The organism is Phaeodactylibacter xiamenensis, from assembly GCF_000759025.1.
GTDB lineage: Bacteria > Bacteroidota > Bacteroidia > Chitinophagales > Saprospiraceae > Phaeodactylibacter > Phaeodactylibacter xiamenensis.
Genome location: NZ_JPOS01000038.1, coordinates 1 through 381,373 on the forward strand (window position 1 = coordinate 1; position 381,373 = coordinate 381,373).

Genomic DNA, 381,373 nt, shown 5'->3' on the forward strand with positions numbered 1-381,373 from the left:
TGAGGTAAATGGCCTCGTACTGCTTTAGTTTGCCGCTCTTCTCAACTTCGCCCAATACCTGCCCGAATAAAGGCTGAAGCTGAGAAGGGGGGATTTCATCCAGCGTTTGGCGCATACTGGTGTCTGATGGCACCTTGTTTATGCCAAACAGCTGCCGAAGGTTAACCTCTTCCTTCTTTGTCCGCCCTTTGTCAAAGGCCAATAAGGAAGGGTACTTCAACTGGAACATCGCCATGGCGCTCAGAAAATAATCGGGCAATTTGATGGACGCATTCGGCGCACGCGGGTCAGGCACTCCACTGTAAAACGCTCTGCATAAGCCATATAGGCTGTCATAGCTGGTGCCGCTTGGCTTTTTCATTCTCTTTTTTCCTCAAAGGTACACCTTATTCTTTATCAGTGGGTTGTGTGCCAAAGCGGGAATCGCTGGTAAGGAGGCAGGGCGGAGCAGGACTTTATGCTTCTGCCCTTGGCTGGTTCATCACTTTCTCCTGATGGTTGATGGATTCCTGATGGACGGCCTTGAGATAAACGGTAACAAACTCTTCGCTCAGCCCCTTAAGCTTGCCTTTGGTTACGGCGCGCTCCAGGATTTCGTTCCAGCGGCTGCTTTGCAGAATGGCAATATTATTGCGCTGTTTGTACTCTCCAATCCTTTCAGCCAGGCGCATACGGTTGCTGAGCAGGTTGAGCATTTCCTCGTCCAGTTCGTCAATCTCATGGCGCAGGTGCTCCAGGTTTTCAAGGAACTCCATATTATCAGTTGTCGGCTGACGGAAAATGAGCTGCTCTTTCATTTCCAGGAATTGTGCCGGGGTAATTTGCTGTGCGGCATCGCTCCAGGCGTTGTCGGGATCCGGGTGCACTTCGGTCATATAGCCATCAAAATTGAGGTCGAGTGCTTTCTGCGCTACGGTTTGCAGGATGTCCCGGCGGCCACAGATATGGCTGTTGTCACAGATGATAGGAAGGTCAGGGAATTCCCGCTTCAGGTCGATGGCAAGCTGCCAGCGCGGCACGTTCCGGTATTTGGTCTCTCCGTGGTAGCTAAAGCCCCGGTGGATGACTCCAATTCGGGTAATACCCGCTTTGTATATGCGCTCAATGGCCCCTACCCATAGTTTGAAATCCGGGTTGATGGGGTTTTTGATCAGCACAGGGATGTCCACGCCTTTCAGGGCATCGGCCACTTCCTGCACAGAGAATGGATTCACGGTCGTGCGGGCACCCAGCCAAAGCACATCAATCTGATGTTTAAGGGCTTCGAAGACGTGCTGTGTGTTAGCGACCTCGGTAGTCACTTTAAGCCCGGCCTCTTCCTTGACCTTGCGCAGCCAGCCCAGGCCTTCGGTACCGATGCCTTCGAATGCGCCGGGGCGGGTCCGTGGCTTCCAGATACCGGAGCGGAATAAGTCTACGCCTTTACCTGCAAGGGCACGGGCCGTGGTCAGTACCTGTTCTTCTGTTTCGGCACTGCACGGGCCGGCAATAATAATTGGCTTGTTGGCAGGCTTCTCTTCCAGTAGAGGTTTAAAAGTCATATCCATGGTTACGTAAATTTTCAAAGGTTATCGTAAAATGCGTTTGATATCATTGGCTTGTGCAATGAGTTGGTAAAATGTGTCGAAGTCTTTCTTGATGAGCAACGACCGAAAACGGGCCAGCTGATTGATGTGCTCGTCCAGTACATCCAGTACGTGGTCTCTGTTTTGCCGGAAAATGGGGATCCACATGTTCGGCGAACTCTTGGCCAGCCGCACCGTTGAGCTGAAACCACCGCTGGCCAACTCGAAAATGCGCCCTTCGTCCCGCTCCTTCTCCAGCACCGTCAACGCCAGCGCAAAGGAACTGATGTGTGAAATGTGGGACACATAGGCAGAATGCAAATCATGTGCCTCCCGGTCGAGCTCAACGATGGTCATCGGAATGCTTTCGTACATCTTTTGTACAGTTTTAACGGCATCCGGGGCGCTGCGGTCCGCATCAATCAATACGGCGCACTTATGATCGAATAGGTTAGGGATGGCCGCCTCCGGACCTGAAAATTCTGTACCCGCCATAGGGTGAGTAGCCACATATTGCCCGCGCTTCGGGTGCATGTCCACGGTATTGAGCAGCTCCGCTTTGGTAGAACCTACATCGATGACCACTTGATCCTCAACCAGGTCAAGGACTTGCGGCAGCAGCGTCAGCATAGCATCGACCGGCGTAGCCAGGATGATTAGCTCGGCTGCTTTTACACCTTCATCCAGAGGCATGTCCTCATCGATGAGCCGCCGCCGGATGGCCTTGTCCAGATTCTCTTGACTGGCATCAATACCGATGATGTGACCGGCAAAACCATTCTCCTTTAAGGTAATGGCCAGTGATCCGCCGATAAGTCCGATACCGATAATTGCAACTGTCATATTTAATTTAAAATGTAAATCTGTGTTAATGTGACCCATATGGGCCGTCGGAAATGTAAAAGTTTCTCACTTGATGGCTTCTTAGGCGTAAAGAGCCTTCCTTCTCAAAGGGTTAGGCCATTCAGGTTAGCCCTGAGCCTTCTTTATACTAGCTGTGAAAATGGCAACCAGTTGACCACACTCGTTTAGAACGGGTTCAAAAACAGCGCTTTCCAGGAGTGGCTTTGCTTTGATAATTTTAAGGCAGACTTGCGATTCTCTAAGTTCTTTCAAAGCAATCCTCATTTTACCTTTTTACCCTACGCATGGCTTCTTCATAAAGTGCGCCGTCACTGCAAAGCGAAATCCGCAGGTACCGGTCGCCCTGAGAACCGAAGATGCCGCCCGGAGTGATGAAGACGTTGTGCTGGTACAGCACCTCGTCTGCCAGTTCATAAGCATCGGCATACAGATCCGGGATTTTAGCCCAGACAAACAAGCCCACCTGCTTCGGGTCGTATTTGCAGTCCAGCGCATCAAAGAGCTGAAAAACTGTTTCCCGCCGTTCGGCATAGACGCCATTCAGCCGCTTGTACCAGGACAGAGGGCTCTTCAAAGCCTGTGCTGCAGCCAGCTGCACCGGCTTGAACATGCCAGAGTCCATGTTGCTCTTGAAGCGCAGCACCACCTTAAGGTAATCGGCCCGGCCAGCGAGCATGCCGATGCGCCAGCCTGCCATATTGTGCCCCTTGCTGAGGCTGTTGAGTTCCACGGCTACGTCCTTTGCTCCCGGAATGCTCAGAATGCTGTGCTGCTGTTCATTCAGGATGAAAGAGTAGGGGTTGTCATTGACAATCAGGATGCGGTGGCGGTGGGCAAAGGCCACGATACTTTCCAGAAAAGACAAATCCGCTGCTGTCCCGGTCGGCATATTCGGGTAGTTGAGCCACATGATTTTTACCCGGCTCAGGTCGGTGCTTTCCAGGGCTTCCATGTCCGGCAGCCAGCCGCGTTCCGGCTCCAGCTTGTATTCCCGGATGGTGGCTCCGGTCAGATTGGAGACTGCCCGGTAGGCCGGATAGCCGGGGTTGGGCACAAGCACTTCATCTCCACTTTCGAGAAAAGCCATAGCGATGTGCATCAGGCCTTCCTTGGAGCCCATAAGTGGCAGGATTTCCCCTTCCGGGTCAAGGCTGGCGCCAAACCACTTTTCATACCATTCGGCGAAAGCCGCCCGCAGCTCGGGGATGCCCATATAGCTTTGGTAGCCGTGGACGTCATTATGAAGAACGGCATCGGTCAGCGTGTCGATCACTTCATGGCTGGGTGGTAAGTCGGGGCTGCCAATGCCCAGATTGAGGACAGGCTTGCCCTCGGCGCGCATTTGCGCAATCTCCCGGAGCTTGGTCGAGAAGTAGTACTCCTTAACCTCTCCCAGGCGGCTGGCAGGTTGTATGATCATGTCGGATTTGGCTACTGATTTGGTCATTGCAAAATGAGATTCTGGTAAAGGTTTTTTAGAGGAATACTTTAGTACTCGTAATGCTCTCCGCAGGCATAAACGCCATGCACCTGCAGGTTGCGGGTCAGTGGCCGGATGGCATCAAGGGCCTGTTCGTGCCCCACTTTGCCCTGCACCACGAAGTCGACGTAAAACTGATATTCCCAGGGATGCCCGATAATAGGAGCCGACTGTATTTTGGTCAGGTTGACGTTGTAGGCGGCCATTACAGCCAGCGCCTTGTACAGGCTCCCCACTTCGTGATCGGTCGCGAAAGAAATGGATACTTTTTCCAGAGCGGCATCCAGCTTAGGCGTGCCTTTCTCCAGCACCAAAAACCGGGTGTGGTTCTTTTTATTGGTTTCAATGCCTGGCGCGATAATTTCAAGCCCATACATTTCAGCGGCGAGGGTACTGGCGATGGCACCAATGTGCGACCAGCCATTTTCACTGATCTCCCGGGCACTGAGGGCGGTATCTACGGTCTCCACTAACCTGATATTCGGGTACTGGGTAAAAAACTCCCGGCACTGTGCTATGGCCATGGGGTGAGAATGCACCTCCCGCAGCTCCTCTATACGTACTCCGGGTAACACCATCAGGTTTTGCTTAATGCGCAGAAAGACCTCTCCGGTAATATGCAAGCCCGACTGCTGCAGCAGGGTGTAGTTGCGCATAATGCTTCCTGCCAGGGTGTTCTCGATAGCCATTAGGCCAATATCTGCTTCTTCCTGCGCTTCCACCATACCCACCAGGTCTTCAAAGGTATGCGCGGGTACAATTTCCAGGGGCTGGTTTTGAAAGCAATGACGGGCAGCCACTTCGTGAAAAGCGCCTGCGTAGCCCTGAATACTGACCCGCAGTGGGGTGGAGGTGGTGTCGCCGGCAGCATAGCCGGCCTGTGTCTTGGTCATGGTTTATGAATTGTTATACCAATAAAAAAGCCCCGCTTTCGGGCGGGGCTTTCGTTTCGTTCTTATGCTTATGCACATGCACTCAACGGCAGCCCCTTTGGTGGATAGCCAAAAAAGAAAAAGTAAAAAAAGTAATACGCCGCTTTGGGACTGTACATGTGGTTTTGATTTGGTTATTCCCGAAAAAAAAGAAGCCCTGATTGTACAGGGCTCCTAAATATATTTTCGCAATCCGCAAAATTTAGCAGCCCTTATGCTCCGGCATAAAAGTAAAAGCTAAAAAAGTAGTTGCGGTAGTTGCGTTCCATTGCTTGTTGTTATGATACAAACCTAGGGATTAATTCGGCATTCCGCAAAGTGAAATGCGATTTTTTTTAAATTTTATTGGGTTTATTGCATTTTTATTGAACGAACAATTGTTCGTTTGCGGTTTTAGCAAAATTACCCCTCTGTTTTTGAAAGGATATAAACAAACAATTGTTCGTCTGCTAAGTATTGTTGTGCCAACCAGCATTTACTGCCCTTTGAAAACGGGTTTGCGCTTTTCCAGAAAGGCCTGCACGCCTTCTGCGTAGTCCTCGGTCTGCCCGGCAGTAGATTGTAATTGATCTTCGATGGCTAGTTGCCGTTCCAGGTCGTTATCGAGGGCATAATTGAGGGCGCGCTTGGTCAGGCCGAGGCCTATGGTCGGCATTTGGGATAACTTTTCGGCAATTGCCCAGCTCTTTTCCCCGAATTCCTCGTCCGGGAAGAAGTTGTAAATCATGCCGATGCGCTCGGCTTCCACGGCGGGTACTTTGTCGCCCAGCATCATAAGTGCGGCTGCCTTTTGGTATCCGATCAGGCGGGGCAGGGTGTAAGTTCCCCCGCTGTCCGGGATGAGCCCGATTTTGCTGAACGCCTGAATAAAACTCGCCGACTCTGCAGCGACTACAATATCACACGCCAGCGCAATATTGGCGCCTGCCCCGGCTGCCACACCATTGACGGCCGCTACGATAGGCTTCTCAATAGCCCGCAACCGGATCACAATAGGATTGTAATGCTCGGTGAGGATGGTTGTGAGTTCCGGGCCATCTTCGGCAACGATTTCGCCCAGGTCCTGACCGGCACTAAACGCTTTGCCTGCACCTATGAGGTAAATGGCACGGATGGATTCGTCTGTTTTGCATTCGTCCAAAACCCCTTGCAGGGCCAGCGCCATCTCACGGTTAAAGCTATTGTATTTGTCGGGGCGGTTGAGGGTAATGTGCGCTACGGCACCTCGTTTCTCGAATAGAATGGTGTCCATTGGGTTGGTTTTTCGGTAAAGGTAAAAGGTTTTTTTAATGGCATTTAAAGTAGTCGAACGGCTCCCGGCAATCCAGGCAGCGGTAGAGCGACTTACAGGCGGTAGACCCGAATTGGCTGACCAGCTCTGTGTTTTCGGAACCGCACTGCGGGCATTCCACTTTGGGCTGTTCGGCAAAGAGGGCGCCTTTATCTGCTGTACCATCCACGGGGGGCGCGATGCCGTACGCTTTCAGCTTTCGGCGGCCGGCTTTGGTCATCCAGTCGGTGGTCCAGGCGGGGTGCAGCACAGTAGTGACGGTGACGTTGTCGTAGCCATGCTCCTGAAGGACCGCGCGGATGTTGATCTCAATGGTATTCATGGCCGGGCAGCCGGAGTAGGTCGGGGTGATAATCACTTCCACGCCGCCATCTTCCTTAAGCTTCACATCGCGGATAATACCCAGATCGGTGACGGTCAGTACCGGTATTTCCGGGTCGGTTACCGCTTCCAGGACGGCCCAGATGTCATCAGTTGTGGTTGCTGTGGTCATAATGGTTAGGACTTTGAAATACTATACGCAATACGAAGCGGTTTGCGACATCGGCCACTGACGAAGCCTAGCTTGTCAGGGCAAGCGTAAGCCACTTCTCAGCGTAAATGCTGACATTGAGTAGGTTTGCTGTGGCAAACCACTTAATCGTCAGTATAACGCTTGTTCGTACGCCTTGGTTGACGGCAGTCCTTATTGCCGTCTTTCCTGCCGCTTTTCCTGATTGAGGCGGTAGTTGAAGGCGAGGATAACACTTTGCGTGCGCCGCCATTGGAAGACCGATTCTTCTTCGTAATTGGGAAGATCGACTTCAGAGCGCCGCTGACGGGTATTGAAGATGTCGCGCCCGGAAAGCGTAACGGTGCCCCGGTTGTTCAGGACATCCAGAGAAGCAGCAATATCGAGCATGTAAATGGATAAACGCCGCCCCTGTGGCGTACGCTGTGGGGCCGTATAGTCGAAGGAAACCTGCACCTGCCAACGGTCGGTGGGTTTGACCTTGGAGTTGATCTGCCCGCTCATGGTATAGGTGTCTGCGCTGTAGTCGGTACCTTCAAAGCTGCCCTCAATGATAGCCCGGAAGAGGTTCACATCGCCGGTAATGTCCCACCATTCGGTAGGTTGTACGCTGAGGTTGAGCTCCAGCCCGAAGGCATCGCGCACAGCCAGGTTGACGGGGTAAATGATTGCCGTCCCATCGTCTGCAGGGAGCGTCAGGCGTTCAATCACGCCTGTGGTCCGGCGGTAGTAAAGGCTCGTCAGAAAAGTGCCGTTCTTCAGATAGCGCAGGTAACCGGCTTCGAAGGAATTGGTGAATTCCGGGCGCAGGTTGGGGTTGCCTATGTTGTTGTTGCGCGGGTTGTTGTAATTGGAGAAGGGGAGTAGGCGCCGGAAATAAGGGCGGCTCAGCCGGCGGCTGTAGCTGGCCTGCAACTGATCCTTTTCGGTAACGGAATAAGACAGAGAGGCACTCGGGAAAAAGCTCAGGTAGTCCTGATCGTTGGATTCGCCGGATCGGAGCAGGGCCGCAGTGATGTCAGAAAGCTCCGCACGCAACCCCACCTGCACGCTGTAGGGCCCAAATTCATGTCCGCCGATGGCATAGGCAGCGTAGATATCCTCCGTGTATTCCAGCTCGTCATTGAAGTCGGGCAGGGGCGTGTAGACCCCATCTGCTCCTTCTTCTTCCACAAAGAAATCGTTATTGACGGTACGGAAAGCCGTCCGCAGCCCGCCTTCGACTTTAGTGCTTTCGCTAATAGGGTAGATGTAATCGGTCTGCAGCAGCATATTGATTTCGTCCTCAGTATTGCTGGAACGCTGCAAGAGTGGCATAGTCGATTCTTCATCCATCTGCCGGTAGTCGGCTAGCTCGGTATCATCGTCGAGGATGTACTTGAAATTAAAGGTCCATTTCTGATCAGGGTTGTCGTACTGCCGTTCGTAGTTGAGGGTCGCTTCCAGGTTGTGCTCTTCCTCCACTTCGTCGGTACGGCGGACCGTGGTGTTGAGTAGATTACCCGCCGGGTCAAAGTCGCGGAAGGTGACGGTAGCCCGGTTGTCGTCTTCTCCCGTGCGGTAGAGCAGGGCCGCAGTGAGGGTATTGCGCTCATTGAAGTTGTAATCGGTGCCCATCTGCAGATAGCCGCCGAGCCCGCCCCGGTTTTGGCTGGTTTCGCTGGTGAAGAAGTTAGTCAGTTCGCCATTTTCAAAAAAGCGCTGCGTCGCATTGCCGCCGCCCGGTGCCCGCCGGTAATCCAGCCCGAAGTTGGAGAAAAAGTTGAACGCCCGCCTGCGGTAGTTGAGGTTGTAGGAGGCGCCGTAATTGGCAGGCTGTCCTGCTGTGAGGCCAAAGGAGCCGTTGAAGCCTTTTTTCTCCTCCTTTTTGAGGATGATGTTAATGATACCGGCTTCCCCTTCAGCTTCGTACCGGGCGGAAGGGTTGGTGATCACTTCCACCCGCTCGATCATGTCGCCCTGCATGCGCTGCAAAGCCTCAGTATCGCCTGCACTCAGCAAGCCGGAAGGTTGACCATTGATGAGGATGCGCACCCCCTGACTCCCCCTCAGGCTGACGTTGCCTTCCGGGTCCACACTTACGGATGGAACGTTGTCGAGGATATCGGCAGCATTATTGCCGGCATTGGTCAGGTCTTTGCCTACATTAAAGACCCGCTTATCGAGCTTGAATTCCATTTGGCTGCGCTCGGCCCTGACCTCCACTTCCTGCAGGGCAATGGCATCAGTGGACATTTCCACCTTGCCCAGCCTGAGCGTGTCCTGTCCTGCCTGTACTTTAATCGGGCTCAGATAGCGGTCCTCATAGCCCACGTATTGAAACAGGGCGTAGTAATTGCCGGGTTGGGCTTCCAGCAAAAAGCGGCCATCTGTTTCCGTAAGGGCATTGGTCACCATATTGCTGTCTGGCAAGGCATACAGGCCCACGGTGGCAAAGGGCAGACTCTTTTCGGAACTGGCTTCCTGTAGCTGTCCGGTTAGGGGAATAGCAGATTGGGCAAGGGCAAAATAGGGGATGCTTAGCAGAATGAGGAAAAAGGTGTAGCGTGTGCAGGGCATTTCATCTCGGTGTTAATTCAATGGTGTAACGTTGAAATGCCGGAAATGATTAAAAATAATGCTTTATAAAGCCTTGACCAGGTTGAGCGACTTCATAATCGTCAGGTAAGAGCGGGCAAAGCGGGGCAGGCTGCTGAAGTCCAGGGAGCCGGTGGGGAAGGAGAAGTTGGGAAAGCTGCCCTTGTTCTCATCCACAATTTTGCTGATAGCCCGGCGGATGGCACGCTTGTCGGGCTGTTGGGTGCTATCGTCCAGGTACTTTACGGTGAAGCCGAGGTCGCCGAAGTAGGCCGGCTCAGTAATCTGATAATACAGGTGGAAAAGGTCGCGGTCCGGCTTAGGCACGGCGTAGTTGAACAGGCAGAAGCCAACGATGTAGCCGGGAATGGCCATCGCCATGCGCTCGTGCCCGTTTTCCAGGTACCAGTCCATGTGGTACAGTTCCCCATTGATGATGGAGACCACGCGGTCGTGGTTGACGGTATGCGTGATGCCGAAGGTGCTGCAGCCCCGGTACATTTCCCGGTAGAAATCCTCAGCCGGGCGCTCGGCCAGTGCCTTAAGCCCCTTGCAGAGGTCTTCGTTTTTGCCAGCGGTATTTTTTCCGCCGTTTTCGTAGTATTTCCGGTGAAGCTGCTCCAGGGTTTCCATCATAAAGCCCTCGGGCTTGATCAGGTAGTCGAGGCGGAAAATGAGGTCGAGGAGGAGGTAGCCGTAGCTGCTTGCGTAGCGTTTGCAATCTAGCGCCCCGTGCTCCACTTCCTGCATCACTCCGCCGATGGCTTGCTTGATGTAGCGGTACTTTGCTTCTTTTTCCTCCTGTGGCAGTTCTTTCAGGTGGGTGATTTCCACCGGTTGCAGGTTCCGGAATTCTTCGATCAGAAGGTCGTCCTGCTTGTCGGCTTTGATGGCGGCTTCGCGCAGGGCGTAGTAGAGTTTGTAAGGCGAGCCGTCGAGGGTATAGGTGTCGAAAACGATGACGATATTGCCTTCCGGATCAAGGGTGAAACGGCAGTACTTCAGGTCGAAGTTTTGCTCGAGCAGGCGGCGCAGTACGCCTATGTTGAAGGACTCGGCTTTAACGACCGGCGCCTGCACCCGGATTTTGTGGGGCGTGGCTTTACCCGTCAGCTTTTTAGACCCCTGATACAGCTCAAATTCCAGCCCACCCGGTACTTCCTTCCAGTGCACGTTGTCCTCCTCGTCATCCCGGAGGTAGAGGAGAAAGTGCTTGTAGCTTTCCAGAAACTGTTCATCTTCAAAGAGATCCTGCGCGCGGTCCCAGGCGTCATAACGGGAGGGCGCCTTATAGGAATCCGTATACCGGCCGAAGCGAATGGACGGTTGTTCCGTATGTTGTACAGCATTCCTGAAAAGGCGGTCGAGTAATCCCATATTGAAATCTGAAAATTGAGCAGCCCGGGCTTTCCGGGTGAATATCTTTAAATTGCGCCTGATTTCGAAGCGGAAAATACTACTTTTAAATCATTACCACTAAACAGATGCCCAAAAAGCACCCTCAATCGCAACCATTAAGGCTCAAAGTGCCGCTGCCGGATCCTCTTCCGGCTTTCGGGTACTCTACGCCTGCTGTGGGATTGGGGTCCTGTTTTGTCGAAGCAGTGGGGAGCCGCCTGCAGCGCCTCAAGCTTCCCGTTGCCCTCAACCCTATGGGTATTCAGTATAACCCGCTGGCCCTCAGCCGGACATTGCAGTATGGGCTCGGAGAAGTAGCCTTTGCTGAAGACGATTTAATTGAAAGTCAGGGCATCTGGCAGCATTTCGATTTTCACGGGGTGCTGGGGCATCCGGAGCGTGAAGCAGCGGCCCGGCAGATGCAGTTGGCTGTGGAGAAACTGAAAAGAGCGGTTGCAGGCATGGACCGCCTGATCATTACCCTGGGCACCGCTTTTGTTTACGAGCATCTGGCCTCCGGGCAGGTGGTGGCCAATTGTCATAAAGTACCCGCTAACGCTTTCCGGAAGTACCGGCTTTCGCCAAAAGCGATTGTGGATGCCCTGCAACCGGTTCTTTCAGCCTGCAAAGCCCGCCGCCCCGGACTGGAAGTGGTGCTAACAGTTAGCCCGGTACGGCACATCCGGGATGGGGTGGTGGAGAATCAGCGGAGCAAGGCGGCCCTCTTGCTTGCTGCGGAAGCACTGGCGGAAGCTGAATATGTCCACTACTTCCCTTCCTACGAATTGATGATGGACGAACTGCGCGACTACCGGTTCTACAAGACGGACTTTGTGCACCCCTCTGAGGAGGCGGTGGATTACATCTGGTCCTGCTTCGCCTCTGTAGCCTTTGAGGAGAGCACCCAGGAACAGCTCGAGGCCGTGGAAGCCATCGTGCGTGCCAGTGAGCACCGCCCCCTGTTTCCAGCTTCGGCAGCACATCAGGCTTTTGTGCGGCAGCAGTTGCAGCGAATAGCGCAGCTGGAAGTTCATTTGCCCCAGGCTGACTTTTCCCCGGAGCGTGAGCGGTTGCAGTCCGCACTGCTCAAGTGATTTCAGCAATGTCAACAAACGGTTAAGCCTTTGAGCCCGGCACCCGATTCCTGCGGTTTTTTCCTTAAACTTGCAGCAACTCAATCCACAATCCATCCATGAAGAAGCCCTTGCACCTGACTTTGCTTATTGTATTCGCTTTGCTGTGCGCCTACGCTGGCATCGATATGGTGGAAAGAGGGGGCATGGGGCAGCTTTGGGGCTACCGGCCGCTGCTGGCTTTCCTCTCCGGGTGGGGGGCTTTGGTGCTGGTTATCAAGTGGTTCCACAACGCCCGCTGGCGATGGCTGGGCTTGTCTACCCTGAGTGGGGTGCTGCTCGGTGTAGGGTTTCCGGATTTGCTGCCGGTGCCCTGGCTGATGCTGATCGGCTTTGTGCCCCTGCTCATCGTGGAAAATGAGGTGAGCGAACAGGCCGGTAAAGCCCGCCGCTGGACGGTCTTCAAATACACCTACCATACCTTTGTGCTGTGGAATGTCATCGCAACCTACTGGGTGGCGAATACAGCCTTCGCAGCGGGTATCTTTGCCATTTGGGTGAATGCCCTGCTGATGACCATCCCGGTGCTTTTGTTCCATACCACGCGCTGGGTGATGCCCGGGCTGAGGTACGCCGCTTTGATCTGCTACTGGCTGACTTTCGAGTACATCCACCTCAACTGGGAGCTGACCTGGCCGTGGCTGACGCTGGGCAACAGCTTCGCAGAATACCCGAGCCTGCTGCAATGGTACAGCTACACCGGTGTTTTTGGCGGCAGCCTGTGGATTTGGGTGGCGAATGTTCTGGGCTTGAGCATCTGGAATAAGTACCAGGCGAAGGAAAGCTACCGGAAGCCGCTGCTGCAGCTGGGGGCGCTTGTCGTAGTGCCTATGGTGGTTTCTTTGGTATGGTACACGACCTTCACGCCCGAAGGCGAGCCCCGGGAAGTTGCTGTTGTCCAACCCAATTTTGAGCCGCACTATGTCAAGTTCAGCTTGTCCGAGGAAGAGCAGATCGGCCGTTTCCTGGAGTTGTCCAAATCCGTCGTCCGCCCCGAAACCGACTACCTGGTCTACCCGGAGACGAGCTTCGGGCTGGTCGATGACCAAAAAATCAACCAATATCCGGCGGTGCGCCGCATCCGCAATGAGCTGAGCGGTTTTAAAGGGCTAAAGCTTATCACCGGCATTGATGGCTACCATGTTTTTCAGGAAGGCGAGCCCCTGAGCCCAAATGTCCGGGAGCAGGTTCGCCGCAATGGTGATACCCTGAGGTACGAAGTGCTCAATGCCGCCGTACAAGTGGAAATTGGAAAGGAAGAAGTCCCGCTCTACCGTAAGTCCAAGCTGGTGCCCGGGCCTGAAATTTTCCCCTTCAAGGAGGCGCTGTTTTTTCTGGAGCCCCTGGTGGAACAACTCGAAGGCACTACTGCAGGCGTAGGCACACAGCCCGAGCGCTCGGTACTGAGCAGTGGCAGCGGCAAGGTTGCCCCGGCTATCTGTTACGAATCCATTTTTGGCGAGTACGTCAACGGCTACATCCGGAAAGGCGCTCAGGCCATCTTCATCATGACCAACGACGGATGGTGGGACCATACCGCCGGGCATCGCCAACACCTCTACTTCGCCTCCCTGCGGGCCATTGAAACCCGCCGCAGCATCGCCCGTTCCGCCAATTCCGGTATTTCCGCCTTCATCAATCAGCGGGGGGACATCCTGCAGCCTACGCGTTACGACGAGGCGGCGGCTATTCGGCAGAACATCCTGTTCAGCGACCGCGTGACCTTCTACGTTCTTTGGGGCGATTTGATTGCGCGCATTGCCCTGTTTGGGGCAGCTCTTTTGCTGCTGAATACCCTGGTGCGGGGCTTGTTGCCGGGTAGGAAGGGTGAAGGTTAAATTTTAAAGTATATAAGGTTAAAGGGTAACCGACTTCGCGTCAGGCTTGCTTCGTCGGTCGGAGAAGGTTAAAGGGGCAGGAAGCTCACCGGGTGCACTAAGCTAAGCCGTTGGAGGGGCATTCACCCGGTGTGCTTTTTTCTGTGTCTCCTGGTCAGCACGCCCGGCGAAAGGAGTGCGCCGGGCGAGACCGCCTCACCGGGTGCACTACGCCGAGCCGTTGGAGGGGCATTCACCCGGTGTGCTTTTTTCTGTGTCTCCTGGTCAGCACGCCCGGCGAAAGGAGTGCGCCGGGCGAGACCGCCTCACCGGATGCACCTTCCTCATACCCTGCAGAACAAGTCTAATGCTCCTCCACCGTCATGCCCTCAATGTGCGGGCAGTTTTGCAGCGTCACTTTTATATCACGCTCCGGGGCATTGATCACAAAGTCATAAATAAGCTCCAGCGCATCCGGGTCGATGGCGGTAGTCCGGTAGCCATCAATGGTGACGATTGCGCCATCAGGCAGGTGGTCCAGGGTCGTCTGAAGGCTGGCCTTATTGATGAAGGAAACGTGCTCGCTCAGGGTAATTTTGATCCGTTTGCCGGGCTGCCCGTTGACTACTTCTTCGTCATCGTAGTGGTAAGGTGTTCTGTAATTCGCACGAAGAATGAAGAACACGCCCACTACCATACCGATGGAAATACCGACTAGCAGGTCTGTCAAAAGGATAGCGATAATGGTAATGATGAACGGCATGAACTGGTTATACCCAATTTTGAATTGCTGCCGGTACAGGCTGGGTTTGGAAAGCTTGAAACCAACAAAAATCAGCACCGCTGCCAGAGACGCCAGTGGGATGTAGCCCATCAAGCCGGGAATAAGCAGCACACTGCCCAAAAGCAATAAGCCGTGATAGATGGCTGACATTTTTGTCTCCCCACCGGAAGCCACATTAGCAGAAGACCGTACAATTACGCTTGTCATCGGCAAGCCACCAATCATACCGGCGATGATGTTGCCAATGCCCTGCGCGCGCAGTTCTGCATTTTTGGGAGAATGCCGCTTGTGCGGGTCCAGTTTGTCTACCGCTTCGATACTCAGTAAGGTTTCCAGGCTAGCCACGATGGCGATAACGGCAGCGGTCTTCCAAACCACCGGATTAAGGATACCGGTCCAGTCCGGGAAGGCCAGCGCCTTTTGCAAAGAGGCGATGCTGTTGATATTGGGCAAGGTCACGAGCATTTGCGATTCCGGTGTCCAGGCCGGATAAGCACCGATGTAGGCCAGGTGCAGCCCTACGCCGGAAAGTACAGCTATCAGCGCGCCGGGGAACAGCCCCAAGATGCTATGTTGCTTGATAAATGGGCGCTCCCAGAGGATCATCAGCCCCAGAGAAACAAAACCGATAATGGCCGCGCCGGGGTGAATGTGCTGCAAGGCATAGAAGAAATGGGTAAAAGTGTTGCCGCCTTCTTTATCGGCAAAAGCCATCTCACCAAAGGCCTCCATATCAACGCCCAGGAAGTGAGGCAGCTGTTTGAGGATGAGAATAAGGCCGATCGCGGCGAGCATACCTTTAATGACGGAAGAAGGGAAATAGAGCCCGATGATACCCGCCTTGACTAACCCAAGAATCAATTGGAAAACTCCGCCCAGGACCACCGCCAGCAGGAACAGCTCGAAGCTGCCGAGTTCGGCAATGGCACTAAAAACAATCACGGTCAGCCCGGCAGCCGGGCCACTCACACTGGTATGCGATTGGCTGAGCGCGCCCACCACAATACCGGCAATAATACCAGTGATAAGCCCGGAAAATAAAGGTGCGCCGGAAGCCAGCGCAATACCCAGGCACAAAGGCAGGGCAACGAGGAAAACAACTAATGAGGCGGGAATATCCTTAGCGTAGTGCCTGGTATATTCTGTAAAGGTTTCTTTCATGGTGACGTTGTGAATTTCAGTAGCAGTAGTAATGGCTTTCTTTCGGTGAGGCTGATCTGTAAATATGCACCTTATTTCCCAACACCGCATTAAGCTGGGATTAGAATGGCATTAAAATAAGATTAGAAACAAAGAACGATCAGATGAACTGCTGCTCTAAGGGAAGGCGTACTGTAGCCAGGGTGCCTTTACCTGGCTGTGATTCCACCGTGATTCGCCCTTTGTGCAGCTCGATGATCTTTTGCGTAAGCGGCAGCCCTACGCCGTAGCCGGTACGGGCCTGCACATGCTGCCCACGGAAAAAAGGCGTGAAGATAGATTCCAGCTCCTCTTTAGGAATGCCCATGCCCTGATCCTGAAACCGGACTTCAATCGCTTTGCTGCCGGCTGATAGGGTGACGGTGACCGGGGATTCGGAGTACTTGAGCCCGTTCTCTGCCAGGTTGAACAGGGCAATTTGCAGTAAGTTGGCATTGCCGTTGACCACGAGCGCGTCCGGGTCGCTTGGAAAAGTGGCGGTGTCGATCTGAAGGGGCTGCTGTGGATAGGCCCTGCTGAGCTCTTCCTGTATTTCAAAGAGCAGTTCGTCGAGGCGGATGCTTTGCCCTTCGTCATTGACGCCTTCCGTTCCTACTTCAGCCAGGTGCAGAAGGCGCAGCGTTAGCCGGTTAAGGCGCTCAGATTCTTCGGAGATATTGTCCAGCGACTCGGCGACTGTGGGGGGCAGGGATTTATAATGCTGCCGTACGAGTTCTATTTCCCCAAGAATAGTCGTCAGGGGGGTATTGAACTGATGAGAAGCGTGGGTGATGAAGTTGCGCTGCGTTTCCACCGAAGTTTCCAGCCGGCTGAGCATTTTGTTAAAGGCCTCCACTATGCTACCCAGTTCATCCTTTGGGTCCTGATCGGGCAAGGGCTCCAAACGGACGTGCAAATTCGCGGTGTCCACGGTTTTCATTTTCTCGGTCATGGCGGTCAGGGGGGAGAGCATGCGCCGGGCGTACCAGCGGGCGATGAAGAAAATAAAAACCAGGTAAAGCCCGGCCAGCCCAAAAAGGATATTGGCCAGCTCCCGGAGTTCCTGCTTGCCCTGCCGGTTGACGGCGGTGACGATGGTGAAGTGAGGCCCCTGATCGTCCCGGTACAGAATGCCAACGCCAAGTGTGTCCCCTTGTTCCACCTTGAAGTATTCCTGTGCTTCCGTGACCGGTCCGGTCAGGCGGTCAGCCAAAAAATCGGGCAGGTGGGGGAGGAGGCTGTCCTTTTTCTCCAAATGAAAGAAGTATTCCTGTTCGCTGGGCAGGGTGCGCATGTGTTTCTGTCGGATTTGCTCCAGCACCTGAGGGCTCAACTCGTCGTCATCGAGGTACATTTGGGAAGCGATCATGCAGCGCTCGTGCAGGCGGGAGGTGAATTCGTGCTCCAGGTAGTTGCGGTAAAGCAAGAAAATCAGCCCGCCCATCAGGAAAAGGATGCCTGAGGTGAATAGCGCAAAGTTGAGGGCCAGCCGGTTTTTTAACTTCATGGCAGGGGCTATTCCATACTGAGGTAATACCCGGCACCGATCTTGGTGTGCAGGATGCGGGGCGAGCCGTCCGCCTCCAGCTTTCGGCGCAGGTAGTTAATGTACACATCCACTACGTTGGTGCCAGTGTCGAAGCCAATACCCCAGGCGGCTTCCAGGAGCTGCTCCCGGGTGAGGACCCGCCCGGGCTGCTGCATAAAACATTTAAGCAGCTCAAACTCTTTTGCGGTAAGCGAGATCAGTTGGCCGTCGCGCTGCACTTCCATGCGGTTGAGGTCGAGGGTGAGCCCGGCGGCATTTAGCAGGGCAGGCTGTACGGCAGCGTATTGGTGGTTACGGCGGTAAAGGGCGCGTACCCGGGCTGCCAGCTCTTCAATTTTGAACGGCTTGGCAAGAAAGTCATCGGCGCCGGCATCGAGTCCCTTGATGACGTGCTCGGTCTTGCCCATGGCGGAGAGCATCAGAATCGGGACGGAGAGGCGCAGCTCCTGACGGATGTGTTTGCAGATTTCCCACCCATTGACCTTGGGGAGGATGATATCGAGAATGACGAGGTCAAACGCTTCAGCAGACAATAATTCAAGCGCGACTTCTCCATCGAAAGCAGCCATAGATTCAATACCATACTGCCGCAAACCTTTATGGATTACGTTGCTGATTTTGATCTCGTCATCTACGATCAGTACCTTCATCCTGCAGCGGGCTACCGCATCTTGGGTCGGCGGCGCTTGCCCCCGGGGCGGAAGCCGCCCATTTGGCCGGATTGCTTGGCGGCACCGCGGTTTTTGAACTGCTTTTCGAACATGTTGAACTGTTCCTTGATATTAGGCTCGGTAATCTTGCAGCCTTTAGCGACCCGGTAATGTCGTTCGGCCTGTTTCCAGCGCCCCTTAGAGGCAGCGATATTTGCGAGCTGAAGTTGCAGCATAGCTCGCTCATTATCAGTCGGAACTTCGACTTCCTCAGCTTTTTTCAGCCACTTTTCGCCTTCCTCCACATTCTTCTGGGCCAGGGCAGTAGAGCCTTTGATCATGCAGAAGTAAGCCCGGTTGGTCGCGTACAGCCACTCCGGCTTAAGCGTGAGGTTCAGGCGTTCATTGGCGCCTTCGAAGTCGGACTGCTGCAACATCTCGGCTGCCGATTGTACCGTGCCCAGAAAAATGTAGGTGGCCAGCATAACCAATCCCAGAATGACAAACCAGATACCATACCATACCCCCATCGTTGCCCAAAGTGCAATACCACCAATCAGGCCCACGGCAATTAAAGCGAATTTGAGGTAAATATTAATTGTTAACATGCGTTCGGTTAATTTTTGGCAAATGTAGAAATTTTGATCGGGCGGTGCGCATTTTGGGTAACACCTGTTCTGTTTATTAGTTGTTTCTGGCAGCCAGTGCCTGTTCCAGTTTCTGGAGGTTTTCCTTCACCAGCAAATCATTGGAGGGGAAACTCCGCGCTTGCTTCATCCAGTGGCGGGCCTGCTCGGGGCGCATTTGTACGTAGTGGATATGCGCCAGGTTCAGGCAAGCCAGGGCGCTGTCATTAGGGTGTTCCAGCCCGAGCTCTATGGCTTCGGTAAGCATTTCGCTGGCAGGCGCCATATCCTTGCGCTGCAAATAGATTAGCCCCAGCGAAAAATAGTAGTACGCCCGGTTCCGCCTCAGCAGCAAGCCGGGAAACCATACCTGATCCAGGACTTTCTCTGCATCTGCCGCCTTCCCTCTTTTCAGCAGGCTGTGGGCCGTCCATACATTGCCCATGAAAGCCTGCGTCAGCAGGAGTAAAACGCCGCCAAGGTAAAGGTACCAGGCCTGACTGATGCCCAGCCGGAATTGCAAAACCGCTCCCAGGATAAAAAACAACCCAATTAATAAGTATCGAAGATAAACCGTTGCCATAAGAAAAATTTCTGCAAATATACTCGCTGGGCTTGGGTTTGCAATATTCGGCATCGCATTATCTTCGGGTCTCCTGCAGACACCTGAATAACCGTTGTTTATTCCCAAAAATGGAAATTAGTCTTTTTTTGGGACAAATTTAACTAGGTTTGATTTTTTAAATTTCTGTAATACAGCGGATTATGTTTTTTGGCACAGGTTTGGATATATTATTTACAGCAAAAGCAAGCAAATACAAACTTTCCTGAAAGCAGGGATACGATTGGAGAAAACTCCAACAAACACTCAAGCAAACACAACTGAACAACACTTAGAAGAAATAAAAGGAGACTCAGCGTTTCTCCAAAAGAGTTTTGAGGATTTAATCTTCATTAAGAATAGGTAAATAGGTTAAGCTAAGTAGACGGGGAATAGCCAAAACGGTTATTCCCCTTTTTTTGTCCCCGGGCATCCCGTACTTTTGCAGCAAAAGATCCCTGCTTATGATACGTTTGCTCTTGTCCTCCGCACTGCAAATTTTATGGGTTTTAGTCGTTGTGGCCCAGCCTGAGGTCACCTGGGTGCAGCGCTATGCTGTTGAGTCGCCGATTTTTTCCTTTGGTAAAAACCTCAATATTATCGATATGGCAACGGATGAGGCCGGGGATATTTACCTTTTAGGCTTTCACCGTTCTGATTTGGAGCTCGATGGTACAGTGGTCCACCCGCCCTACAGCGGTGCACAAACCGGTTTCCTGCAGAAGCTTTCTGGTGGAGGCGAAGTGTTGTGGTACCGGCGGCTGACGATGGGCGATATGCGGACACTAGCGGTCAAAAGCGGCAAGGTTTACGTGGGGGGAGAAATTGCCTCCGCGGAATACGGTCCCCTGCTCATTCAGCGGGATGCCTCAGGGGCTACCCGGACGTTGTTTGCCGATGGCTACCGGGATGCTTTTATTGCCCGGTTTGATACAGAAGGCACGCTGGAATGGGCAAAAGCCTACGGCGGAGCAGACAGTGAGTTCTTCGATAAAGGGGACCGGCTGAACGCATTGGCGGTTGATGATGCCGGTTCGATCTACATTACAGGCAGTTATCACCGGGAGATGGATTTCGGTGGTCCTACCGTATTCACGGAGCCCTCTGACCGAGGCAAGACGTTCTACCTGGCCCGGCTTACACCTGATGGCGACCTGGAATGGGCAGAGCAAATTCAGTCTCCCCTGCCCATTGATGGCGGGAATGCGGAAGGCCTCGGGTTAGCCCTGAGCTTGGAGGGTGAGCCCATCGTCTCTATTGCTTACAGCGCTGGTGGTTTACTGCTTGATGGTAGTATTCTGATGAATGACAATCAGGATGGTGATGATGGTTGCCTGTTGGTTAAATACGATACACAAGGCAACCGGCAATGGTACCGGAATATCGAGCCACAGGAAGGCTTAATTGTCCCCTTTGGCCTTGAAACGGACGAGCAGGGCCGGATTTACCTGGGTTTTTCTCATGAGCAGCAAGTTCTCATAGAGGAATCAGCCACTTTGCAGTATTTTCAAGCCGAAGATGACCTGCTTAAGACGGCTTTGCTCTGCTGGGATGCCAATGGGCAACTGCTCTGGGGTAATACGCTGTTTTGTTCTAATGGCGCAATGGATGTCCACCCGGACGGAAATATTTACCTCTCAGCCGCCGCCTTTCGGGCTGAGGTCGCCCTTTCGGAAAGCACCGCGCTGTCGTTCGAAGTTGGTGGGTCTGTAAGTTTGTGGGCACGTTTCCTCCCGGACGGGCAGCTATCCTGGGCACATCAGCCTGAACTGTTGGGAGATCCCCCCTTCAGCACCAATCATAACATTATGGTGGACGCGGAAGGGCGGGCTTACGCCTCAGCGAACTTCAACCAACCCCTCGCGTTTGGGAATGGATGGTCATTGACAACCGGCTATGATTCGCCCGACTTCGATGCCCTTTACCTGATTCAAATTGACGATTCGAATATCAGCAGTGTATTCCGCCCTGTGCATCGGCCACTCCGTGCCTTCCCAAACCCTACAGCAGGCACATTGCATGTGGAGCTTCCGGGGCATGGCCAATTGCAGTTATTGAGCAGTTTGGGGCAGCGGGTATGGGGCGTTGCGCATGCCGGAGGGCTGCAATCCTTTACATTGCCCGCTTTACCAGCTGGCCTTTATTTGCTTCAGGGCCAAACGGGGCAACAGCGCTACCTGTCCCGGATTGTAATTGAGTAATCAATTCTGCCAGTTCAGAAAGGTCTGATTGCCATTCGCTCTAATAAATGCCCCCGTATGTCGAAAGCCTTTTACTTTTGTAGGGAATTAAACTTAATCTTGTGGCCGAAAAATACACCCGGCTTTAATGTCAGATAACACCGAAATAAACCTACTTTCCCGTCTCAAAGCGGACGATCGGATGGCGCTGCAGCACCTTTTCGAAGATCACTACGAAATGGTCTGCCAGTCGATCTACCGCTTTGTGCCTGATGCCAGCACCGCTGAGGACCTGGCACAGGAAGTCTTCCTCCGGTTTTGGGAAAAGCGCCACAAAATCGAAATCAACTCCTCCCTTGGTGCTTACATCCGCCGTATGGCCATCAACGAAGGGCTGGGCTACCTGCGCCGCAACAAGCGCTGGGAGCAGGAAGCCTTTGAACCGGGCCATGAACCCGGCGTGGATGATAGCGCTGAGGACAAATTTCTTCATGGTGAAATGCAGGAGAATGTTACTGCTGCCATCAATCAGTTGCCCCCTAAATGCCGAATGGTTTTCCAACTGAGCCGGTACGAAGAGCTCACTTACAAAGAGATTGCTGATCAGATGGAGATTTCCGTAAAAACGGTGGAAAACCAGATGGGCAAAGCCTTGCGGGTACTACGTGAACAATTGCAGCAGTACCTTCAGCTTGTTATGCTCTTTGGCTTGTTGTGGCTGTCCGCCTGTCAGCAGCCGGCTACAGCATCCCCTCCCGTACATGCCGAAATCAATAGTATGCAATATGCCGCCTTTCGCCTGAAACCAGGCACGGACCTGAAAACAGCCCTGCAGCAGTGGGTAGATTCGAATGATGTTGACGCTGCCGTCATTTTAAGCGCGGTGGGCAGCCTGACGGATTACGCCATTCGCTTTGCCAATCAGCCTGAAGCCAGCGTAGGGCAGGGGCACTTTGAGATCACAAGCATGACCGGTACCCTATCCAAAAACGGCTCCCATTTGCACCTGACAGTCGCAGATGAAACCGGGCATTGCCTGGGCGGCCACCTGATGGAAGGTTGCCGGATTTACACGACGGCTGAAATCGTAATGGGACTGCTGCCGGGCCATGAATTTCTGCGGGTGGCAGACGATACTTACGGGTATAAGGAACTGGAAGTAAAAAAGAAAGAAAAAAATTGATGCATGCATAGGGGGGATGCCAAACCGCATGCATCAGTATTCCGGAAACTAACAACAACATGGATCAAAGCGACTACCTTGAATTGATAGGGCGGTATCTCTCCGGGGATATTAGCGAGGCAGAGCGGGAAGCGCTCATGCGCTGGGTAGAAGCCGATTCTGCCAACCGGGCGGTGCTAGAAGAAGCCGAAAAACTATGGTCGGTAGCGGCATCCTATGAGATGCCTGACTTCTCTGCCGGAAAGCCGGCAGCCTGGGATTTGCTGGAGGAACGGATCGGGGCAGCAGAGAAAACCGGTGAAGCCAAAGTGATTGGATTGTCAACCCTGAAGCTATACCTGCGCTATGCAGCTGCAGCGGTCCTGTTACTGCTGGGCGGTTACTGGGGGTACTGGTATTCCGGCCTTATAGACCATTCGCCGGTGTTTGCAGAGGTTCAAACCGCTGATAAGGAAGAGCAAACGCTCACCCTGCCTGACGGAAGCACGGTAGTGCTGAATGAGAATAGTTCCATTCGTTACGCCAAAGACTTTAAGCAGCGGGAAGTCAGGTTGACCGGGGAGGCATTCTTTGACGTGGTAAAGCAGGACGGCGCTATCTTCACTATCTTTTCAGAAGGCGCCCAAACTACTGTACTGGGTACATCCTTTAATGTCAGAGCCTATCCTGATGAACCGGAAGTAACGGTTTCGGTGGCTACCGGGAAGGTGGAAGTGGCCTCTGTAGATAAAGAAGAAGAGAAAGTTTTACTGGTTCCTGGTGCCTCCGGGCAGTACAATAAAATGCTGGATAAAGTCCGGGAAGCACCGGTCTCCAACGCAATGGCATGGAAGGAGAACCGGCTGCAGTTTGACAATCAGCCGCTGGGCCAGGTCGCCAGTGCGATTGAACGGTACTTTGGGAAGAAGGTAGTACTGACAAATGAACAGCTGGCGAATTGCCGCTTCATGGGAGATTTTCCCAACCCTAAGCTGCAGGAACTGCTGGATGCGATGGCCTTCACGATGGAACTGGAAATTGTCGAAGAAAATGGGCAGATTGTAATCAAGGGCAATGGAGACTATTGCCGGTAAGTGACGGAGAAAAATTGTATCATTTATTTCCGTCGAACTACTAAAGCACGAAAAGCCATGAAAAAACTGCTGTTACTTACGGGATTATTGTTAGCAGGTGCCGGGCTCAATGCACAAGCTCCGGTGGCACTGGCAAGCTATCGTACCATCAATCAGTCTCTGGGGGAGGTGCTCAAAGACCTGGAGCAGCAATTTCAGGTGCGCTTTTCCTACAGCCCGGACTTTATCCCGCTGGAACGGAAAGTCTCGGTGAATGTGGAGGAAGGGGCCAAACTGGAAGCCATTATGGACGAAATCTGCCGTCAACTGCCGATCTCCTACCGTAAAATGGGCAATCAGGTGATGCTGAAGCCCAGCCGCAAAACAGATGAACTGGGGCAATTGGAACCGGTGAAGCCCAAGGTCAGGCAGCAAAGCCCAATCTATCCGGAGGATGCTGCCGAGCGGGAGCGCTTAAGCCAGCGGATGGAGCCTATCCGGCAACCTAAAACCAAAGTGATCAACAGCCCGGGAGGGAATGCTTATAAGGAAATTCATGTCGACCTCTACCATTTGCCGCCTCCACCTGCGGTCACTGCAGAAGCCGATGAAGAGGTGTACAGGGGCGACCGCCGGCTGGCTCAGGTGTCTATCCTGCCTTACGTAGGGACTAACCTTGAGCGCAGCGCTGAGATTACGAACAATGTATCCCTTAATGTGCTCTGGGGCACTAATGGCGGTGTAGACGGCCTCGAAGTGGGCGGTCTTTACAACAAGATCATCAATGACGTTGAAGGCGTACAGATTGCCGGTGTGGGCAGTCAGGTTGGCGGAGATGTCATTGGCACACAGGTCGGCGGTGTTTTCAACGTCAATAATGGCAAAGTACAAGGTGTGCAGGCTGCCGGTGTATTCAATATAGCCGGAGAGACGCAGGCCATTCAGGCTGCCGGCCTGTTCAACATCAGTCATGGCGACGCTGCCGGGCTGCAGGCTTCGGGGTTGTTCAACATCTCCGGGGGCAAAGCAGAAGGGCTGCAGGTTGCAAGCTTGTTCAATAAAAGCCAGGGCTTTACCCGCTCCCAGATATCCGGTCTGTTCAATAAGGCGGGAGATGTGGAAGGCGGTCAGGTCAGCGCCCTTTTCAATAAGGCAAAACGGGTAGACGGCTTTCAGGTGGCACTCATCAATGTAGCGGATACGGTGAACGGTGTGCCGGTTGGCTTGCTTAACATCGTTAAGAACGGCTACAATCGCTTCGAACTGTCGTCCAATGACGCGTTGTTTGCCAATGCGGCGTTGAAGCTTGGCGCGTATTCCTTTTACAACATCTTCAAAGTCGGGATGCGCTGGGATATGCAGGAGCAGCCTGGTACAGTGGGGGCAGCTGAAGAAGCGCGGGCTTACAGCTGGGGGCTCGGCTACGGCATAGGCACCACCAAGCGCTTCACACCGAACCTGATGATGAATGTGGAAGCCACCTGCATGCACATCAATGAGTTGGAGCGGTGGACCAAAGCAGTCAACCTGCTCAATCAGCTCAGCCTGACGCTGGGCTACAACGGCACCGATCGAAAGACGAGCTTTTTTGCCGGCCCCATCGCCCACCTGATGGTGTCCCGGGTAGCAGACCCTGAGACGGGCGAACTGGGGTCACGGGTGATTGATCCTTCCTATACCCTTGCGGAAGGCGGGCAAAATACCCACCTGCGGTTTTGGGTAGGCGTACAGGGCGGCATACGGTTTTAGCATGTGATTCCCGGAATAAACCGGGCACCGAATTGACCAAAATTTTTTGAAACAGGCAACGTCCGGGAATCATCCCGGCCAGCCATAGTTATGCCTTGCAGGAACGGTCTTCTGCCGGCTGCAAGGGCGAGAAATCATTATTTAAAATCAACGAAAAGCAATAGATCATGAAAAAGTTAGGATTGCTCACTTTGGCCCTGCTGCTGGGGCTGGCTGTTCAGGCACAGCACGAAACCTTATTTAACAATGCCCGCGTTGTTGGCGGCTTTGGCGCGCCAATCATTGAGATGGGGCTGGGCAATGACATGACGACCGCAGTAGGCGGTGGCGGCGGCGTGGTGATCGATAACTTCTTTATCGGTGGCTACGGCGTAGGGAGCATTGACTTTGAGCGCCTGATTGAGGATGACGACATTCAGGAAATCGAGCTCGGGCACGGTGGTTTTTGGCTGGGGTACACCCTGGCGCCTCACCGCGTACTGCACCTTTATACAAGTGCCCGCCTGGGCTGGGGCGCAGTCGGCATTGACGTCTCCGACAACTCCTCCTTCCCGGATAACACCGACAATGTATTTGTGGTAACACCGGAAATCGGCCTGGAGCTGAACGTGACCCGCTGGTTCCGCGTGGCGGGTACCGTAGGCTATCGCTATGTGGACGGCATAAGCGACAACAGCCCCTACAAATCCAATGCCTTTGATGGCACCCTGGCTAACCTGACCTTCCGCTTCGGCTGGTTCGGGTGGGACAGGGACAACTAACAAGCTTATAATCACCCGACATTTTTCACTCACTGTAGAGATGCTAACATAGCATCTTGTAAAAAACAAGAAACTATGAAAACGATTCAAATGATGCTATTCGCCATTGCCACAGCACTATTGGGCAGCGGCTGCTTTATCAACATCGATGACGATGACAGCTTTTCCATTGGCTGCCTGAATGCCGACGGGCCATTTGTAAGCCAAAGCCTGGTCATTGACGACTTCAGCGGTATTAAAAATGAAACGTCAGCAGAGGTCTTCATCCGGCAGGGGGACGAACAGGAAGTCATCGTGGAAGGCAAGGAAGATGCGATTGATGAACTGGAACTGGATGTCAATAACGGTATTTGGGAAATTGAGTTTGACCGTTGCGTCCGCGATCTGGACAATATGGAAATCTTCATCACCTTGCCGGTACTGCGGCAGGTTTACAGCTCCGGCTCCGGCGATATCATGGGCGAAAACCTTTTCCTGGCAGAAGACATCGACTTTCAGCTTAGTGGCAGTGGCGATGTCCGCATAGAAACAGAAGCGGATGATATAGATGTGAAGATCAGCGGCAGTGGCGACCTGATCATTGACGGCCTCTGCGACGAAGCCGTGTACCGCCTTAGTGGCAGCGGTGATGTGCAGGCTTTTGGCATGCAGTCGCGTACGGCCGACATTAACATCAGCGGCAGCGGTGGCACCGAGGTCAATGTGGCGGAGTTCCTGAAAGTCCGCATTTCCGGCAGCGGTGACGTGCGCTTCATTGGCTCGCCCGAGATTGATGTCAACATCACCGGCAGTGGCGATTTGATTGATGAGAATTAGACGATAAAGGGAACTAAAATACAGCCAGACCTGACAAGATCACGGGCTGATGCCTGTGGATACTTGTCAGGTTGCTTTTTTTACCGCACCACGATTCGCTCTGTTCGCACCTGATCTCCATTTTGCAATTGCAGCAGATACAGCCCACCGAGGCAGGAGAGGTTGATTTGCCCGTCCGCAGGCAGATGAGCCCATTGCTGTATCAGTTGCCCCTGTACGTTGTAGAGTACGCCCGACCATTGAGTGGGGTTTTCCGTTTGCACCTGCAGGGTTTGGCTGGTAGGGTTGGGGAAGACTTTTAAGTTCGGTTTTGCAGTCGTGTTGGCATTGGTTGGTGATGCTACCCGGAGCCAATAGTAAGCCAAGACATTTGAAATCCTTTGCCCGTTGCGGAACTCCTCAAGATGATAGGGTACGATGTAGGATTGACCTGCTGTACCTGGGCTATCCCAGACCGTTCCCCCAAACAAGGGGTTCTCTACAAGTAGCGTGCTGCTCCCTCCGGGATCAACAACATTCACAGGTTGATATCCCGAAAAGGAATCATCTAAATCAGGGATAGAAACCCAAATAGAATCATTATCCGTATCAAAAGGAGTAGGGGAGAAACTCAAAGGCTCATTCACGAGGCCTGTCTCCTCCAAATCTGAAACGACAACCGTAGTATTGGTTCCCTGAAACTGAGGGTTGAGAATGGTATAATGGGCTTGAAGAGGCATGGTTGCCCCCGGATCAAGATTGGCGATCATTTCAGAGAAACAGCAGACGGGTGAAGTAATGGTATAGGATGCTCTGGCAGGATACGTATGGGTGTTGGTATAGAACCGTCTGGCTAGGTCCGGGGGGATATTTGTTTCCTGCAGGAGCAATAGCCAACCCGAACTCCCGTCTCCCCAAAAAACAGGTATACTATCTTCTACAGGACTATCAATAGGGCTGATCAGTTGTACCCGGGCTTCCAGCGTCAGATTCGCTTCAGGGGTGTCTTCCTGAATAATACGCATGTTGCCAGCCAGATAAGAGCTTTGAGCATGCCCAAGCAGGAAAGCGCTAATCGTCAGCAAAAGCACGTAAATCATTCTTTTCATAATACTTTGGGTGTTTGATGATGCATAAAGGTATTAGTGGCCAATCCCTTGCCCCGCAATAACTTTATGGTTAAATTCGCGTTCTTTATCTTGATTCTGTTGGCTAGTGGATCGAGGCGTAAATACTTGACAGTTAAAGACCAGGCATTACAGAAGGGCTTGAGCTTGAAAATACTATCAAATAATTCGGTCTAGTCGCACTAGTGAGCCTGCAGAAGATACGTGAAAAACAGACCAAAAGCAACCCAAAGAATATATGCAGTTTCTCTTCCCGGCTTTTTTGTTCGCCCTCGCTGCACTAGCGATCCCCGTGATCATCCACCTGTTCCACTTCCGGCGGTTTAAGAAGGTGTACTTTACGAATGTGCGCTTTTTGAAAGAAGTAAAGGAGGAGACAAGCGCCCGCTCCCGTCTGCGCAACCTGCTCGTACTGCTGATGCGGCTGCTGGCGGTGGCGTTTCTGGTATTCGCCTTCGCTCAGCCATTCATCCCGCAGGAAGACGCGGAGGTACAGCAGGGGAATAAGGCAGTCAGCCTGTTCATCGACAATTCCTTCAGCATGCAGGCCCTGAGCCAGGACGTGCCTTTGGTGGAGAAAGCCAAACAGCGCGCCCGGGAGATTGTGCAAGCCTACGCGCCTACCGATGAATTTCAAATCCTGACCAACGACTTCGAAGGGCGGCATCAGCGCATGGTCTCTCAGGAGGATGCTATCGCGTTGATTGACGAAATAAAGCCCGGTCCCGCGGTACGGCAGCTTTCGGAAGTCCTGACCCGCCAACGGCAGGCGCTTTCCACGGCAGAGGCCGATAACGAAGTGGTTTACCATATTTCCGACTTCCAGCGCAACATCACCGATATCGAAGCCGTCAGCGACACCACGCTGGAGTTCAACCTCGTGCCCCTGCAGGCCGTACAGGAAAAAAACATCAGCATAGATTCGGCCTGGTTTACCAATCCGGTGCCTATGCCCAATCAGCCTAACCCGCTTGTTGTTCGGGTGCGCAATCTCACGGAAGCAGCTGCGGAGAACGTCCGCCTGTCTATCCGTTATGAGGGAGAGAACAAACCGGTAGGCACGCTGACCGTTCCCGCCGAGTCTTCCGTGGTAGATACCGTCAATATCTCCATACAGCGGACCGGCTGGCACGAAGCCCGCCTCAACATCACCGACTTCCCCATTCAGTTTGACGACAATTATCACATTGCCTTCAATGTGAAAGAACAAATCCGGGTGCTGGCCATCAATGAGCAGCAGCCCAACCGCTTTCTGACGGCGGCTTTCCAGGGTATCAACAACTTCAAAATTGACAACCTGCCGAGTCAGGCGCTGGATTATTCCCAATTTGGGAACTACGATATGATTGTGCTGAACGACCTGCGGACGGTATCCTCCGGGCTGGGCTTTGAGCTCCGTCAGTATGTACAGGATGGCGGCAATCTGCTGGTTTTCCCCAGCCGAAATGCTGATGTTAGTACTTACCGCGGGTTCTTAACCGGCTTCCCGGCCAACGAGCTGCAGCAATTTGAGGAGCGCCCCCGTCAGGTGGGGCAGATCAATACCGATGCCTTCATCTTCAATGATGTTTTCGAGAACCGCTCTGCCAACCTGAAGCTCCCCGCCACGCAGGGTAATTTCAGCCTCAGCAATTTTGCCAACCGGGGCGAAGAGCCATTGCTCACCTACCGCGATGGTTCGGTATTGCTGGCCCGCTATCAGAACGGACAGGGCAATCTCTACCTCAGTGCCGCCCCGCTTTCGGATGAGTACAACGACCTGGTGCGCAACGGAGAAATCTTTGTGCCCATGTTGTTCAAGATGTCGGTATCCTCCCGTCAGGGGCAGCAGTTGTCCTACACGATTGGGCAGGATGCTACGATCGTCGCTCCCCATGATGCCACGAGCAGCGATATTGTCTACAAGTTGCAGGGCGAAGCCGAAGAGTTCATCCCCGAACAGCGCATTATTGGCGCGAAAGTCTACCTTACCGTAGGGCAGCAGGTCGATGAAGCCGGCTACTACGATCTCTTCCTGCAGCCGGAGAACCCACTGGGCACTTACGCCTTCAACTACGACCGCCGGGAGTCCGACCTCGACTACTACAGCCCGGATGAGTTGGCGGAGTATGTTGGGCCATTGGCGAGCCTCATCAATGTAGCCGACAACGCTGTCCTCACCGCTACTATCGAAGAGCGGAGCCAAGGTATACCGCTATGGCGCTGGTGCCTGATTTTGGCGCTGGTGTTTTTGGGGGTGGAGGTGTTGTTGCTGCGGTTTTGGGAGGTGTAGGGGATCTTCCGTTTGGTTTTGGTTATGCTTTTTTACAATGTATGCTTGTCTTTTGGGTTGCATTGTTGTAATTTGGGAGCATCATTGCATCTCTTAAACCAATAACGCGTATGAACCATTCAACAAACGGTAGTGTGGCCGTACACACACACATTCCATCCGCCGAAGCCAATAGGCGAAGGAGAACATACACACTTCTCTCCAGGCAACTTAAGCTAAGGAAGGCACGTATCGCGCCTTTTCTGATACTCCTCAGTATTATGATACTGGGCTGGAGTTGTGAGAAGGAGGCACTGCTTGATATTTCAGTGAACAGCGCCATTGAAAACCGCTCTATTGGAGGGGTACTTAGCGGGTCAGGTGAAACCGTTCTTGGTAATGTATTGAACAACCCTTATGCTTTGGATAATATCAATCAGGCTTACCAGATGTTAAGGGGGAGTGCTGGTAATTTACTGCCCACGCATTACTACCTGAAGTGGGTGCCTCAAACGGGTGAGCATACCGAAGCATTAGAAGCTTTTGAGGAGGCCTATGGTTATGAATTTGAAACACAGCCTATTCACTTTGAGGTCGTATATGAAGGGACAGAGAACTATGTAGATCCTGCGATCGGTGAAAATGGGTTTTCTCCTGAATATGGAGCTATTACGGCTGCTCATTTTAATGCCAGTGCAATGCCTGCCGTCCCTTTCGAATTGCTCGAAGTTATGCATATCCCTCAATATGAAACAAGGCTTACCTTCACCGCATTTGTTATCTCAGGAAATGAAGCCTACTATGAAGCGACAGAAGGTTTGTGCCATCCGGATTGCCCGACTTGGCCGGATTGCCTTGAAGACAGCAGCCTCACCTGTGAGGTGGTGCCGGGGACCGCTTTAGGCACTATAGCACTAGCTGGGTCTGGTAGCGCCGGCACAATAGCGTCTACAGCACCTAGGGCTAATTTCCCTAATTACATTCTTGATGATCGGATGGGGCTGTATGGAGAGCATGAGGTCATTAACGCCATTATTCCAGAGCCGATCGAGTGCCCTCCGGGCTGCATCGCAAAATTGAGGCTGAATCCCAGTGCCGGCCCTTTCCACCTGGAGTGGTACTGCGACTGCGATGGAGATCCCACCGAAGGCGACGACGATGAAGAAGAAGACCCTGAGCCACCTGCGGGCCAGGTAGAACAATGCGGTTGCTTCGTTTATGAAAACAAAAAGAAGCCTGGCGGGCGTATTATACTGACCGACACACAAACAGGTGACGAGGGCGTAAGGCGAGTGAAGGTGAAAACAACCAGGCACCACTGGGGGTTCATTTGGCGAAATACAGACACGGATGATGAGGGCTGTTGGAAAATCAATAAAGCTTACAATGTCCGCCGGATGAAAACCAAAGTGGTATTCAAAGACCGGGCCAGCGACCGGGCCGTCATCCGGTCATTCCGCGGAGCGAGATTTTGGAATGCTTTTCTCAAGCCGGTAAAATATACCTGGAAGCTACGGCGAAATGGTAAAAACTGGCATGCCCTGTGCCTGCGCCTGGAGGATGACCCGGAAGACCACAGCAGCAAACAGGAAGAAGCCTATGTAGCCGCCCTGACCAATAACGGCATGCATGAGTATTATGACGACTTTGGTATTGACCTGCCCAGCCCTGGCAAGCTACGGATTTTGATTCATAACTTAGATGATCGCCTGAATGCCGCCCCTATGTTCCGGACTATTGATAATGAACAGTTTGGGCTTGGGGATATTGCTGGGTACTTATTAGCCTATCAAACCCCCTTTACAGGTCTGTTGTACACTTACTGGGAGCTCTCAAAACCGGATATCTTCATTAGTTTTGGTGATCCCGATCCCTCTGACGATAAGCGGCAAACGGTCTACCATGAGATGGTGCACGCCTCCCAGTATGCCCAGGTAGGTCGGGATTGGTGGATTGATTATGTAACGTATATCATGACGCGGGTGGGCTCCGGGGAGCCTCTGCCCTATGGAGACGGTACGGACCCCGGTGCCGGCCGTGCAGAACTGGCAGAAGGCATGGCGGAGTCCGTGGAGCTGTACCTGGCGGATTTGAAGTATGGGTTGTTGCATAGTGATGGACTGGTCAATGCAAATCGATATGCTAATCAAGCAGAGGAACTTGAGTTCTGGTTAGAAGAGAATAATATTGGGTTCATTCCTGAGGGATTGTTTTATGATCTTTTTGATGAAAATGGAGTCAATCCACCAATACCTATTGCTCCTGCAGCGGAGCCGATGTTATTGGGAAGTCCTAATGCATTAGTTGATAATGTTTCAAGCTTTACTTTTCTAGATCAATTATCTGCGCTCAACCCAATTACAGAAGATGTAAACGGTTTTAGAACAAATCTGTGGCAGCAAAGCGGCCCTCAAGGCAATACACTTGCAGGCTTCAACCAAATTTTTCAGGACTATGGTTACTAGTTTAGGTCGGTTTTTTAGCTTGGTAGGGGCGACATTATTTTTGGCTTCATGTGGCTGCCGACAAGATTCCTTTGGAGAACAATTGGAGCTTGTCATTCCGATAGAAGTGAAGCCAGAACAAGATTCATTCCGTTTAGGAGATACCCTTTGGATATCTGCTGACTTTAGTAAAAATGTAGAGGTACGAGGACAGGAAAAAAAGATTTACCTCGAAAATTTTAATTTTTTTGCGAGCCTTGTCGTTTCTGAAATTAGCGATACCGTAGAGCGGTATATCCCAAATCCTACATTCGTTGTCCGAAAAGGAGAGTTGGAAGTATTGCCGTTGCAGACTGCAATATCCTATCCCATGTATTTTGTGGAAACTGAAACGGCCTACCAATTTGAGGCAGGCATCGTTTTAAAAGTGCCGGGTTTGTTCCATCTCGGGATAAGTTCATCAGAATCTGTACTGGAAAGATATGAGCATCCGGCTATGTACGCTTGTAAGAATGATAGGCGAAGTCAAGTACAGATTTACTATCAAAATAGTGCAACCAATGAGGAGCGTTATGAGCGCTTATTTTTGCAAACAGAGGTAGATTACTTGCTAGAGTTAGTTGACTTTCAGCGGTATTCAGACTATGGAGGTTTTACTTTTATAGTCACTGAATAGCGGCACGGATACCAGCCTGTCAGCCCAATCTGAAGTGCTGGCAGGCTGTTTAGTTTTCGTTTATAATTGACCGCCTCTGGTAGCAAGGCGGCCCCAACGGAAACACATTAGCAAACTATAACCAACTTTTTCAGGACTATGGCTTTTAGAATGATTGCTTTCTGCGGGCTTTTAGGGCTTATCCTGTTCATCAGCAGTTGCGGCTGCAAAGAGGATGAGTTTGGCGAGCAGATGATAATAGAACTACCGGTTTCCACCTACCCAAATAAGGATACCTTTCAATTAGGAGATACCTTATGGGTAGAGTGCCTGTTTCCTAAGGTATTTTCCGTAAAGGATGCCAGTGGGGAAATCGTTTTGGAGGACTTTCAATTCCGTACTTCACTATTTTTCTCTGAAGTGTCTGATACCATAGAGCAGTATGGTAACGAAGTGGGGGTGCTTGAAAGGATAGGTACAGTAGACTTTTTACCTTCATTTACTGCTGCAGAATATCCCATAGGTATTGTTGAGGACTCTTTGAATTATTCCTTCAAAGCAGGTTTCGTTCTGTTAGAGCCAGGACTATATTGGTTTGGCTTTAGTACTCCGGAGTTTTTGTATGAAGATTATGAACACCCGGCGATGTACACCTGTGGCCGGAACCGGCGGTCGAGCGTAAATTTCTTCTATCAAAACCCTGCGACTTCTGAAGAAGGATATCAAAGGTTGATTTCAGAAACCAATGTGGAGTACCTTCCGGAGTTATTAGATTTAGAAGAATACAGAGGCACAGGTGCTTTGACCTTTTGGGTGGTTGAGTAGACTATAAATACCAGCCTGTCAGCTTAATCTGGAGCGCTGGCAGGCTGTTTGGTTTTCGGTTATAATTGCCCGCCTCTGGCAGCAAAGCGGCCCCAATGGAAATACTTTAGCAAGCTTCAACACAAAAAGTAGTGCCCAAACATATGGCATGAAGCTAAAAGCATAAAGTTAAAACTGCCCTCCTGATTTCCAGAAAGAATAGGTCATGCTTATTTTGCATTTTCTTTCCAGAAAAAGAAACAATTTCAGAAATCAGGAGGGCTAAAAAATATAGCCATGAAATACTACTTCAAAAGCACCTTTACAGCCTTACTCCTACTGCTCAGCACAAGTGCCCTGTACGGGCAGACCTACTTCAGCCTCCGGCTGGGTGGTGGTGTAACGGAGATAAAGGGGGGGGATTTTCATAGAGTTTCTTCACCCGGTTTTTACGAAGTGAGAGATCGGCTCCTGCCGCATTGGTCGGTGGGGCTAGGCTTAGAAAAACAGATCAGCGAAGCGCTTTTCCTTTCCTGGACAAACAGTTATTATTTTGATCGGGTATTTGAGATGTCAGTATTCAATATTGTTGGATATAGTTTTCACCGCTTCAATAGCTGGCGTACGGATTTTGCTGTCAAGCGGTCATTTGCAGATGCATTCTTGATAGGCGCCGGGCTAGGTCTGAACTATATTCATAACCCTGAGATAAGCGTAACTGGGGAAGATTATTCGGAAGTCAGTAATTCTGGGGGCAATGCTCCTGATCATCGTTATTTCGAGTACACTTCACACCTGTCGCTCGCCTACTGGTACAAAAGGTATATGGTAGAGCTTTCCTACATTCATGGCCTGGGGCTGAGGAACAGGGAGCGGGAAATGCTCCGCCCCATTAATGAGCTCAATCTTACGCTGATCCTTCAGTTCAAGGCGCCGTGGTCTGGTAAAGGGCGCAGGGGCATGGAGCTTCGGTTTTGAAGTGTAGCATAAAAAGTGTGCCTGCTGTATTCAGCAGTAGTTTATATGCTTTTTTACAATGCATGCTTGTCTTTTTGGTAGCATTGTTGTAATTTAGGAGCATTATTGCATCTCTTTAAACCAAATAACACTTGTGAACCATTCAACAAACGGTAGTGTGACTGTACACACACACATTCCATCCGCCGAAGCCAATAGGCGAAGGAGGGCACACATTCCATCCGCCGAAGCCAGAGGGCGAAGGAGGACACACTTCCCTCCAGGCAACTTAGGCGAAGGAGGACACCCATCGTGCCCCTTCTGATACTTCTCAGCATAATCATGTTGGGCTGGAGTTGTGAGAAGGAGGCACTGCCTTCACCCGCAATAACAGAAACAGAGGCTTCACCGGAACCGAGTATTGTATTCCGGTCTGAGAAAGACTCAGTGCCCACTATTCTGGGCGCACAGCGCAACAACCCCTACACCGTACCGAATATGACACAGGCTTGGAACAATCTTTTCGGGCAGCACAAATCCTACGCTGCTTTGCCGGCCACCCACCAATACGTAAAATTTGACCCCCAAAGCCTTGAGGAATACAAGGCACTTGCAGAAAGCGGGATCACTTATGTTGATTTTCCGCTGGGCTACGAGGTGGTGCAATTGGGCGATTATTACCCACAGGAAGGCCTTGGGGCAGAGGGCATTCCGGATTTTTATGGCGTTCTGGAAGCCGGAGAGCCGGTGCCGGCTGTAACGTATCAGGTCCTGGAAGACCTGGTTATCCCTCCCTACGAAACCCCATTGACTGCTCGTGCCTTTGAGGAGGTTGGCGGCCTTTCTGCCTATTTTGAAGGGCTGGGTGGCACCGGTGTCAGTGCCATACCGGACCCCTGCGGGCAGGAGTGCCCGAATTACCCCAATTGTTTTTACTTCCCGCAGCACTTTGGCTGTTCAGGCCCGCCGACTTACAACGGGGACTGCACGCCAGACAGCCCGGACTGGCCTGACTGTTTGGTGATTTACGACGATGAGGAAGAGGAGCTCAACGATTGCGGCTGCCCGGTGCCGGGCGATGTGCGGATGCCTGCGGGCTGTATACAGGTGCAGGATGTTGAGCGCAACGGGCTATTTCCGGTAGAAGCAGTGCGGGTGGTCTGGTGGAATGGCTGGTTCACTTTCAAGACGGCCGAAACAGATGCACGGGGCTGCTGGCAGATCAAAAACCACCGGGAGTATGGGAAAGCCCATATGTGGGTCAGCTTCCTGAACGACCGGGCGAGGCTGCGGGGCTTTGTAGGAAATACGGTGCAGGTTTGGCGCCTGTTGGCGACCGTGACCGATTACGGCGGGGAGCTTGGTGGCGGTTCCTACAACAACATTCAAACTGAATACAACCTCTGGAACAATCAGGGCGGGCGGGACCACCGCAACTGGTCGGCCGCCACGGTCATGAATGCCCTGCACCATTTCCATACGGAATCCCAAAATGACGGCATCAACCCACCGCCGATGGGATTGGATATTTACCTGACGGCGTACCGGACAGATGGCATTGCGCTGATGACCTCACAGATACCCGTGCAGCTATTAGAACAGTGGATCAACCAGGGATTATTCAACTCCCAGCTGCTTCCAAATGTTATAAATAGCCTTCTTCTAATACCGGACGTAGCCATAGGCTGCGACTTTCAAAACTCTGACGAGCAATGGGCCATTGCGCAGCATGAACTTGCCCACACCTCTCATTTCACCAATGTTGGAGCCGTATTCTGGGGGCAATTGGGGTTAGCCACTCTTAATGCCCGGATTTCTACAGGTTCTTCGTGGGGGGATGAGAATGTGTTTGATGCCGGCCGCCTCGCCATTTGCGAAAGCTGGGCTTCTCATTTGGAGCATGTGTATACGGACCGGGAGTTTGGGGGGAACTTTAGTGGGCCAAGAAGTTGGTTTGACAGGTTAGATAGATGGAGGAACCACCGGCCCAATCACGTGCCAATTGGACTTCATTTAGATTTAATCGACAACGTAGAACCGATGGTATCATTTGATAGAATTGGAGGAGGCAGTGGCGCAGTAATTGATAATGTTACGGGCCTTACAAACGGGCAGCTGTTTTCCGTTTTATACCGACGACGAAGTAGTTTGGGACCAACCATGACTTCGTGTCGGCATATACTCGTGCGTCGGGTTTGTGCATTACGCCCAAACCTCTCCGTTCCGAGTATAGATGCAGCCACTGATGATCCTCAGGTATACCGGCAGCGTATTATCAATGATTTGTTGCCTGGCTCAGGGATCGCGGTTGGCGATGTCGACGCACTTTTTAACAGCTATTAAAAAATAACGGGCGGCATTGATTGCCGCCCACTTTTCTTCTGCTTATGAGATATTTAATCATTTTACTCCCTTTCATCCTGCTCCTCTGCTGGGGCTGTCCCCGCAAAGAATGCCGCGATGCCGACTTCGGCGGTGCCTATCAGTTCGTTATCCCGGCTACGCTGAGCCCGGCGAGGGACACCTTCCGGATAGGGGACACGATCCACATTTCTTCTGTGTTTAGCGACGAAGTATACGAGCGGCAGACGCAGCAGTACTATAAGCTAGAGAACTGGCGGTTTTATCCAGATACTGGAATTGACCGAATTGATGTGGCTGATACTCCACTTGTTCGAGACGCGCTGCTAAGTTTTGATGTAATTGTACCGGAAGATTTTGACTACATTATTTATAATTATATAAGTGGCGATGTGGGGTTGATTGGGCAGTATAATTATAAAAATGGTACTTACGCACTAGAATATGCGATTGTACCACAAGACACCGGGTTATTTTATTTTTTTCACGGTGCAGTGCAGTCATTCGACGATGACCAAGACTTCCCTGGTCGCTGCCCTCGAAAACTTTCTAATACCAATGTGGAGTTGAATGGAGGGGCAGGGAATAACATTGAGTTTTTGTCTGCCAGCCCTGACCCACACTACAACGATTGGGTGTTGCTACGTTCACAAGAGCGTTTTCATGACAATGGCGGCTACTGCTTTTACGTAGTGGAGTGAGATGAAATCTTCATGGGGCGGCAGCGTCGTAATCGGTCATCCGATGCCGGCCGCCTCGCCATCTGCGAAAGCTGGGCGGAGCACTTGGAGTAGGTGTATACGGACAGGGCGTATGGGGGGGACTTTAGTGGAACAATTAGTTGGGTAGACAGATTGGATGGATGGAGGAACCACCGTCCCAATCATGTGCCCATTGGGCTGCATTTAGATTTACTCGACAATACTGAGCCAGTGATTTTAGATGATAAATTTAGGCGATGAGGGTTTGGTGTTAAGAAAATAAATACTCGATTGAAAATGTCTTTTATTGCTACTCCGGCGACGATTTTGGAATCGTGGCCGGAGAACGTGGTCCAGGGTTGCCTGTCAGGCCGCCCCCGTATAGCTATCGGACTAAAGTCGCCACCTGACTCTTGAAGCGGAAACCGGGCTTAGCATCAACAACCCGCCCTGCCAGGCAGTTATCCAAAGTAAAAGCTTATGGATAAATGGTCAACCTCCCGCCGCCACTTCCTCCGGCAGTCTGCAATGGCAGCCGGTAGCCTGCTGGCGGCCCCTGCACTCCTGGGCTGCCAAAAGCCGAAAAAACGCCTGGGCGTTGCCCTCGTCGGGCTTGGCGGCTACTCCCGCGGACAACTTGCACCGGCCCTCCAAATGACGGAGCATTGCTACCTCGCCGGTATTGTGACGGGCAGCCCGGAGAAAATTCCCACCTGGCAGCAGCGGTACAGCATTCCGGATAAGAATGTCTATTCCTACGATACCATGCACGAAATGGCGGATAACCCGGATATTGATGTGATCTACATCGTGGTGCCGACCGGGCTTCATGCCGAGTATGCCATCCGCGCGGCCAACGCTGGCAAGCATGTCTGGTGTGAGAAGCCCATGGCCATGAATGTGGAGGAATGCCAGTCGATCATTGATGCCTGTGACCAAAACGGGGTGAAGCTCAGCATTGGCTACCGCATGCAGCACGAGCCCAACACGCAGACGGTCATTGAATACGCCCGAACAAAGCCCTATGGTGCTATCCAATCCGCTGAGGCACTAGCGGGCTATGCCGGGTCCGGGCAGGGCAGCGGCTGGCGCTTTCAGGCCGATATGGGCGGTGGCGCACTCTACGATATGGGCGTGTACACCATCAACGGACTACGCTACGCCACAGGCATGGAGCCGGTGCAGGTGCGTTCGGCTTCCCGTGATATTCCCAATGAAGTCGATGTGACTACCACTTTTGAGCTCGTTTTTCCGAATGGAGTGAAAGGCAGCGGAAAAACCAGTGTGGTGGAAACGATAAACCGCCTGCGGGTAGACTGCGCCAATGGCTGGTACAAGCTGGAGCCTATGCAGTCCTACAGCGGCGTGCAGGGTGTCACCAGCGATGGTAAACGGCTGGACAAACCGATCAAAGACCAGCAAGCCCGACAGATGGACAACGATGCCCTGGCTATTCTGAATGGTACGCCGGTGCTGGTCCCGGGCGAGGAGGGACTCCGGGACATCCGTATCGTGCAGGCGATTATGGAGGCGGACCGTACGGGAGAAGTAGTGGATTTGTAGGATGGTGCCGGGGGCAGTGGCAATGCGTGAGACTAGGAATAGGCTGAGGATAAGGCTGAGGTTGAGACCAACCGGGGACCTACGCAGGGAGCGACAGTTCACTGTCGCCGCCAGGGAGACCATGCCAGGTCCTCAACCTTAACCTCAGCCTCAACCTCCCCCGGGACAGCACCCGTCAGCCCTCCACCCGGTGCCGTTCCAGTTCTTCCAGCGTAGCACGGATGTTCTCCTTTCTGCGGTGATGCTGCAGTACGGTTGGCGGCACTGCCCGCGCGCCGCAATCCGAAATGCCGCAGCGCTCGCAGGTAGTGTGCACGTCTTTGGTGACCAGTTTCGGGTCATTCAGAAAGCGGAACAGGCGTTTGAGCTTGTCATTCACCAGCAGGCCGATAGTGACGCTTGAGCTGTTGTCGGCGTGGTTGTGGCCGGGCTTGGCAATAGTAATGCACAGGTAAGCATTGGGCGTGCCCCAGTAACGCGAAATCTGCGCCCCGGCAATAGGCCCTTCCGTATTGCTAATGCCCTGCTGCGCTTTCAGCTGACGGACGAGGTTGATGCTGATCCAGCGGCGGCAATAGTGCTCGTCCAGTTGATTGGCATGGGGGTTGTGGAGCTGCGAAAGGTGCATCTCCTTGGTCATTTCAAACTTCTGCAGGTCGGGGCGTGCGAAAAAACGCAGGAAGAACAAATCCTGAATATTGAAGTGCCGGGGCAGTAGATTGGTCAGGCGCTGTATGAGCATCTCAGAGGTGACATCGTACTTGGCAAACAGCTCCAGGAAGGCCTCTGCGTCCCAGGTCCGCCAACGGGCCATCGTTTCAATATCCTCGATCATTTCCTTTTCGTCCATCAGCAGGGCAACGGAGAAGTAGGAGGCCTTGAAATTGTTGAGGAGTTTGTCGAAGGAGTCGACCTCCATCATGCGGGTCTCGTAGGGGCGTTCCTCTAATTTTAGAAACTGAAAGCCGATTTCCTTGCCCAGCAAGGCTTTTTCCTGAGCGGAACTCAGCCCGCCGTTGAGGTACAGCACTTTATTTTTTACAGAATAGTAGGAACGCACTTCCGTCAGGTCCGGTCGGCTGCTGAGGAAGTCACGGTTCACCCTGACCTCGAAGTTTTTGTGCAGGAGGTGCTCCAGCTCCGGCGTTTCGAACCCGGGCTGTTGCTTCAGCGTGTTTTTGGATTTGAACTCCTGAACGGCCAGTTCCAGGTCACCAAAGTAGTTGTCGTGCAGGTCCTGATAGGAGCGAAGGGCGGCCTTGTAGAAGTCCTCGCCCTGCAGGTGGTGGTTACGCACAATCTTGATCACGGTGCTGATGAAGGCGTTCACCTTGTCCGGCGTCACCGACAGCAGTTCAATCAGCTTGGGGGTATTGATGCCAAAGAGCTCCAGGGGGAAGATTTTGAGAAAATCCGAGTGGATCAGGTCAATAATGGGCTTCAGCCGCTTGTCCGCATCCAGAGAGACGAGGTAGTTGTATTCCGTATTCAGGGCACGGGCGAGGGCCAGGATTTTGTCGGCCTTGGGGTACTTTTTGCCTTTCTCAATATTGTGCAGGTAGGAAATGGCCAGCCCGGTGCGGTCGGACAGTTGCTGATAGGATAAGTCCTGCTCCTGCCGTAACTGATGCACCTTGAGCCCGAAAATGAGTTTTACCGTGTCGATTTCTCTTAACATAGGTGCAAATTTAAGCATTTGAAAAAAAATCTGTTAGAGAAATTTTCTCTAAATGCGAAAAACATCTTTCTTTGCCCCAACGTTTCAAGTTTGTACTGCCGACAGGCAACGCAAATTTTTCCCGAATAGCAAAATTAACCTTCCTAAAATGGAGAAGTTTGAGATTAAAAACCCTGCTGCAACATTGGAAACACTGGGCATCAAGCAGGTCAAAAATGCCCACTGGAATCTAAGCCCGGAGGCGCTCGTACAGGAGACGATCCGGCGCGGGCAAGGCTTCCTGACTGATCTGGGCGCTATCGCTGTAGAAACCGGAGAATTCACCGGCCGCTCTCCTCAGGACCGTTTCATCGTGGAGGACGCCGAAACGAAGGATACGGTCGATTGGGGCAACATCAACAAGCCTATTGACAACCGGTACTTTCAGCAGCTCAAAGGCAAAATCATCGACTACTTCGCAGACAAGGATGTATTCGTACGCGATGCCTACGTTTGCGCAGATGATGACTACCGCATGAACCTGCGCCTGGTAAGCGAATATCCATGGAGCAATCAGTTTGCCTACAATATGTTCCTGCGCCCCACCGGAGAAGAGCTCGAAAACTTTGAGCCGGAGTGGAGCATCCTCTGTGCGCCGGGCTTCCACGCCGACCCGGAAGTGGACGGCACCCGTCAGCACAATTTTGCCATCATCAACTTCACGGAAAAGCAGATCATCATCGGCGGTACAGGGTACACCGGAGAGATTAAGAAAGGCATTTTCTCTGTCCTGAACTATGTCCTGCCCAAGCACCGTGAGGTATTGTCCATGCACTGCTCTGCCAACGTAGGGCAGGAGGGCGACACCGCTGTCTTTTTTGGGCTGAGCGGCACCGGCAAGACCACCTTATCTGCCGACCCTAACCGTAACCTGATTGGCGATGATGAGCACGGCTGGTCTGAGAACGGCATTTTCAACTTCGAAGGCGGCTGCTACGCCAAAACGATTGACTTGTCGGAGGAGAAAGAGCCGGAAATCTACCACGCCATCAAGCACCGGGCGATCCTGGAGAACATCAAGTGCTACCCTGGCACCCGAACGCCGGACTTTGAGAACAGCGACATTACCGAAAATACCCGGGTCTCTTATCCGATTTACCACATCGATAATGCCCTTGAGCCTTCGCGCAGCGGGCACCCGACCAATATTTTCTTCCTGACTTGCGATGCATTTGGCGTACTGCCTCCGATCAGCAAACTGACGCCTGGTCAAGCCATGTACCACTTTATGTCAGGCTATACGGCAAAGGTCGCCGGGACAGAAGCGGGCATTACGGAGCCACAGGCGACGTTCTCGGCTTGCTTTGGTGCCCCCTTTATGCCGCTGCACCCTGCGGAATACGCGGAGATGCTGGGTGAAAAGATGCAGGCCCACAACGTCAATGTCTGGCTGGTGAATACCGGATGGACGGGCGGTGCTTACGGCACAGGTCACCGCATGAGCCTCAAGTACACCCGTGCGATGATCACGGCAGCCCTGCGCGGCGAACTAGACGACGTGGACTACCACACCCACGAAATCTTTGGCCTGAGCATGCCGGTAAGCTGCCCTAACGTGCCTGATGAGGTCCTCGACCCGAAGCAGACCTGGGCAGATTCCGATGCCTACGATGCCAAGGCGAATGACCTGGCCGAGCGTTTCAATAAAAACTTTGAAAAATTCGCTGCGAAAACCAGCGATGAAATCCTTGCTGCTGCGCCAAAAGTACTGGCTAGCTAGCAAGTTTGTCCCTCAGCCTTACACTACTTTTACCAAATTGAACCAAGTTGAACTTATGCCCCGGCAGTGACCGGGGCTTTTTTATTTTCGCCCATCCTACAAGGATAATGGCGTTAAAGTCCCTGATAGGTAAATTGCCGCCTTAGGTGTTTCTTTCCGCGAACTTATTGTATACAGGGTTCGTCCAGTTTTCAATTGAAATATCTGATATCCGGCTAAGGTGCTTTTCATTATTTGTAACCATAATCAAGCTGCGCTCCACAGCTGTAGAACCAATCAACAGATCAAAATCTGGAATAAGCTTGCCAGCGGTTTTAAGTTTCACCTTTTCCAGTGCAAATCTATCATAAACCGCTTCAATAGGGATTACGGTAAATAGCGTCTCAATTACTTGAATATCTTTGATATGTTTTTCGTATTGCTCGCTTTTTCTTGCGCCATAAATCAGTTCCAGGATCGTGATCTCACTCACAAAACAATGCTCTGGCTTTACTTCCTTTATCTTCTCGTTTATCGAGTACTTTCCTCTAAGGTAGAATCCACAAATATCTGTATCGATTAAATATTTCATGGCTAAAATCAAGCGTCCAGGTTAATGTCTCTTTCTGATAAAGTCCTGCTTTCAAGAATGCTTTTAAAAATATCTTCGTCAATATCTTTCCAGGCTCCGTATAGGCGGTCTACCAGAACCGATTTTTCGATGTCGTTGCTTTGAGGAGGTATATCTGATTTTATTTCGCTGGAAAGCCTGTTCATTATTTCTAACTTGCCTTCCAGGCTTAGTGCATGAATAAGCTTCATGATATTATTGATTTCCAGCTTACCTTCCATAATTTATATTTTGACTTGTAAACAAAGCTTTTTTTAACTTGGTTTCCAAAGGAAGTGCTTTCTGCATCTTTCAGGTTTAGGTAACTCAGATCATTTTATCTTTCTATGGGGCATTTGCTACATTTGCTAAAAAGCTAGCTCAGGCATGTCAGACCCTTCCATCAGCCTCAACAAATTCATCAGTTCCACCGGCATTTGTTCCCGGCGGGAAGCAGACCGTATGATTGAGGCCGGGCGGGTACAGCTCAATGGCACTACTGCCCGTAAAGGCAACCGCGTCAATCCCGGCGATGAGGTCCTGCTGGATGGTGCGCCCCTCAAAGCTAAACCCAAAGCGGTCTACCTCGCCCTGCACAAGCCTCCCGGCATCACCTGCACCACTGACCGCAAGGATAAGTCCAACATCATCGACTTCCTCAACTACCCGGAGCGCATTTTCCACATCGGCCGCCTCGACAAGGCTTCCACCGGGCTGATTTTTCTGACCAACGACGGCGACATCGTCAACGAAATCCTGCGCGAGCAAAACGAGCACGAAAAAGAGTACATCGTCACCGTCAATAAGCCCATCAACGCTTCCTTTGTCAGGCGGATGAGCGAGGGTATTCCCATCCTGGGCACCGTGACCAAAAAGTGCCAGGTGGAAAAAATCGGGCGGCAGGCCTTCCGCATCGTGCTCACGCAGGGGCTCAACCGGCAAATCCGGCGCATGTGCGACTACCTGGGCTACGATGTCGTGACCCTCAAGCGGGTGCGCATTATGAATGTCCATCTGGGCGGGCTCAAGCCCGGGCAGTGGCGGTATTTGACGGACGAAGAGCTAAAGGAGCTGAGGCGGCATTTGGGGTGAACCGGGACGGGTTTGCGGCCAATGGGCAGAATGACCTTTTTCTTTTTCAGCAAACAGGAGAGGCCCGGGCTTTTCACCTGAAGGTAGGCATCAATTATTTTGAAGCTTGTATTGGGGAATTGGAAGGGTTGTATGGGGAGGTGCTTGCCGTTGATGATGTGTATTCGGAATAAGAGCGCTTTCTGACTCTACCTATACATTGACGTCTGAAACCCTCACCGCTCCAGCCCCCGCGTCATCTCCTCCAACTGTTTTTGCAATTCCTGCACATGCTCCAGGGAGAGGTTATCAGGGACTTTCAGGGAGAGTTCGTCAATCGTATCCAGATAAAGGGTTTCCAGTTCCATATCGGAGCGCAGGGCTTCCATGTCTGCCAGGTCATCGTAGTGGTGCTCTTTGAGGCGGCGCAGTTCGGCTTCTTTGTCGGCCAGTGACTGTGATAGCTGGTGGTTATGCAGCAGGCGGTTGAGTTTGTGTTTAACGGTTTTGTAGAAGGAAGATTTGGCCCGGCGCAGCTCCAGTTCGGCTTCAAATTCCCGGATAAGGTAATTGGCGTCAGTCCGGTTTTTGGTGTTAAGAGCGTCCTCATCGTGCAGCTCGAGCCGAAGCTCCCGCAGGTTTTTCCGGATGGACTTAATCTCTTTTTCATTGCGGGCAAGTTGCTCCTCCACCTGTTCCAGACGTGCGCCAACACCGGCAGGCACACTGCCCCGGTTGCGGAAATTGCTATTCTCCTGACGGATGTACTCGTAGACCAGGTAGCCCAAAAAGCCAATGCCGCCCAGTATGGTCAGCGTCAGGATCATAAACCGTAGCGGGCCCGCAAAACGGAGCAACAGAATGATTCCTACCACGATCAGGATTATACGAAACGGACTAAGCCAATTGTTTTTTTGCTGCGGCATGAAATTTTTTTTGTGTTTTGTTGAACCCTTTTTTATTTGCCCTGTTAGGCTCACAGTTTTATGAATCGCTAATGTTTTTTGTTTGTTTATAGTTTATGCAGGTACTCCATCCGGAGTACCTTTTTTTGTTCCTGCCTGACGCTTCCCGAAAAACCAATATCTTTGTTTCTTCATTCGACAAAACAGACGTATGGATCTGATCCAGAAATTACAGGAACAATATATACAGGAATTTTCGAATAACGTACCGCTGGACGAATTCCTGCTCAATGTCATCGTCACAGCCATCCTCGTAGCCTTGCTGCGGCTGTTCTATATCCACTTTGGCAACGCCATTTCCAACCGCCGCCGTTTTGCCAATAACTTCCTGCCGCTGGCCCTGGGCACCCTGCTCATTATCATGATCGTCAAATCTTCCATCGCCTTGTCCCTGGGCCTGGTCGGTGCACTGTCAATCGTGCGCTACCGGGCAGCTATTAAGGATCCGGAGGAACTGACCTATCTCTTCATCGCCATCGGGCTGGGGCTCGCCGGCGGTGCGAATCAGCCTATTCTGGCGATCGTGGCTTTTGCGGTCATCCTCGGCATTCTCTACCTTAGTAAACTGCTTGGGCGGCAACAAGTGTTTCGTCAGGAAAATCGTTTGTTTGTCAATATTCAGACCGACCAGGAAGATGTGGAGGCCATTGCCGGTATTTTGGCACAGCACCTGCCTTATGTGGAGCTGAAACGCATGGACACCCTTGAGCAGGGCATGGACTTGTCCTTCGTCTGCCGTGCAAAGGAGCTGGGAGATATTGCCCGTTTAAAAACAGCCATGCAGGAGCTCTCGCCCGCTACCCGCCTCTCGGTCATCGACCAGCCAGATCTGATTGTGTAACTATGATCATCAAAGACCAGGAAAAACAACAGCGAAAAAATGCCGGCCGCCTGCTCCTCGGCGTACTGGGCGGTGCCCTTGTGCTCATTCTCAGTGTCAGCCTCTGGCCGGAGCCCTCGCCCTATGATGCCCTGCCCGATGGACAGGTGTTTTGTGGTGCGGAAAAGGTCCGGGGTGAAACATTTGTGCACGATGGCGTAGCTTTCAAAGGTGGCACCACGCAGTCTGCCCAATACGCCCGCCATGGAAAATACAGTTGCTACCTGCCCCAGGCATCCGAACCACAGTATGGCATGGAATATCAGCTGGAGGCGCCCCGGCCTGGCTCTGCCTACCGGGTAAGCGTCTGGCGCAAACAAACCGGGCAGCAGCAGTCCTACCTGGCAGTGAGTGTGGAAGGCCCGGAAAAACGCTACCATCAGGAAAATATACCGGCCACAGCAGACACCCTGGGGTGGGAAAAGCTGGAACTCCACTTCAGTGTGCCATTTGGTGCCCCCAGTGAGCGCTTCAAAGTCTACGTCTACAGTACCGGGCAGGAACCGGCCTGGTTTGATGATTTGCTCATCGAGCCTTTATCAGTGGATAGTGCCTTCGTGCCGGAGGTCTTACAGCTGGAAATCAAGCCCCGCCACATGCAAAAGCTGGAAGCCAAGCGGCAGGAAGCCCTCCGCTCCGGTATTCTCGAAACGGATGGGGGCGACTGGGTGCCTGCGCAATTCAGTAGCAGCGCCTACGATGAGCCTATCTCCGTTGAAGTCCGCCTCAAAGGCGACTGGCTCGACCACCTCAGTGGCGATAAGTGGTCTTTTCGGGTGAAAGTCAAAGGCACGGAAGCCTGGCGACGTATGCGGGTCTTTTCTCTTCACACGCCCCGCGCCCGCCACTTTTTGCACGAATGGCTCTTGCACCAGTTTTGGGAGAAGGAAGACGTGCTCACTACCCGCTATGATTTCGTAGAGCTGCAGCTCAATGGCGAAAGCCTGGGTGTGTACGCCTACGAAGAGCACTTTGAGAAACAACTTGTGGAATCGCGCCGCCGCCGGGAAGGCCCGATCATGAAATTCTCGGAAGACGGCTACTGGAAGACCATCCGCCGGCAGTTGCAGTCGCATGGCTATGTCAAGCCGAATGCCCGCTACGGGGCTGCCGAATTGGAAAGCGCCCCCATTGAGGCTTTCGACGATAAGCCTACTGAAGATAACCCTGGCATGGCGGCCCAGATAAAAGCCGCCCGCCAACTCATGCAGCAGTACCGTGACGGGCTGCAACCGGCAGGCGAGGTCTTTGATTTACCGCGTATGGCGAAATTTCTGGCCTTCTGCGATGTCTTCAACGGCTACCACGGTATCGCCTGGCACAATCAGCGGTTTTACTACAACCCCATTACCGGCAAACTGGAGCCCATTGGTTTTGATGGCTTTGGCGGCCCGCCGGCTAGTCAGTACGAAGTGTTAGGCAGCGGCGCCCTGAACCCGCACAAGGAGGCTTACCACCCGCTTCTCGGCAGCCTGTTTATGGATGAAGACTTTGTACGGCTCTACCACGGAGCCCTGCACCGGTACAGCAGTCGCGACTATCTGCTGCCAGCCCTGGACAGCCTGGCTACCGCCTGGTATGCCCGTTTGGAATACGTGCAGCGGGAATTTCCGGGTTATCAACCCCGGCTGGACGATTTTATCCGCAATGCGCAGTACGTGCATTCCCTGTTGCTCCCGTTTGGTGCTTACAGCCTGACCGTTTATACCCTCCAAAAGCAAGGCCCGGAACAGCAACTACAGGTCGTCAACCGCCATCATCTGCCGCTGCGCATCCGTGGGTATGGCCGTAGTGACAAACAAATGCGCGGCGGGCTGGAACACCCGGTGATGCTCCCTGCCCGTATGCCCAGGGTGTACGAAATGCGGCTGCGAAGGGATACCACGCTGCGCAATCCCGGTTTTCTGGAACAAAAAGCAATGGCTGTGCAGGCGCCTCCGGGCAGTACAAGCGTGACGATAGGCTCGGCTGCGGAATATTTGTTCTATGAGGTGCCCGGCATCGATAGCTTATTTGCAGCGCCCATTTTGGCACAAACGCCTCCCGGCCATCTCACCGGGCGGCAGCTGCTGGCGGAGGAAGCTGTACTGGACGAGAACAGCGCCTATAGCGTCGCTGCCGATGCGGTGGTTTTCCCATCCGGTGTGCATGAAATACGTAAAACGGTTATTGTTCCCGCTGGCCGGCAGCTGATCCTGGAGGCCGGTGCGAATATCCGACTGTACAACGGTGCCAGCCTGCTGAGCTACAGCCCGCTGCAAGCCCTGGGTACAGAAGATGCCCCCGTTCGTATCAGCGCGCCCAACCGCGATGGGGGAGGGCTGGCTGTTTTTGGGGCACCGCTGCCCTCTTCCGTTGCCTATATGGTGGCCGAAGGGCTGGATGCGCCTCAGTACAAAGGCTGGTCCCTGACCGGGTCTGTAAATTTCTACGAGTCCGAAGTCCGGATGCACAACAGCGCCATTCTCCAAAACCGCAGTGAGGATGCCCTTAACATCATCCGGTCTGAATTCAAGCTGGAGCGCTGCTACATCGGGGAGACCTTCTCAGATGGATTTGATGCTGACTTTTGCAAAGGCGAGGTCGTCGCCTGCCGTATCGAAAACACCGGTAATGACGGGCTGGACTTCTCCGGAAGTACCGTCACAATCCGCGATTGCCAGTTGAAAGGGAACGGGGACAAAGGCATCAGTGTAGGGGAGGAGAGCGATGTGACGGTTTTCGGTACACGCATCAAGGGAGCGCCCATCGGCGTAGCGAGCAAAGACTTATCGGTATTGCGGGTACGCGACCTTTCCCTGATTGACTGCCGGCAGGGTTTTGTAGCTTACCAGAAAAAGCCCGAATTTGGGCCTGGCACCATCATCGTGGAATCCCATCAGGCAGAGGGCGTGGACCGCCTGACCAATATTGCAGAAGGGAATACATTACTGGGTTTGTAAAAAGTAGACTATGGCTTATCGTTTTTTAGCATTCTTGTTACTGATCACCGGCGGGCTTTGCGCTCAGGAATTGCCCGAAGATTTTTACGATATCACTTACCTCACGGAGCTGGATAACCCCATGGGGATGACCTTTGATGAGAACGGGCGCATGTATGTTTGGGAAAAGAAAGGCGTGGTGCGGGTTGTGGACACTGCGGGCAATCTCTATCCGGAGCCCCTCATCGATATCTCAGAGGAAGTCAGCAACTGGAAAGACCACGGGCTGATGGGCTTTACGCTGGACAACGATTTCCTGGCCAACGGCTATTTCTACCTGCTCTACGCTCTGGATTTACACCACTATGAATATTACAGCACACCGGAATACAGCCCCGACAGCACCGTCACCTGGAAGCCAACGATTGGCCGGGTGGTGCGTTACCGGGCCGATCCGACTACGGCTTACCTCCGGGTTTTGGAAGGTAGCCGGCATATCCTGCTGGGCGAAACGATTGAAGATGGCATCCCCTTGATGTACGAATTTCATGGGCTGGGTGACCTGGTGATGGGACAGGATGGTACCCTCCTCATTAGTGCCGGCGATGGGACGAGCAATGGCGGCCCCGATACCGGCGGTGATGAGTACGGAACGATGGCGAGTGAAGCCATTGCTACCGGCATTATTACCGAAGATGAAGACCTGGGCTCTTACCGGGCGCAGTACCTGGTCAATTACAACGGCAAAATCATGCGGATAGACCCCGAAACCGGCGATGGGCTGAGCAGCAACCCTTTCTATCGGCCGGATGCGCCCCGGTCGCCCCAATCGCGCATCTGGGCCTATGGTTTCCGCAATCCCTACCGCATTCAGGTCCGGCCCAATACCGGAAGCCATTATCCGGAGGACGGCGATCCCGGCACCTTATATATTGGAGACGTGGGCAACGGTGCCTGGGAAGAGCTCAACATTGCCACGGCGGGCGGGCTCAACTTCGGCTGGCCAATGATGGAAGGCTTTGGTAGCCACTGGCCCTATATCAATGAGCCTGCTCCTGCCAATCAGCTGCACCCCAATCCGCTCTATGGAAGCGGAGGTTGCGATCAGGCTTTTCTCAATTTCAAAGACCTCTACGTGAACCCACGGGAAGATGGCCACCGCGTACCCTCCAACCCCTGTGACGATAGCGTGCCTATTGAAGGCTATACGGTAGGGACGATGCCCACACTGCAGTGGAGCAATGCCCGTTGGAACCCGCCCACCCGGGCGCAGGTAGCGAGCTTTGATGATAACGGCTGGTACAAGGGCCTGAATGTTGATGCACCGGAGTCCAGCCTGGAAGACACGGAGCTGTTTGATGGCTTCTCCTCTCTGGCAGGCGTATTTTACGAAGGCGATCAATATCCGGAGGAATACCACGGCAAGTACTTCATGGTCGACTTCAGCGGCTGGATCAAGGTGGCAGATTTTGATGATGCGGACCAACTGCACAGCGTCAAGCCCTTCCACAGCAATGCCAAGGATATTATCCACCTGGCGCTGAACCCGGCAGATGGCAAGCTCTATTACATCAGCCTTGAAGGCACGGTGCATCAGATTAGCTATGGGGGTAATCCGCCTCCGGTAGCGAAGATTCAGGCGGAGCAATTCTTTGGCCCCGGACCGCTTACGGTCGAATTTGATGGGAGTGCGTCCTACGATTCTAACCTCCCTATTGTCAGGTACGAGTGGGATTTTGGCGACGGCACAACGGCTGAAGGCCAAAATGTGGAGCACACCTACACCGGCACAGGCCAGCAGAGCTACACCGCTGTGCTGACCGTTTACGACAGCCTGGGCGCCTCCGCCACCGATGAAGCGGTAGTCGCCCTCAACAACACTCCTCCACAGGTAAATATCATCAGCTTTCAGGATGGCGACCGCTACCCGCTCGATCAGAGTACCACCCTGCTCCGTCTTGAAGCAGAGGTTGCGGATGCTGAGCATGCCGACGAAGAGCTCATGTACGAATGGCGTACTTTCCTTCACCATAACGACCACTTCCACCCCGATCCTGTGGACTTTGAACACCTCAGCTTTGCCCTCATCAGCCCGCTGGGCTGTCAGGAAGAGCTCTACTGGTACCGCATTCAGCTGACCGTTACAGACCCCGGAGGGCTTAAGACCTCGGTGACGCAGCAGGTGTACCCTTACTGCGGCGACCCGTTCCTGGAGTGGAATGAACTGGCAGGAGCAGCTGCGGAAGGCGGTGTCAACCTGACGTGGGATACTCAATTGGAGGACAGTCTGGCCTACTTTGAGGTGCAGCGCAGCCCGGATGCGCATAAATTCACCGCACTAGGTCAGGTCGCTGCTAAAGGCAACGGACAATATACGTTCTTCGACGATGGTCCGAGAAGAGGTACCAACATCTACCGGATAAAGGGCGTAACGGAAAACGGTGCTTACCGCTATTCCAATCCTTTGCGCATAGGCTATCCGGAGCCGCTGGCCATAAATGTTTTTCCGAATCCGGCGCGGGATGCCTTTACGCTTGAGCTTCTGGAAGCACAGGCAGGGCAGGTCCGTCTGGAATTGCTGGACGAGGCCGGGCGTGTGGTGCTGGAAAAGTCCTGGGAAACGGACAGTGGAGCGCCCTTTAGCGAGCGTATCCTGCCTGGGCAACTGCCCAACGGTGCCTACTTCTACCGGGTGACTAATGGGGCACAACGGCACTACGGGCAGCTCATACTACTCCGCTAAATCAGCAGTTGAAGGCAAAACAATATGAAAAACCTCCTCAAAAGCATAGCCCGGTTCTGGATGCGGTATTACCTGCTCATCCTGTTGCTGTTTGCCGGTTACCGGGCAGCAGAGCTTGCGGGCCGGTTTTACCGCGGGCTGATTTGGTCGGATGCCGAAGGGTACTACCTGTATCTGCCCGCTCTTGTTGTCAACGAGGGGTTCGAAGATTTTGAGGTAAGAACAAAGGCGCAGTTTAAGCCATTTGAAGGGACGAATAAAACCTTCACAAAGTACACCTGCGGCGTGGCCATCATGCAAGCACCATTTTTCCTGGGGGCACACGCCCTTACGCTGGTTACTGGCGGAGAGGCGGACGGCTACAGCGATTATTACATTCGTGCCTTACAACTGGCAGGCCTCTTTTACGGCTTCCTGGGCCTGCTGTTGCTGAAGAAAATACTGACCCGGCATTTCAAGCCCGTAGCGGTCATGATGACGGTGACCGGTTTCTTCCTGGGCACCAACCTTTACCACTACATTCTGCAGGAACCGGGGATGTCGCACGTGTACTCCTTTTTCCTGTTTGGGCTTTTCGTCTGGCTGACGCCCCGGTTTTATGAAAAGCCCGGCTGGAAAACCTTTGGAGGTATGGGGCTGCTGGCGGGACTGATTGTGCTCATCCGGCCCACGAATATTTTGTTGTTGCTTTATTTGTTGTTGTTCGGGCTGCGCTCCTGGGCGGATGTCAGGGAGCGGTTGCTCTTTTTCAGGAAACACCTGGGCGCATTACTCCTGGCACCAATAGCAAGCTTTCTGGTCTTTATACCCCAGTTTTTGTACTGGAAGCACATCTCCGGCGACTGGCTCATTTATTCCTACGGGGAGGAAGGCTTCAACTGGCTGGAGCCCCGGGTTGACATGGTCCTCTTCCACATTAAGAACGGCTGGCTGCTGTTCAGCCCGATGGCAGGCCTGGCGATTATCGGCTGCCTGGTTGGGATGTGGAAAAACCGCTACAATATTGCCCCTGTATTCCTCATTTGGCTGCTCCTGCTGTACATCACCTCCTGCTGGTGGTGCTGGTGGTTTGGAGGCGCTTTCGGGCACCGGCAGTTTGTCGAGTTTTATGTGCTCCTGGCGGTACCCTATGCCTGGCTGTTTACGCAGGTGCTGGAGAGCAAAGTTTTGGTACTGAAGATTTTCCTGGTGGCGCTTTGGCTGCTGCTGGGATACTACGGGTATATGCTCGCCGTGCACTTCCGGGGCCCACATTATGAATGGTGGAGCTGGAAGGAAGTGGTAGAGTACATGTGGCAGTTTAAGTTTGATAAGAAGTACTGACGCGTTTTCGCACGACGGAAATAACGAAAAACACTATTGCCCTATGCCTGTACTGGCCACTGTACTCAGCATTTTGCTCCTTTTGCTACTCATTCTGAAATGGCGCATCCCTGCCTTTCTGGCTTTGCTGATTGCTGCCATTGCGGCCGGTTTGGGCAGTGGGCTGGAAGGCCCCGCTGTGATAGAAGCCATGCAGAACGGCATGGGCGGCACCCTGGGCTTTGTGGCTACGGTAGTGGGGCTGGGCGCGATGTTTGGAGCTTTATTGGAAAATGCCGGTGGGGCACAAGCGATTGCGCAATACCTCATCCGTAAGCAAAGGGTGGAACGGGCGCCTGCCGCGATGGCATTCACGGGCTTCCTGATTGCGATACCGGTATTTTTTGATGTGGCGTTTATCATTTTGATTCCCGTGCTCTACGCGCTCAGGGAGCGTACCGGAGCCTCCCTGCTAAAATTCGCCCTGCCCCTTCTTGCCGGATTGGCGGCCACCCACGCCTTTATTCCACCCACGCCTGGCCCCATTGCGGTAGCTGAAATCGTTGGCGCAGACCTGGGGTGGGTCATCCTGCTGGGCGCCATAGCCGGACTGCCTGCTGTGCTGGTGAGTGGGCTGTGGTTTGGTCAGCGCGTTGCCCGCCGCATTGATCCCGATCCCCCTGCTTTTTCGGAAGCAAAAACCCCGGACACTTTGCCACCGGTGGGGTTGATCCTGGTGATAATCGGTATGCCTATTGTACTGATTGTGCTGAGCACGCTGGCGCAATCGGGCACATTGCCGTTGCCCGCTGCTGTGCTGCCGGTGGTTCAGTTCTTGGGGCATCCCTTCACCGCATTATTACTGGCCAATCTTCTGATCTGGTACCTGCTGGGGTTGCGCCGTGGCTACAGTTCGGAGGTGTTGCTCAAAGCCACTACGGACTCCATGTCCACTGCCGGCAGCATACTCTTGCTCACAGGTGCAGGCGGCGTCTTCAAACAAATGCTGGTGGACACGGGCGCAGGCCAGCAGATTGCCGCTTCTATGACAGCGGCGGGGCTGCCCGTGGTAGTCTTTGCCTTCCTCGCCGCCGCTTTGATCCGGGTGGCACAAGGCTCCGCTACGGTCGCTATGATAACCGGAGCCAGCCTGACTGCACCGCTATTGAGCAATGGTGTACATTTTAGCGCCGGGCAGCTGGGAGCGGTAGTTATTGCGATTGCGGCAGGTGGCACAGTACTGTCCCATGTCAATGACAGTGGCTTCTGGCTGGTGAAATCCTACCTCGGGCTCAGCGAAAAAGAAACCTTCCGCTCCTGGACTGTGCTGACAGCCGTACTGGGAGGGGTAGGGTTTGGCATAGCCGCCCTGCTTTTCTACTTATTCTGATGCCTGGAATTCCCATTTTGGGAATAACCTCTACCTGTTAGATCAGTTTTTGAATTTTACTTTGTTTAAGACGTTGATTATCAGCATTTTTTAGTTTTTGGCATAGCTTTGGCATATATGTAGATGTAACTGACAATCAAAAGTTTAGCCCAATGAAATATGCACTAACAACGATTCTGGGAATTTTGATGATTGCATTTGTTACTGCAGGCAATCATCAGGGGTCTAACCAAACACACTACATCTACGACACTAAGGACATTGAGGAGCGTAATACACCAAAAGTAGGGCCGGACGGCACATTAGTGTACGGATTCTATCAGGTTGAGGACTGCCTCAGTGAAGACATAACGCTTTAAGCACCAAGATTTAGGGAGTTTTTTTAACATGATTAATGGATTGTTTTGGGTATAGCAGCAGCCTTCGGGCTGCTTTTTTTTGCTCCTGCTCTTGTGCAGTTTCCAAAATAAATTTACCTTTGCAATCGCTTAAGAAAAATCAACCGGAGGAGTGGCAGAGCGGTTGAATGCACCGGTCTTGAAAACCGGCATGGGTCACACCATCGGGGGTTCGAATCCCTCCTCCTCCGCAAAAGCTGAAGGAAAAAGCCGCCTTGAAAAAGGTGGCTTTTTTTATGCCCTTTGCCGTGGGAAGGTTGCCCTTCCCTAAGGCAGGAGGGCATAAAAAAGGAGCACGTAGTGCTTTTTCCTTCAGCTTTTGTTTCTCCCCGCCTTAGGGAGGGGCGAAGCCAATCCCTCCTCCTCCGCCTCCGCCCGACGTAGCTTTATGCGCCAAAATCCATTTTAATGGATAGGCCCGTAGGGAAGTTGGGCTTTTTTGCCCATATTTATCCTCCTAAATTAAAAGCATATTCTCCCATCGGGCTACGGCGAACAGCGTCCGCTCCCAGCGCTCCAACCTCAATAAAACATGGAACAGCAGCAGTTTTACGTTTACACACTATAGTGTCGGGACGGTAAATATTATATTGGGCGTACCAAGAATTTAGAAGACCGATTGTCCCGGCATCGAGCTAAGCAGGTCTCTTACACTGCTCCCCGCTTACCTGCTCACTGCCGTTAACGCTGAATCACAAACCGTCCAGCAGTATGTCCAGTGCCGAAGCGGACGTCATAAAAATAAAGCCCGGCGGGCCATTGATCCACAGGGATCTGCTTCTCGGCTGTCTGGAAAGGGTATGTACCAAGGCGCTGCCCGTTAGAATTGTAAATGACAATCAGGGCGGATGAGTTTTGTTCTTCCGTTTTTTCGAATCTGATGACCTGGGAAGCCGGATTTGGAGCTACCTGAACCTTACCCGTATACAAGTGAGTCTGCTCTGTTGCGGCAAGTAGGTTTTCCAGGAAGTCAACATTCACCCGGTGCATGGTCTTGTTGGTGAAAATTGGTGCATTGAAGTCAAAAAAGATGGCGGCCTGGTTGTGGATAGCGGTGGCAGGTTGCGTATTGGTTTTTAAGTCTATGCCAAATTTTACAAATCCATGGGAAGCCGGCTCATTTACGTTGCTATCAGGCAGCATTATATTGGCAAACTCAAAAAGCAGGGTGCCATCCTGTGCCAGTTGCCACGTATAAGGATGGCTGCTTGCACCGGGAGAAATAGTAGCAGGGTTCAACCATGCTGACAGCGTATCCTGAATAGCTACATTGAAGGCTGTATCTGTACCCGTGTTCTGGAAACGGATCAGGTACTCCAGGCGGGAGTCCGGCTCGATGAAGTGCTCCGGCCCGGCACCTGCCGGGAAGCCCTGCTTGTCATTGGGGTCATAGGCACCGATATTTGCCCGGCATTCTAAATCTGAGAAACCGCCATCGCCATACAGGGGGAAGCTGTTAAAGAACCCCAGTGATACGAGCTGATTGTCACTCACACATCCCTCCAGCGTGGAGCTGATCAGTTCTCCCGGGGCAAAGCCGGGCCTGCGGGGCGCCTGCAGCCGGTAGGTGACACCGGTGGCAGGGCGGAAGATTTCGATAGAATCTCCCTCTCCCAGCTCAAAGGGCTGGGTAAGGAACATAACGTCGTCTTCAATAACGATATAGGGCGCGCTATCAGCCATATCTGCATCGCCAATATTGCGAAGGGTAAAAATGACAGAGTCGCCATCGCAACGGCTATCTGCTTCAATGAGTGGGGCAGGGGGCGTGGGTACACAAAGGGTGTCAGGAAAGACGAACGCTTCCACGCAATGAGTCTGCCCGAGCTGTGTTTCATCACAATCCAGATGTGCCGTAAACCGGAATTGCCCGCAGGTAGTCGGGGGGAGGTCGCCCAGCTCGAATCGGTACGTCTGATCCCCGGTTTCCGAGTAAGGAAGCTCAGCCGACTCCAGGGTAAGGTGTTCGTCCAGTTGTATTTCCACAGCGGCGTTGTTAGCAACAGTAGTGCCTTCGTTGCAATAGCGGACCGAATAGGAGTTGGGGAAACAGCGCCTGAGAAAGGGGACAGACACATCTACGGACATTAACGGACAATCGACCTGGGTTTGTACCGGGAAGTTAACTACTGTCTCCTCATAGAAATTTTCCAGTACAGTATCTATGACCGCCTGGCACGGGACCCACAGCGCATTCGGCGGGGTAATCGAAATCGAATAGCTTCCGGTATCCACGGTCATGGAGTAGAAACCGTTGGAGTCGGTCGTTGCATAATAATCAGTCGTGCCATTGGAAACGGTAATGTTCCAACCTGACAGCGGGAGTGCCGTAGAATCGGGTGCGCAGTCCCCATCTTCGTCGCGCTGCACGGTGCCCTGCAGGGTATGGGTGAATACATTGCCCAGGCTGTCCAGTTTGACAGCGTAAGCTTGCGAGTTATTGATGCCTGCTGCCATGCAACTGGCATCTGTTCCCGTTGTAATTGCAGCAAATCCGTGAGAGGTAAAGGAGGGCAAGTCATGAAAACTCCAATTGCTATCCCCATTTTCACGGAAACTATAAACAAAGCTTCCGAAAAGATTTGAACCCCAGGCGTACTCCCCGAACCCTCCTGCAATGAGATAATCGCCAGAAGGTGTTTGTTCAATATCAGTTGCTGGTGCAGGGCAGTTCCGATTCCATATTTCCAGACCTTGAGGCGTAATTTTTTTTACAAATCCGGGTGATATGAAGTTGCCGTCCGAGCTTCCGCAAACGATATAATTACCATCACAAGTCTCTTTCACGCGATGAGTATAAATTTCATCTGAAACTCCCATCAGGTTAAATTGTGAAAGCATTTCACCGTTATCATCCAATCGGATGATATGAGAAGACTGCAGGCCAAGCGTTGAAATATTACTTCCGGTTGCAATATACCCCCCGCTACTCAATGGCGTGATATCCGCCACATAGGGAAGCAAAACCTCATCCCAATAACTAAAACGAGGGTAGGTCTTCTCCCAAACTACATTGCCCTGCTGATCGATTTTGTGCAAATGAATGAGTAAGCTGTCGCCAGCCAGGGTTTCACTGCCAGTGATGAAGTGCCCGTCAGTGGTGGGAGTAAATGCTGTGGAGAGGGTGGTCAGCGTATCACTAACATAGTAGCGTTCGAGCCATTGCACTTCTCCCTGCATATTGAGACGCATGACCCCGTGCTGAGGTGAAAGTTGATCAGCGTCTGAAAAACGTCCGCTGATGTATATTGCACTATCGCCTAAGAGGTGCATATTGCTGGCGTAGCCATAAGCTTCGGCTCCTGCTCCAAATGTCTTTGACCATTGAGTGTTCCCGTAGGTGTCGATTTTCCAAAGCGCGAGCTGATTACTGGAAAATGCCTGTCCATACAATAAGTAACCGCCATCAGCGGTGGCTTTTACATCTCGGATCAGGCTGTATGAAGCAGTGCCGGTAGTGTCTTCAATGCTGAAGGTTTTTTTCCAGCCTTGTGCATGCAGAAATTGGGCAGAATAAGTCAGGCCGAGGAGTACAATGAGTAGTAGGGAACGCCGCATAGCTTTCTTTTTAACAAATATTAGGATTGCGAGACCGGAATACAAATACAAAAAATGCCATTTATCAAAGGCAAATGTTTAGATTTAAGCCTAATTGCTTTTATTGAAAGGTAAGCAATAATTTTTTATCAAATACATATAAATTAGTTTAACTTGAAAGGAAGCCGGCTCCTCATGATATTAGAGCAATTAAGCAGAAAAGAGGTAACAGCCTTTGGCAAAATGGTCCGTTCTCCGCTGTTCAATCAACGTCAGGATGTGGTTGCATTTTGGGCGTTTTTGGAGGAGCGGCTTTACTGGATAGGAGAAATACCCACTAAAGAAGCCGCTTTCCATCATCTTTTTCCGGATCAGCCTTATGATGCACAGTGCATCCGCTACCTGATGAGTTGGCTGATGAAGTTGGTAGAGCAGTATCTGGCGCTTGCCCCCCATCTGCTCCCCTCTGTTCAGCAGCGGGTGTCACTGTCGTCAGCCTACCGGGAGAAGCGGCTGCCAAAGCACTTTCAGCAAACCATCCGAAAGGCCCGGCAGGAGATAGAGGAGCAGCCTCTTCGTCACATAGAATATTATGAGTGGCAGTATCAGGTACAATGGGAGGATTACCTCTTCTCGGCCGGTCAAAAACGAGTCAGTAGCCTTAACCTGCAGGAAATATCCGATACCACAGACATCGCTTTCATTGCCCAAAAATTACGGCAGACTTGTTTTCTGCTGAGCCATCAGGCGGTCTACAAAGCGGAATATGATTTTGGCTTGTTGCAGGAAGTGCTGGCTTTCGCCAAACAGCGAAATTTGCTGGACTTGCCTGCCATCGGTGTATACTATCATTGTTATTACGCGTTGTCGCCCGGTGGCACAGAAAAGGACTTTCAGGCTTTTAAGGATCATCTGCTTCAGCATTGGACCCGTTTTCCGGAATCTGAAACGAGAGACCTGCTGCTGCTGGGGCTGAACTATTGCATCCGTAAGTTCAATGCCGGTAGCCTGGAGTTTGCCCGGGAGGGGCTGGACCTTTACCAAAAAGGGCTTTCCTCCGGTGTGCTGCTTTCGGATGGCTTCCTGTCCCGGTTCACGTACCGGAATGCGGTGGCGCTTGCGGTTGCTATCGGGGCGTTGGATTGGGCGGCCTCCTTCATTGAAGATTATAAAAAGCATTTGCCTAAAGAGCATCAGGACAGCATGTACAGCTTCAGCCGGGCGAGACTCGCTTATGAGAAAGGGCACTACGGGGATGTCCTTCAACTCTTACAGCGCGCTAACTACAAGGACTTACTGCTCAATCTGGCCGCTAAAACCCTGCTGCAAAAAACGCTTTATGTCACCGGGGCATGGGACGCGCTGGAGTCTCAGCTGGAGGCCATGACGTCCTTTCTGGCCCGCAAGGATATCCTCACCTACCATCGCAACAATTATCGCAACTTTGCAGCCCTGCTAAAGAAAATTTTGGCCCTAAACCCATACCTCCCTTCCGCTAAAGAGACGCTCAGGGCAAGGATTGAACAAACCCAGCCGCTTACTGAAAAACAGTGGCTGTTAGAGCAATTGATGAAAGCTTAGCCCTCCCGCTTCTTCCCCTCAGGACTAATCCGCATACTGCTCCGGCGCTTCATGCTTTTGATGTGCTCCACGCGGCGGAAGCGCAGGGCGCTCCAGTCCTCGTCGACCGCCACCTGACGGACGGGCTTCAGGTTGAGCGCGCCCAAAGGAGCCCAGCCGTGGTCCCGGGTGATTTCGGAATCATACTTTTTGGAGCTTTTTTTGGGGTAGACAAACCATAGCGTTGGGTCGCCTGCCAGCCTGCTGCTTAGCTGATGGGCTATTGTAGCGATTTCGTCTGGTTGGGTGACGAATGCCAGCAGCCAGGTCACCTCGGGTGCGGTGCTCAGGCTGTTGGCAATCTCAGCCGCTCTTTCCAGCCCCTCCAGATAGGGCGCAAAATTATCCGGTGCATTCAGTACGATAAGGAACCCCTCTTCTTTGCAGTTCAGCTTTTTAAAAAGTGGGCTCATCGCAGTTATTGCTTTACAAAACGGTAAATGGCATTCGGGTTCACTACATAGCCAATGACGGAAGAAGGGAAAGTCACTTCCCCATTGACCAGGCAGCCGCTTTCTTCTGCCACTACAGTCCAGGTAGCGCCCCCATCTTGCGTTTCGAGTGTCTGCACGCCACTGAGGTAGTTGATGCCGGTCTCTGGCTCCTGGCTGATCACGCTGCGCAGGAAAAAGCCCTGATTCTCATCCACAAAGTGCATAATGCCGCCACCGCCTTCAACGGGCAGGGGCATTTCCTCCCAGTTTTGTCCGCCATCCGTGGTTCTGAATGCGGTGGTTTCGCCCACCACGAAGCCCACCTCAGGCGTAGCAAAGTAAAAGACCTCAATGGTATTAACTGGCGTAGTCCGCTCTGTCCAGGTTTCGCCCCGGTCATCCGAAAAGCGGAACCGGCGGTTCATTGGGATGAAAATACGGTTGCTGGCCCGCTGGAAACGAGGGAAGCCAAATTCTTCCGGCAGGTCCTCAATCGCCCAGGTTTCGCCACCATCTTCTGTGCGGGCGATGCTGTAATCGCTATTGCTGCCTGCACTTTCGGGCAGGACTAGTGCCAAACCAAGCAGTGGATTGTAGAATTCCAGGTCCATAAACCGGCGCACCTCGTCCACATAGCGGCGCTCCCAGGTCATTCCGGCATCAACGGTAGAGAGAAAGACTGCACCGGAATCGCGCTCTTCACTAAATTGAGGCAAAATGTCCGACCCGCCGACAAAGCCCTGGTCTTCTGCAAAGAAGTCCACAGACAGCAAAGCCTGTACCGTAAGCGCATCGGTTTCCTGGCCGGTGAGTTGGACTTCCCATACCGCTCCGTCACCACTGATACGGATTAATGTGCCCAGCTCGCCTACAGCGTAACCCACAGAAGTGGTGGTGAAGTCTGCATTATTAAGTTGTGGCAGGAAGTTAGACGCAATATTTGGCTGTATCACCTCCATGGACCAATTATCCAAAAATTCTTCCGGCTTACATTCTGCTATGTTGAAATCGAACCCATCGTCATCGCAGGAACTGAAAACCAGTGTGCCGATGACGCCAAACAGTATCCAAAACTTTACACTATTCATATTCATACCTCAGTTTTGTCAGAAAAATCAGTGTGCAAAGTTATTACTTTCTTCCAGATCGGACAATATTAGAATAGTCTCAACTATTTAGAGTATATTTGCATCTGCATTCATCTCTCAGGGGTAACAGATTACCCGGAGATGGGGAGCGTGCTCCAACAAAAGCCTACTCCCACCTTTTTTTAACTGACCTATCTTTAGTGGGTGAGACGGCAAGGTAAGATACCTTTATAAATGATTGATACCTCCCATTCCCGTCAAACTGTTTAAGCTTAGGCATTTCAATTTATTCGATGACTTTTCAAGATCTCGGGATTATTGATCCCATTCTTAAAGCACTTCGTGCTCAGGGCTACGAACAGCCCACACCTATCCAACAGCAAGCCATTCCAAAACTACTTAAGGGTAAAGACCTGCTTGGCTGCGCGCAGACCGGCACCGGCAAAACTGCAGCTTTCTCCATTCCCATCCTGCAGCAAATGTATGAGGACCAAAGCTGGGACCGCCGCAGGCGTGAAATCAAGTGCCTGATCGTTGCGCCTACGCGGGAGCTGGCTATTCAAATTGATGAGAGCATTGCTGCCTACGGGCGGTTTCTCGACCTGCGCAATACGGTCATTTTTGGTGGCGTAAAGCAGGGGGCGCAGACTCGTGCCCTGAGCAAAGGCATTGACATTCTTACCGCAACTCCCGGGCGTCTGCTTGACCTTATGGGGCAGGGTTACATTAGCCTGAAACATGTGCAGTTTGCGGTAATGGATGAAGCTGACCACATGCTCGACATGGGCTTTATCCATGACATCAAGAAAATCGTGAAGCAGTTGCCGCAAGACCGGCAGTCTCTGTTCTTCTCTGCTACGATGTCACCGGAAATCCTGAAGCTCTCCAAGGGCATTCTGGGGCATCCGGAGCGCATCACCATTAAACCGGAGCAGGCAACCGCCGAAAGGGTAGAGCAGAATGTCTACTTCGTCACTAAAAAGGACAAGCGTAAACTGCTCCTGCACCTGCTTAAGGAAAATGATGTGGATTCAGCCCTGGTGTTTTCCCGCACCAAGCACGGAGCCAACCGCATCGCCAATCAGCTGGATAAAGCAGGCATCAATGCCGCCGCTATCCACGGCAATAAGTCGCAGGGCGCCCGCCAAAAGGCACTGCAAAAGTTTAAGGACGGCAACCTGAATGTACTGGTCGCCACCGATATTGCGGCGCGTGGCATCGACGTAGACGAACTGTCCTACGTGGTCAACTTCGACCTGCCTAATGTACCAGAGACCTATGTACACCGCATCGGCCGCACCGGGCGGGCGGATGCAAGCGGCGTAGCCCTTTCCTTCTGCGATGCGGAAGAGCGCGCCTACCTCAAAGACATTCAAAAGCTCATTGGGCAGTCTATTCCGGTGGTCGACGAACACCCTTTTCCGGATGATGGTACGGCACCGGAGCCAGCTAATGGCAATGGACAAAACCGTGGCGGAGGGCAGCGTTCCGGCCGTTCATCCAACGGAGGCAACCGCAATAAGCGACGGAGTAATAACCGGCGCCGGAACTAATAACGAATAGTAAAACATCGTTAAAAAAGGCCGCCAAGGCTACCTGAGAAAGCGGGGGAACCCGTTCTTTGGTGGGCTTGGCGGCTTTGTTTTTTTCGGATGTCGCCGCAGTGGGGAATGCCCATTAGGCAGGAATTTCAGAATATGCTTAGTGATGGTGTAAAGGCCGATGATTTATTTAACGTAGTCAATAATACGAACCCCTCTTCAGGAATGTTCAATGGGATAGTACTAGATGGTGGTCAGGTCATTGATATCAATAGCGGTCAGGAGCTGGGTCAATTAGCTATGAATAATCCAGATTTTTGGAAAAGCACATTCTTTGATTTTATAAAGGTTGACTAAAATGCTGAATAGAACTCACATATTACAGATTTACAAATCACAGTTTGTTCTTTTCCCAGATAGCTTCGTTATCGCTGAAGGCAACGTGTTAATAAGAATGTCTTATGAGAAAAAGCCTCTGGCTAAAGTTCAGTTATCTGAAGGATTAGATGAAATAACTCGTTTTAACGACTCCCGGTTTATTGCTACTTCCAACAAACGTAAAAGTAGTTATTTATTTGATAATCAATTAGAAATGACTGCTTCGAGAAAAACAGACGGCACTTTTGTTGTGAGTTCTGGTTTCATGAATGAAGAGGAAGACTGCGGAGTCTTTTTTTCAAGACTTGTTAACTTTTATCCTGTTGAGAAAGAGGAAGGAGTGTTATTTCTAAAGTCAGGAAAAATTATTACCCAGCCATTTTTCGAAAGACTGGAGACATGCAACAATAATTTATTTTCAAAAGAGGGACTTACCAAGCTCAAGAAAATTAACCTTTCTAGTGAAGAGATTGAATGGGCAAAGGATTTACGTGAGGTTGCCGAGTTAAGTCATACTCTTCAGGAAGAAGACAAAAGTAAAGGCAATACTTATAAAATATTAGCCGTCTCTAAAGGTAAGTTATTTCTTACTTTAGAGTGCGCCATAGCCGCCCTCGACCTCTCCACCGGCCAACTCCTCCAATCCTGGCACACCCTCCCCACCGGCACCACCGTTGGCCCGCAGCAGTCTACGGTATTACCGAACCCCGCGCATAGTGTGTTGCATGAGGAAGCAGGCAAGATACTGGGGCTGACCGGTTACTACTACTGGGAGATCGACTTGCAGACCGGAGCGCTGCAGGCACAGGACTGTACCTCCGGGTTTAAGTCGAGGCGCTTGCGTGCTATGACCCGGCCGGTGTGTCAGGGCGACCACCTGTACTTCTCCTCAGACGAGGTATTCGAAAAGCCGGACGGGACGCTCGGGCACGATATCAAGCTCGCGGCATTCAACTGGCGTACCCGGCAGATAGACTGGGAGTGGGCTTTTGACCATCCCGGCGAAGGGCTATACCAAATCGGCATGCCCAAAGTACATGGCGATTATCTGGCGGCAGCCGATACGGGCGGGCAGTTACATCTATTCAAAAAAACAAGCTAAAACGGTTATCCACAGCGTGTATATAACCAATTGCACAAAAAACAGAAAGTGACCCAATCCTAGGGGACAACCCTCTGCAGTTAAGTGCGATAGCTGCTGGGGTGGAGCTTTTCGCTCTGCTCCAGCTTATCCACGAATGCTGCCGGGCTATTCAAGCAGTACCATTTGTTACGCATACATCTACAGCTCCCGTTTTGCACGCTCATCCAAAGTTCCGTATTTTGAGGTAGAAACCTCAGCCTATGAAAACCCTACTTCCCCTGCTGTTCTGCTGCTCATTGGCCCTTTGCGCTGCTGCGAGCGCTGCATCTTCCCTATCCGGTTATCGTTCCGCTGTGGCAGTTGAGCCAATAGCGCCAATGGAAGGGGCCATCGTGCCCCTGCCCGCCGATACCCTGCCTTATACAATAGAAGAAGCCCGTCGCAATATTAAAGCCGGGCGCCCTTTTCTGGTCATTGGGCTCGTGTCCGTATCCCCTCCCGTGCTATACCTTGCTGCTTTGGTTGGCGCCCCGGTTTTGCCACAACTGCTATTCGTCTTAGGGGCACTGTCATTGGTTTGGGGTGGGCTGAAATTTATTCGGGGGCGAATCCGCCTGCGCCGCCTCCGGGCTCACCGGCGGAACTCCCCGGGTGGCTGACCGCTCAATGCCTTTATCTCTGGTTCATCAGCCGGGAGCACTTTGACGAGAACGCGCTATCCTGATGACCCAAAAGATCCTCGTGATTACCGTTGCGCTGGGGTGGTAGGTCTCCCGCCAAAAAACCAAGGTTACTTTTTACTGTAAAAATACTCTATATTAGGCAAGTCAATTGCCCACCCCAAAGCCGGAAAAGCCTTAAGTATGAACGTGAATTACCGCCTCGCCTGGCTGCTAGCCCTACTCTGGCTGTCTGCCTGTACTCCTGACCCTGAGCTGCCACCGGAGACAGAACCGGAGCCTGAGCTTGCCCTGCCCTTCACAGCCATGGATCTATCGGACCTCTCCGGCTTTCAATCGGGTCCTGACAACTGGGCCATCGCCGGAGGTGCCTACGCCGACCGCTCCAAACCACTGACGATGGAGCCCCTCGAAGGCACGGGCGTGGTGGTGAATACTGCTCCTCCAAGGTCCGGAGCGCACCTGTTCACTGCCTTTGAACACGGCGATATTGAACTGGAGCTGGAGGTGATGACTGCGAAAAATTCCAATTCCGGGATTTACCTGCAGGGGCGCTATGAGATACAGGTGTTTGACAGTTGGGGTGTGAAAACGCCGCAGCATTCCGATATGTGCGGCATTTATCAGCGGTGGGACGATGACGCTCCCAAAGGCGAACGTGGCTACGAAGGCCACCCACCCATGATGAATGCAGCAAAAGCGCCCGGGCTGTGGCAGCAGGTGCGCATCCTGTTCCATGCGCCCCGGTTTGACGATAACGGGCAGAAGGTACAGAATGCCGAGTTTCGGGAAGTCTGGCTCAACGGCATCAAAGTGCACGAGAACGTGGAACTGACCGGGCCGACCCGCGCTGCGCTCTTTACGGATGAAGCCCCCACCGGCCCCATTATGCTGCAGGGCGACCACGGGCCGGTCGCTTACCGCAATATCCGGTACAAACGGTACGATAATCCGCCGGTTGAAACCCGCAACCTCACCGTAGCACAGTACGAAACCCGGCAAGAGGAGATACCGGATTGGGATACTCTGGAGTTACAGTCCAATACACCGGTAGATTCCATTTCCTTTTATCAGGCAGGCACCCGGGCCGGCTTCGCCCTAATTTACGATGGCGTATTGGCTGTGCCGGCAACCGGCGATTATCTCTTCACCACTTATGCCAACCACACCGCCATCCGGGTTATTGTTGGTCAGGATACCTTATTTGACCGGGATAATAGCTATTCCATGGGTGCCAAAGCAAGGGCGATTACCGGTCTCTCAGCGGGGACGGTCCCGTTTCAACTGGTCCTTCACAAACCCGGGCGTGGCTGGCGGCGGGGCTTTGGGCTGGAAGTGGAAGGCCCGGGTATCGAACGGCATACGCTTACGACCCCAGCCTCTGCAAAACAAGGCCCCAAACCTGAGCCCATTATCATAGCTGCCGAAACGCAGGCTACCCTGCAGCGCTGCTTCATGCTGCACGAAGGCAAAAAACGCACACATGCCGTAGCCGTTGCCACACCGCAAGGGCTTCATTATGCCTACGACGTAGAGCGGGGTACCCTGCTCAAAGCCTGGTCGGGCGGCTTCCTGGACGCCACCGACATGTGGCACGAGCGGGGCGAGGCACAGTTGGGTCAGCCCCTGGGCATGGTCATCGCCTTCCACAGCGACCCTGAATTGTACGCCTTGAAGGACGAAAAGACAGCCTGGCCAGATACCCTGACTGCCAGTCAAACCTATCGGCAGAAGGGCTACGAACTTGACGCTGAAGGGCACCCCACCTTTTTGTATCAGGTGGATGGCACTTCCGTGAACGTACAGCACCGTCCTGCTGCAGGGGAGCGCCGTTTGACCCGCATCCTAACGATTACCAATGGCGATGGCTTGTGGCTGAAACTAGGCGATGGTAAGACGATCGAGGAATTGCCCGATGGCACTTATGCTGTCAATAACCATCAGTACCTGGTCGACCTTGGGGAAAAGGAAGCTAAACTCCGGCAGTCCAACGGGCAAATGGAGTTGTTGCTCGCCCTCAGCCCTGGTGCACAAACCATCGAATACGACATCATCTGGTAAATTTACAGACCATGAGATCCTTTTTGACCTTCGTATTTTGCAGCCTGCTGGGCGGCCTATTCGCACAGCAAGACCCCATGTCTGCCTATTATAAAATTGTGGATGTCCCCATTCCGGACGAAGTCGTGCTGGAAGTCGGCGGGCTGGCCCTCAATGATCAGGATCAGCTGGGCGTCTCCACCCGCCGGGGCGAGGTCTGGCTCATTGACCGCCCGTACAGCAAAAATCCAGACTACAGCTTGTTTGCCAAAGGCCTGCACGAGCCCCTGGGGCTGGCTTTTCGTGACAACGGTTTCTACGCCACCCAGCGGGGCGAGCTGACCCGCCTGGAGGACCGCGATGGCAATGGCAAAGCCGATGTCTTTCGCACGGTCTACTCCTGGCCCCTTTCGGGGAATTACCACGACTATTCCTACGGCCCGAAGTTCCTGCCCGGTGGCGATATGCTGGTGACCCTCAACCTCTCCTGGATTGGGCACGGCGCGAGCCTGTCCAAATGGCGGGGCTGGCTGCTGAAGATTACCCCGGAGGGCGATATGGAGCCTTTGGCTACCGGCTTGCGTTCTCCTGCGGGCTTTATGGTGAATGAAAAAGGCGATATCTTCTATACCGAAAATCAGGGCGACTGGGTTGGCTCCGGGCGGATGACGCACTTGGAAAAAGGCGATTTTGCCGGTAACCCGGCCGGGTTGCGCTGGGCAGCCGAACCTAACTCGCCGGTAAAGTTGGCTGCTGGTAGCATCCCGGATTATCCGGGCATGTCTTTATTCGAATACGCCAAAAAGGTCCCTGCGGTAAAAGCGCCTGCCGTATGGTTCCCGCACACCATTCTGGGTATTTCCACCTCTGATATTCTGGTGGACAATACCGGTGGCCAGTTCGGCCCTTTCGAAGGACAGTGGTTTGTAGGCGATCAGGGGCACAGCAAAATCATGCGGGTGTACATGGAAGAGATTGACGGGGTCTATCAGGGCGCAGCATTCGGGTTTATCGATGGCTTCGCTTCCGGCATTCTGCGGATGATTTGGGGTAGTGACAACAGCATGTTCGTAGGCATGACGAGCCGGGGCTGGCCCGCTACCGGAAAGGCGCCCTATGGTTTGCAGCGGCTGGTGTGGTCGGGCAAAACGCCATTCGAAATCAAAACTATGCAGGCGAAGCCCGATGGTTTTCTGCTCACCTTCACAGAACCGGTGAGCAAAAGCACGGGCAGTGATCCGGCTTCCTACGCGGTCACCTCCTTCAATTACGAATACCACAAGACCTACGGCAGCCCCATCGTAGATCAGCAGGATGGAGAAGTGTATCAGGTGGAGCTTAGTGAGGATGGGCTTTCTGCACGCTTGTTGGTGAAAGGCATGCGCCTGGGCTTCATACATCAGGTGGTGGCGGAGGGCCTGCGCTCCCGTGCCGGTAAGCCACTGTTGCACAATACCGGCTATTACACCCTTAATACGGTGCCGGGCGGACAGCTGAAATCTGTAGCTATAGGCTCTGCGGAGGATGGGGCTGCAGATGCTGGCCCTACAAAGCGCCCCAATACCATGCCCGCTTCCTGGACAGATGGGCCGGATGTGGAACTTAATTTGGGGACCAAACCCGGCCTCAAATACGATGAAACCGTACTTATGGTGGACGCCGGTACCAAAGTCAAACTGACCTTCAGCAACAGCGATGATATGCTGCACAACCTCGTCATCGTCAAGCCAGGCGACGCTGTGGGCAAAGTGGCGGAGTTGTCCATGAAATTGGGCTTGAAAGGAGAGGAGATGAACTACGTACCGGAGTCGGATCTGATTTTGTACCACACGGGTATCCTGCAACCAGAGACCTCTGAGACGCTGTACTTTACCGCTCCCAAAGAACCAGGGTACTACATGTATGTCTGCACTTTCCCCGGGCACGCACAGGTGATGCGGGGCACGCTGATGGTGGAGTAGGGGCTATTCAAACTTCAGGCCGTAGCCTTGCAGCAAGCGCCATGCTTCCTGCCGGGCGAAACGGGCCCCTTTCAGGTCAGTGTGGGCTGGATGGATGGTGAAATTTTCTGCCGTCCGGAAGTCGGCATTTTGCAGTTGGGCATTCTCAAAGCGGGCATCCGTCAGGTCGGTGCCGCTAAAGTCAGCTCCTTTGAGTGAGGTGCCGGTGAAGTCCGCCTCCCGTACCGAGCAGTCCGAAAAGACAGTGCCTTCCATCGGCAGGGCTCCAAAAACGCCGTAGTCGAGCTGGCATTTTTCAAACCGGAGCTGCAGCAACAAAGGCTTGCAGTCTTCCCATGCGACCCCCAACAGTCTGCACCCGGCAAAAGTGACTTCCTGGAAAGCCGTGCCCGCCACCTCCGCGTTGCTCAGGTCACAATCCTCAAAACGACATTCTGTAAAGCGGCAATCCATAAAATTTGCATTGGAGAACTGGCAATTGCGGAATACACAGTTGATGTAAATACCGACCGACAAGGGCTCCGTGGCGGTATCCCAGTGCTCAAAGGTTTGATCTTCAGTCAAAGGCAGGCTCATGAGGGTTAGTGTTAGTTTATACTGACGATTAAGTGGTTTGCCATAGCAAACCTACTCAATGTCAGCATTTACGCTGGGAAGTGGCTTGCTCTTGCCCTGACAAGCTAAGCTTCGTCACGGGCCGATGTCGCAAACCACTTCGTTGTGCGTATAACACAAACATAATTGTCTGTGGCTTGGTCAAAGGTAAAAAAGCTTTACCTTCGCGCCTTCCTTTTGAGAGCTTGCCCTAACCTTTCCAGAAAAATACTAATGTCCCGGTCGGCTGCCGGGCACCAAACTACTGTGTACTATATGAAAAAGTTATTCAATCTTTTTGACCTTTCCCAACGTGTTGACTACAAGACCGAAGTCCTCTCGGGCCTGACTGTTGCGATGGCGCTGATCCCCGAGGCGGTGGCTTTTGCCCTTATTGCCGGGCTTTCTCCGCTTACGGGGCTTTATGCCGCATTCGTGATGGGGCTGGTGACTTCTATACTGGGCGGCCGTCCGGGCATGATCTCCGGAGCGACAGGTGCGGTGGCAGTGGTCATTGCGGCACTTGCGTTGTCACATGGCGTAGAGTACGTCTTCGCTACCGTCATTCTGGCGGGGCTGATTCAGGTATTGGCGGGCGTGCTCAAATTGGGTAAGCTGATGCGTTTGGTCCCTCACCCGGTCATTTTTGGATTTGTAAATGGCCTGGCGATTATCATCTTCATGTCGCAGCTGGAGCAATTCAAGACACCGGAAGGCGCATGGATGGCAGGCAACAGCCTCTATCTGATGCTTGGACTGGTACTCCTAACGATGCTCATCATCTGGGGGCTTCCTAAGATTACTAAGGCCGTGCCTTCTTCTCTGGCGGCTATCCTTACCATCTTTGGCGTGGTGGCTTTCTTTGGGCTTGATACCCGTACGGTAGGCGATATTGCTTCCATTCAGGGCAGTTTCCCACCCTTTCATATTCCAATGGTCCCCTTTACCATGGAGACCCTGCTGATCATTTTCCCTTATGCAGGCATTATGGCAGGTGTAGGCCTTATTGAGAGCCTGCTTACCCTGAATATCATCGACGAGATCACAGAGACCCGGGGCAGCGGCAACAAGGAAGCGGTGGCTCAAGGCACGGCAAATATCCTTTCCGGGCTGTTTTCCGGCATGGGCGGCTGCGCGATGATCGGGCAAAGCCTGATTAACGTATCGGCAGGTGCGCGCGCCCGGCTTTCGGGCATCGTTGCTTCCGTTATGCTGCTGGTATTTATCATGTTTGGTGCCGGATTGGTGGAGAAGCTCCCCATGGCAGCTCTGACTGGCCTGATGATCATGGTGGCAATTGGCACCTTCGAATGGGCCAGCCTGAAGACCTTTAACAAAATGCCGCCTTCTGATATCTTCGTGATGGTGTTGGTCACCGGCATTACCGCCGTCCTGCACAACCTGGCACTAGCGGTGCTCATCGGCGTGATTATTGCGGCTCTGGTTTTTGCCTGGGACAATGCCAAGCGTATCCGTGCCCGCAAGCGCATTGATGAGGATGGCGTGAAGCACTACGAGATATACGGTCCGCTCTTCTTCGGTTCGGTCGCCGTCTTCAATGAAAAATTCGATGTGCTGAATGACCCGGATGAGGTCATCATTGATTTCGAGGAAAGCCGGGTAGTAGATATGTCGGCTATCGAAGCCCTCAATAAAATTACAGAGCGCTACCGCAAGGTGGGCAAAAAAGTACACCTGCACCACCTGAGCCCCGACTGTCGAAAACTGCTGAAAAATGCAGAGGAGATTATTGATGTGAATGTGGCAGAAGACCCAACCTATAAGGTGGTGGTGGATGAGGTTTGAGTGGGGGCTTTACGCGGTTTAAAGTGACTGCGTAGGGAGGCGGCTTCACGCAAAGATCGCGGAGGTACATTGGAACACAGATTAGACGGATTACGCAGATTTTCACGGATTTCGAGCGGGGACATGCTTGTGTGGCGGCACCGGATTGCCAGGATCAGTGTCATCAGTCAGATCAGCGGCATTAGTGTACCCATGTCGTGCATAGCGGTTTTGGAACACAGATTGGACTGATTGCGCGGATTTTCACTGATTGCAGAGAGTACCTCCAGCGGGGCGGGCCCAGCAAAGCAGATCAGTTCGATAAGTCAGATCAGTGCTATCAGTGTCCTATTGGCGTGGGAGGATGATGGTAACATAAGATTTGAGTTTAGAGCTTTTCCTGGGGAATTTACAACATAAGCGGGGCGGGGTTTCAGTAATCACCAAAAAAATATGTCAAGGAATTTTGTTCTGGGGTAAGCTCAAATTGAATTTTTATTAGCCCCCCACTTAGCTACTCAGATCAATAATTTATCGTTATTTTTCCCCTGTCAGAGCGCTACCGCAGATCAAATTGTTGGGAATATTATGCAAAACCTTTGCAATAACACTGGTCCTAATGAATATATCTCTATGTTGGATTTTGAGGAAGCCCTTTCCAACTACGCATTTGTTGATATGAGTTTACTTTGGTCTGATCCAGAAGAGTTTTCAGCTGAATTTATGGAAGCGGTATGTAGTTGCCCTGGACAAATGGCTTATGAATGCATAGAGGAAGATGATGCTCCGCCTGTATTGGGCAATTGGGTAAGCTGTAAATCATTTGATTTTAACCATTACAGTGTTAACCCTGATGGTGCATTGATGCGCAGATCTTCAATTAAGTTAGACTTGATTTGGAAACAGGGAACTAGCATAGTTAAAAAAGTTCCTGTAGCAATTGAATTTAGTATACCTACCGAATTTGATACTGATTTAGCTGCCTTCTGTGCGTCAGAAGCCATTAATTATGGAGCAGATGGCTTGTATGATTTTTTTGATGGACAAGTTCCACCTGTGGGAGATGATACGATAAGGCTTGCATTTGAAGCTATTGTCAGTGCAAATGTTGTAGGTTCTGGATGTCAAGGTTTTATGGATGTAAATCAGGTGGATTTTTTAGATCCGAATATTCCAGGTCCTGAATATATTAGGACTATATTTCTATATCACTGGGAATGTGCGTATTAATAACCTACATTCAAGTCACAAATGTAACTTTTCGATTTGTTAATTTTTGAGCGATAAAAATAGGGTTTTCAAAATCCAACCTCTTTCTAGGCCGAATTACTTGCTAGTTTTCTTGCCCCTGAAGCCCTTGCAAATGCTGCACTTTAAGTGGTCAGGCATTTACGGCTCAATCCACTTGTGCATATTTGGAGAAACCGAAAGTTGGTTGTCAAGGAATTGTGGACATTGCTAACCGGGAAAATGATTGTTCGGCAGGGTAAATTAATGATTATGCTAAATCTTAAATTTTGTGTGTAAAAGCTGTAAAAAATGAATTTTCCTTCGAAATATGCTTTAAAGTTACTAGAATACAGTCTAATTTTTTTTTGGATCGTACAGACAACTGGTCTTGTCGCTGCGCAAAATCGAGAAATGAGCATCGCCCCACCGATCATTGCTGATTATTGGATAGGTGTAGGTAGGCCACCCAAAATACCAGTCGATAATTTTCTCATGTTCGTTTATATCAATCAGGCTGATTCCGTTCTGGATACAAACAACTTCTACCAAAAGATGAAGTCGTATAATAACTTGACATTAATTGGTATGATAAGCCAATTATGGCAGAGTGAATTGGCAGGCTACCATTTCAGTCATCTGGCTACAGATTATGATTACCTGACGAGGAAGGGGTTTGAGGTTCAATCCCAGGTCATACATTGTTTTTTAATCGCGCCGGATGGCAATATACTCTTGCAGGGAAGACCAGAAGATATTGTTAAATCAAACATAGAAAAGCTGATTGCTGAATATCATTATGATTATAGTCTACCAGATCGGGTTGTATCCATGAATCGGAAGAACGAATCACCACATCGGAAGGGCAAGGCAACCAGGCTGTTTTCAATAAAAGAAGTTGACGCAGAGGATTCGGTGGCTTTGGTGAGTTTTAGTAATGGTTTTGGTTTTACTGTAATGAGAGATACCTTATCAACCATTATTGCGACCCTTTTGGATATTCCATACTCAAATGTAGATACTGACAGCTTGATTTATAACCCTGTGTTAGAGATTAAATCTTCAGGTCTTGGTTTGAACGAAACTAATCTAATTGATCTTTTGAGCCAACTTTATTTGTTTGAAATAAGAAGAGTAATGGATAACAGACAATATTGGGTTCTTGAGGTTGCTGATTCAGAGTTGCTGAATTTATCTAAAAACCAGTCTAGCTTAGATGCCTTCCAGCAAAGAGCCGACTACTGGTTGGGAAATGGTATAAGTGTGAATGAACTAGTCCGCTTTTTAGAAGTCGAGTTTGGAGATAATGTGGTTTTCAAAGGTCCTGCTTTTGATGATCGGTTATTTGTAGGGCTGAAAAAAGGTCAACCATCAAGCTACTACCTTGAGATATTAGAACAAACGTACGGATTGAAAATGCAAAAAGCTTTTATGTCAGAACGAGTAGTATTAAAGTCATTATTTCAAAGACCCTAGCGCCATGAATTAGTACGGTAGATTTGAAATTTCAAAACTAAGACGTTAAAAAAAACATAAATACACCGTTTTCAAAGAGAGCACTTCCGTTTAAACAGTAATGACTCCGTACAATTTGCACCCATGGATAAGTTGCTTTTCATCACTTTTTTACTCCTGTTAAGTAGCTCTTTAAACGCTCAAAGTATGATCATTGCTCATCAGGAAATAGCGCCCGATGAAGCTGTTCTTCCTCTTGGTGTGTTCTCAACCAATTCTATGGGGCTGCATGCATATTCCGGAGTCACTGACCCCCTCTATCCGGTCTCATTGACCCCCACTGACGAAGCGCTGCTTGTCAGGATCAAAGACCTGTTGATAACTGAGCACTTTTGCTCTGGGCGGGGATGTTGGTAAGTTAGTTACGAAGATAGGTTATTTGTTGATTTCCTCAAGCTTTCGCCCCGCAGTTCTACCCGGTGTGCCCTGTGCACGAGCCTGTCAAGGATAGCGTCAGCGATAGTAGGCTCATCAAAGTACTCGTGCCATTTGGCCACAGGCAGCTGCGAGCAGATCAGGGTTGCGCTGTGCTCGTAGCGGTCCTCTAGTATCTGGAGCAGCAATAGCTTGACTTTGTGGGAGATGGGCTGTAAGCCGAAGTCGTCCAGGATAATTAGCCTTGCTTTTTTTAAGCGGTTGAGCCATTTGATGGTGGACCCGTCAGCCTGTGCCAGCGTGATTTCCTCGCAGAGCCGGTTCATATTGAAGTAGAGCGTGCGCAGCCCAAGGGAACAGGCATGGTGCCCCAGGGCGCAAGCCAGGAAAGACTTCCCGCAGCCGGTAGGCCCGGTAATCAAGAGGTTCTCGCCCCGCTCTATCCATGCCCTTTCGCTGAGCTTTGCAAGCGCTGCGCGGGGCAGGTTGCGGTGCTCCGAGCATTGGATGTCCTGGATGTTAGCCTGGTAGCGCAGCTTGCTCAGGCGTGTATACATTTTCATGCGCTTGGCCTGGCGGTGCTGCTGTTCGGCATCGATGAGGCGGGCGACAAGCTCGTCGCCCTGGAGCTGTTTGTTAATGGGGAGCTGAAGGACAGCCTGGTAGGCGTCTGCCATGCCGGCAAGCTTAAGCTCCCGCATCAGTGTCAAAGAAGCATTGGTCATGATTATTGATTTTAATGGATTAAATGTTATTGATAAGCCTTTGGGCCGCGGATGTTGCTATGCTCAGGGGGAGAGAAGGCATCCAGCTGCTGCGCCTGCTGGTCAAGCTTGCGCTCGAGGATGTTCTTGAGCATGCCATAGGATGCTTTGCCAGCGCCCCGGCAGCGCACGGCAGCCCTTTCCAGCCTCAATGGGGTGTATTTTTTGCCCAGGGCCAGGATGCCCCGGCAGGAGTTGTAGCTCTGGCTCTGGTGGGCACGCGAGAGGAGCACCTGCCCCATTGCCCATTCAGTAGCCGGGCCTATCTTTTGTGCCTGCTCTGCAAAGTAGGCAGCGTCATAGCCCTGGGCTTTGCGCCATTCCTTGTGGCTGCGGGGCATGTGGGCTTCCTGGGTCTGGTAGAGGTACGTGCCGTGTGGTGGCAGCCGCTGGTGCGAAGCCACGCGCTTTTGCCCCACAAAGACTTCTACAGCCCTTGAGGTGTAGATGACATGGGCTTGCTTGCCTACGTACTGGTAAGGCACGGAGTAAAAGTTTTTCTCTTCGCCAAGGAAGACATGGTAGTTGCGCTGGACTTTTGCAGAGGCGCTCTTCTTGGCTTCGAAGCGGTGGCTGGGCAGGGCCTGTAATAGCGGCTTCTCCTCTGCCTCAAAGCAAGACAGCCGGGAGCCCGGGCGCTTTTGGAAAGCCAGGCGGTTGTGCGCTGCCACAGCCTGGGCGATAGCATAGTTCAGCTCGCTGAGGCTATGGAAAGAATCGTTGCGCAGCGGCGCATAAACACGCTTGTAGACCGTGCTGACCATATTCTCTACGCTGGCTTTGTCTTTTGGCTTGCCTGGGCGGGCAGCTTCAAGCCCGCAGCCATAATGGGCTGCAAGCTGTACGCAAAGCTCATTGAACTCAGGCTCATAACGCTCCGAGCGGGTTACAAAAGCCTTGAGGTTGTCCGAGAGGATGGCTTGCGGCACGCCGCCAAAAAAAAGCAGGGCCTCAGTGATGCCGTGGGCTAAGTCCAGCACTTTTTGGGAGGGCAGCGCGACAGCAAAAGTATATTGGCTGTAGGGCAGCACCGCTACCAAGACCTGGCAATCGTGCACTTGCCCGTCTTCCCGGCTCACCCACTGCATTGTCTTCCCTGCAAAGTCCAGGTACACTGCATGGCCTGGCTTATGCGAAAGGGCCATCGACAAGCCTTTGGCCTGCAGGTGCCGCCTGAGCCGCTCGCAGAACTGGGTGTAGCCATAGCCATCTGGGTGCGAGCGCCGGTATTCCTGCCACAGCAGATAGCGGGTGACGCCCACTTTCCTCAGCTCTGCGCACCAATGCTCCAGCTGGGCGTCAAAAGCCTGCTCCCGGAAAGGGCGCGCTTTAGCTGCAGGCTGGCACAGCGCTTCTTGCAGCGCCTCATCTTCAACGGCAAGGGCCTGGGCTACAGTGCCGTAGATGGCCTCTGCACGTTGTACATAGCCTTTAACGGTGTTTTTGGATACCTGCAAGCGCCTGGCTGTGCGCTTGTAATAACCACAGGCATGGTAAGTCTCTAATATCTGGCGTATCTCGTCCATACGTTTGGTTTTGCTCTTCATCCAGCCGTTTTTTTGGCTAGATTAAGGATTAAAACCAACATCGCCCGCGCCTTGCAGATGGGGGTCAGTGACTCCGGAATGTTATTAACACTGGAGGGGTCAGTAAGACCGGAATGTTTTCCACATTTAGGGGGTCAATGACACCGGAACAGGGGGGTCAGACCAAATCGGAATAGGGGGGTCAATGGGACCGGAATACGCAGCTGCATATGGAAGATAGCTTGAGTATGGTATTGAGAAACTTATATGCACTTTACGGTGAACCCATCAGCGATGATCAGATTTCATTAAAGCACAATCCTCTTTTTAGACTTCAAGTAGTAAGCCGGATGCCACGACCCATTTCGCACTACATTGAGCACGGTCTAAAAAGACTTCTTCAAGATTATTTGTTATCAGAATTAATGGAGAACGATGCATTAATTGATGTAATCGTCATAACGGGGTTAGAAGAAGAACGCTTTGATAAACTGAGGGACCAGTCAGGAACGGGCCTTAAAAGCACAGTTTTTGATAGCACATCCTTGTCTACGCTATGTTTGAAATTGATCAATAGGGGGGTACGTGTAAAGGTTTTGGATAAGTTGTTGCTGAATGAAAAAATATTCATGAACCTTTCTGATGAAGTCTTTTCCTATAGTTCTCCTATAGAAAAGGTAGTTGCCATTATGAAAAGTGCGGGTGTGATTTGTAGTATAAAACGGTTGCCAGTTCAGAAAATTAGTGACTAATTAGGGATAGATTTCAGATTGCCTGGCTCACGGGTTTCGGCAATGAGATATAAAAGCTAGTAGAGGATGATCCAACACTGCATAGCTTCCATCATAGCCATATTTATTATCCTTCCTATGAAGAGTATATGTCAAACAATATTTATCCAGATAGAAGAGATTAGTTTTGAAGATTCCAGTCGTTATATGGGAGGAGGAAACTTTGTTTTTACCGCTCAATATCCACTTCGGGATGTTCTCTACCACTGTCTGGCAAGAACAGGATCAGGCATATCAAAAGACTTAATCGAATTAGAGAAGGTCCCCTTAATCAGAATAAAAGCGGGCAGTAAGTCTGAGCTAGCTGAATATGCTCTTTTTCAGCGGATAGCTAAAGAACTGATGAATAGATATAACCTTGAACTTCAGCTGGAACAGGTTGAAAAGAAGACACTGATATTCCGTAGCGTGGAACAGGCACCAAACCTCAACCAAAAGAACAGTGGGACCGAACTACTTTCAAATGGGGATGTAACCTTGAGCAACGCTTCTTTGTCAACTGTATGTTGGTGGTTGGGGCATCATGGGGTTGGATTGAAGGTAGATCAGAAAGAGCTGTTAGATGATATTAGGGTTACCCTGGATTTTCCAGCCGAAACCATAGCCCAAATGCCAGATAACATCTCATCAATACAACACCTGTTAAACAATCAAGGTGTTATTTGCGAGCTGGTAAAGGAGCCTATTCAGATTCCGGTAGAGACTTCAGAGTAATCTATTCAGCCATTTACTTCGGCTGCTACTTACGGAAGGTAGCGATGTTTCAAACCAACAAATACCCCCGCGCCACCGCCTGAAAATCAGCCATTTCCTTATCATACCACGCATCGTCCCTGCCCAGCTCCTGTTGCAGGATTTTGCCTACAGGCGCTGCCATATCCAAAGCAGCCTGAGCATCCATAAACAAGGTACGCAGACGGCGGGCAAGCACATCCTCAATACGCTGCGCCATTTCGTGCCTTGCCATCCAAACGACCTCGGCTTTGGTGTTAGGATATTTGGGGTGAAGGGGTTGCTGTAATTCGGGCTGCTCAGCGATCAGCGCCTGAATGGCTTTCGCCTCGCTGCCGTAGACCCGCCAATGACCTTCCGGGGGGTGCCCGTTGGGATAGCCGTGGAGCCGGATTTGGGCTGAAGTGCTGCCTTTTGCACTCATTTTCTTCACCTTCAGGATTTCATCCACCATATCTTCTCCCATTTGCCGGAAAGTCGTCCACTTGCCACCGAGTATAGAGAAGAGGTCACTGTCGCTCACCACAATTTTATGGCTGCGGGAGACTTCCTTGGTCGCAGCGCCCTCTGTTTTGGGCGCCGCAAGGGGGCGTAATCCGGCAAAAACCGAAAGCACATCGGCCCGCGTCGGCGGTTTGACCAGGTAGTCGGCGGCAGTTTCCAGGATGAAGTCTATTTCTTCTTCCAGGGCCTTGGGCTCGGCCTCTGCTTCAGACCGTGGTGTATCGGTGGTACCCAGAATAAGGGTGCCAAACCATGGGATGCCAAAAAGCACCCGTCCGTCCGGTGTCTCCGGGATCATCAGCGCATCTTTACCGCCAAGGAAGGACAGGTCCAATGCAAGGTGAGCACCCTGACTCGGAAGGATGGACTTTCGAACGCCCGGCTGATCCATTTTCAGGATCGTATCGGAGAATACTCCGGTGGCATTTACGACCGACTTGGCGGGGATAGAAAAAGCTTCTCCTTCAACAAGGTCTTTGGCTTCCACACCATTGATTTTTCCATCGGCAGCTTTGCTCAGCCCGGTCACTTCGGTGTAATTCACCACGCAGCCACCCATATCCGAACAGGTTTGGGCAACCGCAACCGCCAAGCGGGCATCATCAAACTGCCCATCGTAATAGACCACGCCTCCCAGTAACCCCTCTTGCTTAATGGTGGGGATTTTCTCGACGACCTTCTTACGGGAGATAATGTGGGAACGGCCAATACGCAAGCGGCCAGCCATCAGGTCATACACCTTGAGCCCGACCCCGTATTTCAGTTGGTCCCAGCGTGTATAAATCGGGATAATGAAGGCTTGCTTACCGGAAAGGTGAGGTGCATTTTTCATCATAAGCCCCCGTTCTTTCAGTGCTTCCAACACAAGGAAAACATCCCCCTGCGCAAGATAGCGGACCCCGCCGTGCAGCAGTTTAGTGCTTCGGCTTGAAGTTCCTTTAGCAAAGTCTGCCTTCTCCAAAAGAACGACCGAAAGACCACGGGAAAGCGCGTCAAGCGCAATGCCCAGCCCCGATGCACCACCCCCGATTACGGCAAGATCCCATGGCTCAGACTGATTTTTTATTTTTGCTATATTTTCGTTTCTTTTCATTTTGTTTCTTTTGTCCTTCAAAAGTGCACAAAAAAGAAAATAAAAGCAAGTTTAGTTTTCTTTTTTTACCTTTGTTTGAAACTTAGACAGTATTCTATGCAAATTGCGGAGCGCCACCGGTTCATTTTGGATGCCTTGCGGCAAAAAGGGGCAGTCAGTGTGGCGGCACTGAGCGAAGCCATGGACGTCACCACCGTCACGGTGCGCAAAGACCTGCGCCTGCTTGAGGAAAAAGGGGCGTTACTGCGTTCCCACGGGGGGGCAAGCCTGCCGGACACCTACGTTAATGACCGCTCCATTGACGAGAAAATGCAAATCCGGGTGGAGGATAAGCAGCGGATTGCCGTCCGGGCAGTGGAATTACTGCACCCGGAAGAAGCGGTCATCATTGGGTCGGGTACAACTGTTCGCGCCTTTGCCCAAGCCATTCCCAAAACGATGAAGCTCACCGTGCTCACCGGTGCCATGAATGTTAGCCTGGCTTTACTGGATCATCCGGAGGTAGAGCTGGTGCAACTGGGCGGTGTGGTGCGTAAGAGCAGTGCGTCGGTAGTGGGGCACTACGCGGAAGGCATGCTGGCTGATTTTGCCTGCACTAAACTATTCCTGAGTGTAGATGGCATTAGCCCGGATTTTGGCCTGACCACCTCCAACATGATGGAAGCCCACCTGAATGCAAAGATGATTAAAGCCGTTCCTCAGGCAGTCATTCTTGCAGACTCCGGTAAATTTGGGAAGAAGGGGTTTGGGAAAATCTGTGACCTTGAAGCGGTACATACCATTATCACTGATGCGGGGCTGCCGGATGCGACCCGACGGGCCATGGAAGATAAAGGGGTAAAGGTGCTCATCGCCTGATCAGTCATAAAGCAATACTGCTGCCCGCTGCTTCATATATTCCGATCTGCCTTGCAACTCAAGTTCCCGGAGTGCCTTCAGGGGCTCACGGTTTTCTATCCATAGCCTGACCTCGTTACTGCCATTAAGGATGTCGATAGGCAATAGCTTGTATTCGTACTCGAAGGGCGGCTGCCGCCACCGGAGCCGGGCTTCCGGCAAATGGAACAGGTATTGCAGAATACAGAGCCCGGACTGCCAGGGCCGGAAATCCTGGAGATTCAGGAGGTGCAGCTGATAGCCCCCGCAGCGCTCGCCTGCATGTTTTTCGAAGGTCGGCTCAAAGTAGATGGGCCGTAGCCGAAAGCCACGCAACCCGCTCTTCAGCAAAGCAGATTCCAGGCCGGGCAGGGCCTGATAAGGATCAAATCCCGGGTAGCCAAAGACTTCAAACGGGCGGGTGGTGCCCCGGCCTTCCGACCAATTGGTACCTTCCCAAAAGACCATGCCCGGAAAAACCCGGGCGGTCAGCAACGCAGGCATATTGGGCGAGGGGTTGGCCCACAGCAACTCCGTTTTTTCAAAGCCCATTGCACGATGCCAACCGGCCATCGCCACCACCTTCAGGTCGCAGGGTGTTACGGTGGCTTCATTGACCAGGAGCGCAAACTCTCCAATCGTCAGGCCATGCCTCGCGGGCAAAGGGGACAGCCCGATGAAAGACCGGTACTCCAAATCCAGCAGATTGCCTTCAACCCGTATGCCTCCAAGGGGGTTGGGGCGATCGAGGACCCAAACGGGGATGCGGGCTTTGGCGCAGGCTTCCATCATCAGTTGCAAAGTATAAATGTAGGTGTAAGGTCGCGCCCCTACGTCCTGCAAGTCCACAATGACCTGATCCAGTCCCTGCAGCATGGCCGGGGTAGGGGAGCGGTCGGCTTCGTAAAGGCTATGTACCGGTATCTGGAAGAAGGGGTGGATGTAGTGGGGGCTTTCGATCATATTGTCCTGCGCTTCCCCAAACAGGCCGTGCTGAGGCGAAAAAACAGCCCGCAGCCGGGGGCCGAAAACCCGGTGCATAGCAGACAGCCCATCTTCCCCCGCAGCGGTTATGGAGGCATTGTGGCAAAGATAACCGATATGCTGTCCGCATGTCTGCTGAAGGGCTGTATTATGCAGGAGTTGGTCTAGGCCGGTTTGTACAGGCATGGTGCAGTTATTAGAGTAACGTAAGGCCCGGAATCTGGAAAGGGGTAAGGAAGGGGTCGTCCGGTGGGCGTTCCGTGATGAGGTACTGCAGTTCGCTGAGTTGGCAGACCCGCATCTTAGTGCTGGTGTTAAGCTTCTCAGAAATAGCAAGTGCGGCGGTTTGGCCCGAGACTTCGCGCATCGCCTGTTTGACTTCCACTACTTCCCAGTCGCTATCCGTCAGGCCGTTGATGGGGTCAATACTGTTGGCCCCAAGCAGGCACAAGTCCGGGCTGAGGCTGAGCAACTTTTTGATGACTTCCCCTCCGGTACTGATCTGCGCATCGCCCGAGATACGGCCACCAATGAAGAGCGTCTCGCTGTCGCTATGCCGGGCCAACTGCATTGCCACAGGCAGGCTTACGGTAAAGAAGGTGACTTTCAGCCCCGGAGGCAAAAGGCGGGCTACCTCCAGGTTGGTTGTGCCACCACTAATAAGGATGTGCATGCCGTTGCGGAAAAGGCTTATTGCCTTGCGGGCAATAGCCGTCTTTTCGGCATAGGCGTAAATTTCCAGCTCCGTAGTGCCCACCATCTGAAAGGAGTTGGATATGGCGCCCCCCCGTACTTTTTTAAGCTTGCCGCTTTCTGCAAGGTCCTGCAAGTCTCTGCGGATAGTGTCCTCTGAAACATTCAGGAGTTCACTTAAATCAGTTTGCAGAACCTTATTGTGCACATTGACTTCCCTTAAAATTAGCAACTGTCTTTCCGGTTTTAGCATGCTTTTATTTCTTCAGTTTGGGTTTGCTTAAAATAATTGAATAACCCGATCACGAGTGTAGGGGCACGGAGTTTTCTTAAAAACTTGCATAAAGTTGCAAACAAAATGGCATTAATTTTAATTATTTGCTGTATTATGCATTGAAATTGGCGGTAAGGCTCAATAAAATACCGCATTTCGGGCAAGGCTTAGAATCAATACCAAATAACACTTTACACCAATCGCTATTAACAAAAACAACAGATTATGAAACAAAGCCTACTCAAGGCGAAGATGCCGCTCCTGATGCTCCTCATGCTGGGGCTGCCACTGCTGGCATTTTCGCAGAAAATCAACTTTACGGTCAGTGGTACCGTGCAAGATTATGACGGCAACCCGCTTATTGGAGCTTCTGCTTTTGTAGAAGGCCTGGCGCTGGGCTCGGTCACCGATATAGACGGGCAGTTTGCCATCAAGGGGGAAGCTGAAGCCGGTAAGTACCAGCTTCAGATTTCCTATGTGGGTTTCACACCGGTAAGGCGAACGTTCGAAATCAGCGCGGCTGCACCGGAAGTTACGTTGGAGATCAGCCTGGTCGATGATGTCATGGACATGGAGGAAGTCGTTGTGGTGGGCTCTTCCGTAACCACCAAGCGCAAGCAGCTCGGCAACGCGGTCAATGTGCTGAAGTCTGATAAGCTTACCGTGGCCAACCCACAGGGCGTGACCGGCGCACTGCAGGGTAAGCTTCCAGGCGCACGTATTACGCAAAACTCTGGAGACCCTGCCGGTGGCTTCAGCGTGCAGTTGCGGGGGGCAAGTACACTCCTGGGCTCTTCGGAACCACTTTACGTTATCGACGGTGTCATCATTAGCAATAATACCACCAATGTGACCAATATCAACGTTGGCGGCGGCGCCTCTCAGCCGGGCACCAACCGACTGGCAGACATTAACCCGAATGATATCGCTGATATTACGGTTATCAACGGTGCTGCGGCGGCGGCTCAGTACGGCTCACGGGCGTCCAATGGGGTGGTGCTCATTACCACCAAGCGGGGCAAGGCCGGCAAGCCTTCTTTTAGCTATTCCTCCGGTTTTAACGTTAACGAGCTACGCAAACCGGTTTACGTCAACCTGAGGGGCGAACAGTTCGGCAGCGCGGATCAGCGCCTTTACCCTATTGCAGGGACAAACGAGGACGGAAACCTTACCGTTGGCGCCAATTTCTCCACAGAGAAAGTACCAGTGACCCGCTACGATTACCAGGATCAGATCTTTGATACCGGCTATGGAACTGATCAGCACCTTTCGGTACGCGGCGGCAATGAGCAGTCCAATTATTATGCATCCTTGTCGTATACCCTCAATGAGGGCATCATCCGCAATACGGATTTTCAGCGTTATGGTGCCCGCTTCCGCTTCAATCAGTCGGTAAACGACTGGGCGAGCTTCTCCATCGGGCTGAATTATAACAATTCGTTTTCCAACGAACGGCCGGACGGCAACGTCTTCTGGTCCCCAATCAATGCCTTCAATATTACCAACAACATTTGGGATATCACGCAGCGGGATGAGCTGGGCAATCTGCAGTCTGTGGAGCCTACCCGGGTGAACCCACTCAGCGTTATCGAAGATTTTGACATCACACAATCGGTCAACCGGGCTATTTCTGACTTCCAGCTCAAACTCTTTCCGCTCAAAGGCCTGACAATCGACTACATAGTCGGGGTAGACGCGTACAATCAGGAGGGTAATATCTTCATCCCTCCTTATCCATACGCTCCGGTCAATCCTACCTACTTCGACGATGGCTATGCTTCTACGGCGAACAACAACGTTTTCCTGATCAACAACGATATCAATATCTCGTATGAGAAGGAAATCAGCAGCAGCCTGGTATCTATTACCAAAGCAGGCTTCTCTGACCAGTATTCTCAGAATGCGTTCTCGGTGGCCCAGGGCCGCGGGCTGGCGCCATTTGTGGAAACGGTCAATGGTGCGAGTATCATTCTCAACCCGTCGGCCAATACCGACCGCTTGCGCATCTGGGGTTACTACCTGCAGCAAACTTTTGGGCTGAACGACCGCCTGTTCCTGACTGCGGCAGCCCGGGTGGATGCAGCCAGCTCCTTTAGCGAAGACAACCGCAATATCATTTACCCTAAGGTGAGTGCCAGCTACGTTTTATCCAGTGAGCCTTTCTGGCAGGAAAGCGCGCTGGGCAGGACTATCAGCCTCTTCAAGCTCCGTGCTTCCTGGGGACAGGCAGGTAACCTGACGGCCATCGGGCCTTACGCCCGTTTCTCTACCTATAACACCGGTAACCTTGCAGGCAGCGTAGCCATCAACCAAAGCAGTACCCTGGCCAACCCGGATGTGCGCCCCGAGGTGAATACAGAAACGGAAATCGGTGCAGATATCTCTTTCCTGAAGGACCGCCTTGGCATGTCCCTCACCTGGTACAATCAGGATATTGACGATCTCCTCGTGAGCCGTTCACTAGCTGCTTCTCAGGGCGGTAGTGCCATTACAACTAACGTGGGGTCGCTGGAAAACAAAGGTGTGGAAGTCCTGCTTTATGGCTCGCCTATCCGCAAGCGTGACTTTAGCTGGGATATCTCCCTCAATTTCTCCCGCAACCGCAACCGCGTCACCAACCTTGGACAGGCGCGTACAGCGGTGCCTAACGTAACCGGTGCACCGATCTTCCTGGTTGACGATCAGCCGCTGGGCGTATTCTTTGGGACTTATATTGCCCGTGACGACAACGGCGATCCGCTACTTACACCGGAAGGCTTCCTGCAGCAGGAGCGGGGCGATGCTGCTACCAATATGCCACAGCGGGATGCAAACGGGCAGCCAACAGGTACGCCTCTTCAGCAGGTTATTGGTGACCCTAACCCCGACTACATCCTAGGCGGTAGCACCACCTTCAACTACAAGCGCTTCGGAATTACAGCTGTAATCGAGAGCGTACAAGGGCAGGACGTATTCGACGCCGACAAGCGGACCCGTCAGGGCGTAGGCATAGGGGAATTTGCTGAGCAGGAACTATCCGGCGAACTGCCGCGGGGCTGGGTTTGGGCCATGTATCCCATCCTGGAATGGCGGATTTCTGATGGCTCCTTTACTAAGCTCCGGGAGTTGTCTGTAAGCTACACCATCCCGGATATCGGCGGTGTGCTGAGCAATACGACCATCTCGGTAGGCGGCCGGAACATTTTCTCCATTGACAACTTCACCAGTTACGATCCGGAGACCAATGCCGGTGGGCAAAGTAACCTGATGCGGAACGTCAATTTCGGTAATGTGCCCATCCCACGGGTATATACCCTGAACATCCGTACCAATTTCTAAACCTGTAGAACCAGAAAAAGCAAACTATGATGATTTCAAGATATAAAACCCTCAGCAGCCTGCTAATGGCCCTGATGCTTTTGGCCAGTTGTGAGACAGATTTTACCAATCCCGGCGCTGCCACCGAAGATCAGGTGCTGAACAGCCCTGATGGCCTCATCGGCCTGGCAGTGGGTATTCAAAAACGCTGGAGTGTGGGGCGGCAGAGCCCGGTTTATACTACCGTGACAGCCGCTGGTTTTACGACCTTCGAGCTGCGCCTCATCAACCCGGGCAACAGTGAGGAGAACGCCCTGTCCATTGGCAAAGATGAGCTGATCGGTACCAACGGCGTGGTGTCCAATCTCTGGGAAGAAGCCCTGCTGGTCCGCAATGAGTCCGATCAGATACTGGCGAATGCAGAAAAAATCCCGGATGCCGGGGTGCGCTCCGGGCTAATCGCTACCGGTGCGATTTTCAAGGCGCTGGCTAATGGCACCCTGGCTCAGTTTTTTGAGCAGCTGCCTTTGGCAAATGCAGAAAATGCCGTGTTTAGCTCCCGTGAAGCGGCACTGGAAGATGCGATTGCAACCCTGGAAGCGGCACGCAGTACAGTCAACGCAGCACCGGTGTCCGCTGCGTTTTTAGACAAAACCCCTGCTAGTATTGACGCTATTAACACCATTAATGCACTACTTGCGCGGTACCACAACATGCTCGGCAACCACGACGCTGCTATTGAGGCCGCGAACCGGGTTGACTTGTCCTCCATGTCCACTTTTGCCTACGATGCGGTCAATACCAACCCCATCGCTTTTGTCTCTATCCTGACCAACAACGTCTATCAGCCGGTTGACCTCACCCTCGGGCTGCCTGATGGGCTGGCACCGGATGCTGGCGATCAGCGCCTGCCGTTTTACTTTCAGAACCTGACCCCTGACAACAACGATTTCCGTGCGGCGGCGTTCTGGGATGCGCCAGACAAGGCTATCCCGGTATACCTGCCTGGGGAAATGGCGCTCATCCGTGCCGAGGCGCTGGCCCGCAAGGGAATGGTAGGAGAGGCTATTGATGCGCTGAATGAAGTGCTGACCAAACAGCCCACCGAGGATGCCTTCGGGGTAGGTGCCGGCCTTGATGCTTACAACGGAGCAGAAACGCAGGAGGCGGTACTTGATGCCATCTATGCCAATCGGTGTATTGAGCTTATGATGTCCGGGTTGCGCCTGGAGGACAGCCGCCGCTTTGGCCGCCCGGCTCCCAATACCGACAATGAAGAGCGCAACCGCAATTTCTATCCGTACCCGGACAGCGAGCGGGCCAACAACACCAACACACCGGAAGACCCCGAGATCTAAACAGCTGTTTTTTAGAAGGGACTTCACAATATTTATAAGTTGAAAGGCGGGGAACAGTGGCGTTATTTTCGTCCGCTGTTCCCCGCTCTAATGCTACCAATATGGCGTATTCTGAAACAGATATCCTTAAAACCTGGCAGCTTAATGCCAAGCCATGGATTGCTACCCTGGAGAACGGAGATATCCCCTCCCGTGCACTGGCAACGAATCAAGCGATAGTGGATGCCTCCCTGAGCCTGAAACCCCAACGTGCTTTGGATATTGGGTGTGGGGAAGGCTGGCTGTGCCGGGTCCTGGCTGAAGCTGGGGTGGAAATGACCGGCATTGATGGTGTTCCGGGGCTGATTGAAAATGCACAACGCAAAGGCGGAGCCCAATACCTCACCTGTTCCTATGAAAAATTGCTCAGTGGGCTGCCTGAGGGCCTGAAGCCCCCTTATGACCTGGCGGTTTGCAATTTCGCCTTGTTTGGCAAAGACCTGACTATTGCGCTGGCTAAAGTGGTGTACAGCCTGCTTACAGCAAATGGCCGGTGGGTCATCCAAACGTTGCATCCGGATTATCCTTTGGCTGCACCGCCTGGCAGCTGGGCGACTGAAGATTGGTCGGCTATGAAACAGCCCTTTCAATCGGGCTACGCCTGGTACCGTTGGACCAAAGCGGGCTGGCAGGAACTGCTGCAACATGCTGGTTTTAATAGTATTAAGTGGAGAGAAGTGTATGTGGATGAAGCCTCCCCGCCGCTCGCTCTGCTCATTGAAGCCGGAAAATAAGCCTGGGTTTAGCGGAGGATGCTTACATTTGCCCTTCGAAAAAAACCGATACCCAATGATATCCGATATCCTCCTGAAGCTGGTGGCCGAACGCACCGGGCTGCCCATCCGCAAAGTCAAAAATACCCTGGAGCTCTTAGTGGACGGGGCTACCATCCCCTTCATTGCCCGCTACCGTAAGGAAGCCACAGGCTCGCTTGATGAAGTGCAGATTGCTGAAATACAGCGGGAGCACAAGCAACTGGAGGACCTCCAAAAACGCAAGGAAACCATTTTGTCGGCCATTGAAGAGCAGGGTAAGCTCACCGATGACCTGCGCCGCCGCATTGAGCAGACCTACGACAGTACTACGCTGGAGGACCTTTACCTGCCCTACAAGCGCAAACGTAAAACGCGGGCTTCCGTAGCTCGCGAAAAAGGATTGGAGCCGTTGGCAGAGCAGCTCTTCCGGAAACAGGATCGGGATGCAGAGCGGGCTGCAGCACCTTTCCTGAATGATGAGGTGCCTAATGTGGAAGAAGCTTTGCAGGGTGCGCGGGATATCATTGCTGAATGGATAAATGAAGACGAAAAGGCCCGTAACCTCGTGCGGGCAGCCTTTCGCCGGGAGGCGACCATCCGATCCAAGGTGGCGCGTGGCAAAGAAGAGGAAGGCGCGAAGTACCGCGATTATTTCGATTTTGAGGAACCGCTGAAGAAATGCCCGTCCCACCGCATGCTCGCCATCCGCCGGGGAGAGGAGGAGGGCATCCTGCGGGTGTATGTGACGCCCGATGAAGACGATACCATTTACCGCCTGGAACGCAAATACGTGGAGGGCAACGGCAGTGCTGCCCGGCAGGTGAAGGAGGCGGTGCAGGATGGCTACAAGCGCCTGCTTAGCCCAAGTATCGAAACCGAATTCCGCAATCTTTCCAAAGCACAGGCTGATGAGGAAGCGATTGGCGTATTTGCTACCAACCTCCGGCAATTGCTCCTGACGGCTCCCCTGGGGCAAAAGCGTACGTTGGGTATCGACCCGGGCTTCCGTACCGGCTGCAAAGTGGTGGTGCTGGATGCAAGCGGTAATCTGCTGGACAATACCGCCATCTATCCTCATCCGCCTCAAAAAGATCAGTATCAGGCGACGGAGACCCTGAAGCATTTGGTACGGCAATTTGAGATTGAAGCCATCGCAGTGGGTAACGGTACAGCAGGGCGGGAAACCCTGAGCCTCTGCCGGGCTATTGACTTTGGGCGTAAGCTGGATATCTTCTCAGTGAATGAGGCAGGAGCGTCTATTTACTCTGCTTCTGAAATTGCCCGGGAGGAGTTCCCGAATGAGGATGTGACCGTGCGCGGCGCAGTCTCTATTGGCCGCCGCCTGATGGACCCGCTGGCGGAACTCGTTAAGATTGATCCTAAAAGTATAGGCGTGGGCCAGTATCAGCACGATGTCAATCAGACCCGGTTAAAGGAAAGCCTGGATCAGGTCGTGGAAAGCGCGGTGAACTCCGTAGGCATCAATGTGAATACGGCTAGTCAGCACTTGCTCACGTACGTATCCGGTCTGGGGCCAACGCTGGCCAAAAACATCGTGACTTACCGGTCTGAAAACGGGCCTTTCCAATCCCGGCGGCAGTTGCTGAAAGTGCCGCGCATGGGGGAAAAGGCTTTTGAACAGGCGGCGGGCTTCCTGCGCATACGGGAGGGCAAGCATCCACTCGACAATACGGCAGTGCACCCGGAGACGTACCCGATTGTGGAGCAGATGGCTAAAGACCTGGGCTGTACGGTACAAGACCTGATCGATCAGCCAAAATTGCGGAAGCAGATCGACCTGCGGCGCTACACATCTGAGACGGTAGGTCTGCCGACACTCAACGACATCATGAAGGAATTGGAAAAGCCGGGCCTCGATCCGCGGGGTACGGCCAAAACCTTTGAGTTCGCCAATATTCATACCATCAATGACCTGGAAATCGGTATGGTCGTGCCGGGCATCGTCAATAACATCACCAATTTTGGTGCCTTTGTGGATATCGGTATCAAGGAGAGTGGCCTGGTGCACATCAGTCAGCTCGCCAACAAGTTTGTGAAAAATCCGGCCGATGTGGTCACCCTGAATCAGGAGGTCATGGTCAAAGTGATGGACGTGGATCTGAAGCGGGGCCGGGTGCAGTTGTCGATGAAGGCGGTGTAGGTTGTTAGTTCAGAGAGGGGAAGAATACTGCCTAATAGGTATTTTGATCTAAATCAGTAATTACGTTTTTCACATAGTCTTCATCAACTTCAAGGGCTTCACATATCAAGTTAATTTCCATGCCAAGCCGAATCATATTTATGCAGGTTTGCCTTGTCTTTTTATCAGCGCCCCTGTTTTCATAAGCATCTAGCGCGCTGATAAATTCTGGTTGCTGTGCGGCGGGAATTTCACTCATAATGACTTCAATTTTTTCTATTTCGCCTGGTATTTTATTCAGATAATAAACGATTAATGGTTTGTACAAGTTCCCATCTTAGTCTACACTACCCAAGAGGAAAGCTATTAAAAAAAACTCGTTGTAACTGTTTAGCATACATGGAAAAATGAGTAGAAAATGCCCTGTTTTGCCCCATCCCTGAAGGGAGCCAGTGCATTTTCTGGCTTTGCACCCTTTAGGGTTGGGGCAAACAAAGGCAGAAAATGCGATTTACAGACTACGCTGAATATTTGCAACTCGTTCTTTTAACCGCGCCACCAACACCTCCGGAGCCGCATCAATACTCAGCACCACCGCATCAGCAGGCGGCTCAAGCGCATCAAACTGAGACTGCAACAGGGCCGGGGGCATGAAGTGGTCCCTGCGGGCTTCCATCCGGGATTTGATCAGGTTGTAGCTGCCTTCCAGGTAGATCCAGGTGGTTTGGGCTTCAATACCGGCGCTGAGGGTGGCCCTGTACCGGGCCTTTAGGGCAGAACAGGCCAGCACTAAGGACTCCCCCGCTTCGAGTTTTTCGACAACGAACCGGTGTATGGCTGCCAGCCAGTCAGCCCGGTCTTCATCTGTTAGCGGCTGGCCGGCGGCCATCTTTTCGACGTTGGCATCGGGGTGGAAATCGTCCCCGTCGTAGAAAGGAAGGCTTGTAGCTTCGGCAAACTGCCGACCAATGGTCGACTTCCCGCTTCCTGCAACGCCCATGATGTAGATGACACGGCTCATACTGTGAGTAGTGTTTTTACCTATTCGGCTTACCAGAGTTGATGCACGAGCGGTTTGATATCCGCTTCGTACAGCCCCTGTATCTTTTTTAGTACGTCATCACTTAGCGGTACTGCCCCGGCTGCCGCCATGTTGCTGTCAACTTGCTCGGCGCGGGGGGCACCGGGGATGATGGTGCTCACTTCCGGGCGGCGCAGAATCCATTGCAGAGCTGCATGGGTGAGGGGGTAGCCTTCCGGCAAAAAGCCTTCGATTTTGTCTACCGCTTCCAGCCCTGTTTCAAACGGGATACCCGCGAAAGTCTCCCCTTTGTCAAACCATTCCCCATTGCGGTTGCCGTGGCGGTGGTCACCTGCTCCGAAGGTGGAGGATTTGGAAAACTTCCCGGTCAGTAGCCCGCTAGCCAGGGGTACACGCACGATGATTCCAACATTTTTTGCCTTTGCCGCTTCGAAAAAGTGCTCCTCCGGGCGCTGCCGGAACATGTTGTAGATAATCTGCACGCTGGCAACATTATCGAACTCCAGCGCTTTCATCGCTTGTTCCACCTTTTCCACGCTTACGCCGAGGTGGGCGATTTTGCCTTCCGCTTTGAGGTCCTCAAAAAGACCGAAAATTTCCGGGCGATAGTAGACTTCCCAGGGCGGGCAATGGAGCTGTATGAGGTCGATTTGCTCCAGGCCAAGGCGTTTCAGGGAGTCTTCTACATAGCCGCGCAACGCTTTTGGCGTATAGCCCTCGCTGACATGGGGATTGATCTGCCGACCGCATTTGGTGGCCACGTAGATGCGCTCACCCGATTCGCGGACCGCTTTACCCACAGCTTGCTCACTTTCGCCGGCTTCGTACACATCGGCGGTATCAATGAAGTTGACGCCCTGATCGATGGCGCTACGAAGGATGGACTGTGCCAGATCGTGGTCGAAACCGCTGCCCCATTTCCCGCCTACCTGCCAGGTGCCCAGGCTGATGGTGGAGATGTTGAATCCGGTCTTTCCCAAGGTTCGGTATTGCATAATTCAAGGTTGTGCTTGCCCGCTGACATTAATGCCACGCAGCAAAGCGATGTACTTCGGCATAGCTGGTTATTTCCACTCAATAGTCGTCTGCAGCAGGTCACTGGAGTTCGGGCCCACCATGATGTCAAAAGTGCCAGGCTCGGTGACAAATTGGCCATCAGGCATGTAGAAGCCCAGCTCTTGTGGCGTCAGCCGGAAGGCAACCGTTCGGCTCTCGCCGGGTTGGAGCATCAGTTTTTCAAACCCTTTCAGTTCCTTGGTGGGGCGCACCACGCTTGCCGCCCGGTCCCGGATGTAGAGCTGAACAACCTCTTCCCCGGCCCGGTCGCCGGTATTGGTTAGCTTAACCGTTACCTCTACGGATTGCCCACGCAGATTTGTCCGGAGGTTATCGTAGGCAAAGGTAGTATAGCTTAGCCCATAGCCAAATGGGAAAAGCGGGCTCAGGGGCGAGTCGATATAGTGGGTGTAAAAGACATCTCCCTTAGTATTGGGGCGGCCGGTATTGTGCATGTTGTAGTGGATGGGGACCTGTCCGAGATTTCGGGGGAAGGTCATTGGCAGCTTGCCACTCGGGTTGTAATCGCCGTAAAGTACCTGGGCGACGGCATGGCCGGTTTGAGAACCCAGTTGCCACGCTTCCACAATTGCCGGGATGCGCTCTGCAGCCCAGGGAATGGTCAGCGGGCGGCCATTGTTGAGCACCAGCACAACGTTGGGATTGTTTTCGTAGACTTTTTCCAAAAGCTCCTGCTGCAGGCCCGGCAGGCTGATATCGGTACGGCTGCGGGCTTCTCCGCTCATAAAGCCATGTTCACCGAGTACCATGATGACGACATCGGCATTCTGAGCGGTCTCAATCGCTTCCGCCATACCGGTCCGGTCGGTGGTGTTAACGTCGACAGGGGTGACGAAAGTGGGTTCGTTGGCCCAGAGCTTTGGCCCCTCTGCAAAGGTGACTTCATTGCCCTCATAGGCAGAAAGCCCTTCTAAAACAGAGACAGCGGTGCCATCATCGGAGCCGATGCGCCAGCTGCCGAGGGGGCTGGTTTTGTCATTGGCGAGCTGTCCGATCAAGGTGATTTTAAGGCCTTCCTTTTTCAGGGGGAGCAGGTTGCCTTCGTTTTTGAGCAGTACAATCGACTTTTTAGCCATATCCAGGACTGCTTCCTGATGAGCCTCATTGTAGAGGAGTGCTTCTTCCCGCTCCTCGTTACAATACCGGTATGGGTCCTCAAACAGCCCTAGCTTATACTTTGCGCGAAGGATACGGCGCACGGCGTCATCAACCAGGGATTCGCTGACAGCACCGGACTCCACGAGGTCCTGCAAGTGATTGATGTAAGCGTAGGACTCCATATCTATATCGGAGCCTGCCGTGACAGCTTGCTTAGCCGCAGCCTTCAGGTCTTCAGAATAGCCATGTTCTTCCATCTCGGCAATGGAGGCCCAGTCCGAGACCACTACTCCTTCGAAACCCCATTCGCCTTTCAGCAAATCCCGTTGCAGGTAGCTGCTGCCGGTCACCGGTTGGCCATTGAGGAGGTTGAAGCCATTCATAAAGCTGCCCACGCCTGCCTCGACGGCGGCCCGGAATGGAGGCAGGACGGTGTTGTGCAGGGTTGCCGTACCTATGTCGGCGGTGTAGTAATCCAGGCCAGACTGGGCAAACCCGTAGCCGGCAAAGTGTTTGGCGCAAGCCATGATGGTGTTGTTGGCGCTGAGGTCTTCGCCCTGAAAACCCCGGATTCGCGCGGCAGCAATAGCGCTGCCCAGGTAGGTGTCTTCCCCGCCGCCTTCCATGACCCGGCCCCAGCGGGCATCACGGGAGATGTCCATCATGGGGGCAAAGGTCCAGCTGACACCGGTAGCTGAAGCTTCAGTGGCAGCCATACGGGCGGAGGCTTCAATGGCTTTCAGATCCCAGCTGGCGGCTTCTGCCAATGGGATGGGGGCCAGGGTTTTGTAGCCGTGGATAATATCGGAAGCGAAAATTAACGGAATACCCAGGCGGGACTCCTCAACGACCAGCTTTTGCATAGCCCGGACTTCCTCCACGCCCCGTACATTCAGCACGGAGCCCACCCGGCCATTGCGGAGGTCTTCGTATTTGCGTTTGGCGTTTCCATCAGAAGGGGCCGGTCCTGTGGCTTCCCAAAAACCGTTGTACTGATTCATTTGCCCCACTTTTTCCTCCAGCGTCATCTTGGAGAGCAGGTCCTCGATAAATTGATCCATATTGTCGGTTTGTGCCTGTGCAGCGCATAGCCATGCTGCCGCCAGTATAGATAGGAGTGTCTTTTGCATAGAAGTAACCTGGTTTTTTATGAAATTGGTAAAATAGCCGATGCGGCGAGTAGTTTTCCTGAACTTTTATGCCATACTTCAATCCGGCACTTTATGTTTTCCGGATTGGGTAAAGCAGTGATGGGTAAAGATAGTGACAGCGGCTTAGAGATCGGGAATTGGTGAAATTTATTCCCTGAAATAACGCCGATTAATTCCCGGCGGGCTTCTACCTGACCGCTATCATCAGTATAGTCTGAACCAGGGTTCAGTAATGGTTGGCCAGCCGGGTCAAAAAACCGGGCTTTCACGATCGTCCGGGTTTGGTTGGTGATTTGCCCGGCAATGGAAATATTTAAATATACGGTGCTATCCCGGAAAGAACGGGAAAAATTAACCTCTTCAAGGCGTGCTTCTGCACTGGCAACAGGGGGCAGAAAAGCTTTGGTATTCAGCTTGTCCGTGGAAAGGGTCAGCGATTGAGTTGTGCGCTGTGTGGATTGCCTGGCAGGAAGGCTAAGCTCTGCGGAGACCGCATCGAGGATTTGCTGGGAAATTTTGAAGTTTTTTAAACCGCTGATGATTTCTTCTTTGGAAGCCAGCTGGCCGATATCTGCGTATGCTACTCCTGTGCCAGATTGCGGTATAATAGCAGCGGGCTGATCGTTGTCTTCTATTTCGAGAAGTTCATAGCCTGCCACAATACCGGTTGCGAGGAGGGCGCCAAGGACAGCGGCATTTTTGGGGTTGCGCAAAGCCGTTTTTCCATACTGTGCCAACTGCCGCATTTGGGGAGGCGTAGCGTTTTTGGAAAACCGGATCGCCAGTTGGGTATTGGAGCTGATTTGCCCTATCCGCTGCAAGTCATTAGCAGAAGAAATGACCGGCAGCCATTGCCGTTGCTCGGCACTGAACTGTAACCGCTCAACGGCCTCTTTCAGCCGGCCATCTCCAAGGATAGCCCTGATGGTTTTTGAATTGGGAAGGTTGGGGCTTTGCATAGCCTGTATTTTGCATCGCCATAATACAAAATTCCTGGTAATTTTTAGTGCCCTGTTCAGGCTGTGCCTTTGATATAGTTGACGACCCGCCGTACTGTTTTGCGGCGGATTTCCCGCTCAAGGTCCCGGTTGATCTCGCGCAGAACGTACTGGAACTTCAGGCTCACGCTGTCTTTGCGGATATCCACGACCTTGAGGTTGTAACTCTGGGGCTCAATATGGGCTTCGTATTCCTGAATAGACCGGATGAGGTCTGACTCCAGTTCTTCTACGGTCTCAATGGCAGCCGTCAGGACTTCAAACTCGATGCTTACCTTTTTGATTTCGCGCCGGGTGTAGTTGACAATTTCGCTGGAAAAGACTTTGTTGTTGGGGATGAAAATCACATCATCATCTTCATTGAGCAGAGCAATTTTGGTGAGGTTGATATCTATAATTTTCCCCTTGTGCTCTCCGATTTTCACATAATCGTCGATGGTGACTTCCCGGGAAAAACTGATAATGATCCCGCTGATGATTTCCGACACATAGTCTTTAGAGATGATGGCAATGGCAGCTGCCACAATACTCAGGGTCGTAAAAAGGGTCTTCAGGTCAATATTCCAGAAACCCAGAATAGTGATCATAGCCGCGCCGGTGAGCACGATGTAATAGATGTTGCGTAAGCCCAGCAGGACGTTATCGTTCTTAGAAGAGGGGAGTTTTTTGTTGCGGCGGTACAGGTAACTCAGGATAGCTACGGCAAGGCTTGCACTCAGAGCGAAGACAATGAACCCCATCACCAGGCTGGCATGGGCTGCCCACGGATCATCCAGGTAAGATGCGGCAGGAAGGTTGATCCGAATAGCAATAAGTGCAGCAAGCAGCAGAGCTCGAAGTGTTACCTTCAACCCTCCCTTACTAAAAAAGGGCATAATCAATTAATTGTGATACCCTTAGAACGTTGCCGTCTGCGGTTGAGTTGTGCTTGCCTGCATGTATCGGGCCAACTGATGAGCAGCCCGCCTGACCATGGGCTTGCCAGAGAGGTCTTCCATAGGCTTAATTCCACCGATACTCAGGGTATTGACTTCCGATAACACCCGCAGGCCTTCATCGTTGACCAGGGTATCCATGCCAAACATAACGATGCCTTTGGGCAGCAGCACTTTGGATAGCTCCCTGGCCATCCGGCGCTCCCGCTCGTCCGGCTCTGACAATACTGCCTGTCCGCCCTGAGCTGCATTACAGAGCCAGGAACCCTTGGGGGGCATACGGAGCACCGCGCCCAAAATCCGCCCGTTGACGACTACAATGCGTTTGTCGCCCTTTTTGACGTTTTTCAGAAAGCGCATGCCGAGGAAGCCGCCCTGTTCAAACCCGGCTTCCAGCACCTGCCGATAGGACCGCAGGCTGACCGGTTTAGGCTCATTGTAGACCTTGCCGTTCTTGATTTTGAGAATGCCCTGTCCGCCGTAGCTATGCAGGGGCTTTAGTACGATGGGGTAGCGCGACTGCATTTCCCATACGTCTTCCATAGACTGGCAGAGCTGTACATCCGGGCTCCACTGCGGGAATTGGGTCAGAAAAGCCTTGGTACTGGTCTCCATGATACCGGAAGGGCGGTTGAAGATGCGTTCTTCAGGATACACGGAGCAAAGGAATTCAAAGAAGCCCTCGGGGATAGAGTGAGGCAGCCGCAGCCATATCCAGTCATAGTCATTGAGGTCGGCGGGAACAGTTTCCTGCTGAAACCGATAGGCAGCATGATCAAAGTGCATCTCCCCGTCTAATGCCCAGGCGCGGACCTGAGTGGAAGTGTAATCGTTGAAGAAAGCAGCATTAGCCGAATTGCCCCGGCTGGCCACGTGTACGTGAGCAATGCCTGGTTGTCGGCGAAGGGCGCTGCACAGGGCGTAGACGGAGTTATGCTCTGTGTGGTTGCGGTGATCGGTGAGGACCAGCACGCTTAGTTTTCTGTTCATTGTTATCATTTGCGCATTGATCACGCAAATCGGGGTCAAATTGTATTACTTTCCGGAAAAAAGCAAGCAAAAAACACAAGGAATTAGTTAGGGTAGAGCATTAACAGGAGAAGGCTTTTGCCATACCTTTGTCAAACCTGCCTTGCCACCGCTCTTTGAGCGGGAAGGGCAGTGGGTTTCGTTACCCATAAAACTCCAAACGGATTCAAATTCCGTACCTTTCACCAAAAGGGAAATGCATGAAGCAATCGCCACTACTCGTTTTGTTTGTTACCATTTTTATAGACCTGCTGGGCTTCGGGCTGATCATCCCTATCCTGCCAATTTATGCCAATGAATTGGGGGCTTCGGGTATGGTTATTGGTCTGGTAGCAGCGAGTTTTTCCTTTATGCAGTTTCTGGTGGCTCCCTTTTGGGGGAATCTGAGTGACCGCAAAGGCCGGAAGCCCATCCTGCTCATCAGTATTTTTATCACCGGATTGGGGTATGTGATCTTTGCGCACGCTGCCAGCCTTTTTCTGCTTTTTGCCGCTCGTATTATTGCGGGTATTGGCTCAGCAAACATTTCCACTGCCCAGGCTTATATCAGTGATATCACACCGCCCGATAAGCGGGCGAAGGCCTTTGGGATTATCGGTGCAGCCTTTGGGTTGGGCTTTATTTTCGGGCCGCCCCTGGGTGGTTTTCTGAAAAGTAACTTTGGGATTGAATACGTGGGCTACGTTGCCGCCGCGCTTTCCGCTATCAATCTGCTGATGGCCTACTTCCTGTTGTCAGAAAGCCTGGAGGAGCCCAAATCAGCAAAAGGCCCGCTATTCGAGAACCCGCTGTCTGATTTCCGCTATGGATTAAAAAAACCGGTGGTCAATGAGCTGCTGATCATTAATTTCATTTTCATCACTGCCTTTTCGCTCATGACCGTTTCGGTCACCCTGCTGTGGGAAGAACACTACGGGCTGAATGAAGAGCAGGTGGGGTATACCTTTGCTTTCCTGGGGGTCATCACAGCCATCGTTCAGGGCGGGCTGGTCGGCTGGGCCTCGAAGACCTTCGGCGACCGCACTCTGCTGGTTGCCGGGTATGTACTGATGTTCTTTGGGCTGACGTCTTTACCCTTTGTACCCGTTCAATACTTTATCCCTCTTGAACTGTTGGCCATCGTACTGATTGCGCTGGCGAATGGCGCACTGACACCTACCATCACCTCCCTGTTATCGAAGAACTCCTCGGAAAAAGAACAGGGGCGTATTCTGGGGCTGGGGCAGTCAGTGGGTTCCCTCGGTAGGGTAGTAGGCCCATTCCTGGGGGGCTGGCTGTACGGGCTGCATTACCAATACCCCTACATCGGCAGCGGTTTCCTGATGATCCTTTGTTTGCTGCTGGCCGTGTGGTTGGTCCGGGGGCGTTTGTCGCCAGGGTAACGGTTCACCGTGTTCATTGCTTAATGCCCATGTTTTCCCGGTCGCCTTCTATTCCGAAACCGATGACCTCTTCCTGCTCATTCAGGAAAAACTCCCAGGACAGGTTCTGGCCTTTGAAGTAGAAGGTCGTGTCAGAGGAAGGGATGAGCTCCTCTTTTCCCGGAATCGCGTCAGGCCTTAGAAAAAGCCTGCCCTCTGAAGCGGAGATATGGATGAGAAACAGTGGCTGTTTGGTGCGTAATTGGTGCTTTGGAAGTCCTGTTTGTTGGGCATTATCGATTCAGGCGCACCCCAATATTTAGGCTGAACCCCTGCATAGGGCTATTGAATCCCTGGCTTAGGGCCTGATTGGTGCCTTCATAAACCAGTGCTATCCGTATTGTGCGGGCAGGGCGGTTAGGATTAGAAGCGTAAACAACCATACCTAGCTGATAAAAAAGAAGGCTTCTGTTTAGCTGCTGCCTGAAGTAGTCCTCGATTTGTGCCTCACTCTGTATACCATCGAAAAGATGGTTAGACCCAAATCGGGGCAGGAAGTTCTTGCTAAAGGGGTCAAGTTCTCCGTAGGCGGTTCTGATCCGGTTTAATGGTGCAACCCCCAGGGAAGCACCTGCAATCAGCCCCAGGTTACATGCCGTTTGCTGATAGGGGAGCATGAGGTATTCAGCACGGAGGTTCAATTTGAGGAAAGTGCTGTTATGCTTTATCCGGGCTAAATAATAGTCTGTTTCTTCATCGGCAGGGACAAAACCAATATCGCTCGCCAAATCAGGCAGGGTACGGAAGGTCTGAAGCTGAAAATACTGAGATCGGATTCCGCCACCTCCACCTAAAGAAAGCCTGGAGGTAAGTTGATACCAGGTATTGAAGTGAATGCCGTAATGCCAGACCATGCCAAATTCCCGGTTTTGGGTCAGGTAGGGGTGGTCACTATATGAACTACTGCCTGCACCACCTTGTATACTCCCGCCAACGGACCAAGCAGGTAGAGCCTGCGCCCGTAGTGTATTTATCGCAGAGGTAAAAGTGAAAAAAATGATCAGCAATGCGAGAGGTACGTTTTTTATCATAGCTTGAAATTTACCTTAAGATACAGGTTTTTCCAGTAGTAACAAGAGGGATCTTTGCAACCAAAAATAAACGACACTGTCTATTCCCATTAAAGCGAATATAGAAAATTATGAAAACCGCGGCTACCCTTCATATTATACTTGCACTCTGCCTGCTGCACCTTGCCTCCCTAAACGCTCAGGGCACTCAATACCGCCTGAGCAACCGTTATGAGGCAATGGGGCCGGATAACGATGCCTATATGGGGGTTTACCTGAATTCGATTGGGCCGGAGAAAGCCCGGGCGCTGGGCTTTGAAAACCTGTACGGTAGCTACATTCGGAAAGTGATCGCTGGTACGCCCGCCGACCGGGCCGGGCTGCGGGCACTGGATTATATTTATGGTGTGGATGCCTATCGTACAGGAGCAGAGCAATCCCTTTCCGATATTCTCGACCGATATAATGCCGGCGATCGGGCCAAGCTATACGTACAACGGGGCACCGGCCGGGTCAGGCTGGATATTATTTTCGGCAACCGGAATGAAGAACGCCGAAGTATCTCGGTTACCCCCTGCCAGGACCCTTTCCTGGGCGTGATGAAAATGAGCAAAGCGCCTCAAAAGGATGGAATTGTCATTCAGGTGGTAAGGGGCTCCACTGCAGATGAGATGGGGCTGGAAGACGGAGATGAAATCCTGCGTATCAATGGCTATAAAATTCTGGACTGGACTGATCTGACCTACGCCATCAATGATACGGAAGTGGGCTCGGATATTGAAATTGTAGCCTGGAGGGGCAGAGGCCGGATTGAACGTTCTCATCCCATTCAGTCGCGTTGCGCTTATGAAGAAAACAAGGTCACAGCTACCGTACGTACTACCGAAAAGCAGGAGAATAAGTACTTCGATACCTACATCAAGGACAGGAACGGCCGTAAACTGCTTAGTCAAAGCATGGACCGCAACGATGTGCAACAGGCCAACCGGCAGTATGGGCTTGGTCTTAAAACAGATCAGTCCCTGCCGGTCAGTAACTTTTACTTTGGTGCCGATTTTGATCAGAAGGTACTTGAGCTGAGCTTCGAATTACCAGGTAGCGGCCCAACTCGGGTAAAGGTATTCAATACAAGGGGGCGGGCCGTATACGATTTCGACCTGGGCAGCTTTTCCGGAACCTTCAGAGACCGGACCAACCTCCTGAAGAATGGCTCTGATGATTACTTCCTTGAGGTCACGCAGGGTGGGAAAAGTCAGGTCAGGAAGATAGAAATCCGGCAGTAATCACACCTCTTTGGCCGGGATGCGCTTTTTCAGGTCGCGGTTGACGGCAATGCTCGCATTCAGCTCAAAGCCAATGAGCAGGATGAGGGAGTTGATTTGTATCCAAAGCATCAATGCGATGATGGCACCGAGCGAGCCGTAGAGCTCGTTGTAGGTGTTGAATTCATTGACATAAAAAGAGAAGGCCAGAGATGAGATGATGCATAAAATAGTCGCCAGCGTAGTCCCCGGCGAAAAGATGGCAAACCGCCGTTTGGCAGCGGCCCCATACCGGTAGATCAGCGCAATACCCATGTAAAATACCAGCAGAATTGCCAGCCAGCGCAGCAGCTGAATGGTGATATTGGTAAAGCTGTCCAGAGCGATAAAGTCATTCAACAGCCCAAGCAGGAACTCGCCCAGGATAATCAGTACCACTGCAGCAATCAGCAGCACACCGATCAAAAAAGTCAGGCCTATTGCGATGAAGCGCTTTTTGAAAGCATTCCTGCTTTTGAAGGTTTTGTTGTAAGACTTGTCAAAGCCGCGCATCAGCGCAATCATGCCGTTGGAGGCAAAGTAAATGGCAAAAATAAAACCAATGCTGAGGAGCCCAAACCGTGGATTATTGGTGATGTCGTCCACGAAGGCAAACAACCGGTCTCCGGTTACACCTGGTAATATTCGTTGTATTTCTGTGCGCAGGTAAATATCAAAGTTCTCTCCCTCCGGCAGGTACTGAATAAATGCCCACTTGAAAATGGGGATAAGCGTAAAGAATGCAATAAGAGAGGGGAAAATAGAAAGGAAGAAGTTGTAGGCAATGGCATAGGAACGGGTAAACAGGTCATTGCGCTTCAGCTCATTCTGAATGAAGACAATCACGTCATACAACGGAACCTTGAAAAACCCCGGCAGAGAGTTATGCTGCGACCATTCGATCACCTGCTTGACGATGGGCAGGTTGAACAACCGTTTTTGTATGGCTTCTATGTCTATTTTAGGCTTCTTCAAAGTAAGGCTTCAATTGGTTGACCAACAGTTCAGGTGCCGGAATGGTTTTGCCCGACTTCGCATCCACAAAGCACAGCTTTACGGTAGCCCCGTTGACGAGCTTGCCGCGCTCATTGAACAACTCCATGTGAAAGGTGATGAAGCGCTCCGGTAGTTGCCGCAGCGTTGTCCGGATGGTTAGTAATTCGTCGTAATGAGCGGGCCGTACGTAGCGAATGTTCATGGAAACGACTGGCATGAGTATGCCCTGTTCTTCTTCCATAGCTTTGTAGGTCAGGCCAAGGGACCGCAGCATTTCCACCCGGCCTATTTCGTAGTATTGCGGGTAGTTGCCGTAGTAGAGGTAACCCATCTGATCGGTTTCGCCGTAGCGTACCCGCTTTTTGAATTCGTGGCTGTACATGTTTTTGTCGTGCATTAGCGGGCCCATCGGTTGACAATTTCCTGCACCGAGCCGGTATAGCTGCGGCCAAACAAATTGACATGGACCAGTAGATAGTAAAGTTGGTAAAGGCCGGCGCGTTTCCTGAATCCGGGAGCGGTAGGGTAGGCCTGCTCGTAGGCTTCGTAGAATGCCGGTGAGAACCCGCCAAACAGCAGCGACAGGCCCAGGTCCATCTCCCGGTGGGCATAGCTCACGGCCGGGTCAATCAGGACCGGGCTGCCATCGGCGGCAGTCAGAAAGTTGCCGCTCCAGAGGTCGCCGTGGGTCAGGGCAGGGGGCTCCTGGGGGCAAAGGTCGGGCAATCGTTCGTACAAACGGCTGAACTGCGCCTCGGCTCCCGGCCATAGCAAATGTTGCTGTGTAGCCCTGCGGACTTGCGGGCGCAGGCGTTCCTCTCGGTAAAAGTCGGCCCAGTTGGCATGCCGGTGGTTGCGCTGCGGCAAACTGCCGATGAAGTTGTCCTGATCCAGCCCAAAGGTGTCGGCCGTATGCTGATGCAGCCTGGCCAGCCCTTCGCCAAAGGCCTGCCAAAAAGCTGCAGTAGCCCGCCCTTCCTCAATGAACGCCAGCAAAAGATAGCTTTGCCCGTCCACCGTGCCCTGCCGGATCACTTCCGGTATGCTCAGCGGGCCCGCCTGCCTAAGCAACTGTAATCCATAGGCATCAGCAGCCATCATGGCACCGGCCTGAGGGGCATCATTGACCTTCAGGAAGAAGTGGCCCTTTGAGGTCTCCAGGCGGTAAGCAGCATTAATACTCCCACCACTCACCGGCTGGCTGCGCTCCACTGGCGACCCGGTAGCTTGAATACAGGCTTGCAGAATGGCATCTGACAGCAAAATCTACAAGCGGTTTTTATTGACAATATCGAGCAGTTCGTCCCGGTAGTTTTTGCCGATAGGGAGATGCTTAGCCTGTCCCTTCTCCACCACTTCCACCATATTGCCCACTACCGCATCAATGCGCTCGATGTTTACGATGTAGCTTCGGTGAATGCGCTTAAAGGTGCCCTGAGGTAGTTTGTCTTCCAGGCTCTTCATGGTCTGCAGAGTGATGACCCGGGAATTTTCCTGCCGGATGATGACATAGTCCTTTAGCCCCTCGATGTAGATGATATCCTGGTAGTGGATTTTGACCAGTTTCTTATCGGCTTTAACGAAGATGTAGCCGGGGTCATCGGCAGCAGCGGGTGCCGTTTCGGCCGCATTGCCTTTTCGCTTCAGTTCAATCTGCTCGATGGCTTTGTTGGTGGCTTTCATAAAGCGCTCCAGGGAAATAGGCTTCAGCAGGTAGTCCAGTGCATTGAGCTCAAACCCTTCAATAGCGTAATTAGGATAAGCGGTGGTGAAGATGACGACCGGTGGTTTGTTCAGCGTTTTCAGGAAATCCACGCCGGTAAGCTGCGGCATCTGAATATCGAGGAACATGAGGTCAACGTCTTTAGACTTTAGTGCTTCGTTGGCTTCCAGGGCGTTGCTGCACTTTTGGACAAGGGTTATTTCCGGAATCTTTTCGATGTAGGTCTCCAGCACGTCCTGTGCCAGCGGTTCATCATCGACAATGATTGCATTGATCATACTTCCAATTTTTTGGTATGAGGCTCGATGTCGAGCATGAGGTTTACAGCGTAAGTGTTGGGGCTGTCTTCTATGTCTAGTTCGTAGTGGTCCGGGTACAAAAGCTTGAGGCGCCGGTGGATATTCACCAGGCCGATGCCACCACTGGGGCGGCTGGGGTCCCGGCTGGGCGGCGCATCCGACTTGCTGTTCTCAATGTAGAAATGTACGTTATTTTCATCAACATTCAATACGATATTCACAAAGCCTTCGTCAATGCGGCTGCTCAGCCCGTGCTTAAAGCTGTTTTCCAAAAAGGGGATGAACATCAGGGGCGCGATCTTTTGGTCGCTGATGCGCCCGTTGACTTCAAAGTTGATTTGGGCGTTTTTGCCCTGCCGGATGCGCTCCAGGTCGAGGTAGTTGCGAATGTAGGAGACCTCCTTGCTCAAGAGGACCTGCTTTTCGTTGCACTCGTAGAGCATGTAGCGCATCATTTCCGAAAGTTTCAGCACAATTTCCGGTGCCTCGTCCGACTTTTTCAGGGTCAGGGCATAAAGGTTGTTGAGAGTGTTGAAAAGGAAGTGCGGGTTGATCTGCGACTTTAGAAAACGCAGCTCAGACTGCATGGTTTGGGTCTGCAACTCTTGTTTTTCGCGCAAGTGCCGCAGCCAGTCGGTGATGATTTTAAAGACGGTTGAAGAACCGGCAATGAAAAAGGTCAGCAGGAAGTACCAGTTCATATTTTCCAGCAGGTCGGCCTGCAGTTGAGGCAATTTGCTGAATTTGAAGTAAAAAACCAGCACTTTCAGCGGGGTGATGATCAGCGTGGCAAGGATAAGCAGCCCGCTGTAGGTCAAAAATTTCTTTTTGGTCAGGTAATTGGGGATAAGGTAGAGGAGGTTGAAGTAAACGATGACACCATAAAACAGGATATTGATTACTTCATTACTTAGCGTAAACCAAAAGCCTTGCCGGGTATTTTCAAACACCGTCAGCAGCAGCAGCACCATCAGCCAAAACAAGCTGTGGTATACTTCACGCCGTGTGAGTACCTGGTAGATACGGTCAGCTCTGGAGGTCTGGAAATGTTTTTCCATAGTTATTGCTGCAAGTCTGCTGGTCGTTATGCTTTCCGAAAATGCATTGCCAATATACGGCTAATGCCCGTTTGGCATCAAAAAATGTAGACAGATTAAGGCTGATCATCGACTTTGTGCGGGCAGGGCACTAAAGAAACAGAAATATTTGTACTTTTGCGGTTCTGTTTCAACAGGCTTTGAATGCCGCTGAAAATCGATAAAAACTGCAAAAGCCACTATGGTTTATCTGACTAGAAGAGAGCGGTTTAATGCCGCCCACAAACTATGGGTCGATAGCTGGAGTGAGGAGAAAAACCAGACGATGTTTGGCAAATGCTCCAATAAAAACTGGCACGGTCATAACTACGACCTGTTCGTAACCGTCAAGGGTAAACCGGACCCGGTCACCGGATTTATCGTGGATGTCAAACAGCTGAGTAAGCTCATCAAGTCGTCGATTGTGGATAAAGTAGACCACAGCAACCTTAACCTGGACGTCGATTTTATCCCCGAAGGTATGCAGCCTACAACTGAGAACCTCGTCATCCTGTTCTGGCAGCAATTGGAGCCCCTGCTGGAAGGCTGTCAGCTGCACTGCATCAAGCTGTACGAGACCGAAAATATCTTCGCTGAATACTATGGCGAGTAGCCTTGCAGACAACCCTTTGCTGTTATCGGCGTTCTTCTTAGGAATCAACTCAAACAGGCATGTCTTTTCACAAATCAGAGGAATACGATCAAGCAACTACCGAAGCCCTGACTGGGCTTTACCAGGCTGCCATTGGGCAATTGGGTGAGGACGTGAGCCGCGAAGGGCTCGTCAAGACTCCGGAGCGGGCTGCCAAAGCTATGCAGTTTCTCACACAGGGCTATGAACAAGACGCAGAACAGATACTGAAGTCTGCTATGTTCCGGGAAGAATACAGCGAAATGGTCCTGGTAAAAGATATCGAATTGTATTCCCTGTGCGAACACCATCTGCTGCCATTTTTTGGAAAGGCGCATGTGGCGTATATTCCCAACGGTTACATCGTGGGATTAAGCAAAATTCCGCGGGTGATCGATGTGTTCGCCCGGCGGCTGCAGGTACAGGAGCGCCTGACGGATCAAATTCTGCACTGCATACATGAAACCCTAAACCCGCTGGGTGTGGCTGTAGTGATTGAAGCCCGCCACATGTGCATGATGATGCGCGGCGTACAAAAGCAAAATTCAGTAACGACCACCTCTGCTTTTACCGGCGAATTCCAAAGGGCGGAGACCCGGGCAGAATTTTTAAACCTGGTCAGTGCCGATTTGCATTGAAAGAAGGCTCCTTCAGGAGCATAATCAGAAAACTTCAAAACGAAATCAACCATGAAAGCCTACGTTTTCCCCGGCCAAGCTTCCCAGTTTGAAGGTATGGGCAAAGACCTGTACGAAAGCAGCGACCTGGCTAAAAAGCTATTTGAGCAAGCCAACGATATTCTTGGTTTCCGCATTACGGATGTAATGTTTGAAGGCTCCGCTGAAGACCTCAAGCAGACGCGGGTGACGCAACCTGCGGTGTTCCTGCACTCCATTGTGAAAGCCAAAATGGCGGGAGACGAGATGAACCCTGGTGCAGTAGCCGGGCACTCCCTGGGCGAGTTTTCTGCCCTTGTAGCCGCCGGTGCCCTGAGTTTTGAAGAGGGGCTCAAGCTGGTACAAGGCCGTGCTCAGGCCATGCAGAAAGCCTGTGAAATGCAGGAAAGCACCATGGCCGCCATCATTGGTATGGAGGACGAAGTCGTAGAGCAGATTTGTGAGGGTATCGATGCTATTGTGGTCGCGGCCAACTATAACTGCCCTGGCCAGCTGGTGATCTCTGGCTCTGTGGAAGGTGTGAATCAGGCGGTGGAGGCACTGAAGGAAGCGGGGGCCCGCCGGGCGCTCGTACTGCCGGTAGGTGGGGCCTTCCACTCTCCATTAATGCAACCTGCTCAGGACGAACTACAGGCGGCTATAGAGGCAGCAGCCTTCCAGCAACCGGTTTGCCCGATCTATCAAAATGCTACCGCGACCGCCACAACCGACCCGGAAGTCATCCAAAAAAACCTCATCGCTCAACTGACAGCCCCCGTACGCTGGACACAAACCATGAAAAACATGATCGCGGATGGCGTCACCGAGTTTATCGAGGTCGGTGGGAATGGCAAGACGCTCCAGGGTTTTGTAAAGAAGGTAGACCGGCAGTTCCCTACAAGTGCTTTGTAGTATTCAAAAAAATGACTCCCGGCTGAACCAATTCCCGTCCCCGATGGGTTCTTTTGTAATGAAAGCACAATTTTATGGTTAGCAATCAAGTGAAAAACGGGCAGGTCTTACTGGCAGAGCCCTTCATGTTAGATCCAAATTTTAAACGCGCTGCGGTGCTGCTCTGTGAGCATGGCGAGGAAGGCAGCGTGGGGTTCATCATGAATAAGCCACTTGATATGCAGATCGATGCCCTGGTCGAGTCCTTCCCGGAATTTGAGTCCCGGGTCCTCTACGGCGGGCCGGTGCAGCGCGATACCATCCACTATCTGCACACGGTAGGGGATTTGCTGGAAGGCAGCCGCCCGGTCGGCAACGGTATCTACTGGGGCGGTGATTTCGAAAAACTGAAATTTTTAGCGACCTCCCAGCTCATCGAGCCTAAAGATATCCGCTTCTTCGTTGGCTATTCTGGTTGGTCGGAAGGGCAGCTCGATGATGAGATGACCCTCGGCTCCTGGGTGGTGGCAGACATGCACGCCAACTATCTTTTCAATATGGACTCCGGTCAGGTATGGGAGCAGGCGATGTACAACAAAGGTGATGCTTACACGGTCATTGCGAATATGCCGGAATTTGTTAGCTGGAATTAGCCTCTTCTTTTACCCGCCGTCCTAAAAAGAATAAGCCCCCTTCAGTACCATTTTGGCAGCCGAAGGGGGCTTCGTTTTGTTTTGATGGATCTTGTTTTTCTTACGGGTTATCCGCACCGGTTGCTTCATCGGTTTCTTCTGAAACGATCTTGTTCGGTTTGGCATTATTCAGCAGTTCCATGTAGCGGTCGCGCTGCAGCCCAAACTGAGACAGCTCTGAATCCGGCAGTGGCTTGGCAGGTGGGAATTTCATATTCAGGTGGTTGACCTGCTTGCCGTCTTTCCAGAAGCGGAAGCAAACGTGAGGGCCTGTAGCCAGGCCCGTAGAGCCCACATAGCCAATCACCTGCCCTTGCTTCACATGTGTGCCGACGCTGATGCCTTTGGCGAACTTTTGCATGTGCAGGTACTGCGTTTCGTAGGTTTTATCGTGTTTGATCTTTACGAAGTTGCCGTTGCCTTTGGTGTAGGAGGCACGGGTAACCACACCGTCACCCACCGCGTAGATAGGTGTGCCGTAAGGCGCAGCGTAATCGGTGCCATAGTGCGGGCGGCGGCGCTTCAGGATAGGGTGGAAGCGGTTGAGGTTGTAGTAGGAGGAAATCCGGGAGTACTTCACCGGCGATTTGAGGAAGCCCCGCTTCATCGGGCGGCCTTCCAGGTCATAGTACCCTTCGTGTGCCCCATCTTCGCTCTTGTAGTAAATAGCGTGGTATTCGTTCTCGCCTGTTTTGTAGTAAGCTGCGTGGACGGCCCCGATGCCTACTTCTTCGCCATCGATAAACTCGCGGTCAAAAACGAGTTTGAACTCATCGTTCTTCTGCAGGTGGTGGAAGTCAATCGACCATTGCAGCGCGCCTTCCATTTTAGCAGCCAGCTCGTAGCTCAGCCCCTGTCCGACGATGGCGTTCCAAAGGGAAGACTCCAGCTTGCCAGCTACAGAGCCCTGCTGCGTTTCCACAACACGCTCCTTACGCTCCACCTTGTAGTCACCGGAGAGCTCGAACACCACATACTCGTAGTCGTTGGGCTCATAGACCATGTAAAGCGGCTGCTCTGCGCCCGGCTTGGAAAGAATGGTATAAGGTTTGCCTACCCGAAGGTGGCGAACATCAAAAACATCCTCCATATTGGCGACCAGCTTCTCAATCGAAGGGTAATCGAGCTGCTGACCCAGGAGGATGTCGGCTAAGAATTGTCCGGATTGAATGGTGTTTTCCTGCAATTGCAGCGTATCAATAGCAAAGCCGTACTTCATGGTAGGGACTACTGCCGGGAAAGCGCTAAGCTCCACCGGTGCTTCCGCTGAAGAAAGCGAAGCCCGCAGCCCTTTTTTGCTATTCAGCTGAGTAGCGGCATAAAAAATAGCCGTGCCCGCGAGGAGGACGGCAATTGAGATCGCTGAAATATGTATAGTGCGTTTATACTGTCGGTAAAAGTGGTTAATCGATTCTGTTAGATCCACGATGAAGTAGGTTTGATGAATAAATGGTGTGCTGTAATTACGGCATACCAAGCCAGTATTGGGGGTGAATACGGTAAATAGCTACTAATTTTTGGGACGAGAACCATGGGATCAAAAGGTGCTGAATGTTTTTTGCACCTGCAAATATAGAAGCGGCGGCAAGCTGCGCCTAATATTAATTGTTAAAATTACAAAAAATGGAACTTTTTGTTCAGCTCCCCGTATAAAAACTTTTGCGCCACTTCTTTTTCTCCAACTATTTATATCCTTTTTGAACGCTTTTCTAATCATTTCTACGGAATTCCCTACCTTTGCGGGAAATTACCAAACCGGATGGCAGACCAATCGAAATACGGGCTACGGGGCGTCTCAGCAACCAAAGACGAAGTGCACGCCGCCATAAAAAATCTGGACAAAGGCTTATACCCGAACGCTTTCTGCAAAATCCTGCCTGATGTGGCAGCCGGTAGCCCGGAGCATTGCACCTTGATGCATGCCGATACCGCTGGCACCAAAGGCAGCCTCGCTTACCTCTACTGGAAAGAAACCGGCGACCTCTCCGTTTGGGAAGGTATTGCACAGGATGCGATGGTAATGAACCTTGACGACATGGGCTGTGTCGGCTGCACCAGCAATATCCTGCTCTCCTCAACGATTGGCCGGAATAAAAACCGGATTTCGGGCGATGTCATCAGCACCATTATCAATTTCACCTCTGCTTTTGTGGAAGAAATGCGCAGCCACGGCGTAGACATCCACCTCGCAGGCGGAGAAACGGCCGATGTCGGAGATATCGTCCGTACTATTGATGTGGGCTATACGGCTTTCGCCCGGATGAAGCGCAGTGACCTGATTGTGAATGACATTCAGCCCGGCGATGTGGTTGTTGGCCTCGCCTCCTACGGCCAGGCTACCTACGAAAAATCCTACAACGGCGGTATGGGCAGCAACGGGCTCACAAGTGCCCGCCACGATGTTTTCAGTCACCGTTATGCTTCCAAGTACCCGGAAAGCTACGACCCCACACTGCCTGAAACCGTCGTCTACGTGGGCTCCAAGAGCGTGACGGATGAAGTCAGTATCGGGAACGGGCAAAAGATGACAGCCGGCAAGCTGGTATTGTCGCCCACCCGGACCTACCTCCCTGTGATCGCGCAGCTGTTGAAGCATCTGAAGCCTTCCATAAACGGCATGATCCACAATACCGGCGGAGGGTTGTCTAAGGTGGTCAAGTTTATTGACAACGTGCGGGTGATCAAAGACAACCTGCTGCCCCTACCGCCCCTCTTTCAGATGATCCGGGAAGAGTCTGGCACCGACTGGAAGGAAATGTATCAGGTCTTCAACATGGGGCAGCGCCTGGAAGTCTATCTTCCGGAAAGCGAAGCTCAGGCGGTCATCGATATCGCCAAACAGTTTAATATTGATGCTCAAATCATTGGGCGTGTTGAAAAGGCCGATCAGCCAACGGTAAGGGTGGAAAGCCTCTACGGTACTTTTGAATACGACCATTAATGGATAACACCAACCCCAAGATCCTCAAATGCCGAAAGATTTCAGGTAGCGGGCAAAGGCGAAAATAGAATCGAAGCGTATTTGCCGCTACTAAAACACCATCACTTTGAACAGGCATGAGAAGAGTTACTAAGCAACAGAAAGTCAAAGCTATTACAGAGATTCTGGAATCTTACTACCCTGAAGTTCCAGTCCCCCTCGATCACAAAGACCCCTACACCCTCCTGGTAGCCGTATTACTGTCGGCTCAATGTACCGATGAACGGGTTAACCGCATTACGCCCTTGTTGTTTGAACGGGCGGACAACCCCAAAGATATGGCACAGATGCCTGTCGATGAAATCCGGGAGATTATCCGCCCCTGTGGCCTTTCTCCCCGCAAATCAGCGGCCATCAGCGAACTGTCAAATATCCTGGTAGAAAAATATGGAGGAGCAGTGCCCGAAGAGATGGAGGCGCTGGAAGCATTGCCCGGGGTAGGTCACAAAACGGCCTCCGTGGTCATGTCCCAGGCTTTCGGAGAGCCTGCCTTCCCGGTTGACACTCACATCCACCGCCTGGCTTACCGCTGGGGGCTGAGCACCGGTAAGAATGTACAGCGTACGGAGTATGATCTCAAACGACTTTTTCCGAAGGAGCTATGGAACAAGCTGCACCTGCAAATCATCTTTTTCGGAAGAGAGTACTGCCCGGCAAGGGGGCACGACCCAAGGGAATGCCCGATTTGCAGTCAGTACGGCCGCAAAACCCTGTTTAAGTAAAAGTTAGCGATTGCAATAACCCGGTCATTTAGGGCATAGGGTAGTAACCAACTCCGGGCTTGGCTGTTATTGTGGAAAAAAGAGAGACTATGCTCAAAAAATATTTCGGAACAACCATACAAGCCCTTCGCATATTGGCTTTATGGGAAGGCGTTTCCTTCCTGCTGATCCTGTTTTTTACTATGCCGCTTAAGTATATGGCGGGTATCCCTGAGCCCAATCTCGTGGTTGGAATGGCACATGGCTTCCTTTTTATTGGCTACATTACGATAGTGATACTGGCCCGGTCAGAATACAGGATGAGCCTGGGGCAGACTTTTTGGTCGCTGCTTGCCTCCATTGTGCCATTCGGGACCTTTGTGGCGGACAGCAAAATCTTCAAGCCCATACAGCAGCAGGTTCAGAAGGGGTAGCCAAAGCCCAGGTTGAAAGCCACGATATCCCCAAGGCGCAGGTCCACGCGGTTCCCGTCCGCCCGAAAGTCCCGGAACCAGTAGTTCTGCCAGTTGGCGGGGCTGTCGGGCTCATTGGGGAATGGGGCAGCATGCCGGAGTTTCACGCCCATGTCCAGCCGCAGAATGAAGTAGGAAAAGTCGAGCCGCAGCCCAAAGCCGCCGCCTATAGCAATCTGCCGGTAGAAAGGCTCATTGGTATACGAAATCCGCTCCCCGGATTCCTGGTCCACACAGGTATAGGTTTTGCCCCTTAGTAAAAACTGAGAACCGCAACGGTTGGGGTCCCGCCGGAGCGTCCACACATTCCCGGCATCCAGGAAAAATGCCCCATTCATCAGCCAGAATATTTTGAACCGGTATTCCAGATTGGCTTCCAGTTTGAAGTCGCCGGTCTGGTAGAGCCGGGTGTTATTCGCACTCCGCACCGCCAGCGTATCTTCATAAGCACCCGGGCCGAGCCCGCGGGGTGCCCATGCCCGTATGCTGTTGGGCCCTCCGGCAAAGAACTGCTTCACATAGGGGACATCGGTGGTGTACCCAAACGGCCGGGCTACACCAATAGAGAAGCGGGCCGCAAAACTGTGGTTGGGCCGGCTTTGCCAGTACCGCCTCAGGTCAATTTGTGTACGGGCGTATTGCGAAAAATCCACGCCCTGCCCACCGCCCAAATTAAGGCGCAGGGTATCCGGTTCCAGGGAAAAGCTATTGTAAATCGCATTGCCTGCCCAGATTTCCGCACCCGCAAGTTCCAGATTGAAGCCCAGGTAGTAGGAATTGCCCCGGCGGTTGGGCCGGGAGTTGTACACGTAGTTCATGTCCCGGAAGAGCAGGCTAACGAACAGCTGCTCGCCAAAGGAGCGTTCCAGGAAGGGGTTGAAGGCGAGCAGGGAGTCAAAGTTCGCTTCAGTCGTAGGCAGCAGGTAATCAATGCCCACGTGGTTCAGGATAAACCGCTTGTTGTTGGCGGGTTGGTGGTCAAAGCCGTAGGTGCTTGTGAAAAGGTTGTACTGGTAAAAATCCAGGATAAGCAGGTAGTTGTAGTTGGCGGATACGCGGGTGGACGCATTCTCCTGAAGCGATTGGTAAAAGCCTTCCCTGAAAAAGACCGACGATTCCTTTTTGCCCAGCCGGGCCCTGTCCAGCCGCCGCCAGATGCTCAGGTAATCAATAAACCGGGGCAGGTAGAGGTTGGTCTGTAAGCCGAGGTCCACCGTATTCCAAAACTGCCCGGCAGAGATGGCTTGGGGAGCCGGGTTGAATTCCACACCGGCGTTGAAGTCCGTGATCAGGAGCTCCGCCCCGCCAAAGACATTGCGGTGGCGCAGCGATGGGCTGACCGTAGTGCCAATGAGGTTGCCAATGCCCGTAGCGCTTCGGCTGGCGTAGTTGAACTCCAGGTCGGCACCCACTTCCAGACGCTTGTTTTGCGTAAGCTCAATGCGGATGTCCAGCCGGTCCGGGTAGAGCGAATCGATGTTTTGCTTGATCCGGACGAAACGGAAGACCCCCAGGCTGTTGAGCTGTTTGTTGGTCAGGTCGTAATCGTCCTGACTATAGAGTTCGCCTTGCTTTAGGTAGATGGATTCCACAACGGTGCCCGGGTCTACCCGAAAGTAAGGGTGGGAAGTGCGCAGGTGGATGTCGTTGATCAGGGTGTCCGCCAGGGTGGAGTCGCCCTGTCCGGGGATGTAGTCCAGAAAAACCGTGATGTCGTCAATATGGTACTGCTGATGCACGGTATCCTCAGCCGGGGGCAGGACTTCCAGCCGGAGCGCTGCCCGTTGCCCTTCCACTGTCGTGTCTGCATCCAGAGGCGCAAAGTAATTGCTGAAAAAGTAGGCATAACCGTGGTTGCGCAGGTAGCTGGTAATGCGCTTCCGTTCCTGATCGTACAGTTGCCCGTCAATTGCAGACCCCGGCTTCAGGTAGCTGCGGGGGGCTATGGAGCGCAGGATGCTGTCCACCGTGGGGTCCTTACAGGCAAACACAATAGTATCTACCCGGTACTGCTCATTGGGGGTGACGTGGTAGGTAATGTACATTTTTTTGCGCCTGACCAGTGGGTCAGAATAGACCTCGGCATCGAAGTAGCCCTTGTACTGCAGGTAGTACCGCATAGATTGTTCGGTGGCTTCACGCAGGGATGGATCGTAAATCGCCGGGGGCTCGCCGATCACCCGCCGCAGCAGCCGGTCAAATTTGGTCGTATCGCCGGGCCCGTTGGTGACGAAGTAAAACCACTCCCGCGGCATGAAAAAGAACCGGTTGTTTTTGGTCTGCTTGTACAAGGTGGACAGCTCGTACTTCATATTGCGTTCCCGTTCCAGCTTGTCATCCGCATGTAGCTTGATGCTGTTGCCGCGCAGCAGGTATTCATCCGCCGCCAGGTACCTGGAGGAATTGCAGGATGAAAAAAACAGCAGTGCCAGAACGGCACCGATTAAGTATATTGTGCTTTCACTGCTACGCATGGGCATTTTGATCAACAGCCAAAAAACGTTATGCCGGTTTCTAAAAATACGATCAAATATATACAATCACTCCGCCAGAAGAAGTTCAGGCAAAAGTATGATAAATTCGTTGTAGAGGGCGATAAGATGGTCCGCGAACTGCTCGAACACCGCTCTGAATGGGTAGAAACCCTCTTTGCGCTGCCCAATTGGATGGAACATTTGCCCCCGCAGCAGTGGCCACCTGACCTACAGGCGCTCACCGTCTCTGAAAATGAACTCAGCCGCCTGTCCCTGCTCAAAACGCCCAATCAGGTATTGGCCCTCGTGCGGCAGCCCCGCTATGCCCTCCGTGCGGCAGACCTCACAGGAGGGTTGTCGCTTTACCTCGACGACCTGCAGGACCCCGGCAATATGGGCACCCTCTTGCGACTGGCGGACTGGTTCGGTATTTCAACGGTGATTTGTTCGCCGAATTGTGTGGAGGTCTTCAACCCTAAAGTCATACAGGCGTCCATGGGCGCGTTTTTACGGGTCTCCACCATCGTTGCTGATTTTGAAGCCGTCCGGAACACCGCGCCCGGCCTGACCATCTTCGGCGCAGATATGGAAGGGGAGAATGTTTTCCAGGCCGATCTGCCCCAAACCGGTGTACTGGTCATCGGCAACGAAGGCGCAGGCATCACCCCGGCAGTAATGGAACAGGTGACGCACCGGGTGTCTATCCCCAGAGGAAAAGGTGGCGGCGCGGAGTCGCTGAATGCGGCGGTGGCGGCCGGGATTATTATTGGGGTACTGCTGAATTGAGGTGATGGAAGGCTAAGGCTAAGGTTCAGGATGAGGATAAGGTCCTGGCAGGGGCTTCAAAACAGGGATAGCGAGCTATCCGGCAGCCGCCCGGAGTCGATCGCAAAGCGGTCGTGCCCGTGGAGGTCCACCCTTAGCCCGCTCAGCCTCAACCTGAACCTCAACCTCCCCCAGGGCACCTCCAAAAAAAGCCATCCAGGCAATACCCGAATGGCTTTTATCCAGACTAAATTACAGCCTGCTTACAGGAGTTTTTTCAATTCCGCTTCGATTTGTTCCGCACCACGGACGCTGGTAGAAACAATCCGGCCCTCCTTGTCAATCATGAAGGCACGCGGGATGCTGCGCACATCGTAGAGGGCGGCAGCATCAGACTCCCACTTTTTCAGGTCGCTCACATGGTACTCCCATTTCAGGTTGTCCTGTTCGATGGCTTGCACCCAGCGTTGCTTCTGGTTTTGGAGGTAGGTTTCGGCCTCCATTTCAGAATTCAGGCGGCTGCGGGTACGGGAATCCAGCCCGTCTAGAGAAACGCTAAAGACCGTAAAGCCCTGATCCTTGTACTTGTCGTAAACGGCCACCACATTTGGGTTTTCCCGGCGGCACGGGCCACACCAGCTTGCCCAAAAGTCGAGCAGGACGATCTGCCCGCGAAGGTCGGACAACGCATATTCTTTCCCGTCCGGGCTCTTCATTTTGATGTCCGGCGCCATTTGGCCCACCTGAATCAGTTCCTGTGCCTGCTGCTGCATGTACTGACGCTCCACGGCGGTGAGGAAAGCACTGTAGTTGGCACCCATCTCCGAGTTGGGGATGGCTTCATTGAGGCGGCGGAGGGCATTCTTTTGGGTATCCAGAAACTGCCCGTTGGAGCCCAGCGAGCGGTAAGCGACAAAAGCGCCCAGCACCGGGTTGGAAACGGAATCGACGAAATTCTCAATATCCGAAGCCTGATACTCCCGCTTGAAGAGGCTGTTCATGGTATGCGCCAGGATTTTGGAATCCGGAGCCCCCTCAATATCGAAGTTAAAGGTTTGGATATCGTTGAGGTCGCCCTTGAGCGTGACCTGCTTTTCGCTCCCGTCAAAGACGAGGTTGAAATTCTTGGCACCAATGCGCATTTGGTAAACCCCCGCCTCAATGCCTTCCGGGAATTCCATTTTGAACTGCCCGTTGGCATCCATATCCGCTTTCGCTAAAACATTACTTGCTTTGCCGATCTTCACCTGATCGAGGTAGACCTGCATATTCGCTGCATTCTCAATCTGCCCGTCGATAACGGTACCTTTGACCTCAGGGGCACACTGCCAGACGGCCAGGGACAGGAGGGTTGCCATTAGGGTAATTCCAATATTCTTCATGCTCGGTACGAGTATTTTGATTCGGTAATAATTACTAGCTTGCGTTGAGGCTTTAGGCTGATTTTCAACGCCACAAAGATAAAAATAGTATGGAAAATTGGGATTATGGGCGGATAAATCGGTGGGGTGGGGGGCTGCTCGTGTCATCCGGCTGAAATCCAAATGAACGCTAACCACCATAATGATAACGGCATTGAAGAATGGTGCACCTTTGGTCTGGTCTTTTTTTGTTCAGTCTCTATTTGGCTTTCAAGTCATAAGCAGAGCGGGCTTGAAACGTTCCCTTTTCGCTGACCAGAAACCAATTAATGCCTGAAAGTGTAAGAGGCACAATGTTTTTTTGAAAAAACAACCCAAAAATTTTGGAATCTCGCGGGGGGGGGGTAAATTTACCATTGTTAGTAAACTACATAGAGTTACAGAAGCAACTAAGACTTCTGTCTCCTGTATGCACAAGGTATATTCGCGCAAGCGCTTAATCATCTATTGCACATTTTTATCTGGGGAACAAAATCGGTAAAGAGTATGGCTTCTGTCGTCAGCATGGTTTACTATGTCTGATGAATGTCTGCTCGTTCAATAAGAGATAGGATTACCTGTTCGCAGGTATAAAGCTTATCCTTTTGGCTGATGCATTTAGAAGCTGTCTTGGTGGCTAGATTGGTTTGGAATAAAGCATCGATAGTGTGGCTCTGGGTACGATATTTGTTTAATCCGTTGATGCCCTACTTCGAACCTTTCTGCCAGGGCTTAGCCGTTCAAGTCTAAGATTAGGAGTTCTATGCCTGGAACCTTAACAATTGGGTTCTTACATGTATAGATATGTATCAATGTTTGGGTTGTCAAATGGTGAATTAGATTAGCATTATTTGTGCGGTAATCCCGGCACAAAGATTAAGTGTAAGGTCCATCAACGGTCCTCGGTAAGGACTGAACTGTTAATGCGTCCCTGTATGCACAAGTTGGTGCATACCTGACATAATATTCGTTTTCACAGCTTCCGGCATCGTGTACCGCCGGAAGGGTAAACCCCTTTGCCCGGGTGTCAATTTCATGCTGATTCGGGCATTAAAACTTAGATTAAGGCTGTGTTGGGAATTCGCTTTTGGAGCGAATGCAGTCAAATTTCATTCTGAACAAGGCTCGATGAAGGAGCATAGCCAAAGCTACGTGACTGAAGAGGAACGTAGTGCAGGATGAAATTTGGCAAATACAGCCCAAAGGGTGAAATCGCAACACAGCCTCAAATGCAAAAACATCGTGCTACTCATTCCTGTACATCCTTTACGGTATTTTCCGGTACGTTTTTCAGTAAGCGGCTGGGGCAACTGGTCCTGTTGGCTGCCCTGTTTATAGTGCCCTTCCTCACATTCGCTCAGAGCTGGGATACGGTGCGGATTGTTGATTTTTCAAACCCCTCCTTTACAGATAGCCTTACCGGGGTTCAGGGGTTTGCTCAACAAGGCTTTGGAAAGGGAAACAATGGTGCTTCCGGAAGTTTTAATGACCTTTGCGCGTTCACAAACAGCTTTAGTGCTCAGGACCGTATGCGAATGTGCGTATCCCTGCTGGCAGGTGTAACCTATCGGGTATCCATTAATGGGAAGGTGAACAGAGCCGGGCAGGCGGTCAATTTTGCGTATGCGCCGGCGTCTAATCCCCAACAGGTTACAGTCCTATCACAGAGTATTCCGCTTGCTGATATTGACTATAATGATCCTGGTGCAACCATGGAAAGCAATACGTTTGCTGTAGCGGCTAATGGCAACTACTGGGTGGCTGCGGAGCATGGAGGTGCGAATCTCCCCGATGTATTTGCCCGGCTGGATAATTTCATGGTCGAAGCCCTGGAAGAAGCCCCAATGCCCAGTTTGTCTCTGACAGATAATGATGGTAACCCAATAACAGGCGGCATAGAGGCCGAGCCCGGCACCTCGTTCACGCTATGCCTGTCGCCTGACAGCGCGCCTGTTGAGGATATGGCGTTAGCGCTTAGTATTGATGGGGACGGCTCCCCGCACTTTAGTGATTTCACCACTATGCCGCTGACCTTCCCGGCAGGCAGTACTGACAATGTGTGCTTCGAGCTGTCGCCAAGCGCAGAGGCTGTCGCCGGTATATACACGTTCCAGCTCACGGATGGAAATGGTGAGGAAGTGATGAGCTTTGGGGTGGGGGTGGAGCCGCCCTGTACTAGTGTCGCCGGGCCGGACCACATCATTTGCGCCGGGGAGACTGTACAATTGGGTACGGGCTGCCTGCCAGCGCCTCACCCATTGGATGGCGTGGATTATTGTTATGCTTGGCTGCCTATAGATGGGCTGGATGACCCTGCATCTGCTATGCCTTATGCGACGCCTTCTAAGACGACTACCTACACCGTTTATGTGACTACTTCGGAGGGGGAGTTGATTGTGGAGGAGGAAGTAGTAGTCAGTGTCATAATGTTTGATGCTTCTATTGTTCCTATTAATCCAGTCATTTGCTCAGGTATTGGTGAATTGAGTAGTTCAGATAGTGCTCCTGATTTGAGTTACAATTGGTCTACGGGAGAAACGACAGAGTCAATTTTTATAACTCAACCTGACAGTTATGGTCTTACTGTAACAAATAGCACAACTGGCTGCACATCAGTATCTGAAGTAGATGCCATAGATGGAGAGAACCCCAATGAGATTGAAGAGTTTTTTCTAAATGAGGAAGGTTATGTACAGTTCGATATTGAAGTTCTTGATGAAATCAGTCTGAAGCAAAATGATTCGTCCGCTACTGGTAGGCAGTTTTTTAATGATCTGGTAATCGATTATGCAAATCTAACTATCCATTGGGAAGGTGAGGATATGTACCCGAAACAGTTCCTTTTTCTAGACATAGATAGAGCTATGCTAGATGTGAACAATGCTAAGGCTTATATTACAAAAAACACTAACTTGTGTTCGGACTTGGATAATAACATAGGTAGTCAAATATTAAGTGGGTTCGACCTTCAAGATCAAGATTATGGAGTGCATATGCATATTTGGGAGGCACCACTTCAAGATGGACAAAGTAAATTTTTCTTGAAGTTTTTTCCCCATTATTCAGGGAATCTACCTGATGTAGATGAGGCAGCAACTGAAGCTTACACAGGGGATGAGTGTCCTGTTTACAACCTACCTCCTGCTTGCAATGAGGAGTTTCTCCCTTATGCAGTTTCTACTTTCGATGATGAGGAGTTCTATGGATTTAACTGTGAGAATGGAATCTGGTATACAGGTGATATTGTGGAAATGAATGAACCAATATCTGGTTTAGCCGATCCAACCCAGTATGAATGCTGTGATGGAGATATATTGAGATCAAATGGTGAAGTGGCAAAGATAGACCTTGGGTTTAGCCCCGAGAATCCGACTTCTAATTTTGATTGGAAACCTACACTCAAAGTTTATCTTTATGCTACATACCCCGATTTATATCCGACAGAAACCTTAGTTAGGAAGTTTTATACTGCATATACTGCTAGCATATTGGGAGTTAGTCCTATTCTTAAGTTTAAGAAAGAAAGGGATATATTATTTACCCATTTTACAAACGGTGGAGGTGATGAGCTTTCATGGAAGTGTGGATCAGAAATTTCAAAGACGGGGTTTGCTATTCTGCCTGAGGTTGTTGATATTCTTGATGGCTTCGAGTTGGTGCTTAAAAATTGGCTTAATGAAAATGATAATCTCGAAGATTTTTTCTTAGGGCAAGAACTAGAAATACAAAGCGTTGTCACTGCTCCCAATTTAAGTAACCCACTTAACTTATGGGCATTTGCTATGATGGGTGGCACACAGGGAAGACAGATTGAGATTAGAAAGTTTTCCAAGCTTGGGAATTGCTATGAGATAGAAGTCGTTTTTACAGTTTATGACAACTTTGGGCTCGGGCTAACTGAGAAGTGGAGTATACCTGGAATTGCAGAGCAGTTTGTCCTTCAGCATTTTCGTAATGAAGACAACACCTATGGATGTAGTGAAACCGAGCCATGTTTCCTACCTGTTACTAATCATTCAGCAGAAGTGCTTAAAAAATACATAATATGTACAGATTGATTACACTACTTTTTGTACACATTATATTAATGCAAAGCTGTTCAAAAATCGGTGTGGGGCGCTGGGACCCACATGACTATAAATCTCTTAAGTACAGATGGATTGTAACTACTGGAGCTTCAAAGAAGGTAAGTCTCAAGTATTTTCTTAAGAGAGATTTTGAGTTTTCGGATACTGCTAAGGTAAGTGAGTTGAATGATTTAGTTGTTTGCTTACTTAAAAACCGGCATCAATTTAAACCGAATACGCCCTATGTACCAAACTCGATAGAATCAATAGATAGTTATAGCAGAATCGATATACAGTTTTACAGCACAAACTATAATGATTTTGAAGATATTACTGGAGAGTATTACTTGTTATTTAGGTTTGAATACAAAGATGGTCTACTTCAGCAAAGTAAGAAGTCATATATAGGGTTTGAAGAATTTTTGCAAAAACTAGAAACAGATAAGCGGTCTTATGAGCAAAGATCATTTCAGCTAGATTTGACTAGATACGACGATTTAGATTGTGAAGGAGTAAAGGCATTCGAACTAGCTACGGATCGATTTTAAGAGGTTAAGCAGTAGATTACACCAAGTGTCTTTTAAACAAGAGGCATCAACAACATAAAAATGTCAACTTATCGCAAGGGGGCGATCCACCGATTCCTATTGGTGCGTCATAGCCACATCCTTTGCCCAAACACGAGTATGATGAAATACACGATTACTACCGTCCTCTTTGTAACCCTGCTCAGTGCGCTGCAGGCACAGATAGGGATTGAGCTCGATCTCGAACCAGGCGATTGCTTCTGCGAAGGCACCCCACAGCAGCCCTTTTCAGTCACGGCTGAGGGCAGTGCCGGGCCCTTCACCTATGAGTGGTCGAGCCCTAATGGCTATTCCTCCACAGCAAAAGAGCCGGACGATATTGTGCTGGCAGGCGAGTATACGCTTGAGGTTTATAATGCTTATGCTTGTTCTTTTACGTATAGTGTGGTATTAGAGGCCTGTACTGGACCCACCTTCCAATTCGATATCGACCCCCCTTCTGATTGCGGAGTAGACGACGGCCATATAAATCTTACCCTTACCGGGGGCACAGCGCCATTCACCTACCAATGGTATGTCAATGGCAGCCCTTCTGTGACTTCGGAGGATTTTGAGGATGCGGAAGAAGGGCAGGCTTACAGCGTAGAGGTCACGGATGGAAATGGTTGTGTGCATTTCGCGGAAACACCCGAGGTAGAACAGTTGCCGCCGCTTTCTTTAGAACTGTCATCTGTGTCAGGCGCCTGTCCCGGGCTGAGCAATGGTGCTGTTGAGGTAGTTGCTAGTGGCGGTGCGCCACCCTATCAGTTTCAGTGGAGCAATGGGGCAAACACCACCGTAGGAGAATTGAATGGACTGCTGGCAGGCAGCTATTCGGTAACGGTGACAGATGATGATGAGTGCAACAGCACGCTCAGCTTTGTGATAGAGGGTGCAAGCCTGCCGGCAATATCTGTTTTGGAGCAAACGCCTCCTCTTCAAAAAATGGTAAATTCGCAGTCTACCCAGCTCCATTCAGCAGTTTTCTCCAATTGGAGTATCAGGGTTTGAGCTTGGAAAATACCAGCAAAGTCTATATCTCATTATTAAACAGCTTAGGCATGAGGGTGTACAGCCACTCGTATCAGGAGGTGTTCGAACAAGGTACATTGTCCATCACCAGCCTCAGCCATCTCCCCTCCGGCATTTATTGGCTGGAAGTGGCCATAGAAGGGCAGCCCCCTCAGTTGTTCAAGTGTATCAAACAATAAATATGATGCGTCAGCGCATTTACTTTTTTTTCCTGTTGGGCACCTTGTCCGCCTTGTCCTCAAAGCCTGCAAATGCTCAGGACTTTTGGGTGTTCGATAGTATAAATACTATTTTTAGTGCTCGATGGGTGCATTATGATATTCAGACCTGTGAGGAACTTGACACGAGGACATTGGGGTCATTACTGACCCCTAATGGTTATACATTCATTGGCACGGATAGCCTCATAACCTATTATACGGGATTACAGGCAGAGTTTTCCCTGGCAGGCGAAGGCATTTACACCTTCCCGATCAGCAGCAACTTCAATGCCGGGATCACTCTAAAAGGGACACTGCCCGACACAAGTATTGAGGGGGCAACCTGCAATTACGAAGGGCGGGCGTACCTGGCCGGCGCCGCAGTGAGCACCTATGACTACACCAACGGTGCCCTGCAGGAGCTGGGCAGCCTGCCCGATACGCTGCGCTGTGGCGGGGGCTTTACGCAGCGGGGCGGGCGGTTCTATATGGTTACTCTGGAAAACGAACTGGTGCTGCTCAATATGGCTGACCTTCAGCAAAGTCAGGTTGTGCATATGTTTCCGGATTCCATAGGCGATGTACAGGCAATGGGCTCTTTCCCTTATGCCTGCGACAGCATCGCCACTTACGTTTTTGCGACGGACGATACCGGTGATACTCAGGTCTATGAACTGGATGTTGAGGACTATAGCTTGTCCTTCCATTGTACACTTGATGCCTTTGTCACGGGGGTCGCTTCTTCTACCGAATGCACTTTGCCGCCTTGCAGTATGCTTTACACCGACCTGGACCCCGACGACAGCTCCGGTGCCTCCGGGCTGGGCTATCAGCGCACGACTTGCACCGGCCCGGTGCCGGTGGCCGATGCGGATGTGGAGGTTTTTTCGCCCTTTGTGCTGGATTCAATCCGCCTGCAGGTGCTGAGCCCGCCCGATGGAGGGGCAGAGCAGTTATCCTGCCCGGGGGCGCCCGGAGTGGAGGTAGCGGGCAACAACACCGGGAGCTTGCTTTTATCCAACAGCTATGCTTCCCTCGGTACCGATTTTGCAGCTGCGGTCCAGGCTGTGGTGTATGAAAATACCGCTGCTTTACCTACCCTGGGCAGCCGGGAAATCCTGTTGGAAATGTATTCTTCCTACTACGGGACTATGCCGAGCATCGCTACCATTACGCTCGATACCCTGAACAACCTCGCCCTTGCCGCTGATACGGCTTCTACGCGCTGTTATGGACAGGAGGACGCTTCGGTCTCCCTACAGGGCGAGAACGGCACGGGTGGGTACACCTTCACCTGGCCCGATGGTGTACAGGCTGCCGAGCGCAGTGGGCTTGGAGCGGGGAGCTACCTCATCCAAATCGGTGACGGGCAGGGGTGCAGTGGACGGGATACGCTTTGGGTACAAACCCCCGATAGCCTTTCGGTGGGCATAACGGCAGCGGCACTGTTTGCCTGCGAGGGTAGTGGCAGCCTTACCGCCTCCGGAGTTGGGGGTACGGGCGCTTACGCTTTCGCCTGGAGCAACGGGCAGTCCGGTGCCACCACAACGGGGCTTGATGCAGGCACCTACACCGTTACCCTTACCGATGCCAATGAATGTGAAGCTACAGCAGACTTTGAGCTGTTGCAAGCTGATACTTTCCTGCAAACCGATGTGGTGGAAGACTGTGCAGGCACGCCTTATATGTGGCAAAACCAAACCTTCACCACCGACACCGCCCTCTGCCTCACCTACACCTCCCAGTACGGCTGCGACAGCACCCACTGCCTGGAGCTGCGCTACGAGCAGCGGGAGGGGAGCCTACAGGCGGATATCTGCCCCGATGGGGCCTATGCCTTCGGCGGGCAGCTGCTCACCGTGCCCGGCACCTACCGGGATACGATTAGGGACGGGCAGCCTTGCGACAGTGTGGTGGTGCTACAGCTCGGGCTCCTCCCGGAGCCGGCTTTGTCCATCAGTCAGTCGGGCAGCCTCTGCAACGGCGGCAGCGCAACGCTTACGGGCAATGGCAGCGGCACTTTCTTATGGAGTGATGGCACCGCAGGGCCTGCCCTGAGCACCACGGCCCCCGGCACCTACGCCGTCACCCTCACCGATGCCAATGGCTGCACCGCTTCGGACAGCCTGAGCCTTTCGGAAAACAGTATAGACTTCACCTTTACGTTGGGCTATACCGGCTGCCCGGAGCCCGGAGCCGGTCAGTTGCGGGTCGACAGCATCTGGGGCGGTATGCCGCCTTACAGCTATCAGCTCAATGATGGCCCGGTACAGCCCGGCCCGGTCTTTTCCGACCTGTCTGCACAGCCTTATACGATTGCGGTAATCGATGGCAGCGGCTGCGCCCGGGCCCGTCAGGCGGCCCTGCCGGCAGCCACGCCCCTGCAGGTGAGCCTGCCCGCCGATACGAGCATCCGCCTTGGGCAGGAAGTGCGGCTGCCGGCTGCTACAAATGCCACTAGCTTTGACATCGCCTGGGACCCGCCCACGGGCTTGTCCTGCACCGATTGCCCGGTGCCCCTGGCACAGCCGCCGGGCACCACGGCCTACACCGCTACCCTGACGGACAGCCTGGGGTGCACGGCTACGGCCCGCACGACCATTTACGTGGATGCGTCCGCTCCTGCCTACCTGCCCAACGCCTTTTCGCCCAACGGCGATGGCCGCAATGACCTGCTGACGGTCTATGCCGGCACGGGCGTCGCGGAGGTCCGCCTGATGCAGGCCTACAACCGCTGGGGCGGTCTGGTCTATGAGGCGCAAAACTTCGCTCCCGGCTCAGGAGGCTGGGACGGCGTTCATAAGGGCGAGTCTGCGCCTTCGGGCGTTTACCTTTGCCGCCTGCACCTGCTGTTGCTGGACGGGCGGGAGGTGGAGATTGGTGGGGAGGTTTTGTTGGTGCGGTAGTCTCGCCCGGCGCACTCCTTTCGCCGGGCGTGCTTGAGTTAGAACGCCGGGGGAAAAGTAGAGCCCCCGGCGTTGGGCGAGCGGTGCCGGTCTTCATCCTGGCGAACATGGCTCTTGGGGCCTGGAGGCGACAGTAAGTTGTCGCTGCGTTGCGGGCGGCGCTTAGGCGCTCAACCTCAACCTCAACCTTAGCCTTTCCCGGGCGATCCAAGACAAGGTTCCCCTAAAACGTCAAAAATCGTATCGCACAAGTCAAAATGTAGGGTTTTGAGCCGAATGGATATCCTTTCATTGACGAAGTTTTGCTACTTTTCAGAAAAGTGAAATGCAGGACTTATGGTTCGGTTATGTTTTTTGCTGCTTGCTTTGATGGCAAGGCTGCTGCCCGCACAGCCTCTTTTCTTTGATGGTTCCGCCGGTGCCGGCATTGGGCATCCTGGCCGGAACTTTGGCGTCACGTTTGGTGATTACGATGGCGATGGGGCCGATGATATCTACATTTCCCGCCACAATGCGCCCAATCTGCTTTACCGGGCTATCGGCAACGGACAGTTTATGGAAGTGGCTGCGGAGGCAGGCATTGCGCATGTGGGGACGACCAATGTGAGTGCCTGGGGCGATTTCGATAATGACGGGCACCTCGATCTCTACCTGGGCAACCGGGATGAACCTAATATTTTGTACCGCAATAATGGCGATGGCACCTTCACCGATATTAGCGTAAGCGCAGGGGTCAACTCCGGGCATCGCACCCGGGCGGTCCTCTGGGGAGATGTGGACCGGGATGGGTATGTCGATTTGTACGTAGCCAACCTTGCCGCGCCCAATTATTTGTACCACAACAACGGCGATGGAACTTTCACCGATATTACAGCGGCTGCCAATGCCCAGGACTTTGGCATCGCCATGGGCTCCCTGTTTTTTGACTACGATAACGATGGTGACCTCGATCTGTACCTCACCCACGATGCCAATCAGCCCAATATCCTGTACCGCAACGACGGGACCGGGCACTTCGAGGACGTCTCGGTGGCCTCCGGGGCTAACATCGCCGCTCAGGGCATGGGCGTAGATTTTGCGGACATCAACCACGATGGCTTCTTCGACCTGTACATCACCAACCTGTATGAAAACGTCCTGCTGCTCAGCGATGGGGATGGCACCTTTACGGAAATCGGTGGTCCAGCTGGGGTGGATGACCTGGGCATGGGCTGGGGGACGGTCTTCCTGGATTACGATAACGATGGTCACAGCGATATTTATGTGTCCAACGACACCTACTTCGCCCCATTCGATAACCTGCTGTACCGCAATCTGGGGAATACGACTTTTGAAATCGTCAGCGAAGGTACGCCCCTTTCAAGCCCGATGGCCGGCTACGGCGTCGCTACGGGTGATGTCAACTCCGATGGGAAACCAGATTTGCTGCTCGTCAATGCCGGATCTCAGGACGGCAATCAGCTTTTTCTGAACAGCACCGAAAACGGGCACCACTTCGTCAAAGTACGCCTGCGGGGCACGGAAAGCAATACTGCCGCTATTGGTGCGCGGGTCACGGTGGAAGCCAACGGGCAGGTGCAAATGGATGAAGTCTGCGCAGGCATGGGCTATGCCTCCCAAAACAGTTTTACCTTACACTTCGGGTTGGGGGACGCCACGCTTATCGACCGGTTGTCCATTCGCTGGCCGAGTGGGGCGGTGGAAACTTATGAAGGGCTTGGGGTTGATCAGCATTATTTCATCACGGAAGGGGAGGGGATGGTGACAAACGTTTCGTCAATAGCCGAGGCGGCATCTGAATTGAAAATCTGGCCCAATCCTGCCGAAGAAAGACTCTACATTCAAGTCAATGGGGAGGACTCCCGAAAGGAAGCGCTTCTACGTGTTTTCAGCGGTACAGGTACGGAAGTTTATCGGGCTCAGGTAGCTCCGGGTAGGGTGTGGGAGCTGCCGCTGAACAATTGGCCGGCCGGGACTTACTGGGTGCACTGGGCGGGAGCGTATAGGCAGCACGTTCGGCAGTTTGTCAAGCCGTGACGGAGTGTAATACGCTGCGCATTTCTGCAAAATATCCTGCATACCGGGTCTTAACACCACACGCAAAGCCGTATTATTGCGTTTCAAATGGCAGCAAACGCAACCAAGCTTATGTACAGAACGCTACTCTTCCTTACGGCAGGGCTTTTATTCGCCTTTTCCGGTCAGGCACAAAAATACAGCAACGAATTTCTCACCATCGGCGTGGGGGGGCGGGCGCATGGTATGGGCACCGCCGTTATCGCCAGTGTGGATGATGTGACCGCAGGTATGTGGAACCCAGCCGGCCTGGCTACCTTGCAACCGGATGATGGTTACCAGATTGGCGCCATGCATGCCGAGTGGTTCGCAGGCGTGTCCAATTTCGACTACCTTGGTTTTACCACGGCCCTGGCTAATGGCAACCGCATTGGGCTGTCTCTCGTGCGCTTCGGCATTGACGGTATTCCGAATACCCTCTCCCTGTACAATAGTGATGGCACCATCAATTTCGACAACGTCACGGAGTTTTCCGCTGCCGATTATGCCTTTATCCTGAGCTATGCCAAGCCGTTCAAGGTAAAAAAAGGGCAACTGCTGGGCGGAGCCAACATTAAGGTCATCCACCGGCGCATTGGGCCTTTTGCCAATTCCTGGGGCTTCGGGCTGGATGCCGGGCTGCAGTACCACATCAAAGACTGGAACTTCGGCCTGGTCGCCAAAGACGTCACCTCCACCTTCAATGCCTGGTCCTTTAGCTTTTCAGAGGACGAACGGGAGGTGCTGGAACTCACCAACAACGAAGTGCCCATCAACAGTGTGGAAATCACCCGCCCGCAAATCCTCCTCGGTGCTGCCCGCCGCTTCCAGTTTGGGAATGTAGGTCTCATGCCAGAGGCGAATTTCATCTTCACTACCGATGGCGCCCGTAACACTCTGCTCTCTGCCGACCCCATCAGCATGGATATTGCCGGGGGCGTGGAAGCGGATTATAAGGAATTTGTTTTCCTGAGGGCCGGGGTGAGCCAATTCCAGCAGATCACCAATTTTGACGGTAGCGAAAACCTGAAAGTACGCCCCAGCCTGGGTGTAGGCTTCCGGATATCCAGCCTGACGGTGGACTATGCCTACACGGATTTGGGTGCGGAGGAGAGTACTTACTCGCATATCATCTCTTTGCATTTGGCGATCCGGCCGAAGGGTGGCCGGTAGCACGCTGGCAGGGTAGGGGTATCCGTTCTTGTGGTATAAACCGTTGATTTTCAGGTGTATTAGGGCGCGCTGTATCCGGTTGGTAAGTGTTAGGGTAAAGTAAAAAGTTGCAAACTCCGTTTAGGATATTTTCTCTGTCCTACTACTTTAGTATACTTTTACGATCAACCGGCAGGTACACCTTTAAACCTTATTTACCAACTAACATCATTTGTATGTGCCCTTTTAGACATGATAGGGTCGGGCAGCTATACTCGGAACGGAGAGGTTTGGGCGTAAGGCACAAACCCGATGCACGAGTATATACCGACCCGCCTGCCTTTGCATGTCGGGCAGGCACGAAGTCGTGTTTGGTCCCAAACTACTTCGTCGTCGGTATATCTTCAGATTCCAACCTTGTTCCGGCAAGTGTGGCTTCGCAGAGGCGGACATCAGGCAACGTAAGCCTGCCCCGCAACAGGCAGCAACTCAATAAGCATGCCATTCGGTTTTACGGGATTTTACTCCTATTGCTTGGTACGTTGTTCCTCCCTTTACAAAACACCTACGGTACCCCTTGTGCTAATCGCCCGGAATACTACGGTGAAGAGTTGGCCGATTCCACAAGGCTACAAGTTACACCGGATAACGAGCCGCGCTCCCCTGGTTGGTCCGATTTAGAAGAAGGCGATAGTGCACGAGTGCTGCGGGAATTCGACCGTGCAGAAGCAGCCTATCAGGAAGCTATAGTTAAGGCCGGCCGCAGCCGGGATACGCAGTTATTGTTTAGGGCTTACATGGAACAAGGGAAAATACCTTATTTCAAAGGCGACTATCATAAAGCGGTTTCGGTATGGAAGAAAGCCCTGTCGCTTACCGGAGCATCGGTGCTGCGCCCTTCCGCCGAAGGGCGTATCCGTGCCAATTTAGGAGCAGGGTACATTGCTCTACAGTATGCTCAGTCTGCTTTTAAGCACCTGAGCCGGGCTTATGAAATTCTAAAAGACGAACCGGATGCCACTCCTTTTCAATTGGGCATTACCCGCCTGAATATGGCCGTAGCGCTTCAGCATATGGAGGCTTATGACTATGCCCGGCAGATCCTTCGCGAGCTGGAGGCAGAAGCAGAAAACCCCTACCTGAAGTCCCTGGTTTATGCGAACCTGCTTGCCATAGGAGGGGCACGAGAAGAAAAAACACAGTTTTACCGCTATCTCGACTCGCTTTATGTTTATGAGGACGGACAGCTTACGGGCCATACGCTGCAAATTATTGCTGAAGGAGGCCTTGCTTTTGCGGACTGGCCGTTGGTAAGGGAGCAACTGGTTCAAATTGCTGCTGCGGCGGCGGCAGACCCTGATGTCCGCTATATCCATGCTTTGCCGGAATTCGAGGCTTACTTCACGGAGCAGGGCGTGCTCTTGCTGGATACACAACTGATCAACCGCTGTGTGGAGCGAAATACAGACCGTAAAACACCCCGGCAGCTCTATGAATTGCTGCACCTGAAGAGTGAAATTGCTGCCCGGCAAAGCGATTGGGAAAAAGCCCATAAATGGCTTCGGGAGGCTGATCAGGTGGGGGCGATTTGGCAAGACAGCCTCCGAAACGCACAGTTTGCGGATTTTGCAGAGCAATATCGTAGCAGCAGTTTGAAGAAAGAGGTCGTGTCCCTGTCGAAAGACCTACTCGATAGGACGAGCGAGCTGCGCAGCAACCGGATCATTACCTTCACCCTTTGTGGGCTGTTGCTGGGGAGCCTGGGCGTTGCGTTCCTGTTTCTGTTCAATCTCCGCAAAGCCCGGAAGCTGGCTATTGAGGAAAAGACCCTTCGGGAAGAGAGTAAGCAGGTTGCTGCCCAAAAAATGGCACTGCTGGAGGACGAGCTGTCCAAAAAAGAGGAGAAGCTGCACTTTACCCTTACCCAGCAATTGCACATCCGTCAATTGTTTGAGGAGGCGGTGGCCTTTGCACAAAACACTTCCGGAGATCAGGATCAGGGGCGCTTCCTCAACCATCTTAAGATGGAGCAGGAGCGTCTCCGTGCCCTCCGCCAAAGCCAGGATTTGGAAACCGAGCTCAATGAGCAACTGCCGGTATTCATGGCACGGCTCAGCGAGCGTGCTCAGGAGCCCCTCACGCCTTACGAAAAGGCGGTGGCTGCTCTTATCCGGTCGGGCTATACAACCAAAGATATTGCTGCTCTTCTTGATAAGTCTGTCCGGGCTATTGATAATGCCCGCTATCGGGTCCGGCAAAAGCTGGGCCTCAATCGTACCGATCATTTGCAGAGCTACCTGGAAGGGATTGGTAGCCGGTAGGGGGGGGACCTGCTTGGCATTGGCTGGGGGGCTGGTGATTTGGTGTTTTGGTGTTTTGGTGTTCTGGTGGTTTGGTGATTTGGTGTTTTGGTGATTTGGTGTTTTGGTTTTCTGGTGCCGCCCTTGCAAAGGCTAAGGATGAGACCCTCCGTGGCCCTCCGCCGGAAGCGACAGCAAGCTGTCGCCCCCAGGAAGACCAAGCTTCGCCCCTCAACCTCAACCTCGGTCAAGCCCCCGTTCAAGACCAACCTCAACCTTACTCCGCCCTTGCAAAGGCTAAGGTTGACCCAGCGCAGCGCCCAGGGCAGGCTAAGGATGCGACCCTCCGTGACCCTCCGCCGGAAGCGACAGCAAGCTGTCGCCCCCAGGAAGACCAAGCTTCGCCCCTCAACCTCAACCTCGGTCAAGCCCCCGTTCAAGACCAACCTCAACCTGCCTCCGCCCAGGCTAAGGCTAAGGTTGATCCAGCGCAGCGCCCAGGGCAGGCTAAGGATGAGCCCCTCCGTGGCCCTCCCCCGGAAGCGACAGCAAGCTGTCGCCCCCAGGAAGACCAAGCTTCGCCCCTCAACCTCAACCTCAACCTCGGTCAAGCCCCCGTTCAAGACCAACCTCAACCTGCCTCCGCCCTTGCCAAGCCCCTCCAAAGCAGTAATGCATTAGATAAAAGTTTAATAAGTTATTTTGAGAGTTGAGCTGTAAGTAGCTGCAAAACAAAGTGTTAAAGCATTTGAGAGTTTTAAAGCATTGTACCGCTACGCTAATATGTCGTGTTTTGCGACTGTATTCGCTTTCGACGGATATTATGTGTTAAACTCAAAAATGCACAAGCAAATATGTACTTACTTCAACCTCATTCGTACGGTCGTACGGCCGGAAAACTCCTTCTTTTATTCTTGTTGCTCACCCTTGGAGCCCGGCAGGGTTTCGCGCAGTACGGTGGCGGAAATGGTACTTCGGGCAGTCCGTATTTGATATCAACTGCAGCACATTTAGTAAGTTTATCGCAAGATCCCAATGACTGGGCGCTGCACTTTAGACAAACAGCCAATATTAACCTGAATGGTGTGTCCCTTAATGACATAGATTTCAGCGGTGTCTACGACGGTGACAACTTCACGATTTCCAATTACACCATAACCGGTACTTCGAACGACAAAGGCTTGTTTAGTGAGCTCGTTGGATCGGCCACAGTGCAGGATCTGACCCTGAATAATTTCAATATCTCCGGTGGCGTAAGGGTCGGTGGGTTGGCAGGAAAAGCGAGCGGAGGTACGACCATTGATAACGTAGATGCTACAGGGGTCAGCATCGATGGCAATTTTGATAGCGGCGGGCTGATTGGAGAATGTGGTGGATGCACGATACAAAACTCCACTGTGGATGCAACAAGTATGATAGATTGCGGCAATACGGGTGGTGGAATCGTGGGCAAATCAGTAAGTAGTGCTACCTATACCAACTTATCGAGTAGTGCACAAATGACGGGGTCCAGTTTGGGTGGAATTGTAGGCAACATTTTTAACAACCCCACCTTTACCAATTGCAGCAGTGCCGCAACGATAAGCAATAGTTCGGACCGTTTGGGCGGGATTGCCGGTAAATGCACAGATACGCCCTCCTTTAGCGGCTGCTCCTTTTCGGGCTCTATATCGGGTACCTGGCACTGCGGCGGCATTATTGGCCGGGTGGAAGGCGGTACAGCCACGATAACGAATTGCAACAATTCAGGCAGCATAACGCAGACCGCCGATGAGGGTGGCGGTATCATCGGGACCACAGACGGGACTGCGAATGTCAGCACCTCTTATAACACGGGCAGCATCAATGCCAATTGGAAATCAGCCGGTATCATCGGAAGAGTCAATTCAAACAGTACGGTCACGATTACGGAGTGCTATAATTCAGGTACTATAACATCGAACGCAAATCAGGCCGGTGGCATAGTCGGAACCTCAACCGGCGTGTCGAACATTATCGAATCGTATAACACCGGCAGCATCACTTCCAGTGCCAATTCTGGTGGTATTATCGGAAGAGTGGAAACTCCTGCTTCCGGGCATTCCAGCCTGACCAATTGCTACAATACCGGCGCAATTGACGGAGGATGGTCGGCGGGTATAATTGGTGAGGAAACGGATGGAGGTGCCACAACGGTTGTGAATTGTTACAACGCAGGGACCGTTGACAATGATTCATCGGTTGGAGACCTTGTGTCTAAAGGTGGTTCTGCAACCGTCACTGCAACTAACTGCTTCTACGATGAGCAGGTCAATACCGCTTTCACGAGCCAAACTATAACCGGAATAACTGGCAAGACCACCGCCGAGATGAAGGACTACACCACCTTCACTGCCGCCACTGCCGCCACTGCCGCCGGCTGGGACTTCGTCAGCGAGACCACCAACGGCACCGCTAATATTTGGGACGCCGACCAATTGGGCACCGTTAACAACGGCTACATGATACTCCGCTGGCAGGCAGGTGCGGACGATGACTTAATTTACACTTACTCCGGTGGGGCAGGAACGCAAGGCGACCCCTATCAGATTGCAACCGCAGCCGATTTGATTGCTTTGTCAGGCATAAGCGAGGATTGGGATAAGCACTTTAGGCAGACTGCTAATATTGACTTCGGTGCGGACGAGACTGCAGTAGACTGGGATAATGATGGTAGTCCGGACGGTGCCAGCCCTGCCGGTTTTTCGCCTATTGGCAATTTTGCAACCGAATTCACCGGCTCTTACGATGGAGATGGTAAGACCATTTCTAATCTATTCATCAATCGGTCGGGTTCCTTTTATTTAGGGCTATTTGGGCGGGTGAGCCTTTCTGGCGGAGGAATATCAGATTTAGGATTGCTTAACGCAGATATAACGGGAAATTCATTTGTCGGTGCTATAGTTGGTTTTATTGCCTCCAGTTCGACCGGCAGCGTTAGTGGTTGTTACAGTACAGGTAGCGTTGTGGGAAGCAATAATCAGATTGGAGGATTAGTTGGCTCAGTTGGGAATAGCCCGACCTCTAGAATAGAGAATTGCTATTCCAGGTGTAGTGTGAACGGCGGCAGCAGGGTCGGAGGCTTGGTCGGCGTAATAGAGGCTGTTAATACTACTACAGCTATATCGAATTGCTACAGCACTGGTGCTGTAACAGGAACAGGAGATGATGTAGGAGGCTTGGTAGGCGCGAATATAAATGGCGGCATCACCACCGACTCTTTCTGGGACACGCAGACCTCCGGCCAGGCAACAAGCGCCGGCGGCACCGGCAAGACCACGGCGGAGATGAAGACGACCTCCACTTTTTCGGTTGCCGGGTGGGGCAATTCAGTATGGTATATGGATCCCGGTACGAACGATGGCTACCCCAACTTGCAAGGCAATGGAACACAGATACCACTACCATCTCCTTACAATGATGGTGCCGGCGCTGGCACGGAGATGGACCCCCACCAAATCGCAAGCGTAGAGGACCTGATCTACCTGTCGCAGACTTCAGCAGACTGGGGGCTGCACTTTATACAGGTCGCTGATATCGACTTCGGTGCGGATGAAACAGCGGTAGACTGGGACAATGATGGTAATCCGGACGGTGCGAGCCCTGCCGGTTTCTCGCCTATTGGCAATTCAACCGAATTCACCGGCTCTTACGATGGAGATGGTAAGACCATTTCTAATCTATTCATCAATCGGCCAGCATCGGGTAATGTAGGGCTATTTGGGCAGGTGAGCCCTTCTGGCAGAGGAATATCAGATTTAGGGTTAATCAATGTAAATATAACGGGAGATTTCAGAGTCGGTGCTTTAGCTGGTTGGTTGAAAGGTGGTAACGCCAGTGGTTGTTACAGTACAGGTAGCGTTGAGGGAACCCAAAATTCTGTTGGAGGGTTAGTTGGCGCTACAAGTAATACTACTATTACGGCAATTAGTAATTGCTATTCCACGTGTAGTGTGACAGGAAGCACCGAGTGTGGTGGTTTGGTCGGAGTAAACAATATTGAAACCACTATATCGAACTGCTACAGTACGGGTACTGTCACTGCTTCCGGTGGCACTCCTGTTGTCGGAGGCTTGGTAGGAGACAATAATTTTGATATCGGCACCATCACCAACTCTTTCTGGGACACGCAGACCTCCGGCCAGGCAACAAGCGCCGGCGGCACCGGCAAGACGACAGCGGAGATGCAATCGTACGCAACCTTCCAAAGTGCGGGCTGGGACTTTGTCTCGGAGACGGCCAATGGCACAGCTGATGTATGGGACATGGACCAGGAAGGGACGGTCAACAACAGCTACCCCATCCTGAGTTGGCAGCCCGGGGCAGACCTCCGCACACAGAAGTACGGTGGCGGAAATGGTACTTCGGGCAGTCCATATGAGATTCATACTGCCACCCACCTCATTGAGCTGTCGAACAACAGCGGGGACTGGGATAAGCACTTTATTCAGACTGCTAATATCGACTTCGGTGCGGATGAGACAGCCGTAGACTGGGATAATGATGGTAATCCGGACGGTGCGAGCCCTGCCGGTTTCTCGCCTATTGGGAATAGTAGTACAACCAAATTCACCGGCTCTTACGATGGAAATGAGAAGACCATTTCTAATCTATTCATCAATCGGGCGGTTGTAAATGGTATTGCGCTATTTGGCTATACTGAACTTTCCGGTGTAGGGATATCAGATTTAGGATTGCTTAACGCAGATATAACGGGATTTGCATTTGTCGGTGCTATAGTTGGTGATCTTTCCCCCGATGCGACCGCTGGTGTTAGTGGTTGTTATAGTACAGGTAGCGTTGATGGAGCATCGAGTATTGGAGGGGTAGTTGGCAGTGCCGGGAGCAGTTTCGGTACTGGCAGTATAATAGAGAATTGCTATTCCAGGTGTAGTGTGAACGGCTCCACCAGGCTCGGTGGTTTGGTCGGAACACTATATATTGGTTATACTATATCGAATTGCTACAGCACTGGTGCTGTAACAGTAACAGGAATAGGAGATAATGTAGGAGGCTTGTTAGGTCTAAGCTTTGGCGGCACCATCACCAACTCCTTCTGGGACACGCAGACCTCCGGCCAGGCAACAAGCGCCGGCGGCACCGGCAAGACGACTGCGGAGATGAAGACGGCCACCACTTTCACGGATGCCGGGTGGAGCACCCCCTGGTACCTCGATGCGACAGAAAACAACGGCTACCCCAACCTTTCAGGAGTAGGGCCTCCGCTGGCAAGTTACGGCACGGACCTGACGATTGTCTCTACTGGTGGCGGCACACAGGATACAGACTGGGCTGTAAACGGAGGGATGCTCTATGGGTTATCTGGCGGAGCGGTGAGTGTCAATGCCAGCGATTTGAACAACCAACTGTCAACTGGCGATCTGGAGCTCTTTGGCAACGGCCTGACGGTAAGCGAAAATATCGCACCGGGCAGTGGCACGCATACCCTCACGCTTGGTTTTTCCAACGGGGTAACGGTATCTGCAGGCAAAGGTATTGACCTCGGCGGTAGCCTGGTCAATAACAGCCCGCTGACGCTGACCTCCACCTCTACCAGCTACTCCAGCCTGAAGGTACTGGGTACGATCACCGGCACCGGCAGCATCAGCTACGAGCGCTACACCAATCAGGTGGGCACGGGCAGCTCCGGGGGCAACGACCTGGTGGGCACGCCATTCACGGGTCAGACTTTCGGCCCTTTTGCCGCTGCCAATACGAATTTAGCGGCTTCCGGCAGCCTGCGGGCATTCGGCCCCTGGGACAACACGGGCACCGGCTTTATCAACTATGATGTGACGGGCAATGCGGGCACCACGCTCACACCGGGCACCGGCTACCGGGCGGCGACTACAGATGGCTCACCCGTGATCTTCACCGGTACGGTACAGACCGGCAATGTGACGGTGAACATTACCGATGCTGCCAGTCAGTGGAACGCCGTGGCCAACCCCTACCCGGCTTATCTGAGCATGGCGGACTTCCTGAATTACGACCACGGCGGAGGCGTGACCAACCAAAGCCTGATGGTAGAGAGCGCCGCCGGCATCTACGGCTACGACGGCAACAGCACCGATGGCTGGACCGTCATCACGCTGGCGAATGCAAGCACGAGCCTGATGGCGCCCGGTCAGGGCTTCTTCGTAGCGGCAGACGCTGCGGATGTCGATACCTACGATCTGACGTTTACGCCTACGATGATGCGCACGGGAGACAGCGACGACTTTATCAGTGGTTTCGCGCCGGTCCAAACGCCGGTTTACTTCAAACTGCAGGCCTTCACCGACAGCCGCAGCTACGGCACAAGCATCTACTTCAACGAAGCGTCTGCTACAGGGCTGGACGTAGGGTACGATGCGGTGCTATGGGGCGATGCCATCCCGGACTTTGCGGTGTACACCCATCTGGTATCGGAAGACGAAGGGGAGCCCTTCGCCTTGCAGTCCCTGGGCTTATCCGACCTGGATGACCCGGAGCTGGCCATCCCGCTGGGCCTGGAGGCCGCCGCCGGCATCCCGCTGACGCTTGCGATTACGGAAGAGGAACTGCCTGCGGGCATAGAGGTGTACCTGCTGGACTCCCTGAACGGGGAGCGCACGCTGCTGAGCGGGCTGCCGTACACCTTCACGCCGAATGCAGCGCTGAGTGGCGCGGGCCGTTACTACCTGGTTTTCAATGAGGGGCAGGTTGTCAGCACCTCCTCAGAGACGGATGGTGGCGATTTAAGCGCGCTGGTCATCTACGCCCCACAGTACCGGGAGGAGCTGGTCATAACCGGCGAGCTGCCGGGCGCGGCGCAGCTGTCGCTTTTCGATGTACAGGGCCGTAAGCTGCTGGGCCGGGCACTGTCGGCGGGCACTACGCAGCAAACGGTCGCTACGGGCAATCTGCCGGGCGGCATCTACCTGGTGCGCATAGAGAGCCCGCAGGGCGTACGTGCCGAACAGCTGTTTATCCCGTAGAGGATTCCCCCTTAATATTTCTTCCCCCGGTGCAATACGGCGCCGGGGGGATCCAACTCATATCCATCAACGAATACAAATTTAAGGTCATGAATATTGACAATAAGCATAAAGACGCCTCAAAGGCACCCTTAATCAGCCGTCAGGAGGCGATCCGGAAGCTGGGCAAATACGCAGCGGCTACTGCAGCAGGGACGTTTCTGGTGCTGAGCCCGAAGCAGGCGCAGGCGAACTCTCCGGTCCCCGACCCCGGTGGCGACCCGTTTGGGGGTAGTGGCCGGCCTGGGGGCTATAGCCCTTCGGCACATGAATTTGAGACGGACCGTGGCCGTGGTGCTATATGGGGCGATGACGGTAATGCAGCCGATACCTATCGCAACCGCTCGCGGGGCGGTCAGCGCAGCGGTATCTGGGGCAGCTCGGATACGGAACGGCGCAGCCGGTAGGGAGGGACCTGTTTGGCATTGGCTGGGCGGGGGGGATTCTAGTGTTTTGGTGCCTGGGTTGGTACTTTAACCTTTGAAGCTTTGCACTTTATCCTTTATCAGGTTTTTTTGGTGTTCTGGTGTTTTGGTTTTATGGTGTTCTGGTGCTGCCCAGGCAAAGGCTAAGGTTGACCCAAGGCAGCGCCCAGGGCAGGCTAAGGATGAGACCTTCCGGGTTCCTCCGCCGGAAGCGACAGCAAGCTGTCGCCCCCAGGGAGACCAAGCCGAGCCCCTCAACCTCAACCTCAACCTTGGTCAAGCCCCCGTTCAAGACCAACCTCAACCTGCCTCCGCCCAGGCAAAGGCTAAGGTTGACCCAGCGCAGCGCCCAGGGTTAGGATGAGGATGAGACCCTCCGGGTTTCTCCGCCGGAAGCGACAGCAAGCTGTCGCCCCCAGGGAGACCAAGCTTCGCCCCTCAACCTCAACCTCGGTCAGGCCCCCGTTGCAGACCAACCTCAACCTGCCTCCGCCCAGGCAAAGGCTAAGGTTGGCCCGGGGCCGCGCCCAGGGTAGGCTAAGGATGAGACCCTCCGTGGTCCTCCGCCGGAAGCGACAGCAAGCTGTCGCCCCCAGGGAGACCAAGCTTCGCCCCTCAACCTCAACCTCGGTCAGGCCCCCGTTGCAGACCAACCTCAACCTGCCTCCGCCCAGGCAAAGGCTAAGGTTGACCCAGCGCAGCGCCCAGGGCAGGCTAAGGATGAGACCCTCCGGGTTCCTCCGCCGGAAGCGACAGCAAGCTGTCGCCCCCAGGAAGACCAAGCTTCGCCCCTCAACCTCAACCTCGGTCAGGCCCCCGTTGCAGACCAACCTCAACCTGCCTCCGCCCAGGCTAAGGCTAAGGTTGGCCCGGGGCCGCGCCCAGGGCAGGCTAAGGATGAGACCCTCCGGGTTCCTCCGCCGGAAGCGACAGCAAGCTGTCGCCCCCAGGGAGACCAAGCCGAGCCCCTCAACCTCAACCTCAACCTCAACCTTGGTCAAGCCCCCGTTCAAGACCAACCTCAACCTGCCTCCGTATTGTGGGGTACGGCTAATAAATTACGCTAAGATATGTGTTGGGAGTATTTTAGGAGTGTGGGAGCGACCTCGCGTAGGCCTCCCACACCTTCCTCCCTGCTCCGGACCTGATTCATTCATTATAAAAAAATACAAAGACATGAAACTATCTCCCAAAGTGTAAAAAAAACAGCTCCGGTTTCGAGTTGTCCGGCAGGTGCCCGGAATCCCTGAGGAGCTAAAGACGCCTTTTTTATAGTGAGCAGCGTGTGGCGGTTAAAAATAATGCTGCGCTCTGTTTTTTAGTTTCCGGAGTGCCCGTGCTGTTTTGTTTTTTTGCTCCTGAGCCTTATTTTGAGCTCAATATGAACTCAACTGAAGATTCCAACGGTCCTTTTATTGCCCCAACAATTGTTTGTCCGGTTGGTAGGGATTGGCTGCTATGGTTTGAAGCCCTCAACCGATATGTCATTTTGTCCCCACCACAAAAGGCAGTACTGGATTTATACTATGCCGTGGAGGGAGATGCTGAAACCTTTCGCCAACTGCTGTTGGAAGGAGCCAACTGGCAGCAGGGGCAGGCCTTAGAGGCACAACGAAACATCAGCGCCCTTCTGCAAGAGGTTGCAACTTCACCAGGAAGCTTGCCCATTGCGCCGCCTGTTGCGTACGAGGAGGGCTCCTTTGCGGTTCGGCAGGATTTTCAGCTGGGCAACCGGCACGTACGGGTGGAAGGGCAGGAAAAGGGTGTGCTGGAGCTCCTTTGTCCCGCCCTGGCCCATCATTCCATTCCTGCAACCGGCACCGCCGATGTCGTCTTCCAATTGCAAAAAGCAGCGGGGCATCTCTATCTGTACAAAAATGGCGTGCTCCTGCAGGCCGTACCTGAACAAGACTATCATTACATCACCGGTAAATTCCTCATGCACATCATTGTTGCGCAGCATCAGGTACCTGAGGCGGGTTGGATTGGTACACTGCACGCCTCCACGGTAGTCCGTCGTGGTCAGGCGATTATGCTTACCGGGCAGTCGGGGCAGGGCAAAAGTACCCTGTCTACCCTGCTTTGCAGCGCCGGCTATCAGCTGCTGGCTGATGATATTACACCACTAAGGGCGGATAACCTCGAGCTGGGGCACAACCCAAGCGCGGTTTCCGTAAAAACAGGGGCCTTTGATATCATTGGGCGCTACTTTCCCGGGTTTAGGGATTTGCCCGAAATCTATCTCAATGCTTTCAAAGGGAAAGTCAAATACCTGCCCCTGCCTGCTCCGGTTGAGCCAAGCTACCCTTGCCAGCATTTGGTTTTGGTGCAGTATCAGCCCGGTGTTAAGGCAAGGCTGCAGCCGGTGGCGCCGTCCGTAATCCTGAAAGCGCTGATCCCGGATTCCTGGGTTGCTGGCGACCGGGGCCATGCAGCTGTATTTATGGAATGGCTCAGCAGCCGGCGTTATTATCAGCTGACCTACAGCCGATTGGAGGAAGTGGTACCTTTATTCAATGTGCTTACCCACTATCCATGAAAGATACACAACGGTATTACCAACTCATTGCAGCCCTGCTCGATCCGGCTAAGGACGGTGCAAGTGTCCGGAAACTCCTGGAGGTAAACTCTTTTCAGTGGGAGCGTTTCGTATATATTAGCAGCAATAACCTCGTTGTTCCGGCACTTTATCTTCAAATTCAGCGTAAGGGACTAAAGGCATTTTTTCCGGAAGAGCTCACCGTTTATATGGAAGAGCTTACCCGGGCCAACCGGGAGCGGAACCTGGCGATACTGCAGCAGATGGAGCGGCTGTCGGAGTGTTTTGCAAAAGAGGGTATTGTGCACGTTTACCTAAAAGGGGCTGCAATGATCGGGGGCAGCTATTACCAGGATAATGCAGAGCGTATGCTCCGGGATATTGACGTGCTTATTGCCCCCGGAGATCAGATCAAGGCTTATCAGCTTTTAAAGGAACGGGGTTACGTAGAGGTCTTAGCTGCAGGGCTGCAGTCCAAAACGCTTAGCGATTATGAGAGGGCAAAGCACCTTCCGGCTCTTCGTCACCCGCAGGAGATTGCTGCTGTTGAGTTGCACAACTATCTTCATAATACCTTTCAGCGCGAACGGCTAAAAACAGAGCGTGTTATAGATAACCGGGTGAATGGTGACATCGCTCTGCCCGCCCCGGAGGATTTGCTCCGGCATAATATTTATAACTGGCATATCAATGATTTTGGAGGGGTCAAGCTTGATGTACATTTCCGGTCTGTTTATGATACCCTGGTACTTCTGCAAAGGGAAAAAGGGCTGAAGTCTTTGCTGCATACGGATGGTGTGGCCCGGCAGTATGCTGCTTTACTAAGCCCGTTTTTTGATGGGTTTCATGCCCGTTTCAATTGGCGTGTGACCGTAATGAAAGTCAAATTGCAGCGCCCACGGCTCAATCAGTTGTGGTACCACGTGGTCTTTGGCAGCACTCTGTTTTTTCAGATTCTACCATCCCGGCTACGGCTTTTTATGAAATCCGGCGTATACAGAAAACGAGTCCTGCAGGTCCTGCAGAAAGGAAGGTAATTTGCAGGTAAAGATTCAGGATTAACAAGCCCGCTCTTTTGCAGCGCCTTTATTATCCCTATCTTTGTTCTGATCACTGGCTGAAAAGCCGCGCTGCACGCGCGACAGGGGCACTGCACCGTCATCCTCTGCCCGGCAGCGTGTACTTCTCAGGAAGTTTGGTGGTCAACCGTACAGGCATCAAAAGTTTTGACTCTACATTTTTAATTATATTAGGGTACGACTTGGTGTGACTAGGGCGGGCCTCAGTCTTGGTTTTACCGGGACTCGCTTCGGCGACAAGGGGATTACTGAACCACACCGGCGGCCTTAACCATGTCTTTTCGAGGGTCCAAAACCATCCCGGTGTTTGTGCGGTTTTTTATTGCCAAATAGAGACGGCCCTTCCAATCTCTCCGCTTTCAAGTTCAATGGTACCGCCTTCCACCTCAAGGGTAACCTGCGTAAAGGGCTCACCAGGGAAGAAAATCTCCGTCAGGTTAGTCGCACCGCTATCGGCAAACAATTCTACCGAGGCGACATCCAGCCATATTTCCACATCCAGCTTGTTCTTATCGGACCAGCGCGGGGCGGTGGCTGTACGGCCAAAACCTTCCTCAAAGCCCGTTTTCCCGGCGTTGCTGCGGTCAGCATAGAAGGTGTCGCCTTTCAGCGTAATTCGGTAAGCTTCGCCCTTTGTATTTGAAAAGATCAGACCGATTTCTTCCGGCTGCTCACCGGCGGTCCAGGATAGCTGTAAATCCAGGTGCAGGGTGGGGGAGGGGGTGTCCAGGATGCCGGTGAGATCGAGCTGTCCGGAGACTGTTTGGCCCGGGATAGACGTTTTGTCTTGTACGATAGCCTTCGCTTCTTCTACCGGTTGTGCACAGAGCAGTTGCCCCTTTGGTGTATTCCGCAAGCTCAGGGTGCGGGGCAGGGTCATAGCGCTCCGCCAGCGATCGGTCGGCACGACGTTGGCATAGTTCCAGTTGCTCATCCAGCCGATGAAAATACGCCGCCCGTCTTCTTTGGGCACATCTGACCAGGTCACCCCGGCGTAGTTATCCCGCCCGTAGTCAATCCAGAACGGATTGCCGGATGCCGTGTCTGCCGCTACCTTTTCGGCGAAAGCCGGGTGCATGCTGAACGCCTTACCATCAAAATCGCCGAGAAAGTATTGCGTACCGGAACCCCCGTTTGGCGCGCCGGGATTGATGCTCAGCAACATCACCCAGGTCGTGTCCCCATCCACTTGCAACGGGAACAGATCCGGGCATTCCCAAACACCTCCGTGCCCGCCAATGCCCTGCCCAAACTCACTTTGGTAAGCCCAGTCGATCAGGTTCGGGGAGTCGTAGATCTTGATGTGGTCACCCGCTGCGAAAATCATAACCCACTTTTCTGTGTCTCCGTACCAAAAGACTTTGGGATCGCGGAAATCTGTGATACCAGGATTGGGCAGCACAGGGTTGCCTTCGTACTTGGTCCAGCTCCGCCCCTTGTCCAGGCTGTAGGCAATGCTTTGGTACTGGTAATCATGGGTTCCGGCATCTGCACCTACCGGGTCGTGGTGGGTGAAAATGGCAATCATTGGTGGCCGGCCCGGTTCGCCCAGCCCACTCGTGTTGTTCCAGTCGATAACTGCGCTGCCGGAGAAAATGTAGCCCAGGCTGTCCGGGTACAAGGCAATGGGGAGGTGCTCCCAGTGGATGAGGTCTTTGCTCACGGCGTGCCCCCAGTGCATAGGGCCCCAAACGATGCTATCGGGGTAATGCTGATAAAACAGGTGGTACTCACCCTCGTAGTAGACCATGCCATTGGGGTCGTTCATCCACATACTGTCCGGAGAGAAGTGGAACTGCGGGCGGTGGGGCTCCTGATAGTAGGCTTCTTCGGCTGCCATGGGTGCTTGATTTGTAGGTGTGGTGCAATGCGATAAGGCGAGCAAAAGTAGGCTGCTCAAGCCAATTTTTGATAGTAATCGATACATAACTTCAGGTTTAGCGGGCCATGAATAGATCAAGGTCTTTGGGCGACAGGTTGGGCGTACCGCCTTCCCGGGTGGCTACCAGGGCTCCTGCGGCGGCGGCAAATTCCAGACAGTGCGGCAACGGTTTTTGTTGCAGGTACTGACTGAGGAAGCCCGCCAGGAACGCATCGCCACTGCCTACGGTATCTGCTACCTTAACCGGAAATACGGGCTGCTGCAAACAGGTGCCATCCGGGGCCATCCAAGCGGCACCATCGCTGCCCTTGGTTACCATTAGCCCCTTCAGTTGGTGGGCTTCGAGGATGGCCTTCATTTGAGCTTCCTCTCCGGTCTGATCGGTATACCATGCGGCGATAATGGCGAGTTCCTCCTCGTTCATTTTTACCAGGTGGGCACGGCTGAGCAGTTCCCTTAGGCGTTCGGGCGTATAGTGGGGCGGGCGTAGGTTGACATCGAATACGGCCAGAGTGGCTTGCTCCAGCAAACGCAGCAAAGTGGCACGCGTGCCTTCCCGCCGCGCAGCCAGGCTGCCAAAGACCAGGGCTTCTGCTTCGGATACCGCCTGCGCTGCCGCATCAGAAGCAGTGATGAAATCCCAGGCTACCGGCTGTACGATTTCGTAGGAGGCGTGCCCCTTTGCATCAAGAGTGACCTGAACGGTACTCGTGGGCTGTTCGGCATCTTCCTGCACCAGGCTGTGGTCGATCCCCTTGGCATCCAGAAAAGCCCTTAGTTCTTGGCCCAGCGCATCCTGCCCGATCCGGCTAATGAGTTGGGTCTGAAACCCGAAATTCCGCAGGTGGAAGGCAACGTTCATAGGTGCACCACCCGCTTTTTTGCTGGCAGGCAGCATATCCCAAAGTACTTCTCCAAAGCTGACAACACTCATAAAAGGTAAGGTTATTTCTTCATCAAACGTTCCTGTAGCTCTTCAAGAGAGATCCCCTTGGTTTCGGGCATCATGAAGGCTACGAATAACAATTGCAGTACCATCAGCCCGGCAAAGAGACCAAAAATAGCGAACTCTTCCATTACCCCGGTCAGATAAGGGAACGTACCGGCGATGAGGGCCGCAAAGACCCAGTGGGTGCCGCTGCCCAGGGAGTTGCCAAAGCTGCGCACTTCGTTGGGGAAAATCTCGGAGATAAACACCCAGATCACCGCCCCCTGACCAATCGCGTGGGAGGCAATGAATACAAACAGCCAAAACGGCACCGTATATCCACCGGATACGCCGCTGTAGAAAGCATACGCCACGGCGGACAACGAAATGATGTAGCCCAGGGAACCGATGTACATCAGTTTGCGACGGCCGAAACCATCAATGAGCGACATGCCGATGAGGGTGAAAACGAGATTGACCGTACCAATGCCTGTACTCGCCAGCAGGGCGGCACTTTCCTCCAGCCCCGCCAGCTTGAAGATACGCGGAGCATAGTAAATCACGGCATTGATGCCGGATACCTGATTAAAAAAGGCAAACAGGAAGGCCAGCAAAATAGGGCGGTTATAGATACCCGACAGGAAGGCCCTGAGCCCTCCGGCCCGGGCATTTTCGTGTGCGTGCTCGATAGAAGCCAGTTCCTGTTTCGCTGTTTCCGGATTGATGCGCTGCAGGACCTCCAGGGCCTCATCGTGCGCATCCCGTTTGACCACCAGCCAGCGCGGGCTGCGGGGTACTTTCAGGATAAGCAGCACAAAAGCCAGGGCAGGCAGGGTTTCCACACCCAGCATCAGCCGCCAGGAGCCACTGCCGATGAGCCAGTTGGAGACATAGGCGACCATAATGCCCAGCACGATATTGAATTGAAAAAAGGCGACCAGCCGCCCGCGTTGCTCCTTGGGGGCGACCTCGGTGATGTACATGGGGGCCACCACGGAAGAAGCACCCACGCCCAGCCCGCCGATAAAACGGAAAAACATAAGGCTGTAGACATCGGGGGCCAGGGCTGAGCCGGCGGCTGAAATCAGGTAAAGCACGCCAATCCAGAACAGGCTGGTTTTCCGGCCAAAGCGCTCGGCAGGCCAGCCTCCTAAAAGGGCACCGATAACCGTACCGTACAGCGCCATGGCGACCATCTGCCCGACCATAGTATTGCTAAGCCCCCATATCTTTTGGATAGCGCCTTCTGCCCCGGAAATGACGGCGGTGTCAAACCCAAATAAAAAGCCGCCAAGGGCCACGGTAAAGGACCAGAAAATAACGTTTTGGTTTTTCATACACTGCTTTGATTATAGACCCGGATAATTTTGGGAATGCAGTATAAGAAAATTTAATCGGGGTTGGATTGGGGTTGCGCCAATTTATTATTGGTTAGCTACTGTCAGGCCTAATTCTGCACCTTTATTGAGCATAAACTGATAGGCTTCGTCGTAGTTGTTGCTGACATCCCCATCCAAAATCGCCTCCCGAATCGCATTTTTGATGATGCCGACTTCCCGTGAAGGGGCAATGCCGAAGGTCTCCATGATGGTCTCTCCGGAAATCGGGGGCTGCCAGTTGCGTAGGTGGTCTTTCTCTTCCACTTCCTGCAGGCGCTCACGTACCATCTCGTAGTTTTCCAGGTAGCGCTTTACCTTTTTTGGGTTCTTGGAGGTGATGTCGGCCTCGCAGAGCTGCATAAGGTCGTCAATATCATCACCAGCTTCAAACAACAGGCGGCGGATGGCGGAATCGGTAATGTTTTCTTTCGTCAGGCTAATGGGGCGCAGGTGCAGGCGGACCAGTTTCTGCACGTACTTCATCTTGTGGTCGAGCGGCAGGCGCAGTTTTTTGAAAATGCGGGGCACCATGCTCGCCCCCAGTGCCTCATGCCCGTGGAAGGTCCAGCCGTGCTGTGGGTGGAAGCGTTTAGTGGGCGGCTTGGCGATATCGTGGAGGATAGCCGACCACCGCAGCCAGAGTTTGTCGGTCTTGACACAGAGGTTGTCCAGAACCTCAAGGGTATGGTAAAAATTGTCTTTATGGGCTTTGCCGTTGCGGACTTCCACACCCTGCAGAGCTGCCATTTCGGGGAAGAATTTTTGAAGCAGGCCGGTGTCAAAGAGGTGCTTAAAGCCGATAGAAGGCTTATCCGTAAGTATGATTTTGTTGAGCTCCGTGGTGATCCGTTCCTTGGATACGATACTGATGCGGCTGTGGTACTGCTCAATGGCGCTGAGCGTTTCCGGGTCGATGGTGAAGCCCAGTTGGGTGGAAAAGCGGATGGCGCGCATCATGCGCAGGGGGTCATCAGAAAAGGTCTTGCCCGGTTCCAGCGGGGTTTTGATCAGTTTGGCTTCGAGGTGCTCCAGCCCGTTGAAGGGGTCGATTATGGAGCCGTAGTCGTGCTCATTCAGGCTGACCGCCAGGGCGTTGATGGTGAAGTCGCGCCGGTTTTGATCTTCTTCCAGCGTCCCTTCCTCTACGGTGGGCTTGCGGGAATCGGAGCGGTAGGATTCCTTGCGGGCACCCACGAATTCGATTTCCATATCCCGGTGCTTGAGCATAGCAGTGCCAAAACGCTTAAAGACCGTTACCCGGGGGATAGGTCGGAGGCGCCCGGCAACAGCCCTTGCCAAATCTATTCCACTGCCTACACAGACGATATCCATGTCTTTAGAAGGGCGGGCCAGCAGGCGGTCCCGGACGTAGCCACCGACCACGTAAGCCGGGAAACCCAGTTCTGTAGCAGCCTTGCTGATCAGCTCAAATATTTTCCGCTCGTGTGGCTCAATATTAAAAACCAATGGATTGCATTTTGGGGTTAGACCAGTGCTTCTTTGTTGCCGTAAACGGCTTCAATTTCATCGAGAATAGCATAGAGGTCAGCCGGGTTCTCTTCAGTGACGAGGCGTTTGCGGTACTCTTTGATGTTGCGGAAGCCCCGGAAATAATTGGTGTAATGGCGGCGCATTTCCAAAATGCCAAGCTTAGCCCCTTTCCAGGAAACGGAGTGCTCAAGATGAGCTCTGGCAGCAGCCACACGCTCCTCCACCGTGGGTGGGGGCAGCAGTTCTCCGGTAGCGAAATAGTGCTTGATTTCCCGGAAAATCCAGGGGTAGCCAATGGCTGCCCGGCCAATCATGATGCCATCCACGCCGTAGCGTTCCCGGTATAACTTCGCTTTTTCCGGGCTGTCGATATCGCCATTCCCAAAAATAGGGATGTGGATACGTGGATTTTCCTTGATTTTGCCGATGAGCGACCAGTCTGCTTCGCCTTTGTACATCTGCTTGCGGGTACGCCCGTGTATGGAAAGGGCTTTAATGCCAACATCCTGCAGCCGCTCGGCAACTTCCTCAATGTATTTGGTATTGTCATCCCAGCCCAGGCGGGTCTTAACGGTGACGGGCAGGTTGGTAGACTTGACCACATCATCGGTCAGTTTGACCATGCGGTCAATATCCTGGAGAATGCCGGCGCCTGCCATTTTGCAGACCACCTTCTTCACCGGGCAACCGAAGTTGATATCGAGGACTTCCGGCTTGGCTTCTTCTACAATTTCCGCCGCCCGCATCATGGAATCGTGCTCTGCTCCAAAGATCTGAATACCGATTGGGCGCTCATAATCGTAAATGTCGAGCTTTTGAACGCTTTTGTCTGCGTCGCGGATCAACCCCTCTACCGAGATGAACTCCGTATACATCATGTCGCAGCCCTGAGCCTTACAAAGCGCCCGGAACGGCGGGTCGCTAACGTCCTCCATGGGTGCGAGCAGCAGCGGGAATTCACCAATATTTACATCACCAATTTTTACCATCTTTCTGCCTTTAATGCTACAGCCTGCAAAAGTACGCAATTCCTGTCCGTTTCGACAAACGATGCCCGGGAATAATAAGTTCAGGATTATGACCTGGGGCTCAAAAGAAAATCATAAATTTACGCACACTAAGAACCAACTAACCTTTACATGGATTCGGCAATTATCCTGGTATTTTTTCTTGGCTACCTGGCCATTGTATTTGAACATCCACTCCGGCTTGACAAAACCGTACCCGCGCTCATCATGGCGGCAGTCGCCTGGGCACTGCTTGCGCTGGGCTTTCACTACGGGTTACTTTCAGTTGTTGACACCCACGAGCATATCTACAGCCTGGTAGGCGCGCACGACGCCCACGGCGAGGGGCACCACCTTGCTGAGGAGGGCTTCAACAACACTTTGCTCCATCACTTAGGCAAAACCGCGGAAATCCTCATCTTCCTGATTGGCGCGATGACGATTGTAGAGATCATCGACTTGCACCGGGGCTTTGAAGTGCTGAAGAGCTACGTAAAAACGAAGAGTAAGCGGAAATTGCTCTGGATTGTGGGCATCCTCGGGTTTATTCTTTCCGCTATAATTGACAACCTCACTGCGACGATTGTACTGGTAACGCTGCTGCGCAAGATTGTACCGGATAAAAAGGAACGATTGTGGTTTGTGGCGCTGATCGTGATCGCTGCCAATGCAGGCGGTGCCTGGTCGCCCATTGGTGACGTGACCACCACCATGCTCTGGATTGGCAATAAAGTGTCGGCGGCTGGCCTGATTGAATACCTTGTGCTGCCTTCTATCGCCTGTTTTGTGGTTCCCTTTGTCATCGCTGCCTATTTCATGAAGCCATTCCGGGGTGAAATTACCCTGGATGTGAATGAAAATATTCAGGCGGGTAAGCTGCTTAGCAGTCAGACGATGCTGTTCCTGGGCCTGGGCGCTATTGTGTTTGTCCCGGTTTTTAAGACCGTTACGCACCTGCCCCCTTACCTTGGCATGATGCTTTCGCTGGGCGTAGTCTGGCTGGTTTCTGAGTACATCCACCCGGAAGAGGACTTTTCGCATTCCCGGCGGGAAATGTACTCAGCTCATAAAGCCCTGTCCCGGATTGAAATGTCCAGTATCCTGTTCTTCCTCGGTATTTTGATGGCGGTTGCTGCGCTGGAAAGCCTGGTCTACGCTACGGTTATTCGTGATGGTGCAGAAGTCCAGGTGGGTACGCTCCGGTATGTGGCAGAGGTGCTGGACCGGGTCATTCCAAATCAGGACGTGGTCGTCATACTGCTCGGTTTCGCCTCGGCGATTATCGACAACGTACCACTTGTGGCTGCCTCTATGGGGATGTACGAAATGCCGATGGACTCCAAACTTTGGCACTTCATCGCCTACTCTGCTGGTACCGGTGGTAGTATGCTGATCATCGGCTCGGCTGCGGGCGTGGCGGCAATGGGTATGGAGCGTATCGACTTCATCTGGTACCTCAGGAAAATTGCATGGCTGGCACTGGTCGGCTTCCTGGCGGGTGCTGCGGTCTTCCTTGCCATCACTGCGGTCTTCCATTCGTAGTGGGAGGGCATATAACCGCGTAAAAAAGCGCTGCCAGGTTATTTTGCTGGCAGCGCTTTTTTGTTGAGAGATTTGAGGGCAGCTGGGAGGAGGATTCTGATTCTGAGCAATTGGCTTTTCTCGTGTCTCAGGTATTCTCAGTTTTTCAGTACATTTAACACACTCTGCTTATTTAAAGGAAGCTTTTACTAAGATTTAGGTATGTCCTGCTTTTCGTCTAAAGTTCATCTAATTATCTTTTAGTAAACCTGACTAGATGGCTTTTAGATTCTGATAATCAGTTGTTTGTGATTTAATCTTGTCAGGAGTGTCTAAATTTCGTCTAAAATCCACTTTCTATTATCATTGAGTTTTATCTTATTAGCTCTCTTTAGTTTTTGAAGCAGGTTTTTCACTTTGTGTTTTTTTTGTATATCATCTAGCACATCAGGAAGCTTGTTTAGTACCAATTCTTCAATTTCTGAACGAGAGGCTACTTTGAATTCTTCAATATAGTCGATTATGATTTTCATACAGTACTTATCATTAATTCCTCTTTGCCTGATGTATTTTGCTTTCTCACCGGTTACGTTTGCCACTGAAGAAGAGATATGATAATTTGGCTTTCTTCCTTCAATGAGTTTTTTGGCTCTTAACTGCCGGGCTTCTTCATCTGTGATAGTTTTGTTTTTTGCCACTTTGTCCAAGAGCATAATTTCCTGTAGGCTTAAGTCTTTTAGCTCTGCTATAGTCCTGATGGGCAATACAGTTGTTCAGTACCTCACGAATGATAAAGGGGTCGTACTGATCTACCTCATCAGGAAATAAGGTCTGGTCCTTGATATAACGGTACTTAAGGTTTCTGATTTTTGCCTTTACGCTTTCGACCTGCAGCAACAGTGGGCAAGTAAAGTGTTCGTAGTCTTTTTCCAGATTGTCTCTATCCTTTAATATCCACGAAATTTTTGAAGATGCAGGTGAAATGAAGTGCTCTGATTCCGCTTTACCCAGCAGGAGTATAGCAGTATGGGTAACTTGACCTTTAATCAAGACTTTGGCCTTATTTAGAAATGTGGTATCATCCCAAGTCTGTATTTGATCTTTCAGCCTTGGGTTTTTTACTGTAAACATTTGCCTTGCCTTGGCGATGGCATCTTCATTCAAATCGTGTATGCTTGCACCTGCTATTATTTGAGCACTCCAGTCACTGGCCAAGGCCTGATTCCTTATGCGCTCAACTTTTTCAATATTCAAAGCGGTCAGGCTCTCGCCGTTCCTCGCGTAGTAGTGTCCCTTCCACGCAATAGGCATGCCCTGAGGGGCCGCAGGGATTTCAAAAACCAATACCTTCCCATCTTTGGTATCAATGGGGCTAACCTTCACAAAGCCGATATTTGGAGAAGTATGGGCGGCTATTTCCTGTTTGTATTCATTGACTTGTTTATCGGAGATTTTTGTTCCGGAGATGGGTTTTATCGTTGTCAACGCCTAAGAGGAAGTACGCTGCTTTCAGGCCCAGCAGGTTCGCCTCATTGCTGAGCGCAGAGAAATACCGACCCAGCTTGTTCTTGTCAAACTGGTTTTCGGCCCGTTTAAATTCCAATACCTCCGTTTCTGTTTCGGATGCCAATAATCTTTGTAGTAATCCTTCCGTCATGGCTTACTGTTTTTTTGGCTTTTTATTCCGTCTACCAATGTAGGAAAGATCTCAGGAAAATACATACAGCAGATATATGAAATTAAGACCATAAAACATTGAGTCGGATCCAGGCTAAGGTATCACCAGAGCCTGCCCCACCGGACAGCCCATATCATGCGCCCCGGGCAGATACCCGGTGCTTATCAGGAACTCGCCGGTGATTTCTCCGCCGGTAAACTTGAAGGTCTTTTTAAATAGCTTCACCCAATCCGCTTTAGGCATGGGGTGGTGGTGGTCCAGCCAGGCTTTGAAGCTGCCAAATTCTGCCTGTAGCTGTTGTATTTGCTGAGCGTTGTGAATGGCGGCATTTACCTTGAGCTTGTTGCGGATGATGCCCGCGTCCTGAAGCAGCCTTGCCCGGTCTTCATCTGTATAGCCCGCCACTGTATCAATATCAAAATTGGCATAAGCCGCTCTGAAGTTATGGGCTTTTTTCAGGATGAGCTCCCAGGACAGCCCGGCCTGATTGATTTCCAGGATCAGCCTGCCGAACAGCTCGTTATCGTCGGTCAGCGGGAAGCCGTAGTGGTGGTCATGGTACTGCCGGTGGACGTTGCCTTCCGGCAGATCACGCACAAATTCACAATAAGACGCCATAATGGTTTAATTGCCAAAGAACCAGCTCATATACTTATTGGCTTCATCATAGAGGTAGCCCTCACGGGCATCGAGGATGTCCTTGCTGACAGGGTGGACCTGCCAGGTCTCGTCGGTCCAGTATTCCAGTTTGCCGCCAATGAAAATAAAGTGAGCAAAAGGCTGGGAAGCGTAGAATAAGTCTGGCCCGGCAAAGTAAAAGGTGGACAGCCCAGTCATTTGGCCTCTGTCATCGGGCTCTGTGACTGTGAGCTTGGTGGCTTGTTCGTTTTCAAGCCAGAGCTTGATGATACGGCCGCTCGCCATGCCTGCTTCGGTGGGTAGAGTGTCCACGATAGGCTCTGCCGTGACAAGACGCTCGTCAGTCGCATCTACGATGCGCTTGACCTTTGTGATCATGCGGTTGGCCAGTTCTTCTTCCGTTTGCGGGACCGATTCCTCTGAAGGAGCTGTGGAAGAAGTGCCGGATTTAGGATTACAGCTGGACAGCAAGAAGGCGAATGCAAAAAGGGGAAGTGCAGTCTTCATAGCACAAGTTTTAGTCAAATGCCGCGATGGCAGAAATTTCAATATTGACAAATTTTGGGAGATTAGCGACTTCCACTAACTCTCTGGCCGGAGCGGTTGCTTCATCAAAATAAGTGGCATACACTTCGTTGATTCGGCCGTAGTTGTTCATATCCGAAACGAAGATGCTGCATTTGATGACATCCTCAAAGGTCAGATCTGCTTCTGCCAGGATTGCCCGGAGGTTCTCCATGACCCGGCGTGTTTCGGCTTCGATATCGCCGGTCACCAGTTCGCCCGTTGCAGGGTCGAGGGCAATCTGTCCGGAAATGTAAAGCGTACCGCTGTGGATGATCGCCTGATTGTAGGGGCCTACCGGTGCAGGCGCTTTGTCGGTCTGAATGATTTTCTTCATGGTGGGTACAGGTAAAACCAATAAAGCTCCTCATCGCGTCATTCGGATGGGAGCTCTATGGTATTGCTTAGATAAAGCCGTAGGGGCTTAAAACCCCGGGCTGTTTACTCTTCGATATCTGCCTTAATGAGCATCTTGCCGCGGTAGTACACGTTGCCGTCAAGGTCGGTGTACGAGCGGTGCAGTTGGTGCTTTTCACCAGTCGTTGCGCAGGTAGCGATATTAGGCATTTTCGCTTTCTTGTGCGTTCTGCGCTTGTGCTTACGCTGCTTCGAGATTCTACTCTTAGGATGTGCCATCGTTATAACATTTTGAAAGGCGTTACAGCCCTGAATTTATTAATTGTTGTTGCCCAGTTTCTTCAATTCGTCCCAGACCGGATTGGTCGTAGGCTCTTCTTCGGTCAGGTCCTCTGCAGCGCCGAGGCGGTCGAGCATCTCGTCATTGCAGGGGCGTGGCGAATCAGAGTCACAGTCGTAAATCTTAATCATAGGGAGGGCCAGGCACAGGTACTCGTACACAAAAGGTGCGAGGTTGAGCTTAGGCAGCTCCGGATGGATAAAGATCACGTCCGGGTCGTCTTCATCTTGAACGACTTCGTTTTCGACCACTTCGCTGACCTTGGCAATCAGTTGCTGTTCACCCCCTATGGGCAGGCTGATTGGAGCCAGGCAGCGGTCACATTCGGTATCTACTGTCCCTTCAAAGTCAAAGAGGATAGTCAGCAGCCCGGGGCGTTTGTTCAGTTCAACGTTGAGTTGAATCTGGCTTTCGCCAATAGGGGCATTTTCGAATGCGTCGAAGAACGCGCGATCAATCTGGAAGTCAAATTGATGGATACCTTCGTGCAATCCACGTAAGGGGATTGAAAAATTGATTAGCGGATCCATGTCAGTTGGCTTTTTAACAGTACCAGCTCTTTTGCCTGGCCCTGCGTCATTCAGTAAAAAGCGGATGCAAAGGTAAGTTTTTCCCTTGAAAAACAAAAAAATATCTACTGAAATACGCCAGTGTATTTCGTTTTTAAGGTAAGGAAAACTGCGGACAATCAAAAAGGGGCAGTAGGTTGTTTATGTGCCCTTTCATTAATTAATTTGTAGTTAACACCGCTTGGGCTGTGGGGCTTGCGATTAATGCCTATTTTTGTAATGCCCTTTTGAAAGCAACGACACCCCAAATTATCACTGCATACATTGACTTCCTTCCTTTGTGTGAAGGGTTAACTTTTTTTGAAACTGCTTTATGAATAACTCTACTGTTTATCACAAACTGAGGCTTTTTCAGGTATTTTGTCTGCTTTTCTGTTTTTTATCGGCCTCCTCGATTCATGCGCAATGCCCTACTTTAGAAGCGATTATGGTTGATGCCTGTGGGGTAGAACCGAATGATGAATTCATTATCCTTAATTCGGGGGGAGGGTTTAATGTGAATGATCTGTTTATTGATTTTGATACTAATAACAATAATGGTGGCACTCAGAATGATGATATCAATTTAAGTGGGACCTCCTGTGGTTGGTCTATGGGGACATCTGGTCTCATTTCAGGTTGCCCAAATGTGACGTCAGTAGGACCTGGTGATGAAGTTCCTCCTAATGTGACTGTTATTGTTCAAGTAAGCTCTGTCGCATCTTTTTCGTACGATTTTTCTGGCTTATGTGGTGCAGGTCAGTGCGTTTATGTTCTTAGAAGTTCTTGCGTGAGAAGTAGCGGGGCTTTTACAAATACTGGAAGCGGACTTCGTACAACTACAATAGGATTAAATTCCTCTTCTTGTTCTATTCCCTATACGTATGATAGAGGTTCATTGCCTGGTGGAGATGGAGATTATTTCATACCTCCTTCAACATATGGGAATAATGGCTGTATTTCACCTCCTGTGACAGCTCCGCCTATTCCGACACCAATCTTGGATCCGATTGGTCCCTTTTGTGAGCAAGATGGAATAGTCAATTTACCTACAGAGCAGGATGGCTACACGGGGACCTGGTCGGGTTTAGGCTTAGTGGGTAATACATTTAACCCCGCAAATGGAGCAGGTAGTTATCCTGTTACCTTCACTCCCAATCCCGGCACCTGCGCTTCCCCGGCATCGACCACCATTACTGTCACCCCCGCAGCGACGCCCAGCCTGCCTATACCCCCTCCTTTTTGCGAAACACAAGCTAATATTCCACTCAATACTACTGTGCCCGGCGGCATTACCGGCACCTGGTCCGGCCCCGGGGTCACCGGCAATACCTTCGACCCCGATGCCCCAGCCACAGGTCCGGGTAACTACACCCTGACCTTTACGCCCAATCCCGGTGAGTGTGCAAACCCTGCTACCGTAGAGGTGACCGTTGATCCCGCACCATTGGTCAATGTACCGATGTTTGGCCCTTACTGCGAGGGCGATCCAGCAGTAGACCTGGGGACATCCTTTGGCGGAATAAATGGTGAATGGACGGGTATCGCAATTACCGGCGATGATACCTTCAGCCCGGCTTCCTCAGGGGTGTTTTCGGTCGTTTTTGTGCCAGATGCCGGGCAATGTGCGCAGCAAACCCAGGTGAGCATTACTGTTCAACCAGGTACACCGCCGGCTTTAGACCCTCTTGGCCCTTATTGTGCAGATTACCTGCCGGTCGACCTGCCGGCTACCCAGGGAGGCGTAATGGGGACTTGGTCCGGTCCAGGTGTAACAGGCGCCCAATTCGACCCTGGAAACGCAGTACTAGGAGACAATATTTTGACTTTCACCCCCACGGGCGGAGGCTGCAGCACTCCAGCCACAATTGAGGTACAGGTGCAGCCCGGCGCCAATGTAAATCCAGACCCGATCGGGCCCTTTTGCCAGTCCGATGGCCCACAATCCTTAACGAATCCAGATGGCTTATCTGGTCAATGGTCGGGTACGGGCGTAAGCGGGGCTACTTTTAACCCGGCCTCTGCAGTTACCGGTTCGAATACACTGACCTTTACTCCGGACCCCGGGCAATGTGCAATGAATGGTACGCTCGTTGTTGAGGTTAACCCATCCGTAACACCTGCCTTGGATAATCTCGGCGGGCCTTACTGTTCTGCTGACGGCTTATTACCGTTAGATCCTATTCAGGGTGGTATCACCGGCACCTGGTCCGGCCCCGGCGTGGCAGGTGGTAATTTCAATCCTGCCCTGGCCAATCCTGGTAACAATACCCTGACCTTTACGCCCAACCCTGGTGTTTGTGCCGCCGCCGCAACGACTTCGGTAACGGTCAATGCCGGCCCTACGCCGAATCCGCCCAGCGGCCCCATTTTGGTCTGCATAGAAAGTATCTTCCCACCAGTCTGGACCGACAATTTTACCGACATAAGCAATCAAATCAATGGCGGTACAGGACAAACCATTACCTGGTACCTCGATGCAGCCGGTACGAACGAAATCGATCCCGCCACCTATATCCCTACAGCGATTGCCAACGGTGCCACACAGACCATCTACGCGACAGTCACAGATGGCAGTGGGTGCGAGTCTGCTACGGTACCGGTAACGGTGACCTTTGAATTCACCCCCGATGCCAACCCCATACCGCCAATTAGCGAGTGTGAAGTGCCGGGTGGTATGATTGACCTCACAGTATATGATAACCAAATCAGCCCGGGCAACACCGTCAACTGGTATCAGGATGCCGGGGCAAACACACCGGTAGGGAACCCATCGGCTTATCCGGCCGTGAATGGCGGTAGCGTTTGGGCAACGGCTTCGGGCGGACTTTGCGAAAGCGATCCTGTACAAGTCACGTTCAACCTGACCCCGCAGCCGGTCATCAATCCGATTACTCCGGTGACCGCTTGTGGAAGCTATACCCTGCCGCCCATTGCAGGCTCCAACCTGTCCGGAGGCGCGGCTTACTACAGCGCCCCCAATGGTACGGGAGCTTCCTTCAGCCCCGGGCAAATGGTTACTGCTTCCGGCACCTATTATGCCTACGACAGTGCTGCCCCGGGCTGCGAAGATGAAGTAGCCTTTCAGGTGACCATTACACCGGCGCCCGATATTTTCCCGCCTGCTTCACCGGTCACGAGCTGTGGGCCCTACACCCTCCCTGCCATCACCGGAACGGGGCTGAGTGGCAATCAGGCTTACTACACAGGCTTTAATGGTACCGGGCAACAGTTCGCACCGGGCTCATTGGTCACCACCTCCGGCATTCTGTTCCTCTACGATGGCACACCCGGCTGTGACGATCAGGAGACCCTTGAAGTGATCATCGAAGAGCCACCGGTCGTCTTTCCGGTTTCGGATGTGCTGGCTTGCAATAGCTATACATTGCCCCCCATTCAGGGAGTCGGTATAGGTTCCAATGCTTTTTACTACACCGGCCCCAATGCCACCGGCAATATCCTCACGCCCGGGCAGTCGGTTACCAGTAGTCAGCTGCTGTATGTGTATGCAGGCACACCCGGTTGTTTTGATGAAACCTCCTTCCTGGTGACCATTGTGCCCGGCATTGAGATTACACCTCTGCCCGATCAGTCCGCTTGTGCTTCTTTTACCTTTCCGCCCATCAATGGAAGCAACCTGACCACTTCCGCCGCCTACTTTACCGGACCGAATGGTACCGGCACCAGTTATGCGCCCGGTGAGGTGGTGACTACAGGTGGGACGTTCTATATTTATGATGACAATACCATTTGCAGTGACGAAGTGTCCTTTGAGCTTACGATTACCGATGAGCCGGTCCTGAGTTGCGGGGAAGATACGCCAGCTTCCGGGCTCGGCAATGCGGATGGTATTGGAAGTGTAGCTATCACTGGTGGTGCAGCGCCTTTCCTGGTAGAATGGAGTGGGCCGGCTAGCGGTAATCTGAGTACCAGTGATGTCAATGTGCTGATCGACAACCTTCCGCAGGGCGCTTACAGTGTGACCGTAACGGATAATAGTGGCTGTTCAGCTACTTGCACCTTTACCATAACGGCACCGGATTGTGTGCTGAACTTTGATTTTGATGTACAGGGCGCGACCTGCCCGAATGCCTCTGACGGAGCTACAGCCCTAACCGTTACGGGTGGCGATGGGAATTACACCTACAGCTGGAGCAATACGACTATGGCAAGCTCCATCACGGGCGTGTTGCCCGGAGCGTATACGGTCACGGTTACGGATGGGACTGGCTGTCAGGCAGAAGGAGAGGTGGTCGTTGACACCCTGAACCTCGCTCCGCAATTGTCGGTCATGCCTGCAATGGACACCATTTGCGAAAGTAGCTGTGTGGATGTGGACTTTAGCTTCACCGGCACTCCGCCGTTTAATCTATCCTATGAGGTGCGCTCCGGCTCAGATACCCTGTCTTTCAGTCTCTTTAGCACCACCGCTGACACTACAGTGGTTTTCTGCCCTTCTGACTCCCTGGCGGAGCTGCAGGATCTTATCTGGCAGTTTGGCGCCATTTCTGATGCGGTTTGCGCCGATACGTTGACGCTGCAGGATACCATTGTCGTGCAGCCTACGGTTAGAGATACCCTTTCCGAGACTTTGTGCCCTGGTGAAACCTTAACCGTAAATGGTACACTCTACGATGCGGATAATCCAATGGGGGCAGATACCCTTTCAGCTGCTGCTATATCGGGTTGTGATTCCATTGTGGTGGTGATGATTGATTTTTTTCCAGCGGATACCAACTTTGTCGTCCAAACGCTTTGCACAGGCAGTAGCCTGACAGTGAATGGCACGATCTACGACGAGGGGAACCCCAGCGGCTTTGAGGTGGTCCCGAGTGGCACGGTGAATGGTTGCGACAGCCTGATCAGCGTCAATCTGACTTTTGAAAACGCCGTAGTGAACGATATCGTGGACACCCTTTGCCCGGGCGAGAGCCTGACGGTGAACGGCACGCTTTACGATGCCGATAATCCTTCCGGGGCCGATACCCTGTTCAATGGTGCAGTGAGCGGTTGCGACTCCATTATTAACGTAATGCTCGACTTCTTCCCGGCAGACACCAATTTTATCGTCCAAACACTTTGCACGGGCAGCAGCCTGACGGTCAATGGCACGGTCTACAATGAGGGGAACCCGAGCGGCTTCGAGGTAATCCCTAATGGCACGGTAAATGGCTGCGATAGCCTGATCAGCATTGACTTGTCCTTTGAAGACGCTGTGGTCAGTAATCTTTCAGAAGCCCTGTGCCCTGGCGAGAGCCTGATGGTCAACGGTACGCTTTACGACGCAACCAACCTGAGTGGTTCAGATACGATTGTGAACGGCTCGGTAAATGGGTGTGACTCCATTATTAATGTATCCATTAGTTATTTGGTAGTAGATACGAACTTTGTGGTGGCAACCCTTTGCCCGGGAGACACGCTTTTATTAAATGGCAATACCTATGATACGGTCAACCCAACCGGTACAGAAACGCTGCCCGGTGGCGCTGTTAATGGGTGCGATTCTGTGATTATGATAGACTTGGCTTTCTTCCCGGCAGATACCAATTTCATCGTTCAGACCTTGTGTACCGGAGATGCGCTTACCGTCAATGGCACGGTCTACGACGAGGGGAACCCCAGCGGCTTCGAGGTGGTCACGAATAGCACGGTGAATGGCTGTGACAGCCTGATCAGCGTCAATCTCACTTTCGAAAACGCTGTGGTGAACGATATCGTGGACACCCTTTGCCCGGGCGAGAGCCTGACGGTGAACGGCACGCTTTACGATGCCGATAATCCTTCCGGAGCTGATACCCTACTGAATGGCGCAGTGAGCGGTTGCGACTCCATTATTAACGTAATGCTCGACTTCTTCCCGGCAGATACCAATTTTATTGTCCAAACACTTTGCACGGGCAGTAGCCTGACGGTCAATGGCACAGTCTACGACGAGGGGAACCCAAGCGGCTTCGAGGTAATTCCAGATGGTACGGTGAACGGCTGCGACAGCCTGATCAGCATTGATCTGTCCTTCGAGGACGCTGTGGTGAATACCATCGCTGAAGCGTTATGCCCGGGCGAGAGCCTGATGGTCAACGGCACGCTCTACGACGCAACCAACCTGAGCGGTTCAGATACGATTGTGAACGGCTCGGTGAATGGCTGTGACTCTATTATCAATGTGTCCATTAGCTATAACCTGATCGATACGAATTTCATAACAGCCACCCTCTGTTTCGGCGAGAGCCTGATGGTCAACGGCACGACATACGGCGCGGGTAATTTGAGTGGGGTAGAGGTGCTTTCCGGTGCGACTGCAAATGGCTGTGACAGCCTCATCAGCATCAGTGTGGAAGTGCTGGATCAGGCCGTGGCCGTTTTCGAGCCCACCCTTTGCCCGGGCGAGAGCCTTACCGTAAATGGTATAGTATACGACGAGCTCAACCCAGGCGGGCAGGATACCCTCTTTAGTGGAGCAATCAATGGCTGTGATTCCATCCTTCAAATCAACCTGAGTTTTGATACCCTTGGGACCAACATGCTCATGCAAACCCTTTGTGCGGGCGAAAGCCTGACGGTCAATGGCACTGTATATGACGAAACTAACCCGAGTGGATCGGAACTGCTGCCGGGGGCGTCTGCAAATGGTTGCGATAGCGTCATTATTGTAGCGCTGACCTTCCTGGGAGCAGATACCAATCAGATCGCATCTACCTTATGCCCGGACGAAAGCCTGACCATCAATGGGACCCTTTACGACGCTGCCAATCCAACCGGATTTGAAATGATACCGGGTGGAAGCGAAAACGGTTGCGACAGCCTGATTAGTATTGACCTTACGTTTGAGGCTCCTGTCACAGCAACCTTATCACAAACCCTTTGCCCGGGTGGCTCTGTTACCGTTGGCGGAACGGTTTATGATGCCGCCAATCCGGCAGGTACCGAAGTGCTGCCCGGTGCAGCTGAGAATGGGTGTGACTCTACGGTCAATATCATGCTGAGCTTCTTCTCCACGGATACCACACAGTTGGTTCAAACGCTTTGTGCGGGGGAGAGCCTGATGGTCAACGGTACGGTTTATGACGCTGCCAATCCAACAGGTCTGGAGGTCCTGCCCAATGCCACTGTGAATGGTTGTGATAGCCTGATAATGGTAGACCTGAGCTTTGAAGAAGCCGCAGAAGGCACCTTGGCCCTAAGCCTGTGCGAAGGCGCAAGTGTGGAAGTGAATGGCACGGTCTATGACGAAGCCAATCCAAGCGGTACAGAATTACTTCCCGGCGCAGCCGAAAGCGGTTGTGACAGTTTGGTGGTCATTGATCTGACTTTCCAGCCAACGGTTACTGCAGAACTGAGCGCACCGGGCAGTATTTGTCCCGGGGACTCCCTTGTGCTTACCATCAATCTGACGGGCGCGGACAGCTTTGACTTCAACCTGAATGATGACAACGGGATGGTGGAAGTCTTTACCGGGGCAGGGAATTCTATTACGGTGACTGTTGCGCCTGCTACCACCACGACCTACTCACTGACCAACCTTGCGGGCACCGGCAACTTCTGTCCGCCAATTCTGCCCGAGCCGCTGACTATCGAAGTCGCTCAAACAGGGGCAGCTCTGACTGCTACATCCGACTACAATGGCTTTGAAGTGAGCTGCGCAGACGCTACAGATGGCAGGGTGGAAGTAGTTGCAAACGGGGGGACGCCACCGTATACCTATCAGTGGTCCAACGGTGCGGTAAGCCCGGTCCTGGAAAGCCTCGCAGCAGGTGTCTACACCGTGACCATCAACGACGCAGGTGGGTGTGAATCAGAAGCGAGTATTGAATTGGTTGCGCCCTCAGGGGTACTGCTGGAAGCTGCCGCAGTTGATGCCAACTGTCTGCAGGAAAACAGCGGGCAAATCATCATTGATACGGTTTTAGGTGGAATCGCTCCGTACCAATATCAGTTAAATGACGCTACACCGGTTAGCATAGGCACGTTGCCGGTACTGCAAAGCAATCTTGCTGCCGGTACCTACGAATTACTGCTCACAGACGCCAATGGGTGCCAGGCAAGCCAGTCGTTGTTAGTCAGTCCGGCAGAACCCCTTTTCCTTGAATTGGGCGAAGATGAAGAAATACGCCTGGGCGAGAGTGTACAATTGTCGATTGACGTGCAGAATTTTGATATTGCGGGCTTTACCTGGCAACCGGACACCCTCAGCAGCCTGGAGCCTGTGGTTATGCCGGAGGAGACCACGACTTACCGGCTGACGGCACAGGACGCGGCCGGCTGTACCGCCACGGATTTCATAACGGTGATTGTGGAAAAAACACGAAATGTGTACGCTCCTAATGTATTTAGCCCTAACGGTGATGGTCGCAATGATTACTTCACGCTTTTCGCCGGGCCGGATGTTGTGGGGCTGAACAGCTTCCAAATCTATAACCGCTGGGGCGAGCAGGTTTTTGTAGGAGGTACACAAGCGCTGAACAACGAGCTGTTAGGCTGGGATGGCCGTCATCGGGGGGAACCTATGGACCCAGGTGTCTTCGTCTTTTATGCAGAGGTGGAGTTTGTGGATGGACATGTAGAGCTGATCAAAGGAGATTTTGTGCTCATGCGATAGGAGAGAAAAGCAGCCTGCCTTGTCTGGAAACGGGGCAGGCTGCCATAAAAAATTACTCCTTACAAAAAACTTTGTTATAAAGTATTAGTGACAAAAATGTGTGTTTGGGAGCAATTGCCCTATCCTTTTTTTCATTGCCGTACACTTTTATTTTACGGGAAGTTCTTTGAAAATTGGAAAGAAAGATTCAAAGCATGCCTAGCATAAAATCGGACAGCCCTCAGTCCAATCTGAAACACGGACAAGCTGTCGATTCGGTCTTTACGGCAGAATTTGCCCAACTGAGCTGAGGTTCGGGCATCAAACTCGAACAAGATACAGATGATGAAAGCCAGGCTAGCCACGATCAAGAGATTGAACAAGGTTTGAGGCTCTTCAATCCTGGTTTTATGAATGTGGAATCCGCGAGATTTGATATCGCCGAAAAAGGTTTCAATGTGATACCTCTTTCGGTAATATGTTTCGGCTTGTGGGCCATATTCCAAGCTGGTCAACAGATACAAAGGTCGGTCATATCGGGTCCGGTCATGCCAGAACAAGACATTGACTGGCCCAAACCCTTGCTTAGTCACATACATTTGGGGCAGGAACAAGCTTTTTTGACCGATACTTGCGGCCAAATGGCCAAAAGCCGAAGCATTCTCCATGTTCGGATGATCGGCTACCAAAGTATCCTTCGCCGTTTTTAGCACGTACTCCCAACCGTGAGCCAAACAAGACTGTTGCAACTCGCAGCCGTCGAATTCGGCATCTCCCAGCAGGAAAATCCGGCAATCCTGTTCCAGGATACTGTCCATAAGCATCGCCACTTGACCGATAATGGCCACGTGCATGTGTTCCGGGAAATGGCCTTTGGGAGCTTTACGAACTACCCAACAAATGGGAATGGCTCGCCTGCGCCAGATTACACTGACCATCAGCGCCATGCAGTCTTTGCCCACACAGGAGCCATCGATGGCCAGAACTAACTCTCCAGCCTTGCTCAGAGAGTGGAGAATCGGAAGAAGGTAGGGTATAAAGTGTACCGTGACATCGGTCCACTTATTTTGCAACCAACGCTTGGCCTTCTTGACCCGACTTTCCAGGTCAGTGGGGTCTTCCATATGGCGGCCCAACTCTGATAAAGATGCCCGGCCACCTTTGATTAAGGCACCTAATAAACCAGATAAGACGGTTAATCGACGCAAGGCGTTGCCTTGTGGAACCTCAGATTGATGCTTTATCAACCATTTTTTAGATCTTTGCAGAACGGCATTTTGAAAGGGTTTTCTGCAAAGATTTTTAAAATCTCAGAAAACCCTTATTTTTTCTGTCTCTCTTTCCAAACTTTCAATGAACTTTTTGCCGAGCTAAAAGTGTACGGCAATGAAAAATGGGAAACACGTTTTTCGATAAATTATGACATAGTTTAGATATTGAAAGTGGTGGTTGAGTTTTAGCTGGAGCCAGATAAAGCTTTAAATTTCCTAATTTCACGCGAAATCATTTTTAACCGTTTCCATTATTCTAAAGAATCATAAACATGCCCTACACCAACTTATTAATCGATGAGCAGGACGGTATTCTCATCCTCACGCTCAATCGCCCAAAAGCCATGAATGCCCTGAATACCAAGACCATGCTGGAGTTGCAGCACTTTTTTGCGGAGGACGCGCCGGCACGGGAAGGGCTAAAGGGCATTATCCTTACCGGCGCCGGAGAGAAAGCCTTTGTAGCAGGCGCGGATATCAAGGAGTTTCTGGCTTTGGATACTCAAAAGGGCCAGGATATGGCACAAAGAGGGCAGGATGTCTTTTTTCTAATTGAGCGCTTCCACAAGCCCGTTATCGCCCTGGTCAATGGATTCGCGCTGGGCGGTGGATGCGAGCTTTCCATGGCTTGCCACTTGCGCATTGCTACGGAAAATGCCCGGTTCGGCCAGCCGGAGGTCAACCTCGGTATAATTCCCGGTTACGGTGGCACGCAGCGCCTGATCCAATATCTGGGTAAAACCAAAGCCACGGAACTTCTCCTCACCGGTGACATGATTACGGCTGATCAGGCCCTGGCCTGGGGGCTGGTTAATTATGTGCTGCCTGCCGGGGAAGCGATGGATAAAGCGAAAGCTATCATCGGTAAGATTGCGAAAAAAGGGCCTGTCGCTATCGCCAAGACTATTGAAGCCATCAATGCCTATTTTCAGCATGACGAAGATGGCTTTGACCGCGAAGTAAAAGCCTTTGGGCAGACCACCGGTACTGAAGATTTTAAGGAAGGGGCCGCAGCTTTTATCGAAAAGCGAAGTGCTAACTTTACAGGCAGATAGGAAGAGCCTGGAAAAGTGCGGACCTGCCGCTCGTTTGTTACGGTGAGCAATTGAGTTGTTGTTTTTTTGGAGGAGATAACGGATTTTTGTTGCGAATTTTCGCTAATTTAATCCCGCCAAAGCCTTAACCAAATTGCACAACCATGACTTTCGACTACATCATCGTAGGGGCGGGCTCTTCAGGTTGCCTGCTGGCCAACCGCCTTTCTGCTCAATCCAACCACCGGATACTCCTGCTGGAAGCCGGTGGGGAGGATAGTGACAAATCCATTCACATTCCACTGGCATTCAGCAAGCTTTTCCGGAGTGCCTTCGACTGGAATGATGATTCTGCTCCTCAGGTTCATATGAACAACCGGCGGATGTACCAGCCGAGGGGTAAGGTGCTGGGAGGCAGCAGCAGCATCAACGCCATGATTTACATTCGGGGCCATCGGGCAGATTATGACCAATGGGCTGCGCTGGGCAACAATGGATGGAGTTATGAAGATGTCCTGCCTTACTTCAGGCGGTTTGAGCAGAACCTGGAGTTTGACGATGCTTACCACGGTACTTCCGGAGAGCTGACGGTGAGCCGGGGGCGTCACCACCACCGCTTAAGCAAGTTGTTGTTGCAGGCAGCAGCTGAAGCGGGCTACCCTTTGAATTCGGATTTTAATGGTACTGTACAGGAAGGTTTTGGTTTCTATCAGGTTACTCAGAGAGCAGGACAACGGTGCAGTGCGGCAAAAGCTTTTCTGGAGCCGGTACGTCACCGCAGCAACTTAACTGTAGCGACAACGGCAACGGCTCACCGGATCCTTTGGGAAGGCAAAAAGGCGGTTGGCCTGGAATACGAACAAGACCACCAACCGATAAAAGCCTATGCAAAACGGGAGGTAATCCTCTGTGCGGGCAGCTTTAACAGCCCTCAGCTCTTAATGCTCTCAGGCGTTGGCCCCGGGGAGGAATTGCAGAAGCAGGGCATAGAAGTCGTGCATCACCTGCCGGGGGTGGGGCAAAACCTGCAGGATCATTTGCTGGCAGGCTGTGTTTATCACACTCACCTGAAAAACACCCTCGACAGCGCAGAGCGTTTCCCGTGGTCCGTCAGGTACCTGTTGCAATATCTCCTTTGGAAGAAGGGGGTGCTGTCGTCAAACGTGGCGGAGTGCGGCGGTTTTCTCAGGAGCCAGCCCGAACTGCAAGCACCTGATCTGCAGTGGCACTTCTCTCCCGGCTATTTTCTGAGGCATGGTTTCGATAACCCGAAAACCGGAAATGGACTGGGCCTGGGGATGACGCTGATTTACCCTCACAGCCGTGGCAAAGTGCAGCTCAAAACGCCTGACCCCAAAGACAGGCCGGACATTGACCCTAACTACCTTGCAGATGAGCGCGATATACAGACCCTGGTCAGAGGCTACCGCATCACAGAGCGAATTATGGCCCAACCGGCCTTTGCGCCCTACCTCAGGTCTCGTTTTATGCCACCGCCTGAGGTGGAGACGGAGCCTGCCGTGGTGGAGTATCTCCGTGGCTGGGCACAATCCCTTTACCATCCGGTAGGGACGTGCAAAATGGGGCAGGATGAAATGTCGGTTGTGGATGAGCACTTAGCCGTCCGGGGCATCCGAAACCTTAGGGTGGCAGATGCCAGTATTATGCCGGTTATAGTACGGGGCAATACGAATGCACCAGCTATGATGATTGCGGAGAAGGCAGCAGATATGATACAAAAAGCAATTACTTTCTGACACAAAACGAACATCGAAGTAGCTTGCTCGTTCCTTAATTGAAATCAGTCACGGGAAAACAACAGCATACGTTTCCCTCACTAAACCAAAAGCAGCACCATGAACAGCAGATACTTTTGTGTCGGAAGCTGGGCACTATTGTTATGCCTGGCAGTAAATACCCTAAGTGCCCAGGATTTTACTTCCCAGGGAAATTTTATGATGGGAGGTACAATTGGCTTTTCGACTGCCGATTCCAACGTCAAAATTGAGGCAGATGGAGCCTCTGTAGATAATGAGGGCACCCGGAGTACTCAATTTAATATCTCGCCCCGAATTGGTTACTTCGTCACAAATAACTTCGCGCTTGGTATCGGCATGGATTACACGCTCAACCGCCTGAGAGAGCCGGTCGACCTTTCTGATCCGCAAACGGATTATGAAACAGAATACGACAGTGACTTGCTTTTTGGTCCGTTTGGCAGGGTTTACTTCCCCATCGCTGAAGATAAAGCGTTTTTCCTACAGGGCAACTTTGGCTTTGGAAGTTCCCAGGACCGCATACGTGTGGGAGATGATCCTCGGACTACAAGTACGGATGTGCTGGCTGCCAGCTTTGGTCCGGGTTTTACCATATATAGTTCAGATGGTATTGGCATTGAAGCAATTGTCAAATACAACTGGGCGCGAAGCAATGCCAGTTTCGAATACCAAGGTACCCGCAATGAAACAACAACTTACACAAACCAGCTTGACTTCTCGATCGGGTTTCAGGTTTACTTCACACGTCTGCAGCGCGTAAGTGCACCTGAGCCAGCAGTGGAACCTGCTGATGAAACTGATCCGGACAGCCGGTTTTATTAATCCTCAATTGAAAACAATCAAAATCCAATTATTATGAAATCCATTGCAGTTTCAAAGATTTTCTTCGCCTTATTGCTGAGTTTCGGGCTGGTCGCCTGTGGTAGCGAAAGCAATGATACCATGGACGATGCTGAAGACTCGGTAGAAAATGCAGCGAATGACTTTGCTGACAATTTCCGGTCTGACAAGGAAGAAATGAGAGCTGAAATAGACCGTGCCCGTGAAGAGGTGAATGAAGAAATCGAAGAGCTGGAAAGCAATCTCGAAAATGCATCTGAAGATGCCAGAGCAGAGATGCAGGAAGAAATTGATGAACTCAAGGCCTGGAGCAACGATCTGGATCAAAAGTTCCGGAATCTTGGCAATGTAGCCAAAGATGGCTGGGATGACTTCAAAACAAATGTCAACTCTACTTTGGAAGAGATTGACCGCGAACTATCCGACAACGACTAATTTTTTTTAATCAAAACCAAATGATATGGGATCTACAAATGATAAAATCCGGGGTAACTGGAATGAGCTGAAGGGCAAACTTAAAGCCCAATACGGTGAGCTTACAGATGATGACCTTGCCTATCAGCAAGGAAAAGAAGATGAGCTTATCGGCCGCATTCAGAAAAGAATCGGTGAGAGCAAAGACGAGGTGAAGCGCATCATCGACAACCTCTAAGCATCTGTTGCACCGAATAGAAAATCATAGCGCTGCCGTCAGTACAACAACCTGGCGGCAGCGCTTTTTTTATTGGCTCACATAGTAATTCAGGTAGTTGCATTCCCGGATTGCCCGTTGGAAAAACCGGGTTTGCCGATATTGCTCTTCGAGCCGCTTGAAATAAGACAGATACCCCTGGACCTGCATTTTTCCCATTACCTGCTCAAAATTGGGCGTGGAACCTGACCAGTCGTCCATGATAAACTTATCGTACCAGTAATCTGCCTGGTCCATCTCCGCGAGCGATTTCACATAAAAGACTTTTTGCTGAGCTTTGGCAGCCATAAAGCATGCCTGAGCCGCACTTTCGGTATCCTGAGCATATTTCATGGCCTTATCATAAAAGCTTAATGCCACGCGGCAGTCGTAGAAACCCTCATAGGACACGCCGCTGCGGTAGTAGTTCATGATCTCGTAAGCCGGGCCAAAGTAGGTCATATTGTAGTAGGCATTGCCCAGCAGGTAGTAGTCGGTGGGGCTGTTGGTCTCCTGCGCGATCTGATAAATTTCTGCCAGCTTGCGCACAAAAGTATTCCGGGTAAAGGAGGCAGCAGTGGAATAAGCGCAATGCACACAGTCATTAATGCTCATATTGAAGGGGTTTACCTTCAGCGGGAAGTCATACGAAGCCGGCAAGCTGTCAAACAAAGCTACGGCAGCCTCCAGTTGTTCAGGGTCACGCATCAGCAATCGCCCTTTAATATCCAAAACATCATAACGCACTGCGCTCAATGCCGCTTCCGGATTCCTTACAAAAGCAGACCAGGTGCTTTCATTGCCGGTGAAGTGCTTAAGGGCAAGCAGTTCCAGCTCACTGTGTGCAGGCTTGTTGATGAAAGCGAGAAGGCTGTCGACACCCGATTCTGTAGGGTCTGTTTTGGTGGAGCTAAGCACTTCCCGGGCAAGCAGGCGGGCCATAATGCTTTCGCCAGCCTGTCGTTTGCGATAAGCAAGCAGCTCCAGGATGAATTCCTGGTTATTTTGCTGGGTGGACCAATTGGCCATAGGGTCTGCAAACAGCTCCACCAACTGAAGAGCAATGGTGTTTTCCTGCTCCTTTGACAAAGTTTCCTCCTGTCCCAACAGCTGAATGGCGAGCAGCAGTTCGCCCTGAATTCGTTGGTGTGGGCCATCCAGCGCTCCAGCCTGCTCCAGGGTGATTTGCGCAGTGGGTAGCCGGCCGAGCAACAGCTCAAGGTAGCCTTTAGCGAGTACCCAGAAGCTGTCATCCCGGTTATTGTAGTAAGCCGTAGTGGCAAACCGGAGCAACTGTCCGGCATAATCTTCGTATTCCTCATTTTTAAGCAGGCTCTGTCCCTGGTCTACCCGCTGCATCAATTGCGCGATGGGCTGCTGACCGTAGTAGCTCAGGTTGTTGCTTTCCAGCTTGTTGATCTCCCTGGCCATCACGATGCGCAGCCATTCATGGTTGCCCATCAGGCCAAAAATAGACCGCATATCTTCCAGGCCCAACACTTCCTGCCGGGTCCCCCTGATAAAATGCATCAGCGCCTTCTCTTTCGGGTTTTGGCATTGCTTGTAGGTGGCAGCCCAGTCTTCCTCTGTGGAAATATTGAAGCTGTAGTAAGCACTGTGGCGGCGGCTAGGGGCTTGTTCAAAGACTTTCAGAAAGTGGTAATAGCCTTCACCGTTTGCGCCGGTCTGCAGCAACAAGCCAGCGTAGTGGTCCATGGCCCAGTAACTGATCAGGTCTTTCTGTTTCAGGGGCGCAAAGTACTTTTTGTAAAACTGAATCGCTTCCTGTGCCTGACCGGTATAGCGGTACGCTTTTAGCAGTTGGAAAGCATAGCGGTTTTTCAGGAAGGGGAATTTTTCACGCTCGAGGGCTTCCTTCAGGCGCTGAATTAAATCCGCAGCAGCCTCCGGGCTGAGCTTTTCCTGCCCCTGATACCCCCAGGTGTCGGTGGGCCGGTTGGCCAGTGCTTCCATTTCCAGGGCGAGCAGCAAGTATTGTTTGGAGGCTTCCTGTCTGGGTATGGAGATGAGCGAGCCTTCAAAGAGCAGTGATTTCACCAGGACCTCCCGGCTAACATTTTCATACCCTTCAATCCAGCTGTCGTACAGCACTTTGCGGAGCGGTTCTTCCTTCAAAGGCTGCTCAAAAAACTGCTGCCAGCTCTGTAGGTTGGCATCCGGGTAGTCTGCCTCTGCCCAGATATGATAATAATCGTCTGCAGTATAGAAAGTAGGCTCATACTCATCACTGAACAGCCATTCCGGCACGAACAGGTTGAAATAATGGTACGAATCCTCATACGGGCCGCATGCGCTCAGGGATTGCACGCCCACACTAAGGAGTAGCGAGGCGGTCAGCCAAATGCTGTGGGAGGTTTTTCGGAAAAGCATTGGATAGGTTTTCGTCAAGGTGGTAAAAGAGAAGGTGCTCACAGTGGTTGTCAATCTGTTTTAGTTGATCGATGGCCGTCTCAAGGTCGGCTACCGTTGGCGCTTCGCAGCGTAGCTGATCGCCCCGGTTAAGATAATGATTCCCAAAATAGGCATTTTGCTGCATGCGGTACCGGTTGGGGCCGATTGCTGCTGCTGCGGCCAGCGTATCCAGCTTCTGGCAGGTGCCCTGATTGATAATGGCATGCAACTCACCAAGCCGGTAAGCCAGTACCCAGGAAAACATCGGCAGGGCATAATCCAGTGGCAAATCATATTGCATATCAGTTGTCAGGTAATGGGCAGCAGTTTGGGTATTGAGAATGCTGTTGGGTTCTTCAACGTTTTGCACATCTCCCATATTATAGTACATCAGCACCCCACGGTCTACCGGGGGCACACCAGTTTGCTCCGGATACCGCAACTGATGCAACCGGATAGTGGCGGTCAGTGTGTGGCCTTCTGCAAGCTGCCGGAACCGGTCTAAAAACCGGAAATAGGCCGCCTGAGTGGAGGGGCTCCAGTCACAGTCGAGCTGATAAACGGTAGGAGAGAGGTGGCCGGCAGTATTGATCTCTTGCAGGTATTTCCATACCCGTTCTGCCAGGTCTTCCGGATTGACAGCCGCCTGGAAGGTGCGATTGGTGATGAAAACACAAGGCACGATTTCAAAGTTCTTGTAGGTGGAGTCAGCAAACCGGACGGGGGCTTTGGGCACGGCCTGTCCGTTCTCGACATCCACATCAAGGTACTTGACGTAAAGGCGTTCCACCTTGTGTGCCTCCAGCCACTCCCGTTCAGTGGGGCTGAGTTTAAAAGCCGACTTCCAATAATAGAAGCTTACTGCCGGTGAGGCTGCTTCAGGCTGGCAGCCGGTCAGAAGGCTCGCGGTAAAAATAGTAATAAGCAAGAGGTAGTTTGAACTCATAGCAGTAACATAACGCAACCAGGAGAAAGCGTTACAGGTTTTCCCAAAACGTCCAGCAATGTTCAAGGACCAGTTTGGGCATTTCGGTATGTGGGTAATGGCCGATTCCGGGCAGTAATTGAATGTCAGGGGTTCTGACGAGCTCTTTATAACGCATCGCCATATGCCTGCCGGAAATGGGGTCTGCTTCCCCAACGATGAGCCGGACCATGACCGGAGGCTCGAACATGGGCTTTACCCAGCGTTCCCGGTATTGCTCCCGCTCTTCCATATAACGGATGAGCAGGTGAAACACCCGCTGCCCGTTATTATAACGGATGAGCGACCACCACTCGTCTATTTCACGGGCGGATGGCCGGGTGTTGGGGCCAAATATTTTATCAAAATTCCGCTTTAGGGTATTCCTGGATAAAAATGGTGTGAGCCACTGTCCAATAGGGCTCAGCAGTAGCTTTTGAATAGGCCGGGGCTGATGGGTTTCGGGAAACAGTCCGCCATTGAGCAATATAATGGATTGTATCTTCAGGGGCGCATCGCTTCCCGACTCCCGTGCGAGCAATTCCTGAGCCACGGTGTCTCCGTAGTCGTGGGCAAGCAGGTGGTATTGGGTGATGCCGATGGAATCCAGCAGTGCCTCCACCAGGTCTGCCTGCTCTGAGATTTCGTAGTCATAATCTGTAGGCTTGTCTGAGTACCCAAAACCCAGGAAATCGGGAGCTATGAGGTGGTATTCCAGCGCTAGTTCCTCCCAGAGCGCCCGCCAGTCCCAGCTTGAGGTGGGGAAACCATGCAGCAAGACCAGGGTACGGGGCTTTTCCGTACTGGCTTCCTGGTAGAATATCCGGTAATCATCAAATTGGAAGTACTGTCCGGATTCGTACCAATCTTTCAACTGGAGCATGGGGAAAATAGGTTTGGGAAGGAAAACCGGGCGTAGCTATGCTCGGTTAGAATGCGCTACGCCCGGCTGGAAAGCAATTTATTCTTCATCATCTTCCTGCAGGTACACGTCGATAGCGATGTCCTGGCCAGTTTCTTGGTTCTTGCCCAGGCGGAATTCCACCCGGTCGTTGACCAGCAAGTCATTGAAATCACAGTTCTGTACTTCAGAATGGTGGAAGAACAGATTATTAGGTGGGTAAGCAATGAAGCCAAACCCTTCCTTAAGGGATAGTATGGTGCTGGAGTGATAGGCTCCGTCCTGAGTGATCATTACTTCTGTGACAGGTTCCTCTTCTTTTTCAGGCTGTTCCTTGTAGCTGTGATGATTATCTCCCCGATAATCCTTTTTGGTGTAATGGTCCGTTTTGGGGACAAAAAGGTTATTGACAATATGAGAGTCCCGGGTCACCCGGTTATCAATGATCTCATGCATTGCCAGAGGGTAGGTCACCTCCTCCAGCAAATCCTGTGAAGTACGGGTAGCTCTTTGGTTGCCGTAGTCATCGGTATACTCGAAGTCCCACGAGAGCACCATTACTCTTGTGCCCCGGGAATTGACCTTACGGATGAGGGGTACGTAGTCGCTGTCGGAAGCAATGAGCACCAGTACATCGAACTGCTTGTAGAAGACCTGCTCGAAAGCCTCGAGCGCCAGCAGCACATCTATGCCTTTCTCCGCCTTCCGCCCATAGTTGTTGTTGCGCAGGGGCAAATAGTGTGTGGTGACGCCTTCAGACATGAGGATGTCGTCAAAGACACGCTCGTAATACAGCTGCTTGCCTTTATGGCTCACCTCAGAAGCGCTCAGCCGGCCTCTGAAATAGTGCGCGTCAACAATCTGGCAGTGATTAACATTAGTCCCGTCTCCTTCGAGTTCTGCAACTTTATGGCGAATAAATTCGTGCAGCCCCTTAATGCTGATTCGGGTCTTGCGTTCGTGTACATAATTGTAGAAATTACTGACATGGTAGAAGTAATTTCCATCGTAAAAAACGCCAATCTTAATGAGTGGTATCCCGTTGGTATTTGTCATTTACTATTGAAGTGTTTTATCTTTTTCTGAATCTATATACTTGTAAAAAGTTGGTTGTTTGGAAGTTATCGTATAGGTGTATTGTCGAAAAATGGAATAGCTGAAATAGTATAAGGCACAATTTTTCTTTTGTAATCGCAAAAGTACGGAAAAATACGTACGCTTGAGCTTTGTATCAGGAAAGAAACACCTTTAGATACGGGAGGTTCAATCCTGGCAGACAACAAAAAGCAGAATTAATTGTAGTTTTGAAGAGCGCGTTCTATATTAGAACAGCATTTCACTAACCTATGTACTAAAATGAGTAGAAAGAAAGGTTTTTTCCAATCGCGTAATCCTGTCATGAGTGAAAAGGCTTTCCAGAAGGCCTCCAATCAGGTCTTGGATGCTGATATGACACAGGCAGGCACTCAAACAGACCGGATGACAGTATCCGGTGCGGTCAACAAATCTTTATTATTGGGCGCATTGATGGTCGCAACGGCCGTACTCAGCTACGCTGCGGCTAACCCCCTGCTAATGTGGGGTGGTGCCATAGGCGGTCTGATCGTGGTGTTGATTGCCACTTTCAAGCTGGAGTATTCCCCGATTCTTGCCCCTATTTATGCAGCCCTTGAGGGCCTCTTTGTTGGTGGTATTTCAGCAGTATACGCCAGTGCCTTCGATGGCATCATTTTTCAGGCAGTTACCCTGACCAGTGCTGTGTTTTTCCTGATGTTGTTTTTCTATAAGACAGGCATCATCAAAGTGACTCAAAAGCTGCGTAGTGGCATCATCATGGCTACGGGCGCTATTTTCGTGGTCTATATGCTGAATTTCGTTCTCAGCTTCTTTGGGATTAATCTGCCTTATCTTCATGATGGAGGTATGATTGGTATCGGTATCAGCCTGCTCATTATTGGCGTAGCCGCCATGAATCTTCTGCTGGATTTCGACAATTTTGATAAGGGAGAGCAGTACGGTGCCCCAGCTTACATGGAGTGGTTTTCTGCCATGGGGCTGCTGATTACGCTGGTCTGGCTTTACATTGAAATCCTGAGGCTGATTGCCATTTTCTCATCGAATGATTAAAGCTAAAGCCTGAGGCAATGAATCGGAGGGTGGGCTTATGTTAGTCCGGCTGTCCTAAGCATGGAAACGTGGGTAGCGTGATGGCTTCCCACGTTTTTTTTGACACTTTTTAGAGATAGGTATGAAACGAGAGGAACGAAGCGCATTAAAATCAAAGATTGAAGCCGCAATTGTTAAAACTACTGCCGAATTGGAGCGGTTGGAAGAGGCAACTAAGCCTATTGCCCCTGAAAATGCTATAGGGAGAGTCAGCCGGATGGATGCCATCAACAACAGAGGCGTCTCTGAAGCGGCCTTACGCTCAGCAAGGCGGAAACTGACCAACCTTAAAATTGCACTAACGAAAATTGATGCGGAAAACTTTGGTATTTGCGCCCGTTGTAAGCGCCCGATTGCGCCCGCCCGCCTCATGTATATGCCAGAGAGTACCGAATGCGTCAGATGCGCAGACCGGTAAAAAAAACAGGGTCACTGTACCGAAGTACAGCACCCTGTATAACCCCAAAAAACCAAATGAAAACAATCTACATATATCTTGGGATTTCTTACTTCGGAAGTAAGAGCAGTTTAATCCCTGAAATTTACGTGTAATAAACGAAATTATCTTTACTTCCAGCTTAGGAATGAAGCCAGTTGTCTACCAGGCTACATTTTTATCGAAGGTACAAATTTCGCTCAGTAAAAGGTTAAGTTATCTTTGACAGTGTAAATGTAGTGAAAAAATAATTTTTTTTAAAAACACCATCTCAATTTTAGGCAACTCTTGTTTTCTACAATCCTATCTTAGCGCCTGAATTTGAACACTTAACATCAAAAATAGAAAAAGGTTGGCGAAGGTAAAAAAAATTTTTGCTTGCAGTAATTGTGGCGCCACTTCACCAAAGTGGATTGGGAAATGCCCACATTGTGGAGAATGGAATACTTACATTGAGGAAGTGATTTCCAGAGATACCGTAACCGAATCCAAGGATAAAAGCTGGCGGACTCAGGAAAAAGCATCAAAGAGCAAGCCCGTGCCACTGCCGGAAATAGAGGCCGGAGAAACGACTCGGCTCACTACACCGGATGCCGAGCTTAACCGGGTACTTGGCGGAGGTATTGTACCCGGTTCTCTCGTGCTTATTGGGGGGCAGCCTGGCATAGGTAAGTCCACGCTGCTTCTGCAGTTGGCAATGCATGTGCCCTTCACCATATTATACATATCCGGAGAAGAAAGTGACGAGCAAATCAAAATGCGCGCGGACCGGATCGGAGGGGAAGCTAAGAACTGCTACATCCTGTCGGAGACCAATACGAGCAAGATTCTGAAACATGCCCAAAACCTGCGCCCCTCTTTGGTGATCATTGACTCTATCCAAACCCTGTCCAGCCCGCATATCGATTCTATGCCGGGCAGTGTCTCTCAGGTTCGGGAGTGTGCCGGTGAGCTGCAGCGGTTTGCAAAAGAGGAGCATATCCCCGTTTTTATCATTGGGCATATTACTAAGGAAGGTTCTATTGCCGGACCTAAGCTTTTGGAGCATATTGTGGATGCCGTGCTACAGTTTGAGGGCGACCGCAACTATACCTACCGCATTCTGCGCACCATCAAAAACCGATTCGGGAGCACTGATGAACTGGGGATTTATGAGATGCAGGCCAGCGGGCTTCGGGAAGTCTCCAACCCTTCCGAGCTCTTACTTTCCCAAAAAGATGAAGACCTGAGCGGCAGTGCCGTGGCCGCTACTATAGAAGGTCTGCGCCCCATGCTGATTGAAACACAGGCGTTGGTGAGCACTTCGGTATACAGCGCACCTCAACGCTCGGCTACCGGCTTTGACCTTAGGCGTTTGGGGATGCTGCTGGCTGTCCTGGAGAAGCGAGCGGGGTTGTTCTTTGCCCAAAACGATGTCTTCCTGAATATCGCCGGGGGCATACGGGTGGATGACCCTGCCATTGATTTATCGATCGTTGCTGCACTCATTTCTTCTCTGGAGGATGTTGCGATCCCAACGGATGTATGCTTTGCGGGCGAGGTGGGGCTTTCCGGGGAGATACGGACCGTCAACCGGGTAGAGCAACGTATTCAGGAAGCCAACCGGCTGGGCTTTAAGGAAATCTACATCTCAAAGTACAATACCAAAGGGTTGGACACCGGGCGGTATGATATTGAAGTGAAAGCCGTGTCTAAAGTGCAGGAGCTATACTATGCCCTGTTTAAGTAAAAAACTCTGCTTTGGCAGATCTGTTATGTAAGTATGAATACAACCGAACACCCAGTGCTGCTTTTTGATGGGGTTTGTAATTTATGCAATGGCTCCGTTCAGTTTATCATTGAGCGGGACCCCGATGCCCGTTTCCGCTTTGCTTCCCTGCAATCGGAAGAAGGGCAGGCCGTGCTTAGCCGCTTTGAAAACCGCCCATCGGACCTGAGCTCGGTGGTGCTGATTCAGGATGATCAGTTGTATGCACGGTCTGAGGCAGCGCTTCGGGTCGCCAGACAGCTTGGGGGTGGGTGGTCTTTGCTCTATGCTTTCATCGTGGTGCCCCGCCCCATACGCAACGCCGTCTATGACTGGATTGCCCGCAACCGGTACCGTTGGTTCGGAAAAAAAGATGCCTGCATGATTCCATCGCCCGATCTTCAATCTCGTTTTCTTTAAGTAGTGGAAGTTCTTGAAGAGCATATCGTACCACCGGGTGTTTCCCCGGTCAGGCTGAGTGACTACCTGCATCAGGTTTTTGAAACCCTCCCCAGCCGGAAAGGAGGCAAGAAAGCCATTCAGCGAGGTGCTGTACTTGTGGATGGAGAACTGGCAACTACGGCTATTTGGGTGAAACCCAGCATGCACATTGTTTTGCTTGAATTGGACCTGACGCCTCCAAAAGCATTTCCTTTTTCGATCCCTGTACTCTACGAAGATGATTTTCTCGCAGTTGTGCACAAACCTCCCGGTCTACCGGTAAGTGGCAATCATTACCGTACGCTTGTGAATGCTTTGGTCGGACAACTACAGCGTTCTCCTGTTGCAGACGCCCTGCCCTGGGGCATGCCGGTGCACCGGTTGGACGGACCCACTTCGGGCCCGGTCGTAATTGCAAAGACCCGTTCCGCGCAAGTCAGATTAGGAAGAGCATTTGAAGAGCGGGAGATTGAGAAAGTCTATCAGGCCATAGTTTGCGGCCGTACGCCCACAGAAGGGCGAATAGAAGAATCCTTAGATGGGAAACCCGCACTCACTACATTCAGCAAGTTGGAAGAATGCCGTTCTCTGAATTGTGAATGGCTGTCATGGCTGGAGCTGCACCTGCATACCGGGCGCACCCATCAGATACGGCGGCACCTGGCTCACCTGGGCACTCCTATTCTGGGCGATGAAGCCTACACACCTGAAGACAAGCCGCTATTGCGCAAAAAAGGACTTTTCCTAAGTGCGGTGTCCATCGTTTTTAATCATCCCTGCACCGCGGGCCAGGTGAAGGTGGGGTCCCCGCCGCCTGAGAAGTTTAGAGCTATAATGGAGCGGGCAGAAAGGTATTTTTTGAATAAAAACAAATAAATTGATATATTTTGTTTATATTGCAGCATGGTACCCCACGATATACTTTGGAAAGGGCTAATAGAAGATTTGGCAGAGGATTTTCCTACCCTTTCAAAAATCAGAATTTAGCTTTAAATTTGAAGAACAAGTCCGAGGTATCACAAAATCTAGAAAAGCGATGGGTATAGAAGAGGCAATTATACAGGAACTCAAAGCCCAGGCCATGAGGGAAGGGCGCAATACGGGTATTCAGAAAGGCCTTAAAGAAGGTCTTGAAAAAGGTCTTGAAAAAGGTCTTGAAAAAGGAAAATGGCAAAAGACACGCCTGTTTGTCTTCCGGGCAGACCGCAAAGGGATGTCTGTAGCAGATATTGCAGAGCTCGTCGACCTGCCCGAGGAAGAAGTGGAGGCACTCATTCAAGAGGTCAGGCTAAATCCTCCGGAAGAACACTAGCGCCTCAAGCCATAAATCCTTGACACCCCAAGTTTCGTTATTTTCCGCCTACTCTTCGCCTTGATAAGTCGAAAAATAACTTCAACTTAAGTATCAGAGATCTATGACTTGAGGTACTAGCCTGCAATTTAACAATGTTAAAGTTTGGATAGGTTCGCGTGGTCGCCCGGTTTTTTTCGTTTATCAATCAACTAAACATTAAAAATCATGAGACCACTTATCCTAACCGCTCTGCTGCTCACAGCCGCAACTTCACTTTCCGCTCAGCTTCGTCCAAAGATTAGCTTCTCTGCCGGGGGGAATATTTCGACGGTACGATGGTATAATCAATTCGAATTTCTGGGTCAGACGATGCCTTCTAATGAAGGTAATTTAGCTGTTCCCGGATTTCAGGCTGGTTTGTCTGTTGAATTGCCCTTTTCCTCAACTTTTGGAGTTTTAATGGCTCCTGCTTTTTCACGAAGAGGTTTCCGCAACGATGAAGATATCCTTGGGGTAGACTCGGGTGTTCGGCTTGATTACTTTGATATTCCGATATTGGTCCGGTTTTATCCGGTCAATAGCTTCTATATTGAAGCAGGAGCGGCAGTTAGCTTCATGTTGAAGGCAGAATCCCTTTTGGAAGGAGAGCCTTTTGGTAATGAAGAGATTATGGGTAGGCTCTACGAGGATACGGATTTAGCAGCCGTACTAGGGCTTGGCTACGACTTTAACGATCGGTTTACGGTCAACCTGAGAGCTTTTCATGGGTTGTTGACAACATTAGATGCCGAATTCACAGATGGAAATGGCGATCCTATAGTTTTTGAAGGCGCGCGCCCCAAACTCCTCAATCAATCCCTGCAGCTGAGCGTACAATACGCTATTCTAAATCCATAGCATCAGAGCTCCGAAGCCCAATATCCTGACAGAAGTTAAAGGCCCGCTACAAATCCCGAAAGTAGCGGGCCTTTAAATTTCCCCCTTTTTCCCAAAAGCCCTATTTTCGCGCATTCATTTGGTGGCACGCTAAAAAACGAAAGATGAGCAAGCGCACAGAGATTCAAACGATACTGGAAGATTTTAAGCCCCGCGTAGGGCAGGAGCTTACCGTTATGGGCTGGGTACGGGCCTTCCGTTCCAACCGTTTCATTGCCCTGAATGACGGTACGAGCATGGGCACACTGCAAGTCGTTGTGGATTTTGAGCAGATCCCGGAGGACGTACTGAAGCAAATCTCTTTCCACGCCTGCATCAAGGCTACCGGCAAACTCGTGGAGTCACAGGGCGCGGGCCAGGATGTAGAGCTGCTGGCAGACACGGTGGAAATCCTGGGTGCTGCTAATCCGGAGGAATATCCCATGCAGCCGAAGGTACAGTCCCTGGAGTTCTTGCGCGAAAAAGCGCACTTCCGCATGCGCACGAATACTTTCAGTGCGGTATTCCGCATCCGTCATGGTATTGCCTATGCCGTCCATAAGTATTACAATGATAATGGCTATTTCTACATGCACACCCCCATTATCACGGGGAGCGATGCAGAAGGCGCGGGCGAGATGTTCCGGGTGACCAACCTGGACATCAGCAATCCGCCGCGGACGGAAGAAGGCGAAGTGGACTTCAAGGAAGACTTCTTCGAAAAGCCAACTAACCTTACAGTATCTGGTCAGCTGCAGGCCGAAATCGGTGCCCTGGCCCTGGGCAAAGTGTACACCTTCGGGCCCACTTTCCGTGCGGAAAACTCCAACACTTCCCGCCACCTGGCCGAGTTTTGGATGATTGAGCCGGAGGTTGCTTTCTACGATATCTTTGACAATATGGACCTGGCGGAGGACTTCTGCAAGTACCTCATCAACCATATCCTGGAAAACTACAGTGCAGAGCTTGAATTCCTGGATCAGCGCATTCAGAATCTGGAGAAAAACATGCCCAAAAACGAGCGCCGCGCTATGGGGCTCATCGAGACCCTGCGGTTTGTGGTGGACAACGACTTCGAGCGGATCACCTACACCGATGCGGTCAATATCCTACGCAATTCCAAGCCTTACAAGAAAGGGAAGTTCGAATACGATGTGGAGTGGGGCAAAGACCTGCAGGCAGAGCACGAACGCTACCTGGTAGAAAAGAAATTCCAAAAGCCAGTCATTGTGCGCGATTACCCGGCGTCTATCAAAGCTTTCTACATGCGCATGAACGATGAGCAGGAAGGCGTGCCGGGCAAAACCGTAGCCGCAATGGACGTCCTCTTCCCGGGCATCGGGGAGGTGATCGGCGGCTCACAGCGGGAAGAGCGGCTCGATGTGCTAAAGACACGTATGGCTGATATGAACGTACACGAGGAAGAACTCTGGTGGTACCTCGAACTGCGCAAGTTCGGCGGTGCGCCTCACGCCGGCTTTGGGCTGGGCTTCGAGCGCATGGTACAGTTCATCACCGGTATGGGCAATATCCGTGACGTGATTGCTTTCCCGCGTACGCCGGGCAATGCGGAGTTCTAGAGGAAAACAGAAATAAACAAAACCGAAGGGCTGCAGCATCAAAACTGTAGCCCTTCCTGTCGTTAAGCAGTCTCCGGACTACGCTTCAGAAAAATGGCAACCACGGCTGAGGTCACCACTCCCATGATAATAGCACCAATGCCGCCCTGCATCATATAAGACTGCAAGTTAAAGTACTCGGCGGCGGCTTCGGGTGAGTCATGATAGCCCACCTCTACTGAATAGGCAATGGCATTGGAGAAGTACTCCGGAGAGATTACTGCGTGCGTCAGCCACTGTGTCAGCGGGCTCAACAGCGCAACAATAATGCTAATGATCAACCCAGACATAAACCCCTGCTTCCAGGTCATCTGCCCGCCCAGCTTTTCCCGCTTTTCCCGAAGCGCCAACACATAAATGACGATGGCTACCAGCCCGAAAATGTTGGTCATGTAAGGGTGCTTCTCAATTTTGGGGCCATGCCACCCCATCGCTTTCTCAAAGACCATCCAGGCCAGGGCTGCCCCACAAAAGATCAGCGCCCATTTGATTTCTGTTGCGTATTTTTTCATGACTTAGGCATTTTGTACCTCCTAAGATAGGGAATACTCCATATAAAATGGGTAGAGATTTCTTACCGCAAACACCCGACTACCCTCCGTGCCAATGCATCAATCAGTTCCTCCGCCAAATCGTCGTCATCTGGCAGGTCGCTGAAGTGGGTCTCCGTGATGTGCGAGGGGATAGCCCGGGTATCTCCCGAAATCTCGATTTGCTCGTCCCGGGCTTCCACCTGATCCGAAAAAGAGCAGCCCGACATGGTACACTGCCCACTCTGATTGATGATGTTCACCGATACGGAAAGGCTCGCCCGCTTATGATGCGTGATGTAAGATACGGTGCCTGAAACCTCTTCATGTACAGGTACTTCGTAGGTGTTGCCGCTCGTGTCGCGCTCCGTATCGTACCCTGTGACAACCTGCTCCGTATAGTGCTCCTGACTACTGTCCTCCCATTCGTCAACATCCAAATCACTGAAGTTGATCCGGATGACGCAGTCCGCCTCAGCGGGATTTAGATTATAGCTCAGCTGATAAAAGTCCCCGGCAGGCCCGGCAAGGTGGTCCAGCGCCCGCTCGGTATCAAAGCGGTAGAAAAAGGGCGGATCGAGTTCTACCCGTGCCTGAAGCGTTCCACCCTTACGTGCTGCTTTTAACAGGGAGTCGAGTGAGGCTTCCACCGAATTGCCGGCATATTCCTCCGCATGCCTGAAGTCAAAATAGGCTGCCTGAGCCGTGGACTTGCGGCCGGTAGTGTCAAACTCCAGCATCCTTTGCCGGCCACGGTCCAGGTAAGCCTGATAGATCAAGGGGCGGGTACGTTGGTATTCGCTTTGCAGCCCGTCCAGCTCAAATTGCAGGGTGCTCTGCAGGTAGGGTAGGGCAGGGGAGAGCTGTTCTTGCAGGTCCGCATTGCGGTCGAGGGCTTCAGCCCAATCGGCAGGATCATCAGAGGCGTAAAGTTGATCACGCAGGTCGTGCTCGCGTTGCAAAATTTGCTCAGCGGACCGCCGCATAAGTGTCCGGAGTTCGGGGTCGCCCTGATTGTGCTCAAACCGGTCAAGGGCTTTTTTGAAGGCTTTGTCGTACTCACCGGCTTCGAAAGCTTGTCTTGGGGACTGACAGGCGGTGAGCAACAGCAGCAGGTAAATGTATTTTTTCATACCAAGGGGTTTGGCATTGAAAATACAAACCGCAGAGCATTGCGTGTACAGCCCTTACCCACTTTAGCCCGCCCTTAACGGTTGTCAGGGGGCTTTTATGAAGCGCTTAACGTTTTGCGTATCCCCATGCAGCCAGACAATAGCGTACAGCCCTGCCGGCAATTGCTCCAGCGCAAACCGGTGCTTTAGCGTACCGGGGCTTAAGGTGCTGCGCCTGAGTATTTGTCCATTGGAATGGTAAAGCAGGAGCTCGCTGCCGGTATCCAGCCCGGAAGGCAGTGTGATGTCCACCCAATGTTCCGCCGGGTTAGGGGAGACTCGCCAGCTGGGTTCGGGCGGCGCTCCCTTGTGGATATCCAGATTGGTGCAGAGCAGATTATCCTGATAAGTATGCTCCGTCGGTGCGCCATGGGCTGTAGCCCAAAAGCAGAGCTCGTAGGGGGGCTCCAGATCCTGTAGTAAGAACTGCATTTCTTCGTCAATGTTAAGTGTAGCACTGCCTCCGGGCGGGATCGTCACTTCTGTGAATGGGAACCAAAAGCCAAATACGGTTCCACACGGGTCTCTGAAATCGCCGCAGGTTCGTCTTCGGGTGCTTACGGATACACCGGAAACAGGAACGCTGCCTTTATTAAGGACTTCAATACTGAAACCGCTGAGCGTCACAATGCCAAAGGAGCCGTCTTCACCATAGCAAATAATAGGAGGTTCCAAAATAGAGTACTCGCCCGACCATGTAATATTATGGATAGCAATATCGGCATCTGTCTCGGCAGTCGCAAAATCCTCTAAAGGTATGGTTCTAAAGGCGATTAGATTGGCCGCGCCTCCATTAGGCATAGAAGTTGGGCGGGATAGTGGAGGAAAGCGCCCGCCATCTGGAATAAGCCGGTCGCCTAATAGTGCAATCGTGCCCTCCTGTATTGCAATATCCCACAAATAAGCATCCCAGGGAAGGAGAAAGTTCTCCCAGGTGTTCAGATCTGCAGAACGCTTTTGCATCCAGGTCCGGTTACTGGCATCCATCCCAAACAGGTAGTAATGCCCTTCATAGTATTGAATGTGCTGGTATTCGACGCCAGACCAGACGATCTCTTTGCTCTGCGATGTGGTAAAGGGATACTCAGAAGTCCAAATCGTACTGTCAATAATTGCGCAAATTTGTGGCCCACTGGCGTGGAAATCGCGAATAGCTACATAGTCCGGTGAAGAGAAACCTTCCAATTCCGAATGAGGGCTGGGAGATAGTAAGTCTCCTCTGTAGATTCTTCTGTGGAGCCTGACTGGGTATGGTGGAATAAAGCTCCTGGTATGAAACCATACTATAGAATCACCGTTGCTTTTGATGTCTCTTGCAAGTGTAGGATAATTGCTGTGCTTGATGTTTAGTGCCGAGTCCAGCAGTATTGTGCCCTGCAAGCCATTTGTGACAAAATGGCCCTCTGGAAGTCCGGCGATGTGGTATACCGAATGGGGGGCTTCTCCGTTTTGCAACAGCTTTATTTGCTCCCCGTTTGAATTGAAAGTAGCTATTGCACTATCGGTATAAAAGTCACATGACCCCTGTGATCCTGACCATGCTAGTTGCCCCTTGCCATTTACAGCGGCATTGTACAAGCCATTAGCGCTCGTCCAGTTTGTGTATTGTTCCCGCTGAATACCAGAATCATTAATCAATGCTGCGTAACCACCAGATTCATACCGTTTGTTATTATAGGTTTTGGCTATAACAAACCATTCCCCACCATAAGGGATAATCTCAGCAGGCTGACAATAAAAAGAAGGCTGCCAGCTCAGGTCCACATACTGAGCGGAAAGTTTGCAGGAAACCAACAGCAGCACAGGTAGAAAATAGCGCATGTTTTTTACCCTGAAAATAGGCAATTCTGTTTAGTATGCCTCTTTGACTTGCTGAGCAAGTCGCCTCAATAGGCAGAAGGGCATTATGAAAGATTAAGCATTCGGTGCGGTTGGTTCCGGCATCGCCTGCTCCAGTATCCATGCAAACCCCATCACCAGCGTGCACCCAATCAGGTTCAGCCACAGATAGGCGATGTTGATGATCTCCATAGAGTTGAGGGTGAAGATAATCAGTACGATGGCTTCTGCGATCAGCGCACCGATGAAGACCGCCCGCCCGCCAACTTTTTTCATGAAGAAGGCCACCACAAAAATACCGAGTATCGCTCCGTAGAAGAGGGAGCCGATGATATTGACCGCCTGAATGAGGTTTTCAAACAGATTGGCAGTAGCCGCAAAAACCAGCGCAATGCCTCCCCAAACTGCCGTAAAGGCTTTGGAAGCATTCAGGTAGTGCCGGTCACTTTTGTCTTTGGCAAAGCTGCGCCGGTAGAGGTCAACCACGGTAGTCGTAGCCAGGGCGTTCAGCTCAGAAGCCGTGGAGGACATGGCCGCTGAGAAGATAACGGCAAGCAGCAGCCCTACCAGCCCCACCGGGAGGTACTCCGTGACGAAAGTGATAAAGACGTAATCGGTGTCCTTGATCTTGGAAGCCGGGTCGGCCTGAAGAATGAGGTCTTTCGTTGCCTTGCGCAATTCGCTGTCGGTTTCCCGCAAAGTGGACAGCCGTTGCTGAATCTCGGAAATGGCGGGCTCGTCGTTTTGGTCAATGGCACCCATAAGTGCCCGCACTTCTTCTTGTTGGGTTAGGAAAAGGGTGTTGTGTTGTGCCTGCAGGCTAGCGAGGTCGTCCGCATATTCTGTATTTTCCAGCTTTTCCAGATTGGCCGAATTGAAGTGGATGGGCGGCTGATTAAACTGGAAGAACACAAACACCAGTATGCCCACAAAAAGCACCAGAAACTGCATGGGCACCTTCAGGATGCCGTTGAACAACAGCCCCAGCCGGCTTTCATTCAGGGATTTGCCGCTGAGGTAGCGCTGTACCTGCGACTGATCCGTACCGAAGTAGGACAGGAACAGGAATACCCCGCCCAGCATGCCCGACCAAAAGTTATACCGGTTGGACAGGTCAAATTCAAAGTCAACAACATTGAGCTTGCCCATTTTGCCAGCTACGCCCACCGCATCGCTAAAACCAACGTCCGGAGGCAACTGGAAAATCAAAATCATTGCCGCGATAAACATGCCCGACAGGATGACGATCATCTGCTGTTTTTGGGTCACGCTCACGGCTTTGGTACCGCCCAGCATGGTGTAAAAAATGACCAGCGCTCCAATAAAAAGGACAGTCCACCGCAGGCTCCAGCCCAAAATGGTAGACAGGATGATGGCCGGCGCGTAGATGGTCAGCCCGGCTGCCAGCCCCCGCTGTATGAGGAAAAGAATGGCCGTAAGCGTACGGGTACGCAGGTCAAAACGCCCTTCCAGGTACTCATAGGCGGTATAGACCTTGAGCCGGTAATAAATCGGCAACACAAAGACACACAAAATCACCATGGCCACCGGCAGCCCGAAGTAGAACTGCGCAAAACGCATCCCGTCCTCATAGGCCTGCCCGGGTGTGGATAAAAAGGTGATTGCGCTGGCCTGAGTAGCCATGACCGAGAGCCCGATCGTCCACCACGGCAGGTCGCGGTCGCCCAACAGATAGCTTTGTACGTTGTCAACCTTTCGGGTGTACCATACCCCGTAAGCCACGATACTCAGCAGCGTGCCCAGCATTATTATCCAGTCCAGTGTTTCCATGTGCGCTTTGGTTAGTCTTTTTTAGTGAGGATGGGCAACAGGTCGTGCCCTGGTGGCAGGCAACTGCCTTAGGAATAAGCTTGTGTAAACCAGTAGAATAAGGTGATAATGATGGCGTGCAGGATGAGCACAAAGAGGTACATCCGGTTCCACGTCTTCAGGATAGGCGGTGGCCCGTCATCGGGCAAAGGTTGTGGATCTTGTTGGTCAGGCATGGCCATACGGTTGATCTTTAGGTTCTGAACGGCTAAAATAGAAGGATATGCCGGAATGGACAATTTTGATTCCGGATTGTTGCGTCGTGGTTTAGCATTCCGGTATTGGAACTGTTTTGCCAATTTTTTAGTTTTATTGGCAAAATAAGGATTATGGAAGTCAAAATAGACAAGTTTGGGCGCATTCTGATCCCTAAAAAAGTCCGGGAGGAACTGGGGTTGAAGGCTGGGCAATATCTGGAAATAGGGCAGGTGAACGAGCAGGAGGGAATTTACCTTAAAAAGCAGCCGGCAGCAGCACCGCAATTAACACATTCTGCTGAAGGCTTCCCGTTTTTTTTATTTGAAGAAAGCCTGGAACAAGAGGACGTCCCTGATGCTGCAAGCCTGATTAAGATCTCACGGGAGGAAAGAGACCAAAAAATAATGGGCTTATGATCAGGCATTATTTTGATACTTCTGTTTTGCTTCCGGCCTTGGTTTCGGCACACCCTCAGCATAAGGCAAGTCTTCAGTTGATGGACAATGCGCTAAGCAGTGGAGTAGGTGTTACCTCAGTTACACATACCTATGCCGAATTGTATTCCAACCTGACAAAGCTGCCCAAAGGCTTGGCGATTCCACCGGATTTGGCCTTCCAGTTGATCACAAAAGAGATCGGGGCTATTTTTGAAATTGTTGAATTGGCCAGGTCTGATTACGAAGCCGCCCTTCACCGCTGCGCCCGGAAGGGACTGGTCAGCGGAGTGATTTACGATGCGCTGCACCTACAGGCGGCTTTGAAGGCAGAAGTGTCCGTGCTGTACACTAATAATTTTTCCGATTTCGAACGCCTGCTCAATCCTGCCGATAAAATTGAACTGAAAGCTGTACCTTAGGAGTCGGCTAATTCCTATTCTTATGCAAATCCGATGGCTCCTCCTGGCCGTAATGTTGATGCTGGCTGTTGCCGCGATGGCGCAGACCGCCTATACGATTGAGAACCTTCCCAATCCCAAGGACAACGGTAGCGGCTATGTCAGTGACCCCGATGGCATCCTCAACGCACAAGACCGAAGTACACTCAATGCCCTTTGCAGTCAGCTGGAACAGAACAGCACCGCTCAGGTGGCTATCGTTATTGTCAATTCCATCGGGCAGGAAAATCCAAAGGACTTTGCCACCCGCTTGTTCAACCACTGGGGCATCGGGCAGGCAGATGTAGACAACGGGCTTCTCGTCTTTTCGGTTATGGACCAGCGGCGTACAGAGTTTGAGACGGGCTACGGGCTTGAAGGCGTGCTGCCGGATGTGATCTGTTACCGGATTGGTATGCAGGAATTGGTGCCTTATTTCCGGGAGGGGAATTATGGCGCAGGGCTCATTGCCGCCACGCAGCGCATCAAAGAAACACTGGAAAACCCCGAGACGATTGAGGAAATCCGCTCCAGCGGGCAGCCCCGGCAAATGATTGACGGAGTACCGGATGGTCTGGTATGGTATGCTGTAATTGACACCCTGTTTGTCCTTTTCCTGATCATCTGGCTTATCTATACCAACTATTCCAAGCAGGAACTGTACGACCGCTACATGATGGTGCGCAAAGTACACAGCTGGATTTTTATACTCTTGTTCCCACTTCCCTATGCCTTGTTCTACCCCCTCCTCAGCCGGCATCTGAAGAAGCTCCGGAACCAGCCCCGGTACGGGCGCAAAACCGGCGCCATTATGCACAAGCTGCACGAAGTTGAAGATGACCGCTATTTGGAATTGGGACAGGTGGTAGAGGAGCATCTGGGCTCGGTCGACTACGATGTCTGGATTACCGAGGACGAGGAGGATATACTTATTTTGCCCTACAAAAAACGGTGGAGTAAATACAAAGCCTGCCCGAAGTGCCAGTTCAGGACCTATGCGCTTTCCGATACCAATGTACTGCGCAATGCGACCTACAGCCACTCTGGCAAGAAGGAAGTCATCCACACCTGCAAGAACTGCAACTACCGAAACCGGCGCATCGTGGTCATTCCTAAGAAAACCCGTTCTTCCGGTGGCGGGGGCTCCTTTGGCGGTGGTGGCGGCAGCTCCTTCGGTGGCGGCAGTTCCGGTGGCGGAGGGGCAGGCGTGAGTTGGTAATGCACACTTAACAATTCCACAACATCTTTTTACCGAAAGGCGTATTATATTAGTCCGAGAACTCAAAACCAAAATGCATGACCCGGGCTAAATACCTTACCTGCTTTATTCTGCTGCTGTTGGCAGTACCCTTATTTTCTCAAACCCTTACGCTGTCCGTCTCCAAAGACCGCCTGCAGTCTGAGGACCTCAAAGCCATCATGGTGAGCAATCAGTACGGGGTGCTCCGCTACTTTACTTTCGCCGGGCAATTGCCTAAAGATTCAGCCCACACTTTTCAGGTCCGGCAGCGGATAGGGGAGGCCCTGGCGCTTACCCTGGTGGAGGAAGTGGAAGACCAGGGGTACTACAGTTTTGAGAATACCACTTATATCGGGCTCAGCGATGGCGCCGTGATTGGAAGGGCAATGGCACCGAAGAAAGCCCCGAATTACCGCAATTTCAACGTGCGTGTAGCTGATGTGGAAGGAGTGGAAGAATTTCAGTTGTTTGGCCCGCTGTCCCGCCGGCCGGAGTACCGAGTAAGCCGTGGCGTGCTCAATATTAGTGCCAAACTCGAAGACAATGCCGGTATTTTTGCCGTGATGCGCCTGCCGGGCGAAAACTTCCTGCGCCACTTTACCAGCCCTATGACGGCTGACAATAACTTCGAGCTGTCCCGGGAGGGCCTGGGCAAAACCGTCTACATGGGTAAAATTGCCATGCCCTATAAAACCGAATGGCAGGGCACGGTCAAAGGGATGCTGGACGGGTATGAGTTCCACTTGTTCAACAGTGGTCAAAAGCAAATTGGAGCAACGGATACCATTCCCTTTTTTACCCCCGGTGGCGTGCAGTTTGATTCGCTGACCGTATTCCTTTCGGACATCAACAACAAAGGCATTGCCATCTACGGTACCTACAAGGAGGCACTGCCGGCCAAAATTGATACGTTCAGCTTCGAGCCTTCCTTCCTCCGTTCGGAAAGCAAAAGCTTTACCTTTACAGCGGGCAGCGACGAGGGGCAGCACTATGCTATTTCCTATTACTACAGCCTGGGGCAGGGGCGTCCTCTTGCAAGCTGGCACCTCTGGGGTGAAATGGAAGGCATGGACCAGGTAGACTTTATCCTGCCTGATATCCCGGAGGAGCTTTACGAGATCATCCCCGAACTGGCGGAGATCGCCTCGCCGATTGCCATTGATAAGAATAGCTTTTACTGTACGCAGTACTGTGATGATTATGACTTCAGTGCCCGTCCGGCTCTGCTGGAAAACCCTAAGTGGCGCATGCGGCATGGTATGGTGGCTCGCCGCAAATTGAAGGAGTTGGAGGAGTAAGGTTAAAATTTCACCCCTTGGTAAAGGGTTTGAAAGTCCAGATGTCCCTTATCTAATACAGGAATTTGATCGTCGCCCTTGGCAAATTCGCTAATCACCCATTGGTTGTTGTCTGTTGTACGGGCATAACTCAGGACTTGTGGTTTCATGCTGTTAACATACAGTACTTGCTGTAGGGCAGGGATGTGTTTGTAGCGCATGAATTTCTGTCCCACGTCAAAGTTTAAGGTACTGGCAGACAGGATTTCTACCAGCAAAACCGGATTGGTAATAGCCGACATGTTTCCATTTAGAAATCTGCGTTCAGCTTCTCCCCGCACCACGGTGACGACTGCATTAAAATATCGTTTCGCCTCATCCGGCGTAGATATGGCAAGGTTGCTACCAAAGATGTCGTATTCAGCCAGACCCAGCAGTTGGGTTAGCAAATGCCCGATACGGATGACTAATTTCTCGTGGGCCTCGGTTCCGTATCCCATAAATGAAATGATTTGCCCATCGTCGTACTGCATTGGATACTCGCTCTCCGCTACAGCATCGAGAAAGGCGTCCCAGCTTGCCTCTACACGCAACTCTTGTCCGTATTGGGCGCGTTCTTCCAGCGTAGTGGGGATTGGAGTAGACAGTAACGTAGACATGATAATAGTTGAAAATTAGATACCAATATAGACAAAAAAACAGTGCCTTGCCACCCTTTGATTTGAAGAATGGGCAAATATCGACGGGGAAGTTCCTATCTGTAAAACTTAATACAGCGCCACTGTGTTGTTGCAAAAGTCCATTAGAATAAGCTTTAGACTATGGCAATAACCACTTCTCTTACGCCCAAAACCATTGCCGGCGATCCGCTTCAGGTGCAGATTTATACCCTGCGCAATGGCATGACTCTATTCCTTTCCGTCAATCCGGAGGAGCCGCGTATTCACACCAATATCGTTGTACGTGCGGGCTCCAAGCAGGACCCGGCTGATGCCACAGGCCTGGCCCACTACATGGAGCACATGCTCTTCAAGGGAACAAGCCGCATCGGTGCCCTGGACTGGGCACAGGAGTCGAAGTTTCTGGAGCAGATTTCAGACCTGTACGAACAGCACCGTGTTACCCGCGATCCGGAGGCACGCCGTGCGATCTATCAGGAAATCGACCGCTTGTCTAACGAAGCGGCAAAGCTTGTTGCCCCCAATGAATACGACCTGCTATCAGGCGCCATCGGTGCCAAGGATACCAATGCTTACACCTCCGTAGACCAAACGGTTTACATCAACAACATACCGTCCAATGAACTGCAGCGTTGGATGCGCCTGGAATCTGAGCGTTTCCGTATGATGGCGCTGCGCCTCTTCCATACCGAACTGGAAACAGTGTATGAGGAGTTCAATATCGGGCAGGATCAGGATAACCGAAAGGTGAACAAGATGATCCGGGAGGCCTTGTTTCCCAACCACCCCTACGGTACGCAGACAACGATCGGTTCTGCCGAGCATCTGCGCAGCCCTTCCCAAAAGAAAATACAGGAATTTTTCCGCACCTACTATGTGCCGAATAACATGGCGCTCATCCTGTCCGGTGACTTTGAGCCGGAGGAGGCCGTAGCGCTTGCGGAAGCCCACTTCGGAGGATTTGAGCCCGGTGCCGTTCCTCCGTTCAGCTACGAGCCTGCCCCACCGATTAAGGAGCCGGTAAGGCTGGAAGCCTGGGGGCAGGAAGCGCCCTTTGTGGATATCGCCTGGCGCTTTCAGGGCGCTGCTTCAGATGACCCCATGATGCTGTCGCTCATTCAGAACTTGCTGCACAACTATCAGGCAGGGCTGCTCGACCTCAACCTCAATCAGCAGCAGCGCGTCCTCGATGCAAGTGCCTGGTCCTGGCAGTTTCAAGACTACACTGCACTCGGACTGGTGGCCCGTCCCCGGGAAGGGCAAACTATGGAAGATGTGGAAGCCTTGCTCATGGGCGAAGTACAACGCCTCCGGGAGGGCGACTTTGCGGATTGGATGCTGGAAGCGGCCATTAAAGATATTCGCCTGCGGGAGGTCAAGCTTACTGAGAGCAACCGCGGCCGCGTAGACCTCATCACGCAAGCCTTTGTCTTGGGCGTCGAATGGGGACGGATGGTCAGCCGGTTCGAATGGTGGGAGAAGGTGACCAAAGCGGATGTGATGGAATTTGCGCAAACTAATCTGGGCGACAACCGGGTAGTAATATACAAGCAGCAGGGCGATGACCCCGACGTCATCAAGGTGGAAAAACCGCCTATCAATGCCGTGCAGCTGGAACGCAACCGCCTGTCGGAATATGCACAGGACTTCCTTTCGGTAGAAACGCCGCCAATGCCACCGGTATTTGCGGATTTTGAAGCGGGCATTCAGCAAGTCGAGCTGCAGCCGGGGCTTCGCCTGGAATATGTCCACAATTACCGAAACGAGCTGTTCCGTCTCGACTACGTCTTTGAGCTTAACAAGCTTTCTGACCGCACCCTGTCAATGGCGATCGCCTACCTGCCGTACCTTGGCACTTCCCGATACAGTGCAGCCGAGTTGCAGCGGCAGTTCTTCCGCCTGGGCTTATCCTTCGATGTGCACGTCAATAACGACTACACCTATCTGACGATCAGCGGGCTGAGCGCGTCAATGTCTGAGGGCATCCGTCTCATGGAGCATGTGATGGCCAACCTACAGCCCGATGAGCAGGCCCTGGCAAACATGAAAGCTGATGTACTCAAGCGGCGCGGGCATGCCAAGCAAAACCGCAATTTTGTCCTGCGCCGGGCGCTGGGCAGCTATGCCCGTTATGGTGCCGACTCGCCCTTCCGCTACCGTCTCGAGGAGGCGGAGGTGCGTGCGCTAACTTCGGAGGAACTGATTCAGCGGCTCAAAAGCCTAAGCAATTACGAGCATACCGTGCATTATTATGGACCCAACCCGGTGAAGGAAGTTGCTGCCGCCATTCAGCAGTACCACAAGCGGGCGGAGCAGTTGAAGCCGGTACCGGAGAGCAGGTCCTTTGAACAGCCCCATACGTCAGAAAACGAAGTGCTTTTCCTCGATTTCCCAATTGTACAGGCCGATGTGATGCTGATTTCCCGAGGCACGCCTCACTTTAGCCTCCATGAATTTCAGCTCAGCGAGTGGTACAATGAGTACTTTGGCTACGGCTTGTCGAGTATTGTCTTTCAGGAAATCCGGGAGTCGCGTGCACTGGCCTACTCCTCTTTCGCCTACTACAGTTCGCCCGACCGCCTGGATCAGCCGCACTATTTACAAGCCTATCTGGGCACGCAGCCCGACAAGCTACAGGAAGGCATTCCCGCCCTGACCGGCATCTTACAGGATATGCCCGTGCTGGAAGGGCAGGCGATGCAGGCCCGGCATTCCATCCTGCGCCGCATTGAAAGCGAGCGTATTGTGCCCGGGCGCTACTTCTGGGAGTCACTGACCGCCCGCCGGCTGGGCTTCGAAAAGGACATGCGGGAAGATTTGTATCAACGGCTACAACGCAGTGAACTGCCTGACCTGCTCCGTTTCCATCAGGAGTACGTCCGTGACCGGTACTACAAGCACGTGGTTCTGGGCAGCGCAGACCGCATGGATTGGGCGGCACTGGAACAGGTAGGGCCCGTTCGTAAGTTGAGCATGGAGGAGGTATTTGGGTATTGATCTTTAAGTTTTTCCTGTTTGGGCCTACCCAAACAAATACTCAATATCTCCTTTCGAGAACTTCGCCTTCTCCACATCCCCGATGATGTCTTCCGCGAGTTTGGACTTTTTCTCCTGAAGGCGGAGGATTTTCTCCTCAATGGTGTCTTTGGTGATGAATTTGATGGCAATCACGTGCTTGTCTTGCCCGATCCGGTGCGCACGGGCGATGGCCTGTTGCTCCGTCGTTGGGTTCCACCAGGGGTCAAGGATGAAGACATAGTCTGCGGCAGTGAGGTTAAGCCCGGTACCCCCGCTCTTGATGGAAATGAGGAACGGCTGCACCTCGGGTTTTTCCATGAAGGACTGAATGGCCCGCTCCCGCTCTTTGCTGCTTTGACTGCCGGTAAGCCAGGCGTAAGGCTGTTGGTGCCCTTCGAATTCCTGCCGGTAAAGTTCCAGGTGTTGCACGAAGGAGCTGAAGATGAGTACTTTGTGCCCGCCCTTTTGAATGGTCTCCCAATGCTCCAGCACGTCCTCGAACTTCCCGCTGCCTTTGGCGTAAGCCTCCACCGCCATTTTGGGATGGTTGGCAATTTGCCGCATCTTGGTCAGCGATTGCAGTACCTTAAAGCGGAACCGCGGATTGTCGGCATCGTAGTTTTCCAGCAAGTAGTTGCGGGCCGCTGATTTTTCGCGTTCGTACAGGCGCTTTTGTTCGGCCGTCATCTCGCAGTAGAATACCTGTGTGCTCAGCGGTGGAAGATCTTTGGCGACTTCCTCCTTGGTCCGCCGCAGCAGGTAAGGCTGCACCAGTCGCCGGAGCTGATTTTTCTTATCCTCATCATGCATACGCTCAATCGGGCGGATGAACTCCTTTTTGAAAAAGTTGAAACTGCCCAGCAGGTTGGGATTGATGAACTGCATCTGCGCCCAGAGGTCTGACAGCGAATTCTCAATCGGTGTGCCGCTGAGCGAGAGCTTGTGCAGGCCTTCCAGCTGATTGATGGCTTTGAAGACCTTGCTGTCCTTGTTTTTGATGTACTGGCTTTCGTCCAGCACGATGTACTCAAATTCCATCTGCTTCAGCACCTCCACATCGCGCAGGGCGGTTTGATAGGTGGTGAGGATGACATCGAAGCGCGACAGCAGCCGGATGTCCTTGTAGCGCTTTTGCCCGGTATGCCGGTACACCTGCAGGGTAGGGGCGAACTTCTTAATCTCGGCCTCCCAGTTGAACACCAGCGATGCCGGCAAGATGACCAGAGACTGCAATGGCTTAAGCGTATCGTGGTCGTCGGGGGCTGCGAAAAGGCCAAGCTGAGCGCCGGTATCCGTGTTGCCTTGTGTTTTGGCTTCCTGTTGGCGCTGTGCCCGCTGCGACTTGGCATGGAGGAGCACCGTGATGGTCTGCAGGGTTTTGCCCAGCCCCATGTCGTCGGCCAGGCAGCCACCGAGCTGACTTTCGTAAAGACCTACCAGCCATCTTGCCCCTTCCAGCTGATAAGGGCGGAGTGATGCTTTAAGCTGATTGCTGGGTATGAAATCCACGGCCAGTTGGCGTTCTTCGGCTACCTCATCGCCAGCGCTGATGCCAATTTCCTGCAAGAGGGTGAAGTGGCTTTTGGCCAGCCGCATCTGGTCTTTGTCCTTTTTCCCAAATTGGAACAGCCCCTTGTAGCGGGCCATCCACTCCTGCGGGATGAGAAAGAACTGCCCATCGGGCAAAGGGAAAAGCCGTATCCCGTCGCGTATGTACTTGGCCAGCTTCATAAAGGGGAAGGTATGCGCCCCAACCGTTACCTGACCTTTGAGGTCGAACCAGTCATTATCCTGATCGGCTATCAGCTCCACCTTGGGTGGGTGCAGGTAAAGTGCCTTGCCCTCCGCTGATGGTAGTTTTAGCGTAAAGCCTTCAGCCTCCAGTGTAGCACGGTTCGCGCTGATCCATTCCAAGAGGGCGTAGCGGTCTTCATGGGCTTCTGTAAGTACAAAATGCTGATGCGCGTTGACCTCCAGCCCCTGTTTTTTTAGCTTCTCCACAAAAACAGCCTCTGCTTCCCGTTGACGGAGCGCCTGCAGGATGCGCACCTCGTCCCCCTCATCGAATTCAAGGCTTGTACGTTTGTCCTTCGGGTCGCTCCAGGTGAACGTGCTGCCGGGATAAGCCATTTGTACCGAAAGCACCCATTGTCCGGAGAAGAGGTCCTGTACAGGCTCAAGGATGCAGGCTTGCAGCTCCTCGTGCTGCTGTACCTCGAAGCCTTCTGCCTCGATTTCCGATTTAGCGGCTACTTTCAGGATGAACTTCTGGAAATAGGTCTTGACTGCTTTGCGGGGGATATGCACCTCTTCCTTTTTTTGAAAAGGCAGCACCATATTGCCGTTGATAGCGGGGGCACGGTACAGTTTGTAGTCCACAAAGAGCCAGGCCGGGTGGTTGGTAATCGGCACCACATCGCGGGAGCCAATCGCCCAGGCCCCGTCACGGTCAGCCAGTTGCAGGCGGTAGTGGACACCCGCTTCTTCCCGTTTGAAAAACAGCTGAGGCTCCAGGGGCTCCAGCCCGGTTTCAATGACAAAATCTTTGGCCAGCACGGTGCGCTCTACCTGCCAGGTCACAGGGAGCCCTTCAGCATTGGCACGCTCCAGGAGTTCCGCCAGGCGGGTATGCACGTATTTGTAAATGGGCCCCGCCAGGTCGCGGTCCGCCAGGAGTGTTTCCAGCGTCGGTTTGCTCCGTTTGTTGGGCCGGAATTTTTCCGCCAACAGTTTGGGCTGCAGTTGCTCGATGAGGTCAAAGAGGCGGTCCCGGGTAGGCGTCAGCTCCAGCTCAAAGCTCCCGATGGTCTCTTTGAGGGCCTTCTGTTTGATGTGCGCCAGGTAGCCTTCCTGGTCTTCACTAACGATGTAGGCGGTGGGGAGGTAGAGCTTCTCCGCAAAATGGTAAATATCGTACACCACATGGTGCGTGGCGCGTTGTGTATCGGTTTTGAATAACTGCATGTTTGCGATTCCTGTACAGAAGGCGGGTACTTGTCAACGCTGCGCCTTCCCTTTACTTTGATTTTATCTGAACTGACAAATGTAGGGAAAAAAATGCGGGTATTGGGCAAGGAGCTGCCGTTTGGGGGACCAAACTTAACATTCATTTAATCCGCCTTTCACCGGAACACCGGGAAAGATTCCGATATTGGCATTGTGCTTATCCAGCGCCCTCAACTATGCTTTCTTTACCTATTAAATCCAAATATCGATGAATGTTTTAAATCCCCCCCCCCCCCCGCGCTTGCTCAATTGGCTTGCCATGCTGCTCCTGACCACCGCTTCGCCTCTTTCCGCACAGCTTTTGCTGCAAGAAGGGTTTGAGGTGGAAAGTTGTGTGCCTGTCAATCTTAATTGTGAGCCAGGGCTTACTGAATTGGTTGATGCTAACAATTGTCTGAATGGCTGGAGCCGGTGGCATGGATCGCCAAATATATCTATAAATAATAACCCCCCAGAGGGTACACAAGCCTTAAGGCTAAGGTGGGATTTGCCTGAGAACTTCCCACCAAACATTTTTTCTGAAGGAGTTATTGCTAATTTACCCTCCGGCTTAGCAGTGGGAGATGAAGTGCAGTTATCCTTACAGGTTTTTGTGAATTCAGGTAATGATATCTTAATTGAGCTTTTATTGAGTAATGGTATTCAGCCCATTCCATTACCAAATGGTGGCAATTCTTGCCTGCAACAGCCTGTAAATCCGAATAATTTTCAGATGCTTGCAAGCATTCCTGCTGATAATTTAGGAAGTAATTGGCAAACCATAACAGTGCCTTGTACCCAAGTGACCGGTAATTTCAATCAGCTAGCCCTTCGTTTAGCAACCGTGAATAACCCTAGCAATAACGGAAATCAAGGCAGTATTTTTTTCGACGACATCCAACTCCAAAAAGAGCCCACCTTCACTGAGCCCACCGCTACCATCACCAACATAACCGGTGACCTGTGCAGCGGCGATGCCTTATCGGTGACTTACGAGATATGCTCGGACGAAGACGTGATCCTGGATTTTACCCCTTTTGCCAGCCCTGCTAGCATTTCGATCATACCGCCCAGCCAAAGTGCCAGTGTCAGTTCTGGAATGTGTAAGACCTTCACTTTTACCTATAATGAAACAACAGAACTGCCTTTAGGGGCGCCTATTACGCTGGGGCTAAACTATACAGTAAGCTATGACGGTTCTGTTTGCAGCTACACCTCTACGGGGACGCTCAGCCAGTCTTTAGAAAAGTACTGCTTTGCCGAGGAAGCCTGCCTGCCGGATGGCCAGCCATTTTATGCCCTTTCCGGAGGCAACTTCAGTGCACTATTGAGTGAAGGGCTCCTTCCGCCAGCTCAAGCAGCTACCACCCCGCAGTTTTTGTACTTTGAAGGGGATGCGGTGGTGGATTTTGCCAGTTATACTTTTGCGCAAGGCTCCATATTGTATTTTGACGAAGGTGTGGAACTTACCGTACCTAATGGGAACAGTCTGGAGGGTCTTAAATCAGAGTTTAATGGATGCGAGCGCATGTGGAAAGGGATCACTGTGGAGGGCGGCGGGTTTTTATCCTTAGAATCCTGTACGGTATCGGGTGCCCAATACGCCGTGCAAGCCTTGCATAATTCAACCATACTAATTGCAAACAACTTCTTTCAGGACAATTACATTGGGATTTACAAGCCCAATACCATGTCAGCCTCGCCGGAGCAGGTCAATCAACCACTTCCGATTGCGGGCAATACCTTCGAGGGTACTGCGGCTGGCTTATTGCCGCCCTATCCCGGACAGGCACCTGCACCGGGCACAAGTGGGCTGGCAGGTATCGTAGCATCCAATTGCAACCTGCTGGAAGTGGGGATAGGGAGTACACCCAATAGTAACTTTTTCCGGGAGGTGCGCAATGGTCTGATCACCTTCAATACCGGCTTAAGGCTTAGAGGGGCTAATATCTCAGACCTGTCCGGTAGCTTTAACCCCACTACTATTGCGTTCCCTTCTGCCTTTGCCAACTTCCACAACCTAAGGGGGCATGGTGTTTTTTCGGGGCTTAACGACAACAGCGCTGCTCTGGTTTTTATTGGCTACAGCCACTTTGAGGGACTGACGCGCTGTACCCATATCGAGAACCAATCGGGCATTGCGACGGTCAATTTTGACTTGAATACTTCCATAGATACAAAGGATGGGCTGATAGCAGCTAACCACAGTGGGTCTACAGTTTTGAAGGAAGTATCCGATAATAACCTGGAATTTGAGCAATATGGGATTGCCGGGCTGAACAGCAGTGGTGTTATCCCATTCTTTGGTGTGCGCGGCAATACCCTAACCCAACTGAACAACAGCAGCTACCCTTTCACAGCTGGCGTGCTTTTCTCCAATGCCATCAACCCTTCGGGCAATAGCTTTGTCCGGGATAATTCAATAGGGATGACGGATGCTGACGGGCATGGCGTGTCTTTGTCCTTTGTAGACAGAGTGGTAGTGGAGCGCAACCTGGTCGCCCATACCGGCAGCTCCACGCTGATCAAGCAGGAAGGTGCCGGGATCCATCTTAGTGAAAGCGGAGATAACAACAACATCCGGGAAAACACCGTGACCTTCAATATGCAGGCTGAGCGCCACAATACCCGGGGCATTGAAGTGCTAAACACTGCCTACACTTACCTCTGCTGTAATACGACCGACGGGCACCGCACCGGGCTGCGCTTCAAAGGGGCTTGCCCTGATACCCGCTACCGTCAGAATGATTTCTTCGACCACGATACCGGGCTGCGCTGTGAGTCTGATGCCGTGACAAGCCTGCAAGCCCACGCTGGGAATGAGTGGCTGGGGAGTTATAGCATTCAGAAAGCACTTCATTCGGGAGGGAGTTTTGAAGTAGCCAATTCATTATACTTGGTTAATTTTAGTACAAATCCTCCCATGACAACTATGAACCCCTTACCCAATGTAAGTACGCCTAACACACCGCTACTATGGATACTTTCTGACGATGGCTTCGAAGCAGAAAACTGCGAAGCCGACCAGGTTTGTGGGGAAACCCGTAACCCCAAGCTTTCCCGCTATGATAGCACTGCTGTAGAAGGGGAATACCTGGGGGCCGGTGAATATGGCCCCACCCGGGACTGGCGGGGCAGGCGGTCGGTTTACCAAAAGCTGCAAGCCCATCCGGAACTGCTGAATGACAATCCACTGATGACCGCTTTTTGGGAAGAGGCCGCTAACACCGAAGTTGCAACGGTAGGAGAAATGGAAAACGGCACTCAGCGTTTGTTTGCACTGGATAGTGAGGCCGAAGCTCAGCTTGCTGAAAACGGCGCACAGTTGGAAGGGTATCTGCTTAGCATAGTTCAGCTAGACAGTATTTTGAGTACGGAGCTTTCACCGGTAGATTCAATAGCCTATCAGGCAGAGCGGGCCGAGCTCCGGGAGATGCTGGAAGGGGCTTTAGCGCAACGCTCTGGCTGGGTTGCAGATTGGTACAGCGGCGTACCAGCCGAAGCATCCGGTCTGCTCAACGCCGGTGGAGAAACAGCTACAGCGTTGCAGGCGACCGCTAACGAATGGACCGTCTTCCAGATACTGCTGGAAATGACAGCCACCTCATCCCCTGCGCTTTCCAGTGAACAATGGCAAACCCTCCTTCAAATTGCTCAGCAGTGCCCGGACGAAGGCGGAAAAGGCGTACTGCACGCCCGTACAGTGCTGGCAGCCTATGAGTCCATGGCGTACGATGATGAAGCACTCTGCAATCCCGAGCAGCCCTTTCAGGCACCGAGCTCCGGCAGCAGCACTGTCAGCGAATTGCGCGCCTATCCCAATCCGGTACAAAACAGCGTGACGCTACAGTGGCAGGATGCTGCTCAGGAGCTAAGCCTGTACAGAGCGGACGGGCAGCGCGTAGCCCAATTCAATCTGCAAGCTACTGACCGCTTTCTGGAGGTGGATTTAAGCGCTTACCCGAAAGGGCTGTGCATTGCTGTGGTTCATTTGATGGACGGCAGCACCCAAAGCGTAAAGGTCATTAAGTAATTGCTTCAAAAAAAGAAGCCATGCCACTTGAAGTTTTCAGGTGGCATGGCTTTTCTAATATACGAGTCATGCGGTATTTAATCGTTTGTTTACTTCTGTTTGGTAGCCCTCTTCTACACGCCCAATTACACGACTACAATTGGATGATGGGATACAGCGGTGGGGAAGGTACAGATACTACGAATGAGTTTGGGCTGATGTGGTGGAGGTTTGAGGATGAGAAACTTGAGGTCATTGATAACCAGGCAATAGGGCAAGCTACGCTTTGGTTTAATAACGCAGTTTACAGTGATAGTATTGGTCAACTATTCTTGTATTATGATGGTCAAGATGTTTATAATCAAACGCATTTGCCCATGGACGGTGGGGCCGATTGGCATGAGACCGAATATGCTACAGGATGGATAGGTACACAACTTGGTTTAGCTCTTCCACTCCCGGGCTCAGAGCGTCATGTTTCTATCGTTAATTCTACAACTAACTCTTTTCCTGGACTAACGGTAACCACAAACTTCGCTGGGGAAGGTTTATTGTTCTCTATCGTTGATCAAACAGAAAACGATGGTTTGGGCAGAGTGATACTACGCAAGGAAGAGATCTCACAAGACACTCTTGATCCTGGCAAATTGAGCGCCTGTCGTCATGCCAACGGTCGGGATTGGTGGGTGATTGTAGCCCGTTACACCTTGAATGAGTTTCACCGCTTCCTCCTTACCCCCAACGGGCTTGAATGGAGGGGCACTCAACAAATTGGTGAAGGAGGGAATATAGGTCTTGGGCAGGCCTTTTTTACACCGGATGGCAATAAGCATATCCGATATAACAGCGTAGGGGGCGGAGAGCAAGACCATTTATCCATATATGATTTTGACCGTTGTACTGGATTGCTCAGCAATCCCCGTCAGGAAGCTTTTGATCAGTTTGGTGGTGGCGGTGGGGCGTCAGTGGCAAAAGGCTCCCGGTATTTATACCTTGGAGCGGGTATTCATCTTTATCAATATGATCTTTGGGCAGCAGATATTCTTTCAAGCCGCACCTTAATAGCCGAATACGATGGTTTTATTGATTTTAACCCGACCACTTTCCACTCCTCCCAACGCGGCCCAGATGGTAAAATCTATATTTGCGGAGGTTTTGGTACTCGCTATATGCACGTCATCCACAATCCTGATGCGCCCTGCCCGGATTGCCGTATAGAACAACGTGGCCTAGAGTTGCCCACCTTCAATGCAGGCTCCGTCCCCAACTTCCCCAACTATCGCCTCGGCCCAATAGACGGCAGTCCATGCGATACCCTAGGCATCGACAATATCCCGCTCTCCCGCTGGCGCTATGAGCAGGATACGCTCACGCCCTTCACGGTGCAGTTTTACGACCTGAGCGACTACGAGCCGGCCACCTGGTCCTGGGACTTTGGGGAAGGCAGCAGCAGTATGGATACCCTGCCCGCTCATACGTTCCCCGGCCCCGGCACTTACGAGGTCTGCCTTACCGTCAGCAATGCCAATGGCAGTGACACGAAATGCAAAACGCTGGAGTTTACAGAGCCCGTCACGGCCACCGAGCAAGCGGAAACAGCCCCACTTGCCACTGCTTTCCCGAACCCCTTCCGGGAGCGCTTCAGCCTTTCGCTGCGGGCAGGTTGGCTGCCCGTACAAGCCGATGCCGTGGTATACGATGCGATGGGCAGGCCCGTCCTCACGCAGCGCCTGTCGGCCGGCTTCAACACGCTGGATTTGAGCGGGTGTCCGTCGGGCGTCTATACCTGGCGGGTGGAGGAGCAGGGGCGCGTGCTGGAAGTGGGGAAGGTGGTGAAGATTGGAAACCGTTAAAACTATTGTCTTATGCGGTATTTTATTGGTTGTTTACTTCTATTCGGTAGCGCTGTCCTACATGCCCAGCTTCACGATTATACCTGGCTTATTGGTTACGGTGGAGGGCCGGGCACGCCTACGGACGATAATTTTGGACTGTCTGAATTAGATTTTCACGGCGAGGAGCTGATCATCAAGGAAGTAGAGATCAGCGAAGCAGAATTTTACGCCAATAATGTCAGTTTTAGCGATGCAGATGGAAAATTAGTAATGTATTTTGATGGAATGAATGTATTCGGAAGTAACCATCACATTGCAGATAATGGCACAAATTGGTTCGAAGGGGAATTAGAAGGTGGATGGTATCAGGCTCAATCTAGTTTAGCTTTGCCTTCTTCGTTAGAACCTGATTGTGTTCATTTTATTAATATTGAGCAAAATCTATTAAGTATCCCTCCCGATACATTGGACGTTTTTGGTGAGAAGCTGTACTATTCTTGCGTAGTCAAGAACGAAAATGAGTTAACTGTTGTGATTAGAAAACAATTATTGCTTCATGATACCTTAACTCTTGGAAAACTAACTGTCTGCCGACACGGAAATGGCAGAGATTGGTGGCTATTAGTGCCAGAATTATATGGATGGAAAGTATTTCGATTTCTAATTACTCCTGAAGGAATCGAGCAGTATTCTGCGTTATTGTTGGATCAATGGCTTGCCGATGGATTGGGCCAAGCAAAGTTTAGCAGTAATGGAGCCCATTATATGCGGTATAATGGAATATCTTCTACAGCGGGCGAATGGGTAACGATTTGGGACTTCGACCGTTGCACCGGGCAGCTTAGCAACCGGCAGCAGGGCAACTTCCCAATCGGGGGCTCGAGCGGTGGTGCGGCTATATCCAAAAACAGCCGCTACCTGTACACGGCCTCCAACACTTTGCTCTACCAGTATGATCTTCAGGCTGAGGAGGTGCTCTCGACCCGAACGGTAATTGCCGAGTACGACGGGAATCTCGACCCTTTGCCTACTACTTTTTATCAGATGCAGCTGGCCCCGGACGGCAAAATATATATCAGCTCACCGGGGAGTGTGTTCAGCCTTCACGTTATTCACAATCCAGATGCAATATGCCCGGACTGCCGCATTGAGCAGCATAGTATCGAACTCCCATTTTATAACTATACCTCTATCCCCAATCAGCCCAACTACCGCCTCGGCCCCATAGACGGCAGCCCCTGCGATACCCTTGGCATCGACAATATACCGCTCTCCCGCTGGCGCTACGAACAGGATACGCTCACGCCCTTCACCGTGCAGTTTTACGACCTGAGCGACTACGAGCCGGCCACCTGGTCCTGGGACTTTGGCGAGGGCAGCAGCAGCACGGATACCCTGCCCGCTCATACGTTCCCCGGCCCAGGCACCTACGAGGTCTGCCTCACCGTCAGCAACGCCAATGGCAGTGATACGAAGTGCAAAACACTGGAGTTTACAGAGCCCGTCACGGCCACCGAGCAAGCGGAAATAGCCCCGCTTGCCACTGCTTTCCCCAACCCCTTCCGGGAGCGCTTCAGCCTGTCGCTGCGGGCAGGTTGGCTGCCCGTACAAGTCAATGCCGTGGTATACGATGCGATGGGCAGGCCCGTCCTCACGCAGCGCCTGTCGGCCGGCTTCAACACACTGGATTTGAGCGGGCACCCGGCGGGCGTCTACACCTGGCGGGTGGAGGAGCAGGGGCGCGTGCTGGAAGTAGGGAAGGTGGTGAAGATTGGTAATCGGTAATGCTTCTCTTTTACAAATCCCAGGTAAATCGTCTATAAGTTTGCGGTCAAATCCATTGGATTTTCAGCAGATTGAAGGGCCGGGCAGACCAGGGCGCGTTATGGGAGAATTTTTTAGTTGCAGAACGCATGAAATACCTGCACGCACGCCTGCGATTTCCCAGACAATACTTCTGGCGCACACATGACCATCAGGAGTTGGACTATGTGGAAGAAACAGATGGTCATCTTTATGGGGATGAGTTTAAGTGGAACCCGGAGAAAGCTAAGAAGCCGGTAGCTTTCGCGAAAGCTTACCCAAAAGCGGAGGTCCAATTACTGCATCAACATAATTTTGAGCCGTTCTTATTAGATTAATGAAGCCGTAACCTTAATTTTTGGGCACATACCGCTCCACCCGCACCTCATCCAAATACACCCGTTGCCCTGCCGGATTGCGTAGGTAAAGCCGCAGCTGCCAATCGGGCTCAAAGCCGCGCGGGAGCCGGAGGAAGAAAGCCGCCTCGCCCCATTGGTCAGGAGTACCGGCATGCCAGATGGAGTAGTCGCTGTTGCCGATGTAGGAAGTAGGGCGCATCAGTCGGCGTTTTTTGCGGCGCCCATCTGCATTTCGCAATTCAGCAAAGAGGATGATGCCCAGGTCCCGGTTCCAGATGCGGCCGGCTGCGGGCATATAGGCACGGAGGCTGATGCGGAGCCAATTGCCGGGCTGTGCTGCATCTAAAGCAATCTGATCAGACAGGGTATAGTCGCCATCAGGAGGCAGCAAAGCGCCCTGCCCCTGAAAAACCTGCTCAGTAGACCGGTTCGGAAGACCGGCAGACTCAAAGCCTTCCTGGAAAAGCAGGTCGGCTGCTTGTAGCGTGATCGTGTCACGGGGTTGCCGCTCCTTCGTGTCGAAGGCGACCATGGAGTGCCAGGTGGGCTGCAGCGTGCCGAAGGTTTCCAGGTAGAAAGCGGCATTGCCCCGCTCTGACCAAATGATGCCCTTCTTCATCTGCCAGGTTTGAAATAAGTTGAGCCAGGTGAAAAACAGCAGCCCCAGCCCCAATCCTGCGGCTGCCCAACTGTGCCTAAGTAAAGGTGCGAAACAGGCCCCCAATCCAAAAGCTAAAAGCGGATAGGTTTCCACCATCGGCCGGGAGCCCAGCCCCGGGAAGTAAGTCCAGGCGTAATAGGAATAGTGGATGTAGGCGTGCAGCCCCACCAACAGTGCAATGGGCAGCAGCTTGCCCGGAGCATGCCGGTGCAGGCGGAACAGCCCGATCAGACTGAAGAGCATCACCGGGGTGTAAATCAGCCAGCCATTAGAGAAGTCGAACCAGCCTTTGTAAATCATGGGCTGCAGGAAGTTGAAGCCTTCACCTTCGTAGGGATTGAAGTACAACTGCCCGCTCACATAGTACCAATATCCCAATTGCGGACTAAAGGCAAGCCCCAGCCCCAGCCCGGCGAGCAGAAGGAAAGCCGGCCGGCGCAGGAAGAACTGCCAGCGCTCGCGCAGGGTACTTGTGCTATTCACTCCCCACAGGAGCGGGATGAGCAGGCTGATGACTTCCGGCACCCGCGTCAGGGCAATCAGGCCCACGATCAGTCCGATACCGAATGCTTTGGCCCGGCCGGGGCGGTCGTAGAACCTTTCGGTGAGCCATAAGAGCAGGCAGTAATTGAAAAAGAGAAAACCGTGCGCCATCGTAACGTAGGTGGCATGGTAGAATACGTTGGTGGCAAAAGCAAGGGTAAGCAGCACCACCGCCGTCACCCTGCTGCTGAAATACCGCTGCAGGACCCGGCTGAGCAAAAAGAACCCTGCTATCAGGTAAACGATAGTCGACAAACTGACCGCCAGCAGGTAGGGCTTGCTCCAGCCATCTGCGGTGTAAGCATCAGTGGCTTTCGCCCAGGCGTGGGCCAGGAGGAAAAAGGGCGTTTCTATCACTGGCACGCCCAGGGTGTATTTGATATAGCGCCGCCCGCGTTCTGTGAGGCGTATGCCAAATTCATCCTCGCGGGGATCGGGAGAACCGGGGTTGGCGGCCTGCAGGCTGCTGATGGTCGCATCGTAGTCGCCAACATCCTGATTGACCCAAAAAGAGACCACATGCAGGTAGTAGCTGTTGCTGTCGCCGTAGTACAGGGCTTCATCCCACCGGTCGATGAGCACGTAACCAGCCAGAAAAAGCAGGGCGATGGCGAGCAGGGCCCGTCTGATGATGGGAGGAGTGGTATCCAATGGCCTGGGTTTGGTTTCGGGGCTGAAGATAAGAAAGGTTGGGTTGTTTTATGGGCGTTTGGGATTGAATTCGCGCGAAGTCCGTGGAGGGGTTTCACGCAGAGATCGTGGAGGAGGTTCGCGTAAAGTTCGCAAAAGGGTTTCACGCGGAGATCGCGGAGGGTTTTACGCAGCGGTTGCGGAGCGTGTTCATGCAGAGAAAGTCTGATCTATCCTATCCAGCCAGGTATGCCAAACGTAGCGTTGAGTGCATCGTGGCTCATTCTTTGCGCACGCTGCGTGAAACCGGGTACACTGTATGGCTTTGCGCCCTTTGCGTGAAAAAATTGCCAGCCCTATTGCGGTCTATATGCGAGGGTCTTTCCCTGAAACCCCACCTCATTTCCTCCCAAAAACGTACATTTGCTCCTAAACAAGGAACGCCGCCACCATGAAGGACCGCTTTTCAGATGCAAACCTTGGCCGCCTGGCTGTTATCGTGCTTGGTATTGCCTTGCTTTGGTTGCGCTTCCCTGATTTCTTTGCCACGCCCAATCTGGTCATCGAGCCCTATGCCGATGGCCTTAAGGCGTACACCAATATCGAATACCACGCCCGCCACGACAGCTCCTTCACCTACTTCGAAGGGATGAACTACCCCTACGGCGATCATGCTTCGGCTGCCGTTACGCAGCCCCTGGTCTCCGGGCTCATTAAAGTCGTGAGTGATTACGTGGTGGACATCACAGGCTATACCCGGGCGATTGTCAACTTTTCGCTGCTGATTGGGATTTTGCTGGGTGCTTATTTTCTCTACCTGTCTTTTCTGCGGCTCGGGACGGCTCCGTGGTGGGGCGCATTAGCGAGCCTTGGTATCGTCTTTTTATCCCCTCAAATTTACCGGTTTATCGCGCACTACGGTTTGTCGCATATTGAGGTCATTCCCATATTATTTTACCTCCTCATCCGGCTGGAGGAAGCGCACAGCCTGAAGTACAGCCTTTGGATGGCCGTGGCGCTGCTGGTCTTCCCGCTTATCCACTTTTACTATTTCGTCATTATGGCGATGACCATATCCTTTTATTTTTTCTTTGGCTTTTTGCGAAAGCCCACCGTACGCCGGTTTTTTCGCTATCTGCTGCACTTTAGTGTGCAAATTGGGCCGCCGCTGGTCTTCTTTTATATTTGGATGTACCACAATAATCCGGTGACAGACCGTGCAGCGCGGCCCTGGGGTTTTTTCCACTTTCATTCTATCTGGGAGGATATTGTCACCTCCACAGCCATGCCTTATTTTGCCTGGATCAATGAGGAGGTGATCGCCATTCAGGATGGGGGCTTCGAAGGTAAAGGATACATTGGGCTGGTGGCGTTAATTGGCCTTTTGGTGCTTACCATTCGCTGGGTGAGCAGTGGCTTTAAAGCGTCATTTGTGCAGGCAGGCGGTGAGTTGCAGCCGTTCCTAAATAAAATGATGCTGACGAGCCTGGTGCTCCTGCTCCTGTCTTTTGGGCTACCGTTTACTATTCCGGGGCTGGAGGGGCTGCTGGATTATACAGGCCCCTATCAGCAATTCCGGTCGGTGGGGCGCTTTAACTGGCCTTTTTACTACGCCATCAACCTGATTGTCTTCACTGAGCTTTGGGCATGGATAGACCAATCCAAAGCACAGTGGAAGCTGAGGCTGGGCATTGGGGCTTTGCTCTTGCTGGGCTTTGAAGCCTATCATTCCTGTACCGACCCCGACTTGAAACTGGATGACATCCGGCAATTGCACGAAGGCGAGACTTTTGCCGATTTACCAGGCATCGACTACCGGGAATTTCAGGCGACCGTCCCCCTGCCGTATTTTAACCTTGGCAGCGATAACTTCTGGATTGAAGCATCTGGCAATGTAATGCCATGGACACTCATTCTGGGTATGCAAGCAGGGCTTCCTACCACAGGTGCTGCCCTGACTCGTACCAGCCGGAGTCAGGCGTACAATCAGCTGCAGCTGGTTTACGAACCCTATCGCATCCCGAAAATTCTGGAAGACTTCCCCAATGAAAAGCCACTGTTGCTGGTACTGGGCAAGTATCAGTTTGAGCAGCAGAAAGCCCATTTCGAGCATATGCTTACCGGTGCTCAACTGCTTTTTGAGAATGATCAGTATGCCCTCTACCGCCTGCCCCTGACGGCTTTTGAAGAACGGATTGAAGCCAGGTTACGGGACATCAATTACACGCTCAAAGCAGACAGTGCGGCTTTGTACCCGGTGGCCGGTTTTCTTTCCCGGGATTCCACGCATAACTTTTACTACGAAAGTTTTGATACCCTGTCCGCAGAACGGTACTACCGTGGCGGAGGGGCTTTTGTCGGGGAAGTCAGTCAGCCGAATATCCTGTTTGATAGCACTTTGCCCCGGCAGTATGGTACGGGCTGGTACACGTTTTCCACCTGGATTTACGTGGATGTAGACCGTCTGGCGACTGGCTTTTTTCATATTGAGGAGTATGAAGCTGAAAGCGGGGAGCGTTTGCAGGAACAGCACTACCGCATCTACGACCACTTCCGTACCTTTGATCATAACGGATGGGCACTGGTGGAAATGGGCTTTATCCCGCAGCGCTCCGACAGCCGTATCCGGTTTTGGGTAGACAATCAGGACATCGGAGAGGCACCACTTTTTGTCGATGAGCTGCTCATCCGGCATGATATTGCAGAGATTTATCAGAAAGGGCAGCATTACCTTTTTAAGAACAACCGGTGGTATCCGGTAGAATAATCACAGGCGCATGGACTTGCATATTAAGAACGCTACCATCATCGCACCAGGCAATCTGCATCATAAGCAGGTGCGTAGCATATTGATCAGGGAAGGGTATATTCAGAAAATCGGGGAAACACCCTTTGAAGGGGAGGATGCCCCTGTACTGGAAGCGGAAGGGCTACACCTGTCCATCGGCTGGATGGACTTCGGCGTGCAGGTGGGCGACCCCGGCTTGGAGCATCGCGAGACCCTGCATACCGCAGGCGCAGCGGCGGCGGCTGGTGGATTTACGGCAGTAGCCGCATTTCCCAATACGGACCCGGTTATTGATTCCAAGTCTGGGGTGCAGTACATTCGTCGAAATGCTGAAGGCAAGCTCGTCAACTTCCATCCCATGGGCGCGCTGACCCTGAAGTGCGCGGGCCGGGAAATTACCGAGATGATCGACATGCAGCGGGCTGGCGCGGTTGCCTTCACTGATGGCCCCATCGCTTTGCAGCATACCGGGGTGATGCTTCGGGCGCTCAATTACGTTAAAGCCTTCGGAGGAGTAGTGATTAATCAGCCGCTCGAGGACCACCTGCGGCACGGCGGGCAGGTGCACGAAGGCATCGTTTCTACTTCTCTGGGAATGCCGGGCATTCCATCGATAGCTGAGGAGGTGATGGTACGCCGTGATTTGCACCTGCTAGAGTATACCGAAAGCCGGTTGCACCTCGCTAATATCTCCACCGCGGGCGCCGTGCAAATGATACGCGAAGCCAAAGCCAAAGGGCTACAGGTAACCGCAAGCGTAGCCATTATGAACCTGGTCTACGAAGACGAAGCCACCTCTACCTTCGACTCCAATTTCAAAGTACTACCACCCCTGCGGAGTGCTACCGACCGGGCCGCATTGAAAGCGGGCGTACTTGACGGCACTATCGACATTATCGCCTCCAATCACCAACCGCTGGAAGAGGAAGCTAAAAAGCTGGAATTCCCCTACGCGGAGTTTGGGGCAACCGGGCTGGAGACGTTGTACGCTTTATGCCGAACGCACCTGAGTGACTGGCTTACCGATGAACTGCTGATTGAGAAAATAGCTGGCAATCCCCGCCGCATTCTGGGGCTGGACTTACCCGAAATCAAAGAAGGCGCAATGGCAGAGCTGACCATCTTTCAACCGGATGCCCAATGGGTGTACGATCGCAACCGGGTATATTCCCGCTCCCTGAATTCACCAGTGCTGGGGCAGGAACTGCGTGGGCGTGCCCTCGCCGTAGTGAATAACAATCAGTCGTTTGTAAATGCCCATTCATAGAAAATACCGGCAAGGGAGTAGGAATTGTCCGATATTGAAGCTTATTCACCAACTTTAACCATTACACTTATGAGTACGCTTGACAATCCTAATGAAACCATTGACCCTAAGGAAGTCTCTCCATGGCCTACCGGCAGCCGGCACGGTTTACTGGCCGGTTTAGTACTAATCATAGTCGGGTTGATTATTCACATGACAGGCATGGTGGACTACACCGGGCAAAACTCAGGCGGGAACTGGATTTCCAATATTGCTACCTGGGGTGTGATGATTGCGGCTATTGTATTGGCAGTGCGTCAGCACAAAGAGCAGGAACTGGGCGGATTTATCAGCTTTGGGCGCAGTTTTTACGTGGGCTTTATTGTGTCTCTGCTCATCGCGCTGACTTCTGCCATCTGGGGCTATATTTTCTTTGCCTTCGTGGAGCCCGGGCTGATTGATACTATGATGGAGGTTAGCCGCGAGCAAATGATTGAACATCAAGGTATGAGCGAAAGTGATGCCGATCAGGCCATGAGTTACATGACCTGGATGATGAATCCAGCTATGCTTTCGGTATTCGCAGCCGTAGGCTCCCTGATCGCTGGTATTATCTTTTCACTGATTATTGGTGCCATTATGAAGCGGGAAGCTTAGGCTATCTTTTGGATCATACTGTTTTTTGCTTTAGCCCCCGTATATTTGCCGTACAATCAATAAGCATATGCTAAAGCAAAACCGAGGCGTCAAGTACGGCATTATAGCAGGTGGGATTACCGTGGGTATCTACCTGCTATTTTATTTGATCAATAAGGAGCTGGTTTTCAATTCTTTCCTAAACTGGGCAACAGTGGGGCTCTATCTGGCTGTCGCCTGGAAAGCGATTGATGATGAGCGGCAGGCTATTGGCGGAAAGCTGGAGTTCCAGCAGGCGCTTAAGGTCGGCTTTACTGTCTTCGTGGTAGCCAATCTGGTGTACTACCTCTATTACTATCTGCTGCATGGTGTTTTTGATCCGGGGCTCGAAGAGGTACAGCGGGCTGTAATGTCTGAGACCCTGGAAGCCCGGAAAGAGATGCTAACGGAAGAGCAGTACGATGCTTTTAAAGAATCGTTGGAAGGAGATGGGCTGAAGGTTGGCTTTCAAAACACCCTGCTGACCTACGCCCGCAGCCTGATCGGATACTTCCTGATTTCCCTTGGCCTGGCGGCATTAGCCAGCCGGAAATGATCATCTTTTCTAACTTTTGCGCGTTCTTCACTTTAAGACCAGAAGCTGATACATGGATATTTCAATCGTCGTCCCGCTTTTTAATGAGGAAGAATCCCTGCCGGAGCTGGAAGCCTGGATCCGCTGGGTGATGGAAACGCATGGTTTCTCCTACGAAGTTGTATTTGTGGATGATGGCAGCCGGGATGGCTCATGGCAGGTGGTGGAACGTCTGGCTCAGGAGAACACCTGTGTCCGGGGCATTAAGTTTCGCCGCAACTACGGGAAATCTGCTGCCCTCAACCGGGGCTTTGCTGTCGTACAGGGCGATGTGGTGGTCACCATGGATGCAGACCTGCAAGACTCCCCTGAGGAACTGCCGGAGCTTTACCGCATGATTACAGAAGAGGGGTATGATATGGTGTCCGGCTGGAAGAAAAAGCGCTACGATCCGGTGCTTACTAAGAACCTGCCAAGTAAGTTTTTCAATTGGACGGCCCGCCGCATGACGGGCATCCACCTGCACGATTTTAACTGCGGGCTAAAGGCTTACCGCAATGCCGTAGTCAAAAGCATAGAGGTGTACGGCGATATGCACCGTTACATACCGGTCCTCGCCAAATGGGCGGGATTCAAGAAAATAGGGGAGAAGGTGGTGCAGCATCAGGAGCGTAAATATGGCACCACTAAATTTGGTATTGAGCGCTTTATACGCGGGCCGCTGGATCTGCTCTCGGTCATTTTTATCTCCAAGTTCGGCAAACGGCCCATGCACTTTTTCGGTATGTGGGGCGTTTTTATCTTCGTCATCGGCTTCTTTGCCGCAGGTTATATTGGCATCAGCAAATTGTACCGTCTGAGCCAGGGGCTGCCTACAATTCTGGTGACGGACAATCCCTATTTCTACATTTCTCTTACCTGTATGGTTATTGGTACGATGTTGTTCCTTTCCGGCTTTTTGGCCGAGCTGATCTCGCGCACGGCTTCTGACCGAAACAGCTATCTTATTGAGCGGGAAATCGGATCAGGCAAGGCAATGACAGAGTAATAAAAAGGCACGTACCAATGCTGAAGCTGATACGTGCCTTTCGTTCCTGCTGGAATCTATTGCTTAGCGTTCGTACAACTGCTTGCCAACTTCCTCATACTTATCGCCTTCCACCCAAAAGGGGCGGTCTTCGTCATCCGCAATCAGGCGTGCCGTGCGTGCCAGCGCCTGACAGAACTTCTGTAGGTAATCGAAGTCGATGGAATCCGGGTTGTCAGCTGCCTGATGGTAATAGGTACTGATTTCCTCATCAAACGAAGTCAAACCGGGGCTAAAGCACATGGCCGGCACACCTAGTTTTGCAAAAGATACATTATCAGAGCGGTCGAAGAGGTTCTGCTCCGGTGCAGGGTTGGGGAATACATCAAGCCCGAAAATGTTAGAAGCTGCTTCCACAAGTCCGTCTGTTCCGGTGCGGCCGAAGCCTACGATGGAAACATAGGAGGGGTCGTTGTAGCCTGCACCATCTGTATTCAGGTTGAAAATGACCTGTTCCATTGGGATGAGCGGGTTTTCGGCGTAGTATTGACTACCAAGTAAGCCGATTTCCTCACCGGTCACTGCCAGGAAGATAACGGAACGTTTGGGAGGCGCTTCTGCCAGTGCCTGCAGGGCACCGAGAAGTGCGGTCGTTCCCATAGCGTTGTCCCGGGCACCGTTGAAGATGCTGTCCTCCGGTGTGTAGGGAGAGCCACCATTCTTACCGGTACCAACGTGGTCGAAGTGAGCCGTGATAAGCAAATATTCGTCCTTTAATTCCGGATCGGTGCCTTCCAGCAATCCGATGACGTTGTTGGAAGTGACAGCCCGGCGGGAGAAGCCCTCACTGCTCAGCTCCACCTTTGTCTTTTTGCTATCCTTCATGGCATTGAAGGTCTCTTTGTTTTTTTCCTTGATCCAGCCATAAACAAAGTTGGGGTTGGATTTGGTGGTCTCCATTTTATCAGCCAGGTTAAGGCTTTCCTTGCCAAAGTAAGACAGGAAGAACTGCCAGGGGAACTGCAGGCGGTAGAGCTCGATCAGGCCAACCGCGCCTTTTTCTTTAGCCAGTTTACGCTTTTTGCTCATGGAGTTGAAAACGGTCAGCGGGTCTTGTCCCTCCGGCGTGCCAGGCAATACGAAAACGAGTTTACCTTCCACATCAAGCTTGTCATAGTCATTTATACCTGTTTCCTCGTCCACCCAGCCATAATTGGCAAAGACGGCTTTGGTCTTAGTCGGTTCAAGGTTGCCGGTCATCATCAGCAGGTTGTCGCCCTGTGTGTAGGTCTCGTCCTCAATGACGATCTTAGCCGCAGATGGAGGCGTAATGGCTTCAAAGGGGACAGGCTGGTAGTAGCCCTGAGCGCCATCCACTTGCTTTAGGCCAAAGGTGGCGTACTGGGAGGCGATGTAAGCAGCCGCAATATCGTTGCCCATTTCGCCGGTGCGCCGGCCCTGCAGGGCATCAGAAGCCAAAAACCGGAGGTGGGCTTCCATATCGGCCTTGGTGATGTCAAATTCAGGGGCCCGGCTGTCGCTTTGCGCCTGAGCAGTTGTTAAGCAAATAAAGGCAAGCCAACTTGCCAGGATTGTCAGTTTTTTCATTAATTCCAATGGTTTGGTTACACGAGTCCTGTCCTTATTAGAGGAGGTTCCTCAGATAAGGGTTAAAGGTAATGATACAGGACGGAATGATCGGTATTGAATCTACGGAAGTATCGAATTGGAAGATTGATGACGCCATTAGCCCGCTGAAAGGCCGCAGATGCTGCTATACGTCTGGTGTTCAACCGCTAGTGTCTCCCCGCTGTTGTTAATCCTGAAAAATCCCTGTATTTTTGGAAATAGGAATAGCGACTTTCCTGATCCGCAAATGCCTTTATGAAGCGACTTCTACTTTTAATATTGCTTACCATCCCTTGTGCTTATGTGCTGGTTGCTCAGGGAGTGCTGGATCAACAGGTCTCTGCTGAGTTTTGGGAGGTATCGCTAGAGGAAGCGCTCTACCGGCTGGGCGACGAGCATGATTTACGGTTGTCCTTTTCCAACGATATCCTTCCTCCGAAGGTCATTACGGCAAAGTTCGAGCAGCGCACTATCGGAAGTGCTTTAGGCCAGCTACTACAGGATACGCCCCTAAGGATTAAAGAGCTTGGTGGGCAAATTGTGATTTTCTTGCCAGTTGATCTTGAATTCACCATCAATGGTATTTTGGTGGATGCCAGTACAGGTGAACGCCTGATCGGTGCCAACATCTACGATAATAAAAGTGGCAAAGGCACGGTCACTAATGAGTATGGTTATTTTAGTATTACCCTTCCAGCTGGCCCGGTAGCGCTGGATTTCTCTTACGTTGGCTATGGCACTCTTTCTTCTGATTTCTATTTAATGGACAATCAGCGCCTCGACCAGCAACTACGGTCTGACCTTCAGTTGGAGCCAATAGAAGTGGTGGGGTACAAACCCAGGGTTGACCCGAAAATGGTACAATCCGGAGGGGCGACACAGCTAAACATGGAGCAGTTGGAACAGCTGCCGGCTTTGGCTGGGGAGTCTGACCTGGTCAGGGCCTTACAGTTGCTGCCCGGTGTTCAATCTGGTACAGATGGATTGGATGGGCTGCATGTACGGGGCGGAGGCAATGGTCAGAACCTGATCATGATCGATGGTGTACCGGTCTACAACATATCTCATGCAGCGGGGCTGTTCTCGGTATTTAATACGAATGCCGTCAAAAGTGCCCAGCTCTATAAAAGTGGATTCCCTGCCCGTTTTGGTGGGCGTTTATCTTCCGTTCTGGACATTCGTACCCGTGACGGCAACAACCAGCACTATGAAGCTGAGGCAAGCCTTGGGCTTTTGTCAGGCCGGATGACGCTGGAAGGGCCGATTCAGAAAGGTAAAAGCAGCTTTATCGTTTCCGGCCGCCGTAGCCTGATTGGCTGGTATTTGCAGCCGCTTGCCGAGAGCATACGTTCAGAAGAGGACCGGCAGAGCCTGGTAGACTATGATTTTTATGACGTTAATGCCAAACTGAACTTTACGCTTTCAGATCGGGACGACCTTTACTTTAGTTTTTATACAGGCAAGGATGCTTACCGAAACCGAAGCCTGGCATTGGATACTCTGTTCACTCAGGATACCAGCGTCTTAGAGCCTGTACCTTTTCTCTCCTCCAGAAGTGCGCTGGAGGAGATGACCTGGGGGAACACCGTGACTTCCATGCGATGGACTCATCTGTTTGGCGATCAGCTGTTCGCAAGCCTCACTGCTTCTTACAGCGGGCTGGATGTGGGCATTACTTACGAAAGGGGCGATTCTCTGACGAATGCAAGGTCTGGGAGTGTAACGGACCGGTACATTAGTATAGGGAGGTACTTTTCGCAAATTGATGATTTTGGTGTGCGGCTTGACTTTGACTACCGGCCTGCGCCTGTACAATCGCTTCGGTTTGGGGTTTTTGCCACCCGTCATCTGTTTGAACCAGGCCTTTTATCACTCGAACTGGTTGAGAAATCAGATACCCTCCGGCAGCCCCGGATGCAAGCCAGGGCCATATCTGCCGTTGAATTTGGGGGCTATCTGGAAAATATCTGGCAGGTTAGTCCGGAGGTTAAGGTAAATGCCGGGCTTCATCTGGCTGCATTTCAGGTAGATGGGCAGACTTACTCCTCTTTGCAGCCCCGGTTGATTGCCAACTGGAGCATTAATAACCGTCTTCTGCTGAATGGCTATCTGAGCAAAATGACACAGTTTGTCCACCTGCTTTCCAACTCTACACTTGGCCTGCCCAATGACCTCTGGGTGCCTAGTACTGCATCCGTTAAGCCGGAGCAGAGCTGGCAGTTTGGTTTGTCTTCGACCTGGCAGTTTGGGGAAGGCTGGCAGCTTACCGGCGATATGTACACCAAGTATATGAGCCAGCTGCTAACTTACTCGGAAGGGGCGCTGTTTTTTAATAATTGGGAAAGCAATCTTACCTCAGGGACAGGACAGGCATATGGCATGGAGCTGCTTTTGGAAAAACGGCAGGGAAAGACTACCGGATGGGCATCCTACGGGCTGGCCTGGGCGGACCGGCGCTTCCCACTCGTAAATAACGGGAGGCGGTACCCTTATAGGTATGACCGCAGGCACAGCCTTACCCTTGCTTTCGTGCATGTCTTCAACGAGTGGCTGGAGTTTTCCGGATCATGGGCAATGAATTCCGGTTTTGCTTTTAGCCTTCCGCAGGGGCGTTATCAGGTTTTCCTGCCTGGAGTCGGGAGCATCAACGTCGTTGATTATGGAGAAAAGAACAGCTTTCGGATGCCCGTTTATCACCGCCTGGATTTTGGGGTAAACCTTTACATCGAAGCAGAAAGGGTTCGGCATACTTTAAACCTGGGCGTTTATAACCTGTATAACCGCCGAAACCCATTGTATTACAATCTGGAAACCCGCTATGTAACCGAGGGCAGCGAAATAAGGGAAGACCGCCGGTTTAGCCCGGTATGGTTGTTGCCATTAATCCCTGCACTGAACTATTCTTTAAAATTATAATTGTATATTCGCTGACATCTCCTTATATTTTAGGGGATATTATTGCTAGAGGGGGGCTCTTCGCCGAAACCCTATTTATGCCGGAATAATATTTTGACAAACCGCTTTGATTTTAATGTTTGTTTTAAGTGTTTTTGGTATGGAGAAAACGGATAGTTTATGCCGCGTTTGATTTTTTTACCGATTTTTTTGGCTATGCTAAGCTTTGTGCTTAGTTGTGAAAAAGTCTTTGACGTTAATTCGGCTATAGATGCCCGTTCGTCTGAACTCGTGGTGGTAAGCAGTTTCACACTGGATCGGACATTACAGGTCTATGTATCTTCCTCCGGAAGTATCCTTGATGATGAGCCAATCGCTTATATCGATAACGCTATTGTAGAGCTCTACCGCAATGAGGAATTTCTGACTCAACTGAGCTTTTCTGAAGATAAGGACAAGATATCAAACCTGCCATTCTATTCTGCAGGAGATTTCCAGCTCCAGGTCGGGATCAAATATACCATTAGGGTGGATGCGCCGGGCTTTGAGACGGTCACTGCCCATAGTCAAATCCCTACGCCTGTCAAAATGGTTTCTTCTGAGATTTCGGATTTGCAGTTTTCTGAGATGACGGGAGAAAAGGAAACTCTGGTCCGTTACCGCGTTGGAATCGCCTTCGAGGATCCCGGGCAGATAGATAATTACTATCACATCAACCTGCTGCAACAATTTAGAGAATATGCAATTATTGAGAATGACACCCTGTATTTCAGGGAGGAAATGAGGCCTGTAATTTTTTCGAACCAACTGAATACCAACTTTCAGGTCGCTCATGTTGGTGGAGGTTTGTTGTTGGCAGATGAAGATCAGGATGGCCAAACCATCCGGTTAAACCTACCCGTTGAATTTAGTTATTTGCCGAACCGTGATGAGCTGGGTAAGCTCTTTATCGAGCTGCGGGCGGTTTCCAAGGAGTATTACCAATACTTCTCAACCATAAGCAGGCAGAATGGCGTGTCGGACTCCCCCTATGCTGATCCTGTAATCGTTTACGATAATATTAACGGCGGGCAGGGGGTTTTCGCAGGGTTTAGCACTTCCAGCGACTCCCTTGTTGTTGGGTATTGACGTTTCCTGACTCCCCGTTTTACACGCTCCGCCTTTACATACTTTCCCTACTCTGGTTATTTTGTTATACAGTTCATCTGAAAAAACTTCTTCTTCGCATAGGGGGACTTCTGATATTTAGTGTCTCTATAGGTGAAATTGCAGAATACATGGCATTGAATATTGTCCATGTTTGAAAGTGAGATTACCTAAAAGAGCTAACATGAACGCCGAAGCAAAATCATCATTTATTGACCTTTTTCCCCTCTTCTCCGTTCTCTCTGCTGAGGACAAAGCGGCGCTGGCAGAGATGATGGAGTATAAGGTGAAGCCGAAGTATTCCTTCATCTATATGCCGGGAGATGCTTCAGAATACATTTATTTCCTGGCCAAAGGGACTGTTAAAATTGGCACACATTCCACAGATGGTAAGGAGATTATTAAGTCACTGATCCATCCTACTGCCATGTTTGGGGAGTTGGGCCTGATAGGAGAGCCTTATTACAAGGATTTTGCACAGGCACTTAAGCAGGACGTTCATGTGTATCAGCTTAAAGTAGCTGATATGAAAAAGCTGATGCAAAAGAGTTTTGACCTCTGCACGTCGGTCATGAATCTGTTTGGCGGCCGGTTGGTCCGGGCGGAGGACAAGCTGGAGTCGCTGATTTTCAAAGATGCCCGCACTCGTATTATTGAATTTATCAAAGACGCCGTCAACAAGCGCGGCCGCCGGGTGGGCTACGAAATGCTGCTCAAGCACTCCCTGACGCACCAGGATATTGCCAATATCACCTGCACCTCCCGTCAAACGGTAACACTGGTGCTTAATGAGCTAAAAAAATCAGACCTTATCTATTTTAACCGGGGTAAAATTCTGGTAAGAGATATGGCAAGGCTCGTTTAGACAAATAAATCACGAGAATTGGATTAAAAAGGTATAAGAATCGGATTTAAAGAAAGCCCCGGTAAGCGTACATCGCTCCGGGGCTTTTAGCATTAGCGGCCATATCTGACAGGCTGCAAGTAGGCTAATCCCTGACGCAGCGCAGAGAGTTCCCAAGTGTTTTTAAGTGGTCACCTTGGTGTGTAGCGTTGTCGTATTGTATATCAATTCGGTAGGCAGAATAAGAATACTTTTCAGTAGCGCTCCACCACCAACCAATTTCCCCAACGTTCCGGAATTCGCCATCTATGCTACGGTATCCGCCCGGGCGTGCAGTGAAGCCGGTTTCATTGGTCGAAGTACTATTATCACCAACCCAGTGTGCGTTCCCCATCTCTTTTAATTTTCCACCGGCTACGGCATATCCACCCAGGTAATCGACCAGTTCTGTCCATTCCTCATCACTCGGCAGGTGCCAGCCTGTAGGGCATGCGCCCTGCACTTCGCTTGGGTTAGTACTGCTGCTGATTGCACCGTTCATAGCTGCTGTCCAATTATAGAGGACGCCGTAAGAAGTGTAATTGGGGGTGGCTTTGGCTTCATCAATATCTGTCCCGTTGTAACCATATACATAATAATACGGCCCTTCTTCATCTTCTGATCCGTCAACCGGCCTGTTTACCATTGGCAAATAGACCAGGTTTTCGGCCATCCATACTTGATCGCCTATGGTGGCAGTTGGATAAACATGCCCATCACGGGGGTCAGTAAAACTACCTGCGTTACTCTCCTCCAGTGTCGTAAATGATACGGTGTTGCCATAGCCTGTGCCTACGCTATTAGTTGCATACGCCCGGGCATAGTAAGTTGTATTGGGCTCCAAATCTACAAGACTGCTTATGAAATTTCCGGTGCCACCACCATTCTCGGTTTTACGGTCATTAATGGTTGGTGGGGCTGTCGTATTCCAGCAGGTTCCTCTTTGGGTTATGACCTTTCCGCCATCATCAGTGATGTTTCCCCCTAAGAGGGCTGAGGTTATAGTTATTTCAACGGCTTCTGCAGTTGAAAGCAACGGGACATCGTCAGGGTCATCAATATGGACAGTATCTTTTTCGCAGCCAGCTGCAAAAACCAATAACCCCATCATTGCTAAGAGTAGATGGATAAAGAATTTTTGGCTTTTCATCGTTCGATAATTTAGTTGTTATGTTGCTCATTGAACAGCCTGCCAACAGTATGACCAAGGCTTGGAACTGATTCAACGTGTTATTGTCAACAACTTCTATACTACGAGTTTGTCTGCTCTACTGTGCGGAGTATAGAGCAGTCAAAGCCAGGGTTTACGCCGAAAAGCGGCGGTTATTTGCCTCAATAGGCAGGACTACTTTGTCAGCTGTATTCTTTATCCATTTATACAGATCAACTGAGCAAAGCAATGAGTTTTATCATCGTGTTGCAGTTTTTTTTCAATAGGGTATTTTCCACGCTGGAAAAGCGGCTAATTCACTAATGTACGCTACTGCGTTTTACTGCTACTAGTTTCGGTACGGAGTAGTATAGCAACGGAAATTTATTTAGCATTAAGCGCCCAGTTGTATTCCCGGAAACTCACTTCGGCACTGTCCTTCACATCTGTTGTAGTGTAACGGTCCACGAAAGCTTTGACATCGTCAAAATCCTCACCGTACCAGTTGAAAATCTGGGACAGTTCCAGTGATTTGGCGCTGATTGTATTGTAGGCTTCGTTGTTGATGAAGGCTTGCGTTTGCTGCTCCAGGTATTGCTCAAGCTTGTCTGCTGTCCAGGCGTGGTTGAGCAGGGGAGGGCAGGACTGCGCTGCACAATTGACCGCAAAGTGGATACGAGGCTCGTTGTAGCGGGGGCGGATGATATCGTGCTCAATTTGGTTAAGCGAATAGGTTTGCCGGCCCAGTTTTATCCATTTAACGTCCCAGGGGTTGCCATCGTGAAGGTCCCGGATACTCTTGACCGGATAATTATCCACGATGAGCTTGACCGTGAAGGCATTATAAACATTAATCCAGTAGGCGAGCTTCTCATCCCGGCTCCAGCTGTCCATAGGTGGGTGGTTAGCCAGTTCTTCGAGATAGGCGTTCAGGTCTTTATTATTTTTTGCCAGCTTTTTGTAGTTGACCGCGCCGTCCTCCGAGACGTACTGCTGAAGTACTGCCTCCCAAAGGCTGTGATCGGGTGTGGAGGCTTCGGGCGCAGATAGGGTGGTCATAATGGTCAGTAAAAAAGAAACGTAGATCATAGTTGAGTATCGATTTATGTGGGGGGAAGATAATCATTCTATCGTTCACAAAACTGATTTCCCGGAAGTGATGTTGCCTGCTCCGGCTTCAAATGTTCCGGAGCGGACATCTGTCTTCTTTTAGTAAGCGTAAATCATCGCTTTCGTATCCACAGGCCGCCCATCGATCACCAGGCTGTAGTAATAGGTGCCGGGTGTGTACCGATGGTTTTCATAGCCGTATACTACCTGCACAAGCCCCGGGTTGAGCTCAACTTTGTACCGTGCGAGCTCTCTGCCTTGTGTATCTGCAATTCGTATAAAGGCGGTATTGTAATCAATGGGGGACTCGACCATGACACCGATCGTGGTAGCTTCATCAAAGGGATTGGGGCGGTTCTGCAGCAGTGTTAGGCCCTCGTAGGTTTTCACTTCCTGAGTGCTTGTTGTAAGGTTGGCAAAGGTTTCTTCTGAAAAATGGCTCTCGATATTGTTGGAATCCAATGCAGCGGCTGACAAAAGATATACCGTGCCGGGAGGGAGCCAGGAAAGCGTATCTTCTAAAGCGGTGACGGTTACCAGCGTATCGAAGTAAGCGGTCTCTGTCTCGAAGCTTCGGATGCCGAGGCGGTAAAGCCCGGTACCCGCCGCGTCTTCAAACTTGTAACGCACGCCTGCCAGGGTGGCTTCCAGCTCGAAGTTGGTGGGGGTGGCGGGCCCCATAGCACTTGCGGCGGCAGCACTGCCGTTCAGTACGGTATTGCGGGCCAGGTAGTTGAAGTCAACGAAGAAGCTATCTATTTGCCCGTCATCATTAGTGTCTACACCGAGGATGTCCTCCATGGTGTGCTGCCGGTCGTGATAGTCCGGTGTGCTGGGGTTGCCATTGCCATGCTCATTGGCAGAAGTAAAGCGGACTGCAGAGTAGCCTCTTTGCCGAAAAGGGATGTGGTCGCCGCCACGCCCGGCCCGGTCCTCCCGTGATATGATATTGACTTCAGCAGCTACAGGCACAATGGGAGCAATATTTTCATCATACTGCAGTTTGCTGTAGCGGGCCAGCAGCCGGGAAGAAGATGCTCCAAAGAGCCCTCCGTTTGAGGAATAGACCCGAACGTTGATGCTGTCAATGGCATTCAGGCCCGGGCAGCCGGGAGGTGAGGCGGTCGCCCCGCAAATGATGCCGCCTACGATATCGTTGTTGTAGACGCCACGGATTTGAATGTTTTCCTGCTCGGCGTATTCGGCAAAAGCGTTGGCGCCAAATAACCCCTGCTCTTCTCCTGTGGTGATCATGAAGACGATCGTCCGGTTAAAAGCATACTGGCTCATCACTCGTGCCAGCTCCAGGACCAAAGCTGTCCCTGTGGCGTTGTCCTCCATACCGTGGGCCATACACCCGGTGTCACAAACCTCAGCACAACGGCTGTCCATATGGCCTTCAAGGAGTACGACCTCGCCGCGGTCCGGTCCAATACCGGGCAAAACAGCAAGCACGTTCCTGTGCTGCCCCATGCCGCAGATGTCCTGATCAAACTGGAAATATCCGACCTCAAGCCGGCCCTCCTGTGCTGCCGGGAAATTTTCGAACTTGCTATGCGCCCAGCGGCGGGCTGCCCCCATACCGAAGGTAGCACTCGTAGTATCAGCGCCCGTATTGCGGTTTTCGAAACTGCTTAATTCCACCAGATAGTCGTAAAGCGAATCCGGGGAAACGGATTCCACCAAATCAGCAAAGATGGCATCCGGGTGATTGATCAGGGTAGCCGGCTCGTAGGTGTCGGCCGGATAATTGCCCTTCAAAAGGTCGTCCATGACGGGATTGGTTAGTAACAGGTTGGTTTGGCTGTGAAGGGTAACTACAGACAGGACTGCAAAAAGGGAAAGTAAAAGTCGCTTCATGGCTCTTTTTTGTGAGGATTGGAGATTACTATACTGACGATTAAGTGGTTTGCCATAGCAATGTCAGCATTTACGCTGGGAAGTGGCTTGCTCCGATGTCGCAAACCACTTCGTATCGCGTATAATACCCAAGTATAATAAAGTTGGTTTTGAAAATGTTTTGAAAGAGCAGCAGGGAGCGGTAATTGGATTTCTTTAATGTTATATTAACTTTTGCGGGTATGGAATTCCCCATCCTGCACTATCTTACAGATGAAACCAAAACCGAAATACAGGAAATCATGAAATTCAGAATCCTACTCGTACTAATGCCTTTGTCTTTCGCCCTGAACAGCGTGGCGCAGGATTGTTCCACTTTTTTCCCTTTCAAGGAGGGAGCCTATATGGAATATACCACCTTCAACAAAAAAGGTAAAGTGGAAAGCGTTACTGAAAATACTGTAAAGGTCATCAATGAAGATGATGGCGAAATCGAAGCAGAAGTCAGCACTGTCCTGAAGGATAAGAAAGGCAAAGAGTCTTACTCCGGCACCTATCAGGTCTTTTGCAAAGACGGCAAGCTGCTTATGGATGTCAACTCCATGTTCAATCCGGCTATGCAACAGTCCTTTAGCGGTTACGAAGTCACAATTGAGGGTGATGCGCTATCCTTCCCAAATGATATTGAAGTCGGCCAGGAACTGCCGGATGCTTCCTCAAAGATTACCACAGCTGCAAGCGGTATTAATATCGCTTCTATGAATATTGAAATAACGGACCGAAAGGTAGAAGGGAAAGCCACAATTTCCACAGAAGCAGGGTCTTTTGAGTGCTATAAAATCAGCCAGACTTCCAACATCAAAATGATGATCAGCCGTTCTTACTCCACGGTGGAGTATTTTGCAGAAGGCGTAGGAGTGGTTAGGTCTGAGACCTACGACGGAGGTGGCAAACTGCAAAGCTACATGGAACTTACTGCAATTGAAAAATAAGGCTCTAAAGCCCATTTGAAGGAAAACCATTGTACGCAGCTCCTTTCGGTCAACCGGGAGGGGCTTTTCTTTTAGGGCCTTGCGAAGTGTAGGATAGCTTTCCGTATGACTTCAGCGACAGCAGTATAGAACACAGGCATGATCCGGTCTGCATCATCAGTGGGTTGATGATAATCTTCATGGTCCTCTACGCCAAAGTAGAGAAATGGGATGCCTTTTTTGTGAAACTCGCCATGATCGGAGGCGTAGGTCCAGTCATCAGAACGGGTAGGCGTTGGCGCTTCGTGCCCAAACCTGACTTGTATCGGTGCTTTTTGTGCAATCCGGTCCAATGGTGCGCGCAGCTCAGGGTAATGGCCTGCGCCACAGATGTAAATTTGTTCCTTGGCATTGCGGCCGATCATATCCATATTGATATTCAGGATGATATGCTCTAATGGCACCGTTGGTTCATCTACGAAGTGGTTGGCACCCCGGAGCCCAACTTCTTCAGCATCCCATGCTGCAAAGAGAAGGCTGTAAGGCGTGGGGTTGGCCTGAAAATACCTGGCCAGCTCCAGAAGTGCGCCCACACCTGAAGCATTATCGTCTGCGCCATTATAGACTTCACCACCCCGTTCGCCAACATGATCGTAATGTGCGGAAATTACAATAACTGAGTCCGGTACCTCAGTACCCTTAACCATTGCCAGTAGATTAGTGGCTTTGTAAGTCTTTTTAGGAAAACGGCTGTAAAAATGGAACGGCTGCCGATAGCTCTCCTTTCCTGCAGGCATTAACCCGTAATCTTCAAACCGCTGCAGGATGTAAGCGGCAGCAGCAGCATTACCTTCACTATCTGTTTCCCTGCCTTTTAATGCATCAGAGGATAGAAACCGCACATGAGACATGAGAGAGTCGGTAGCTATCATACTCGCTTGCGCAAATGCAGTAGAAGACACTAACAGCAGGGAAAGGATAATGAGGTATTTCATAAATATAAATTAACGGCCCGGCTTAAACCAGGCCGGACCGTATGTTTTAACCAACCACGATATTGATCATTCGCTTGGGCACCACAATGACTTTGCGGATGGTCTTACCTTCAATCCATTTTTGGATATCTTCCAGTTCCCGGGCAGCTGCCTCAAGGTCTTCTTTGGAAGCATCAGATGGGAAGGAAGCCGTAGCCCTGGTTTTTCCGTTGATGGCAATGGGGTATTCCACTTCATCTTCTTTGAGGTACTCCGGATTGAAAGCCGGATATTGGCCATCTCTGTGAACGCTGCCTCCGTGTCCAAGCTTTGACCAAAGATCTTCTGCGGTAAAAGGAGCAAATGGCGCTATAAGTACAGTCAGAGGCTCCAGGATGTCCCGCTTGTTACACTTCATCTTGCGCAGCTCATTAGTCGCAATCATGAAGGCACTGACGCAGGTATTGAAGGAAAAACGTTCGATGTCCTGTTCCACCTTCTGAATGGCCTGGTGCAGTACCTTAAGCTCGGCTTTGTCCGGTGCCTCATCGCTAACCGTGAAATGCCCATCCTTGTCGGAAAACAGATCATAGAACCGGCGCAGGAACTTATAAACGCCATCGATGCCCTGTGTGTCCCAGGGCTTGGCCTGTTCAATAGGGCCCAGGAACATCTCGTACATCCGGAAGCAGTCTGCTCCGTACTGTGCCACGACATCATCCGGGTTGATGACATTGAATTTCGATTTCGACATTTTGCCGACCTCGCTGTAAGTCACCATTTTGCCTTCCGCATTGGTTTCGAAAGCCGCGCCTTTGAACTCCGGGCGCCATTCGAGGAACTGCTGAATGCCTCTCTCATCCAGGTAGGAATCGTCCTTGCCATAGTCGCTGACAAAGTCCACGTGAACCGGTATTTGTGCCCATTCTGTATCCGGGTACTGACCGGTCAGGTCAGCAGAAACAAAGCGCTTCTGGCCTGTGCTGTTTTTGTCGAAGTAAATAAACTCAATCACGCCCTGTATCATCCCCTGATTGATCAGCTTCTTTGCATATTCCTTTTTGGGGACCAGCCCAAGGTCGTAAAGGAAGTGGTTCCAGAAACGGCTATAAAGCAAGTGGCCTACTGCATGCTCAGAGCCACCGATGTACAAATCCACATCCTGCCAGTAGTCCACATCCTCTTTGGATACAAAAGCCTGGTCATTGCCGGGGTCCATGTATCGGTACCAGTACCAGGAAGAGCCTGCCCATCCTGGCATGGTGGATAGTTCATAATCGTACTGTCCTTTGTACTTCCAGTCGTTTGCCCGGCCCAGCGGTGGCTCACCGGTCTCGGTAGGCAGGTATTTGTCTACCTGTGGCAAGACCAGTGGCAGCTCGGACTCGTCAATCAAATAAGGCACGCCATCTTTCCAGTAAGCAGGCACAGGCTCTCCCCAGTACCGCTGACGGCTAAAGACGGCATTGCGCAGGCGGTACTGAATTTTCCCACGGCCGGCGCCCTGTGTTTCGAGCCAGCTGATAAGTTTAGGTACGGCTTCTTCGTATGCCAGCCCGTTGATCAGCTCGGAGTTGATGTATTTACCTTCTTTGGTGGCATCAGCTGCTTCGTCCAGATTTTGCTGGGCATCGAGTATGGGCACTATAGGCAGCCCAAAGTGCTTGGCAAAGTTCCAGTCCCGCTGATCACCGGAAGGTACCGCCATGACCGCTCCCGTACCATAGCCCGCGAGCACATAGTCGGCAATGTAGATGGGCACTTTCTCTCCGTTGACCGGATTCAGGCAATAACTACCGGTGAAAGCTCCGGTAACTTTCTTGACCTCTGCCATACGCTCCACCTCAGAACGGGAAGCGGTCCATTTGATGTATTTTTCGATTTCTTCCTGTTGCTCCGGCTTGGTCAGTTGAGCGACGAGTTCATGCTCAGGAGCCAGCACCATGAAGGTAACGCCATAGATGGTGTCTACCCGGGTGGTGAATACTTCAATTTTGGTATCCGGCGTTTCCTCCAGTGCAAACTTTACGCTTGCGCCCTGAGAACGGCCAATCCAGTTGCGCTGCTGCTCTTTCAGGCTTTCCGGCCAGTCAACGTTGTCAAGCCCGTACAGCAACCGGTCCGCGTAGGCTGTAATGCGCATGCTCCACTGCTGCATAAGTTTGCGCTCTACCGGATAGCCGCCCCGCTCGCTGACGCCATCTTTGACCTCGTCGTTGGAGAGTACCGTACCCAGTTGGGGGCACCAGTTGACATAGCTTTCCTCCGGAAAGGTAAGGCGGTAGTTGAGGAGGAACAGTTGTTGTTCTCCTTCTGACATATTTTTCCATGCCTCGGCTGTTATTTCAGGAGTTTCCTTATTGGCTACAGCATTGAGGTTGGCGTTGCCCTGCTGTTCCAGGTGCTGTACAAGTGTTTCTATTGGCAGGGCTTTGTCGGCTGAAGTATCGTAATAGTGGTTATACAGTTGCATGAATATCCACTGCGTCCACTTGTAATAAGCCGGGTCACAGGTTTGTACCTCCCGGCTCCAGTCGAAGCTAAAGCCAATATTATCCAGTTGCTCGCGGTACCGCTGTATATTCTCTGTGGTAGATTTTGCGGGGTGTACGCCAGTTTGAATAGCGTATTGTTCTGCCGGTAGGCCAAAGGCATCGTAGCCCATAGGGTGCAGGACATTGAACCCTTTGAGTCGCTTATAGCGGGAGTAAATATCCGAGGCAATGTATCCAAGGGGATGACCAACGTGGAGACCGGATCCGGAAGGATAGGGAAACATATCAAGTACGTAGTACTTTGGCTTATCGGGGTCTATGTTTACTTTGTAAATCCCCTCTTTTTCCCAGAATGCTTTACACTTACTCTCGATTTCTCCGGGTTTGTATTCCATGCTACAGCTGCGGTTTTGATGGTTGATTAAACGTTGATGGGCAAACAGGAGTTCCCCATGCCGTTTTTCAGAGCGCGAAAATAGGTATTTTCCGGTGAAAACCCCACGTGGCAGCAGGATGCAATTCGCTGGGGGTGGCGTAAAAGCAGAAAGCGTTGTATTTTTGTTAGCTAAATGCTTTGGAATATGGTGCAGATTGCGAATCCTATCTACGATGTGGTCTTTAAATACCTCATGAATGATGAGAAGCTGGCAAGGCTGCTGCTCTCTGCTATTATAGGAGAAGAAGTAGTCAGTCTGAAGCTACGCCCCACTGAGCATCAATTTCCCGTTGGTAAAGCACTGATGGTAATGCGCATGGACTTCAGTGCCCGCATCAGGTACGCTAATGGAGAGGAGCAGCTCGTGATTCTGGAATTGCAGAAGGCCAAACTGGCTACAGATATTATGCGGTTCAGGCGCTACCTTGGCGAGCAATACCGCAACAAAAATAATGTGGTACAGGAACCCGCAGAGGAGTATGCGCAGCGAAAGGCACTGCCTATACTCAGTATCTATTTCCTTGGGCACAAGCTTGATCATATCACTGCGCCTGTGATCCGGATCAACCGTTCTTACACGGATGCCGCAACCGGAGAAGTTCTTCAGGAAAGGGAAATCTTTATCGAGAGCCTCACCCACGATAGCATTATCATTCAGATTCCCTACCTGACTGGCCACCGCCGCAATGAGTTAGAGCAATTACTATCACTATTTGACCAATCTTTTATCAATGAAGACCGGCACCTGCTCAATATAGAAGAATTCGAGGTTCCAAAGCGCTACCGTGCACTGCTTCGCCGATTGCAGCAAGCCGTTGCTGAGCCAGAAGTCCGTGAAATCATGGATGCAGAGGATGACCTGATCGAAGAATTTGAGGACTATCAGCGCATGATAGCAGAAAAAGAACGAGAGCTTTTCGAAAAAGAGCAGCGGCTCTCCCAGAAGGACCAGGAGCTCTCCCAGAAGGACCAGGAGCTCTCCCAGAAGGACCAGGAGCTCTCCCACAAAGACCAGGAACTTTCGCAGAAGGACCAAGCGCTTTCGCAGAAGGATCAGGAGTTACAAAAAAAGCATGAACAACTACGCAGAGTCGCTGTCACGCTGACAAAAGCAGGGCAGTCCCCTAAAGAGGTCGCTGCTATACTAGGCATTGAACTTGAAGAGTTGAATGACCTGCTTTCCTGATTCAATCACGTCAGATTATATTAAACGAATGGATTGCGTTTTTTTACTGCAAAATCCAGCCTTATCTTTACACAAAAAATGAAAACATGCTGAAAAGTCTGATCAAAGTAGGGTTGTTGTTAGTGGGCGGCATCCTGGTGTACAATTACTTTTTTGGTACGCCGGAGGAGAAAGCACAATCCAAGGAAATATTCACCAGTGTAAAAGACCTCACAAAGTCAGCTTTTGACCTGCTTAAACAGGAAAAGCAAAAGTTTGATGAAGGCAAATATGACGAAGCAGTTGATAAAGTAGGTGGGCTCCTCGACAATCTAAAAAGCAAAGCCGAACAATTGGAAGACAATCGCGATTTGCTGGACAAGATTGCTGAGCTCGAAGAAAAAAGAAAACGGCTAAGTGAGGATATCAATCGGGAATTACCGGAGAATTATAACAATACACCTGATGAACGGCCCACTATGGATAGCTCCAGCCGAAAGGAAATCGAGAATGAATGGGAGGATCTCGTTCGCAAAACAGAGGGGCTGATGGAGGAAATGGAGAAAAAAGAGCAATAAGGCTTTAATCAAGCATCGCTCGTGTACACTTCTCAATAGGCGAAATACCGTCTATAAGTAGGTTGCCACGGTATGCACGTCCCTGGTGGGGATGGTAGGCTTCAAAAACAAGGTAGTAAACATCTTGTTTGACAAAAAACTCTATTTCGTATTCTTCCCAGCGGGATTGCCGGATTACAGGAGACTCATAGAGAACCTGAGCTTGCTGACATTTAGAAGTGCCACCGTAAATACGTAGTTGTAATTTGCCGTTGTACGTCTCATAGTTGTCAGAATGTGAAAGGAACAGGGTTAGTGTATAACAATCGTTCTTCTTCAATGGCTGGGATAGCCGTTGCCCTATACTTTCCCAGGTCCCGTCCTCACGGGTAATGAGCCCTACGTAAGTGTCGCCATCTTCTGCTGGCTGATAAACGCCCCACTGGCCGGGAAGAATATCCGGCGTCGAACCCAGCTGGCACCCAAACCACCCACTGGGTACTGTGGCATCCTGAGCGGCATCTTCAAAAGAGGAGTTGTTTAGAAAAATAGGTTGCGCCAGTAAGGTAATCCCGGGTAAGCCCGATATTAACAGGACAAGGGCAAGGTTTCTCATAGCATGCATGCTTTTTTACAAAAACGAAAGCAAAATTCGCTTTGTTGCCTGGCACTTCCGCCTTTATGGAGGTTTAGGGGTTCTGTTTCGCTTATATTTTCTAATTTTGCGCGTATTCAACAAACCGAACCCTACAATTTGCGGCCTTTTTTACGGCGCACCTAGCAAATACCTTCTATGCCCGAGCAGCAAGATCCACGTCGTTCAGGAAGCCGTCCCAATTATTGGCATTCCATCATCAGCGTAGCATTGGTGCTGTTCGCCCTTGGCTTCTTTGCCCTGACGCTTTTTAATGCACAGCTGATCGTTAACGAACTTAAGGAAAAAGTTAATCTGATCATCGAATTGCAGGGGGAGGAGACCGATAATATGGCCAGGCAAATCCTGCAGGAAGTAGACCAAATGGGTTTTGTCCGTGAAGGCTCTGCCGAGTTCATAAGCAAGGAACAGGGGGCTGAATTGATGCGGGAAGATTTTGGTAACGACTTCCTGAAGCTTGACCTGCCTAATCCTTTGTATGATGTCATCACCTTCAACGTGAAGGCTGCTTACATGCACCCGGATAGTTTAAAAGGGATTCGTACCGCTCTGATTGAACGCGAAGGCATAACTGACGTATACTATCAGGAAAGCCTGGTGAATGATATTGCGGATAATATCAAAATGATCGGCATCGCAGCACTGGCTATTTTAGTTTTGTTTCTTGGTATTGCAGGCTTGCTTATTCATAATACTGTCCGTCTGGCGCTGTATGCCAACCGCTTCCTGATCAAGAATATGGAACTGGTTGGTGCCACCTGGGAGTTCATTAGCCGGCCATTCCTGCGCAGAGCGATGATCCATGGCCTGTTTAGCGGAGCATTGGCATCCGGGGCGTTGTTGCTCCTGTATCTCTACGTTCAGGCGGATGTACCTGGGTTACGGGATATTCAGGACTGGACCGGGATGTTTATATTGTTTGGTTTACTGTTAACCATGGGTATGGCCATCAATACGGTCAGCACATTCCTGGTCGTTCGCAAATATTTGAAAATGAGAGTAGATGACCTCTACTAAATTAATAGTCTAAATTGAAGTCATGAGTAAGGAAAAACCTGGAAAGAAAAAGGTGGTCGTTACCACTGATAGTAAGAGTACAGCAAAAAAAGTGGTGAAACCAACGAGCTCCCGCCGCAGTACACGGGAGGTTGAGTCTCCTCAGATGGAGCTGGCATTTGGCAAGTCTAACTACATCCTCATCGCAGGAGGGCTGGGGCTTGTTCTCCTCGGGCTGATCTTAATGGCAGGTGGCGATATGCCTTCTCCAGATGTATGGGAAGACGATATCATTTACAGCGCCCGCCGCACTGTGCTTGCCCCTATCGTGATTTTGATGGGGCTGGGGATGGAGATTTGGGCAATTTTTAAGAAATAGCCGATTGTCAACCCTTCCTGCTTTACGGGTAGGAAGCTCAATTATGCACAATCATGGAAGATATCCTTCGTTCTGTACTGCTCGGAGTCATTCAGGGGCTAACAGAGTTTCTGCCTATCAGCAGTAGCGGGCATTTGGAACTGGCTAAATTTTTTCTGGGTGACGACAGCATGGCAGAAGAGAGCTTGCTCATGACCGTGACTTTACACGCGGCTACCGCGCTTTCCACGCTATTGATTTTCCGAAAGGATGTGGCGGAAATTCTGCGGGGATTATTGCAGTTAGAGTGGAATGAAGAGCTGCAGTTTTCCCTTAAGATCGTCCTGTCCATGATCCCTGCCGCATTCGTAGGGCTCGTTTTTGAAGAGCAGATTGAACAGCTATTCGATCAACGCATTATGCTTGTTGGGTTTATGCTCATCGTTACCGGGTTGTTGTTATTCCTGGCAGACCGGGCAAAGCGTACCAATAAAAGTGTCTCCTACACCAATGCCCTGATCATCGGAATCGCTCAGGCTATCGCCATACTGCCCGGGATTTCCCGCTCCGGTGCTACCATCTCAACTTCTGTTTTGTTAGGAATTGACCGGGAAAAATCAGCCCGCTTTTCTTTCCTTATGGTCGTACCTCTGATACTTGGCAAAATGGCGAAGGATATACTGGATGGAGAAATGGTAATGTCAGCGGATCAGGCTATCCCCCTGGCGGTAGGCTTTGTTGCTGCTTTTGTAACAGGAGCCTTCGCTTGCCTTTGGATGATCAGCCTGGTGAAGCGTAGTAAATTGACCTATTTTTCTGTATATTGTTTTATCGTTGCTGCAATTGCCATTTTCATGGCGACCTCTTAAGGCTTGTAGCAGCTTTATTTGTATGGGTAGTACCTGATGATACTGCCCGTTTGTTGTTTATAAAACACTTTAAATGGACATGGAGGGAGATGACCAACCGGTTCCCAGGTATGACTTTAGAGCAGGTGCCACACTTCTAGTCGACAAGCCACAAGGCTGGACATCATTTGATGTCGTGAATAAAGTCCGCTACAAAATCAAGCATCGACTGAAGGTGAAGAAGATAAAAGTCGGGCATTCAGGTACCCTTGATCCCATGGCAACAGGGCTTCTTGTACTTTGTACAGGTAAGTTTACCAAAAAGCTAAACGATCTGCAAGGGCTTTCCAAATCCTACACGGGAACTATGTTTATTGGCGCGACAACGCCTTCCTATGATGCGGAATCGGAAATACAGGAGCGATTCCCAACTGACCACATTACCCCCGAAATTATCGAGCAGGCCCGCCAGCAGTTCACTGGCAAAATACAGCAAGTACCTCCTATGTTCAGCGCAATCAAGGTAGATGGGCAGCCACTTTATAAAAAAGCCCGGAAGGGCGAAATCGTTGAGGTAGAGCCCCGCGATGTGGAAATCTTTAGCTTTAAGATCACCCGGGTGGAGTTGCCGGAGATCGACTTCGAGGTCAGTTGCAGCAAAGGCACCTACATCCGTTCACTGGCGCACGACTTTGGGATAGCCTTGCAAAGCGGCGCATACCTGACCGCCCTTCGGAGGACCAAAGTTGGAGATTTCGATATTAAGAATGCCTGGTCTCTCGACAATCTGGTAGAATTTATCGAAAATGGACCGGTTATCGGTGCTGAAAAGGCTGCTGAATAGCGCCTATCGTACAGTTTTTAGCTGTTGTGCCTCTTTAAGCCAGGTGGGATTTCCTTATTTTGAGATCAAAAATGGGTAACCTTCTTGCTTTTTCCCGCCTGCTGCTGATTTTTTCCATTTCCCTGAGCGCTTGCACAGGGGTACAGCAAACTGAACCTTACGAAGAAAAGGAAAGCGGTGCCGCCCTTGCTATGGAAGAATGGGGCAGAGTCCGGTCTTATCCTGATGGGAAAATTCAAATGCGCAACCTGGCCATCGCTCACGAGGCACAACAAACCCTTTTGGAGTTTCGAGGCAACTCGGCAGAATGGGAGCCGCTGGGGCCAAAGAATTTCGGTGGACGAACGCTCTGCCTGGCTTTCCATCCTAATAATCCAGACATCATCTATGCAGGTTCCGCTAGTGGCGGGCTTTGGAAGTCCACCTCAGCCGGGGTTGGGGTGGAAGCCTGGGAACGGGTTGCACTGGGGCATCCGGTACTAGGGGTGAGCAGCATTGCCATCAACCCGGACAACCCGGAGGAGATGTACATAGGTACCGGCGAGGTGTACAACTACACAGTCGCTATGCCCGGTGTTTCCGATCGCCTTACCAGGGGCTCTTATGGCATGGGTATACTTAAAACCACTGATGGCGGACTAACCTGGGAAAAATCCCTGGATTGGTCCTATGAAGAAATGCGGGGCGTTTGGGATGTCCTTATCAATCCGCAAAACACCAATACCGTGTGGGCAACCACCACAGAAGGTACTTACCGCTCTCTGGATGCCGGGCAAACCTGGAGCCTGGTGCATGACTTCCCCATGGGTATGGACTTAAATCTACATCCGGCCGACACAGCTGTGCTATTCGCAACCTATGGGGGGTATGAAAGCCCTCAGGCTGGTATCTTTCGCTCTTCCGATGGGGGCGCAAGCTTTCAGCCAGTCCCAGGCTTGCCTACCGACTATTCCGGAAAGGCGATGTTGAGCATCAGCCCTTCTAATCCGGAGATTATTTACATCTCCCTTGCGGATGCCTTCGAGAGCCGGGGGCTCTATAAGTCTGAGGATGGTGGAAATAACTGGGGCCTAATCAATACCGATGATATTGCCCGCTTCCAGGGCTGGTATTCTCATGATGTGGCGGTTAAGCCGGATAATCCGAATACCATTATTTACACCGGTGTAGACTTGTTCAAATCCGTTGATGGTGGCGCAACAGTTGCTCAGAAAGCCTTTTGGTTCAAATGGTTCTTCGGACAGACACCGGTGGGTGGCCCGGAAGGCCCCTTCGACTATGTGCATGCCGATATTCACGCGGCTTACTATTCCCCTTTTGACAACAACACGGTCTTCGTAGCTACAGATGGCGGCGTTTTTGTATCCGAAGACAACGGCGAGTCATGGTCTGGGCGAAATGGAGGTTATCAAACCCAGCAGTTTTACGCTAAGTTTTCCAGCAGCCTGACTAACCCTAACCTGGCGATCGGTGGCTTACAGGATAATGCAACGGCTGTCTATCTGGGGGATGACTCCTGGTACCGCGTAATCGGTGGCGATGGGATGTGCACCGCTATTGACCAGGAAGACAACAGCCGTGTCTACGGCTCTTTTCAGCGGCTGAATATCCGCCAGAGCTTCAATGGCGGGCTGGACTTCGGTCCCTTACCCATCAGCAGTCTGGGTAATGAAGTGACAAACTTTAACGGTCCCTTTATCCTTGCTCCTCAGAACCCGGCTACTATTTATGCCGGGGCACAGCGCTTGCACCGAAGTAATAATTATGGAGTAAATTGGGCCGCCACCTCCAGCGGGCCGGTCGATAGCGAATACGAGAATCCAATCCTGACAATCGCTGCTGCACCTTATGATCAGAATGTACTGCTGGTGGCAACGGCTCCATTGTTGGGCGGTACCGCAAAAGTGATGCGCAGTTCGGACGGTGGGTCTTCCTGGAGCCCTGTTAATGGTTTGCCAGACCGGGTTTTTATGGAAATCACTTTCGACCCTGCAACTCCGGGTACCGTGTATGCGGTTTGCTCTGGCTTTGGTACGGACCATGCCTTCAAATCTGAAGATGGAGGGCTCACCTGGTCATCGATCAGCTCAGGTTTGCCAGATGTTCCCGCCAATTCTATCGTAGTTGACCCTGAACAGCCCTCCGATTTGTATGTAGGCAATGATCTGGGCGTTTACGCTTCCTTTGATTACGGACAGAGCTGGGAATGGTACTCAGATGGCATTGCGGATGCTGTTATGGCCATGCACCTAAGTATCGGAGCAGGGCGTAAACTCCGCGTAGCCACCCATGGATTGGGCGTTTACGAAACCGACCTTCGCGATATTGTAAGTACAGAGGACCCCATGGCTAGCCGTTCCCGGCTGCTACCCGCTTTCCCTAATCCTGCTGATAATGAGCTCACTGTTCCCTTTGAATTAGGCAGCGCAGCTCAGGTAACCCTGCGGGCGTACAATGGGCAGGGGCAGTTGATAACAACTTTGCTGTCCGGGCAATATGCTGAAGGAAAGCATCAGGCTACCGTTGATGTCTCAGGTTGGCCTTCCGGGCATTACGCTCTGGTACTGGAGGGCACCTTCGCCAATGGGCAGGCTTTGCGCAAAGTAAGTAGTCAGGTGGTAATGCACTAAGTCGAAAATTAGCGTTCAGCTTACGCAGCGTTACCTAACGCTAGGTAGTTTTTGGGTCTTGATGCCTTAATTTGGGTATTGTGAGCCCGAATATCACCGGTTACTTTTGCATCTGTATTTATTTAGATTTAATCCACTTAAATAGAGACGGATGCCAAACTACAAACTACTGAGCCTTGCCCTTGCAATAAGTGTATTATTTTGGAGCTGTGATTCCGAAGAGGATAACAGTTATACCATACCTGATACCTACAGCTTTGAGAATGTAAGCTACGATGGACAGGTACAGCGCCTGCAGATGCTCCTGGAAATGAAAAGCTACCTGGGTTCTGCCAATACGCCCGGTACTGTACTCGATGCAGGTCGTCTGAAAGCCATGTACGCTAACGATGCAGCCGCAGCCAACTGGACCTTGGAATACGATGCCTCCAAGCAGCTGAAAAGCAAAACCTTCGAACAGGAACAAGCCCGGTTTGAAACCCTGATGGATGCCATCGCCCAGCACAGCCAATCAACAGCGCCTGGTGAAGAAGGCGTTGCCGGTGTGGTGGTCAGTCTGGATGGCGCCAAGCAATACCTGCTGAATGAAAAAGGCGTGGAATTTGCCCAGTTGATCGAGAAAGGCCTCATGGGCGCCTGTTTCTACTATCAGGCCCTGACCGTCTACTTTGGGGACGATCGCATGAACGTCGACAACGAAACCATAACCCCCGGCGAAGGCACCGATATGGAGCACCACTGGGATGAAGCTTTTGGCTACTATGGCGTGCCTACAGATTTCCCACTCAATAAAGACAACATCGCCTTTTGGGGTGTTTACTCTGACCGCCGCGACCCCATTCTCAACTGCAATCAGCAGATGATGGATGCTTTTATCAAAGGTCGGGCTGGCATCAGCAATGACGACCTTACCGCCCGTGATGAAGCCATCGCAGAAATCCGTCAGACCTGGGAAACCATCACCGGGGCGACTGCGATCAGCTACCTGAACACGGCCATCGAAAGTTTTGATGATATGGCGATCCGTGCGCACGCCCTGTCTGAAGCCATTGCCTTCACCTACGCCATTCAGTTCAGCCCGGAGAAGCGTATGAGTAACGCGGAGGTTGCAGCAGTGCTTGAAGACATTGCCGGCAGCAGCGATTTCATGGAAATGGACTTGTACAATACCACTCCTGAACGCCTGAATGACGCTAAGATCAAACTGGCGGAAGCTTTAGACCTGATGGAATCCAAGGACAGTTTCTAATAAATCTGCCTGAATTTAGCCCTTAGTTTTTAGGCCATAGCCCTTTAATTTATTCATTGCCGTACACTTTTATTTTACGGGAAGTTCTTTGAAAATTGGAAAGAAAGATTTAAAGCATGCCTGACATAAAATCGGACAGCCCTCAGTCCAATCTGAAACACGGACAAGCTATCGATTCGGTCTTTACGGCAGAATTTACCCAACTGGGCTGAGGTTCGGGCATCAAACTCGAACAAGATACAGATGATGAAAGCCAGGCTAGCCACGATCAAGAGATTGAACAAGGTTTGAGGCTCTTCAATCCTGGTTTTATGAATGTGGAATCCGCGAGATTTGATATCGCCGAAAAAGGTTTCAATGTGATACCTCTTTCGGTAATATGTTTCGGCTTGCGGGCCATATTCCAAGCTGGTCAACAGATACAAAGGTCGGTCATATCGGGTCCGGTCATGCCAGAACAAGACATTGACTGGCCCAAACCCTTGCTTAGTCACATACATTTGGGGCAGGAACAAGCTTTTTTGACCGATACTTGCGGCCAAATGGCCAAAAGCCGAAGCATTCTCCATGTCCGGATGATCGGCTACCAAAGTATCCTTCGCCGTTTTTAGCACGTACTCCCAACCGTGAGCCAAACAAGACTGTTGCAACTCGCAGCCGTCGAATTCGGCATCTCCCAGCAGGAAAATCCGGCAATCCTGTTCCAGGATACTGTCCATAAGCATCGCCACTTGACCGATAATGGCCACGTGCATGTGTTCCGGGAAATGGCCTTTGGGAGCTTTACGAACTACCCAACAAATGGGAATGGCTCGCCTGCGCCAGATTACACTGACCATCAGCGCCATGCAGTCTTTGCCCACACAGGAGCCATCGATGGCCAGAACTAACTCTCCAGCCTTGCTCAGAGAGTGGAGAATCGGAAGAAGGTAGGGTATAAAGTGTACCGTGACATCGGTCCACTTATTTTGCAACCAACGCTTGGCCTTCTTGACCCGACTTTCCAGGTCAGTGGGGTCTTCCATATGGCGGCCCAACTCTGATAAAGATGCCCGGCCACCTTTGATTAAGGCACCTAATAAACCAGATAAGACGGTTAATCGACGCAAGGCGTTGCCTTGTGGAACCTCAGATTGATGCTTTATCAACCATTTTTTAGATCTTTGCAGAACGGCATTTTGAAAGGGTTTTCTGCAAAGATTTTTAAAATCTCAGAAAACCCTTATTTTTTCTGTCTCTCTTTCCAAACTTTCAATGAACTTTTTGCCGAGCTAAAAGTGTACGGCAATGAATTAATTTAAATGGGCCAGGCCAATACCAACCAACCCACTAAATTTTATGCAATTGTTAAAGCCAATTTTTTGTTTTGCCGGCCTTGCTGCCCTTCTTTTGTTTGCGGGTTGCGGGGACGATATGGGCGGCGCACAGCGGCCCTGTGAAAGTGATTTTGATCAGCAGTCCTTGTTTACCCACATTGCGGAGGAAATCATTCTACCGGGGTATGCCGCTCTGGAGCTGAGTGCAAACAACCTGCATGCTGCTGCTTTCGATTTTGCGGAAGCCCCTTCCACCCAAACCCTGGCCGATGCCCGGGCAGCCTTTGAAACAGCTTATCTGAGCTGGCAGGAGGTCGCACAGTTCGAGTTTGGGCCGGCGGAAGCAGTGGCCCTGCGTGCCACACTGAATAACTTCCCGCTCAATGCCTCCGCTTTGGAATCCAAAATCAACGGGGAGGACTACGACTTTACCAATCCGAACACTTTTGATAAAGGTTTTCCTGCCCTGGACTATCTGCTGTACGGGTTAGGAGATGGGAGTGAGGAGGCTGTAGCCGCGCAATTTGCGGATGCTAAATACGCTACTTTTCTGACCGCGCAGACGGCATTTATTGCGGATGCTGCCAACACGGTCAGTGATGCCTGGAAAAACGGGTACCGCGATCAGTTCGTGGTCAATGAAGGTACTGCCGCCGGTGCATCCCTCAGTCAGATCATCAATGGGCTGAATGAGCATTATGAGATGATCAAGCGGGACAAAATCGGCATTCCGGCCGGTGTGGTTACCCTCGGCTTTACCAATCCGGATAAGGTGGAGGCGCCTTACTCCGGGCTGTCACTGTCACTGGCCCAACGAGCCCTGCTTGCCGCCGAACGTTTCTACCTTGGTATCGGACAGGATGGCCAAAATGGCCCCGGTCTGGATGACTACCTCGAAGCAGTCAATGCCACCAAGGAGGGCGAAAGCCTTAATGCCCGCATTCAGCAGCAGTTTGAAGCAGCAAAAGCAGCCCTTGAAGCGGTGCCTGCACCCTTACGAACCGCTGTGGATGACAATAATGACCTGGCCGTTACCGCCTACAACGAGATTACGAAACAAATTGTGAACATTAAGACCGACATGCCCTCAGTTTTATGTGTCGCCATCACTTATATCGACAACCCAAGTGATTCCGATTAAACAATATCGAGATTGGCTTTCCGCGCCCCGGCGCATCGCCCCGCTTGTCACTTTCCGCATCCTTTTTGGCGGATTGATGGCAACCGGGGCTTTCCGGTTTATGGCGAGTGGGTGGATCGAACGCCTGTATGGTGAGCCGGATTTTTTTTTCAAGTTCTACGGTTTTGAATGGGTCGAACCGCTCAGTGTGGCGGGGATGTACTGGGTATATGGTATCGTTGGGCTAAGTGCGTTGGGCATTATGCTGGGCTTATTTTACCGCTGGTCAGCCCTGGTCTTCTGGCTGAGTTTTACCTACACGGAGTTAATCGATGTAACCAACTACCTCAATCATTATTACCTGGTTGTGCTATTGGGGTTGTTGCTGATCTTTTTGCCGGCCCATCGCCGTTTTTCCCTTGATGTATGGCGCAAACCGGCACTAAGGGTTGAAACCGTGCCAGCCTGGTGCATATACCTGATCATGTTACAGATCAGTATGGTCTATTTTTACGCAGGCTTTGCCAAACTAAATGCCGACTGGTTATTTCGGGCGATGCCACTCGCGGTTTGGTTACCGACTAAGGCAGACTGGCCATTGGTGGGTGCCCTTTTTACACAACCCTGGGCGGCCTATGCGTTCAGTTGGGCAGGCGCTTTTTATGACCTGACCATCCCCTTTTTCTTGCTGAGGCGACGCACCCGTCCCTGGGCATATACGGCCGTAATTGCCTTTCATGTGCTGACCAAACTGCTCTTCAATATTGGGCTTTTCCCGTTCATCATGATCTTTAATACGCTCATCTTTTTTCCGGCGGCGGTGCACGAACGCTGGTTGGACAAACTGGGCTACGGCAGTGGAGCCACTGGCAAAAAAATGATTTTTCCGAAAGCACAAATGTCATTGCTCCGCACCGGGCTTCTGGTGTACTTCGCCATTCAATTCCTGCTGCCGCTACGGTACCTCTCTTATCCGGGCAATGTCCTGTGGACGGAGGAGGGCTATCGTTTTGCCTGGCGGGTCATGCTGGTGGAAAAGGTAGGGCAGGCCACTTTTACCGTCCGTGATCCGCATACCGGAAGACAGTCTGAAGTGGACAATTCCGATTATCTAACGGCCTATCAGGAAAAGCAAATGGCGATACAGCCTGACCTTATCCTGCAGTACGCCCACCATCTGGCAGAAGTGTACCGTCGGGATTACGGCATTACCAACCCGGAGGTCACCGTTGACTGCTTTGTTGCCCTAAACGGGCGGGCAAGCCAACGCCTGATCGACCCTAATGTCAACCTGGCAGCCCAAACCGACCACCTAATGCCTAAACCCTGGATTTTGCCCTTTAGGCAAAACGAAATTATTACTCAGCGATAAAGCGTGTTGTCATGCTACGAATACTGCATACTGTTGTTTCTATTGTTTTTTCCCCGCTATTGCTGTTGGGTCAGCAGTATGGTATTACGGGTGTTGTAATGGCGAAAGCCGAGGCACAACCGGTCGGCGGAGCCACGCTTTTTCTGGCAGAAACGGGCGCGGTTGCGGAAACCCACCCGGATGGCACTTTCGAGCTGGAAGCAGAAGTTCCCGGCCCCTACAGCCTGACCGTTTTCATGCCGGGCTTCACTACGATAGTCCGGGAAGTCACCCTCAGCCCGGAGCAACCGGTGGCGGAGCTTGAACTGGCGCTGGAGGGGTTAAGCATTGATATGGAATCGGTGGAGGTGCACGCATCACGGGGCGCGTACAGCATGTCCCGACTAAGAAACGTGGAGGGTGCCGCCATTTATGCAGCTAAAAAAAGTGAACTCATCGAATTGGAGAAAGCCATGGGCAATCTGGCTGCCAATAACGCCCGGGAAATTTACAAGGGCGTACCAGGGCTCAATATCTGGGAAAACGATGGCGCGGGTCTCCAATTGGCTATCGGTGCCCGGGGGCTGGACCCTAATCGGACCTCCAACTTTAACACCCGTCAAAACGGGTATGACATTAGCGCGGATGCCTTAGGCTACCCTGAAAGCTATTACACTCCTCCGGCGCAGGCCCTGCAGCGAATTGAAGTGGTGCGCGGGGCGGCTTCTTTGCAATATGGCACGCAGTTTGGCGGGTTGCTTAATTTCGTTTTCAAAGAAGGGCCCCGGGATAAGCCTTTTGAGTTCACTACCGAAAACACCTACGGCTCCTTTGGGCAGCTGAATACCTTCAACAGCGTGGGCGGCACTGTTGGCAACCTGAACTACTATGCTTTTTACCAATATAAGCAGGGCGATGGCTGGCGCCCCAATTCCGGCTATGAGCAACATACGGCTTTTGGCCGGCTGCAGTGGAAGCCGGCTAAGCGGCTGGAACTGGGCCTGGAGTATACCCACATGAACTACCTGGCGCAGCAGCCCGGGGGACTGGCAGACTTCGAATTTCAGCAAGACCCACAGCAGTCCAAACGTGCCCGCAACTGGTTTAAGGTAGACTGGAACCTGGCAGCATTTACCCTGGACTACCGTCTTTCCAGCCGTACCCGCATCAACTGGCGCAACTTCCTCCTCATGGCACAACGGGACGCCCTTGGCGAGCTTGGTCCCATCAACCGGCCGGACCCGCTCCGCGAACGCGACCTGATTTCCGGACAATATCAGAATGTGGGTTCCGAAGCCCGGCTTCTGCATCAGTACAAAACGAATCAGCAGCTAAGCACCTTTTTGCTGGGTATTCGGCTATACCGCGGCTTTACCGACAACAGGCAGGGCGATGCTTCAGAAGCTGCCGGTCCTGATTTCCGCTTTCTCAATCCGGAAGACCTGGAGCAGTCCAGTTACGAGTTTCCGAGCCGTAATGTGTCGGTTTTCGCAGAGAACCTGTTCAATATTACACCCCGGCTGAGTATAACACCGGGCGCACGCTTTGAGTACATCCGTACGTCTTCAGATGGGTATTACAAAGAGCGGGTCTTTTCGGGCGGGGAAGTGATCTTCGAGCGCCGGCTGGAAGATGCACGGGTGAATGAGCGCTCACTGGCGCTTTTAGGACTGGGCATTGGCTATCAGCTCAGGCCAGGAATAGAGCTATATGCCAATTACTCCCAAAACTACCGGGCGATCAACTTCAGTGACCTGGCTGTGGTGAACCCTAACCTCATTATTGATTCCCTGCTGACCGATGAGCGGGGCTACAATGCGGACATTGGTGTGCGCGGAGATGCCCTTGATGGCCGGCTGAGGTTTGATGCATCCGCTTTCTATCTGCGCTACAACGACCGCATTGGGCTGGCAGAAATTACCGTACCGGACCCTATCGTGATTGAACGCCTTGTAGCCTTTCGGACCAATATCGGAGATGCGCGCATCCTCGGGTTGGAGTCCTTTGCCGAGGCAGACCTCTGGAAGCTTTTCGTAGATCAGGAAAGCCCATGGTCGGTACTCGCCTTTGTCAATTTCAGCTACTTGCGGGGGACTTACATCAGTGGTCAGCGGCAGTTTGTGGGCAACGATGTGGAGCTTATCCCACCGGTGAGCCTTAAAACAGGCATAACCGTTCGCCGGGGGGGATTTTCCGGCAGCTACCTGCTGTCCCATGTACGTGCGCACTATTCGGATGCGACCAATGCTAAGGTTGTCGCTAATGCCACCCGGGGCATCATTCCAACCTATACGGTGATGGATTTATCTGCAAGTTACACCTGGAAGCGCTATCGGATTCAGGCAGGTATGAATAACCTGACCGATGCCCGCTACTTTACCCGCCGGGCTACAGGCTACCCTGGTCCGGGGATCATTCCAGCAGAGCCGCGTCGGTTGTACATGGGGCTCCGCATCCGAATCTAGGCTTACTGTTCGTCCGGTTTGAACTTCTCCAACTGCTGCCCGCTGCCTGCCTTCTGCTTGTCAGGTACGGGAAGACCGGATTGGGCCTGGTTGATCTCATTACTTTTGATTGGGACAACGGTGTCCTGACCGGTAGCCATCTCTGATGCTTTGTTTTCCGGTTGCGTGGCTTCTACTGTTTCCGGTTCCGGGGGCAGAATTTCCCGCAGTGCAGGGAAACGTAGGATACCTTTGATGGGGCGGACACTCGTAACGGCAGTGCGGGCACTTTCCAGATGGATATCAAGGGCCAGGTTGTAATTCTGCATGGCGGAGTTGTCGATGCGTTCGAGCGGGTAGGTGCTTTGCGTCTCCAAGGTCACAAAGAAGCGCTTTCGGCTCGCATCGGGCTCTACATCCACAATACGTACATTCAGCGTTTTATCACTACGGCGTACAACGAGATTGCCGATGTAGGGGGTGGCATCGAAGTTGACCGGATTGTAGTGGTCTTCAATGTCGATGGCGAATTTCCACTGGAAGGCGAACTCCCAGCCATCCTTTTTCGTCAGGTCAAAGCGACCGTCTGCTACGTTGGCGATAGGGTGGGAACTGGTCTGAATCTCTTCATTTATATCAAAGTATAAATATTTGCCCCCAACAGGCTCCTTGCTGCGTATACGGTAGCTGGCATTCAGTTTACTGGGCCGCTGATCAATAGGCCCGGCGAAGTTAGCCGATAGCGGCCGGCCGGTAATCGTAAACCGGCAGCCACCAACTTGCCCCTCTGCATCAAAGTAAGGCTCTGCATTAATCGTAGGCTGCCCGTCGTAAAGCCCGGACTGTACCTGCTCAATGGTCCAGAAGTTGCGGGTCATGTATTCCGGTATCCCCTCTACAATAAGGAAGTGTTTGTGCTCAATACCTTCGATCATGAGTGGTAGATCCTGCGCGCTTTGGAAGACCGGGTTGACGCTCTGCAGATAAGCCTGAATGTCTTCTGGGCCTGGCAGTGGGCTAAACATTTTCCACTTGTCACGAATATAGTCGAATTCGGTATAAATAATAGTTTCCCAATCCGTACCGGAGAAAGTGGCACTGCCAAGCTTACCAAAACCCAGGCTTGTGCTTAGCCGAGCGGGCAGCGGCCCGGTGAGATTGAGCCCGCCTTCCATTTCTATACGGTAGTTTTCTTCTGCTGAGGTCAGGTGCTTGAGCATGACCCCCTCAAACTCCCGCAGGTAGTAGGCATTCCCAATAAACTCCGGATTTTCCTGGTAAAAACGCCATAACTTGAGCATGGCTTCGGTGGTGCGGTAGTCGTTGGCTTCGAGCACAAACCGCATAGGCGATACGAAGGATCCTGACAAGGCCACAACCGAAGACTCCCGCTGATGATCTGTATCCAATGCAGTTTGAAAAGCGGCGTATGGCGGGTTAACGCCAGCCTCAAGTGCAGCGCGGAGGTAACCGCTACAGGTTTTGTGCATGAAGTAGGAGTCGAAGTTTTCATCCGGATTGACCACAAACTGATTTTCCATACTGCTGAGGGTGAACACTCGGTTGGGGCTGAAGTCTACCTCCTCAAAAGAACGCTCAATATCCTCCTTCTGGAAAATATAGTAGAGCAGCCCCCCGCCCCGGATGTCTGCCGTTTCCACATCGGTACGCAAGGTGCGCCGGCCGAGGAACTTACTGATGTCCTGTGGCACATAGTCCCGGCGGCTGTTTTCGGGCGTCGTAAAGCCGCAGTACTCGCAGTGCTTTTTGAAGATGCGCTGCAGGGCATATCCCAGGCTAATCCGGGAATAGCTGCGCTCAGGCGGCCAGCTTTCCCGGCGTGCTTCCTCAAGGCGGCGTTGATAGCGGTCAATGCGTTGCGCATCAAGCTCAGCCATCGGCAGCAAGAAAAAAGCAGATAACAGGGCAATCCAGATTCTCATCGCTTCGTATTGGGATTTTTGTTATTTATTCCGGCAAATATAACAATACATAACGCGGTTTGGATGGCGAAATTTTGTACAGCGATGGTATATTCTTCTAATGACCACCCATACAGCGGATAGTTTACCGCATGAGCATGACATCACCTGTGAATACTTCCGTCGCACCGTCAGCAAAGGTGATTTCGGCATAGTATACAAAGATGCCAGGGTTAAGCTCCTCGCCTCTGAATCTGCCATCCCAGCCCATCATATTATTATTGGGCATGATGTCCTCCCGCTCGAAGACCAGGCTGCCCGTGCGGCTAAATATCCGCATGACCGGGATGTTGACAAGCGCTTTGTCTCCGTAGATGAAGAACTCATCGTTCCTGCCATCTCCATTCGGACTAAATGCGGTGGGAATGTATACCCGGCGTACCCGCTCTACCTTCACATTGATGATGTCCTGTTCGGTACATACGCTCAGGGAGTCAAAAACCTGTAGGATATAGGTGGTCGTTCGCTGCGGGCTGACATTAATCGATTGCCCGGTGAACCGCAGCTGACTGCTGTCTGATGCAATCCAGGTAAAGACTGGTGCGTCAGCAGAGGTGATGGCACTGAGCAGGATGGTATCACCGAGGTTAATGGTACGGTCCTGCCCGGCGTTGGCTGTTAATACAGGTGCAGGCGCTACAGTTTGTATTTGTTCTGTTTCGCACCCAAAGGAGTCACGTACAATCAAACTGTAACTACCGGCGAACAGGCTGGAGAAAACCGGGCTGTTGCCGAATACCACACCATCAAGGGAGTACTCGAAGGGGGATGTGCCGCCAGTTACGGTATCAATCCGTAGTTGGCCGCCGTTTTCACCGCTTACACAGGTGATATCGGTAGCGGAAGCTTCGAAATCGAGTGCGGCGGGCTGTGGCAATTCAAAAGTTGCGGTGTCGAGGCAGCCGCGCTCATTGGTCAGTGTCAGGCTGTAGGGGCCTGCAGCCAGACCACGGTTGTTCGATTGAGTATTGCCGTTGGACCAGGCGTAGGTGAAGGTCTCGCCCGGACCAATAGGAACGGCTTCCAGTGCGCCATCTGAAAACCCGAAACAAGTGACGGGCTCAGAAAGGGCGATGGCGGCTTCCAGGGGAGCATTTGGTTGGGGGAGTAGGGCTTCCGTGGTATCCTGGCACCCATCGGTATTCGTCACCGTCACGGAATAAAGGCCTGTGGGCCGGTTGTCCAGGGTATCTGTTGTGCTGCCGGTACTCCAGTTGAAGTCTGTGGGTTGGCCGTTGGTACTGACAGACAACTGCCCGTCGCTACCTCCAAAACAGGACACTTCCTGCTCTACCGCGATGGTGGCGATAAACTCTTCAGGTTGCTCGATTTCGTACGCTACTGGGAGCTCGCATCCATTGGCATCAGTGAGGAGTAAGGCGTAAACACCGGCACAGAGGTCGGTTAGTGCTGTCGTATCCGCTCCGTTGGCCCAGCTGAAGGTGTACGGTGGTGTTCCCCCTGATGCTTCTACACTAATGGCACCATCACAAAAACCGAAGCAACTGGTACTGCTTTGGCTCAGGATAGTGAGCTCAAGGGCACTGGGTTCTTCCACAATCATGGTGAAAGCGGTATCGAAAAAGTTGTCCGCAATCGTGATTCCATAAGTGCCAGCGGTCAAATTGGGGAGGCTGGCGATCTCGTTGTCTTCGTTGAGTACACCGGTGCCGGAGAGGCTGAGGTCGGTCTTTTCCCAGCTGTAATTATAGGGTGGAATGCCTCCCATGGCCGAAAATTCGATACTGCCGGTGTTTCCGCCATTACAAGCTACCGAATCAGCCTGGGCGATAGGTACGATGCCGGTCAGGAAATCCATCGTAAAGCAGGTATCGCCCACGCACCCAAAGTCATCAGTAACGGTCACGCAGCATGCTGCACCGCCCACCAGATTGTTATTGGAAGGGTCTGTCGTGCCGTCGCACCATTCAATGGTGTATCCGCCGTTACCTCCGGTGGGGGTAGCTAAGGCCTGCCCATTGGCGTTGCCTTCACCAATAGCCGGTTGTATTTGCTCAACATTGACTGAAATGGGCTCCAGGACTGTGAGGTTCGTATTGATGATGCTGTCGCAGCCAAGGAACAGGATGATGGTATCCGCATAGGAGCCGGTCTCCGTATAGGACGAGCTGCCGACCTCAAAGCTGTCACCGGCACAGATGGTCGTGTCAATCTGCGTTACCGGGGTGATGTCGCCGGCATCATAAATATCGAGGGAGAACATACCGGTTGCATTCGAACCATCCCCATCAATCAGTATGTAATAGGTAGCACCGCCCACCAGGCAGCTGAAGTTCAGGGCTTCGTCTTCGTCGCTGGGATCGTAAGAACTTTCAAGGTGCTGGAAGAACCCACTACAGGTGGAAAAAGCCCGGTAAAGGCTGAGCTGAATACCAATGGAGTCAACCAGCCGGTCAGAATTGGCCTCAATCCAGACGTTGCCGGATGGCGGTGCTTCAAAGGAGAACCAAACGGAAGTTTGCACGACAAAATTCGGGCTGAAGGGGTCGTTATTGTTGTCGGCGCAGTAGTTGCCGTAGAGGGTATTCGTACCGATGGTATCTCCGGGCGGGACAGCGCCCAGGTGAAGAGCATCGCACCGCTCGTTAGGTGCATCATCGACATCTGTACTGATTAGCCGAAGGCCGAAAACACCTTCTTCGTCTCCGGGGTCCGTGAAAGCACCGTCCACTAAAATATAGTATCGGGTATCCGGCTCCGGGCAGCTGACCCGCATGTAGACGTCCCGATTGTTGGTGGGGGCAGACCAGCTGACCAGTTCGAGGTTGCCGGTACAGGTATCGTTATCAGAGCGGTAAAGGGCTACTTCCACATCAAAGGCATCTCCGGTGTTTTCCGGGTCGCCCAGGGCTTCAATCCAGGCTACGCTTCCGATATCAGGCCCGGTGGTGAACTCGAACCATACGCCGTTGGAATTGGTGAAGCCTCCGTCGTCTGCAGGGTTAGGTTCATTTTGGTTATTGGCGCAGAGGTTATCATACTGTCCGATGGTGGCATCGCCAAGTGTATCACCACGCAGTAGGGTGCCCAGCGTGATGGCCTGGCAGGGCAGATCGTTGTAGTTGCCGTTCCCGGTCACAGATATAGTGTATTCCAACGTTCCGCCACTGGCGCCACCGTTGGGAAGAGACAGGGTCAAATTTTGTGTTTCATCGAGTCCGGGGAGTGTGACATTTTCGCAGATTTGCTCTTCGCACGAGCGGTCTATAAAACATCCAATTGGGAGTAGTGGGTCATTTTCAAATACTGTAAAACAGACTTCAATGGTTGCGGGGAGGTCATTGGGGCAGCTGAAATCTTCAGCGTACTGCACATTGGGCAAAGCCGTGTAGCAGGCACCCTGAGCCGGGTAAATAACAATACCCTGGTTTTCTACCTCTACCTGCCAAAGAGGATCAGGGGCTGAGAAGAGATCGTCACAGGTGGTGGTCACTGTGGCGTCAGTTACGGTCAGTTCAACGGTAACCTGAGCTGGCAACCATAAGCCAGATAGCACAAACAGAACAAGCAAAACGATACGCTTCATACTGAGGGGATTTTTCAGTAGCAAAAATGATAAAAAAGAATCATCGCGACCTCTAAGATGAGGATAATAACCCGCAATCTACTTTACAGAGGAGGCTTAAAGATGCCTCGATCCATAATACAGCAGCACAGTTTAGGACAATTTTAACAGAATTCGGGCGAGAAGGAAAGGGAAGTGTAGTTGCTCGTGCAAAGGTAAGCGATTTTTAGAAAAAGAGCAGAAAAGAGTGGGGGAGTGCTGAAGCAAAATACGGGGTTTAGCAGAAAATAGCTACCTGCATTTGATGTTGCTGTCAGGACTCCCCCAAAATTCAAAGTTTTAGGCATTCATGGCTTTAATGCCGGGGAGTTCCTTGCCTTCAAGGAATTCGAGCATGGCGCCGCCACCGGTGGAAACGTAGCTAACTTTGTCTGCAAGCCCCATTTGGTTGACCGCTGCAACGGAATCTCCGCCACCAACCAGGGAGAACGCACCGTTTTGAGTGGCTTTGGCTACGGCCTCAGCAATGGCTTTGGTACCGTTGGCAAAGTTGGGCATTTCAAATACGCCCATGGGGCCATTCCAAAGTAAGGTCTTGGAGTTGGCAATCGCCTCCTCAAATTTGGTGCGCGCGTCCGGGCCGACATCAAGCCCCATCCATCCGTCAGGGATTTCATTACTTGCGGCTGCTCTGTGTGCAGCATCATTTGCGAAATTATCGGCAATAATGCTGTCTGCTGGCAAGTGGATAGTGACGTCATTAGATTTGGCTTTCTCAATAAGTTCAAGGGCAAGTTGAAGGCGGTCTTCCTCCACCAGGGAGTTGCCGACCTTGCCGCCCTGTGCTTTCACGAAAGTGTACGCCATGCCGCCACCAATGATCAGGTTGTCGACAAAGTCGATCAGGCGTTCCAGAAGTAGGATCTTATCGGAAACCTTAGCACCACCAATGATCGCTGTGAGCGGGCGTTCAGGGCTGTTGAGCACTTTGTTGGCGTTTTTGATCTCCGCCTGCATCAGGTAGCCGAATGACTTGGCCCCTTTATCAAAGTATTGTGCCACGGTGGTGGTGGAAGCGTGGGCGCGGTGTGCCGTTCCGAAGGCATCATTTACGTAGAGGTCTGCCAGTTCAGAAAGGCTTTTGGCGAAAGCCTCATCTCCCTTTTTCTCGCCCTCATTGAAGCGAGTATTCTCCAATACCAGGATTTCGCCCATAGGCAGTTCGGCTGCCATTTTTGTGGCTTTGTCGCCAATGGTTTCGTCGCAGAAGTGGACCTTAGCACCGGTCAGTTCAGCCAAATGACTGGTAATATGGTTCAGGGTGAACTTCTCCCGGTCGATACTGCCATCTTCCTTAAGCTTTTTCATTGGGCGGCCCAGGTGAGACATCAGAATTGCAGCGCCGCCGTCCTTCAGTATTTGACTGATGGTAGGCAGGGCGGCCCGCATACGGGTATCATCCGTGATGTTATAGTCTTTATCGAGCGGCACATTGAAGTCGACTCTTACCAGTGCCTTTTTGCCTTTGAATTCGAGTTGCATAGAGTTGGAATTTAGGCTATAAAACAAAGAGACCGGAGCAAAGGCTCCGGTCCTGATCTTTTGATCCGATGATGCTTACTTGTTCAGAATCATATCCGTAAGGTCAGCAAGGCGTGCAGAGTAGCCAGCCTCGTTGTCATACCAGCTCACTACCTTCAGGAGTTTGCCGTTGACATCAGTCATTAAGCTATCGAAGATAGAGGAGTGTGGGTTGCGCACGATGTCGCTGGATACGAGAGGATCAGTACTGTACTGCAGGACACCTTTCAATTTGCCTTCTGCCATTTCTTTGAACTTGGCATTCACTTCTTCGACAGTAACTTCCTTATCCAGCATCACATTGAGCTCAACCATAGAGCCGGTGATTACCGGGACACGCAGGGCGATTGCCGAAAGTTTGCCTTTCAGTTCGGGGATCACTTTGCCGGTAGCAGAAGCTGCTCCTGTGCTCGTAGGCACGATATTGAAGGCGGCAGCCCGGGCACGGCGCAGGTCACTGTGCGGTGCATCCTGAATGTTCTGGTCAGCAGTGTAAGCGTGGGTAGTGGTCATAGAACCTACCTGAATGCCCCAGTTTTCGTGAATGATCTTGGCAACGGGAGCCAGGCAGTTGGTGGTGCAGGATGCATTAGAAAACACATTTGCACGGCGGTCGAGCTCATCGTCGTTTACACCGAGCACGATTGTTTGCACGTCGCCGCCCTTAGCAGGTGCGGAGATAATAACGTCCTTAGCGCCTGCTTTGAGGTGTAAACCAGCTTTCTCTTTGGAACGGAAGATGCCTGTACACTCCAGCACAAGATCAACACCCAGGTCTGCCCAAGGCAGTTCCTCCGGGTTGCGGATGGCATAGGAATGGATATTTTTTCCGTTCACGATGAATCCATCGTCATTGGCTTCTACAGTGCCTTCAAAAGGACCCTGGGCAGAGTCGTACTTGAGCAGGTGGGCGAGGGTCTGATTGTCTGTCAAGTCGTTAATGGCAACAACTTCGATGCCTTCTTTTTGGAGGAGGTTGCGGAACGTCAGACGTCCGATACGGCCGAAGCCATTGATAGCAACTTTTTTTGCCATGGTTTTTTCGCGATTTAATGATGTTAATGATTTGGTCCGGGACGGAGGTATTGCTCCGTTAAGGGTTCAAAAGTATAAAATTCGCCTTTGAACAGTGCACCCCCAGAATATACAAATTTAAGGGGTTTTGCAAGCGGTTGACAATGATATTTCGCATAGCAGACCGCTTGAAAATGACTTAGTGTAAAAATAACAATAATTACTGGACTGTGGTTGTTTTTAAGCTTTTTTCTCTATGGGGTTGAACTAAATTTGCGCTACCATAGTTTTTGAGCATGGTTAATAGATAAACAGAAGCATGCCTGGAAAGTATTCTTTAATATTTTTTCATGGATGCTTTTGGAAATTCGTGAAAGCCATTATCTTTGCATCGCTCTGGCAAAAAGGTGCCGGGCAGACTTGAAATTAGAACTCGTTTTACGGCTTTTTTACAAAAAGAAGTTGGCAAACGTTTCCAGTTTTAAGTGCAAATATTACTTTTGCATCCCGCATTGAGAGTATGGCCCGTTCGTCTAGGGGTTAGGACGCCAGGTTTTCATCCTGGTAGCACGGGTTCGAATCCCGTACGGGCTACTATTTTTCTTGCGGTTATACAGTTTTACTGGCCCGTTCGTCTAGGGGTTAGGACGCCAGGTTTTCATCCTGGTAGCACGGGTTCGAATCCCGTACGGGCTACTATTACTAAACATAAAGCGAAGCGCATCTGCACTTCGCTTTTTTTGTTTCTCCCCATGCCGTTCTACGTATACATCCTTTATTCAGAAAAGACGGGCCGCCTGTATCGTGGCCAGACCAAGGACGTACAAAGCCGCCTGAGCCGTCACAACCGAGGCATGGAGCCGAGCACTTCATCGGGCGTGCCCTGGCAGCTGCTGTGGTATACAGAGAAAGAAAGCCGGAGTAGCGCCCAGGTTCTGGAAAGCAAGCTAAAGAACTTAAACCAGTCGAGGCTGCTGGGGCTGATGCAAAAGTATAGCGATGGCATAGTGGACGAAGCGGCTGCTGCGCGGATTGAAAGCCTGCTGGAAGGGTGTTAGGCCGCCAGGTTTTCGTCCTGGTAGCACGGGCCCCGACGAAGCGCTGCTTGTCGGGATGCTGATCATCCTCTGGGATCGTCAGCATTCGAATCCCGTACGGGCTACACTATCAAAAGGAAGCGTCACTGCTTCCCTTTTTTGTTTTCTTTCTCCCTGTCTTTAAATTTCCCAGCCATGTTTCTCCCAGTCTTCCGCAAAGTCGATATCTGAAAGAGTGGGGGCAAAGGCAAGTGTGCCTCCGGTTTCCAATATACGTTCCTGGGTTATTTTTGCGACCTGATTGGTACTCCACTCCATACCCCGGAAGAGCTCCGGGCTGGGTCGCTTCATGCCAAGAAGGTAATAGCCACCATCAAGGGCAGGGCCGATAACATAATCATGGCTGGAGAGCTTTGCAAAGGCTTGCTCAATAATCGAGGTGTTGATCTGCGCAATATCACTGCCAACTATGATTGCCGCATCTGCAAGATTCAATGCTACTTCAAATGCGTGAGCCATGCGCTCGCCCAGGTCATTGCCCTGTTGCTGGCGTTTCTCAAATTTACTGCCAGGCCAGTCGTCGTCTTCTCTTACCTGCACGCTATAAAACAGTAGCCGAAGGGCATCCACGCCTTCGGCTACCGTACGGGTTTTGGCGAGGAGCGCCTTGTAGATGGCTAGTGCCTGATCCTCGCCCAGAGTTTTGGCTAACCGGGTCTTTACTTTTCCTTTTTCCGGGTTGCGGACAAAAATAATCAGTGCCCGTTTTGCTTTTTTAGTCATTATCGCGTTTGTAGAGTTCATCTTCATCTACGACTTGAATCTTTTCACCGGATTTCAGCTTACGAGCGACGGCTGCATACGGGCCGGTTACAACTTCATCGCCTTCCTTTAGCCCTTCAACTACTTCGATGTATGTGTCATCCTGCACGCCTGTTTTGACTTTCTGCATGCGTACCGTATCGATGCTGGCCACAAAAACGACCTCCATTAAGTCCTGTTCTTCCTCTTCCAAGGCCGCAGGCTTAGCTTCGGGCTTTTCATCGTCTTCCCGCTCCCGGGTAGTCACTGCTTGAATTGGAATAGAAAGTACACCATTGGCCACTTCGGTCCGGATGTCAACACTGGCAGACATACCAGGCCGGAATGGATAGGGCTTCGAGGGAGTGATGAGGTCGTCGTAGGAAGCGGGGTCGATATTGATGCGGACTTCAAAATTGGTCACCTGATCGCTGGTCAGGGAAGCGGCAGAGGCGGCATTGGTTGCCGAGTTGGCAATTTGAGTGACCTTCCCTTTGAAGACGCGGTCGATGTAGGCATCCACTTCAATCGCCACTTCGTCACCTACCGTGACCCTGGGGATGTCATTCTCACTTACTTCCACCCGGACTTCCATGGCATTCAGGTTGGCAATGCGCATCATCTCTGTACCGGCCATTTGGATGGTACCCACCACGCGTTCCCCTTCCTCTACGTCAAGGCGGGAAATAATGCCGCTCATGGGAGCAAAGATTTCGGTGCGTCGCAGGCTGGTTTTTAGTTCTTTCAGGCTGGCTTCAGAGCTTTGGACGGTATAGGCGGCAGCTTCTGCGCTTTGTTTGGCTGCTTTAACGTTAGCCTCGGCAGAGCGGAGGTTGGCTTCCAGCGCCCGGAGATTAGCAAGTGATTGCTGATAGTCTGCTTCGGAGATCACGCCATCCTCGTAGAGCGGCTTATTACGGTCCTGGATTTCCCGGGCGTTGATCAATTGTGCCTCAATTTGTTCTTTCTGGGCAGTGAATTGCTCAATTTGGGCACGGGCATTGGCCAATTGCGCTTTGGCGCTGTTTACACTTGCGGCGCCGCGCTCTACCTGAGACTCAAAGGCATCCGGGTCGATGCGGGCCAGTAGCTGTCCGGATACCACGGAGTCGCCCTCTTCGATGAGCAGATCGACGATTTCACCGGATACATCAGAGCTGATTTTTACCTCCGTTTGAGGGAATACCTTGCCACTTGCGGAGACTTCTTCCACGATAGTCCGTTTTTCGGCTTGCTCGGTGATGACCTTTTCGCCCTTGGGCTTGGATTGGTTGCGCCAGATAACAACGGCAACCAATATCGCAATTAGGCCAATTAAGACAAAAATAATGGTGTTACTGCGTTTCTTCGTTTTAGACATGATGTGTGGCTAAAGTTGGTTAAGAACCGCTGCTTGTTCCGGGGCGGCTCAAAAAATGAAACTTTTCTAATTCATATTCAGCTCCAGTGCCTTGCCCATATAGAAGTCTATGGTCTTCAGGTTGAACAGGTACTGGTATTTGGAACGGATCAGCTCAATCCGTGCCTGATCGAGTGTGGTGCGGGCGGTTGCGAATTCCAGGGTGTTGATGGCGCCTAGGTCAAATCGCTTTTGCGCATTGTCGAAGGCCATTTCCGCAGCGTCTACAGAACGTTGGGCGGCTTTGTAACTGTTGAAAGACGCCCGGGTGTCTGCGATGGCGCGCTGTACATCTGCCTCTAAAAGTTGGCGTTGCTGCACGCTGCCCACCTCGGCATTCAGTTTGCTGATCCGAGCTCGTTCTTTATTGATGCGGTTGGTGTGACGGCTGTAAATTGGGATATTCAGGTTGAGCCCTACAACCTGGCCAAAGTTCTGGTCAATTTGGTCCGTGTAGGCAATTTGTTCGTCATCTACCGGCACCTGCGATTGAAACTCAATGGTTACGGGGCTGCCATCGATGAAGACAGTTTGTGGTACCCGCTGAGTTTCGAAAATAGGGGACCGAAAGGCAGAAGAGAAGTTGGAGTTTAGGTTGGCAAAGAGCGAAAGGGTCGGTAGGAAACCAGATTCGGCAATAGCCTCAGAAACCTGAGCAGACTCGATTCGCAGGTCAGCGGCCCTGATTTGCGGTTGGGTTTGCAGGGCGGCGCTGTATACTTCTTCCAGGCCTACGGCTTGTGGATTGGCATTGTCAGGGAGTTCAATAAACTCAGGGCGAACGATTTTCAAATCGTCCTCCGGCCCAAGCTGCATCAACTGTTTGAGATTGAGGTAGCCAATATTCACGGCATTTTCAGCTTCGATGATGGCCCGCTCGTTTTGAGCGATTTGGGATAGGATATCCAACCGGTCATTGGCTGGTACGGAGCCTGCACGGATTAATTTGTCGGTTTGTTCGAGTTGCTCTTCAGAAAGTTCGAGGTTCTTTTCTGCATTGGTTAGTTGCTCCTCTGCGAGCAATATATTGAGGTATGCGGCTGCCACATCTAAGGCTAGGTTGTTGGAAGTCGCTTCGGCATCAAGCCTGGCAGCGCGGGTGTTGAGCTCGCTTTGTTTGATGGAGTTATTTATGAAGCCGCCACCGTAAAGCATGGCGTTGGCATCCAGTGAAAAACTATTGAAACCAATGCGCTCGTTGTTAAAGCTATTGGTGGTGGGGTCAATTGTACGCCCAAACTGGTAGCCTGCTCTTGCTCCGGCACTTAAGGCTGGCAGCCGGCTGTATTTATTTTCCTGTATATTCAGTTCAGCGCTGCGGATGTCATACTGTGCCTGCCGCAGGCTGAGGTTGTTTTGTTGGGCGTACTCAATACATTTTTCCAGAGACCAGGGCTGGGTCTGAGCCTGGATCATCCAGCTGGTTAAAGCAAAGAAAACTAGTGTCAGGGCGGATTTCTTGATGGTCATACGATTTGGATTTTGCAGTAGTCAATGCTGCTTCTCTGGCGAATAAGCCATAATAGCTTATTCATCGAACGCAGCACAATAATAAGTGCCCGGCTCCAAACCGCCACAAAAATTATATTAAGGCCAACTTATGTCGGATTAATGTCCTTTTTTCCGGATTTAGGGCTCCAAAGTGGAGGTAAAAGTAACAGAGCCGACCGCCCGGTCGTATCGGCTACCGAAAGGCCGGTAATAAATAATAATGGTATACTCATTGATGGTTTCGTGAGAATCGCCTTCCAGCAGGGAGATGTTCAGGTTGCGGTCCTGCTTCTTGCGATTGTTATTTGGTTTGGGTACGGCAGCATACATGTAGTCATAGTAACCCTGTTTCAGAATGATCCAGGTGGCATAGGCCTGCAGATTAGGGTCATATTCGAGGCGGTAGCGGTCTTTGAGGGTCCAGTCCGTGAACCCACCAATAATATATACATCGTAGCCCGGAAGTTTTTCCGTATTCAGTGCAAATGAGACATCAGCATATTCGGCATAAAGCTGATCGAGTGCCAGGTCTTCCTGCCGGTTCCCTCCCCGGTTTTGATCAGTGGTTTCAATAATGAACTTACCGTTAAGGTCTTCAAACGTAGTGTAGGCGAGTTTGTCCCGGGGATTATCGGCCTTCATCTCCACGATGTAAGAGTCTTGTTCCTGCCGAACGGAGGCTACATTGAAACTGACCCGCCTGAAACTGCGCAGGTCTGCAAATCGGAATTCCTTGCCGCCGGGGAAGACAATCTCGTCCTGGTAGTCGAAAATCATGAGTTCGGGACGGATGAATTTGGGCTCTATCCCGGTAATCGCACTGCGCCACCGCCCATTTTGCATCACGGTTGCGGTAATTTCCTGTTGCGGATTTTGAATATTGAGCTGCTTGTGGGCAACATTAAAGTCTATTTCCTGGTGGGTACGCAGTTTGCTAACGTTGTTGGCCCGCAAAAAGCGAGGGCTGATTCCCACCAGTTGCTCCACTACCACGAACCGCCGCGTAATGACCAGTTGCCGGTCGTTGGACTCATCGTAAACGAGCAGGAGATAATTGCCAGACAGTCGCCACCGCATATCACGATTGGGGAGAGTCAGGGTGTAATGGGTGTAAGGCCAGAGCGTTTTAAAGGAAAAGTCGTACTTCTGAATACGTTCCTCATTGAAGCCATCGAGGTATTCCATCTCCTGCAGATTAGAGGGGTTCCAGTTGCGGTCACAGTGGACGATGCTGTAGAAGTAGTCCTTGACATCTGCATCCAGGTCGTCAAAGGAAAGCTTGAGCTGAGCGCCCGCATCCAGGTTGACAATGGGGTTTGACAGAACCAGCCCATTCACATGAAAGCGAACCGACCGGATGTGATCCACATAAACGTAGTCGTAATTCTTGATTTCACTGTCCTGGGCAATCAATGAGGAACTGATCAGCAGGGTAATAAAGAGTAAGCGTAGTGTTTTCATCCTCGTATTTTGGTATTTCTTTTAGTCAACGAATTTTCCGGCTTAGAATTGTCAGCGGCTGAGCCAGGGGTTGCCTGCAATGGTAAAGCGCCATGGCCATTGGGCGCACTCCCCTGCGTAGCCTACACCGATCCTTGCACTTTCAGCTATGTTGTCGGCAGACGGTATTTGGTCGCCGTATTCCAGCCATATCGGGCCTGGTGGGTCGGTGAGGTCCGTACCTGTCCACGCCTTCTTGATGCCCATGGCCTGAGCAAGGGTGCCCGGGCCGGCGGTCAGGCGTTTTTCCAGCCGCTCCATCCCTCTTCGCTCCAGCATGAGGGGCTGCCCATGCACAGGTTCCAGCGCGCGGATGAGGACAGCTGAACCTACATCCGCTTTGCCGGTAACGATATTGAACAGGTGGTGTATACCATAACATAGATAAATATAGGCATGCCCGCCTTCCATAAACATGACTTCTGTGCGCTTCGTACGCCGCCCGGCGTAAGCATGGCAGGCTTTATCGCCATCCTGATGGTAGGCTTCCGTTTCCACGATTCGCCCAACAGTACGTTCGCCATCGATTTCCGTAATCAGGTGCTGCCCCAGCAGTTCCCTGCTCACCTGCAGCACATCACTGCGGGTGAAAAAGGACTTAGGAATACGTTTCTGCGGTTGCGGCATAGTGCGGGCACAATTTCAGTTAGGACCGAAAATAGCACTATTGCCGCTTTTTGCAAAATGCTTTACCGACGGCTGTAGTTCGGCGACTCTTTGGTGATGGTGATGTTGTGCGGATGGCTCTCCAGTATACCGCTACTGGTTATCCGGACAAACTGCGCATGCTGCAAATCCTCAACGGTAGCTGCGCCACAATAGCCCATGCCAGCCCGCAGGCCACCCAGGTACTGTACCATCACTTCAGCGACGGTTCCTTTATAAGGTACACGCCCTTCGATACCTTCCGGTACCAGCTTCTTGATGTCATCCTCCACATCCTGGAAGTACCGGTCCTTGGAGCCTTTTTCCATCGCGCTTATGGAGCCCATGCCACGGTAGACCTTAAATTTCCGGCCTTCGTAGATGATCGTCTCGCCCGGGGCTTCCTCCACACCGGCAAATAATCCACCAGCCATAATGGTATTCGCGCCCGCGACCAAAGCCTTAACGATATCACCAGTGTAGCGGATACCGCCATCACCAACAATCGGTATGCCGAGGTGCTTAACCGCTTCATAAGCATCATTGATGGCCGTGAGTTGTGGGACACCCACGCCAGCGACGACCCGTGTGGTACAAATAGAGCCTGGCCCTACGCCTACCTTGATACCATCCACGCCAGCCTCGGCCAGCGCCAGGGCTCCGGGGCCTGTAGCTACGTTGCCACCGATGACCTGTAGTTCAGGGAAGTGCCCCTTTACGTCTTTGACGGCGTTGAGCACACCAGCAGAATGTCCGTGAGCCGTGTCAATGATGACCACATCGACCCCAACTTTCACCAAGGCTTCTACCCGGTCCATCATATCAGAAGTGACACCAACGGCAGCGCCTACTACGAGGCGGCCCAGGCTGTCTTTGCAGGAGTTTGGAAAATCCTGCACCTTCATGATGTCCTTATAAGTGATCAGCCCGGCCAGTTGTTGGTTGTCATCCACCACCGGGAGTTTTTCGATCTTATGCCCCTGAAGGATGTCGCGAGCCTGTTCCAGATTTGTGCCTACTGGTGCGGTAATGAGGTTATCCTTTGTCATCAGCTCCTGTACCGAAGCATCAAGGCGGGTCTCAAAGCGCAAATCCCGGTTGGTAAGGATACCCACCAGTTTATTGGCTTTGTCAATGATGGGGATCCCACCGATTTTGAAGCGCCGCATTAAGCTAAGCGCATCACCAATGGTAGCATCGGCTTCCAGCGTGACGGGATCGACGATCATGCCACTTTCTGAGCGCTTGACGCTGCGGACCTGCTCGGCCTGCTGCTCAATCGTCATATTTTTGTGGATGATCCCGATACCACCCTGCCGGGCGATGCTGATGGCCAGCTTGTTCTCAGTCACCGTATCCATGGCGGCTGAAACAATGGGCGCATTCAGGCGAAGACCTTTTGTAAGTTGAGTGGATACATCGACTTCCCGTGGCAAAACCTGAGAGTAAGCAGGGACGAGGAGTACGTCATCGAAGGTGAGCCCTTCCTTGACGAATTTGTTGTTAGCTGTTTTCTGTATTTCCATGCGCAAAGGTATGGAATTTGCCTGCAAAAAATAAAAGCGAGACGCCATGGAATTCTAAAAATCCCTTTCGGGTTGGTGCAGGTCCGCCCTACACCTTCTATATTTGCAGCATGCTAAGCGTACTCAGTGACGAACACTTTATGAAAAAAGCCTTGCAAGAGGCTCAGGCGGCCTACGAAGCCGGTGAAATCCCGGTGGGAGCAGTAGTGGTCTGCCAAAATCAGATCATTGCCCGGGCTCATAATCAGACGGAGCTCCTCAATGATGTGACGGCCCATGCCGAAATGCTTGCCCTCACTGCCGCAGCCAACCATCTGGGCAGTAAATATTTGCGCGATTGTACCTTATATGTTACGCTGGAACCCTGCGTTATGTGCGCTGGTGCTTTGTACTGGGGGCAGTTGGGCCGCCTGGTCTACGGAGCGCCCGATGAGAAGCGGGGGTACCTTAAGCAGGGCAATCAGCTCCTCCACCCCAAAACAAAGATTGAGTATGGCGTACTGCAAGAGGAAAGCCAACTGTTGCTTAAAGCTTTCTTCCGGCAGCGGCGTTAAACTGGCGTTAAAGCAGGTTAAAGAGTTTTAACCCACTGGCAAATTTGGCGTCCTACCTTTACATTGGAGGCATTTCCTTTGTGATTTTACCAAATCCATCTTGCTATGAAAACTTTTTTCCCGTTCGCCATCCTGTCGGTTATTTTGCTCAGCTCCTGCGGCCCAACCCTGAGCCCTTTTACTGCAAGGGTCTACGACGAAGGGCGCTTTACCGAAGCTGAGCTGAAGCGCATTCAGTTTTATCTTTCTGAGCCCATCGTGCTCACGCGTGAGCTGCGTGCAGAGAAAGCCGAAGTCATTTCCGGTGAGATCAAGTTGGTAAACGGGCAACAGGTGGAGCAGGTGGTCATCCCCAAAGGCACTCCCGGTGCAGTCCTGTTCACCCCCGATCGGGAGCGGCTCGCCATTTCCTTTGAGAGCGGCAGTGACGACCGCTACCTTATTTTTGGCCCCAATCCGACCATGAACGACCGCTACACCCTGCGCGCTTCCGACTGGGACCGGCGTGCGGCGATTGTCACCTATAATGGCCGCAAATGGCGTGCGGGTGGAAGTGCCGCTCTGGCGACCTTGCTGGTGGATCTGAGGGAGGTGGATCAGGTATCGGTGCGTTCCCGGACCGCTGGCGGGCGGCGGGTGGATTAAACCTTATTAATGCCTTTTAAGAAAGGCACAAACTTGAAATCCGCAAACTTTTCCGTTTCTACGTCCCCCGCTTTATTCAGCCGGGTCAGGCGGAGCATTTTCTGTGCTTTTTCTCCTACCGGGATGACGAGCTGCCCGCCTACTTTGAGTTGAAGCAGGAGGGGTTCCGGAATTTCCGGGGCACCGGCAGTGACGAGTATTTTATCGAAGGGCGCAAATTCAGGCAGGCCCTTGTAGCCATCACGCAGGTAGCAGCGAATATTGCCCAGTTGCAATTGGTCGAGCAGCTTTTTGGCCCGGCGATGGAGCAGTTCCTGCCGCTCAATGGTGTAGACTCTGGCACCCAGCATGGCCAAAATGCCCGCCTGATAGCCGGAGCCAGTGCCGATTTCCAGGATTTTGTCCCGCTTTTTGACTTCCAGCAGGCTCGTCTGATAAGCTACGGTGTAGGGCTGGGAAATAGTTTGCTCATTCCCAATCGGGAAAGGTTTGTCCTGATACGCCCATTCCTCAAAGGCCTTATCCAGAAAGAAATGCCGGGGCAGCGTACCAATAGCGTTCAGGATTTGCTCATCCCTGATGCCTTTCGCGCTAAGCTGCTCCACGAGCTTTCGGCGCATGCCCTTATGCCGGTAGGTGTCTGTCAAACGATTTTGGTTTTCTAACTGTAGAGTGTGGCGAATTTACTAAATTTGGGCGCTAATCATTGCCAACCTTGTGGTAGAATTGCAACCTGGCAGTGAACCCTTTGTACAAATCTGTTTACCATAGCATATAAACCACTGACAAATATGACAAAGATCAAGTTCGGAACGGATGGCTGGCGCGCTATTATTGCTGAAGATTATACGGTTGAGAATGTAAAGCGGGTAGCCGCCGGAACTGCGATTTGGATGAAAGCCAATGAGGCGGCTCAGGTGGTGATCGGGCACGATGCCCGCTTTGGTGGGGAATTATTTGCCCACACAACTACTCGGGTAATGGGCGCTTACGGGATGAAGGTGAAGCTGGCGAAGGGCTTCGTCTCCACGCCCATGGTGTCTTTGGGCGTAGTGAAGACCGGATCAGACCTGGGCGTTGTCATTACGGCAAGCCATAATCCGCCTTCTTACAATGGCTTCAAACTGAAGTCCAAACTGGGCGGCCCAATGATCCCTGCGCAGGTGGCGGAGGTGGAGTCGCATATTCCGGATACATTCGACAGAGCCCTGCCGACCCTTCAGGAGATGGAAGCTCAGGGGCTATTGGAGTACGTTGACCTGGAGCAGATTTACGTCGACCATGTTACCGACAGCTTTGATCTGGAAAGCATCCGCAATGCCGATTTCAAAATTGCTTACGATGCGATGTACGGAGCTGGGCAGAATGCATTGCGCCGCTTATTGCCTGATGCGGTTTTACTGCACTGTGACTACAACCCTTCCTTCATGGGGCAGGCACCGGAGCCCATCCACCGTAACCTCAGCGAGCTATCTGCACTGATCAAAAACGACCCGTCAATTGGCCTTGGCCTCGCTAACGATGGTGATGCGGACCGCATTGGCATGTACGATGAGGATGGTAACTTTGTGGATTCCCATCATATCCTATTATTGTTGCTGCTTTACATGCACGAGTATAAAAAACAGACCGGGAAGGTCGTTGTCACCTTTTCTGTTACGGAAAAAATGCAGGAACTGGCAAAGCAGTTCGGGCTGGATATTGAAGTGACCAAGATTGGCTTCAAATACATTGCCGAGATCATGGCACAGGAACCCGTTCTGGTAGGCGGAGAAGAGTCCGGCGGTCTTGCTGTAAGTGGTCATATCCCGGAGCGCGATGGCATTTGGATTGGTCTGACCATCATGGAGTTCATGGCGAAATCCGGGAAATCCATTAAGGCACTGATTCATGAGGTTTACGACCGGGTAGGGTCCTTTGCCTATGACCGGGACGATCTGCACCTTACGGAAGCGAAAAAGCAGTCGATCATCAAGCAGTGTCAGGAAGGTAGCCTGAAAGCTTTTGGACCTTATCAGGTAGAGCGCGTGGAAGATATTGATGGATTCAAGTTTTACTTTGGCGGCAGCCGGTGGGTGATGATCCGCCCTTCGGGCACGGAGCCGGTACTCCGGGTTTATGCACAGGCTCCGGAGCATGGTGAGGTACGCCAAATCCTGGATGCTACGCATAAGGCACTGCTGGGGTGATACTTTTTGTGTTTTATTTTTATTTTTTAGAACAAAATGATTATTTTTGGGCTTGACGCATACTCTGTATCATGCCTAAAAAATTTGATATTCATCAGCCGGACGACCGTTTCTTTAAATCGGCAATGAGCGACCCGGAGGTGGTTAAAGCCTACCTTGAGTATTTCTATCCTAAAATTGCAGCTATTGCAGACCTCAGTACGCTTCAGCAGCAAAAAGTACAGTCCCTACGCCCAAATTTGAAGCTGTTCAGCGCTGATGTCGTATACCGGTGTCAGCTGAAGGGCGAAAGTGGGGCGCATTTTCATTTCTGCCTACTATTCGAGCACAAATCAGAACCGGACGAGTATGTAGCGGTACAAATAGGATTGTACATTTTCCTACTCCTGCGCGAGCAAGTGAAGGCTAAAAAGCAGCCATTGGAACCCGTGCTGCCCCTGCTGTTTTACAATGGTAAAGCCACGTGGCGGCCTAAGCGTATCCGGGAAATCTTTAAGGGGCACCCCGGTTATGAAGTCCTTAAACCCTATCTGCCTGATTTTCGTTTTTTATTTGAAGATGCGCACCGCCTGCCACCAGAGGAGCTGCTAAAGCTAGACCTGAGCTATTTCCGCTCCACTGTACTATCAATGGCGCTGCGGCACAAGCCAGACTTGATCTTTGAGTATATTGAAGTTATCTTTGAAGGGGCAGAAGATAGCGATCAGGTGCTTTCTATTATAACTTATATTCTGGGCGTAGCCGAGCGCTCCCCCAAGAGGTTCCTGGAAGAACTGGAAAACACCGAATTCACGACAAAACCGAATGTGATGAGTACATTAGAACAACTATTGGAAATGGGCCGGGAGCAAGGCTTGGAGAAAGGTCGGGAAGAAGGCATCTATAAAAAGAGTATCTTCAATCTGCTCAAAACCGTAGTTCGTTTCCCGGAATGGCCAGCCAGTGAACTATCCGACTTTACAGAACTGGACCTGGAGACCGTACGCACTTTCCTGTCTGTCCAATCACAGTTTGATGTTGCTGCGTTGAGGAAGTACGTCCTTGAGGACTTGCTGGCTGATATCCCGCTAAGCGCGGAAGATAAGGAGAAGTTGGACCGGTTGATCGGGCAGTTGGCCGAGGGATGAACCCGGTCAGAAAGGCTTAGCTGCAACAGCCTCTTTACCTATCTGATAGAACTTAACTTATCGCGCTCCCTGCGGAGTCTGGCTCTGATACCTTCGGCTACTCAAAGAGCGAGTAGCATACCTAATAACCCGAAAAAAACGAACAAAAGACTTCGTAGAAGTCACATCCTAATCTCTCAGGCCCCCCTATGACAGCCCGACTTCGTAGAAGTCACATCTTGATCTTTCAGGCACTCAAGGCAGCCCGACTCCGTAGAACCTGTCTACCCGGCGCAGACAGGTTGAGTCGCATGTACAACCCAGCCAGAACCAACGCTCCACCTACCCCCACCCAAGCCCCAAAAACAACAACAATGTTTTCACGCTGCAACCTTGACATTACCACAGCCAAGTCGTATATTACCAATCAATTGCACGAATCACTGCGCGCAGTAACATAAAAACCGGCGCTCCCTGTGTGACCGCCACACGTACTTGAACAAAAAACATAACCGCCCTGCTAAAGCCTTGAGCTATAGCAGTACCATTAGTATTGGCATTAAACAGGCATGCCCGAACAGCCGCCCAGCCGGCAGTTGAAGGCACCGCCCGTCCTATCCCCGCCGGGCGCTTCCGGCAGCGCAACTGGCTACAGCGCCGTGAGACGGGGATGCCCAAAGGGCGGGGGTGGATCTAAGTCAATTTCTATTTTTTCACACATAAAACCTTCACCTATGAAAAACAAATTCCTACTCCTCACCTGGCTGCTCGCCGTACCCCTGCTGTGGGTCGGGTGCGATAAGCCACTCTTTAAGCCCGACAGAGGTTCCATCGCACAGCCCAATGAGCTACCGCCCATCACCACGACCGGGGAGGGCAACTTCGCCTGCAAAATCAATGGGGTGAACTGGCAGCGCTGTGGGGGCGGGTTCCTTCAGAGTAGTATACTTGGAAACTGGTCTCCGAATTATAAGATTTTTCAGATTTCTGGGATGAGACGAAGCTGTGAGGGCTTTGATGATTCGGTTTATATCGCTGCGTATGTAGATAGTGTAGGTAGATATAGCTTGCACGATGCATTCTATAACGATCGAAATCATCCTTGTCAAGAGTCAAGTGACCCTTCACGTCTGTTGGAAGGTGCTGACAACTGGGTAGAAATTCTCAACCTGGACACCGACGAATTTATCGTCTCTGGCACCTTTCAGTGCACAGTGGTCGATGATAACTGTGGCGACACGCTCTTTATCACCGATGGCCGTTTCGATTACGACTGGGCCAATTAATTAACCTATTTTAATCTTGATCACATGCGACTAACCGCTATTTTCAGAAACCTGCTGCTTGGAGTATTCATCCTGGCAGCGCCTGCGCTCTGCGCGCAACAGACCATAGATACGTCCCCCCCCCCGGATATTACACGCCGGACTGGGTCTTTGCTAACCTCGATTTAAGTGGGTTGTCTACCGGCTTGCTGCAAGAACACGGCACGCCCTTCACGCGCCTCAGCGCCTTCAATGGCGACCCGGACAGCACCACCATCTCCACGCCCCTCCGCTGCCGCCTCGTGCAGGCCACTTTGCTCAGCGCCACCGTCAATGCCAATGCGCAGGTGGATACGGCCGCGCTTCCTGCGGAGTCTGGCTCTGATACCTTCGATTACCAAATTCTGCTCTACGCTTACCATAAACTTAAACCGGATGCGGTCAGCCAAAACCTCATCAGTATCACCAATAATCAGCTGGTAGATATTTCCGGGCCTCAGGATTCGCCTTACAAGCGGGAGTTTGCCATTGCGGCTGCTCCGTGGCGCAAGAAGGCGCTGACGGCCGGGCAGGTTTATGCATTCAGCCCCACCGTGGCGACCAATATTCCGGCACAGTTTGTAACGGGGTACGAAATCAATACGGGGCAGGGGTTCACCGCTGTTGCACCGGGCAGTGTATACACCTTTACGGCATCATCGGGCAGCGAAATGGATTTTGAAGCCCGGGTGACGCTTACCAACGGTAAGGTACTGCTCAGCCGGAGCAAAATGACTGTGACCCCCAACGCCAGTGCGTCCCCGACTATTGACCCGGTTGGCTACTGCGGTGGAGAAGAACCAGAGTTTACCATTGATTTGAGTAGTGCAACACCTGCCTGGGATGATGAAATTGATCGATTATTTGTGCAAACCTCCTGTTGTGATGGCGTCATCCGCCGACCGTTGCTTATTATTGGCGGATTTGAAACGCCCACTTTATTCGACCCGGACATTGAGGATAATCAGGAGAACGGGCACCCTTTCTTTATTGATAATGATTTTGACTTTATAATTGAAAGATTAACAGTAGCTCCAACACCAACTGGGAACCCCATAATCCAAGACCTACTCAACGACGGCTACGACCTCATTTTCCTGGACTTTGACGATGAGACTAAACCTCTGGAGCAAAATGCCCAAGTGGTCAAGCAAGCCATCCGGGAAATCAATGACCGCAAGGTTACCGATGAGCCATTGGTGATTGCTGGCCTAAGCATGGGCGGAGTAGTGGGCAAGCTGGCCCTGCTGGAGATGGAGCGCGATGGGGAAACCCATGATGCCCGTTTGTTCGTCAGTGTGGATTCCCCACTGCGGGGGGCGAATATCCCGCTTGGGTTGCAGCATATGGTCCATCACCTGAATGGTTTAAAGGTGCATGTTGTCCCGGGCGTTGCAAGTATCTCACTAGGCACGTTAGTGCCAGACCTTTCTGGGGCTGCTTTTACTCTAAAACGCCCTTCGGTTCGTCAGTTGTTGACCTACCATAGTGAAGAGGACCTGCTGTTCAATAACTCCTACCGGAGTTTCTATGATTACTTCACGAGCCTGGGCAAACTGCAGCAATGCGAGCATTTGGCGATAGCCGCTGGCTCTCAGATAGGCATTGGGCAGGGCTTTAATCCGCATGATAAACTTGTCTCTCTGGCAGGGACTTCAGGTCAGCTTCTGACCCAGTTTTCTAATTTGGGCAGTGGCTGGAGCCTTCCAATTGATATTGCCAGCAATCTTTTTCTTGGCACAGGTGGATATTTGGACTTTGATGTTTGGTCCTTGCCAGATATGCCCTCGTCTCCAAAGTTTATCTACCGCAACGTGACAGTTGTACGTGTGTTTACTATTCCCGTAGTATTCGACATCGTAAAAGTCCGAGTTTCGGGCACCCAGCCTTTCGATAGTGCTCCGGCAGGACGTTCCGCTCTGGTTGATGATGAAGGCGGGGCATTGCCAGGCCTGCTTCAGCCCAATTTTGGCTTTATTCCAACCATAAGCGCTTTAGAAGTGGGGCCCTATCAGTCTTTAGCAGGGCCACTGAGCGACCCCTTCCAGCCTATCAATGATAACAACGCGGTGCTGGCCTTGTCACAAACGACCATGGACTACATGGTGGCCAACGATGATCCAGACATAGAAAATGCAAATGGGGAACACGATAACCCTTTTAGCGTTGATAACACCGGCATGCTGCTCTCCGTAGCTTCCAATGGGGCAGTAACCCCTGCCACGCTCGACAACCGTACCTTCAACCACGGGGACAGCCCGGAGGTCTATGATTACGCCAACCCTCCTATGCCTTTCCCGGTATATCGCACAGAGCCCATTATCGATGAAGATACCGACATCATCAACGGCGGGCAACTCTGGGTCAACCGGGCCGGGCGAATCGGCTTTACGGATATAGCAGCCAATCTCAATAACGATGAAGTCAGTGATTTTGAGGTCTTCATCCGCAGCAGCTTCTGCGAGGGCGACCCCACCACCCTCACCATCGCCCCCACCGCCCGCATGGAGCTCGGCCAATGGGACGCCGCCGCCGGCATCACCAACACCGCCCAGGTCTACGTGCAGGCAGACGCGACGGTCTCCATTCAAGCCCAGGGCGAGCTGTACATCAATAAAGATTCCCGTTTTATCGTACAGGAGGGGGGCTATACAGAGGTACTTTCCGACGGTCTGCTCAGCGCAGGCTTTGGCGGGCAGGTCCGCATCGAAAAAGGGGGCGAAGCCCGCATTGGCAGTGGGGGCATTTTGCGCGTCAGCCAGGATTCCAAGTGCGTGGTGGAAGACGGCGGCAAGCTGGTACTGGAGCCGGGCGCTATCGTGCAGCTTTGGGACGGGGACGACCCCTTCGGGCGTGCTGTGCTCGAAGTGCAGGGCGAGCTGGAGGTACAGGGCAGCATCGACTTCAGCGGCAATGGCTTCTTTGACTTTTTCCAGAGCCATATTCTCAGCCTTACGGGCGGTATTTTCCGCATCGAAGGGCGGGGCATCGGCAAGCGCTTCCTGCGCCTGCGCAACAATACGACCCTTGATATTGGAGACAATACCGTAGAGCTGCTGGAAGGCCTGGCGGAATACGGTAATTATGCCAAAATCTCCGTAGGGCAGGGCGAAGCCTTTATCTCTAATATGGAGCTGAAGACCGGCGGGCAGACGGCGGTGGGACTGCTGGCTGACGGGGCGACTAAAATCCGTTTTGTGGACAACGAAGCCTACGGGTTTGCCAATGCCGTGGAGGCTTACCATACCTACCCGGCCAATGCGCTGGACTTCCTGTTCTTCCAGAGCGGCTTTTCTGATAACCGGAATTCTATCTGGCTCTCATACGGCAGCAATGCGCGGGTTTGGGACTGCCATTTCAATGGCACCGGCACCGGTGTGAATGCGATGCTGCTCGACAAGCTGCAGTCTGTGCGGGTAGACGCAAGTGTCATTGAAAACTACAACGTGCCAACGGAGCCTGAATATATGACCTGGGGCGCTGTCCACGTCTCCAACGTAGGCGAGTACATCATGAGCGGTGGCGAGCTGTCCAATAATGACGTGGGCTTGTATTGCCCGCCAGGCAAGTATGTTAATGTCACCCTGCGCGGGCAGGCTGAAGTGGCGGATAATGACTTCTATGGGCTCCATATCGTAGAGGGCAACCGGGAAGGCAGCAACTATGGGCTGGTCACGATGGACTGCGCCAGGCTGCTCAATAACGGGCTGGCCGGTATAAAAGGCAGCCCTCCGCCTTCCCCAACCCGGCACAGGACGAAGTGGCGGTAGAGTGGAACCCGGGCGCCCAATTCTCTCTGCGCGCCATTAATGCAGCCGGGCAGGAAGTATGGTCAGGCCTGCTGCCGTCCGGCACCCACCGTTTGCCAGTGGACAGCTGGGCAGAAGGCTGGTACTTCCTGCACTTCACTACCGCAGACGGGCAGCGCGCCCATCAGCTCAAAGTGATGGTGCAGCGGTAAGGCCAGGTGTAGCGTAAGGCTTTATGGACAAGCTCCGGTGGTGTTGGCTGCCGGGGCTTGTCTGTTTTTTCCGGAGGTTGGCCTACCTCAACACCATCCCCACATGCGGGATATCATCTTCCAGATACTCCGCACCCACTTTTTCAAAACCAAAAGATTCATAAAAACGGATCAGGTAAACCTGAGCAGAAATTTTTATGGGGACTTCACCATAAAGGCGGGCACACCAGGCAATACTTTCCCGCATTAGCAATTTCCCGGCACCAGTACGCCGGGCGGTGGGTGAAGTGACCACCCGCCCGATAGAGGCGTAGTCGGGATAAGAAATGCCTGGGGGCAGCAGTCGGGTGTAAGCAATAAGCTTGCCATCCGCATTATATCCCAGCAGGTGGTGCCCCGCTTCATCCTTGCCATCTGCATCGAGGTAAGGACAGTCTTGCTCAACGACAAATACTTCCTGCCGCAGCGCCATGCTGTCGTACAATTCCTGTAGTGATAGCTTCTCAAAGGGCAGGCAATTAAAACTAAGTGGGTTGGTCATGATTCCGGAGCCATTTAAGGGTGAAAAAGGGCAGCAATGTGCGGCCCAAAGATAATCACCCCAATGACAGCGGCACAAATGGCACAAACCAAAACACCGCCCGCCGCCACATCCTTTGCACGGCCGGCAAGCGGGTGGTAGTCCGGAGAGACGAGGTCTGTCAGCTCTTCAATAGCGGTGTTGAGCCCTTCTGCACCCAGCACCAGCGCGACGGCCACAAAAGCCAGGCACCACTCGGTGGCAGTGAGCCCCACGTAAGCACCAAAGCTCAGCGCAAAGGCGGTAATGACCAGATGGATCTGGGCATTCTGCTGAGTACGGATGGTGTACCACAGCCCGCGGAATGCATCTTTGAAGCTCTTAATTCGGCCTGTCCACATTTTAGTCTAATTGTCCGGCAAGCACAACTGCGCGCTTGTCTTTCTCTACAGCGCCATCGGGCCTGAAAAGTTCAAAATACAGGATATAAATGCCGATCCGGGCCGGACTGCCATCGGCAGCGATGCCGTCCCACTTGAAAGTGCCGGTATTCTGAAGGGTTTCATTATTGACCAGGCGGAGCATTTCCCGCCCCTGCGCATCAAATATCCAGACGTTGGCGGTATAGCCCGGCTGATCGGTAGTGTAATCAATCAGCAGCACATCTTCAAAGCCGTCCTCATCGGGAGAAAACCGGGCGCGGGGAATGTTGATGATCTCGTCGAATACCCCTTCCCGCTCAAAAAACTGGGAATTGGGCCCGGTGGGCGTAGCAAAACCAGCAGTAGAGGCGGCAGAGTGCCAGTTGCCATCGTCCTGCGTGCCGGTCATTGGGGAAATGCGCTCCAGGCTGACGCCGTTTTCATCATCAAGTAAGGGGTAATGCAGGTCTTCTGAGTAATCAAAAGCATCGAGTGTGACCCCATTCAGCACGAGGGTCAGATTGCCTTCATCGTTGTCCAGGCCAGGCAGGTCATTCTCCAGCAAGCGGTCGGGGCTGGGCACAGTGTATCGGTTGAGAATATCAGTGGGGTCCTCAGAAAAGACCAGGTAGTCACCGGGGAAAATCAGAAGGTTATCGTCGACGGAAGCTTCCACGCTGCCGCTCAGTTTTAGACGGTTGAGCATTTGCAGCCCGGCCAGGTCTATGATTTTATCACTTTGATTGTACAGCTCAACAAAATCAGAGCCGCCGCTCTCCGGATTGAAGAGGATTTCATTGATGATGATATCCATGGGCTCGGCGGGCTGTGGCAATCCAATAGCAAAAGACTGCTGCTCAAGTGGGTTGCCTATGCAATCGGTGAGGGCTGTAGAAAAGCTGAGGGTATAAGCCTGATCCGGGGATAACTCTCCATCCAACAGTAGCAAAGCGGTCAGCCCGTCCGGCTGTAGCATTACGTCAAGTACGGCTATTGCCGGCTCCAGGGTGTAAGCGCCGGGGGGAGTTACTGTCCCCATATCCATGATCTCACTGAACTGCACCCGGATTTCCATATTGCTTTCCGGCACCACTTTGACCACAGAAGGGGGCGTAGTGTCGAGTGCAGCGCCCAGCAGGCTGTTTTCAAGGCCAGGTGTACCACCGGTTGTGCTTTGGGAGGCCCGCCAGTTGCCGGGGCAGTCGTAAGGGCCTTCCAGGCGGATCAGTTCGAGGCTGTAACCACCATCCGAACGCTCTTCGTCCTGATACCAGGCATCCGTGTAAGTGACTTCAAACAGGGTCGTCCCATTTTCATCAAGGAGGGTAGCGACATCCCCGCCGTTGGAAAGTGCCGGGAAGTCCCCCACGCTAACGGCAGGCCCCAATTCAGTAAAAGCTGTGAGAAAGGCTTCATCGCAAACCGCAACATACTGTCCAGGTTGCAAAAGAAATGAAGATAAAGCCTCCGGGGTGCTACCAGAAGTAATTTGGAGGGTACCCAGGTCAATGACTTTATTGCTGGCATTATACAATTCCAGGTACTCGGCTTCCGGTAATGCCACGGATGGCGTGGGGTCGGGCATCAGCTCAGTGATGATGAGGTCGCCGGGGAGGGCGGGCTGAATATTGAAGTAGGTGAACTCAGCCTGCAGGAGAGCTGCTGTATTTCCTGCTTCATCCTGAATGTTGCTGGCGGTGAGGTTGTAAGTGGCGGTGTTCTCCAAAGCGGTGCCCAATGACAGCAGCACCCGGGTTGGATCTGCCTGCAATTCGGCAGAGACCGGTGTGCCAATTCCATTGCTGATGCTATAATTTGCCGAATTATTGGCAGAGGGTTCGCTTATCGGCTCACTAAATCTTGCCTCTAGTTGAAAAGCGGTGTTCGGAGTGACCTCCAAAAGGGTAGGAGGGGCGGTATCGGTAAAGAGTGGATCAACCAGTACATCATCCATGAAAAACAACTCAGCACGGGTGCTCGTGTAAGTACAGACCCATCCAAAAAAGCTGCCGGTTGGGTAAGTTAAGTCAGTTGCGCTTCCTTCCGGAGTGAAATCGGTGCCTCCGCTGTAGTCGGTTTCCAATGTCCATTCCCCTTCAGCAGAGCGGGTCACCCGTATTCGGGCTAGGGCAGGGTCACTGCCCACGCCCCCAGTGGCACCACTAATCAGTAAGGTGGAAGCGGTCCCGTCCTGCCGAAATAGCTCCACGGCATCATCACTGCCTGAAATACCGCCAATCCGTACATAGTAGCCATTCAGTGCTCCTTTTAAATCTGGAGAGGAGGCAGACAAATAGATGCGGGCGAAGTTGCTGGAAGAAGGGGAGAACTCCGTACGGATATAGAAAGCCCACGTCGTGGCAGCATCCGTTGAGGTAGGCGCCGGAACGTAAAGCAAAGATTCGTTGCTGCTGCCCGGGTCGGTATCCAGCAACTGCAATTCACCATTGGTTACGGCAAACCGGCCGGTATCTCCCAGCCATTCAGGGTTGGAGGAGAAATCGCCATCCGAGAAATCATCCTGAAGTTGAGCGTAAGCCGGGCTTGCAAGGAGGGTTAACGACAGGGACAGGTAATAGAGTGCTTTCATGCCCCAAAAATAGCGAATTCAACACAGCTAAGGAAGGTCAGTGCGGCTGCATCCTTATTTTTTAACGACTGTAGGGGCAAAACCTTTTGGTAATCACTGCAGGGGCTTATCTTTGCGCACCAATTTATTGTAGAAGGTACCAGGCGGGCGCCGCCACCGGTACAAATAAAAGATTGCAACTATGAAAGTCGCTGTTGTTGGTGTAACAGGCCTGGTGGGTACGGTAATGTGCCGGGTACTTGAAGAAAGGAACCTGCCGGTTTCTGAATTTTTGCCAGTCGCTTCTGCCCGTTCGGTAGGCAAAATGGTAAAGTTTAAAGGAGCAGACCACAAAGTGATCAGCATGGAAGACGCCATTGCTGCCCGCCCGGATATTGCCATTTTCTCAGCAGGTGGCGGAACCTCACTGGAGTTTGCGCCTAAGTTTGCGGAAGTGGGCACAACGGTTATCGATAACTCCTCTGCCTGGCGTATGGACCCGGGCAAAAAGCTGGTGGTGCCTGAAATCAACGGCGGGGAACTCACTGCTGCAGACAAGATCATTGCGAACCCCAACTGCTCAACAATTCAAATGGTGCTGGCCTTAGCACCCCTGCACGAAGCTTTTGGCATTAAGCGGGTTGTGGTCTCTACTTATCAGTCTTTTACGGGCACTGGCATGCAGGCTGTGAAACAATATCAGCTGGAGAAAAAAGGGTATAAGCCCAAGGCTGAAGAGATGGCCTATCCGCATCCGATTTTTGAGAATTGCCTGCCGCAGTGTGATGTCTTTCTGGAAAACGATTATACCAAGGAAGAGATGAAGCTGGTGAATGAAACCCGGAAGATTCTCAATGCTCCACAAATTGGCGTAACCGCAACTGCCGTGCGCGTGCCTGTTAACGGCGGGCACTCGGAATCTGTGAATGTGGAGTTCGAACGGCCTTTTGAAGTGGAGAAAGCCATTGAACTGTTGAATAACACGCCGGGCATTAAAGTGCTGCAGGACAACGCCAATAACAATTACCCGATGCCCCGTTTTGCCAAAGACAAAGACGAGGTTTTCGTGGGGCGTATCCGCCGGGATGAGTCTGTTGCCAATGGGCTTAACCTCTGGATTGTGGCCGATAACCTGCGTAAAGGAGCGGCTACAAATGCAGTACAAATTGCCGAACACCTTATTGCCAGCAAACTGATAAATGCTTGATTAGGGCTAAATCCTTAAAAAGCGGGGCATTTTCTTAATTTTGTGAATAGGAACAAAGCCGGGTAGGCCCCGGTCAGAACTTTTGACTTACTACTACGAAGATTATGAAGACAAAGCTTGTACTCTGGGGGACGAATGCACAGGACGAACGCATACTGGTGGCTGTGGAATTATTGGCAGACGATAATCAGGTAAAAATCTACACTTTCCCTGATGCGGTTGCCACTGATGAGTTCTATCAGAAAATGATGGACGACTGGCGCAACGATAAGGAGGTGGAATTCCCGGAAGCGCACATGGTGACAGAACGGGGATTGAATGTTGCTGATTCACTTTTGCCCGAGAGCATTAAAGTAGAGCGCAGTGACCTGGTCACCCGTGCACAAACGGAATGGCAGTTTATTGTACTCTCCTCCAAGCTTAGCGAGGCTTACAAGTCAGAACTGGAAGACCTGCGAGACCGGGTAAGCCGCCTTGATGGCTTTGACAAGCAGATTTGGGAAGAGCTCAGAGGTTTCTGGGATAAGGTACAGGAGCAGGTAACAGACCGTAACCTGTTCCGCGACCATGCAGAGCAACTTCGGGAGCGCACCAACGAGCTCTTTGCAGAAATGAAAGACCTGCGTTCTAAGATGGACCAGGAGTTCAAGGCCAGGTCCAGGGAGAACTACGAGCAGTTTATGGAAAGCCTTGGTGAGCTGGAAGCCAAGATTAAAGAGAATAAGCGCCTTCAATCCGTATTTGATGAATTGAAAAAGGTGCAGCGGCAGTTTAAGAATACCAAATTTACCAGGGAGGACCGCAATAAAGTGTGGAAGCAGCTGGACGGCATGTTCAAAGAGGTAAAAGAAAAGCGCTTTGGAGAGTCTGCAGGGGGAGACCACTCTCCGTTAGAACGATTGAAGAAGCGTTACGATGGTTTGCTTGGCGCTATCAATCGGATGTCGAATTCCATCAAGCGGGATAAAGATGAGCTTAGCTTCCAGCAGCGTAAGGTTGATACCACGGATGGCCAGTTGGAGGCACAGATCCGTACGGCTAAAATCAAAATGGTCGAAGAAAGGATCAACTCCAAGACGGCTAAATTGGATGATATGGAGAAGACAAAGGCAGACCTGGAGCGCCGAATGAAAGTGCTGGAGCAAAAGGAAGCTAAGCGTAAGGAACAGCAGGAAGTTAAGGAGGCGCAAAAGGAGGTGGAAGCTAAAATCAAGCAACAGATTGAGGAAGAGGCGAAGGCCCGGGCAGAAGAGTCAGAAAAACTAAAGGATGCTGCAGAAGCTATAAAGGAGGGCAAAGCTGAAGCGAAGCCCGCTGCGGATTCCCCTAATGCGGAAGGCAAAAAGGACGACTCTGTTGGCGATGCTCTGGCTGCCACGCTTGGCGAATCTTTTGAGGATGTTGTGGACACCATTAAGGCTGTGGCTATGGTGGTATCCGACAAAATCAATGAAGCGGTTGAAGACTGGCAGGAGGGAAGTGCCGATGAAAAAAATCAGGCTTAAGCTCTTCGTACCTCTTGCGTAGCAGGAGTGAAGACTTTGACCAAACTTATTTGAAAGGGGCCAACGGCAATCGCTGTTGGCCCCTTCTGCGTTTATCGTATTGGTTTTTGTTGGGGGGCTTAAGCAATCAGTTCCCTTTTCCTTTCCATAGAATAATTGAGTTGCTATCAACGCTGGAGGGCATGGTTTTATGCCTTTTCTGCGGCATTAAAATCCAATTAACCCTTGTTTTGTTAAAATTTCAGAGAATTTCACAAGAAAAATAATAGTTATTGATGCGATTTGTTTCACATTTATCCTATTAGGGCTTGTATTTATTTGGTTTTTGAGCTCTTGGGGTTTTGGTTTTTTTTCACAAAAGCCCGAATCTGTCTTTGGCTCAGGCAGCAGAAGTCTTCATATTTGTAATGTGATCGGAAGGCATTGAGGAGAGAGACAAGAAAAGTTAATTGAAATATGTTCATGGGATTATAATTTAGTGAAGTGCAGTCCCGGTGGTTTTTGGAAATCGCTGGGACGCACGACTCACTACGTAGTTTGACGGAAATAAGCCAGACCGTTTTTCTCTTTATGCTTTTTCGAAATTCCATAAGCAACTTCCAAGTATTCACTTGCTTATGGAATTTCGAAAAACCTCAAACGGTCTAACTTATTTTGTTTCCGTCTCTATGAGAACACCCACAATAATCCCAACAAAAATAAAAATGGCGGACAAAAGTGTCCGCCAAATTCTAAATCACATTCATGGGATTATGGTCGTCTTGTTGAGATTACGATTTGCTGTGTAGTTTATTCTCTCACTTGTGCGACGAAGATAAAGCAAAACTTCCGTTTCTTCCAAACAGTGCATGCATTTTATTGCGCTGTAACAGAGTTTTTATATCTGTTAAGAAGTTATTTGATTGAGAGTCAGGGAAGTAAGCAAAAGATTATTTTTTGGATATGTTCATGGGATTATAAGTGAAAATCGCGTTCCACTCTATGGAGCGCGATTTTTGTTTGCATGGCATGCAAACATTTTCCGAAGGGCTGAAAGAAGCCCTGGCGCCTAATCGGTGGGAAGCCAATGCGAAGGCAACTGCGTTACTGGCAACGGTAGGGTGGGAAGGAAGCCTTAGCAAGTATGGGGCACGTAGCGGGAGCGAACCGGGAGTGGCGCGGCAGGTGGGTAACCTTGCAAAAAGTGGGAAAGCCCAAAAGCCGGATAACCTGCCACGTTAAAACGGACGGTGTCCCATACAGGAAAGTTTGCTTAACCATGGAAGCCTGTTGGGGTGTCCGGGATTTTTTATCTGGACAAGCAGCTAACAAGTCGCAAGGCGAGGCAGCAGCCACACGCCAGCAGGTGGCAGATGAGCCCGTAGTAGTTTTAAACTCCGAGCCTTTGAAGCTCTGGTAACAGGGTGGAGGATAAAACTTGGAGGACAAGTTGCGATGGCTGACCGCAAAGCTAGTCAACTTGACTTATCAGCGCCAAAAGTGCTGGTAAGCTGCGAAGGGGCGAAGTTAAATCAAAGCGTCTCCCTCCAAGGGGTCGTTAAGGTACAAGTGAAGACAATCGTCGGTGGGACCCCGATGAGGAATTATGGGAAGGTGGTGACGAGCCCAGCCTGACCAATAATCCGCACGAGCGTTGAGTACGGTGGAGCCAGACAGGGTAGATTGCCATAGAGCTAGAAACGCCCTGCCTCCCGCCAGAACAAACAGCCTGCCTTAATTGCACCGCCTGGAGCTCAGAGAAGCTGCAACGTACAAAAGTTTTTTTTTTTATGCGAAAATGGTACAGCCTATACGACAAAGTGTACAGCTGGAAGAACCTCATGGAAGCCTACCAGAAGGTAAAGGCGAACCGGGGCGCTGCCGGAGTAGACGGAGTTCGCATCACCGACTTCGATGAGAAGAGGGTGTCAGAGCTGCGCCGTTTGAAAAAAGAACTCAGGACGAAGGCGTACCGCCCGCAGGCAGTAAAACGGGTGTATATCCCGAAGCCTGACGGCAGCGAACGCCCATTAGGCATACCGACGGTACGCGACCGGGTGGTGCAGCAAGCACTGCTCAACATCCTCCAGCCCATTTTCGAGCCGGGCTTCCACCCATCGAGCTACGGCTACCGCCCCGGGCGCAGCTGCGCCCATGCAGTGGCTAAGGCAGAGCGTTTCAGTAACAAGTGGGGGCTGGCTCATGTCGTTGACATGGACTTGTCGAAGTGCTTCGACACGCTGGACCACGGCTTGATACTGGCAGGGGTGGGGGCTAAAGTAAGCGACGGCAGTGTTTTGGCACTGGTCCGTCAAATACTTGAAACGGGAGTTATGGACGAAGGGGCATACTACCCTGCGGAAGCTGGCAGCCCGCAAGGCGGAGTAATCTCCCCGCTGCTGATGAATATCTATTTGGACAATTTTGACCAGTACATGAAAAGTCAAGGCATCCGGATAGTAAGGTACGCAGACGATATACTGATCTTCGGCTACACGCGCAGTGAAGCGGGCAGGTATCGTTCTATAGCCGCCCAATATCTGGAAGAGGAGCTAAAACTTACGGTCAACGTAAAGAAGACGCACCTCACAACGATATGGGAAGGCATAACGTACCTGGGTTTTATCATCAGCCGGCGGGGTGCGCGCATACACCCAAAGAGCGTGAAGAAGTTTAAGGACAAAGTCCGCAAGCTGACCCCACGCAATTCCGGGCGTAACGTAGAGCACCAGATAAGGGAGCTGTCGATGCTATTGCGGGGTTTTGCCAACTACTTCCGCATTGGGCAAGCCAAGAGCCTGTTCCGTAATTTAATGAGCTGGATACGCCGCCGCCTACGGATGAAGCAGATGCGCGAGTGGAAAAGTTGGAAAGGCTTGCATAAACAGTTACGACGGATGGGTTACAAAGGGAGTTTTGAGAAAATCTCTATGGCCCGCTGGCGCAACGCGAGCTGCAAACTGGTCCACATGGCGCTGCCTAATGAGTGGTTTAATAACCTGCACTTGTACGACATGGAGCGGGTGAAAACCAACACGTTGCATCAATACTATGAATAAGATTTAACAGGAGCCGTGTACGAGGCCCGTACGCACGGTTCTGTGAGAGGGATAAAGTAGAAGGATGCATCCTTCTACTTTACCCTACTCAATTTTTGCCAGAGTATCAACTATTTCGCATAGAGAATAAGCCCGCCCCGATAGTTCAGGAGTAAGCTCAAACGAGGACTTTGTGTTCATGTGTTTAGCATCTCTTCTAACATGGCTTCCATTTTCATTCTCGCTTTCCTATCCTTTGGCCCCGGATTGAGGACTGGGTTTTCGGGTTTTGCCAGGGCTATTTTCAATAAGCCATAGGAATAAGCGCCTCCAAAATGCCTGTGTAAAGTGCTAAGTTTTAACTCCTTCATCTCCCCTGCCTTTTCCTGTATAGCAGCAATGGATTCTGGTTTCAGGAATGAGGTAGCGCTCAGGACACCCTGTTTAATAAAGTGGGCGATATGCCCTTCGATTGTTGATACCGCCAGATTTCGTTCCCTGGCTATCTCCTCAATGGTCATACCTTTCCGGTACCTGGCCAACGTCTCCTCTTTTGTGCCTGTTTTTGTGCCGGTACTTACCGGTTCAGTATTCAGTGGGGTTTTGTTGAATACAGGTGGTGGTTCAACTCCCTGTCTGCTGCAATAATCCTGCACCATTTTCAACAAGGCTGCTCCGTATTGTTCCAACCGCTTTTTACCGATGCCGTAACTGCGCTTCAGTGATTCAGGTGTATTGGGCAGATGAGTTGCAATATGGAACAGAGCCTGGTTAGGTAGAATTCGGAAGATGGGCAGAGATTGTGCATTTGCTTCCGACCGCCGCCATTCAATCAGTTGCTGCAACAGCTCAGGGTGGGGCACCTTTTCCCGACTGAGTTTAGCAACTGTTGGGGCTACCGGAGCCGATGGCTGCTGCCTGAAGTCCAGCATGGCGTCCGTTTTTGCCCGGAGCAAGTCAGCCGGAGAGAAGCCGGAAGCGGTCTTGCTCAGCCCCTTCAGTTTGATGAAGACTTCTTCGTGTAGTTGCTCCAGTGCCTCCTGTATGGTCTCCTCGGTTTTTTGGTTATCGGTTTCAATAGAAATGGTTTTTAGAGGCTCCAGAACGGAGGCCTTCAACTGACTGGCAAACCAGGCTGCTGCCTGTTTAGTGCGATCTTGCAGCGCTGCGTTTTCTGCGGGCATGCCTCCCTCCTGAAAGAAGGCCTGCAGCTGAGCCTGAAAGCGCTGCCCTACCGGATAAAGCTCCTGTTCTGCGAAGTTCCAGACTTCCTGAAAAGGCGCTACCGCACCCGGCAGTAATTTGTGTTCATATTCCAGCAATAAACGCTGGGCGCGCTGCATGTGCTTTTTCAAGATCCGGAAGTCGAACAATTCCTGCAGCATGGATTGCTGAAAAGCGACTTTAGCATCCTGCAATTTGGCATCATCCGGCGCATTGCGTTCTGCCTCATCAGAAAATTGCTGCACCTTAGTGTCCGTCCTGACGCTGGAGCTTCGGATACGCGAGCGCAGCACAATACCCTCAAAGGTCTTGCACCGGCTTAGCGCCACATACACCTGGCCGTGCGCAAAAGCCGCCTGCGCATCTAAAATCACCCGCTCAAAGGTCAGCCCCTGACTCTTATGGATGGTGATGGCCCAGGCCAATCTCAAAGGGTACTGCGTGAAGGTGCCAACGACATTTTCTTCCACTTCCTTCACCCGTTCGTTGAGCTTGTACTTGCGATTTTGCCATTCCTCTCTGCCCACTGTAATATCCGAATCGTCGCCCGGGCATTGCACGGTGATTCCTTTTTCCTCATCGATCGATATGATTTTACCAATCTTACCATTATAGTAGCGGCGGTCAGTACTATTGTCATTTTTGATGAACATCACCTGTGCCCCCACTTTAAGGTGCAGCTCTTCGTCAGCCGGATAGGCGTGGGCAGGAAAGTCGCCACTGATTTTCGCTGCAAACCGGTGTACTTCGCCTGGAAGCGCGGACAATTGTTCTGCATTGATGGTATTGGCGCTGTAATTATGGGTGGTGAGGGTGATATAATCATCTTTGTCCGGCAATTGGTCAAGCGGCTGATACCGGCTGTTGAGCGTCTCCAGGACTACTTCATCTATCTGATTATTGCGCACCTTATTTAAAAGGTGGATAAAGGTATCGTCTGATTGCCGGTAAATATGTTTTAGCTGAATGGTCACGGGCTCCGTTAGCTGCAAGGCTTTGCTGCTGAAGAAAAAAGGAGTGTTATAATATGAACGCAACAGTCCCCATTCCTCGTCCTTCACGACCGGAGGCAGCTGATGTAAATCTCCAATCAACAGCAGTTGGACACCACCAAAAGGTTGGTGTGGAGTCCGGTAGCGGCGCAGCACCTCGTCGATGCCGTCGAGCACATCTGCCCGCACCATGCTTATTTCGTCAATAATAAGCAGGTCAAGCGCCCGCAGTAGCCTCGCCTTTTTTCGGCTGAGCCGCCGGAACAGCCGGTTGTCCCGTTTATTCCCGGGCACAATAGGCCCGAAAGGCAATTGGAACAGGGAGTGGATTGTCTGCCCGCCCGCATTAATCGCAGCTACGCCGGTAGGGGCGACCACTGCCAGCCGTTTGGGTGGTTTGGCTTTGAGGGTCTTCAAAAAGGTAGTCTTGCCGGTTCCGGCTTTGCCAGTCAGGAAAATACATTTGTTGGTATGAGTTACGAATTCGCGCGCGAGCTCCAACTCGGGGTTGTGTCCCGCCTTCGTGGAACCAGGGCGGGCGGAGTGTGATTTTGTCATGGTTTTTCAGGGGTTGGTGATACAGAGAATAATTTTCGCCCCTAAAAATACATTTTTTGTGTTTTTGTTCAAAGTTTTAAAACGGAAAATTTATCAAAAGGCAGGTGTTCTGTTTGTTTTTCACCCCTGTGCTCCACCACATCAGCCAGGAAAAGATCCCGTTTGCAGGTCAAAGAAGCGACACGGCTAATGTAAACACTGAGTTGAAGCGATATAAAGTGTGGGATATCCTGAGTGAGCAATTACATTCTCAATTCCGTTGGTTGGAAAGGTCGTGGAGACCGCTGGTAGCTGGTAGGTTTGTACAAGCCGTATAGTCCCCAACAGGAAGGTGTCAGCGTGCTTAATAATTTTTTCCCCTCCCAAGGGTAAGATTTCCCCATACCAAACGATAGGTTGATAAATTACTTCATCATTCAATCCTGTTTAACATGAAAGCAGCATCAGTCTATCGAACAGTTGTAACATCTTCCTCCGCTTTCTTGTCCGTACGATGTGTCCCCGTCATACTAGCATTCCTGGCATTCGGGTTTGGCCCCTGCTTCGGACAGGAGCAGTTGGATACGATAAGCATGCAGAAGTTGTTCAGCGGGTACGCCTTTTCTCTGAAGATTTTTGACTCCCAAGGGTAAGATTTTCCCGATTCCTGTGATATAGCGATGAGGGCTTTTTTTGCCAACGCACATAAACCTATAAGTTATGAAACTCCAATCCTTAATTTTACTGCTGACCTTTACCCTCTTTACGAACCTGAATGCTCAGACCACCTGTGAACGCACTTTTGCCAAAACCGGCTATGATTTCAAGGACTATTCCATTACCGCCGCAGGAGATGGGTCTGAGGACCTGCTGCTGGCGGGTACCCTTCATGATAAAATCACAGACGAGTATCAGGCGCACGTCATCCGAATTGATGATGCGGATGCATCCATTATTTTCGAGCAAACCTACCAAATTGGGAGTGGTACCTGGGCGATGAGTATAGCCCCATTTCTTACTGGCGGGACAGCCGGGTACGTGGTCACTGGGTATGCAGAGATGGGTGGCGTGCGGCGTACGGTCATCTTTACCATTGACGGAACTGGCAACCTGCAATTGAGCCGGGTACTGGAACAGGGAAACGACCCTAACACCAACGGCATGGGGCTGCACATCAAAGCGACGCCCAATGCTGCCGGTCAGGGCTTCGTTTTGGTGGGGATGATCCATGAAGACCCGGGCTTGTTTAGTTTTCAGAATGCGGAAAAAGAAGGGTTTTGCGTCAAACTCGACCAAAGCCTGAGCGTCACCTGGGAGCAGTATTTCGAGGTGCCGCTTGGGAGTATATACCCTCGGGATTATGATGCTGCTTCCCATGTAACACTAACGGATCAGGGCTACTTCATTACGGGCGGCAAAAATATGCTAACGCCAATTGGGCAACAACGGCAGGGCATACTCGCTCTTATGCTGGGCCCCAATGGCAACGAACTCTGGGACGCCAGCTATTACACCGGCAATGCTATTGACAACGGAGCAAGTGCTTATTACGATCAGGCGGCACAGCAGGTTTATGTGCTGACCAATATCTCGGTTTCTCACCATCTGGGGGTTAGTGTGTTCGATGCAGCGACCGGAGCCCTGGACAATACCGCTTCCTTTGAATCCTTTTCCACTAATTTCGACCTGGACAAATACGGGCACACTATGATCAAAGCGCCCTTTACGGACAAGCTGCTTATAAAGGGCCGGGGGCGCGACGGGCAGTGGGTCGACGATGAGGGGCGCGGGCAGCCGACTTTTTTGGTAGACTATGACTTGTCCACACAGACATTTGGAGTCCATTATGCCGAGACCAATCTTTCCCAGTCCCTGAATGGCGTAAGCACCGCAGCGCCTTTTTTTCCAGGAGCACTGCGCACTTTTTACTACCCGCAGTCGCTGGTCAATATCAATGCACAGCATAGCGCGATGGTCTCCTATACCGGTGCGCAGGGGCAGGATGTCGGCCTGATCGTCCGGCAGTTTGCCCACCTGAATGCCGAGACGTACGAATTCTGTGGCCCGAGAGATACGCTGGTACTCGATACGATCATGGAAGCATTCGGTTTTACCGGCGACCCCTTTACATACGACAGCCCGGCTTCCGCCGAAATGATGCCGCCTATGACAGTCGTATCCGAAGGCACTGGCCTGGATACGCTTTGCTTCAGTGGTGAACAGGAGTTCTCTTGCGAAGGCAATCTGGTGCAAAACGGGGATTTCGAGACCGGCACACCGACCACCGGAGATGAGGATATTACAAATGCAGCCAACTGGGGAGGCATTTGGAGCAATGCCGGTGCCGGTGCCAGTTCGGCGGATTTCTACAGTGACCTGACGGGTGTACCTGCATCACTCACGGCACCTCTACCGCTGTCTCAGGGGCAATTCGCCGGTTTTTGGTCGAGGATACAAGGAGGGGATGTCTATCGGGAAGGAGTGCTCAATGAACTGAGCACTACGATACTGCCCAACACAGGTGTCTACGAACTGGAGTTCAAAGTAGCCTGTCTCTTCTCGCCCAACACCCCTGCCTCACTGAGTGTCTTCCTGGCCAATGGCAGCATCAACGGAGGGGCGGCAGTTTCCAGCGGCACGGTCCCACTCAATGCGGCTTTATTCGCTGATAGCTGGGAGGTGGTTGTGGAACCTATACTCTCCGGTTGCGACAACAACTTTACGACCTACACCTATATCATTGATTCCAGCGACCCGGCATTCCCGGCTTCCGGTGCCAATGCCCTGTTTTTTACCCGTACTGATGGCGTACAGCCCGGGGCTTATCTGGCGCTCGACGATGTATGCCTGCACAGCCTCTGCTGCCGGGACGAGATGGCTTTCGAAAACGCTGTGCAAAATGGCTTTACCTATACCACAAACGGTCATGTTGCCACCCTCGACAACCCGCTGCTAACCCACTGTAGCGAGGTCCTCATCGATTGGGGCGACGGGCAGACGGAGCAGGTAAATGCGAGTGACCTGGGCGTTACCCATACTTACGCTGCGAGCGGTGCCTATATCGTACACATCACGGTACTGGAGTACGGTGCTGATGGGGCAATCTGCTTCGAAGACGATATTTGCATGGGCCTCACTAATACATCGGAACTGGATTTGAGGACTGGCCTTAAACTTTTTCCAAATCCCGCTGCCGGTCAGGTTTACCTGGAGTGGAATGCGCCCGGCCACTTTGTACAGGGCCGGTTGGTCAATACTAATGCTCAGGCAGTACGAACCTTTAGCTTGCAGGGGCAGCGCGCCACCGTAAATCTGAACGGGTTGTCTCCCGGTATGTACCTGGTTCAGCTTATGACTGCTGAGGGGCGGCAGGTGGTCAGAAAGTTAGTAAAGGAGTAATCCAATTATGCAAAACCGGTAGCAGTAACTCCATGAGCTTGCTACCGGTTTTGTCTTTTCCCAACCCATTAGAAAAATACCTCCTCCGCCACCCGAAACGTATTCGCATGTGCCTCTACAATGTGCGCCAGCCGCTCCGAGTAGCCGCCGCCCATGCTGATGGCGACCGGCAGATTATTGGCTTTACAGGTTTTGAGGACGAATTCATCGCGCTCCCGGCAGCCCTGCAGGCTTAGGCTGAGGCGGCCGAGCTTGTCGGAGTAAATCACGTCCACCCCGGAAAGGTAGAAGACCTGATCGGGCTGCACGTCGTCGATAAGGCGGGGCAGGGTTTCGCGCAAGGCCTTGAGGTAGGGGCCATCCTCGGTTTTGTCGGGCAGCCCGATGTCGAGGTTGGATGGGACTTTGCGGTGGGGGTAGTTTTTCTCGCCGTGCATGCTAAAGGTGAAGACCCGGTCGTCATGCTGAAAAATTTGCGCGGTGCCGTTGCCCTGATGCACGTCAAGGTCGACCACCAGTATCTTTTGGGCAATGCCATGGTGAAGCAGGTAATTGGAAGCAATAGCGATGTCATTGAACACGCAAAAACCCTCACCTTTGTGGGTGAAGGAGTGATGCGTGCCGCCCGCCACATTCATGGCAACCCCATGTTGCCGTGAAAAAAGCGCGCACTGTACCGTGCCATTCGCAATATGCCGCCCCCGGTGGATCAGCTTCTCCGACATGGGGAAGCCGATGGCACGGATCTCCTTTTTGCTCAGTGTTTGAGTTTTGAGTTTTTCCCAGTACGCCGCATCGTGGGTCCACAGGATTTCCTCCTCCGTCAGTGGGTCAGGGTGGAAAAACTGATCCTCCGAGACCGTCCCTTCGTACAGCAGCTGCTCCGGGATGAGCTCGTACTTGATCATTGGGAACCGGTGTTTCTCCGGCAGCTCGTATTTGTAGATGGGCGAAAAAGCGATTTTGAGCATAATTCTAATTAGCAATCAGAAGAATGAACTCATAAGAGTAGCAGAAGGTTTACAACCATATATTTCTGCAATTTTTTAATTAACACTACTTTTGCAGCTTTATTTAGCAGGATGTGCTAATCAATAAAAATCAACGCAAAACCACATGCAACTCAGCGAACAGGAAATCTTGCGCCGGGAGAATATGGAGAAACTCCGTGAGCTCGGCATCGACCCTTTCCCTCCCGAAGCCTTTGACGTGACCGCTTACGCCAAAGAAATCCAGGAAGAATTCAATGACGAGGGGGATAAACCGAATTTCCAGGATGTAAGCATCGCCGGCCGCCTAATGGGCAGCCGTGTCATGGGCAAAGCTTCTTTCGCTGAACTGCAGGACAGCACCGGCCGTATTCAGGTCTACATCGCACGGGATGAAATCTGCCCGGGCGAAGACAAGGAAATGTACAATAAGGTCTTCAAAAAGCTGTTGGATATTGGCGATTACATCGGCGTGAGGGGCCATGTGTTCCGTACCCGAATGGGCGAAATTACCGTGCATGTCACGGAGCTGAAAGTACTGGGTAAAACCCTTTCTCCACTTCCTGTGGTTAAGCGGGACGAAGAAGGCAACGTCTACGATGCCTTCACCGACCCTGAGCAACGCTACCGCCAACGCTACCTCGACCTGACGGTGAACCCGCATGTGAAGGAAATTTTCCTCAAGCGAAGCCGGCTCGTCTCAGCCATGCGCCGCTTCTTCGATGACCGTGGCTGGCTGGAAGTGGAAACCCCTATTCTGCAGCCTATCCACGGTGGGGCAGCAGCCCGGCCCTTCAAAACACACCACAACACGCTCGATATGCCGCTTTACATGCGAATTGCGAACGAGCTTTACCTCAAGCGCCTCATCGTAGGCGGGTTTGAAGGCGTGTACGAGATCGGCAAAATGTTCCGAAATGAGGGTATGGACCGCACCCACAACCCGGAGTTTACCTCCATGGAGATCTATATTGCCTACAAGGACTACAACTGGATGATGGAGATGGTCGAGAAGCTCCTGGAGTACATCGCCATCGAAGTCACCGGGCACACCAAAGTGGAATACGAGGGCAACCTGATTGATTACGCTGGTCCGTACCGCCGCATGAGCATGTACGAGTCGATCGAGGAATACACAGGAATTGATATTTCCGAAATGGACGAGGCGGAACTGCGCGCCACCTGCAAAAAACTACACGTTGAGGTAGATGAGAGCATGGGCCGTGGCAAGCTAATCGATGAAATTTTCGGAGAAAAAGTAGAGGCCAATCTGATTCAGCCCACCTACATCACGGATTACCCCATCGAGATGACGCCCCTGGCGAAAAAGCACCGCAGCAAGCCCGGCCTGGTGGAGCGCTTCGAGCTTTTTGTCAATGGCAAGGAAATTGCCAATGCTTACACCGAGCTGAACGACCCGATTGATCAGCGGGGGCGCTTCGAAGAGCAGCTTAAGCTGGCCGAGCGGGGCGACGAAGAAGCTATGGCGCTGGATGATGCCTTCCTGCGGTCGCTGGAATACGGCATGCCCCCGACCTCAGGCCTCGGTATCGGTATTGACCGCCTGACCATGCTCATGACCAATCAGCATTCCATTCAGGAGGTATTGTTCTTCCCGCAGATGCGCCCGCAGAAAAAGCAGGAAGAAGCGCCGGAGGATACTGCAGAGTAAGCAATAGCCATCCTAAAAACAAAAAGGCAATGCCATTTGGTGTTGCCTTTTTGTTTGCCTGAAAGCGTCAATCCAATTTGCTCAGTAGCCAGCCGCGTTTCGCCGTGGCAGGCGCCGCCTGTATGTCCGCTTTGAGTTGAGCCCTGCCGCCTTTATCGCCTTCCGGCAAATGGAGGAGCCGCCGGGTGAACTGCAATAAAGCCTGATAGTGAGACCGGTGATAGCCCATCCCTTTTTGGCGGCGGATGTAGACCTCGGAGCTGTCCAGAAGCGCAAAAAGCGCATCGTACTCTTCCAGTTCATAGTAAGTGCGGAGTAGCATCGTGCGGGCATTGAGTCTAATGGTGCTGATTTAAGCATTCGTCGAAAGCAGTTGGTACGGGGAATGGATTTTCGTAAATTTGGTACCAAATCAAAAACCTCAATCACTATGCAAACCCGAAAACTGATTTTTCCACTTCTTTTCCTGGCGGCCAGCCTTCTGACTTCCTGCGGTGGCAGCGAAGATACTTCCGCATCCAATGAATCCATGGAGGCCTCCACCTCTTCCGAAGGCACATCTTCTGACGATCCGGCGGCAACCATGGAAAAAGCCATGAGCGATGCCATGAAGCAATTAGGCGGAGACGGAGAAACTAAAGAAGTGGTGGACTTCCGGGAACTGAAAGCCCTTTTGCCCGAGCGTATTGCGGGTATGGACCGGACTTCGCACACCGGGGAGAAGGTGGGCGCTATGGGCTTCAAGATGTCAACGGCGCAGGCAGAATACGGAGACGGAGAGCAATCTCTGGACGTTTCTGTAATCGATTTTGCAGGCGTTTCCATGATTTTGGCCAGTGCTGCAGCCTGGTCATCGGTAGAGATTGACAAAGAGACAGACAGCGGCTATGAGCGGACTACTATGATCGATGGTTACAAGGCTTTCGAAGAATACGACAGCAAAAGAAAGGAAGGGCAAGTCAGCATCATTGCCGAAGACCGGTACATCATTACGGTAGAAGGCCGGAATATTGAAGAAGGTGCCCTGCGCGAAGCCCTCGATGCCGTAAGCATCGATAAGCTGAAAGGGCTGGAATAGAAGTGTTATTCGGACTTTGCCGCTTCCACCCGTTCCAGAATACGGTGGAATTTTAGCAAATGCTGCGGGTCAGCCTCATTGTAAATACAAAGTATCAACGTACTCCTCTTCCGGCGGTCTTGCGGGAAGAGGATTTTTATGGGGTTATGTACGTAGCCATTGTCTTCAAACATTAGGATTTGCTTGTTGCGCGTCGGCAGGCGGAACAGCCTGAGCTCATCGGCGTCTTTAGGCAGTGGCACGTCTTCGTACCCTTCTTCCGCCAGAAATTGCCGCACCATCTCATAGGTGCTTTCGATGCGGGAACCCCCGAAAACCGTCCGGTACTCGTATCCATCACTCTCACCGCCCAGGTAATCGCTGCCCGACGGCGGAAAATCATCGCGCAAAGGCATGGTCGTGGCTTCTGATTGAAATATAGTCATAACAAAAGTACCGCTCGTAGTTGAAAGTTTCCTCAAAAAAACGAAATTTCTAACAAATTGTGTGGAGTTTTTGGCAAAAACAATTTTTATGAATACCAGCACCCACCTCCTCAACCTCCTCCTCAGCACTCTTTTCATCACCATCATGGCCAGAGTCGCCCTCCCTGTACCGGAAGCCCTGGGCGGCATCCCCATCACCGGTCAGAGCCTGGCTGTACTTTTGGTTGGGCTGTTACTGCCCTTCCCGTGGGGTGGGGGTGCGGTACTGCTCTACCTGCTGCTCGGCGGGCTGGGGCTACCGGTCTTTGCTGAAGGGGGCAGTGGATGGTCGTCTTTTTCGGGGGGGAGCGGGGGGTTTCTTATTGGCTTTTTTATAGCCGCATTAGTTATGGGCTTGTTGCGCCGCCGGGGATGGGGACAGCATTTGGGCTACAGCCTCCTTGCTAATGGGCTGGGCACAGCCGTTATTGTGGGAAGTGGGCTGCTGTGGCTGGCGCACCTGTACGGATGGGGCAAAGCGATGGAGTATGGCTTTTATCCATTCTGGCCGGGCGCTATCGTGAAGATACTGCTGGGCGGCTTTATCGCCTGGAGTATGCTGCGGAATCGAAAGACTGCATAAGTTCCCCTGTGCAGCTGCTTTTGCTTTACCTGTCTTTTTGAAAATCTGAAGGGCGCTTTGCTGATCTGAGGGTAAGAATAAAAAATAGGGCATTCCGGTGGAAGTACCCCCATTGAGCCAGTGTTGATTAGGCTGTATTTTGATTAGCAATTTGACCTTTTCGTTAGATTTTAGACAAGGCCTACCTTCCTGATGTAACGTCTTCTGCCTTGACGTTGCTATCGTCCTCACGCGTCAAACGAATCCCGCAGGTTTCTCCGCTGGCATCCGTAAGATGAAATACGCGGTTGACAACCTCGTAGCCTTCCGCAGTAAGCCTCAGCGTGAATTTGACAGGGTTGTCTTCTGTGATAGGGTCCACGCGGCGGATATCCATTGATAGCGTTGCCAGTCGCGGATCTGTTTCGCTAACCTTGAAAATTAGTTGCTTTTCGCCAGACATCATATACACCACACCGGCATCAGGTCCGGTAACTTCCGCTGCCAGATCCATGGGCAGGCGATCATCCTCCGGTGCTGCAATGAGTTGAACATCAATTGGTCCAGTCAACAACTCTTCTTCCAGATCGGTCGTCGTACCACGCAGTATATTTTCCTCCTCCGTACAGGATACCGTGCCCATAAGGACCGCTACTGTAAGGATCCATACACGGGTGTTCAAAATCTTTTTCATCGTTAATGTTGAGTTTTAGTGAAGTATATTGGTGCTAAATGAACGACAGTTCTAAAATTACACAACAAGATGCATTTTGTTCCCAAAAAAGGCCATTATACCCGGAAAAGACAAATCTGTTACTTTTGAATGCGATTGGTGGCAAAGATATGTTGGTAGAGTACCCGTTGCAAAAACGTCATTGCGGCAGATTCCCCGGAGCCAGCAAGTCGTATGCTGGTAGCCGGTAGGAGGCCGAAGAGGCGGGCAGGATGCCTTTTACGGGATTTTCATGAATACCGGTCAGGGATACAGTGGAAAATGAGGTGTGGTCATCTGCACACAAAGTGCAGCACTGTATATCGGATCGATCAGTAAAGGGCATACTCGTGCGGAGCAATAGTACTGCAATGAACCTCTTGCGCTGTGGCTTGTCAATATCAAAAGAGTAAAGCCATGAATAAAAGACTTTTAAGTGCTTCGGTATGCTGTCTGTTGGCTATCAATCTTATTGGTCAATCTAATGCTGTATTGGGAAAAATAAAGGATGCTAAAACAGGCGTAGGCATCCCTTTTGCCAACCTGCTTCTCCTTACGGAAAAGACGGGCACTGCCGCGGATGCAGACGGGCAGTTTGAGCTTTCTGTCCGGGAGTGGCCCGCCCAAATCCGTGTTTCTGCTATCGGCTACCTTACAGATACAGTGGTAGTGGAGCAGGCAGACGCGCTTCAGATTGCCCTTCAACCCGTACCCGCTAATTTACCCCTGGTAGAGGTCCTTGCACAGAAAAAACTCCGGCAGCTTAGCCCGGAAGACCGCCTGCCTTTCGCCTTTGCTATTTGGGATGATTACCTCTTTACCCTCAGCCGGAAACGCACGGGGAGCAATGCCTGGATTGAAGTCCGCTCCCCGGACGGTATATTGCTTTTTGAGCAGCAACTCGATCTGCGCCGGGTCACTGATATTGAGGTCAATTGCCGCAACCGCCTCTACCTGCTGGCCAATTACCGCTACATCAACCTGGGCTATACCCGCGCGCAAATCGTACCCCTGGAAACGATGAAGTACACAGATTATATTGGTGCTTACCGCGACTGCCGGTGCAGTACCGAGGAGGCGATGTACTATGAAAATTTGGCTTATCAGGGCCTGCTAAAGCGATACCTGCGTGCCAGCCTGACCAATGGCACGCTCGATAACTTCCGGCAGGTCCTTTACGCGGAGCAGCTGGACAACTACATGGCAGACCTCGGCCTGATTATGGAGTGCCAGTCGATCTCCAATACAGGTGATGTGTCCAAAGCGGAAAACGATTACATCCGTACCCGCCAAACAGACGCAGATTTTCTACAGCGGGTTTTTTACAACAACCCTCAGGACAATTTTCTCTTTCTGTCCGGCGGGGAGTTGATCCTGTTCAACCACGATGAACAGCGGATTGAATATTTCGATGCCGAAGGCCGGCCAAAACAGGTAATGCCTGCCCATTATGTACAACACAAAGATTGGAACGACCGGGTCATTCAGGATATAAAAACAGAGTCATTCTATGCGCTGCTGCGCGACGAGACCGGCTACCTGCTGGCGCCCATTGACCTGAGCACGGGGCAAATAGGGGAGCCGGTACCCCTTAATATCTTGTTTTACGATGACATTGCCATCTACAATAATACAGCGTTTGTACTGGGTACGCCTACCGCCCACGCTGCTTCTGACGTTAAGCGCCTCTACACCAAGGCGCTCTGGTAGCAGGCTAATTAAACCGCACCCCAAATTCGAGCCCCAATTGCACATACCCGAGCTCAAAGGCATTGGGCCCGGTGAGCGACTCTGATTCGCCGGTGAGCTGCTGGTACTGAATACGGGGGCCTGCGAAGAAAGTGGTCTGCCCCAGGTTCATTTCAACGCCTGCACTGCCCAGAATACTTAGCTGTATCCGGTCGAAGTCAACGTTGGAAATGGGCTCAGTGCGGCGGTCTGTACCTGTATTATCGGGCAGCTCATGCCGGATCTTTCCAACCGATTGTATGTGGAAACGGGGAGCAATACCACCGGATAGGTAAAAACGGGTCTGCTCACCGGGTGAAAGGTAGGTTAGCCTGAATGGCACTTCTACATAGCGATGCACAGTATTGTGGGTTACTGTACCAATATTTGGTGCTGGGATATCCGGATTGAAGCCACCCTGCCCATCATGTTGATTGCCCCAGCGAAGGTCGTCACCGTCAATCTGGAACCGGCGCCCAAGCTCGGTATAGGCTAGTCCGGACTGTAACCGGAAATTTTGCCCCAACTGATAGCCGACCTGCATGCCGGCGTGTTTCGAAAACCGGGGCTCGTAAGCATCAATAATTGGGTCTAACTCCCAGGATACGTGCGGGAACAATTCTACACCGAAGGAAAAACGGCTTTGTGCAGCACCGGAAAAGCTTAAAAACAGGATACAAACAATAGGAATTAAGGTTACAGGTCTCATATCTAGGGTATTTGATTCACCTTCAGAACCCGGCGTGCAAGTCTAACGCTGCATTCAAATAAATATTTTTTGGGCATCGACCGCCGCAACACCTACCTGCCCGCCCGTACCTTTACGTTTGGGGTGGAATTGACGCTTTAAAAAGGCGTGCCTCACCGGGCGATGATAAACCGCTTTGCTGCACTTTCCCCTTCGGCAGTCTGAAAAGACACGATATACATGCCCGCCGGATACGGACTGAGGTTTACCTGGAGTGGGTTGTTGCTTTGTGCAGTCAGCACAAATTGTTCCATGATTTGCCCCGTGGGATGAAGAATACGGCAAGTGGCAGCCCCGGAACCACCCCAGTCAACGAATAGCTGATCCTGAGCGGGGTTAGGAAAGACCTTAAATTCAATTGCTTTTTGGACGTCTGGCGTGCTGACTACAAAATCTGCGCAAGTGCCATCATTCCCTGAATTGGCATCGGTCTTGTAGTCGGGGTGTGAGGTCCAGAAGCAAACGGGCTCCAGGTCTCCCGCGTCGCCCTCGGTGTGGATCCAGAAATTGCTCAGCGTCACCTGTAAAGTATTGCCGGGGAGAAGGTCCTGCCCTTCGACATCATAGGCAAAGCGTGCGGGACGATTACCGGACCGAATTTTGAACCGGCTGACAGCTTCGTCACCGAAATTTTGTATCTGGACTACAACCGAGTCAAAGTAAGTCCGGCTAAACCCTGGAAAAGCCGGATCGCCCTGCGTGTAACGCACCGCTCCTAATTGGTACCCAACAACGCCCAGGTCCCGGTCGAGCCCAAAGTCTTCGCCTTCAAAGGTGTAGGAAGTGGAGAAAAAGGCTTCTGTACCTCCGGTGGGCATATCGGAGCCAAATGTTTCCAGTCCGGCAAGCCCCAGGTATTCCGAACCCACATCCACGCGCCAAAATTCACTATCTTCATTCAAAGGGAAGCTGCCCTGCAATTGAAGGCTGTCATTGAAAATATAGGCTTGCTGGCTTTGCGTAAGCACGGCTACCTTGCCGTGTCCGGTTGAGAAATCCAAAATAGAGTCGGCTGTGAAATCAGCGGCCTGCAGGATTTCAAAATCAGGTGAAAGGGCAAAAAGTGAATCGTGCCGGTAGCCGATGATGCCGTTGTATTGATTGGGCTCGATGCGGCTGAAATGCCACTGCGGAAAGTGAGCGGTCGGAACTCCCTGTGCGGAAATCGTGTACAAGCCAGTAGGACCAGTATAAATCAAGCGCCCACCTGAAGTGATCGTTTGATCCTGCACCTGGAATTCAAAGTAGGATTCCCACAAGGGCTGACAGGATTCTACAAAAAACGAACCACTGTTCGCATAATTGAAGCCGAAGTGAGCCTCTGTCGCAAGCAGGGCTATTTCACCGGTTGGGAAAGCATCTCCAGTAGGACCGGTTAGATTATGAGAAAGATTGTGGTCACAGCGTGGTACAGAATCTTCCCATAAAGTATTGTAATGTTGGAAATACCTTATAAAAGTCACCCAACCCTGACTATCCATCCAAGCTGTGATGTGAGGGATAACGAAAGTGGAGTCTGGCAGTTCGATAATATCTGAAATATCAAGAGTACTACTACCGTTTCCGTTGCTCTCGTGTACAGCCAGAAAGAATACCTCTGGCTCTTCTGCATTTCCTACTACCAGTTGTGGACTATTAAATCCGTAGGTGGAATTAAGCAAGTGCTCCCCCCGCTGAGACACTACAAAAGTCTTGATGCTATCCGGGAATAGCTCATCGAGCGCCCATTCGACCTGAGCATTGGCTGAGGAGGCGCCAAGTGAAATGATAATGCACAGTATTAATGGCTTCATAAGATTTACCTTTGCTTTTTAAAATAAGCCATTGTTTTCAAAATCGCTACACGAGAGTCAAGGTATGTCAGATGAGAGACCCACTATTTTTGAGCGGTTAGGTTGTTTCAACATAAAGTAAGTCTATGTAGGATGGAGCTAAATGATTGAAGTCTTTATCCATAGTGACAAGTTGCAAATCGAAAGCACTTGCTGTCGTAGCTATCCACAAATCATTTTTACCCATGTTTCTGGAGGAAAACTTAGCAGTGGGGTTTTGATCTTACCCTGGCTGTAAGCGTCAATCTCGGCGTATTTTTGAATGATCTTATCGAAGTTGATCCCGAAAATGGTTAAACGGTTCATCAGGTACTGAATTCTTCTTTTTCTTCCTTCTCTAAGGCCCAACTTAAGAATAGCAGCTTCAATTTCTCCTTATATAGACTACGGATAACGCAATTCGGTTTTGACCGTCAAAGATTTTATAATTAGCTTCGAGTCGGCGGGTTATTTTATCACTCCGGCTGTAGGTCAGGATGATGTTGGAGTCCAATAAATAGTCCATATTTCCTAGTCGAGTTGATCTAGCATTTCTTCTAGAGAGACTTCCCAAGGTTCGCTATCGGCAACAATTTCCTGTAATTCCTGGAAGTTGATCGATTTGTTACCCTGTTCTTCAAACACCTGGTCTTTAGTTACACCCATTCTGACTTGGACTTGACCCTTCAAAAACGGATCCTCTGTTTCATTGCTTTCGGGCGACTTTTCTTGCATAGAGACAGCCGTCTGATAAATCGACCATAAATGATCTATATCAGATATCTTGGTAACCAGCTTTATCAAGTCTAGCTTAATATCATTGATTTGCCCCATTGTGAAACTTTTGGTAAAATAGCATTTAGCAAGATAACAAAATATGGTTACTTCTGGTTCCTGTTTGTCTACGCCTTTAGTTCATCACCTATCTTAACCCTGTAAATATGAATACATCTCGCTCCTTTTTCTTAATCCTTCTTTTTTTCGCAGTTGCTGTAACAAGTCCCGCCCAACCCGTCCCCCTAACCTTCAGGGTAGACATGAGCCAGGAAACCCTGTCGCCCAACGGTGTGCACGTTGCCGGCAACTTTCAGGCCGCTGCGGGGTACGGCGGGGACTGGATGCCCGGCGCTTCCCCTTTGGCGGACCCGGACGGAGACCAGGTGTATGAACTGACCGTAGAGGTGCCCCCCGGCACTTACCTGTACAAATTTGTCAATGGCAGCAGCTGGAATGAAAAACCGGAGCTGCCTTCCGCAGATTGCGCGATTGGCGATGGTGGCGGCAACTTCAACCGGCAGGTGACAGTAGGAGAGGCCGGGCTAAGTCTTCCGGCGGTCACCTTTGATTCCTGCAATGCCACGCTGCGCCTAGCCGTCAATATGGAAATGGAAACGGTCGCTCCGGAGGGCGTCTTCGTGATGGGCGACTTCCAGGAAGCAGCCGGGCTTCCGGCGAACTGGGACCCTACGGCTATCCCCTTACAAGATGAGGATGGGGATGGTGTATTCGAAACCCGCCTGAGTGTGCCTCCCGGTGATTATCAGTATGTTTTCCTCAATGGCAGCACAGTGGAGGCACCGCCTCTGGATTGTTCGGTGGAAGGGCCGGATGGGCAGCGGGTACGTACGGTACAGGCGGAGGTTGGTGGCACCGGGCCTTTGGTGTATTGCTTCAACAGCTGCACCCTCTGTGACCCGGCTTTCTCCCTCGACTTCGAGACACACTGGTGGAACGACGCCGTTTTCTACGAAATCTTCGTCCGCAGTTTTTACGATAGTGACGGAGACGGCATAGGGGACTTTCAGGGCATCATCGAAAAACTCGATTACCTGAACGATGGCGACCCGGATACCGATACCGATCTTGGCATTACCGGCATATGGCTGATGCCGATGATGGAATCGCCTTCCTACCATGGCTACGACGTTACGGATTACTATGCCACGGAGCCGGACTACGGCACTATGGAGGACTTTGAAGCTTTGCTGGGTGCCGCCCACGACCGGGGCATTAAAATCATCATCGATTTCGTCATGAACCATACTTCAGATCAGCACCCCTGGTTTCAGCAATCGGTCAACAGCCTGGGCGGCTACCGGGACTGGTACGTGTGGTCGGACTCCAATCCGGGCTTCATTGGCCCATGGGGGCAGACCGTCTGGCACCCGCGCAACGGGGATTACTACTACGGCCTGTTTTGGGGCGGCATGCCGGATCTCAACTACAGCCACCCTCCGGTGAAAGAGGAAATCTTTGACATCGCTGAGTTCTGGCTCAACAAAGGCGTGGATGGCTTCCGGCTCGATGCCATCAAGTACCTCGATGAAGATGGGACAATTTTGGAGAATACGCCTGAGACCTTCGAGCTGCTGGAGGATTTCAGAACGTTGTACAAAAACGCAAATGCGGACGCCGTAACGGTAGGAGAGGTGTGGTCCAATACCGCTTCCATACTGCCTTACGTCACGGAGGAGCGGCTGGACCTGTGCTTCGATTTCGACCTGGCTTACGGGATCATCGCCGGTGTCAATGGGGAAACCGCTTCGCCCATCCGACAGCAGTTGGCCGTCATTCAGGAGGGGTACCCCAAGCTTCAGTATGCGACCTTCCTGACCAACCACGATATCGACCGCATCTACAGTCAGTTTCAGGCAGTGGACTACAAAATGAAGCAGGCGGCATTTATTTATTTGACGCTGCCTGGCGTTCCCTTTATCTATTACGGGGAAGAAGTAGGCATGCTGGGCACCGGCGCCCATGAGAACATCCGCCGCCCCATGCAGTGGACAGGAGGCGCTCATGCGGGGTTCACCAATGGAAATCCCTGGATTGGAGTAGGAGGGGGCTACACGGTTAATAACGTAGCGAATATGGAGAGTAACCCGTCTTCCCTGCTCAATACTTACCGGGAACTTGTGCACTTGCGTAACGAAGAGGAAGCCCTGCGCCGCGGCTACCTGCTGGATGTGCAGTGCAGCTCGGAAGAAATCCTGAGTTATGCCCGCATTCTGGAAGAGGAGGCCTTGGTGATGGTCGCGAATATGGGCTTCAACAGCTTTTTCAATACCACCTTCAATCTGCCGGTGTCTTCCCTGCCCGCCGGAGAATACCGGATTACAGAAATCCGGTCGGACACAGATATGGGCACGCTCACTGTAAACGCCACCGGGGGCATTGAAAACTGGGTGATTAGCAATGCGGTGCTTGATGCCTTGGAAACCTGGGTATTCCGCTTGTCGCTGGAAACGCCATCGGGTACAGCATCGATGCCCACTTCAGTTATGGATGCTAAGGTCTTTCCTAATCCGGCAGCTGAAAGCGCTACGGTCAGGTTAGACGGCGACATCGGGGCCGGTCCGGTACACCTATCCCTGTTGCGGTCTAACGGGCAGGTCTTAGAAACGGCAACGTTTTCCGGAGCTACGCACCGCCTGGACCTTGGCGGTTACCCCTCCGGCTTGTACTTCGTCAGGCTGCAGCAGGAAGGGCGCATGCAGGTATTGAAACTGATGGTCAACCGCCCCTGATGTATCCCTGCGAGGCAGATTTGAGGGTAGCCAATGCGGCAAAGCCAACCGGATAGAGTATATTCGCCCAAAATTTTGCCCAAATCTGCCTATGGACAGCCCGCTTTACATTATTCGTGACCGGGGCCGCTACGGATTCATCGACCGTATCGGGGATGTGGTTATTGAGCCGCAGTATCTGGAGGTTGAGGATTTCTACAATGGCTTCGCCCGTGTCCGGTTTAATGATAAGCTGGTGCACATGGACGAGATGGGGCGCTTGCTGCTCAAGCACTGGTTCCGGTTCATTGGCTTTTTTGAAGAAGGGCTTGCCCGGGTACAGCTGGTGCGCCGCTGGGGGTATATCAACCGGCGCGGCGATTTGGAAATCCCCCTGCGGTTTGATGCCGCCGGCGACTTTTCAGAAGGGTTAGCGCCAGTTGCCAGAGGCATTTATTTTGGCTTCATAAGCCCGGATGGGGAATGGGCTGTTCGGCCGGAGTTTGATGCGGCCGGCCCGTTTAGTGAAGGGCTTGCTGCCGTGCAAATTGGAGAAAAGTGGGGCTACATTGACAAGTCCGGCACCCTTGCGATCACCCCTCAGTACGATAGAGCAGAGGCCTTCCGTGACGGAGTTGCTGCAGTGTGGGAAGGGGAGCAGTGGGGCCTGATAGACACGGCAGGGCAGCTGCTTTTGGAACCGCAGTTCGATGCACCGCAAGGTGGCCTGGCCGGTGAGTTTTTCAATGGAATGGCCACTATTGTACAAGACGAAAAGTACGGTTTTATAAATACAGAAGGGGCTCTACTGGTTGCGCCCCGCTACACATTTGCCGGTGACTTTGGGAATGACCGGGCGCCGGTGGAACTGCACGGCCGCTATGGTTACATTGACACGGCAGGTCATCTCGTGATCAAGGCTGGCTTCCAGGATGCCGGCGTTTTCTCGAATGGACTGGCGCAAGTGAAGAATAAGGGGCACTGGGGCTACATCGGTACAGATGGCGTCTGGCGGATCCCACCCCGTTATCAGGCTGCACTGCCTTTTCGGGCCGGACTGGCACAGGTGGTCTATCAAAACCGCTGGCAATACCTCAACGAGCAGGGAGAAGTCATCTGGACAGAGCGTTAAACCTTCGCGATCACCGTTTTATTTCCTTTTACTTTATCACCGATATTGACCTTCACTTCTGCATCAAGCGGCAGGAAGAGGTCTACCCTTGACCCAAACTTGATGAAGCCCATCTCACTGCCCTGCGTAATGCGGTCGCCAATGCTAAGGTAATTGCGAATCCGCTTAGCCATGGCCCCGGCGATTTGACGAAGCAGGACTTCCGTTTGCCCATTCTTAATCACCACGGTGGTCCGCTCGTTTTCAGTAGAAGACTTAGGGTGCCAGGCGACGAGATACTTGCCCGGGTGGTGTTTCAGATACCGAACTTCTCCACCCAGCGGGTTACGATTGACATGTACATTAAGCGGAGACATGAAAATGGAAACCTGCAGGCGCTTACTGTTGAAGTACTCGGTCTCCTCGGCTTCTTCGATCACAACTACCTGCCCGTCTGCGGGGGCGTAGATCAGCGTGTCATCTGCTTTGGGGATCGTTCTTTTCGGATTGCGAAAAAACTGTAGAACTAAGGCAAAAAAGATAAGGGATGCGGCCGTAGCCAGCCATAAAAAACCAGGCCAGGCCAGGTAAGTGACGATATTAAGGACAGCTAGGGCGAGGCCTAAAATGATGAGCATGCGATGCCCTTCGCGGTGTATGATTGCCATGAGGTATGTTCGTTAATTTTGCTCCAAATTTAGGTGGAAGATCTGATATCCTAAGCACATGGGGGAGAATAATGTTCTATCGGATCCAAAGGAGGTAGGCTGTCGCAAACGGGAGCAGGAAGATAAACGCATCGAATCGGTCGAGTAGCCCACCGTGCCCCGGGAGCAGCCCCCCCGAGTCTTTTATCTGCACACTCCGCTTGAGCATAGACTCCACCAGGTCGCCCAGCGAGCCAAAAATCACAACGATGGCGGCCAGTACCAGCCAGTCACGCAGGTCCAGCTCCTGAAAAGTGTAGTACAGGATCATCCCGAAAACAAGCGTAAAGATCATTCCTCCAGCTGAGCCCTCCCAGGTCTTTTTAGGGGAAATGCGCGGGAAGAGGGGCGTTTTCCCGAACTTAGAGCCTACAAAGTAAGCGCCGGAATCATTCACCCAGTTCATAACTAAAAGTGCAAAAACGAGATTCGGATAATACAGACCGCTGTCAAAAGCTACAAAAAGCAGCAGCGCGAAGGGGACGCCGATGTAAACCATACCCAGCATCACAAAGGCTACGTTTTCAAAGGGGCGCTCCGATTTTGTATACAGCTCATAGATGAAGACCGAAAAGGTGAACGGAAAAAACAAAAGGGAGGAAATAGCGATAAAGGCTTCCCGGTTTGGTACCAGTTGGAGTTGCACGATGGTGCTCATAAAAAAGGGCACGAGCCCAAGCCCCAGTGCCAGCATGCGCCGTATCATATCCCGGCGGTGCTGCTTGGTGAGCACGAGCCCGAAGAATTCCCACAGCGCGCCTCCGGTAATAACGGCAAACAGGGCCACGAAGCTCACTGGGCCTGCGTAAATGCAGCCTGTTACGACGAGGACGAAAATAATACCGGTAATGGCGCGTTGGATCAGACCATTCATGTTTTGGTATATCAGTTAGGGCTGCAGGGGCGTTTCTTCAGCCTCCGTTGGTTTTACTTTTGTTAAATAATGCTGGTAAAGATAGTAACTCAATCCCGCAATTAGTAATACGGACAAACCGGTCGCCCACCAGTTGACATCTTCAATGGTCGATTCCGCCAACGCATTTTTCTGTATATACTGCCCGGCGATCTGCATACCATTGATGAAGAAGTGCGCCAGAATAGGTACCCAGAGGCTTCTGGACCACAGGTACAAATAGCCCAGCCCAGCCCCCAGAAATAAGCGTGGGAAAAAACCGGCAAATTGAAGGTGAAAAGCGCTGAAAATAAAGGCTGCCATCCAGACGGCCAATACGGGGTTCTGCCCCATGCGCTCCAGTTGCTGCTGTATGATACCTCTGAACAATAACTCTTCTCCAATTGCCGGGAGAACGGCCACGACGAAAAGCGTGAGCAGGAATTCGCCCGCAGAGTTCATGACCAAAATCCCTTTGATCATTTCGGCAGCATCGCCCTCCATATTGTTGGCCCAGTCCGGCAAGGGCAACTGCATATTAAGCCAGTACAGAAACTGAGAGAAAATAAAGATGCCAAAAATAAAGGCCACCGCTGCGGAAAGTATATTGACGGAAGCTCCCCGGTCCAGCCTTAGATAATGTAAGGCTCGTTGGCGGTAAACCAGATAAGCCGTCAGCGCAGAGGAAACCGTGAATACGAAAAGCTGGGAAAAAAGATTGACTACCCGTACGAGGTTGCGCTCTTCCACCGGGCTTTGTTCATTAAAGCCAGTAATCACGGTGTTCAGCTCCAGTCCCTGCAGTTGTGCGGCCAGGTATCCGAGCCCGCTGCCAATTCCGGCTCCCACCATCATAAAGAGGATTAGGAGCAGGAATACGCCCAGTGGCGGTAAATTTTCTGTATCCATAAGTTGGTCTCTATTCCGGTCGAAGTTAGGAAAATTGTGGCAACCTTAGGGCTTCCGGTAACTGGCGTTGTATTGCGCAGCCGTTGCCCCGGTGTTCAGGCAACCAAGCAGACCGAAAAACGTTCTACAAATTTACTCCTAATCCAAAAATCAAAGATGGCATGCCAACTCGTCTAAGTGTAAATATCAATAAAGTTGCGCTAATCCGAAACGCCCGGTTGGGCAACCTCCCGAATCTGGTGCAAGTCGCAAAAGACTGCGAACGGTTCGGAGCAGAAGGCATCACCGTGCACCCCCGCCCGGATGAGCGGCACATCCGCTACAGCGATATTCCGCAGCTAAAAGCCGTGAATACCACCGAGTTCAATATAGAAGGCAACCCCACGGAAAAATTTATGGAGCTGGTGCAGCAACACCAGCCCACACAGGCTACGCTTGTGCCGGACAGCCCCGATGTGCTGACCTCTGATCAGGGGTGGGACACCATTAAGCACAAAGCCTTTTTAAAAGACATCACACAGCAGCTGCACGCATCAGGCGTGAGGGTGTCTGTTTTTGTTGATCCAGTTGCCAAATATGTGGAAGGGGCGAAGGAGGCAGGTGCAGACCGCATCGAATTCTATACCGGAGATTATGCCAAACAGTTTGAAGCAAACCGGGAGAAAGCGGTTGCGCCTCACGTTCAGGCTGCAAAGGTGGCCCGGGAAGCCGGGTTGGGTATCAACGCCGGGCACGACCTCAATCTCGACAACCTCCGGTTTTACCAGGAAAATATCGAAGGCCTGCTTGAAGTTTCAATTGGGCACGCCCTGATCTCTGATGCTCTTTACTTCGGGCTTTCGAATACTATTCAATTGTATTTGCGGCAGTTGGGGTAGGGACGGGATTGTTTTTGGCGTTCGTTCGGTCGGCTTACCAAAAAGGGTGAAAACAGAAATTTTGGCATCCTTCAAGGCAGCGCATTGGGAAATCATGGCGTTAAATTGACATAAGGTTAACAAAAACTTAACCTTTAAACTCTTTATGTTTGTGAAAAGCGCTACTTTAGCGTTTAACTCTACGTCTTAAAACAAAAAGTAATTAGTATGAAAAAACTCTCACTAGTGCTGGGACTGGTGGTCTTTGCCATTGGTTCCATGCTCGCACAGAGAACTGTCACTGGTACTATAAGTGACCAAAACGGCGACCCGCTCCTGGGTGCCAGTATCTTAGTCAAAGGAACAACAACGGGTACAATCACCGATATCGATGGGGCTTACTCCATCAATGTAAAGGGTGAAGATGCCATTTTTGTAGTCAGCTACACCGGCTTCGAAACGATGGAAGTAGAGGTGGGCAATCAGACTGCATTGGACATCACTATGACAGAAGGTGTGAATCTTCAGGAGGTTGTGGTGGCTGCCCTTGGTATTGAGCGCCAGGAAAAGGCACTTGGTTACTCCGTACAGGAGGTTTCAGGTGCAGAACTGGCGGAGACCAAGGAAGTCAACGTTGTGAACTCCCTCAACGGTAAAGTTGCGGGTATTCAGATCCAGGGCGCACCTTCTTCGTTGGGCGGTTCTTCCCGTATTACCATTCGGGGTTCCAACTCTTTCCTTGGTGATAACCAGCCGCTGTTCGTTGTAGATGGAATCCCGCTGGATAACTCCAACTTCGCTTCCAATGCGCAGATGCGCGGTTTTGGTGGTGGTACAGCCTATGACTATGGTAACACCATTCAGGACATTGACCCTGAAAGCATCGAAAGCATGACGGTACTGAAAGGTGCGGCTGCATCTGCACTCTACGGTCAGCGTGGTGCAAACGGTGTTATCCTGATCACAACCAAGGACGGTTCCGGCCGCAAAGGCAAGGGAATTGGTGTTGAAGTGAACTCAAGCATGACGCTTGATCAGGTGAACAACCTCATCCCTCACCAGCAGGAATACGGCGGCGGTGCCTTGAACACAGGTACCCCACACGGGTTCAATACTGTAATTCAGGATGGTCAGGAATACCTCTATCCTTCTTACTCAAAGGACGGTTCATGGGGACCAAAGTATGACCCTAACCGTCTGGTTCGCCACTGGGACAGCTGGGACCCAGGCAGCCCACTGTACAAAGAAGTACGCCCATGGGTTGCTCCTAACTCCGGCTACGAAGACTTCTTCGAAACAGGTCAGACGCTACAGAACAGCATCGCGCTTAGTGGCGCTAACGACCAAGGTAACTTCCGCCTGGGCTTCACCAACCTGAGCCAGGCTGGCACTATGCCCAACGGTGAACTCGAGCGTAACACACTTACCTTCAACTCCGGGTACAAAATCCACGATCGCGTACGTGTGGAACTGGCAGGTAACTACGTTCGTACGGATGCACAAAACCGTAACGTAACGGGCTACAACAACGGTAATCCAATGCAGGCCTTCACCCAGTGGTGGCAAACACAGCTGGATATGGACCGTCTGCGCAACGATGTCCGCACGGATGGTTTCCAGCAGACCTGGAATGCACGTGGCCCTCAAAAGGACGCTGACAACAATCTGTTGTTCTACGATGAGCAGCCCAACTTCTTTGATAACCCATTCTGGGTACGTGAGAACTTCCTGCAGGAAGATACCCGTAACCGCTTCTTCGGTAATGGTCAGGTAGTTGTTGACCTTGCTGAAGGCCTTTCACTTTCCGGCCGCGCTGGTACAGATTTCTATCAGTTCAGCACTCGCGAAGGTATTCCAATTCAGTCCGTGGAGACTTCTTACTACGGAGAGGAAGAGCGCCGCTTCCAGGAAACTAACATGGAAGCAAAGTTGAGCTATAACAAAGACTTCGACCGCATTTCATTGAATGTTGTTGCTGGTGGTAACCGCATGCGTCAGTTCATCCGCCGTACTTCTGCTGAGACTAATGGCGGTCTGGCACTGGAAGGTTTCTACAATATTAGCAACTCCCTGGCTTCTCCAATCGTATCAACGAACGAGCAGGAGTGGGGTATCAATAGTGTATTTGGTCTGGCTTCTATCGGCTTTGACAATTGGCTGTACATGGATGTTACCGCTCGTAATGACTGGTCTTCCACGCTTCCGGAAGGGTCAAATTCTTACTTTTACCCATCCGTTTCATTGAGTGCAGTAATTTCTGACTTACCGGTATTCGGTGGTGCCATCGGCCCGATCTCATTCGCGAAAGTACGGGCAAGCTACGCTCAGGTAGGTCTGGATGCTGATCCTTACCGCCTGACAGACGTATTCTCTCCACAGGTGCCTAACTATATGGGCAACCCTCGCTATGCGGTACCAAACGGACAGAATAATCCAAATCTTGGCCCAGAGCTTACTTCTGAGTATGAATTTGGTCTTGATCTGCGCATGTTCAATGGCCGATTCGGCATTGATATCGCTTACTATGACCGGACTACAGAAGACCAGATATTCTCTGTTCCTGCCTCAGCAGCTACCGGCTATACTTCCAAAATTCTTAATGCCGGTGAGATGCGCAACTATGGCGTAGAATTCCAGGTAAACGTAGTGCCAATCGAAACTGAGGACTTCCAGTGGAATATTACGCTGAATGCACTGCGCCAGAACAACGAGGTGGTTAGCCTTGCTGACGGTGTGGAAAGTATTGCACGTGGAGGCACATGGGCTGCTGACCTTCGTATTGCTGAAGGACTGCCATACATGGCTATCTTCGGACAAGACTACGTGTTTAATGAAAATGGTGAGCGCCTGGTGGATGAAGACGGGTTCTACCAGTTTACCAGTGAGCGTGTATTCCTCGGTTCTGCGATCGCAGACTGGACCGGTGGCCTGCAGACAGGCTTCCGCTACAAGGGGCTCTTTGGTAGCGTTTTGTTTGACTTCCAGAAAGGAGGGGCTATCCACTCTACATCTCTGCAGTGGTCTAAGTACTCCGGCATGCACCCTGAGACCGTTTCTTTCAACGGAATCGATGACATTCGTGCCGAAGGTTTGATCCTGCCAGGTGTGAAGGAAGACGGTACGCCAAACGATATTGCGGTTGATCCACAGGTATATTACCAGACCTACTGGAACCGTGCTGCGCCAAACGTATACGAAGCCAGCTTTATCAAGCTGCGTGACGTACGCCTTGGCTACAAGATTCCTAACCGTCTGTTTGGCAAAGCGCCATTCCGTGACGTAACGGTGTCTATCTTTGGCCGTAACCTGGCTATCCTTACTGCTGACCTGCCATACCTCGATCCACAGATCATCACAGGTGCTGGTAACGATCAGGGACTGGAAAACGCACAGATTCCTTCTACCCGTTCTATGGGTGTTAACCTGAGCTTCAAGCTTTAATTTTAACAATACCGAAACGTTTGGCGGGCAATGCTTTCGCCCGCCAGGCGTTTTGTTCGGTGTTTTTTAACTTAAATAAAAGTTTACAATGAAATATATCTTTCAATATAAGTATGCCCTACTACTAAGCGTACTGCTGGTTGGGTCTACTGCCTGTGAGGATATCACAGAGCTAAACATTGACCCGAATAACCCAATCGATGTACCCGCTGTAAACCTGGTGACAGAAGCGGAGTATCAGGTCAATCGTGTACTTTGGAGCCGTGGTTATAACGCAGAGTGGACCATGCTTTGTGTGCAGCACTGGGCTCAGAATGAGTACGCTGAAGAGTCTCGTTATACCGTAGATGGCAATGACTTTGATGTGGAATGGGTCGACTTCTATACAGACGTTCTGAAAGAACTTGAAGTGGCAAAAGGAATGATCCAGATGGACGAAACGCTTACAGAAGCGGTGCGGGGCAACCAGATTGCTATCATTGAAATCCTGATGGTTCATACTTTCCACAATATGGTGGATGCTTTCGGTGATATGCCTTACACACAGGCGTTGAAGAGTATCGAGTTCCCACTCCCTGCCTATGATACACAGCAGAGCATTTATACGGACCTGCTTGCACGTATGCAGGCGGCTGTTAATGCACTTGATCCTTCTTCTGGTTCATTTGATTCCGGCGAATTGATCTATAACGGTGATGTTGACATGTGGCGCAAGCTCGGTAACTCTCTGATGATGCGTATGGCTATGCGTATTGTTGATGTGGACGAGAACACTGCCAAGACGTACATCGCTTCTGCAGCTGAAGGTGGTATGCTTGAAGGCAATGAGGATAATGCACTGTTTGAATTCTCTTCTGATCCAAATATTGCAAACCCGCTCTTCATTGATGCTGTAATCAATACCCGTGATGACTTTGCCGTCACTGATGTACTGGTTGACAATCTCAAGGCTATGGGAGACCCTCGTCTTGATGTGTATGCAGCTCCTACCAACAGTGGTGAAATCGTAGGTATGCCTTATGGCCTGACTGACGGTGATGCATTCGCACTGAAGTCCACAACTTCCCGTCCAAGCGGAAGGGTACGTGAGGCTACTGCTCCGGCTGTGATCATTGACTTTGCTGAGGTGAACTTCCTGGCAGCTGAGGCTTTCCAGCGTGGAATTCTCGCTGGAGATGCTGCTGCTGCTTATGCTGCAGGTATCGAAGCGTCTATGAACTACTGGGGTATCACTGATGAGGCTGCGATTGCAGACTACGTTGCTGCTAACCCTTACAACGCAGACAACTGGAAAGAGTCTTTGGGCTGGCAAAAGTGGATTGCATTCTACATGAATGGCCCTCAGGCATGGGCAGAATGGCGCCGTCTGGACTACCCGCAGCTGGAAGTGCCAGCTGCTGCTACCAACGATGTAATCCCTGTTCGCCTGCCTTATCCAATTAGTGAGCAGACGCGTAACAACTCTTCTTTGCAGGCCGTTACTTCTAACCCTAACGACCTGAGCTCAAAGTTGTGGTGGGACGTGAACTAAGTTAAGCTCGACAGAGTTAATACTCCGAGTTAATCGTGTAGGGGCTGTTGTTACTGATGTGGCAACAGCCCTTACTTATTCCAGGAATTGTCATCTCCGATTATGAAATATTTATCCCTGTGGGTGGTTCTTGTCACCTTGATCTGTGTAGGCTGTTCAGCGGATGTGCCCGTGCCGGAAACTACCATTCCTGCGAGCCCGGGGCCAAAGACCAAAGTAATAGAGGATTGGCTTGCAGGAAAGCACATAGTCGTGGCGGGAAGTAAAGCCCGCAACGTGGTGGTGGCTTTTGAGCGCGAACTCAACGGCGTGTTGCTAGACTTTCAGGGGGTAGACCGTAGCTTTCCTGTTATTATGACTGATGCTTCCGGTACCAGCTGGGATGTTTGGGGGCGAGCAGTCAATGGTCCTTTGGCGGGCAGTCAGCTTCGCCCACTTAATGCCGGAATGGGGTATTGGTTTGTCTTTAGCGCATCTTATCCCGGGCTTGAACTGCATGAGGCGGGAGGTATCGATGCGCCCCTGGCATGGGATACACTACCGGGATGGAGTATTCCGGAAGCAGGGGTGGCGCAGGGAGCAGACTTTAATGAGATAGAAGCCCTTGACAATCCCCAGTTCATACAATACCATCCTTTCGAAATTTCACCGGATGATGGGTTTTACCTAACAGATGAAGACCTGGTCGTTGTGGTCCGAATCAACGGAGAAACAAAAGTCTATCCACACGCTATCCTAAACTGGCACGAAATCATAAACGACGAAGTCGGCGGAATCCCGGTTTCGGTTACTTACAGTCCGCTAACCGGGACCGCAAAAGTGTGGGAAAGAGACAGTATCCTTTATGGAGTGTCTGGGCTGATCTACAACAATAATATGCTGGCTTTCGACCGATTCACAGAGAGTTTTTGGTGGCAGCTGGAAGGCAGGTGCATATTTGGAGGATTACAGGGGGAATCACTGGCGCTGCGGCATTATCTGGAAACGACCTGGGGAACCTGGACAAGAGTGGATCCCTCTCCGGTGGTTGTATCTGACCTGCAAGGTAGCGGCTATGCTTACAGGGATTTCCCCTATGGTGATTATCAGACCAATGACCATATTACCTACCCGTTACTTTTTGAGGACCACCGCCTTCCATCCAAGGAGCGGGTCTTCGCAGTTGTTGCGGATGGGAGGTGCAAGGTATACCCGCTGAATGTCTTTTAGCGATGGTTAGTGTTCGGGCGGGGACAGTTGCCATGGCAAAAACAACTTAACTTTACTATTTACTTTAATACGCGGGCTTATGAGTAGTAGAGGCCTTTGGGCGATTTGGATTTTAGCAGGCATCTTGACATTAGGTTGCAGCGATGAGCAAGGGGTGCCTGAACCTGTAAACCCTGGAAATAATATAGGTACCGGGTCAATAAAGCTCCTACAGGAAGAATTCAATGGGGAGCCCGTTGTGGTAGCGGGAAGTGAGCGCCGTAATCTAGTGGTCGCCTTCTCCCGACTCTTTGAAGGGGAGGTGAGGAACTTTTCTCCTGTGCAGGGGCGGCTTCCTGTTATCATGGAGGATGAGCAGGGGAACAACTGGGATGTTTTCGGTCGTGCTACCTTTGGTCCCGATGCTGGTGCTCAGCTAAAGTATGTCAATTCCGGAATGGGCTATTGGTTTGTTTTTGGGGCTTTTTATCCGGGACTGGAGTTACAGGGTCAGGGCCCCCGGGCGGTATCGGTAAATCCGGATACTACCGCTGAATGGAGCATACCTTTCTCCTATGTTGGACAGGGTACGGGCTTTGATGGGATACCTGCACTCGATGCCCCGCCTTTTATGGTCTATAATCCACTGACAATTGATCCGGAGGACCCTTTTTATCTGGAAGACAATGACCTGGTCCTTGTGGTGTCCCTAAATGGCGAAACCAAGATTTATCCTCATAAAATTCTTGACTGGCATGAGATAGTCAATGATGACGTAGGAGGAGTAGCGCTATCAGTTACTTATTGCCCCCTGACCGGAACCGGTAAAGTCTGGAAAAGAAATGAAGAAGACCTTGCAAATGGTTTTGGGGTGTCCGGACTACTTTACAACAGTAACTTACTGGCCTTTGATCGCATAACGGAGAGTTTCTGGCATCAGTTAGAAGGCGTTTCTGTTTTTGGAGACCGTATGGGTGAACGGCTGGAGCTTGTCCCTTTCGTGGAAACGACCTGGGGTACCTGGCGGGGGCTGGCACAAGACCCGTTAGTAATGAGTGAACAAACCGGGATAGATCGGGACTACACGGAATATCCCTACGGAGATTATAAAACAAGTGACCTCATTGCCTATCCCGTCCTTTATAACGATGACCGGCTTTCCCCTAAGCAGCGCGTATTTAGTATAATTGTCGAAGGTAGGGCCAAAGTTTATCAGTTGAGTGATTTTTGACCTATGCGTTATCTGCAACTCTTTCTGGTTTTCTGTTTGCCGTTGAGCCTTTACGGGCAAGGCTGTTGTTCCGGTGGCCCTCCTTTGTCTGGCAGCCTGGGGCTTGAGCCGATTCAGGGCAGGCATTGGCAGGTTGAACCGATATTTGACTACAATACACAGCAAGACCTCGTTTCAGGTACGAAATCCTTTGCCGACAACCCCCGTAACCGGCTGACTTATGCCGGGTTGCTCAGAGTAAGTTACGCCTTAAATGCGCGCCTGTCTTTTACGGTTCTAACTTCTTGGGTACGACAAGAGGAAAGGGTAAGGCGGGTTGGCGGAGGCCAAAGCATCAATTATGCACAGGGACTCAGTTGACTACCTCCCTGCGGACCCGGCTTAGTCTCCGGTATTCCTGGGGAGCTGAAAAGAATTAAAACTCAATCGTATAACTATAACTCCCCCCACCCGAAGGCGCAGCAGGCTTAGCGGGCTCCTCCTTTTTCACAGAAGTTGTATACTGATATTGCACAGCAGTAGGCTGCGCTTCCGGCTTAGGCAAACGGAAATGCACCTTAATACTATTGTGAAAAACCACCTTCGTCTTCTTCCCTGGCAATTTCGGCACTTCGAACTTTAACAACTTCGTCACCCGTACGGCTTCCTCATCACAACCCTGCCCAATGCCAGAGACGACCTGCGCTTCGGTAACCTGACCCTCATGATTGATGCTGTATTTCAGCACAACGGTGCCTTCCACCTTTGCTTTCAGCGCTTCCTTCGGGTATTGGAGGTTTTGCGCAATGAACTGCCGCAGTGCCTTGGGGCCGCCCGGATATACCGGCTTTTTGATGAAATGTTTGTCTTTCTTTTCGCGTTGCATAGCTATGCTTTATAAACAGGAGTGAGTCCCCTGCGATGATCAATGATAAGAAAATTTGACAAATAATCTTTTTCTACCTAACTTGATTCCACAGTTAAGCCCACTAAATGAAACTAGAGTCCTTCTTTCAATACCTGGAATTCGAGAAGCGTTTCTCTATCCATACCATTACCGCTTATCGCAAAGATTTGCAGCAATTCATGGAATACCTGAGTAAGGCTTTAGGTATTGACCAAATGCAGGAGGTCCGCCACAGCCATATACGGTCTTTCATGGTGGAGCTGATTACGGAAGGGCGGGAAGCCCGGACGGTTAACCGTAAGCTTTCCACTATTAAGGCCTACTACCGTTTTTTGCTCCGCAGAGGGCATTTAGCGGAAGACCCCACCCTCAAGGTATCGGCCCCCAAATTGCCGAAGCGCCTGCCGGGGGCGGTGCGGAAAGAAGCACTTCAGATCTTATTCAGTGAGGTCACATTCCCGGAAGGCTATGAAGGCAAGAGAGACCGGTTGGTCCTGGAGCTGCTGTATGCCACCGGGATGCGCCGCTCGGAGTTGATCGCGCTCCGCCCGGAGGACTTTAACTGGGCGCAGCAGGAGATTCTCATCCGCGGTAAAGGGGGGAAGGAAAGACTGGTGCCGATTGGGAAAAGCCTGGTGCTGGAAGTGCAGGACTTCATCAGGTGGCGTGAAGAGCTGCACGGGGCTAACAAACAAAAGCTCCTGTTGCTTACCGCAAAAGGCAAACCTATGTACCCCAAGCTGGTCTATAATATTGTACGTAAGTACCTCTCGGCTGTGAGCCCCGACGAGCGGCTTGGGCCACACGCCCTTCGCCACTCCTTTGCGACTCACTTGTCTGAGAATGGCGCCGAGCTTAATGCGATAAAAGCTTTGCTGGGGCATTCCAGCCTGGCTTCCACGCAAGTATACACGCATAACTCTGTAGAGCGGCTAAGAGCCGTTTACCAACAAGCCCATCCTAACGCAAAAGGGGAAGATTAGCATCTGCCCCCTGATGTGCGACCATATTTAACCTCTTTATCATCAAAAAGGAAAGATTATGAAAGTTCAAACAGAAGCAGTATCGTTCAAAGCCGACCAGAAACTCATCGATTTTATCGAACAGAAGCTACAGAAGATGGAAAAATATTTTGACAGGATTATCGAAGCTAAGGTGACGCTGAAACTGGAAAACTCCGGTCAGGTCAAAGACAAGATCGCAGAGCTCAGCATAAGTGTCCCCGGAGATACTTTATTTGTGCGGGAATCCGCCAAAACTTTTGAGTCCTCAGTAGACGGTGCTGCCTCGACGATGCGCCGGCAACTGATCCGGTACAAAGACCGCCTCCGTCGCAAATCGGCTTAAGCCGCAAGATCAGGCTTTCTGTTGTAAGCCTGATGTATAAAGGGTGGGGTTATTTGCGCCGCTTGGGTTAAGGCTCAAGCGGCGCAAGTTATTTAACGGGGAACTTTTTCCGATTCTATAGACTAATGGTATTGCAGGTTGTCCGGGAATTGCTAACTTTGCCGGGCAACTGAAAAAAAGTACCAAAAAAAGTGAACGAGCTTTTTGAATATTGACAAAAGTTGTATCTTTGCAATCGCTTTGAGAAAATGATCCAAAAGCGATGTTTGACAGGCTAAAAAAAAAGTGTTTTACCGCTTGCAGATTTGATTCTTTCAATTATCTTTGCGGGGCGATTTCAGGAAGGGTGTTACCAACCACTTTTCCGGTGTAAAAGTTGCTGTACAATGAGTCATAAGCCAGCATAGCTCAGTTGGCCAGAGCAGCTGATTTGTAATCAGCGGGTCGGGGGTTCGAATCCCTCTGCTGGCTCAAAAGCAGCAAAATCGCTTTAAAACACAAACTGCTTTCCGGAGGCTTTTTCAGAAGTTTTTGGGAAGCAAACGGGGGTGCGCCGGAGTTGGAGAGCCGGGCCAGACTGTAAATCTGGTGACTTTGTCTGAATAGGTTCGAATCCTATCACCCCCACTATTTCAGTTCCAACTGAAATTTTCGCCAATGCTACGAAGGTAGCTAAGGCGTTTTGCTGTTTCTGGTCCCTGCAAAGGGATCGCAGCATTTGAAAAGTTAGAAAAGCGGGTGTAGCTCAGTTGGTAGAGCATCAGCCTTCCAAGCTGAGGGTCGCGGGTTCGAGTCTCGTCGCCCGCTCTAATTTTCCCAGACTGCTGGGAAAACATGAAGAATAGGGGAGTGCCCTTCATCAGAATAAGGTAACCTGATCTTCTTCTTCTGAAATATTGATAAGTGTCTTGCTTAGGCAGGCACAAAAAATAAGCCGGTCACGGCAAGGAGCGTCTGCCTGATACCGAAGTTACTCTGGCAAGAGTAGCAGGATGGAAGTGCAAGCTTCATGAATGTAAAAGTTAAGCCAATGTAGCTCAGGGGTAGAGCACTTCCATGGTAAGGAAGGGGTCAGGGGTTCAATTCCCCTCATTGGCTCACTTTAGTGAACGGTACTTTATTCTGATTCATTACTAAAATTTCGCATCAAAAATTTGATTACCGATGGCTAAGGAAACTTTTGAAAGAACGAAACCCCACTTGAACGTGGGTACTATCGGTCACGTTGACCACGGTAAGACGACGCTTACTGCGGCAATCACAAACGTATTGGCCGACGCGGGTTTCGCTGAGAAGAAAGACTATGACTCTATCGATGCTGCTCCAGAAGAAAAGGAGCGTGGTATCACCATTAATACGGCACACGTAGAGTACCAAACAGAAAACCGTCACTACGCTCACGTTGACTGCCCAGGTCACGCTGATTACGTAAAGAATATGGTTACTGGTGCTGCTCAGATGGACGGTGCGATCCTTGTTGTGGCTGCTACCGACGGTCCAATGCCACAAACTCGTGAGCACATCCTGCTCGCTCGCCAGGTAGGTGTACCTAGCATCGTTGTCTTCATGAACAAAGTTGACCTCGTTGATGACGAGGAAATGCTTGAGCTCGTTGAGATGGAAGTTCGTGAGCTGCTCGATCAGTACGAATTCGACGGCGACAACGCTTCTATCATCCAGGGCTCTGCACTGAAGGCACTCGAAGGAGATGCTGACGCACGTCAGAAAATCCTTGACCTGATGGCTGCTGTTGACTCAGATATTCCTGAGCCGGAGCGTGCAATCGATAAGGACTTCTTGATGCCTATCGAGGACGTATTCTCTATCACAGGTCGTGGTACTGTTGCTACAGGCCGTATCGAGCGTGGTGTTATCAACACTGGTGATCCCGTTGAGATCATCGGTATGATGGCTGATGACGCGAAGCCACTGACTTCCACTATCACAGGTGTGGAAATGTTCCGTAAGATCCTGACTCGTGGTGAAGCTGGTGACAACGCTGGTCTGCTGCTGCGTGGTATCGACAAGAACGACATCAAGCGTGGTATGGTAATCTGTAAGCCAGGTTCTGTTAAGCCTCACAAACACTTCAAGTGCGAGGTTTACGTACTGAGCAAGGAAGAAGGTGGCCGTCACACGCCATTCTTCAACGGCTACCGCCCACAGTTCTACTTCCGTACCACTGACGTAACTGGTGATGTGAATCTGCCAGACGGTGTTGAGATGGTAATGCCTGGTGACAACGTTTCACTCGAAGTGAAGCTGCTGAACACCATCGCAATGGAGAAGGGTCTGCGTTTTGCGATTCGCGAAGGCGGTCGTACCGTAGGTGCCGGTCAGGTAACTGAGATTATCGACTAAGCAACTTTCGAACGAAACTTGTACAGGTTTATGGCCTGTAAGCAAGTCTTGAAATAAGTGAGGAAGACTGGGTTGTGTTCGACTCGGTCTTCTTCCACACACGGGCATAGCTCAACTGGTAGAGCGACGGTCTCCAAAACCGTAGGCTGGGGGTTCAAGTCCTCCTGCCCGTGCAAGTGCTAAGCCGGAGGACGCAGAAATCACCTGCTATTGGCTGGCAAAATTTACAGGGTAAATTCATTATGAATCCCATAGATACAGCGGATAGTTGTGCTATGGGATGTCTCTGTAAATTGGAAAAAATAATTTTAGGCTTCAACTTAACAAGCGAGGTAAGATGGAAAGGTTGAAATTGTACATTCTAGAGAGCTATAATGAGCTTGTTACTAAGGTAACCTGGCCATCATGGTCAAACCTACAGAGCAGCACAGTCGTCGTTTTGGTGGCTTCCATTCTGCTCGCACTGGTTATTTTCCTCATGGATGTAGTGTCCAAGGGCGTACTGGACCAGATCTATAGCCTCTAATTTTTCAGGATAATCCGTAATGATGTCTGAGGACAACGAAAAGCATATCGAAGAAGAAGAAATCACTAATGAACCATTAGAGTCTACGGGCCCTGATAAAAAGTGGTACTCTCTTCGTGTTATTAGTGGTAAAGAGCGTAAGATCAAGGAACGTATTGAGCTTGAAATCGACCGCTCAAAATGGGCAGACTTCATTACGCAGGTACTGGTACCAACTGAAAAGGTATATAAAATCCGTGCCGGGAAAAAAGTGATTTCCGAGCGGAATATCCTTCCTGGCTATATCCTGATTGAAGCTATCCCTGCCAGATTGTCTGGTGAGATCATTCAAACCATCGCCAATATTCCAAATGTCATTCACTTTTTGGGTAAGAATAACCCTATCCCCATGCGCCCTTCCGAGGCCAACCGTATGCTGGGCAAAGTGGATGAGTCGCAGGAGGCAGGCGAAGCCATGATAGAGCCATTTATTGTTGGTGAGACAGTAAAGATCATTGATGGTCCGTTCAGCGAATTTGTTGGAGACATTCAGGAAGTGAATGATGAGAAGAAAAAACTGAAGGTTATTGTTAAAATCTTCGGCAGAGGTACAGAGGTTGAGCTCAACTTCATGCAGGTAGAGAAGACCTCATAACTGGATTGTAATTTTAGCTACACGCTTTTGTCCCTGTTTTCCGACTGATGCAACCGGAATGCAGGAGCTTCCCCTAAGCAACGTAGCCCCAAATATTTTTAAAGCGAGATACAATGGCTAAGGAAATAGATACTTTTATCAAGCTGCAGGTTCGTGGTGGTGCTGCTAATCCCGCTCCTCCGGTAGGTCCGGCTCTTGGTGCTAAGGGGGTCAACATCATGGAGTTCTGTAAGCGTTTCAACGCGGAGACACAGGACAAGCAGGGGCAGGTATTGCCGGTTGTGATCACGGTGTTTAAGGACAAGTCTTTCTCCTTCGTAATCAAAACACCACCGGCGGCGGTACAGCTTCTCAACGCAGCTAAGCTTAAGAAAGGTTCTTCTGAGCCTAACCGTGACAAAGTCGGTACGGTAACCTGGGACGATTGCAAAGCAATTGCTGAAAACAAAATGACAGACCTCAACTGCTTCACAGTGGAATCCGCGATGAAGATGGTTGCAGGTACTGCCCGCAGTATGGGTATCGTTGTTAAAGGCACACCACCCTGGATGACTGAGGAAGAAGCAGCGGCAGCTGCTGCTGAGAACTAGCAAAACATTTTTAAGCAGGGAGTTCAGGCATGACCTGGACGCTATTCACCTCAAAATATTTCACAATGGCAAAAGTTGGAAAAAAACGAGCTGCTGCTGAAGCAAAAGTCGATCGTAGCAAGAGCTACACGCTCGATGAAGCCGCGGCACTCGTAAAAGAAGTCAATACGACAAAGTTTGACGCTTCCGTTGATTTGCATGTTCGTTTGGGCGTAGACCCACGAAAGGCAGATCAGGCTATCCGTGGCACTGTAGTGCTGCCTCATGGTACCGGTAAGACCAAGCGCGTATTGGTTTTCTGTACTCCTGACAAGGAAGAAGAAGCAAAAGCCGCTGGTGCAGACTATGCCGGACTCGATGAGCTGGTTCAGAAAGTACAGGGTGGCTGGACTGACTTTGATGTTGTAGTGGCGATGCCACAGACAATGGCTCAGGTCGGTCGGCTCGGCCGTATTCTTGGTCCCCGTGGTTTGATGCCAAACCCTAAGACAGGGACGGTTACTCCGGATGTTGCTGCGGCAGTATCAGACGTAAAAGGCGGCAAGATTTCTTTCCGCGTAGATAAATATGGTATCATTCACGCTTCCATTGGCCGCGTGTCCTTTGAGCCACAAAAGCTGGCTGAAAATGCGAAGGAACTGCTCGGCACACTGAGCCGTATGCGCCCGGCATCTGCTAAGGGTACTTACATGCGCAATGTAACGATGGCAAGCACGATGAGCCCCGGTATTCGGGTAGACGCCAAAAACATTGGTTAAGTAAACTTTTCAAAACCGAAGAGCAATGACTAGAGCAGAAAAGACAGCTACCATTGAGGCGTTGAAGGAGAAACTATCCGGGGTAGAATACTTTTACCTCGCAGATTCTTCTACGCTTACGGTAGAACAAATCAATAAGTTCCGCGGCATGTGCTTCGAGAAGGGCGTGGAGATGAAGGTGGTGAAAAACACCCTCATTAAGAAAGCCCTCGAAGCTGCTTCCGGGGAAAAGAATTACGAAGAACTTCATCAGGCACTTAAGGGGCATACAGCGATCCTGTTTACAGAGACCGCAAATGCGCCTGCAAAACTGATTAAGGAATTCCGCAAAGACGGTGAGAAGCCTGCGCTCAAAGCAGCTTATATCGAATCTGATGTTTATATCGGTGACGATCAGCTCGAAGCACTGGCGAACCTCAAATCGAAGGAAGACCTGTTGGCAGAGGTTATTTCACTGCTGCAGTCTCCTGCGAAGAACGTTATCGGCTCCCTCAAGTCTGGAGGTCAGACCATTGCTGGTCTGCTCAAGGCACTGGAAGAGCGCGCGGCGTAATTCAACCTGGCAGCCCCCTGTGGGGCCGCCCAATCCATACGGCTTCCAAGCTGTACGCACAATATATTTTTAAACGTACACTACTTCAAAAATTATCTTACAATGGCAGATCTGAAAGAATTTGCAGAACAGCTGGTCAACCTCACTGTTAAGGAGGTCAACGAACTGGCTAACATCCTGAAAGAGGAATACGGCATTGAGCCTGCTGCTGCAGCTGTTGCAGTTGCTGCAGGTGGTGGCGCAGCCGAAGGCGGTGCAGCTGCTGAAGAAAAGACTGAGTTCGACGTTATCCTGAAGTCTGCTGGTGCAGGCAAACTGAAAGTCGTTAAGGAAGTGAAAGGCTTGCTTGGCGTCGGTCTGAAGGAAGCGAAAGAACTGGTTGACGGCGCTCCTGGTACCATCAAAGAAGGTGTGCCTAAGGAAGAGGCTGAAAAAATCAAGGAAGCACTGGAAGGCGCCGGTGCTGAAGTTGAGCTGAAGTAATCAGCACATACAAAGGAAGGGGAGTAAGCAGGTTCCCTTTTGGAAACAGCTTATTCCTCTCCCCTCAAGGCTTAGCGAGTTGGTCTCCAACTGGCTAAGCCTATCGTCGTATAGATAAGTTCACGGAAATTGAACTTTTTCCATAATTTTGGGTATTATTACAGCGGCTGCTTTTGAGAGAAAGCTCTTGACTGCCAAGAACACAAACAATATTGCCAATGACGTCAAACGGTAAGGTATTGACCGCCGAAGAGAAGAGAGTGAACTTCGGCAAAATAAAGCTTCCCTCACCATACCCCGATCTTCTTGAAATCCAGTTAAAGTCTTTTCAGGAGTTCTTCCAGTTGGAAACAACCCCTGAAAATCGTATGAACGAAGGACTTTATAAGGTTTTTCAGGAGAATTTCCCTATCACGGATGCCAGAAACATTTTCGTTCTGGAATTTCTCGATTACTTCGTTGACCCTCCCCGCTACACCATCGATGAGTGTATGCAGCGAGGGCTTACTTATAGTGTGCCGCTGAAAGCTAAGCTGCGCCTGTCTTGTAATGACGAAGAGCACGTGGATTTCCAAACCATCGTGCAGGATGTATTCCTCGGGAACATCCCTTATATGACACCTAAGGGTACCTTCGTGATCAATGGTGCTGAACGGATCATAGTGTCACAGCTTCACCGTTCGCCAGGGGTATTCTTTGGGCAAAGCTTCCACCCCAACGGAACCAAGATCTATTCTGCCCGTGTGATCCCCTTCAAGGGCGCATGGATGGAATTCGCCACCGACATCAATACAGTGATGTATGCTTACATCGACCGTAAGAAGAAGTTCCCGGTAACGACGCTGATGCGGGCGATCGGGTATGATACGGATAAAGCCATTCTCGATATCTTCGACCTTGCAGACGAAGTACCTGCTACCCGCGACGGGCTCGAAAAAGCTATCGGGCGTAAGCTGGCGGCCCGGGTACTGCGAAGCTGGTCTGAGGATTTCGTAGATGAGGATACCGGTGAAGTGGTTACCATTGAGCGGAATGAAATTATTCTGGAGCGGGATATTGTACTCGACGAGGACAATATTGAGCTTATCCTCAATGCAGAAACCGAAACGGTTATCCTGCAAAAGGATGAAATTGACCAGGATTACTCCATTATATACAATACACTGCAAAAAGACCCTTCCAGTTCTGAAATGGAAGCGGTGCAGTATATCTACCGACAGCTGCGCGGTACAGATCCACCCGATGAAGAAACCGCCCGCGGTATCATCGATAAGCTGTTTTTCTCCGATAAGCGTTACAACCTCGGGGAAGTGGGGCGCTACAAGATCAACCGCAAGCTGAAACTGGATATTGATAAGGAAACGCTGGTACTTACTCGTGAAGACATCATCTCTATCGTGAAGTATCTGGTTAGCCTGATCAACCAGAAAGCAGAAATTGATGACATCGATCACCTGAGCAACCGCCGCGTACGTACGGTGGGCGAGCAGCTTTATGCGCAGTTCGGTGTAGGTCTGGCCCGTATGGCCCGTACTATCCGTGAGCGTATGAATGTTCGGGATAATGAGGTCTTTACACCAATTGACCTGATCAATGCACGGACTTTATCTTCTGTGATTAACTCGTTCTTCGGAACCAGTCAGTTGTCTCAGTTCCTGGATCAAACCAACCCGCTGTCTGAAATTACGCACAAGCGGCGTATTTCTGCCCTCGGGCCAGGCGGTCTTTCCAGAGAGCGTGCCGGCTTTGAGGTACGTGACGTTCACTATTCTCACTACGGCCGTCTATGTACTATTGAGACACCGGAAGGGCCAAACATTGGTCTGATTTCCACCCTTTGCGTTCATGCGAAGGTGAATAAGATGGGCTTCCTCGAAACCCCTTACCGGAAAGTGACTTCCGGATCCGTAGAGGTAAAACTGGAACCCGAATACCTGTCAGCTGAGGGCGAAGACTTTAAGCGGATCGCTCAGGCGAACGCTCCAATCACGGAAAAAGGAGCCTTTGAGTCTGATCGTATTAAGTGCCGTGAACACGGTGACTTCCCCGTACTTGCGCCCGATGAAATCGAGTACATGGACGTTGCGCCTAACCAGATTGTTGGGGTGTCGGCTTCCATGATCCCTTTCCTTGAGAACGATGACGCCAACCGTGCCCTCATGGGGTCAAACATGCAGCGTCAGGCCGTTCCACTGCTGCGCCCGCACTCACCAGTTGTGGGTACAGGACTGGAAGGTAAAGTGGCTCGTGACTCCCGTATGCTGATCAATGCCGAAGGTGATGGCGTAGTGGAATACGTTGATGCAAATGAGATCATCATCCGCTACGACCGGACCGACGAGGAGCAATTAGTTTCCTTCGAAGACAACCGGAAGATTTACAAGCTGATCAAGTTCCGCCGGACGAACCAGGGGACAAGTATTAACCTGAAGCCGATTGTAAAGCGCGGACAGCGCGTTACGAAGGGACAAATCCTTTGTGACGGCTACGCTACCGAGAAAGGCGAACTGGCATTGGGGCAGAACCTGAAAGTGGCATTCATGCCATGGAAAGGCTACAACTTTGAGGATGCTATTGTACTCTCTGAGCGTGTAGTCCGCGAGGATATCTTCACTTCCATCCACATCGAACACTTCGAAATGGACGTCCGGGACACCAAGCTCGGTGAGGAAGAGCTGACTAACGATATTCCAAACGTCAGTGAAGAAGCCACCAAAGACCTCGACGAAAACGGTATCATCCGGGTTGGTGCATGGGTGCGTGAAAGCGATATCCTGATCGGTAAGATTACTCCTAAGGGAGAGTCTGACCCAACTCCGGAAGAAAAGCTTCTCCGTGCGATCTTCGGTGATAAGGCCGGTGATGTGAAGGATGCATCTATGAAAGCACCTCCTTCCACTAAAGGTGTAATTATCGATAAGCAACTCTTTGCCCGTGCCAAAAAGGATAAAGTCCAGAAAGCACAGGAGAAAGAATTGCTCACGAAGCTGGAAGACCAGCACAAGATTGCGCTCAACGAGCTCAAGACCATCCTGATTGACAAGCTGCTGATCCTGATCAAAGGCAAGGTTTCTCAGGGCGTGAAGAGTATCTACAACGAGCCTATTATTCCTAAAGGGACCAAGTTCACACAATCTCAGTTGCGCGAAGTTGACTACACAAGTGTTGACTACACGAACTGGACAGACAATGACGACACGAACGGTCTGATAGCTAAGCTGCTGCACAACTACAGCATCAAAGTGAACGAGGAAGTTGGCCGTTATAAGCGCGAGAAGTTCAACATCAGCATTGGTGATGAGCTGCCCGCAGGCGTACTTAAGCTGGCAAAAGTCTACATGGCTAAAAAGCGTAAGCTTCGTGTAGGAGATAAACTGGCAGGTCGCCACGGTAACAAAGGCATCGTTTCCCGGATTGTGCGTATTGAAGATATGCCGTTCCTGGAAGATGGTACAGCGGTTGATATCGTGCTGAACCCACTGGGTGTACCTTCCCGTATGAACCTCGGACAGATTTTCGAGACCGTACTGGGCTGGGCAGGTGAGAAGCTGGGAATGAAGTTTGGTACGCCAATCTTCGATGGTGCCAGCAAGGAGGAGATCGATGAGTACATTCAGCAGGCCGGATTGCCAAGCCTTGGTCAGACGTATCTTTACGATGGCGAGACCGGCGACCGTTTCCATCAGCAAGCCACAGTAGGTGTGATCTACATGCTGAAGCTGTCGCACATGGTGGATGACAAGATGCACGCACGTTCCATCGGGCCATACTCTCTCATCACGCAGCAGCCACTAGGTGGTAAAGCACAGTTTGGTGGTCAGCGTTTTGGTGAGATGGAGGTATGGGCACTCGAGGCATTCGGTGCAGCCAACATCCTGCAGGAGTTGCTCACCATCAAGTCGGACGACATCAACGGGCGTGCAAAGGCTTACGAGTCTATTGTGAAAGGCGACCCACTGCCGGACCCAAGCATTCCGGAGTCGTTCAATGTACTGGTGCACGAGCTTCGCGGCCTGGCACTGGATGTGAAGTTCGACTAGGTCATGCTGTTGCTGCAGCCTAACAAATAAGATTGTTTCACTGGGGCAGCCCTGTTGCTGCCCCATACCAACAATACCATATGTCCTTTAAGAAACAGAATAATATTCAGACCCAAAACTTCGACAGTATCACCATTAGCCTGTCTTCTCCGGATGAAATTCTGGAGCGTTCATACGGTGAGGTGCTGAAGCCGGAAACGATCAACTACCGCTCCTATAAACCGGAGCGTGATGGTCTGTTCTGCGAACGCATCTTCGGACCGGTAAAAGACTATGAGTGCTATTGCGGTAAATACAAGCGTATCCGGTACAAGGGTATTGTTTGTGACCGTTGTGGAGTGGAGGTGACGGAAAAGAAAGTCCGCCGTGAGCGCATGGGCCATATCAAGCTGGTGGTCCCTGTGGTACACATCTGGTTCTTCAAATCACTGCCCAACAAGATTGGGTATATGCTTGGGCTTTCTTCCAAGAAGCTGGAAAGTATCATCTACTACGAGCGTTATGTAGTGATTCAGCCAGGTGTGAAAGAAGAAGAAGGCGTAGCTAAAATGGACCTCCTGACGGAAGAAGAGTACCTGGAAATTCTGGATACCCTGCCGCAGGACAACCAAATGCTGGACGATGAGGACCCCAATAAGTTCATCGCTAAGATGGGAGCGGATGCTGTCCGTGACCTGTTGATGCGACTTGAACTGGATCAGTTGTCCTTCGCCCTGCGCCATCAGGCTGCCAATGAAACTTCGCAGCAGCGTAAGTCCGAGGCTCTGAAGCGCCTTCGGGTAGTGGAAGCCTTCCGCGATGGACTGACCCGTATTGAAAATCGTCCGGAATGGACCATCATTCAGTACTTGCCGGTTGTACCTCCTGAACTGCGCCCTCTGGTGCCGTTGGATGGTGGCCGCTTCGCGAGTTCTGACCTGAATGACCTCTACCGCCGGGTGATTATTCGAAATAATCGTCTCAAGCGCTTGCTCGAAATCAAAGCGCCTGAAGTAATTCTGCGTAACGAGAAGCGGATGCTACAGGAAGCTGTGGATTCTCTCTTCGATAACTCCCGTAAATCCAACGCTGTGAAAGCTGAGGGCGGAAGGGCATTGAAGTCGCTGAGTGATATTCTTAAAGGTAAGCAGGGGCGTTTCCGTCAAAACCTGCTCGGTAAGCGTGTGGACTATTCCGGCCGTTCGGTGATCGTTGTAGGCCCAACGCTTAAGCTTCACGAGTGCGGTATCCCTAAGGCGATGGCAGCTGAGCTGTTCAAGCCATTTGTGATCCGTAAGTTGATCGAGCGCGGTATTGTGAAGACGGTAAAATCTGCTAAGAAACTTGTAGACCGTAAGGACCCTATCATCTGGGAAATCCTCGAAAATATACTGAAAGGGCATCCGGTTATGCTTAACCGGGCACCAACGCTGCACCGTCTTTCCATTCAGTCCTTCCAGCCGAAGCTGATTGAGGGTAAGGCGATTCAGCTGCACCCGCTCGTATGTGGTGCCTTCAATGCCGACTTTGACGGTGACCAGATGGCGGTACACGTGCCTCTGAGCCACGCCGCAATTCTGGAAGCGCAAGTGCTCATGTTGTCTTCTCACAACATGCTCAACCCGCAGAACGGGTCGCCGGTTACGCTGCCTTCTCAGGATATGGTACTGGGGCTTTACTACATTACTAAAGAGCGCCGCTCCACCGAAGAGACCAAAGTAAAAGGTGAGGGTCGTCGTTTCTACTCTCCTGAAGAGGTGATGATTGCCTACAACGAAGGGCAGCTCGACCTGCATGCTTCAATCAAGGTCCGAGTGAAGGTAGAGAATGAAGAAGGCGAGTTGGCCAATAAGATCATTGATACAACTACCGGACGGGTTATGTTTAACCAAAACGTACCCAAAGGTGTGCCTTTTGTCAATGTACTGCTGACGAAGAAGAACCTGAAGCGGGTCATTGGTGACGTTATTGAGCGGACTGACTTTGCGGTCACGGCAGCCTTCCTCGACGCGATCAAGGAAATGGGCTTCCTCTGGGCTTTCAAAGGCGGTCTGTCCTTCAACCTGGGTGACCTGATCGAGCCTTCTGTTAAGATCAACACACTGGAAGAAGCGCAAGCTGAGGTAGATGAGGTCTGGGATAACTATAACATGGGCCTTATCACCAACAACGAGCGCTATAACCAAATTATCGATAAGTGGACCTATGCGGATAACCGCATCACGGATGTTCTGATGAAGGAGCTGGCTTCTCACAAGCAGGGCTTCAACTCTGTATTCATGATGCTGGACTCCGGTGCACGGGGTTCCAAGCAGCAGATTAAGCAGCTGTGCGGTCTTCGTGGACTGATGGCGAAGCCGCGGAAATCGGGTGATACCGGTGGAGCGGTTATCGAAAACCCAATTCTGTCCAACTTCGTAGACGGTCTGTCCGTACTGGAGTACTTTATCTCTACCCACGGTGCCCGTAAGGGTCTGGCGGATACCGCTCTGAAGACAGCCGATGCAGGTTACCTGACACGTCGTCTTGTGGATGTTGCCCAGGACGTGGTTATCCATGAGGATGATTGCAACACCTTGCGTGGCATAGAAACCACCGCACTTCTGGATAACGACAAAGTAGTCGAGGATTTGAAATCCCGTATTGCTGGCCGCTTCATCCTGCATGATGTCCTGCACCCCGAGACGGAAGAGGTTATGCTCAAGGCCGGAGAGTATGTTACTGAGGCTATGGCTGCCAGAATAGAAGAGGCGGAAGTAGAGTCGGTAACGATCCGTTCGGTACTCACATGCGACACCAAGCGAGGTGTTTGTGCAAAGTGCTATGGTAAAAACCTGGCAACGGGCCGGACCGCTGAGTCGGGAGATGCCGTGGGTATCATTGCTGCACAGTCGATCGGTGAGCCGGGTACACAGCTGACGCTGCGGACCTTCCACGTAGGTGGTATCGCATCGGTTTCCAAGTCAGAATCTGAGATCGTTTCCAAGTTTGAAGGTAAGATCGAATTCGATAGTATCCGGACAACAGAAATGGTGGAAGAACCTGGTGAAGAGAAGGACATCGTTCTGTCTCGTACCGGTGAAATCCGGATCGTGGACGCCAAGTCCGGTAAGCAATTCGCGAGCCACTATGTTCCTTACGGTGCTAACCTGCACGTGAAGGAAGGCCAGAAGATCAAGAAAGGAGATATGATTGCGGATTGGGATCCGTTCAACGCCGTAATCATCTCTGAATTCTCAGGTGTAGCCAAGTTCGAGTCTATTGAAGAAGGTTCAACTTATCGTGTTGAGCGGGACGATCAAACGGGCTACGCAGAGAAGGTGATCGTAGAAAGCAAGAACAAGCGCAAAATCCCAACTGTCAAAATCGTAAGTGCAGACGGTGAGGAATTACGGAGTTATAACCTGCCGGTGGGCTCTTACCTCTCTATTGATGAGGGGGATACGATCCGCGCCGGTCAGAAGATTGCCAAGATTCCACGTAAGCTGGGTAAGATCGCCGATATCACCGGTGGTCTGCCACGGGTAACAGAGCTTTTCGAGGCTCGTAACCCATCCAACCCTGCAGTGGTTTCTGAAATCGACGGTGTAGTCTCCTTCGGTAAGATCAAGCGGGGTAACCGCGAGGTAATGGTCGAAGCGAAAGATGGTCAGAAGCGTAAGTACCTGATCGGTCTTTCCAAGCACATCCTGGTACAGGAAGGTGACTTCGTTCGCGCAGGCACTCCACTGTCTGATGGAGCAACTGCCCCTCGCGATATTCTGAACATCAAAGGGCCATTTGCCGTACAGTCTTACCTGGTCAACGGGGTACAGGAAGTATACCGGGCACAGGGTATCACCATCAACAACAAGCACATTGAGGTGATCGTGCGTCAGATGATGCGCCGCGTGCAAATCGAGGATCCGGGTGATACCAGCTTCCTCGAGGGCGAAGCGGTTGAGAAGTACCAATTCCTGGAGCAGAACGACTGGATTTTCGATAAGAAAGTCGTTACCGAGTCTGGCGACTCTAACAAGCTGCGCCCCGGACAACTCGTGACTTTGCGTCAGCTGCGGGAAGAAAATTCTCAGCTGCGCCGCAACGACCTCGAGCTGGTACAATACCGCGATGCAGTGCCTGCGACATCAAGCTCGCTCCTGCAGGGTATCACTAAGTCTTCACTGGGTACGGAAAGCTGGATTTCTGCCGCTTCCTTCCAGGAAACGACTAAGGTGCTGAGCACAGCAGCGATCGGTGCCAAAATGGACTTCCTCAACGGCCTGAAAGAGAACGTCATCGTAGGTAAGCGTATCCCGGCTGGTACGGGCATGCGCGAGTACGAAGACCTCTTTGTGACCACCATGGAAGCGCACGAGGCACACGAAGCACGCCGCAAGCAATTAGAAGAAGTAGCTGAAGATTAAGGAAAGATCGGAAGCTTAGGATAAAATGTAAGCCCCCTTCTGGTTATGCCGGGAGAGGGCTTTTTTGTAGCTGAATGACCAAAAATCGTGGTTATTTGAATTTAATCAAGCGCGTTGATTTCATCCAATAACTGTTGGGCTTCCTCCTGTATTTCAGGGGAGGTGCTTTCAGTGGTAACCTGCTTTAAGGCTTCCAAACCTTTGGGGTTTTCAGTAGCTAAATAGGACAGTGCAAGATACCATTCCATTTCCGCTTGCTGTGAATAGTTCAGTTGGGTTAGGTTTTCCAGGATGGGAATGGACTTTTCATACTCACCTTTTTCGAAGTAAATAAAGGCGAGGTATTGTTGCGCGTTGAGGTATCGCCGCTCCTGGGCTTCCGGTACTTTAAGCAAGGCAGATTCAGCTTCATCGAGTTTCCCTTCTCCCATCAGGCGATAACCTTTGGCTAGGGGGGACTCATTTGGCTGAACTCCTTTTCTAATTATATATGTTCCACCTGTTGCACGGGTATTCGTAGCTACTGCCAGTGCAAGCTGTTGTATTGCTTCGGATGGCTGAGGTTCTTTTGCACTAGCGATTGGTGGAGGGATTTTAGATTCTTTTTTGGCTGGGGCTGGCGCTTTTTTAGTTTCCTGAGCAGCCGGCTCGGAAATGGCGGCTTCGGTTGGAGCATCTAAAGAGGGTTCAGTATCCTTTGGTTGGACACTGGAAGGTGGTTCTTCGTTCACCGCATCGGTGCTAGCAGTTTCTTGGGGTGATGGCCAAGACCAAAAAACTAAACCGGCACATATAATTAAGACGGATCCCCACATTACCCACTGACCCGGGAATGAACCAGCTTTGGGCTTAGGGGCTGTATCAGATATCGCGGCAGGGGAAGATGCTTCTTCATTCCACGCTTTCATCATTTCGTCCAGCTTTTCATCGACCATGACTTCTGCCAGCTCCTGTTCCAGGCGCACCAATTCCAGTTGGTCAGCTACGTCCTTATCGGAGTCAATGAGTTGCCGGACTTCAGCCTGTTCTGCTGCATCCAAACTGCCTTTTAGATAGGCATCAAGCTTTTCATGTAGGGTTGCTTTATCCATAGCTCAGGCTTTTTAGAAGTGCATTTAAGGTAGGTTGGCTGGCCAGTTTTTCTTTGAGCTTGGTCATGCAGCGGTATCTGATCTTACGTACCGCTTCCTCCGCCTCAATTTCCAGCTTTTGTTTAATCTCTTCACTGTTATAGCCCTCGTATCCCAGCATGATGACTTTTTTGCACCGATCGCCAAGGAGCGCCAGTACTTTTTGCAGCTGGCTTTTCCGTTCCCGGCTCATCATCCGGGTTTCCGGCGTATGTTGGTATTCTTCATCCAGGGTTTCTTCCTTATCCGTAAGGGTAGTCCGCTGATAGAAGCTTTTTTTCAAGCCGTCGAGCCAGCAGCGGATACAAATGCCTACAAAAAAGGTACGCAAACTACTCCTGCCTTCGAATTTGCCATTCAAAAGATGCCGGTAAAACGCTTTGAACCCTTCCTGGAAGGCATCCTGTGCATCATTTGCACTCCCTCCCTTTTGCTGGATTTTGCGTATGACCGATGCCTTCAGCTGCTGGTCTGTAAAGAAGGCTTTCAGGGCGTTGGCCCTTTCCTGTTCGCTGCCCCTGATCATTTGCAGGAGCTGCTCATCGGAGTATTGAGGTTTCGTTGTGGGCATACTTCAGGATTATGGGGCGAGTATTGTTGTAAATGTATTTAAAATAAAGGAAATCAATCAAATGCGGGCATGAGAAAAGAAAGAATAGGGATGGCCTTAGCGCTTTCATCCTTATACACTATTTAGTTGCCATTGCTGAAACGGCAGGGGTTTTCAGGTGCTGTATGCTTAAATTTAAATCTTATAAACGAGAGATATTGGTTTTTACGAAGGGCGGACCATTGAATAGCTTGGAAAATATACTTCTGGAAAATAGGGCGTGTCAGGGGGACATTTAGGCCGTTGTTTCCACTAACCAGGCAGTTTAATAACCTTTTAAATTCTTTACACCGTCATGGAAAATCAAGCTTTCACTTCAGTTTCATTATTGCTGTACATTATATTATTGCTGCTTCTACCTGCAGCTGTCCAATCCCAGCAACAGAACCTTCCCGGCGAATATTACGAGGGGAGGGTTTATGTGAAAATTCAGGAGAGCGCGGGTCTTCAATGGGCTGACATGGACAGCCTGCAAGACCTGTCAGCCTACGGGCCATTTGCCGAGCTGTTCAGGGCATTTGGTGTATACCGCATTCACAAGCCATTCGGCAGGCTTTCAAGCTCTTTTTTTGACCATACTTACCAATTGTATTTTTCAGAAACCGGTCAGGAACAGGCGTTCATACAATTGCTGATGCGGGAGCCTGCAGTAGAATTTGCAGAGCAGGTGCCGGTCATGCGCTCCTTTTATACGCCCAATGATGCCTATGCAAACAACTCCAATCAGTGGTTCCTCGCTCAGATTGATGCTTACGATGCCTGGGACCTGCACCAGGAAGGAGAAGGGGTAGTTGTTGCGATAACGGATGATGCGGTGAAATGGAACCATGAGGACTTAGACGGCAACCTCTGGATAAATGAGGCAGAATACGATGGGATTGAAGGCATAGATGATGATGGTAATGGATATATAGATGACTATATCGGCTGGGATGCGGCCAACTGGGATAATGACCCTCAGCCTCCGGCTTATGCATCTTCAGCTGTTTTTTCTCATGGCACCCACTGCGCGGGGATTGCCGGTGCGGTAACTGACAATTGGGTTGGAGGCGCCTCTATTTCTTTCAATAATGCCCGGATCATGTCGTGTAAAGGGAAAACAGATGGTACAACTGGAACCGAGATTGACGAAGCGTGGGGCGCATTTGCATATGCGGTGGCAGCCGGAGCGGAAATCATCAGTTGCTCGTGGGGCGGTAGTTTTTCATTGGTGAACTCTAACCTTGTAAGCCTGGCTATTGATAATGGCGCGATAGTAGTCGCAGCTGCAGGGAATGATAATACTTCAATTCCTTCCTACCCTGCAGCCTACACTGGAGTGTTGGCTGTTGCCAATACACGTTCCGGAGATGTGCGCAACACCAGCTCCAATTATGGATATTGGGTGGATATAGCAGCCCCAGGTACGAATATCTTAAGCCCAATCGCTTTCAATCAGAGCAGCTACGACAGCTATAATGGCACTTCTATGTCCTGCCCGATGGTGGCAGGGCTGCTGGCGCATATGAAGTCTTACAAGCCCAATGCGGCAAATGAGGAAATAGTCGACTGTTTGCTGAGCAGTGCTGATAATATCGATGTTGTCAACCCTGGTTTTGTGGGTGCGCTGGGCAGCGGCCGCATCAATGCACGTGCAGCCCTGGAGTGTCTGGACGGGGGAGGCGGTGGAGGAGATTGCAATGGGATTGCCCTGGGGTTGACCATTACCCTCGACGATTATGGTGATGAAACTACCTGGGGTGTCTACCAATCTGGTAATCTGATTGTCTCTGGAGGGCCTTACGAAGAGGGTGCCGAAGGATTGGTCATACAGGAACCGGTTTGTCTTCAGGAAGGCTGTTATGACCTGGTCTTTTTCGATTCTTACGGTGATGGGATGTGCTGTGACTTTGGTGATGGGAGTTATTTCCTGACATCGCCGACCGGCGAGGTTCTGGCATCCGGAGGAAGCTTTGAGGATCAGGAAGTAAATAATTTTTGCGTAAACGGTAGCGGTGGTGGCAGCGGCTGCCCGCCCCCTAATGATTTGCATGCTTTTGAGGTGGGGTACTCCCATTTGTACCTGGACTGGACCCCGGTTGCTGGTGACGCAGAGGCTTATCGGACTCGCTTCAAAAGGGTAGGGCAATCAGTCTGGACGGAAGGCAACTGGTTTACATCATCTGCCACAATTTGGGCTAATATGCTGCCCTGCCGCGACTACGAATTTCAGGTACAGTCCCGCTGCGATGGTATTGAAGGTGAATTCTCGAATACAGTTATTTTATCTACTCGTGGGTGTGAGGATGAGTATTGCTACTCTTACGGTACCACATGGGATGACTGGATTGCAAGGGTGCAGCTCAAGGAAATTGACCATGAAACAGGCAAATCTTATGGGTTTGGCGATTACATGGACCTGTCTGCAAATCTGGAGCAGGGCGCTCAGTATCCGCTTACGCTGACGCCCGGGACAGATGACAATCAACAACCGGTGTACTGGCGGGTTTGGATAGATTTTAATCAGGATGGAGATTTTCAGGATGCTGATGAATTAGTCTTTCAGCAGTCTGCAATGAATACAACACCGGTTTTCGGAGCGATCAACATTCCCGGGAATACACTTACAGGCCCAACGCGCATGCGGGTCAGTATGGACCCCAATGGTTTTGCCGAATCCTGCAGTACAGGTAGTGCCCGGGAGGTGGAAGATTATACTGTGATTGTCAATGAGGGAAGCCCGAATTCGAGCTCATGGGAGGAGACCATGGCTTTTTCAGTAGAGGTGTTTCCTAATCCGGTACGAGAAAGGGTCTATGTGAAATTACCAAAAAGGATGGACGATCCTGCGAGTTTTGTATTGCTGAACGCACAAGGGCAAGTGGTGAAGCGATGGTCCCAAATGGAGGTAAACGAAAGTCAGCAGGTTAGTTTGGACGTTAGCGAGTTACCATCGGGACTGTTTTGGCTGGAAGTAAGCTTGGCGTCGTCCCGGGCTGTGAAAAAAATAGTAATACATTAAATTCAATCAACAGAGGCTGCCTTAATGGTAGCCTCTGTTGTATATTTAAGGTACGCCCGGTATTGTTGCCGATAAGTAGAAGGGTGCCACTTACTATACTGACGATTAAGTGGTTTGCCACAGCAAACCTACTCAATGTCAGCATCTACGCTGAGAAGTGGCTTGCACCTGTCCTGACAAGCTACGCTTCGTCACGGGCCGATGTCGCAAACCACTTCGTATTGCGTATAACCTCAGTCAGACATGAAAGCTACGTTATTTTTGCTCACCGCATTAGGGTTTTCTCTTTTTGTTTCAGCTCAGGAGCCCGGCACTTCGATAAAGGACTCTGCTGATGCAGAAATCGTGCTCCACCAAATTGATACCCTGATCAAACAACGGGATTACACCGCTGCGCTGGAATTGGTCAAAGCAGTTAAGCCAGATTTCATTGATACTTTTGGAGACCGGAACCCGCTCCTGGCAGATTTAGTCAATTTTGAGGGCGAAGTGTATTATTTTACCAGAGACATGGATCCGGCTATTCAGGCATTCAATCAGCTGCTGTCCATCAGGCAAGAACACTTTGGCCCGGAGGCTGCAGAGACTTTACTAGCCTACCGGAGCCTGGCCATTTGCTACAACCGGGCTCAGGACTACAAAAAAGCGATAGAAGTTGGCGAAGCCCTGTTGAAGGTTTATGCAGGTCAGAGCAAGGCGCCTACCCATGATAAGGCGGATGCATTGGTCATAATCGGGAACGCTTATACTGCCCTGGCAGATTATGATATTGCGGTTACCTATCAGGAGAGGGCACTTCAGGAACGGCTTTACGCAGCACCGAAGGACCTTCGAAAGGTGGCACGCGCCCATAATGCGGTGGGGTATGCGTACTACCAAATGGGAGATAATGATAAAGCCATTGAGCATTATTCAGCAGCGCTTGACCTAACCACTGATCTTTTTGGAGCGGAAGACCTGAACTTGGTCTTACCCCTGAGCAATCTCGCATCGGCCCATCAGACAAAAGGCGACTACAGGGCTGCTGTTGAACTACAGCTGAAAGCCATAGATATTCTACTTGCACATCCCCAGGGCAATGAGTACAACTTCGCGCTGAGCTATAATAATCTTGGCGCCTGCTATGCTGAAATGAACGACTATGCCAGGGCGCTCCAGTTTCATGAAAAAGCACTTGCGATCAAGAAAAAGGCATTCCCTGATAATTATGCCAATTTAGCTTTGTCTTACAACAACATCGGCAATTGTTACCAATCGATGTTCGACCCGGAGCGCGCTGCCCCAATTTACAGGCAGGCTGTTGCATTACAGGAAAAGGTAGCACAAGGGGGAGAAAAAGCGCTGGGGATTTACCTTAACAATGAGGGGACTGTTTTGGTAGAACTGGGGCAAACAGAGGCTGCCATCGTTGTGCATGAGCGCGCGCTTAAGGTTCAGCAAGTGCTTTCAGGTCAACATCAGGACTTGGCGTTATCGCATCTCAATTACGGGGTGGCGCTTCAAAAGCAAGGACGGCACTCAGAGTCCTACAGCCACTTTCAACAAGCGTTGGAGATTTGGAAAGAAGTATTTGGCCCGAGGCACTACCGGGTGGCTTCTGCCCATAAACATTTGGGAGATCATTATGCTTTGGAAGGGAATACGGAACAAGCAAAATGGCACTATCAAAAGAGCCTGGAGGCAAATGAATGGTCAACGGAAAGCTTCTCCAGCGTCATGTCATTAGAGTTTCTGCTCAATACTTTGGAGGCCTATTCAGAAATGTATGCTTTGAGCCGCCCTAAACCCCAATATGACAGTGCCGCCATTTGGTCGGATTACGCGGTTGATGCGCTCCGCTACCAACAGCAACAATTGAGCAATTCGGCTTCCCGTTTGCCATGGCTTCAACGCTACCAACGTTTGTTTGAATTAGGAATGAATAACCGGCTCAGAAAGGGAAGGGAAGCAGCAAGTACAGACCCCGTTTTGTTTCAGTACACTGAAGAAAGCAAGTCTGCTATTCTCTACAGTCAGTTACAGGAGTCCAACGCCCTCCACTACGCCGGTATCCCCGACACCCTCCTCGAAAAAGAATACGACCTGCGCGTAGATCTCACCTACTACGATAAAAAGCGGCAGGAAAAACTCCAGGAAGGCCTGGAAGAAACTGACACCACAGTACTCGCCATCAGCTCCAAGCTCTTTGACCTCAATCAAGCCTATGACAGCCTTAAGGCACGACTGGAAAGCGATTACCCAGAATACTACAAGCTCAAGTACGACCTCAGCACCGTAACCGTGGAAGAGGTCCAAATGGAGATTCTGGAGGAAGACCAAGCCCTACTCGAATACTTCGTAGGCGACAGCTATATTTTCATCTTCAGAATCGAAAAGGACTACTATGAGGTAAAAGAAGTAAAACGAGACTTCCCACTTGAAGAATGGGTACAGCAGTTGCGCGATAATATCAGTCAGCCGCTGCCCTTTGCCTATGAAGCTTACCTGGAAGTGGCGCCAAAACTCTACGAGAAACTCATCGCGCCGGTAGCCGAAGGCTTGCCTGAACAGCTAGTCATTGTACCGGATGGCATTTTGGGGTATATCCCGTTTGAAGCCTTGCTTATGGCAAAGCCCGATGCGAATAATTTGTATGCCGCCGAGCGATTGCCCTACCTGCTCCGGGAGCATCAGGTCAGCTACTGTTATTCGGCTACGCTGCTGAGGGAAATGAAAGAGAAAAAGCACCGGCAAACACCAAAACGGGAAATGCTCGCGGTAGCCCCCTTTACAACGGTGGATACAGTATTGTCCAGTCACCTGGATCAAAGCGACTGGCTGGCGAGCACGCGTAGTGATACGCTTTTGGGCTTACCGTATTCCAAAGCAGAAGTAGACAGCATTCAAAAGATTTTCAAAACCGATGCCTTCTACGGGGCAGAAGCCAGTGAAGCCGCATTTGTAGACAGAGCAGGCGACTACCGCATCCTCCATTTATCTACCCATGGGAAAGCGGACGCCCGCGTAGGCGACTACTCCTATCTGGCCTTTTATCCACAGCCAGACAGCATGGAAAATGAGCTGCTCTACGTCCGTGACCTGTATAACCTTCAGCTAAATGCTGACCTGGTCGTGCTCTCTGCCTGTGAGACCGGTACCGGAGAGCTGCAGCGGGGCGAAGGCATCATCAGCCTGGCACGGGCCTTTGCCTATGCCGGTGCCAAAAGCATTGCCACCACGCTCTGGCAAGTCAATGACCAAAGCACACAGGAGTTGATGGTGAGCTTTTATCAGCACCTCAAATCAGGAATGACAAAGGACGCCGCCTTACGGCAGGCCAAACTGGATTTCCTGGACGGTCATAGCGATACGGGTGCCTATCCTTTTTACTGGGCGGCATTTATTGGGGTGGGGGATATGCAAAGCTTGGATTAGTCTGCAGATTAATCTTTTTTTATATCTGCGAATTTAGTAGCGTTAAGCAATTACCGAGTGAATGGTCGTTCTCATCTAAAGTTTTCGTTTCTCATCACACTGTAGACTTACGTAAAAATAAGATAGTTTCAGCCAGCAATTCTTAACTGATCTTTCGCCTGCGAAAGATCAGTTAAGAATTGATTAATAATACAAGGCCTGCTATCTTGCAGCTCAAAGGAGCGCAAGATGAAAGACCCAAAGTTACTTGACTTGTATTCGGACTACCTGCTGGCATCGTTTCGCATGGCGACAGCCACCGGCTTGTCCGAGCTGACCGATCAGGCACTGAGCCATGACAAGATCAGCCGTTTTTTAGGGCAGGAAGCCTTCACGGCAAAAGACTATTGGCGTTGCATAAAGCCTTTGGTACGTAAAGTGGAGCACCCGGACGCGGTCATCAAGATAGATGACACGATCGAGGAGAAGCCGCACTCTACGGAGAATGAAGTGGTCACTTGGCACTGGGACCACTCCAAGAAGCCGAAAGCGGGGCACACCAAAGGGATCAACATCCTGAATTTCCTTTACCAGAGCCCACAGGGTATAGAGCTGCCTGTTGCTTTTGAGATCGTGCCCAAGTCGCAAGAATACGTGGATGCCAAAAGCGGGCAGGTAAAGAAGCGCAGCCCCCGCAGTAAGAACGAGATGCTGCGCGACCAGCTTTTTGCCCTTGTCAAATACAACCGCGTGCCCTTCCGCTATGTGGTCTGGGACACTTGGTTTGCTGCCAAGGAGAACTTTGAGTTCGTGCACTATGAGCTGGGCAAGCATTTTATCAGTGCCTTAAAGAGCAACCGCAAGGCTGCCCTTACCATGGAAGACAAACTGGAAGGCAAGTTCCACCGAGTCGACGGGCTAGAACTGCAAGCAGGCCAGGCCATTACTGTTTACCTTAAAGGGCTGGACTTCCAAGTCCAGCTGGTCAAACAGGTCTTTATAAACCAAGACGGCTCAGCTGGAGACTTGTACCTGGTCACTAACGATCTGGAGCTAAGCGGCCCAGCTATCTGCACAACCTACGGGACACGCTGGGGAGTGGAGGTATTCCACAAATCGCTCAGACAAAACGTGGGGCTGGAAAAGTCCCCCACCAAGCGCGAGACATCCCAGTGCAACCATGTTTTTGCTGCCATGATTGCCTGGACCAAACTCGAACTGCTGACTGCAAAAGAGCAGACCAATCACTTTGCCCTAAAAACCAAAATTTATGTCAATGTCCTCAGGGCGGCTTTTCAAGAGGTGCACAGGCTCAAAGCCTATGTCCCTGCAATTGGGCCGCCAAACGGGCTAGCCACTCCTCTTTTGGGTAAGGCTTTAATTAACTTGTTCATACGAGTGCTTTTTCAGTGCCATGCACTGAGCGGGCTTGCTGTGCCAAGCACCCTGAGTACTGTTAATTTTTTCAATTATCATAGGGGCTGTCTTAAAAGCCCCTATCCCACAGGAAGTTAAATTTCATTGCCGTACACTTTTAGTTTACGGGAAGTTCTTTGAAAATTGGAAAGAAAGATTCATAGCATGCCTGACATAAAATCGGACAGCTCTCAGTCCAATCTGAAACACGGACAAGCTGTCGATTCGGTCTTTACGGCAGAATTTGCCCAACTGAGCTGAGGTTCGGGCATCAAACTCGAACAAGATACAGATGATGAAAGCCAGGCTAGCCACGATCAAGAGATTGAACAAGGTTTGAGGCTCTTCAATCCTGGTTTTATGAATGTGGAATCCGCGAGATTTGATATCGCCGAAAAAGGTTTCAATGTGATACCTCTTTCGGTAATATGTTTCGGCTTGCGGGCCATATTCCAAGCTGGTCAACAGATACAAATGTCGGTCATATAGGGGCTGGTCATGCCAGAACAAGACATTGACTGGCCCAAACCCTTGCTTAGCCACATACATTTGGGGCAGGAACAAGCTTTTTTGACCGATACTTGCGGCCAAATGGCCAAAAGCTGAAGCATTCTCCATGTCCGGATGATCGTCCACCAAAGTATCCTTCGCCGTTTTTAGCACGTACTCCCAACCGTGAGCCAAACAAGACTGTTGCAACTCGCAGCCGTCGAATTCGGCATCTCTCAGCAGGAAAATCTGGCAATCCTGTTCCAGGATACTGTCCATAAGCATCGCCACTTGACCGATAATAGCCACGTGCATGTGTTCCGGGAAATGGCCTTTGGGAGCTTTACGAACTACCCAACAAATGGGAATGGCTCGCCTGCGCCAGATTACACTGACCATCAGCGCCATGCAGTCTTTGCCCACACAGGAGCCATCGATGGCCAGAACTAACTCTCCAGCCTTGCTCAGAGAGTGGAGAATCGGAAGAAGGTAGGGTATAAAGTGTACCGTGACATCGGTCCACTTATTTTGCAACCAACGCTTGGCCTTCTTGACCCGACTTTCCAGGTCAGTGGGGTCTTCCATATGGCGGGCCAACTCTGATAAAGATGCCCGGCCACCTTTGATTAAGGCACTTAATAAACCAGATAAGACGGTTAATCGACGCAAGGCGTTGCCTTGTGGAACCTCAGATTGATGCTTTATCAACCATTTTTTAGATCTTTGCAGAACGACATTTTGCAAGGGTTTTCTGTAAAGATTTTAAAATCTCAGAAAACCCTTATTTTTTCTGTCTCTCTTTCCAAACTTTCAATGAACTTTTTGCAGAGCTAAAAGTGTACGGCAATGAAGCTTAATTTACTTCAATTTCCATATCGGAAGCAACAGAAGAGTTTATGTTTGTTCCTGCATTGAATTCAGCATCTTTACCCTTGATGAAAAATCCTATGGCTAAGCCAATTCCAGCTGTGATCAAGCCCGCACCTATTCCAATTCCCCACGCTAAGGCTCTCTTGTTTTGACCTTCAAGAACTAATGGTATCCCTGAGACAAGAACCTGCTGTCCGTCAACTGCTTGTACACTTTGTATTTGCAGCTCCATTTTGCCTGGTTTTCCGAAAATTCCTGGTTTTTCCAATTTGCTTATATTAGCTGTACCTAATGCACCCGCTGCAACAAGGGTCTGTTTGTCTTGCACAATATTAAACTTGACTCGTACACTCAAACTTTGTCCAACGTTCAAATTTTTTGAACTATAAGTTTGAATTGCTTCAACAACGACAGGTGTTCCCGCCCTTAATGTTACTGGTCGTTCGTTAATGATGACAAGTACATCATTTTTAACGAATAATGGAGATTGGCTTTTTTGTACAGTTACCGCATTTGCGATGAATACAAAAAAAATCGTAACTATTTAGGTAGGGTTTCCTGCGGCAGCGTAGCTGCGAAGGAACGACTCGCCCCGCCAAGCGTTGAGCAACTCTTCATAGGCAGACAAGCCGTGCTTTTTTGCCGTGCTGCAAAAGCTTTTGATCCTTGCATAGTGCCGCGCACCCTGTAGGGTACGGAAGCAGCCACTGACTTTTAGCTTCGTTTTTAACGGGCGGATATCACGTTCGGCCAGGTTATTAGTGAAGGGCACTTCGTGCTCCCGCGTGAACCTCAGTACTTCTTCTTCGTATCGTTCCAGCCTTTCGAGCAGGTTCCTCCCTTTTGTTTTCTTCGCCCGGCCTTTTGGGCGGGGTTCGGGCGGCGGCTCTTCACGGCTGGCTTCTTTTAAGATTTGCCGGTAGCGGGACAGGACCGTTTTATATTTTTTAGCCGGCAGCACTGAGCTCCCGCCACTGCTAAATTCGTAAGCGTACATTAACAAACTATGCATCTTGTCAGCCCACTGGCGCTCATGGTTTTCAGCTAGGCCTCTAAGCTCGCGCAGCAAGTGCGCCCCACAAAGCGCATGGCGGGCGTTTTCCAAGCCAAAATAGCTTGCCCAGCAGTCGTGCACCAGTGTGCCTGTATAGTTTTGAGCTATGCTTTCGTCGCTGTGCAGCGCCTGTGCGCCTCTTTTCTCATGCACAAACAGATAAGTAAACAGGCCACAGACAAAATTATGTGCCCAGTGCAGTTTGCCTGCCACCCGGGCACCGCTTTCGTCAGCATGCGCTACGGGGCTGGACAATGCCTGCTCTTTGATAACCGCCTCATCATCGGCCAGCTTCCCGTACATGCGCTGTACGGAAGTGGATACTGTATTCTCATTAAGCTCATACCCTGTCAGGCTGGCAAAGAGCTCCCCTATGCGCCCTACGGGCATGCTTTGCTCCACATTCAGCAGGCTGACTAAGGCATGTACCCTGTCGCCGTATTGTACGGGGGCTGGCACGCCGGACGGGAAGCTGCCTGTATGCTGCTCGCCACAGCAAGGGCAATGTTTGACCTCCAGGCGGTGCTCTTCTATTTGCAAAAGCTTCGGGGGGAGGTCAAAAACCTGGCGGCGCTCTAAGCTTATGCTTGGCACAGTGCTTTCCAGGCTCTGCCCGCAGCTGCATGTTTGCTCAGCTAACGGGTGGACAATATGGCGGTCTGCTGCAGACGGGGCGACCATCTCAAGCGTCTTCCCCTTATGCCCAGACTGGCCTCCCTTCTTGCCGCCTTTCTTGCGCGGGAAAGCAGGGGCCTTCTTCAGCCCATCGCTGCTCGGAGGCCGCGACGAAGTCCGGCTGTTGGCTTTCAGCTGAGCTTCCAGCTCTGCAATACGAGCCAGCGCTGCTTCCAGCAGTGATTCCAGCTTCGCTATTTGCTCAGCTTGTTGCGCTATGATCTCGTCCTTGTTCACCTGTGCTAGTTCGCTATTTTCTCGCTATTTTGCAAATTGACCTAAATAGTTACAAAAAATCATCGAAAAAGTCAAAAATATACTTTTCATAAATTGAAATTGTTTAGTGAAAAATGTTTTGTGTACGTAACTCCAGGTTAGAAAAACTCAATAGATCGGTAACTTGATCTGTCCAGGCTAGGCTATCGGGTAGGTGCAAAGCGGGTTTCCCCCCTTTTTGAGGAAGAGGAGCCTCCTCACTTTCAGGTAGCGCATGGGTAGAAATAATTTGATCTTCCGAGTTATAGATAACCACTTGGTTAGGCTCATCCGCAATCGGAGGTGACCAGGTGGGGAGAGGCATGGGTTGTGCATTTTCAAATTCAGCGGGTAGAACATACTGCCCAAAAGTTGGAGAAGAGGGGGCTATTGTTCCGAATACAATAAGCAGCAAATACAAACCGTAAGCAAGAGGGGAAAAGGCAGAGTGGACAGTCACACTTTTCATCTTTGAGGAAGGGATTTAGGTTAGAATAAATTCCAAACAGAAAGGGATACCCCTTTCCGTTTGGTGTATGCAAAAATCAATTCCTAAACTAGCCGAAGAGGATGAGGTGAGCAAGGACAAAATCATCGGTTTATAAGGGTCCGGATAAACACTTTGGCACTATTAATATTTGTTTTGAGATCAAAAGGATGTTGATTACCAGTTACTTGTGCAGAGGAGGGTTATGTGCCAAATGTTTTGCTCATAATGGAGCAAGTCTGTGCTTGCCTGTGCAAAAGCCGGACGCACCTTTAGCCGTTAATATGGAATGCAATGGGCTTTCGTCTTCTTTATTTTCGGCTTTTCCCTATCTTCATCATATCCAAAGCTACTGCCCATAACAATGCACTCCACCAAGCTTGCCCGCACAATAGGGGCCTTCGCAACTGATGAACTGAAGGCTGTCCGAAAGGCAATCCTTCAAAAAGCAAGACACCGGGATTCACCTGTGGTAAAGCTTTGGGATGCGCTTGTGCCTCACCACCCTGAATTTGATGATGAGCAACTGGACCTGAAGTACCTGTTCAAAAAAGCCTACCGGGGAGAAGATTACGAGCCGCAAAAGCTCCGTAACCTGATGACCACCTTGCAGCAGTATATCGAACAGTACCTGATTGATGCAGAGCTACAGGCACAACCGCAAACTCAACATTTGTTGCTGATACAGGCCCTTCATAAAAGAAGGCGTACGGGCGCCTTTGAAAAAGCCCTGAATGACGGGCTGAAAAAACTGGAGAGCGCTCCGGATGGGCTACTGAAACTACAGGCGCGCCTGGCTTTATTGCACGAACGGTATTTTTTTGATAACATCCAAAAGAACGAACAGCGAACGGAGGACTTACATCAGCTAGCCCAGGCTTTAAATGAAATGCTCGCCCACCAATTGCTGATTTACGGTATTGACCGTTCCGTGAGAAGGATGACACTACCTGATGACACCACCTTTCTTGGATTGGAGGAAGCCCTGTCCTTCGCATCTTCTGATGAGGCGCCCGAACTTCTGGAGTTTTTCCAGCAACTATGGAAGCTTTATACCGGTGGTGTCAATGATGCACTTTTTTTGAAGTTGAAGGCTGTCTTTTTTGTCAATTATGGTTCATGGGAAGAATTTGAGGTCAGCCTGGCCCTTAAAACGCTCATCAGTTACCTGGCACCTCTGGTTGCAGGCAATAAGGAACCCTATATTTCTCAGCTTTTTGAGCTTTTTCAGTTTGGCTATGCTCAAGAGCTTATCGTTGTAGATAATCAGTTGACAGCGACCCGCTTTTTGAATTCGGTAGTCACCGGGCTGATGGTCCGAAAATTTGACTGGGTAGAGCAGTTTATTGATTCGCATGCTGTTTATCTTCTCAAGGATAAAGCAGAAACTTTGACTTTAGCCCAGGTCTATCTGCTATACTATAAAGGATGGCACACCAATGCGCCAGATTTATTTGATAAGGCTTTAGAAATTATGAGGAGTACTCCGCACGATGGTTGGTTTTTCAAGCTTCGGCTCAGGATGCTCGAAGTACGGATATTTTGCGATACGTATGGCGCCCGGGGGCACTCTGTTTCTTTTGTTTTGGATAGGATTTCCAGCTTCAGGAGGTTTATTGACCGCTCGGGCAATGGCGAAACTGCTGTGGGGCAACGCTATAAAAAATGTCTGGGGTATTGCCGGCAGGTCATCAAAATGAAATCGCTGCCATACGTTGACCCGCTTAGGAAAAGGGGCTTAACAGATGAGATAATGGCAGAGCAGCACTTGATGCTGAAAGATTGGCTGCTCTACCATTTAGACAAGCTGTGATTAGCCATCAATAATGTCTTCATTACCGATCAGGCCATCGTCCTCCGGCGGCGGTGGCGGGGTGTTTTCACCGCCCTTCACTTTTTTACAGGCTTTTTTAGTAAGCATGGCAGAGACAGGCAGCAAGGCTGCCAATTCATCAATCGTTTTCATGGCACTAAAGATTTTCGTGTTAGAAAATGGCGGTATGCCTGCTTTGGGCAGGGCAATACCGTTCAGTGCCTGCGTGCCGCTCGCGATCAGCCTGGCAGGTGAAAAAGCTTATTCAGAAATATCCACTGAGTTGTTATACTGACGATTAAGTGGTTTGCCATAGCAAACCTACTCAATGTCAGCATTTACGCTGGGAAGTGGCTTGCTCTTGCCCTGACAAGCTAAGCTTCGTCACGGGCCGATGTCGCAAATCCAAGATCCCAGACGATGAATGTCTGGATCAGTGACCCGACATTTATCGTTCCCCGTGCTGGCCGTCAGCGCCAGTAGGCGACCACTTCGTATTGCGTATACACTTGCTTAGTGATGGATCGTCTTATTATGTCCCAATGGAATCAGGCTTTTTTTAATTTTTGCTCATTCGATGCTGAAGTGTTTTGCAGATTTGTTGTGTTTTTGGCAAGTGAACTCCCTCAAAAAATCCCTAAATTCCCCGCAAAAAAGATGATCAATCTAATCAGTGATACAGTCACCAAGCCTACCCCGGGGATGCTGGAAGCAATGATGCAGGCAGAAGTGGGTGACGATGTTTTTCGGGAGGACCCTACCGTGAATGCGCTGGAAGAAAAAGTGGCACAGATGTTTGGCAAGGAAGCCGCCTTGTACTGCCCTTCCGGGACGATGACCAATCAGATTGCTATCAAGGTACATACCCAACCACTGGATGAGGTGATCTGTGACGAGTATTCCCACATCTATCAATACGAGACTGCGGGTTATGCCTATAATTCCGGCGTAGGCATCAACCTGATCAAAGGGACGAATGGGAAAATTACAGCCGAACAGGTAGCCGCTGCCATTAAGCCTAGATACGACTGGCTGCCCATCAGCCGCTTAGTCGTCCTGGAGAATACCTGTAATAAAGGAGGGGGCAGTTACTACACGCTGGAAGAAATCCGGCCGATCCAGGAACTGTGCCGGGAAAAAGGCCTGGCTTTACACCTGGATGGCGCAAGGTTATTCAATGCCTTGGTGGAAACAGGGGAAAGGCCTCAGGAGGTAGGTGCGCATTTCGACAGTGTTTCCCTGTGCTTGTCCAAGGGGCTCGGTGCACCTGTGGGGTCGGTGCTCATCGGCCGAAAAGATTTCATACAACAGGCCCGGCGCTTGCGCAAGGTAATGGGCGGCGGCATGCGGCAGGCCGGCTATTTAGCGGCAGCTTGCATATATGCGCTGGACCATCAGGTGGAACGGCTGCGGGAAGACAATGAGCGTGCCCGCCGGATAGGGGAGGTGCTGCAGGGGCTGAATTATGTGGAGAGCGTTCGGCCTGTACAGTCCAATATTCTGATTTTTGACCTGGTGGAAGGCTTGACTGCTGACAAGTTTTTGGAGGAGTTGAAGGTCAGAGGGGTCAATGCCTCAGCATTCGGGCCACAGACCGTACGGTTTGTGACACATCTGGACTTTACAGAACAAATGATGGATCAGGTACTGGCAGTTCTGAAACAAATATAAAAAGTAAACGGATGGATGCAAGCGGCACCCGTAGAGTTAGGAGACGTCTCTTGGGCCCGGTTAGGACTCCTGCTGACGCCGGTCAATCTCATCCCGTATTTCCGCAGCACGCTCGTAGTTTTCTTCGCTGAGGACTTCATCCAGCATTTTCCGGAGATCGTCGACAGAGTAGGAAGAGAGGCTGGCTTTTTTCTCTGTGACCTCGGCTTCTGCAGGCTCGCCCATGTCTTCGTCGCCCTCATCTTCCAGGACTACACCGGCGGCATCAAGGATGAACTCATAAGTGTAAATCGGGCAATCGAAGCGCACAGCCATAGCCAAGGCATCGGAAGTGCGGGAGTCGACTTCGATGATTTCACCGTCTTTGATGCAAATCAGGCGGGCGTAGAAAATCCCGTCCAGAAGGTTGTTGATGACCACTTCTTTGAGCTCGATATTGAAAGTCTCCAGCGTGTTTTTGAAAAGGTCGTGGGTCAGAGGCCGGTTAGGAGTCATACGCTCCATCGCCACGGCAATGGCCTGAGCCTCAAAGCTGCCGATAACAATGGGCAGGCGGCGTGAGCCTCCCTGTTCACCAAGGACCACTGCATAATTGTGGGATTGGGTTACGCTGTGAGATAAAGCAACGATATCGAGTTCTATCTTTCTCATCTGGATTGCGTCATGACGTTTAAGGACCTAATACCTTCAGAACAATTCCTGCAAAAGGTAGTTTAGGCAACTCTAAGATACATTTTGCGAGGCGCAAAGGTAATAAAATTGGCAGGCTTTCCCTTAAAAATAGCGAATTCTATCGGCGTTTAGCTTCATTCCAGAGCGCATCCATCTCTTCGAGGCTCATTTCTGTCAAGGCGCGGTCAGCATGTGCCTCAATGTACTCAAAGCGCTGCTTGAATTTCTGATTGACGCGCTCCAGGGCGGTCTCGGGGTCTATACCCTCAAACCGGGCGTAGTTGATCAGAGAAAACAACACATCGCCAAACTCTTCTTCTTTCTTCTCCTGTGACAGCCCCTGCTCGCTTGCTTCTCTGAATTCTTCCATTTCTTCCACTACTTTATCCCAGACCTGCGCCTTGTTTTCCCATTCAAAGCCCACTTGTTTGGTCTTCTCCTGCATGCGGTAGGCTTTGACCATAGCAGGCAGGGAACGGGGGACGCCAGCCAGGACAGACTTTTTGCCTTCCTGCAGCTTGAGTTGCTCCCAGTTTTTCTTGACGGTCTCTTCGTCATCGGCCTGTACGTCTCCGTAAATATGAGGGTGGCGCTTGATGAGCTTTTCGCAAACGGCATTCAGCGCGTCCGCGATGTCGAAAGCGCCCTTTTCATCAGCTATCTTGGCGTAAAACACCATATGCAGGAGCAAATCGCCAATTTCTTCCTTGATTTCCGGAAGGTCTTCATTCAGGATGGCGTCCGCCAGCTCGTAGGTTTCCTCAATTGTTAAATTGCGCAGGCTCTGAAAAGTCTGCTTGCGGTCCCAGGGGCACTGTTCCCGCAGCTCGTCCATTATATTCAGCAATCGGGCAAAAGCATCGAGTTTATGTTGCATGGTGTGGTTTTTTTGTAATTTTGCACCCGCAAAGGTAGGGCTTCCTGCGGAGTTATGAACTGTGCCGGCCCACTACTTGTTTAGCACCAAAAGAAGGATTACAACTATGGAGTATTTATATGTCCTCGGAATTATTTTTGTGGTATTTGGTATCAGCTTCGCACTGATCAACGTGCGGCAGATTGTCACAGGCAATGAATTCCGCGGAACCTGCGCAACCAACAATCCTATGCTGAAGAGCGAAGTGGGAGAGTGTACCGTTTGTGGTAAAAAGCCTGATGAAGAATGTAAAATGCCGGAACCTGGCAAAGGTGGGCTGAACGCCGCCTAGCATTTGTATTTTCTGTGGGTCAGGCTTTGCGCTGGCCCCATAGAGAATACCCAAAAGAGTAAGTGACCAACAGACTACCAACAACCAATGCTGGCACTGATAGCCATTCCGGAGCAATGAATGGACCCATCAACACACTAATAAAAGTCGCTCCAATCCACCGGGCATTCGGGTTGTCAGCCCCTTTATGATTTTCCCAACCCAGCAGATAAAGCAACCACACATAGCCGTAACGCATACCGCCCGCCAGGAGTATCCACCCGCCAACGATATCTTCCTGATAGTGAATCCCTGCCAGTAAAGCACTCATCAGGGCGTCCGTTTCCACGTCCAGTAAACTACCAACAGCTGTAGATTGCTGATAACGGCGCGCCAGGTACCCGTCAATGCCATCTGATATAATTACGGTCAGGAAAAGGAGGAAAACGATATAGTCTGACCATTGGGGGTAGCTATAGGCTGCGTATAAAAGGAGCGCCCACCGCGCAAGGGTAACCCAATTGGCATACCCTCCTATGGGGCGCAACTGACGTAGTGTAGGGGCGTGAGCAGCCAAGAGCCAGACAAAAGTGATCAGGGATACCCCTAACATGGGCCACCAAAGCCCTGCCTGCCCCAATGCAGTCAGGGCAGTCAGCATGAGGGCTGCGTGTAGCCGTACCCAGGTTTTATCCTTCATAAACAGGAGCGGTGAAAAAGTCAGAATGCGCCACCGATAACCGAAGCTGTTGCGACTGAAGCTGCACTTTTTTTCGTTGGAGCCATGCGTCCAACCCTTTACCGGAGTGTCCCATACTTTTCATTTCCAGAAGGCTTTGCTCTAAAAACTGTAGCATGTGGCCGTGCATGAAGGTATCTGCCGGCTCAATTTGCCACCGGCTTGGTGCGCGTAGCATTTGTGCGGTTGGCAGCTGCGCATACTCCTTTTCTAAAAAGTCACTGCACCTGGGGCCGAGCGCTTTGCCAAAGTCCTGTTCCCGTTGCATGTGCGTTTCATAAAGCCTGATCCAGTGGTCATCTTCTGCATCAGCGGGGAGGTATGCCATGCTCTCGTAGTTCAGGGTAGTCAGTAAAGCCAGCCGGTTTTGATGGAAGGTCTGTACCAAATCGCTGAGCATTTGTTCACAAAGCAAGTCAAATACTGCTGATGCCGTAACCATTTGATATTGGTCCGGTTGCAGCAGTCGGGGCAATTCCAGGAAAGAACCCTGTAATAGCTGCACTTGAATGTGCTGATCATTACGCCGAAAGTCCAGGTTTTGCCCATCTTCCCGGACTGTATAGTCTTTGGCGGCAGCCCATATTTTGAGGCGTTCGCGCGCTCGTTTCAGCAGGTTCGGGTTGAGTTCAACAAGTGCCCACTGCTGCGACTGCGGGAACTTTTCTGAAAGGTAAATAAAGTTAGCGCCTGTACCGGCACCGATGTCAATGATGGAAACCATGGGGTGTTGAGCGAAGTACTGCAGGCAGGCAGCTTCCACTTTGGGATTGCGGGCGGCGACATCAAACCGGTAACGCTCTTCAAGCCAGTCCGTTGCAAATTGGGTATCTGTTGGCAAAATCTTTTATTTGCCTAACTGTTGAGAGGGGAGAGGTGTTCAGCAAAATACAGTTAATAATTTCCTACGGAGAGCATCACGAGCGTACAGCCAACTTCCACATCCACCCCTTTGTCTTTCGCCAATTGGATGAGATCCAGGTTCTCCGTGCCAGGATTGAAGATCAACCGCTTGGGGTTGAGGCTGAAGATATAATCGTAGTACTGTGCCTGCCGCGGAGGGCTCAGGTAAAGCGTGATGGTATGTACATCCTCCACATCCGGAGTGCCTTTGATGATTTCGATGCCATCAATCTCGCCATCTTTTACACCAATAGGCACTGCCTCGTGTCCTTTGGAAGTCAGCTGCTGAACGGCTGCATAGGAATAACGTATTGGTTTGGGAGAAGCGCCAAGGACCACAGTTTTTTTCATCACTTATGAGATTCGTTTGCATAAAAACACCTGGAGTAAGATAGAGTTTTTTACAGTATTCCATCATCTTTGAATATCTTACGTACAAACAGATCAGCATGACTAAGCGATATCCGAAAACTTTATCCCAGGGAGCCAACAATACGGTTATTGCGTTATCCTCGACAGAGGTGGCAAAGCTGTTTGTGGAAGATACCCGCTCAGATATTGGTTCGGAAGCTGAAAAAATGCAATATGCCAATGCTGTAAATGATCTCGTTGTCAAATTTATCCGTTTGGATATTGATGAGGGCTTGGACGCTGATATGCTGGTGATGGAGCGCCTTTACCCCCTGGATTTCCGGGCGTATGAATTTGAACGGCGGGAGTTGTGGCTTGATCTGTTGGAAGACGAACTTACCGCTTTGCACCGGGCTGGCTTTGTACATCGGGACATTCAGCGCCCTTCTGATATGCCTGGCATGCGATTCGATAATATTTTTCTGACCGAGTCAGGCATTCGGCTTATTGATGTGGGAATATCTGCCTTGCGTAGCAAAGTAGGGGATCGGCTTTTTCAGCGATTTGTAAACCGGGAATTGGAGGAGCTCGAAATTTTCAGGAAATTCTGGCTGTCGCGTTAAACAGACCGAGGTGTGAAGGCCCGCCCGCTGTTACAACCTCTCGATAAGTTCCTGGCTTAGCCCTGTCAGCTCAGCGATTGTGGGCGTATCAAAGCCTTTGGCTTTCATGCTGCGGGCAATGGAAAGGGCTTTCTTTTCTTCTCCCTCCGAATAGGCATCTTCGATTAAGGTGCGCTCGCTGCTGATGCTGTCCCAGTACTTGTCATAAGTTGCCAGCTCTTCCCTGGTGAATGCACTTTCCTGCAAGTACTCCATAGCCTCCCGTACTTCCGGGATTTCCAGGAGGTCAGCGGGGAGTTGCTCCGTGCCATCTTCTATTTCGGTAAGGTACCGGAGCCAGAGGATCTGGAGTTTCTTTTCCGTTAGGTTTTGTGCCTTGAACTTGGGCAATTCCACAAAGACAAACTGTAGCCCGTCAATGCGTTTCTCCGGGTATTCAGTATGTACAATAGCATAGTGGTGATAGTACTGCTTGGTATCGGGCTCAAAATTTTCATTGACCAGGCTGAGTGCGTAGACTGGCTTCAAGCCTTTGTACTCGTGCCCCCGGTCTAACTGTTTAACATAAGCTTTAGAGGCATTGAAGAGAACTCTGTTTTTGAAGCTGTCTGTCCAGAGCATCTGCATTTCCACAATGAACTGCCGCCCCCGGTTGTCGGTGCAGCGGACATCCACAATAGAGTTTTTGAGCAGAGGGATATTAGGCACGAGCTCAGCCGGGATGTATTCGATATGCTCAATCTGTTGCCCCTCCGCTAATGGCAGCAATGCATTAAGAAAGCTGCGCAGCAGGTGCGGGTGCTCTCCAAAGACCTTTTTAAAGGTCAGGTCATTCTTTGGGTCCAGATACCTCATATTCAAAAATACAAAAAAAAGGGAGGTTGGGTTCCAAAGTAGGATCCTTTACTTTTGCAATTGCTGAACGATGAAAATACCATAGAAAAAAGTAATTTAGCAATGTCGTCAAAGAAAATATCATGAATAAAGCGCGCTCATTATTCCTTATCTTGTCTCTCTTGGCCTACGGCTGCACTTTTGATAAGTTGCCTTTTGAAGAAATAGAAATAGAAGAAATAGAGGAAGCGCCATATTTTTGGGATCCCCCTAATATTTGTTCTGGTGCAGTAAAAATAGAAATTGTGTGGTCCCCTTGCCCTTTGCCTACGGGAGCGTCTGTCTACCTAAATACTCCGGATCGACCTATTTATGGCGAGCAGGAAAGCGATGTTGCTGATTATTTTGAATCTAATTTAGAAATATGCGGGCTAAATGAGATTGACAGTGGTTTGGTATCCGCCCAAATATTAGTCTATGAGGATGGGACAACTTGTGTCCGTTCTATCAAAAGCGAGCACGTATTCAGGGATAGCAAAGGCAACTTAAAAGAGCTCATCAAGGATATGCCCAGATGGACGCCTGGGAGGGTCGGGGGTGAGCCTGCAAATGTAATGTCAGGTATTAGGCTCGAGATCTTAGATGGCGAAGTAGTTGAAATCAGAGGAGCAGGGTACTAAATATGTATAGAACCATGAAAAAATACCAAAGTATTCTATGTTTTATAGGAGTATGTTCGATTGCTCTGACTGCTTGCAGCAATGATCAACTACGCGAAACAGAAGCATGGTTAACTTGGGATCCTCCACTTGATATTTGCTCAGGACCTATAGAAAGGGATCAGGTTTCCTACACTTGTTCTATTCTTGATACTTTGGAGGAGATATACCTAAGCGTTGATCATATGCCTCAGTACGGAGCAAGTGAGGGGGACTTAGAGGCTTATATTCGAGCTAATGCGGAGATTTGTGGTATAGAGGAAATCTTTGATGGTCATTTTATCATTCATACGGTGGTTTCCCGCCATGGAGCTCCCTGTGTTTATCTGTTGTCTGCTGAGGATGTATTCGAGGATAGCAAGGGTAACCTGGTAGACTTGATTAACAACTCCGGAACTTGGCGACCTGGTAAATCCGGTAATGATTTTGTCGATGTTACTTATGCAATAGTGATTGAAATTAAGCAAGGTGCGATCGTTGAGGTAACGAGTTTGTAGTTATGATTTTCTCTCTATTTTGCTCCGTAATCCATTAACAAGGAGCTGGAATAGATGGAAATTTTCAGGAAATTCTGGCTGTCGCGTTAAACAGAGCGAGGTGTGAGGGCCGGCCCGTCGTTACAGCCTTTCGATAAGCTCCGGGCTTAGCCCTGTCAGCTCAGCGATTGTGGGTGTATCAAAGCCTTTAGCTTTCATGCTGCGGGCAATGGAAAGGGCTTTCTTTTCTTCTCCTTTTTCTTCTCCCTCCGAATAGGCGTCTTCAATCAAGGTACGCTCGCTGCTGATGCTGTCCCAGTACTTGTCATAAGTGGCCAGTTCTTCCCTGGTGAATGCACTTTCCTGTAAGTACTCCATAGCCTCCCGTACTTCCGGGATTTCCAGGAGGTCAGCAGGGAGTTGCTCCGTGCCGTCTTCTATTTCGGTAAGGTACCGGAGCCAGAGGATCTGGAGTTTCTTTTCCGTGAGGTTTTGTGCCTTGAACTTTGGCAGCTCCACAAAGACAAACTGTAGCCCGTCAATGCGTTTTTCCGGATATTCGGTATGGACAATAGCGTAGTGATGGTAATACTGGCCGGTATTGGGCTCAAAGTCTTCATTGACCAGGCTGAGTGCGTAGACTGGCTTCAGCCCTTTGTACTCATGCCCCCGGTCTAACTGTTTCACGTAAGCTTTAGAGGCATTGAAGAGGATTCTGTTTTTGAAGCTGTCTGTCCAAAGCATCTGCATTTCCACAATGAACTGCCGCCCCCGGTTGTCGGTGCAGCGGACATCCACAATAGAGTTTTTGAGCAGAGGGATATTAGGCACGAGCTCAGCCGGGATGTATTCGATATGCTCAATCTGTTGCCCCTCCGCCAATGGCAGCAATGCATTAAGAAAGCTGCGCAGCAGGTGCGGGTGCTCTCCAAAGACCTTTTTAAAGGTCAGGTCATTCTTTGGGTCCAGATACCTCATACTCAAAAATACAAAAAAAAGGGAGGTTGGGTTCCAAAATAAAAAAGGGCCCGGCTTTCGCCAGAACCCTTATGTATTCATTTATAGCTGGTTGGTTTTTACACCAAAATCCGGATAGGATCTTCCAGAATATCTTTAACGGTATTGAGGAAAGCGGCGCCAGTCGCTCCGTCCACTACGCGGTGGTCGCAGGACAGCGTTACTTTCATCATGTTGCCCACAGCCAGTTCTCCGTCCTTCACAATAGGCTTCTGAATGATGCCGCCAACTGCAAGGATACAGCTATCTGGTGGGTTGATGATGGCCGTGAATTCTTCAATGCCGAACATGCCCAGATTAGAGATGGTAAAGGTATTGCCCTGCATCTCTTCAGTAGACAGTTTACGGTTTTTCGCTTTGCCGGCGAGGGTCTTGACTTCGGTATTGATTTGCGACAGTGATTTCATGTCTGCAAAGCGGATAACCGGAACAAGCAGCCCTTCGTCTACAGCTACAGCCACACCAACATTCACATCCTTGTTCTTACGGATCTTATCGCCCAGCCAGGAAGAGTTGATCGCAGGATGCTGACGCAGTGCTACAGCACAAGCCTTCAGCACCAGGTCATTAAAGGAAATCTTAGTCGGTGCCACTTCATTAAGGCGTTTGCGCACCTTTATGGCATTATCCATATTGATTTCCACGGTCAGGTAGAAGTGGGGAGCAGAGAATTTGCTTTCACCAAGGCGGCGCGCAATGGTCTTACGCATTTGGCTGATGGGCTGATCTTCGTAGTTGTCACCGCTGGCAGAAATAGAAAACTCAGGAACTTTAGCTGCCGGAGCTTCCTGCTGTGGGGCAGGCTGTGCTGCGGGAGCCTCGGGGGCTGACGGTGCAGGTTGTGGGGCAGGAGCAGACTGTTGTTGCTCGATTGCCTCCTCAATATCTTTTTTGACAATACGGCCGCCATCTCCGGAGCCATTCACCTGAGCGAGGTCGATGTTTGCTTCCTTAGCCATACTGCGGGCAAGAGGAGAAGCCTTAATGCGTTTATCGCTATCTGATCCGCTGTTATCTGAAGATGCAGACGCTGCGGGGCTGTTGGAAGTCTCTTCTTCCTTTGGTGCCGTAGCTTCTTCGTCCCCGGAATCGTCGCTACTGTCATCAGCGCCACCGTTGTCTGAAGATGCGCCTTCGATAGCAGCTTTCCAGTCTTCGCCTTCTTCTCCGATCACGGCAATGACGTCGTTGATGGGCACAGGGCCCTCTTTTACAGCGATGTGGAGGAGTACCCCATCAAAGTAGCTGTCGAGTTCCATGGTCGCTTTATCGGTTTCCACTTCCGCCAGCGTTTCGCCAGCTTCCACTTCTTCACCTTCTTCCTTGAGCCAGCTCACAATATTGCCCTCTTCCATTGTGTCGCTCATTCGGGGCATTCTGATGACTTCTGCCATACGATTGTGTATTTTGGTAGTTGATCTTTTGTTAATACCTGGTGTAATCTATACACTAAGTGCAAAGAAAATGATTATTGCTCAATAATTAAAACCCACCTGCTTAGTTAGGGTTCACGGAGGGTTGGTTCAATACTGTTTGGACAGCAGCCAGCATTTCGGGCAAAGGGCGGAAACCTGTAGTAATCAGGTGAAACTGATCGCCGGTTTTCATAAAGCAGGTGGGAAAACCACGAACGCCAATTTGTGCGGTGATTTGGAATTCCTCTTCTGCTTTTTGCCGGTAAGCCAGGTCTTTCATCTTTTTGGTGAATGACGGGCCGTCTATACCGATTTGCTCCGCATATGGCGCGTAAGCCTGGGCTTCAGCCGACGGTATCCCATCGAAGTAAACTGCTTGCTGCAACAGGTGGGCAAATTCCACCTGCCTGTCAGGTGCCTGTTCCTTTGCGATTGCCATGGCTACAGCGGCCGGCACTGATGTGAAGACTGCTGTGCCTTCTGCAAGCGTGCCTTCCAAAAAGTCAGGGCCAAAGGTAATGCCAGTACGCTCTTCTACTGTCCGGTAGGCTTCACTAATGTAACCGGCCACTTCTCCGATCCGCCCTACCCGGTCGCCGGTAATCATGCATCCGGAGATGACCTCGAAATCCATTTCGGGCCCAAAGTGTTGGTACAACTGATGGATGACCGGGCTGAAGCCATAGCACCAGCCGCAGAGGGCATCGTAGAAGTAGAAAAAAGCAGGCTTATCCTGCCCGAATTCGTCAAATGACCGGGTCATGTTTACTAAGTTTGTTACTCAAGACAAGGTATAAAGGTGGGAATTGTTTGCCCGGCACCGCGTTTTCCCCTGGTAATTGCTAATTTTGAAACCATGAACTTTTCGTCCAAACATATCGAATCAGCGGTCAATGCCTTTGCCACCTTGCCAGGTATTGGCAAGAAGACGGCCCTGCGCCTTGTCCTCCACCTTACACAGCAGCCCGAGGAAGTTGCGGAGCAATTTGCAGAAGCGATCGTTAGTATGCGGAAAAATATCCGGCAGTGCGAGCGCTGCTACAACTTATCAGACGACCGGCTCTGCAACATCTGCGCGGATAAACGCCGGGAAGAAGGCACTATCTGTGTGGTGGAAAGCATACGAGACGTGATGGCCATTGAGGATACCGGTCAGTACCGGGGGGTGTACCATGTTTTGGGCGGCGTCATTTCCCCAATTGAGGGGGTCGGCCCGGAGGACCTGACCATTGACCCGTTGCTGGAGCGTATTGAGAAAGATGAGGTCAAGGAGTTGATTATGGCCATCAGCCCCACCATTGAAGGCGATACAACGACCTTCTACATTTCCAAAAAGCTGGAAGGGAAGGACATACAGGTGAGCACCATCGCCCGTGGCGTTTCCTTCGGTGGCGAGCTGGAGTATGCGGATGAACTGACCCTGGGGCGGTCGATTGTGGCGCGGCAGCCTTATCATAAATAGTAATTTATGCGTATTCAAAGACTTAAACTAGAAAACTATAGAGGTTTTTCGGATTTGTCGATTGATTTTCCCGAAAGCGGTGCTACTGTTTTTATTGGATGGAACGGGGCGGGTAAAACGAGTGTGTTGGACGCGTTGAATAATTTGAATCGGTTGGTGTGTAACTATCAGTTTTCAGATACAGCCACACAAGGTCATGGTTTATCAAAGATGGATGTAAGTCTTGGAGCGACTGTTTGTCATGTTCAGATAGAAGTGTCGTTGGCTAGTGAAAAATCTGGGCAATTGAAGCTCAAATATGACATTTCATCGGGCAAAAGTCAAGGCAATATATCTTCAGAAATTGATAATTGGGGCGTGGAAGAGTCTGGAAAGGCTTACCTGATTAATGAGAAGTCAATTCCTGTTTTTGCTTTTTATACGGCGTTGAGGTCTCTGCGGTATGATAGTCCGTTGCCCGAAGAAGAACCAAAGCGATACCTAATCCCCCAACTGAAAGCCTACGAAGGTGCGTGGGGCGGCACATTACAGTTTGATCATTTTATAAAGTGGTTCGTAGAAGAAGAAAACAAGGAAAACCGGGAAAAAATCAGGTTGAAGGATTTTGACTATCGTAATCCTGGATTGGATGCCGTAAGAAGTGCCTGGGAGACCTTCTTCGCTGCACTTGGGGAAAGGCAGTATATAAACCTTAGGGTAGAAGAACGTGAAATTAACCAGTTTACCTCTGTTCCAAGTTCTCTGGTGATTACAAAAGACGGGCAAGACCTTAACCTTTCGCAACTCTCCGATGGGGAGCAATTGAGTCTGGGTATGGTAGCCGATATCGCTCACCGTTTGGTTATTGCCAACCCTAAACTTACTAATCCATTGGAAGGCAAGGGCATCGTCCTCATCGACGAGATAGAGCTTCACCTGCACCCTGCATGGCAGCGCCGTATTGTGCCCGCTTTGGAGAAGACGTTTCCTGGCATACAATTTATTCTGACCACCCATTCGCCACAGGTTGTTAGCGAAGTAGCAAGGAGTCAGGTGTTTCTATTGGAAAACTTTAAGGTCATCAAGGAGGTGCCTCATACGCTGGGGCGCGATTCCAATACCCTTCTTCAGGATGTGTTCAATGTGCCGGAGCGTCCGGAAGCTGCAAAAGAGGATTTTGACAAGCTATATCGTATACTGGACAACCCCCAGAAAAAAGAAGAGGCTAAAGGCTTGTTACGGGAAATGAGCCTAAAATATGGAGCCGATGATCCGGAGATTCAAAGGGCAACGCTTCATTACGAATTCATGAATGAAGTATGAAGTACATCCTCAAAGCGGCGGGCAATGAACCTCAATCTTTAAAAGAGGTACGCTCCACTCCGGGTTCGACTTATGATGATTGCAATAAGGCAGATATCAGGCGTGCCCTCCTAAAGGAGCAGGGACATATTTGTGCCTATTGCATGAGCCGAATCAGTAACGATTTGGATATGGAGGGCCGTCCAAAAATGAATATTGAGCACTACGTTGCTCAAAGTGGGGAAGATGGAGAGAAGCTGCGGTTAAATTATTTTAACATGCTCGGGGTTTGCACAGGAGGAGAAGGAGGGCCTGCACATCTAATGCATTGTGATAAAAGTCGTAAAAATGCTACTCTGACCGTTGATCCACGGAAGCCGCAGTGTGAAGATCTGGTGAAATTTGCCGCTAACGGAACCGTCTTTTCAGAAGATGAACGGGTGGAAACAGATTTGAATCAAACCTTGAACTTAAATATAAGAAGTCTGAAGAGCGGAAGGGTTGCTGCAATACAGGCCGCAAAAAGTACACTCAAAAGTTACTCAAAGGGAGCCATTCAGCAACAGCTAAAGAAACTGGAACAAAAGGGCTCAGAAGGAAAATACGAAGTTTACTGTCAGGCTGCGATTTATATTCTCCGAAAGAAGCTACATCAGTTATGAAGCTCTCCGTCATCATCGTCAACTACAACGTCAAGTACTTCCTCGAGCAGGCCCTCCTCTCCGTGCGCCGCGCCTCACGCGGGCTGGAAGTGGAAACCTGGGTGGTCGACAATAACTCCGTGGACGACTCTGTGCGCATGGTGCAGGAGAAATTCCCTCAAGTACACCTCATCCAAAACCAGGATAATCCGGGCTTCTCCATTGCCAACAATCAGGCGGTCCGGCAAAGCAAGGGAGAGTACGTCCTCCTGCTCAATCCGGATACCGTAGTCGAAGAAGATACCTTTGAAAAGTGCATTACTTTTATGGATGCCCACCCGGAGGCCGGAGGGCTTGGTGTTCGGATGATTGACGGCAGCGGTGCTTTCCTTCCGGAGTCAAAGCGGGGCTTCCCGTCTCCATGGGTGGCTTTTTGCAAGACGGTTGGGCTGTCCAGGCTTTTCCCCAAATCCCGCCTTTTCAATCGCTACCACCTGGGCTATCTGGATGAAATGGAGACAAATGAAGTGGAGGTCCTGGCTGGTGCATTCATGTTTATGAGGCGCTCCGTGCTGGATGAAGTGGGGCTGCTGGACGAGGCGTTTTTTATGTACGGCGAGGATATTGACTTGTCTTACCGCATCATTCAGGGAGGGTACAAGAATTATTACCTGCCCGAGACCTCGATTATTCATTATAAAGGCGAGAGTACCAAAAAGGGCAGCCTGAATTATGTCCGAGCCTTTTATAATGCCATGATCATTTTTGCCCGTAAACACTTCACAGGCAATAAGGCTACGTTGTTTGTGCTGATGTTGCAGATCGCAATCTACCTGCGGGCCGGGCTGACAGTAGTGTCAAATTTCCTGAGCCGGGCGTACCTGCCACTACTTGACGGCCTGGTGGTTTACACCGGATTATTTTTTCTGAAAGATTTCTGGGGAGCTTATCATTTTAAGGATCCGGATTACTACAGTTCATCTATCCTGTACGTCAATTTTCCACTTTACGTAGGCATCTGGCTGCTTTCCATTTTTTTCAACGGAGGGTACGATGAGCGCTACCGCCTCCGGCGGCTGGTCAGAGGCGTAATGTTGGGTACACTGGTGCTGCTTGCTGTTTACGGACTGCTGGAGCAAGAGTACCGCAATTCCCGGGCGCTTATTTTACTGGGCGCACTTTGGGCGCTTACGGCTACCGTTGGTGTTCGTATGCTAATGCATTTCATTGCTTTCCGCCACCTGCGGATCGGGGAAGAAGGGGAGATGCCCATAGTGATTGTAGGGACAGTTGAGGAAAGCGAACGGGTGCAGCAGTTACTGCATAAGGCTGAAGTCCACCGTCCGGTGGTAGGCACCGTAGCGCCTGCTAACGAGCCGCATGACCAAACCATCTACCTCAGCCGCCTTGAACAACTGGAGGAGGTGGTGCACATCTACAACATACGGGAAGTGATTTTCTGTTCCCGGGATGTGCCTACACAGGCGGTCATGCAGTGGATGTCCCGCCTGGGCCCCGCTGTCAATTACAAGATTGTGCCCCGGGAAAGTATGAGCATCATCGGCAGCAGCTCCAGAAATACTGCCGGCGAACTCTACACGATTGATATCCGCTATAATATTGTGCAGTCCATGAGCCAGCGTAATAAACGGCTTTTCGACATCAGCTTCGCGTTGTTCCTGTTGCTGACGCTTCCATTGCAAGCGATTCTTGTACGCCGGCCCCTGGGCTTGTTGCGGAACAGCCTGTGGGTACTCATCGGACGGTACAGCTGGGTAGGCTATGCGGCCACGGATAAAGAAGATGTCAGTTTGCCTGCTATCCGGAAAGGCATCCTATCTCCACTTGATGGTTTGCGTGTCCATCATGTAGATCAGGCGACCCGGCAGCGGCTTAATTTTTTCTATGCTAAAGACTACAATACGGGTAAAGACACGGAGATATGCTGGAACGCCTGGCGCAATTTGAGCCGGCATACTACATCTTGACCGTATTTCGTTCTGTAATTCACATATAAATATCTAGATGTTTTTGTATTTACCTAGAAAAGCTTACCTTGGTTGTAGGAATAAGCGAATAGGACATGAGAAAGAAGCTACAGAAGTTTACAGAGTTTGCAGACAGCCTTTTGCCGCATGAAACCGCCTACCTGCTGGAAACACAGCAGTTTGAAGACGAGATTAAGCTCGGTATACTGGAACGGCTGAATTACAACTGCACCAATATCCGCCAATTTACGCCTTACGATAAGTCAATAGACAAGCGCAAGTACTCCAATCTGAAAAACTGGGTCAATGAGCGCCTGGAGGCTATAGATGTGGATATGCGCTTTGACTGGATGAGCCAAATGGAGCGGCAAATCATGACTGACGCCATTGAGCCCGGAGAGGAAAAGCAGCTTATCAAAGCGATCCGGGATTATGAGCAGCTGGATTTTTACTTCACTAAGTTCTACGAGCTGGTACAGCTGTACCGGCAGTACCTGCTGATCCGAATGCGCTATGCGCACCACCGGGTCGCGGATGACTTTTTGCGAAAGTACCGGGAGCGTTATGATACCTGCAAAGAGGTCTTTGAACGGATGCATGAAGCGACCACGGATATCGTGGGGCAGTACTCTGAAAACTCTGCGCAGTCGATGCAGTGGGAGGGCTGGCTTACGGAAGTCTTCTATGATGAGCACCTTGACGGGCTGAACCGCTACCTGGCGCTCGTGCGCCTTACTTTCATTTACTTCAACTACCGGCAGTTTGACAAGCTGAAGGAGAAGTATGACTATATTGACAGCTTATTTCGCAAGGGGCAGTATTATTCCCGGCGCCTTCTGCTCAATTACTATGGCAACCGGGTGCTGCTACATACGAAGTTTCAGGACTATGATAAGGCAGAGTACTACGGCTATCTGTCAGTGCGGGATAAAAACAGTGACTACATCCATTACGTCAACAACCTGAGTGCAGTGCTGCTCCGGCAAAAGAAGTACCCTGAGGCGCTGCAGCTCATGCGTACTGCTTACCCGGAGATGAAACACACACCGAGCTTCCATAACCGGATCGGTTTTGTAGCTTTTTACCTCAAGTGCCTGAACTACAATCAACAGTATCGCAACGCGGAAAACTACGCGGAGTCCTTTTTACAAGCCTACAAAAAAGAAGTTTTCGAGCATCGCTGGCATATTTTCTTCTCGTCTTACCTGGAGGCTATGCTCCGTCAGGAACGCTACCCCAAGGTATTGAAGGTCGTGCGCAAATACCATCTGCTCGACAAAGAACGGCAGTATCAGCGCAACGCGAACTACCTGCCCACTATACTTTGGTATAATGCAGTAGCCCAATACAAGGAAATGCTAATGGAAAAGGATGAGCTCGCTGAGCTGATACAGACTTCCATCAACAGTCTTGACCGGATAGAAGACAAGCAATATCAGCTCAGCGACTTGCTGGAGCAAATACGACCATTTGTGCCCGGTATTGTAAACCGGATACAAGGAAAGATGCCAATCAGCCTAGGGTAGGGTGGGCTGTTGGTGATGCGATGTTGTTCTCTCTACAGTAGTGTGCCGTACTTTCTTTAAGGTGAGTGTCCGTTCGTAATGCTTGATGAGCCGGTCTTGGTATTCGGCCATCTTGTTGAGTACGCGCAGTTCTTCGTTGAGATGTTGTTCCCGGACTTCTGCTTGCCTGGAGTATTCCAGCTTTTTGCGGTTCCGGTTAATGTCGAGAATTTTTTGAATGGTATGGTTGAGTGAAATGCGTGCTTTCAGTAGTCGGCGTTGGATCGACCTCTTTGTCATACCTGTAAATAATTTGGTTAGTAGATGCGGCAGGCTTCTTTAAGGCTGCCGTTGGGTGTCTTGATAGGTTGTCAGCTATTTTAGTGCTGGTTAGGCGGAGGGCTCTGCGTAAAGCAAAGCTAGCTGGTTACCAAAAAAAGACCGCTGGGTTAATAGGCGTCATGGCGAACAAATTTTGGATTGTGAATCAATTTCAAAACAATATTTGAAATCGCTAGTTCCAAATATACAAAATAGAAACAACATATCCTAACTTTCGGTTCTTGAGCTCAGCGTCCTAAAGTTCGGGCCAGAGTAAAAAAAGTAGCGCCCCCTTGACTCCGGGCGGAGGCAATGGGGGCGCAAAAGTGAATTGACACAAGATTCTTAAAACCCGTTAACGCCGTTAACGGTAGTGTATTTGAAACTTACTTTTTGTTCCGGGTGCACGATCTTGAAGGCAGACTGGCACATCAGCGTAGCTTCGTGGAAGCCGCACAGGATGAGCTTTAGTTTTCCCGGATAGGTATTGATGTCGCCAATGGCAAATACGCCGGGGATGTTGGTGCTGTAATCAAAGGTATCGACTTTGATACCATCCTTTGGGTCAATATCGAGGCCCCAGTCCTGCAAAGGGCCCATTTTGGGGGTAAGCCCAAAGAGAGGCACAAAGAAATCAGTCTCTTTGGTGTAATCGCCTTCCGTTTTGTGGTGAATGACCACTTCTTTCAGCTTACCGTTGCCTTCCAGCCCAATAACCTGCGCTTCCGTGACCAGGTTGATTTTGCCTGCGGCGGCTAATTGCTCAACTTTCTCCACGCTGTCGGGCGCGCCCCGGAACCCTTTTCGGCGGTGCACCAGCGTCAGTTCTTTAACCATATCAGAAAGGTGGATCGCCCAGTCGAGCGCACTATCCCCACCACCGGAGATCACTACCCGCTTATCGCGGAAGTGCTCGGGTTCTTTCACCATGTATTCCACGCCTTTGTGCTCGAACGCCTCAATGTTTTCGATTGGTGGCTTTCGGGGCTCAAAGCTGCCAAGGCCCGCGGCAATGGCTACTACGGGCGCATTGATTTGTGTGCCCTCACTTGTGGTGATGGTGAAGCTGCCATCTTCCTGTTTGTCCAGTTTTTCTGCCCGCTCTCCCAGCGTAAAGCCTGGCTTAAACGGTTCGATCTGTTCCATAAGGTTGTCTACCAGTTCCTTGGCACCTACGGTAGGGTAGCCGGGAATGTCATAGATGGGTTTTTTGGGGTAGATTTCGGCCAGCTGCCCACCGGGTTGTGGAAGGGCGTCTACAATATGGCAGCGCAGCTTCAGCAGTCCGGCTTCAAACACAGTAAACAGGCCTACGGGCCCTGCTCCAATAATGATGATATCTGTCTTGACCATGATTTTCTGTTATGCTTTTTAGGGTCTGGGTAACTTTAAAAGAACACAAGGGGGGCTGTAGCAAAGAGACCTGCCAACCCTTTTTGTTGTCAAGGTACAGGCCTGCGTCTGCTAATGGCACATCGGCGCATTCTGCATGTCTTCCCAAAACCGAAACTCAATCGGGACATCAAAATTCAGTCCACGCATGATGAAGAGGATGGCAAAGCCGACCAGAAACGCCGGGAGTAATTTGCGCAAGCGTACCCGCCATTCCAGTTTGATAAACTGCCCGGCAAGCGCGGTTGCCATCATTAATGGTATGGTGCCCAGCCCAAAGGCTGCCATGTATAGCGCACTGTTCCAAATAGCTCCCGTACTTACTGCGCCTACGACGGCCACATACACCAGGCCGCAGGGCAGCAGGCCATTCAGGCTGCCGATGAGGAATAAGCGTTCTCTGCCACCACCGCGCAGTAGCCTGCCCAGCTGGGTTTTGACCCAGCCATTGAGGTGTTGCATCAAGGGGATTTGCAGGATCCGGCTTTCCACATCAATGGAAAACAGCGCAACAAAAAGCAGGAATACGCCCAGCCCAATGGAAATATAGGACTGCGCTCCCGCCAGAAAGAAGCCTTTACCCACCAGACCAATAACTGAGCCCAGGAGTGTATAGGTCAGGACCCGGCCAATATTGTATAGAAGGACATTGCCAGCCGTTGCCCAACGCCGTTTGCCCTGATAGGGCAGGGATAGAGCAATCGGGCCACACATGCCAACGCAATGCAGGCTGCCGAGGAGGCCTATAGTAAATGCCGTCCAGATCGCCATATTACAACCGGATATCTTGTTCCTTATAGTAAGCCTTGCCATCGCCGGTCCAGTCGACTTTGATCTTCCAAAGGCCCCGGCGCAGTTCCTCTGTAGGAATGCGCTGTATGCCATCACCCATCGGCTCTACCGGCAGGCGGAAGTCACTGGACTGATCGGAGGGGCAGAAGAAGTAAATCTCCCCACCCAAAGCAGAGACCTGTCGCGGAAAGTGCAGCTCAAGGGTTGCCTTATCGGCTAATGGCTGAATTTTTAAGTCCTCTTCAAGTTGCTGGGCATTGACCAGTTTGTTATAATGCTCCTGATAACGGAGATCATCAGCGTAATACTGATCGGAAACCAGGCTGTGGTCATACTGTGTAGACCGGTAGACCTGATAGACCAGGGAGAGGACGAACACGCTGAAAAAGATGGCGATGCCAGTTCCCCAATTGAATTTCATGATTTTCAAATGTTTTGCCCGTTCAGCATTCTGACCGGGTTCTTGTGTCAAAAAATATCTTATGGTTTTGGAAAAAGGGGGAGCCAGTAGGCCCCTCCCTCTGCATTAACCAAAACTCAAATTTTATTTAACCGGGCCAAGGAAGTTGGTCTTGACCTTATCCACGAGCTCTCCGTTGGAGTACACTTCGAGGATGACTTTGGTCTTCCTGGATTCCAGTGCTGCTTTGTCCAAATCAATGAACAGGGCACCTTCGGCCACTTTGCCGGCAGCGGCTACCGGTGGCTTGCCGACGAGCCTTATCCGGCCGGGGATGTCACCGATGAGCTTGAACTCCACAGGCACTTCCTCTGCGGTCTTGTTGATGACCTGATAGTTGTAGAGGTTACTGATATACGTCTCGTCCACTTTCTGGTAAAGTGTGCCAGGGGTACGCAGCAGCAGGGTCTCTACATCTGTGCGGGACATCAGCAGTACGATGTTGACGACCACAAGCAGGGCCAGTACAGCAGTGTAGGCAAGAACCCGTGTGGTGAAGAGCTTCTTCCTGCCGGATTCAATACCGTTGTAGCTGTCATAGCGGATGAGCCCGCGGGGCCGGTCGATCTTGTCCATGACTTCATCACAGGCATCAATACAGGCGGTACAGTTCACGCATTCGAGCTGCGTTCCATCGCGGATGTCGATGCCGGTGGGGCATACCTTGACGCAAAGCCCGCAGTCAATACAGTCGCCGAGGGCTTTTTTCATCGTCTCTGCCGGATTGGCACCGGGAGGGGTGGAATAGTCTTTTCCTACGGGTGCGGTCGCCACTTCTGCGGTGGCAATATCTGTTTGCATTTGCGCAATAGGATTGGCAGTACTGCCATTCCCGTTAGTTGGGGCTGGTTTGTTCTTTTTCCCCCTTTTCAGCTTGCCTCTGGGCTCACCACGTACAAAGTCGTAGGCTACTACGATAGAGTTCTGATCCAACATAACGCCCTGAAGGCGGCCGTAGGGGCAAATCGTTACGCATACCTGTTCGCGCAGGTAGGAGAAAACAAAGTAAAAAGCGCCGGAGAACAGGATCATTGCAATAAAGCCTGAGAGGTTCTGTGACACCGGTTCGGTAGCAATCTGAATCACTTCATCGACACCGATGATGTAAGCCAGGAAGGTATTGGCAACAAGCACGGAGATGGCAAAAAATATGGCCTGCTTGCTGACTTTTTTAATGATTTTCTGAGTCGTCCAGGGGGCATTATTAAGTCTTTTTTGAGCGTTGGCGTCCCCTTCTATGGCGTATTCGATCTTCCGGAAAACCATTTCCATAAAGATGGTCTGTGGGCAAACCCATCCGCAGAAGAGCCTTCCCCAGACAACGGTAAAGAGCACAATGAAGACAATAAGCGTCAACATGGCCAGTACAAACAGGTGGAAGTCCTGCGGCATAAACTGAATGCCGAAAAGGATGAACTTCCGCTCCAGAATATTGAAAAGCAATAAAGGGTCTCCATTCACTTTAATAAATGGCATCCCAAACAGGAAAGCGAGCAATACCCAGCTTAGGTAAGTGCGCGCATTGGTGAAGCGGCCCTTAGGCTTTTTTGGATAAATCCAGACGCGCTTGCCCGAATCATCCACCGTCGCGATTTTGTCGCGATAGTCTTCAGTGTCTATGATCGGATCGGTTGCATTCATAACGTAGTATGATTAAAGTGTGTTAAGCGCTGGGTGGTGTTTATTGGGTTACGTGAGGGTGACTCCGGCTTTGGAGGAATTAATAGTTGGGAAAGGAGCCCCGCTTTAGCAGAGCTCCTTTTAATAATCTATTTGTTCATGCCCAGGGCATCTTCCGGCTCAGCAGCAGTGCTGGTGGAATCTGCAGCGGGTTGTTCCACCGCATCAGCCTGAGGCTCGTACAGGTCGCCCTGTGGCTCCTTGGCATTGGGTGGGTTGGTGCCAACAAGGGTCAGGATGTAGCTGGATACCTTGTGCATGTCAGCTGCGCTCAGCTGAGACTTCCAGGCAATCATGCCTTTTTCAGGGACACCGTACTTGACGGTCTTGAAGATGTCCTTGATGTCGCCACCGTGGATCCAGTAATTGTCAGTCATATTCGGCCCGACACCCCCTTCGCCCAGCATACCGTGGCAGGCAGCACAGTTGGCATTGAAGATGTTCTGACCCGTTTCCAGGCCAGCTGCATCAGTCAGCGCTGTTACATTGGTCTCATCAACCAGGTTGGCCTGTGTGGCAAGGTAAGCCTGAACCGCCTTCTCGGCACGCTCCATTTCCATCTCGTACTCTTCAGCTGAGCCGGCGCCGGCATCAGTGAAGTGGTAGTAAGTCATGTAGACCACCGCAAAGGCGATAGTAATGTAGAACATAGCGACCCACCAGGGTGGCAGGCTGTTGTCCAGCTCCTTAATACCATCATAATCGTGGTCGAGCATAACGTCCTGCTCTTTCTCCACGGGCACGGCATCGGTCCACCGCTTGTACATGCGGTCCCAGAAAGGCTCTTTGGCTTTCTGCACTTCTTTTTCGTAAGCTTCCAGCCCCATCTCCTGGAATATGCGGATCTGATTGACCTTTACCATCACATTGAGGAGGTGGAAAAGCGCAACGATCGCTGCCACAATCACTGTGCCGGCCAGAGCCGCCAGCGACCAGAACAGGAAGTTGTCGTAGAAGTAAGGGTTCGAGCCTCCATCTGCAGCGTCCTGTGCCTGTGCTGCGACAGTAAGCAGGAGCAGCGGCAACATCAGGGGCAGCGCCTTGAGTGATTTATTTTTCATGTCGATCATTTTCAGCGTTAAAAGATGGGGTGGAGTCATCAAGTGGCATATTCGCCATCTTATCAATAAATGCAGGCTTGCTTCGGAAAGCCATCATCGCACTGACAAGGAATACGGCCATGAAGGTCAACAGGGACGCTATCGCCATCCAGTTGATGTTGCCCGCACCTTCGAGAATGTATTTAAACATGGTGATTTTTATTTGAAGGGGGCAGGCCTGCCGTTGAGAAGGCCCGCCACCAGTTCTTTAATTTTAGTTGCCGGCTTGTGGCGCAGGCTTGATGTCTGTACCAAGGCGCTGCAGGTAAGCGATCAGGGCAATGATCTCTTTTTGCTCCAGATTGTCGCCTTCGATGCCATCCTTGCGCAGGCGGGCAGCCACCTCGGCAGCTTGCTTCTCAGCATCTGCAATGGCTTCTTCTTCATACCCTTCTTCGTAAGGTGTGCCAAGTGTGCGCAGCACGGCAATTTTTGCAGGCAGCAGGCTGTTGTCCAGGTCATCTTCAATCAGCCAGGGATAAACCGGCATGATGGAGCCTGGAGACATACTCGTTGGATCAAGCATGTGGTTGTAGTGCCAGCTGTCCGGGTACTTGTTGCCCAGGCGGTGCAAATCCGGCCCGGTACGCTTGGAGCCCCAAAGGAATGGACGGTCGTAAATGAACTCGCCAGACTTGGAGTACTCGCCGTAGCGCTCCGTCTCTGAGCGGAATGGGCGCACCATTTGAGTGTGGCAGCTGATACAGCCTTCACGGATGTAAAGGTCACGGCCTTGCAGTTCCAGCGCGGTGTAAGGCTTCACGGATTCAATCTTAGGAACCTGATCGCCAATCATGACCATCGGGAAGATTTCCACCATACCGCCGATCAGAATCGCGATCGTAGAGCCGATCAGCAATTGTACCGGGCGGCGCTCTATCCAGCGGTGCCAGTGTTCGCCCTTGTGGGCACCGGCAGTAGCAACCCGTGCAGGCGCCTCAGCCGCTTCGTAAGCCTGGAAAGTACCCGACTTGATCGTCTTCACGAGGTTGTAAAGCATCACAAAGTAACCGCCTACATATAATGCACCACCTACGGCGCGCAGGGCGTACATAGGGATAATCTGCGTAACAGTTTCCAGGAAGTTGCCGTACTGCAGGAAGCCATCAGGAGTAAACTGCTTCCACATCAGGGACTGTGTCCAACCTGCCCAGTACAATGGGATAGAGTAGAACATAATACCCAGCGTGCCGATCCAGAAGTGCGCATTGGCCAGTTTCTGAGAATACAGCTGCGTTTGGAATATTCTTGGGATCAGCCAGTAGAGTACACCGAAGGTCAGGAAGCCGTTCCAGCCCAGTGTGCCAATGTGTACGTGGCCTACGGTCCAGTCGGTAAAGTGACTGATTGCATTAACAGATTTGATGGAAAGCATCGGGCCTTCAAAAGTCGCCATACCATAAGCGGTAACGGCAACCACCATGAACTTCAGGATGGGATCCTGACGAACGCGGTCCCATGCCCCCCGCAGGGTTAGCAGGCCGTTGAGCATACCACCCCAGGATGGCGCGATCAACATAATGGAGAATACCGTACCCAGCGACTGTGCCCAGTCAGGCAAAGACGTGTACAGCAAGTGGTGAGGACCTGCCCAGATGTAGATGAAGATCAGTGCCCAGAAGTGGATGATCGACAGCTGATAAGAGTAAACCGGGCGGTTCGCTGCTTTAGGCAGGAAGTAGTACATGAGGCCCAGGTAAGGCGTGGTCAGGAAGAAAGCCACCGCATTGTGGCCATACCACCATTGAATCAGGGCATCCTGAACACCAGCGAATACCGGGTAGCTTTTCCACATGCTCACCGGGATTTCCAGGTTGTTGCCGATGTGGAGTACCGTTACGGTTACCCAGGTAGCAATGTAAAACCAGATGGCTACGTACAGGTGGTTTTCCCGGCGTTTGAGGATGGTCCCAAACATGTTCACACCAAAGGCTACCCATACTGCTGCGATAGCAAGGTCGATGGGCCACTCCAACTCGGCATACTCTTTTGAGCTGGTAATACCAAGAGGGAGGGAAATAGCCGCGGCGAGGATAATCGCCTGCCAGCCCCAGAAGTGAAACTCGTTAAGGAATTTGCTGTACATGTTCGTTTTCAGCAGTCGCTGCAACGAATAGTACACACCCATGAAAATACCATTACCAACGAAAGCGAAGATCGCCGCGTTGGTATGCAAGGGGCGGATACGCCCAAAGGTGGTCTCTGCAGTAGCGAAGTTCAGTGCCGGGAAGACGAGCTGCAGGGCTGCCAAAAGCCCTACCAGGATGCCTACCGCACCAAACACCATCGTCGCGTAAGCAAACTTACGCACAATGGCATTATCGTACTGGAATTGTTCTACTTGCGCCATTTTAGGTTACGATTTAGTTGTTGTAGTATTTTTGTTGTTTTCCGGTTGGTCGTCGTCAAAGAGTATCCGCATGGCGGGGCTGACGTCGTCATCAAACTGGCCGTCCCTGACCGCCCAAAAGAAGGCCGAAAGGAAGCCTAAAGCCACAATAAGGCTTAGTATGATCAGGAGGATAATGATTTTCATATCTTGTGTCTAATTCAATTTGAGTGCAAGATAGAGGCGGTGGCAGGGGGCTAAGATGACCTTAGTCAAAGCCTGAGGGTGATTTTTGTCACCCCTTGGTCAGTGTATTGTCAAAAGAAGGTATTTTGTGTAAGTAAACATATTGTTAGGTTGAACGAAATTACTGTGGCCGATACGGTTTTTTTTCGCATTGCTGTTTTCTATAGCTTAATGGCCGGGGTGTTGCTCATGGGTTGCAAGCCGGAAAAAGAGCCCCGCCGCTTTCTCTTCCTGGGGCACCCCTATGAGTGGGGTACAGAAGATCAGGTGGACCCCCGTCTGGAGGCTTTCGACTACGAGCCTTATGAGGCTGTTTGGCTGGGTGGTGACGTTTGCGCCCGTACGGGCAAGGACCCCGCGACGATGGACTACCTTGACTCTGTATTCAATCTGGAGCGCACCCACTGGGCTCTGGGCAATCACGACTGGGACTATGGCGAACGGGAAAACGTACTAAGCCGCTTGCCTTCCCCTCCGTATTATACGGTATGGGAGGATGGCTTCTGCCTGACGGTACTCAACACCAATTTGTTCTGGCCTTACCCTTCCACCCCGCCACAGGAAAACTGTGCGGATAAAATGGCGCAGTGGCAAATGGTACAAAACGTGGCGGATACAATCAGCGAATCCACGCACTGGGTGATTCTGCACCACCACGCGCTGTTCAGTGATCTGATGGTGGAGCCACAGGGTGGCGATACGCTACGGACCTTCAATGTGAACCCTACGCCGTTTTTTACGACTTGCGACAGCCTTTCTGAGCTCACTGCCACCTGGTACCCTGAACTGGTCCGGGTGAAGCAGCGTGGGGTGGAGGTCGTGTGCATCGGCGGGGATTTTGGCATGCGTGCCAAGCAGTTCGAGTTTCAAACACCGGAAGGCATCTGGCTGCTGGGCTCGGGCATCAACAACAGCGTTTCCCGTGAATATGCCCCGGCCTATGTGACGGATTTTGGTCCGGACCACGTATTGGAGTTGTGGTATCAGGAAGGGCGGCTGGAGTGGGCCTTTGTGCCGTTGGGTGGGGATTGAGGCTATGTTCGGAGCACATCGGCAACAGCAGGCCTGTCCCAAACATAGCCTCGAAGCTTGAACGTCAAGGCTCCAGGAAAAAAGTAGTGGCTACCGTACAGAGCGTATCCCCCGCTTTCAGTACATTTTGTTCTATACCCGCAGTCGTCAGGTCTTCACTATCGAAAGTCCGGCAAAATTCACCACCTGCGGTGAAGTAGGAGGGAGTCCCATTCAAGCCTTCCTCCTCGACAAAATGGAAAGTCACCTCACAAATTTCAATCCGGTCAGCACCGCTGTTGTAGTCGAAAACCATGACAAATCCATCCCGGGTAAAAGTGATTTCCTGACCGGCAACTTCATACTCCAGGCTATCGGCAAGCGTGGTGGCTCCGGTTGTCGGGTCATCCATAAAGGTAAGTTGTGCCTCCGTCTCATTTTGCAGCACAATTTCCTGGATAAAGAAATTATCTCCTACAAAAAGCAGCCAGTCTGTTGCCCGCATGGTATCTACGTAACTTACAAAATAATCAGATGGAGTGATGGAGGTATAGCCCTGTTCGGTGACTAAAACATACTCCCGGTCAGCCGATTCATAACCAGAGAGGCTGTAAGCCTTGGGGAATTCCGGAAGTTGGGGCGGATCGTCTTCTGTGCAGCTGGATAGTAGCGCCATTCCGAGAAGGAGAAGAACATAAATTGGGACTGGAACGAATTTCATGCTGAATGATTTTTATGAAAATAAGGAGTTAAATAGCTTGATTTTTATGGATTAAAGCTTTTTTAGGCGGGTTGCTTTGAAATGCTCTGTAAAGCGTTTTTTCCCGCCATTTTCACCGGGCAGGTAAGGTTGATTCTGAGCATGAAAAAGGACACCGTCTTTCTTGTAATCTTCTAAAGAGCCAGAAGTATAGGTATTCTTTGTGCAGTATGATTTGAAGAACTTGCTTTCTTGCTCTGGGTGATATATTTCGATGTTGACAGTATCCTTTCGCCTGCGTTTGGAGACGAAGTATTCCTCAGTGGGAAATAGAGGACCCGTTAGTTCAGTATCGAATATTGTATGGAATGCAGGTTTTTTCCGGTTGAGATCATAAATTAATAACCCTTCCGGCCAATAAAGATCTGGCCCTAATGCGCCACCATAGTGTACAGCCATCCAATGATCGTTTCCGGTAATCACTGGTGCGCCGCTACTGGAGCCTTTACTCGTTCTAAATGTAGCAATGACTTCGCCTCGTTTGTTGAATACCCTGTGTTCAGCAAGTATCAAAAAGGCGTCGTAGCTTCGGCAATCAGCCGTAAAGCATTCCATCAGGTAAAGTGTGTGAGAAGTAGCAACGGTGTTGCGGTTTTTGCGTTTAGGGTCGCCAGGGGTTTCAGCAGAAATCTCTTCCCCTGAAAAACCTAATATTATTCCCTTGTCAATACGAGACAAAGCGGTGGTGTCTTCGACGAAATTTTTTACTAACGCAATGCCTGATTTGTCAAGTCTCTGCACGGAATTGGTAACTAAGCCGGTTTTACTGTATGTTGGCTTCTCCTTTGCATTGAGAACTTCTAGAAAAGGGCTCATTCCTACTAAATCAACCTCTTTATCTACAACGCCGGTACGTTCGTCAACAAACTCAAGCTTCGTCACCCCCATCCTGTTATATTTCTGTATATAAGATCCGGTGCGGAAAAAATCCTGAGGCGGTTTCTTTGTTTCAATTTTTTTCGGAACGCTATCCAATTCAATTTTTTCTTGAGATAGGGGTCTTTGTTTGCCTGTATGGGCATAGGTAATGGCTGTATTCAATATTAGAATCCAAATAACCAAACCGCATGTAATTAAGCTTGGTATCCGAATATGATTTAATTTCATAATGCAATATTTTAATAGTGAAAGTCTTTAGAAAACAACCGCCACAGCGCTCCCTCAAGCGCCGTTGAGCGGTTATGTACATACAGATTTACAACAGTGCTCTTACATCATCCATCTTGCAATAAAACAAGCGATGACAGTAAAGACATTGCTGACTTCTAACTGTACAGCTGCTTATGGCACAATGCAATACATTACAAGTGTCTTTTCCTAACGTAATCCATAAGGATGATTAGGTAAGGGCTTGATAAGCATGTACACATGCATATAGCAGTAAGCAACTCCGTTTTCGTTCTCGCAATAAACCTGACTATTGGAAGCTTTCCTGAGTGAGGAAGGCTATAGCGCTTTTGACTGAAAAAATTTGTGCAGAAAATTATCCTAAAATAAAATTACAGACAATGCTTGATTTTTCCAAGTCTAATGTCCTGCGCTTTCAATAAAATTACCGGGGATAAGCACCTCCCGGTTGTGAAATAATTAAGAAAAGTAATACTTTTATCCGTGGTATTATTGCTAAATATTACTCGGGTATACGAGTGAACTAAAATAGAATATGAAACTTTCTATCTTCTTTCGAACAGCGTACTTATTAGGCGTCGTTGGCATGGTGCTCCTTTCTTCCTGTGGGCAGGAAACGGCCTCTAAGTATCCGGTGAATGACCAGTCCTTTGTTATGGAAGGGCCGCTTTTCCAAGGGCCTAATACCGCACAGGCCTCTTTTACGCCTGCCATGAATGCGGAGGGGGAGCTAACGAGTGCAACGCTTGCTTCTGCCGTATTGAAAGCGCCGGAGGGGCAAAACTTTGATGCCTTTTCAGATGTCGTGTTGCAATTGGTGACCAGTTCCAGCGACATGATTCAGGTGGGGGTGTTAAACCCCGTTCCCAAAGGCCAGTCAAGCCTTACTCTGCAGGTCTCCAATGAAGCGGACTTATCAGAATTGCTGTCCTCCGGGGAATGTGTGTGGGTCATTGATGCCAATATTCCCGTTGACATGATGGACACCACGATAACCTTTTCAGGAGATTTTATGTTTGATGTAACCCATACCAAATAAAGGAGTTTCCCGTTGGTATGAGGTCCCATTTTTTTACCCAATTACCACTTTTAACCAATTAAAATCATGATGAAATCGATATTTCTTACCTTCTCTCTCGCTATACTCACAGTGGGGGTTGCTTTCGGGCAAGACAAAAAAGCAGACCAAAAAGAAGCGGACCGGCTCATTGGCGTATGGGCGCCGAGTAATGGCCGTGCATTGGTGAAAGTTCAGAATATTGCAGGCAAATACTACGGCCGCATCGTTAAGCTCAAAGAGCCCAATGATCCGGAAACAGGAAAGCCCAAGCTGGATAAGAACAATCCGGACGAGTCTTTGCGGGATACGCCACTTCTGGGTTATCGGATGCTCAAAGACTTCGTTTACGCTGGCGACGATGAATGGACCGAAGGAACGATTTACGATCCGCTAAGCGGTAGCCTCTACAGCTGTACCATTAAAATGAAAAAGGATGGGAGCCTGGATATCCGGGGGTACATCGGTGTTAAGGCACTGGGCCGTACAGATGTATGGACCCGGGTCAAATAACCCGTCACAATATGCAGGGAGCCCTCCGTTTCCTGCATATTTGTTTGCACTTGATTGAAATTCTAACGCTACAAAAAGCACTACCGCAATGTCTTATCGTATCTTGTTGTTGCTGTTCGCGTGGATGTCATGCGGATGGCTCTTTGCTCAGACGCCTGACAGCACGGCGCAGGAAAGCGACCTTGATTTTGGCGAATTTGATGATTTTGACTTCGGAGATGTAGAAGTGAAAACCTATTGCTCCTCCAAAGTTATCGGGATTAGCCCGCAGCAGCTGATTTCCCTGGGTTATGACTTTCAGGGTTCTTATGATGCCAGTTTTTCTGCCATCGGAAGTTTTGAAGATGGAGCAAATGTGCCCCAGGAGACCTATCAAATAAACTCCACGCAGGGGGTACGGCTGGTCGCCAATATCCCGGTCTATTCGCGCAATAGCCTGGTGGTTCAACTCGGGGCTAATATATGGGATATGCGGTATCAATTTGATGAGCCTGATGATCAAATCAGCAATGAAGTGGCTCGCTCCATCAATCAGAATGGCCTGCGCACTGCCGGGCTGAATACCACCGTTTTCAAGCCACTTGATGAAACCCGCTTCCTCCTTTTTCAGGGAAGTGCTGATCTGAGCGGAGACTATACCTTCGATAATATGCAGTCCCTGGAATACTTGCGTTACTCCGCCGCGGCTCTGTTCGGATGGAGGAAAAGCGACTACTTCCAGTGGGCGGTAGGCTTGTCCCGTACCTATCGGGTGGGAGAAATGAACTACATCCCGGTTGTCCTGCTCAACTGGACCGCAAAAGACAGTCCCTGGGGGGTAGAATGCCTGCTGCCAGCCCGGGCACACGTACGCTACAGCTTAAGCCCGCGCAATATGCTGTTTGCGGGCTTTGAGTTAGAAGGTCAGAGCTACCGAATCAACGGGGTTTCTGAAACGCTGAACAATCAAAGCCTGGAAATACGCCGGGGCGAAATGCGCTGGCGGGCGATGTGGCAACGGCAGCTTACTGGCTTTGTATGGCTGCAAGCCCAGGCAGGGTACCGCATTAACTGGAGCTATAACGCAGATACCTTACCGGGAGGAGATGAATTTTTCCGGGGCTTTTTCGGTAATCAGGAGTATGCTATGCTCAACTCCCTCACCAATCCCTTTTATGCCAATATCAGCATCAACCTGGTAAGCCCGTAAAGCTTGGGCTGAAAATGGGGGTTTATGATGTTAATTGTTTACGCCGCCTTCTGTTTGGGGCCTGAAAGAGTTTGGGGACAACTTGATGGACAAACACTCGCATCAGCTTAGTAAAAGATGATGCGGGTACTCCCCCCGCAATACTTGGCCCCTAATCCTGTGGCAGGTCAACCATAGCACCATAATACCACAAGATCAAGCCCCAGGATTACCGCCCAGCTCACCACACCACCACAATACCACAATACCAACCCCAAGCCCCTCCCCAGCCCACCACAATACCAAAACACCCCAAAACCCCAAAACACCCACCGCCCGCCAAAGCCACAGGCGACGGCGGGAAAACACCTTTTATTTCCAAAACAATCCACACCCTTCGATCCTTTATTCCTCAACCAACCTACAATTATGAAGCACAAAATTGCAATCGGCATCGGTGGCTCAAGCGGGAGTATTTACGCCAAAGTACTGCTGGACCGCCTGGTTCAGGTGCAGGATCAGCTGGAAGCAGTAGGCATTGTGATGAGCGATAACGCCAAGTTCAACTGGGAATACGAGCTGGGGGACAAAAGCTACGAAAGCTACCCCTTCACCTTTTACGATAAGCGGGATTTTATGGCGCCTTTCGCGTCCGGTTCTGCCCGCTACGGTACGGTGATCATTTGCCCCTGCTCTATGGGCCTGCTGGGGCGCATCGCTACCGGGGTTTCGACCGACCTCACCACACGTGCTGCCGATGTTGCGCTGAAAGAACGCCGCCGCCTCATCCTGGTACCCCGGGATACGCCCTACAGCCTCATACACCTTAATAATATGAAAGCAGTGACGGAAGCCGGCGGCATTATCTGCCCGGCGAGCCCATCCTTCTACAGCCGTCCCCAAACTTTTGAGGAAATGGCTGCGACTGTTACCGATCGCGTACTAGACCTTGCCGGGCTTGATTTGCAGAGTTATCGCTGGGGCGAAACGGAATAAGATGTCCGTTAATAGCAAAGTGGCAGAGTAGGAATAGCTGCTCTAGGCAGGAAAAAGGATTTTACTTAACTTGCTGAGAAATCACCCCTGACTTATGAGAAGATTACTTTTTGGGGCCATCTTGCTTCTGGCACTGCTCTCTGCTGTTACCGGCTTTGCGCAAGACGACTGTGGCTGTCAGGAAGAAGAAGTCATTACCGTTTGCTACCTCTCTAAGCTGGACTACTGTGGTGCTTTTGGTGCCAACTGCGAATACACCTTTGATGGGGATTTCTTTGAAGGTGGGCTGGTGGCCAAGCTGCAAAACCCGGCTTTATTCGGTGAGAATGGCATTTCCTGTGACCTGGAGCTGAAGCGCGCCACCCCGGCAGACCTTAGCAGTGTACAGGCGATCAACGATTGCGGCTGTGATATGATCTTCGTGGGGCAGTTTCTCACCCTGGATGTTTTTGGGCAGCCTGATCTTACAGAGTCCGCTGTACCCACACAGACGCTCAATAATATCAGGGACTGGTCTCTGGCCTGTGAAAGCAACCTGGTGATCGTCACTCAGGCCGAAGCCCGTCCGTGGGGCTATATCACGGCCAATCAGAACATCAACCCCAATACCCCCGAGGAGGAAACCTCCGTCTCTTCTATCTTCGACGGGCCCTTTGGGAGCCTTAGTTTTTTCAATCAGGGGGGCTCTTATCAGGGCGTTTTTGCCGGTTTGCCGACAACGGGTTTCGAAATCCTCGCCAATGATGTGACCGGCGCACCTACGGTCGCCCTTGACGAAGCCACGAACGACATCATCTTGGGCGATGTGGGCATCCTGTGTTCCAACGGGGCGGGAGAGATATCCCTGGGCAATAGCATTGTTAATAACAACGACATTCTGGCTGCCAATATCTTTGCATTGGGCTGCCGGATTGCTGAGGGTATTTCCACTTTGGACCAGGCGTTTACGGTTTGTGAAGGGGAGCCGGTCGTACTTCCGGATGGTGGAGTTGCGAACGCACCGGGCGAATACCTGGATACCCTGACCGCTGCGAATGGCTGTGACTCCATCGTGCTTACGCAAATCACCTGGCTTCCTCAGGATACCATTAACCTGGGCAGGACTACTTGTTTCGAGTCTGGCTACAGTATTGAGGTGGATGGGAATGTCTTTGACGTGGACCGCCCGTCTGGCAGCGTACTGCTGCAAAATGCTTCAGGTTGTGACTCCCTTGTCAATGTGAACATCAACTTCGTCGAGTTCCTCAGTACAAACATTCAACAGGAAGTCTGCGAGGACAGCGGCTACAGCATAACGGTCAACGGAACCACCTACAATGAAGCTAATCCCGATGGGCAGGAGGCCATGATTACTGCTGATGGCTGTGATTCTATTGTCACTGTTGATCTCAATTTTGTCCCATTCCTTACCGACACCCTGTCCCTGGAAGCCTGTCAGAATAGTGGCTTCAATATTACGGTCGGGAATACCAATTACAATGAGTCCAATCCATCGGGAGAAGAGGTACTGCAAAGCGTTGACGGTTGTGATTCCATCGTCACGGTCAACCTATCTTTTAGGCCTGTTAGTACTACTTACATCGAAGTGCCTGTATGTGAGGGTGAGACGTTTATGGTCGGCGGAGTTCCATTTCCGGCCGGGACCTCCACAGAAGTGTTGCTTACCAATCAGTACGGCTGCGATTCCATCATATTTGTGGAGCTGCCCGAGCTGCCCGCACCGGTAGTAGGCATTGATACGGTGGTGACTATTCAGCAAGGCAGTGCGCACACCTTCAGTGCATCAGGCGACCCTGCTTTCAATTACACCTGGAGCCCCGCTGAAGCCTTAAGCTGCAGCAGTTGTATGTCTGCTGTGCTGGAAGTGGGGAGTTACCCCGCAGTTGTAGAGCTGAATGTGACAGACTCACTTGGGTGCGCTTCCATTTACACGATACAGCCGGAATACATTTGTACGCCTTATTTGCCCAATGCCTTCTCTCCCAATGCCGATGGGCGCAACGATACCTTCTTCCCGTTTGTGGTTTGCCCCAACGCCACCTACACCCTGCAAATATTCGACCGCTGGGGCAATCTGGTTTTTGAGTCTTCCGATAGCAACCTGGAGTGGGACGGGCAGGTCAACGGCAAGGCCGCACCGATTGGCGTGTACGTCTACGTGGTACAACTGGAAACCGCCTTCACCCGGGAGACTTTTTCCGGAGAGCTGAACCTGGTGCGCTGAGGGAACGATATGGAGCGAATAAGAGTTTAACTTAAAAATCACTTAAATTAGGATAGAATATGAAAGCATTAAACCCTGAAGGTGCCCCGCTGACAAACCTCCAACTAGAATTAGTAAAACTTTTTGCCCAGGAAGTCCCGGAAGAAGATTTAAGAAATATCAAACAACTAATCGCCAATTATTTCGCAGAAAAAGCGATGGATATGGCAGATCAAGTGTGGGAAGCAAAAGGCTGGACAGATGAAGATGCTCAAAGAATGCTGAATACTAAAATGCGGGCGCCTCATCGATCTGAATAAGGAAAGATTCGCGTAGTTGTCGATACGAATATCATACTTGTAGCCGTTTCAAGGCGATCACCCTATAATTGGGTTTTCCAAAAACTCAGCCCTCCTCCAAAATTTCCTTCACCCGGCCCACCTCGCCCGTTTCTAGTTTAACCTTAATACCATGCGGGTGCTGTGGTGATTTAGTAAGAATACGCGCCACATAGCCTTCTGTCAGTTCGCCGGTTCGTTGATCCTGCTTTTGCACGATGCGCACCAGCTGCCCGGGCTTGATATTTGATCGCTTTCTGCCGTCCATTCTTTTTTCGTCAAAGATAGCCTAACTCCTTTCTCTGACAATTTATGCGGGAAATGCTTTCGTGAAAAGAAATACGACCAGATGGAGTAGAGCTTTTCGCGAAAGCATTTCCGTCAAGGCGCGGAAATTGTCAGAGAACCATCTAACTTTGTATCATGATAGAAATTGGCACCTTCCAAAATCTCAAAGCCGTGCGCGCCACGCCCCACGGTATGGTCCTTCACAATGAAGAAGGCGATGATGTCCTGCTGCCCAATAAGTATGTGCCGGAAGGCCTGCAGGAGGGTGGGGAAGTAGAGGTGTTCGTGTATACCGATTCTGAAGACTGGCCCATCGCTACCACGCAGCGCCCCTTTGTACAGCGTGATCAGTATGCCAATCTGCTTGTTAAGGAAATCTCTGCCCTCGGGGCCTGGATGGACATGGGGCTGGACAAAGACCTGCTTGTGCCCTTTTCCGAACAGGACCTGCGTATGGATGCTGGCAAGTACTATCCGGTCTACGTGTATGTAGACGAAGAGACCGACCGCCTCGTCGGCTCCAATCGCTTCCGCCGCTTCCTGTCTCAGGATAACCTCACGGTGGAAGAAGGGCAGGAGGTAGACCTCTTCATCCTCGGCTTTTCCGATTTGGGCGCCAAAGCAGCGGTCAACGGCTTGCACGAGGGGCTGATTTTTAAAAGTGACATCTTCCGCACGTTGCAGCCGGGGGAACGCCTGAAAGGCTTCGTCAAAACCGTCCGCCCGGATGGTAAACTGGACTTGACCCTGCAGCCTGAAGGTTATGCGAAGGTGGAACCTAATGCTGAAAAAATCCTGGCTAAGCTCCGCAGCACCGCCAATGGTTTTCTGGCTTTACATGATAAAAGTGACCCTGAGCTGATCCGAGAGCAGTTGGAAATGAGTAAAAAAACCTTCAAAAAAGCAATCGGAGGTCTTTACAAGGAGCAGTTGATCGAGCTGGTGGATGGGGGGATTCGGTTGAAGTAGGGGGGGGCTTTCATTGGGCAGTCTGTAGTCGGCAGTGTGGTAGTCTTTCATTGGGCAGTCTTTTAGTTGGCAGTCGGCAGTGTGGCAGTTGGGCAAGTCTTCTGGTGTTCGCTTCGCGGGTGGGGCGAGGGTTGTGAGTGTTTTCTTTTAGGGAGGGGCTGGTTGGGTTCTGTCTTTTCTTTTCCAAAATAGTCGTTGCGCTTTTTTCGGTTATTTTTTTCCTGGTACGGTTGTTTTCTTTCCAAATTACTTTATTGGTGTTGTAAACCCGGATTATTCACGGCAAGGCATAAAAAAAGGGTATAAGTTCTTATATTAGAGTTGCTTAGGCTTCAAAAAATATAAAAACTCCATACCCAAAAATGAGTAATAAAAATACGGCTTTTTATCAGAATAAAAAACAATACACCTTCGATTTTTCGGGCCAGGAAACCAGCTCAGATGGAGGCTTTAGCCTTCTGTACAAACTGGCGAGAAGATCAAAATTGATCAAAGCGTTCAGTGAGCAGGTCCCCGACCGGCGCGACCCTGAGCTGATCACTTACAGTGTTGAAGAGCTGATAATGCAACGGGTAATGCTGCTGGCTTGCGGTTACGAAGATTGTAATGATGTAGATTACCTCAAGGAAGACCCCTTGCTGAAAGCTCTAATGGATAACGGCTTGTGTTCTCAACCAACGCTGAGCCGCCTGGAAAACAGCCTGAACATGGGCGCCGTGTACCGGCTGGCTGAGTGGTGGGTTGACCGGTATGTGGCTAGTTTGCCCACTGATAAAGAGTATGTGATCATTGATGTGGATTGTACCGACGACCCTACCCATGGAGATCAGCAGGGCAGTTTGTTTCACGGCTACTACTGGCAGTGGATGCTCAATGAGCTGTTTTATATAGATGGGGAAACGGGGCAAATCATCCTGCCGGTATTGCGCCCCGGCAACGTACACTCCAATAAATGGAATGACAGGTTTTTGCGGGTAATCGCCAGGAAAATCCGCCAGCGCTTTGGGGATATTCAAATCATCGTCCGGGCTGATGGCGGCTTTTCCTGCCCTGGTTTTTATGAGGTAGTGGAGGAGCAAGACCTTGATTTTTGCATTGGCCTTACATCTAACCCCCGCCTGAAAGCGGCGGTCCGGAAATCTTATGACTGGGTCAATAAGCACTATGGGCAAAAGGGGGCCCGGCATCAAAAGTTTGTAGGGCCCTTCAGTTACCAGGCTGATTCCTGGGATAACCCTCAGCAAGTATATGCCAAAATTGAATCGACGGGCAAAGGCATGAATCTGCGTTTTATCGTTAG

301 protein-coding genes, 8 tRNA genes and 2 pseudogenes are annotated in these 381,373 nt (G+C 51.3%); 176 read left to right on the forward strand and 135 right to left on the reverse strand.

Annotation, left to right across the window (positions count from 1 at the left end):
• The 10 genes and pseudogenes from IX84_RS14860 to IX84_RS14900 all read right to left on the reverse strand — a co-directional run.
• Positions 1-361: pseudogene (locus tag IX84_RS14860) on the reverse strand (hypothetical protein); the annotation flags it as partial.
• A gap of 94 nt (positions 362-455) precedes the next feature.
• Positions 456-1,547, reverse strand: a complete 1,092-nt coding sequence (locus IX84_RS14865) for a bifunctional 3-deoxy-7-phosphoheptulonate synthase/chorismate mutase type II (protein WP_044222405.1) — start codon at positions 1,545-1,547, stop codon at positions 456-458.
• Positions 1,548-1,568: 21 nt separating this feature from the next.
• Positions 1,569-2,408: a prephenate dehydrogenase gene (locus IX84_RS14870; protein WP_044222408.1), complete on the reverse strand. Its 840-nt coding sequence runs from the start codon at positions 2,406-2,408 to the stop codon at positions 1,569-1,571.
• A gap of 126 nt (positions 2,409-2,534) precedes the next feature.
• Positions 2,535-2,693, reverse strand: a complete 159-nt coding sequence (locus IX84_RS34610; protein ID WP_081968772.1) for a four helix bundle protein — start codon at positions 2,691-2,693, stop codon at positions 2,535-2,537.
• 1 nt (position 2,694) lies between these two features.
• Complete coding sequence (locus IX84_RS14875; protein ID WP_238578285.1) at positions 2,695-3,876, reverse strand: pyridoxal phosphate-dependent aminotransferase; 1,182 nt, start codon at positions 3,874-3,876, stop codon at positions 2,695-2,697.
• A gap of 41 nt (positions 3,877-3,917) precedes the next feature.
• Complete coding sequence (locus IX84_RS14880) at positions 3,918-4,802, reverse strand: prephenate dehydratase (RefSeq protein WP_044222411.1); 885 nt, start codon at positions 4,800-4,802, stop codon at positions 3,918-3,920.
• A gap of 514 nt (positions 4,803-5,316) precedes the next feature.
• Complete coding sequence (locus IX84_RS14885) at positions 5,317-6,093, reverse strand: enoyl-CoA hydratase-related protein (protein WP_044222414.1); 777 nt, start codon at positions 6,091-6,093, stop codon at positions 5,317-5,319.
• A gap of 34 nt (positions 6,094-6,127) precedes the next feature.
• Positions 6,128-6,625 (reverse strand): 1,2-phenylacetyl-CoA epoxidase subunit PaaD, encoded by a 498-nt coding sequence (gene paaD, locus IX84_RS14890; RefSeq protein ID WP_044222416.1) that lies wholly within the window; start codon positions 6,623-6,625, stop codon positions 6,128-6,130.
• Positions 6,626-6,817: 192 nt separating this feature from the next.
• Positions 6,818-9,202 carry an outer membrane beta-barrel family protein gene (locus tag IX84_RS14895; RefSeq protein ID WP_044222419.1) on the reverse strand — a complete coding sequence of 795 codons (2,385 nt, stop codon included), beginning with the start codon at positions 9,200-9,202 and terminating at the stop codon, positions 6,818-6,820.
• 63 nt (positions 9,203-9,265) lie between these two features.
• Positions 9,266-10,597: a type III secretion system chaperone family protein gene (locus IX84_RS14900; protein WP_044222421.1), complete on the reverse strand. Its 1,332-nt coding sequence runs from the start codon at positions 10,595-10,597 to the stop codon at positions 9,266-9,268.
• A gap of 107 nt (positions 10,598-10,704) precedes the next feature.
• On the opposite strand from IX84_RS14900, the gene IX84_RS14905 reads away from it, so the two are divergent.
• Positions 10,705-11,712 carry a GSCFA domain-containing protein gene (locus IX84_RS14905; protein ID WP_052516031.1) on the forward strand — a complete coding sequence of 336 codons (1,008 nt, stop codon included), beginning with the start codon at positions 10,705-10,707 and terminating at the stop codon, positions 11,710-11,712.
• Between the two features lie 98 nt (positions 11,713-11,810).
• A complete protein-coding gene (lnt, locus tag IX84_RS14910) occupies positions 11,811-13,589 on the forward strand; it encodes an apolipoprotein N-acyltransferase (RefSeq protein ID WP_052516032.1) in 1,779 nt (592 codons plus the stop codon).
• Between the two features lie 343 nt (positions 13,590-13,932).
• On the opposite strand, the gene IX84_RS14915 is transcribed toward lnt, so the two are convergent.
• The 5 genes from IX84_RS14915 to IX84_RS14935 all read right to left on the reverse strand — a co-directional run bounded on the left by IX84_RS14915 (position 13,933) and on the right by IX84_RS14935 (position 18,939).
• Complete coding sequence (locus IX84_RS14915) at positions 13,933-15,513, reverse strand: SulP family inorganic anion transporter (RefSeq protein ID WP_044222424.1); 1,581 nt, start codon at positions 15,511-15,513, stop codon at positions 13,933-13,935.
• A gap of 139 nt (positions 15,514-15,652) precedes the next feature.
• Positions 15,653-17,038: a HAMP domain-containing sensor histidine kinase gene (locus IX84_RS14920; protein ID WP_044222427.1), complete on the reverse strand. Its 1,386-nt coding sequence runs from the start codon at positions 17,036-17,038 to the stop codon at positions 15,653-15,655.
• Positions 17,039-17,046: 8 nt separating this feature from the next.
• Positions 17,047-17,730, reverse strand: coding sequence for a response regulator transcription factor (locus tag IX84_RS14925; RefSeq protein ID WP_044222430.1), 684 nt, complete (start codon positions 17,728-17,730; stop codon positions 17,047-17,049).
• 11 nt (positions 17,731-17,741) lie between these two features.
• Positions 17,742-18,338 (reverse strand): tetratricopeptide repeat protein, encoded by a 597-nt coding sequence (locus IX84_RS14930; RefSeq protein ID WP_044222433.1) that lies wholly within the window; start codon positions 18,336-18,338, stop codon positions 17,742-17,744.
• A 76-nt stretch (positions 18,339-18,414) separates the two neighbouring features.
• The gene (locus IX84_RS14935) at positions 18,415-18,939 is read right to left on the reverse strand and encodes a tetratricopeptide repeat protein (protein ID WP_152605075.1); all 525 of its coding nucleotides are present in this window, start codon (positions 18,937-18,939) and stop codon (positions 18,415-18,417) included.
• 482 nt (positions 18,940-19,421) lie between these two features.
• Here IX84_RS14935 and IX84_RS14940 point away from each other — a divergent pair, with 482 nt between their 5' ends.
• The 6 genes from IX84_RS14940 to IX84_RS14970 all read left to right on the forward strand — a co-directional run bounded on the left by IX84_RS14940 (position 19,422) and on the right by IX84_RS14970 (position 26,698).
• Positions 19,422-21,158 carry a T9SS type A sorting domain-containing protein gene (locus tag IX84_RS14940; RefSeq protein WP_044222439.1) on the forward strand — a complete coding sequence of 579 codons (1,737 nt, stop codon included), beginning with the start codon at positions 19,422-19,424 and terminating at the stop codon, positions 21,156-21,158.
• Positions 21,159-21,285: 127 nt separating this feature from the next.
• Positions 21,286-22,320 carry an RNA polymerase sigma-70 factor gene (locus IX84_RS33940; protein ID WP_081968773.1) on the forward strand — a complete coding sequence of 345 codons (1,035 nt, stop codon included), beginning with the start codon at positions 21,286-21,288 and terminating at the stop codon, positions 22,318-22,320.
• A 59-nt stretch (positions 22,321-22,379) separates the two neighbouring features.
• Entirely contained in the window at positions 22,380-23,393 is a 1,014-nt protein-coding gene (locus IX84_RS14955; RefSeq protein ID WP_044222442.1) for a FecR domain-containing protein, read from the forward strand.
• 57 nt (positions 23,394-23,450) lie between these two features.
• Positions 23,451-25,121 carry a DUF4974 domain-containing protein gene (locus IX84_RS31055; protein ID WP_052516033.1) on the forward strand — a complete coding sequence of 557 codons (1,671 nt, stop codon included), beginning with the start codon at positions 23,451-23,453 and terminating at the stop codon, positions 25,119-25,121.
• Positions 25,122-25,288: 167 nt separating this feature from the next.
• Positions 25,289-25,882: an outer membrane beta-barrel protein gene (locus IX84_RS14965; RefSeq protein ID WP_044222445.1), complete on the forward strand. Its 594-nt coding sequence runs from the start codon at positions 25,289-25,291 to the stop codon at positions 25,880-25,882.
• Between the two features lie 75 nt (positions 25,883-25,957).
• Positions 25,958-26,698, forward strand: a complete 741-nt coding sequence (locus IX84_RS14970; RefSeq protein WP_044222448.1) for a head GIN domain-containing protein — start codon at positions 25,958-25,960, stop codon at positions 26,696-26,698.
• An 80-nt stretch (positions 26,699-26,778) separates the two neighbouring features.
• Here the strand turns inward: IX84_RS14970 and IX84_RS14975 are convergent, their stop codons facing one another.
• Positions 26,779-27,786, reverse strand: a complete 1,008-nt coding sequence (locus IX84_RS14975; RefSeq protein WP_081968774.1) for a T9SS type A sorting domain-containing protein — start codon at positions 27,784-27,786, stop codon at positions 26,779-26,781.
• A gap of 256 nt (positions 27,787-28,042) precedes the next feature.
• Here IX84_RS14975 and IX84_RS14980 point away from each other — a divergent pair, with 256 nt between their 5' ends.
• The 8 genes from IX84_RS14980 (at position 28,043) to IX84_RS15015 (ending at position 39,540) form a co-directional block, all read left to right on the forward strand.
• Complete coding sequence (locus IX84_RS14980; RefSeq protein WP_044222454.1) at positions 28,043-30,076, forward strand: BatA domain-containing protein; 2,034 nt, start codon at positions 28,043-28,045, stop codon at positions 30,074-30,076.
• 110 nt (positions 30,077-30,186) lie between these two features.
• Entirely contained in the window at positions 30,187-32,520 is a 2,334-nt protein-coding gene (locus tag IX84_RS14985) for a hypothetical protein (protein WP_152605076.1), read from the forward strand.
• Positions 32,510-33,175, forward strand: a complete 666-nt coding sequence (locus IX84_RS14990; protein ID WP_044222459.1) for a hypothetical protein — start codon at positions 32,510-32,512, stop codon at positions 33,173-33,175. Before IX84_RS14985 ends, IX84_RS14990 begins: the two co-directional genes overlap by 11 nt.
• Before the next feature lie 138 nt (positions 33,176-33,313).
• A complete protein-coding gene (locus IX84_RS14995; protein ID WP_152605077.1) occupies positions 33,314-33,979 on the forward strand; it encodes a hypothetical protein in 666 nt (221 codons plus the stop codon).
• Positions 33,980-34,255: 276 nt separating this feature from the next.
• Positions 34,256-34,936 (forward strand): hypothetical protein, encoded by a 681-nt coding sequence (locus IX84_RS15000; RefSeq protein WP_044222465.1) that lies wholly within the window; start codon positions 34,256-34,258, stop codon positions 34,934-34,936.
• Positions 34,937-35,257: 321 nt separating this feature from the next.
• A complete protein-coding gene (locus IX84_RS15005; RefSeq protein WP_044222468.1) occupies positions 35,258-37,258 on the forward strand; it encodes a hypothetical protein in 2,001 nt (666 codons plus the stop codon).
• Between the two features lie 44 nt (positions 37,259-37,302).
• Entirely contained in the window at positions 37,303-37,977 is a 675-nt protein-coding gene (locus IX84_RS15010; RefSeq protein ID WP_152605078.1) for a hypothetical protein, read from the forward strand.
• Between the two features lie 480 nt (positions 37,978-38,457).
• Entirely contained in the window at positions 38,458-39,540 is a 1,083-nt protein-coding gene (locus IX84_RS15015; RefSeq protein WP_044222474.1) for a Gfo/Idh/MocA family protein, read from the forward strand.
• A gap of 175 nt (positions 39,541-39,715) precedes the next feature.
• Here IX84_RS15015 and IX84_RS15020 read toward each other — a convergent pair whose 3' ends face one another.
• Positions 39,716-41,218 (reverse strand): XRE family transcriptional regulator, encoded by a 1,503-nt coding sequence (locus IX84_RS15020; protein WP_044222477.1) that lies wholly within the window; start codon positions 41,216-41,218, stop codon positions 39,716-39,718.
• 148 nt (positions 41,219-41,366) lie between these two features.
• On the opposite strand from IX84_RS15020, the gene pckA reads away from it, so the two are divergent.
• Positions 41,367-42,977, forward strand: coding sequence for a phosphoenolpyruvate carboxykinase (ATP) (pckA, locus tag IX84_RS15025; protein WP_044222479.1), 1,611 nt, complete (start codon positions 41,367-41,369; stop codon positions 42,975-42,977).
• Between the two features lie 142 nt (positions 42,978-43,119).
• On the opposite strand, the gene IX84_RS15030 is transcribed toward pckA, so the two are convergent.
• Positions 43,120-43,548 carry a type II toxin-antitoxin system VapC family toxin gene (locus IX84_RS15030; RefSeq protein WP_044222482.1) on the reverse strand — a complete coding sequence of 143 codons (429 nt, stop codon included), beginning with the start codon at positions 43,546-43,548 and terminating at the stop codon, positions 43,120-43,122.
• Positions 43,549-43,556: 8 nt separating this feature from the next.
• On the reverse strand, positions 43,557-43,808 hold the full coding sequence (locus IX84_RS15035) for a hypothetical protein (protein ID WP_044222485.1): 252 nt from the start codon (positions 43,806-43,808) through the stop codon (positions 43,557-43,559).
• 145 nt (positions 43,809-43,953) lie between these two features.
• Between IX84_RS15035 and rluF the strand changes: the two genes are divergently transcribed.
• On the forward strand, positions 43,954-44,658 hold the full coding sequence (rluF, locus tag IX84_RS15040) for a 23S rRNA pseudouridine(2604) synthase RluF (protein ID WP_044222486.1): 705 nt from the start codon (positions 43,954-43,956) through the stop codon (positions 44,656-44,658).
• On the forward strand, positions 44,655-44,831 hold the full coding sequence (locus tag IX84_RS33380) for a hypothetical protein (RefSeq protein WP_160213796.1): 177 nt from the start codon (positions 44,655-44,657) through the stop codon (positions 44,829-44,831). Before rluF ends, IX84_RS33380 begins: the two co-directional genes overlap by 4 nt.
• 42 nt (positions 44,832-44,873) lie before the next feature.
• On the opposite strand, the gene IX84_RS15045 is transcribed toward IX84_RS33380, so the two are convergent.
• Positions 44,874-45,563, reverse strand: a complete 690-nt coding sequence (locus IX84_RS15045; protein ID WP_044222489.1) for a hypothetical protein — start codon at positions 45,561-45,563, stop codon at positions 44,874-44,876.
• A gap of 190 nt (positions 45,564-45,753) precedes the next feature.
• Between IX84_RS15045 and IX84_RS15050 the strand changes: the two genes are divergently transcribed.
• The 8 genes and pseudogenes from IX84_RS15050 to IX84_RS34615 all read left to right on the forward strand — a co-directional run.
• Entirely contained in the window at positions 45,754-46,443 is a 690-nt protein-coding gene (locus IX84_RS15050) for a DUF4956 domain-containing protein (RefSeq protein WP_044222492.1), read from the forward strand.
• A 2-nt stretch (positions 46,444-46,445) separates the two neighbouring features.
• Entirely contained in the window at positions 46,446-49,424 is a 2,979-nt protein-coding gene (locus IX84_RS15055) for a right-handed parallel beta-helix repeat-containing protein (protein ID WP_044222495.1), read from the forward strand.
• A gap of 10 nt (positions 49,425-49,434) precedes the next feature.
• Complete coding sequence (locus IX84_RS15060) at positions 49,435-52,146, forward strand: PQQ-dependent sugar dehydrogenase (protein WP_044222498.1); 2,712 nt, start codon at positions 49,435-49,437, stop codon at positions 52,144-52,146.
• Positions 52,147-52,170: 24 nt separating this feature from the next.
• Positions 52,171-53,469, forward strand: a complete 1,299-nt coding sequence (locus tag IX84_RS15065) for a hypothetical protein (RefSeq protein WP_052516034.1) — start codon at positions 52,171-52,173, stop codon at positions 53,467-53,469.
• Positions 53,470-53,512: 43 nt separating this feature from the next.
• Entirely contained in the window at positions 53,513-54,838 is a 1,326-nt protein-coding gene (locus IX84_RS15070; protein ID WP_044222501.1) for a GntP family permease, read from the forward strand.
• A 152-nt stretch (positions 54,839-54,990) separates the two neighbouring features.
• Positions 54,991-55,197 carry a hypothetical protein gene (locus IX84_RS15075; RefSeq protein WP_044222503.1) on the forward strand — a complete coding sequence of 69 codons (207 nt, stop codon included), beginning with the start codon at positions 54,991-54,993 and terminating at the stop codon, positions 55,195-55,197.
• Positions 55,198-55,342: 145 nt separating this feature from the next.
• Positions 55,343-55,427 (forward strand) — tRNA-Ser (locus IX84_RS15080).
• A 392-nt stretch (positions 55,428-55,819) separates the two neighbouring features.
• Positions 55,820-55,921, forward strand: a pseudogene (locus IX84_RS34615) (GIY-YIG nuclease family protein); the annotation flags it as partial.
• On the opposite strand, the gene IX84_RS15085 reads toward IX84_RS34615, so the two are convergent.
• A complete protein-coding gene (locus IX84_RS15085) occupies positions 55,918-58,794 on the reverse strand; it encodes a DUF7619 domain-containing protein (RefSeq protein WP_044222508.1) in 2,877 nt (958 codons plus the stop codon). The pseudogene IX84_RS34615 and the gene IX84_RS15085 overlap by 4 nt on opposite strands.
• 174 nt (positions 58,795-58,968) lie before the next feature.
• Between IX84_RS15085 and IX84_RS15090 the strand changes: the two genes are divergently transcribed.
• Complete coding sequence (locus IX84_RS15090) at positions 58,969-60,354, forward strand: hypothetical protein (RefSeq protein WP_152605079.1); 1,386 nt, start codon at positions 58,969-58,971, stop codon at positions 60,352-60,354.
• Here IX84_RS15090 and IX84_RS15095 read toward each other — a convergent pair.
• Together IX84_RS15095 and IX84_RS15100 are read right to left on the reverse strand one after the other, a co-directional pair.
• Positions 60,351-60,806 carry a hypothetical protein gene (locus tag IX84_RS15095; protein WP_044222514.1) on the reverse strand — a complete coding sequence of 152 codons (456 nt, stop codon included), beginning with the start codon at positions 60,804-60,806 and terminating at the stop codon, positions 60,351-60,353. The genes IX84_RS15090 and IX84_RS15095 overlap by 4 nt on opposite strands.
• A 5-nt stretch (positions 60,807-60,811) precedes the next feature.
• Complete coding sequence (locus IX84_RS15100; RefSeq protein WP_152605080.1) at positions 60,812-61,915, reverse strand: WD40/YVTN/BNR-like repeat-containing protein; 1,104 nt, start codon at positions 61,913-61,915, stop codon at positions 60,812-60,814.
• Between the two features lie 293 nt (positions 61,916-62,208).
• On the opposite strand from IX84_RS15100, the gene IX84_RS15105 reads away from it, so the two are divergent.
• The 5 genes from IX84_RS15105 to IX84_RS15130 all read left to right on the forward strand — a co-directional run bounded on the left by IX84_RS15105 (position 62,209) and on the right by IX84_RS15130 (position 69,599).
• Positions 62,209-63,468: a DEAD/DEAH box helicase gene (locus IX84_RS15105; RefSeq protein ID WP_044222518.1), complete on the forward strand. Its 1,260-nt coding sequence runs from the start codon at positions 62,209-62,211 to the stop codon at positions 63,466-63,468.
• A 346-nt stretch (positions 63,469-63,814) separates the two neighbouring features.
• Positions 63,815-64,936, forward strand: coding sequence for a hypothetical protein (locus IX84_RS15115; RefSeq protein ID WP_044222525.1), 1,122 nt, complete (start codon positions 63,815-63,817; stop codon positions 64,934-64,936).
• Positions 64,937-65,178: 242 nt separating this feature from the next.
• Positions 65,179-65,577 carry a hypothetical protein gene (locus IX84_RS15120; RefSeq protein ID WP_152605081.1) on the forward strand — a complete coding sequence of 133 codons (399 nt, stop codon included), beginning with the start codon at positions 65,179-65,181 and terminating at the stop codon, positions 65,575-65,577.
• 204 nt (positions 65,578-65,781) lie between these two features.
• Positions 65,782-67,659, forward strand: coding sequence for a 3-keto-disaccharide hydrolase (locus IX84_RS15125; RefSeq protein ID WP_052516035.1), 1,878 nt, complete (start codon positions 65,782-65,784; stop codon positions 67,657-67,659).
• A gap of 11 nt (positions 67,660-67,670) precedes the next feature.
• Positions 67,671-69,599: an auracyanin family protein gene (locus IX84_RS15130; RefSeq protein WP_044222531.1), complete on the forward strand. Its 1,929-nt coding sequence runs from the start codon at positions 67,671-67,673 to the stop codon at positions 69,597-69,599.
• Between the two features lie 3 nt (positions 69,600-69,602).
• Here IX84_RS15130 and IX84_RS15135 read toward each other — a convergent pair whose 3' ends face one another.
• On the reverse strand, positions 69,603-70,175 hold the full coding sequence (locus IX84_RS15135; protein ID WP_044222534.1) for a pentapeptide repeat-containing protein: 573 nt from the start codon (positions 70,173-70,175) through the stop codon (positions 69,603-69,605).
• A 294-nt stretch (positions 70,176-70,469) separates the two neighbouring features.
• On the opposite strand from IX84_RS15135, the gene IX84_RS15140 reads away from it, so the two are divergent.
• The 3 genes from IX84_RS15140 to IX84_RS15150 all read left to right on the forward strand — a co-directional run bounded on the left by IX84_RS15140 (position 70,470) and on the right by IX84_RS15150 (position 74,681).
• Positions 70,470-71,999 (forward strand): SulP family inorganic anion transporter, encoded by a 1,530-nt coding sequence (locus tag IX84_RS15140; RefSeq protein ID WP_044223132.1) that lies wholly within the window; start codon positions 70,470-70,472, stop codon positions 71,997-71,999.
• Between the two features lie 567 nt (positions 72,000-72,566).
• Positions 72,567-73,208 carry a hypothetical protein gene (locus IX84_RS15145; RefSeq protein ID WP_044222537.1) on the forward strand — a complete coding sequence of 214 codons (642 nt, stop codon included), beginning with the start codon at positions 72,567-72,569 and terminating at the stop codon, positions 73,206-73,208.
• 309 nt (positions 73,209-73,517) lie between these two features.
• Entirely contained in the window at positions 73,518-74,681 is a 1,164-nt protein-coding gene (locus IX84_RS15150) for a hypothetical protein (protein ID WP_044222540.1), read from the forward strand.
• A gap of 401 nt (positions 74,682-75,082) precedes the next feature.
• Here IX84_RS15150 and istB read toward each other — a convergent pair whose 3' ends face one another.
• Complete coding sequence (gene istB / locus IX84_RS15160; RefSeq protein ID WP_044220117.1) at positions 75,083-75,820, reverse strand: IS21-like element helper ATPase IstB; 738 nt, start codon at positions 75,818-75,820, stop codon at positions 75,083-75,085.
• Between the two features lie 26 nt (positions 75,821-75,846).
• Positions 75,847-77,385: an IS21 family transposase gene (gene istA, locus IX84_RS15165; protein ID WP_160213725.1), complete on the reverse strand. Its 1,539-nt coding sequence runs from the start codon at positions 77,383-77,385 to the stop codon at positions 75,847-75,849.
• Positions 77,386-77,615: 230 nt separating this feature from the next.
• On the opposite strand from istA, the gene IX84_RS15170 reads away from it, so the two are divergent.
• Positions 77,616-78,137 carry a hypothetical protein gene (locus IX84_RS15170; RefSeq protein ID WP_044222545.1) on the forward strand — a complete coding sequence of 174 codons (522 nt, stop codon included), beginning with the start codon at positions 77,616-77,618 and terminating at the stop codon, positions 78,135-78,137.
• Positions 78,138-78,203: 66 nt separating this feature from the next.
• On the forward strand, positions 78,204-78,890 hold the full coding sequence (locus IX84_RS15175; RefSeq protein WP_044222548.1) for a hypothetical protein: 687 nt from the start codon (positions 78,204-78,206) through the stop codon (positions 78,888-78,890).
• A 49-nt stretch (positions 78,891-78,939) separates the two neighbouring features.
• Here IX84_RS15175 and IX84_RS15180 read toward each other — a convergent pair whose 3' ends face one another.
• Positions 78,940-80,505, reverse strand: coding sequence for a glycerol-3-phosphate dehydrogenase/oxidase (locus tag IX84_RS15180; protein ID WP_044222551.1), 1,566 nt, complete (start codon positions 80,503-80,505; stop codon positions 78,940-78,942).
• A 96-nt stretch (positions 80,506-80,601) separates the two neighbouring features.
• Between IX84_RS15180 and IX84_RS15185 the strand changes: the two genes are divergently transcribed.
• The gene (locus IX84_RS15185; RefSeq protein ID WP_044222555.1) at positions 80,602-81,363 is read left to right on the forward strand and encodes a DeoR/GlpR family DNA-binding transcription regulator; all 762 of its coding nucleotides are present in this window, start codon (positions 80,602-80,604) and stop codon (positions 81,361-81,363) included.
• Here IX84_RS15185 and IX84_RS15190 read toward each other — a convergent pair whose 3' ends face one another.
• Together IX84_RS15190 and IX84_RS15195 are read right to left on the reverse strand one after the other, a co-directional pair.
• Positions 81,364-82,551 (reverse strand): exo-beta-N-acetylmuramidase NamZ family protein, encoded by a 1,188-nt coding sequence (locus IX84_RS15190; protein WP_044222558.1) that lies wholly within the window; start codon positions 82,549-82,551, stop codon positions 81,364-81,366. It lies immediately after the preceding gene.
• A 10-nt stretch (positions 82,552-82,561) separates the two neighbouring features.
• Entirely contained in the window at positions 82,562-83,290 is a 729-nt protein-coding gene (locus IX84_RS15195; protein ID WP_238578286.1) for a DeoR/GlpR family DNA-binding transcription regulator, read from the reverse strand.
• A 267-nt stretch (positions 83,291-83,557) separates the two neighbouring features.
• On the opposite strand from IX84_RS15195, the gene IX84_RS15200 reads away from it, so the two are divergent.
• From IX84_RS15200 to IX84_RS15215, 4 genes are all read left to right on the forward strand, one after another.
• Positions 83,558-86,650: a SusC/RagA family TonB-linked outer membrane protein gene (locus IX84_RS15200; RefSeq protein WP_081968776.1), complete on the forward strand. Its 3,093-nt coding sequence runs from the start codon at positions 83,558-83,560 to the stop codon at positions 86,648-86,650.
• A gap of 26 nt (positions 86,651-86,676) precedes the next feature.
• Positions 86,677-87,987: a RagB/SusD family nutrient uptake outer membrane protein gene (locus IX84_RS15205; RefSeq protein ID WP_052516036.1), complete on the forward strand. Its 1,311-nt coding sequence runs from the start codon at positions 86,677-86,679 to the stop codon at positions 87,985-87,987.
• A gap of 101 nt (positions 87,988-88,088) precedes the next feature.
• Positions 88,089-88,760, forward strand: coding sequence for a class I SAM-dependent methyltransferase (locus IX84_RS15210; protein WP_052516037.1), 672 nt, complete (start codon positions 88,089-88,091; stop codon positions 88,758-88,760).
• A gap of 55 nt (positions 88,761-88,815) precedes the next feature.
• Positions 88,816-90,942 carry a Tex family protein gene (locus tag IX84_RS15215; RefSeq protein ID WP_044222564.1) on the forward strand — a complete coding sequence of 709 codons (2,127 nt, stop codon included), beginning with the start codon at positions 88,816-88,818 and terminating at the stop codon, positions 90,940-90,942.
• 31 nt (positions 90,943-90,973) lie between these two features.
• On the opposite strand, the gene IX84_RS15220 is transcribed toward IX84_RS15215, so the two are convergent.
• The 8 genes from IX84_RS15220 to IX84_RS15250 all read right to left on the reverse strand — a co-directional run bounded on the left by IX84_RS15220 (position 90,974) and on the right by IX84_RS15250 (position 98,212).
• A complete protein-coding gene (locus IX84_RS15220; protein WP_152605082.1) occupies positions 90,974-91,249 on the reverse strand; it encodes a hypothetical protein in 276 nt (91 codons plus the stop codon).
• 183 nt (positions 91,250-91,432) lie between these two features.
• Complete coding sequence (locus IX84_RS15225) at positions 91,433-91,942, reverse strand: gluconokinase (protein WP_044222570.1); 510 nt, start codon at positions 91,940-91,942, stop codon at positions 91,433-91,435.
• A gap of 29 nt (positions 91,943-91,971) precedes the next feature.
• Positions 91,972-92,958 carry an aldo/keto reductase gene (locus tag IX84_RS15230; RefSeq protein WP_044222573.1) on the reverse strand — a complete coding sequence of 329 codons (987 nt, stop codon included), beginning with the start codon at positions 92,956-92,958 and terminating at the stop codon, positions 91,972-91,974.
• Between the two features lie 3 nt (positions 92,959-92,961).
• The gene (locus tag IX84_RS34620) at positions 92,962-93,021 is read right to left on the reverse strand and encodes a DUF1697 domain-containing protein (RefSeq protein WP_152605100.1); all 60 of its coding nucleotides are present in this window, start codon (positions 93,019-93,021) and stop codon (positions 92,962-92,964) included.
• A gap of 6 nt (positions 93,022-93,027) precedes the next feature.
• On the reverse strand, positions 93,028-95,268 hold the full coding sequence (bglX, locus tag IX84_RS15235) for a beta-glucosidase BglX (protein ID WP_044222575.1): 2,241 nt from the start codon (positions 95,266-95,268) through the stop codon (positions 93,028-93,030).
• Between the two features lie 17 nt (positions 95,269-95,285).
• Entirely contained in the window at positions 95,286-96,248 is a 963-nt protein-coding gene (locus IX84_RS15240) for a hypothetical protein (protein WP_044222579.1), read from the reverse strand.
• Between the two features lie 56 nt (positions 96,249-96,304).
• Positions 96,305-97,162 (reverse strand): mechanosensitive ion channel family protein, encoded by an 858-nt coding sequence (locus tag IX84_RS15245; RefSeq protein ID WP_052516038.1) that lies wholly within the window; start codon positions 97,160-97,162, stop codon positions 96,305-96,307.
• Between the two features lie 21 nt (positions 97,163-97,183).
• The gene (locus IX84_RS15250; protein WP_052516039.1) at positions 97,184-98,212 is read right to left on the reverse strand and encodes an ATP-grasp domain-containing protein; all 1,029 of its coding nucleotides are present in this window, start codon (positions 98,210-98,212) and stop codon (positions 97,184-97,186) included.
• 209 nt (positions 98,213-98,421) lie between these two features.
• On the opposite strand from IX84_RS15250, the gene IX84_RS15255 reads away from it, so the two are divergent.
• A complete protein-coding gene (locus tag IX84_RS15255; RefSeq protein WP_316931690.1) occupies positions 98,422-99,633 on the forward strand; it encodes an MFS transporter in 1,212 nt (403 codons plus the stop codon).
• Between the two features lie 272 nt (positions 99,634-99,905).
• Here the strand turns inward: IX84_RS15255 and IX84_RS15260 are convergent, their stop codons facing one another.
• Positions 99,906-100,703 (reverse strand): hypothetical protein, encoded by a 798-nt coding sequence (locus IX84_RS15260; RefSeq protein ID WP_044222586.1) that lies wholly within the window; start codon positions 100,701-100,703, stop codon positions 99,906-99,908.
• Positions 100,704-100,813: 110 nt separating this feature from the next.
• Here IX84_RS15260 and IX84_RS15265 point away from each other — a divergent pair, with 110 nt between their 5' ends.
• Positions 100,814-101,965, forward strand: a complete 1,152-nt coding sequence (locus tag IX84_RS15265; RefSeq protein ID WP_044222589.1) for a PDZ domain-containing protein — start codon at positions 100,814-100,816, stop codon at positions 101,963-101,965.
• Here the strand turns inward: IX84_RS15265 and IX84_RS15270 are convergent, their stop codons facing one another.
• Genes IX84_RS15270 through IX84_RS15290 form a run of 5 tightly spaced genes read right to left on the reverse strand, consistent with a single transcriptional unit; the run spans position 101,966 to position 106,059 of the window.
• The gene (locus IX84_RS15270) at positions 101,966-102,958 is read right to left on the reverse strand and encodes a YihY/virulence factor BrkB family protein (protein WP_044222592.1); all 993 of its coding nucleotides are present in this window, start codon (positions 102,956-102,958) and stop codon (positions 101,966-101,968) included.
• Positions 102,945-103,361, reverse strand: a complete 417-nt coding sequence (locus tag IX84_RS15275; protein ID WP_081968796.1) for an acyl-CoA thioesterase — start codon at positions 103,359-103,361, stop codon at positions 102,945-102,947. The genes IX84_RS15270 and IX84_RS15275 overlap by 14 nt, the downstream gene beginning before the upstream one ends.
• Before the next feature lie 14 nt (positions 103,362-103,375).
• Positions 103,376-104,242 (reverse strand): fructosamine kinase family protein, encoded by an 867-nt coding sequence (locus IX84_RS15280; protein WP_052516040.1) that lies wholly within the window; start codon positions 104,240-104,242, stop codon positions 103,376-103,378.
• A 3-nt stretch (positions 104,243-104,245) separates the two neighbouring features.
• The gene (locus tag IX84_RS15285; RefSeq protein ID WP_044222596.1) at positions 104,246-104,980 is read right to left on the reverse strand and encodes a LytR/AlgR family response regulator transcription factor; all 735 of its coding nucleotides are present in this window, start codon (positions 104,978-104,980) and stop codon (positions 104,246-104,248) included.
• Positions 104,977-106,059 (reverse strand): sensor histidine kinase, encoded by a 1,083-nt coding sequence (locus IX84_RS15290; RefSeq protein ID WP_044222598.1) that lies wholly within the window; start codon positions 106,057-106,059, stop codon positions 104,977-104,979. Before IX84_RS15290 ends, IX84_RS15285 begins: the two co-directional genes overlap by 4 nt.
• A 220-nt stretch (positions 106,060-106,279) precedes the next feature.
• Here IX84_RS15290 and IX84_RS15295 point away from each other — a divergent pair, with 220 nt between their 5' ends.
• The 4 genes from IX84_RS15295 (at position 106,280) to IX84_RS15310 (ending at position 108,908) form a co-directional block, all read left to right on the forward strand.
• Complete coding sequence (locus IX84_RS15295; protein WP_044222600.1) at positions 106,280-106,690, forward strand: 6-pyruvoyl trahydropterin synthase family protein; 411 nt, start codon at positions 106,280-106,282, stop codon at positions 106,688-106,690.
• Between the two features lie 59 nt (positions 106,691-106,749).
• The gene (gene folE / locus IX84_RS15300) at positions 106,750-107,346 is read left to right on the forward strand and encodes a GTP cyclohydrolase I FolE (RefSeq protein ID WP_044222602.1); all 597 of its coding nucleotides are present in this window, start codon (positions 106,750-106,752) and stop codon (positions 107,344-107,346) included.
• A gap of 51 nt (positions 107,347-107,397) precedes the next feature.
• The gene (fabD, locus tag IX84_RS15305; RefSeq protein ID WP_044222603.1) at positions 107,398-108,276 is read left to right on the forward strand and encodes an ACP S-malonyltransferase; all 879 of its coding nucleotides are present in this window, start codon (positions 107,398-107,400) and stop codon (positions 108,274-108,276) included.
• Between the two features lie 74 nt (positions 108,277-108,350).
• Positions 108,351-108,908 (forward strand): YqgE/AlgH family protein, encoded by a 558-nt coding sequence (locus IX84_RS15310; RefSeq protein ID WP_044222605.1) that lies wholly within the window; start codon positions 108,351-108,353, stop codon positions 108,906-108,908.
• 100 nt (positions 108,909-109,008) lie between these two features.
• On the opposite strand, the gene IX84_RS15315 is transcribed toward IX84_RS15310, so the two are convergent.
• On the reverse strand, positions 109,009-110,373 hold the full coding sequence (locus tag IX84_RS15315) for a peptidoglycan DD-metalloendopeptidase family protein (RefSeq protein ID WP_238578287.1): 1,365 nt from the start codon (positions 110,371-110,373) through the stop codon (positions 109,009-109,011).
• 333 nt (positions 110,374-110,706) lie between these two features.
• Between IX84_RS15315 and IX84_RS15320 the strand changes: the two genes are divergently transcribed.
• From IX84_RS15320 to IX84_RS15330, 3 genes are all read left to right on the forward strand, one after another.
• Entirely contained in the window at positions 110,707-111,888 is a 1,182-nt protein-coding gene (locus tag IX84_RS15320) for an AIR synthase-related protein (protein WP_044223163.1), read from the forward strand.
• Positions 111,889-112,004: 116 nt separating this feature from the next.
• Positions 112,005-112,649, forward strand: a complete 645-nt coding sequence (gene nth / locus IX84_RS15325) for an endonuclease III (RefSeq protein WP_044222607.1) — start codon at positions 112,005-112,007, stop codon at positions 112,647-112,649.
• Between the two features lie 89 nt (positions 112,650-112,738).
• The gene (locus IX84_RS15330) at positions 112,739-113,062 is read left to right on the forward strand and encodes a DUF3817 domain-containing protein (RefSeq protein WP_044222609.1); all 324 of its coding nucleotides are present in this window, start codon (positions 112,739-112,741) and stop codon (positions 113,060-113,062) included.
• Here IX84_RS15330 and tamL read toward each other — a convergent pair.
• Positions 113,050-115,575, reverse strand: coding sequence for a translocation and assembly module lipoprotein TamL (gene tamL, locus IX84_RS15335; protein ID WP_044222611.1), 2,526 nt, complete (start codon positions 115,573-115,575; stop codon positions 113,050-113,052). The two genes, IX84_RS15330 and tamL, sit on opposite strands and share 13 nt — an antisense overlap.
• A gap of 30 nt (positions 115,576-115,605) precedes the next feature.
• Here tamL and IX84_RS15340 point away from each other — a divergent pair, with 30 nt between their 5' ends.
• Positions 115,606-116,361, forward strand: a complete 756-nt coding sequence (locus IX84_RS15340; RefSeq protein WP_044222614.1) for a TrmH family RNA methyltransferase — start codon at positions 115,606-115,608, stop codon at positions 116,359-116,361.
• A 242-nt stretch (positions 116,362-116,603) separates the two neighbouring features.
• On the opposite strand, the gene IX84_RS15345 is transcribed toward IX84_RS15340, so the two are convergent.
• On the reverse strand, positions 116,604-117,722 hold the full coding sequence (locus tag IX84_RS15345; protein ID WP_044222616.1) for a peroxiredoxin family protein: 1,119 nt from the start codon (positions 117,720-117,722) through the stop codon (positions 116,604-116,606).
• A 1,196-nt stretch (positions 117,723-118,918) separates the two neighbouring features.
• On the opposite strand from IX84_RS15345, the gene IX84_RS15350 reads away from it, so the two are divergent.
• The 13 genes from IX84_RS15350 (at position 118,919) to IX84_RS15420 (ending at position 143,035) form a co-directional block, all read left to right on the forward strand.
• Positions 118,919-121,798 (forward strand): hypothetical protein, encoded by a 2,880-nt coding sequence (locus IX84_RS15350; RefSeq protein WP_044222618.1) that lies wholly within the window; start codon positions 118,919-118,921, stop codon positions 121,796-121,798.
• Entirely contained in the window at positions 121,786-122,355 is a 570-nt protein-coding gene (locus tag IX84_RS15355) for a hypothetical protein (protein ID WP_044222620.1), read from the forward strand. Before IX84_RS15350 ends, IX84_RS15355 begins: the two co-directional genes overlap by 13 nt.
• A gap of 138 nt (positions 122,356-122,493) precedes the next feature.
• Positions 122,494-123,384, forward strand: a complete 891-nt coding sequence (locus IX84_RS15360) for a SprB repeat-containing protein (protein WP_160213798.1) — start codon at positions 122,494-122,496, stop codon at positions 123,382-123,384.
• Between the two features lie 2 nt (positions 123,385-123,386).
• The gene (locus tag IX84_RS33385) at positions 123,387-123,584 is read left to right on the forward strand and encodes a T9SS type A sorting domain-containing protein (protein WP_238578294.1); all 198 of its coding nucleotides are present in this window, start codon (positions 123,387-123,389) and stop codon (positions 123,582-123,584) included.
• 2 nt (positions 123,585-123,586) lie between these two features.
• Positions 123,587-126,511, forward strand: coding sequence for a T9SS type B sorting domain-containing protein (locus IX84_RS15375; RefSeq protein WP_052516041.1), 2,925 nt, complete (start codon positions 123,587-123,589; stop codon positions 126,509-126,511).
• A gap of 336 nt (positions 126,512-126,847) precedes the next feature.
• The gene (locus IX84_RS15380) at positions 126,848-128,548 is read left to right on the forward strand and encodes an FG-GAP-like repeat-containing protein (RefSeq protein ID WP_044222634.1); all 1,701 of its coding nucleotides are present in this window, start codon (positions 126,848-126,850) and stop codon (positions 128,546-128,548) included.
• Positions 128,549-128,659: 111 nt separating this feature from the next.
• Positions 128,660-129,739 (forward strand): putative type IX sorting system protein PorV2, encoded by a 1,080-nt coding sequence (locus tag IX84_RS15385; protein ID WP_044222637.1) that lies wholly within the window; start codon positions 128,660-128,662, stop codon positions 129,737-129,739.
• 410 nt (positions 129,740-130,149) lie between these two features.
• Positions 130,150-132,039: a tetratricopeptide repeat protein gene (locus tag IX84_RS15390; protein ID WP_044222640.1), complete on the forward strand. Its 1,890-nt coding sequence runs from the start codon at positions 130,150-130,152 to the stop codon at positions 132,037-132,039.
• Positions 132,040-132,134: 95 nt separating this feature from the next.
• The gene (locus IX84_RS15395; protein WP_044222643.1) at positions 132,135-132,731 is read left to right on the forward strand and encodes a hypothetical protein; all 597 of its coding nucleotides are present in this window, start codon (positions 132,135-132,137) and stop codon (positions 132,729-132,731) included.
• Between the two features lie 141 nt (positions 132,732-132,872).
• Complete coding sequence (locus IX84_RS15400; RefSeq protein ID WP_152605086.1) at positions 132,873-138,995, forward strand: T9SS type A sorting domain-containing protein; 6,123 nt, start codon at positions 132,873-132,875, stop codon at positions 138,993-138,995.
• Positions 138,996-139,084: 89 nt separating this feature from the next.
• Entirely contained in the window at positions 139,085-139,441 is a 357-nt protein-coding gene (locus tag IX84_RS15405; protein ID WP_044222649.1) for a hypothetical protein, read from the forward strand.
• Positions 139,442-140,948: 1,507 nt separating this feature from the next.
• Positions 140,949-141,998 (forward strand): hypothetical protein, encoded by a 1,050-nt coding sequence (locus tag IX84_RS15415; protein WP_152605087.1) that lies wholly within the window; start codon positions 140,949-140,951, stop codon positions 141,996-141,998.
• Positions 141,995-143,035 carry a nucleotidyltransferase family protein gene (locus IX84_RS15420; RefSeq protein WP_044222656.1) on the forward strand — a complete coding sequence of 347 codons (1,041 nt, stop codon included), beginning with the start codon at positions 141,995-141,997 and terminating at the stop codon, positions 143,033-143,035. The genes IX84_RS15415 and IX84_RS15420 overlap by 4 nt, the downstream gene beginning before the upstream one ends.
• A 361-nt stretch (positions 143,036-143,396) precedes the next feature.
• Here IX84_RS15420 and IX84_RS15425 read toward each other — a convergent pair whose 3' ends face one another.
• From IX84_RS15425 to dusB, 5 genes are all read right to left on the reverse strand, one after another.
• Complete coding sequence (locus IX84_RS15425; RefSeq protein WP_238578288.1) at positions 143,397-144,917, reverse strand: glycoside hydrolase family 32 protein; 1,521 nt, start codon at positions 144,915-144,917, stop codon at positions 143,397-143,399.
• A 97-nt stretch (positions 144,918-145,014) separates the two neighbouring features.
• Complete coding sequence (locus IX84_RS15430) at positions 145,015-145,893, reverse strand: carbohydrate kinase family protein (RefSeq protein WP_044222659.1); 879 nt, start codon at positions 145,891-145,893, stop codon at positions 145,015-145,017.
• Positions 145,894-145,904: 11 nt separating this feature from the next.
• Positions 145,905-147,224, reverse strand: coding sequence for a sugar porter family MFS transporter (locus IX84_RS15435; RefSeq protein WP_044222660.1), 1,320 nt, complete (start codon positions 147,222-147,224; stop codon positions 145,905-145,907).
• A gap of 87 nt (positions 147,225-147,311) precedes the next feature.
• Positions 147,312-148,733 (reverse strand): CCA tRNA nucleotidyltransferase, encoded by a 1,422-nt coding sequence (locus IX84_RS15440; protein ID WP_052516043.1) that lies wholly within the window; start codon positions 148,731-148,733, stop codon positions 147,312-147,314.
• A gap of 17 nt (positions 148,734-148,750) precedes the next feature.
• Entirely contained in the window at positions 148,751-149,746 is a 996-nt protein-coding gene (dusB, locus tag IX84_RS15445; protein ID WP_044222661.1) for a tRNA dihydrouridine synthase DusB, read from the reverse strand.
• Positions 149,747-149,896: 150 nt separating this feature from the next.
• Between dusB and nhaD the strand changes: the two genes are divergently transcribed.
• Positions 149,897-151,306 carry a sodium:proton antiporter NhaD gene (gene nhaD, locus IX84_RS15450; protein WP_044222662.1) on the forward strand — a complete coding sequence of 470 codons (1,410 nt, stop codon included), beginning with the start codon at positions 149,897-149,899 and terminating at the stop codon, positions 151,304-151,306.
• A 311-nt stretch (positions 151,307-151,617) separates the two neighbouring features.
• Here nhaD and IX84_RS33945 read toward each other — a convergent pair whose 3' ends face one another.
• The 8 genes from IX84_RS33945 to IX84_RS15480 all read right to left on the reverse strand — a co-directional run bounded on the left by IX84_RS33945 (position 151,618) and on the right by IX84_RS15480 (position 155,393).
• On the reverse strand, positions 151,618-151,998 hold the full coding sequence (locus tag IX84_RS33945) for a hypothetical protein (RefSeq protein ID WP_052516044.1): 381 nt from the start codon (positions 151,996-151,998) through the stop codon (positions 151,618-151,620).
• Complete coding sequence (locus IX84_RS33950; protein ID WP_202965256.1) at positions 151,955-152,770, reverse strand: AlbA family DNA-binding domain-containing protein; 816 nt, start codon at positions 152,768-152,770, stop codon at positions 151,955-151,957. The genes IX84_RS33945 and IX84_RS33950 overlap by 44 nt, the downstream gene beginning before the upstream one ends.
• Positions 152,727-152,942, reverse strand: a complete 216-nt coding sequence (locus IX84_RS33955) for a hypothetical protein (protein ID WP_052516046.1) — start codon at positions 152,940-152,942, stop codon at positions 152,727-152,729. Before IX84_RS33955 ends, IX84_RS33950 begins: the two co-directional genes overlap by 44 nt.
• 114 nt (positions 152,943-153,056) lie before the next feature.
• Positions 153,057-153,581 (reverse strand): DNA-3-methyladenine glycosylase I, encoded by a 525-nt coding sequence (locus IX84_RS15460; protein WP_044222663.1) that lies wholly within the window; start codon positions 153,579-153,581, stop codon positions 153,057-153,059.
• Positions 153,582-153,587: 6 nt separating this feature from the next.
• On the reverse strand, positions 153,588-154,109 hold the full coding sequence (locus IX84_RS15465) for a hypothetical protein (protein ID WP_044222666.1): 522 nt from the start codon (positions 154,107-154,109) through the stop codon (positions 153,588-153,590).
• 10 nt (positions 154,110-154,119) lie between these two features.
• On the reverse strand, positions 154,120-154,503 hold the full coding sequence (locus IX84_RS15470) for a RidA family protein (protein ID WP_044223170.1): 384 nt from the start codon (positions 154,501-154,503) through the stop codon (positions 154,120-154,122).
• 104 nt (positions 154,504-154,607) lie between these two features.
• Entirely contained in the window at positions 154,608-154,802 is a 195-nt protein-coding gene (gene rpmF / locus IX84_RS15475) for a 50S ribosomal protein L32 (protein WP_044222668.1), read from the reverse strand.
• Between the two features lie 39 nt (positions 154,803-154,841).
• Positions 154,842-155,393 carry a YceD family protein gene (locus IX84_RS15480; RefSeq protein ID WP_152605088.1) on the reverse strand — a complete coding sequence of 184 codons (552 nt, stop codon included), beginning with the start codon at positions 155,391-155,393 and terminating at the stop codon, positions 154,842-154,844.
• A gap of 1,018 nt (positions 155,394-156,411) precedes the next feature.
• On the opposite strand from IX84_RS15480, the gene IX84_RS15485 reads away from it, so the two are divergent.
• Complete coding sequence (locus tag IX84_RS15485; RefSeq protein ID WP_044222674.1) at positions 156,412-164,007, forward strand: T9SS type B sorting domain-containing protein; 7,596 nt, start codon at positions 156,412-156,414, stop codon at positions 164,005-164,007.
• Positions 164,008-164,159: 152 nt separating this feature from the next.
• Here the strand turns inward: IX84_RS15485 and IX84_RS15490 are convergent, their stop codons facing one another.
• Positions 164,160-165,233: a transposase gene (locus IX84_RS15490; protein WP_044217494.1), complete on the reverse strand. Its 1,074-nt coding sequence runs from the start codon at positions 165,231-165,233 to the stop codon at positions 164,160-164,162.
• A gap of 296 nt (positions 165,234-165,529) precedes the next feature.
• Between IX84_RS15490 and IX84_RS15500 the strand changes: the two genes are divergently transcribed.
• The 5 genes from IX84_RS15500 to IX84_RS15520 all read left to right on the forward strand — a co-directional run bounded on the left by IX84_RS15500 (position 165,530) and on the right by IX84_RS15520 (position 169,561).
• Positions 165,530-166,312: an enoyl-CoA hydratase/isomerase family protein gene (locus IX84_RS15500; protein WP_044222679.1), complete on the forward strand. Its 783-nt coding sequence runs from the start codon at positions 165,530-165,532 to the stop codon at positions 166,310-166,312.
• Between the two features lie 143 nt (positions 166,313-166,455).
• Positions 166,456-168,048 carry a GMC family oxidoreductase gene (locus tag IX84_RS15505; protein ID WP_044222682.1) on the forward strand — a complete coding sequence of 531 codons (1,593 nt, stop codon included), beginning with the start codon at positions 166,456-166,458 and terminating at the stop codon, positions 168,046-168,048.
• A gap of 99 nt (positions 168,049-168,147) precedes the next feature.
• A complete protein-coding gene (locus IX84_RS15510; protein WP_052516047.1) occupies positions 168,148-168,891 on the forward strand; it encodes an outer membrane beta-barrel protein in 744 nt (247 codons plus the stop codon).
• Positions 168,892-168,924: 33 nt separating this feature from the next.
• Complete coding sequence (locus IX84_RS15515; protein WP_044222685.1) at positions 168,925-169,344, forward strand: sll1863 family stress response protein; 420 nt, start codon at positions 168,925-168,927, stop codon at positions 169,342-169,344.
• Positions 169,345-169,369: 25 nt separating this feature from the next.
• Positions 169,370-169,561 (forward strand): CsbD family protein, encoded by a 192-nt coding sequence (locus IX84_RS15520; protein ID WP_044222688.1) that lies wholly within the window; start codon positions 169,370-169,372, stop codon positions 169,559-169,561.
• A gap of 69 nt (positions 169,562-169,630) precedes the next feature.
• On the opposite strand, the gene IX84_RS15525 is transcribed toward IX84_RS15520, so the two are convergent.
• The 4 genes from IX84_RS15525 to IX84_RS15540 form a co-directional block, all read right to left on the reverse strand.
• On the reverse strand, positions 169,631-171,970 hold the full coding sequence (locus tag IX84_RS15525; protein WP_044222692.1) for a hypothetical protein: 2,340 nt from the start codon (positions 171,968-171,970) through the stop codon (positions 169,631-169,633).
• Complete coding sequence (locus tag IX84_RS15530; RefSeq protein WP_044222695.1) at positions 171,915-172,919, reverse strand: hypothetical protein; 1,005 nt, start codon at positions 172,917-172,919, stop codon at positions 171,915-171,917. Before IX84_RS15530 ends, IX84_RS15525 begins: the two co-directional genes overlap by 56 nt.
• Before the next feature lie 49 nt (positions 172,920-172,968).
• Positions 172,969-173,838, reverse strand: coding sequence for an alpha/beta fold hydrolase (locus IX84_RS15535; protein ID WP_044222698.1), 870 nt, complete (start codon positions 173,836-173,838; stop codon positions 172,969-172,971).
• 78 nt (positions 173,839-173,916) lie between these two features.
• Positions 173,917-174,912 carry an NYN domain-containing protein gene (locus IX84_RS15540; protein WP_044222701.1) on the reverse strand — a complete coding sequence of 332 codons (996 nt, stop codon included), beginning with the start codon at positions 174,910-174,912 and terminating at the stop codon, positions 173,917-173,919.
• Positions 174,913-175,212: 300 nt separating this feature from the next.
• Here IX84_RS15540 and IX84_RS15545 point away from each other — a divergent pair, with 300 nt between their 5' ends.
• The 8 genes from IX84_RS15545 (at position 175,213) to asnS (ending at position 182,435) form a co-directional block, all read left to right on the forward strand.
• Complete coding sequence (locus tag IX84_RS15545; protein ID WP_052516048.1) at positions 175,213-175,983, forward strand: Bax inhibitor-1/YccA family protein; 771 nt, start codon at positions 175,213-175,215, stop codon at positions 175,981-175,983.
• Positions 175,984-176,173: 190 nt separating this feature from the next.
• Positions 176,174-176,440: a TraR/DksA family transcriptional regulator gene (locus tag IX84_RS15550; protein WP_202965257.1), complete on the forward strand. Its 267-nt coding sequence runs from the start codon at positions 176,174-176,176 to the stop codon at positions 176,438-176,440.
• Positions 176,441-176,810: 370 nt separating this feature from the next.
• A complete protein-coding gene (radA, locus tag IX84_RS15555; protein WP_044222707.1) occupies positions 176,811-178,187 on the forward strand; it encodes a DNA repair protein RadA in 1,377 nt (458 codons plus the stop codon).
• A 33-nt stretch (positions 178,188-178,220) separates the two neighbouring features.
• Positions 178,221-178,625: a thiol-disulfide oxidoreductase DCC family protein gene (locus IX84_RS15560; RefSeq protein ID WP_044222710.1), complete on the forward strand. Its 405-nt coding sequence runs from the start codon at positions 178,221-178,223 to the stop codon at positions 178,623-178,625.
• Positions 178,626-178,628: 3 nt separating this feature from the next.
• Positions 178,629-179,522 carry an RluA family pseudouridine synthase gene (locus IX84_RS15565; protein ID WP_044222714.1) on the forward strand — a complete coding sequence of 298 codons (894 nt, stop codon included), beginning with the start codon at positions 178,629-178,631 and terminating at the stop codon, positions 179,520-179,522.
• Positions 179,523-179,682: 160 nt separating this feature from the next.
• On the forward strand, positions 179,683-179,958 hold the full coding sequence (locus tag IX84_RS15570) for an RpnC/YadD family protein (protein ID WP_044222718.1): 276 nt from the start codon (positions 179,683-179,685) through the stop codon (positions 179,956-179,958).
• A gap of 207 nt (positions 179,959-180,165) precedes the next feature.
• Positions 180,166-180,837: a porin family protein gene (locus IX84_RS15575; protein ID WP_044222720.1), complete on the forward strand. Its 672-nt coding sequence runs from the start codon at positions 180,166-180,168 to the stop codon at positions 180,835-180,837.
• A gap of 143 nt (positions 180,838-180,980) precedes the next feature.
• Positions 180,981-182,435 carry an asparagine--tRNA ligase gene (gene asnS / locus IX84_RS15580; protein WP_044222722.1) on the forward strand — a complete coding sequence of 485 codons (1,455 nt, stop codon included), beginning with the start codon at positions 180,981-180,983 and terminating at the stop codon, positions 182,433-182,435.
• Positions 182,436-182,497: 62 nt separating this feature from the next.
• Here the strand turns inward: asnS and IX84_RS15585 are convergent, their stop codons facing one another.
• The 5 genes from IX84_RS15585 to IX84_RS15605 form a co-directional block, all read right to left on the reverse strand.
• Positions 182,498-182,986: a DUF4199 domain-containing protein gene (locus IX84_RS15585; protein ID WP_044222724.1), complete on the reverse strand. Its 489-nt coding sequence runs from the start codon at positions 182,984-182,986 to the stop codon at positions 182,498-182,500.
• Positions 182,987-183,048: 62 nt separating this feature from the next.
• Positions 183,049-184,137 carry a hypothetical protein gene (locus IX84_RS15590; RefSeq protein WP_044222725.1) on the reverse strand — a complete coding sequence of 363 codons (1,089 nt, stop codon included), beginning with the start codon at positions 184,135-184,137 and terminating at the stop codon, positions 183,049-183,051.
• 84 nt (positions 184,138-184,221) lie between these two features.
• Entirely contained in the window at positions 184,222-185,997 is a 1,776-nt protein-coding gene (locus IX84_RS15595; RefSeq protein WP_044222728.1) for a T9SS type A sorting domain-containing protein, read from the reverse strand.
• Between the two features lie 93 nt (positions 185,998-186,090).
• Positions 186,091-187,806, reverse strand: a complete 1,716-nt coding sequence (locus IX84_RS15600) for a sodium:solute symporter (RefSeq protein ID WP_044222730.1) — start codon at positions 187,804-187,806, stop codon at positions 186,091-186,093.
• Between the two features lie 68 nt (positions 187,807-187,874).
• Positions 187,875-188,144 (reverse strand): hypothetical protein, encoded by a 270-nt coding sequence (locus IX84_RS15605; RefSeq protein ID WP_152605089.1) that lies wholly within the window; start codon positions 188,142-188,144, stop codon positions 187,875-187,877.
• A gap of 30 nt (positions 188,145-188,174) precedes the next feature.
• Between IX84_RS15605 and IX84_RS15610 the strand changes: the two genes are divergently transcribed.
• The 4 genes from IX84_RS15610 (at position 188,175) to IX84_RS15625 (ending at position 191,455) form a co-directional block, all read left to right on the forward strand.
• On the forward strand, positions 188,175-188,459 hold the full coding sequence (locus IX84_RS15610; RefSeq protein WP_044222735.1) for an AbrB/MazE/SpoVT family DNA-binding domain-containing protein: 285 nt from the start codon (positions 188,175-188,177) through the stop codon (positions 188,457-188,459).
• Positions 188,456-188,899, forward strand: a complete 444-nt coding sequence (locus tag IX84_RS15615) for a type II toxin-antitoxin system VapC family toxin (RefSeq protein ID WP_044222738.1) — start codon at positions 188,456-188,458, stop codon at positions 188,897-188,899. The genes IX84_RS15610 and IX84_RS15615 overlap by 4 nt, the downstream gene beginning before the upstream one ends.
• Positions 188,900-188,921: 22 nt before the next feature.
• On the forward strand, positions 188,922-190,136 hold the full coding sequence (locus IX84_RS31080) for a TPM domain-containing protein (protein WP_052516049.1): 1,215 nt from the start codon (positions 188,922-188,924) through the stop codon (positions 190,134-190,136).
• A 77-nt stretch (positions 190,137-190,213) separates the two neighbouring features.
• Complete coding sequence (locus IX84_RS15625) at positions 190,214-191,455, forward strand: hypothetical protein (protein WP_044222741.1); 1,242 nt, start codon at positions 190,214-190,216, stop codon at positions 191,453-191,455.
• A 2-nt stretch (positions 191,456-191,457) separates the two neighbouring features.
• Here the strand turns inward: IX84_RS15625 and IX84_RS15630 are convergent, their stop codons facing one another.
• Positions 191,458-192,093: a Uma2 family endonuclease gene (locus IX84_RS15630; protein WP_044222745.1), complete on the reverse strand. Its 636-nt coding sequence runs from the start codon at positions 192,091-192,093 to the stop codon at positions 191,458-191,460.
• Positions 192,094-192,255: 162 nt separating this feature from the next.
• Here IX84_RS15630 and IX84_RS15635 point away from each other — a divergent pair, with 162 nt between their 5' ends.
• Positions 192,256-195,111, forward strand: a complete 2,856-nt coding sequence (locus IX84_RS15635; protein ID WP_044222748.1) for a M16 family metallopeptidase — start codon at positions 192,256-192,258, stop codon at positions 195,109-195,111.
• Between the two features lie 24 nt (positions 195,112-195,135).
• Here IX84_RS15635 and IX84_RS15640 read toward each other — a convergent pair whose 3' ends face one another.
• On the reverse strand, positions 195,136-198,096 hold the full coding sequence (locus IX84_RS15640; RefSeq protein ID WP_044222751.1) for a DEAD/DEAH box helicase: 2,961 nt from the start codon (positions 198,094-198,096) through the stop codon (positions 195,136-195,138).
• A gap of 754 nt (positions 198,097-198,850) precedes the next feature.
• On the opposite strand from IX84_RS15640, the gene IX84_RS15645 reads away from it, so the two are divergent.
• The 4 genes from IX84_RS15645 to IX84_RS15660 all read left to right on the forward strand — a co-directional run bounded on the left by IX84_RS15645 (position 198,851) and on the right by IX84_RS15660 (position 206,105).
• The gene (locus IX84_RS15645; protein ID WP_160213801.1) at positions 198,851-202,150 is read left to right on the forward strand and encodes a NosD domain-containing protein; all 3,300 of its coding nucleotides are present in this window, start codon (positions 198,851-198,853) and stop codon (positions 202,148-202,150) included.
• 68 nt (positions 202,151-202,218) lie between these two features.
• The gene (locus IX84_RS15650) at positions 202,219-203,982 is read left to right on the forward strand and encodes a PKD domain-containing protein (RefSeq protein ID WP_160213803.1); all 1,764 of its coding nucleotides are present in this window, start codon (positions 202,219-202,221) and stop codon (positions 203,980-203,982) included.
• Positions 203,983-203,994: 12 nt separating this feature from the next.
• Positions 203,995-205,749, forward strand: a complete 1,755-nt coding sequence (locus IX84_RS15655) for a PKD domain-containing protein (protein WP_044222759.1) — start codon at positions 203,995-203,997, stop codon at positions 205,747-205,749.
• A gap of 71 nt (positions 205,750-205,820) precedes the next feature.
• A complete protein-coding gene (locus IX84_RS15660) occupies positions 205,821-206,105 on the forward strand; it encodes a DUF4143 domain-containing protein (RefSeq protein WP_044222763.1) in 285 nt (94 codons plus the stop codon).
• A 13-nt stretch (positions 206,106-206,118) separates the two neighbouring features.
• On the opposite strand, the gene IX84_RS15665 is transcribed toward IX84_RS15660, so the two are convergent.
• A complete protein-coding gene (locus IX84_RS15665; RefSeq protein ID WP_044222766.1) occupies positions 206,119-207,981 on the reverse strand; it encodes a hypothetical protein in 1,863 nt (620 codons plus the stop codon).
• A 430-nt stretch (positions 207,982-208,411) separates the two neighbouring features.
• On the opposite strand from IX84_RS15665, the gene IX84_RS15670 reads away from it, so the two are divergent.
• The 5 genes from IX84_RS15670 to IX84_RS15690 all read left to right on the forward strand — a co-directional run bounded on the left by IX84_RS15670 (position 208,412) and on the right by IX84_RS15690 (position 214,252).
• A complete protein-coding gene (locus IX84_RS15670; protein ID WP_044222769.1) occupies positions 208,412-210,727 on the forward strand; it encodes a hypothetical protein in 2,316 nt (771 codons plus the stop codon).
• A 10-nt stretch (positions 210,728-210,737) separates the two neighbouring features.
• Positions 210,738-212,015 (forward strand): dihydroorotase, encoded by a 1,278-nt coding sequence (locus tag IX84_RS15675; RefSeq protein ID WP_044222773.1) that lies wholly within the window; start codon positions 210,738-210,740, stop codon positions 212,013-212,015.
• Between the two features lie 69 nt (positions 212,016-212,084).
• Positions 212,085-212,651: a DUF4199 domain-containing protein gene (locus IX84_RS15680; RefSeq protein WP_044222776.1), complete on the forward strand. Its 567-nt coding sequence runs from the start codon at positions 212,085-212,087 to the stop codon at positions 212,649-212,651.
• A 67-nt stretch (positions 212,652-212,718) separates the two neighbouring features.
• Entirely contained in the window at positions 212,719-213,225 is a 507-nt protein-coding gene (locus IX84_RS15685) for a DUF4199 domain-containing protein (protein ID WP_044222779.1), read from the forward strand.
• Between the two features lie 52 nt (positions 213,226-213,277).
• Positions 213,278-214,252: a glycosyltransferase family 2 protein gene (locus IX84_RS15690; protein WP_044222781.1), complete on the forward strand. Its 975-nt coding sequence runs from the start codon at positions 213,278-213,280 to the stop codon at positions 214,250-214,252.
• 63 nt (positions 214,253-214,315) lie between these two features.
• Here IX84_RS15690 and IX84_RS15695 read toward each other — a convergent pair whose 3' ends face one another.
• Positions 214,316-215,839 (reverse strand): M20/M25/M40 family metallo-hydrolase, encoded by a 1,524-nt coding sequence (locus tag IX84_RS15695; protein ID WP_052516050.1) that lies wholly within the window; start codon positions 215,837-215,839, stop codon positions 214,316-214,318.
• A 276-nt stretch (positions 215,840-216,115) separates the two neighbouring features.
• Here IX84_RS15695 and IX84_RS15700 point away from each other — a divergent pair, with 276 nt between their 5' ends.
• From IX84_RS15700 to IX84_RS15710, 3 genes are all read left to right on the forward strand, one after another.
• On the forward strand, positions 216,116-218,776 hold the full coding sequence (locus IX84_RS15700) for a TonB-dependent receptor (RefSeq protein ID WP_081968785.1): 2,661 nt from the start codon (positions 216,116-216,118) through the stop codon (positions 218,774-218,776).
• Positions 218,777-218,935: 159 nt separating this feature from the next.
• Complete coding sequence (locus tag IX84_RS15705; RefSeq protein WP_044222791.1) at positions 218,936-219,883, forward strand: DUF4249 domain-containing protein; 948 nt, start codon at positions 218,936-218,938, stop codon at positions 219,881-219,883.
• A gap of 202 nt (positions 219,884-220,085) precedes the next feature.
• A complete protein-coding gene (locus tag IX84_RS15710; protein ID WP_044222796.1) occupies positions 220,086-220,766 on the forward strand; it encodes a Crp/Fnr family transcriptional regulator in 681 nt (226 codons plus the stop codon).
• Between the two features lie 124 nt (positions 220,767-220,890).
• Here IX84_RS15710 and IX84_RS31085 read toward each other — a convergent pair whose 3' ends face one another.
• The 3 genes from IX84_RS31085 to IX84_RS15725 form a co-directional block, all read right to left on the reverse strand.
• The gene (locus IX84_RS31085; protein WP_081968786.1) at positions 220,891-221,934 is read right to left on the reverse strand and encodes an FISUMP domain-containing protein; all 1,044 of its coding nucleotides are present in this window, start codon (positions 221,932-221,934) and stop codon (positions 220,891-220,893) included.
• Positions 221,935-222,318: 384 nt separating this feature from the next.
• On the reverse strand, positions 222,319-223,023 hold the full coding sequence (locus IX84_RS15720; protein WP_044222799.1) for a DUF547 domain-containing protein: 705 nt from the start codon (positions 223,021-223,023) through the stop codon (positions 222,319-222,321).
• A gap of 120 nt (positions 223,024-223,143) precedes the next feature.
• Positions 223,144-224,904, reverse strand: a complete 1,761-nt coding sequence (locus tag IX84_RS15725; RefSeq protein WP_052516052.1) for a M28 family peptidase — start codon at positions 224,902-224,904, stop codon at positions 223,144-223,146.
• 221 nt (positions 224,905-225,125) lie between these two features.
• On the opposite strand from IX84_RS15725, the gene IX84_RS15730 reads away from it, so the two are divergent.
• The gene (locus IX84_RS15730) at positions 225,126-225,875 is read left to right on the forward strand and encodes a TapB family protein (protein ID WP_152605090.1); all 750 of its coding nucleotides are present in this window, start codon (positions 225,126-225,128) and stop codon (positions 225,873-225,875) included.
• Between the two features lie 71 nt (positions 225,876-225,946).
• Here the strand turns inward: IX84_RS15730 and IX84_RS15735 are convergent, their stop codons facing one another.
• Both IX84_RS15735 and leuS read right to left on the reverse strand, forming a co-directional pair.
• Positions 225,947-226,849, reverse strand: coding sequence for a M20/M25/M40 family metallo-hydrolase (locus tag IX84_RS15735; protein WP_044222805.1), 903 nt, complete (start codon positions 226,847-226,849; stop codon positions 225,947-225,949).
• A 46-nt stretch (positions 226,850-226,895) separates the two neighbouring features.
• Positions 226,896-229,718: a leucine--tRNA ligase gene (gene leuS, locus IX84_RS15740; protein ID WP_044222808.1), complete on the reverse strand. Its 2,823-nt coding sequence runs from the start codon at positions 229,716-229,718 to the stop codon at positions 226,896-226,898.
• 186 nt (positions 229,719-229,904) lie between these two features.
• Here leuS and IX84_RS15745 point away from each other — a divergent pair, with 186 nt between their 5' ends.
• Complete coding sequence (locus IX84_RS15745; protein ID WP_044223191.1) at positions 229,905-230,945, forward strand: DUF3552 domain-containing protein; 1,041 nt, start codon at positions 229,905-229,907, stop codon at positions 230,943-230,945.
• Between the two features lie 86 nt (positions 230,946-231,031).
• Positions 231,032-231,502 carry a hypothetical protein gene (locus IX84_RS15750; RefSeq protein WP_044222810.1) on the forward strand — a complete coding sequence of 157 codons (471 nt, stop codon included), beginning with the start codon at positions 231,032-231,034 and terminating at the stop codon, positions 231,500-231,502.
• A gap of 4 nt (positions 231,503-231,506) precedes the next feature.
• Here IX84_RS15750 and IX84_RS15755 read toward each other — a convergent pair whose 3' ends face one another.
• Positions 231,507-232,097, reverse strand: coding sequence for a hypothetical protein (locus tag IX84_RS15755; RefSeq protein WP_052516054.1), 591 nt, complete (start codon positions 232,095-232,097; stop codon positions 231,507-231,509).
• 177 nt (positions 232,098-232,274) lie between these two features.
• On the opposite strand from IX84_RS15755, the gene IX84_RS15760 reads away from it, so the two are divergent.
• The 6 genes from IX84_RS15760 (at position 232,275) to IX84_RS15785 (ending at position 239,061) form a co-directional block, all read left to right on the forward strand.
• Positions 232,275-233,153 carry a cell division protein FtsX gene (locus tag IX84_RS15760; protein ID WP_044222813.1) on the forward strand — a complete coding sequence of 293 codons (879 nt, stop codon included), beginning with the start codon at positions 232,275-232,277 and terminating at the stop codon, positions 233,151-233,153.
• Between the two features lie 22 nt (positions 233,154-233,175).
• Positions 233,176-233,511, forward strand: a complete 336-nt coding sequence (locus tag IX84_RS32495; RefSeq protein WP_081968787.1) for a DUF3098 domain-containing protein — start codon at positions 233,176-233,178, stop codon at positions 233,509-233,511.
• Between the two features lie 53 nt (positions 233,512-233,564).
• Complete coding sequence (locus IX84_RS15770; RefSeq protein WP_044222816.1) at positions 233,565-234,359, forward strand: undecaprenyl-diphosphate phosphatase; 795 nt, start codon at positions 233,565-233,567, stop codon at positions 234,357-234,359.
• Between the two features lie 73 nt (positions 234,360-234,432).
• Complete coding sequence (truB, locus tag IX84_RS15775; RefSeq protein WP_238578290.1) at positions 234,433-235,182, forward strand: tRNA pseudouridine(55) synthase TruB; 750 nt, start codon at positions 234,433-234,435, stop codon at positions 235,180-235,182.
• 71 nt (positions 235,183-235,253) lie between these two features.
• The gene (locus IX84_RS15780) at positions 235,254-237,812 is read left to right on the forward strand and encodes a T9SS type A sorting domain-containing protein (protein ID WP_044222819.1); all 2,559 of its coding nucleotides are present in this window, start codon (positions 235,254-235,256) and stop codon (positions 237,810-237,812) included.
• 151 nt (positions 237,813-237,963) lie between these two features.
• Positions 237,964-239,061 carry a DUF4856 domain-containing protein gene (locus IX84_RS15785; RefSeq protein WP_052516055.1) on the forward strand — a complete coding sequence of 366 codons (1,098 nt, stop codon included), beginning with the start codon at positions 237,964-237,966 and terminating at the stop codon, positions 239,059-239,061.
• Positions 239,062-239,135: 74 nt separating this feature from the next.
• Here the strand turns inward: IX84_RS15785 and IX84_RS15790 are convergent, their stop codons facing one another.
• On the reverse strand, positions 239,136-240,209 hold the full coding sequence (locus IX84_RS15790; protein ID WP_044222821.1) for a transposase: 1,074 nt from the start codon (positions 240,207-240,209) through the stop codon (positions 239,136-239,138).
• 190 nt (positions 240,210-240,399) lie between these two features.
• Here IX84_RS15790 and IX84_RS15795 point away from each other — a divergent pair, with 190 nt between their 5' ends.
• Genes IX84_RS15795 through IX84_RS15805 form a run of 3 tightly spaced genes read left to right on the forward strand, consistent with a single transcriptional unit; the run spans position 240,400 to position 245,313 of the window.
• The gene (locus IX84_RS15795; protein WP_044222826.1) at positions 240,400-241,518 is read left to right on the forward strand and encodes an imelysin family protein; all 1,119 of its coding nucleotides are present in this window, start codon (positions 240,400-240,402) and stop codon (positions 241,516-241,518) included.
• Positions 241,505-242,869: an HTTM domain-containing protein gene (locus IX84_RS15800; RefSeq protein WP_238578291.1), complete on the forward strand. Its 1,365-nt coding sequence runs from the start codon at positions 241,505-241,507 to the stop codon at positions 242,867-242,869. The genes IX84_RS15795 and IX84_RS15800 overlap by 14 nt, the downstream gene beginning before the upstream one ends.
• 11 nt (positions 242,870-242,880) lie before the next feature.
• Positions 242,881-245,313: a TonB-dependent receptor gene (locus IX84_RS15805; RefSeq protein ID WP_044222831.1), complete on the forward strand. Its 2,433-nt coding sequence runs from the start codon at positions 242,881-242,883 to the stop codon at positions 245,311-245,313.
• 2 nt (positions 245,314-245,315) lie between these two features.
• Here IX84_RS15805 and IX84_RS15810 read toward each other — a convergent pair whose 3' ends face one another.
• The 4 genes from IX84_RS15810 to gap form a co-directional block, all read right to left on the reverse strand.
• The gene (locus tag IX84_RS15810; RefSeq protein ID WP_044222833.1) at positions 245,316-247,235 is read right to left on the reverse strand and encodes a hypothetical protein; all 1,920 of its coding nucleotides are present in this window, start codon (positions 247,233-247,235) and stop codon (positions 245,316-245,318) included.
• A gap of 124 nt (positions 247,236-247,359) precedes the next feature.
• Positions 247,360-250,821: a T9SS type B sorting domain-containing protein gene (locus IX84_RS15815; RefSeq protein ID WP_044222838.1), complete on the reverse strand. Its 3,462-nt coding sequence runs from the start codon at positions 250,819-250,821 to the stop codon at positions 247,360-247,362.
• A gap of 318 nt (positions 250,822-251,139) precedes the next feature.
• Positions 251,140-252,342: a phosphoglycerate kinase gene (locus tag IX84_RS15820; RefSeq protein ID WP_044222841.1), complete on the reverse strand. Its 1,203-nt coding sequence runs from the start codon at positions 252,340-252,342 to the stop codon at positions 251,140-251,142.
• 75 nt (positions 252,343-252,417) lie between these two features.
• Positions 252,418-253,416 carry a type I glyceraldehyde-3-phosphate dehydrogenase gene (gene gap / locus IX84_RS15825; protein ID WP_044222844.1) on the reverse strand — a complete coding sequence of 333 codons (999 nt, stop codon included), beginning with the start codon at positions 253,414-253,416 and terminating at the stop codon, positions 252,418-252,420.
• Between the two features lie 501 nt (positions 253,417-253,917).
• On the opposite strand from gap, the gene IX84_RS15830 reads away from it, so the two are divergent.
• From IX84_RS15830 to IX84_RS15840, 3 genes are all read left to right on the forward strand, one after another.
• A tRNA-Glu gene (locus IX84_RS15830) sits at positions 253,918-253,989 on the forward strand.
• A gap of 30 nt (positions 253,990-254,019) precedes the next feature.
• Positions 254,020-254,091, forward strand: a tRNA-Glu gene (locus IX84_RS15835).
• A 56-nt stretch (positions 254,092-254,147) separates the two neighbouring features.
• Positions 254,148-254,453, forward strand: a complete 306-nt coding sequence (locus IX84_RS15840) for a GIY-YIG nuclease family protein (protein WP_044223212.1) — start codon at positions 254,148-254,150, stop codon at positions 254,451-254,453.
• 159 nt (positions 254,454-254,612) lie between these two features.
• Here IX84_RS15840 and IX84_RS15845 read toward each other — a convergent pair whose 3' ends face one another.
• The 6 genes from IX84_RS15845 to guaB form a co-directional block, all read right to left on the reverse strand.
• Positions 254,613-255,215 carry a TIGR04282 family arsenosugar biosynthesis glycosyltransferase gene (locus IX84_RS15845; RefSeq protein ID WP_044222847.1) on the reverse strand — a complete coding sequence of 201 codons (603 nt, stop codon included), beginning with the start codon at positions 255,213-255,215 and terminating at the stop codon, positions 254,613-254,615.
• Positions 255,208-256,593 carry an efflux RND transporter periplasmic adaptor subunit gene (locus IX84_RS15850; RefSeq protein WP_044222849.1) on the reverse strand — a complete coding sequence of 462 codons (1,386 nt, stop codon included), beginning with the start codon at positions 256,591-256,593 and terminating at the stop codon, positions 255,208-255,210. The genes IX84_RS15845 and IX84_RS15850 overlap by 8 nt, the downstream gene beginning before the upstream one ends.
• 66 nt (positions 256,594-256,659) lie before the next feature.
• Complete coding sequence (locus IX84_RS15855; protein ID WP_044222852.1) at positions 256,660-258,102, reverse strand: TolC family protein; 1,443 nt, start codon at positions 258,100-258,102, stop codon at positions 256,660-256,662.
• Between the two features lie 159 nt (positions 258,103-258,261).
• Positions 258,262-259,584, reverse strand: coding sequence for a type IX secretion system plug protein (locus IX84_RS15860; protein ID WP_044222854.1), 1,323 nt, complete (start codon positions 259,582-259,584; stop codon positions 258,262-258,264).
• A gap of 51 nt (positions 259,585-259,635) precedes the next feature.
• Positions 259,636-260,250 (reverse strand): DNA-3-methyladenine glycosylase, encoded by a 615-nt coding sequence (locus IX84_RS15865; protein WP_044222858.1) that lies wholly within the window; start codon positions 260,248-260,250, stop codon positions 259,636-259,638.
• 62 nt (positions 260,251-260,312) lie between these two features.
• Positions 260,313-261,794: an IMP dehydrogenase gene (gene guaB / locus IX84_RS15870; protein WP_044222861.1), complete on the reverse strand. Its 1,482-nt coding sequence runs from the start codon at positions 261,792-261,794 to the stop codon at positions 260,313-260,315.
• A gap of 110 nt (positions 261,795-261,904) precedes the next feature.
• Here guaB and IX84_RS15875 point away from each other — a divergent pair, with 110 nt between their 5' ends.
• A complete protein-coding gene (locus IX84_RS15875) occupies positions 261,905-262,348 on the forward strand; it encodes a nucleoside deaminase (RefSeq protein ID WP_044223213.1) in 444 nt (147 codons plus the stop codon).
• A 105-nt stretch (positions 262,349-262,453) separates the two neighbouring features.
• Positions 262,454-262,993, forward strand: coding sequence for a hypothetical protein (locus tag IX84_RS15880; RefSeq protein WP_044222862.1), 540 nt, complete (start codon positions 262,454-262,456; stop codon positions 262,991-262,993).
• Here IX84_RS15880 and IX84_RS15885 read toward each other — a convergent pair.
• The gene (locus IX84_RS15885; RefSeq protein ID WP_044222863.1) at positions 262,990-263,640 is read right to left on the reverse strand and encodes a protein-L-isoaspartate(D-aspartate) O-methyltransferase; all 651 of its coding nucleotides are present in this window, start codon (positions 263,638-263,640) and stop codon (positions 262,990-262,992) included. The two genes, IX84_RS15880 and IX84_RS15885, sit on opposite strands and share 4 nt — an antisense overlap.
• A 144-nt stretch (positions 263,641-263,784) precedes the next feature.
• Between IX84_RS15885 and IX84_RS15890 the strand changes: the two genes are divergently transcribed.
• The 6 genes from IX84_RS15890 to IX84_RS15910 all read left to right on the forward strand — a co-directional run bounded on the left by IX84_RS15890 (position 263,785) and on the right by IX84_RS15910 (position 271,553).
• The gene (locus IX84_RS15890) at positions 263,785-265,182 is read left to right on the forward strand and encodes a phosphohexomutase domain-containing protein (RefSeq protein WP_044222864.1); all 1,398 of its coding nucleotides are present in this window, start codon (positions 263,785-263,787) and stop codon (positions 265,180-265,182) included.
• 71 nt (positions 265,183-265,253) lie between these two features.
• Entirely contained in the window at positions 265,254-266,309 is a 1,056-nt protein-coding gene (locus tag IX84_RS15895; RefSeq protein WP_044222865.1) for an Rpn family recombination-promoting nuclease/putative transposase, read from the forward strand.
• Between the two features lie 532 nt (positions 266,310-266,841).
• Positions 266,842-266,985: a hypothetical protein gene (locus IX84_RS33390; RefSeq protein ID WP_160213788.1), complete on the forward strand. Its 144-nt coding sequence runs from the start codon at positions 266,842-266,844 to the stop codon at positions 266,983-266,985.
• 37 nt (positions 266,986-267,022) lie between these two features.
• The gene (locus IX84_RS15900) at positions 267,023-267,574 is read left to right on the forward strand and encodes a hypothetical protein (RefSeq protein WP_044222867.1); all 552 of its coding nucleotides are present in this window, start codon (positions 267,023-267,025) and stop codon (positions 267,572-267,574) included.
• Between the two features lie 173 nt (positions 267,575-267,747).
• Positions 267,748-271,362 (forward strand): hypothetical protein, encoded by a 3,615-nt coding sequence (locus IX84_RS15905; RefSeq protein ID WP_044222870.1) that lies wholly within the window; start codon positions 267,748-267,750, stop codon positions 271,360-271,362.
• Positions 271,353-271,553 (forward strand): hypothetical protein, encoded by a 201-nt coding sequence (locus IX84_RS15910; RefSeq protein ID WP_044222872.1) that lies wholly within the window; start codon positions 271,353-271,355, stop codon positions 271,551-271,553. The genes IX84_RS15905 and IX84_RS15910 overlap by 10 nt, the downstream gene beginning before the upstream one ends.
• 82 nt (positions 271,554-271,635) lie before the next feature.
• Here the strand turns inward: IX84_RS15910 and IX84_RS15915 are convergent, their stop codons facing one another.
• From IX84_RS15915 to IX84_RS15925, 3 genes are read right to left on the reverse strand one after another with little or no spacing between them, the layout of a single operon-like run.
• On the reverse strand, positions 271,636-272,094 hold the full coding sequence (locus IX84_RS15915; protein WP_044222874.1) for a GNAT family N-acetyltransferase: 459 nt from the start codon (positions 272,092-272,094) through the stop codon (positions 271,636-271,638).
• 14 nt (positions 272,095-272,108) lie between these two features.
• A complete protein-coding gene (locus IX84_RS15920; RefSeq protein ID WP_044222876.1) occupies positions 272,109-272,474 on the reverse strand; it encodes a diacylglycerol kinase family protein in 366 nt (121 codons plus the stop codon).
• Between the two features lies 1 nt (position 272,475).
• On the reverse strand, positions 272,476-275,085 hold the full coding sequence (locus IX84_RS15925) for a lamin tail domain-containing protein (protein ID WP_052516056.1): 2,610 nt from the start codon (positions 275,083-275,085) through the stop codon (positions 272,476-272,478).
• Positions 275,086-275,266: 181 nt separating this feature from the next.
• Here IX84_RS15925 and IX84_RS15930 point away from each other — a divergent pair, with 181 nt between their 5' ends.
• The 4 genes from IX84_RS15930 (at position 275,267) to ltrA (ending at position 280,814) form a co-directional block, all read left to right on the forward strand.
• On the forward strand, positions 275,267-276,271 hold the full coding sequence (locus tag IX84_RS15930; RefSeq protein ID WP_044222879.1) for an aspartate-semialdehyde dehydrogenase: 1,005 nt from the start codon (positions 275,267-275,269) through the stop codon (positions 276,269-276,271).
• A 104-nt stretch (positions 276,272-276,375) separates the two neighbouring features.
• Positions 276,376-277,776, forward strand: a complete 1,401-nt coding sequence (locus tag IX84_RS15935) for a coiled-coil domain-containing protein (RefSeq protein WP_044222882.1) — start codon at positions 276,376-276,378, stop codon at positions 277,774-277,776.
• A gap of 981 nt (positions 277,777-278,757) precedes the next feature.
• On the forward strand, positions 278,758-278,997 hold the full coding sequence (locus IX84_RS15940; RefSeq protein WP_044222885.1) for a hypothetical protein: 240 nt from the start codon (positions 278,758-278,760) through the stop codon (positions 278,995-278,997).
• A 548-nt stretch (positions 278,998-279,545) separates the two neighbouring features.
• On the forward strand, positions 279,546-280,814 hold the full coding sequence (gene ltrA, locus IX84_RS15950; RefSeq protein WP_044215669.1) for a group II intron reverse transcriptase/maturase: 1,269 nt from the start codon (positions 279,546-279,548) through the stop codon (positions 280,812-280,814).
• Between the two features lie 176 nt (positions 280,815-280,990).
• Here ltrA and IX84_RS15955 read toward each other — a convergent pair whose 3' ends face one another.
• Entirely contained in the window at positions 280,991-283,567 is a 2,577-nt protein-coding gene (locus tag IX84_RS15955) for a helix-turn-helix domain-containing protein (protein ID WP_052516057.1), read from the reverse strand.
• A 699-nt stretch (positions 283,568-284,266) separates the two neighbouring features.
• Here IX84_RS15955 and IX84_RS15965 point away from each other — a divergent pair.
• Positions 284,267-286,945: a T9SS type A sorting domain-containing protein gene (locus IX84_RS15965; RefSeq protein WP_044222891.1), complete on the forward strand. Its 2,679-nt coding sequence runs from the start codon at positions 284,267-284,269 to the stop codon at positions 286,943-286,945.
• A 68-nt stretch (positions 286,946-287,013) separates the two neighbouring features.
• Here IX84_RS15965 and IX84_RS15970 read toward each other — a convergent pair whose 3' ends face one another.
• A complete protein-coding gene (locus tag IX84_RS15970; protein ID WP_044222898.1) occupies positions 287,014-287,916 on the reverse strand; it encodes a histone deacetylase family protein in 903 nt (300 codons plus the stop codon).
• Between the two features lie 145 nt (positions 287,917-288,061).
• Between IX84_RS15970 and lysS the strand changes: the two genes are divergently transcribed.
• On the forward strand, positions 288,062-289,606 hold the full coding sequence (gene lysS / locus IX84_RS15975) for a lysine--tRNA ligase (RefSeq protein ID WP_081968789.1): 1,545 nt from the start codon (positions 288,062-288,064) through the stop codon (positions 289,604-289,606).
• A gap of 67 nt (positions 289,607-289,673) precedes the next feature.
• On the opposite strand, the gene IX84_RS15980 is transcribed toward lysS, so the two are convergent.
• Positions 289,674-289,928, reverse strand: coding sequence for a hypothetical protein (locus IX84_RS15980; protein WP_044222901.1), 255 nt, complete (start codon positions 289,926-289,928; stop codon positions 289,674-289,676).
• A 108-nt stretch (positions 289,929-290,036) separates the two neighbouring features.
• On the opposite strand from IX84_RS15980, the gene IX84_RS15985 reads away from it, so the two are divergent.
• A complete protein-coding gene (locus IX84_RS15985) occupies positions 290,037-290,684 on the forward strand; it encodes a hypothetical protein (protein WP_044222904.1) in 648 nt (215 codons plus the stop codon).
• Between the two features lie 5 nt (positions 290,685-290,689).
• Here IX84_RS15985 and IX84_RS15990 read toward each other — a convergent pair whose 3' ends face one another.
• A complete protein-coding gene (locus IX84_RS15990; protein WP_238578292.1) occupies positions 290,690-291,109 on the reverse strand; it encodes a hypothetical protein in 420 nt (139 codons plus the stop codon).
• Positions 291,110-291,197: 88 nt separating this feature from the next.
• Between IX84_RS15990 and IX84_RS15995 the strand changes: the two genes are divergently transcribed.
• A complete protein-coding gene (locus IX84_RS15995) occupies positions 291,198-291,731 on the forward strand; it encodes a biotin transporter BioY (RefSeq protein WP_044222907.1) in 534 nt (177 codons plus the stop codon).
• 181 nt (positions 291,732-291,912) lie between these two features.
• Here IX84_RS15995 and IX84_RS16000 read toward each other — a convergent pair whose 3' ends face one another.
• On the reverse strand, positions 291,913-292,404 hold the full coding sequence (locus IX84_RS16000; RefSeq protein WP_044222910.1) for a hypothetical protein: 492 nt from the start codon (positions 292,402-292,404) through the stop codon (positions 291,913-291,915).
• Between the two features lie 435 nt (positions 292,405-292,839).
• Here IX84_RS16000 and IX84_RS16005 point away from each other — a divergent pair, with 435 nt between their 5' ends.
• Positions 292,840-294,132, forward strand: a complete 1,293-nt coding sequence (locus IX84_RS16005) for a carboxypeptidase-like regulatory domain-containing protein (protein ID WP_044222912.1) — start codon at positions 292,840-292,842, stop codon at positions 294,130-294,132.
• Positions 294,133-294,136: 4 nt separating this feature from the next.
• Here IX84_RS16005 and IX84_RS16010 read toward each other — a convergent pair whose 3' ends face one another.
• The 3 genes from IX84_RS16010 to IX84_RS16020 form a co-directional block, all read right to left on the reverse strand.
• Positions 294,137-294,859: an outer membrane beta-barrel protein gene (locus IX84_RS16010; protein WP_044222915.1), complete on the reverse strand. Its 723-nt coding sequence runs from the start codon at positions 294,857-294,859 to the stop codon at positions 294,137-294,139.
• A 152-nt stretch (positions 294,860-295,011) separates the two neighbouring features.
• A complete protein-coding gene (locus IX84_RS16015; RefSeq protein ID WP_044222918.1) occupies positions 295,012-296,691 on the reverse strand; it encodes a T9SS type A sorting domain-containing protein in 1,680 nt (559 codons plus the stop codon).
• A gap of 549 nt (positions 296,692-297,240) precedes the next feature.
• The gene (locus IX84_RS16020; protein ID WP_044222921.1) at positions 297,241-297,543 is read right to left on the reverse strand and encodes a hypothetical protein; all 303 of its coding nucleotides are present in this window, start codon (positions 297,541-297,543) and stop codon (positions 297,241-297,243) included.
• 203 nt (positions 297,544-297,746) lie between these two features.
• Here IX84_RS16020 and IX84_RS31090 point away from each other — a divergent pair, with 203 nt between their 5' ends.
• Together IX84_RS31090 and IX84_RS16030 are read left to right on the forward strand one after the other, a co-directional pair.
• The gene (locus tag IX84_RS31090; protein ID WP_052516058.1) at positions 297,747-300,236 is read left to right on the forward strand and encodes an alpha-amylase family glycosyl hydrolase; all 2,490 of its coding nucleotides are present in this window, start codon (positions 297,747-297,749) and stop codon (positions 300,234-300,236) included.
• A 91-nt stretch (positions 300,237-300,327) separates the two neighbouring features.
• Positions 300,328-301,347 carry a WG repeat-containing protein gene (locus tag IX84_RS16030; RefSeq protein WP_044222923.1) on the forward strand — a complete coding sequence of 340 codons (1,020 nt, stop codon included), beginning with the start codon at positions 300,328-300,330 and terminating at the stop codon, positions 301,345-301,347.
• Here IX84_RS16030 and IX84_RS16035 read toward each other — a convergent pair.
• The 3 genes from IX84_RS16035 to IX84_RS31095 all read right to left on the reverse strand — a co-directional run bounded on the left by IX84_RS16035 (position 301,344) and on the right by IX84_RS31095 (position 303,834).
• Entirely contained in the window at positions 301,344-301,994 is a 651-nt protein-coding gene (locus IX84_RS16035; protein ID WP_044222926.1) for a phosphatidylserine decarboxylase family protein, read from the reverse strand. The genes IX84_RS16030 and IX84_RS16035 overlap by 4 nt on opposite strands.
• 76 nt (positions 301,995-302,070) lie before the next feature.
• The gene (locus IX84_RS16040; protein WP_044222928.1) at positions 302,071-302,907 is read right to left on the reverse strand and encodes a phosphatidate cytidylyltransferase; all 837 of its coding nucleotides are present in this window, start codon (positions 302,905-302,907) and stop codon (positions 302,071-302,073) included.
• A 15-nt stretch (positions 302,908-302,922) separates the two neighbouring features.
• Positions 302,923-303,834, reverse strand: coding sequence for a CPBP family intramembrane glutamic endopeptidase (locus IX84_RS31095; protein ID WP_052516059.1), 912 nt, complete (start codon positions 303,832-303,834; stop codon positions 302,923-302,925).
• 161 nt (positions 303,835-303,995) lie between these two features.
• Between IX84_RS31095 and IX84_RS16050 the strand changes: the two genes are divergently transcribed.
• The 5 genes from IX84_RS16050 (at position 303,996) to IX84_RS31105 (ending at position 312,082) form a co-directional block, all read left to right on the forward strand.
• Complete coding sequence (locus IX84_RS16050; protein WP_044222930.1) at positions 303,996-304,712, forward strand: pyridoxine 5'-phosphate synthase; 717 nt, start codon at positions 303,996-303,998, stop codon at positions 304,710-304,712.
• A 207-nt stretch (positions 304,713-304,919) separates the two neighbouring features.
• Complete coding sequence (locus IX84_RS16055; RefSeq protein WP_044222932.1) at positions 304,920-308,132, forward strand: SusC/RagA family TonB-linked outer membrane protein; 3,213 nt, start codon at positions 304,920-304,922, stop codon at positions 308,130-308,132.
• A gap of 88 nt (positions 308,133-308,220) precedes the next feature.
• Positions 308,221-309,663 (forward strand): SusD/RagB family nutrient-binding outer membrane lipoprotein, encoded by a 1,443-nt coding sequence (locus IX84_RS16060; protein ID WP_044222935.1) that lies wholly within the window; start codon positions 308,221-308,223, stop codon positions 309,661-309,663.
• A 102-nt stretch (positions 309,664-309,765) separates the two neighbouring features.
• Entirely contained in the window at positions 309,766-310,872 is a 1,107-nt protein-coding gene (locus tag IX84_RS31100; RefSeq protein WP_052516060.1) for a DUF3179 domain-containing (seleno)protein, read from the forward strand.
• Positions 310,873-310,951: 79 nt separating this feature from the next.
• Positions 310,952-312,082, forward strand: coding sequence for a DUF3179 domain-containing protein (locus IX84_RS31105; protein ID WP_052516061.1), 1,131 nt, complete (start codon positions 310,952-310,954; stop codon positions 312,080-312,082).
• A gap of 415 nt (positions 312,083-312,497) precedes the next feature.
• Here the strand turns inward: IX84_RS31105 and IX84_RS16080 are convergent, their stop codons facing one another.
• On the reverse strand, positions 312,498-312,947 hold the full coding sequence (locus IX84_RS16080) for an energy transducer TonB (protein ID WP_052516062.1): 450 nt from the start codon (positions 312,945-312,947) through the stop codon (positions 312,498-312,500).
• A gap of 107 nt (positions 312,948-313,054) precedes the next feature.
• On the opposite strand from IX84_RS16080, the gene IX84_RS16085 reads away from it, so the two are divergent.
• On the forward strand, positions 313,055-313,951 hold the full coding sequence (locus tag IX84_RS16085; protein ID WP_044222955.1) for a tyrosine-type recombinase/integrase: 897 nt from the start codon (positions 313,055-313,057) through the stop codon (positions 313,949-313,951).
• Positions 313,952-314,009: 58 nt separating this feature from the next.
• Positions 314,010-314,315 (forward strand): ribosome hibernation-promoting factor, HPF/YfiA family, encoded by a 306-nt coding sequence (gene hpf, locus IX84_RS16090; protein ID WP_044222956.1) that lies wholly within the window; start codon positions 314,010-314,012, stop codon positions 314,313-314,315.
• A gap of 9 nt (positions 314,316-314,324) precedes the next feature.
• Here hpf and IX84_RS32975 read toward each other — a convergent pair whose 3' ends face one another.
• Positions 314,325-314,633: a hypothetical protein gene (locus IX84_RS32975; RefSeq protein WP_152605091.1), complete on the reverse strand. Its 309-nt coding sequence runs from the start codon at positions 314,631-314,633 to the stop codon at positions 314,325-314,327.
• 79 nt (positions 314,634-314,712) lie between these two features.
• On the opposite strand from IX84_RS32975, the gene IX84_RS16095 reads away from it, so the two are divergent.
• From IX84_RS16095 to rpoC, 14 genes are all read left to right on the forward strand, one after another.
• Positions 314,713-314,786 (forward strand) — tRNA-Thr (locus tag IX84_RS16095).
• A gap of 73 nt (positions 314,787-314,859) precedes the next feature.
• Positions 314,860-314,942 (forward strand) — tRNA-Tyr (locus IX84_RS16100).
• 107 nt (positions 314,943-315,049) lie between these two features.
• A tRNA-Gly gene (locus IX84_RS16105) sits at positions 315,050-315,122 on the forward strand.
• A gap of 219 nt (positions 315,123-315,341) precedes the next feature.
• A tRNA-Thr gene (locus IX84_RS16110) sits at positions 315,342-315,413 on the forward strand.
• A 66-nt stretch (positions 315,414-315,479) separates the two neighbouring features.
• Positions 315,480-316,676: an elongation factor Tu gene (gene tuf / locus IX84_RS16115; protein WP_044222958.1), complete on the forward strand. Its 1,197-nt coding sequence runs from the start codon at positions 315,480-315,482 to the stop codon at positions 316,674-316,676.
• 100 nt (positions 316,677-316,776) lie between these two features.
• Positions 316,777-316,849, forward strand: a tRNA-Trp gene (locus IX84_RS16120).
• Positions 316,850-317,013: 164 nt separating this feature from the next.
• Positions 317,014-317,202 (forward strand): preprotein translocase subunit SecE, encoded by a 189-nt coding sequence (gene secE, locus IX84_RS16125; RefSeq protein WP_044222961.1) that lies wholly within the window; start codon positions 317,014-317,016, stop codon positions 317,200-317,202.
• Positions 317,203-317,221: 19 nt separating this feature from the next.
• Positions 317,222-317,836 carry a transcription termination/antitermination protein NusG gene (gene nusG / locus IX84_RS16130; protein ID WP_238578293.1) on the forward strand — a complete coding sequence of 205 codons (615 nt, stop codon included), beginning with the start codon at positions 317,222-317,224 and terminating at the stop codon, positions 317,834-317,836.
• Between the two features lie 113 nt (positions 317,837-317,949).
• Positions 317,950-318,426 carry a 50S ribosomal protein L11 gene (gene rplK, locus IX84_RS16135; protein ID WP_044222964.1) on the forward strand — a complete coding sequence of 159 codons (477 nt, stop codon included), beginning with the start codon at positions 317,950-317,952 and terminating at the stop codon, positions 318,424-318,426.
• Positions 318,427-318,491: 65 nt separating this feature from the next.
• On the forward strand, positions 318,492-319,184 hold the full coding sequence (rplA, locus tag IX84_RS16140; protein ID WP_044222967.1) for a 50S ribosomal protein L1: 693 nt from the start codon (positions 318,492-318,494) through the stop codon (positions 319,182-319,184).
• Positions 319,185-319,209: 25 nt separating this feature from the next.
• Complete coding sequence (gene rplJ, locus IX84_RS16145) at positions 319,210-319,737, forward strand: 50S ribosomal protein L10 (RefSeq protein ID WP_044222970.1); 528 nt, start codon at positions 319,210-319,212, stop codon at positions 319,735-319,737.
• Between the two features lie 102 nt (positions 319,738-319,839).
• Positions 319,840-320,220, forward strand: coding sequence for a 50S ribosomal protein L7/L12 (rplL, locus tag IX84_RS16150; RefSeq protein WP_044222973.1), 381 nt, complete (start codon positions 319,840-319,842; stop codon positions 320,218-320,220).
• Between the two features lie 218 nt (positions 320,221-320,438).
• On the forward strand, positions 320,439-324,260 hold the full coding sequence (rpoB, locus tag IX84_RS16155) for a DNA-directed RNA polymerase subunit beta (RefSeq protein ID WP_044222976.1): 3,822 nt from the start codon (positions 320,439-320,441) through the stop codon (positions 324,258-324,260).
• An 80-nt stretch (positions 324,261-324,340) separates the two neighbouring features.
• A complete protein-coding gene (gene rpoC, locus IX84_RS16160; protein ID WP_044222981.1) occupies positions 324,341-328,645 on the forward strand; it encodes a DNA-directed RNA polymerase subunit beta' in 4,305 nt (1,434 codons plus the stop codon).
• Between the two features lie 101 nt (positions 328,646-328,746).
• Here the strand turns inward: rpoC and IX84_RS16165 are convergent, their stop codons facing one another.
• Together IX84_RS16165 and IX84_RS16170 are read right to left on the reverse strand one after the other, a co-directional pair.
• The gene (locus IX84_RS16165) at positions 328,747-329,736 is read right to left on the reverse strand and encodes a hypothetical protein (protein WP_044222984.1); all 990 of its coding nucleotides are present in this window, start codon (positions 329,734-329,736) and stop codon (positions 328,747-328,749) included.
• Positions 329,729-330,346 (reverse strand): RNA polymerase sigma factor, encoded by a 618-nt coding sequence (locus IX84_RS16170; RefSeq protein WP_044222987.1) that lies wholly within the window; start codon positions 330,344-330,346, stop codon positions 329,729-329,731. Before IX84_RS16170 ends, IX84_RS16165 begins: the two co-directional genes overlap by 8 nt.
• Before the next feature lie 334 nt (positions 330,347-330,680).
• On the opposite strand from IX84_RS16170, the gene IX84_RS16175 reads away from it, so the two are divergent.
• From IX84_RS16175 to IX84_RS16185, 3 genes are all read left to right on the forward strand, one after another.
• Positions 330,681-333,386 (forward strand): S8 family serine peptidase, encoded by a 2,706-nt coding sequence (locus IX84_RS16175; RefSeq protein WP_044222990.1) that lies wholly within the window; start codon positions 330,681-330,683, stop codon positions 333,384-333,386.
• Between the two features lie 243 nt (positions 333,387-333,629).
• Positions 333,630-336,800, forward strand: coding sequence for a CHAT domain-containing protein (locus IX84_RS16180; protein WP_044222992.1), 3,171 nt, complete (start codon positions 333,630-333,632; stop codon positions 336,798-336,800).
• A gap of 228 nt (positions 336,801-337,028) precedes the next feature.
• The gene (locus IX84_RS16185; RefSeq protein WP_052516063.1) at positions 337,029-338,294 is read left to right on the forward strand and encodes an IS701 family transposase; all 1,266 of its coding nucleotides are present in this window, start codon (positions 337,029-337,031) and stop codon (positions 338,292-338,294) included.
• Positions 338,295-338,318: 24 nt separating this feature from the next.
• On the opposite strand, the gene IX84_RS16190 is transcribed toward IX84_RS16185, so the two are convergent.
• The 4 genes from IX84_RS16190 to IX84_RS16205 all read right to left on the reverse strand — a co-directional run bounded on the left by IX84_RS16190 (position 338,319) and on the right by IX84_RS16205 (position 342,007).
• Positions 338,319-339,392, reverse strand: coding sequence for a transposase (locus tag IX84_RS16190; RefSeq protein WP_152605092.1), 1,074 nt, complete (start codon positions 339,390-339,392; stop codon positions 338,319-338,321).
• A 145-nt stretch (positions 339,393-339,537) separates the two neighbouring features.
• On the reverse strand, positions 339,538-339,927 hold the full coding sequence (locus IX84_RS16195) for a hypothetical protein (protein WP_044222998.1): 390 nt from the start codon (positions 339,925-339,927) through the stop codon (positions 339,538-339,540).
• A 171-nt stretch (positions 339,928-340,098) separates the two neighbouring features.
• A complete protein-coding gene (gene tnpC / locus IX84_RS16200; protein WP_052516064.1) occupies positions 340,099-341,520 on the reverse strand; it encodes an IS66 family transposase in 1,422 nt (473 codons plus the stop codon).
• A 103-nt stretch (positions 341,521-341,623) separates the two neighbouring features.
• Positions 341,624-342,007: a hypothetical protein gene (locus IX84_RS16205; protein ID WP_044223000.1), complete on the reverse strand. Its 384-nt coding sequence runs from the start codon at positions 342,005-342,007 to the stop codon at positions 341,624-341,626.
• A gap of 382 nt (positions 342,008-342,389) precedes the next feature.
• Here IX84_RS16205 and IX84_RS16210 point away from each other — a divergent pair, with 382 nt between their 5' ends.
• Positions 342,390-343,838, forward strand: a complete 1,449-nt coding sequence (locus IX84_RS16210) for a hypothetical protein (RefSeq protein ID WP_044223004.1) — start codon at positions 342,390-342,392, stop codon at positions 343,836-343,838.
• Here the strand turns inward: IX84_RS16210 and IX84_RS33395 are convergent, their stop codons facing one another.
• Positions 343,839-343,991 (reverse strand): hypothetical protein, encoded by a 153-nt coding sequence (locus IX84_RS33395; protein WP_160213805.1) that lies wholly within the window; start codon positions 343,989-343,991, stop codon positions 343,839-343,841. It abuts the gene before it with no gap.
• A gap of 504 nt (positions 343,992-344,495) precedes the next feature.
• Here IX84_RS33395 and IX84_RS16215 point away from each other — a divergent pair.
• Positions 344,496-345,509 (forward strand): threonine aldolase family protein, encoded by a 1,014-nt coding sequence (locus tag IX84_RS16215; RefSeq protein ID WP_044223007.1) that lies wholly within the window; start codon positions 344,496-344,498, stop codon positions 345,507-345,509.
• A gap of 60 nt (positions 345,510-345,569) precedes the next feature.
• Here IX84_RS16215 and IX84_RS16220 read toward each other — a convergent pair whose 3' ends face one another.
• Together IX84_RS16220 and mazG are read right to left on the reverse strand one after the other, a co-directional pair.
• Positions 345,570-346,160, reverse strand: coding sequence for a bifunctional nuclease family protein (locus IX84_RS16220; protein WP_044223011.1), 591 nt, complete (start codon positions 346,158-346,160; stop codon positions 345,570-345,572).
• Between the two features lie 139 nt (positions 346,161-346,299).
• Complete coding sequence (gene mazG, locus IX84_RS16225; RefSeq protein ID WP_044223013.1) at positions 346,300-347,058, reverse strand: nucleoside triphosphate pyrophosphohydrolase; 759 nt, start codon at positions 347,056-347,058, stop codon at positions 346,300-346,302.
• A gap of 106 nt (positions 347,059-347,164) precedes the next feature.
• On the opposite strand from mazG, the gene IX84_RS16230 reads away from it, so the two are divergent.
• Entirely contained in the window at positions 347,165-347,389 is a 225-nt protein-coding gene (locus IX84_RS16230) for a hypothetical protein (protein ID WP_044223015.1), read from the forward strand.
• A gap of 19 nt (positions 347,390-347,408) precedes the next feature.
• Here IX84_RS16230 and IX84_RS31110 read toward each other — a convergent pair whose 3' ends face one another.
• Genes IX84_RS31110 through IX84_RS16245 form a run of 3 tightly spaced genes read right to left on the reverse strand, consistent with a single transcriptional unit; the run spans position 347,409 to position 349,361 of the window.
• On the reverse strand, positions 347,409-348,068 hold the full coding sequence (locus IX84_RS31110) for a CDP-alcohol phosphatidyltransferase family protein (protein WP_081968792.1): 660 nt from the start codon (positions 348,066-348,068) through the stop codon (positions 347,409-347,411).
• Positions 348,058-348,948, reverse strand: a complete 891-nt coding sequence (locus IX84_RS16240) for a class I SAM-dependent methyltransferase (protein ID WP_044223018.1) — start codon at positions 348,946-348,948, stop codon at positions 348,058-348,060. Before IX84_RS16240 ends, IX84_RS31110 begins: the two co-directional genes overlap by 11 nt.
• Before the next feature lie 53 nt (positions 348,949-349,001).
• A complete protein-coding gene (locus tag IX84_RS16245) occupies positions 349,002-349,361 on the reverse strand; it encodes a CoA-binding protein (RefSeq protein WP_044223020.1) in 360 nt (119 codons plus the stop codon).
• Between the two features lie 98 nt (positions 349,362-349,459).
• Here IX84_RS16245 and IX84_RS16250 point away from each other — a divergent pair, with 98 nt between their 5' ends.
• A complete protein-coding gene (locus IX84_RS16250; protein WP_044223023.1) occupies positions 349,460-349,984 on the forward strand; it encodes a hypothetical protein in 525 nt (174 codons plus the stop codon).
• A gap of 30 nt (positions 349,985-350,014) precedes the next feature.
• Here the strand turns inward: IX84_RS16250 and IX84_RS16255 are convergent, their stop codons facing one another.
• Positions 350,015-350,839, reverse strand: coding sequence for an Rpn family recombination-promoting nuclease/putative transposase (locus IX84_RS16255; protein ID WP_044223026.1), 825 nt, complete (start codon positions 350,837-350,839; stop codon positions 350,015-350,017).
• Between the two features lie 122 nt (positions 350,840-350,961).
• Between IX84_RS16255 and IX84_RS16260 the strand changes: the two genes are divergently transcribed.
• Both IX84_RS16260 and IX84_RS16265 read left to right on the forward strand, forming a co-directional pair.
• Positions 350,962-351,498, forward strand: a complete 537-nt coding sequence (locus IX84_RS16260) for a hypothetical protein (protein WP_044223030.1) — start codon at positions 350,962-350,964, stop codon at positions 351,496-351,498.
• Positions 351,499-351,512: 14 nt separating this feature from the next.
• Positions 351,513-352,034 carry a hypothetical protein gene (locus tag IX84_RS16265; protein ID WP_152605094.1) on the forward strand — a complete coding sequence of 174 codons (522 nt, stop codon included), beginning with the start codon at positions 351,513-351,515 and terminating at the stop codon, positions 352,032-352,034.
• 120 nt (positions 352,035-352,154) lie between these two features.
• On the opposite strand, the gene IX84_RS16270 is transcribed toward IX84_RS16265, so the two are convergent.
• From IX84_RS16270 to IX84_RS16280, 3 genes are all read right to left on the reverse strand, one after another.
• Positions 352,155-352,991, reverse strand: coding sequence for an Rpn family recombination-promoting nuclease/putative transposase (locus IX84_RS16270; protein ID WP_044223036.1), 837 nt, complete (start codon positions 352,989-352,991; stop codon positions 352,155-352,157).
• Between the two features lie 98 nt (positions 352,992-353,089).
• Complete coding sequence (locus IX84_RS16275; RefSeq protein WP_044223039.1) at positions 353,090-354,424, reverse strand: pyruvate dehydrogenase complex dihydrolipoamide acetyltransferase; 1,335 nt, start codon at positions 354,422-354,424, stop codon at positions 353,090-353,092.
• A 103-nt stretch (positions 354,425-354,527) separates the two neighbouring features.
• Positions 354,528-355,208 (reverse strand): DsbA family protein, encoded by a 681-nt coding sequence (locus tag IX84_RS16280; RefSeq protein WP_044223042.1) that lies wholly within the window; start codon positions 355,206-355,208, stop codon positions 354,528-354,530.
• A gap of 93 nt (positions 355,209-355,301) precedes the next feature.
• Here IX84_RS16280 and recR point away from each other — a divergent pair, with 93 nt between their 5' ends.
• The 5 genes from recR (at position 355,302) to IX84_RS16305 (ending at position 361,343) form a co-directional block, all read left to right on the forward strand.
• Positions 355,302-355,907 carry a recombination mediator RecR gene (gene recR, locus IX84_RS16285; protein ID WP_044223045.1) on the forward strand — a complete coding sequence of 202 codons (606 nt, stop codon included), beginning with the start codon at positions 355,302-355,304 and terminating at the stop codon, positions 355,905-355,907.
• A gap of 6 nt (positions 355,908-355,913) precedes the next feature.
• Entirely contained in the window at positions 355,914-357,209 is a 1,296-nt protein-coding gene (locus tag IX84_RS31115) for an AAA family ATPase (RefSeq protein WP_052516068.1), read from the forward strand.
• Complete coding sequence (locus tag IX84_RS16295) at positions 357,206-357,850, forward strand: HNH endonuclease family protein (RefSeq protein WP_044223048.1); 645 nt, start codon at positions 357,206-357,208, stop codon at positions 357,848-357,850. The genes IX84_RS31115 and IX84_RS16295 overlap by 4 nt, the downstream gene beginning before the upstream one ends.
• Positions 357,847-359,817, forward strand: a complete 1,971-nt coding sequence (locus tag IX84_RS16300; RefSeq protein WP_044223052.1) for a glycosyltransferase family 2 protein — start codon at positions 357,847-357,849, stop codon at positions 359,815-359,817. The genes IX84_RS16295 and IX84_RS16300 overlap by 4 nt, the downstream gene beginning before the upstream one ends.
• A gap of 95 nt (positions 359,818-359,912) precedes the next feature.
• Complete coding sequence (locus IX84_RS16305; protein ID WP_044223055.1) at positions 359,913-361,343, forward strand: hypothetical protein; 1,431 nt, start codon at positions 359,913-359,915, stop codon at positions 361,341-361,343.
• On the opposite strand, the gene IX84_RS16310 is transcribed toward IX84_RS16305, so the two are convergent.
• The 9 genes from IX84_RS16310 to ccoS all read right to left on the reverse strand — a co-directional run bounded on the left by IX84_RS16310 (position 361,335) and on the right by ccoS (position 369,603).
• Positions 361,335-361,622: a hypothetical protein gene (locus IX84_RS16310; protein WP_044223058.1), complete on the reverse strand. Its 288-nt coding sequence runs from the start codon at positions 361,620-361,622 to the stop codon at positions 361,335-361,337. The two genes, IX84_RS16305 and IX84_RS16310, sit on opposite strands and share 9 nt — an antisense overlap.
• Positions 361,623-361,988: 366 nt before the next feature.
• Positions 361,989-362,996: an NAD(P)/FAD-dependent oxidoreductase gene (locus IX84_RS16315; RefSeq protein WP_044223062.1), complete on the reverse strand. Its 1,008-nt coding sequence runs from the start codon at positions 362,994-362,996 to the stop codon at positions 361,989-361,991.
• Positions 362,997-363,107: 111 nt separating this feature from the next.
• A complete protein-coding gene (locus tag IX84_RS16320) occupies positions 363,108-363,806 on the reverse strand; it encodes a sulfite exporter TauE/SafE family protein (RefSeq protein WP_044223064.1) in 699 nt (232 codons plus the stop codon).
• Between the two features lies 1 nt (position 363,807).
• Complete coding sequence (locus IX84_RS16325; RefSeq protein WP_044223067.1) at positions 363,808-364,248, reverse strand: FixH family protein; 441 nt, start codon at positions 364,246-364,248, stop codon at positions 363,808-363,810.
• Positions 364,249-364,371: 123 nt separating this feature from the next.
• A complete protein-coding gene (locus IX84_RS16330) occupies positions 364,372-365,928 on the reverse strand; it encodes a 4Fe-4S dicluster domain-containing protein (protein ID WP_044223070.1) in 1,557 nt (518 codons plus the stop codon).
• Positions 365,929-366,056: 128 nt separating this feature from the next.
• Positions 366,057-367,028, reverse strand: coding sequence for a cbb3-type cytochrome c oxidase N-terminal domain-containing protein (locus tag IX84_RS16335; RefSeq protein WP_152605095.1), 972 nt, complete (start codon positions 367,026-367,028; stop codon positions 366,057-366,059).
• On the reverse strand, positions 367,018-367,218 hold the full coding sequence (locus tag IX84_RS16340) for a hypothetical protein (protein ID WP_044223075.1): 201 nt from the start codon (positions 367,216-367,218) through the stop codon (positions 367,018-367,020). The genes IX84_RS16335 and IX84_RS16340 overlap by 11 nt, the downstream gene beginning before the upstream one ends.
• Positions 367,219-367,281: 63 nt before the next feature.
• Entirely contained in the window at positions 367,282-369,417 is a 2,136-nt protein-coding gene (gene ccoN, locus IX84_RS16345; RefSeq protein ID WP_044223078.1) for a cytochrome-c oxidase, cbb3-type subunit I, read from the reverse strand.
• 6 nt (positions 369,418-369,423) lie between these two features.
• Complete coding sequence (gene ccoS / locus IX84_RS32980) at positions 369,424-369,603, reverse strand: cbb3-type cytochrome oxidase assembly protein CcoS (RefSeq protein WP_044149403.1); 180 nt, start codon at positions 369,601-369,603, stop codon at positions 369,424-369,426.
• A 150-nt stretch (positions 369,604-369,753) separates the two neighbouring features.
• Between ccoS and IX84_RS16355 the strand changes: the two genes are divergently transcribed.
• Positions 369,754-370,674 carry a metallophosphoesterase gene (locus IX84_RS16355; RefSeq protein ID WP_044223081.1) on the forward strand — a complete coding sequence of 307 codons (921 nt, stop codon included), beginning with the start codon at positions 369,754-369,756 and terminating at the stop codon, positions 370,672-370,674.
• 64 nt (positions 370,675-370,738) lie between these two features.
• Here the strand turns inward: IX84_RS16355 and IX84_RS16360 are convergent, their stop codons facing one another.
• Positions 370,739-371,374, reverse strand: coding sequence for a hypothetical protein (locus IX84_RS16360; RefSeq protein WP_152605096.1), 636 nt, complete (start codon positions 371,372-371,374; stop codon positions 370,739-370,741).
• 51 nt (positions 371,375-371,425) lie between these two features.
• On the reverse strand, positions 371,426-372,520 hold the full coding sequence (locus tag IX84_RS16365; protein WP_044223088.1) for a hypothetical protein: 1,095 nt from the start codon (positions 372,518-372,520) through the stop codon (positions 371,426-371,428).
• Positions 372,521-373,076: 556 nt separating this feature from the next.
• On the opposite strand from IX84_RS16365, the gene IX84_RS16370 reads away from it, so the two are divergent.
• From IX84_RS16370 to IX84_RS16395, 6 genes are all read left to right on the forward strand, one after another.
• Positions 373,077-373,580: a hypothetical protein gene (locus IX84_RS16370; RefSeq protein WP_152605097.1), complete on the forward strand. Its 504-nt coding sequence runs from the start codon at positions 373,077-373,079 to the stop codon at positions 373,578-373,580.
• Positions 373,581-373,646: 66 nt separating this feature from the next.
• The gene (locus tag IX84_RS16375) at positions 373,647-374,111 is read left to right on the forward strand and encodes a DUF2147 domain-containing protein (RefSeq protein ID WP_202965258.1); all 465 of its coding nucleotides are present in this window, start codon (positions 373,647-373,649) and stop codon (positions 374,109-374,111) included.
• A gap of 88 nt (positions 374,112-374,199) precedes the next feature.
• Complete coding sequence (locus tag IX84_RS16380) at positions 374,200-375,300, forward strand: DUF6268 family outer membrane beta-barrel protein (RefSeq protein ID WP_052516070.1); 1,101 nt, start codon at positions 374,200-374,202, stop codon at positions 375,298-375,300.
• Positions 375,301-375,708: 408 nt separating this feature from the next.
• A complete protein-coding gene (locus IX84_RS16385) occupies positions 375,709-376,275 on the forward strand; it encodes a UbiX family flavin prenyltransferase (RefSeq protein ID WP_173426310.1) in 567 nt (188 codons plus the stop codon).
• A 94-nt stretch (positions 376,276-376,369) separates the two neighbouring features.
• Positions 376,370-378,499 carry a gliding motility-associated C-terminal domain-containing protein gene (locus tag IX84_RS16390; RefSeq protein WP_044223098.1) on the forward strand — a complete coding sequence of 710 codons (2,130 nt, stop codon included), beginning with the start codon at positions 376,370-376,372 and terminating at the stop codon, positions 378,497-378,499.
• 59 nt (positions 378,500-378,558) lie between these two features.
• Positions 378,559-378,798, forward strand: a complete 240-nt coding sequence (locus tag IX84_RS16395; protein ID WP_044223100.1) for a hypothetical protein — start codon at positions 378,559-378,561, stop codon at positions 378,796-378,798.
• An 85-nt stretch (positions 378,799-378,883) separates the two neighbouring features.
• On the opposite strand, the gene IX84_RS16400 is transcribed toward IX84_RS16395, so the two are convergent.
• Complete coding sequence (locus IX84_RS16400; RefSeq protein ID WP_044223102.1) at positions 378,884-379,084, reverse strand: YwbE family protein; 201 nt, start codon at positions 379,082-379,084, stop codon at positions 378,884-378,886.
• Between the two features lie 155 nt (positions 379,085-379,239).
• On the opposite strand from IX84_RS16400, the gene IX84_RS16405 reads away from it, so the two are divergent.
• Positions 379,240-380,073, forward strand: a complete 834-nt coding sequence (locus IX84_RS16405; protein WP_052516073.1) for a CvfB family protein — start codon at positions 379,240-379,242, stop codon at positions 380,071-380,073.
• A gap of 362 nt (positions 380,074-380,435) precedes the next feature.
• Positions 380,436-381,373 (forward strand): IS1380 family transposase (locus IX84_RS16410; protein ID WP_044223106.1); only part of this gene is annotated, 938 nt, incomplete at its 3' end.

Bases quoted from the DNA above. Each gene is read 5' to 3' on its own strand.
- IX84_RS14865 (WP_044222405.1), bottom strand. From the start codon at position 1,547: ATGGATATGACTTTTAAACCTCTACTGGAAGAGAAGCCTGCCAACAAG.
- IX84_RS14870 (WP_044222408.1), bottom strand. From the start codon at position 2,408: ATGACAGTTGCAATTATCGGTATCGGACTTATCGGCGGATCACTGGCC.
- IX84_RS34610 (WP_081968772.1), bottom strand. From the start codon at position 2,693: ATGAGGATTGCTTTGAAAGAACTTAGAGAATCGCAAGTCTGCCTTAAA.
- IX84_RS14875 (WP_238578285.1), bottom strand. From the start codon at position 3,876: ATGACCAAATCAGTAGCCAAATCCGACATGATCATACAACCTGCCAGC.
- IX84_RS14880 (WP_044222411.1), bottom strand. From the start codon at position 4,802: ATGACCAAGACACAGGCCGGCTATGCTGCCGGCGACACCACCTCCACC.
- IX84_RS14885 (WP_044222414.1), bottom strand. From the start codon at position 6,093: ATGGACACCATTCTATTCGAGAAACGAGGTGCCGTAGCGCACATTACC.
- paaD (WP_044222416.1), bottom strand. From the start codon at position 6,625: ATGACCACAGCAACCACAACTGATGACATCTGGGCCGTCCTGGAAGCG.
- IX84_RS14895 (WP_044222419.1), bottom strand. From the start codon at position 9,202: ATGCCCTGCACACGCTACACCTTTTTCCTCATTCTGCTAAGCATCCCC.
- IX84_RS14900 (WP_044222421.1), bottom strand. From the start codon at position 10,597: ATGGGATTACTCGACCGCCTTTTCAGGAATGCTGTACAACATACGGAA.
- IX84_RS14905 (WP_052516031.1), top strand. From the start codon at position 10,705: ATGCCCAAAAAGCACCCTCAATCGCAACCATTAAGGCTCAAAGTGCCG.
- lnt (WP_052516032.1), top strand. From the start codon at position 11,811: ATGAAGAAGCCCTTGCACCTGACTTTGCTTATTGTATTCGCTTTGCTG.
- IX84_RS14915 (WP_044222424.1), bottom strand. From the start codon at position 15,513: ATGAAAGAAACCTTTACAGAATATACCAGGCACTACGCTAAGGATATT.
- IX84_RS14920 (WP_044222427.1), bottom strand. From the start codon at position 17,038: ATGAAGTTAAAAAACCGGCTGGCCCTCAACTTTGCGCTATTCACCTCA.
- IX84_RS14925 (WP_044222430.1), bottom strand. From the start codon at position 17,730: ATGAAGGTACTGATCGTAGATGACGAGATCAAAATCAGCAACGTAATC.
- IX84_RS14930 (WP_044222433.1), bottom strand. From the start codon at position 18,338: ATGTTAACAATTAATATTTACCTCAAATTCGCTTTAATTGCCGTGGGC.
- IX84_RS14935 (WP_152605075.1), bottom strand. From the start codon at position 18,939: ATGGCAACGGTTTATCTTCGATACTTATTAATTGGGTTGTTTTTTATC.
- IX84_RS14940 (WP_044222439.1), top strand. From the start codon at position 19,422: ATGATACGTTTGCTCTTGTCCTCCGCACTGCAAATTTTATGGGTTTTA.
- IX84_RS33940 (WP_081968773.1), top strand. From the start codon at position 21,286: ATGTCAGATAACACCGAAATAAACCTACTTTCCCGTCTCAAAGCGGAC.
- IX84_RS14955 (WP_044222442.1), top strand. From the start codon at position 22,380: ATGGATCAAAGCGACTACCTTGAATTGATAGGGCGGTATCTCTCCGGG.
- IX84_RS31055 (WP_052516033.1), top strand. From the start codon at position 23,451: ATGAAAAAACTGCTGTTACTTACGGGATTATTGTTAGCAGGTGCCGGG.
- IX84_RS14965 (WP_044222445.1), top strand. From the start codon at position 25,289: ATGAAAAAGTTAGGATTGCTCACTTTGGCCCTGCTGCTGGGGCTGGCT.
- IX84_RS14970 (WP_044222448.1), top strand. From the start codon at position 25,958: ATGAAAACGATTCAAATGATGCTATTCGCCATTGCCACAGCACTATTG.
- IX84_RS14975 (WP_081968774.1), bottom strand. From the start codon at position 27,786: ATGAAAAGAATGATTTACGTGCTTTTGCTGACGATTAGCGCTTTCCTG.
- IX84_RS14980 (WP_044222454.1), top strand. From the start codon at position 28,043: ATGCAGTTTCTCTTCCCGGCTTTTTTGTTCGCCCTCGCTGCACTAGCG.
- IX84_RS14985 (WP_152605076.1), top strand. From the start codon at position 30,187: ATGAACCATTCAACAAACGGTAGTGTGGCCGTACACACACACATTCCA.
- IX84_RS14990 (WP_044222459.1), top strand. From the start codon at position 32,510: ATGGTTACTAGTTTAGGTCGGTTTTTTAGCTTGGTAGGGGCGACATTA.
- IX84_RS14995 (WP_152605077.1), top strand. From the start codon at position 33,314: ATGGCTTTTAGAATGATTGCTTTCTGCGGGCTTTTAGGGCTTATCCTG.
- IX84_RS15000 (WP_044222465.1), top strand. From the start codon at position 34,256: ATGAAATACTACTTCAAAAGCACCTTTACAGCCTTACTCCTACTGCTC.
- IX84_RS15005 (WP_044222468.1), top strand. From the start codon at position 35,258: ATGTTGGGCTGGAGTTGTGAGAAGGAGGCACTGCCTTCACCCGCAATA.
- IX84_RS15010 (WP_152605078.1), top strand. From the start codon at position 37,303: ATGAGATATTTAATCATTTTACTCCCTTTCATCCTGCTCCTCTGCTGG.
- IX84_RS15015 (WP_044222474.1), top strand. From the start codon at position 38,458: ATGGATAAATGGTCAACCTCCCGCCGCCACTTCCTCCGGCAGTCTGCA.
- IX84_RS15020 (WP_044222477.1), bottom strand. From the start codon at position 41,218: ATGTTAAGAGAAATCGACACGGTAAAACTCATTTTCGGGCTCAAGGTG.
- pckA (WP_044222479.1), top strand. From the start codon at position 41,367: ATGGAGAAGTTTGAGATTAAAAACCCTGCTGCAACATTGGAAACACTG.
- IX84_RS15030 (WP_044222482.1), bottom strand. From the start codon at position 43,548: ATGAAATATTTAATCGATACAGATATTTGTGGATTCTACCTTAGAGGA.
- IX84_RS15035 (WP_044222485.1), bottom strand. From the start codon at position 43,808: ATGGAAGGTAAGCTGGAAATCAATAATATCATGAAGCTTATTCATGCA.
- rluF (WP_044222486.1), top strand. From the start codon at position 43,954: ATGTCAGACCCTTCCATCAGCCTCAACAAATTCATCAGTTCCACCGGC.
- IX84_RS15045 (WP_044222489.1), bottom strand. From the start codon at position 45,563: ATGCCGCAGCAAAAAAACAATTGGCTTAGTCCGTTTCGTATAATCCTG.
- IX84_RS15050 (WP_044222492.1), top strand. From the start codon at position 45,754: ATGGATCTGATCCAGAAATTACAGGAACAATATATACAGGAATTTTCG.
- IX84_RS15055 (WP_044222495.1), top strand. From the start codon at position 46,446: ATGATCATCAAAGACCAGGAAAAACAACAGCGAAAAAATGCCGGCCGC.
- IX84_RS15060 (WP_044222498.1), top strand. From the start codon at position 49,435: ATGGCTTATCGTTTTTTAGCATTCTTGTTACTGATCACCGGCGGGCTT.
- IX84_RS15065 (WP_052516034.1), top strand. From the start codon at position 52,171: ATGAAAAACCTCCTCAAAAGCATAGCCCGGTTCTGGATGCGGTATTAC.
- IX84_RS15070 (WP_044222501.1), top strand. From the start codon at position 53,513: ATGCCTGTACTGGCCACTGTACTCAGCATTTTGCTCCTTTTGCTACTC.
- IX84_RS15075 (WP_044222503.1), top strand. From the start codon at position 54,991: ATGAAATATGCACTAACAACGATTCTGGGAATTTTGATGATTGCATTT.
- IX84_RS15085 (WP_044222508.1), bottom strand. From the start codon at position 58,794: ATGCGGCGTTCCCTACTACTCATTGTACTCCTCGGCCTGACTTATTCT.
- IX84_RS15090 (WP_152605079.1), top strand. From the start codon at position 58,969: ATGATATTAGAGCAATTAAGCAGAAAAGAGGTAACAGCCTTTGGCAAA.
- IX84_RS15095 (WP_044222514.1), bottom strand. From the start codon at position 60,806: ATGAGCCCACTTTTTAAAAAGCTGAACTGCAAAGAAGAGGGGTTCCTT.
- IX84_RS15100 (WP_152605080.1), bottom strand. From the start codon at position 61,915: ATGAATAGTGTAAAGTTTTGGATACTGTTTGGCGTCATCGGCACACTG.
- IX84_RS15105 (WP_044222518.1), top strand. From the start codon at position 62,209: ATGACTTTTCAAGATCTCGGGATTATTGATCCCATTCTTAAAGCACTT.
- IX84_RS15115 (WP_044222525.1), top strand. From the start codon at position 63,815: ATGCTGAATAGAACTCACATATTACAGATTTACAAATCACAGTTTGTT.
- IX84_RS15120 (WP_152605081.1), top strand. From the start codon at position 65,179: ATGAAAACCCTACTTCCCCTGCTGTTCTGCTGCTCATTGGCCCTTTGC.
- IX84_RS15125 (WP_052516035.1), top strand. From the start codon at position 65,782: ATGAACGTGAATTACCGCCTCGCCTGGCTGCTAGCCCTACTCTGGCTG.
- IX84_RS15130 (WP_044222531.1), top strand. From the start codon at position 67,671: ATGAGATCCTTTTTGACCTTCGTATTTTGCAGCCTGCTGGGCGGCCTA.
- IX84_RS15135 (WP_044222534.1), bottom strand. From the start codon at position 70,175: ATGAGCCTGCCTTTGACTGAAGATCAAACCTTTGAGCACTGGGATACC.
- IX84_RS15140 (WP_044223132.1), top strand. From the start codon at position 70,470: ATGAAAAAGTTATTCAATCTTTTTGACCTTTCCCAACGTGTTGACTAC.
- IX84_RS15145 (WP_044222537.1), top strand. From the start codon at position 72,567: ATGCAAAACCTTTGCAATAACACTGGTCCTAATGAATATATCTCTATG.
- IX84_RS15150 (WP_044222540.1), top strand. From the start codon at position 73,518: ATGAATTTTCCTTCGAAATATGCTTTAAAGTTACTAGAATACAGTCTA.
- istB (WP_044220117.1), bottom strand. From the start codon at position 75,820: ATGACCAATGCTTCTTTGACACTGATGCGGGAGCTTAAGCTTGCCGGC.
- istA (WP_160213725.1), bottom strand. From the start codon at position 77,385: ATGGACGAGATACGCCAGATATTAGAGACTTACCATGCCTGTGGTTAT.
- IX84_RS15170 (WP_044222545.1), top strand. From the start codon at position 77,616: ATGGAAGATAGCTTGAGTATGGTATTGAGAAACTTATATGCACTTTAC.
- IX84_RS15175 (WP_044222548.1), top strand. From the start codon at position 78,204: ATGATCCAACACTGCATAGCTTCCATCATAGCCATATTTATTATCCTT.
- IX84_RS15180 (WP_044222551.1), bottom strand. From the start codon at position 80,505: ATGAAAAGAAACGAAAATATAGCAAAAATAAAAAATCAGTCTGAGCCA.
- IX84_RS15185 (WP_044222555.1), top strand. From the start codon at position 80,602: ATGCAAATTGCGGAGCGCCACCGGTTCATTTTGGATGCCTTGCGGCAA.
- IX84_RS15190 (WP_044222558.1), bottom strand. From the start codon at position 82,551: ATGCCTGTACAAACCGGCCTAGACCAACTCCTGCATAATACAGCCCTT.
- IX84_RS15200 (WP_081968776.1), top strand. From the start codon at position 83,558: ATGAAACAAAGCCTACTCAAGGCGAAGATGCCGCTCCTGATGCTCCTC.
- IX84_RS15205 (WP_052516036.1), top strand. From the start codon at position 86,677: ATGATGATTTCAAGATATAAAACCCTCAGCAGCCTGCTAATGGCCCTG.
- IX84_RS15210 (WP_052516037.1), top strand. From the start codon at position 88,089: ATGGCGTATTCTGAAACAGATATCCTTAAAACCTGGCAGCTTAATGCC.
- IX84_RS15215 (WP_044222564.1), top strand. From the start codon at position 88,816: ATGATATCCGATATCCTCCTGAAGCTGGTGGCCGAACGCACCGGGCTG.
- IX84_RS15225 (WP_044222570.1), bottom strand. From the start codon at position 91,942: ATGAGCCGTGTCATCTACATCATGGGCGTTGCAGGAAGCGGGAAGTCG.
- IX84_RS15230 (WP_044222573.1), bottom strand. From the start codon at position 92,958: ATGCAATACCGAACCTTGGGAAAGACCGGATTCAACATCTCCACCATC.
- bglX (WP_044222575.1), bottom strand. From the start codon at position 95,268: ATGCAAAAGACACTCCTATCTATACTGGCGGCAGCATGGCTATGCGCT.
- IX84_RS15240 (WP_044222579.1), bottom strand. From the start codon at position 96,248: ATGCAAAGCCCCAACCTTCCCAATTCAAAAACCATCAGGGCTATCCTT.
- IX84_RS15245 (WP_052516038.1), bottom strand. From the start codon at position 97,162: ATGCCCTTTTTTAGTAAGGGAGGGTTGAAGGTAACACTTCGAGCTCTG.
- IX84_RS15250 (WP_052516039.1), bottom strand. From the start codon at position 98,212: ATGAACAGAAAACTAAGCGTGCTGGTCCTCACCGATCACCGCAACCAC.
- IX84_RS15260 (WP_044222586.1), bottom strand. From the start codon at position 100,703: ATGATAAAAAACGTACCTCTCGCATTGCTGATCATTTTTTTCACTTTT.
- IX84_RS15265 (WP_044222589.1), top strand. From the start codon at position 100,814: ATGAAAACCGCGGCTACCCTTCATATTATACTTGCACTCTGCCTGCTG.
- IX84_RS15275 (WP_081968796.1), bottom strand. From the start codon at position 103,361: ATGTACAGCCACGAATTCAAAAAGCGGGTACGCTACGGCGAAACCGAT.
- IX84_RS15285 (WP_044222596.1), bottom strand. From the start codon at position 104,980: ATGATCAATGCAATCATTGTCGATGATGAACCGCTGGCACAGGACGTG.
- IX84_RS15290 (WP_044222598.1), bottom strand. From the start codon at position 106,059: ATGGAAAAACATTTCCAGACCTCCAGAGCTGACCGTATCTACCAGGTA.
- IX84_RS15295 (WP_044222600.1), top strand. From the start codon at position 106,280: ATGGTTTATCTGACTAGAAGAGAGCGGTTTAATGCCGCCCACAAACTA.
- folE (WP_044222602.1), top strand. From the start codon at position 106,750: ATGTCTTTTCACAAATCAGAGGAATACGATCAAGCAACTACCGAAGCC.
- fabD (WP_044222603.1), top strand. From the start codon at position 107,398: ATGAAAGCCTACGTTTTCCCCGGCCAAGCTTCCCAGTTTGAAGGTATG.
- IX84_RS15310 (WP_044222605.1), top strand. From the start codon at position 108,351: ATGGTTAGCAATCAAGTGAAAAACGGGCAGGTCTTACTGGCAGAGCCC.
- IX84_RS15320 (WP_044223163.1), top strand. From the start codon at position 110,707: ATGGCAGACCAATCGAAATACGGGCTACGGGGCGTCTCAGCAACCAAA.
- nth (WP_044222607.1), top strand. From the start codon at position 112,005: ATGAGAAGAGTTACTAAGCAACAGAAAGTCAAAGCTATTACAGAGATT.
- IX84_RS15330 (WP_044222609.1), top strand. From the start codon at position 112,739: ATGCTCAAAAAATATTTCGGAACAACCATACAAGCCCTTCGCATATTG.
- tamL (WP_044222611.1), bottom strand. From the start codon at position 115,575: ATGCGTAGCAGTGAAAGCACAATATACTTAATCGGTGCCGTTCTGGCA.
- IX84_RS15340 (WP_044222614.1), top strand. From the start codon at position 115,606: ATGCCGGTTTCTAAAAATACGATCAAATATATACAATCACTCCGCCAG.
- IX84_RS15345 (WP_044222616.1), bottom strand. From the start codon at position 117,722: ATGAAGAATATTGGAATTACCCTAATGGCAACCCTCCTGTCCCTGGCC.
- IX84_RS15350 (WP_044222618.1), top strand. From the start codon at position 118,919: ATGAAATTTGGCAAATACAGCCCAAAGGGTGAAATCGCAACACAGCCT.
- IX84_RS15355 (WP_044222620.1), top strand. From the start codon at position 121,786: ATGTACAGATTGATTACACTACTTTTTGTACACATTATATTAATGCAA.
- IX84_RS15360 (WP_160213798.1), top strand. From the start codon at position 122,494: ATGATGAAATACACGATTACTACCGTCCTCTTTGTAACCCTGCTCAGT.
- IX84_RS15375 (WP_052516041.1), top strand. From the start codon at position 123,587: ATGATGCGTCAGCGCATTTACTTTTTTTTCCTGTTGGGCACCTTGTCC.
- IX84_RS15380 (WP_044222634.1), top strand. From the start codon at position 126,848: ATGGTTCGGTTATGTTTTTTGCTGCTTGCTTTGATGGCAAGGCTGCTG.
- IX84_RS15385 (WP_044222637.1), top strand. From the start codon at position 128,660: ATGTACAGAACGCTACTCTTCCTTACGGCAGGGCTTTTATTCGCCTTT.
- IX84_RS15400 (WP_152605086.1), top strand. From the start codon at position 132,873: ATGTACTTACTTCAACCTCATTCGTACGGTCGTACGGCCGGAAAACTC.
- IX84_RS15405 (WP_044222649.1), top strand. From the start codon at position 139,085: ATGAATATTGACAATAAGCATAAAGACGCCTCAAAGGCACCCTTAATC.
- IX84_RS15420 (WP_044222656.1), top strand. From the start codon at position 141,995: ATGAAAGATACACAACGGTATTACCAACTCATTGCAGCCCTGCTCGAT.
- IX84_RS15425 (WP_238578288.1), bottom strand. From the start codon at position 144,917: ATGGCAGCCGAAGAAGCCTACTATCAGGAGCCCCACCGCCCGCAGTTC.
- IX84_RS15430 (WP_044222659.1), bottom strand. From the start codon at position 145,893: ATGAGTGTTGTCAGCTTTGGAGAAGTACTTTGGGATATGCTGCCTGCC.
- IX84_RS15435 (WP_044222660.1), bottom strand. From the start codon at position 147,224: ATGAAAAACCAAAACGTTATTTTCTGGTCCTTTACCGTGGCCCTTGGC.
- dusB (WP_044222661.1), bottom strand. From the start codon at position 149,746: ATGGTAAAAATTGGTGATGTAAATATTGGTGAATTCCCGCTGCTGCTC.
- nhaD (WP_044222662.1), top strand. From the start codon at position 149,897: ATGGATTCGGCAATTATCCTGGTATTTTTTCTTGGCTACCTGGCCATT.
- IX84_RS33945 (WP_052516044.1), bottom strand. From the start codon at position 151,998: ATGCTCTTGGACAAAGTGGCAAAAAACAAAACTATCACAGATGAAGAA.
- IX84_RS33955 (WP_052516046.1), bottom strand. From the start codon at position 152,942: ATGACGGAAGGATTACTACAAAGATTATTGGCATCCGAAACAGAAACG.
- IX84_RS15460 (WP_044222663.1), bottom strand. From the start codon at position 153,581: ATGGCGTCTTATTGTGAATTTGTGCGTGATCTGCCGGAAGGCAACGTC.
- IX84_RS15465 (WP_044222666.1), bottom strand. From the start codon at position 154,109: ATGAAGACTGCACTTCCCCTTTTTGCATTCGCCTTCTTGCTGTCCAGC.
- IX84_RS15470 (WP_044223170.1), bottom strand. From the start codon at position 154,503: ATGAAGAAAATCATTCAGACCGACAAAGCGCCTGCACCGGTAGGCCCC.
- rpmF (WP_044222668.1), bottom strand. From the start codon at position 154,802: ATGGCACATCCTAAGAGTAGAATCTCGAAGCAGCGTAAGCACAAGCGC.
- IX84_RS15480 (WP_152605088.1), bottom strand. From the start codon at position 155,393: ATGGATCCGCTAATCAATTTTTCAATCCCCTTACGTGGATTGCACGAA.
- IX84_RS15500 (WP_044222679.1), top strand. From the start codon at position 165,530: ATGCCCTACACCAACTTATTAATCGATGAGCAGGACGGTATTCTCATC.
- IX84_RS15505 (WP_044222682.1), top strand. From the start codon at position 166,456: ATGACTTTCGACTACATCATCGTAGGGGCGGGCTCTTCAGGTTGCCTG.
- IX84_RS15510 (WP_052516047.1), top strand. From the start codon at position 168,148: ATGAACAGCAGATACTTTTGTGTCGGAAGCTGGGCACTATTGTTATGC.
- IX84_RS15515 (WP_044222685.1), top strand. From the start codon at position 168,925: ATGAAATCCATTGCAGTTTCAAAGATTTTCTTCGCCTTATTGCTGAGT.
- IX84_RS15520 (WP_044222688.1), top strand. From the start codon at position 169,370: ATGGGATCTACAAATGATAAAATCCGGGGTAACTGGAATGAGCTGAAG.
- IX84_RS15525 (WP_044222692.1), bottom strand. From the start codon at position 171,970: ATGCTTTTCCGAAAAACCTCCCACAGCATTTGGCTGACCGCCTCGCTA.
- IX84_RS15535 (WP_044222698.1), bottom strand. From the start codon at position 173,838: ATGCTCCAGTTGAAAGATTGGTACGAATCCGGACAGTACTTCCAATTT.
- IX84_RS15540 (WP_044222701.1), bottom strand. From the start codon at position 174,912: ATGACAAATACCAACGGGATACCACTCATTAAGATTGGCGTTTTTTAC.
- IX84_RS15545 (WP_052516048.1), top strand. From the start codon at position 175,213: ATGAGTAGAAAGAAAGGTTTTTTCCAATCGCGTAATCCTGTCATGAGT.
- IX84_RS15560 (WP_044222710.1), top strand. From the start codon at position 178,221: ATGAATACAACCGAACACCCAGTGCTGCTTTTTGATGGGGTTTGTAAT.
- IX84_RS15570 (WP_044222718.1), top strand. From the start codon at position 179,683: ATGGGTATAGAAGAGGCAATTATACAGGAACTCAAAGCCCAGGCCATG.
- IX84_RS15575 (WP_044222720.1), top strand. From the start codon at position 180,166: ATGAGACCACTTATCCTAACCGCTCTGCTGCTCACAGCCGCAACTTCA.
- asnS (WP_044222722.1), top strand. From the start codon at position 180,981: ATGAGCAAGCGCACAGAGATTCAAACGATACTGGAAGATTTTAAGCCC.
- IX84_RS15585 (WP_044222724.1), bottom strand. From the start codon at position 182,986: ATGAAAAAATACGCAACAGAAATCAAATGGGCGCTGATCTTTTGTGGG.
- IX84_RS15590 (WP_044222725.1), bottom strand. From the start codon at position 184,137: ATGAAAAAATACATTTACCTGCTGCTGTTGCTCACCGCCTGTCAGTCC.
- IX84_RS15595 (WP_044222728.1), bottom strand. From the start codon at position 185,997: ATGCGCTATTTTCTACCTGTGCTGCTGTTGGTTTCCTGCAAACTTTCC.
- IX84_RS15600 (WP_044222730.1), bottom strand. From the start codon at position 187,806: ATGGAAACACTGGACTGGATAATAATGCTGGGCACGCTGCTGAGTATC.
- IX84_RS15610 (WP_044222735.1), top strand. From the start codon at position 188,175: ATGGAAGTCAAAATAGACAAGTTTGGGCGCATTCTGATCCCTAAAAAA.
- IX84_RS15615 (WP_044222738.1), top strand. From the start codon at position 188,456: ATGATCAGGCATTATTTTGATACTTCTGTTTTGCTTCCGGCCTTGGTT.
- IX84_RS31080 (WP_052516049.1), top strand. From the start codon at position 188,922: ATGCAAATCCGATGGCTCCTCCTGGCCGTAATGTTGATGCTGGCTGTT.
- IX84_RS15625 (WP_044222741.1), top strand. From the start codon at position 190,214: ATGACCCGGGCTAAATACCTTACCTGCTTTATTCTGCTGCTGTTGGCA.
- IX84_RS15630 (WP_044222745.1), bottom strand. From the start codon at position 192,093: ATGTCTACGTTACTGTCTACTCCAATCCCCACTACGCTGGAAGAACGC.
- IX84_RS15635 (WP_044222748.1), top strand. From the start codon at position 192,256: ATGGCAATAACCACTTCTCTTACGCCCAAAACCATTGCCGGCGATCCG.
- IX84_RS15640 (WP_044222751.1), bottom strand. From the start codon at position 198,096: ATGCAGTTATTCAAAACCGATACACAACGCGCCACGCACCATGTGGTG.
- IX84_RS15645 (WP_160213801.1), top strand. From the start codon at position 198,851: ATGCTTGCAAGCATTCCTGCTGATAATTTAGGAAGTAATTGGCAAACC.
- IX84_RS15650 (WP_160213803.1), top strand. From the start codon at position 202,219: ATGCGGTATTTAATCGTTTGTTTACTTCTGTTTGGTAGCCCTCTTCTA.
- IX84_RS15655 (WP_044222759.1), top strand. From the start codon at position 203,995: ATGCGGTATTTTATTGGTTGTTTACTTCTATTCGGTAGCGCTGTCCTA.
- IX84_RS15670 (WP_044222769.1), top strand. From the start codon at position 208,412: ATGAAGGACCGCTTTTCAGATGCAAACCTTGGCCGCCTGGCTGTTATC.
- IX84_RS15675 (WP_044222773.1), top strand. From the start codon at position 210,738: ATGGACTTGCATATTAAGAACGCTACCATCATCGCACCAGGCAATCTG.
- IX84_RS15680 (WP_044222776.1), top strand. From the start codon at position 212,085: ATGAGTACGCTTGACAATCCTAATGAAACCATTGACCCTAAGGAAGTC.
- IX84_RS15685 (WP_044222779.1), top strand. From the start codon at position 212,719: ATGCTAAAGCAAAACCGAGGCGTCAAGTACGGCATTATAGCAGGTGGG.
- IX84_RS15690 (WP_044222781.1), top strand. From the start codon at position 213,278: ATGGATATTTCAATCGTCGTCCCGCTTTTTAATGAGGAAGAATCCCTG.
- IX84_RS15695 (WP_052516050.1), bottom strand. From the start codon at position 215,839: ATGAAAAAACTGACAATCCTGGCAAGTTGGCTTGCCTTTATTTGCTTA.
- IX84_RS15700 (WP_081968785.1), top strand. From the start codon at position 216,116: ATGAAGCGACTTCTACTTTTAATATTGCTTACCATCCCTTGTGCTTAT.
- IX84_RS15705 (WP_044222791.1), top strand. From the start codon at position 218,936: ATGCCGCGTTTGATTTTTTTACCGATTTTTTTGGCTATGCTAAGCTTT.
- IX84_RS15710 (WP_044222796.1), top strand. From the start codon at position 220,086: ATGAACGCCGAAGCAAAATCATCATTTATTGACCTTTTTCCCCTCTTC.
- IX84_RS31085 (WP_081968786.1), bottom strand. From the start codon at position 221,934: ATGAAAAGCCAAAAATTCTTTATCCATCTACTCTTAGCAATGATGGGG.
- IX84_RS15720 (WP_044222799.1), bottom strand. From the start codon at position 223,023: ATGATCTACGTTTCTTTTTTACTGACCATTATGACCACCCTATCTGCG.
- IX84_RS15725 (WP_052516052.1), bottom strand. From the start codon at position 224,904: ATGAAGCGACTTTTACTTTCCCTTTTTGCAGTCCTGTCTGTAGTTACC.
- IX84_RS15730 (WP_152605090.1), top strand. From the start codon at position 225,126: ATGGAATTCCCCATCCTGCACTATCTTACAGATGAAACCAAAACCGAA.
- IX84_RS15735 (WP_044222805.1), bottom strand. From the start codon at position 226,849: ATGAAATACCTCATTATCCTTTCCCTGCTGTTAGTGTCTTCTACTGCA.
- leuS (WP_044222808.1), bottom strand. From the start codon at position 229,718: ATGGAATACAAACCCGGAGAAATCGAGAGTAAGTGTAAAGCATTCTGG.
- IX84_RS15745 (WP_044223191.1), top strand. From the start codon at position 229,905: ATGGTGCAGATTGCGAATCCTATCTACGATGTGGTCTTTAAATACCTC.
- IX84_RS15750 (WP_044222810.1), top strand. From the start codon at position 231,032: ATGCTGAAAAGTCTGATCAAAGTAGGGTTGTTGTTAGTGGGCGGCATC.
- IX84_RS15755 (WP_052516054.1), bottom strand. From the start codon at position 232,097: ATGAGAAACCTTGCCCTTGTCCTGTTAATATCGGGCTTACCCGGGATT.
- IX84_RS15760 (WP_044222813.1), top strand. From the start codon at position 232,275: ATGCCCGAGCAGCAAGATCCACGTCGTTCAGGAAGCCGTCCCAATTAT.
- IX84_RS32495 (WP_081968787.1), top strand. From the start codon at position 233,176: ATGAGTAAGGAAAAACCTGGAAAGAAAAAGGTGGTCGTTACCACTGAT.
- IX84_RS15770 (WP_044222816.1), top strand. From the start codon at position 233,565: ATGGAAGATATCCTTCGTTCTGTACTGCTCGGAGTCATTCAGGGGCTA.
- truB (WP_238578290.1), top strand. From the start codon at position 234,433: ATGGACATGGAGGGAGATGACCAACCGGTTCCCAGGTATGACTTTAGA.
- IX84_RS15780 (WP_044222819.1), top strand. From the start codon at position 235,254: ATGGGTAACCTTCTTGCTTTTTCCCGCCTGCTGCTGATTTTTTCCATT.
- IX84_RS15785 (WP_052516055.1), top strand. From the start codon at position 237,964: ATGCCAAACTACAAACTACTGAGCCTTGCCCTTGCAATAAGTGTATTA.
- IX84_RS15795 (WP_044222826.1), top strand. From the start codon at position 240,400: ATGCAATTGTTAAAGCCAATTTTTTGTTTTGCCGGCCTTGCTGCCCTT.
- IX84_RS15805 (WP_044222831.1), top strand. From the start codon at position 242,881: ATGCTACGAATACTGCATACTGTTGTTTCTATTGTTTTTTCCCCGCTA.
- IX84_RS15810 (WP_044222833.1), bottom strand. From the start codon at position 247,235: ATGAGAATCTGGATTGCCCTGTTATCTGCTTTTTTCTTGCTGCCGATG.
- IX84_RS15815 (WP_044222838.1), bottom strand. From the start codon at position 250,821: ATGAAGCGTATCGTTTTGCTTGTTCTGTTTGTGCTATCTGGCTTATGG.
- IX84_RS15820 (WP_044222841.1), bottom strand. From the start codon at position 252,342: ATGCAACTCGAATTCAAAGGCAAAAAGGCACTGGTAAGAGTCGACTTC.
- gap (WP_044222844.1), bottom strand. From the start codon at position 253,416: ATGGCAAAAAAAGTTGCTATCAATGGCTTCGGCCGTATCGGACGTCTG.
- IX84_RS15840 (WP_044223212.1), top strand. From the start codon at position 254,148: ATGCCGTTCTACGTATACATCCTTTATTCAGAAAAGACGGGCCGCCTG.
- IX84_RS15845 (WP_044222847.1), bottom strand. From the start codon at position 255,215: ATGACTAAAAAAGCAAAACGGGCACTGATTATTTTTGTCCGCAACCCG.
- IX84_RS15850 (WP_044222849.1), bottom strand. From the start codon at position 256,593: ATGTCTAAAACGAAGAAACGCAGTAACACCATTATTTTTGTCTTAATT.
- IX84_RS15855 (WP_044222852.1), bottom strand. From the start codon at position 258,102: ATGACCATCAAGAAATCCGCCCTGACACTAGTTTTCTTTGCTTTAACC.
- IX84_RS15860 (WP_044222854.1), bottom strand. From the start codon at position 259,584: ATGAAAACACTACGCTTACTCTTTATTACCCTGCTGATCAGTTCCTCA.
- IX84_RS15865 (WP_044222858.1), bottom strand. From the start codon at position 260,250: ATGCCGCAACCGCAGAAACGTATTCCTAAGTCCTTTTTCACCCGCAGT.
- guaB (WP_044222861.1), bottom strand. From the start codon at position 261,794: ATGGAAATACAGAAAACAGCTAACAACAAATTCGTCAAGGAAGGGCTC.
- IX84_RS15875 (WP_044223213.1), top strand. From the start codon at position 261,905: ATGCTAAGCGTACTCAGTGACGAACACTTTATGAAAAAAGCCTTGCAA.
- IX84_RS15880 (WP_044222862.1), top strand. From the start codon at position 262,454: ATGAAAACTTTTTTCCCGTTCGCCATCCTGTCGGTTATTTTGCTCAGC.
- IX84_RS15890 (WP_044222864.1), top strand. From the start codon at position 263,785: ATGACAAAGATCAAGTTCGGAACGGATGGCTGGCGCGCTATTATTGCT.
- IX84_RS15895 (WP_044222865.1), top strand. From the start codon at position 265,254: ATGCCTAAAAAATTTGATATTCATCAGCCGGACGACCGTTTCTTTAAA.
- IX84_RS15900 (WP_044222867.1), top strand. From the start codon at position 267,023: ATGAAAAACAAATTCCTACTCCTCACCTGGCTGCTCGCCGTACCCCTG.
- IX84_RS15915 (WP_044222874.1), bottom strand. From the start codon at position 272,094: ATGACCAACCCACTTAGTTTTAATTGCCTGCCCTTTGAGAAGCTATCA.
- IX84_RS15920 (WP_044222876.1), bottom strand. From the start codon at position 272,474: ATGTGGACAGGCCGAATTAAGAGCTTCAAAGATGCATTCCGCGGGCTG.
- IX84_RS15925 (WP_052516056.1), bottom strand. From the start codon at position 275,085: ATGAAAGCACTCTATTACCTGTCCCTGTCGTTAACCCTCCTTGCAAGC.
- IX84_RS15930 (WP_044222879.1), top strand. From the start codon at position 275,267: ATGAAAGTCGCTGTTGTTGGTGTAACAGGCCTGGTGGGTACGGTAATG.
- IX84_RS15935 (WP_044222882.1), top strand. From the start codon at position 276,376: ATGAAGACAAAGCTTGTACTCTGGGGGACGAATGCACAGGACGAACGC.
- IX84_RS15940 (WP_044222885.1), top strand. From the start codon at position 278,758: ATGGAGCGCGATTTTTGTTTGCATGGCATGCAAACATTTTCCGAAGGG.
- ltrA (WP_044215669.1), top strand. From the start codon at position 279,546: ATGCGAAAATGGTACAGCCTATACGACAAAGTGTACAGCTGGAAGAAC.
- IX84_RS15955 (WP_052516057.1), bottom strand. From the start codon at position 283,567: ATGACAAAATCACACTCCGCCCGCCCTGGTTCCACGAAGGCGGGACAC.
- IX84_RS15965 (WP_044222891.1), top strand. From the start codon at position 284,267: ATGAAACTCCAATCCTTAATTTTACTGCTGACCTTTACCCTCTTTACG.
- IX84_RS15970 (WP_044222898.1), bottom strand. From the start codon at position 287,916: ATGCTCAAAATCGCTTTTTCGCCCATCTACAAATACGAGCTGCCGGAG.
- lysS (WP_081968789.1), top strand. From the start codon at position 288,062: ATGCAACTCAGCGAACAGGAAATCTTGCGCCGGGAGAATATGGAGAAA.
- IX84_RS15980 (WP_044222901.1), bottom strand. From the start codon at position 289,928: ATGCTACTCCGCACTTACTATGAACTGGAAGAGTACGATGCGCTTTTT.
- IX84_RS15985 (WP_044222904.1), top strand. From the start codon at position 290,037: ATGCAAACCCGAAAACTGATTTTTCCACTTCTTTTCCTGGCGGCCAGC.
- IX84_RS15990 (WP_238578292.1), bottom strand. From the start codon at position 291,109: ATGACTATATTTCAATCAGAAGCCACGACCATGCCTTTGCGCGATGAT.
- IX84_RS15995 (WP_044222907.1), top strand. From the start codon at position 291,198: ATGAATACCAGCACCCACCTCCTCAACCTCCTCCTCAGCACTCTTTTC.
- IX84_RS16000 (WP_044222910.1), bottom strand. From the start codon at position 292,404: ATGAAAAAGATTTTGAACACCCGTGTATGGATCCTTACAGTAGCGGTC.
- IX84_RS16005 (WP_044222912.1), top strand. From the start codon at position 292,840: ATGAATAAAAGACTTTTAAGTGCTTCGGTATGCTGTCTGTTGGCTATC.
- IX84_RS16010 (WP_044222915.1), bottom strand. From the start codon at position 294,859: ATGAGACCTGTAACCTTAATTCCTATTGTTTGTATCCTGTTTTTAAGC.
- IX84_RS16015 (WP_044222918.1), bottom strand. From the start codon at position 296,691: ATGAAGCCATTAATACTGTGCATTATCATTTCACTTGGCGCCTCCTCA.
- IX84_RS16020 (WP_044222921.1), bottom strand. From the start codon at position 297,543: ATGGGGCAAATCAATGATATTAAGCTAGACTTGATAAAGCTGGTTACC.
- IX84_RS31090 (WP_052516058.1), top strand. From the start codon at position 297,747: ATGAGCCAGGAAACCCTGTCGCCCAACGGTGTGCACGTTGCCGGCAAC.
- IX84_RS16030 (WP_044222923.1), top strand. From the start codon at position 300,328: ATGGACAGCCCGCTTTACATTATTCGTGACCGGGGCCGCTACGGATTC.
- IX84_RS16035 (WP_044222926.1), bottom strand. From the start codon at position 301,994: ATGGCAATCATACACCGCGAAGGGCATCGCATGCTCATCATTTTAGGC.
- IX84_RS16040 (WP_044222928.1), bottom strand. From the start codon at position 302,907: ATGAATGGTCTGATCCAACGCGCCATTACCGGTATTATTTTCGTCCTC.
- IX84_RS31095 (WP_052516059.1), bottom strand. From the start codon at position 303,834: ATGGATACAGAAAATTTACCGCCACTGGGCGTATTCCTGCTCCTAATC.
- IX84_RS16050 (WP_044222930.1), top strand. From the start codon at position 303,996: ATGCCAACTCGTCTAAGTGTAAATATCAATAAAGTTGCGCTAATCCGA.
- IX84_RS16055 (WP_044222932.1), top strand. From the start codon at position 304,920: ATGAAAAAACTCTCACTAGTGCTGGGACTGGTGGTCTTTGCCATTGGT.
- IX84_RS16060 (WP_044222935.1), top strand. From the start codon at position 308,221: ATGAAATATATCTTTCAATATAAGTATGCCCTACTACTAAGCGTACTG.
- IX84_RS31100 (WP_052516060.1), top strand. From the start codon at position 309,766: ATGAAATATTTATCCCTGTGGGTGGTTCTTGTCACCTTGATCTGTGTA.
- IX84_RS31105 (WP_052516061.1), top strand. From the start codon at position 310,952: ATGAGTAGTAGAGGCCTTTGGGCGATTTGGATTTTAGCAGGCATCTTG.
- IX84_RS16080 (WP_052516062.1), bottom strand. From the start codon at position 312,947: ATGCAACGCGAAAAGAAAGACAAACATTTCATCAAAAAGCCGGTATAT.
- IX84_RS16085 (WP_044222955.1), top strand. From the start codon at position 313,055: ATGAAACTAGAGTCCTTCTTTCAATACCTGGAATTCGAGAAGCGTTTC.
- hpf (WP_044222956.1), top strand. From the start codon at position 314,010: ATGAAAGTTCAAACAGAAGCAGTATCGTTCAAAGCCGACCAGAAACTC.
- tuf (WP_044222958.1), top strand. From the start codon at position 315,480: ATGGCTAAGGAAACTTTTGAAAGAACGAAACCCCACTTGAACGTGGGT.
- secE (WP_044222961.1), top strand. From the start codon at position 317,014: ATGGAAAGGTTGAAATTGTACATTCTAGAGAGCTATAATGAGCTTGTT.
- nusG (WP_238578293.1), top strand. From the start codon at position 317,222: ATGATGTCTGAGGACAACGAAAAGCATATCGAAGAAGAAGAAATCACT.
- rplK (WP_044222964.1), top strand. From the start codon at position 317,950: ATGGCTAAGGAAATAGATACTTTTATCAAGCTGCAGGTTCGTGGTGGT.
- rplA (WP_044222967.1), top strand. From the start codon at position 318,492: ATGGCAAAAGTTGGAAAAAAACGAGCTGCTGCTGAAGCAAAAGTCGAT.
- rplJ (WP_044222970.1), top strand. From the start codon at position 319,210: ATGACTAGAGCAGAAAAGACAGCTACCATTGAGGCGTTGAAGGAGAAA.
- rplL (WP_044222973.1), top strand. From the start codon at position 319,840: ATGGCAGATCTGAAAGAATTTGCAGAACAGCTGGTCAACCTCACTGTT.
- rpoB (WP_044222976.1), top strand. From the start codon at position 320,439: ATGACGTCAAACGGTAAGGTATTGACCGCCGAAGAGAAGAGAGTGAAC.
- rpoC (WP_044222981.1), top strand. From the start codon at position 324,341: ATGTCCTTTAAGAAACAGAATAATATTCAGACCCAAAACTTCGACAGT.
- IX84_RS16165 (WP_044222984.1), bottom strand. From the start codon at position 329,736: ATGGATAAAGCAACCCTACATGAAAAGCTTGATGCCTATCTAAAAGGC.
- IX84_RS16170 (WP_044222987.1), bottom strand. From the start codon at position 330,346: ATGCCCACAACGAAACCTCAATACTCCGATGAGCAGCTCCTGCAAATG.
- IX84_RS16175 (WP_044222990.1), top strand. From the start codon at position 330,681: ATGGAAAATCAAGCTTTCACTTCAGTTTCATTATTGCTGTACATTATA.
- IX84_RS16180 (WP_044222992.1), top strand. From the start codon at position 333,630: ATGAAAGCTACGTTATTTTTGCTCACCGCATTAGGGTTTTCTCTTTTT.
- IX84_RS16185 (WP_052516063.1), top strand. From the start codon at position 337,029: ATGAAAGACCCAAAGTTACTTGACTTGTATTCGGACTACCTGCTGGCA.
- IX84_RS16205 (WP_044223000.1), bottom strand. From the start codon at position 342,007: ATGAAAAGTGTGACTGTCCACTCTGCCTTTTCCCCTCTTGCTTACGGT.
- IX84_RS16210 (WP_044223004.1), top strand. From the start codon at position 342,390: ATGCACTCCACCAAGCTTGCCCGCACAATAGGGGCCTTCGCAACTGAT.
- IX84_RS33395 (WP_160213805.1), bottom strand. From the start codon at position 343,991: ATGAAAACGATTGATGAATTGGCAGCCTTGCTGCCTGTCTCTGCCATG.
- IX84_RS16215 (WP_044223007.1), top strand. From the start codon at position 344,496: ATGATCAATCTAATCAGTGATACAGTCACCAAGCCTACCCCGGGGATG.
- IX84_RS16220 (WP_044223011.1), bottom strand. From the start codon at position 346,160: ATGAGAAAGATAGAACTCGATATCGTTGCTTTATCTCACAGCGTAACC.
- mazG (WP_044223013.1), bottom strand. From the start codon at position 347,058: ATGCAACATAAACTCGATGCTTTTGCCCGATTGCTGAATATAATGGAC.
- IX84_RS16230 (WP_044223015.1), top strand. From the start codon at position 347,165: ATGGAGTATTTATATGTCCTCGGAATTATTTTTGTGGTATTTGGTATC.
- IX84_RS31110 (WP_081968792.1), bottom strand. From the start codon at position 348,068: ATGAAGGATAAAACCTGGGTACGGCTACACGCAGCCCTCATGCTGACT.
- IX84_RS16245 (WP_044223020.1), bottom strand. From the start codon at position 349,361: ATGAAAAAAACTGTGGTCCTTGGCGCTTCTCCCAAACCAATACGTTAT.
- IX84_RS16250 (WP_044223023.1), top strand. From the start codon at position 349,460: ATGACTAAGCGATATCCGAAAACTTTATCCCAGGGAGCCAACAATACG.
- IX84_RS16255 (WP_044223026.1), bottom strand. From the start codon at position 350,839: ATGAGGTATCTGGACCCAAAGAATGACCTGACCTTTAAAAAGGTCTTT.
- IX84_RS16260 (WP_044223030.1), top strand. From the start codon at position 350,962: ATGAATAAAGCGCGCTCATTATTCCTTATCTTGTCTCTCTTGGCCTAC.
- IX84_RS16265 (WP_152605094.1), top strand. From the start codon at position 351,513: ATGAAAAAATACCAAAGTATTCTATGTTTTATAGGAGTATGTTCGATT.
- IX84_RS16270 (WP_044223036.1), bottom strand. From the start codon at position 352,991: ATGAGGTATCTGGACCCAAAGAATGACCTGACCTTTAAAAAGGTCTTT.
- IX84_RS16275 (WP_044223039.1), bottom strand. From the start codon at position 354,424: ATGGCAGAAGTCATCAGAATGCCCCGAATGAGCGACACAATGGAAGAG.
- IX84_RS16280 (WP_044223042.1), bottom strand. From the start codon at position 355,208: ATGACCCGGTCATTTGACGAATTCGGGCAGGATAAGCCTGCTTTTTTC.
- recR (WP_044223045.1), top strand. From the start codon at position 355,302: ATGAACTTTTCGTCCAAACATATCGAATCAGCGGTCAATGCCTTTGCC.
- IX84_RS31115 (WP_052516068.1), top strand. From the start codon at position 355,914: ATGCGTATTCAAAGACTTAAACTAGAAAACTATAGAGGTTTTTCGGAT.
- IX84_RS16295 (WP_044223048.1), top strand. From the start codon at position 357,206: ATGAAGTACATCCTCAAAGCGGCGGGCAATGAACCTCAATCTTTAAAA.
- IX84_RS16300 (WP_044223052.1), top strand. From the start codon at position 357,847: ATGAAGCTCTCCGTCATCATCGTCAACTACAACGTCAAGTACTTCCTC.
- IX84_RS16305 (WP_044223055.1), top strand. From the start codon at position 359,913: ATGAGAAAGAAGCTACAGAAGTTTACAGAGTTTGCAGACAGCCTTTTG.
- IX84_RS16310 (WP_044223058.1), bottom strand. From the start codon at position 361,622: ATGACAAAGAGGTCGATCCAACGCCGACTACTGAAAGCACGCATTTCA.
- IX84_RS16315 (WP_044223062.1), bottom strand. From the start codon at position 362,996: ATGGTCAAGACAGATATCATCATTATTGGAGCAGGGCCCGTAGGCCTG.
- IX84_RS16320 (WP_044223064.1), bottom strand. From the start codon at position 363,806: ATGGCGATCTGGACGGCATTTACTATAGGCCTCCTCGGCAGCCTGCAT.
- IX84_RS16325 (WP_044223067.1), bottom strand. From the start codon at position 364,248: ATGAAATTCAATTGGGGAACTGGCATCGCCATCTTTTTCAGCGTGTTC.
- IX84_RS16330 (WP_044223070.1), bottom strand. From the start codon at position 365,928: ATGAATGCAACCGATCCGATCATAGACACTGAAGACTATCGCGACAAA.
- IX84_RS16335 (WP_152605095.1), bottom strand. From the start codon at position 367,028: ATGAAAAATAAATCACTCAAGGCGCTGCCCCTGATGTTGCCGCTGCTC.
- IX84_RS16340 (WP_044223075.1), bottom strand. From the start codon at position 367,218: ATGTTTAAATACATTCTCGAAGGTGCGGGCAACATCAACTGGATGGCG.
- ccoN (WP_044223078.1), bottom strand. From the start codon at position 369,417: ATGGCGCAAGTAGAACAATTCCAGTACGATAATGCCATTGTGCGTAAG.
- ccoS (WP_044149403.1), bottom strand. From the start codon at position 369,603: ATGAAAATCATTATCCTCCTGATCATACTAAGCCTTATTGTGGCTTTA.
- IX84_RS16360 (WP_152605096.1), bottom strand. From the start codon at position 371,374: ATGAAATTCGTTCCAGTCCCAATTTATGTTCTTCTCCTTCTCGGAATG.
- IX84_RS16365 (WP_044223088.1), bottom strand. From the start codon at position 372,520: ATGAAATTAAATCATATTCGGATACCAAGCTTAATTACATGCGGTTTG.
- IX84_RS16370 (WP_152605097.1), top strand. From the start codon at position 373,077: ATGAAACTTTCTATCTTCTTTCGAACAGCGTACTTATTAGGCGTCGTT.
- IX84_RS16375 (WP_202965258.1), top strand. From the start codon at position 373,647: ATGATGAAATCGATATTTCTTACCTTCTCTCTCGCTATACTCACAGTG.
- IX84_RS16380 (WP_052516070.1), top strand. From the start codon at position 374,200: ATGTCTTATCGTATCTTGTTGTTGCTGTTCGCGTGGATGTCATGCGGA.
- IX84_RS16385 (WP_173426310.1), top strand. From the start codon at position 375,709: ATGAAGCACAAAATTGCAATCGGCATCGGTGGCTCAAGCGGGAGTATT.
- IX84_RS16390 (WP_044223098.1), top strand. From the start codon at position 376,370: ATGAGAAGATTACTTTTTGGGGCCATCTTGCTTCTGGCACTGCTCTCT.
- IX84_RS16395 (WP_044223100.1), top strand. From the start codon at position 378,559: ATGAAAGCATTAAACCCTGAAGGTGCCCCGCTGACAAACCTCCAACTA.
- IX84_RS16400 (WP_044223102.1), bottom strand. From the start codon at position 379,084: ATGGACGGCAGAAAGCGATCAAATATCAAGCCCGGGCAGCTGGTGCGC.
- IX84_RS16405 (WP_052516073.1), top strand. From the start codon at position 379,240: ATGATAGAAATTGGCACCTTCCAAAATCTCAAAGCCGTGCGCGCCACG.